Annotated in this window: 417 protein-coding genes, 5 tRNA genes, 1 other RNA gene, 4 pseudogenes and 1 riboswitch (1 of these 428 running past the window's edge); of the genes and pseudogenes, 170 read left to right on the top strand and 257 right to left on the bottom strand. The window is 62.0% G+C overall.

Features of this window, described 5'->3' with window-relative positions; all coding sequences use genetic code 11:
* Together KW568_RS22335 and KW568_RS22340 are read left to right on the top strand one after the other, a co-directional pair.
* On the top strand, nt 1-917 hold the final stretch of the coding sequence (locus KW568_RS22335; protein ID WP_259536838.1) for a carboxy terminal-processing peptidase. Its footprint begins 1,165 nt before the window's first position; only the last 917 of its 2,082 coding nucleotides appear in the window; its start codon lies beyond the left edge, outside the window; the stop codon is at nt 915-917.
* A gap of 117 nt (nt 918-1,034) precedes the next feature.
* Nucleotides 1,035-2,138, top strand: coding sequence for an EAL domain-containing protein (locus KW568_RS22340; RefSeq protein WP_087534847.1), 1,104 nt, complete (start codon nt 1,035-1,037; stop codon nt 2,136-2,138).
* A 749-nt stretch (nt 2,139-2,887) separates the two neighbouring features.
* On the opposite strand, the gene KW568_RS22345 is transcribed toward KW568_RS22340, so the two are convergent.
* The 5 genes from KW568_RS22345 to pcaQ form a co-directional block, all read right to left on the bottom strand.
* Nucleotides 2,888-3,256 carry a hypothetical protein gene (locus tag KW568_RS22345; RefSeq protein ID WP_003252539.1) on the bottom strand — a complete coding sequence of 123 codons (369 nt, stop codon included), beginning with the start codon at nt 3,254-3,256 and terminating at the stop codon, nt 2,888-2,890.
* Nucleotides 3,253-3,591 carry a helix-turn-helix transcriptional regulator gene (locus tag KW568_RS22350; RefSeq protein ID WP_003252538.1) on the bottom strand — a complete coding sequence of 113 codons (339 nt, stop codon included), beginning with the start codon at nt 3,589-3,591 and terminating at the stop codon, nt 3,253-3,255. The genes KW568_RS22345 and KW568_RS22350 overlap by 4 nt, the downstream gene beginning before the upstream one ends.
* A gap of 114 nt (nt 3,592-3,705) precedes the next feature.
* A complete protein-coding gene (locus KW568_RS22355) occupies nt 3,706-4,143 on the bottom strand; it encodes a YkvA family protein (RefSeq protein WP_054888718.1) in 438 nt (145 codons plus the stop codon).
* 289 nt (nt 4,144-4,432) lie between these two features.
* The gene (locus tag KW568_RS22360) at nt 4,433-5,185 is read right to left on the bottom strand and encodes an FKBP-type peptidyl-prolyl cis-trans isomerase (protein ID WP_003252534.1); all 753 of its coding nucleotides are present in this window, start codon (nt 5,183-5,185) and stop codon (nt 4,433-4,435) included.
* 286 nt (nt 5,186-5,471) lie between these two features.
* Nucleotides 5,472-6,404 (bottom strand): pca operon transcription factor PcaQ, encoded by a 933-nt coding sequence (pcaQ, locus tag KW568_RS22365; protein WP_010952764.1) that lies wholly within the window; start codon nt 6,402-6,404, stop codon nt 5,472-5,474.
* Between pcaQ and KW568_RS22370 the strand changes: the two genes are divergently transcribed.
* The gene (locus KW568_RS22370) at nt 6,372-7,880 is read left to right on the top strand and encodes a hypothetical protein (RefSeq protein WP_259536840.1); all 1,509 of its coding nucleotides are present in this window, start codon (nt 6,372-6,374) and stop codon (nt 7,878-7,880) included. The two genes, pcaQ and KW568_RS22370, sit on opposite strands and share 33 nt — an antisense overlap.
* Nucleotides 7,881-8,032: 152 nt before the next feature.
* Here the strand turns inward: KW568_RS22370 and KW568_RS22375 are convergent.
* A pseudogene (locus KW568_RS22375) lies at nt 8,033-8,303 on the bottom strand (LysR family transcriptional regulator); the annotation flags it as partial.
* Nucleotides 8,304-8,563: 260 nt separating this feature from the next.
* Between KW568_RS22375 and KW568_RS22380 the strand changes: the two are divergent.
* Nucleotides 8,564-9,775 carry a hypothetical protein gene (locus tag KW568_RS22380; protein ID WP_232535918.1) on the top strand — a complete coding sequence of 404 codons (1,212 nt, stop codon included), beginning with the start codon at nt 8,564-8,566 and terminating at the stop codon, nt 9,773-9,775.
* Between the two features lie 144 nt (nt 9,776-9,919).
* On the opposite strand, the gene nirD is transcribed toward KW568_RS22380, so the two are convergent.
* The 3 genes from nirD to KW568_RS22395 form a co-directional block, all read right to left on the bottom strand.
* Complete coding sequence (nirD, locus tag KW568_RS22385) at nt 9,920-10,282, bottom strand: nitrite reductase small subunit NirD (RefSeq protein ID WP_003252522.1); 363 nt, start codon at nt 10,280-10,282, stop codon at nt 9,920-9,922.
* Nucleotides 10,282-12,834 carry a nitrite reductase large subunit NirB gene (gene nirB, locus KW568_RS22390; protein WP_060546486.1) on the bottom strand — a complete coding sequence of 851 codons (2,553 nt, stop codon included), beginning with the start codon at nt 12,832-12,834 and terminating at the stop codon, nt 10,282-10,284. Before nirB ends, nirD begins: the two co-directional genes overlap by 1 nt.
* Before the next feature lie 270 nt (nt 12,835-13,104).
* Nucleotides 13,105-17,130, bottom strand: coding sequence for a bifunctional nitrate reductase/sulfite reductase flavoprotein subunit alpha (locus tag KW568_RS22395; protein WP_259536843.1), 4,026 nt, complete (start codon nt 17,128-17,130; stop codon nt 13,105-13,107).
* 411 nt (nt 17,131-17,541) lie between these two features.
* On the opposite strand from KW568_RS22395, the gene map (KW568_RS22400) reads away from it, so the two are divergent.
* Nucleotides 17,542-18,339 (top strand): type I methionyl aminopeptidase, encoded by a 798-nt coding sequence (gene map, locus KW568_RS22400; protein ID WP_259536844.1) that lies wholly within the window; start codon nt 17,542-17,544, stop codon nt 18,337-18,339.
* 113 nt (nt 18,340-18,452) lie between these two features.
* Here the strand turns inward: map (KW568_RS22400) and KW568_RS22405 are convergent.
* From KW568_RS22405 to KW568_RS22420, 4 genes are all read right to left on the bottom strand, one after another.
* A tRNA-Asp gene (locus KW568_RS22405) sits at nt 18,453-18,529 on the bottom strand.
* A gap of 13 nt (nt 18,530-18,542) precedes the next feature.
* Nucleotides 18,543-18,618: transfer RNA gene (locus tag KW568_RS22410), tRNA-Val, on the bottom strand.
* Between the two features lie 170 nt (nt 18,619-18,788).
* A tRNA-Asp gene (locus KW568_RS22415) sits at nt 18,789-18,865 on the bottom strand.
* A 13-nt stretch (nt 18,866-18,878) separates the two neighbouring features.
* A tRNA-Val gene (locus KW568_RS22420) sits at nt 18,879-18,954 on the bottom strand.
* Between the two features lie 216 nt (nt 18,955-19,170).
* Between KW568_RS22420 and rdgC the strand changes: the two genes are divergently transcribed.
* Together rdgC and sugE are read left to right on the top strand one after the other, a co-directional pair.
* Nucleotides 19,171-20,091 carry a recombination-associated protein RdgC gene (gene rdgC, locus KW568_RS22425; RefSeq protein WP_003252510.1) on the top strand — a complete coding sequence of 307 codons (921 nt, stop codon included), beginning with the start codon at nt 19,171-19,173 and terminating at the stop codon, nt 20,089-20,091.
* Nucleotides 20,092-20,405: 314 nt separating this feature from the next.
* The gene (gene sugE, locus KW568_RS22430; RefSeq protein ID WP_098089277.1) at nt 20,406-20,723 is read left to right on the top strand and encodes a quaternary ammonium compound efflux SMR transporter SugE; all 318 of its coding nucleotides are present in this window, start codon (nt 20,406-20,408) and stop codon (nt 20,721-20,723) included.
* Between the two features lie 3 nt (nt 20,724-20,726).
* Here sugE and KW568_RS22435 read toward each other — a convergent pair whose 3' ends face one another.
* From KW568_RS22435 to KW568_RS22450, 4 genes are all read right to left on the bottom strand, one after another.
* On the bottom strand, nt 20,727-22,604 hold the full coding sequence (locus tag KW568_RS22435) for an MFS transporter (RefSeq protein WP_259536846.1): 1,878 nt from the start codon (nt 22,602-22,604) through the stop codon (nt 20,727-20,729).
* A 157-nt stretch (nt 22,605-22,761) separates the two neighbouring features.
* The gene (locus KW568_RS22440; protein ID WP_060538686.1) at nt 22,762-23,595 is read right to left on the bottom strand and encodes an amidohydrolase; all 834 of its coding nucleotides are present in this window, start codon (nt 23,593-23,595) and stop codon (nt 22,762-22,764) included.
* 24 nt (nt 23,596-23,619) lie between these two features.
* Nucleotides 23,620-24,894 (bottom strand): MFS transporter, encoded by a 1,275-nt coding sequence (locus KW568_RS22445; RefSeq protein ID WP_064613954.1) that lies wholly within the window; start codon nt 24,892-24,894, stop codon nt 23,620-23,622.
* A 94-nt stretch (nt 24,895-24,988) separates the two neighbouring features.
* Nucleotides 24,989-25,720, bottom strand: coding sequence for a GntR family transcriptional regulator (locus KW568_RS22450; protein ID WP_033725786.1), 732 nt, complete (start codon nt 25,718-25,720; stop codon nt 24,989-24,991).
* Nucleotides 25,721-25,961: 241 nt separating this feature from the next.
* Here KW568_RS22450 and KW568_RS22455 point away from each other — a divergent pair, with 241 nt between their 5' ends.
* Together KW568_RS22455 and KW568_RS22460 are read left to right on the top strand one after the other, a co-directional pair.
* Nucleotides 25,962-27,140 (top strand): MFS transporter, encoded by a 1,179-nt coding sequence (locus KW568_RS22455; RefSeq protein ID WP_004575316.1) that lies wholly within the window; start codon nt 25,962-25,964, stop codon nt 27,138-27,140.
* Between the two features lie 126 nt (nt 27,141-27,266).
* On the top strand, nt 27,267-30,746 hold the full coding sequence (locus KW568_RS22460) for a PAS domain-containing hybrid sensor histidine kinase/response regulator (RefSeq protein WP_003252495.1): 3,480 nt from the start codon (nt 27,267-27,269) through the stop codon (nt 30,744-30,746).
* Here the strand turns inward: KW568_RS22460 and rmuC are convergent.
* Nucleotides 30,718-32,091, bottom strand: a complete 1,374-nt coding sequence (rmuC, locus tag KW568_RS22465) for a DNA recombination protein RmuC (RefSeq protein ID WP_161774447.1) — start codon at nt 32,089-32,091, stop codon at nt 30,718-30,720. The two genes, KW568_RS22460 and rmuC, sit on opposite strands and share 29 nt — an antisense overlap.
* A 794-nt stretch (nt 32,092-32,885) precedes the next feature.
* Nucleotides 32,886-33,305 (bottom strand): tetratricopeptide repeat protein, encoded by a 420-nt coding sequence (locus tag KW568_RS22470; protein WP_033725785.1) that lies wholly within the window; start codon nt 33,303-33,305, stop codon nt 32,886-32,888.
* Between the two features lie 950 nt (nt 33,306-34,255).
* On the opposite strand from KW568_RS22470, the gene KW568_RS22475 reads away from it, so the two are divergent.
* The 3 genes from KW568_RS22475 (at nt 34,256) to KW568_RS22485 (ending at nt 36,639) form a co-directional block, all read left to right on the top strand.
* A complete protein-coding gene (locus KW568_RS22475; RefSeq protein WP_004575320.1) occupies nt 34,256-34,480 on the top strand; it encodes a hypothetical protein in 225 nt (74 codons plus the stop codon).
* Nucleotides 34,481-34,729: 249 nt separating this feature from the next.
* The gene (locus KW568_RS22480) at nt 34,730-35,212 is read left to right on the top strand and encodes a hypothetical protein (RefSeq protein ID WP_003252489.1); all 483 of its coding nucleotides are present in this window, start codon (nt 34,730-34,732) and stop codon (nt 35,210-35,212) included.
* A gap of 146 nt (nt 35,213-35,358) precedes the next feature.
* Nucleotides 35,359-36,639 (top strand): OmpP1/FadL family transporter, encoded by a 1,281-nt coding sequence (locus KW568_RS22485; RefSeq protein ID WP_003252486.1) that lies wholly within the window; start codon nt 35,359-35,361, stop codon nt 36,637-36,639.
* A 42-nt stretch (nt 36,640-36,681) separates the two neighbouring features.
* Here KW568_RS22485 and KW568_RS22490 read toward each other — a convergent pair whose 3' ends face one another.
* Nucleotides 36,682-37,611, bottom strand: a complete 930-nt coding sequence (locus KW568_RS22490) for a LysR family transcriptional regulator (RefSeq protein WP_003252484.1) — start codon at nt 37,609-37,611, stop codon at nt 36,682-36,684.
* A gap of 114 nt (nt 37,612-37,725) precedes the next feature.
* On the opposite strand from KW568_RS22490, the gene KW568_RS22495 reads away from it, so the two are divergent.
* Complete coding sequence (locus tag KW568_RS22495) at nt 37,726-37,986, top strand: DUF2798 domain-containing protein (RefSeq protein WP_003252481.1); 261 nt, start codon at nt 37,726-37,728, stop codon at nt 37,984-37,986.
* A gap of 144 nt (nt 37,987-38,130) precedes the next feature.
* Here KW568_RS22495 and KW568_RS22500 read toward each other — a convergent pair whose 3' ends face one another.
* The 20 genes from KW568_RS22500 to KW568_RS22595 form a co-directional block, all read right to left on the bottom strand.
* Nucleotides 38,131-38,682 (bottom strand): glutathione peroxidase, encoded by a 552-nt coding sequence (locus tag KW568_RS22500; RefSeq protein WP_003252479.1) that lies wholly within the window; start codon nt 38,680-38,682, stop codon nt 38,131-38,133.
* 46 nt (nt 38,683-38,728) lie between these two features.
* On the bottom strand, nt 38,729-38,851 hold the full coding sequence (locus KW568_RS22505; protein ID WP_003252477.1) for a hypothetical protein: 123 nt from the start codon (nt 38,849-38,851) through the stop codon (nt 38,729-38,731).
* The gene (locus KW568_RS22510; protein WP_060538689.1) at nt 38,848-40,050 is read right to left on the bottom strand and encodes an MFS transporter; all 1,203 of its coding nucleotides are present in this window, start codon (nt 40,048-40,050) and stop codon (nt 38,848-38,850) included. Before KW568_RS22510 ends, KW568_RS22505 begins: the two co-directional genes overlap by 4 nt.
* 63 nt (nt 40,051-40,113) lie before the next feature.
* A complete protein-coding gene (locus KW568_RS22515) occupies nt 40,114-40,518 on the bottom strand; it encodes a MarR family winged helix-turn-helix transcriptional regulator (protein ID WP_004575323.1) in 405 nt (134 codons plus the stop codon).
* Between the two features lie 62 nt (nt 40,519-40,580).
* On the bottom strand, nt 40,581-41,696 hold the full coding sequence (locus KW568_RS22520) for a glycoside hydrolase family 5 protein (protein ID WP_082431506.1): 1,116 nt from the start codon (nt 41,694-41,696) through the stop codon (nt 40,581-40,583).
* A gap of 225 nt (nt 41,697-41,921) precedes the next feature.
* On the bottom strand, nt 41,922-42,644 hold the full coding sequence (locus KW568_RS22525) for an adenosylcobinamide-GDP ribazoletransferase (RefSeq protein WP_014860997.1): 723 nt from the start codon (nt 42,642-42,644) through the stop codon (nt 41,922-41,924).
* 1 nt (nt 42,645) lies between these two features.
* Complete coding sequence (locus KW568_RS22530) at nt 42,646-43,212, bottom strand: histidine phosphatase family protein (RefSeq protein WP_060546111.1); 567 nt, start codon at nt 43,210-43,212, stop codon at nt 42,646-42,648.
* Nucleotides 43,209-44,264: a nicotinate-nucleotide--dimethylbenzimidazole phosphoribosyltransferase gene (gene cobT, locus KW568_RS22535; RefSeq protein ID WP_003252465.1), complete on the bottom strand. Its 1,056-nt coding sequence runs from the start codon at nt 44,262-44,264 to the stop codon at nt 43,209-43,211. Before cobT ends, KW568_RS22530 begins: the two co-directional genes overlap by 4 nt.
* The gene (gene cobU / locus KW568_RS22540; protein WP_003252463.1) at nt 44,261-44,782 is read right to left on the bottom strand and encodes a bifunctional adenosylcobinamide kinase/adenosylcobinamide-phosphate guanylyltransferase; all 522 of its coding nucleotides are present in this window, start codon (nt 44,780-44,782) and stop codon (nt 44,261-44,263) included. Before cobU ends, cobT begins: the two co-directional genes overlap by 4 nt.
* Before the next feature lies 1 nt (nt 44,783).
* Nucleotides 44,784-46,238, bottom strand: a complete 1,455-nt coding sequence (locus KW568_RS22545; protein WP_014860998.1) for a cobyric acid synthase — start codon at nt 46,236-46,238, stop codon at nt 44,784-44,786.
* Nucleotides 46,235-47,227 (bottom strand): threonine-phosphate decarboxylase CobD, encoded by a 993-nt coding sequence (cobD, locus tag KW568_RS22550; protein WP_087534850.1) that lies wholly within the window; start codon nt 47,225-47,227, stop codon nt 46,235-46,237. The genes KW568_RS22545 and cobD overlap by 4 nt, the downstream gene beginning before the upstream one ends.
* Entirely contained in the window at nt 47,220-48,128 is a 909-nt protein-coding gene (gene cbiB, locus KW568_RS22555; RefSeq protein WP_003252455.1) for an adenosylcobinamide-phosphate synthase CbiB, read from the bottom strand. The genes cobD and cbiB overlap by 8 nt, the downstream gene beginning before the upstream one ends.
* Entirely contained in the window at nt 48,125-48,775 is a 651-nt protein-coding gene (gene bluB / locus KW568_RS22560) for a 5,6-dimethylbenzimidazole synthase (RefSeq protein ID WP_003252453.1), read from the bottom strand. The genes cbiB and bluB overlap by 4 nt, the downstream gene beginning before the upstream one ends.
* The gene (locus tag KW568_RS22565; protein WP_012053452.1) at nt 48,772-50,067 is read right to left on the bottom strand and encodes a cobyrinate a,c-diamide synthase; all 1,296 of its coding nucleotides are present in this window, start codon (nt 50,065-50,067) and stop codon (nt 48,772-48,774) included. Before KW568_RS22565 ends, bluB begins: the two co-directional genes overlap by 4 nt.
* A complete protein-coding gene (cobO, locus tag KW568_RS22570) occupies nt 50,064-50,675 on the bottom strand; it encodes a cob(I)yrinic acid a,c-diamide adenosyltransferase (RefSeq protein WP_003252448.1) in 612 nt (203 codons plus the stop codon). Before cobO ends, KW568_RS22565 begins: the two co-directional genes overlap by 4 nt.
* 119 nt (nt 50,676-50,794) lie before the next feature.
* A riboswitch (cobalamin riboswitch) is annotated at nt 50,795-51,016 on the bottom strand.
* Between the two features lie 219 nt (nt 51,017-51,235).
* A complete protein-coding gene (locus KW568_RS22575) occupies nt 51,236-51,769 on the bottom strand; it encodes a C40 family peptidase (protein ID WP_003252446.1) in 534 nt (177 codons plus the stop codon).
* Between the two features lie 139 nt (nt 51,770-51,908).
* On the bottom strand, nt 51,909-52,547 hold the full coding sequence (locus tag KW568_RS22580) for a C40 family peptidase (RefSeq protein ID WP_003252444.1): 639 nt from the start codon (nt 52,545-52,547) through the stop codon (nt 51,909-51,911).
* A 127-nt stretch (nt 52,548-52,674) separates the two neighbouring features.
* Nucleotides 52,675-53,382, bottom strand: a complete 708-nt coding sequence (gene hda, locus KW568_RS22585) for a DnaA regulatory inactivator Hda (protein WP_003252443.1) — start codon at nt 53,380-53,382, stop codon at nt 52,675-52,677.
* A 239-nt stretch (nt 53,383-53,621) separates the two neighbouring features.
* Nucleotides 53,622-54,695: an AI-2E family transporter gene (locus KW568_RS22590; protein ID WP_003252442.1), complete on the bottom strand. Its 1,074-nt coding sequence runs from the start codon at nt 54,693-54,695 to the stop codon at nt 53,622-53,624.
* 12 nt (nt 54,696-54,707) lie between these two features.
* Complete coding sequence (locus KW568_RS22595; protein WP_054888944.1) at nt 54,708-55,775, bottom strand: DUF2066 domain-containing protein; 1,068 nt, start codon at nt 55,773-55,775, stop codon at nt 54,708-54,710.
* A gap of 320 nt (nt 55,776-56,095) precedes the next feature.
* Here KW568_RS22595 and purM point away from each other — a divergent pair, with 320 nt between their 5' ends.
* The 4 genes from purM (at nt 56,096) to KW568_RS22615 (ending at nt 58,909) form a co-directional block, all read left to right on the top strand.
* Nucleotides 56,096-57,154, top strand: coding sequence for a phosphoribosylformylglycinamidine cyclo-ligase (gene purM, locus KW568_RS22600; RefSeq protein ID WP_003252437.1), 1,059 nt, complete (start codon nt 56,096-56,098; stop codon nt 57,152-57,154).
* Nucleotides 57,154-57,807, top strand: coding sequence for a phosphoribosylglycinamide formyltransferase (purN, locus tag KW568_RS22605; RefSeq protein ID WP_003252434.1), 654 nt, complete (start codon nt 57,154-57,156; stop codon nt 57,805-57,807). Before purM ends, purN begins: the two co-directional genes overlap by 1 nt.
* 8 nt (nt 57,808-57,815) lie before the next feature.
* On the top strand, nt 57,816-58,526 hold the full coding sequence (locus tag KW568_RS22610) for a DUF3108 domain-containing protein (protein WP_019752389.1): 711 nt from the start codon (nt 57,816-57,818) through the stop codon (nt 58,524-58,526).
* Between the two features lie 200 nt (nt 58,527-58,726).
* Entirely contained in the window at nt 58,727-58,909 is a 183-nt protein-coding gene (locus KW568_RS22615) for a hypothetical protein (RefSeq protein ID WP_012053456.1), read from the top strand.
* A gap of 100 nt (nt 58,910-59,009) precedes the next feature.
* On the opposite strand, the gene KW568_RS22620 is transcribed toward KW568_RS22615, so the two are convergent.
* The 10 genes from KW568_RS22620 to KW568_RS22665 all read right to left on the bottom strand — a co-directional run bounded on the left by KW568_RS22620 (nt 59,010) and on the right by KW568_RS22665 (nt 71,788).
* On the bottom strand, nt 59,010-61,268 hold the full coding sequence (locus KW568_RS22620) for a GMC oxidoreductase (RefSeq protein WP_003252429.1): 2,259 nt from the start codon (nt 61,266-61,268) through the stop codon (nt 59,010-59,012).
* Complete coding sequence (locus tag KW568_RS22625) at nt 61,265-61,756, bottom strand: hypothetical protein (protein WP_003252427.1); 492 nt, start codon at nt 61,754-61,756, stop codon at nt 61,265-61,267. Before KW568_RS22625 ends, KW568_RS22620 begins: the two co-directional genes overlap by 4 nt.
* 4 nt (nt 61,757-61,760) lie before the next feature.
* Nucleotides 61,761-63,101: a hypothetical protein gene (locus KW568_RS22630; protein WP_054888941.1), complete on the bottom strand. Its 1,341-nt coding sequence runs from the start codon at nt 63,099-63,101 to the stop codon at nt 61,761-61,763.
* A 310-nt stretch (nt 63,102-63,411) separates the two neighbouring features.
* Nucleotides 63,412-63,951: a DUF2058 domain-containing protein gene (locus tag KW568_RS22635; RefSeq protein WP_003252424.1), complete on the bottom strand. Its 540-nt coding sequence runs from the start codon at nt 63,949-63,951 to the stop codon at nt 63,412-63,414.
* Between the two features lie 26 nt (nt 63,952-63,977).
* Nucleotides 63,978-64,811, bottom strand: coding sequence for a nucleoside triphosphate pyrophosphohydrolase (gene mazG, locus KW568_RS22640; protein WP_003252422.1), 834 nt, complete (start codon nt 64,809-64,811; stop codon nt 63,978-63,980).
* Between the two features lie 125 nt (nt 64,812-64,936).
* Complete coding sequence (relA, locus tag KW568_RS22645) at nt 64,937-67,177, bottom strand: GTP diphosphokinase (RefSeq protein WP_003252420.1); 2,241 nt, start codon at nt 67,175-67,177, stop codon at nt 64,937-64,939.
* A 96-nt stretch (nt 67,178-67,273) separates the two neighbouring features.
* Complete coding sequence (gene rlmD / locus KW568_RS22650) at nt 67,274-68,632, bottom strand: 23S rRNA (uracil(1939)-C(5))-methyltransferase RlmD (protein ID WP_003252418.1); 1,359 nt, start codon at nt 68,630-68,632, stop codon at nt 67,274-67,276.
* Complete coding sequence (gene cysM / locus KW568_RS22655) at nt 68,633-69,532, bottom strand: cysteine synthase CysM (RefSeq protein ID WP_003252416.1); 900 nt, start codon at nt 69,530-69,532, stop codon at nt 68,633-68,635.
* 141 nt (nt 69,533-69,673) lie between these two features.
* The gene (locus KW568_RS22660) at nt 69,674-71,065 is read right to left on the bottom strand and encodes a cell wall metabolism sensor histidine kinase WalK (RefSeq protein ID WP_259536867.1); all 1,392 of its coding nucleotides are present in this window, start codon (nt 71,063-71,065) and stop codon (nt 69,674-69,676) included.
* Between the two features lie 3 nt (nt 71,066-71,068).
* The gene (locus KW568_RS22665; protein WP_004575336.1) at nt 71,069-71,788 is read right to left on the bottom strand and encodes a response regulator transcription factor; all 720 of its coding nucleotides are present in this window, start codon (nt 71,786-71,788) and stop codon (nt 71,069-71,071) included.
* Between the two features lie 193 nt (nt 71,789-71,981).
* Here KW568_RS22665 and KW568_RS22670 point away from each other — a divergent pair, with 193 nt between their 5' ends.
* The 5 genes from KW568_RS22670 (at nt 71,982) to KW568_RS22690 (ending at nt 78,127) form a co-directional block, all read left to right on the top strand.
* Nucleotides 71,982-74,735, top strand: coding sequence for a response regulator (locus KW568_RS22670; RefSeq protein WP_259536869.1), 2,754 nt, complete (start codon nt 71,982-71,984; stop codon nt 74,733-74,735).
* A gap of 76 nt (nt 74,736-74,811) precedes the next feature.
* The gene (locus KW568_RS22675; protein ID WP_259536872.1) at nt 74,812-75,801 is read left to right on the top strand and encodes a 2-hydroxyacid dehydrogenase; all 990 of its coding nucleotides are present in this window, start codon (nt 74,812-74,814) and stop codon (nt 75,799-75,801) included.
* A gap of 31 nt (nt 75,802-75,832) precedes the next feature.
* Entirely contained in the window at nt 75,833-76,270 is a 438-nt protein-coding gene (locus KW568_RS22680; protein WP_003252407.1) for a hypothetical protein, read from the top strand.
* A complete protein-coding gene (locus tag KW568_RS22685) occupies nt 76,267-76,671 on the top strand; it encodes an META domain-containing protein (protein ID WP_003252405.1) in 405 nt (134 codons plus the stop codon). Before KW568_RS22680 ends, KW568_RS22685 begins: the two co-directional genes overlap by 4 nt.
* Nucleotides 76,672-76,772: 101 nt before the next feature.
* Nucleotides 76,773-78,127, top strand: a protein-coding gene (locus KW568_RS22690; protein WP_085983016.1) for an IS3 family transposase whose coding sequence is annotated in 2 segments (ribosomal slippage) — nt 76,773-77,246 and nt 77,249-78,127 — 1,353 coding nt in all. Because the reading frame shifts where the segments join, the coding sequence is not laid out codon by codon here.
* A 95-nt stretch (nt 78,128-78,222) separates the two neighbouring features.
* Here the strand turns inward: KW568_RS22690 and KW568_RS22695 are convergent.
* Nucleotides 78,223-78,687, bottom strand: coding sequence for a peroxiredoxin family protein (locus KW568_RS22695; protein WP_003252403.1), 465 nt, complete (start codon nt 78,685-78,687; stop codon nt 78,223-78,225).
* 85 nt (nt 78,688-78,772) lie between these two features.
* Between KW568_RS22695 and arsC the strand changes: the two genes are divergently transcribed.
* The 4 genes from arsC (at nt 78,773) to KW568_RS22715 (ending at nt 81,599) form a co-directional block, all read left to right on the top strand.
* Nucleotides 78,773-79,126: an arsenate reductase (glutaredoxin) gene (gene arsC / locus KW568_RS22700; protein WP_004575340.1), complete on the top strand. Its 354-nt coding sequence runs from the start codon at nt 78,773-78,775 to the stop codon at nt 79,124-79,126.
* Entirely contained in the window at nt 79,123-79,728 is a 606-nt protein-coding gene (wrbA, locus tag KW568_RS22705) for an NAD(P)H:quinone oxidoreductase (RefSeq protein ID WP_003252400.1), read from the top strand. The genes arsC and wrbA overlap by 4 nt, the downstream gene beginning before the upstream one ends.
* The gene (locus KW568_RS22710) at nt 79,721-80,134 is read left to right on the top strand and encodes a DUF2069 domain-containing protein (RefSeq protein ID WP_003252389.1); all 414 of its coding nucleotides are present in this window, start codon (nt 79,721-79,723) and stop codon (nt 80,132-80,134) included. The genes wrbA and KW568_RS22710 overlap by 8 nt, the downstream gene beginning before the upstream one ends.
* Before the next feature lie 110 nt (nt 80,135-80,244).
* Nucleotides 80,245-81,599, top strand: a protein-coding gene (locus KW568_RS22715; RefSeq protein WP_085983016.1) for an IS3 family transposase whose coding sequence is annotated in 2 segments (ribosomal slippage) — nt 80,245-80,718 and nt 80,721-81,599 — 1,353 coding nt in all. Because the reading frame shifts where the segments join, the coding sequence is not laid out codon by codon here.
* 72 nt (nt 81,600-81,671) lie between these two features.
* On the opposite strand, the gene KW568_RS22720 is transcribed toward KW568_RS22715, so the two are convergent.
* Together KW568_RS22720 and ttcA are read right to left on the bottom strand one after the other, a co-directional pair.
* Nucleotides 81,672-82,343 (bottom strand): DNA-3-methyladenine glycosylase I, encoded by a 672-nt coding sequence (locus KW568_RS22720; RefSeq protein ID WP_173881062.1) that lies wholly within the window; start codon nt 82,341-82,343, stop codon nt 81,672-81,674.
* Nucleotides 82,344-82,347: 4 nt separating this feature from the next.
* A complete protein-coding gene (gene ttcA, locus KW568_RS22725; RefSeq protein ID WP_060538898.1) occupies nt 82,348-83,172 on the bottom strand; it encodes a tRNA 2-thiocytidine(32) synthetase TtcA in 825 nt (274 codons plus the stop codon).
* A 263-nt stretch (nt 83,173-83,435) separates the two neighbouring features.
* Between ttcA and KW568_RS22730 the strand changes: the two genes are divergently transcribed.
* Entirely contained in the window at nt 83,436-84,035 is a 600-nt protein-coding gene (locus tag KW568_RS22730; RefSeq protein ID WP_003252385.1) for a Yip1 family protein, read from the top strand.
* 131 nt (nt 84,036-84,166) lie between these two features.
* Nucleotides 84,167-84,661, top strand: coding sequence for a SprT family zinc-dependent metalloprotease (locus KW568_RS22735; RefSeq protein ID WP_003252383.1), 495 nt, complete (start codon nt 84,167-84,169; stop codon nt 84,659-84,661).
* Nucleotides 84,662-84,847: 186 nt separating this feature from the next.
* Here KW568_RS22735 and fpr read toward each other — a convergent pair whose 3' ends face one another.
* The gene (fpr, locus tag KW568_RS22740; RefSeq protein ID WP_003252381.1) at nt 84,848-85,627 is read right to left on the bottom strand and encodes a ferredoxin-NADP reductase; all 780 of its coding nucleotides are present in this window, start codon (nt 85,625-85,627) and stop codon (nt 84,848-84,850) included.
* A 117-nt stretch (nt 85,628-85,744) separates the two neighbouring features.
* Here fpr and finR point away from each other — a divergent pair, with 117 nt between their 5' ends.
* On the top strand, nt 85,745-86,671 hold the full coding sequence (gene finR, locus KW568_RS22745) for a LysR family transcriptional regulator FinR (RefSeq protein ID WP_004574844.1): 927 nt from the start codon (nt 85,745-85,747) through the stop codon (nt 86,669-86,671).
* Here the strand turns inward: finR and KW568_RS22750 are convergent.
* From KW568_RS22750 to KW568_RS22760, 3 genes are all read right to left on the bottom strand, one after another.
* Nucleotides 86,668-87,033, bottom strand: coding sequence for a diacylglycerol kinase (locus KW568_RS22750; protein WP_003252377.1), 366 nt, complete (start codon nt 87,031-87,033; stop codon nt 86,668-86,670). The genes finR and KW568_RS22750 overlap by 4 nt on opposite strands.
* A gap of 73 nt (nt 87,034-87,106) precedes the next feature.
* A complete protein-coding gene (gene erdR, locus KW568_RS22755) occupies nt 87,107-87,757 on the bottom strand; it encodes a response regulator transcription factor ErdR (protein WP_003252375.1) in 651 nt (216 codons plus the stop codon).
* Between the two features lie 179 nt (nt 87,758-87,936).
* Entirely contained in the window at nt 87,937-88,647 is a 711-nt protein-coding gene (locus KW568_RS22760; RefSeq protein ID WP_004574842.1) for a tRNA-uridine aminocarboxypropyltransferase, read from the bottom strand.
* A 216-nt stretch (nt 88,648-88,863) separates the two neighbouring features.
* Here KW568_RS22760 and KW568_RS22765 point away from each other — a divergent pair, with 216 nt between their 5' ends.
* Nucleotides 88,864-89,283 carry a quorum-sensing-regulated virulence factor family protein gene (locus KW568_RS22765; RefSeq protein WP_003252372.1) on the top strand — a complete coding sequence of 140 codons (420 nt, stop codon included), beginning with the start codon at nt 88,864-88,866 and terminating at the stop codon, nt 89,281-89,283.
* A 14-nt stretch (nt 89,284-89,297) separates the two neighbouring features.
* Here the strand turns inward: KW568_RS22765 and KW568_RS22770 are convergent, their stop codons facing one another.
* Nucleotides 89,298-89,507 carry a hypothetical protein gene (locus KW568_RS22770; protein ID WP_003252370.1) on the bottom strand — a complete coding sequence of 70 codons (210 nt, stop codon included), beginning with the start codon at nt 89,505-89,507 and terminating at the stop codon, nt 89,298-89,300.
* Nucleotides 89,508-89,667: 160 nt separating this feature from the next.
* On the opposite strand from KW568_RS22770, the gene KW568_RS22775 reads away from it, so the two are divergent.
* Entirely contained in the window at nt 89,668-90,786 is a 1,119-nt protein-coding gene (locus KW568_RS22775; protein WP_259536883.1) for an LOG family protein, read from the top strand.
* 270 nt (nt 90,787-91,056) lie between these two features.
* Here KW568_RS22775 and recX read toward each other — a convergent pair whose 3' ends face one another.
* From recX to KW568_RS22795, 4 genes are all read right to left on the bottom strand, one after another.
* Entirely contained in the window at nt 91,057-91,527 is a 471-nt protein-coding gene (gene recX, locus KW568_RS22780) for a recombination regulator RecX (RefSeq protein ID WP_003252366.1), read from the bottom strand.
* A 21-nt stretch (nt 91,528-91,548) separates the two neighbouring features.
* Nucleotides 91,549-92,616, bottom strand: a complete 1,068-nt coding sequence (gene recA / locus KW568_RS22785) for a recombinase RecA (protein WP_003252365.1) — start codon at nt 92,614-92,616, stop codon at nt 91,549-91,551.
* 103 nt (nt 92,617-92,719) lie between these two features.
* Nucleotides 92,720-93,202, bottom strand: coding sequence for a CinA family protein (locus KW568_RS22790; protein WP_003252362.1), 483 nt, complete (start codon nt 93,200-93,202; stop codon nt 92,720-92,722).
* A 56-nt stretch (nt 93,203-93,258) separates the two neighbouring features.
* Nucleotides 93,259-94,326 carry a hypothetical protein gene (locus KW568_RS22795; protein WP_102886221.1) on the bottom strand — a complete coding sequence of 356 codons (1,068 nt, stop codon included), beginning with the start codon at nt 94,324-94,326 and terminating at the stop codon, nt 93,259-93,261.
* Nucleotides 94,327-94,510: 184 nt separating this feature from the next.
* Between KW568_RS22795 and mutS the strand changes: the two genes are divergently transcribed.
* Both mutS and fdxA read left to right on the top strand, forming a co-directional pair.
* Nucleotides 94,511-97,084 (top strand): DNA mismatch repair protein MutS, encoded by a 2,574-nt coding sequence (gene mutS / locus KW568_RS22800; protein ID WP_259536884.1) that lies wholly within the window; start codon nt 94,511-94,513, stop codon nt 97,082-97,084.
* A 140-nt stretch (nt 97,085-97,224) separates the two neighbouring features.
* Nucleotides 97,225-97,548, top strand: coding sequence for a ferredoxin FdxA (gene fdxA / locus KW568_RS22805; RefSeq protein WP_003252355.1), 324 nt, complete (start codon nt 97,225-97,227; stop codon nt 97,546-97,548).
* A 535-nt stretch (nt 97,549-98,083) separates the two neighbouring features.
* Here the strand turns inward: fdxA and rpoS are convergent.
* The 8 genes from rpoS to KW568_RS22845 all read right to left on the bottom strand — a co-directional run bounded on the left by rpoS (nt 98,084) and on the right by KW568_RS22845 (nt 105,286).
* A complete protein-coding gene (rpoS, locus tag KW568_RS22810) occupies nt 98,084-99,091 on the bottom strand; it encodes an RNA polymerase sigma factor RpoS (protein WP_003252351.1) in 1,008 nt (335 codons plus the stop codon).
* A 108-nt stretch (nt 99,092-99,199) separates the two neighbouring features.
* Nucleotides 99,200-100,057 carry a peptidoglycan DD-metalloendopeptidase family protein gene (locus KW568_RS22815; RefSeq protein WP_003252350.1) on the bottom strand — a complete coding sequence of 286 codons (858 nt, stop codon included), beginning with the start codon at nt 100,055-100,057 and terminating at the stop codon, nt 99,200-99,202.
* A 237-nt stretch (nt 100,058-100,294) separates the two neighbouring features.
* Nucleotides 100,295-100,933, bottom strand: a complete 639-nt coding sequence (locus KW568_RS22820; protein ID WP_003252348.1) for a protein-L-isoaspartate(D-aspartate) O-methyltransferase — start codon at nt 100,931-100,933, stop codon at nt 100,295-100,297.
* Nucleotides 100,934-100,968: 35 nt separating this feature from the next.
* Complete coding sequence (gene surE / locus KW568_RS22825; protein WP_003252346.1) at nt 100,969-101,718, bottom strand: 5'/3'-nucleotidase SurE; 750 nt, start codon at nt 101,716-101,718, stop codon at nt 100,969-100,971.
* Nucleotides 101,706-102,764, bottom strand: coding sequence for a tRNA pseudouridine(13) synthase TruD (gene truD, locus KW568_RS22830; RefSeq protein ID WP_004574838.1), 1,059 nt, complete (start codon nt 102,762-102,764; stop codon nt 101,706-101,708). The genes surE and truD overlap by 13 nt, the downstream gene beginning before the upstream one ends.
* Nucleotides 102,761-103,234 (bottom strand): 2-C-methyl-D-erythritol 2,4-cyclodiphosphate synthase, encoded by a 474-nt coding sequence (gene ispF, locus KW568_RS22835; RefSeq protein ID WP_003252342.1) that lies wholly within the window; start codon nt 103,232-103,234, stop codon nt 102,761-102,763. Before ispF ends, truD begins: the two co-directional genes overlap by 4 nt.
* Nucleotides 103,235-103,310: 76 nt before the next feature.
* The gene (gene fghA / locus KW568_RS22840) at nt 103,311-104,165 is read right to left on the bottom strand and encodes an S-formylglutathione hydrolase (protein WP_003252340.1); all 855 of its coding nucleotides are present in this window, start codon (nt 104,163-104,165) and stop codon (nt 103,311-103,313) included.
* A gap of 8 nt (nt 104,166-104,173) precedes the next feature.
* Complete coding sequence (locus KW568_RS22845; protein WP_003252338.1) at nt 104,174-105,286, bottom strand: S-(hydroxymethyl)glutathione dehydrogenase/class III alcohol dehydrogenase; 1,113 nt, start codon at nt 105,284-105,286, stop codon at nt 104,174-104,176.
* Between the two features lie 107 nt (nt 105,287-105,393).
* On the opposite strand from KW568_RS22845, the gene KW568_RS22850 reads away from it, so the two are divergent.
* The gene (locus tag KW568_RS22850; protein WP_003252336.1) at nt 105,394-106,290 is read left to right on the top strand and encodes a LysR substrate-binding domain-containing protein; all 897 of its coding nucleotides are present in this window, start codon (nt 105,394-105,396) and stop codon (nt 106,288-106,290) included.
* A gap of 263 nt (nt 106,291-106,553) precedes the next feature.
* Here KW568_RS22850 and ispD read toward each other — a convergent pair whose 3' ends face one another.
* From ispD to rpsB, 23 genes are all read right to left on the bottom strand, one after another.
* On the bottom strand, nt 106,554-107,261 hold the full coding sequence (gene ispD / locus KW568_RS22855; RefSeq protein WP_003252335.1) for a 2-C-methyl-D-erythritol 4-phosphate cytidylyltransferase: 708 nt from the start codon (nt 107,259-107,261) through the stop codon (nt 106,554-106,556).
* A complete protein-coding gene (gene ftsB / locus KW568_RS22860) occupies nt 107,258-107,539 on the bottom strand; it encodes a cell division protein FtsB (RefSeq protein ID WP_004576849.1) in 282 nt (93 codons plus the stop codon). Before ftsB ends, ispD begins: the two co-directional genes overlap by 4 nt.
* A gap of 165 nt (nt 107,540-107,704) precedes the next feature.
* Complete coding sequence (eno, locus tag KW568_RS22865; protein ID WP_003252333.1) at nt 107,705-108,994, bottom strand: phosphopyruvate hydratase; 1,290 nt, start codon at nt 108,992-108,994, stop codon at nt 107,705-107,707.
* A gap of 154 nt (nt 108,995-109,148) precedes the next feature.
* Nucleotides 109,149-109,994 carry a 3-deoxy-8-phosphooctulonate synthase gene (gene kdsA, locus KW568_RS22870; RefSeq protein WP_003252332.1) on the bottom strand — a complete coding sequence of 282 codons (846 nt, stop codon included), beginning with the start codon at nt 109,992-109,994 and terminating at the stop codon, nt 109,149-109,151.
* A 3-nt stretch (nt 109,995-109,997) separates the two neighbouring features.
* On the bottom strand, nt 109,998-111,626 hold the full coding sequence (locus tag KW568_RS22875; protein WP_003252329.1) for a CTP synthase: 1,629 nt from the start codon (nt 111,624-111,626) through the stop codon (nt 109,998-110,000).
* A gap of 267 nt (nt 111,627-111,893) precedes the next feature.
* Nucleotides 111,894-113,177: a tRNA lysidine(34) synthetase TilS gene (tilS, locus tag KW568_RS22880; RefSeq protein ID WP_054888938.1), complete on the bottom strand. Its 1,284-nt coding sequence runs from the start codon at nt 113,175-113,177 to the stop codon at nt 111,894-111,896.
* A gap of 169 nt (nt 113,178-113,346) precedes the next feature.
* Nucleotides 113,347-114,294: an acetyl-CoA carboxylase carboxyltransferase subunit alpha gene (locus KW568_RS22885; RefSeq protein WP_003252323.1), complete on the bottom strand. Its 948-nt coding sequence runs from the start codon at nt 114,292-114,294 to the stop codon at nt 113,347-113,349.
* Nucleotides 114,295-114,400: 106 nt separating this feature from the next.
* On the bottom strand, nt 114,401-117,925 hold the full coding sequence (gene dnaE, locus KW568_RS22890) for a DNA polymerase III subunit alpha (RefSeq protein WP_054888937.1): 3,525 nt from the start codon (nt 117,923-117,925) through the stop codon (nt 114,401-114,403).
* Nucleotides 117,926-118,111: 186 nt separating this feature from the next.
* Complete coding sequence (rnhB, locus tag KW568_RS22895; protein ID WP_259536893.1) at nt 118,112-118,735, bottom strand: ribonuclease HII; 624 nt, start codon at nt 118,733-118,735, stop codon at nt 118,112-118,114.
* Between the two features lies 1 nt (nt 118,736).
* Nucleotides 118,737-119,864 carry a lipid-A-disaccharide synthase gene (lpxB, locus tag KW568_RS22900; RefSeq protein WP_003252318.1) on the bottom strand — a complete coding sequence of 376 codons (1,128 nt, stop codon included), beginning with the start codon at nt 119,862-119,864 and terminating at the stop codon, nt 118,737-118,739.
* A gap of 1 nt (nt 119,865) precedes the next feature.
* A complete protein-coding gene (lpxA, locus tag KW568_RS22905) occupies nt 119,866-120,642 on the bottom strand; it encodes an acyl-ACP--UDP-N-acetylglucosamine O-acyltransferase (RefSeq protein WP_003252316.1) in 777 nt (258 codons plus the stop codon).
* Nucleotides 120,639-121,079 (bottom strand): 3-hydroxyacyl-ACP dehydratase FabZ, encoded by a 441-nt coding sequence (gene fabZ / locus KW568_RS22910; RefSeq protein ID WP_003252314.1) that lies wholly within the window; start codon nt 121,077-121,079, stop codon nt 120,639-120,641. Before fabZ ends, lpxA begins: the two co-directional genes overlap by 4 nt.
* Before the next feature lie 114 nt (nt 121,080-121,193).
* Nucleotides 121,194-122,249 (bottom strand): UDP-3-O-(3-hydroxymyristoyl)glucosamine N-acyltransferase, encoded by a 1,056-nt coding sequence (gene lpxD / locus KW568_RS22915; protein WP_003252312.1) that lies wholly within the window; start codon nt 122,247-122,249, stop codon nt 121,194-121,196.
* A gap of 1 nt (nt 122,250) precedes the next feature.
* Nucleotides 122,251-122,754, bottom strand: coding sequence for an OmpH family outer membrane protein (locus KW568_RS22920; protein ID WP_003252311.1), 504 nt, complete (start codon nt 122,752-122,754; stop codon nt 122,251-122,253).
* 44 nt (nt 122,755-122,798) lie between these two features.
* The gene (gene bamA / locus KW568_RS22925; RefSeq protein WP_054888936.1) at nt 122,799-125,159 is read right to left on the bottom strand and encodes an outer membrane protein assembly factor BamA; all 2,361 of its coding nucleotides are present in this window, start codon (nt 125,157-125,159) and stop codon (nt 122,799-122,801) included.
* Between the two features lie 73 nt (nt 125,160-125,232).
* Nucleotides 125,233-126,585, bottom strand: a complete 1,353-nt coding sequence (gene rseP, locus KW568_RS22930) for an RIP metalloprotease RseP (RefSeq protein ID WP_004574728.1) — start codon at nt 126,583-126,585, stop codon at nt 125,233-125,235.
* Between the two features lie 72 nt (nt 126,586-126,657).
* A complete protein-coding gene (gene ispC, locus KW568_RS22935; protein WP_004574729.1) occupies nt 126,658-127,848 on the bottom strand; it encodes a 1-deoxy-D-xylulose-5-phosphate reductoisomerase in 1,191 nt (396 codons plus the stop codon).
* Nucleotides 127,845-128,660, bottom strand: coding sequence for a phosphatidate cytidylyltransferase (locus KW568_RS22940; protein WP_003252301.1), 816 nt, complete (start codon nt 128,658-128,660; stop codon nt 127,845-127,847). Before KW568_RS22940 ends, ispC begins: the two co-directional genes overlap by 4 nt.
* Nucleotides 128,660-129,415, bottom strand: coding sequence for a polyprenyl diphosphate synthase (uppS, locus tag KW568_RS22945; RefSeq protein WP_003252299.1), 756 nt, complete (start codon nt 129,413-129,415; stop codon nt 128,660-128,662). The genes KW568_RS22940 and uppS overlap by 1 nt, the downstream gene beginning before the upstream one ends.
* A gap of 15 nt (nt 129,416-129,430) precedes the next feature.
* Nucleotides 129,431-129,988: a ribosome recycling factor gene (frr, locus tag KW568_RS22950; RefSeq protein ID WP_003252296.1), complete on the bottom strand. Its 558-nt coding sequence runs from the start codon at nt 129,986-129,988 to the stop codon at nt 129,431-129,433.
* Complete coding sequence (pyrH, locus tag KW568_RS22955) at nt 129,985-130,728, bottom strand: UMP kinase (protein ID WP_003252294.1); 744 nt, start codon at nt 130,726-130,728, stop codon at nt 129,985-129,987. The genes frr and pyrH overlap by 4 nt, the downstream gene beginning before the upstream one ends.
* Before the next feature lie 181 nt (nt 130,729-130,909).
* Nucleotides 130,910-131,773, bottom strand: coding sequence for a translation elongation factor Ts (tsf, locus tag KW568_RS22960; protein ID WP_003252290.1), 864 nt, complete (start codon nt 131,771-131,773; stop codon nt 130,910-130,912).
* Between the two features lie 185 nt (nt 131,774-131,958).
* Complete coding sequence (gene rpsB / locus KW568_RS22965; protein ID WP_259536899.1) at nt 131,959-132,696, bottom strand: 30S ribosomal protein S2; 738 nt, start codon at nt 132,694-132,696, stop codon at nt 131,959-131,961.
* A 346-nt stretch (nt 132,697-133,042) separates the two neighbouring features.
* On the opposite strand from rpsB, the gene map (KW568_RS22970) reads away from it, so the two are divergent.
* From map (KW568_RS22970) to dapC, 3 genes are read left to right on the top strand one after another with little or no spacing between them, the layout of a single operon-like run.
* A complete protein-coding gene (map, locus tag KW568_RS22970; protein WP_003252286.1) occupies nt 133,043-133,825 on the top strand; it encodes a type I methionyl aminopeptidase in 783 nt (260 codons plus the stop codon).
* Nucleotides 133,826-133,866: 41 nt separating this feature from the next.
* Complete coding sequence (locus tag KW568_RS22975) at nt 133,867-136,569, top strand: [protein-PII] uridylyltransferase (RefSeq protein ID WP_003252283.1); 2,703 nt, start codon at nt 133,867-133,869, stop codon at nt 136,567-136,569.
* 30 nt (nt 136,570-136,599) lie between these two features.
* Entirely contained in the window at nt 136,600-137,796 is a 1,197-nt protein-coding gene (gene dapC, locus KW568_RS22980) for a succinyldiaminopimelate transaminase (RefSeq protein ID WP_004574730.1), read from the top strand.
* A 41-nt stretch (nt 137,797-137,837) separates the two neighbouring features.
* Here dapC and KW568_RS22985 read toward each other — a convergent pair.
* Nucleotides 137,838-139,192 (bottom strand): IS3 family transposase gene (locus KW568_RS22985; protein ID WP_085983016.1). Its coding sequence is split into 2 segments (ribosomal slippage): nt 137,838-138,716 and nt 138,719-139,192, totalling 1,353 coding nucleotides; the frame shifts between segments, so codons are not numbered across the junction.
* A 157-nt stretch (nt 139,193-139,349) separates the two neighbouring features.
* Nucleotides 139,350-140,996, bottom strand: coding sequence for a Na+/H+ antiporter (locus tag KW568_RS22990; RefSeq protein WP_004574731.1), 1,647 nt, complete (start codon nt 140,994-140,996; stop codon nt 139,350-139,352).
* Nucleotides 140,997-141,830: 834 nt separating this feature from the next.
* On the opposite strand from KW568_RS22990, the gene KW568_RS22995 reads away from it, so the two are divergent.
* The 4 genes from KW568_RS22995 (at nt 141,831) to KW568_RS23010 (ending at nt 144,938) form a co-directional block, all read left to right on the top strand.
* Nucleotides 141,831-142,178 carry an ArsC family reductase gene (locus KW568_RS22995; protein ID WP_003252272.1) on the top strand — a complete coding sequence of 116 codons (348 nt, stop codon included), beginning with the start codon at nt 141,831-141,833 and terminating at the stop codon, nt 142,176-142,178.
* Nucleotides 142,179-142,209: 31 nt separating this feature from the next.
* Nucleotides 142,210-143,244 (top strand): 2,3,4,5-tetrahydropyridine-2,6-dicarboxylate N-succinyltransferase, encoded by a 1,035-nt coding sequence (gene dapD / locus KW568_RS23000; RefSeq protein WP_259536906.1) that lies wholly within the window; start codon nt 142,210-142,212, stop codon nt 143,242-143,244.
* Between the two features lie 81 nt (nt 143,245-143,325).
* Nucleotides 143,326-144,531, top strand: coding sequence for a cysteine desulfurase (locus tag KW568_RS23005; RefSeq protein ID WP_054889496.1), 1,206 nt, complete (start codon nt 143,326-143,328; stop codon nt 144,529-144,531).
* Nucleotides 144,528-144,938, top strand: coding sequence for a SufE family protein (locus KW568_RS23010; RefSeq protein ID WP_054889495.1), 411 nt, complete (start codon nt 144,528-144,530; stop codon nt 144,936-144,938). The genes KW568_RS23005 and KW568_RS23010 overlap by 4 nt, the downstream gene beginning before the upstream one ends.
* A gap of 108 nt (nt 144,939-145,046) precedes the next feature.
* On the opposite strand, the gene tcdA is transcribed toward KW568_RS23010, so the two are convergent.
* Nucleotides 145,047-145,856 carry a tRNA cyclic N6-threonylcarbamoyladenosine(37) synthase TcdA gene (tcdA, locus tag KW568_RS23015; protein ID WP_003252264.1) on the bottom strand — a complete coding sequence of 270 codons (810 nt, stop codon included), beginning with the start codon at nt 145,854-145,856 and terminating at the stop codon, nt 145,047-145,049.
* Nucleotides 145,857-145,975: 119 nt separating this feature from the next.
* Between tcdA and KW568_RS23020 the strand changes: the two genes are divergently transcribed.
* The 4 genes from KW568_RS23020 (at nt 145,976) to KW568_RS23035 (ending at nt 151,054) form a co-directional block, all read left to right on the top strand.
* A complete protein-coding gene (locus tag KW568_RS23020) occupies nt 145,976-148,567 on the top strand; it encodes a glycosyltransferase (RefSeq protein ID WP_003252262.1) in 2,592 nt (863 codons plus the stop codon).
* A gap of 128 nt (nt 148,568-148,695) precedes the next feature.
* A complete protein-coding gene (dapE, locus tag KW568_RS23025; RefSeq protein ID WP_004574734.1) occupies nt 148,696-149,847 on the top strand; it encodes a succinyl-diaminopimelate desuccinylase in 1,152 nt (383 codons plus the stop codon).
* Nucleotides 149,847-150,659 carry a putative RNA methyltransferase gene (locus KW568_RS23030; RefSeq protein ID WP_003252259.1) on the top strand — a complete coding sequence of 271 codons (813 nt, stop codon included), beginning with the start codon at nt 149,847-149,849 and terminating at the stop codon, nt 150,657-150,659. Before dapE ends, KW568_RS23030 begins: the two co-directional genes overlap by 1 nt.
* 17 nt (nt 150,660-150,676) lie before the next feature.
* Nucleotides 150,677-151,054: a hypothetical protein gene (locus tag KW568_RS23035; protein WP_003252257.1), complete on the top strand. Its 378-nt coding sequence runs from the start codon at nt 150,677-150,679 to the stop codon at nt 151,052-151,054.
* Between the two features lie 122 nt (nt 151,055-151,176).
* On the opposite strand, the gene KW568_RS23040 is transcribed toward KW568_RS23035, so the two are convergent.
* On the bottom strand, nt 151,177-151,386 hold the full coding sequence (locus tag KW568_RS23040; RefSeq protein ID WP_003252255.1) for a cold-shock protein: 210 nt from the start codon (nt 151,384-151,386) through the stop codon (nt 151,177-151,179).
* A gap of 233 nt (nt 151,387-151,619) precedes the next feature.
* Here KW568_RS23040 and plsB point away from each other — a divergent pair, with 233 nt between their 5' ends.
* The 3 genes from plsB to KW568_RS23055 all read left to right on the top strand — a co-directional run bounded on the left by plsB (nt 151,620) and on the right by KW568_RS23055 (nt 155,301).
* The gene (plsB, locus tag KW568_RS23045) at nt 151,620-154,106 is read left to right on the top strand and encodes a glycerol-3-phosphate 1-O-acyltransferase PlsB (RefSeq protein ID WP_259536913.1); all 2,487 of its coding nucleotides are present in this window, start codon (nt 151,620-151,622) and stop codon (nt 154,104-154,106) included.
* 76 nt (nt 154,107-154,182) lie between these two features.
* Nucleotides 154,183-154,581, top strand: coding sequence for a YbaY family lipoprotein (locus KW568_RS23050; RefSeq protein WP_003252249.1), 399 nt, complete (start codon nt 154,183-154,185; stop codon nt 154,579-154,581).
* Between the two features lie 33 nt (nt 154,582-154,614).
* Nucleotides 154,615-155,301 carry a DUF4197 domain-containing protein gene (locus KW568_RS23055; RefSeq protein ID WP_003252248.1) on the top strand — a complete coding sequence of 229 codons (687 nt, stop codon included), beginning with the start codon at nt 154,615-154,617 and terminating at the stop codon, nt 155,299-155,301.
* 180 nt (nt 155,302-155,481) lie between these two features.
* On the opposite strand, the gene KW568_RS23060 is transcribed toward KW568_RS23055, so the two are convergent.
* Both KW568_RS23060 and KW568_RS23065 read right to left on the bottom strand, forming a co-directional pair.
* Nucleotides 155,482-158,547, bottom strand: coding sequence for an efflux RND transporter permease subunit (locus tag KW568_RS23060; RefSeq protein ID WP_047604490.1), 3,066 nt, complete (start codon nt 158,545-158,547; stop codon nt 155,482-155,484).
* 6 nt (nt 158,548-158,553) lie between these two features.
* On the bottom strand, nt 158,554-159,654 hold the full coding sequence (locus tag KW568_RS23065) for an efflux RND transporter periplasmic adaptor subunit (protein ID WP_012053558.1): 1,101 nt from the start codon (nt 159,652-159,654) through the stop codon (nt 158,554-158,556).
* 275 nt (nt 159,655-159,929) lie between these two features.
* Here KW568_RS23065 and KW568_RS23070 point away from each other — a divergent pair, with 275 nt between their 5' ends.
* A complete protein-coding gene (locus KW568_RS23070; protein WP_234547576.1) occupies nt 159,930-160,571 on the top strand; it encodes a TetR/AcrR family transcriptional regulator in 642 nt (213 codons plus the stop codon).
* 115 nt (nt 160,572-160,686) lie between these two features.
* On the opposite strand, the gene KW568_RS23075 is transcribed toward KW568_RS23070, so the two are convergent.
* Together KW568_RS23075 and KW568_RS23080 are read right to left on the bottom strand one after the other, a co-directional pair.
* Nucleotides 160,687-161,649 (bottom strand): RHS repeat-associated core domain-containing protein, encoded by a 963-nt coding sequence (locus KW568_RS23075; RefSeq protein ID WP_234547578.1) that lies wholly within the window; start codon nt 161,647-161,649, stop codon nt 160,687-160,689.
* Nucleotides 161,650-161,847: 198 nt separating this feature from the next.
* Entirely contained in the window at nt 161,848-162,624 is a 777-nt protein-coding gene (locus KW568_RS23080) for a class I SAM-dependent methyltransferase (RefSeq protein ID WP_060537760.1), read from the bottom strand.
* A gap of 104 nt (nt 162,625-162,728) precedes the next feature.
* Here KW568_RS23080 and KW568_RS23085 point away from each other — a divergent pair, with 104 nt between their 5' ends.
* A complete protein-coding gene (locus tag KW568_RS23085) occupies nt 162,729-163,349 on the top strand; it encodes a hypothetical protein (protein ID WP_033725782.1) in 621 nt (206 codons plus the stop codon).
* 2 nt (nt 163,350-163,351) lie between these two features.
* Here KW568_RS23085 and KW568_RS23090 read toward each other — a convergent pair whose 3' ends face one another.
* The 7 genes from KW568_RS23090 to ppc form a co-directional block, all read right to left on the bottom strand.
* On the bottom strand, nt 163,352-164,041 hold the full coding sequence (locus tag KW568_RS23090; protein ID WP_054889490.1) for an extensin family protein: 690 nt from the start codon (nt 164,039-164,041) through the stop codon (nt 163,352-163,354).
* Nucleotides 164,041-164,871 carry an oxaloacetate decarboxylase gene (locus KW568_RS23095; RefSeq protein WP_054889489.1) on the bottom strand — a complete coding sequence of 277 codons (831 nt, stop codon included), beginning with the start codon at nt 164,869-164,871 and terminating at the stop codon, nt 164,041-164,043. Before KW568_RS23095 ends, KW568_RS23090 begins: the two co-directional genes overlap by 1 nt.
* Nucleotides 164,872-164,899: 28 nt before the next feature.
* Nucleotides 164,900-165,769: a DUF72 domain-containing protein gene (locus tag KW568_RS23100; RefSeq protein ID WP_259536916.1), complete on the bottom strand. Its 870-nt coding sequence runs from the start codon at nt 165,767-165,769 to the stop codon at nt 164,900-164,902.
* A 3-nt stretch (nt 165,770-165,772) separates the two neighbouring features.
* Nucleotides 165,773-166,063 (bottom strand): hypothetical protein, encoded by a 291-nt coding sequence (locus tag KW568_RS23105; RefSeq protein ID WP_003252232.1) that lies wholly within the window; start codon nt 166,061-166,063, stop codon nt 165,773-165,775.
* 131 nt (nt 166,064-166,194) lie between these two features.
* Entirely contained in the window at nt 166,195-166,869 is a 675-nt protein-coding gene (tsaB, locus tag KW568_RS23110; RefSeq protein WP_003252230.1) for a tRNA (adenosine(37)-N6)-threonylcarbamoyltransferase complex dimerization subunit type 1 TsaB, read from the bottom strand.
* Nucleotides 166,870-167,140: 271 nt separating this feature from the next.
* Nucleotides 167,141-167,791, bottom strand: a complete 651-nt coding sequence (gene adk, locus KW568_RS23115) for an adenylate kinase (protein ID WP_004575467.1) — start codon at nt 167,789-167,791, stop codon at nt 167,141-167,143.
* Between the two features lie 257 nt (nt 167,792-168,048).
* Entirely contained in the window at nt 168,049-170,676 is a 2,628-nt protein-coding gene (ppc, locus tag KW568_RS23120) for a phosphoenolpyruvate carboxylase (protein ID WP_003252227.1), read from the bottom strand.
* 260 nt (nt 170,677-170,936) lie between these two features.
* Here ppc and KW568_RS23125 point away from each other — a divergent pair, with 260 nt between their 5' ends.
* From KW568_RS23125 to KW568_RS23135, 3 genes are all read left to right on the top strand, one after another.
* Nucleotides 170,937-171,281: a hypothetical protein gene (locus tag KW568_RS23125; protein ID WP_003252225.1), complete on the top strand. Its 345-nt coding sequence runs from the start codon at nt 170,937-170,939 to the stop codon at nt 171,279-171,281.
* Nucleotides 171,282-171,557: 276 nt separating this feature from the next.
* Nucleotides 171,558-171,971, top strand: coding sequence for a DUF4398 domain-containing protein (locus KW568_RS23130; RefSeq protein WP_003252223.1), 414 nt, complete (start codon nt 171,558-171,560; stop codon nt 171,969-171,971).
* A 50-nt stretch (nt 171,972-172,021) separates the two neighbouring features.
* Nucleotides 172,022-172,813 (top strand): OmpA family protein, encoded by a 792-nt coding sequence (locus KW568_RS23135; protein ID WP_003252221.1) that lies wholly within the window; start codon nt 172,022-172,024, stop codon nt 172,811-172,813.
* 139 nt (nt 172,814-172,952) lie between these two features.
* On the opposite strand, the gene KW568_RS23140 is transcribed toward KW568_RS23135, so the two are convergent.
* The 15 genes from KW568_RS23140 to KW568_RS23210 all read right to left on the bottom strand — a co-directional run bounded on the left by KW568_RS23140 (nt 172,953) and on the right by KW568_RS23210 (nt 189,155).
* Nucleotides 172,953-173,279, bottom strand: a complete 327-nt coding sequence (locus tag KW568_RS23140; protein ID WP_003252219.1) for a hypothetical protein — start codon at nt 173,277-173,279, stop codon at nt 172,953-172,955.
* The gene (locus KW568_RS23145) at nt 173,276-174,193 is read right to left on the bottom strand and encodes an alpha/beta hydrolase (protein WP_060546226.1); all 918 of its coding nucleotides are present in this window, start codon (nt 174,191-174,193) and stop codon (nt 173,276-173,278) included. The genes KW568_RS23140 and KW568_RS23145 overlap by 4 nt, the downstream gene beginning before the upstream one ends.
* Complete coding sequence (locus tag KW568_RS23150; protein ID WP_003252215.1) at nt 174,165-175,442, bottom strand: flavohemoglobin expression-modulating QEGLA motif protein; 1,278 nt, start codon at nt 175,440-175,442, stop codon at nt 174,165-174,167. The genes KW568_RS23145 and KW568_RS23150 overlap by 29 nt, the downstream gene beginning before the upstream one ends.
* A 139-nt stretch (nt 175,443-175,581) precedes the next feature.
* Nucleotides 175,582-176,130, bottom strand: coding sequence for a hypothetical protein (locus KW568_RS23155; protein ID WP_047604484.1), 549 nt, complete (start codon nt 176,128-176,130; stop codon nt 175,582-175,584).
* Between the two features lie 30 nt (nt 176,131-176,160).
* A complete protein-coding gene (locus KW568_RS23160; RefSeq protein ID WP_003252210.1) occupies nt 176,161-176,865 on the bottom strand; it encodes a TetR/AcrR family transcriptional regulator in 705 nt (234 codons plus the stop codon).
* Nucleotides 176,866-177,044: 179 nt separating this feature from the next.
* Nucleotides 177,045-178,547, bottom strand: a complete 1,503-nt coding sequence (gene lysS / locus KW568_RS23165; protein WP_010952588.1) for a lysine--tRNA ligase — start codon at nt 178,545-178,547, stop codon at nt 177,045-177,047.
* Between the two features lie 93 nt (nt 178,548-178,640).
* A protein-coding gene (gene prfB / locus KW568_RS23170; protein WP_103518148.1) for a peptide chain release factor 2 occupies nt 178,641-179,736 on the bottom strand; the annotation gives its coding sequence in 2 pieces (ribosomal slippage) (nt 178,641-179,663 and nt 179,665-179,736; 1,095 coding nt in all).
* Nucleotides 179,737-179,873: 137 nt separating this feature from the next.
* Nucleotides 179,874-180,878, bottom strand: a complete 1,005-nt coding sequence (gene wspR / locus KW568_RS23175) for a Wsp signal transduction system regulator diguanylate cyclase WspR (protein ID WP_004575465.1) — start codon at nt 180,876-180,878, stop codon at nt 179,874-179,876.
* 51 nt (nt 180,879-180,929) lie between these two features.
* Nucleotides 180,930-181,943 (bottom strand): Wsp signal transduction system protein-glutamate methylesterase WspF, encoded by a 1,014-nt coding sequence (gene wspF / locus KW568_RS23180; protein ID WP_003252202.1) that lies wholly within the window; start codon nt 181,941-181,943, stop codon nt 180,930-180,932.
* Nucleotides 181,940-184,237: a hybrid sensor histidine kinase/response regulator gene (locus tag KW568_RS23185; protein ID WP_014860540.1), complete on the bottom strand. Its 2,298-nt coding sequence runs from the start codon at nt 184,235-184,237 to the stop codon at nt 181,940-181,942. The genes wspF and KW568_RS23185 overlap by 4 nt, the downstream gene beginning before the upstream one ends.
* Nucleotides 184,234-184,899, bottom strand: coding sequence for a chemotaxis protein CheW (locus KW568_RS23190; RefSeq protein WP_259536923.1), 666 nt, complete (start codon nt 184,897-184,899; stop codon nt 184,234-184,236). Before KW568_RS23190 ends, KW568_RS23185 begins: the two co-directional genes overlap by 4 nt.
* The gene (locus KW568_RS23195; RefSeq protein WP_256819543.1) at nt 184,896-186,170 is read right to left on the bottom strand and encodes a protein-glutamate O-methyltransferase CheR; all 1,275 of its coding nucleotides are present in this window, start codon (nt 186,168-186,170) and stop codon (nt 184,896-184,898) included. Before KW568_RS23195 ends, KW568_RS23190 begins: the two co-directional genes overlap by 4 nt.
* The gene (locus tag KW568_RS23200; RefSeq protein WP_004575463.1) at nt 186,167-186,673 is read right to left on the bottom strand and encodes a chemotaxis protein CheW; all 507 of its coding nucleotides are present in this window, start codon (nt 186,671-186,673) and stop codon (nt 186,167-186,169) included. Before KW568_RS23200 ends, KW568_RS23195 begins: the two co-directional genes overlap by 4 nt.
* Nucleotides 186,674-186,678: 5 nt before the next feature.
* On the bottom strand, nt 186,679-188,301 hold the full coding sequence (locus tag KW568_RS23205) for a methyl-accepting chemotaxis protein (RefSeq protein WP_003252189.1): 1,623 nt from the start codon (nt 188,299-188,301) through the stop codon (nt 186,679-186,681).
* A 170-nt stretch (nt 188,302-188,471) separates the two neighbouring features.
* On the bottom strand, nt 188,472-189,155 hold the full coding sequence (locus tag KW568_RS23210) for a tellurite resistance TerB family protein (RefSeq protein WP_014860536.1): 684 nt from the start codon (nt 189,153-189,155) through the stop codon (nt 188,472-188,474).
* A gap of 216 nt (nt 189,156-189,371) precedes the next feature.
* Here KW568_RS23210 and ydcS point away from each other — a divergent pair, with 216 nt between their 5' ends.
* From ydcS to KW568_RS23245, 7 genes are all read left to right on the top strand, one after another.
* Nucleotides 189,372-190,523 carry a putative ABC transporter substrate-binding protein YdcS gene (gene ydcS, locus KW568_RS23215; RefSeq protein ID WP_003252185.1) on the top strand — a complete coding sequence of 384 codons (1,152 nt, stop codon included), beginning with the start codon at nt 189,372-189,374 and terminating at the stop codon, nt 190,521-190,523.
* Between the two features lie 150 nt (nt 190,524-190,673).
* Entirely contained in the window at nt 190,674-191,705 is a 1,032-nt protein-coding gene (locus KW568_RS23220) for an ABC transporter ATP-binding protein (RefSeq protein WP_014860534.1), read from the top strand.
* A 1-nt stretch (nt 191,706) separates the two neighbouring features.
* On the top strand, nt 191,707-192,618 hold the full coding sequence (locus KW568_RS23225; protein WP_003252181.1) for an ABC transporter permease: 912 nt from the start codon (nt 191,707-191,709) through the stop codon (nt 192,616-192,618).
* Entirely contained in the window at nt 192,608-193,414 is an 807-nt protein-coding gene (locus KW568_RS23230) for an ABC transporter permease (RefSeq protein ID WP_003252179.1), read from the top strand. The genes KW568_RS23225 and KW568_RS23230 overlap by 11 nt, the downstream gene beginning before the upstream one ends.
* A gap of 17 nt (nt 193,415-193,431) precedes the next feature.
* Nucleotides 193,432-194,856: a gamma-aminobutyraldehyde dehydrogenase gene (locus tag KW568_RS23235; protein ID WP_259536929.1), complete on the top strand. Its 1,425-nt coding sequence runs from the start codon at nt 193,432-193,434 to the stop codon at nt 194,854-194,856.
* Nucleotides 194,857-195,044: 188 nt separating this feature from the next.
* Nucleotides 195,045-195,239: a type II toxin-antitoxin system HicA family toxin gene (locus KW568_RS23240; protein ID WP_080634925.1), complete on the top strand. Its 195-nt coding sequence runs from the start codon at nt 195,045-195,047 to the stop codon at nt 195,237-195,239.
* On the top strand, nt 195,236-195,568 hold the full coding sequence (locus KW568_RS23245; protein WP_003252175.1) for a type II toxin-antitoxin system HicB family antitoxin: 333 nt from the start codon (nt 195,236-195,238) through the stop codon (nt 195,566-195,568). The genes KW568_RS23240 and KW568_RS23245 overlap by 4 nt, the downstream gene beginning before the upstream one ends.
* A 68-nt stretch (nt 195,569-195,636) precedes the next feature.
* Here KW568_RS23245 and KW568_RS23250 read toward each other — a convergent pair whose 3' ends face one another.
* Nucleotides 195,637-196,743 carry an NADH:flavin oxidoreductase/NADH oxidase gene (locus tag KW568_RS23250; protein ID WP_003252173.1) on the bottom strand — a complete coding sequence of 369 codons (1,107 nt, stop codon included), beginning with the start codon at nt 196,741-196,743 and terminating at the stop codon, nt 195,637-195,639.
* A gap of 797 nt (nt 196,744-197,540) precedes the next feature.
* On the opposite strand from KW568_RS23250, the gene KW568_RS23255 reads away from it, so the two are divergent.
* Nucleotides 197,541-197,819, top strand: a complete 279-nt coding sequence (locus KW568_RS23255) for a hypothetical protein (RefSeq protein WP_047604477.1) — start codon at nt 197,541-197,543, stop codon at nt 197,817-197,819.
* An 83-nt stretch (nt 197,820-197,902) separates the two neighbouring features.
* Here the strand turns inward: KW568_RS23255 and KW568_RS23260 are convergent.
* Nucleotides 197,903-199,257 (bottom strand): IS3 family transposase gene (locus KW568_RS23260; protein ID WP_085983016.1). Its coding sequence is split into 2 segments (ribosomal slippage): nt 197,903-198,781 and nt 198,784-199,257, totalling 1,353 coding nucleotides; the frame shifts between segments, so codons are not numbered across the junction.
* 132 nt (nt 199,258-199,389) lie between these two features.
* Between KW568_RS23260 and KW568_RS23265 the strand changes: the two genes are divergently transcribed.
* The 4 genes from KW568_RS23265 to KW568_RS23280 all read left to right on the top strand — a co-directional run bounded on the left by KW568_RS23265 (nt 199,390) and on the right by KW568_RS23280 (nt 202,059).
* Nucleotides 199,390-199,668, top strand: a complete 279-nt coding sequence (locus KW568_RS23265; protein WP_047604476.1) for a DUF3077 domain-containing protein — start codon at nt 199,390-199,392, stop codon at nt 199,666-199,668.
* A 296-nt stretch (nt 199,669-199,964) separates the two neighbouring features.
* Complete coding sequence (locus tag KW568_RS23270; RefSeq protein WP_177331235.1) at nt 199,965-200,576, top strand: 2OG-Fe(II) oxygenase; 612 nt, start codon at nt 199,965-199,967, stop codon at nt 200,574-200,576.
* A 216-nt stretch (nt 200,577-200,792) separates the two neighbouring features.
* Nucleotides 200,793-201,479, top strand: a complete 687-nt coding sequence (locus KW568_RS23275) for a hypothetical protein (protein WP_259536932.1) — start codon at nt 200,793-200,795, stop codon at nt 201,477-201,479.
* A 37-nt stretch (nt 201,480-201,516) separates the two neighbouring features.
* The gene (locus tag KW568_RS23280; RefSeq protein ID WP_054888649.1) at nt 201,517-202,059 is read left to right on the top strand and encodes a hypothetical protein; all 543 of its coding nucleotides are present in this window, start codon (nt 201,517-201,519) and stop codon (nt 202,057-202,059) included.
* 92 nt (nt 202,060-202,151) lie between these two features.
* Here KW568_RS23280 and recJ read toward each other — a convergent pair whose 3' ends face one another.
* Together recJ and KW568_RS23290 are read right to left on the bottom strand one after the other, a co-directional pair.
* On the bottom strand, nt 202,152-203,861 hold the full coding sequence (gene recJ / locus KW568_RS23285) for a single-stranded-DNA-specific exonuclease RecJ (protein WP_004575452.1): 1,710 nt from the start codon (nt 203,859-203,861) through the stop codon (nt 202,152-202,154).
* 8 nt (nt 203,862-203,869) lie between these two features.
* Nucleotides 203,870-204,412: a YaeQ family protein gene (locus tag KW568_RS23290; RefSeq protein ID WP_003252169.1), complete on the bottom strand. Its 543-nt coding sequence runs from the start codon at nt 204,410-204,412 to the stop codon at nt 203,870-203,872.
* 130 nt (nt 204,413-204,542) lie between these two features.
* Between KW568_RS23290 and KW568_RS23295 the strand changes: the two genes are divergently transcribed.
* On the top strand, nt 204,543-205,742 hold the full coding sequence (locus KW568_RS23295) for a CaiB/BaiF CoA-transferase family protein (protein WP_003252168.1): 1,200 nt from the start codon (nt 204,543-204,545) through the stop codon (nt 205,740-205,742).
* Nucleotides 205,743-205,762: 20 nt separating this feature from the next.
* Complete coding sequence (locus KW568_RS23300; RefSeq protein WP_054888648.1) at nt 205,763-206,638, top strand: TIGR02285 family protein; 876 nt, start codon at nt 205,763-205,765, stop codon at nt 206,636-206,638.
* A gap of 187 nt (nt 206,639-206,825) precedes the next feature.
* Here KW568_RS23300 and KW568_RS23305 read toward each other — a convergent pair whose 3' ends face one another.
* From KW568_RS23305 to xerD, 6 genes are all read right to left on the bottom strand, one after another.
* Nucleotides 206,826-207,107: a DUF3509 domain-containing protein gene (locus KW568_RS23305; RefSeq protein WP_003252163.1), complete on the bottom strand. Its 282-nt coding sequence runs from the start codon at nt 207,105-207,107 to the stop codon at nt 206,826-206,828.
* Nucleotides 207,108-207,186: 79 nt separating this feature from the next.
* Nucleotides 207,187-207,606, bottom strand: coding sequence for a response regulator (locus KW568_RS23310; RefSeq protein WP_004575449.1), 420 nt, complete (start codon nt 207,604-207,606; stop codon nt 207,187-207,189).
* Nucleotides 207,607-207,736: 130 nt separating this feature from the next.
* Nucleotides 207,737-209,146, bottom strand: a complete 1,410-nt coding sequence (gene thrC / locus KW568_RS23315) for a threonine synthase (RefSeq protein ID WP_003252159.1) — start codon at nt 209,144-209,146, stop codon at nt 207,737-207,739.
* Between the two features lie 59 nt (nt 209,147-209,205).
* Nucleotides 209,206-210,510 (bottom strand): homoserine dehydrogenase, encoded by a 1,305-nt coding sequence (locus KW568_RS23320; protein WP_003252157.1) that lies wholly within the window; start codon nt 210,508-210,510, stop codon nt 209,206-209,208.
* 83 nt (nt 210,511-210,593) lie between these two features.
* On the bottom strand, nt 210,594-211,337 hold the full coding sequence (locus KW568_RS23325; RefSeq protein ID WP_003252155.1) for a thioredoxin fold domain-containing protein: 744 nt from the start codon (nt 211,335-211,337) through the stop codon (nt 210,594-210,596).
* 153 nt (nt 211,338-211,490) lie between these two features.
* Entirely contained in the window at nt 211,491-212,387 is an 897-nt protein-coding gene (xerD, locus tag KW568_RS23330) for a site-specific tyrosine recombinase XerD (RefSeq protein WP_003252154.1), read from the bottom strand.
* A 68-nt stretch (nt 212,388-212,455) separates the two neighbouring features.
* On the opposite strand from xerD, the gene KW568_RS23335 reads away from it, so the two are divergent.
* Entirely contained in the window at nt 212,456-214,261 is a 1,806-nt protein-coding gene (locus KW568_RS23335; RefSeq protein ID WP_190870028.1) for a sodium:proton antiporter, read from the top strand.
* A gap of 3 nt (nt 214,262-214,264) precedes the next feature.
* Here the strand turns inward: KW568_RS23335 and KW568_RS23340 are convergent, their stop codons facing one another.
* The 6 genes from KW568_RS23340 to ffh form a co-directional block, all read right to left on the bottom strand.
* Nucleotides 214,265-214,672 (bottom strand): acyl-CoA thioesterase, encoded by a 408-nt coding sequence (locus KW568_RS23340; RefSeq protein ID WP_003252150.1) that lies wholly within the window; start codon nt 214,670-214,672, stop codon nt 214,265-214,267.
* A gap of 94 nt (nt 214,673-214,766) precedes the next feature.
* On the bottom strand, nt 214,767-215,117 hold the full coding sequence (gene rplS / locus KW568_RS23345) for a 50S ribosomal protein L19 (RefSeq protein WP_003252148.1): 351 nt from the start codon (nt 215,115-215,117) through the stop codon (nt 214,767-214,769).
* A gap of 42 nt (nt 215,118-215,159) precedes the next feature.
* Nucleotides 215,160-215,912, bottom strand: a complete 753-nt coding sequence (gene trmD, locus KW568_RS23350; protein ID WP_003252146.1) for a tRNA (guanosine(37)-N1)-methyltransferase TrmD — start codon at nt 215,910-215,912, stop codon at nt 215,160-215,162.
* A gap of 3 nt (nt 215,913-215,915) precedes the next feature.
* Nucleotides 215,916-216,452, bottom strand: coding sequence for a ribosome maturation factor RimM (gene rimM, locus KW568_RS23355; RefSeq protein ID WP_003252144.1), 537 nt, complete (start codon nt 216,450-216,452; stop codon nt 215,916-215,918).
* A gap of 5 nt (nt 216,453-216,457) precedes the next feature.
* Entirely contained in the window at nt 216,458-216,709 is a 252-nt protein-coding gene (gene rpsP / locus KW568_RS23360) for a 30S ribosomal protein S16 (RefSeq protein WP_003252142.1), read from the bottom strand.
* Nucleotides 216,710-216,968: 259 nt separating this feature from the next.
* Nucleotides 216,969-218,345, bottom strand: a complete 1,377-nt coding sequence (gene ffh / locus KW568_RS23365) for a signal recognition particle protein (RefSeq protein ID WP_003252139.1) — start codon at nt 218,343-218,345, stop codon at nt 216,969-216,971.
* Between the two features lie 312 nt (nt 218,346-218,657).
* Here ffh and KW568_RS23370 point away from each other — a divergent pair, with 312 nt between their 5' ends.
* The 3 genes and pseudogenes from KW568_RS23370 (at nt 218,658) to KW568_RS23380 (ending at nt 222,250) form a co-directional block, all read left to right on the top strand.
* A complete protein-coding gene (locus KW568_RS23370) occupies nt 218,658-219,467 on the top strand; it encodes an inner membrane protein YpjD (protein ID WP_047604468.1) in 810 nt (269 codons plus the stop codon).
* Between the two features lie 9 nt (nt 219,468-219,476).
* Nucleotides 219,477-220,682 carry a transporter associated domain-containing protein gene (locus KW568_RS23375; RefSeq protein ID WP_047604467.1) on the top strand — a complete coding sequence of 402 codons (1,206 nt, stop codon included), beginning with the start codon at nt 219,477-219,479 and terminating at the stop codon, nt 220,680-220,682.
* A 268-nt stretch (nt 220,683-220,950) separates the two neighbouring features.
* Nucleotides 220,951-222,250: pseudogene (locus tag KW568_RS23380) on the top strand (MFS transporter).
* Between the two features lie 139 nt (nt 222,251-222,389).
* On the opposite strand, the gene purT reads toward KW568_RS23380, so the two are convergent.
* From purT to KW568_RS23405, 5 genes are all read right to left on the bottom strand, one after another.
* Nucleotides 222,390-223,571 carry a formate-dependent phosphoribosylglycinamide formyltransferase gene (gene purT / locus KW568_RS23385; RefSeq protein WP_003252133.1) on the bottom strand — a complete coding sequence of 394 codons (1,182 nt, stop codon included), beginning with the start codon at nt 223,569-223,571 and terminating at the stop codon, nt 222,390-222,392.
* Nucleotides 223,572-223,647: 76 nt separating this feature from the next.
* Nucleotides 223,648-224,115 (bottom strand): VUT family protein, encoded by a 468-nt coding sequence (locus KW568_RS23390; protein ID WP_003252131.1) that lies wholly within the window; start codon nt 224,113-224,115, stop codon nt 223,648-223,650.
* 77 nt (nt 224,116-224,192) lie between these two features.
* Nucleotides 224,193-224,396: a DUF1289 domain-containing protein gene (locus KW568_RS23395; RefSeq protein WP_033726433.1), complete on the bottom strand. Its 204-nt coding sequence runs from the start codon at nt 224,394-224,396 to the stop codon at nt 224,193-224,195.
* Nucleotides 224,386-224,910, bottom strand: a complete 525-nt coding sequence (locus tag KW568_RS23400) for a gamma carbonic anhydrase family protein (RefSeq protein WP_259536938.1) — start codon at nt 224,908-224,910, stop codon at nt 224,386-224,388. Before KW568_RS23400 ends, KW568_RS23395 begins: the two co-directional genes overlap by 11 nt.
* Before the next feature lie 44 nt (nt 224,911-224,954).
* Nucleotides 224,955-225,554, bottom strand: a complete 600-nt coding sequence (locus KW568_RS23405; RefSeq protein ID WP_003252125.1) for a CoA pyrophosphatase — start codon at nt 225,552-225,554, stop codon at nt 224,955-224,957.
* Nucleotides 225,555-225,677: 123 nt separating this feature from the next.
* On the opposite strand from KW568_RS23405, the gene KW568_RS23410 reads away from it, so the two are divergent.
* From KW568_RS23410 to KW568_RS23425, 4 genes are all read left to right on the top strand, one after another.
* The gene (locus KW568_RS23410) at nt 225,678-226,229 is read left to right on the top strand and encodes an NUDIX hydrolase (RefSeq protein ID WP_003252122.1); all 552 of its coding nucleotides are present in this window, start codon (nt 225,678-225,680) and stop codon (nt 226,227-226,229) included.
* Between the two features lie 22 nt (nt 226,230-226,251).
* Nucleotides 226,252-226,806, top strand: coding sequence for a murein L,D-transpeptidase family protein (locus tag KW568_RS23415; RefSeq protein ID WP_003252119.1), 555 nt, complete (start codon nt 226,252-226,254; stop codon nt 226,804-226,806).
* 160 nt (nt 226,807-226,966) lie between these two features.
* Entirely contained in the window at nt 226,967-228,649 is a 1,683-nt protein-coding gene (locus KW568_RS23420) for a ShlB/FhaC/HecB family hemolysin secretion/activation protein (RefSeq protein WP_103517903.1), read from the top strand.
* A 27-nt stretch (nt 228,650-228,676) separates the two neighbouring features.
* Nucleotides 228,677-233,203, top strand: a complete 4,527-nt coding sequence (locus KW568_RS23425; protein WP_259536940.1) for a hemagglutinin repeat-containing protein — start codon at nt 228,677-228,679, stop codon at nt 233,201-233,203.
* A 163-nt stretch (nt 233,204-233,366) separates the two neighbouring features.
* Here KW568_RS23425 and KW568_RS23430 read toward each other — a convergent pair whose 3' ends face one another.
* Nucleotides 233,367-234,002 (bottom strand): Pr6Pr family membrane protein, encoded by a 636-nt coding sequence (locus KW568_RS23430; protein ID WP_004575440.1) that lies wholly within the window; start codon nt 234,000-234,002, stop codon nt 233,367-233,369.
* A gap of 1 nt (nt 234,003) precedes the next feature.
* Nucleotides 234,004-234,225 carry a VF530 family DNA-binding protein gene (locus KW568_RS23435; RefSeq protein ID WP_003252112.1) on the bottom strand — a complete coding sequence of 74 codons (222 nt, stop codon included), beginning with the start codon at nt 234,223-234,225 and terminating at the stop codon, nt 234,004-234,006.
* 164 nt (nt 234,226-234,389) lie between these two features.
* On the opposite strand from KW568_RS23435, the gene KW568_RS23440 reads away from it, so the two are divergent.
* From KW568_RS23440 to cmoB, 7 genes are all read left to right on the top strand, one after another.
* The gene (locus KW568_RS23440) at nt 234,390-236,435 is read left to right on the top strand and encodes a TonB-dependent receptor (RefSeq protein ID WP_259536941.1); all 2,046 of its coding nucleotides are present in this window, start codon (nt 234,390-234,392) and stop codon (nt 236,433-236,435) included.
* Between the two features lie 295 nt (nt 236,436-236,730).
* Nucleotides 236,731-238,065: a carbohydrate porin gene (locus tag KW568_RS23445; RefSeq protein ID WP_003252108.1), complete on the top strand. Its 1,335-nt coding sequence runs from the start codon at nt 236,731-236,733 to the stop codon at nt 238,063-238,065.
* Between the two features lie 30 nt (nt 238,066-238,095).
* Nucleotides 238,096-240,507 carry a glucose/quinate/shikimate family membrane-bound PQQ-dependent dehydrogenase gene (locus tag KW568_RS23450; RefSeq protein ID WP_019752450.1) on the top strand — a complete coding sequence of 804 codons (2,412 nt, stop codon included), beginning with the start codon at nt 238,096-238,098 and terminating at the stop codon, nt 240,505-240,507.
* A 203-nt stretch (nt 240,508-240,710) separates the two neighbouring features.
* Nucleotides 240,711-243,128, top strand: coding sequence for an endopeptidase La (gene lon / locus KW568_RS23455; protein ID WP_012053599.1), 2,418 nt, complete (start codon nt 240,711-240,713; stop codon nt 243,126-243,128).
* A 151-nt stretch (nt 243,129-243,279) separates the two neighbouring features.
* A complete protein-coding gene (locus KW568_RS23460) occupies nt 243,280-243,672 on the top strand; it encodes a protease inhibitor I42 family protein (protein WP_087535435.1) in 393 nt (130 codons plus the stop codon).
* Between the two features lie 89 nt (nt 243,673-243,761).
* On the top strand, nt 243,762-244,505 hold the full coding sequence (gene cmoA / locus KW568_RS23465; protein ID WP_004575434.1) for a carboxy-S-adenosyl-L-methionine synthase CmoA: 744 nt from the start codon (nt 243,762-243,764) through the stop codon (nt 244,503-244,505).
* Nucleotides 244,502-245,458 (top strand): tRNA 5-methoxyuridine(34)/uridine 5-oxyacetic acid(34) synthase CmoB, encoded by a 957-nt coding sequence (gene cmoB, locus KW568_RS23470; protein ID WP_054888638.1) that lies wholly within the window; start codon nt 244,502-244,504, stop codon nt 245,456-245,458. The genes cmoA and cmoB overlap by 4 nt, the downstream gene beginning before the upstream one ends.
* 69 nt (nt 245,459-245,527) lie before the next feature.
* Here the strand turns inward: cmoB and KW568_RS23475 are convergent, their stop codons facing one another.
* Entirely contained in the window at nt 245,528-245,731 is a 204-nt protein-coding gene (locus tag KW568_RS23475) for a hypothetical protein (RefSeq protein WP_003252072.1), read from the bottom strand.
* 310 nt (nt 245,732-246,041) lie between these two features.
* On the opposite strand from KW568_RS23475, the gene KW568_RS23480 reads away from it, so the two are divergent.
* Both KW568_RS23480 and KW568_RS23485 read left to right on the top strand, forming a co-directional pair.
* Nucleotides 246,042-246,716 (top strand): heavy metal response regulator transcription factor, encoded by a 675-nt coding sequence (locus KW568_RS23480; RefSeq protein WP_003252070.1) that lies wholly within the window; start codon nt 246,042-246,044, stop codon nt 246,714-246,716.
* Nucleotides 246,713-248,095: a heavy metal sensor histidine kinase gene (locus KW568_RS23485; protein WP_259536944.1), complete on the top strand. Its 1,383-nt coding sequence runs from the start codon at nt 246,713-246,715 to the stop codon at nt 248,093-248,095. The genes KW568_RS23480 and KW568_RS23485 overlap by 4 nt, the downstream gene beginning before the upstream one ends.
* Before the next feature lie 65 nt (nt 248,096-248,160).
* Here KW568_RS23485 and pdxJ read toward each other — a convergent pair whose 3' ends face one another.
* The 10 genes from pdxJ to rpoE all read right to left on the bottom strand — a co-directional run bounded on the left by pdxJ (nt 248,161) and on the right by rpoE (nt 258,178).
* Entirely contained in the window at nt 248,161-248,883 is a 723-nt protein-coding gene (pdxJ, locus tag KW568_RS23490) for a pyridoxine 5'-phosphate synthase (RefSeq protein ID WP_409077988.1), read from the bottom strand.
* Between the two features lie 61 nt (nt 248,884-248,944).
* A complete protein-coding gene (gene recO / locus KW568_RS23495; protein ID WP_087535436.1) occupies nt 248,945-249,628 on the bottom strand; it encodes a DNA repair protein RecO in 684 nt (227 codons plus the stop codon).
* A gap of 169 nt (nt 249,629-249,797) precedes the next feature.
* Nucleotides 249,798-250,700 (bottom strand): GTPase Era, encoded by a 903-nt coding sequence (era, locus tag KW568_RS23500; RefSeq protein WP_003252061.1) that lies wholly within the window; start codon nt 250,698-250,700, stop codon nt 249,798-249,800.
* The gene (gene rnc / locus KW568_RS23505; RefSeq protein WP_003252059.1) at nt 250,693-251,382 is read right to left on the bottom strand and encodes a ribonuclease III; all 690 of its coding nucleotides are present in this window, start codon (nt 251,380-251,382) and stop codon (nt 250,693-250,695) included. The genes era and rnc overlap by 8 nt, the downstream gene beginning before the upstream one ends.
* A gap of 163 nt (nt 251,383-251,545) precedes the next feature.
* On the bottom strand, nt 251,546-252,400 hold the full coding sequence (lepB, locus tag KW568_RS23510) for a signal peptidase I (RefSeq protein ID WP_003252057.1): 855 nt from the start codon (nt 252,398-252,400) through the stop codon (nt 251,546-251,548).
* Nucleotides 252,401-252,405: 5 nt separating this feature from the next.
* Complete coding sequence (lepA, locus tag KW568_RS23515) at nt 252,406-254,205, bottom strand: translation elongation factor 4 (protein WP_010952535.1); 1,800 nt, start codon at nt 254,203-254,205, stop codon at nt 252,406-252,408.
* A gap of 180 nt (nt 254,206-254,385) precedes the next feature.
* On the bottom strand, nt 254,386-255,789 hold the full coding sequence (locus tag KW568_RS23520; RefSeq protein ID WP_003252054.1) for a DegQ family serine endoprotease: 1,404 nt from the start codon (nt 255,787-255,789) through the stop codon (nt 254,386-254,388).
* 205 nt (nt 255,790-255,994) lie between these two features.
* The gene (locus KW568_RS23525; RefSeq protein ID WP_003252052.1) at nt 255,995-256,960 is read right to left on the bottom strand and encodes a MucB/RseB C-terminal domain-containing protein; all 966 of its coding nucleotides are present in this window, start codon (nt 256,958-256,960) and stop codon (nt 255,995-255,997) included.
* A gap of 12 nt (nt 256,961-256,972) precedes the next feature.
* Complete coding sequence (locus KW568_RS23530) at nt 256,973-257,563, bottom strand: sigma-E factor negative regulatory protein (protein WP_003252050.1); 591 nt, start codon at nt 257,561-257,563, stop codon at nt 256,973-256,975.
* Between the two features lie 33 nt (nt 257,564-257,596).
* Nucleotides 257,597-258,178 (bottom strand): RNA polymerase sigma factor RpoE, encoded by a 582-nt coding sequence (gene rpoE, locus KW568_RS23535; protein WP_003252049.1) that lies wholly within the window; start codon nt 258,176-258,178, stop codon nt 257,597-257,599.
* A gap of 436 nt (nt 258,179-258,614) precedes the next feature.
* Between rpoE and nadB the strand changes: the two genes are divergently transcribed.
* Nucleotides 258,615-260,219: an L-aspartate oxidase gene (gene nadB, locus KW568_RS23540; protein ID WP_004575167.1), complete on the top strand. Its 1,605-nt coding sequence runs from the start codon at nt 258,615-258,617 to the stop codon at nt 260,217-260,219.
* 118 nt (nt 260,220-260,337) lie between these two features.
* Here the strand turns inward: nadB and KW568_RS23545 are convergent, their stop codons facing one another.
* Entirely contained in the window at nt 260,338-260,796 is a 459-nt protein-coding gene (locus KW568_RS23545) for a protein YgfX (protein ID WP_014859160.1), read from the bottom strand.
* Nucleotides 260,780-261,034: a succinate dehydrogenase assembly factor 2 gene (locus tag KW568_RS23550; RefSeq protein ID WP_003252043.1), complete on the bottom strand. Its 255-nt coding sequence runs from the start codon at nt 261,032-261,034 to the stop codon at nt 260,780-260,782. The genes KW568_RS23545 and KW568_RS23550 overlap by 17 nt, the downstream gene beginning before the upstream one ends.
* Before the next feature lie 133 nt (nt 261,035-261,167).
* On the opposite strand from KW568_RS23550, the gene KW568_RS23555 reads away from it, so the two are divergent.
* Nucleotides 261,168-262,109, top strand: a complete 942-nt coding sequence (locus KW568_RS23555) for a folate-binding protein YgfZ (RefSeq protein WP_259536964.1) — start codon at nt 261,168-261,170, stop codon at nt 262,107-262,109.
* A 55-nt stretch (nt 262,110-262,164) separates the two neighbouring features.
* Complete coding sequence (locus KW568_RS23560; protein WP_004575165.1) at nt 262,165-262,971, top strand: HDOD domain-containing protein; 807 nt, start codon at nt 262,165-262,167, stop codon at nt 262,969-262,971.
* Nucleotides 262,972-263,036: 65 nt separating this feature from the next.
* Here the strand turns inward: KW568_RS23560 and KW568_RS23565 are convergent, their stop codons facing one another.
* Both KW568_RS23565 and KW568_RS23570 read right to left on the bottom strand, forming a co-directional pair.
* Entirely contained in the window at nt 263,037-264,416 is a 1,380-nt protein-coding gene (locus tag KW568_RS23565; protein WP_003252031.1) for a sensor histidine kinase, read from the bottom strand.
* Complete coding sequence (locus KW568_RS23570) at nt 264,409-265,080, bottom strand: response regulator (protein ID WP_003252029.1); 672 nt, start codon at nt 265,078-265,080, stop codon at nt 264,409-264,411. Before KW568_RS23570 ends, KW568_RS23565 begins: the two co-directional genes overlap by 8 nt.
* Before the next feature lie 200 nt (nt 265,081-265,280).
* Here KW568_RS23570 and KW568_RS23575 point away from each other — a divergent pair, with 200 nt between their 5' ends.
* From KW568_RS23575 to KW568_RS23600, 6 genes are all read left to right on the top strand, one after another.
* The gene (locus KW568_RS23575) at nt 265,281-266,570 is read left to right on the top strand and encodes an OprD family porin (RefSeq protein WP_003252026.1); all 1,290 of its coding nucleotides are present in this window, start codon (nt 265,281-265,283) and stop codon (nt 266,568-266,570) included.
* A 46-nt stretch (nt 266,571-266,616) separates the two neighbouring features.
* Complete coding sequence (locus KW568_RS23580; RefSeq protein WP_003252023.1) at nt 266,617-267,597, top strand: tripartite tricarboxylate transporter substrate binding protein; 981 nt, start codon at nt 266,617-266,619, stop codon at nt 267,595-267,597.
* 199 nt (nt 267,598-267,796) lie between these two features.
* Nucleotides 267,797-268,255, top strand: coding sequence for a tripartite tricarboxylate transporter TctB family protein (locus KW568_RS23585; RefSeq protein WP_003252021.1), 459 nt, complete (start codon nt 267,797-267,799; stop codon nt 268,253-268,255).
* 1 nt (nt 268,256) lies between these two features.
* Nucleotides 268,257-269,771 carry a tripartite tricarboxylate transporter permease gene (locus KW568_RS23590; RefSeq protein WP_003252019.1) on the top strand — a complete coding sequence of 505 codons (1,515 nt, stop codon included), beginning with the start codon at nt 268,257-268,259 and terminating at the stop codon, nt 269,769-269,771.
* Entirely contained in the window at nt 269,764-270,819 is a 1,056-nt protein-coding gene (locus KW568_RS23595) for an AbrB family transcriptional regulator (RefSeq protein WP_033725750.1), read from the top strand. The genes KW568_RS23590 and KW568_RS23595 overlap by 8 nt, the downstream gene beginning before the upstream one ends.
* Before the next feature lie 90 nt (nt 270,820-270,909).
* Nucleotides 270,910-272,592, top strand: coding sequence for a bifunctional metallophosphatase/5'-nucleotidase (locus KW568_RS23600; protein WP_212628070.1), 1,683 nt, complete (start codon nt 270,910-270,912; stop codon nt 272,590-272,592).
* Nucleotides 272,593-272,618: 26 nt separating this feature from the next.
* Here KW568_RS23600 and ung read toward each other — a convergent pair whose 3' ends face one another.
* Entirely contained in the window at nt 272,619-273,311 is a 693-nt protein-coding gene (ung, locus tag KW568_RS23605; protein ID WP_003252014.1) for a uracil-DNA glycosylase, read from the bottom strand.
* A gap of 126 nt (nt 273,312-273,437) precedes the next feature.
* Between ung and KW568_RS23610 the strand changes: the two genes are divergently transcribed.
* Nucleotides 273,438-274,544 carry an enoyl-CoA hydratase/isomerase family protein gene (locus KW568_RS23610; RefSeq protein ID WP_003252013.1) on the top strand — a complete coding sequence of 369 codons (1,107 nt, stop codon included), beginning with the start codon at nt 273,438-273,440 and terminating at the stop codon, nt 274,542-274,544.
* 43 nt (nt 274,545-274,587) lie between these two features.
* Here the strand turns inward: KW568_RS23610 and KW568_RS23615 are convergent, their stop codons facing one another.
* A complete protein-coding gene (locus tag KW568_RS23615) occupies nt 274,588-275,037 on the bottom strand; it encodes a hypothetical protein (protein WP_259536965.1) in 450 nt (149 codons plus the stop codon).
* Between the two features lie 212 nt (nt 275,038-275,249).
* On the opposite strand from KW568_RS23615, the gene KW568_RS23620 reads away from it, so the two are divergent.
* From KW568_RS23620 to KW568_RS23665, 11 genes are all read left to right on the top strand, one after another.
* Nucleotides 275,250-276,731: a diguanylate cyclase gene (locus KW568_RS23620; protein WP_003252009.1), complete on the top strand. Its 1,482-nt coding sequence runs from the start codon at nt 275,250-275,252 to the stop codon at nt 276,729-276,731.
* Nucleotides 276,724-276,936, top strand: a complete 213-nt coding sequence (locus tag KW568_RS23625) for a cysteine-rich CWC family protein (RefSeq protein ID WP_003252007.1) — start codon at nt 276,724-276,726, stop codon at nt 276,934-276,936. Before KW568_RS23620 ends, KW568_RS23625 begins: the two co-directional genes overlap by 8 nt.
* A gap of 8 nt (nt 276,937-276,944) precedes the next feature.
* Nucleotides 276,945-277,643 (top strand): pseudouridine synthase, encoded by a 699-nt coding sequence (locus KW568_RS23630; protein WP_004575157.1) that lies wholly within the window; start codon nt 276,945-276,947, stop codon nt 277,641-277,643.
* A gap of 336 nt (nt 277,644-277,979) precedes the next feature.
* Nucleotides 277,980-278,867: a (R)-3-hydroxydecanoyl-ACP:CoA transacylase gene (gene phaG / locus KW568_RS23635; RefSeq protein ID WP_259536966.1), complete on the top strand. Its 888-nt coding sequence runs from the start codon at nt 277,980-277,982 to the stop codon at nt 278,865-278,867.
* 206 nt (nt 278,868-279,073) lie between these two features.
* Nucleotides 279,074-279,147: transfer RNA gene (locus KW568_RS23640), tRNA-Gly, on the top strand.
* Between the two features lie 184 nt (nt 279,148-279,331).
* Nucleotides 279,332-280,621 (top strand): site-specific integrase, encoded by a 1,290-nt coding sequence (locus tag KW568_RS23645; protein ID WP_259536967.1) that lies wholly within the window; start codon nt 279,332-279,334, stop codon nt 280,619-280,621.
* 8 nt (nt 280,622-280,629) lie between these two features.
* Nucleotides 280,630-280,929 carry a hypothetical protein gene (locus KW568_RS23650; RefSeq protein WP_259536968.1) on the top strand — a complete coding sequence of 100 codons (300 nt, stop codon included), beginning with the start codon at nt 280,630-280,632 and terminating at the stop codon, nt 280,927-280,929.
* A gap of 346 nt (nt 280,930-281,275) precedes the next feature.
* On the top strand, nt 281,276-281,449 hold the full coding sequence (locus KW568_RS31230; RefSeq protein WP_409077989.1) for a helix-turn-helix transcriptional regulator: 174 nt from the start codon (nt 281,276-281,278) through the stop codon (nt 281,447-281,449).
* On the top strand, nt 281,442-281,846 hold the full coding sequence (locus KW568_RS23655) for a hypothetical protein (protein WP_259536970.1): 405 nt from the start codon (nt 281,442-281,444) through the stop codon (nt 281,844-281,846). The genes KW568_RS31230 and KW568_RS23655 overlap by 8 nt, the downstream gene beginning before the upstream one ends.
* A complete protein-coding gene (locus tag KW568_RS23660; protein ID WP_259536972.1) occupies nt 281,843-282,112 on the top strand; it encodes a hypothetical protein in 270 nt (89 codons plus the stop codon). Before KW568_RS23655 ends, KW568_RS23660 begins: the two co-directional genes overlap by 4 nt.
* A gap of 52 nt (nt 282,113-282,164) precedes the next feature.
* Nucleotides 282,165-284,084, top strand: coding sequence for a replication endonuclease (locus tag KW568_RS23665; protein WP_259536974.1), 1,920 nt, complete (start codon nt 282,165-282,167; stop codon nt 284,082-284,084).
* 179 nt (nt 284,085-284,263) lie between these two features.
* Here KW568_RS23665 and KW568_RS23670 read toward each other — a convergent pair whose 3' ends face one another.
* The 3 genes from KW568_RS23670 to KW568_RS23680 all read right to left on the bottom strand — a co-directional run bounded on the left by KW568_RS23670 (nt 284,264) and on the right by KW568_RS23680 (nt 286,164).
* Entirely contained in the window at nt 284,264-285,007 is a 744-nt protein-coding gene (locus KW568_RS23670; protein WP_259536976.1) for a hypothetical protein, read from the bottom strand.
* A 254-nt stretch (nt 285,008-285,261) separates the two neighbouring features.
* On the bottom strand, nt 285,262-285,813 hold the full coding sequence (locus tag KW568_RS23675) for a hypothetical protein (RefSeq protein WP_259536978.1): 552 nt from the start codon (nt 285,811-285,813) through the stop codon (nt 285,262-285,264).
* A 99-nt stretch (nt 285,814-285,912) separates the two neighbouring features.
* The gene (locus KW568_RS23680; protein ID WP_259536980.1) at nt 285,913-286,164 is read right to left on the bottom strand and encodes a hypothetical protein; all 252 of its coding nucleotides are present in this window, start codon (nt 286,162-286,164) and stop codon (nt 285,913-285,915) included.
* Nucleotides 286,165-286,682: 518 nt separating this feature from the next.
* Between KW568_RS23680 and KW568_RS23685 the strand changes: the two genes are divergently transcribed.
* From KW568_RS23685 to KW568_RS23695, 3 genes are all read left to right on the top strand, one after another.
* The gene (locus KW568_RS23685; RefSeq protein WP_259536982.1) at nt 286,683-288,146 is read left to right on the top strand and encodes a relaxase/mobilization nuclease domain-containing protein; all 1,464 of its coding nucleotides are present in this window, start codon (nt 286,683-286,685) and stop codon (nt 288,144-288,146) included.
* Nucleotides 288,147-288,886: 740 nt separating this feature from the next.
* Nucleotides 288,887-290,593 carry a SulP family inorganic anion transporter gene (locus KW568_RS23690; RefSeq protein WP_060545323.1) on the top strand — a complete coding sequence of 569 codons (1,707 nt, stop codon included), beginning with the start codon at nt 288,887-288,889 and terminating at the stop codon, nt 290,591-290,593.
* Between the two features lie 202 nt (nt 290,594-290,795).
* The gene (locus KW568_RS23695; protein WP_003251999.1) at nt 290,796-291,806 is read left to right on the top strand and encodes a DUF4917 family protein; all 1,011 of its coding nucleotides are present in this window, start codon (nt 290,796-290,798) and stop codon (nt 291,804-291,806) included.
* Nucleotides 291,807-291,839: 33 nt separating this feature from the next.
* Here KW568_RS23695 and KW568_RS23700 read toward each other — a convergent pair whose 3' ends face one another.
* Together KW568_RS23700 and KW568_RS23705 are read right to left on the bottom strand one after the other, a co-directional pair.
* The gene (locus tag KW568_RS23700) at nt 291,840-293,054 is read right to left on the bottom strand and encodes an SAM-dependent methyltransferase (RefSeq protein ID WP_004575154.1); all 1,215 of its coding nucleotides are present in this window, start codon (nt 293,052-293,054) and stop codon (nt 291,840-291,842) included.
* Between the two features lie 165 nt (nt 293,055-293,219).
* Nucleotides 293,220-293,837 carry a TPM domain-containing protein gene (locus KW568_RS23705; RefSeq protein WP_003251995.1) on the bottom strand — a complete coding sequence of 206 codons (618 nt, stop codon included), beginning with the start codon at nt 293,835-293,837 and terminating at the stop codon, nt 293,220-293,222.
* Nucleotides 293,838-294,023: 186 nt separating this feature from the next.
* On the opposite strand from KW568_RS23705, the gene bglX reads away from it, so the two are divergent.
* The 4 genes from bglX (at nt 294,024) to KW568_RS23725 (ending at nt 301,061) form a co-directional block, all read left to right on the top strand.
* Nucleotides 294,024-296,315 (top strand): beta-glucosidase BglX, encoded by a 2,292-nt coding sequence (gene bglX, locus KW568_RS23710; protein ID WP_259536989.1) that lies wholly within the window; start codon nt 294,024-294,026, stop codon nt 296,313-296,315.
* 86 nt (nt 296,316-296,401) lie between these two features.
* Nucleotides 296,402-298,159: an ATP-binding protein gene (locus KW568_RS23715; RefSeq protein ID WP_003251992.1), complete on the top strand. Its 1,758-nt coding sequence runs from the start codon at nt 296,402-296,404 to the stop codon at nt 298,157-298,159.
* Nucleotides 298,153-299,487 (top strand): sigma-54 dependent transcriptional regulator, encoded by a 1,335-nt coding sequence (locus KW568_RS23720; protein ID WP_003251989.1) that lies wholly within the window; start codon nt 298,153-298,155, stop codon nt 299,485-299,487. Before KW568_RS23715 ends, KW568_RS23720 begins: the two co-directional genes overlap by 7 nt.
* 254 nt (nt 299,488-299,741) lie before the next feature.
* Nucleotides 299,742-301,061 (top strand): MFS transporter, encoded by a 1,320-nt coding sequence (locus KW568_RS23725; protein WP_003251986.1) that lies wholly within the window; start codon nt 299,742-299,744, stop codon nt 301,059-301,061.
* A 125-nt stretch (nt 301,062-301,186) separates the two neighbouring features.
* Here KW568_RS23725 and KW568_RS23730 read toward each other — a convergent pair whose 3' ends face one another.
* Nucleotides 301,187-301,939 carry a membrane protein gene (locus tag KW568_RS23730; protein WP_003251984.1) on the bottom strand — a complete coding sequence of 251 codons (753 nt, stop codon included), beginning with the start codon at nt 301,937-301,939 and terminating at the stop codon, nt 301,187-301,189.
* Between the two features lie 342 nt (nt 301,940-302,281).
* On the opposite strand from KW568_RS23730, the gene KW568_RS23735 reads away from it, so the two are divergent.
* Nucleotides 302,282-302,647, top strand: coding sequence for a hypothetical protein (locus KW568_RS23735; protein ID WP_004575150.1), 366 nt, complete (start codon nt 302,282-302,284; stop codon nt 302,645-302,647).
* A gap of 119 nt (nt 302,648-302,766) precedes the next feature.
* Complete coding sequence (locus tag KW568_RS23740) at nt 302,767-303,372, top strand: flavin reductase family protein (protein WP_259536990.1); 606 nt, start codon at nt 302,767-302,769, stop codon at nt 303,370-303,372.
* Here the strand turns inward: KW568_RS23740 and KW568_RS23745 are convergent, their stop codons facing one another.
* A complete protein-coding gene (locus KW568_RS23745; RefSeq protein WP_014859143.1) occupies nt 303,373-303,639 on the bottom strand; it encodes a hypothetical protein in 267 nt (88 codons plus the stop codon).
* Between the two features lie 16 nt (nt 303,640-303,655).
* Entirely contained in the window at nt 303,656-303,949 is a 294-nt protein-coding gene (locus tag KW568_RS23750; RefSeq protein ID WP_003251976.1) for a putative quinol monooxygenase, read from the bottom strand.
* Between the two features lie 202 nt (nt 303,950-304,151).
* Between KW568_RS23750 and KW568_RS23755 the strand changes: the two genes are divergently transcribed.
* Complete coding sequence (locus KW568_RS23755) at nt 304,152-305,072, top strand: AraC family transcriptional regulator (RefSeq protein WP_003251974.1); 921 nt, start codon at nt 304,152-304,154, stop codon at nt 305,070-305,072.
* Nucleotides 305,073-305,195: 123 nt separating this feature from the next.
* Here the strand turns inward: KW568_RS23755 and KW568_RS23760 are convergent, their stop codons facing one another.
* On the bottom strand, nt 305,196-306,833 hold the full coding sequence (locus tag KW568_RS23760; RefSeq protein ID WP_054888629.1) for a 5-guanidino-2-oxopentanoate decarboxylase: 1,638 nt from the start codon (nt 306,831-306,833) through the stop codon (nt 305,196-305,198).
* 114 nt (nt 306,834-306,947) lie between these two features.
* Here KW568_RS23760 and KW568_RS23765 point away from each other — a divergent pair, with 114 nt between their 5' ends.
* Nucleotides 306,948-307,823: a LysR substrate-binding domain-containing protein gene (locus KW568_RS23765; RefSeq protein WP_012053627.1), complete on the top strand. Its 876-nt coding sequence runs from the start codon at nt 306,948-306,950 to the stop codon at nt 307,821-307,823.
* A 97-nt stretch (nt 307,824-307,920) separates the two neighbouring features.
* Here KW568_RS23765 and KW568_RS23770 read toward each other — a convergent pair whose 3' ends face one another.
* On the bottom strand, nt 307,921-308,535 hold the full coding sequence (locus KW568_RS23770; RefSeq protein WP_232862908.1) for an NAD(P)-dependent oxidoreductase: 615 nt from the start codon (nt 308,533-308,535) through the stop codon (nt 307,921-307,923).
* A 182-nt stretch (nt 308,536-308,717) separates the two neighbouring features.
* Between KW568_RS23770 and KW568_RS23775 the strand changes: the two genes are divergently transcribed.
* Nucleotides 308,718-309,626, top strand: a complete 909-nt coding sequence (locus KW568_RS23775) for a LysR family transcriptional regulator (RefSeq protein ID WP_054888628.1) — start codon at nt 308,718-308,720, stop codon at nt 309,624-309,626.
* 232 nt (nt 309,627-309,858) lie between these two features.
* Here KW568_RS23775 and KW568_RS23780 read toward each other — a convergent pair whose 3' ends face one another.
* Complete coding sequence (locus KW568_RS23780) at nt 309,859-310,728, bottom strand: oxaloacetate decarboxylase (protein WP_003251963.1); 870 nt, start codon at nt 310,726-310,728, stop codon at nt 309,859-309,861.
* Between the two features lie 381 nt (nt 310,729-311,109).
* Here KW568_RS23780 and KW568_RS23785 point away from each other — a divergent pair, with 381 nt between their 5' ends.
* Nucleotides 311,110-312,561, top strand: coding sequence for an MDR family MFS transporter (locus KW568_RS23785; RefSeq protein ID WP_003251960.1), 1,452 nt, complete (start codon nt 311,110-311,112; stop codon nt 312,559-312,561).
* A gap of 111 nt (nt 312,562-312,672) precedes the next feature.
* Here the strand turns inward: KW568_RS23785 and ttgR are convergent, their stop codons facing one another.
* A complete protein-coding gene (gene ttgR / locus KW568_RS23790) occupies nt 312,673-313,305 on the bottom strand; it encodes an efflux transport transcriptional regulator TtgR (RefSeq protein ID WP_004575141.1) in 633 nt (210 codons plus the stop codon).
* Nucleotides 313,306-313,562: 257 nt separating this feature from the next.
* Here ttgR and ttgA point away from each other — a divergent pair, with 257 nt between their 5' ends.
* The 5 genes from ttgA (at nt 313,563) to KW568_RS23815 (ending at nt 321,751) form a co-directional block, all read left to right on the top strand.
* Entirely contained in the window at nt 313,563-314,717 is a 1,155-nt protein-coding gene (gene ttgA / locus KW568_RS23795) for a toluene efflux RND transporter periplasmic adaptor subunit TtgA (protein ID WP_003251957.1), read from the top strand.
* Nucleotides 314,718-314,720: 3 nt separating this feature from the next.
* On the top strand, nt 314,721-317,873 hold the full coding sequence (ttgB, locus tag KW568_RS23800; RefSeq protein WP_014754360.1) for a multidrug efflux RND transporter permease subunit TtgB: 3,153 nt from the start codon (nt 314,721-314,723) through the stop codon (nt 317,871-317,873).
* Complete coding sequence (locus KW568_RS23805; RefSeq protein WP_003251955.1) at nt 317,870-319,324, top strand: AdeC/AdeK/OprM family multidrug efflux complex outer membrane factor; 1,455 nt, start codon at nt 317,870-317,872, stop codon at nt 319,322-319,324. Before ttgB ends, KW568_RS23805 begins: the two co-directional genes overlap by 4 nt.
* Before the next feature lie 402 nt (nt 319,325-319,726).
* Complete coding sequence (locus tag KW568_RS23810) at nt 319,727-320,983, top strand: OprD family porin (RefSeq protein WP_102886037.1); 1,257 nt, start codon at nt 319,727-319,729, stop codon at nt 320,981-320,983.
* Nucleotides 320,984-321,226: 243 nt separating this feature from the next.
* Nucleotides 321,227-321,751 carry a DUF962 domain-containing protein gene (locus KW568_RS23815; RefSeq protein WP_003251951.1) on the top strand — a complete coding sequence of 175 codons (525 nt, stop codon included), beginning with the start codon at nt 321,227-321,229 and terminating at the stop codon, nt 321,749-321,751.
* A gap of 53 nt (nt 321,752-321,804) precedes the next feature.
* Here the strand turns inward: KW568_RS23815 and pcaC are convergent, their stop codons facing one another.
* The 7 genes from pcaC to pcaR form a co-directional block, all read right to left on the bottom strand.
* Nucleotides 321,805-322,197 carry a 4-carboxymuconolactone decarboxylase gene (pcaC, locus tag KW568_RS23820; protein ID WP_003251949.1) on the bottom strand — a complete coding sequence of 131 codons (393 nt, stop codon included), beginning with the start codon at nt 322,195-322,197 and terminating at the stop codon, nt 321,805-321,807.
* A gap of 10 nt (nt 322,198-322,207) precedes the next feature.
* Nucleotides 322,208-322,999 carry a 3-oxoadipate enol-lactonase gene (gene pcaD / locus KW568_RS23825; RefSeq protein WP_014754363.1) on the bottom strand — a complete coding sequence of 264 codons (792 nt, stop codon included), beginning with the start codon at nt 322,997-322,999 and terminating at the stop codon, nt 322,208-322,210.
* A gap of 11 nt (nt 323,000-323,010) precedes the next feature.
* A complete protein-coding gene (locus tag KW568_RS23830) occupies nt 323,011-324,363 on the bottom strand; it encodes a 3-carboxy-cis,cis-muconate cycloisomerase (RefSeq protein WP_003251947.1) in 1,353 nt (450 codons plus the stop codon).
* Between the two features lie 9 nt (nt 324,364-324,372).
* Nucleotides 324,373-325,662, bottom strand: a complete 1,290-nt coding sequence (locus KW568_RS23835; RefSeq protein ID WP_003251946.1) for an MFS family transporter — start codon at nt 325,660-325,662, stop codon at nt 324,373-324,375.
* A gap of 187 nt (nt 325,663-325,849) precedes the next feature.
* Nucleotides 325,850-327,055 carry a 3-oxoadipyl-CoA thiolase gene (gene pcaF / locus KW568_RS23840; RefSeq protein ID WP_172830960.1) on the bottom strand — a complete coding sequence of 402 codons (1,206 nt, stop codon included), beginning with the start codon at nt 327,053-327,055 and terminating at the stop codon, nt 325,850-325,852.
* 323 nt (nt 327,056-327,378) lie between these two features.
* On the bottom strand, nt 327,379-328,725 hold the full coding sequence (locus KW568_RS23850; protein WP_003251942.1) for an MFS transporter: 1,347 nt from the start codon (nt 328,723-328,725) through the stop codon (nt 327,379-327,381).
* Nucleotides 328,726-329,045: 320 nt separating this feature from the next.
* Complete coding sequence (pcaR, locus tag KW568_RS23855) at nt 329,046-329,921, bottom strand: pca regulon transcriptional regulator PcaR (RefSeq protein ID WP_003251938.1); 876 nt, start codon at nt 329,919-329,921, stop codon at nt 329,046-329,048.
* A gap of 478 nt (nt 329,922-330,399) precedes the next feature.
* On the opposite strand from pcaR, the gene KW568_RS23860 reads away from it, so the two are divergent.
* Entirely contained in the window at nt 330,400-330,600 is a 201-nt protein-coding gene (locus KW568_RS23860) for a hypothetical protein (RefSeq protein WP_003251937.1), read from the top strand.
* Between the two features lie 315 nt (nt 330,601-330,915).
* On the top strand, nt 330,916-332,388 hold the full coding sequence (locus KW568_RS23865; protein WP_003251935.1) for an inorganic phosphate transporter: 1,473 nt from the start codon (nt 330,916-330,918) through the stop codon (nt 332,386-332,388).
* 105 nt (nt 332,389-332,493) lie between these two features.
* Here KW568_RS23865 and KW568_RS23870 read toward each other — a convergent pair whose 3' ends face one another.
* A complete protein-coding gene (locus KW568_RS23870; RefSeq protein WP_060545314.1) occupies nt 332,494-333,969 on the bottom strand; it encodes a helicase HerA-like domain-containing protein in 1,476 nt (491 codons plus the stop codon).
* A gap of 169 nt (nt 333,970-334,138) precedes the next feature.
* Between KW568_RS23870 and KW568_RS31235 the strand changes: the two are divergent.
* The 5 genes and pseudogenes from KW568_RS31235 to KW568_RS23890 all read left to right on the top strand — a co-directional run.
* Nucleotides 334,139-335,155 (top strand): annotated as a pseudogene (locus KW568_RS31235) (cache domain-containing protein); the annotation flags it as partial.
* Between the two features lie 261 nt (nt 335,156-335,416).
* A pseudogene (locus tag KW568_RS31240) lies at nt 335,417-336,013 on the top strand (methyl-accepting chemotaxis protein); the annotation flags it as partial.
* A 165-nt stretch (nt 336,014-336,178) separates the two neighbouring features.
* On the top strand, nt 336,179-337,300 hold the full coding sequence (locus KW568_RS23880) for a glycosyltransferase family 1 protein (RefSeq protein ID WP_003251928.1): 1,122 nt from the start codon (nt 336,179-336,181) through the stop codon (nt 337,298-337,300).
* Complete coding sequence (locus KW568_RS23885) at nt 337,293-338,057, top strand: DUF2334 domain-containing protein (RefSeq protein ID WP_004575135.1); 765 nt, start codon at nt 337,293-337,295, stop codon at nt 338,055-338,057. Before KW568_RS23880 ends, KW568_RS23885 begins: the two co-directional genes overlap by 8 nt.
* On the top strand, nt 338,054-339,046 hold the full coding sequence (locus KW568_RS23890; RefSeq protein ID WP_003251923.1) for a lysylphosphatidylglycerol synthase transmembrane domain-containing protein: 993 nt from the start codon (nt 338,054-338,056) through the stop codon (nt 339,044-339,046). Before KW568_RS23885 ends, KW568_RS23890 begins: the two co-directional genes overlap by 4 nt.
* 231 nt (nt 339,047-339,277) lie before the next feature.
* Here KW568_RS23890 and purU read toward each other — a convergent pair whose 3' ends face one another.
* Nucleotides 339,278-340,129: a formyltetrahydrofolate deformylase gene (purU, locus tag KW568_RS23900; protein WP_003251921.1), complete on the bottom strand. Its 852-nt coding sequence runs from the start codon at nt 340,127-340,129 to the stop codon at nt 339,278-339,280.
* A 284-nt stretch (nt 340,130-340,413) separates the two neighbouring features.
* Between purU and mvaT the strand changes: the two genes are divergently transcribed.
* Nucleotides 340,414-340,791: a histone-like nucleoid-structuring protein MvaT gene (gene mvaT, locus KW568_RS23905; RefSeq protein ID WP_003251920.1), complete on the top strand. Its 378-nt coding sequence runs from the start codon at nt 340,414-340,416 to the stop codon at nt 340,789-340,791.
* Nucleotides 340,792-340,863: 72 nt separating this feature from the next.
* Here the strand turns inward: mvaT and sbcB are convergent, their stop codons facing one another.
* The 3 genes from sbcB to KW568_RS23920 form a co-directional block, all read right to left on the bottom strand.
* Nucleotides 340,864-342,297, bottom strand: a complete 1,434-nt coding sequence (gene sbcB / locus KW568_RS23910) for an exodeoxyribonuclease I (RefSeq protein ID WP_161774402.1) — start codon at nt 342,295-342,297, stop codon at nt 340,864-340,866.
* A gap of 57 nt (nt 342,298-342,354) precedes the next feature.
* A complete protein-coding gene (locus KW568_RS23915; protein ID WP_003251916.1) occupies nt 342,355-342,714 on the bottom strand; it encodes a PilZ domain-containing protein in 360 nt (119 codons plus the stop codon).
* Between the two features lie 123 nt (nt 342,715-342,837).
* Nucleotides 342,838-343,224 (bottom strand): hypothetical protein, encoded by a 387-nt coding sequence (locus KW568_RS23920; RefSeq protein WP_003251914.1) that lies wholly within the window; start codon nt 343,222-343,224, stop codon nt 342,838-342,840.
* Nucleotides 343,225-343,404: 180 nt separating this feature from the next.
* On the opposite strand from KW568_RS23920, the gene pyk reads away from it, so the two are divergent.
* A complete protein-coding gene (gene pyk, locus KW568_RS23925; protein WP_003251912.1) occupies nt 343,405-344,859 on the top strand; it encodes a pyruvate kinase in 1,455 nt (484 codons plus the stop codon).
* Nucleotides 344,860-344,985: 126 nt separating this feature from the next.
* On the opposite strand, the gene groL is transcribed toward pyk, so the two are convergent.
* From groL to KW568_RS23950, 5 genes are all read right to left on the bottom strand, one after another.
* Entirely contained in the window at nt 344,986-346,626 is a 1,641-nt protein-coding gene (groL, locus tag KW568_RS23930; protein WP_003251907.1) for a chaperonin GroEL, read from the bottom strand.
* A 50-nt stretch (nt 346,627-346,676) separates the two neighbouring features.
* A complete protein-coding gene (locus tag KW568_RS23935) occupies nt 346,677-346,970 on the bottom strand; it encodes a co-chaperone GroES (RefSeq protein WP_003251905.1) in 294 nt (97 codons plus the stop codon).
* A gap of 243 nt (nt 346,971-347,213) precedes the next feature.
* On the bottom strand, nt 347,214-347,675 hold the full coding sequence (locus tag KW568_RS23940; RefSeq protein ID WP_003251903.1) for an FxsA family protein: 462 nt from the start codon (nt 347,673-347,675) through the stop codon (nt 347,214-347,216).
* 65 nt (nt 347,676-347,740) lie between these two features.
* Entirely contained in the window at nt 347,741-348,472 is a 732-nt protein-coding gene (locus KW568_RS23945) for a HugZ family protein (RefSeq protein ID WP_003251901.1), read from the bottom strand.
* Between the two features lie 82 nt (nt 348,473-348,554).
* Entirely contained in the window at nt 348,555-349,565 is a 1,011-nt protein-coding gene (locus KW568_RS23950; RefSeq protein ID WP_259537002.1) for a DUF481 domain-containing protein, read from the bottom strand.
* A 164-nt stretch (nt 349,566-349,729) separates the two neighbouring features.
* On the opposite strand from KW568_RS23950, the gene KW568_RS23955 reads away from it, so the two are divergent.
* Both KW568_RS23955 and KW568_RS23960 read left to right on the top strand, forming a co-directional pair.
* The gene (locus tag KW568_RS23955) at nt 349,730-350,083 is read left to right on the top strand and encodes an MGMT family protein (protein ID WP_003251897.1); all 354 of its coding nucleotides are present in this window, start codon (nt 349,730-349,732) and stop codon (nt 350,081-350,083) included.
* Nucleotides 350,084-350,126: 43 nt separating this feature from the next.
* Nucleotides 350,127-351,674 (top strand): AmpG family muropeptide MFS transporter, encoded by a 1,548-nt coding sequence (locus KW568_RS23960; RefSeq protein ID WP_003251896.1) that lies wholly within the window; start codon nt 350,127-350,129, stop codon nt 351,672-351,674.
* Between the two features lie 116 nt (nt 351,675-351,790).
* Here the strand turns inward: KW568_RS23960 and KW568_RS23965 are convergent, their stop codons facing one another.
* The 3 genes from KW568_RS23965 to KW568_RS23975 all read right to left on the bottom strand — a co-directional run bounded on the left by KW568_RS23965 (nt 351,791) and on the right by KW568_RS23975 (nt 354,687).
* A complete protein-coding gene (locus tag KW568_RS23965; RefSeq protein WP_003251894.1) occupies nt 351,791-353,032 on the bottom strand; it encodes an MFS transporter in 1,242 nt (413 codons plus the stop codon).
* A 210-nt stretch (nt 353,033-353,242) separates the two neighbouring features.
* Nucleotides 353,243-354,085 carry a mechanosensitive ion channel family protein gene (locus KW568_RS23970; protein WP_004575128.1) on the bottom strand — a complete coding sequence of 281 codons (843 nt, stop codon included), beginning with the start codon at nt 354,083-354,085 and terminating at the stop codon, nt 353,243-353,245.
* A 116-nt stretch (nt 354,086-354,201) separates the two neighbouring features.
* Nucleotides 354,202-354,687, bottom strand: coding sequence for a YajQ family cyclic di-GMP-binding protein (locus KW568_RS23975; protein WP_003251890.1), 486 nt, complete (start codon nt 354,685-354,687; stop codon nt 354,202-354,204).
* A gap of 100 nt (nt 354,688-354,787) precedes the next feature.
* Here KW568_RS23975 and KW568_RS23980 point away from each other — a divergent pair, with 100 nt between their 5' ends.
* The 3 genes from KW568_RS23980 to KW568_RS23990 are packed head-to-tail and all read left to right on the top strand — an operon-like array spanning nt 354,788 to nt 358,341.
* Entirely contained in the window at nt 354,788-355,705 is a 918-nt protein-coding gene (locus tag KW568_RS23980) for a putative 2-dehydropantoate 2-reductase (RefSeq protein WP_064613914.1), read from the top strand.
* 37 nt (nt 355,706-355,742) lie between these two features.
* On the top strand, nt 355,743-357,773 hold the full coding sequence (locus KW568_RS23985) for an ATP-binding protein (RefSeq protein ID WP_012053647.1): 2,031 nt from the start codon (nt 355,743-355,745) through the stop codon (nt 357,771-357,773).
* A 1-nt stretch (nt 357,774) separates the two neighbouring features.
* Nucleotides 357,775-358,341 carry a cob(I)yrinic acid a,c-diamide adenosyltransferase gene (locus tag KW568_RS23990; RefSeq protein ID WP_004575125.1) on the top strand — a complete coding sequence of 189 codons (567 nt, stop codon included), beginning with the start codon at nt 357,775-357,777 and terminating at the stop codon, nt 358,339-358,341.
* Between the two features lie 78 nt (nt 358,342-358,419).
* On the opposite strand, the gene KW568_RS23995 is transcribed toward KW568_RS23990, so the two are convergent.
* From KW568_RS23995 to secA, 4 genes are all read right to left on the bottom strand, one after another.
* On the bottom strand, nt 358,420-359,364 hold the full coding sequence (locus KW568_RS23995) for a Nudix family hydrolase (protein WP_054888619.1): 945 nt from the start codon (nt 359,362-359,364) through the stop codon (nt 358,420-358,422).
* Nucleotides 359,361-359,993 (bottom strand): glutathione S-transferase family protein, encoded by a 633-nt coding sequence (locus KW568_RS24000; RefSeq protein ID WP_054888618.1) that lies wholly within the window; start codon nt 359,991-359,993, stop codon nt 359,361-359,363. The genes KW568_RS23995 and KW568_RS24000 overlap by 4 nt, the downstream gene beginning before the upstream one ends.
* 144 nt (nt 359,994-360,137) lie before the next feature.
* Nucleotides 360,138-361,355: a bifunctional glutamate N-acetyltransferase/amino-acid acetyltransferase ArgJ gene (gene argJ / locus KW568_RS24005; RefSeq protein WP_010952461.1), complete on the bottom strand. Its 1,218-nt coding sequence runs from the start codon at nt 361,353-361,355 to the stop codon at nt 360,138-360,140.
* Between the two features lie 182 nt (nt 361,356-361,537).
* Nucleotides 361,538-364,273 carry a preprotein translocase subunit SecA gene (secA, locus tag KW568_RS24010; protein ID WP_003251877.1) on the bottom strand — a complete coding sequence of 912 codons (2,736 nt, stop codon included), beginning with the start codon at nt 364,271-364,273 and terminating at the stop codon, nt 361,538-361,540.
* Between the two features lie 372 nt (nt 364,274-364,645).
* On the opposite strand from secA, the gene KW568_RS24015 reads away from it, so the two are divergent.
* Nucleotides 364,646-365,101 carry a DUF721 domain-containing protein gene (locus KW568_RS24015; RefSeq protein WP_003251875.1) on the top strand — a complete coding sequence of 152 codons (456 nt, stop codon included), beginning with the start codon at nt 364,646-364,648 and terminating at the stop codon, nt 365,099-365,101.
* A gap of 47 nt (nt 365,102-365,148) precedes the next feature.
* Here KW568_RS24015 and lpxC read toward each other — a convergent pair whose 3' ends face one another.
* The 18 genes from lpxC to rsmI all read right to left on the bottom strand — a co-directional run bounded on the left by lpxC (nt 365,149) and on the right by rsmI (nt 384,594).
* Entirely contained in the window at nt 365,149-366,060 is a 912-nt protein-coding gene (lpxC, locus tag KW568_RS24020; RefSeq protein WP_003251873.1) for a UDP-3-O-acyl-N-acetylglucosamine deacetylase, read from the bottom strand.
* Nucleotides 366,061-366,172: 112 nt separating this feature from the next.
* A complete protein-coding gene (gene ftsZ / locus KW568_RS24025) occupies nt 366,173-367,369 on the bottom strand; it encodes a cell division protein FtsZ (protein ID WP_003251871.1) in 1,197 nt (398 codons plus the stop codon).
* 55 nt (nt 367,370-367,424) lie between these two features.
* Nucleotides 367,425-368,687, bottom strand: a complete 1,263-nt coding sequence (ftsA, locus tag KW568_RS24030; RefSeq protein WP_003251867.1) for a cell division protein FtsA — start codon at nt 368,685-368,687, stop codon at nt 367,425-367,427.
* A 14-nt stretch (nt 368,688-368,701) separates the two neighbouring features.
* Nucleotides 368,702-369,571: a cell division protein FtsQ/DivIB gene (locus tag KW568_RS24035; protein ID WP_003251865.1), complete on the bottom strand. Its 870-nt coding sequence runs from the start codon at nt 369,569-369,571 to the stop codon at nt 368,702-368,704.
* 5 nt (nt 369,572-369,576) lie between these two features.
* Complete coding sequence (locus tag KW568_RS24040) at nt 369,577-370,533, bottom strand: D-alanine--D-alanine ligase (RefSeq protein WP_003251863.1); 957 nt, start codon at nt 370,531-370,533, stop codon at nt 369,577-369,579.
* Complete coding sequence (gene murC / locus KW568_RS24045) at nt 370,530-371,978, bottom strand: UDP-N-acetylmuramate--L-alanine ligase (RefSeq protein WP_003251860.1); 1,449 nt, start codon at nt 371,976-371,978, stop codon at nt 370,530-370,532. The genes KW568_RS24040 and murC overlap by 4 nt, the downstream gene beginning before the upstream one ends.
* Entirely contained in the window at nt 371,971-373,050 is a 1,080-nt protein-coding gene (murG, locus tag KW568_RS24050) for an undecaprenyldiphospho-muramoylpentapeptide beta-N-acetylglucosaminyltransferase (RefSeq protein ID WP_003251858.1), read from the bottom strand. The genes murC and murG overlap by 8 nt, the downstream gene beginning before the upstream one ends.
* Nucleotides 373,040-374,254: a putative lipid II flippase FtsW gene (gene ftsW / locus KW568_RS24055; RefSeq protein ID WP_003251856.1), complete on the bottom strand. Its 1,215-nt coding sequence runs from the start codon at nt 374,252-374,254 to the stop codon at nt 373,040-373,042. The genes murG and ftsW overlap by 11 nt, the downstream gene beginning before the upstream one ends.
* Nucleotides 374,251-375,597 (bottom strand): UDP-N-acetylmuramoyl-L-alanine--D-glutamate ligase, encoded by a 1,347-nt coding sequence (gene murD / locus KW568_RS24060; protein ID WP_003251854.1) that lies wholly within the window; start codon nt 375,595-375,597, stop codon nt 374,251-374,253. The genes ftsW and murD overlap by 4 nt, the downstream gene beginning before the upstream one ends.
* Before the next feature lie 6 nt (nt 375,598-375,603).
* Entirely contained in the window at nt 375,604-376,686 is a 1,083-nt protein-coding gene (gene mraY, locus KW568_RS24065; RefSeq protein ID WP_003251852.1) for a phospho-N-acetylmuramoyl-pentapeptide-transferase, read from the bottom strand.
* Nucleotides 376,686-378,053: a UDP-N-acetylmuramoyl-tripeptide--D-alanyl-D-alanine ligase gene (gene murF, locus KW568_RS24070; protein ID WP_259537005.1), complete on the bottom strand. Its 1,368-nt coding sequence runs from the start codon at nt 378,051-378,053 to the stop codon at nt 376,686-376,688. Before murF ends, mraY begins: the two co-directional genes overlap by 1 nt.
* Nucleotides 378,046-379,533, bottom strand: coding sequence for a UDP-N-acetylmuramoyl-L-alanyl-D-glutamate--2,6-diaminopimelate ligase (locus tag KW568_RS24075; RefSeq protein ID WP_064615168.1), 1,488 nt, complete (start codon nt 379,531-379,533; stop codon nt 378,046-378,048). Before KW568_RS24075 ends, murF begins: the two co-directional genes overlap by 8 nt.
* Nucleotides 379,533-381,278, bottom strand: coding sequence for a penicillin-binding protein 2 (locus KW568_RS24080; RefSeq protein WP_167398619.1), 1,746 nt, complete (start codon nt 381,276-381,278; stop codon nt 379,533-379,535). Before KW568_RS24080 ends, KW568_RS24075 begins: the two co-directional genes overlap by 1 nt.
* Complete coding sequence (ftsL, locus tag KW568_RS24085; RefSeq protein ID WP_003251845.1) at nt 381,278-381,571, bottom strand: cell division protein FtsL; 294 nt, start codon at nt 381,569-381,571, stop codon at nt 381,278-381,280. Before ftsL ends, KW568_RS24080 begins: the two co-directional genes overlap by 1 nt.
* Complete coding sequence (rsmH, locus tag KW568_RS24090; RefSeq protein WP_003251843.1) at nt 381,568-382,515, bottom strand: 16S rRNA (cytosine(1402)-N(4))-methyltransferase RsmH; 948 nt, start codon at nt 382,513-382,515, stop codon at nt 381,568-381,570. The genes ftsL and rsmH overlap by 4 nt, the downstream gene beginning before the upstream one ends.
* The gene (gene mraZ / locus KW568_RS24095) at nt 382,512-382,967 is read right to left on the bottom strand and encodes a division/cell wall cluster transcriptional repressor MraZ (RefSeq protein WP_004575120.1); all 456 of its coding nucleotides are present in this window, start codon (nt 382,965-382,967) and stop codon (nt 382,512-382,514) included. Before mraZ ends, rsmH begins: the two co-directional genes overlap by 4 nt.
* Before the next feature lie 308 nt (nt 382,968-383,275).
* Nucleotides 383,276-383,651, bottom strand: an RNA gene (rnpB, locus tag KW568_RS24100) — RNase P RNA component class A.
* Between the two features lie 67 nt (nt 383,652-383,718).
* Nucleotides 383,719-384,594 carry a 16S rRNA (cytidine(1402)-2'-O)-methyltransferase gene (rsmI, locus tag KW568_RS24105; protein ID WP_003251840.1) on the bottom strand — a complete coding sequence of 292 codons (876 nt, stop codon included), beginning with the start codon at nt 384,592-384,594 and terminating at the stop codon, nt 383,719-383,721.
* Between the two features lie 186 nt (nt 384,595-384,780).
* On the opposite strand from rsmI, the gene KW568_RS24110 reads away from it, so the two are divergent.
* The 4 genes from KW568_RS24110 (at nt 384,781) to KW568_RS24125 (ending at nt 388,224) form a co-directional block, all read left to right on the top strand.
* Nucleotides 384,781-386,598 carry a penicillin-binding protein activator gene (locus KW568_RS24110; protein ID WP_012053655.1) on the top strand — a complete coding sequence of 606 codons (1,818 nt, stop codon included), beginning with the start codon at nt 384,781-384,783 and terminating at the stop codon, nt 386,596-386,598.
* Entirely contained in the window at nt 386,598-386,969 is a 372-nt protein-coding gene (locus KW568_RS24115) for a YraN family protein (protein ID WP_003251836.1), read from the top strand. Before KW568_RS24110 ends, KW568_RS24115 begins: the two co-directional genes overlap by 1 nt.
* Before the next feature lie 86 nt (nt 386,970-387,055).
* Entirely contained in the window at nt 387,056-387,649 is a 594-nt protein-coding gene (locus KW568_RS24120; protein WP_012053657.1) for a phosphoheptose isomerase, read from the top strand.
* The gene (locus KW568_RS24125) at nt 387,646-388,224 is read left to right on the top strand and encodes a BON domain-containing protein (protein ID WP_003251832.1); all 579 of its coding nucleotides are present in this window, start codon (nt 387,646-387,648) and stop codon (nt 388,222-388,224) included. Before KW568_RS24120 ends, KW568_RS24125 begins: the two co-directional genes overlap by 4 nt.
* A gap of 61 nt (nt 388,225-388,285) precedes the next feature.
* Here KW568_RS24125 and KW568_RS24130 read toward each other — a convergent pair whose 3' ends face one another.
* The 7 genes from KW568_RS24130 to rplM form a co-directional block, all read right to left on the bottom strand.
* Entirely contained in the window at nt 388,286-388,717 is a 432-nt protein-coding gene (locus KW568_RS24130) for a ClpXP protease specificity-enhancing factor (protein WP_003251830.1), read from the bottom strand.
* Nucleotides 388,718-388,727: 10 nt separating this feature from the next.
* Entirely contained in the window at nt 388,728-389,351 is a 624-nt protein-coding gene (locus tag KW568_RS24135; RefSeq protein ID WP_003251828.1) for a glutathione S-transferase N-terminal domain-containing protein, read from the bottom strand.
* A gap of 116 nt (nt 389,352-389,467) precedes the next feature.
* Nucleotides 389,468-390,247, bottom strand: a complete 780-nt coding sequence (locus KW568_RS24140; RefSeq protein WP_003251826.1) for a cytochrome c1 — start codon at nt 390,245-390,247, stop codon at nt 389,468-389,470.
* A complete protein-coding gene (locus KW568_RS24145) occupies nt 390,247-391,458 on the bottom strand; it encodes a cytochrome bc complex cytochrome b subunit (RefSeq protein WP_003251825.1) in 1,212 nt (403 codons plus the stop codon). Before KW568_RS24145 ends, KW568_RS24140 begins: the two co-directional genes overlap by 1 nt.
* Nucleotides 391,458-392,051, bottom strand: a complete 594-nt coding sequence (gene petA, locus KW568_RS24150; protein WP_003251823.1) for a ubiquinol-cytochrome c reductase iron-sulfur subunit — start codon at nt 392,049-392,051, stop codon at nt 391,458-391,460. Before petA ends, KW568_RS24145 begins: the two co-directional genes overlap by 1 nt.
* A 262-nt stretch (nt 392,052-392,313) precedes the next feature.
* Nucleotides 392,314-392,706, bottom strand: a complete 393-nt coding sequence (rpsI, locus tag KW568_RS24155) for a 30S ribosomal protein S9 (RefSeq protein ID WP_003251821.1) — start codon at nt 392,704-392,706, stop codon at nt 392,314-392,316.
* A gap of 14 nt (nt 392,707-392,720) precedes the next feature.
* Complete coding sequence (gene rplM / locus KW568_RS24160; protein WP_003251819.1) at nt 392,721-393,149, bottom strand: 50S ribosomal protein L13; 429 nt, start codon at nt 393,147-393,149, stop codon at nt 392,721-392,723.
* A 258-nt stretch (nt 393,150-393,407) separates the two neighbouring features.
* Here rplM and KW568_RS24165 point away from each other — a divergent pair, with 258 nt between their 5' ends.
* The gene (locus KW568_RS24165; RefSeq protein WP_003251817.1) at nt 393,408-394,448 is read left to right on the top strand and encodes an NADP(H)-dependent aldo-keto reductase; all 1,041 of its coding nucleotides are present in this window, start codon (nt 393,408-393,410) and stop codon (nt 394,446-394,448) included.
* A gap of 190 nt (nt 394,449-394,638) precedes the next feature.
* The gene (locus KW568_RS24170; RefSeq protein WP_173881439.1) at nt 394,639-395,559 is read left to right on the top strand and encodes a GlxA family transcriptional regulator; all 921 of its coding nucleotides are present in this window, start codon (nt 394,639-394,641) and stop codon (nt 395,557-395,559) included.
* Nucleotides 395,560-395,665: 106 nt separating this feature from the next.
* Here the strand turns inward: KW568_RS24170 and zapE are convergent, their stop codons facing one another.
* The 3 genes from zapE to KW568_RS24185 form a co-directional block, all read right to left on the bottom strand.
* Nucleotides 395,666-396,760 (bottom strand): cell division protein ZapE, encoded by a 1,095-nt coding sequence (zapE, locus tag KW568_RS24175; protein ID WP_003251813.1) that lies wholly within the window; start codon nt 396,758-396,760, stop codon nt 395,666-395,668.
* 149 nt (nt 396,761-396,909) lie between these two features.
* A complete protein-coding gene (locus tag KW568_RS24180; RefSeq protein ID WP_232862726.1) occupies nt 396,910-398,253 on the bottom strand; it encodes a tryptophan--tRNA ligase in 1,344 nt (447 codons plus the stop codon).
* A gap of 25 nt (nt 398,254-398,278) precedes the next feature.
* The gene (locus KW568_RS24185) at nt 398,279-398,914 is read right to left on the bottom strand and encodes an alpha/beta hydrolase (protein ID WP_004575116.1); all 636 of its coding nucleotides are present in this window, start codon (nt 398,912-398,914) and stop codon (nt 398,279-398,281) included.
* A 135-nt stretch (nt 398,915-399,049) separates the two neighbouring features.
* On the opposite strand from KW568_RS24185, the gene KW568_RS24190 reads away from it, so the two are divergent.
* Nucleotides 399,050-399,487 carry a YhcB family protein gene (locus KW568_RS24190; RefSeq protein WP_003251807.1) on the top strand — a complete coding sequence of 146 codons (438 nt, stop codon included), beginning with the start codon at nt 399,050-399,052 and terminating at the stop codon, nt 399,485-399,487.
* A gap of 162 nt (nt 399,488-399,649) precedes the next feature.
* On the opposite strand, the gene KW568_RS24195 is transcribed toward KW568_RS24190, so the two are convergent.
* Complete coding sequence (locus KW568_RS24195; RefSeq protein WP_259537010.1) at nt 399,650-400,846, bottom strand: methionine gamma-lyase; 1,197 nt, start codon at nt 400,844-400,846, stop codon at nt 399,650-399,652.
* 127 nt (nt 400,847-400,973) lie between these two features.
* Here KW568_RS24195 and KW568_RS24200 point away from each other — a divergent pair, with 127 nt between their 5' ends.
* Nucleotides 400,974-401,453 (top strand): Lrp/AsnC family transcriptional regulator, encoded by a 480-nt coding sequence (locus KW568_RS24200; protein ID WP_003251803.1) that lies wholly within the window; start codon nt 400,974-400,976, stop codon nt 401,451-401,453.
* An 85-nt stretch (nt 401,454-401,538) separates the two neighbouring features.
* Here the strand turns inward: KW568_RS24200 and cysN are convergent, their stop codons facing one another.
* The 3 genes from cysN to KW568_RS24215 all read right to left on the bottom strand — a co-directional run bounded on the left by cysN (nt 401,539) and on the right by KW568_RS24215 (nt 405,356).
* A complete protein-coding gene (cysN, locus tag KW568_RS24205) occupies nt 401,539-403,440 on the bottom strand; it encodes a sulfate adenylyltransferase subunit CysN (protein WP_003251801.1) in 1,902 nt (633 codons plus the stop codon).
* 16 nt (nt 403,441-403,456) lie between these two features.
* Complete coding sequence (cysD, locus tag KW568_RS24210; protein WP_003251799.1) at nt 403,457-404,374, bottom strand: sulfate adenylyltransferase subunit CysD; 918 nt, start codon at nt 404,372-404,374, stop codon at nt 403,457-403,459.
* Nucleotides 404,375-404,597: 223 nt separating this feature from the next.
* Nucleotides 404,598-405,356, bottom strand: a complete 759-nt coding sequence (locus KW568_RS24215) for a Nif3-like dinuclear metal center hexameric protein (protein ID WP_003251795.1) — start codon at nt 405,354-405,356, stop codon at nt 404,598-404,600.
* A 168-nt stretch (nt 405,357-405,524) separates the two neighbouring features.
* Between KW568_RS24215 and algW the strand changes: the two genes are divergently transcribed.
* A complete protein-coding gene (gene algW / locus KW568_RS24220; RefSeq protein ID WP_003251794.1) occupies nt 405,525-406,685 on the top strand; it encodes a Do family serine endopeptidase AlgW in 1,161 nt (386 codons plus the stop codon).
* 171 nt (nt 406,686-406,856) lie between these two features.
* Here the strand turns inward: algW and KW568_RS24225 are convergent, their stop codons facing one another.
* The 4 genes from KW568_RS24225 to KW568_RS24240 all read right to left on the bottom strand — a co-directional run bounded on the left by KW568_RS24225 (nt 406,857) and on the right by KW568_RS24240 (nt 411,014).
* The gene (locus KW568_RS24225; RefSeq protein ID WP_003251792.1) at nt 406,857-407,621 is read right to left on the bottom strand and encodes an amino acid ABC transporter ATP-binding protein; all 765 of its coding nucleotides are present in this window, start codon (nt 407,619-407,621) and stop codon (nt 406,857-406,859) included.
* Nucleotides 407,622-407,631: 10 nt separating this feature from the next.
* Nucleotides 407,632-408,729, bottom strand: coding sequence for an amino acid ABC transporter permease (locus KW568_RS24230; RefSeq protein WP_003251789.1), 1,098 nt, complete (start codon nt 408,727-408,729; stop codon nt 407,632-407,634).
* A 10-nt stretch (nt 408,730-408,739) separates the two neighbouring features.
* Nucleotides 408,740-409,918 carry an amino acid ABC transporter permease gene (locus KW568_RS24235; RefSeq protein ID WP_003251788.1) on the bottom strand — a complete coding sequence of 393 codons (1,179 nt, stop codon included), beginning with the start codon at nt 409,916-409,918 and terminating at the stop codon, nt 408,740-408,742.
* A gap of 67 nt (nt 409,919-409,985) precedes the next feature.
* Nucleotides 409,986-411,014: an amino acid ABC transporter substrate-binding protein gene (locus tag KW568_RS24240; protein WP_003251785.1), complete on the bottom strand. Its 1,029-nt coding sequence runs from the start codon at nt 411,012-411,014 to the stop codon at nt 409,986-409,988.
* A gap of 332 nt (nt 411,015-411,346) precedes the next feature.
* Between KW568_RS24240 and KW568_RS24245 the strand changes: the two genes are divergently transcribed.
* A complete protein-coding gene (locus KW568_RS24245) occupies nt 411,347-412,003 on the top strand; it encodes an alpha/beta hydrolase (protein WP_003251782.1) in 657 nt (218 codons plus the stop codon).
* Between the two features lie 100 nt (nt 412,004-412,103).
* On the top strand, nt 412,104-413,546 hold the full coding sequence (rhlB, locus tag KW568_RS24250) for an ATP-dependent RNA helicase RhlB (RefSeq protein WP_003251780.1): 1,443 nt from the start codon (nt 412,104-412,106) through the stop codon (nt 413,544-413,546).
* 261 nt (nt 413,547-413,807) lie between these two features.
* Here the strand turns inward: rhlB and moaE are convergent, their stop codons facing one another.
* The 5 genes from moaE to KW568_RS24275 all read right to left on the bottom strand — a co-directional run bounded on the left by moaE (nt 413,808) and on the right by KW568_RS24275 (nt 417,971).
* A complete protein-coding gene (gene moaE / locus KW568_RS24255) occupies nt 413,808-414,254 on the bottom strand; it encodes a molybdopterin synthase catalytic subunit MoaE (RefSeq protein ID WP_014860718.1) in 447 nt (148 codons plus the stop codon).
* A gap of 2 nt (nt 414,255-414,256) precedes the next feature.
* On the bottom strand, nt 414,257-414,502 hold the full coding sequence (moaD, locus tag KW568_RS24260; RefSeq protein WP_003251777.1) for a molybdopterin converting factor subunit 1: 246 nt from the start codon (nt 414,500-414,502) through the stop codon (nt 414,257-414,259).
* The gene (gene moaC, locus KW568_RS24265; protein ID WP_259537012.1) at nt 414,502-414,972 is read right to left on the bottom strand and encodes a cyclic pyranopterin monophosphate synthase MoaC; all 471 of its coding nucleotides are present in this window, start codon (nt 414,970-414,972) and stop codon (nt 414,502-414,504) included. Before moaC ends, moaD begins: the two co-directional genes overlap by 1 nt.
* Nucleotides 414,973-415,167: 195 nt before the next feature.
* Nucleotides 415,168-416,562: a PhoH family protein gene (locus KW568_RS24270; RefSeq protein WP_003251772.1), complete on the bottom strand. Its 1,395-nt coding sequence runs from the start codon at nt 416,560-416,562 to the stop codon at nt 415,168-415,170.
* Between the two features lie 281 nt (nt 416,563-416,843).
* Nucleotides 416,844-417,971 carry a polysaccharide deacetylase family protein gene (locus tag KW568_RS24275; RefSeq protein WP_259537015.1) on the bottom strand — a complete coding sequence of 376 codons (1,128 nt, stop codon included), beginning with the start codon at nt 417,969-417,971 and terminating at the stop codon, nt 416,844-416,846.
* 137 nt (nt 417,972-418,108) lie between these two features.
* Between KW568_RS24275 and yaaA the strand changes: the two genes are divergently transcribed.
* The 13 genes from yaaA to KW568_RS24340 all read left to right on the top strand — a co-directional run bounded on the left by yaaA (nt 418,109) and on the right by KW568_RS24340 (nt 435,853).
* Complete coding sequence (gene yaaA, locus KW568_RS24280; protein WP_003251767.1) at nt 418,109-418,888, top strand: peroxide stress protein YaaA; 780 nt, start codon at nt 418,109-418,111, stop codon at nt 418,886-418,888.
* A gap of 843 nt (nt 418,889-419,731) precedes the next feature.
* Nucleotides 419,732-421,048 (top strand): nucleotide sugar dehydrogenase, encoded by a 1,317-nt coding sequence (locus KW568_RS24285; RefSeq protein ID WP_003251764.1) that lies wholly within the window; start codon nt 419,732-419,734, stop codon nt 421,046-421,048.
* A gap of 86 nt (nt 421,049-421,134) precedes the next feature.
* Nucleotides 421,135-422,616, top strand: a complete 1,482-nt coding sequence (locus tag KW568_RS24290; RefSeq protein ID WP_003251762.1) for a glycosyltransferase family 2 protein — start codon at nt 421,135-421,137, stop codon at nt 422,614-422,616.
* Nucleotides 422,617-422,653: 37 nt separating this feature from the next.
* Complete coding sequence (locus KW568_RS24295; RefSeq protein WP_047604392.1) at nt 422,654-423,820, top strand: PilZ domain-containing protein; 1,167 nt, start codon at nt 422,654-422,656, stop codon at nt 423,818-423,820.
* A gap of 10 nt (nt 423,821-423,830) precedes the next feature.
* Entirely contained in the window at nt 423,831-425,264 is a 1,434-nt protein-coding gene (algK, locus tag KW568_RS24300; protein ID WP_003251758.1) for an alginate biosynthesis TPR repeat lipoprotein AlgK, read from the top strand.
* Nucleotides 425,261-426,739, top strand: a complete 1,479-nt coding sequence (locus KW568_RS24305; protein WP_259537019.1) for an alginate export family protein — start codon at nt 425,261-425,263, stop codon at nt 426,737-426,739. Before algK ends, KW568_RS24305 begins: the two co-directional genes overlap by 4 nt.
* Before the next feature lie 22 nt (nt 426,740-426,761).
* Nucleotides 426,762-428,321, top strand: a complete 1,560-nt coding sequence (algG, locus tag KW568_RS24310; protein WP_003251754.1) for a mannuronan 5-epimerase AlgG — start codon at nt 426,762-426,764, stop codon at nt 428,319-428,321.
* Nucleotides 428,322-428,334: 13 nt separating this feature from the next.
* On the top strand, nt 428,335-429,774 hold the full coding sequence (locus KW568_RS24315; protein ID WP_019752509.1) for an alginate O-acetyltransferase: 1,440 nt from the start codon (nt 428,335-428,337) through the stop codon (nt 429,772-429,774).
* A gap of 8 nt (nt 429,775-429,782) precedes the next feature.
* Nucleotides 429,783-430,886 carry a mannuronate-specific alginate lyase gene (locus tag KW568_RS24320; protein ID WP_004577144.1) on the top strand — a complete coding sequence of 368 codons (1,104 nt, stop codon included), beginning with the start codon at nt 429,783-429,785 and terminating at the stop codon, nt 430,884-430,886.
* Nucleotides 430,887-431,068: 182 nt separating this feature from the next.
* On the top strand, nt 431,069-432,526 hold the full coding sequence (locus KW568_RS24325; RefSeq protein ID WP_173881112.1) for an MBOAT family protein: 1,458 nt from the start codon (nt 431,069-431,071) through the stop codon (nt 432,524-432,526).
* A gap of 11 nt (nt 432,527-432,537) precedes the next feature.
* Nucleotides 432,538-433,695: an alginate O-acetyltransferase gene (locus KW568_RS24330; protein ID WP_060546536.1), complete on the top strand. Its 1,158-nt coding sequence runs from the start codon at nt 432,538-432,540 to the stop codon at nt 433,693-433,695.
* Nucleotides 433,696-433,715: 20 nt separating this feature from the next.
* Nucleotides 433,716-434,363 carry an alginate O-acetyltransferase AlgF gene (locus KW568_RS24335; RefSeq protein WP_003251744.1) on the top strand — a complete coding sequence of 216 codons (648 nt, stop codon included), beginning with the start codon at nt 433,716-433,718 and terminating at the stop codon, nt 434,361-434,363.
* Nucleotides 434,364-434,398: 35 nt separating this feature from the next.
* Complete coding sequence (locus tag KW568_RS24340) at nt 434,399-435,853, top strand: mannose-1-phosphate guanylyltransferase/mannose-6-phosphate isomerase (protein ID WP_233690289.1); 1,455 nt, start codon at nt 434,399-434,401, stop codon at nt 435,851-435,853.
* A 38-nt stretch (nt 435,854-435,891) separates the two neighbouring features.
* Here KW568_RS24340 and KW568_RS24345 read toward each other — a convergent pair whose 3' ends face one another.
* Nucleotides 435,892-436,344 carry a hypothetical protein gene (locus tag KW568_RS24345; RefSeq protein ID WP_259537021.1) on the bottom strand — a complete coding sequence of 151 codons (453 nt, stop codon included), beginning with the start codon at nt 436,342-436,344 and terminating at the stop codon, nt 435,892-435,894.
* A 169-nt stretch (nt 436,345-436,513) separates the two neighbouring features.
* Between KW568_RS24345 and KW568_RS24350 the strand changes: the two genes are divergently transcribed.
* The gene (locus tag KW568_RS24350; RefSeq protein ID WP_003251738.1) at nt 436,514-436,978 is read left to right on the top strand and encodes a hypothetical protein; all 465 of its coding nucleotides are present in this window, start codon (nt 436,514-436,516) and stop codon (nt 436,976-436,978) included.
* 121 nt (nt 436,979-437,099) lie between these two features.
* The gene (locus tag KW568_RS24355) at nt 437,100-437,912 is read left to right on the top strand and encodes an SDR family oxidoreductase (RefSeq protein WP_003251736.1); all 813 of its coding nucleotides are present in this window, start codon (nt 437,100-437,102) and stop codon (nt 437,910-437,912) included.
* Nucleotides 437,913-438,310: 398 nt separating this feature from the next.
* On the opposite strand, the gene KW568_RS24360 is transcribed toward KW568_RS24355, so the two are convergent.
* From KW568_RS24360 to KW568_RS24375, 4 genes are all read right to left on the bottom strand, one after another.
* Nucleotides 438,311-439,765 carry an efflux transporter outer membrane subunit gene (locus KW568_RS24360; protein WP_003251734.1) on the bottom strand — a complete coding sequence of 485 codons (1,455 nt, stop codon included), beginning with the start codon at nt 439,763-439,765 and terminating at the stop codon, nt 438,311-438,313.
* Nucleotides 439,762-440,823 carry an HlyD family secretion protein gene (locus KW568_RS24365; protein ID WP_003251732.1) on the bottom strand — a complete coding sequence of 354 codons (1,062 nt, stop codon included), beginning with the start codon at nt 440,821-440,823 and terminating at the stop codon, nt 439,762-439,764. The genes KW568_RS24360 and KW568_RS24365 overlap by 4 nt, the downstream gene beginning before the upstream one ends.
* A 28-nt stretch (nt 440,824-440,851) precedes the next feature.
* Nucleotides 440,852-442,393, bottom strand: coding sequence for an MFS transporter (locus KW568_RS24370; protein WP_003251730.1), 1,542 nt, complete (start codon nt 442,391-442,393; stop codon nt 440,852-440,854).
* Nucleotides 442,394-442,528: 135 nt separating this feature from the next.
* Nucleotides 442,529-443,434, bottom strand: coding sequence for a LysR family transcriptional regulator (locus KW568_RS24375; RefSeq protein ID WP_003251728.1), 906 nt, complete (start codon nt 443,432-443,434; stop codon nt 442,529-442,531).
* Between the two features lie 218 nt (nt 443,435-443,652).
* Between KW568_RS24375 and KW568_RS24380 the strand changes: the two genes are divergently transcribed.
* Nucleotides 443,653-444,105 (top strand): universal stress protein, encoded by a 453-nt coding sequence (locus tag KW568_RS24380; RefSeq protein WP_212628081.1) that lies wholly within the window; start codon nt 443,653-443,655, stop codon nt 444,103-444,105.
* 71 nt (nt 444,106-444,176) lie between these two features.
* Here KW568_RS24380 and KW568_RS24385 read toward each other — a convergent pair whose 3' ends face one another.
* From KW568_RS24385 to KW568_RS24400, 4 genes are read right to left on the bottom strand one after another with little or no spacing between them, the layout of a single operon-like run.
* A complete protein-coding gene (locus KW568_RS24385) occupies nt 444,177-445,037 on the bottom strand; it encodes an HlyD family secretion protein (protein WP_004575355.1) in 861 nt (286 codons plus the stop codon).
* Nucleotides 445,038-445,047: 10 nt separating this feature from the next.
* Entirely contained in the window at nt 445,048-445,248 is a 201-nt protein-coding gene (locus tag KW568_RS24390) for a DUF1656 domain-containing protein (RefSeq protein WP_003251718.1), read from the bottom strand.
* Nucleotides 445,238-447,415: an FUSC family protein gene (locus KW568_RS24395; RefSeq protein WP_003251716.1), complete on the bottom strand. Its 2,178-nt coding sequence runs from the start codon at nt 447,413-447,415 to the stop codon at nt 445,238-445,240. Before KW568_RS24395 ends, KW568_RS24390 begins: the two co-directional genes overlap by 11 nt.
* Nucleotides 447,412-448,941: an efflux transporter outer membrane subunit gene (locus tag KW568_RS24400; protein WP_259537031.1), complete on the bottom strand. Its 1,530-nt coding sequence runs from the start codon at nt 448,939-448,941 to the stop codon at nt 447,412-447,414. Before KW568_RS24400 ends, KW568_RS24395 begins: the two co-directional genes overlap by 4 nt.
* 191 nt (nt 448,942-449,132) lie before the next feature.
* Between KW568_RS24400 and KW568_RS24405 the strand changes: the two genes are divergently transcribed.
* Both KW568_RS24405 and KW568_RS24410 read left to right on the top strand, forming a co-directional pair.
* Nucleotides 449,133-450,080: a LysR family transcriptional regulator gene (locus KW568_RS24405; protein ID WP_003251712.1), complete on the top strand. Its 948-nt coding sequence runs from the start codon at nt 449,133-449,135 to the stop codon at nt 450,078-450,080.
* 175 nt (nt 450,081-450,255) lie between these two features.
* Complete coding sequence (locus KW568_RS24410) at nt 450,256-451,230, top strand: D-glycerate dehydrogenase (RefSeq protein ID WP_003251708.1); 975 nt, start codon at nt 450,256-450,258, stop codon at nt 451,228-451,230.
* A gap of 213 nt (nt 451,231-451,443) precedes the next feature.
* Here the strand turns inward: KW568_RS24410 and KW568_RS24415 are convergent, their stop codons facing one another.
* Nucleotides 451,444-452,346 carry a DMT family transporter gene (locus KW568_RS24415; RefSeq protein ID WP_004575358.1) on the bottom strand — a complete coding sequence of 301 codons (903 nt, stop codon included), beginning with the start codon at nt 452,344-452,346 and terminating at the stop codon, nt 451,444-451,446.
* 185 nt (nt 452,347-452,531) lie between these two features.
* Here KW568_RS24415 and KW568_RS24420 point away from each other — a divergent pair, with 185 nt between their 5' ends.
* A complete protein-coding gene (locus KW568_RS24420) occupies nt 452,532-453,407 on the top strand; it encodes a helix-turn-helix domain-containing protein (RefSeq protein ID WP_004575359.1) in 876 nt (291 codons plus the stop codon).
* A 28-nt stretch (nt 453,408-453,435) separates the two neighbouring features.
* Here KW568_RS24420 and KW568_RS24425 read toward each other — a convergent pair whose 3' ends face one another.
* From KW568_RS24425 to KW568_RS24450, 6 genes are all read right to left on the bottom strand, one after another.
* Entirely contained in the window at nt 453,436-455,826 is a 2,391-nt protein-coding gene (locus KW568_RS24425) for a TonB-dependent siderophore receptor (protein ID WP_003251700.1), read from the bottom strand.
* Nucleotides 455,827-456,001: 175 nt separating this feature from the next.
* A complete protein-coding gene (locus tag KW568_RS24430; RefSeq protein WP_003251699.1) occupies nt 456,002-456,982 on the bottom strand; it encodes a FecR domain-containing protein in 981 nt (326 codons plus the stop codon).
* Nucleotides 456,979-457,554, bottom strand: a complete 576-nt coding sequence (locus KW568_RS24435; RefSeq protein WP_014859905.1) for an RNA polymerase sigma factor — start codon at nt 457,552-457,554, stop codon at nt 456,979-456,981. Before KW568_RS24435 ends, KW568_RS24430 begins: the two co-directional genes overlap by 4 nt.
* 5 nt (nt 457,555-457,559) lie before the next feature.
* Nucleotides 457,560-457,886 (bottom strand): DUF3325 domain-containing protein, encoded by a 327-nt coding sequence (locus tag KW568_RS24440; protein ID WP_004575362.1) that lies wholly within the window; start codon nt 457,884-457,886, stop codon nt 457,560-457,562.
* Nucleotides 457,886-459,463 carry a PepSY domain-containing protein gene (locus KW568_RS24445; RefSeq protein ID WP_259537037.1) on the bottom strand — a complete coding sequence of 526 codons (1,578 nt, stop codon included), beginning with the start codon at nt 459,461-459,463 and terminating at the stop codon, nt 457,886-457,888. Before KW568_RS24445 ends, KW568_RS24440 begins: the two co-directional genes overlap by 1 nt.
* Nucleotides 459,460-459,765: a DUF3649 domain-containing protein gene (locus KW568_RS24450; protein ID WP_003251691.1), complete on the bottom strand. Its 306-nt coding sequence runs from the start codon at nt 459,763-459,765 to the stop codon at nt 459,460-459,462. The genes KW568_RS24445 and KW568_RS24450 overlap by 4 nt, the downstream gene beginning before the upstream one ends.
* 256 nt (nt 459,766-460,021) lie before the next feature.
* On the opposite strand from KW568_RS24450, the gene KW568_RS24455 reads away from it, so the two are divergent.
* Complete coding sequence (locus KW568_RS24455; protein ID WP_003251689.1) at nt 460,022-460,369, top strand: HPF/RaiA family ribosome-associated protein; 348 nt, start codon at nt 460,022-460,024, stop codon at nt 460,367-460,369.
* A gap of 121 nt (nt 460,370-460,490) precedes the next feature.
* Entirely contained in the window at nt 460,491-460,781 is a 291-nt protein-coding gene (locus tag KW568_RS24460) for a DUF3509 domain-containing protein (protein WP_003251688.1), read from the top strand.
* A gap of 3 nt (nt 460,782-460,784) precedes the next feature.
* Here the strand turns inward: KW568_RS24460 and KW568_RS24465 are convergent, their stop codons facing one another.
* Nucleotides 460,785-461,255, bottom strand: coding sequence for a phosphate-starvation-inducible protein PsiE (locus KW568_RS24465; protein ID WP_003251685.1), 471 nt, complete (start codon nt 461,253-461,255; stop codon nt 460,785-460,787).
* Between the last annotated feature and the right edge of the window lie 118 nt (nt 461,256-461,373).

Raw genomic sequence — 461,373 nt, forward strand, 5'->3', positions numbered from 1 at the left:
AGAGCACCACGCGTGACGTGAAGAAGCTGCTCACCGAGCTGCAGAAAGAGAAAGTCGACGGCGTGGTCATCGACCTGCGCAACAACGGCGGCGGCTCGCTGCAGGAAGCCACCGAGCTGACCAGCCTGTTCATCGAGAAAGGCCCGACCGTGCTGGTACGCAACAGCGATGGCCGCGTCGACGTGCTGGAAGACGAAAACCCGGGGGCCTTCTACAAGGGCCCGCTGGCACTGCTGGTCAACCGCCTGTCGGCCTCGGCATCGGAGATCTTCGCCGGTGCCATGCAGGACTACCACCGCGCGCTGATCATCGGTGGCCAGACCTTCGGCAAAGGCACCGTGCAGACCATCCAGCCGCTCAACCATGGTGAGCTGAAACTGACCCTGGCCAAGTTCTACCGGGTTTCCGGGCAGAGTACCCAGCATCAGGGGGTGCTGCCGGACATCGACTACCCCTCGATCATCGACACCAAGGAAATCGGCGAGAGCGCCCTGCCAGAGGCCATGCCGTGGGACACCATCCGCCCGGTGGTCAAGCCTGCGGCCGATCCGTTCAGGCCGTTCCTGGCCCAGCTCAAGGCGCAGCATGAGGCGCGCAGCGACAAGGATGCCGAGTTCACCTACATCCGCGACCGCCTGGCCCTCACCCAGAAGCTGATGAACGAAAAAACCGTCAGCCTCAACGAGCAGGAACGCCGTGCACGCCACGACAGCATCGAGGCCAAGCAACTGGCGCTGGAAAACACCCGCCGCAAGGCCAAGGGTGAAGAGCCGCTGAAAGAGCTGAAGAAAGAGGACGAAGACGCCCTGCCGGTCGAGGATGAAAACACCAAGCCGGAAGACGACGCTTACCTCGCGGAAACCGGTCGCATCCTGATCGACTACCTCAGTGCCAGCACCAAGGTGGCCAAGAAGTAAGGCACCTCAGCAATGATGGCAGAATAATGCGACCTGTCATCAAACAGTCATCGCGCTGTCGTGAAATATGAGGGCCGGGCATGCAGATGCCCGGCCCTCATTTTTCAGGAATCCATCATGACCGTTGCCGAACAGCTCAGTGCCTTGAGTGCCATCCTGGCTCAACGCCGTATTCACAGTCTGTTCCAGCCAATCATGTGCCTGAGTGAGCATAGGGTGTTTGGCCATGAGGCGCTGAGCCGTGGCCCATCCAATAGCCCGCTGCATGCGCCGCTCAACCTGTTCACCATCGCCCGCCAGGCCGGCCGCCTGACCGAGTTGGAAGCCGCTTGCCGAGAAAGCGCCTGCCGACGCTTCAGCGAGCAGCAACTGCAGGGCAAACTGTTTCTCAACATCTCACCCGAATCGCTGCTGGAGCCGCACTACCCCTCTGGCCTGACCCTGAAACTGCTCGAACAGGTTGGCCTGCCGCCCAACCGGGTGGTGATCGAGTTGACCGAGCACACGCCCACCGACGACTTCCAGCTGCTGTCCAATGCCCTGCACCACTATCGCGACATGGGCTTCTCGATTGCCCTCGACGACCTGGGCGCGGGCTATTCCAGCCTGCGCCTGTGGTCGGAGCTGCGCCCCGAATACGTGAAGATCGACCGGCACTTCATCGACGGCATCCACCGTGACCCGCTCAAGCGCGAGTTTGTAGGCTCTATCTTGCAGATTGCCCGGGCATCGAAGGCACAGGTGATTGCCGAGGGCATCGAGCTGGCGGAAGAGCTGGCGGTGCTGGTGGAGATGGGCGTGGACCTGGTGCAGGGTTATTTGCTAGGGCGGCCACAGGAGATGGGGGTACGCGACAGCGGGCTTTTACCAGCACTGACGCAGGTGCCACTGGCTGAACAACCGACAGTGCACTTGAATGCCACGATCGGGCAGCTGCTGGAGCTGTTTGGCCGATACCAGCACCTGGAGGCATTGGAAGTGGTGGATGCCGATGGCAGGGGGTGCGGGTTGATTCACAGGGATGCGCTGCCTGTGCCGGCCTCTTCGCGGGTGAACCCGCTCCTACAACAGCCTGATTCCAACCCCCGATGTGTGGCCACCACCGTGGTAGGAGCGGGGTTACCCGCGAATACGGTAGCGGCGGCAACGGTGAACGGCGGGTGGAAATTGGCCAGCAGGCCCGGCCCTTTCGCGGGTGAACCCGCTCCTACAACAGCCTGATTCCAACCCCCGATGTGTGGCCACCACCGTGGTAGGAGCGGGTTTACCCGCGAATACGGTAGCGGCGGCAACGTTGAACGGCGGGTGGAAATTGGCCAGCAGGCCCGGCCCTTTCGCGGGTGAACCCGCTCCTACAACAGCCTGATTCCAACCCCCGATGTGTGGCCACCACCGTGGTAGGAGCGGGTTTACCCGCGAATACGGTAGCGGCGGCAACGGTGAACGGCGGGTGGAAATTGGCCAGCAGGCCCGGCCCTTTCGCGGGTGAACCCGCTCCTACAACAGCCTGATTCCAACCCCCGATGTTTGGCCACCACCGATCTGCGTAGGAGCGGGTTTACCCGCGAATACGGTAGCGGCGGCAACGGAGAACGACGGGTGGAAATTGGCCAGCAGGCCCGGCCCTTTCGCGGGTGAACCCGCTCCTACAACAGCCTGATTCCAACCCCCGATGTGTGGCCACCACCGATCTGCGTAGGAACGGGTTTACCCGCGAATACGGTAGCGGCGGCAACGGAGAACGACGGGTGGAAATTGGCCAGCAGGCCCGGCCCTTTCGCGGGTGAACCCGCTCCTACAACAGCCTGATTCCAACCCCCGATGTTTGGCCACCACCGTGGTAGGAGCGGGTTTACCCGCGAATACGGTAGCGGCGGCAACGTTGAACGACGGGTGGAAACTGGCCAGCAGGCCCTGCCCTTTCGCTCAGGGTCACCACCTGTAGCGAACAGGCTGGAATGGGTAACGCTTCAGGCCGTTTCGGGATAGCTGTACTCGAACACCCGAACCACCTCAGAAGCATGCCACGAGGCAGCCTCCATGCCATCGACCGGCCCGGTAAACCGCCCCAGGCGCTCGACACACTCAAAGAAGCCAGTTCGCGGCAAACGGCTGGCGCCTTGGCTGATCACCAGCGAACTGCGCAATGGCTGCTCGGCACGGGCATCCAGCACCGCCAGGTATTCCAGCGCGGCAGTCAGCGTCTGCATGGCCGGGCTGGGTAGCTGCAAGCGCTCGATCAGCGCTCGGTATGTCAGCAAGTGACGTTGACGACGGGCCAGGTCAAGCTCGCCCAGCAGGTTATCCCAGTGCTGACGGCTGATCCTGACCTGGCTCATGATGGCTCGCTCCAGCCAGCCACCCCCAGATGCCAGGCCAGGGCGCGGCGGATGGCAGCATCTGGCTGGCGTTCACCCGATTCGATCATGGCCAGATACGCCGGGCTCACCCCGACATTGCGCGCCAGTTGCTCCGGGGCAATGCCCTTGGCCTGGCGAATCTGCGCGACTTCGCTGAAGGCTGGCAGGGGCGCACTGGCAGCAACGCCCTGCGCCTCACTGGAAACCGCCTCGGCAGGTGCCTGCCCTGCCGCGCGGAGCAACGCCTGGTATTGCTCCCAGGGAACGACGGCGTACTCGGGCTGACCGTCCCGGCTGATGACCTGAATACCCATTACAAACCCCTTTAAAAAGGATTACAGCATGTAATCCGTAGGCATAACCCTTATGCCAATTATATTACCAACTCCGAGGTCTGTGCAGTTGAGGTGAGATTCAGGCCGGTTTCATTACTTGTTGCGCTCCAGCTGCAGCGCTTCCGGGGTAGCCGGCAGGCGCTCGACCACGCGCAGCCGTTCGGGTGCCTGGCTATCGCGCCAGGCCTTGAAGCGCGCCAACTCGTCGGCCACGGTTTTCAGCACCCAGCCCAGCACCGCGATGTCATCGAGGAAACCCACCCCCAGCAACCAGTCCGGGATGGCATCGATAGGGCTGACGAAATACAGCAGGCCAGCCACGACAGTGACCAGTGCCTTGGGGCTGATGGCACGGTACTCCCCCCTCCACCAGGCCAGGCACAGCGACTGCAGCAGCTTCACATCTTCACGCAGTTGGCCGAGGCGCGGGCCTTTGCGCGCCACCGCAAACAACAAGGCCGGCAAACGACCGCGGCTGAGCAGGCGCTCGGCCAATGGCAGGAAACGGGCAAAATTCCAGGGTGCGCTCATGGAGCCTCCGAGAGGAAAAGGTTATCCACATTTATTGTGGATAACCTTGTGAACAGGGCGACGTTTCCGACCCCAGGTGCCTGCCAGGCAAGGGGCCCGGTCAGATCGGGCGTTTTTTACACAGTCGTTTCACGCCATGACTACCTGCGCCGCAAACGATTTGCGTCAGAAACATCCTACTTCTTCACGCTGCATTTCCTCGGACAGTATCAGCTGTTGCAGGTTCGTCCAATCGGCACAAACGAAAACGCCCCAACAATGTGGGGCGTTTTCCGACAACCAGCCAATGTTACTGGGCAGGTGCTTCTTCAGGGGCTTCGGCCTGCGGCTCGGCACCTTGCAACTGGGCCGGATCCTTGATGGCGATCAGTTCCAGGTCGAACACCAGTACCGAGTTGGCCGGGATCAGCGGGCTTGGGCTTTGTGCGCCATAGGCCAGTTCAGCCGGGATGAACAACTTGTACTTCTCGCCGACGTGCATCAACTGCAAACCTTCGACCCAACCTGGGATCACACCGCTGACCGGCAGGTCGATCGGGCTGCCACGTTCGACGGAGCTGTCGAATACCTTGCCATCGATCAGCTTGCCTTCGTAGTGGACAGTGACCACGTCAGTCGGTTTGGGCTGCGGGCCGTCGGCCTTCTTGACCACTTCGTACTGCAGGCCCGAGGCCGTGGTGACCACGCCTGGCTTCTTGGCGTTTTCTTCCAGGAATTTCTTGCCGGCGGAGGCGGCTTCTTCGCTGGCCTTGGCCAGGCGCTCCTCGGCGCGTTTCTGCAATGCGGTGAAGGCCTCTACCAGCTCTTCGTCCTTGATGCGTTGTTCTTTCTTGCTAACGGCGTCTTCGATGCCGAGGGCGACTGCTTTCGAATCAAGGTCTTCCATGCCTTCCTGAGCCAGGCTCTTGCCCATGTTCAGGCCGATACCGTAGGAGGCTTTCTGCGCCGGAGTCTTCAGCTCGGGGCTGCTGGCTTGTTGATCGCAGCCAGCCAGTACCAGGCCTACCAGGGCAACCGCAGCCGCCAAACGATGCTGTTTCATGCTATTTCCTTGTTCATGCGCCATGAGGGCAATCAGGGTAAAGCCGCGAGCTTATCAGGCGGCCATGACCAATGGCTACCGGCATAGGAGCGGGTTTTCGTAAGGAAGTTCAGTCATTAAAAGCTTCTTCATCGAAGCTTTACAGCCATTGGCCAGTATTGACCCTTTGTGCCGGGTTTGCCGGGCTTTTGTGGCTTTTTATTTCTGCAGGTTCTGAGGTCGGAAACATCATGGTGATCGGCGCTTTTCACAGGGGCTAAAACAGGTCAGGGAGCCCCCGAAAACCTCAAGGATACCGACCCTCTCGATACTCCCCCGCCACCTCCCGCAGCACCTCTCCCACCCACTGGCCCGGCAAACTCAACGGCAAGGCGGCATTGCGGCAAATCCCCACCGACCCTCCCGGCTCGCGCACCCCCAGGTCAAGCTCGACCAGTTCGCCACGGCGCAGGTCGAGCAGCACGGCATCACGCGGCGCCACCCACAGGCCATCGCTGCCCAGCAGGTAGCGCCGGCTCAGGGCAAGCGACAGGGTTTCCAGGCGCTGCGCCGGCATCTGGATGCCGCATTGCACGAACAGGCTGTCGGCGTGCTGGCGGATGGTGGTGCCAGCGGGTGGCAGCACCAGCGGGTAACGCCCCACCTGCCCCCGCTCCACGGGCGTGCTGGCCAGCAGCGGGTGACCCGGGCGCACCACCAGGCTCATCGACTCGCTGTACAGGTGCTCGAACGACAACCCCTGGATTTGCGGACTGTCGGTCATGCGCCCCACCACCAGTTCCAGCTCCCCCAGGTGAAGCTGGCCAAGCAACTGCGCGCTGACCCCGGTGACCACGCTGATCACCAGCGCTTCATGGCGCTGATGCAGGCGGCACAGCACCTCAGGCATGAGCAGGCCTTCGACCGTGGACAGCACGCCGATGCGCACCTGCGACGGCGCCCGCGCTTCACCGCGAAGGCTGCTGACGCCATCGCGCAGCGCCTGCACGCTGGGCCCGGCGTAACGCATGAAGCGGGTGCCGGCCGGGGTCAGCTCGACACCCTGGCGGCTGCGCTCGAACAGGCGCGCCTCGAGCAGGTCCTCAAGCTCCTTGAGGGTCTTGGAAATCGCCGGCTGGCTGATCGACAGGATATCGGCCGCCCTGGCCAGGCTGCCCTGCCGGGCAATCTCCAGGAAGCACAGCAGGTGGCGGTATTTGATGCGGGTGTCGAGGTTCATGGCAGCAAGCTTACCGCATCGCTACCTGCGGCGTATCCAGGTCTGCCGCCCCGTGCTCCCCGTTGCAGCCCAAACTCCAGGACCGGATCGTTATCCATCGACCACCAACGCCTATCATTTTTGCCAGTACCCACAACCATCCGGATCGCATTAAATGAGATCGCAAAAACCACTCCCCCAGTGACAGGTCATATCATGCATCCAAATATGGTTTTTTTTGCCCAGACTCAACACAACCCCCGTGATTACCAAGGCGAGCGTCAGGAACTCAAGGCGCCCATTGACGTAACCTATGCCGACAAAGGGCACCTTCACATCGGCGAGCCTATCGCGGATCCTAGAAACGCGGTTTCGCAAATCCTGGCAAGCAACTACTATCCCGAGCGATTTTACTTGAGAGGCGTCCACAACGGCACGAAACCTTTCATTGCGCGCACCTTGAAAGATGGCGAGCTGGATACGTCTTTCAACAAAACAGGTCTTGTCTATCTGACTGACCTGAGCACAGTTTTTGATTATCATAGTTTCTCTCATATGGCCGAGGATGCGGAGGGTCACATCCTGCTCACTATGATTGATCGAACCCAAGGCTTCACCCACCTGTGGAAGCTTAAGCCAAACGGAAAGCCAGATACTGATTTCGGCAGCAACAACGGCTACATCATCCTAAATAATTTTTTCAATTTTAAAGATATCACGCTCTACCAATTCACCACTTACAAGAACGACTATATCTTCTCAGGTTCCCTTGAAAACGCTCCCATCCTTTTCGTGCTCACCCATGAAGGTGTCCCACGCCAGAGCTTTGGTAAGCTAGGCATCCTCAAGATGCAAGATCTTATTCCGGACCTCCGTTATGTCATTGGGGCGCCTAAGATGCTGGAGGTTGGTGAGAAGGTGCGCATCATCATCTACACGCGCTATTTCAACGATTCGTCGAGCATAAACGGAATCGCAGCACTGACATTGTCCGGAGCGCTCGACCAGCGCTTCGCTGACAACGGGGTCTATTGGTCAAAGCCTGGCATTATCATTTATGATTTCACGCTAAATAACGCCAGTCAGCGCATCACCGTCCACGGCCAGGTGTGGTCCGAAGGGACCAGTACTCCCATGATCTATCGGCTAGACTACACAGGAAAACCTGCTAAAGAATTCAACGAGGGTCGTGTCGTATTATTCCCCATTGAGGGTGCCTGGGACTATATGACAGAGGCCGATGGAAAACTGGTAGGTTATGGTTCATTTCTCGATCGCGGCATGGCGGTGCGTTACCGTCTGGACGGCCAACTTGATACTACATTCGTGCCGCCGAATGGTTACGGTGTTTTTACGGCAATCGGGTCGCAACCAGGATTCTATGGTAACAGCCATTCCGCGACGGTAATGCCAGAAAGCCAACGCCTACTCGTAGCGGGGCGGGAAATACAGACGGGTTCCACCCCTTGTGTCATTGCCGTCTCATTGAAGCAATAAAAATGAGACTAACTGGCACTTCACCAGAGACTGCATAAACGTCTTGAGGCGAAGGTCAGACAAGGCGAAAACAGCCGAGGAAGCGGAGTTTACGGGCTGTAAACCAACACTCCGAGGCTGTTTTCAACGCAGCATCAACGAGTATCAAGACTTAAATGCTCGAATGACAACCCCTCAATCCGCAGGCTGTCGGTCATGCGCCCCGCCGTTCCAACTCACCCAAGTGCAACTGGCCTAGCAACTGCGCGCTGACGTCGGTCACCACAGCCACGCCTCGAGCAGGTCTTCGAACGCCTTGGGGTCGATGGAAATCGCCGGCTGGCTGATCGACAGGATATCGGCCGCCCTGGCCAGGCTGCTCTGCCGGGCAATCTCCAGGAAGCACAGCAGGTGGCAGTATTTGATGCGGGTGTCGAGGTTCATGGCAGCAAGCTTACCGCATCGCTACCTGCGGCGTATCCGGGTCATGCCGCAACGAATCCTGATTTGGCAATACATGACTAACGACGCAGCTGCACCTCTCATTTCTGCCAGTTGTAGGCGCTCCCAGGGCAACATTAAATGGCCCTTCAGCAGCTTCCCTGCATGGAGTTAGAAGAGATGAACCGACCAGTCAAGAGAGCGCCCTTTACCCGACCACAGCGCCCTTTGAGCAAAGCCCCCAACAACTCCCCATAGCCCCCATCGACCTCGCCTATGGCCAAGAGGGCCATGCCCACTTCAGCGCTGGGGAAGCAACCAGCGTACTCAAAAGCAAATTTCAGCCAAGCCGTTTTTACGTAACGGGTTTCTACAGCGGTCGCAATCCCTACCATCCCTACCTTGCCTGTCTGGATGCGAGCGGCAAGCTGGATAACACGTTCAATAGCAGCGGCATTGTCGATTTCTCCGAACTGTCCGGGGAAGAATACGGGGCTGCCGAAGCGGTAGCAGAGGACATGACGGGGAACTTGCTGGTTGCCGTGCAGGCATATGCGCTACCCACCACCTATCTGTGGAAGCTGACTCCAAACGGAGAACCCGACACGAGTTTTGGTTATGGGAAGGATTATGTCGACACGCGTGCCTTGTTCGGCGAACAGCTTATGCTGGAAGATCTGGTCTGCTTCGCAGACATGGTGCTGGCCACCGGCTGGCGTTCCGAAGGCGGGCAGATAAAATCTGCAATCGTCGCCTTGACCCGTGAAGGTGGAAAGTTCGGGCCTTTCGGCAAAGATGGAATGCTGAGTTTGAGTACTCTGATTCCCGATAACTCGGCGTATATCCTTGATGGCATTGCCATTATCTCGCCCGCCGCCAAGCAACCGCGCATCATAATCTCCACCTATGTAAAACGCGACTCGATTGCGTACTCGGTAACCAGTGCCCTGACCTTGGAGGGGCGTCTAGACGAAGCATTTGGCACAGGGGGCTTCCACTGGTCAGACGCATCGGTAGTCAATAATGGCTTTACAGTAGAGGACCGAAGCGAACGTATCACGCTATATGGCATGCATACGCTCGACGAATGGGACGGCCAACCGACGCTCTACCGGCTGGACTATGCTGGTAAACCTGCCCTCGAATTCAACCAGGGCCAAGTGGTGCACTTCCACACTGATGGCAAATGGCACCATATTGTAGAAGTCAATGGCCACCTGGTCGGATACGGTACGCACCCCACTTCCTATATGGCGGTGCGCTACGACTTGAACGGCCAGCTCGATCAAACCTTCTTACCACCCCATGGCTATGGCCATTTTGGCGGGGCTTTGCCGCCGGAGCATTTCGAAAGCTTTACCCAATCGATGGCGATCGATGCCGGCAACCAGCGCATGCTGGTGAGCGGGTACGACATTACACCGGAACGCCTCTTGTACTCTTGCCTGGTCGCCATTCCCCTGAAACCGATGTAGCGCGTCATCGAGCGGGCCCTGGGGCACCTGATCGGCTTTGCCACCTGCCTCCCGCAGCCACCCAGCGGCGCCTTCCCCGCGCAGGGAAGGCGCGCCGCTTCGGCGAACGGCTACTGTACATCGGCCCCGCCCAGCGCAGGATGATCAGGCCACCGCCAGTTCCACTGCCTCTCCATTCATCCGCACCGGCCATACCTGAAGCCGCTGTTCGGTATCCTCCAGGCACTCACCGTTCTGCAGGTTGAAATGCTGCTTGTATAGCGGTGCGGCCACCACCAGCTCACCTTGCAAGCTTCCGACAATGCCACGGCCAATGATGTTGGCCCCGGAGCGCGGATCACGGTTGTCCACCGCATACAGGCTCTGCTCCAGCCCCGGCAGGTAGAACAACGCCACCTGGGCACCGTCGAGCCACACCACGACACCAGAATCGGCCACCAGGTCTGCGGCGTGACACACCGCTTGCCAGTTCACCTCAGTCTTCACAACAGCATTGGACAGGTTCATCAGACAGCCTCCTCGACAGTGGGTATCAGGTGCAATGGCGCAGCAGGCCGGCGTTGCTCGCGTTCGCGCACGAAGTGCACGTCCGGGTCGGCGCGTCGGTCGTTGACGAAGGTGCGGAAGCGCTTGAGCTTCTCCGGGTCGTTGAGGGCATTGGCCCACTCGCATTCATACTGGTCGACCACCTGCTGCATCTGCGCTTCCAGCTCATTGGCCAGGCCCAGGCTGTCGTCGATGATCACCTGCTTCAGGTAGTCCAGCCCGCCTTCCAGGTTTTCACGCCACACCGAGGTGCGCTGCAGCTTGTCGGCCGTGCGGATGTAGAACATCAGCACGCGGTCGATCAGGCGTACCAGGGTTTCGTCGTCCAGGTCGGTGGCGAACAGCTCGGCATGCCGCGGGCGCATGCCGCCGTTGCCGCACACGTACAGGTTCCAGCCCTTGTCGGTGGCGATAACGCCGATGTCCTTGCTCTGCGCCTCGGCGCATTCACGGGTGCAACCCGATACCGCGAACTTGAGCTTGTGCGGGCTGCGCAGGCCCTTGTAGCGGTCTTCCAGGCGCAGGGCCATGGCGACACTGTCCTGCACGCCGTAACGGCACCAGGTACTGCCCACGCACGACTTCACCGTGCGGGTCGACTTGCCGTAGGCGTGCCCGGTTTCGAAACCGGCCTCGATCAGTTCGCCCCAGATCAGCGGCAGCTCGTGCAACTGGGCGCCGAACAGGTCGATGCGCTGGCCACCGGTGATCTTGGTGTACAGGTCGTATTTCTTGGCCACCTGGCCGATGACGATGAGCTTGTCGGGGGTTATTTCACCACCGGGAATGCGCGGTACCACCGAATAGGTGCCGTTTTTCTGCATGTTGGCCATGAAGGTGTCGTTGGTGTCCTGCAGCGGTACCAGTGCCGGGTCCATGATCGGCTGGTTCCAGCACGAGGCGAGAATGTTACCCACCGCCGGCTTGCAGATGTCACACCCCAGATGGCCCTTGCCATGGCGCTCGAGCAGTTCGCTGAAGGTGCGGATACCCTCCACCCGCACCAACCCGTACAGCTCCTGCCGGGTGTAGGCAAAGTGCTCGCACAGGCTCTTGTCCACCGCCACGCCGCGGGCCGTCAGTTCGTGCTCGAAGACTTGCTTGAGCAGGGCCGCGCAACCGCCGCAGCCGGTCGCGGCCTTGGTGCAGCCCTTGACCGCAGCCAAGTCGCTACAGCCACTGTCGATCGCGGCGCACACCGCCCCCTTGCTGACGTTGTGGCAGGAGCAGATGGTCGCGCTGTCGGGCAGCGCATCGGCGCCCAAGGCCGGCGCACCACCGCCTTGCGGCAGGATCAGCGCTGCCGGGTCGGCCGGCAGGGCGATGCCGTTCTGGGCGTACTGCAACAGGGTGTCGTAATAGCTGTTGTCACCGACCAGCACCGCGCCGAGCACGTGCTTGCCGCTGGCATCCACCACCAAACGGCGGTAAGCGCTGTTGGCTTCATCGATGAAGCGATAGCTGCGCGCGCCCGGCGTGGCACCGTGGGCATCGCCGATCGAACCGACATCCACCCCCAGCAGCTTGAGCTTGGTCGACATGTCGGCGCCGGTGAACGCCACTGCCGCCTCGCCCATCAGCAGCCCAGCCAGGTTGCGCGCCATGCTGTAGCCTGGGGCGACCAGGCCGAACACACTGCCGTTCCACGAGGCGCACTCGCCGATGGCGAAGATGCGTGGGTCGCTGCTGCGGCAGTGGTTATCGATGACCACGCCACCGCGCGCGGCGATGTCCAGGCCGCAACCCCGGCCCAGTGCATCCTGCGGGCGGATACCGGCGGAGAACACGATCAGGTCGGTTTCCAGGTGCTCACCGCCGTCGAAGTTCATGCGGTAGCGGTAGGTTTCACCGGCACTGACCGACTGGGTGGCGCGCGCCAGGTGCACCCCCACACCCAGCGCTTCGATCTGCGCCTTCAACGCGGCACCGCCCTCGCCGTCCAGCTGCACCGGCATCAGCCGTGGGGCGAATTCCACCACGTGGGCTTCCAGCCCCAGCGACTTGAGGGCGTTGGCCGCTTCCAGGCCAAGCAGGCCACCGCCGACCACCACCCCTCGGCGGGCACCTGCTGCAGCAGCACGAATGCCATCGAGGTCGTCCAGGGTGCGGTAGACCAGGCGGGCATTGCCGCTGGAGCCTTCGATCGGCGGTACGAAGGGATAGGAGCCGGTGGCCAGCACCAGTTGGTCGTAGCCATAGCGACCTTCGGCAGTGACGACTTCGCGGCGCTCACGGTCGATCTCCAGCACGGCCTCACCCAGGTGCAGGTGCACGCCATTGGCGTCGTAGAAATCGTGCTCACACAGGGCCAGGGTTTCAGCACAGCTGCCGCCGAAGTATTCGGACAGGTGCACGCGGTCATACGCGCGTTGGCGCTCTTCGCCGAATACCCGCACCTCGAAGCGCTGCAGGGCGCCGCGACTGACCAGTTGTTCGACGCAATGGTGGCCGACCATGCCGTTGCCGACGATGACCAGTCGCTCTCGTTGCCCGCTGCTCGCTGTTGCCTTCATAAGCCGATCCTCGATCAAAAAAAAAGCGCCTGGAGCCGAAGCTCCAGGCGCCTTTGCCTGTATTCATCACGGTAGGGGGCCCGGTTGATCGCCGTTGATCAGTGGGCTTTGTTGTATCCGAGGTTAAGCAGGGAGCGTGCCAATTGGGTTGTCTGGGTTGCCTGGGTTGCCTGTGTCGGCCTCTTCGCGGGTAAACCCGCTCCTACACTTGCGCTGGGCCCGCCCAGCCAATGCACATTCAAGGTGCACAACACCCCATCTTGGAGCACGTCAGTACACATCGCGCCGATAACGCCTGGCCTTGCTCAAGCCTTCGACATAAGCCGCCGCCGCCGCCGCATCCATCCGGCCATGCTCGGCGACGATTACCCGCAACGCCGCATCCACATCCCTGGCCATACGCTGCGCATCGCCACACACATAGAAATACGCCCCCGCCTCCAGCCACTGCCACAACAGCGCACCCTGCTCAAGCATGCGCTGCTGCACATAGATCTTCTCGGCCTGGTCCCGCGAGAACGCCGTGTCCAGCCGCAGGTGCCCCGCCGCCTGCCAGGCCTGCAACTGCTCCTGGTAATAGAAGTCGGTCGCTGCGTACTGCTCACCGAAAAACAGCCAGTTGTCACCTTTTGCCCCCCGTGCCTCTCGCTCCTCGAGGAACGCACGGAACGGTGCAATGCCAGTACCAGGGCCCACCATGATCACCGGCACGCTGTCGTCCTCGGGCAAGCGGAAGTGCTTCGACACCTGCGGGAAGATCGCCACTTTCTGTACCTGCGCACGGTCGGCAAGGAAGCTTGAGCACACGCCTTTACGTTCGCCATAACGCACCGTCGACACCGTCAGATGCACCTGGCCTGGGTGCGCCAGTGGGCTGGAGCTGATCGAATAGAGCCGCGGTTGCAATGGCTTGAGCAGTTCCAGCCAGCTGGCCAGCGGCAACTGCTGGGGGAAGGCGCGCAGCACATCGACCAACTGCCGGCCCCACAGCCAATCCTGCAGCTCGGCCCTGCATTCAGGCTGCAGCAAACGCTGCAGGTCAGGCGCATTGCTGGCAAATGCCTGCAGTTGTTGCGCAGTGACCTTGGCAATTTCCAGGTGTGCTTGCAGGGCTTCGGCCAATGGCATGGCGCCATGACCTTTAAGCTCGACCATCGCCTGGCCATCGAGCTGCATCAGCGTCAGCAGCTCTTCTACCAGGGCCGAGCAGTTGCGCGGCCATACGCCCAGGGCATCGCCGGCAGCGTAACTGAAGCCGCTGCCGCTCAGGTCGAAGACCAGCTGGCGGGTTTCCTTGCTGGCGCCGGGGCCATTGAGCAGGCGGTTTTCCAGTACGGTGGCCATCCAAGGTTGCTGCTTGCTGAAGGCCGATACGGGTGCAGGTTCACTCGCCGGAGGTGGCGCCGCGGCAGTGCCCAGTGCAGGTAATAACGCTTCGAGCCAACTGGCAAAGGCTTCGTCGAAGTCTGGCTCGCAGTCCACCCGTTGCAGCAGGCGCTGCCCTCCCAGCTCGGCCAGGCGCTGGTCGAGCTTGCGGCCAAAACCGCAGAACTGGTCGTAACTGGAGTCGCCCAAGGCCAGTACGGCATAGGGCAGCCCGGCGCAGTGGGCGCCCTCCTCGCCCTGCAAGGCCTGCCAGAATGCCGCGCCGCTGTCGGGCGCGTCGCCATCGCCAAAGGTGCTGGCGATCAACACCACACTGGCAACACCCTGCAGCTGGCTTGGACTGACCGCCTCCAGACAGCTGAGTTGCACGCTCAGACCAGCATCGCGCAGGCGCGCGGCACAGCGTTCGGCCAGTTGCTCACCATTGCCGGTCTGCGAGGCCCACAGCACCTGATGCCATGGCGCGGCCTGTGCCGCGATGGGCGCAGTTGCAGGCTGGGCGAACAGCCCGGCCAGCAAACCGTCGACAAACAAACGACGGCTGGCAGCCAGCGGCGCACTGGCCGGCAGGCGGGGTACGCCCTCGGCGCGGGCCTGGTCCAGGCCCAGCAGGAAACCTTGCAGGTAATGACGCTCTTCTTCGGCCAGCACCGGAACCGGCTGGGTGTGCAGGCCAAGCAGACGGGACAGGGTGGCGGTCGGCATGCGGACAGGCTCTACAGTGGCAGTGTTCAGATCAAGGGCGTCGATGCGCTCGCCTGCGACCCGCTCCAGGGCTACGGCGCAGTGTTTGAAGGCAGGCTGCAGCGACAGCGGGTCGACCGCATCGCAGGTCGCGGCATTGATCGCCAATTGCTCGCCGATCAGGTCATTCCAGTGAAACGGCGCAAAGCAGTTGCCCGGCATGACCCGGTCACTGATGCGCGCCGGCAACACGGCGTGCCCCCGGCGTGAGCGAACGGCCACCTGGTCCTTTTCAGCGACACCCAGCCGGGCGGCATCCTCGGGGTGAATCTCAAGGTAGGGGCCGGGCTCCAGCTTGTTCAGTGCCGGCACCTTGCCGGTCTTGGTCAACGTGTGCCATTGGTGCTGCACACGGCCAGTGTTAAGCACCATGGGGTAGTCATCGTCCGGCACTTCCGCTGCCGGCAACCAGGGCCGCGCAAAGAAGCGCGCCTTGCCGCTGGCGGTGGGAAAGGCCAGTGCCGGCCGCCTACCCCGGGCATCGAGCAGGAGCGCCTGGCTGCTGCCGTCGTTGAGGTAGCGCAGCGGGCTACGATGCTGCTCGCTGCCCGGTGCACAAGGCCACTGGCGCGGCTGTGTCCGCAATTCGGCATAGCCGATACCGCGCAGGTCATAACCGGTTGAGGGGTTGTGGAAGCGGCGTATTTCCTCATACACCGCTTCGGCATTGGGGTAGTCGAAGGCGTCGGCATAGCCCATGGCACACGCCACGCGGGCAATGATCCGCCAGTCCGGCAAGCTTTGCCCGGGGGGCTCGACAGCGCGTGGCATCAGGGTCAGGTTGCGCTCGCTGTTGATCATCACACCCTCACCTTCGGCCCACAGCGCGGCCGGCAGGAGGATGTCGGCGTAGCGGTTGGTTTCGGTGTCGAGGAAGGCGTCCTGGGTAATGACCAGTTCGGCCTTGCGCAGGCCGTCGATCACTTGCTGGCGGTTGGCGACACTGGCTACCGGGTTGCTGCAGATGACCCAGCAGGCTTTCACTTCACCGGTTTTCATCTGCCCGAACAGCGCCACCGTACCCTCGCCACCCTCGCTGCGCAGGCTGCCGGGTGGCAGTTGCCACTGTCGTTCGACGAACGCGCGGTCGTCGTCCACCAACGCTGAGCGCTGGCCTGGCAAGCCGGGGCCCATGTAGCCCATGTCGCGGCCGCCCATGGCATTGGGCTGGCCGGTCAGCGAGAACGGGCCGCTACCGGGGCGGCAGATGGCACCCGTGGCCAAATGCAGGTTACAGATGGCGTTGCTGTGCCAGGTACCGTGAATGCTCTGGTTCAAGCCCATGGTCCAGCAGCTCATCCAGTTGTTGGCGCTGCCGATCCATTCGGCGGCCTTGATGATATCGGCCTCGGCCAGCCCGGTGATGGCGGCGACGCGCTCGGGGGGGTAGTCGTCGAGGAAGGCCGGCAGTTCGTCCCAGCCTTCGGTGTGGCGGGCGATGAAGTCGGGGTGGGTGCGGCCATTGCGATGCAGCAGGTGCAAAAGACCGTTGAGCAAGGCCATGTCGCTGCCGGGGCGCACCTGCAGAAACAGGTCGGCCTTGTCGGCGGTGGCGCTGCGACGTGGGTCGACGACGATCAGCTTCGCACCGGCCTTGACCCGATCAAGCAGGCGCAGGAACAGGATCGGGTGGCAGTCGGCCATGTTGGCGCCGATCACCAGAAATACGTCGGCGTGCTCGAAGTCCTGGTAACTGCCAGGTGGGCCATCGGCGCCAAGCGACAGCTTGTAGCCACTGCTGGCGCTGGCCATGCACAGGCGCGAGTTGGACTCGATGTGGCGCGTACGGATAAAGCCCTTGGCCAACTTGTTGGCCAGGTACTGGGCCTCCAGCGACATTTGCCCGGACACGTACAGCGCCACGGCATCCGGGCCGTGCTGGTCGATGATGCTGCGCAGACGCTCGGCGGTGGCAGCGATGGCCTGGTCCATGCTGGTGCGCACTGGCGGCTGGCTGCGTTGCTGGCGCACATAGGCGTCGGCCATGCGCCCGCTGGCACTCAGTGGCAGGTGTGCGGTAAGGCCTTTGGTGCATAGGCGGCCAAAGTTGCTCGGGTGCAGCTTGTCGCCGCTGATCTTGCCGACCTTGCCATCGGCAACGCTCATGACGATGCCGCAGCCCACGCCGCAGTAGGGGCAGACGCTGCGTACTTCGCTGTTGGCCATGGGCGGGCTCCTGTGGAAAACGCAAAAAGGCGCCGGCTGCCCCGGCATGCAGATGCAAGCGGGGCAACACGGCGCCTTTGTCGTGAGGTTTTGCGGGCTGTCGACGTTGATAGCCCTGGTGAGGAGGCTTCAGCAAATAGTGGGCCAGGTGCACGGAACGGCTTTTTGTGGGGGCGGCCTTGTGTCGCGAAAGGGCCGCAAGGCGGCCCCCGAATTTCAGCTTTTATCCCTGTATCGCCGGGGCTGCTTTGCAGCCCTTTCGCGACACAAGGCCGCTCCCACAGGGATCGCGCCCGCTTTTAGAAATTGAGCAAGACAGTTGCTCCCACAAAGACAGTGCTGCGGCGTGCCTTGCGCACCATGCGGTGGCAACCTCACGCTCCCAGGCGCTATGCTGGGGCAATTTCCAGCATGAGCAACTGCCCTCCTCCCATGTCCCAGGTGATCCTCAAGACCCCCGCCCAACTCGACCTGATGCGCCGCGCCGGCCAGCTACTGGCCCAGGTGTTCACCGAACTCGACAGCTTCATCCGCCCCGGCGTGACCACGATGCAGATCAACGACCGCGCCGAGGCGTTCATCGTCGATACGCTCAAGGCACGGCCAGCAAGCAAAGGCCAGTACGGTTTCCCTTACTCGCTCAATACGTCGGTGGACCACGTGGTATGCCACGGCATACCCAAGGCCGATGAGGTGCTCAAGGAAGGCTCGATCATCAACGTCGACATCACGCTGGAACAGGGCGGCTACATTGCCGATTCGTCGAAGATGTATTGCATCGGCAAGATCAGCGAAGAAGCCCGGCGCCTGGTCGACACCACCTATGACGCGTTGTGGAAAGGCATCGAGCAGGTGCGCCCTGGGGCAACGCTGGGCGATATCGGCCATGCCGTGCAGGCCCATGCCGAGGCGGCGGGTTACAGCGTGGTGCGCGAGTATTGCGGCCACGGTATTGGCCAGCAGATGCATGAAGGGCCAGAGGTGCTGCACATTGGCCAGCGCGGCATGGGCATTAAGCTGAAACCGGGGATGGTGTTTACCATCGAGCCGATGATCAACCAGGGTGGCCGCGGCACGCGCGAGTTGAAGGATGGCTGGACGGTGATCACCCGGGACCACAGCTTGTCGGCGCAGTGGGAGCATACCGTGGCGGTGACTGAGGGTGGGTATGAGGTGCTGACATTGCGGGAGGAGGAACGGCGTGGCTGAAGCTGCGGCAAACGCGTGCAGGTAGGGGTACAAAATTCAGGCACAAAAAAAGCGACCCTAGGGTCGCTTTCTTTGTTACTTCCGGGTGTTCAGTGGGCCCTGGAAGTGGAATATGGCGCAGCGGACGGGACTCGAACCCGCGACCCCCGGCGTGACAGGCCGGTATTCTAACCGACTGAACTACCGCTGCGCTATACATCGAGTGGTGGGTGATGACGGGATCGAACCGCCGACCCTCTGCTTGTAAGGCAGATGCTCTCCCGGCTGAGCTAATCACCCATGTCTCTCGGTGTGGCGCGCATTCTACGGGCGACTTGGCGCTCTGGCAAGCACTTATCGAAGTTTTTTCACACTTCGGTCAAACACCAAAAATCAGGCACAAAAAAAGCGACCCTAAGGTCGCTTTCTTTGTTACTTCCGGGTGTTCAGTGGGCCCTGGAAGTGGAATATGGCGCAGCGGACGGGACTCGAACCCGCGACCCCCGGCGTGACAGGCCGGTATTCTAACCGACTGAACTACCGCTGCGCTATACATCGAGTGGTGGGTGATGACGGGATCGAACCGCCGACCCTCTGCTTGTAAGGCAGATGCTCTCCCGGCTGAGCTAATCACCCTTCGTCTCGGTGTGGCGCGCATTCTACGGAGCGCCCCGCACCCTGGCAAGCACTTTTTAAACTTTCTGCAAAAAAAACCTCAGGCCTTTCAAAGACCTAGCGTTGTCGGGCGATTCTTTCGTGCATAAGCCACTGCTGGCCCTCTGACAGGGCTGGCCTCAATTCACCGCTCGGAGAATAATGCCCGCCTTATGCATTAAGGAGAGATTGCCCCTCATGTGGTTCAAGAACCTGCTGACCTACCGCCTGACCCAGGAAGTTCCGTTCGAGCCTGAAGCGCTGGAAGCCGCCCTGGCCAGCAAGCCGGCCCGCCCCTGCGCCAGCCAGGAGCTGACCACTTATGGTTTCGTCGCGCCGTTCGGCAAAGGCGAAGACGCTCCCCTGGTGCATGTCAGCGGCGAGTACCTGCTGATTGCCGCGCGCAAGGAAGAACGCATCCTGCCGAGCAGCGTGGTCAACGACGCGGTCAAGGAAAAGGTCGAAGAGATCGAGACCGAGCAAATGCGCAAGGTCTATAAAAAGGAACGCGACCAGATCAAGGACGAAATCATCCAGGCGTTCCTGCCGCGTGCGTTCATCCGCCGCTCGATGATCTTCGCTGCCATTGCCCCGCGCCTGGGCGTGATCCTGGTCAACTCGGCCAGCGCCAAGCGCGCCGAAGACCTGCTGTCGACCCTGCGTGAAGTGATGGGTTCGCTGCCCGTGCGCCCGGCCACGGTGAAGATTGCGCCGGTGGCCACCATGACCGACTGGGTCAAATCGCAGCAAGCCGCCGAAGGCTTCTATGTGCTGGACGAGTGCGAACTGCGCGACACTGCCGAAGATGGCGGTATCGTGCGCTGCAAGCGCCAGGACCTGACTGGCGAAGAGATCCAGCTGCACCTGAGCACTGGCAAAGTGGTGACCCAGCTGGCCCTGGCCTGGCAAGACAAGCTGTCGTTCATTCTCGACGACAAGATGGTCATCAAGCGCCTGAAGTTCGAAGAGCTGCTGCAGGAGCAGGCCGAGCAGGACGGTGGCGATGAGGCTGCGCAACAGTTCGACGCCAGCTTCCAGCTGATGATGATGACCTTTGCCGAATTCCTGCCGGTGCTGTTCGAGGCGCTGGGTGGTGAAGAGATTCCGCAAGGGGTCTGACGGGTATGAGATGCGGTGCTGGCCTGAATCGTTTTCTGCCAGCACCGGCCTCTTCGCGGGTAAACCCGCTCCTACACGACGGCCTGCGCCCAATCACCAACGTGTGTCCATCACCAATTGTGTAGGAGCGGGTTTACCCGCGAATACGGTAGCGGCCGCAACGTTGAACGACGGGTGGAAATTGGCCAGCAGGCGCGGCCTTGCCCGGAAGGCCGCAGACAGGCACCATGGCACCCACTGTGAGGACGACCTCACGACGCACCGCGTGACCATTCCGGGGACGGCCCCATCATTCAAACGATGGAGACACACTCATGTCCTGGATCATCCTGTTTTTCGCCGGCCTGTTCGAGGTCGGCTGGGCCGTCGGCCTCAAATACACCGACGGTTTCACTCGACCGCTACCCACTGTCCTTACCGTCGGCGCCATGATCATCAGCCTGGGCCTGCTGGGCCTGGCCATGAAGGAGTTGCCGCTGGGCACCGCCTATGCCATCTGGACCGGCGTAGGCGCAGTCGGTACGGTCATCGCCGGGATCATACTGTTCGGCGAGTCCATGGCCCTGGTGCGGCTGGTCAGTGTGGCGCTGATCGTCTGCGGCCTCGTCGGCCTGAAAGTCAGCGCCAGCTAACCCCTATCGCAGATGGCCGCGCAGGCGGCTGACCTGTTCGCGCAACACCTCGGGCTGCGCCGCCTCCACCGGGACGGCGGCGCCTGCCACGATGGTCACCCGCGACCACAGGCGCTTGAAGAAGCCCTTGGCCGGGTCGCGGCTGAAGAAGCTACCCCACAACCCCTGCAAGGCCAGCGGAATCACCGGTACCGGCGTTTCTTCGAGGATGCGGCTGACCCCACCCTTGAAGACATCGATTTCGCCATCGCCCGTCAGCTTGCCTTCCGGGAAGATGCACACCAGTTCACCATCCGCCAGGTATTCGGCAATGCGCGCGAAGGCCCGCTCGTACGTCGCCTGGTCTTCGTTACGCCCGGCAATCGGGATCGCACCGGCAGTGCGAAAGACGAAGTTGAGCACCGGCAGGTTGTAGATCTTGTAGTACATGACAAAGCGGATCGGCCGGCGTATAGCCCCGCCCAGCAGCAACGCATCGACGAACGACACGTGGTTGCACACCAGCAACGCTGCACCTTCGTCGGGGATGCGCTCGAGGTCTCGGTGCTGCACGCGGTACATCGAATGGCTGAGCAGCCAGATCAGGAAGCGCATGGTGAACTCGGGCACGATCCTGAAGATATAGGTGTTGACTGCGATATTGAGCAGCGACACCACCAGGAAAAGCTGCGGGATGCTCAGCTTGGCCACGCCTAGCAGGATGATGGTGAGCACCGCCGACACCACCATGAACAAGGCATTGAGGATGTTGTTGGCCGCGATCACCCTGGCGCGCTCGTCCTCGGCCGTGCGGGCCTGGATCAACGCATATAACGGCACGATGTAGAAGCCGCCGAACACACCCAGGCCGACGATCGACAGCAAGATCCACCACGCCTGGCTCATGCCCAGCAGTGCCAGCCAGTCGTGCGGCGCTGCTGCAGCCGGTACATCACCGGAGTGCCACCACCACAGCAGGCCGAACAGGGTCAGGCCGAACGAGCCGAACGGCACCAGGCCGATTTCCACCTTGCGTCCACTGAGCCGCTCACACAGCAGCGAGCCCAGGGCAATGCCCACCGAGAACAGGGTCAGCACCAGGGTCACCACGGTGCCGTCACCGTGCAGCCAATCCTTGGCATAGGCCGGGATCTGCGTGAGGTAGATAGCGCCGACAAACCAGAACCACGAGTTGCCGACGATCGAGCGCGACACCGCCGGCGGCTGGCCCAGGCCCATGCGCAAGATCACCCACGACTGCTTGAAGATGTTCCAGTCCAGCGGCATTTGCGGCGAGGCGGCAGCCGCCCGCGGGATCCAGCGGCTGGCGAGGTAGCCGAGTACCGCCGTGCCGACCACGCCACCGGCCACCACTGTTGCGTAGCTGTCGGCCGACATCATCATCCCCGCGCCGATGGTGCCGGCGAGGATGGCGAGGAAGGTGCCGGTTTCCACCAGCCCGTTACCGCCCACCAGCTCTTCCTCGCGCAGGGCCTGCGGCAGGATCGAATACTTCACCGGGCCGAACAGCGCCGAGTGCGTCCCCATACCGAACAGCGCCACCAGCATCAGCGCCAGATGGTTGGTGACAAAGCCCAGCGCACCAATCGCCATGATCACGATTTCGGCCAGTTTGATTGCCCGGATCAGCGCATCCTTGGCGAACTTCTCGCCAAACTGCCCGCCCAGCGCCGAAAACAGGAAAAACGGCAGGATGAACAGCAAGGCACACAAGTTGACCCAGATCGATCGGTCACCATCGCCCAGGCTGAGCTTGAACAAAATCGCCAGGATCAGCGACTGCTTGAACAGGTTGTCGTTGAAGGCACCCAGCGACTGAGTGATGAAAAACGGCAGGAAACGCCGCTTGCCGAGCAAGGTGAATTGCGAAGAGTGACTCATCGTCCTTGGTCCTGAGGGCTTTTCAATTGGAGGCTCGCCAAGCGCGCCGGGCCACAAATCTGCATGGGAAATGCGCTGACTGGCAAGCACCGGCTCAGGCATGGCCAAGCGAGATTGCGTTCAAGGACCTGCCAGCAGTTGCAGCACTGGCGCTTCGTCACTCGAAGCCAAACAACGCCCGCGCGGTATCCACCAACAGTGCCTGGCGCAACTGCGCTGAACACCCTAAGGCCCCGAACTGTTCGACAGCGGTGCCGAAACTGACCTCCGACTCATGCTGGGTATGCGGCCAGTCACTGCCCCACATCAACCGCTCTGCGCCGTAATGGGCTTCCAGCGCGCACAGCGCCTGACGGGCGAATGCCAGGTTCTCTTCCGGCGAGCCCTGCAGCCTGTAGATGCCGGACACCTTCACCCACACCTTGCCCCGACCGCTCAGGGTCAGCAGTTCGGCAAACCCCGGCTGGCCCAGGCCAAGGCGGGCATCCGGGCGGCCGAAATGGTCAATCACGATGTCCAGCCCATAGGGCTGCAATGCCCGCACCAGCACTGGGATGTCCGCCACCTGACGGTGCAGTTCCACGTGCCAACCCTGCTCGCCGATGCGCTCCAGCAGGGGCCGCCACTGCGCGCCGGTCAGGTCAGGCATGTCTTGCCCCATGAGGTTGAGGCGTACCCCCCTGACTCCCAACCGGGCCATTTCCGCCAAGGTCGCCCGCCCGACCTCCCGCTCCAGCATCACCACCCCGCGCAGTTGCCCTGGCGCGGTCTGCAAGGCGCTGAGCAGGTAGCGGTTGTCAGTACCCAGGAAGCTGGGCTGGACCAGTACGCCATGGCTGCAACCATGGGCCCGCAGTTGGCCCAGGTAGTCGCCCAGCGGCGCATCGTAACTGGGCGCATAACGCCGCTGGCGGGCCAGGTTCAGCCCACGGCTGAACACGTGGGCGTGGCTGTCGATGGCAGTCAGGTGCAAAGCGGGTGCGTCGGGCATGGTTCTCATACAAACAGGTTCAGGTTACTTGGCGACGGCACCGGCCGTTTCCGGCGCAGGTGCAGATTCAAGGTTGCGGCCACGGGTTTCGGGCAGGCACAGGGCTGCGATCACCGCAACGCCATACGCGATGCCGGCATCGATGCCGATGGCACTGCCCAGCGACATCGACTCGCTCATGTGCCCGACCAGGAACGGGAACACGGCCGACAGCACGCGACCGAAGTTGTAGCAAAAGCCCACCCCGGCGCCGCGCACATCAGCCGGGTACAGCTCATTGAAAAACGCACCCAGGCTGGCCGGGATGCCGGCGGCAAAAAAACCCAGCGGGAAGCCGAGGAACAGCATCTGGGTATTGGTCAGCGGGAAAAACACGTAGGCCTGCACGGTCAGTACACAGCACAGGGCGAACAGCAGGATGTTCTTGCGCCTGCCAATACGGTCGATCAGCAGGCCGCTGACCACGCAGCCGCACCAGAAGGCCAGGATGATCACCGCCAGGTAACCGCCCGAGTTCAGCACCGAAAGGTTGCGCTCTGTCTTGAGGAAGGTCGGCAACCAGGTCATCACCGCGTGGTAGCCACCGTGGGCACCCAGGCCGAGCAAGCCGCCCAGCAGGGTCACACGCAGCAGTTCCGGGCGGAAGATGCCAGCCATCGAGTGCAAGAAGCTGGAAGGGATGGCCTTTTCCTTTTGCAGGCGCTGGAAGCTGTCCGGCTCAGGCACGTTGCGGCGTACCCAAATGATCAGCAGCGATGGCAGCAGACCGACGAAGAACATCACCCGCCAGGCAAACTCCTGCGGCACCAGTGAGTAAATCAGCGTAAACAGTGCCACCGCCAGCCCCCACCCCACAGCCCAGGCACTCTGCACCGTGCCCATGACCTTGCCGCGATACCTGGGGTTGATGGTTTCGGCCATCAGCACAGCGCCGGCTGCCCATTCGCCACCGATGCCAAAGCCTTGCATGGCCTTGACGAACAGCAACGGGTAGAAGCCGGTGACGAACGCCGAAAGGAAGGTGAAGAACGAGAACCAGAGAATCATCCATTGCAGGGTACGCACGCGACCATAGCGGTCGGACAGTGTGCCACCCAGCCAGCCGCCGATTGCCGAGGTCACCAGGGTCAGGCCACTGATCAGGCCGGCATCGCCCTTGGTCAGGGAGAACGCGGCGATCAGCGCGGGGATGGCCAGGCCGAACATCTGCACTTCCAGCGCATCGAGCGACCAGCCGCCGAAACAGGCCCAGAATGTCTTGCGTTCCCGTGAGGTGATCTCGCGATACCAGCTGAACATGATTGTTATCCTTCTATTCGTGGTGTGACGGGCAGGCGAAGCCACTGCGCCATGGCAGCACGGCGCAGACAGGTAAAAGGGTGAAGCGACCGGTTTAGCGAATGTCGATGCGGTAGCGGAAGTGCTGCGCATGGCCGCGCGAGCGGCGCCATTCCAGAGGTTTGCCGGCATAGTCGCGGGCCAGGCGCTCGATCACGACCACCGGGCTGTCGGCCGGCAGTTGCAGCAAGCGGCCATGCACCGCGTCGACCGCTTCGGCGGTCAGGGTTTCTTCGGCGTAGGCGACCACCTGACCGCACAGCGCTTCGTAGATCGGGTACAGCAGTGGGCCCTTGCTGTTTAAATCCACGTCCAGCAGCGGCTGGAAGGTTTGGCGCGGCAGCCAGATGTCTTCGGCCAGCACCGGCTGGGCGCCAAGCAGACGTGTGCGAACGATGCGGATCACTTCTGCCTCCCCTGCCAGGCCCAATGCCTCGGCCACTGCCGAAGGCGCCGGAAGCGACTCGATGGAAAGAATGCGGCTTTCCGGCACTATGCGCTCGCCATTGGCGGCCTCGAAACGGAAGAAGCGGAACAGCGACGACTGGAACTGTGGGCGGCGAATGAAGGTGCCACGGCCCTGCTGGCGCTCCAGCACGCCTTCGGCCACCAGGACATCGACGGCCTTGCGCACGGTACCGATCGACATATCGAACTCGGTGGCCAAGGCTGCTTCGGTCGGGATCGCTTCCCCCGGGCGCCAGCGGTTGTTGGCAATTTGCGCGACCATGTGGTCGCGCAGTTGTTGGTAGCGGGGCAGTCGAGCATCACCGGTCAATGGGTGCATGGGTCTCGCTCTCGTCTTGTTATATAAACATATATATGAATTTTTCGAGAGTATTCCCCGAGCCTGACAGACTGTCAATCCTCCGCCTGTCGCCCTTTGTCCGTGAAGCGGCCTTGTGTCGCGACGGGCTGTGAGCCAGCCGGAGCATTGCCATCTTCTCTTGAACGTTGCCGGTGCTGCTGCAAGGACCGCATGTGGCTTATGCTTGTGCTCGGCAAACCCGCACAACAAGGACGTGGCAATGCTCGCCGCCATAAAACGCTACCCGCACACCGTTCGCCTGCTGCTCACCACCACCTTCGCGCTTACCGTCGCCCGCGCCCTCACCCTGCCCTACCTGGTGGTTTACCTGGCCGACAATTTCCAGCTGCCGATCAGCCAGATCGGCCTGCTGATCGGTGGCGCGCTGATCGTCGCCTCGCTATTGAGTCTGTACGGTGGCCATCTGGTCGACACCTTGAGCAACCACACGCTGGTCAGCGCCAGTACCCTGCTGTTCGCCCTGGCCTTCGTCGGCGCGGTCGCCAGCCGTTCGGCACTGCCGTTCTTCTTTTGTCTGGTGTTGATCAACCTGGCCCTGGCAGTGGTCGACATTGCTGCCAAGGCGGGCTTCTGCGCGTTACTGCCGGTGGATGAGCGGGCCGAGGTATTCGCCATCAAGTACACCCTCAGCAACGTCGGCTACGCCACCGGCCCGTTGCTGGGCGTGGCCATGCTTGAACTGAACGACCATGTGCCGTTCCTCGCCTCTGCCCTGCTTGGCCTGGCCATGTGCCTGGCTTACTGGCGCCTGGGTGATCGCAGCCTGCAGGCCAGCGCGCCGGACAAGCCTGCGGCCGGCTTCGGCCAGGTGGCGCTGGGGCTGGCGCGGGATCGCCGGCTGGTGTGCTTTACCGTGGGTGGGGTGCTGAGCGCGGTGGTGTTCGGGCAGTTCACCGCCTACCTGTCCCAGTACCTGGTGGTCACCAGCAACCCGGCCGAAGCGGCACGGCTGATCGGCTATCTGGTCACCACCAACGCCGTGACGGTCATTGCCTTGCAGTACCTGATTGGCCGGCGCATCAGCCGCCAGCGTCTGATGCCGTGGCTGTTGGCCGGCATGGGCCTGTTCATCGCCGGCTTGCTGGGTTTTGCACTGGCGGGCTCGGTACTGGCCTGGTGCCTGGCGATGCTGGTGTTCACGCTGGGCGAAATCATCGTGATCCCGGCCGAGTACATGTTTATCGACCTGATCGCACCGGAGCACTTGCGCGGGGTGTATTACGGCGCGCAGAACCTGTCCAACCTGGGGGCGGCGCTGGGGCCGGTGATGGTGGGGTTTGCACTGGTACACCTGTGGCCGGGGGCAGTCTTCTACCTGCTGGTGTTGTCGGTGATACTGGCAGGGGTGTTCTATGGGTTGGGTACCCGCAGGGGTTGATGTTGCCTGTTCTGGCCTATTCGCGGGTGAACCCGCTCCTACAACCATCGTCTGCGCTGACGAAGCGGCACTTGCGTGCCAGACTGATTGATCGGGACCGCGTTACCTTTTTGCTTCGGAGTCTTCATGTCGTTGTCCAGCGGGCTGATCGCCGTGGTCGCCCTGGCCTATATGGCCATCATGTTCGCCATCGCCTTCTATGGCGACCGCCGCAGCACGCCATTGCCGCCAAAGCTGCGTGCCTGGGTGTACAGCCTGTCGCTGGCCGTGTACTGCACCAGCTGGACCTTTTTCGGCGCGGTCGGCCAGGCCGCCGAACAGCTTTGGGCATTCCTGCCAATCTACCTGGGCCCGGTACTGCTGCTGATCTTCGCGCCGTGGGTGCTGCAGAAGATGGTGTTGATCAGCAAGCAGCAGAACATCACCTCGATCGCCGACTTCATTGCCGCACGCTACGGCAAGTCGCAGACCCTGGCAGTGGTGGTGGCGCTGATCTGCCTGGTCGGCGTGCTGCCGTATATCGCCCTGCAGCTCAAGGGCATCGTACTGGGCGTGAACCTGTTGATCGGGGCCAACGCCGACGCCACCGGCACCCGCGTGCAGGACACCGCGCTGGTGATATCGCTGGTACTGGCGCTGTTCGCGATCGTCTTCGGTACCCGCAGCCTGGATGTGACCGAGCACCACCGCGGCATGGTCCTGGCGATCGCCTTCGAATCGCTGATCAAGCTGCTGGCGTTCCTTGCAGTGGGCATCTTCATCGTTTTCAACCTGTATGACGGCTTCGACGACCTGTTCAGCCAGGCCCGCCAGTCGATCCACTTGCAGGACTATTGGAAAGAAACCATCAATTGGCCGTCCATGGTGGTGCAAACCGCCGTGGCGATGATGGCAATCATCTGCCTGCCCCGGCAGTTCCACGTTACCGTGGTCGAGAACATCGAACCGCAGGACTTGCGCCTGGCGCGCTGGGTATTCCCCATGTACCTGGCACTGGCCGCGCTGTTCGTGGTGCCGATTGCCCTGGCTGGGCAGATGATGCTGCCCGGCACGGTGATCTCCGACTCGTTCGTCATCAGCCTGCCGCTGGCCGAGGCGCACCCGAGCCTTGCCCTGCTGGCGTTCATCGGCGGCGCCTCGGCAGCTACCGGCATGGTGATCGTCGAGGCCGTGGCGCTGTCGACCATGGTGTCCAACGACATGCTGCTGCCCTGGCTGCTGCGCCGCAACAACGCCGAGCGGCCTTTCGAAGCGTTCCGCCACTGGATGCTTTCGGTACGCCGGGTAACCATCGTGGTGATCCTGCTGCTGGCCTATGTCAGCTACCGCCTGCTGGGTTCCACCGCCAGCCTGGCGACCATCGGCCAGATCGCCTTTGCCGCTGTGACCCAGCTCACCCCGGCCATGCTTGGCGCGCTGTACTGGAAGCAGGCCAACCGTCGCGGCGTGTTCGCCGGCCTGGCCGCTGGCATTTTCCTGTGGTTCTACACCTTGGTGCTGCCGATTGCCGCGCACAGCCTGGGCTGGTCGTTGCAGTTGTTCCCTGGCCTGGCGTGGCTGCACGGCAACCCGCTGAACCTGCCGATCAGTCCACTGACCCAAGGTGTGGTGCTGTCACTGGCGGGCAACTTCACCCTGTTCGCCTGGGTTTCGGTGCTGTCGCGCACACGGGTTTCCGAGCACTGGCAGGCCGGCCGGTTCATTGGCCAGCAGACCAGCGCGCGGCCCAGCAGCAAGCCGCTGCTGGCGGTGCAGATCGACGACCTGTTGACCCTGGCCTCGCGCTTTGTCGGGGAAGAGCGCGCACGGCAGAGCTTCATCCGCTTTGCCTACCGCCAGGGCAAGGGCTTCAACCCGAACCAGAACGCCGATGGCGACTGGATCGAGCACACCGAACGCCTGCTGGCCGGGGTACTCGGTACCTCCTCGACCCGCGCCGTGGTCAAAGCGGCCATCGAAGGCCGCGACATGCAGCTGGAAGACGTGGTGCGCATCGCTGACGAAGCCAGTGAGGTGCTGCAGTTCAACCGCGCCCTGCTGCAAGGCGCCATCGAGAACATCAACCAGGGCATCAGCGTGGTCGACCAGAATTTGCACCTGGTGGCCTGGAACCGCCGCTACCTGGAGCTGTTCAACTACCCGGACGGGCTGATCAGCGTAGGGCGACCGATTGCCGACATCATCCGCTACAACGCCGAGCGCGGCCTGTGCGGCCCCGGCGAGGCGCAAGTGCATGTGGCGCGGCGGCTGCACTGGATGCGTCAGGGCCGCGCGCACTCCTCCGAGCGGCTGTTCCCCAATGGCCGGGTGATCGAGCTGATCGGCAACCCGATGCCGGGCGGCGGCTTTGTCATGAGCTTCACCGACATCACCCCGTTCCGCGAGGCCGAGCAGGCCCTGCGCGATGCCAACGAACGCCTTGAACAACGCGTGGCGGAGCGCACCCACGAACTGTCGCAGTTGAACCAGGCGCTGTCCGAAGCCAAGAGCCAGGCCGAAGCGGTGAGCAAGTCCAAGACCCGCTTCCTGGCCGCCGTCAGCCATGACCTGATGCAACCGTTGAACGCCGCACGGCTTTTCTCTGCCGCCTTGTCGCAACAGGCCGAGGGCATGAACGAAGAGGCCCAGCAGTTGGTACAGCACATGGACAGCTCGCTGCGCTCGGCTGAAGAGCTGATCAGCGACCTGCTGGACATCTCGCGCCTGGAAAACGGCAAGATCACCCCGGATGCCAAACCCTTCGCCCTCAACGAGCTGTTCGACACCCTGGGCGCCGAGTTCAAGCTGCTGGCGGCCGAGAAAGGCCTGGAGTTCCGCCTGCGCGGCAGCCGCCTGCGGGTGGACAGCGACATGAAACTGCTACGCCGGGTGCTGCAGAACTTCCTCACCAATGCCCTGCGCTACGGCAAGAGCCCGATCCTGCTAGGCGCGCGCCGACAGGGCGAGCGCCTGTGGCTGGAGGTCTGGGACCGTGGCCCGGGCATTGCTGACGACAAGCTGCAAGTGATCTTTCAGGAGTTCAAGCGCCTGGACAGCCACCAGACCCGTGCCGAGAAGGGGCTAGGGTTGGGCCTGGCCATCGCAGACGGCCTGTGTCGGGTGCTGGGGCATCCGCTGGAAGTGCGCTCATGGCCAGGCAAGGGCACGGTGTTCCGCGTCAGCGTACCGATTGCACGCCAGGCCGCCGCGGCGCCAAGCGCGCCCGTGGAACAACAGGGCGGCCAGCCACTGGCCGGGCTGCAAGTGCTTTGCGTGGACAACGAAGACAGCATCCTGATCGGCATGAACAGCCTGCTGAGCCGCTGGGGTTGCCAGGTATGGACCGCGCGCAACCAGGCCGAATGCGAAGCCCTGCTGGCCAAAGGCATGCGCCCGCACCTGGCATTGGTGGACTACCACCTGGACGACGGCGAGACCGGCACCGGGCTGATGGGCTGGCTTCGAGCACGGCTGGGTGAGCCGGTACCCGGTGTAGTGATCAGCGCCGACGGCAGCAAGGAAACCATCGCCCTGGTACATGCATCAGGGCTGGACTACCTGGCCAAACCGGTCAAGCCCGCGGCCTTGCGCGCCCTGCTCAATCGCCATCTGAGCCTGGCTCAGTAACCGCTACGTCGGGCAGCGCCTCGTCGGACAGCGCCCGCTCCAGCAGGTCTGCCGGCAAGCTCTTGCTGGCACGGGCGCCCAGTAGCTTAAGCTGCTCGCTGCGGCTGACCAGGTTGCCACGCCCTTCGCACAGCTTGTTGCGCGCGGCAGCATAAGCCTTGTCTACCTGCTGCAAGCGGCTGCCCAGCTCGTCCAGGTCCTGGATGAACAGCACGAACTTGTCGTAGAGCCAGCCGGCACGCTCGGCAATTTCGCGGGCGTTCTGCCCTTGACGCTCCTGCTTCCACAGGCTGTCGATCACCCGCAAGGTCGCCAGCAACGTGGTAGGGCTGACAATCACGATCTGCCGGTCGAAGGCCTCCTGGAACAGGTTCGGCTCGGCCTGCAGGGCCGCCGAAAAGGCCGCCTCGATGGGCACGAACAACAACACGAAATCCAGGCTGTGCAGGCCTTCAAGGCGGCTGTAGTCCTTGCTCGACAGGCCTTTGACGTGGCTGCGCAGCGACTGCACATGCTGCTTGAGCGCAGCTTCGTCGTTGCCGGCAACGAACTGCTGGTACGCAGTGAGGCTGACCTTGGCGTCCACCACCACCTGCTTGTCGCCGGGCAGCATGATCAGCACATCCGGCTGGAAACGCTCGCCATCGGCGCTTTTCAGGCTGACCTGGGTCTGGTATTCGCGGCCCTTTTCCAGGCCGGCATGCTCCAGCACGCGTTCGAGGATAAGCTCCCCCCAGTTACCCTGGGTTTTCTGGCCCTTCAAGGCCTGGGTAAGGTTGGTGGCTTCGTCGGACAGGCGCAGGTTGAGCTGTTGCAGGCGCTCCAGCTCCTTGCCCAGCGAGAAGCGCTCGCGGGCCTCTTGTTGATAGCTTTCCTCCACACGTTTTTCGAAGGCCTGGATGCGCTCCTTGAGCGGGTCGAGCAACTGGCCAAGGTGCTGCTGGCTGGTCTGGGCGAAGCGCTGCTCGCGCTCGTCGAAGATCTTGGTGGCCATGTCGGCGAACTGGGCGCGCAAGGTGTCACGGGCCTCCTGCAGGTCTTCCAGGCGTTGCTGGTGGCTTTCCTGCTGTTCACGCAGTTCTGCGTCCAGGCGCGCGGTTTGCGCTTCCAGGCGGCGCAGTTCGGCTTCGCGGTTGGCGCGCTCAAGGCTCCAGGCGTGGGCCGCATCACGGGCATTGTCGCGGTCGATCTGCAGCAGCTCCAGCTCACGGCCTTGGGCGGCCAGCTGGGCCTGTTTGACAGCGTTGGCCTCACTGAGGTCGCTGACCTCGTCGCGGCTGGCGTCCAGTTGCGCCTGCAGGCCAGCCTGGGCAAGTTGGGCAGCGTTGAGGCGCTCTTCGAGCAAGGCCTGCTCACCTTGCCGTGCGCCCTGGCGGCGCTGCACCTGCATGACCCACACCAGGCAGGGTATTACGCCTGCCACCAAGCCCAGCAGAATGCTGGCCAGATCCACTGTCATGCTTACCCCGAACGCTCTGATGCAAATAGAGTGCAGCTTATCAGCCTGACTGGCGTGTTGCCTGCATCGGCCTCATCGCGGGCCTGCCCGCTGCGCAAGCCTGAAGGCAAAGGTAATGCCTGCACGGTCGCCCGTAGGAGCGGGTTTACCCGCGAAAGGGCCGGCCCTGCTGGCCAACCTCCACCCGCCGTTGACCGTTGCCGCCGCCACCGTATTCGCGGGTAAACCCGCTCCTACACACGCATCGGGGGTTGAACACAGGCCGCCGTAGGGGCGGGTTTACCCGCGAAAGGGCCGGGCCTGCTGGCCAATTTCCACCCGCCGTTCACCGTTGACGCCGCCACCGTATTCGCGGCTCCTACACACGCATCGGGGGTTGAACACAGGCCGCCGTAGGAGCGGGTTTACCCGCGAAAGGGCCGGGCCTGCTGGCCAATTTCCACCCGCCATTCACCGTTGCTGCCGCCACCGTATTCGCGGCTCCTACACACGCATCGGGGGTTGAACACAGGCCGCCGTAGGGGCGGGTTTACCCGCGAAAGGGCCGGCCCTGCTGGCCAATCTCCACCCGCCGTTCACTGTTGACGCCGCCACCGTATTCGCGGGTAAACCCGCTCCTACCACGGCGGTGGACACACATCGGTGATTGCTCGCGAAAGGGCCCGCGCAGGCAAAAAAGCTCAGACAGAAAACCACTGTCGCAACAAGCGCCGCGCTTCCTGCGACCCCTGCCCTGCCGCAAGCTCAAGCCAATAGCGCGCCTGCTCCGGCTCGTTGTGCTGACACAGCCGAGCGTACTCCAGCTGCGCCCGCCGATCCCCTGCGCGGGCAGCCTGACGCAGCAGCTCATGGCCTATACGCCGGTCACGGGCGTTGCCACAATCGCGGCACAGCATCTGCCCCAGGCGGCTCTGCGCCACAACCACACCTTGGCGCGCAGGCTGCTTCAGCAAGCGCCCGGCCAGGTGCTTGACCTGAGGGTTGTCGCCCAGGCGCGGGCTGTCGAGCAACCACAAGGCCACTTTCAGGGAAAAGCGTTTGGCAGGAGGTGCAGGTGTCGATGCAGCGGGGCTGGAAAGGTGTCTACCGCGAAACTTCATGAGCAACAGGTTTGGTAACTCGAAAGGCGCGCCACTCTACTCTTTTTTTCTCGCCCTGGCCTGTCGATTTCTGGAGGATTGAAAAAAATTTCAATGATCTTTTCTTGACGTTTCCAGGTGGATGACCAACCGGTCTGTTGGAGCATGGCGATTGTCGGACAGTTCATCCCATTGCTGGCACGCCCGTGCTAGAGCAAGCGCTCGGGACAATCCACAGTTCCTGTGGATAACTCGGTGGACAACCCCCTCTCACACCCCTCAAACCCCCGTGAATTGGGGGCTTTGGTCAAACTGACGATTTTTTCACCAGCTAAAAATAGTGTTTTTTTTCATTGACTTAACCACGCAGTCAAGGCATTGGCGAGGCTGCTGGGTGGTGTTGCCAAGCCGTTACAAGCGCTGCCCCGAATGTGAACAAGTGCACCATAAACCTCCATTTGGGTGCACGAAAAGGGCACATCGGACGGCATTCGGGCCATTTACCCCCTCTTCCCAGCAGCGAAAATTCGCGCCATACTGCGCGGCTAACCTGAACAAACGTAGTGCTTGCCAAACATCTTCGCTTCCGGTAAGGTGCCCCTCGTTAGTACCAAGCTGAAAGTCAATTCTGGCCGCAAGCGTCCTTGCAGACTCGCTCCCCCCAAGAGCGTCCCTGCTGAAACAAGGACCGGCCCATTCAATGATTCCCTCGCCAGCCTTACGCTGCGCAAGCACGAATCACATGACAGATTGATCAGGATCCCACCTCGACGGCCTAGAACCTTGGCCCCGGCGTGCTGCCTGCCTTCCGAAGTACCTACCAGTCAGCCCAAGCGCCCACATTTGATTGCGCCCCCTCTGGCTGCCCTGTTCCAGTCAGGTTCGTTCGTCCCTTAATAAAGGCGTCACTGGAACGTTTCTATCATGCACGGATCATATCCCCCGTGTTTAAAGCAGGAACCTCCAACAATATGCAAACTCATCATCAGATTCAGGCTGCCATTGGCACCCTCTCCCAGGCCTTCTCGCCGTTGAAGTGCCTTATCGTTGCCCCACGCAAGGGCAGCTTCAGCTTTACCTTGGTAGACGAACACGGCGTTGCCTGCCACACCGAACGCCTGTACCACGACCAGTACAGCCGCCATGAACCGCTGCAGGCGGTGATCGCCCGGACGCGTCAGTCGCTCACCGCGTGACCGGCGAATACCGGGGTATTCAAGCGCTGAATCATCCAATCGCAAGACTGCCTGAACGCTTTTGGCGTAATTGCCTTAGGGCATATAGCCCGGAGCATCAGGCAGTAATCGATTTAAAAACAGCTCTTTACACCACGATTATCACACTACACTTCAACTCGAGCGGTGCTTTCCGCTCCCGGCGGGCCTGATCATTCACCAGCTGCCAAGCTCCAGCGCCCGTCCGGCCCTTACCTGCTCGAGGGCATCATGGGTATTGCGGCGAATGAATTGTGTCAGTATGTGATCCGACCCACCCTGGTCTACCTGAACCGTCACTGTGCCAGCGCCGAAGCCTTGCTACTGGGTATCGCCGCCAGCCAGTCAGCACTCGGCTCAGCCCTGCACGACCGACGTGGGCACGGCCTTTACCGCATCGGCGAACATCGTCACCAGGCGCTCTGGGACGAATACCTGGCCCGTGACCCCGACCTGGCCAGCCTGGTCCGCGGCCTGGCCAGCCAGCACGCCTTCCTGGGTGGCCCGCACCTGGAGCTCACCGTCAACCTGCGCTATTCCACTGCCATTGCCTGGATGCTCATCGAAGAGCAGGCCACCCCATTGCCTGCGGCGGACGATCTACTGGCACTGGCGCGAATCTGGCGGCAGATTTTCAACCCCCAGGGTCGTCTGCGCGACTTCACCCACGCCTGGCATGCCTGCATAGATCAGAAATTGCCACAGGCATCTTGAGACGCGTCCTACAAGTAAACCGGAAAAAAGGGAATTTTGGTCGGATTGTCCTACAAAACCGCACTAACTCCTGCGATTGAGCCTATAGCGCGGCGCGTGATTTGTTGGTAGCTTTTCGCCCCGGAGACCCAAGGAGTTTTCTAATAATGAAAAAAGTAATGCTCAAAACCTCCCTCGGCGTAGCTGTTGCGCTTGCTTCCAGCCAACTGCTCGCCGCCGGGTTCGCGCTGAACGAACAAAGTATCAGCGGCATGGGAACCGGTTTTGCGGGGCGCTCGTCCTCCGCCGAAGATGCCAGCACTGTGTATGGCAACCCGGCCGGCATGTCCCGCCTCAAGCGCGAACAATTCACCGTGGGCGGCGCTGCCGTCATCGCCAAGACCGACATATCGGGCCCAGGCAGCAACTTCGGGGGGGAAACCGATGGTGACATGGTGCCTCTCGTTGGCGTACCCATGGGCTATTACGTCAAGCCGATTGATGATCACTGGAGCGTTGGCTTCGGCGTTTACGTGCCATATGGCCTGATCACCGACTACGGCAGCGATGACGCTGCACGCTACTGGGGCAAGAAGAGCAAGGTCGAGGTTGTCACCTTCCAGCCAACCGTCAGCTACGCCTTCAACGACAAAGTGTCGATCGGTTTTGGCCCGACTATCAACCGTATCAAGGGTGAACTGGGTTCGAACCTGAGCAGCAAGGCCCTCCTGGGGCCCAATGGCCCTGATGGCGAGACCAAGATCAAGGGCGACGACACTGCGATCGGTTACAACATCGGCGTTATGGTACAAGCTACGGACCGTACCCGTCTGGGCCTGACCTATCACTCGATGGTCGACTACAAGCTTGAAGGCAATACCCGCGTTTCCTACCCGATTCCACAGCTTGGCCTGAACGGCAAGTTCGACGCCAGCCTGAAAATCAAGACACCAGAGTCAGTGGACTTCTCGGTCACTCATGAACTGGATGACCATTGGACACTGTATGCGGGTAGCACCTGGACGCGCTGGAGCCGCCTGGAAAGCATCGTCGTCGAGAACGAAGCGCCGGCAGGCTACCCGTTGAAGACCATCACCGAAGAGCAGAACTGGCACGACACCTGGGCCCACGCCATTGGTGCGTCCTACAAGGTGAACAAGGAGTGGACCCTGCGCGCAGGCTTCTCCGTCGACCAGTCGCCCACCAACAACCATGATCGCTCGCCACGCATTCCGACTGGCGATCGTAAAGCGGTCAGCTTTGGTGCCGGCTGGAGCCCGAACGATGACATGACCATCGACGTTGCCTATTCGTATCTGTGGGAAGAGGATACCAAGGTCAACAACCTGCCAAGCTCGCAGCAACAAGGGCTGTTGAAAGGCAGCTACCAGGCCAAGTACGAGAACAGCGCTCACGGTATCGGTGCATCCCTCACCTACCGCTTCTGATTCCTGTGCGTGACATGAAAACCGCCCTCGTGGCGGTTTTTTTCATGCCTGCACTTGCCAGCTGTCGCCCAGGCATTCGCGCAGATAGTCCATGAATGCGCGCACCTTGGTGGTCATGGCAAAGCGATCGGCCAGGCACAGGTAGATGTCCATGGGCTCGGTCTGGGCGTAAGCCTGGCTGCTGTCGCAGTATTCGAACAGCGGCACCAAGGCCCCCGAGGCCAGGTGCGGCCGCACGATGAACTCGGCCAGACGGGTGATGCCACCATCGTGCAAGGCCATCTGGGTCAGGGCATCGATATCGTCGCTGATCAATACAGTGCCGAATTCCGCTTCGAAGCGCAGGCCGTCCCGCATGAAGCCCCAGCGCAAGAAGCGGCCATCCACCGGATAGCGAAACACCAGGCAACGGTGCCCGCGCAAGGCCTCGGGCGTGGCAGGTACGCCAGCACTTTGCAGGTAACCGGGTGAGGCACAACAAATGAACGGGATGCGGGCGATGCGCCGGGCCAACAGCTGGTCTTCGAGCTGCGGGGCAATGCGCAGGCTCACATCAACGTCTTCACGGGCATGGTTGACCCGACGATCAGTCGTTACCAACTCTATCGAAAGTAAAGGGTAGCGGGCACTGAAAGCAGGAATCAATGGCGCCAGCACATGACGGCCGAAGGCAGAGGTCGAGGCAATGCACAGCCGCCCCTGAGGCTCGCTGTCGGGTGTTGTAACCGCCTGTTCGGCCAGGGCCAAATCACGCTCGATATGCTTTACACGCTCGTAATACTGGGCGCCAGAGGGCGTCACGGCCATGCTGCGGGTGGTTCGACTGAGCAGGCGAACTTGCAGGTGGCTTTCCAGCCGCGCCAGGTTCTGGCTGACGGCTGCCGGACTAAGGCCGAGGATACGGGCACCAGCGGCGATGCTACCGGCTTCGACCACTTTGATGAAGCAGCGAATGGCGTTGAGCAGGTCCATGGGGAGCGCCTGGATTCGTAAGAATTTCTTTATAAAGAACTCAATGCCGCGGGTCTACAGCTGCAGACGTGCAGGTTGCTAATCTGCGCTTCCACTCAGTTTTCAGGAGTTCGCATGAGCAACCTGCCCCGATCGCGCAGTCGACGTAAATTGCACCCGGTCGCTACCCCCTACGTTTTCGCGTTCTACATGTCGTCGATCATGGCGCTGTTGATGTGCTTCGTGATCACGGCGGCCAATGCCGGGTTTACCCCGGAGTATCTGGGCAATGTGCTCAAGGCCTATCAGCTGGCGATGCCGGTGGCATTTGTGTGTGTGCTGGTGGTCCGGCCGGTGGTGGTGCGGTTGGTGGCGATTACCGTGCATGCACGGTGAAGTCACCCGCAGCCAGCCACTTCCTGTTTTTGATCTTGATCTTCGCGACTTCAGGAGGCCTGCGCTCGGCCTCCTGAAGTCGCAATCTGCGTCGCCTGAACTACCGCGCGCTTAGACGCAAAAGCCGCAGCAAGCACAGCCTGGTTACTGCTGTGAGGCGATGGCCTTTTCGATAGCGGCGCGGAACGCAGGATCATCCGGTTTGGTCAGGCTGGAGAAGTTACCGATCACCTTGCCCTTGCGATCGACAACATACTTGTAGAAATTCCACTTCGGCGCACTGCTCTGGCTGGCCAGCTCCGCAAACAGCGGTATCGCATCCTTGCCCCGCACCGCCTGCGTCTTGGTCATGGTGAAGGTGACACCGTAGTTGGCATAGCAAACCTTGGCAGTCTTCTCACTGTCGGCGTCTTCCTGCTTGAAGTCATTGGACGGCACGCCGAGCATTTCCAGGCCTTGCTCGTGATATTCCTTGTACGTCGCCTCAAGCCCCTCGAACTGCGGGGCAAAACCGCAATAACTGGCAGTATTCACCACCACGAGCGGCTTGCCGGCAAAGCGCTCGCAGAGGTCGACCTGCCCCTTACCGCGCAATTCCGGCAGGCTGCCCTGCAACAACGCCGGGCAATCTGCAGCCCAGCTTGATGTACTGGCAAGCAGGGCCAGCACCGGCACCGTCAACCAATGTGCACGCATGACTCGTCTCTCCTGCATCGCTACCTTTGAACTTGCAGGGTAGCGCCTAACAAACACCCATGCCCAGTTGCATCAACGCCATCCCTCCCTGATGCCAGCCCCACCACACCAGTGCCAGCACCAGCAGCACGGCAATAGCCAACAGCCCGCGGACCAGGTAACGGTTCATGCAGCCTGTGCCTGCAGGCGTGAAACCGGGCGTTCGCGCACCGGCCAGTTAAGGGCAGCGGCCAACAAGCTGAGCAGGATGGAAATCTGCCAGACCACGTCGTAGCTACCGGTGCGGTCATACACCACCCCACCCAGCCAGCCCCCCAGGAACGCACCCAACTGATGGAACAGGAACACGATACCGCCCAGCATGGACAGGTTGCGCACCCCAAACACCGTGGCCACAGTGCCATTGGTCAACGGAACCGTGGACAACCACAGCAGCCCCATGGCAATGCCGAACAGGTAAGCACTGAACTCGCTCACCGGCGCCCACAGGAACAGCACGATCACCACCGCACGCAGCAGGTACAACCCGGTCAGCAGGCGCGGCTTGGACATGCGCCCGCCCAACCAGCCAGCAGTGAAGGTACCGACGATGTTGAACAGGCCGACCAGCGCCAGCACTGTCGTACCGGTGGCCGCAGCCAGGTGCTGGTCAACCAGGTAGGCCGGCAGGTGAACGCCAATGAATACGACCTGGAAGCCACAGACAAAAAAGCCCAGCGCCAGCAACCAGAAGCCAGAGTGCGTGCACGCCTCGCGCAGCGCCTGGCCCAGGGTCTGCTCGGCACCGTGACTGGGTAACGGGCGATCGCGCAGCAGGCCGACGAAAGGCACGATGAACGCCACCAAAAGGCCCAGTACCAGCAACGCTGCCGACCAGCCCAGCCACTGAATCAGGCCTTGGGTGCCCGGCAACATGGCGAACTGGCCGAATGACCCGGCGGCGCTGGCGATCCCCATGGCCATGCTGCGCTTTTCGGCCGGCACGGCACGCCCGACCACACCGAGAATGACCGAGAACGACGTGCCAGACAGGCCGATGCCGATCAGCAAGCCCGCACTCAGCGACAACGACCAGGGCGAATCAGCCAAGCCCATCAAGATCAAACCGACGGCATAGAGAATACCGCCGATGATGACCACCCGCGCCGCGCCAAGCCGGTCGGCCAAGGCGCCGGCGAACGGCTGCGCCAGGCCCCAGATCAGGTTCTGCAGGGCAATGGCGAAGGCAAAAACCCCACGCCCCCAGCCGAAATCAGCACTCATCGGCCCCAGAAACAGGCCAAAGCCGTGCCGTACGCCCAGAGACAGCGCCAGTATCAAGGCCGCCCCCACCAACACCCATCCGCTGGTTCGCCACACCGAAGTCATTGTCGTTATCTCCAGCACATCGCAAGGTTTTGCGGGTATATACCCGCTTATAGTCGTTTCACTTCAGGCCAGTTGTTCCAGCAGTCGCACCAGTTCATCCCGCTGCCCCACCCCAAGCCGTTCAACCAGTTCTTTCTGGGCCTGCTCCCAGGCTGGGTGGGCAACGTGCAGCAGTTGCTTGCCCGCCTCGGTCAACAGCACCACGCGGTTACGCTGGTCGTCGCCCTCGCCCAGTGCTACCAGCCCATCCGCCTCCAGCACACGCAGGTTGCGGCCCAGGGTACTGCGCTCGAGCCCCATGGCTTCGGCCAGGGCTGTGATGCTGGGTCGGTCGAGCCGCTGCAGGTGCCGCAGCAGGGAAAACTGGGCGACATTGACCCCGAAGCCGGCAAGGGCTTCGTCGTAATGCCGGCTCACGCCGCGGGCGGCGCGACGCAGGTGGGTACAGATGCATTCACTGGTCAGCATGGATACGTGTATATACCCGCGTACTGAGTGTTGCAAGAAGTTTCACGAAAGAGTGAGAAGCGTCAGTCCGGGTTCAAGCGCCTGCGGATCGGCTCGAACTCAACCGTGGCCTTGCGCACCAAGGGGTCTGGCGCGCCCTGCTCGACCGCCTGCCAGTAGCGCCACGGCACCTTCGCCGTGCCCAGCTCGTAGTCCATGCCATCCCAGTTGTCTTCACGAAAGCTATAGAACGCCCAGTGCAACCGGTTGCGATCCAGCACGACGAGTACATCTTCAAGGTACTGCCGGCAACCCGGCAGCCTGCGCATGCAGCCAAACTCACCCACCACCAGGCGAGAAAGCGGCAGCCCCATGGCCTCGGCCCATGCCAGCGGCTGGCGCAGGTAACGCTCAACTCGCCGCCCATCCCACAGCTGTGTCTGCCCGGCAAAAGATACGGGGCCTGGATAGGCGATGGGCTGTTTGCGCGCCATATTCGGCGCACTGGTTGCGGCATAGGGCTCGTACATGTGCACGCTGTACAGCACTCGCGGGTCTTCCAGCGGCGCCGACCAGTAGCCGAACGCGTCTGCGCCTGCATACCAGCCGGCATCGACCATGATCGGCGTATCAGTGTCTTCTTCGCGTATGGCCGCTATCAGTTGCCGGTACAGCAAGGGCAGATCGCGCGCACCGCCCTGCGCTTGCGCATACCACTGCTGCATCTGCCCGAGTTCGGCATGTTCAGCCAGGCCGCCCTGTTTCTCCGGTGCGGGCTCATTGATCAGGTTGTAGGCCGCGATGGCCGGATGACTTTTCAGTTCGCGCGCCATATCTCGCCAGAACGCCGCAGCCTGGGACCAGTAACGTTTGTCTTGCCACAGGCGATCATCGAACTGGCCCTGGTTGTTTTGCGACCAGCGCATACCCGGTAGCGAGAGTGGCGCGATGACCACCTTGAGCCCCGCCTGGTGCGCCCGGTCGAGGGTGGCACGCAGCACAGCCAGGTCGGCGTCGGGCAGGCCTTCATAGGTATCGGCGCTGCCGAGGAGGAAATCACGTTTCACGGGTTGCCATTTGTCGTACGACAGCCGCACCCATGTGGCGCCGTACCCCCTCAGGGCATCGAAGTAGGCTTGATCGGGTGGCAGCCGGTTGAAGCTGTTGCCGCCGTGGCGTGGGGTGTCCCAGAACGCCATGAGGTCTGCAGCAGAGGCTGGGAGGGTGGACAGGACCAATAGACTGGCAAAGATCCAGTGACGCACGGGAAGCCTACCTGGTTGCTTGGGGGAGGCTGAAGATACGCCGACAAGGAAGAGGCAGGCGCTTCCGGACCGTTTCTGGAAGTTACTGCCCCTCCACACCTATGGCGTGCTGCGAAAGCACCGCAAAGCAGCCGCTAAAGGGCCGTCCAGATCAAGCGCTCAAAGCCCCAGCGCCAACCCGAGCACGACGGCCAGCTCCAGCAGCTCCAGCAACGCACCGGCGGTATCACCGGTGGTCCCGCCCAGGCGCCGGCACATCAGATGCCGCAACCAGGCAAACACCGCCAGCGCCAGCAGCACGCTCCATCCGCCCAGGAAGAGGCAGAACAGCACACAAACCAGCAACACCCACCCCGCCGCGCGCCGGGGCATATGTTCGGCCAACGCCTGGCCCAACCCGCCAGGTCGCACATAAGGTGTACAAAGGAACAGGCCCAACATCGCCGCCCGCCCGATCAGCGGCGCCAGCAGTAATTGCGCCCCGATGCCCTGCCCGACCAGCACCCACAGTGCGCAAAACTTCAGCAACAACACCAAGACCAGGGTGACCACGGCAATCGGCCCACTGCGCGGGTCTTTCATGATCCGCAAGGTGCGCTCACGGTCGCCGAAACCACCTAGCCAGGCGTCGGCACTGTCCGCCAGGCCATCCAGGTGCAAGGCACCACTGAGCAGTACCCACAGTGTCAGCAGCAAAGCCGCGTGCAGCGGCGACGGCGTGCCCTGAAGCAGATGACTGGCCAACCACAGCAGCAAGCCGAACAGCAACCCGACCAGCGGGTAGTACAGCAGCGAACGCCCTACCTCACGCGGTGCCGGCATGCCCGGCAGGCTCACCGGCAGGCTGCTGAGAAATTGCAGGGCGATCCAGAACGGCAACATCTCAGGGTGCCTCGACCAGTTGCCCATCGCCACCTGGCACCAGCCGCATCAACGCGCCATGGCCCACCTCGACCTGCAGCAACTGCTCCCTGGGCAAGCCACGGGCACGGGCCAGTAACAGTCGCATGACGCCGCCATGGGTGACCAGCAGCACGCGCTTGCCGGCATGTTGAAGGCGCAAACGCTCGACAGCCGCCAGCACCCGTTCGGCAAACGCCTCGACCGGCTCGCCATTGGGCGGTGTGAAGGCGTAAGGGTCGGCCCAGAAACGGCCCAGTGCATCAGCCTGGTGCTCCATGATCTGCGCGGCACTTTGGCCCTCCCAATCACCGAAGTGCAGTTCCTGCAGGGCGGGCTCACGCTGCACAGGCAGGTTCAACTGCGCACCCAGCTCATCGGCAAAGCGCCCACAGCGTTGCAGCGGCGAACTGACCAGCACCTGCCACGGGCCGGCGTCGGCCACGGCGCGGCGCATCTGCGCCCAGCCCTTGTCGGTCAAGGCATCATCAAGGCTGCCACGCAGGCCGCCCTGTTCCGTTTCACCATGGCGCAGCAAGTCGAGGATCATGCCGGGCGGTCCGCCACCGCGGCCTCGGCAAAGGTCGCCATCTGCCCATGCAGCGCACAGGCCAGGCGCAACAGCGGCACCGCCAAGGCAGCGCCACTGCCCTCACCCAGGCGCAAGCCCAAGGCCAGCAGGGGCTCGGCCTGCAGTGCAGCAAGCAAGGCCTTGTGCCCGGGCTCAGCGCCCTGATGAGCGAACAACAGCCAGGCCCGACACTGCGGGTTGAGGCGCACTGCCACGAGCGCAGCGACACTGCAGATAAAGCCATCCACCAGCACCGCGACACCCGCCTGCGCACAACCTATGTAGGCACCGACCAACGCCGCGATCTCGAAACCGCCAACACAGCCCAGTACCTGCAACGGGTCTTCAGCACGCAGGCCATGCAGGCGCAGCGCCCTCTCGATGACTTCAGCCTTGTGCTGTACCCCGGCGTTGTCCAGGCCAGTGCCAGGGCCGCTCAGCTCCGACGCCGGACACCCCAGCAGAACACTGGCCAAGGCTGCGGCGGCTGTGGTGTTACCAATGCCCATCTCGCCACCGATGAACAGCTGTGCGCCCTGTTCGGCGCCGCGCTGGGCACTGTCGCGACCGGCCTGCAAGGCCGCTTGCAGCTGGTTTTCGGTCATCGCGGGTTGACGGGCAAAGTTGGCAGTACCAGTGCCCAGGCGCAGATGGCGCACGCCGGGCAGTTCCAGCTGCGCGTCAATGGTGCCCAGGTCGACCACGTCCAGGCTGGCCTGCAGTTGCCGCGCCAGCACACTGATCGCCGCGCCCCCGCCGACGAAGTTACATAGCATCTGCCCGGTTACCGCCTGCGGATAGGCCGAGATGCCCTCTTCGACCACGCCGTGGTCGCCGGCAAAAATGGTGATGGCAACCTGATCGAGCGTGGGTCGTTCAAGCCCCTGAAGGCCAGCCAGCTGAATCGCCAGCGCTTCAAGTTGGCCGAGCGAGCCTGCAGGTTTGGTCAGTTGCTGCTGACGGGCGCGGGCTTGGTCCATGGCGGCGTTGTCGAGGGGTTGGCAGGCGTCACGCCACCAGGCTTGGGTCATAGTGCAGGTCCTTTGAGGATTAAGGGCAGGCCGGCCACGGTCAGCACGACACGCTGACAGCGTTCGGCCACGGCCTGGTGCAGCCAGCCGGCCAGGTCGACATAGCGCCGGGTCAGCTCGCCCATGGGCACGACGCCCAGGCCGGTTTCGTTACTGACCAGGATAAGGGTGCCAGGTAACTGTTCCAGGCACGCCAGCAGGGCATCACGCTCCTCGGCCAGGCGCTGGTCATCTTCCAGCATCAACAAATTGGTCAGCCACAGGGTCAGGCAATCCACCAGCAGGCAGCGCCCTTCGGCCGCTTCGGCGCGCAGTACCGCGGCCAGGGCCAAGGGCTCTTCGATCAACCCCCAGTCATCCGGCCGGCGCTGACGATGCAGCAACACGCGTTCGTTCATTTCGCCATCCAGCGGCTGGCTGGTGGCGATGTAGGTCACCGGCAAGCCGCTGGCACTGGCCAGTTGTTCGGCCAGGCGGCTTTTGCCAGACCGGGCGCCACCGAGAATCAGGTTACGCATGTCAGGCTACCCCACACAGTTGGCGCAACTGCGCGGTGTCCAGGTGCTTCTCCACCAGATCAGCCAGGCGCTCGATGTCGTGTTCGCGCAACGCTTCGTAGTCGATAGCCTGCACATCCTCCAGCCCGGCCCAGCGCAATAGCGCGGCACACGACTGGCTGCCTTCGAACAGGCCATGCAGGTAGGTGGCGAGGATCTGGCCATCGGCACTGACAGCGCCATCATGGCGGCCATCAGCCAGTTGGACCGCGGGTTGCGCCAGCGCAGGCCCCGTCGTAACGCCAGCATGAATTTCATAACCGGTTACCGTTGCCGCTTCAAGGCTCAGCGTGCCGGCCACATTGCGCAGTTGCTTCTCGGCTTCGAGCACCGTGGCATAGTCGAGCAGGCCGAGCCCCTGGCTAGAGCCTGCGGCCCCCTCCAGCCCCAGCGGGTCATGCACTTCCCGCCCCAGCATCTGCAGGCCACCGCAGATACCGATCAGCTTGCCGCCATAGCGCAGGTGCCGCTCGATGGCCTTGTCCCAACCGCGCTCGCGCAGTTGTGCCAAGTCGCCCCGCACGCTCTTGGAGCCCGGCAAGATGATGAGGTCGGCAGCCGGAATCGGCTGGCCTGGCCCAATGAACTGCAAGTCCACCTGCGGGTGCAGGCGCAGCGGGTCGAAATCGGTGTGGTTACTGATACGCGGCAGCACTGGCACGATCACCTTGAGCACACGCGCGTGCTTGACGCCTTGACGCACATCGATACCGTCTTCGGCTTCCAGGTGCAGGTCGGTAACGTAAGGCAGTACGCCCAGTACCGGTTTGCCGGTGCGTTGTTCCAGCCAGTCCAGCCCTGGCTGCAGCAGGGCGATATCGCCACGGAAGCGGTTGATGACAAAACCTTTGACCCGCGCCTGTTCAGTGGTCGACAGCAGTTCCAGCGTGCCCACCAGATGGGCGAACACACCACCGCGGTTGATGTCGGCCACCAGGATCACCGGGCAGTCCACCGCTTCGGCAAAGCCCATGTTGGCGATATCGCCGGCACGCAGGTTGATCTCTGCCGGCGACCCCGCACCCTCGACCATGACCACCGGGTACGCGGCACTCAGGCGTTGATGAGACGCCAGCACCGCTTGCATGGCCGTGGTTTTATAGTCGTGGTAGGCCACTGCATTCATGCTGGTGACCGCCCGACCGTGGATGATGACCTGGGCGCCGGTATCGCTGTTGGGCTTGAGCAGCACCGGGTTCATGTCGGTGTGCGGTTGTAGCCGGCAGGCCTGGGCCTGCACCGCCTGGGCACGGCCGATTTCACCACCATCAGCCGTCACCGCGCTGTTCAGCGCCATGTTCTGGGGTTTGAAGGGCACCACAGCGACGCCCTGGCGCAACAGCCAGCGGCACAACGCGGTCACCAATGTGCTCTTGCCTGCGTCGGAGGTGGTGCCTTGCACCATGAGGGTCGTCATGCCGTTTCCTTCTGATAAGCCGCCAGGGCCTGGGCCAGGCGCTGTTCGTCCGCCGTGCAGGCAGGCAACCCCAGGCGCACGGCTGCCGGCTGTTCGAACAGCCGTACCAGGATGCCGCGCCGGGCGAGAAATTCATGCAGCCGCGCAGCATGCTCGCTACGCACGTACTGGAACAGGTCGCAGCCACCACTAGGCGCCAGGCCGGCACTGCGCAACACGTGCGCAAGCTGCTCGCTGGCAGCAGCACAGCGTTCGGCCTGCGCGCGCTGGGCAGTCTGATCTGTCAGGCTGGCCTGGGCCAGCACCCGGGTCGGGCCGTTGACGGTCCAGGGGCCGAGCAGCTCGGCCAGGCGCAGCAGCAAGCTGTGTTCGGCGGCAACGAAGCCCAGGCGCACGCCGGCCAAGCCGAAGAACTTGCCAAACGAGCGCAGCACGATCAGCCCCGGGCGTTCGGCGCAGTCCACCACGCTGTCCGCCGGGGTGTTATCCATGAATGCTTCGTCGACCAGCAGCCAACCACCGCGGGCCGCCAGGCGAGCATGCCAAGCCAGCAGACGTTCACGCGACACCCGTTGGCCGGTCGGGTTGTTGGGGTTCACCAGCACCAGCACATCGAGGCCGTCGAGCGCAGCCTCAACTTGCGCCTCATCCAGCGCCAGCAATTGGTGCCCCGCCCGTTGCCAGGCATAAGGATGTTCGGCATAGCACGGCGTCAGCACGCCAACCCGGGCCGTTGTACGCAGCAGCGGCAAGGCCTGGATAGCGGCCTGGGAGCCGGCTACCGGCAGCAACTGGCGGGCGCCGTAATACGCGCGCGCGGCGTCCTCCAGGCCGTCCTCGGTTTCTGGCAGGCGGGCCCAGGCGTCGACGGGAATCGGCGGGACAGGAAATGGCCAGGGCGCAATGCCGCTGGACAGGTCGAGCCACTGCTCACGGGCAATACCGTATTGCTGCACCGCGCGTAACAGGCGGCCACCATGTTCAAGCATTGATATAGGCCCCCAGGCAAATCATCAGCAGCCACAGCCACACACCGCGCTGCACCAGCTGCCAGCCGCGCTCGATGGCATCGGCATCGGCCACTGGACCCTCGCCCAGACGCGGCCGCTCATGCAGTTCGCCGTGGTACACCGCCGGGCCACCAAGCTCGACGCCCAGCGCGCCGGCGCCGGCAGCCATCACCGGCCCGGCGTTGGGGCTGTCCCACAGCGGGCCCTGTTTGCGCCAGCAGGCCAGGGCCAGACGGGTCTTGCCCAACAGCGCATAAGTCAGGGCTACCAGCCTTGCAGGTATGTAGTTGAGCACATCGTCGATGCGCGCCGCGCACCAGCCAAAGCGCTCGAAACGTTCGTTACGGTAGCCCCACATGGCATCCAGCGTGTTGCTCAGGCGGTACAGCACCACGCCTGGCGCGCCGGCCACCACAAACCAGAACAACGCGGCGAACACTGCATCGCTGCCGTTCTCCAGCACCGACTCGGTCGCCGCTCGGGCCACTGCTGGCTCGTCCAGTTCGCGCGTTTCGCGGCTGACCAGGTAGCCAACGCGGTGCCGCGCCTCCGCCAGGTCGCCCTGGCGCAAGGCGTTGGCCACCGGCAGCACATGCTCGCCCAGGCTGCGCAGCCCCACGGCGCAGTAAAGCGCCAGCACGTCAACCAGCCAGCCAATATACGGCAGCCACGAAAGGACCAGCGCCACCAGGGTCAGCGGCACCACCGCCAGAAACCACGCGCTCACGCCGTGGCTGCGCCAGCCGCGCCCGCCCGCATTCAGGCGGCGCTCCAGGGTGCCGGCCATGTTGCCGAACGCCACCAAGGGGTGGCGCCGCTGTGGTTCGCCCAGCAAAGCGTCCAGGGCCACCCCGGCCACGGTCAGCAAGGCCACGCTCATTGACGCTCTCCCCATTGGTTTTCGTAAAGCATTTCACTCAGGGGCCGCTCTTCGGCCCAGCTTTCCTGCACCAACATCGGCACCGGATAGAACGCGGCGACCGGCCCAAGGCACAGTACCGCCACCGGCTTGGCCCCGGCGGGCATGCCCAGCAGCGCGGCCAACGCCTGCGGGTCGAACAGCGACACCCAGCCCATGCCCAGCCCTTCGCCACGCGCGGCCAGCCACAGGTTCTGGATGGCACAGGCCAGCGAGGCCAGGTCCATCTCCGGCAGGGTGCGGCGGCCGAAGATGTGAGGCTCGCGGTTGTCCATCAAGGCCGCCACCAGCAGCTCGGCACAATCGTTTATGCCCTCCACCTTCAATTTCATGAAGGCATCGGATCGCTCGCCCAACGCCTCGGCCGTGCGTACCCGCTCCGCCTCCACCAAGGCCTGGATGCGCCCGCGCAGGTCACGCTGGGTGATGCGGATAAAGCGCCACGGCTGCATAAGCCCGACACTGGGCGCCTGATGCGCGGCCGCCAGCAAGCGGCCAAGCAGCTCGGGCGCCACCTGGCCACCCGCAAAATGGCGCATGTCGCGGCGCTCGCCGATGGCCCGGTAAATGGCGGCGCGCTCGGCGTCGCTATAGGCGTGATCATTCATGGTCGCAACAGTGCCGCCGCCGCATCCGGGCAGGAAGGGAAATAGAAGTGCACGTAAGAGGCCGTCAGCCGGCCCAGACGATAAACCGCCTCGTTGCCACGCCCGCCGTTGGGGCTCAGCCCCCGGGCAATCGGTTCCAGCGCAGTGCTGGTCAGCGAATGGTGATAGGTGTGACCGCGCAAGGTCCCCTCCGGCAGCTCCACCGCCTGCAGCGCCAGGGCGGCCAGGCGCTTCTGCATGGTCGCCTCACCCGGCAGCAGGCCGAGCAGTTCGGCACGTTCACCGGCCACGTCAGTCAGGGCATCGAGCAGGTAAAGCATGCCGCCGCACTCGGCCAGCAATGGCTTGCCCTGCGCGTGGTGGGCGCGGATCGCCTCGCACATCGGTGCGTTGGCGGCCAGCGCATGGTGATGCAGCTCAGGATAACCACCCGGCAGATACAGGCTGTCGACCGCCGGCAGTTCGTGGTCGTGCAGCGGCGAGAAGAACACCAGCTGGGCACCCTGGTTGCGCAACAGGTCGAGGTTAGCGCCATACGTGAAGGCGAACGCCTCGTCCCGCGCCACGCCAATGCGCACACCGGCCAGCGAGGCCACGCAGGCTTGCGGTTCAGGCTCGGCAAAGCTGACTGGCGGCGGCAACGCCGCATCGCAACTGGCGCCCAACGCTTCGGCGGCAGCGTCCAGGCGGGTGTCCAGGTCATTCAGCTCGCTGGCCTGCACCAGGCCCAGGTGGCGGCTGGGCAGTTCGATGCCGCGTTCGCGGGACAAGCCGCCATACCAGCGCAAGCCCTCGGTCAGGCTGCCTTCGAGCAGTTGCGCATGACGCAGGCTGCCTACCCGATTGGCCAGCACGCCGGCGAACGGCAGATCGGCCTGGTACCGCGCCAGGCCCAGGGCCAGGGCACCGAAGGTCTGGGCCATGGCTGTGCCGTCGATCACCGCCAGCACCGGCACGCCAAAGTGGCGCGCCAGGTCAGCGCTTGACGGGGTGCCGTCGAACAGCCCCATCACCCCTTCGATGAGGATCAGGTCAGCCTCGCCAGCAGCTTCCCACAGCAGCCGACGGCTTTCCTCGGCACCGATCATCCACAGGTCCAGCTGATACACCGGCGCGCCACTGGCCCGTTCGAGAATCATCGGGTCAAGAAAGTCGGGCCCGCATTTGAACACCCGCACCTTGCGCCCGAGGTTGCGGTGCAGGCGGGCCAGCGCAGCAGTGACGGTAGTCTTGCCCTGGCCTGAGGCGGGTGCCGCGATCAACACGGCGGGGCAGTGGCGCGATCGACTCACAGTTCGACGCCCTTCTGTGCGCGGATACCGGCCTGGAAGGCGTGCTTGAGCATGCCCATTTCGGTCACGGTGTCGGCCAGTTCGATCATCTCAGGCTTCGCAGCGCGGCCAGTGACAATCACATGCTGCATGGGCGGGCGGGCCTGAATGTCGGACAGTACCTGGTCCAGGTCGAGGTAGCCATGTTTGAGGGCGATGTTGAGCTCGTCCAGCACCACGAACTGTACACCAGGGTCCTGCAGCAACTGGCGCGACACCGCCCAGGCGGCTTGCGCAGCGGCGATGTCACGCTGGCGGTCCTGGGTTTCCCAGGTAAAGCCCTCGCCCATCACGTGGTAGCGCACCTGTTCAGGGAAGCGACGGAAGAACAGCTCCTCGCCGGTGCTGTTGCGGCCCTTGATGAACTGCACCACACCGCATTGCATGCCGTGGCCCAAGGCGCGCGCGAGCATGCCGAAGGCCGAACTGCTCTTGCCCTTGCCATTGCCGGTCAGCACCAGCAGCAGGCCGCATTCGTTAGGGGAATTGGCGATGCGTTCGTCGATGACCGCCTTCTTGCGCTGCATGCGCGCCAGGTGGCGTTCGTCGCGTTCGGTGGAATCGCTCATCAGGGTTCTCCGCTGGCTGGCACCACGGCAATGCGCGGCGACAGGTAATAGGCAGGCAAACGGAGAACGCGCAGAGGCCATGGCTGGGCGCCACGGTGCACCGCGCATCACCCTCCGTGATGCCGTTGGCAGTATCAGGCCGGTCTCCGGGCTTGTGAGTGGGCCTTGGCCCTGGCCTGCGCGCCTTCCCGGATGCTGGCATCCAGTGGCCCTGCGCGGCCTTTTACTCATCCACCGTTGCGGGGGCAGCGCCGGAATCGCGCCATGCTGGCGCCCACCGGCTTCCCAGTTTCACCCTGCCCAGTCGGGGCTGGCAGGGCACCTGAAACACGCCGCGAAGGTTAGAGGGTTGCACCGGGAGCGTCAATCGAAGCGGGTGATGCCGCCAAAGTATGCGCGACTTCAATGAGGCCGGCGCGAGGCCAGCTGAAGCAGGCCAAGGCGGGATACCGGTGGCCGACGATGGCGACAATGTGATTTTGGCGGGTGGTCGTAGCCCCCTGAATCTCGGCAGCCTGTAGCGGCCCCAAGCTCAACGGGACCGCTTACAGGCATGGATATCAAGGGTTCTGTGCCAGATGCCCTTGCGGAATCACCCGCTTGGCCTGCAGGTAGGCCTTGGCCCAGTAGCTGTTCGACAGGTAGTCCAGGCGCACGGTGCCACCGGTGGAAGGTGCATGCACGAAGCGCCCGTCCCCGACATAGATGCCGGCATGGCTGACCTGCGAGCCGCCACTGGTGGCGAAGAACACCAGGTCACCAGACTGCAGCGAACTGACATCCACCGTCGGTGCGCGCATGACAATCATCTCTCGCGTCGAGCGCGGCAGGCTGATGCCAGCAGCATCACGGTACACATACTTGATCAGGCCGCTGCAGTCGAAGCCGGAGTCCGGCGTATTGCCCCCCCAACGATAGGGCGTGCCAACCAGACCAATGGCGCGGATCAGTACGTCATCGGCAATCGGTGAAGGACTGGGCTGGCTATAGGTAACCTGCGGCTGTACCACAGGGGCCGGCGCAGGCGCACGGCTGGAGCATGCAGCCAGCAAGGCTGCCAAGGAGAAAAATGCGAAGCGCGCCATCTTTACCATGGCCAGAACATCCTGTCTGAGACCGCTGCGCTGCAGCCGAAAAGAGTTGAGAATTTAGATTAGACGCTTTCTGTAAATGAGCACGGCGGCGAGCTTTTTTTAAAGCATCACCGCCGCGGCAGGGTACATCATTTTGATATCAGTTGCGCGCGATGTTGGTCGGCGCCATGGCCAAGGCTCGCTTGGCTTCAATGAAGGTCTTGCTCCAGTAACGATCACCGAGGCTGTCGATGCGCACACCACCACTGCGGCGGCTGCTGGAGTGGATGAACTGGTTGTCACCCAGGTAGATCCCGGCATGGCTTACCCGGCCACGGCCATTGGTGCTGAAGAACAGCAGGTCACCTGGCTTGAGCTTGTTGCGGGCCACTTTCGGGGCATCGACGTTGATCATTTCACGCGTGGAGCGCGGCAGCGTCATGCCCGCCTCTTCGCGGAACAGGTAACCGATGAAGCCACTGCAGTCGAAGCCGGACTTTTCCGAGGTACCACCGAAGCGGTAGCGGGTGCCGATCAACGACATGCCACGCTCGAGAATGCTGTCAGCCAGAACCGGCAATTGGTAAGGCTTGCTGCCGGAGAAAGACGCCAGGTCATCTTCGGTGGCCAGCTCTTCCGGCTCGCCGAACACCGACGAGGAAGAGGCTTTGGCGTTGATTGCCGATTGTGCAGTGATCGGCGTGTGATCCTGGGGCTGAGATACCGGGCCTTGGGCCGCGCAGCCAAAAAGCAGGGTCACGAGTGCGAGTGGCACGAGGGGTGCGAAGCGCTTCAGCATGGGCACGACCGTGTCTGTAATCCTTTAGAAGGGTGAAACTATGCCCTCTATCATGGCCATTTGCAAATTTTATCGAAAAAGATGTGACTTTTTTGTTTTACCGCTCTGGCCCAGGGTTTTCAGGGGGTTACCAGCCGAGGGTTTCCTTGAGAAAAGGAATGGTGAGCTTGCGTTGTGCCTGCAGCGACGCCTGATCGAGGCGCTCGAGCAAGTCGAACAACGCGCTCATGCTCCGCGCGCCGCGGGTGAGGATGAAATGGCCGACTTCGTCGGTCAGGTGCAGGCCACGGCGCGAAGCTCGCAGCTGCAAGGCGCGCAGCTTGTCTTCGTCGGACAGGCCGCGCATCTGGAACACCAGGGCCAGGGTCAACCGCGACTTCAGGTCCGGCAGCTTGATCGGCAGCTCACGCGGTGATGCCGAGGCAGCCAGCAGCAAGCGTCGGCCGCTGTCGCGCAAACGGTTGAACAGGTGGAACATGGCCTCTTCCCAATCAGCCTTGCCGGCGATCACGTGCAGATCGTCGATGCACACCAGTTCGTACTGGGCCAGGTAGTCGAGCAGTTCGACGCCACGATCGAGCAATTGCGCCAGCGGCAGGTACACAGCAGGCTCGCCACGTTGCTGGAAGCGATGGGTGGCGGCCTGCAGCAGGTGGGAACGGCCAACACCCTGCTTGCCCCACAGGTAGATAAGGCTCTCGGTCCAGCCGGCGTCGGCTTCGCATAGCCGCTCGACGTAACCCAATGCCGCAGCATTGGCGCCCGGATAGTAGTTGATGAAGGTGGCGTCATCGCGCAGGCGCACACCCAGGGGCAACTGGATCGGTGGTTTCATGCTCGCGGGCGGTCGACGGGACCGCTGGGGGCCTTTGGTGAACAATCTGCAAAGTCTATACCCGCAACGCGGGGCGCACAATCTCGACTGCAGATAGGGCAAGCAAAATCAACAAGTTGCGCTGCACAAGCGAACGACGGATGCAGGACAAACCGTGCTCAGCGCCCGCGAGATCGGGCGCCGCGAGGCGGCGCTCAATTTCGCGGGCGCGAAACAGCTCAAGACGAAACACAGGGTGTTCAAAGCTCCGGGTCGATGTTCCCGGCGTACATATCCGATTCCTTGTACAGGGCATGCACATGCCGCAGCAGCACCATGATCACCGCCGCCACCGGCAGCGCCAGCAGCACACCGGTGAAGCCGAACAGTTCACCCCCGGCGAGGATGGCAAAGATTACTGCAACCGGGTGCAGGCCGATGCGATCGCCCACCAGCAGAGGGGTCAGCACCATACCCTCCAACGCCTGCCCGACCATGAACACCGCAACGATGCCCAGCATCGGATACAGGTCGCCACCGAACTGGAACAGGCCAGCCACCAGCGCGGCACCAATGCCAATGATGAAGCCCATGTACGGCACGATGGCCGCAAGGCCTGCAAGCATGCCGATCAGCAGACCGAGTTCGAGCCCCACCAGCATCAGGCCGGCTGAATAGATGACGCCCAGGGCCAGCATCACCATCAGTTGCCCGCGCACGAATGCCCCCAGCACTTCATGGCATTCACCTGCCAGGCCCATCACTTGTGGCTCGCGCTGGCGCGGCAGCAGGCCGCGCAGCTTGCCCATCATCAAGTCCCAATCGCGCAGCAGATAGAAGCCCACTACCGGAATCAGCACCATGTTGGCCAACCAGCCCACCAACGCCAGGCTTGAGGCGGTGGCCTGGGACAGCAGCATGCCGACGATATCGGTGGTCTGCCCCATGTGCGCGCCGATGGCGGCCTTGATCTTGTCGAACTTCCAGAAACCATCGGCCAGGCCAAGGCGGCCCTGTACCCACGGCAGCGCGACATGCTCAAGCCAGTCGAGCATCTGCGGCGCCAACTCGTACAGGCGCACCAACTGCTTGGCCAGCATCGGCACAAGCACCAGCAACAACGCCAACAGCAACAGGGTGAACAGGCCGAACACCACCACCACACCCCAGGTACGCGAAAGCCCCAGGCGCTCGAGACGATCGACCAGCGGGTCGGCCAGGTAGGCCAGCATGATGCCGACCAGGAACGGCGTAAGAATATTGTGCAGGCTATAAAGCAGCACAGCGATCAGCAGTGCAGCGCCCAGCCAGATCCAGCGACGCATGTCAGTCACGGTAAGCGCCCCTTACCAGCGGAAACGCAAGCCGTCGAACGGCTTGGGTGCTGGCTGCGCAGGCGCGGGCTGCCCGGCTGCGGCGTCCACTGCCGGTGCTGGCATGGCCGGCACCGCCGGTGCCTGCTCGACCGGCACTTCCTGCAGCTTGGCCAGGCCAAGCTGGGCACGTAGCTGTTCACGATTGCCCGTAACCCCGTAGGTCAGGGTAGTGCCTTCAGCCGCCTGCAAGCGTGGGCCATAGGGCTCCAGCACGCGGGCCAGCTCAGCATAGCGCTGCAGGTTCATGCCCTGCACTTGCACCTGCAACTGGCTGCTGGCACCCGGCCGGGTAACGTAGCGCGGCGCCAGGCGGCTGCTTACCGCCATCATCACCGCGTCAGCCAAGGCGGCCTGGTCGGCGCCCTCGGCAGTGCCCTGCTCACGCTGGTCGCCCAGCCACAGCTGCCACTTGCCCTGCCACTTGCCGTCGGCTTCCTGGGCATGTACCGCCAGCAAAGCATCGGCGCCGTAGCGCTCGGAAGCTTCGCGCAGCGGCGCCGGATCGTTGCCTTCGATCTGCTTGGCATTGGCGACCAGCTGCTCCTGCAAGTCGGCCAGCGGCAAGCGCAACGGCAGACCACGGTGCTGGGCGGCGCGGCGCAGGGGTTGGGCACTGGCCTGGCCATCACCGACCAGGTTGCTGCCCTCAACGGTGTCGTTCAACCACCACCCCAGTATCGAGGGCCGGTTACTGCCCCACAAAGCCAGGCCAGCCTTGCGCAAAGCCCGCTCGGTGCTACCGGGGTCGAACTCGACCACGACCGACTCAGGCGGGCCGGCTTCGCTGCCCACCTGGTTGATGATCTGCTGTGGGTCCTTGCGCAGCTCGGCCAATGCAGGGCTCTGCACGGCCTTTGGGTCACCGGTCAGACGCTGCACCAACGTGTCCAGGGCTTTGACTGTGGCCGCGGTACGGGCTTCGGCGCCCGGCCCGGTGACCGGCTCGCGCACCTGATAAAGGCCGGAGACATTTTCAGCCAGGGCCGTGGCCGAGATCAGGGCCAGGCAACCGGCTGCCAGAATATTGAACAAACGCATGGAGGATTCCTGTCCAGTCGAGCTTCAAGCCGTAAGCTTCAAGCTGCAAGAAAAAGCAGGCCGAGCGCCAGGCTGCATTGTCGTGCAGCCGCAAGCTCGTTGCTTGCAGCTTATACACATGCAACCGCATCAACCACCCTCCCGCTTTTTTCAACAATTACCGCCCTGCCCGTCGGCCTGAGGATGGCCGCTGCCCGGCAACCCTGATAAAATCGCGCGCCTTCACAGACCACTGACGTTTCAGACCGCCGCCGCTTATCAGCCGGCCTTGGCCGTCATGGTCGTTTTTAAGAATCCCTCCCTCCTAAAGGCCTGGATCAATGAGCAAGCAACCCTCCCTGAGCTACAAGGACGCCGGTGTAGACATCGACGCCGGCGAAGCACTGGTCGAACGCATCAAGGGCGTGGCAAAACGCACCGCACGCCCTGAAGTCATGGGTGGCCTGGGCGGCTTCGGCGCCCTCTGCGAGATCCCGGCCGGCTACAAACAGCCGGTGCTGGTCTCCGGCACCGACGGCGTCGGCACCAAGCTGCGCCTGGCGCTGAACCTGAACAAGCACGACAGCATCGGCCAGGATCTGGTCGCCATGTGCGTCAACGACCTGGTCGTCTGCGGCGCCGAGCCGCTGTTCTTCCTCGACTACTACGCCACTGGCAAGCTGAACGTTGACGTGGCCGCCACCGTGGTCACCGGCATCGGCGCCGGTTGCGAACTGGCCGGCTGCTCGCTGGTCGGTGGTGAAACCGCCGAAATGCCTGGCATGTACGAAGGCGAAGACTACGACCTGGCCGGTTTCTGCGTAGGCGTGGTGGAAAAGGCCGAAATCATCGACGGCTCCAAGGTTGCCACCGGTGATGCGCTGATCGCCCTGCCGTCCTCGGGCCCGCACTCCAACGGCTACTCGCTGATCCGCAAGATCCTCGAAGTGTCGGCTACCGACATCGAGAACACCCAGCTGGACGGCAAGCCGCTGACCGACCTGCTGATGGCGCCGACCCGCATCTACGTCAAACCGCTGCTGCAGCTGATCAAAAACACCGGCGCCGTCAAGGCCATGGCCCACATCACCGGCGGCGGCCTGCTGGACAACATCCCGCGCGTACTGCCGAAAAACGCCCAGGCCGTGGTTGACGTGGCCAGCTGGCAGCGCCCGGCGGTGTTCGACTTCCTGCAGGAAAAAGGCAACGTCGACGAGCACGAAATGCACCGCGTACTGAACTGCGGCGTGGGCATGGTCATCTGCGTGGCCCAGGACCAGGTCGAAGCCGCCCTGAACGAACTGCGCGCCGCCGGTGAGCAACCGTGGGTAATCGGCCACATCGCCGAAGCCGCCGAAGGCGCTGCCCAGGTCGAGCTGCAGAACCTCAAGGCACACTGATGCCGAGCAAGACCTGCAATGTAGTGGTACTGCTGTCGGGCTCCGGCAGCAACCTGCAAGCCCTGATCGACAGCTGCCAAGGGCAGGACAGCCCGGTGCGTATCCGCGCGGTGGTTTCCAACCGCGCCGATGCCTACGGCCTGCAACGCGCCGCAGCGGCCGGCATCGACAGCGTCGTGCTCGACCACACCCAGTTCGACGGCCGTGAAGCCTTCGATGCCGCGCTGATGGCGCGCATCGACGGCTTTGCCCCGGACCTGGTCGTGCTGGCCGGTTTCATGCGCATCCTCAGTGGCGACTTCGTGCGCCACTATCAGGGCCGTCTGCTCAACATCCACCCGTCGCTGCTGCCCAAGTACAAGGGCCTGCATACGCATCGCCGGGCATTGGAAGCTGGCGACGCCGAGCATGGCTGCAGCGTACACTTCGTGACTGAGGAACTCGATGGCGGCCCACTGGTCGTACAGGCTGTGGTACCGGTGGCGTCTGATGACACCGTCGAAAGCCTGGCACAGCGGGTACACCATCAGGAACACCTGATCTACCCACTGGCGGTGCGCTGGTTCGCTGAAGGGCGCTTGCGTCTCGGCGAACACGGTGCATTACTGGACGGCCAGCCACTGGCGGCCAGCGGTCACTTGATTCGATCCTAGGAGAATTTATGCGTCGCGCCCTGCTCTTGGCTCTCGCCGTGCTCGCCCTGCCCCTCCAGGCAGCTGAACTGAAGCCCTTCTCGGCCAGCTACACCGCCGACTGGAAGCAGCTGCCCATGAGCGGCACCGCCGAGCGCAGCCTGGTCAAAAATGCCGATGGTACCTGGGACCTTAACTTCAAGGCTTCCATGATGATCGCCAGCCTGACCGAGCAAAGCACCCTGCGCCTGGACAACGACACCCTGCTGCCGCAGAAGTACCACTTCGAGCGCGGCGGCCTGGGCAAGGCCAAAAAGGTCGACCTGAACTTCGACTGGAGCACCAAGAAGATCACCGGCAGCGACCGTGGCGATGCCGTCAACCTGACACTGAACCGCGGCGTACTGGACAAGTCCTCCTACCAGTTGGCCCTGCAGCACGACGTGGCCGCAGGCAAGAAGAGCATGACCTACCAGGTGGTGGACGGCGACGAGATCGACACCTACGACTTCCGCGTACTGGGCACCGAAAAGGTCACCACCAAGACCGGCCAGGTCGATGCCGTGAAGGTCGAGCGCGTGCGCGATCCCAGCCAGAGCAAGCGCATCACCGAGCTGTGGTTCGCCAAGAACTGGGACTACCTGCTGGTGCAACTGCGCCAGGTGGAGACCGATGGCAAGGAGTACGTGATCGTGCTGCAGGATGGCACGGTCGATGGCAAGCCGGTGAAGGGCAACTGATCGCGCACTGCCTGCAACACCTGAAGCCCCGCCCTGTGCGGGGCTTTTCTTTGCTGCGAAAAAGCCCCCCCAGGCAGCATCCCTTCGAGCTTCATGAAACTTGTTTCATGCCTGTTTTACTTACTTAGTCTGCTAACAAACTCTATAAAGAAGACGTGCGACACACTGTCGCAGCCATCTTGAAGAAGTGGAGTTTACCGATGACTGTCCAAGTAACCGAACGCGACGAATCGAGAATGTCCCACGAAGGCCTGGCCGCTGGCGTGCGGATCTGGGATGTGTACCAGCAAGGCCAACTGGTGGGCATGTTCCATAACGAACACGAAGCACACCAATACCGCGTAGAGCTTGAAGACCTGGAAAACCAGCGCACCACGCAATGACCCTGCCCATTGCGGCGACCCCCTGACTCACCAGGGCTGAGTGAGCAACCCCACAATACTGCGGCATTACCGGAGCATTGTGGGGTTGCCATGTCAGGGCCTACACCGCCCCGAAACGCACCTCTACCGACAGGCTGCCCAGGTTATCGCTCAGGCCAGCCCCGTAACGCCCGTCCAGGTCGTCATTGATGCACAGCTGCAGCTCACCTTGCTGGCCACGCGGCAATTGCACCTGGTTGCCGACCAGGAACGGCGCACCGCTGTTGCCGATACGCCCGATCAACGCCCCTTCCGGTTGACCAGGCAAGGCATAGCCGGGCTTGGCGATCAACCTTGGGTTGCCCGCCGCGCCAACCATGCCGGTGGCCGGGTTCGCCGTCCACTGCCCGCCCGTGCATACCGCCAACTGCCAGCTCTGCCCATTGACCTGCATGCCCGTGCCCTGCCATGCCTGGTTGGCCTGCACCTGCACGGTGCGCTTGAGCAGGTCGCTGGCCACCACGTCGGCGGCCTGGAACGTCAACGCGGTGATGGTCAAGGTCGGGTTGGCGGTGCCGGTAGTGGGGAACACGCCGTCGCCGACCAGGAACAGGTTGGGGTGGTCCCAGCTGCGCTGGTCCTTGTCCACCACCGACGTGGTGCGGTCCGAGCCCATGCGGTAGGTGCCCATCAGGTGGCCAGCGCCGTAGAACGGGTAGTTCTGGCCGTCGTACTCAAACACCGTTTGCGAGCCGGGCTCAAGCTTAGGGTTCAGGTCGGTCAGCTCGGTAGCGCCCATCAGTTCGGTGATGATGTGCGTGGCGGCCAGGCGCGCCTGCTTGAAACCCTCCTTGGTGTAGTCGGACAGTTCGTAGGTGATCTGCGGCCGAGGCAGGCCCAAGCCGTCGGCGAACTCCGTACTCCTCTCCACCCGGCACAGCGCATTATCGGGGTCTTTCTCCACCTGCTCGATCAAGAAGCCCAGACGGAACTGGCGGGTCAGCACGCTGTTGAGCTGCTGCACCAGCGCCTGGCCGGACAACGCCAGCTTGCTGGGGTTAGCGCCGCCGTGGTTGGTGCCGTCGATGAAATCGCAGACCGAGGTGTAGGGGTCATTCACCGACCAGTTCCAGCCCTCGTTGCCGATTTCGATACGCCAGGCGGCACGCTGGCTGCGGAACGGGCCATCGCGCATGTCCTCAATCCCCGAGGTGGACAACGGCCCACGGAACGGGAACAGCGGCTTGCCTTCGGGCATCAGCCCCCAGGCCAGGTACACCGGGTGGTCAGCCAACGCCTGGCCGACCTGGCCGCTGCTGTTGGCGACCCCTTTAGGGCTGTTCGGGCCGATGGAGTTGAGCAGCAACTTCGGCGTTTCGATCGCGTGGGCGGCGATTACGTAGCGTTTGCCCTGGGCCGTGCCGTTCTGGCGCGTACCATTGTTCTGGTACTGGATGAAATCGATGCCCGTGACCCCATTGGCATCGACCTGCACCTGGCTCGCCACGGTCTGGTAAAGGATGCGCACGTTGCCGGTATCCAGTGCCTTGGCCATGGTCACGGTGGCGTCGTACTTGGCCTGGATCGGGCAGATCGGCGTGCAGCTGGTATTGCCAGCGCACACCCGACGGCCGTTATCATTCTGCGAGTTGCGCCCGGCCGGCGTCTGCCGGACGTTGAGGGTGACACCTGGGTACGGCTTGCCGTCGGGCCCCTTCTCCGGGCTTTGGTACACGGTGCCCGTGACGTGCTTGCCCAGGCCCTGGTCAACCAGCGACGGCGGGATGCCATGCATGCTGTATTTGTAGCCCTGCGGGAAGGTCACGCCCAGGTAAGTCTGCGAGGCGACATCCGCGGACACGCCCATCTCTTCCTCGGCGCGGCAGTAGGCAGTCTGCAGGTCGTCGTAACTGAGCGGCCAGTCGACCCCGACGTTGTACGCAGTGCGCATGCGAAAGTCGTTGGGCAACAGGCGCAGGGCCGTGCCCATCCAGTGCCACATGGTGCCGCCGCCTACCCGCTCGTAGGTGCTGGCGAACAGGTGCGGCCCCTTCTGCACCAGGTAGCTTTTCTGCGCCTTGTTCGGGTCTTGGCTACCCGCGGTGATCAGGTCCTGGATGGTCGCCCGTGGCGCGAACTGCGTGGCCGGGGTCTGCTCGCTCTGCTCAGGTGGGTACGGCGACTCGGGCGCTTTGAGCACCGCGGTGTAGAAGCGCTCCAGGTACTCGCTGCGATTGGGCGGAATGGCCGGGCCCGATTCGAGCACCAGCACTTTCAACCCGGCCAGGCCCAACTGGTAGGCCATGACACTGCCGGCCATGCCGGCGCCCACCACGATCACATCGGCAGTTTCGATGTTCTGGGTTTGTACATTGCTCATGGCTGCTGCCCTTCCTTGGCGTCGACACCGGTGAATTGCTTGAGGGTCGGTGGCTGTTCACCCCAGTACCCGAAGTGGAACTGGCTGTAGCCCATAGGGTGAGATTGGGCGATCTTCCACGCCCAGCTCTCCTTGTAGGCCTGGTCGGAGACCACACGCGTGTCACCCGTGCGGGCGTTGCCCAGGTCGTAGGGTTGGTACCAACTGCCGAGCAGCCACAGCTTCATGATCGAGCGGGCGCCCTGGGCGATTTGCGGGTTCGCGTTAGCGAGCACGGCGCTGGCGATTTGCGCGGGCGGCTGGCTCTGGATGCTGGCGTACAGCTCCAGCAGGCTGCTGAACGCCTCAAGGCCCATGCCTTGCTGGGCGGTGGCGAAGAACACCGGCGGCAGGTTGATCGGGTCGACGGAAGGTGCCAGCAGCTTGGCCGACAGGCCAGTGAGCACGGCGGACAAGCCGATGAAGTTCTGCAGGTTCTGGTCGCTCATGGCATCACTCCTTGGCGCCGGTGGATTGGGCACGTTCAAGCAGGAAAGTGAAATCGGCGAAGCTGGTGCGTGGCGACTGGGTCACGCGGGTGGTCGCGTTGTTGTGGCACTCCATGCAGCTGGACGAGGCCTGCGGGGTGGTGCCCTGGTTGTAGGTCTCCAGGGTGGCGTTAGCCAGGAAGTTCGGCGCAGGCGTACCTAGCGGGTTGGTCGGCGACGGCACCTGGCAGTCATCGGCCGGGGCGGTGGGCCACTGGGTGCTGATCAGGTGGTAGTTGGCCCACACCGTGCCCTTGAGCGCGCCTTGCCACTGCGCGTTGAGCTGTTGGGTGGCGGCGGTGACGGGAATTTCACGCACGATCTGCGAGGGGATGGCCTTCTTCGACGGGTCCCATGGTTGCGCGGGCGGCTCGTTCACCGGGCGGTTGCTGGCCTGGGCGTCGTAGAACAGGTAGGGCCCTTTGCGCTCGTTCATTGGCGTGGTCTTTTCCGGCACGTTGCGCACGTGCTCGAACGTCGACCATACCCACTGCGGTGCGCCTTCGGTCTTGTGCACGATGTGCAGGCCTACCAGCCCGACCTTCTGCGCATTGCACGATTCGGGGATCACCGCCCCCTTGTTCGGGTCGGCGTTGCCGGGGGTGTAGACCAGCGCGTCGACGGCGTGGAACTCCTGCGGGTTGTCGCTGCCATCGAGCACTTTCCAGGCCGACTTGACCATGATCGCGCCGACCTGCTGGGCCTTTTGCGAACCGCAGGCGAAAGCGATGCGGTTGTCGGCCTTGCTCAGGAACGCTTGCTGGCCTTCCTTGCTGTACAGGCCATTGTTGACGATGTCATCGAACATTGGCTGGTTGACCATGATCGCGTTGCGCGTGTAGGTGCCGCTTTGGTCGACCAGCGGGCCGGTCTTGAACGGCTGGATGAACTCATCGAGCACCCCGGCGACCTTGCCCATCTGTTGCAGCACCGGCAAGTCACCCTTGCCTTCACAGGCCGCGGGCACGGGCGCCTGCTGGTCCCAGGCGACGGGCTTCTGCCCCTTGGGCAGGAAAATCTCGTAGCTTTCTTTCCACGACTCCCACACGGTCTTGCCGGGCGCGCCGATCTTCGCCGAGGTGTTGGCACTGCCGTCGGCGTTGGCGGGCCAGTTCAGGGCGACGAAGGTTTGCCACGACAGCACGTCGAAATCGTGTTGCAGGTTGTCCAGGGTGAAGGGGGGATTGGCGGTGACATCGAAGGGAATCGCAGGTGACAGCACCGGCGGGCTGGCCGCATCGGCCATGGCGAACGCACTGGTGAAGCTCGCACCCAGGCACGCCAACCGTTTCAGGGTTATTTTCATTGTCGTCTCCTCAGCAGATAAAGCGTCGGGACGACGAGGCGTACTGGCCCTTCCTGGACCGAATGTTCAGCGCTATCCCTGACGCTAAGCTGGAGGCTAGCCGTTGTGCCGGAACCCTAAGAAATGTCCGACGAACGGAGGGAACCAAGACGATAGTACAAGTGACTAACCGCGCCGGTTCGGTGAGCGGCGAACCCTTTCGCGACGCAAGGCCAGCGTCTTCTTGAGAACGCGCGTGTCGCGAAAGGGCCGCAGAGCGGCCCTGCGATCTTGAATGAACCGCATTAACGCCAAGGCGAGGTTTTCGTGTTTACCACATCAGATCATCAGGGATCTTGTAAGCCGCGTACGGGTCGTCTTCGTCCGTTTCCTCGACATGGCTGTTGAGCAGCAGAATACGGCCAGGGTCGCGCTCCTGGATCTTCAAGGCGGCCTCACGGGGGATAACCTCGTAACCACCGGCATGGGCTACCACGGCCAGCGCGCCGTTGCTCAGCTTGGTGCGCATCAGGGCGTTGACGGCAATGCGCTTGACCTTCTTGTCGTCGACGAAGTTGTAGTAATCCTCGGTGCTCAGTTTGGGCAGGCGAGTGGCCTCGATCAGTTGCTTGACCTGCGCGGCACGGGCCTTCTGCTCGGCCTTTTCCTGCTGCTGGCGGTTCAGTTCCTGGTCACGCCGGGCTTTTTCAGCCATGGCTTCCTTGGCCATGCGCTGCTGGCTGTCGTCGACTTCGACCTGGCCTTTGTGCTCCATGCGCTTCTGTTTCTTTTCAGCTTTGTTGGTCTGCGAGACCTGTTTCTGGTTGACCAGACCGGCTTTGAGCAATTGGTCGCGAAGGGAAAGGCTCATGAATATTCACTCACTTATGCAACAGCTCAGCCGCAGCTGGGCAGGTTCTTTTCCTGACGTTTGGCTTCCCCCCAAAGGGCATCCAGCTCGTCAAGGTCACAATCTTCAATGGGGCGGCCACTGTCGCGCAATGCCTGTTCGATAAAACGGAAACGTCGTTCGAACTTGCGATTGGCGCGGCGTAGCGCATGCTCTGGGTCTTGCTTGAGGTGGCGGGCCAGGTTGACCGCAGCAAACAGCAAGTCGCCGACTTCATCTTCCAGCGCATCGGCGTCGCCGTCGGCCATGGCCTGCAGCACTTCATCCAGCTCTTCGCGGACCTTGTCCAGCACCGGCAACGCCGCCGGCCAGTCGAAACCGACCGTGGCCGCACGTTTTTGCAGTTTGGCTGCCCGCGACAGCGCCGGCAAGGTTGCCGGCACGTCATCAAGCAGCGACAGCTGTTCGGGCTGGCTCTTCTCCGCGCGCTCTTCGGCCTTGATTTCTTCCCAGCGCGACTTGACCTGGGCTTCGCTCAGGCTGGGCGTGTCCACCGGCGCGTACAGCTCGCCAGTCGGAAAAACGTGCGGGTGGCGGCGGATGAGCTTGCGGGTGATGCTGTCGACCACACCATCGAACTCGAAACGCCCTTCTTCGCGGGCCAGCTGGCTGTAGTAGACCACCTGGAACAGCAAATCGCCCAGCTCGCCTTGCAAGTGCTCGAAATCGCCGCGCTCAATGGTGTCAGCGACCTCGTAGGCCTCTTCGATAGTGTGTGGGACGATGCTGGCGTAGTTCTGCTTCAGGTCCCACGGGCAGCCGTACTGCGGGTCGCGCAGGCGGGCCATGAGATGCAGCAGGTCGTCAAGGGTGTAGGTCATTCAATCAGGTCCTTTCAGTGGCGCCTTCTTCGCGGGTAAACCCGCTCCCACAGGATGGGTGCAGCTTTCGAAATCTGCACCTTACCTGTAGGAGCGGGTTTACCCGCGAAGCAGACGCCCCGGTCTCAAGGGGTACGATTACGCCGCGTCTCGATGATGTTCGGCAACTGCGAGATCCGCCCCAGCAGGCGCCCCAGCGCGTCCAGGCCTGGAATCTCGATGGTCAGCGACATCAGCGCGGTGTTGTCTTCCTTGTTCGAACGGGTATTCACCGCCAGCACGTTGATCTTCTCGTTCAGCAGCACCTGCGACACATCGCGCAGCAGGCCCGGGCGATCGTAGGCACGGATGACGATGTCGACCGGGTAGGTCTGCACCGGGATCGGCCCCCAGCTCACCTGGATCATGCGCTCTGGCTCCTTGCCCGCCAGCTGCAGTACCGAGGCGCAGTCCTGGCGATGAATGCTCACGCCACGGCCCTGGGTGATGTAACCGACAATGGCATCGCCCGGTAGCGGCTGGCAGCAGCCGGCCATCTGTGTCAGCAGGTTGCCGACACCCTGGATCTGAATGTCGCCACGCTTACCGGTACGCGGCCCGGTAGGCTTGCGCGGCACCAGCTCGATCTGCTCGATACGCTCAGGCTCCAGCAACTGCTGGGCAGCGTTGACCAGATGAGCCAGGCGCAGGTCGCCAGCACCGAGCGAGGCAAACATGTCCTCGGCGGTCTTGACGTTGGTCTTCTCGGCCAGGCGCTCGAAATCAACCTGCGGCAGGCCCAGACGACTGAGTTCGCGCTCAAGCAAGGTCTTGCCGGCAGCAACGTTCTGGTCGCGGGCCTGCAATTTGAACCAGTGGACGATCTTGGCCCGCGCCCGTGAGGTGGTCACGTAGCCCAGGTTGGAGTTCAACCAGTCACGGCTAGGGTTGCCGTGCTTGCTGGTGATGATCTCCACCTGCTCGCCAGTCTGCAGGCTGTAGTTCAGCGGCACGATACGGCCGTTGATCTTCGCGCCGCGGCAGTTGTGGCCGATCTCGGTGTGCACGCGGTAGGCAAAGTCCAGTGGCGTGGCGCCTTTGGGCAGGTCGATGGCGTGGCCGTCGGGGGTGAACACATAAACCCGGTCAGGCTCGATGTCGACCCGCAACTGCTCGGCCAGGCCACCGATGTCGCCCAGCTCTTCGTGCCATTCCAGCACCTGGCGCAACCAGGAAATCTTTTCTTCGTAGTGGTTGGAGCTGGGCTTGACGTCGGTGCCCTTGTAGCGCCAGTGGGCGCATACCCCAAGTTCGGCCTCTTCGTGCATGCCGTGGGTGCGGATCTGCACCTCCAGCACCTTGCCCTCGGGGCCGATTACCGCAGTGTGCAACGAGCGGTAGCCGTTCTCCTTGGGGTTGGCGATGTAGTCGTCGAACTCCTTGGGAATATGCCGCCACAAGGTGTGCACGATGCCCAGCGCGGTGTAGCAGTCGCGGATTTCCGGCACCAGCACGCGCACCGCACGCACGTCGTAGATCTGGCTGAATTCCAGGCCTTTGCGCTGCATCTTGCGCCAGATCGAATAGATATGTTTCGCCCGACCGCTGATGTCGGCATTTACGCCAGTGGCGAGCAACTCGTTCTGCAACTGGTTCATCACGTCGCTGATGAAGCGCTCGCGGTCCAGTCGCCGCTCATGCAACAGCTTGGCGATCTGCTTGTACTGGTCGGGCTCCAGGTAGCGGAAGGACAGGTCTTCCAGCTCCCACTTGATGTGACCGATACCCAGGCGGTGTGCGAGCGGCGCGTAGATGTCGAACACTTCACGCGCGACACGCAGGCGTTTCTCGTCATCGGCGGACTTGACCGCCCGAATTGCGCACGTGCGTTCGGCCAGCTTGATCAGCGCCACGCGCACGTCGTCGACCATGGCCACCAGCATCTTGCGCAGGTTCTCGACCTGCGCCTGCGAGCCCAGCACCAGCGACTGTCGTGGGCTGAGGCTGGCACTGATGGCGGCCATGCGCAGCACGCCGTCGATCAGCTTGGACACCACCGGGCCAAAACGCTGGCTGACCTCGGCGAGGGTGACCTTGCCCTCGCGCACCGAGCGGTAGATGACCGCAGCCACCAGAGAGTCCTGGTCGAGCTTGAGGTCAGCAAGAATTTCGGCGATTTCCAGGCCTGCCTGGAAGCTGGACGTACCATCCGCCCAGGAATGCTTGGCCGGGTTGCCCTTTTTCTCTACCTCAAGAGCAAACTCGCAGGCTTCTTTCAGCGCTGCGCGATCCAGTGCCGAATCGACGCTTACCACATGGTCCAACCATGCTTCGAGATTGATACTGCCGTCGGTGTTGACCGGCTGGTGCACTCTCACCTGTACCATCTTTGTTTTACCTTTCCATGCAGCACACCATACGGGTGTGCTGGCGATCACCGTGCGGCCGCCATTCCGTGGCAACCGCACCAAGGGGCCAGTCAGCTAGCCCGCTTCGAATAACGCCATGGCCTCGACATGCGCCGTCTGAGGAAACATGTCGAGAATCCCGGCCCTTTTTAACCGGTACCCCTGGCCGACCAGCACTTGGGCGTCTCTCGCCAGCGTGGCCGGGTTGCACGATACGTAGACCAGCCTTCTGGCCTTGAGGCGGGCGATGCCTTGCACCACCTCGAAAGCACCGTCGCGCGGTGGATCCAAGAGTACCGCAGAAAAGCCCTCGGCGGCCCATCCGGTGCCTGCCAAAGGCTGCGATAAATCGGCCTGAAAAAACCGTGCGTTATGCACATTGTTGTTCCGGGCATTGGCCGCGGCCCGATCGACCATGGCCTGTACACCTTCCACTGCCACCACCTCACGCGCCTGGCGGGCCAGCGGCAGGGCAAAGTTGCCCAGACCGCAGAACAAGTCCAGCACACGCTCGTCGGCTTGTGGCGCGAGCCAGGCCAGGGCCTGCTCGATCATCGCCGTATTGACCTGGGCATTCACCTGCACGAAATCGCCCGGGCGCCAGGCCAGCTCCAGCTGCCAAGGTGCCAGGGCAAACCCCAACTGCGCCGCTGGGTCCACGGGCGCCGGCTCACCTTCGCCTTGCAGCCATAGCTGGGCGTTGGCCTGCTCGCAGAACGCTTGCAGCCTGGCCTGGTCCTCGGCCGGCAACGGCGCGACGTGGCGCACCAGAACCGCCTCGGCGGTGCCACTGAACAGCTCTACATGGCCCAGCGCCTGCGGCTTGCTCAACGAACGCAGCACCGTCGGCAAGTGGCGCAAAATGGACTGCAAGGGTTGTACCAGCACTGCACAATCGTCGATGGCAATGATGTCCTGGCTGGCTTCGGCGCGGAAACCCACCTCCAGCTGACGCGCCTTGACGTCCCAACGCACGGCCACACGGGCGCGGCGCCGGTAGCCGAATTCCGGCCCGCTCAGGGGGGCAGCCCACGCCTCGGGTTGCACGCCGGCCACCCGCTGCAACTGCTCGGCGAGGGTGCGCTGCTTCAGCGCCAGTTGCGCGTCGTGCGGCAGGTGCTGCAGGTTGCAGCCACCGCAGCGGTCGTAGTAGCGACATGGCGCCTCACGGCGCTCGGGCGCGGCCTGCAGCAACCGCTCCAGGCGTGCCTCGACCACTTTGCCACGGGCGTTGAGCACCCGCGCCTCCACGGCCTCACCGGCCAAGGCGCCGCTGACGAACCAGGTACGCCCGTCGAGGAAGGCAATGCCACGGCCGTCACCGGCCAGGCGCTCGATGTCCAGGCGCTGCTTCTTTCCCACTGGGACCTGGGGGGTGCGATTGCCGCCGGCCGGCTGGAAGCGCAGGCCGCTGTTGCTTTTTTTCTTGGACATTTAGCGTGGATCAAACAGGCCGGTGGACAGATAACGGTCGCCGCGGTCGCAAATGATCGCAACCATGACCGCATTTTCCACTTCGCGGGACAGGCGCAACATGGCCGCGACCGCACCACCAGAAGACACGCCGCAGAAAATGCCCTCTTCACGCGCAAGGCGACGGGTGGTGTCTTCGGCTTCCTGCTGCGACATGTCGACCACGCGGTCGACGCGGGTGGCATCGAAGATTTTCGGCAGGTATTCCTCGGGCCAGCGGCGAATGCCCGGAATAGCCGAGCCCTCCATCGGTTGCAGGCCGATGATCTGCACCGCGGGGTTCTGTTCCTTGAGGTACTGCGAGCAGCCCATGATGGTACCGGTGGTCCCCATGGAGCTGACGAAATGGGTAATGGTGCCCTGGGTCTGCTGCCAGATCTCCGGGCCGGTGCTGTTGTAGTGGGCGATCGGGTTGTCGCCGTTGGCGAACTGGTCGAGCACCAGGCCACGGCCTTCGGCCTGCAGCTTCTCGGCCAGGTCACGGGCGCCTTCCATCCCCTCCTCCTTGGTCACCAGGATCAGCTCGGCGCCATAGGCCGTCATGGCGGCCTTGCGCTCGGCGGTGGAGTTGTCGGGCATGATCAGGATCATCTTGTAGCCCTTGATCGCCGCCGCCATCGCCAGGGCGATGCCGGTGTTGCCGGAGGTGGCTTCGATCAGGGTATCGCCTGGCTTGATCTGGCCGCGCAGTTCGGCGCGAGCGATCATCGACAGTGCCGGGCGGTCTTTCACCGAGCCGGCAGGATTGTTACCTTCGAGCTTGAGCAGGAGGGTATTGCTGGTTTCGCCAGCGATGCGCTGCAGGCGAACCAGTGGCGTATTGCCGACGCAATCGGCGATGGTTGGGTACTGCACGGTCATGGCGTATTTCGCAATCCGGACGGCGGGGGTGCCTATCATACCGGCAAACCCTTCGCGGCCATATCACGCAATCTGTAGTGCATATAGCTACAAGCTATAACGGTGTGACATGTGCTGGCCTCTTCGCGGGTAAACCCGTTCCTACGGGGATTCGCTAGCGTGCAGGAGCGGGTTTACCCGCGAAGAGGCCGGCACATGCAACGGCAACCTCATCCACAAGCGCAACCCGCGTTTGCCATTCTGCGCCCACAAGGTGCCGCCCTGGCGCTGGATGGCACTGCGGGCGATGCTCAGCCCCAGGCCGAAGCCACCATCCCCGGGCCGCGAACCGTCCAACCGCGAGAACGGCGCGAAGATCCGCTCCAAGTCCTCTTCAGCGACCCCGCCACCCTCATCCTCAAGCCACAACCACCAATAGCTGCCCTCACGCTGCCCACCCAACCGCACCACACCCTCGGCCGGCGAGTGGCGAATGGCATTGCGCAACATGTTCTCCAGCGCCTGAGCCAGGTGGTTGAGGTTGCCCTGCACCCAGCAGTCGGCCGGTACTTCGCAGCGCAGTTGCGCAGGCGACCAGCCGCTCTCGTAGCTGGCATTTTCGGCCAGCAACTCCCACAAGGCGTGGACCTCGATCGGCTCAAGGTTCATCGGCGCACGCTCGGCGTCCTGCCAGGCCAGTTGCAGGGTGTCTTCGACCAGTTGCTGCATGCAGTCCACTTCACGGATCAGGCGATCACGCAGACGCTGCAGGTCGGTTTCACCATCGCAGGCCACCCGCAACCGGCTCAGCGGCGTGCGCATTTCGTGGGACAGGTCGCGCAGCAACTGCTGCTGCATAGCCACCGTGCCTTGCAGCCGCTCGGCCATCTGGTCAAAGGCACGCGCCAGTTCGCCCAGCTCGTCATGCCGGGCGATGGTGCGCGAGTCCAGCCGGGCCGACAGCTGATCGGCCCGCCAGGCATTGGCCTGCTCGCGAAGTTGATTCAGCGGCACGATCAACATGCGGTACAGGCCTACACACAACAGCAAGGTGAACAGCCCCGGGATGATGCCGTTGGTGAGAATTCGCCACAGCAAGCGGTGCTGCCCCGGATTGAAGCGCTGCGGCAGTTCGATCACCAGCATGCCCTGCTCCGGCGCCCCCGGGAATGGTATGCGCACCCACGGCTGGTCGACACTGCGCCGACTCATCGGCCAATCGACACCGCGCAGGCGTGTCAGACGCTGCATGATCTGTGGGTTGAGGGTGGCGCTGTCGAGCGGGCGCAGGTTGATGTCGAGCACGCCGACCCAGCCCCGTTCGCGCTGATGCATGGCCGCCACCCACTGATCCAGCCCTGCCCGCCCGCCGCTGCGCCAGGCCTGCTCAGCTTCGGCGGCATAACCCCGCAAGGTCTGCCGTGCCGGCTCCGAGAGGAAGGCATTCTGGGTTTCCATGTGCCGGCCCCAGGTATAACTGAGGCCGATCATCAGCAGGCAAAAGCCCACCAGCAAGATGGCCAGCTTCCAGAACAGCGAATGGCGGTCGAGCATGGCTCACTCCGCCTCGCTGGCACTGAGCACGTAACCCTTGCCCCACACGGTGCGGATCTGTCGTTCGTGATAACCGATGCCCTTGAGCTTGCGACGGATCTGGCTGACGTGCATGTCCAGGCTGCGGTCATGCCGTGAATAGCCGCGCTGCAACACATGCTGGTACAGGAACGGCTTGCTGAGGACTTCGTCGAGGTTGCGGTTGAGGATGTCCAGCAGGCGGTATTCGCTGGGGGTCAGGCCCGCCAGGCGGCTATTCAGGCGCACGTCACACAGCCCCTCATCGAACTGCAGCTCGCCGCAGCCGGCTTGCTCCAGCGGGCCCTGATGCCGCCGCTCCAGGGCCACGCGGCGCAGAATCGCCTCGATGCGCACCTGCAACTCGGCCATGCTGAATGGCTTGGGCAGGTAATCGTCGGCGCCGCGCTGAAAGCCGCTGATACGATCCGCCTCGGCCCCCAGCGCCGACATCATGATTACCGGTGTAGCGCTGTGCCTGCGCAACTGCGCCAAGGCGTCCAGCCCATCAAGCCCGGGCAGCAGGATGTCCATGAGCACAACATCGAAAGCCTGGCGGCCAGCCGTTTCCAGACCCTCCAGGCCATTGCGGCACCAGGTGACCTGGCAGCCGCCACGCTGCAGCTCTTCCTGCAGATAGGCGCCAAGCACCGGGTCGTCCTCGATGGCAAGGATGTGGGTGTTGTAAATAGATACAGGATTCATTGGCAACTGCCATGCATTCTCAATTGCGTGATTATTGAGCATTCGCCACCTGCCAGGCAACCGCACTGCGACCAATGCCCCGGCAACGGCGCATAACACGTACTAAAGAGATGCAATGGTGCGGCAGGCGGAGTAACTTCGCGGCTTGGCCGTTACCACTTGACGGCATCCAGGCACATCAGAGGAGGCGAGTGTGCTCGATCGCTTGGGAATCCGCAGCCGGGTACTGCTGCTGGCACTGCTACCGGCCGGCTTGATGGCCCTGGTGCTGGGTAGCTATTTCACCTGGCTGCAACAGAACGACCTGCGCACCCAGCTGCTGCAGCGCGGCAAGATGATCGCCGAACAACTGGCGCCCCTGGCCGCACCGGCCATGGCCCGGCTCGCGCCTGCGCAACTGGAGCGAATTGCCGCACAAACCCTGGAGCAGGCCGATGTGCGCGCAGTGGCGTTTCTGGCCCCGGACCGCACGCGCCTGGCCCACGCCGGCCCGAGCATGCTCAACCTGCCGCCCAGCGGCGGTACCGGCACCCAACTCCTGCAGCGCAGTGGCAACGACGCCACCCGCTACCTGATGCCCGTGTTCGGCCACCACCGCGACCTGGCCACCGACGCCGTGCCGGCCGAAGCCGAGCGCCTGCTGGGCTGGGTAGAGATCGAGCTGTCGCACGACGGCACGCTGCTGCGCGGCTACCGCAACCTGTTCACCAGCCTGTTGCTGATCCTCGCCTGCCTGGCACTCAGCGGCCTGTTGGCGCTGCGCATGAGCCGCACCATCAACGACCCCATCGAACGCATCAAGCACGCGGTCAATCAGCTCAAGGACGGCCACCTCGAAGAACGCCTGCCGACCATGGGCAGCCATGAGCTGGACGAACTGGCCCACGGCATCAACCGCATGGCCGAAACCCTGCAAAACGCCCACGAAGAACTGCAACACAGCATCGACCAGGCCACCGAAGACGTGCGCCAGAACCTGGAAACCATCGAAATCCAGAACATCGAGCTGGACATGGCGCGCAAAGAGGCCCTTGAGGCCAGCCGTATCAAGTCGGAGTTCCTGGCCAACATGAGCCACGAAATCCGCACCCCGCTCAATGGCATCCTCGGCTTTACCCACCTGCTGCAAAAAAGCGAGATGACACCGCGCCAGCTCGACTACCTGAACACCATCGAGAAGTCTGCTGACAACCTGCTGGGAATCATCAACGAGATCCTCGATTTCTCCAAGATCGAAGCCGGCAAGCTGGTGCTCGACAGCATACCGTTCAACCTGCGGGACCTGATCCAGGACACCCTGACCATCCTCGCTCCGGCCGCCCACGCCAAGCAGCTGGAATTGCTGAGCCTGATCTACCGCGACACGCCTGCTTCGCTGGTGGGCGACCCGTTGCGGCTCAAGCAGATCCTCACCAACCTGGTCAGCAACGCCATCAAGTTCACCCGCGAAGGCACCATCGTCGTGCGCGCCATGCTGGAAGACGAGCACGAAGACTGCGCGCAGTTGCGCATCAGCGTACAGGACACCGGCATCGGCCTGTCACCACAGGATGTGCGCACACTGTTCCAGGCCTTCAGCCAGGCTGACAACTCACTGGCTCGCCAGCCCGGTGGCACCGGTCTCGGGCTGGTGATTTCCAAGCGCCTGATCGAACAGATGGGCGGCGAGATCGGTGTCGACAGTACCCCGGGCGAAGGTTCGCAGTTCTGGATCAGCCTCAACCTGCCCAAGGCTCATGACGATGCCGAAGCGCTGCCACCGCAGCCATTGCTGGGCCGCCGTGCCGCCATTGTCGATGGCCACGAACTGGCGCGCCAGGCACTGGAGCACCAGCTGGAAGACTGCGGCCTCAGCGTGAGCCTGTTCGCCTCCTACGACCAGTTGCTGCAGGGGGTGCAGGCCGCCAGCCAGGCCGGCCTGCCCTTCGAGTTCGCGGTGCTCGGGGCCAACCTGGGTAACCTGTCGCCCGAGCAACTGGGCCATTATCATCAGCAGCTCGAGCGTTACCACTGCCAATGCGTGGTGCTGTGCCCGACCACCGAGCAGGCGCTGTACCACCCGTACCTGCCCAACGGCCATGGCCAGTTGCTGTCCAAGCCGACCTGCACCCGCAAGCTGCGTCGCCTCTTGCTGGAGCTGGTACAACCTCGCCGTCCGCTGGCCGAAGGGAGCAACGCCAACGGCCAGCGACGCCCGAAAATACTCTGCGTCGACGACAATGCCGCCAACCTGCTGCTGGTAAAAACCCTGCTCGAAGACTTGGGTGCCGAGGTACTGGCCGTCAACAATGGTTATGCGGCGGTACAGGCCGTGCAGGAGGAGTTGTTCGACCTGGTGCTGATGGATGTGCAGATGCCCGGCATGGACGGCCGCGCCTGTACTGAACAGATCCGCCTGTGGGAAAACACCCAGAGCGGCAACCCGCTGCCAATCGTCGCCCTCACTGCCCATGCCATGGCCAATGAAAAGCGCGCGTTATTGCACAGCGGCATGGACGACTACCTGACCAAACCCATCAGCGAACGGCAACTGGCCCAGGTGGTGATGAAGTGGACCGGCCTGAGCCTGGGCACACCGCAGCAGGCGCAGGCCGAGCTACTGACCAATGGCGACGAACTGAAGGTACTCGACCCCGAAGAGGGCCTGCGCCTGGCCGCTGGCAAGGCAGATCTGGCCGCTGACATGCTGAGCATGCTGCTGGCCTCCCTGGATACGGACCGCGAAGCCATACGCGCCGCCCGCGCAGCCGATGACCGCAATGGCCTGATCGAGCAGGTACACCGTCTGAACGGGGCCTCACGCTATTGCGGCGTGCCGCAGTTAAGGGCAGCGTGCCAACGCAGCGAGACCTTGCTGAAGCAGGACAATCCGCAGGCGCAGCAGGCCCTGGATGAACTGGACAGCGCGATCAGCCGGCTGGCGGCACAGGCCAGATTGAGCGCTTGAGTGGCTCTGGGCCACGCTGGGTATGCCTTGACAGGCAGCGACCCAACCAAGACATGCATTGCAAAGGAGTTCCACCATGCGCGCCCTGTTGTTCAGCAGCCAGCACTACGATCAGGAAAGCTTCACCAAGGCTGTCAGCGGCACCACCCTGGAGCTGCATTTCCAGCCGGCCCGCCTGACCCTCGACACCGCCGCCCTGGCAGAGGGCTTTGAGGTGGTCTGCGTCTTCATCAATGACGAACTCGACGCGCCGGTGCTGCAGCGCCTGGCCGCTGCGGGCACGCGGTTGATCGCCCTGCGCTCGGCCGGCTACAACCACGTCGACCTGGCCGCCGCCCAGCGCTTGGGCCTGGCCGTGGTGCGGGTGCCGGCCTACTCGCCACACGCCGTTGCCGAGCACGCCGTGGCGCTCATCCTGGCACTCAACCGGCGCCTGCATCGGGCCTACAACCGCACCCGCGAAGGTGACTTCACCCTGCACGGGCTGACCGGCTTCGACCTGCACGGCAAAACCGTCGGGGTGGTCGGTACCGGCCAGATCGGGGCCGCCTTCGCTCGCATCATGGCCGGTTTCGGCTGCCAGCTGCTGGCGTACGACCCCTACCCCAACCCGGAGCTGCTGGCCCTTGGCGCCCGCTACATGCCCCTGCCCGAGCTGTTGCGCGAAGCCCGCATCATCAGCCTGCACTGCCCGCTGACCGAGCACACTCGCCACCTGGTCAACGCGCAAAGCCTGGCCCAGTTGCAGCCCGGCGCCATGCTGATCAACACCGGTCGCGGTGCGCTGGTCGACACCCCGGCGCTGATCGACGCACTGAAAAGCGGCCAGCTTGGCTACCTGGGCCTGGACGTCTACGAGGAAGAAGCCCAACTGTTCTTCGAAGACCGCTCCGACCTGCCCTTGCAAGACGATGTGCTGGCTCGGCTGCTGACCTTCCCCAACGTGATCATCACCGCTCACCAGGCTTTCCTCACCCGCGAGGCGCTGGATGCCATTGCCGCGACCACACTGGACAACATCAACCGCTGGGCGGCAGGCAATCCACAGAACCTGGTGATGGGTTAATGCTAGGATACGCGGCATTTCTGGAGGACCCATGGTCGAACACGATTTTCGCTACACCCTTTTCAACCCGCAACACACCCTGATCGAGTGCCGCGCTTTGGTGCCGGGCCGCTACCAGGTCACGGGCAACGGCGGTTCGATGCAAAAAGGCGACAGCCTGCTGGTCACGCTCAAGGGCAGCAAGGATTTGTCCATGCGCCTGACCGTGGAAAGCGTGCGCCACCTGATCAACCCACGCGGCCAGTGGGTTGCCGTGGCGAGTGGCCCGGTATTCAACGAGCTGGAAATCCTCACCTGGCAGGTCGAATGCGATAGCTGCGATGCGGTGCTGAGCTTCGAGTTCGCAGTAGACGCCAAGCTCGGCAAGGCAGCTCGTCAACCGGCTGCCAGCGCCCGTATCGCAGCGCTGGGCTGGGCCAGCCGTGGCGAAAAACACCTGTGCCCGCGTTGCCAGGAGAGCGCCGAGTGAAGAATCTGCTGACCGGCGTGCTGATTGCAACCGGCCTGCTCGGCTGCGCCACGGAACCTTCCCGGCTGCAGCAGGAACGCAGCTACGTGCTGGAGTGGATTGGCGAACGACCACTGATCGACTACAGCCACCTGACCTTGACCCTGGCCAGCGACGGCCGTGCCTATGGCAACGGCGGCTGCAACCACTGGTTTGCGCCTTACACGCTCGATGGCGAGCACCTGAGCTTCGGCAAGGTCGGCAAGACCCGCAAGCTGTGTGCACCCGCGCTGATGGAACAGGAAAAACGCTTCCTGCAGGCGCTGGAAACGGTAGAGCGTTGGGATGTGTCACCGGTGGAGCAGATGCGCTTCTGGCCGGCCGAAGGCAAGCCGCTGCGCTTCTGGCCTGAAGAAGGCTGAGGATTGCCTGGGCCGCTTTGCGGCCCTTCGCGGGCGCGCCCGCTCCCACAGTTTGGACTGCCCCCAAGAAGTTGGACACCAATCCAACCCTTGGGGGATCTATGGGTAAGTACACCGAGCAATTCAAGCTCACAGCGATCACAGCCTACCTGGATGGCAGCAACGGTTTCCGAAAGGTGGCTCAACACTTAGGTATCGATTTCAGCCTGCTTCGACGCTGGGTGGCCAGTTATCAGGCCAATAATGGCATTGGTCCAGGCTCGCATGGGCGGCGCTATACCAGTGATTTCAAACAGCAGGTGCTTAGCTATATGCACGAGCATCGGCTTTCGCTGCGCCAGACCGCTGCCCACTTTGGTCTTGGGCAGTCTTCTCAGATAGGCATTTGGCAGCGGCAGTACTACAGTGGCAGTCCTGCACCCTCTACTGCCATCAAGCCAAGAAAGCCAATCGACGTGTCGAAGAAGATCAAGCCTGCCAAACCCACCGATACCAATGATGATCAGAAGTCTCGAGATCAGCTGATGGCTGAACTTGAGTACCTGCGCATGGAGAATGCTGTCCTAAAGGAGCTCAAGGCTCTGCGCGAGGAAAAGGAACGAACACGCGGGAAAAAGTCCTGATCGTTTCCAAACTCAAGCGCAGGTTTCCTTTGCCTGACCTCCTTCAACTGGTCGAGCTGGCGCGCAGCACCTTCTACTACCAGCTCAAAGCTCAGCAGAAGCCAGATCGGCATGCTGAGCTCAAGGCATTGGTGCATCGCGTCTACCACGAGCAGAAAGGGCTTTATGGTTATCGCCGTATCGCACTCGTAATCAGGAAGGAAAAGCGGGTGAACAAGAAGGTCATTGAACGGCTGATGGCTGAGCAGGGATTGAAATCAGTAGTGCGCCCCAAGAAATATCGCTCCTATCGAGGTACCGTCGGTAAAGTGGCAGCGAATGTACTGGAGCGAAATTTTATCGCTCAACGCCCAAACCAAAAGTGGGTGACTGACGTAACCGAGTTCAAAGTAGCTCAACAGAAGCTCTATCTGTCGCCCGTGATGGATTTGTACAACGGCGAAATCGTGGCCTACGAAATGGCCAGCCGCCCGTGCTATAGCCTGGTTGGGAACATGCTTGGCAAAGCGCTCGATTGCCTGGGAGAGAAACCGAAGCTCGTGCTGCATTCGGATCAGGGATGGCATTACCAGCAGGCGCAATACCGCCGTAAGCTAAGCGAATGTGGGGTAAAGCAGAGCATGTCTCGAAAAGGCAATTGCCTGGACAACGCGGCCATGGAAAGCTTCTTCGGCACGCTCAAGTCTGAGTTTTTCTACCTGAAGCGTTTCGAGAGCATTGATGAGCTGAGAGCGGGTCTGGATGAGTACATTCACTACTACAACCATGATCGCATCAAGCTGAGGCTCAATGGCCTGAGCCCTGTGGAGTACAGGGCTCAGGCTGCAGCTTAAAACTGTCCAACTTTTGGGGGGCAGTCCAGTTTGTCGCGTCCCCCCTGTGGGAGCGGGCCTGCCCGCGAAGGGCCGCGAAAGCGGCCCCGAATGCATCAGGCGCCTTTCAGGGCCTTGATCTTGGCCTGCAACCCTTCAAGGGTCTGCTCGCCCATCAACTGCTCACGCACCTTGCCCTTGTCGTCGATGATGTAGGTCACCGGCAAGGCCTCGCTACGCGGCAGGTCATAGCGCTCGGCCGGGTCCTGGGCGAGCACGGTGAAACCGATACCCAGGGTTTCGGCAGCCTGCTTCAGGTCCTGCCCCTGCAAACCGTCGAAGTTCACCCCCACCACCTTGATGCCCTCAGCCGCCCATTGCTTGGCCGCCGCATTCAGTTCCGGGATTTCGGTACGGCACGGTCCGCACCATTCAGCCCAGTAGTTGAGCACCAGCCAGTGCCCTTCGATCTGTTCGGCCTTAACCGTATTACCGTGTTGGTCCACGCCGTAATCGGCACCGCAACCACCGAGCAACAGGCTCGCGGTGATGGCCAGTACTGCTGCCAGACGCCTTGCCATGGGTCAATCCTTCTCGAGTTTTAAAGCAAATTGGTCAGTCGCTGCGGTTAGAATAGCCGCCACACCCAGCTGGATGCGACCCGACATGACTGATCTCACGCTCTATCATAACCCGCGCTGCTCGAAATCCCGCGGCGCCCTGGAACTGCTCGAAGCCCGCGGCTTGGCCCCGACCATCGTGCGCTACCTGGAAACCCCGCCCGACGCGGTCACCCTCAAGGCCCTGCTCGGCAAGCTGGGCATCGCCCCGCGTCAATTGCTGCGCAGCGGCGAGGACGAATACAAAACGCTGAACCTGGCCGACCCGGCACTGACCGACGCGCAACTGATCGAGGCCATGGCCCAGCACCCCAAACTGATCGAGCGGCCGATCCTCGTTGCCGGTGACAAGGCCGTGGTCGGTCGCCCGCCGGAAAAGGTGCTGGAGATCCTGCCGTGAGCGCGCCCTACATCCTGGTGCTGTATTACAGCCGCCATGGCGCGACCAGCGAAATGGCCCGGCACATCGCCCGCGGTATCGAGCTGGCCGGCATGGAGGCACGCCTGCGTACGGTGCCAGCGATTTCCACCGAATGCGAAGCGGTGGCCCCGGATATTCCGGCCAGTGGCGCGCTGTACGCCACCCTTGACGACCTGCGCCACTGCGCTGGCCTGGTACTGGGCAGCCCGACCCGGTTCGGCAACATGGCAGCGCCACTCAAGTACTTCCTCGATGGCACCAGCAGCCTTTGGCTAGGCGGTGAGCTGGTCGGCAAACCGGCTGGCGTGTTCACCTCCACCGCCAGCCTGCACGGCGGCCAGGAAACCACCCTGCTGTCGATGATGCTGCCGCTGATGCACCACGGCATGCTGGTGATGGGCCTGCCCTACAGCGAGTCGGCACTGCTCGAGACCCGTGGCGGCGGCACGCCTTATGGCGCCAGCCACCACGCAGGCGCCGATGGCAAGCGCGAACTCGACCCACACGAAATCGCCCTGTGCCGTGCCCTGGGCCAACGCCTGGCGACCACGGCCAAGGCCCTGGAGGCGGCGCGTGGCTAGAAAGCCCAAGGCATTGCCGCCGGTCCAATGGCTGGTACCCCGCCTGCGCCTGACGCGGGCATTGAGCCTGGCATGCTTCTTCGGCCTGATCGCCCTGCTGGTGGTGAACAACCTGTGGTTCGCCAACCTGCATGGGGCCCGGGTCGAGGTGATCCTGGCGATCGAACTGGTGCCGTTGCTGTTGCTGTTGCCCGGCATGCTGAAAGGCAGCGCCCGGGCGCATGCCTGGACCTGCTTCGTGGTGAATATCTATTTCATCAAGGGCGTGCTGGCAGCGTTCGACCCGTCGCGGGCGGTATTCGGCTGGCTTGAAGTGCTGGTGAGCCTGGGGCTGTTTATTGCCGGGCTACTGTACGTGCGCTGGAAGTTCCAGCATGAACGGCGCATGGCAGGCGAAGGCAGTTAGATTTTTCGCGGGCACGCCCGCTCCCACAGGTACTGCACAGGCCTTAAGTGCGGTGCGATTCCTGGACTGCCCCCAAGAAGTTGGACACCAATCCAACCCTTGGGGGATCTATGGGTAAGTACACCGAGCAATTCAAGCTCACAGCGATCACAGCCTACCTGGATGGCAGCAACGGTTTCCGAAAGGTGGCTCAACACTTAGGTATCGATTTCAGCCTGCTTCGACGCTGGGTGGCCAGTTATCAGGCCAATAATGGCATTGGTCCAGGCTCGCATGGGCGGCGCTATACCAGTGATTTCAAACAGCAGGTGCTTAGCTATATGCACGAGCATCGGCTTTCGCTGCGCCAGACCGCTGCCCACTTTGGTCTTGGGCAGTCTTCTCAGATAGGCATTTGGCAGCGGCAGTACTACAGTGGCAGTCCTGCACCCTCTACTGCCATCAAGCCAAGAAAGCCAATCGACGTGTCGAAGAAGATCAAGCCTGCCAAACCCACCGATACCAATGATGATCAGAAGTCTCGAGATCAGCTGATGGCTGAACTTGAGTACCTGCGCATGGAGAATGCTGTCCTAAAGGAGCTCAAGGCTCTGCGCGAGGAAAAGGAACGAACACGCGGGAAAAAGTCCTGATCGTTTCCAAACTCAAGCGCAGGTTTCCTTTGCCTGACCTCCTTCAACTGGTCGAGCTGGCGCGCAGCACCTTCTACTACCAGCTCAAAGCTCAGCAGAAGCCAGATCGGCATGCTGAGCTCAAGGCATTGGTGCATCGCGTCTACCACGAGCAGAAAGGGCTTTATGGTTATCGCCGTATCGCACTCGTAATCAGGAAGGAAAAGCGGGTGAACAAGAAGGTCATTGAACGGCTGATGGCTGAGCAGGGATTGAAATCAGTAGTGCGCCCCAAGAAATATCGCTCCTATCGAGGTACCGTCGGTAAAGTGGCAGCGAATGTACTGGAGCGAAATTTTATCGCTCAACGCCCAAACCAAAAGTGGGTGACTGACGTAACCGAGTTCAAAGTAGCTCAACAGAAGCTCTATCTGTCGCCCGTGATGGATTTGTACAACGGCGAAATCGTGGCCTACGAAATGGCCAGCCGCCCGTGCTATAGCCTGGTTGGGAACATGCTTGGCAAAGCGCTCGATTGCCTGGGAGAGAAACCGAAGCTCGTGCTGCATTCGGATCAGGGATGGCATTACCAGCAGGCGCAATACCGCCGTAAGCTAAGCGAATGTGGGGTAAAGCAGAGCATGTCTCGAAAAGGCAATTGCCTGGACAACGCGGCCATGGAAAGCTTCTTCGGCACGCTCAAGTCTGAGTTTTTCTACCTGAAGCGTTTCGAGAGCATTGATGAGCTGAGAGCGGGTCTGGATGAGTACATTCACTACTACAACCATGATCGCATCAAGCTGAGGCTCAATGGCCTGAGCCCTGTGGAGTACAGGGCTCAGGCTGCAGCTTAAAACTGTCCAACTTTTGGGGGGCAGTCCATCCTGTGGGAGCGGGCGTGCCCGCGAATGGGAGCAACACAAGACTCAATGGTTGACGGTATGCGCCAGCATCACCGACAACTGGCACAGCGGCCGCCCGCTCTCTACATGCCACTGGTTGAACGCCTGCTGCACCAGAGCTAGGTCGCGCTGGCTGGTCGGCTGCTTGTCGATCACCTTCTGCGCAATCAACGCCGCTGCCATGTCATCGGTCGGGATGAACGTGTCCTTGCCGACCATGCGCAAGAACCGTGGTGCCGACAACCCGCCCAACTGGTTGCCGTGCTTGGCCAGGTACTTCCACAAGCCGACAATGTCGGTCACTGGCCAGTCGGCGATGAACGCACCAAAACTGCCATGCGCCTTGGCGATGTCCAGCACCATTTGCGCATTGCGCGGCACGCTCTTGAGCTTGCCCAGGTGGCGGATAATGCGCTCATCCTGCATCAACCGCTCCAGATGCTCGGCGCCCATCAGCACCACTTTCTCCGGGTCGAAGCCGAAGAACACCTGCTCGAACGCCGGCCACTTGGCATCCACCAGGCTGTGCTTGAGCCCCGCGCGGAACACGCGCAGGGCCAGTGTCGACAGGTAGCGGTCGTCACTGATGTTGCGCAGTTGCTCCGGCGTGCGCGGCTGCGGCAGGAAAGCCTCCAGCGCCTGGGCCGAACCAAAGCGGTTCAGACAATACTCATGCAACCACGGGTAATCACGCATGGGCTCAGATGTTCAGCACGTCGAGGAAGCGCGGGGTAGCGTTTTCGTCGATCTTCAGGCTGGTGAAGTCAAACAGGTTCCGGTCGGACAGCTGCGACGGTGCCACGTTCTGCAGGGCACGGAAGATGCTCTCGGTACGGCCCGGGTGCTTGCGTTCCCACTCCACCAGCATGTCCTTGACCACCTGGCGCTGCAGGTTTTCCTGCGAGCCGCACAGGTTGCACGGGATGATCGGGAATGCCTTCATGTCCGAGTAGGCCTGGATGTCCTTCTCGCTGCAGTAGGCCAGCGGGCGGATCACCACGTTGCGGCCATCGTCGGCGCGCAGCTTTGGCGGCATGCCCTTGAGCGCGCCGTTGAAGAACATGTTGAGGAAGAAGGTTTCGACGATGTCGTCGCGGTGGTGCCCCAGCGCCATCTTGGTAGCGCCGATTTCGTCGGCAAAGGTGTACAGGGTACCGCGGCGCAGACGCGAACACAGCGAGCAGGTGGTCTTGCCTTCGGGTACCAGTTCCTTTACCACCGAGTAGGTATCCTTCTCGACGATGTGGTACTCGACCCCCAGTTCCTTGAGGTAAGCCGGCAATACGTGCTCAGGGAAGCCCGGCTGTTTCTGGTCCATGTTCACCGCAACGATCTCGAACGTGATCGGTGCCACCTTCTGCAGGTGCAACAGAACGTCGAGCATGGTGTAGCTGTCCTTGCCGCCGGACAGGCAGACCATGACCTTGTCGCCATCCTCGATCATGTTGTAGTCGGTGATGGCTTCGCCAGCGAGACGACGCAGGCGTTTTTGCAGTTTGTTCTGGTTGACCGAGAGGGTGCCCATAGCGCTTGGATCCGCGAGGTGTGACAAAAGCCGGCTATTTTACGCACAAACGCGACGCCGCTGTAGGCATTCCGATAAAGACTTCAATGTAATCAACAGCACGGCTTACAGCGCAATTTGCTCTAAAAAGCGCGGTTTATGTGGGTAACGGCTTCCTATACTGCGACATAAGGCCACATTACCGCTTGCATCGGTGTTAGGGCCTCGGGCCGCTTGCGCTCCATATTGGGGGGCGTTTGGCAACATTGAGAGGAGTGATCGGCATGATTCATCACGTTGTGGGGCTGTTTACCCATCCCGATCAGGAATGGCGGGAGATTCGTGGCGAAGAAGAAACCATCAGCCACATGTACCTGACACACACCCTGATCCTCGCGGCGATTCCTGCCGTTTCGGCGTTTATTGGCACTACCCAGGTGGGCTGGGTGATCGGTGACCGGCCAGCAGTGATGCTGACCATGGAAAGCGCAATCTGGATGAGCATCATGTCCTACCTGGCCATGCTCGCCGGGGTGGCGGTAATGGGCGCATTCATCCACTGGATGGCCCGGACCTACGATGCCAACCCGTCCATGGCGCAATGCATCGCTTTTGCCACCTACACCGCCACCCCCTTGTTCATCGGCGGCCTGGCGGCGCTTTACCCGCACCTGTGGCTGGGCATGCTGATCGGCACTGCCGCCATCTGCTACACGGTGTACCTGCTGTATGTCGGCTTGCCGACGTTCATGAACATACCGTCGGATGAAGGCTTCCTGTTCTCCAGCTCGGTGCTGGCAGTGGGCTTGGTGGTACTGGTGGCAATCATGGCCGCTACCGTGATTATCTGGGGACTGGGCGTGGGGCCCGTCTACACCAACTAGAACAGACCGAACCAACACTGGGGCATCAACCAGGGGCCGCCGCAAGGCGGCCTCTGGCTGTGCACTGACCGGTGACTCGGCAAGCCATCTGCGCTTGCGGCATAATGCCTGGTCAGGAGAACCGCCCCGCCATGCCCGAGCAGCTCAAACAACGCGTCGAAACCTGTTACCAGCAAGCCGAAGCCTTTTTCAAACGCCGCTTCCCGCGCCCCGAAGTCAGCTTCAAACTGCGCGGGCAAAAAGCCGGCGTCGCCCACCTGCACGAGAATCTGCTGCGCTTCAACCTGCAGCTCTACCGCGAAAACCAGGAAGACTTCCTGCGCCAGACCGTGGCCCATGAAGTGGCACACCTGGTTGCCCACCAGCTGTTTGGCGACCGCATCCAGGCCCATGGTGAAGAGTGGCAGTTGATCATGCGCGGGGTGTATGAACTGCCGCCCAATCGTTGCCACAACTATGACGTGCAACGGCGCGCAGTGACCCGCTACATCTACCGCTGCCCGTGCCCGCAAAGCGACTTCCCGTTTACCGCGCAGCGGCACAAGCTGGTGCACCAAGGGCGGCGATACCTGTGCAAGCGGTGCCGGGAAATCTTGGTGTACAGCGGCGAGACGCGGGTCGAATAGATCGGGGGTCGCTTGCACCGGCCCTTTCGCGGGCAAGCCCGCTCCTACGGGGTTTGTGCAATTCCCGGGACGTGCGCTGCACCCGTAGGAGCGGGTTTACCCGCGAAAGGGCCGGAACAGGCAATGCACACATCCCAGGCATAAGAAAGGCGACCCGAGAGTCGCCTTCCTGTACCCGCCTGCGTCTTACTTCTCGACGAAGGCACGCTCGATCAGGTAGTCACCCGGCTCGCGCATGCGCGGGGAGATCTTCAGGCCGAAGCTGTCCAGCACTTCGCTGGTCTCGTCGAGCATGCTCGGGCTGCCACAGATCATCGCGCGGTCGTCTTGCGGGTTGATCGGCGGCAGGCCGATGTCACTGAACAGCTTGCCGCTGCGCATCAGGTCGGTCAGACGGCCCTGGTTTTCGAACGGCTCGCGGGTCACGGTCGGGTAGTAGATCAGCTTGTCGCGAACCGACTCACCGAAGAACTCGTTCTGCGGCAGGTGCTCGGTGATGAACTCGCGGTAGGCCACTTCGTTCACGTAGCGCACGCCGTGCACCAGGATCACTTTTTCAAAGCGCTCGTAGGTTTCCGGGTCCTGGATGACGCTCATGAACGGCGCCAGGCCAGTGCCGGTGCTCAGCAGGTACAGGTGCTTGCCAGGATTCAGGTCGTCGAGCACCAGGGTGCCGGTAGGCTTCTTGCTGATGATGATCTCATCGCCTTCCTTCAGGTGCTGCAGCTGCGAGGTCAGCGGGCCATCCGGCACCTTGATGCTGAAGAATTCGAGGTGCTCTTCCCAGTTTGGCGAAGCGATGGAGTAGGCACGCATGAGCGGACGGCCGTTGTCCTGCTGCAGGCCGATCATCACGAACTGACCGTTCTCGAAGCGCAGGCCCGGGTCGCGGGTGCACTTGAAGCTGAACAGGGTGTCGTTCCAGTGGTGCACACTGAGGACACGTTCGTGGTTCATGTTGCTCATCGATGGGGCTCCTGAAGAAAAACGCGCGCGCAAAGCGCACAGTTGCGCAATAGTTTAGGGGCAGCGACAATATCTGTTAACTGGATTATCAAGATATGTGTTATCGGTTATATCGATATGCGATTCACACTCCGTCAAATGCAAGTCTTCGTCGCCGTCGCCCAGCACCAAAGCGTCTCTCGGGCCGCCAGCCTGTTGGCGCTGTCGCAGTCGGCCGCCAGTACCTCTATCACGGAACTGGAGCGGCAATCGAGCTGCCAGCTGTTCGACCGTGCCGGCAAACGCCTGGCCCTCAATGCCCTGGGCCATCAATTGCTGCCACAAGCAGTCGCCCTGCTTGACCAGGCCAAGGAAATCGAAGACCTGCTCAACGGCAAATCCGGTTTCGGCTCACTGGCGGTCGGCGCCACCCTCACCATCGGCAACTACCTGGCCACCCTGCTGATCGGCAACTACATGCAGACACACCCGGAAAGCCAGGTAAAACTGCATGTTCAAAATACTGCGCATATCGTGCAACAGGTCGCGCACTACGAAATTGATCTGGGTCTAATCGAAGGTGACTGCAATCACCCCGACCTGGAAGTTCAGCCGTGGGTCGAGGACGAACTGGTGGTGTTCTGTGCGCCACAGCACCCACTGGCGAAACTGGGCCGCGCCGATATCGAAAGCCTTTCGCAGGAGGCGTGGATCCTGCGCGAACAAGGCTCAGGCACGCGCCTGACCTTCGACCAGGCCATGCGCCATCACCGCGCCAACCTTAATATTCGCCTGGAGCTGGAGCACACCGAAGCGATCAAGCGCGCGGTGGAGTCGGGCCTGGGCATCGGTTGCATTTCACGTCTGGCCCTGCGCGACGCCTTCCGCCGTGGCAGCCTGGTACCTGTGGAAACACCAGAGCTGGACCTGCTGCGCCAGTTCTACTTCATCTGGCACAAACAGAAGTACCAGACCTCGGCCATGCGCGAGTTTCTGGAGCTATGCCGCAGCTTCACTGCGGGCTTTACCCGCAGTGACGAGATCGTGCTGCCGCCGATCGCTTAAAGCAGGATCACTCCCCACACCAGCGCCACCATGGTCAGTGCCACCAACTGTGCGGCGCTGCCCATGTCCTTGGCATTTTTCGACAGCGGGTGGCGCTCCAGCGAAATGCGATCAATGGCCGCCTCCACCGCCGAGTTGAACAGCTCGACGATCAGCCCCAACAGGCAAACGGCGATCATGATTGCCCGCTCGGCGCGGCTGACCGGCAGCCAGAAGGCGATCGGGATCAGCACCACGTTGAGCAGCACCAGCTGGCGGAATGCGGCTTCGCCCTTGAAGGCGGCACGCAGACCGTCCAGCGAGTAACCAGCGGCGTTGAAGATGCGTTTGAGGCCGGTCTGGCCCTTGAATGGCGATGTCATGTGAGTCACTTCACAGCAGAAAGGCCAGCAGACTAGACCGGCTCGGGTCAAAAAAGCGTGAAGCCATGCGCAGTCAGTTGCTGGCAACCGATTCAAGTTGTTGCAGCAGCAATGCAGCCTGGGTCCGGGTACGCACGCCCAGCTTGCGGAAGATCGCGGTCACGTGGGCCTTGATGGTCGCTTCCGACACGCTCAGCTCATAGGCGATCTGCTTGTTCAGCAAGCCTTCGCAGACCATGGTCAGTACGCGGAACTGCTGCGGCGTGAGGCTGGCCAAGCCTTCGCTGGCGGCCTTGGCCTCGGCCGAAACATCGACCTTTTCGAACGCCTGCGGCGGCCACCAGACCTCACCATCAAGCACCTTGCGCACCGCATCCTGGATCACTTCCAGGGTGCTGGACTTGGGAATGAAACCACTGGCGCCAAACTCGCGGGACTTGACCACCACGGCGGCCTCTTCCTGTGCCGAAACCATCACCACGGGGATCTGCGGGTACTGCCCGCGGAGCAGCACCAGACCGGAAAAACCGTAGGCACCCGGCATGTTCAAGTCCAGCAGCACCAGGTCCCAGTCGGCTTTTTCGCTCAGGCGGGTTTCCAGTTCGGCAATGCTCGCGACTTCGACCAGACGCACATCGGGGCCAAGCCCGAGGGTAACGGCCTGGCGCAGGGCGCCACGGAACAGTGGGTGGTCATCGGCAATCAGGATTTCGTATGTGGCCATCGATCTAAGGATCCTGTTCTGTGCCAGGCACTCGAGTGGAAGGGAAGCGCCCGGCGGGGAATCGGCGCCAAGGATGCCGAGCACGGTCAAGGGAGATCAAGCCAATCGCCCTGCCGTCTCGCCCACCCTGGCTGCCAGCTCCGTCATTATGAACCAAAGCAGGGGTTGTGCCCCTTGGACTATAGGAAGGTATGCAAACGCTGGTGGGTGTCGTCCTGCTCGTCAAGCGGTAGCCGCCGTTTGCCGCTCAGGTAATGCAGGCTGAACACATCAAGGTAAGCATCCAGCGCCTGCGAAGCCTGGCTATCGCCAGCAAGGTCCAGGCACATGGCCGCAACTTCTGCCGTACAGAAATGATCATCGCGCTTGGAGCGCCGCAGGCGGTAGCGCGACATCTGCTCGGCTTGCAGGCTCAACACCGGGAAGCGGTCCAGGTACGGGCTTTTGCGGAACATCTTGCGCGCTTCGGTCCAGGTGGCATCCAGCAGGATGAACAGTGGACGCTTGCCCGGCTCGCGCACCACCTCGCTGACCACCCGCTCCTGGGCAACGAACTCGCCCGGGAAAACGATATAGGGCTGCCAGCGCGGGTCATCGAGCAAGGCCAGCAGGCGCTCGTCAACCGCAGTGCGCAACCAGCCGAAGGCCCAGGTGTCTTCAATCAGGTCGGCAATCAACCAGCCGGTGTTGGTGGGTTTCAGCGGCTCGGTGTCGTGCATCAGCAGGCACACACCTGCGTCGGCCTGCACCCTAGGCTTCCAGGCACACAGGCAATGGGTGGCGATGACCCGGCAATCCGGGCAACGCTCGGCACGCGAGCCACGGGCGATGAAAGGCTTGTTGCTGCGGGCCAGGCGTTCGGCGCGCAGACGCGCTACCGCATGGCTCATGCCGGCAGGCCTCTGGACAGATTGGAAATGGGCACAAGGATGACTCGGAGAAAACAAGGCGGCCAGTCTACCAGAACAGGTGGCAATTGCTGTGCAGCCGGCAATGCGCTCCTTATAATCGGGTTTCTACCGTGCCGGTCCTCGCCACGCGCAATTTTACGGAACGCCGTTGACCCGCGCATGTCAAAGCGCCAGTCATCGAACCAGGAGAGATTCATGCTGCGCCTTATCGCCCCCGCCCTGAGCCTGCTGCTGGCCCTGCCTCTGGCAGCCCAGGCGGCATCCAAGCAGGATTACGACCTGAACACCCTGCTGCAGAAGGTCGCCAAAGAGAGCAGCGTCGGCACCCCACGCGCAATCAACGAGGACATCCTCGATCAGGGTTACACCGTTGAAGGCAAGGCGCTGGTCAACCACCTGAGCGTACGCCAGAGCCACGCAGCGCGCATGCAGGCCAACCCTGAGCAGGTGCGTAGCCAGCTCGGCGACAGCGTGTGCCGCAACAACGGCTTCCGCAACCTGATGTCCAAGGGCGCCGTCATGGTCTACCGCTTTACGGTCTACAAGACCAACCAGCCAGTCATGGACCAGGCCTTCGACAACGCCAGCTGCGTGGCCGGCAACAAGAAGAAGTAAGCACAGCGTTAACGCTACACCTTCTCGTCCTCATGAGCGCGCCAGCGCCCTTCAACGGCATCGGCGCGCATCTCCGCCAACAGCGCCTGCAAGTATCGCGACCGACACTCCAGCCCCGACAGCCTGCGGCGGCACTCGGCTTCAAGGCTCAGGTGATGCACCTGGGCCGCGTTCTCCAGCTGCTGGTAGAGCTGCCAGTCCACTTCGATGACCAAGCGATGCATACCGCCACCTCCTGCATCGACACGTTTCACTCTACCAGTTAACCAAACCCGTGCTGCCGATGGCCGCAGGCCGACAGGCGGCTGCGCCGAACACCTCGGCACGATCGGGCGCAAGGGTCTAGATTGAGGTCAGAGGTATTGGTGCAGAAGGAGACGTCGCATGCCTTACCATTCGAATGAACTGCTGTTCAGCCATTTCCGCGACAACAATATCGACCTGAGCAATATCGAAGCACAACTGCAACTGGTTGCCCCCAACAGCCCTAACCTGCCGCTCTACCGCGACATGATGCTGACCATCCTGCGCATGGCCCATGACGACAGCGACCGCTGGAGCGCCAAGATCACCCTGCAGGCCCTGCGCGAACTGGACCAGTCGTTCCGCACCCTGCAGCGCTACAAGGGCCGACGCAAAGTGACCGTGTTCGGCTCGGCACGCACCCCGCTCGAGCATCCGATGTACGCGCTGGCCCGCGAGCTAGGTGCCACTCTGGCGCGCTCCGACCTGATGGTTATCACCGGCGCCGGCGGCGGCATCATGGCGGCCGCCCACGAAGGCGCCGGCAGCGAGCACAGCCTGGGTTTCAACATCACCTTACCCTTCGAACAACATGCCAACCCGACGGTGAACGGTACCGACAAACTACTGCCGTTCCACTTTTTCTTCATCCGCAAGCTGTTCTTCGTCAAGGAGGCCGATGGCCTGGTGCTGTGCCCTGGCGGCTTCGGCACCCTGGATGAAGCGCTGGAAGTGCTGACCCTGATCCAGACCGGCAAAAGCCCACTGGTACCGGTGGTGCTGCTGGACTCACCGGGCGGCAGCTTCTGGCGTGACTGCCTGGACTTCATCAGCCGCCAGTTGGAAGAAAACCGCTACATCCTGCCCAGCGACCTGAAGCTGGTGCGCCTGGTACACAGCGCTGACGAAGCGGTTGAGGAAATCAACCAGTTCTACAGCAACTACCACTCCAGCCGCTGGCTGAAGAGCCAGTTCGTGATCCGCATGCACCATGCGCTCAGCGAAGCGGCGTTGTATGACATTCAGGAAGGGTTTGCCGATTTGCGCCTGAGTGGCAAATATCACCAGCAAGCGGATAGCGGTGCCGAGCACGAAGTTGGCAATTACAGCCATCTGACCCGCCTGTCATTCGCCTTCAACGGCCGAGATCAGGGCCGCTTGCGTGAGCTGGTGGATTTCATCAACCTGCCGGAGAACTGGGCCAAGCCGCAACCCATGCATACCACGCAGAGGGCCAGGCAGGCGCTGAAAGTGAGTTGATGCTTTTCTGTATCAGCTCGCGTGATACCTGCAGGAGCATCCTTAGGCTGTTTGCTCCTGCACCTGATCGGTTGTTGGGCGCAGACCGTCGTAGGAGCGGGTTTACCCGCGAAAGGGCCGGACCTGCTGCCCAATCTCCCCGGCCATTCACCGATGCAGCCGCCACCGTATTCGCGGGTGAACCCGCGCCTACAATGGAATGGAGACAGCCTGGGGCATTTGGCGAAACAGATTATCCACGACGTGCACGTGCCACTGTGGTTTCGAGCGTCAATAATCGTCGAGATCACGCCCGCTGAGCAAACGGCCGATCATGTCCATGGGGAACCCACGGTAAGCCAGGAACCGGGTCTGCTGGGCGCGGCTGCGCGGATCTTGCGGGCGCTGCCCGGCAAACTTGCGCTGCCACACATCTCGCATACGCTCGCCCCAATTCACCTCGCTTTCACGCAGGGCCTGGTCGATATCTGCACGCGCCAAACCACGCTGACACAGCTCTTCGCGAATACGCGCAGGGCCATAGCCAGAGCCGGAACGATAACGAATGAAACTCTCGAGGTAGCGGGCTTCACTAAGCAGCCCTTCTTCGGCGAGCCGATCGAGTTCAGGCTCGATCAACTCGTCCGAAGCGCCGCGCTGACGCAACTTGCGCGTCAGCTCGACTCGACCGTGCTCACGTCGTGCAAGCAGGTCCATGGCTGTCCGCCGGATGGCGACGGGGGTGTCGAGTACGGCAGACATATTCGGCTATCTACTGCGCAATCAATAACCGGCGTCAGCGTCGGCCATGTCATCGGCATCAGCTTCGGCAGCAGCAGCTTTGCCGGCTTCAGCAGCAGCACCCGCTTTCAGCAACTTCTCACGAATCTGCTTCTCGATCTCGGCACCAATAGCCGGGTTCTCAGCCAGGTACTTGGCAGCGTTGGCTTTGCCTTGACCGATCTTGTTGCCCTGGTAGGCGTACCAGGCACCGGACTTCTCGACCAAGCCCTGAGATACCCCCAGATCAATGATCTCGCCGTTACGGTAGATACCTTTCCCGTAAAGAATCTGGAACTCAGCCTGACGGAACGGAGGCGAGACCTTGTTCTTGACGATCTTGACGCGGGTTTCGCTGCCGACCACTTCGTCGCCTTCCTTGACCGCGCCGGTACGACGGATGTCCAGACGGACCGAAGCATAGAACTTCAGGGCGTTACCACCGGTAGTGGTTTCCGGGCTGCCGAACATCACACCGATCTTCATACGGATCTGGTTGATGAAGATGACCAGGCAGTTCGCGTTCTTGATGTTACCGGTGATCTTGCGCAGCGCCTGGGACATCAGGCGGGCCTGCAGGCCCACATGCATGTCACCCATCTCGCCTTCGATCTCAGCCTTCGGTACCAGCGCGGCAACGGAGTCGACAATGATCACGTCGACCGCATTGGAACGCACCAGCATGTCGGTGATTTCAAGGGCCTGCTCACCGGTGTCCGGCTGCGAAACCAGCAGGTCATCGACGTTGACGCCCAGCTTGCCGGCGTACTCAGGGTCAAGGGCATGTTCAGCGTCGACGAAGGCGCAGGTAGCACCGTTCTTCTGCGCTTCAGCAATGACAGACAGGGTCAGCGTGGTCTTACCCGACGATTCCGGGCCGTAGATCTCGACGATACGGCCTTTTGGCAGACCGCCGATGCCCAGGGCGATATCCAGGCCCAGCGAGCCGGTGGAGATGGCCGGAATGCCTTGACGCTCATGGTCACCCATGCGCATGACCGCGCCTTTACCGAATTGGCGTTCGATCTGACCCAGGGCCGCAGCCAAGGCGCGCTTCTTGTTGTCGTCCATTGAAATCCTCACGTGTTCGACTTGGCCCTGACGGCCGGAATACCTGTATAAGTAGCCAGTATTATTCCACAGGCAGACGCCCGCGCAAACCCCTGTCGTCGATTTACTCGGCACCAAGCTGTAACAAGCCGTCTAACGCGGCGATCACCGTCTGTCGACGCACCGCCTCGCGGTCACCGTCGAACTGCCGACGCTCGCTGAACACCCGGCTACCGTCACCCCAGGCCAGCCATACAGTGCCCACTGGTTTGGCTGGCGAGCCGCCGTCCGGCCCGGCCACACCACTCACCGCCACGGCAAACCGTGCGCCACTGGCAGCCTGAGCCCCACGGACCATGGCTTCGACCACTTCCTGGCTGACTGCCCCCACCTGACCGAACAACGCTTCAGGCACCCCCAACTGGCGGGTTTTCTGGGCATTGGAATAGGTGACGTAACCGGCTTCGAACCAGGCCGAGCTGCCAGGTATGCGGGTGATGGCTTCGGCAATGCCACCACCGGTGCATGATTCGGCGGTAGTTACCTGCGCATTGAATCGGCGCAGGTGCTCACCCAGGCGGGTGGCGAGCGTGGTGATCGGGTCCATGCAGGGTGCTCCTTGAGGGCGGCTCTCTACCCTACCACCCTGCTTCGGGCTCTGGCTCAGGAAACTTTCAGGCTGGCCCGGGCGATTTCGCTGAACGCCAGTTCGTCACGCTGCCCCAGCCGCGGCAGCCCGTCAGGCCACTCCCGGCTCCAGTCAAAGCCGCCCAGCGTGCGCATGTCCTCGATTGCCGAACGCCACCAGACCACCTTGCACGCGCGCTGGTAGTCATCACCACTCATCACACTGCCGTAGAGCAACTTGCGGCCGATGCCACGCAGTTCCCGGGGTACATGCTTGAGGCTCCATTTCACCGAGAGCCGAGCCAACCACGAGGGCACCGGGCGATGTGCCGGCACCTTCAGGGCCAGACCTGGCATCTTCGAATGAAAATGCTCGCCATGCCGGGCAAAGAAGATTTCTAGAATGGCATGCACGTACTGCTTCATCGCAAAGTAATGGCTGATCACGCCGCGCGCCTCGTTGATCGGCGCGCTATGCAATTCGAAGGAAAAGGCGATCTGCTCGATCGTATGCAAGTCACTGGCATACGGCGTCCAGTCGTCAATCCGGACGATGGCGCGCTCGGCGATGCCAACGTTGTCGCGGGTAAAGCCCATGACACCGCTGTTACACAGCCGCAAGTCATCGACCGGTGCTTCGCCCGACTCCGCAAGCCCCTCGACGAAGCTGCGGTAATAGCTGCTGCGCGAGGCCTCGGCCCAGCTCATTTCCACCTCGTCGACCAAGAATTGCCCGGTATCGACCTGGCTGAACAGCTTTTGCGGCGACTGCAGAAATACCGTATCGGTATCGATGAACACGGTCTTGTCCGCCCACTGCCCGGCCTGGGCAATGGCGCAGGCCTTGCGCCGATGGGTGTAGCCGCCGTCGCCGGCCCAGGCCTGCAAGGTCTGCTCGTCCAGTGTGATCACTTCCACCGGCCAGCCGGCAAAGGCCTGTGGCTGGTCGGTAAGCACGCGGATCACCGGCAACTCAGCCGGCTTGCAACGAGCCAGGGCGGTAAGGATGCTAAGTTTTGCCTCCAGCTGATAGATCCGGCACTTGCCATAAAGGAGGTAGATCAGCTGTTGCGTTACATAAGGGACAGGGCTGGACACATTCATCTTGCAGATCAGGGCTAGGGGCATTCGTCGAGGGGCGCACATTCTAGAGGGTTACGCGGTGCAGCTCCACCACTGCCCGCCAGACTGCGCACATGCCCCAAAGCACGTGCCTGCATCGCAACGAAAAAGCCTGTACCATTACGGGTTTACCATCGCCAACCAGATCCCCCCTGTAAGGCCCTGAATGTCAGATCTTTCCGCACACACACCGATGATGCAGCAGTACTGGAAGCTGAAAAACCAGCACCCGGACCAGCTGATGTTCTACCGCATGGGCGACTTCTACGAGATCTTCTACGAAGATGCGAAAAAGGCCGCGAAACTGCTGGATATCACCCTGACCGCCCGCGGTCAGTCGGCCGGCCAGTCCATCCCCATGTGCGGGATTCCGTTCCATTCGCTGGAGGGCTACCTGGCCAAGCTGGTCAAGCTCGGCGAGTCGGTGGTGATCTGTGAGCAGATCGGCGACCCCGCCACCAGCAAGGGCCCGGTGGAGCGCCAGGTGGTGCGCATCATCACCCCCGGCACGGTCAGCGACGAGGCACTGCTCGACGAGCGCCGCGACAACCTGATTGCCGCACTGCTCGGTGACGAGCGCCTGTTCGGCCTGGCGGTACTGGACATCACCAGCGGCAATTTCAGCGTGCAAGAAATCAAGGGCTGGGAAAACCTGCTGGCCGAACTCGAGCGCCTGAACCCGGTCGAGCTGTTGATCCCCGACGAATGGCCACGGGACCTGCCTGCGGAAAAACGCCCAGGCGCCCGCCGCCGCGCCCCCTGGGACTTCGACCGCGACTCGGCACGCAAGGCCCTGTGCCAACAGTTCGCGACCAAGGACCTCAAGGGCTTCGGCTGTGACAAGCTGACCCTGGCCATCGGTGCCGCCGGCTGCCTGCTGACCTACGCCAAGGAAACCCAGCGCACCGCGCTGCCGCACCTGCGCAGCCTGCGCCACGAGCGCCTGGACGATACGGTCATCCTCGATGGGGCCAGCCGCCGCAACCTGGAGCTGGACATCAACCTGGCCGGCGGGCGCGACAACACCCTGCAATCGGTGATCGACCGCTGCCAGACCGCCATGGCCAGCCGCCTGCTGAGCCGCTGGCTGAACCGCCCACTGCGCGACCTCAAGGTGCTGCAAGCACGCCAGGACTCGATCCGCTGCCTGCTCGACAGCTACCGCTTCGAGAAGCTGCAGCCGCAGCTGAAGGAGATTGGCGATATCGAGCGGATCCTCGCCCGTATTGGCCTGCGCAATGCCCGCCCGCGCGACCTGGCACGCCTGCGCGATGCGCTGGGCGCGCTGCCAGAGCTGCAGAACGCCATGACCGAGCTCGAAGCGCCGCACCTGGCGCGTCTGGCGGCCATTACCGGCACCTATCCGGAACTGGCCAGCCTGTTGGAGCGGGCGATCATCGATAACCCGCCGGCGGTGATCCGCGACGGCGGGGTACTGAAAGCCGGCTATGACAACGAACTGGACGAGCTGCTGGCAATCAGCGAGAACGCCGGTCAGTTCCTGATCGACCTGGAAACCCGGGAAAAGGCCCGCACCGGCCTTGCCAACCTCAAGGTCGGCTACAACCGCGTGCACGGCTACTTCATCGAACTGCCGACCAAGCAGGCCGAGCAGGCCCCGGGCGACTACATCCGCCGCCAGACCCTCAAAGGCGCCGAGCGCTTCATCACCCCGGAGCTCAAGGCGTTCGAGGACAAGGCATTGTCGGCCAAGAGCCGCGCCCTGGCCCGCGAGAAGATGCTCTACGACGCGCTGCTGGAAACCCTGATCAGCCACCTGGCACCGCTGCAGGACAGCGCCGCCGCCCTGGCCGAACTGGATGTGCTCAGCAACTTGGCCGAGCGCGCACTGAACCTCGACCTGAGCTGCCCACGCTTTGTCGACGAGCCTTGCCTGCGCATCGAGCAGGGCCGCCACCCGGTGGTGGAACAGGTACTGACCACGCCGTTCGTGGCCAACGACCTGGGCCTGGACAACAGTACGCGCATGCTGATCATCACCGGCCCTAACATGGGCGGTAAATCGACCTACATGCGCCAGACTGCGCTTATCGTGCTCCTGGCCCACATCGGTAGCTTCGTGCCGGCAGCCAGCTGCGAGCTGTCGCTGGTCGACCGCATCTTCACCCGCATCGGCTCCAGTGACGACCTGGCCGGCGGGCGCTCGACCTTCATGGTGGAGATGAGCGAGACCGCCAACATCCTGCACAACGCCACCGACCGCAGCCTGGTGCTGATGGACGAAGTGGGCCGCGGTACCAGCACCTTCGATGGCCTGTCGCTGGCCTGGGCCGCCGCCGAGCGCCTGGCCCAGCTGCGTGCCTACACACTGTTCGCCACCCACTACTTCGAACTGACCGTGCTGCCGGAGAGCGAGCCGCTGGTGGCCAACGTGCACCTGAACGCCACCGAGCACAATGAACGCATCGTGTTCCTGCACCACGTGCTACCCGGCCCTGCCAGCCAAAGCTACGGCCTGGCCGTTGCACAGCTGGCCGGCGTACCGACGGCAGTGATCCAGCGTGCTCGCGAACACCTTGGCCGGCTGGAAACCACCAGCCTGCCCCATGAGCAGCCTGCGGCCCACAAGGCCAAGGACGCGCCACAAGTGCCACACCAGAGCGACTTGTTTGCCAGCCTCCCTCATCCAGCCATCGAGAAGCTGGGCAAGCTGCAGCTGGACGACATGACCCCGCGTCAAGCTATCGAAATGCTATATCAACTAAAGAACCTGTTATAACGGCGCCCATTACAAGCTGGTAGAATCCGCCGCGGTTTGCTGGTGCTGCAGGTTATTAGCCTGGCCTGCAGCCACATACCCGTAAACCGCGCGGCCCTGAGAGGAAGGGCCGCCGCCGTCGCCTGAGGAGAGAATTAGAAATGACCTTCGTCGTCACCGACAACTGCATCAAATGCAAATACACCGACTGCGTGGAAGTCTGTCCGGTGGACTGCTTCTACGAAGGCCCGAACTTCCTGGTCATCCACCCGGACGAGTGCATCGACTGTGCCTTGTGCGAGCCGGAGTGCCCAGCGCAAGCCATCTTCTCGGAAGACGAAGTGCCTTCTGGCATGGAAAACTTCATCGAGCTGAACGCCGAGCTGGCGGAAATCTGGCCGAATATCACCGAGCGTAAGGACGCCCTGCCGGACGCTGAAGAATGGGATGGCAAGCCTGGCAAGATTGCCGACCTGGAGCGCTGATAGCGCCCAGACGCGAAAAAGGCCCTTCGGGGCCTTTTTTGTTTTCCTACGGGCAAAAAAAAGGGGCGGTTTGACCCGCCCACATTTTTTTCCGTAGTCCCTGCTTGTCCCAAACATCATCCTGATGAAATCGCTTCTTGCGATGTCCCTGGCCTTCATCCTGAAAGCCTGTGCATGTCCCTGTGCACAGTTCGAATACTAGCGGGTTCAGCCAGGCGAGCAAGCGATGGAGCTTGCAAGGTATTTCCGCGGACACATTTACTCACCGGTGAATAAACCATGCTTTTCAATGGGTTGTAAAAATTCAGCCTTTGGAAACGACTTTGATTTACTGAAGGTTGCATGGAAAGCTTACACAACGAGTAAGTAAAGGCTTACACGCGATGTTACTGGGGTAGCGCGGTACACATTTGATAGGTGTCTTGCCAGGTAGCGTCTGGGCGCCATGCGCCCCGGCAATCTGAAAGGGAACCTCGCTTTTCGCCACAAACAAAAACGCCCCGAGATCATCGGGGCGTTTTTGTTACAGCGCTAGCTACTGGAACAATGACTCGCTGGACAGACCATTCTTTTCAAGGATCTCACGCAAACGCTTCAGCCCTTCTACCTGAATCTGCCGCACCCGTTCCCGGGTCAGGCCAATCTCCAGGCCAACATCTTCGAGGGTACTGCTTTCATGCCCTCGCAGGCCGAAGCGACGCACCACCACCTCGCGCTGCTTGTCGGTCAACTCACCCAGCCACTGGTCTATGCTCTGCGACAGGTCGTCATCCTGCAGCAGTTCGCACGGGTCCGTCGGGCGGTCGTCGGTCAGGGTATCGAGCAGCGTCTTGTCCGAATCCGGGCCAAGCGACACGTCTACCGAAGACACCCGTTCGTTCAGGCCGAGCATACGCTTGACCTCGGCGACCGGCTTTTCCAGCAAGGTGGCGATTTCTTCCGGCGAGGGCTCGTGGTCGAGTTTCTGCGTCAGCTCGCGCGCGGCGCGCAGGTAGACGTTCAGTTCCTTGACCACATGGATCGGCAGGCGAATGGTGCGAGTCTGGTTCATGATCGCCCGTTCGATGGTCTGGCGAATCCACCAGGTCGCGTAGGTCGAAAAACGGAAACCACGCTCCGGGTCGAACTTTTCGACCGCACGGATCAGCCCCAGGTTGCCCTCTTCGATCAGGTCGAGCAGCGACAGGCCACGGTTCACGTAACGACGGGCAATTTTGACAACCAGGCGCAGGTTGCTTTCGATCATGCGCTTGCGGCCGGCAGGGTCACCCTTTTGCGACAAGCGCGCAAAATGCACTTCTTCTTCCGGCGAAAGCAGCGGCGAGAAACCAATCTCGTTGAGATACAGCTGGGTGGCATCGAGCGCCCTGCTGTAATCGATGTACTTGTGTTGCTTGAGCGAAGAGCCCGATTTGGCCCTCGTCCGAACCGAAGATACAGCAGGTTCGTCTGACACCACATCCGTTTCCAAAACGATACCCGTCTCCATCAGGAGGACGTCATCGTCGATGTCAAACTCCGGCACTTCTTTACTGAGAGCCATTGTTATAATCCTTTGCTGAGTTCGAACTCAGACTCGAGCGGCACCTTTCTCCCTGGCAGCGCTTGAGCCTGTCCCCTCTACATCACAGGAACAGGCCGGGTACAACGGTCAACGACGTGGCAGGAACTGGAGTGGATCGACGGGTTTGCCCTGGCGGCGAATCTCGAAATGCAGCTTCACCCGATCTGTGCCCGTAGACCCCATTTCAGCAATCGACTGCCCTGCCTTGACCTGCTGCCCCTCCCGAACCAACAGCCTGCGGTTATGACCGTAGGCACTGACGTAGGTGTCGCTGTGCTTGATGATGATCAGCTCGCCGTAGCCCCTCAAACCACTCCCGGCATAAACCACCGCACCATCAGACGCAGCAAAAACAGGCTGTCCCAAATCACCGGCGATATCAATGCCTTTATTCAAACTACCGTTTGAAGCAAATTTTCCAATCAGCACGCCATTGGCAGGCCAGGTCCAACCACCTACCGCGCGCTCTGCGGCTGGTACGGTAGCGACCACAGGGGCAGGGGCGGAAGGCGCCGACGTGGCCGGTTTGCTGGTGCTGGCAGGCGCCGTGGCAGTGCTGCCCACAGGCCGCCGCGTGACCGTGGTGCGGCTTGACGAGGACGGGCTGGACACCACCGTGGTGCGGCTGCTGGAACCGCTGCTGAAACGAATCGCTTGGCCCGGGCGGATGGTATAAGGCGCCTGAATGCCGTTGCGTGCAGCCAGCTCCTTGTAGTCCCAGCCATAACGGAAGGCGATGGAGAACAGGGTGTCGCCTGGCTTGACGATGTATTGCCCAGAAGTCACCGCCGGGCGCTTGGGCACGGTGTTGTTGCGGTCGACCACCCGCGCGCTGTTGCTGCTGGTGCTTGAGCAACCCACCAGAAGCGTGCCCATGGCCAATGCAATCACCAGAAGCTTGAAACCCGACCCGTCCTTGCGCTGCCGAATGACTGTGTGACCCACCCGCGCTCCCCTCATGGTGCCGAAAATCGATATGAAGACAAGAAATGCAATATTGTTGCAATTATAACCAAGCCAGCCAGTAATGGCAGACGGGTTCAAAAGACGGGCACAAAACCCCGGTGCACGCTGTGCGTTAGCGCTTCGCACCGCCTGATAGACAGGGCGAAGCGACAAGAATTCGCCACCGGCACAAAAATACACCGCGCCTCATGCCTGCACAGCTCAGATCAACAGGCCTCAGGCCAGAGGCCCATTGAGCAGCGGCACGAAGCGCACAGCCCCCAGTACGCGACGGGAGAATCCATGCTCCTCGCGCACGATCAGCATCAGTTGCTGCGCTTCGCCGGCCGGCCCTACCGGGATGACCATGCGTCCCCCGGGTGCCAGTTGGTCGAGCAGTGCCTGTGGCACTTCCGGCGCCACGGCGGTGACGATGATGCCGTTGTACGGCGCAAGCGCCGGCCACCCCTCACAACCGTCACCCCAGCGGAATACCACGTTGCGCAGGTTAAGCTCCACCAGGCGCTCTTTGGCCCGGTCCTGCAGCACCTTGATGCGCTCTACCGAAAACACCCGCTCGACCAGCTGAGCCAGGATCGCCGTCTGGTAGCCCGAACCGGTGCCAATCTCCAGCACCTTGTCCAGCGGCCCGGCCTCGAGCAACAGCTCGCTCATGTGAGCAACCATGAACGGCTGGGAGATGGTCTGGTTGTGGCCGATCGGCAGCGCGGTGTCTTCGTATGCTCGATGCGCCAGCGCCTCGTCGACGAACAGGTGGCGCGGCGTACGACGGATCACGTCGAGCACCTTGGTGTTCGAAACCCCCTCTTCGCACAAGCGCTGTATCAGCCGCTCCCGGGTACGCTGAGAGGTCATGCCGATGCCACGCCGCAGCATATCGTCCTCGCGCATCAGAGCAGGCCCTCCAGCCATCCATCGAGCTGCTCGAAGGCATCATTGAAGGTGCGGTCGAGCTGCAATGGGGTAATCGATACGTAGCCTTGCATCACCGCGTGGAAGTCGGTGCCCGGGCCGCCGTCCTCGGCATCACCGGCCACGGCAATCCAGTAGCCTTCCTTGCCACGCGGGTTGACCACCTTGGTGGGCGCCGCCGCCCGCGCGCGGTGACCGAGACGGGTGAGCTGGATGCCACGGATGTGCTCCAGTGGCAAGTTGGGAATATTGACGTTGAGTACAGTGCGTGGCGGCAACACCAGGCGCGACTGTGCCTCGACCAGACGACGGGCGATATAGGCCGCAGTCGGCAGGTTGTCCGGCTGGCGCGACAACAGCGAGAACGCCAGCGAGGTACCGCCGAGGAAGCGGCCTTCGAGCGCCGCAGCGACCGTTCCCGAATACAGCACGTCATCGCCCAGGTTGGCACCGAGGTTGATCCCCGACACGACCATGTCCGGCGTCTGCGGCAACAGCCCATTGAGCCCCAAGTGCACGCAGTCGGTCGGCGTGCCGTTGAGGCTGATGAAGCCATTGGCCAGGGTCTGCGGATGCAGTGGCCGGTCCAGCGTCAGCGAACTGCTGGCGCCGCTCTTGTCTTGATCCGGGGCGATCACCGCGCACTCGGCATAATCCACCAGCGCAGCGTGCAGCGCGGCGATGCCAGGTGCGGTAACACCGTCGTCATTCGAAATCAGAATACGCATGGGCTGTCCGTCTGCCCTGCCGACACCAGATCCACGACTTCACGCACCACCACGGTGGCGAAGCATCCGGCCGGCAGGACGAATTCCAGTTGCAGGATATCAGGCTCGGGATAATGCCACGTCAGGCCGCCAATAGGGAGCCGCAGAATTCGCCGTTCGTGATCCATGCCCGCCTGGGCCAGCCACTGGCAAAGTGCCGGCTGACGTGCGCCGATAGCGTTTTCCAGCTGGGCAGGCGCACCGCCAGCAGGTGAAGCGCCCTCCCCCCACATCGGGCCGGTTGGATGCAGGTCGAGAATCGCCAGCCGCGGGTCGGCACATTCCGCCTCACCCGCCGGGAAGAAACTGCGGCTGTCGGTGAACGCCAGCAGGTCCCCGACCTGGGCTCGGGCCCAGCTACCGTCAGCGACACGCGCAGCCAGCAACTGATTGAACAGGTAGCTGCGCCCGGCCGAAAGCAGCCGCGAACGCACGTTGCGCTGTTCAGGCAAAGCCTTGCGTGCGGCCCAATCGAGGGCGTCATGGACGTTGCCACCCCCGTGCCCGAAGCGCTGGGTGCCGAAATAGTTGGGCACACCTTGCTGCCTGAGCTGCTCCAGGCGCGCATCCACCGCCTGGTGATCGGCAGCCAGGGCGGTCAGGCGCAAGGTGAACCCGTTGGCCGAATGCGCGCCGCGCTGCAGTTTGCGCTGGTGACGCACCTGTTTGAGCACACGCAGGCTGGCATCCTCGGCACGCGACAGATCCGGGTCGGCCTTGCCCGGCAGGTGCAGGCTGAACCACTGGCGGGTCAGCGCCTGGCGGTCCTTCAGGCCGGCGTAGCTGATGCTGCGCACCGGCACGCCAGCGGCGCGGGCAAGGCGCCGGGCGGCTTCTTCAGTGTTCAGGTCACGCTTCTCGACCCACAGCCACAGGTGCTCGCCTTGGCCGGATAGCGGTATATCCAGAACTTCGTCAACCTGAAAGTCTTCGGCAACCGCTTTGAGGACGGCGGTGCCCAGGGGTTCGCCCGATGCGCGCGGGCCCAGCAATTCCAGTTCGGTCATGCTGGCAGCAGCAGGGCGACCGAATGCACGGCAATGCCCTCCTCGCGGCCGGTAAAGCCAAGCTTCTCTGTGGTGGTGGCCTTGACATTGACCTGGTCGAGCTCGACCTGCAGGTCTTCGGCGATCAGCTGGCGCATGGTTTCGATGTGTGGGGCCATTTTCGGTGCCTGGGCGACGATGGTGGCGTCAACGTTGCCGACCTTCCAGCCCTTGGCCTTGACGATGCCGACCACATGGCGCAGCAGCGCGCGGCTGTCAGCACCCTTGAACTGCGGGTCAGTGTCAGGGAAGTGCTTGCCGATGTCGCCCAGCGCCGCAGCGCCAAGCAAGGCATCGCTCAGGGCGTGCAACAGCACGTCACCGTCAGAATGGGCCAACAGGCCGTATTTGTGGGGGATACGCACCCCGCCCAGGGTAATGAAATCACCGTCGCAGAAACGGTGCACATCGTAGCCGTGGCCAATACGCATAAAAAAACGCCCTGAATGAGTCAGGGCGTGATTCTACCTGCTTTACTGCGGGTTTGGCGGCTTTTGGACCAGGGTGTTACACCCGCCCCAGTGCCACCGCATGATGGCGCAGGTGCTCCTCGATGAAGCTGGCAATGAAGTAGTAGCTATGGTCATAACCCGGCTGCATACGCAGGGTCATTGCATGGCCACCTTTGCGTGCCGCCTGTTCCAGCGCTTCAGGCTTGAGTTGCTTCTCGAGGAAGTCGTCACGGTCGCCCTGATCCACCAGCAACGGCGGGCATTGGCCTGCCGGGGTTTCGGCCAGCAGCACGCTGGCATCCCACTCACGCCAGCGCCCACGGTCTTCACCCAGGTAGCGGCTGAAGGCTTTCTCGCCCCACGGACAATCCATCGGATTGCTGATTGGCGAGAATGCCGACACCGAGCGGTAGCGCCCCGGATTGCGCAAGGCGCACACCAGCGCGCCATGCCCACCCATGGAGTGGCCGCTGATGCTGCGCTCGCCCGACGCCGGGAAGTGGGCCTCGATCAGGGCTGGCAACTCCTCCACCACATAGTCGTGCATGCGGTAGTGCTGGGCCCAGGGTTGCTGGGTGGCGTTGAGGTAGAAGCCAGCACCCAGGCCGAAGTCCCAGGCGCCGTCCGGATCGCCCGGCACCTGCTCGCCACGCGGGCTGGTATCGGGGGCAACGATGATCAGGCCCAGCTCGGCGGCCAGACGCTGGGCGCCGGCCTTCTGCATGAAGTTCTCGTCGGTGCAGGTGAGGCCGCTGAGCCAGTAAAGCACCGGCAGCTTTTCGCCCTGCTCGGCCTGCGGTGGCAGGTACACGGCGAACACCATATCGCAACCCAGCACCTTGGAATGATGCCGGTAACGCTTGTGCCAGCCGCCGAAGCTCTTCTGGCAGGAGATGTTATCCAGGCTCATGGCAAACCTCAGAAGTGGATCACGCTACGGATGCTCTTGCCTTCATGCATCAGGTCGAAGGCCTTGTTGATGTCTTCCAGCCCCATCGTGTGGGTGATGAAGGTGTCCAGCGGGATCTCGCCTTTCTCGGACATTTCCACGTAGCTCGGCAGTTCGCTGCGGCCACGCACCCCGCCGAACGCCGAACCACGCCAGACCCGACCGGTAACCAGCTGGAACGGACGCGTGGAAATTTCCTGGCCGGCACCGGCCACACCGATGATCACCGACTCACCCCAGCCCTTGTGGCAGCATTCCAGGGCGGCGCGCATCAGCTGAACGTTGCCGATGCACTCGAAGGAGAAGTCCACGCCACCATCGGTGAGGTCGACGATCACTTCCTGGATCGGGCGATCGTAGTCTTTCGGGTTGATGCAATCAGTGGCACCCAGTTGGCGGGCGATTTCGAACTTGGCCGGGTTGATGTCGATGGCGATGATACGCGAGGCCTTGGCCTTGACCGCACCGATCACGGCCGACAGGCCGATGCCACCGAGGCCGAAGATGGCCACGGTATCACCTGGCTTGACCTTGGCAGTGTTGAGTACCGCGCCGATACCGGTGGTGACGCCGCAGCCCAGCAGGCAGACCTTTTCCAGTGGTGCTTCTTTCTGGATCTTGGCCACGGAAATTTCCGGCAGCACGGTGTATTCGGAGAACGTCGAGGTGCCCATGTAGTGGAACAGTTGCTGGCCCTTGTACGAGAAGCGCGTGGTGCCGTCCGGCATCAGGCCCTTGCCCTGGGTGGCGCGGATGGCCTGGCACAGGTTGGTCTTGCCCGAGAGGCAGAACTTGCACTTGCCGCATTCTGGGGTGTACAGCGGGATGACGTGGTCACCCACGGCGACCGAGGTCACCCCCTCGCCCACCGCTTCGACGATGGCACCGCCTTCGTGGCCGAGGATCGATGGGAAGATCCCTTCCGGGTCAGCACCGGACAGGGTATAGGCATCGGTGTGGCAGACACCGCTGGCGACCACGCGCAGCAGCACTTCACCGGCTTTTGGCATGGCCACGTCGACTTCGACGATTTCCAGGGGTTTCTTGGCTTCGAAGGCAACGGCAGCACGGGACTTGATCATCAAAGGTCTCCAGACAGTGGATCGATTCAGTCTTGCAGTGTAATTCAGCGCCATTTGATTAATAATCAGGCCAAAGACAAAACATTATTGCCATACAGGGATAATCGATGAGCAGCCGATGGGAAGGCATCGACGAATTTGTCGCCGTGGCCGAATCGGGCCAGTTCACTGCCGCTGCCGAACGCCTGGGGGTTTCCTCATCGCACATCAGCCGGCAGATCGCCCGGCTGGAGGACCGCCTGCAAACGCGCCTGCTGTATCGCAGTACCCGCCGGGTAACCCTCAGCGAAGCCGGGCAGACCTTCCTGCAGCATTGCCAACGCTTGCAGGATGGCCGCGAGGAAGCGCTGCGCGCCATGGGCGACCTGGCCAGCGAACCCAAGGGCTTGTTGCGCATGACGTGCGCCGTGGCCTACGGCGAGCGCTTCATCGTGCCGTTGGTGACGCGATTCATGGCGCTGTACCCGCAGCTGCGCGTGGATGTGGAGCTGAGCAACCACACCCTCGACCTGCTGCATGAAGGCATGGACCTGGCCATCCGCCTGGGCCGCCTGGCCGACTCTCGCTTGGTGGCTACCCGCCTGGCGCCAAGGCGCATGTACCTGTGCGCCTCGCCGGCCTATCTTGAGCGCTATGGCCGGCCACACAGCCTGTCGGAGCTGGCGCGGCACAATTGCCTGGTGGGGAGTTCGGACTTGTGGGCGCTACAGCAGGATGGCCGTGAGATCAGCCAGCGGGTACAGGGTAACTGGCGCTGCAACAGTGGCCAGGCAGTGCTGGATGCGGCGCTGCAAGGGATCGGGTTGTGCCAGTTGCCGGATTACTACGTGCTGGAACACCTGAACAGTGGTGCGCTGGTGTCGCTGCTGGAGGCGCACCAACCGCCGAATACGGCGGTGTGGGCGCTGTATCCGCAGCAGAGGCACCTGTCGCCGAAGGTACGGCGGCTGGTGGATTACCTGAAGGAGGGGTTGGCGGGGTTGCCGGAGTATCGTTTCGGCTGACGGGATGTGCTGCATGTACTGGCCTCTTCGCGGGTGAACCCGCTCCTACGACGGCCTGTGCCCAACCACCGATGCGTATGTAGGAGCGGGTTTACCCGCGAATACGGCGGCGGCGCCAACGGTGAACGGCGAGTGGAAATTGGCCCGCAGGCCCGGCCCTTTCGCGGGTGAACCCGCTCCTACGGCGGCCTGTGCCCAACCACCGATGCGTATGTAGGAGCGGGTTCACCCGCGAATACGGTGGCGGCAGCAACGGTGAACGCTCAGCGTTTACCCGCCCAGCGCTGGCGCAACCATTCGAGATCTTCGGGCCGGGTTACCTTTATGTTGTCACTGCGCCCTTCCACCAGCCGCGGCGCCTGACCGGACCATTCGATGGCCGAGGCTTCATCGGTCACCACCACATCCGACACCAGGCACTCAGCCAGCGCCCGGTGCAACGCTCCAAGGCGGAACATCTGCGGTGTGTACGCCTGCCAGATCGTGCTGCGGTCCACGGTAGCACTCACCCGGCCATGGCTGTCGGCACGCTTGAGGGTATCGCGCGCCGGCACCGCCAGCAGGCCACCCACCGGGTCGTCCGCCAGCTCCGACAACAGCTTGTCCAGGTCGCTGCGTGCCAGGTTCGGCCGCGCAGCATCGTGCACCAGCACCCAGTCGCTGTCCCCCGCCCCCTGGGCATGCAGCACCAGCAAGGCGTTAAGCACCGAGTCAGCGCGTTCACGCCCGCCCGCCGCGCACTGGATGCGTGGGTCGCTGGCGTAGCGCAGGCCAGGCCAGTACGGGTCATCTTCGGCAATGCTGACCACCACGCCCTTAAGCGCCGGGTGGCCAAGAAAACAGTCGAGGCTGTGCTCGAGAAGGGTCTGCCCAGCCAGCTCCAGGTATTGCTTGGGGCGGTCGGCAGCCATGCGGGCACCTACACCCGCCGCAGGAATCACGGCCCAGAAGGCCGGCAAGGTATCGATCATTTCTGTGGCAACTGGAAGAGGGTTTCGCCCTCTTTGACCATCCCCAATTCGTGGCGGGCCCGTTCTTCAACGGTCTCCATGCCTTTTTTCAGCTCTAGCACTTCAGCATCGAGCACACGATTACGCTCGAGCAAGCGCTCGTTTTCGGCATGCTGATCGGCAATCTGCTGCTTCAGTTCGGTCACTTGCGCCAGGCTGCCGTTACCCACCCACAGGCGGTACTGCAGGCCACCCAACAGCAAGAGCAGAACGAGGAACAACCAATAGGGACTGCGCATCACGTTATCCAGGTTAAAAAGGCTGCCGCGTTTTTACTTCGGGGCCTCGAATAGCACGAAGCCTGGCCGAGGCCAGGCTTCGTCGACAGAAACCCGTTAGTACCTAGGAAAGTTCAGTACGAACGTTCCTACAACTTCGGCTGCTGCCTTTTTACCATCTCTTGCTTAGCCGCGAAACTCGGCACGACCGCGGTAAACCGCTTTGGCGCCCAGTTGCTCTTCGATGCGCAGCAGCTGGTTGTACTTGGAAACGCGGTCGGAACGGCACAGCGAGCCGGTCTTGATCTGGCCAGCAGCAGTACCCACAGCCAGGTCGGCAATGGTCGAGTCTTCGGTTTCACCGGAACGGTGCGAGATCACTGCAGTGTAACCAGCAGCCTTGGCCATCTGGATGGCTTCCAGGGTTTCGGTCAGCGAGCCGATCTGGTTGAACTTGATCAGGATCGAGTTACCGATGCCTTTCTCGATGCCTTCCTTGAGGATCTTGGTGTTGGTCACGAACAGGTCGTCACCGACCAGCTGGACTTTTTCACCGATCTTGTCAGTGAGGATTTTCCAGCCAGCCCAGTCGGACTCGTCCAGGCCGTCTTCGATCGAAATGATCGGGAAACGCTCGGTCAGGCCTTTCAGGTAGTCGGCGAAGCCTTCGGCGTCGAACGACTTGCCTTCGCCGGACAGGTTGTACTTGCCGTCTTCGTAGAATTCAGAAGCCGCGCAGTCCAGAGCCAGGGTCACGTCGGTGCCCAGCTTGTAGCCGGCTTTTTCGACAGCTTCAGCGATGGCGCCCAGGGCGTCTTCGTTGGATGCCAGGTTCGGGGCGAAACCACCTTCATCACCTACGGCGGTGTTCAGGCCACGGGCCTTCAGGACGGCCTTGAGGTGGTGGAAGATTTCGGTACCCATGCGCAGGCCGTCAGAGAAGGTCTTGGCGCCAACCGGCTGAACCATGAACTCCTGGATGTCGACGTTGTTGTCGGCGTGCTCGCCACCGTTGATGATGTTCATCATCGGAACCGGCATCGAGTACTGGCCCGGGGTGCCGTTCAGGTTGGCGATGTGCGCGTACAGCGGCAGGTCCTGGTCCTGGGCAGCAGCTTTGGCGGCAGCCAGGGAAACAGCCAGGATGGCGTTGGCGCCCAGCTTGGCCTTGTTCTCGGTACCGTCCAGTTCAATCATGGCGCGGTCCAGCGCCTTCTGGTCGGAAGGATCCTTGCCCAGCAGCAGGTCACGGATCGGGCCGTTGATGTTGGCGACGGCCTTCAGCACGCCCTTGCCCAGGTAACGGCTCTTGTCGCCATCACGCAGCTCCAGCGCTTCGCGCGAGCCGGTAGAAGCACCGGACGGCGCGCAAGCGCTGCCGATGATGCCGTTGTCGAGCAGTACATCGGCTTCCACAGTGGGGTTGCCACGCGAATCGAGAACTTCACGACCTTTGATGTCGACGATTTTTGCCATTGTTGTAAGCACTCCAGAATTTGACGAAAACAACTTAGCTTAGGAAATTCTTGCCGTTCACCAGGCGAACTTGCTTTGGGCAGGCCTGATGAAGGGAGCCCCTGACCGACTGGTCAGGGGTGGATCGGGCGGTACTTTACCCGAGAAATGAGCTTTACGCGGTTTCTACCGTCGGAAAACTTTTCACCAGGTCGTCCAATTGCTTGAGCTGGACCAGGAACGGCTCCAGTTTATCCAGGCGCAAGGCGCATGGGCCATCGCACTTGGCGTTGTCCGGATCGGGGTGGGCTTCGAGGAAAAGCCCGGCCAGGCCCTGGCTCATGCCGGCCTTGGCCAGGTCAGTGACCTGGGCACGACGGCCGCCGGCGGAATCGGCGCGGCCACCCGGCATCTGCAGGGCGTGGGTCACGTCGAAGAACACCGGGTAGTCGAACTGTTTCATGATGCCGAAGCCCAGCATGTCGACCACCAGGTTGTTGTAGCCGAAGCTCGAACCACGCTCGCAGAGTATCAACTGGTCGTTACCGGCTTCTTCGCACTTGGCCAGGATGTGTTTCATTTCCTGAGGTGCGAGGAACTGAGCCTTCTTGATGTTGATCACCACGCCGGTCTTGGCCATGGCCACTACCAGGTCAGTCTGCCGCGACAGGAAAGCCGGCAACTGGATGATGTCGCATACCTTGGCGACGGGCTCTGCCTGGTAAGGCTCGTGCACGTCGGTGATCACTGGCACGTTGAAGGTGCGCTTGATCTCTTCGAAGATCTTCAGCCCCTCTTCCATGCCAGGGCCACGGTAGGACGTTACCGACGAACGGTTGGCCTTGTCGAAGCTGGCCTTGAACACATACGGGATACCGAGCTTCTCGGTAACCCGCACGTACTCTTCGCAGACCTTCATCGCCAGGTCACGGGACTCCAGAACATTCATGCCGCCGAACAGGACGAAAGGCTTGTCGTTGGCGATTTCGATGTTACCGACGCGGATGATCTTCTGGGTCATCGATCAGGCCTTGTTCTTCTGAGCCAGGGCTGCCTTGACGAAGCCGCTGAACAGCGGGTGGCCGTCACGCGGCGTCGAAGTGAACTCCGGGTGGAACTGGCAAGCGACGAACCATGGGTGGTCCTTGGACTCGACCACTTCCACCAGCGCGCCGTCTTCGGAACGGCCGGAAACCACCAGACCAGCTTCCACCAGTTGTGGCAGCAGGTTGTTGTTCACTTCGTAGCGGTGACGGTGACGCTCGGTGATCACGTCCTTGCCGTAGCAGTCGTGCACCTTGGAACCGGCAGCCAGCTGGCAGTCCTGTGCGCCCAGGCGCATGGTGCCGCCCAGGTCGGAAGCCTCGTCGCGGGTCTCGACGGCACCGGTGGCATCGGCCCACTCGGTGATCAGGCCGACCACTGGGTGGCCGCTGTTACGGTCGAACTCGGTGGAGTTGGCGTCTTTCCAGCCCATCACGTTACGGGCGAATTCGATGACGGCCACCTGCATGCCCAGGCAGATACCCAGGTACGGCACCTTGTTCTCACGGGCGTATTGCACCGCGGTGATCTTGCCTTCCACACCGCGCAGGCCGAAACCGCCCGGTACCAGGATGGCATCGGCGCCTTCGAGCAGGCTGGTGCCCTGGTTCTCGATGTCTTCCGAATCGATGTAGCGCAGGTTGACCTTGGTCCGGTTGGTGATGCCGGCGTGGCTCATCGCTTCGATCAGCGACTTGTACGCATCCAGCAGCTCCATGTACTTGCCGACCATGGCGATGGTCACTTCGTGCTCCGGGTTGAGCTTGGCATCAACCACCTTGTCCCACTCGGACAGGTCGGCACCATTGCACTGCAGGCCGAAGCGCTCGACGACGAAGTCGTCCAGGCCCTGAGCATGCAGTACGCCCGGGATCTTGTAGATGGTGTCGACGTCTTCCAGCGAAATCACCGCACGCTCTTCAACGTTGGTGAACAGCGCGATCTTGCGACGCGACGAAGCATCCACCGGGTGGTCGGAGCGGCAGATCAGCACGTCAGGCTGCAGGCCGATGGAGCGCAGCTCCTTGACCGAGTGCTGGGTCGGCTTGGTCTTGGTTTCGCCAGCGGTGGCGATGTACGGGACCAGGGTCAGGTGCATCAGCATGGCACGCTTGGAGCCCACTTCGACACGCAGCTGGCGAATCGCCTCGAGGAACGGCTGCGACTCGATATCACCCACGGTACCGCCGATTTCCACCAGGGCCACGTCGGCATCGCCGGCACCCTTGATGATGCGACGCTTGATTTCGTCGGTGATGTGCGGGATGACCTGGATGGTCGCGCCCAGGTAATCACCACGACGCTCTTTACGCAGCACGTGCTCGTAGATACGGCCAGTGGTGAAGTTGTTGTTCTGGGTCATGGTGGTGCGGATGAACCGCTCGTAGTGACCCAGGTCGAGGTCGGTCTCGGCGCCATCGTGGGTGACAAAAACTTCACCGTGCTGGAACGGGCTCATGGTGCCCGGGTCGACGTTGATGTACGGATCCAGCTTGAGCATGGTGACCTTCAGGCCCCGCGCTTCCAGGATGGCCGCCAGGGAAGCCGAGGCAATGCCTTTCCCCAATGAAGAAACAACACCGCCCGTGACGAATATGTAGCGCGTCATGAAAAACCCTAGAAGTCTGCGTTAAGGCGGCCAGCGCCGCCGGAGAAAGCGAAGGAAGGCCGAAGCCCCCGATCACCTGCGTCAATCACAGTGCATCTCGAAAAACTGCCGCGTCTGTACAGCCAGGGTATACCCGGCATGGCGTTCGCTCGTCATTTCCAGAATCAGCTCGGCAAAAAACTGCTTGGTAATCGGCAACTCCTGTGTTTTCGCGGAACCCACAGAAGTTGTATCAAGAAGGGAGGGTAGTCTACCGGAATGTACCCTTCAGCTCAAACCTTGCGCGTTCGTCGGTAACTGCCAGTGCAGTTGGCAATCCGCCTGCACCAGCCCGGGCAGGTTGGCCACCGCCAGCAGGCATTCGCCGTGATACAGCAACGGCAGGCGCGAGCGCAGGAAATGCGGCACCTGCTGTTCGTTGAGCAGGCGCTTGAGGTCCCGCCGACCACGGCCGGGAACCTCCAGCATTTCCCCCCCCTGACGGTATGCAATGCGCAACCCGCTCGGCACGGCTGCGCCAACAAGACGCACGCAACCATTGCCCGGCAACCGCAACGGCCCATCAGGGTCGGGCCAGGCCAGCGAGCCAGCCGGTTGCTGTAGCCAATCACCGCTCAACCACCAGATGCGCCCGTGGCTACGCACCAACCGTCCATCGGCAAGCCGCCAGACTGGCCGGGCATCGGCACCGGCATCGCGCAGGTCTGCCCAGCCGGCCCAGTGCCGGGTATCGGGCAAACGGGTGCGCTGGCTAAGCCAGTACTGCAAGGCATTGCGCTGACGGGCCGGCGATAACGCCAGCAGGGCGGCCAGGTCGAGGGAATCCAGCCCCGGCCAGGCGAGAGGCGCCCCTTTGCGCGCAAGCGCCAGATCCTCCTGGGCCAGTTCGTCCAGCAAACCCAGCGCCTCGCCCAGATGCTCTGCTGCACGGGCGAAGTTCTGGCTGGCCTGTGGCCAACGTTGCTGCAACTGCGGCATCACTTCGCCGCGCAGGTAGTTGCGGGCGAATTGTGTGTCGACGTTTGACGGGTCTTCGATCCAGGTCAGCCCTTGGGCTTGGGCATAATCCTGCAAATGTTGCCGGGAACAGGCCAGTAACGGCCTGACCAGGCTGCCCTGCCCCAGCGCCCGCTGCCCCGGCATTGCCGCCAGGCCACGCAGGCCGGCGCCGCGCAACAGGCGGAATAGCAGGGTCTCGGCCTGGTCGTCGCGGTGCTGGCCGGTGAACAGGATATCGCCCGGGCCGAGCACTTGCCTGAAGGCGGCATAGCGGGCCTCTCGGGCCGCCTGTTCCAGGCTGGCGCCAGGGGAGACCTGGACGTGGATGACCTGGAGTTCAACGTCGAAATTGTCGCAGATGGCTTGGCAGTGGGTGGGCCAGGCGTCGGCAGCGGCTTGCAGGCCGTGGTGGATATGGATGGCGCGCAGCGGGGGGGAGGCGTGGTTGCGGGCGTATTCGGCCAGCAGGTGCAGGAGGACGGTGGAATCGAGGCCGCCGGAGAAGGCGACGTGCCAGGTGGGGGCGTTGAGCCAAGGAGTGAGGTTGATCATCTAGCCCTCGCTCGATTCAAGAAAGCATTCGCGGGCATGCCCGCGCCCACATGTACGGCGCAAGCCTCAAGGGCAGCGCAACCTGTAGGAGCGGGTTTACCCGCGAACACCGGCGAAGCCGGTGCCATCAATCACAAGGGCCGCAAAACGGCCCCAGGGCTAATCAGAATCAGAGGCCGTAGCTCATCAGGCGCTCGTAACGACGGGCCAACAGCGCATCGTTGTCGAACTTGCCGAGCATGTCCAGCTGCTGCACCAGATCGGCACGGATGCTTTCGGACATCTTGGCCGGGTCACGGTGGGCGCCGCCCAGCGGCTCCTGGATGACCTTGTCGACAATATTCAGGCTCTTCAGACGCTCGGCGGTGATGCCCATGGCCTCGGCCGCGTCTGCTGCTTTATCGGCCGTTTTCCACAGAATCGAAGCACAGCCTTCCGGCGAGATAACCGAGTAGGTGGAGTACTGCAGCATGTTCAGTTGGTCGCACACGCCAATGGCCAGTGCCCCACCGGAACCACCCTCACCGATCACGGTAGCGATGATCGGGGTTTTCAGGCGTGCCATGACCCGCAGGTTCCAGGCGATGGCTTCACTCTGGTTGCGCTCTTCGGCGTCGATGCCCGGGTAGGCGCCCGGCGTGTCGATGAAGGTCAGGATCGGCATCTTGAAGCGTTCGGCCATTTCCATCAGGCGACAGGCCTTGCGGTAACCTTCCGGGCGCGGCATGCCGAAGTTGCGACGCACTTTCTCGCGCACTTCACGGCCCTTCTGGTGGCCAATGACCATGACCGGCTTGCCGTCCAGACGCGCAGTACCACCCACGATGGCGGCGTCGTCAGAGAAGTGACGGTCCCCGTGCAGCTCTTCGAACTCGGTGAAGATGTGCTCCAGGTAGTCCAGGGTGTATGGACGACGCGGGTGACGGGCCAGGCGGGCGATCTGCCAGCTGGTCAGGTTGCCGAAGATGCTTTCGGTCAGGGTGTTGCTCTTGTCTTGCAGACGGGCAATTTCATCGCTGATGTTCAGCGAGTTGTCGTTGCCCACCAGGCGCAGGCCTTCGATCTTGGCTTGCAGGTCGGCAATCGGCTGTTCGAAGTCGAGGAAATTCGGGTTCATAGTCATCCGTCTTGGGTCTACGGCCAGGCGGCCGGCCGGTTGATCCGTTTGGCGCCATACCTTAAGGGATCAGGCGCATTCAGGTCGAGATTAAATTTTTGTCGGTTCAACGATATTGCAGGAAGACGTTCTCACGCCCGAACTGGTCACGCAGCGCCTGAATCAGCCCATCGGCCGGATCGATCGCCCACTGCTCGCCAAACTGCAGCATGGCCTTGGCGTCGCTGCCGGTGTACTCCAGCGTGATCGGGCAGGCACCGCGATGGCGGGTGATCAGCTCGCCCAGCCACTTCAGCCGGTCGCCCTTCAGTGCGTCATGCGCCACCTTCAGGCGCAGGCTCTCGGCCAGCTTGGTGCGTGCGTCTTCCATGGTCATCACCTGCTTCACCCGCAGGCGCAAGCCCCCGGAGAAGTCGTCATTGCTGACCTCGCCTTCCACCACCACCATCGCGTCGGTCTGCAGCAAGGACTGTGCCGCCATGAAGGCATCGGCAAACAGCGATGCCTCGATCCGCCCGGAACGGTCATCCAGGGTGACGAAGCCCATCTTGTCGCCCTTCTTGTTCTTCATCACCCGCAGCGCAATGATCATGCCCGCGATGGTCTGGGTTTCGCGCGACGGCTTGAGGTCGACGATGCGCTGGCGGGCGAAGCGACGGATCTCGGTCTCGTACTCGTCGATCGGGTGGCCGGTGAGGTACAGGCCAAGGGTGTCCTTCTCCCCCTTCAGACGCTCCTTGAGGGTGAGCTCGCGCACCTTGCGGTGGTTGGCATACACATCGACATCTGCCGCGTCGAACATGCTGCCGAACAGGTCGACATGACCACTGTCAGCGGTGTGTGCGGCCTGCTCGGCCGCCTTGATGGCCTCGCCCAGCGCCGACAGCAAGGTTGCCCGGTTGATGTCGATGTTGGCGTGGTAGGCCTTGATCTCGTCATGGAAGTGCGGGCCAAGGCGGTCCAGCGCGCCACTGCGCACCAGCGCATCAAGGGTACGTTTGTTGACCCGTTTGAGGTCGATGCGTTCACAGAAATCGAACAGGTCCTTGAAGGGACCGCCTTGGGCACGGGCCTCGACAATCGCCTCCACCGGGCCTTCGCCGACACCCTTGATGGCACCAAGGCCGTAGACGATACGGCCGTCGTTGTTGACGGTGAACTTGAAGTCCGAGAAGTTCACGTCCGGCGCGTCGAGGCGCAGCTTCATGCTGCGCACCTCCTCCACCAGCACCACCACCTTGTCGGTGTTGTGCATATCCGCCGACAGGACCGCGGCCATGAATGGCGCCGGGTAGTGGGTTTTCAGCCAGGCGGTCTGGTACGACACCAGGCCATAGGCGGCGGAGTGGGATTTGTTGAAGCCGTAGCCCGCGAACTTCTCTACCAGGTCGAAGATGTTACCGGCGAGGTCCGCATCGATATTGTTGGCTACGCAACCTTCGATGAAACCACCGCGCTGCTTGGCCATTTCCTCGGGCTTTTTCTTACCCATGGCCCGGCGCAGCATGTCGGCGCCACCCAGGGTATAACCTGCCATCACCTGGGCGATCTGCATCACCTGTTCCTGGTACAGGATGATGCCGTAGGTTGGCGCCAGTACCGGCTTGAGGCCTTCGTACTGGTAGTCGGAGTGCGGGTAGGCCAGCTCGGCGCGGCCGTGCTTGCGGTTGATGAAGTCGTCCACCATGCCCGATTGCAGCGGGCCCGGGCGGAACAACGCAACCAGTGCGATCAGGTCTTCCAGGCAGTCGGGCTTGAGCTTCTTGATCAGCTCCTTCATGCCGCGCGATTCAAGCTGGAACACCGCCGTGGTTTCGGCCTTCTGCAGCAGCTCGTAGGTCTTGCGGTCGTCCAGCGGGATGAAGTCGATGTTGAGGTCGGGCAGGTTTTTCTTGGCCTGCTCGCGGTTGATGATCTCCATCGCCCACTTGATGATGGTCAAGGTACGCAGGCCGAGGAAGTCGAACTTCACCAGGCCGGCGGCCTCGACGTCATCCTTGTCGAACTGGGTTACCAGGCCACCACCCTCTTCATCACAGGCGATCGGCGAAAAGTCGGTGAGCTTGGTCGGTGCGATAACCACACCACCGGCGTGCTTGCCGGTACCCCGGGTCACACCCTCCAGCTTCAGGGCCATGTCCCAGATTTCACGGGCGTCTTCGTCGCCCTTGAGGAAGTCACGCAGGATTTCTTCCTGCTCGTAGGCCTTCTCCAGGGTCATGCCCACTTCGAAGGGGATCATCTTCGACAGGCGGTCGGCCAGGCCATAGGATTTGCCTTGCACCCGCGCCACGTCACGCACCACCGCCTTGGCGGCCATGGTACCGAAGGTGATGATCTGGCTCACCGCATTACGGCCGTAGGCCTCGGCCACGTAGTCGATCACCCGGTCACGGCCGTCCATGCAGAAGTCGACGTCGAAGTCGGGCATGGAAATACGTTCAGGGTTGAGGAAGCGCTCGAACAGCAGGTCGTAGGCCAGCGGGTCGAGATCGGTGATCTTCAGTACATAGGCCACCAGCGAGCCAGCACCCGAACCGCGGCCCGGGCCAACCGGTACGTCGTTGTTCTTGGCCCACTTGATGAAGTCCATAACAATCAGGAAGTAACCGGGGAAGCCCATCTGGATGATGATGTCCAGCTCGAACTTCAGGCGGTCCAGGTAAACCTGACGCTTTTCTTCATAATTGGGCGTGGTCTCTTTCGGCCACAGCACGGCCAGGCGCTCTTCCAGGCCTTCGTGGGACACATGCCGCAGGTAGTCGTCGATGCCCATGCCGTTGGGCGTGGGGAAGTCAGGCAGGAAGTACTTGCCCAGCTGTACCTGGATGTTGCAGCGCTTGGCAATTTCGACGGTGTTGGCGATGGCGTCGGGCAGGTCGCTGAAGAGCTCGGCCATTTCCTCGGCCGACTTCAGGTACTGCTGGTCGCTGTAGCAACGCGGACGGCGCGGGTCATCGAGGGTCCAGCCCTCACCAATGCATACGCGAGTTTCGTGGGCGTCAAAGTCCGTCTGCTTGATGAAACGTACGTCGTTGGTAGCCACCAGCGGGGCGCCAAGCTTGTCGGCCAATGCCACCGCCGCGTGCACGTATTCTTCGTCGCGTGCGCGATTGGTGCGCTGCACTTCAACGTAGAAGCGCTCGGGGAACATGCCCATCCAGTCTTGAAGAAGCACTTCGGCTTCGTCTTGCCGACCCGCCAGCAGCGCCATGCCAATGTCGCCTTCCTTGCCCGCCGACAGGGCAATCAGGCCCTCGCTGGCAGGGGCGATCCATTCACGCTGGAGAATGACCAGGCCGTTGCGCTGGCCATCGGTCCAGCCGCGCGAGATCAGTTCGGTGAGGTTGCGATAGCCCTTGGGGTCCATGGCCAGGAAGCAGATGCGCGACAGCGGGGCTTCCGGGTCGGCACCGGCCAGCCACAGGTCGGCACCGCAGATCGGTTTGATGCCGGCGCCCATGGCCGTCTTGTAGAACTTCACCAGCGAGCACATGTTGCTCTGATCGGTGATCGCGACCGCCGGCATGTTCATCCCGGTCAGCGCCTTGGCCAGCGGTTTGATCCGCACCAGGCCGTCGACCAGCGAGAATTCGGAATGGACGCGCAGGTGAACGAAGGGAACCGACATGGAAGATCCTGTAGCAGAGCTTAACGACAAGGGCGGGATTGTAGCCTAACTAGGGGCTTTTTTTGGGGCTGCTTTGCAGCCCTTCGCGGGCACGCCCGCTCCCACAGGTACGGCCCCGCTGCTCAGACCGATGAATCCTGCGGGAGCGGGCGTGCCCGCGAAGGGCCGCAAAGCGGCCCCAATAGGTCAGATCAGGGAATCGGTGACGCCTTCGCGCGCTTCCCAAGCCGCCCGCACAGGGGCAAAGGAACGCCGGTGGATGGGCGTAGGCCCAAGCCGAGCCAGGGCCTCGAGGTGCACCGGCGTTGGGTAACCCTTGTGCCCGCCAATGCCATAACCCGGGTAGATCAGTTCGAATGCACTCATATCCCGATCACGGGTCACCTTGGCCAGGATCGATGCCGCCGCAATGGCCGGCACCTGGCTATCCCCCTTGACCACCGGTGCTGCCGGCACCGCCAGTTTCGGGCAGCGATTGCCGTCGATCAGGGCCAGCTTTGGCGTAATGTGCAAGCCCTCCACTGCCCGCTGCATGGTCAGCATGGTGGCCTGCAGGATGTTCAGGCTGTCAATTTCCTCGACTTCGGCACGGGCGATGCAGAAGCTCAAGGCCTTTTCGCAGATCTCGTCGAACAGCGCCTCACGCCTGGCTTCGGTGAGTTTCTTCGAATCGTTCAGACCGAGAATCGGCCGCGCGGGATCAAGAATCACGGCCGCCGTTACCACCGCGCCGCACAACGGGCCGCGGCCCACTTCGTCAACGCCGGCGACCAGGTCTTCTACCAGGTTGAAGTCCAGTCCAATTTGCATGTCAGCGGTCCTTGAGCAGGGCCAGTACCGCCTCGGCCGCCTGATTGGAGGCGTCACGGCGCAGGGTGCGGTGAATTTCGTCGAAACGTTCGGTCTGCTGGCTTCCATCGCGCACCAGCGGCGCCAGGGTGTTGGCCAGCGCTTCACTGGTAGCGTCGTCCTGCAGCAACTCGGGCACCAGCTCTCGCTGGGCCAGCAGGTTCGGCAATGACACGTAAGGGCTTTTCACCAGACGCTTGAGGATCCAGAAGGTCAAGGGCGCCAAGCGGTACGCCACCACCATCGGCCGCTTGTACAGCAGCGCCTCAAGGGTGGCGGTACCCGAGGCGATCAGCACCGCGTCACAGGCTGCCAGGGCTTGGTGCGACTGGCCATCGAGCAGGGTCAGCGGCAGTTGGCGCCCTTCAAGCATCTGTTCGATCTGGGTGCGCCGCGTGGCGTTGGCGCAGGGCAACACGAAGCGCACACCCGGCACTTGTTGGCAAAGGCGCTCGGCGGCGTCGAGGAACAACGCGCCCAGGCGCCCTACTTCGCCCCCCCTACTGCCCGGCATCAACGCAACCACCGGCCCCTCGCCCAGGCCCAGCGCGGCGCGCGCGGCCGGGCGGTCGGCTTCAAGCGGGATGGTGTCTGCCAGCGGGTGGCCAACAAAACGCACTGGCACACCCTGCTCTTCGTAGAACCGCGCCTCGAACGGCAGCAGCGTCAGCATCAGGTCGCAGCCTTCGCGGATCTTCAGCACCCGCTTTTGCCGCCAGGCCCACACTGACGGGCTGACATAGTGCACGGTCTTGATCCCGGCCTGGCGCAGCTTCAGCTCGATGTTGAGGGTGAAGTCAGGGGCGTCGATGCCGATGAATACGTCGGGTTTTTCTTCGATCAGGGTCTGGATCAGCAGCTTGCGGCGCTTGAGCAGCTCGCGCAGACGCCCCAGTACCTCGACCAGCCCCATGACGGCCAGGCGCTCCATGGGGAAATAGGATTGCAGGCCCTCGGCCTCCATCAAAGGGCCGCCAACCCCGATGAACCGCACGTCGGGGTGGCGTGCCTTGAGGGCACGCATCAAGCCTGAACCAAGAATATCGCCACTGGCCTCACCCGCGACCAGCGCTACGCAAAGCTGGGCCATATCAGCGCGTGATGCCGCGAGCGGAGCTCAGGATCGACTGACGGAACAGCTCGACCTCAGGGTGTTGCGTGGCCGGTTCGGCCAGCTCCTTGAGCGCGTCTTCGACGGTCAGGCCCTGACGGTAGACAATCTTGTAGCAACGACGCAGCACATGGATCACCTCGTCGCTGAAACCGCGGCGGCGCATGCCCTCGAAGTTCATGCTGCGGGCTTCGGCCGGGCTGCCGAACACGGTAACGAAGGCCGGAACGTCCTTGCCAATGGCCGTGCCCATGCCGGAAAACGCGTGGGCGCCAATATGGCAGTACTGGTGAACCAGGGTGTAACCGGACAGGATCGCCCAGTCACCCACATGTACATGACCTGCCAACGCCGTGTTGTTGACCAGGATGCAGTGGTTGCCGATGACACTGTCGTGGCCAATGTGGGCATAGGCCATGATCAGGTTATGGTCACCCACGGTGGTTTCCGAGCGATCCTGAACAGTACCGCGGTGGATGGTCACCCCTTCGCGAATCACATTGTGATCGCCGATCACCAGGCGCGTCGGCTCACCCTTGTACTTAAGGTCCGGGGTGTCTTCACCGATCGAGGAAAACTGAAAGATACGGTTGTGCTTGCCGATGCGGGTTGGGCCTTTGAGCACAACATGCGGGCCGATAACGGTGCCCTCCCCGATTTCGACATCAGGGCCAACGATCGACCAAGGGCCGACCTCGACGCCGTCGGCCAGCTTGGCCGACGGATCGATAATGGCCCGAGGATCAATCGAATTCATAGGGAGCGTTCCGCGCAGGTGATTTCTGCCGAGCAGACCGGCTTGCCATCGACAAGGGCGCGGCACTCGAACTTCCAGATCATGCTTTTACGGCTGAGGAACTTCGCCTCCAGCACAAGCTGGTCGCCCGGGAGAACCGGCTGACGGAAACGCAGTTTGTCGGAACCGACGAAGTAGTACAGGGTGCCATCGGCCGGCTTGGCATCGAGCATCTTGAAACCAAGGATGCCGGCCGCCTGGGCCATGGCTTCGATGATCAGGACACCCGGCATGATCGGGTGTGCCGGGAAGTGGCCATTGAAAAACGGCTCGTTGATGCTGACATTCTTGTAGGCACGAATGCTCTGGGCCTCGAAGTCCAGATCCGTCACACGGTCTACCAGCAGGAACGGGTAGCGGTGAGGCAGGTATTCGCGAATCTCGTTGATGTCCATCATTTCGGTGGGGAAGCCTGTAATAAGAATAGGGAGCGCAGGTGCTGACCACACGCTCCTTTTGCAATCCAAAGAGGAGCCAGCTAGCGACTGTTCACTCTTGCTCAGGGAATGGTATCAGCCTTCTGATGTCGGCAGGCCACCTGAGGTCACGGTATCGACGCGTTTTTCCAGCTGCTGGAGACGCTTGGCCATGTCGTCCAGGTGGCGGATACGCGCGGCGCTCTTGCGCCAGTCAGCCAGCGGCTGCATGGCAGTGCCGGAAGAATAGGAACCCGGTTCAGTGATCGAACGGGTAACCATGGTCATTCCGGAAACGAAAACGTTATCGCAAATATCGATGTGCCCAACCAGCCCCACACCACCGGCCAGCATGCAGTGCTTGCCGATGCGCGTGCTGCCGGAGATTCCGACGCAAGCGGCCATGGCAGTGTGATCACCGATCTGCACGTTGTGAGCGATCTGGATCTGGTTATCCAGCTTGACCCCGTCGCCGATCCGGGTATCGGACAGCGCGCCACGGTCGACAGCCGTATTGACACCGATCTCAACGTCATCACCAATGGTGACGCCGCCGATCTGTGCAATCTTGCGCCAGATACCCTTCTCGTTGGCAAAGCCGAAGCCCTCACCGCCGATCACGGCACCCGACTGGATGACCACACGCTTACCGATGGTCACGTCGTGATACAGCGTGACACGCGGTGCCAGCCAACCACCTTCACCGACCACACAGCGGGCACCGATGAAGCAGTGTGCGCCGATGCTGACGTTGGCGCCGATGCGCGCACCACTTTCGATGACCGCGAACGGCCCGATGCTGGCGCTGGCGTCCACCTGGGCATCTTCCGCCACCACGGCGCTGGGATGTATTCCCGCCTCAGCCTTGGGTTTGGGATCGAACAGGTGGGAAATCCGCGCGTAAGCCAGGTACGGGTCCGCCACGACCAGGGTATTGCCGGCAAAGCTTTCGGCATCCGCAGCCTTGAGCAGCACCGCGCCGGCCTGGCTGTTATCCAGGTACTTGCGGTACTGCGGGTTGGCGAGGAAGCTCAACTGCGTCGGGCCAGCCTCTTGCAAGGTGGCCAACCCGGTAATCTGCAGCGCCTCGGGCCCCTTGAGGGTAGCTCCGAGTACCTCGGCCAGCTGGCCTAGCGTCATGGTCACACTCATATCAACGGGCTTGGTTCATGCGCTCGATGACTTGGCGGGTGATGTCGTACTGAGGTTTGACATCGATGACCGCACCACGCTCGAGGACCAGGTCGTAGCCGCCCTTCTTGATCACTTCCTCGACAGCACCATCCAGCTTCGGCTTCAGTTGCTTGAGCATGTCGCGATCAGCAACGGCCTTGGCTTCGTTCAGTTCCTTGGACTGGAACTGGAAATCGCGGGCCTTTTGCTTGAACTCGAGCTCCAGGCGCTCACGCTCCTGCTGCTGCATCTTGTCGCCGCCCTTGATCAGGCGGTCCTGGATGCCCTTGGCACTGCTTTCCAGGCTTTTCAGCTTGGTCAGTTGCGGACCGAATTTCTTCTCGGCATCAACCGCATACTTCTTGGCGGCATCCGACTCGAGCAGGGCCATCTGGTAGTTCAGGACGGCAACCTTCATTTCGGCGAAAGCCGGGGTGGCGACCAGCGCCGCGGCCACTACGGCCAATTGAGCCAATTTACGCACGATGCACTCCTGGATAAACCGTTGTCATTAAGCAAGGGCCGACCTTAGAAGGTCTGGCCCAGAGAGAATTGGAACACCTGGGTATCGGCATCGTCCGGCTTCTTGACCGGCATTGCCAGGCTGAAGCTCAACGGGCCCAGTGCGGTAATCCAGGTCACGCCCAGGCCGACCGAACTGGCCATGCCCGAGAACCCGACCTTCTCGCAATCAGGTTTGTTGCCGCAATTGGTGTCGAACACGTTACCCACGTCCCAGAACACGGAAGTGCGCAGTGAACGCTGGTCCTTGACGAATGGCAGCGGGAACAGCAGCTCGGCACCGCCTTGCACCAGCACGTTACCACCAAACGGCAACGGATCCTGATCCGGGTCGGCGATGGTGCCTGGCTTGCCACCTGCGGCCTCGCCGATGCTCGGGGTACTGCGCGGGCCCAGGCTGCTGTCCTTGAAGCCACGGACGGAGTTGAAACCACCCGCGAAATAGTTCTCGTAGAACGGCAGGCCGGAGGTGCTGCCGTACCCATCACCATAGCCCAGCTCGGTATGCAGGCGCAGGGTGTAGTCGCTGGTGATCGGCTTGAACAGCTGGCCACGGTAGTCAAGCTTGAAGAACGACAGGTCGCTGCCCGGAACGGTGGACTCCAGGGTCAGGCTTTGCGAGTGACCACGGGTGGCCAGTACGCCTTTGTTCAGGGTCGACTCGGACCAGCCGATCGAGGCCTTGAAGTTCAGGAAGTTGTCACCTTCCTGCTCGAGGAAGTCGAAGATCTCGTCAACGGTGTACTTGCCGGTCTTGATCTTGTCCTGCTGCACGCTCAGGCCGTAGGTCAGGCGCGAGGTTTCGCTGATCGGGTAGCCCAGGCTGACGCCGGCACCGTAGCTGTCCACCGCGTAGCTGGCAACATCGACGTCGAGGTCCTCGTAATCGGTGCTGCGGTAGAAGGCGTTGTAGCCCAGGCTGACGCCATCGGCGGTGAAGTAGGGATCAACGAAGCCGAAGTTGTAACGGGTCTGGTATTCCGAACGGGTCAGGCCGATGGACACCTTGTTACCGGTACCGAGGAAGTTGCTCTGGCTGATCGAACCACCCAGGATCAGGCCGGCGCTCTGGGCGAAACCGACGCTGGCGGTGATCGAGCCGGAGGCCTGCTCTTCGACGCTGTAGTTGACGTCGACCTGGTCGTCGGTGCCAGGCACCTGCGGGGTCTCGACGTTGACTTCCTTGAAGAAGCCCAGGCGCTCAAGACGGGTCTTGGACTGGTCGATCAGGTAGGTCGACGCCCAGCCACCTTCCATCTGGCGCATTTCGCGACGCAGCACTTCGTCTTCGGTCTTGGTGTTGCCGCGGTAGTTGATGCGGTTGACGTAGGCACGCTTGCCCGGGTCGACCACGAACATGATGTCGACGGTGTGGTCCTGGTCGTTCGGCTGTGGCACGCCGTTGACGTTGGCGAAGGTGTAGCCTTCGTTACCCAGGCGGCGGGTGATCAGCTCGGACGTGGTGGTCATCACCTTGCGCGAGAACACCTGGCCCGGCTGCACCAGCAGCAACGACTTGACCTGGTCTTCCGGCACCTTGAGGTCACCGGACAGCTTCACGTCGCGAACGGTGTATTTCTCGCCTTCGTTGATGTTGACGGTGATGTAGACGTGCTTCTTGTCCGGCGTGATGGACACCTGGGTGGAGGCGATGTCCATGTTGATGTAGCCGCGGTCCAGGTAGTAGGAACGCAGGCGCTCCAGGTCACCGGAGAGTTTTTCACGGGCGTACTTGTCGTCGTTCTTGAAGAACGACAGCCAGTTGGTGGTCTTCAGCTCGAACAGCTGCCCCAGGGTCTCATCATCGAATACGTTGTTGCCCACGATGTTGATGTGCTGGATGGCGGCGACGGTGCCTTCGTTGATCTTGATCTTCAGCGCCACACGGTTGCGCGGCTGCGGCACCACCTCGGCGTCGACCTCGGCCGAGTAGCGGCCTTGGGCCACGTACTGGCGCTGCAGCTCGTTACGCACACCTTCGAGGGTGGCACGCTGGAAGATCTCGCCTTCGGCCAGGCCCGATTGTTTCAGGCCCTTCATCAGGTCTTCGGTGCTGATCGCCTTGTTGCCTTCAATCTCGATGCTCGACACCGACGGGCGCTCGACCACGTTGATGATGAGCACATTGCCATCGCGGCTCAACTGGATGTCCTGGAAGAACCCGGTCTTGAACAAGGAACGAGTCGAGTCCACCAGGCGACGGTCGTCGGCCTGGTCGCCAACGTTCAGCGGCAAGGCACCGAACACACTGCCAGCGGAAACCCGCTGCAGGCCGTTGACGCGAATATCGGAGATGGTGAAGGACTCGGCGTGAACTTCAGCGATCATCAGTGCGGACATGACCGCAGTTAGCAGCAGACGTTTCATGAAGTCCTTTTATTCCAACTGGCAATAAACAACCTGCCGTCACAAAACGGCAGGTTCGCAATTGAGCGAAGCTTTATAGTCGACCCAGATCGTTGATCAGGGCGAGCAACATCACCCCTATGACCAAACTGATACCGATCTGAACCCCCCAACCTTGCACCCGATCCGACAGCGGACGACCGCGCGCCCACTCGACCAGGTAAAACAGCAAATGCCCCCCGTCCAGTACTGGAATGGGCAGCAGGTTAAGAACCCCCAGGCTTATGCTCAGGTAGGCCAGGAAATTCAGGAAATCCCCCACGCCGGACTGGGCTGAAGCGCCCGCCACTTTAGCAATGGTTATCGGTCCACTCAAGTTTTTTACCGAGAGCTCCCCGAACAGCATTTTCTTCAGCGATTCAAGGGTCAGGACGCTCATGTTCCAGGTACGCGACAAGCTCTCACCCACCGCATCCAGCGGGCCGTAGCTGATTTCGCGGAGCATGTTGGCAGGCCATTCGCCACCTTTGACGCCAGCGCCAAGATAGCCACCGACGGCCTTGCCCTCCCCCTTGCGGGCCAAGGTCACCGGCAACTCCAGGGCAGCGCCATCGCGCTCCACTCGCACCACGACCTTGGCATCCGGGCGGGCGCGCACGCGGTCGACAACCTGCTGCCATTCAGTCACTGCCACATCGTCCAGAGCCAGCAGCTTGTCACCGGTTTTCAGGCCCGCAGCGGCAGCCGGCCCCTTCGGATCGATCTCGGCCAGCACCGGGGTGATCGCCGGGCGCCAAGGGCGCAGCCCCAGGGATTGAATCGGGTCCGGCTCGTCGGCGCCCTTGAGCCAACTGTCCAGCTTGACCTGCAGCTGACGCTCGGCGCTGGCGCCCTCATCGCGCACACCAATCTGCAAGGTACCGCTCTCGCCCAGACGACGAACCAGCTGCAAATTGACCGCCGACCAACCGTTGGTCGGCTTGCCATCTACAGAAACGATTTCCTGACCTGCGGTCAGCCCTGCAGATGCTGCCAGGCTGCCACTGTCGACCGCGCCGATAACCGGGCGGACTTGCTGGGTACCCAGCATCGCCAGCACCCAGAAAAACAGGATAGCCAGCAGAAAATTGGCGATCGGGCCTGCCGCGACAATCGCAATACGCTGGCGCACCGACTTGCGGTTGAACGACTGCCCGGCCAGCGCCGGCGGCACATCGCCTTCGCGCTCGTCGAGCATCTTGACGTAGCCACCCAGAGGAATGGCCGCAACAACGAACTCGGTGCCGTGGCGGTCATGCCACCGCAGCAGCGGCGTGCCGAAACCCACCGAGAAACGCAGCACCTTGACGCCGCAGCGGCGCGCCACCCAGAAGTGCCCGAATTCGTGGAAAGTGACCAGCACACCCAACGCCACGAGGGTGCCGATAATCATGTAGAGCGCTGTCATGTCCATCTCCGAATGATGTTCAGCGGGCGGGCATTCCTGCCCAGCCCCCTCACGAACCTTGGCGGGGCTGCATCAGCGGCCGTGACGCCTCAACCACTCACGGGAAAGCTCCCGGGCACGCTGATCGGCGGCAAATACCGCATCCAGCGACGGCAGCGGCACGACCGGTTCCTGGTCGAGTACCTGTTCGATCATACCCGCGATCTCCGGGAAGCGGATGCGCCGTTCAAGAAATGCCTCGACCGCAACCTCGTTGGCCGCATTGAGCACGGCAGGTGCGCTGTTGCCGGCCTCGGCAGCCTGCCGCGCAAGGCGCAGGCAAGGGAAGCGTTGTTCGTCGGGCGCCTGGAAATCCAGACGGGCGATGGCGAACAGGTCCAGAGGGGCAACCCCGGAATCGATCCGCTCCGGCCAGGCCAACGCGCTGGCGATCGGCGTACGCATGTCCGGGTTACCCAACTGCGCGAGTACCGAACCGTCCACGTAGTCGACCAGCGAGTGGATTACGCTCTGCGGGTGCACCACCACCTCAACCTTGGATGGCACGGCATCGAACAACCAGCAGGCTTCGATCAACTCGAGGCCTTTGTTCATCATGCTGGCCGAATCCACGGAAATCTTGCGCCCCATGGACCAGTTAGGGTGCGCACAGGCTTGCTCCGGGGTCACGTCCAGCAGCGCCTCGACCGGCGTTTCGCGGAACGGCCCGCCGGACGCGGTAAGCAGGATCCGGCGCACACCGACGGCACTCAGACCACGGGCGTAGTCGCCTGGCATGCACTGGAAGATAGCGTTGTGTTCGCTGTCGATCGGCAGCAGCACGGCCCCTTTTTGCCGCACCGCCTCCATGAACAGTGCGCCCGACATCACCAGTGCTTCCTTGTTGGCCAGCAACACCTTCTTGCCGGCCTCGACCGCTGCCAGCGTGGGCCGCAGGCCGGCAGCACCGACAATGGCTGCCATCACTGCATCCACTTCAGCGGCCGACGCCACCTGACAAAGCCCGGCCTCACCTTCCAGCACCTCGGTGGTGCAGCCGGCCGCAGCCAGACCCGCACGCAACCTCACCGCCGCCTCAGTGCTCGGCACCACAGCGAATGCCGGGCGATGACGCACACATAAGGCCAACAGCTCGTCGATGCGCGAATAGCCAGTGAGGGCAAACGCTTGATAACGGTCAGGATGACGCGCAATCACATCCAGCGTGCTCAGGCCAATGGAGCCGGTGGCCCCGAGTACGGTAATACGCTGCGGGCGACTCACATCACACCCCATTCGGCAGCCCACAACAGGACGGCGAAGATCGGGATTGCCGCCGTCAGGCTGTCAATGCGATCGAGCACACCCCCATGCCCGGGCAACAGATTGCTGCTGTCCTTGATACCGGAGCGACGCTTGAACATGCTCTCGGTCAGGTCACCGACCACCGAGGACATCACCAGCAACGCAGCGCCCAACAGGCCCAGCAGGATCTGACCAAAGCCCCAGTCGCGGCTGATGCCGACACCCAGGGTAATCAACAGGCTGACCGCCAGGCCACCGTACACGCCTTCCCAGCTCTTGCCCGGACTGACCTGCGGAGCCAGCTTGCGCTTGCCGAATGCCCGGCCAGAGAAGTACGCACCGATGTCGGCGGCCCACACCAGCACCATGACGGACAGGATCAGCCAGTTGCCCAGGGGCCAGTGCTTGAGCAGCACCAACCCTTGCCAGGCCGGCAGCAACACCAGCAGGCCGATCAGCAACCGACAGGCAGCACTGGCCCACAGGTCGCTGCTGCGCGGGTAGGTAAGCACCAGCCAGGTGGCCAGCCCCCACCAGATCACCGCAGCGCCCAGTACCCAGGGCGCCAGTTCCGGAAGGATGTACAGCAGCATCAGCGCCCCCGCGACCACCGCTGCATAGGCAATGCGCAGCGGCTGGGCCATCAGCCCGGCCAGGCGCGCCCACTCCCAGGCACCGAGGGTCACTACGAAGCCGATGAACAGGGCGAAATCCCCGCCATTGAGCAGGAAGAAACCACCCAGCGCGACCGGCAGCAGGATCAGCGCAGTAATGATGCGTTGTTTAAGCATTAAGCACGAGCTCCAGCCTCGACCTGCTCGCTGGTCTTACCGAAGCGGCGCTGGCGCGAAGCGAAATCGGCCAGGGCATTGCGCATGGCCTCGTGTTTGAAGTCCGGCCAGTAGAGGTCGGAGAAGTACAACTCGGCATAGGCCAGCTGCCACAACAGGAAATTGCTGATGCGGTGCTCGCCACCGGTGCGAATACAAAGGTCTGGTAACGGCAGCTCGCCGGTTGCCAGACAGGTCTGCAGCAGGCCCGGCGTGATGTCTTCCGGGCGCAGGTGCCCGGCTTGCACTTCCCGCGCCAGCCGCTGGGCAGCCTGGGCGATGTCCCACTGGCCACCGTAGTTGGCTGCTATCTGCAGAATGAAACGGTTGTTGCCAGCGGTCACCGCCTCGGCCTCGCGCATGGCGGCCTGCAGCTCAGGATGGAAACGCGAACGGTCGCCGATGATGCGCAGGCTGATATTGTTCTCGTCAAGGCGCTTGGCCTCACGGCGCAGCGCCGAGAAGAACAGCTCCATCAGCGCACCGACCTCTTCGGCAGGGCGCTGCCAGTTCTCGCTGGAGAAGGCGAACAGGGTCAGTACCTCGACCCCGGACTTGGCACAGACTTCGATGACCGCGCGAACGGCATCCACACCCGCCTTGTGCCCGGCCACGCCGGGCAGCAGGCGCTTTTTCGCCCAGCGGTTGTTGCCATCCATGATGATCGCGACATGACGCGGCACCGAGGACGGCGCCGCTGGCTTGGTCTTTTCCATTAAAAAACCCCGGCCTTAGACGGCCATCAGGTCCTTTTCCTTGGCTTTGAAGGCAGCATCGACTTCGGCGACGAACTTGTCAGTCAGCTTCTGGATCTCGTCCGCGGCGCGACGCTCTTCGTCTTCGCTGATTTCCTTGTCCTTGGTCAGCTTTTTCAGGTCAGCCAGGGCGTCGCGGCGCACGTTGCGCACGGCTACCTTGGCATCCTCGGCAACACCGCTGGCCTGCTTGGTGTAGCCCTTGCGGGTTTCCTCGGTCAGGGCCGGCATCGGGACACGGATGGTGGTACCGGCGCTGGACGGGTTAAGGCCCAGATCGGAGGTGAGGATGGCCTTTTCGATGGCAGCGCTGAGATTCTTGTCGTGAGCGACGATCTTCAGGGTGCGGGCATCTTCGACGGTGATCGCGGCGACCTGGTTCAACGGCATTTCGCTGCCCCAGGCGGTAACCTTGACGCTGTCCAGGATGCTTGGGTGAGCGCGACCGGTGCGGATTGCAGCCAGGTTGCGGGACAGGGCTTCGATGGACTTGCCCATGCGCTCCTGCGCGTCTTTCTTGATGTCGTTGATCATGCTTGGCCTTCCTCGATCAGTGTGCCTTCAGCGCCACCCACCACGATGTTCAGCAGGGCGCCAGGCTTGTTCATGTTGAATACCCGCAATGGCATCTTGTGGTCACGGCACAGGCAGATTGCGGTCAGGTCCATCACACCCAGCTTGCGATCCAGAACCTCATCGTAGGTCAGGTGATCGAATTTCTCGGCATGCGGGTCCTTGAATGGATCGGCAGTGTACACGCCATCGACCTTGGTCGCCTTCAGCACCACGTCAGCATCGATTTCGATGGCGCGCAGGCAGGCCGCGGAGTCGGTGGTGAAGAACGGGTTGCCGGTACCGGCGGAGAAAATTACCACATCCCCGGAGTTGAGGTGACGAATAGCTTTGCGGCGATCGTAATGATCGGTGACACCCACCATGGAAATGGCCGACATGACCAGGGCCGGGATGTTCGAGCGCTCCAGCGCATCGCGCATGGCCAGGCCGTTCATCACGGTAGCCAGCATCCCCATGTGGTCACCCGTGACGCGATCCATGCCGGCTGCGCTGAGCGCGGCGCCGCGGAACAGGTTGCCACCACCGATCACCAGGCCGACCTGGACGCCGATCCCTACCAACTGGCCAACTTCAAGCGCCATGCGATCCAGCACTTTCGGGTCGATCCCGAAGTCTTCCGAGCCCATCAGGGCCTCGCCGCTAAGTTTGAGCAAAATGCGTTTATAGCGAGGTTGGCGACCACTCACCTGCTGAGCCATTGCGAGTCTCTCCTGCGGCGTACTTTTAGAAAATTCGTGCGGGCTGTTTGCAGCCTGCTAACTGTAGCGTGGCACCGCTTCGGTGCCAGCGAAGAGGGAGTCGTATAAACCCCTCTCCGTTTTGACAAAGAGGCTGCGCGCGTGAGCGGGCAGCCTCTTTGGGGCGACAGACGGGGCTGTCTTACTGCTTGGCAGCAGCTACCTGAGCGGCAACTTCAGCAGCGAAGTCGTCGACTGGCTTCTCGATGCCTTCGCCTACTTTGAAGTAGGTGAAGGAAACGATTTCAGCACCGGCTTTCTTGGCCAGCTCGCCAACCTTGACTTCCGGGTTCATGACGAAGGCTTGCTCTTTCAGCGAGGCTTCGGCTTTGAACTTGGTGATACGACCGTTGATCATGTTCTCAACGATGTTTTCCGGCTTGCCGGCGATCTTGTCGGCGTTCAGCTGCAGGAAGACATTCTTCTCGCGCTCGATGGCCTCGGCGGAGATTTCCGACGAATCCAGGAACTCAGGGTTCGAAGCCGCAACGTGCATGGCGATGTTCTTCGCCAGCTCCACGTCACCGCCTTTCAGAACGACGACAGCGCCGATCTTGTTGCCGTGCAGGTAGGCACCGACAACGTCACCCTCAACGCGCACCAGGCGACGGATGTTGACGTTCTCGCCGCACTTGGCAACCAGGGCTTCACGAGCAGCTTCACGCGAGGCGATCAGCGGAGCGGCGTCGGTCAGCTTCTGGGCGAAGGCTTCTTCGAGGCTTTCAGCCACGAAGTTCTTGAAGTCGTCTTGCAGGGCCAGGAAGTCGGTCTGCGAGTTCACTTCCAGCAGGACGGCGGATGTACCGTCGGTCTTGACGGCGATAGCGCCTTCAGCAGCGACGTTGCCAGCCTTTTTGGCGGCCTTGATGGCGCCCGAGGCACGCATGTCGTCAATGGCTTTCTCGATGTCGCCGCCGGCCTTTTCCAGGGCCTTTTTGCAATCCATCATGCCTTCGCCGGTACGCTCGCGCAGTTCTTTTACCAGCGCTGCAGTAATTGCTGCCATTTCAAAATCCTCTTGGAAAGTTTTTCAACCATTCCACCCGTCAATCACGGGCGTTCAATTCTGCAAATCCGCTGTTTTCATTTCAGCAGGCCCATGATGCGGGGCCGATGCTGACAGCAGGATTTCAAGGTGGCAAAAAGGGGGCAAAGCCCCCTTTTTGCGTGCCAAGTAGACGCTAGCGCCTATTACTCAGCAGCAGGTGCAGCCGTTTCTTCAGCGTAAACTTCGGTGCCGCCGGCAACGTTGTTGCGGCCGCGGATGACTGCGTCAGCCATCGAAGTCATGTACAGCTCGATAGCGCGAATGGCGTCATCGTTACCTGGGATGATGTAGTCAACACCTTCCGGGCTGCTGTTGGTATCGACAACGCCGATAACCGGGATACCCAGCTTGTTGGCTTCGGTGATCGCGATGCGCTCGTGATCAACGTCGATAACGAACAGAGCGTCTGGCAGACCGCCCATGTCCTTGATGCCGCCCAGGCTGCGATCCAGTTTTTCCAGGTCGCGGGAGCGCATCAGGGCTTCTTTCTTGGTCAGCTTGGCGAAAGTGCCGTCTTCGGCCTGGGTTTCCAGGTCGCGCAGACGCTTGATCGAAGCGCGGATGGTCTTGTAGTTGGTCAGCATGCCGCCCAACCAACGGTGGTCAACGTACGGCGAACCGCAACGAGCTGCTTGCTCGGCGACGATCTTGCCGGCGGAACGCTTGGTGCCGACGAACAGGATCTTGTTCTTGCCCTGGGCCAGGCGTTCTACGAACGACAGAGCGTCGTTGAACATTGGCAGGGTTTTTTCCAGGTTGACGATGTGGATCTTGTTACGCGCGCCGAAAATGTACTTGCCCATTTTCGGGTTCCAGTAACGGGTCTGGTGGCCGAAGTGCACACCGGCCTTCAGCATATCGCGCATGTTGACTTGGGACATGATAGTTCCTTGATAAGTCGGGTTGGGCCTCCACGTATCCCAATGACCAACCCGCGAATTCTGCAACTCGGGGCACCCAGGTCATCGTGTCGACACGTGTGTGGGTTAAGTGCTGACGGGGTCGTCCCCGAAAGCGGCGCATTTTATACCACAGACCGCGAGCGAACGGAACCCGGATACTGTTGCGTCTGTCAGCACTTTTTGCAGCACCCCGGCTTTCGCGCCAGAATGCCAGCTGTAGACAACAGCATGACCGCCTTTATCCCGACCGATCGGCGCCCTGCTCTGCTAGAATCCGGCCTTTCCCGTTTGTTCGCGCCGTGCACGGCGCCGTAGAGAGCCTGTAATGACCGTCACCATCAAGACCGCAGAAGACATCGAGAAGATGCGCATCGCTGGCCGCCTGGCCGCCGAAGTGCTGGAAATGATCGAAGAACACGTCAAGCCCGGTGTCACCACCGAAGAGCTCGACCGCCTGTGCCACGATTATATCGTCAACGTTCAGCAGGCCATCCCGGCACCGCTCAACTACAAGGGCTACCCGAAGTCGATCTGCACCTCGATCAACCATGTGGTCTGCCACGGCATCCCCAACGACAAGCCGCTCAAGGACGGTGATACGCTCAATATCGACGTCACCGTGATCAAGGACGGCTACCACGGCGACACCAGCCGCATGTTCCACGTCGGTAACGTGCCGGTCTGGGCCGAGCGCCTGTCCAAGGTCACCCAGGAATGCATGTACAAGGCCATCGAGCTGGTCAAGCCGGGCTGCCGCCTGGGCGACATCGGTGAAGTGATCCAGAAGCACGCGGAAAAGAACGGCTTCTCGGTGGTGCGCGAGTTCTGCGGTCATGGCATCGGCAAGGTGTTCCATGAAGAGCCGCAGATCCTCCACTACGGCCGCGCGGGCACGGGCATGGAGCTGAAGGAAGGCATGACCTTCACCATCGAGCCGATGATCAACCAAGGCAAGGCCGACACCAAGGTGCTGGGCGACGGCTGGACCGCCATCACCAAGGACCGCAAGCTCTCGGCCCAGTGGGAACACACTTTGGTGGTGACTGCGACTGGCTACGAGATCTTCACCCTGCGCAAGGACGACACCATCCCGCGCACTTCGGCCTGACCGCACTCCGACAGGCCACCCCACGACAGGAACGTGACGCGATGCCCCAGGTGGATCCCGAGCTGTTCGACCGTGGCCAGTTCCAGGCGGAACTGGCCCTCAAGGCGAGCCCCATCGCCGCCTTCAAGAAAGCCATCCGCCTGGCCGGCGAGGTGCTCGACAAACGTTTTAGCGCCGGCAGCGACATCCGCCCGCTGATCGAGGCCCGCGCCTGGCTCGTCGACAATATCCTGCAACAGGCGTGGAACCAGTTCGACTGGGGCGACCAGAGCGGCATCGCCCTGGTTGCGGTGGGCGGCTACGGGCGCGGTGAACTGCACCCGCACTCGGACATCGACCTGCTGATTCTGCTGGGCGCTGCCGAGCACGAGCAGTACCGCGACGCCATCGAGCGCTTTCTGACCTTGCTGTGGGACATTGGCCTGGAAGTCGGCCAGAGCGTGCGCACCGTCGACGAGTGCGCCGAACAGGCCCGCGCCGACCTGACGGTGATCACCAACCTGATGGAAAGCCGCACCATCGCCGGCCCCGAGGCCTTGCGCCAGCGCATGCTGGAAGTCACCAGCACCGCGCACATGTGGCCGAGCAAGGAGTTCTTCCTGGCCAAGCGCGCCGAACTCAAGGCCCGCCACCACAAGTACAACGACACGGAGTACAACCTCGAACCCAACGTCAAGGGTTCGCCAGGTGGCCTGCGTGACATCCAGACGGTCCTTTGGGTGGCCCGCCGCCAGTACGGGACGCTCAACCTGCATGCACTGGCCGGCGAAGGCTTCTTGCTGGAAAGCGAGAATGAACTGCTGGCTTCGTCCCAGGACTTCCTCTGGAAAGTCCGTTATGCCCTGCACATGCTGGCCGGACGCGCCGAAGACCGCCTGCTGTTCGACCACCAGCGCAGCATCGCCACGCTGCTGGGCTACAGCGATGAAAACCCCAAGCGGGCGATCGAACAATTCATGCAGCAGTACTACCGGGTGGTGATGAGCATCAGCCAGCTGTGCGACCTGATCATCCAGCACTTCGAAGAGGTTATCCTCGCCGATGAGGAAAGTGGCAGCACCCAGCCGCTGAACGCGCGGTTCCGCCTGCATGACGGCTACATCGAGGCCGCCCATCCGAACGTGTTCAAGCGCACGCCATTCGCCATGCTGGAAATCTTCGTACTGATGGCCCAACACCCCGAGATCAAGGGCGTGCGTGCCGATACCGTGCGCCTGCTGCGCGAACACCGCCACCTGATCGACGACACGTTCCGCACCGACATCCGCAATACCAGCCTGTTCATCGAGCTGTTCAAGTGCGAAATCGGCATCCACCGCAACCTGCGCCGGATGAACCGCTACGGCATTCTCGGCCGTTACCTGCCAGAGTTCGGCCTGATCGTCGGGCAGATGCAGCATGACCTGTTCCACATCTATACGGTCGACGCGCATACCCTCAACCTCATCAAGCACCTGCGCAAGCTGCAATACACGCCGGTGTCCGAGAAATTCCCGCTGGCCAGCAAGCTCATGGGGCGCCTGCCCAAACCCGAGCTGATTTACCTGGCCGGCCTGTACCACGACATCGGCAAGGGTCGCCAGGGCGACCACTCGGAAATCGGTGCAGTGGACGCGCAGAAGTTCTGCGAACGGCACCAGTTGCCGGCCTGGGACAGCCGCCTGATCGTCTGGCTGGTGCAGAACCACCTGGTGATGTCGACCACCGCTCAGCGCAAGGACTTGTCCGACCCGCAGGTGATCAACGACTTTGCCCTGCACGTGGGCGACGAGACGCGCCTTGACTACCTGTACGTACTGACCGTGGCCGACATCAACGCCACCAACCCCAGCCTGTGGAACTCGTGGCGGGCCAGCCTGCTGCGCCAGCTGTACACCGAAACCAAGCGCGCCCTGCGCCGCGGCCTGGAAAACCCGCTGGACCGTGAAGAGCAGATTCGCCAGACCCAGTCTTCAGCGCTGGATATCCTGGTGCGCGAGGGCACCGACCCGGATGACGTCGAGCAGCTATGGGCGCAACTGGGCGATGACTATTTCCTCAAGCACACCGCCGCCGACGTGGCCTGGCACACGGATGCGATCCTGCAGCAACCGGCCGATGGCGGGCCGCTGGTGCTGATCAAGGAAACCACCCAGCGCGAGTTCGAAGGCGGCACGCAGATCTTCATCTATGCCCCCGACCAGCACGATTTCTTCGCCGTGACGGTGGCGGCCATGTCGCAGTTGAACCTGAACATCCACGACGCACGGATCATCACGTCGAGCAGCCAGTTCACCCTCGACACCTATATTGTGCTGGACAACGACGGCGGCTCGATCGGCGACAACCCGCAGCGGGTCAAGCAGATTCGCGACGGCCTGACAGAAGCGCTGCGCAACCCCGAGGACTACCCGACCATCATCCAGCGCCGGGTGCCGCGGCAGCTCAAGCACTTCGACTTCCCGCCGCAAGTGACCATCCTCAACGATGCCCAGCGGCCGGTGACCATCCTCGAAATCACCGCGCCAGACCGCCCGGGCCTGCTGGCCCGGCTGGGGCGGATCTTCCTGGAGTTCGACCTGTCACTGCAAAACGCCAAGATCGCCACCCTCGGCGAGCGGGTAGAAGACGTGTTCTTCATTACCGATGCCGACAACCAGCCGCTGTCAGACCCGCAGCTGTGCAGCCGCCTGCAGGAAGCCATCGTGCAGCAACTGCAGGCCGGCCAAGGTAGCGACACCAGCCAGACCCGCGTGACCTTTTAACGATTAGACGATTGACGAGACCTTGCGCCGATGAACCATGCCTTGACCCAGCTTCAGCCCTATCCGTTCGAAAAGCTTCGCGCCCTGCTGGGCAGCGTGAAGCCTGCGGCGGACAAACGCGCCATCGCCCTGTCGATCGGTGAGCCGAAGCACGAATCGCCGGCGTTCGTTGCCCAGGCCATGGCCGACAACCTCGACAAGCTGGCGGTTTACCCCAGCACCCTTGGTTTGCCAGCCCTGCGCCAGGCCATCGGCCAGTGGTGCGAACGACGCTTTGGCGTGCCCGCCGGCTGGCTGGACGCCGACCGCCACATCCTCCCGGTCAACGGCACCCGTGAAGCGCTGTTCGCTTTCACCCAGGCCGTGGTCAACCGCGCCGATGACGGCCTGGTGATCAGCCCCAATCCGTTCTACCAGATCTACGAAGGCGCAGCGCTGCTGGCCGGTGCCACCCCGCACTACCTGCCGTGCCTGGAAAACAACGGTTTCAACCCGGACTTCGACGCCGTACCGGCCGAGGTGTGGAAGCGTTGCCAGATCCTGTTCCTGTGCTCGCCGGGCAACCCTACCGGTGCGCTGGTGCCAATGAACACCCTGAAGAAGCTGATTGCCCTGGCTGACGAACACGACTTCGTGATCGCCGCCGACGAGTGCTACAGCGAGCTGTACTTCGACGAGGATGCGCCACCGCCAGGCCTGCTGTCGGCATGCGCCGAGCTTGGCCGCAGCGATTTTGCGCGCTGCGTGGTGTTCCACAGCCTGTCCAAGCGCTCCAACCTGCCTGGGCTGCGCTCGGGCTTCGTCGCGGGCGATGCCCAGATCATCAAGCCGTTTCTGCTGTACCGCACCTACCACGGCTGCGCGATGCCGGTGCAAACCCAGCTGGCCAGCATCGCTGCCTGGCAGGACGAGGCGCATGTGCGCGCGAACCGCGACCAATACCGAGCCAAGTACGATGCCGTGCTGGATATTCTGCAGCCGGTACTGGACGTGCAACGCCCGGACGGCAGTTTCTACCTGTGGGCCAAGGTACCGGGCGACGATGCCGAGTTCACCCGCGACCTGTTCGAAGCCCAGCATGTGACCGTGGTGCCGGGGTCGTACCTGTCGCGTGAAGTGAATGGCGTGAACCCGGGTGCCGGGCGCGTGCGCATGGCCCTGGTTGCACCGCTGGCCGAATGCATCGAGGCGGCCGAGCGGATTCGCACCTTCCTGCAAAACCGCTGATCTGGCAGGGGCCTGGACTGCCCCCCAAAAGTTGGACAGTTTTAAGCTGCAGCCTGAGCCCTGTACTCCACAGGGCTCAGGCCATTGAGCCTCAGCTTGATGCGATCATGGTTGTAGTAGTGAATGTACTCATCCAGACCCGCTCTCAGCTCATCAATGCTCTCGAAACGCTTCAGGTAGAAAAACTCAGACTTGAGCGTGCCGAAGAAGCTTTCCATGGCCGCGTTGTCCAGGCAATTGCCTTTTCGAGACATGCTCTGCTTTACCCCACATTCGCTTAGCTTACGGCGGTATTGCGCCTGCTGGTAATGCCATCCCTGATCCGAATGCAGCACGAGCTTCGGTTTCTCTCCCAGGCAATCGAGCGCTTTGCCAAGCATGTTCCCAACCAGGCTATAGCACGGGCGGCTGGCCATTTCGTAGGCCACGATTTCGCCGTTGTACAAATCCATCACGGGCGACAGATAGAGCTTCTGTTGAGCTACTTTGAACTCGGTTACGTCAGTCACCCACTTTTGGTTTGGGCGTTGAGCGATAAAATTTCGCTCCAGTACATTCGCTGCCACTTTACCGACGGTACCTCGATAGGAGCGATATTTCTTGGGGCGCACTACTGATTTCAATCCCTGCTCAGCCATCAGCCGTTCAATGACCTTCTTGTTCACCCGCTTTTCCTTCCTGATTACGAGTGCGATACGGCGATAACCATAAAGCCCTTTCTGCTCGTGGTAGACGCGATGCACCAATGCCTTGAGCTCAGCATGCCGATCTGGCTTCTGCTGAGCTTTGAGCTGGTAGTAGAAGGTGCTGCGCGCCAGCTCGACCAGTTGAAGGAGGTCAGGCAAAGGAAACCTGCGCTTGAGTTTGGAAACGATCAGGACTTTTTCCCGCGTGTTCGTTCCTTTTCCTCGCGCAGAGCCTTGAGCTCCTTTAGGACAGCATTCTCCATGCGCAGGTACTCAAGTTCAGCCATCAGCTGATCTCGAGACTTCTGATCATCATTGGTATCGGTGGGTTTGGCAGGCTTGATCTTCTTCGACACGTCGATTGGCTTTCTTGGCTTGATGGCAGTAGAGGGTGCAGGACTGCCACTGTAGTACTGCCGCTGCCAAATGCCTATCTGAGAAGACTGCCCAAGACCAAAGTGGGCAGCGGTCTGGCGCAGCGAAAGCCGATGCTCGTGCATATAGCTAAGCACCTGCTGTTTGAAATCACTGGTATAGCGCCGCCCATGCGAGCCTGGACCAATGCCATTATTGGCCTGATAACTGGCCACCCAGCGTCGAAGCAGGCTGAAATCGATACCTAAGTGTTGAGCCACCTTTCGGAAACCGTTGCTGCCATCCAGGTAGGCTGTGATCGCTGTGAGCTTGAATTGCTCGGTGTACTTACCCATAGATCCCCCAAGGGTTGGATTGGTGTCCAACTTCTTGGGGGCAGTCCAGCCTGTGGGAGCGGGTTACCAGCGCGGCACGGCCGGTGCCATTTACCGCGTTGGATTCTTCGCGGGTAAACCCGCTCCTACAGGGGCTGCAACGCAGCCCTCTTGGGATCTACTTGACTGAACCCAGGTTCGCCTCACTCATATCCAGCTCACCCAGTACTTGCCGCACCACCTCATCCCCCACCAGGTGCTGACGATGCAGGTTGTACAGCTCCAACCGCTGCGCCCTCAGGGCACGCAAGCGTAAACGCCGCTCCAGCAAGTCCATCTGTGCGGCCAGGGCCTTGGCTTCGGCACTGTCGTCGTAGCTTTCCAGCTCATCCCGGTATTCAGCCATCAAGCGCGCCTTCAACTCGGTCGCCAACGTTGCCTGCGCAGCATCCTGCGGTGCGTTGCTGTCGATCACCTCTTCTGCCTCCAAGGCATGAATCGCCGCCTCGGCTGTGCGCCGCCAGGCCTCCTGCACCTCTTGGTGCAAGCGCTCGTCAGGGCTCTTGGTCACCCCGCGCAGTAATATCGGCAGCGCGATGCAGGCGCTGATCAACGACAGCAGGATTACCCCCGCAGCAATGAAGATAAGCAGGTCACGCTCCGGGAACGCTGTACCAGCCCCTATCAGCAACGGGATCGACATGACACCCGCCAGGGTGACAGCGCCGCGCACACCCCCCAAGGTCAGCAACCAGCAGGAACGCGCCGTAGGCATCAGCACCAGTGCCGGCTTGCCGCGCCAGCGACGGACCACGCCGATCGAGCGCCAGATACTCTGGACCCAGATGAACCGCAACACAATCAGTGCGGCAAAGATCGCCACCACGTCCAGGCAGCGGTAGGCCAATGTCGGCCAGAGGGTCGCTTCGTGGCTGACCACGGCCTTGATGATGTCTGGCAACTGCAAGCCCAACAACAGGAAGATCAGGCCATTGAAGGCAAACTCCAGCAACGACCACACACTGCGGTTGAGCAGGCGGGTACTGGTCTGACGCGGCAGCAGGTCGAGCCAGCTCTGCATCATGCCGGCCGCCACTGCCGAGAGAATACCCGAAACGCCCAGGCGCTCGGCCAGCACGTAGGCTGCGAACGGCAGCAGCAACATGAACACCACATGGGTAGCCGGATCGTCCCAGCCCCGGGTGATCATCCACATGCGCAGGCGACCGATCAACCAGCTCAGTACCACGCCCACCGCAAGGCCGCCCAGTGCGACCAACACGAAGCTGAAGCTGGCGTCAGCCAACGAAAACACCCCGGTGATCGCCGCCGCCAAGGCGAACTTGAAGGTTACCAGGCCTGACGCGTCGTTCATCAGCGCCTCGCCCTGCAGCATGTGCATCAGGGGAGTGGGCAGGCGGTCCTGGGCAATGGCCGAAACGGCCACGGCGTCGGTCGGCGAAAGCACTGCGGCCAGGGCGAAGGCCACCGGCAACGGGATGCTCGGCAGCAACCAGTGGATGAAGTAACCGGCCCCGACCACGGTGAACAACACCAGCCCCACGGCCAGCGCCACTACCGGGCCACGAATGCGCCATAACTCACGCTTGGGGATGCGCCAGCCGTCGGCGAACAGCAGCGGAGGCAGGAACAGGAACAGGAACAATTCGGGGTCAAGGGCTACATGCAGGCCCAGCGTCGGCCACGCCAGCAAGGCACCGGCGGCAATCTGTACCAGCGGCAATGGCAGCGGGATCACACGGCCGACCAGCTTCGACAGGCTGACCAGGGTCAGCAGGATGAGGACGGTGTAGGCGGACTGCATCCGGTAAGGCTTCCTTTGTGAACCAGAAACGACAACGGGGCGAAACATCGCCATTGAAACAATATGTTAGCGGCGATCGGCGAGCTGGGGCCGCTGCACGATAGTCGCAGGTGGAGGTTGAATATGTAACATGATGATACTTAGGTTTGATGGTAGGGCCTGCCTTGAGTCTTGTAGCGCCTTTGAGATCGAGCGCCGCCAGGTTCCCGGCTTAAGACATTCAGCGCCTGCGAGAACGAGCGCCGCCCGCGCGGCGCTTCGCGGGTAAACCCGCTCCTACGTTTGTTTCGGGCCAGTATCGCCTGTGCCAGACCCGCGCGACCGCCTTGTTTGTACGACGCGATATCGAGGCGTGCGCCAAGAGATCGAGCGCCGCCAGGTTCCCGGCTTAAGAGATTCAGCGCCTGCGAGATCGAGCGCCGCCCGCGCGGCGCTTCGCGGGTAAACCCGCTCCTACATTTGTTTCGGGCCAGTATCGCCTGTGCCAGACCCGCGCGACCGCCTTGTTTGTACGACGCGATATCGAGGCGTGCGCCAAGGCGTTCGCGCGCAAATGCCACAGGCATAACTGGCCCGAAACAAACGTAGGAGCGGGTTTACCCGCGAAGCGCCGCGCGGGCGGCGCTCGATCTCAAAGGCGCTGAATGTCTTAAGCCAGGAACCTGGCGGCGTTCGATCTCAAACGCGCTACAAGACTCAAGGCAGACCTAACCACGCCCCACCAACCCCCAAGACTTGCACACCCGTGGCGCTCCCAGTCTCGTTCCCGCATAATCCCGCGACTGACATCGAAAAACGGAGAGATTGGGGCAACCTGTATCCCCAATGTACACAATGACCTACACGCTCTACGGCATCAAAGCCTGTGACACCATGAAAAAGGCGCGTACCTGGCTCGAAGACAAAGCCATCGCCTACGAATTCCATGATTACAAAACCCAAGGCATCGACCGTGACAGCCTGAACCGCTGGTGCGACGAACACGGCTGGGAAGTCATCCTCAACCGTGCCGGCACCACCTTCCGCAAGCTGGACGACGCCAGCAAGGCAGACCTCGACCAGGCCAAGGCCGTCGAGCTGATGCTGGCCCAGCCGTCGATGATCAAACGCCCGGTGCTCGACCTTGGCGCGCGTACCCTGGTTGGCTTCAAGCCCGACCTGTACGCCGCTGCCCTGGCCTGAGCCCCCACCCTATTTCGCACGAGGTAATCACATGTCCAATACCCTGTTCAGCCTGGCCTTCGGTGTCGGCTCCCAGAACCGCCAGGGCGCCTGGCTGGAAGTGTTCTACGCACAACCGCTGCTCAACCCGAGCGCCGAACTGGTTGCTGCAGTAGCCCCTGTTCTCGGTTACGAAGGTGGCAACCAGGCCATCGCCTTCAGCAACGCCCAGGCCGCACAACTGGCCGAAGCCCTGAAGGGCGTGGACGCTGCCCAGGCCGCCCTGCTGACCCGCCTGGCAGAGAGCCACAAGCCGCTGGTCGCCACCCTGCTGGCCGAAGACGCTGCCCTGAGCTCAACCCCAGAGGCCTACCTCAAGCTGCACCTGCTGTCGCACCGCCTGGTCAAGCCGCATGGCGTAAGCCTGGCCGGTATCTTCCCGCTGCTGCCGAACGTGGCCTGGACCAACCAGGGCGCGGTCGACCTGGGCGAACTGGCCGAGCTGCAACTGGAAGCACGCCTGAAGGGCGAGCTGCTGGAAGTGTTCTCGGTGGACAAGTTCCCGAAAATGACCGACTACGTGGTCCCGGCCGGCGTGCGTATCGCCGACACCGCCCGTGTGCGCCTGGGCGCCTACATTGGCGAAGGCACCACCATCATGCACGAAGGCTTCGTCAACTTTAACGCGGGCACCGAAGGCCCGGGCATGATCGAAGGCCGCGTTTCCGCTGGCGTATTCGTCGGCAAGGGCTCGGACCTGGGCGGCGGCTGCTCGACCATGGGCACCCTGTCCGGTGGCGGCAACATCGTCATCAAAGTCGGCGAGGGCTGCCTGATCGGCGCCAACGCCGGTATCGGTATTCCGTTGGGCAACCGCAACACCGTCGAAGCCGGCCTGTACATCACCGCGGGCACCAAGGTGAACCTGCTGGACGAGAACAACGAACTGGTCAAAGTGGTCAAGGCCCGCGACCTGGCCGGCCAGACCGACCTGCTGTTCCGCCGCAACTCGCTGAACGGCGCGGTAGAGTGCAAGACCCACAAGTCGGCCATCGAGCTGAACGAAGCGCTGCACGCTCACAACTGAGAACCCTGCCGGGTTTGAGGTGTTAAGATCGGGTCTGGCGCCAATGCACCAGACCCGATTTTCATTCCAGGCCTCGCAAACATGTTCCAGCCCTCTCCCTGGCGTGCCGACTTCCCCGCCATCGCCGCCCTGCAACGGCAGCACCAGACCTATCTGGACAGCGCCGCCACCACCCAGAAGCCGCAAGCCTTGCTCGATGCCCTGAGCCATTACTACGGCCATGGCGCGGCCAACGTGCACCGTGCCCAGCATTTGCCCGGTGCGCTGGCGACCCAGGCCTTCGAAACCAGCCGCGACAAGGTCGCCGCCTGGCTCAATGTCGCAGACTCGCGGCAGATCGTGTTCACCCACGGCGCCACCTCGGCACTGAACCTGCTGGCCTATGGCCTGGAGCACCGCCTCGAAGCCGGTGACGAAATTGCCATCAGTGCCCTGGAGCACCATGCCAACCTGCTGCCCTGGCAACAGCTGGCACACCGGCGCAACCTGCGCCTGGTGGTGCTGCCACTGGACGCCCAGGGTCGTATCGACCAGGACCAGGCACTGCAACTGATCGGCCCGCGCACCCGAGTGCTCGCCATCAGCCAGCTGTCCAACGTGCTGGGTACCTGGCAACCGCTGCCAGCGCTGCTGGCCCATGCCCGCGCCCAAGGCGCGCTGACGGTGGTCGATGGTGCCCAGGGCGTGGTGCATGGTCGCCAGGACATGCAGCAACTGGGCTGCGACTTCTATGTATTTTCCAGCCACAAGCTGTACGGTCCGGACGGCGTCGGCGTGCTCTATGGCCGCGCCCAGGCCCTGGAGCTGTTACGCCACTGGCAGTTCGGTGGCGAGATGGTGCAGCTGGCCGAGTACCACAGCGCCAGCTTCCGTCCCGCACCCCTGGGCTTCGAAGCAGGTACGCCGCCGATTGCCGGGGTGATCGGCCTGGGTGCAACGCTGGACTACCTGGCCAGCCTCGATGCCCATGCGGTCGCAGCGCATGAAGCCAGCCTGCACCAGCACCTGCTGCGTGGCCTGGGCGACCGCGAGGGCGTGCGGGTGTTGGGCGCACCGCAGACGGCCCTGGCCAGTTTCGTCATCGAGGGCGTGCACAACGCCGATATCGCTCACCTGCTGACTGAACAGGGCATTGCCGTGCGTGCCGGTCACCACTGTGCCATGCCACTGCTGAAGGGGCTGGGGCTGGAGGGCGCGATACGGGTGTCGCTGGGTTTGTACAACGACAGCGATGACGTGCAGCGTTTCTTCGACGCGCTGGACCAAGGCCTGGAGCTGTTGCGATGAGCCTGCCGAAACAGGCGCACCAAGCGCTGGAAGCGTTTCAACAGGGCAAAGGCTGGGAACAGCGTGCGCGGCTGTTGATGCAGTGGGGTGACCGCCTGGAGCCGCTGGCAGACGCCGAAAAGACCGAGGCCAACCGGGTGCATGGCTGCGAGAGCCTGGTGTGGCTGGTGGCCGAGCAGATCGAGGGCGTGTGGCGGTTCAAGGCCAGCAGCGATGCCCGCTTGTTGCGTGGGCTGCTGGCGCTGTTGCTGGTGCGGGTGCAGGGACTGGCCAGTGAGGAGCTGGCCGGGATTGATCTGCGCGAGTGGTTTACCCAGCTCGGGCTGGAGCGCCAATTGTCGCCGTCGCGCAGCAATGGGCTGCATGCGGTGTTGCAGCGGATGGCGGAGTTGGCGTCCAACCGCTGAATCGGCGCTGGTTGCTTCGCGGGCCTGCCCGCTCCCACAGGTACGGCATCATGCTTGGAAGAGATGCAATACCTGTAGCGGGCGGGCCCGCGAAGACGCCCACGCGGTCTATTCAGGCTTGACCCGTTCCGACGGCCGGCGCGCTCCAGCCACCAGTTTTTCTATCGCCTTGCTCGCCGCTACCATGCCAAAGGTCGCAGTCACCATCATCACCGCGCCAAAGCCACCCGAGCAGTCCAGCCGCACGCCTTCACCGACAAAGCTTTTCTGCAGGCAAACACTGCCATCACCCTTGGGGTAACGCAGCTGTTCACTGGAGAACACGCACGGCACGCCATAGTTACGGCTGACATTACGCGAGAAGTTGTAGTCGCGGCGCAGGGTGGAACGCACCCGTGAAGCCAACGGGTCGTTGAAGGTCTTGTTCAGGTCGGCGATCTGGATCTGCGTCGGGTCGATCTGCCCACCCGCGCCACCGGTAGTGACAATGGCAATCTTGCGCCGCCGACACCAGGCGATCAGCGCCGCCTTGGCCATGACGCTGTCGATGCAGTCGATCACGCAGTCGAGGTGCTCGGTGATGTACTCGGCCATGGTCTCGCGGGTGACGAAGTCGGCCACCGCATGCACCGTACACCCTGGGTTGATCGCCCGCAGGCGCTCGGCCATGACCTCGACCTTGGGCCGCCCCACCTGCCCTTCCAGCGCATGGGCCTGGCGGTTGGTGTTGCTGACGCAGACATCGTCCAGGTCGAACAGGGTAATCTCGCCCACGCCGCTGCGTGCCAGGGCTTCGGCCACCCACGAGCCCACCCCGCCAATACCGACCACAGCCACATGGGCCTGGCCCAGACGTTGCAGCCCCTGGTCGCCATACAGCCGGGCAACGCCGGCAAAGCGTGGATCTTCTGTGCTCATGTTCATACCCCAAAAAACCGGCGCGCATTATATGCCAGTGAACCCTTGGCCTGCATCGTTAGGAAAGAGACTGCCAACCCTGCTTTAATGTCCTATCACTTCCACATGAATGGACGACGATGTCTTCACGTAAATTCGGCCTGAACCTGGTAGTGGTGCTGGCCATCGCCGCACTGTTCACCGGGTTCTGGGCACTGATCAACCGCCCGGTCTCCGCCCCCGCCTGGCCAGAACAGATCTCTGGCTTTTCGTATTCGCCGTTCCGCCTGGGCGAAAGCCCACAGAAGGGTCAGTACCCCACCGACGACGAAATGCGCCAGGACCTGGAGCAACTGAGCAAACTGACCGACAGCATCCGTATCTATACCGTGGAAGGCACTCAGGCTGACATACCGCGCCTGGCCGAGGAGTTCGGCCTGCGGGTGACGCTGGGGATATGGATCAGCCCGGACCTGGAGCGCAACGAACGCGAAATCGCCACGGCCATCCAGCTGGCCAACACGTCGCGCAGCGTGGTGCGGGTGGTGGTCGGCAACGAGGCGCTGTTCCGTGAAGAAGTCACACCGGAAAACCTGATCAAATACCTGGACCGGGTACGCGCAGCCGTGAAGGTGCCCGTGACCACCAGTGAACAATGGCACATCTGGAAGGAACATCCTGAGCTGGCCAGGCACGTCGACCTGATTGCCGCGCACATCCTGCCCTACTGGGAGTTCGTGCCGATGAAGGATTCGGTCGAGTTCGTCCTCGACCGCGCCCGTGAACTGAAGCACCAGTTCCCGCGCAAACCGCTGCTGCTGTCGGAAGTCGGCTGGCCGAGCAACGGCCGCATGCGCGGTGGTGCCGATGCCACACAGGCCGACCAGGCCATCTACTTGCGCACCCTGGTCAATACCCTCAACCGCCGTGGCTACAACTACTTTGTCATTGAAGCCTATGACCAACCCTGGAAGGCCAGCGACGAAGGGTCGGTAGGCGCCTACTGGGGCGTCTACAACGCCGAGCGCCAGCAGAAGTTCAACTTCGACGGCCCCGTGGTGGCGATCCCGCAGTGGCGGGCCCTGGCAGTGGCGTCGGTGGTGCTGGCAATGATCGCCCTGATGGTGCTGTTCATCGATGGCTCGGCCCTGCGCCAGCGTGGCCGTACCTTCCTGACGTTCATCACCTTCCTGTGCGGGTCGGTACTGGTGTGGATCGCCTATGACTACAGCCAGCAATACAGCACCTGGTTCAGCCTGACCGTGGGCGTGCTGCTGGCCCTCGGCGCGCTGGGCGTGTTCATCGTGTTGCTCACCGAGGCCCACGAACTGGCCGAGGCGGTCTGGATACACAAGCGCCGCCGCGAATTCCTGCCCGTGCAGGCCGACAGTGCCTACCGGCCCAAGGTGTCGGTGCATGTGCCGTGCTACAACGAACCACCTGAGATGGTAAAACAGACCCTGGACGCCTTGGCCGCCCTGGACTACCCCGACTACGAAGTGCTGGTGATCGACAACAACACCAAGGACCCGGCCGTGTGGGAGCCACTCAAGGCCCACTGCGAAAAGCTTGGCGAGCGCTTCAAGTTCTTCCACGTCGCGCCGCTGGCCGGCTTCAAGGGCGGTGCGCTGAATTACCTGATCCCGCACACGGCAAAGGACGCCGAAGTGATCGCGGTGATCGACTCGGACTACTGCGTGGACCGCAACTGGCTCAAGCACATGGTGCCGCACTTCGCCGACCCGAAAATTGCCGTGGTGCAGTCACCGCAGGATTACCGCGACCAGCACGAAAGCGCCTTCAAGAAGCTGTGCTACAGCGAATACAAAGGCTTCTTCCACATCGGTATGGTTACCCGCAACGACCGTGACGCGATCATCCAGCACGGCACCATGACCATGACCCGGCGCAGTGTGCTGGAAGAACTGGGCTGGGCCGAGTGGTGCATCTGCGAGGACGCCGAACTGGGCCTGCGTGTGTTCGAGAAAGGCCTGTCCGCCGCCTACGCCCACAACAGCTACGGCAAGGGCCTGATGCCCGACACCTTCATCGACTTCAAGAAACAACGCTTCCGCTGGGCCTATGGCGCCATCCAGATCATCAAGCACCACGCCGGCGCGCTGCTGCGCGGCAAAGGCAGCCAGCTGACCCGTGGCCAGCGCTACCACTTCCTGGCCGGCTGGCTACCGTGGATCGCCGATGGCATGAACATCTTCTTCACCATCGGCGCGCTGTTGTGGTCGGCGGCGATGATCATCGTGCCGCATCGGGTCGATCCGCCCCTGATGATCTTCGCCATCCCGCCGCTGGCGCTGTTCTTCTTCAAGGTCGGCAAGATCATCTTCCTGTACCGCCGAGCGGTGGGGGTGAACCTCAAGGATGCCTTCGCAGCTGCGCTGGCCGGGCTGGCACTGTCGCACACCATCGCCAAGGCGGTACTGTATGGTTTCTTCACCAGCAGCATGCCGTTCTTCCGCACGCCGAAGAACGCTGACAGCCATGGGTTGCTGGTGGCGATTTCCGAAGCGCGGGAAGAGCTGTTCATCATGTTGCTGCTGTGGGGCGCGGCGTTGGGCATCTACCTGGTGCAGGGGCTGCCGAGTTCGGACATGCGCTTCTGGGTGGCGATGTTGCTGGTGCAGTCGTTGCCTTATGTAGCAGCGCTGGTGATGGCGTTCCTGTCGTCGCTGCCCAAGCCCGCAGAAAAGGCTGCCGAAGCGCAGCAGGCTTGAAGTTGCCTGGGCTGACCTGTGCAGCCCATTCGCGGGCATGCCCGCGAATGGGCCGTGCTGCCCGAAACCATTTGATATAAGATAACGCCCCTCAGATTTCCCCGCCTTGCCTTGCCCCGGAGTCCCCCATGACGGCCCCTGCCGAGCTCTCGCCTACCCTTCAACTGGCCTGCGACCTGATCCGTCGCCCCTCGGTCACCCCCGTCGACGCCGATTGCCAGGCGCAGATGATGAACCGTCTGGGCGCCGTCGGTTTCCAGCTGGAGCCGATGCGCATTGAAGACGTCGACAACTTCTGGGCCACCCACGGCAGCCAGGACGGCCCGGTACTGTGTTTTGCCGGCCACACCGACGTGGTGCCTACCGGCCCGGTCCAGCAATGGCAGCATGAACCCTTCGAGGCACTGATCGACGCCGACGGCATGCTCTGTGGCCGTGGCGCCGCCGACATGAAGGGCAGCCTGGCGTCCATGGTCATCGCCAGCGAGCGCTTCGTGCAGGACTACCCGAACCACCGCGGCAAGGTCGCGTTTCTGATCACCAGCGACGAGGAAGGCCCGGCTCACCACGGCACCAAGGCGGTGGTCGAGCGCCTGAAAGCGCGCAACGAGCGTTTGGATTGGTGCATCGTCGGCGAACCGTCCAGCACCACCTTGCTGGGTGACGTGGTCAAGAACGGTCGCCGTGGTTCGCTGGGCGCCAAGCTGACCATACGCGGCAAACAGGGCCATGTGGCCTACCCGCACCTGGCGCGCAACCCGATCCACCTGGCCGCCCCGGCCCTGGCGGAACTGGCTGCCGAGCACTGGGACGAAGGCAATGCGTTCTTCCCGCCAACCAGCTTCCAGATCTCCAACCTCAATTCCGGCACCGGCGCCACCAACGTGGTCCCGGGCGAGCTGACCGCGCTGTTCAACTTCCGCTTCTCTACCGAGTCCACCGTCGAAGGCCTGCAGGCCCGAGTGTCGGCGATTCTCGACAAGCATGAACTGGACTGGTCGGTCGACTGGGCACTGTCGGGCCTGCCGTTCCTGACCGAACCAGGCGAGCTGCTCGACGCCGTGGCGGCCAGCATCAAGGGCGTCACCGGTCGCGATACCCAGCCCTCCACCAGCGGCGGTACCTCCGATGGCCGCTTCATCGCAACCATGGGCACCCAGGTGGTCGAACTCGGCCCGGTCAACGCCACCATCCACCAGGTTGACGAGCGGATCCTGGCCAGCGACCTCGATCTGCTGACCGAAATCTACTACCAGACCCTGGTCCGGTTGCTCGCCTGATGCTTGCCTGCCCGCTTTGCCAGGCGCCGCTGAGCCGGCTCGATAATGGTGTGGTGTGCCCGGCCGGCCACCGCTTCGACCGCGCCCGCCAGGGTTACCTGAACCTGCTGCCGGTGCAGCACAAGAACAGCCGCGACCCCGGTGACAACCAGGCGATGGTCGAGGCACGCCGCGACTTTCTCGACGCCGGCCATTACGCGCCAGTCGCCCGCCGCCTGGCCGAACTGGCCGCCGAGCGCCAGCCTGGCGCCTGGCTGGACATCGGCTGCGGCGAGGGTTACTACACCGCACAGATCGCCCAGGCCTTGCCGGCCGCCGACGGCTATGCGCTGGACATCTCCCGCGAAGCGGTCAAGCGCGCCTGCCGCCGAGCACCGGCGGTCACCTGGATGGTCGCCAGCATGGCCCGCGTGCCGCTGACCGACGCCAGCTGCCAGTTCATCGCCAGCGTTTTCAGCCCGCTGGACTGGGCCGAGGCCAAGCGCTTGCTCAGCCCCGGCGGCGGCCTGATGCGGGTCGGCCCGACCAGCGGCCACCTGATGGAACTGCGTGAAGTGCTCTACGATGAAGTACGCCCTTACGCCGACGACAAGCACCTGGCCCTGGTCCCTGAAGGCATGGCCCATGCACACAGCGAAACCCTCGAGTTCCGCCTGAGCCTGGCCGCGCCCAAGGCCCGTGCCGACCTGCTGGCCATGACCCCACACGGCTGGCGTGCCAGCGCCGAAAAACGTGCCCGGGTGATCGACCAGCCCGAGCCGTTCGAGGTCACGGTTTCCATGCGTTATGACTATTTCGTGCGCCAAGACTGAGCACACCCGGAGCCCTTATGCGTCAACCTGATATCGAGATCTACCTGAAGGACGCCGACGTCGACCACAAGCAGATTGCCGAGTGGCTCGCCCAGGCAATCGGCCCGTGCACCGAGTGGAAGCAGAAAGGCCAAACCTTCAAATGCCAGGCCGGTAACATTCCGGTCACTTGGTTACCCAAGGCTGTAGGGAAATGGAACAGCCTGTACCTGGAAAGCGACCAGACGCCGTGGGCCGACGACGTTGCCTGCGCCCGCGCCGCATTTGCCGCGCTGGGTGTGGAAGTGCGCTGCGCGCCGGGTGGCTGGGTCGAGGAAGACGGGGAAGAAGATGCCGACCGCTGGGTCCGCATCAGCGCCGACGGTGAAGAGGAAATCACCTGGCGTACATCATGAAACGGCAGCCTTGCTCGTTTCTGTAGGAGCGGGTTTACCCGCGAACACGGGCTATGCCCGTGGCAGCCACCGTGGTGGCTGCTTCGCGGGCAAGCCCGCTCCTACGGCTTGAAACCAGAGGCTCAGAGGCCCACTACGTCTTCGGCTTGCAGGCCTTTCTGGCCCTGCACGCAGGCGTACTCCACCCGCTGCCCTTCGACCAGGGTACGATGCCCCTCACCGCGGATCGCCCGATAGTGGACGAACACATCCGCACCACCTTCGCGCTGAATGAAGCCATAACCCTTGGCATCGTTGAACCACTTTACATTCCCAGTCTCACGAGACGACATCTGAACTACTCCGGATTTTTATTGTGAAGATCGCCTTGCAGGCATGAGGTCACCTGCCCCGTGCCAACGCCGCTTGCCGAAATATCCTGCAAGTGGCAGGCCGAGTATATGACACAGAACAAAAAAAATTGATGACGGTCCCGTCGTTGGCCGAATTTTGCTGAACTTACGCCGATACGGCAGACTAAATAGCAGAATACTCACCTGAACATCACACCCAGGGCACACACCCCATGACCCGTTCCCCCCTGCACCGCCTGATATTCGGCGGCCTGCGTCGCCTGTTGTACCTGTGGGTGCGCTCCGAGACCATCAACCAGTCTTCCATGACCCTCAACCTCGACCGCAGCCGGCCGGTGTTCTATGCGCTGCCCTCGCCCGCGCTCACCGACCTGGCCGTGCTCGACCACGAGTGCACCAAGGCGGGGCTACCGCGCCCGGTGCTGCCGGTAGCTGTCGGCCCACTGCAGGAACCCGCCGCGTTCTTCTACCTGACCCCCGACCCGGACTGGCTCGGCCGCCAGGACAAAAGCGGCGCACCGCCCACCCTCGAACGCCTGATGGCTGCTGTCAGCCAGCATGCTGAAGAAGATGCGCAGATCATTCCTGTCAGCGTGTTCTGGGGCCAGACCCCGGCCAGCGAGTCCAGCCCCTGGAAGCTGCTGTTCGCCGACAGCTGGGCGGTAACCGGGCGCCTGCGCCGGCTGCTGACCGTACTGATCCTGGGGCGCAAGACCCGGGTACAGTTCTCCGCGCCAATCCACCTGCGCGAGCTGGTGCAGCACAACAAAGGCCACGAGCGCACCGTGCGCATGGCCCAGCGCCTGATGCGCGTGCACTTTCGCAACCTCAAGACTGCCGTCATCGGCCCGGACATCTCGCACCGACGCACCCTGGTCAAAGGCCTGGTCCATGCCCCGCAAGTGCGCCAGGCGATTGCCGACGAAGCGCAGCGCGAGAACCTTCCGCTGGCCAAAGCCGAGGCCCAGGCACTGCGCTATGGCAACGAGATAGCCTCGGACTACACCTATACCGCCATCCGCTTCCTCGAAGTGGTGCTCAGCTGGTTCTGGAACAAGATCTACGACGGCATCAAGGTCAACCACATCGAACAGGTGCAGGGTATCGCCCCTGGCCATGAAGTGATCTACGTGCCGTGCCACCGCAGCCACATCGACTACCTGCTGCTGTCGTACCTGCTGTTCCGCAACGGCCTCACTCCGCCGCACGTGGCAGCAGGCATCAACCTCAACATGCCGGTGGTGGGTAACCTGCTACGCCGTGGTGGCGCCTTCTTCATGCGCCGCACGTTCAAGGGCAACCCGCTTTACACGGCGGTGTTCAATGAGTACCTGCATACCCTGTACACCAAGGGCTTCCCGGTCGAGTACTTCGTCGAAGGCGGCCGCTCGCGCACCGGGCGCATGTTGCAGCCGCGCACCGGGATGCTGGCCATTACCCTGCGCAGCTTCCTGCGTTCGTCGCGTACGCCAATCGTGTTCGTGCCGGTGTACATCGGCTACGAGCGCGTGCTTGAAGGCCGTACCTACCTGGGCGAACTGCGCGGCGCCAGCAAGAAGAAGGAGTCGGTGCTGGACATCTTCAAGGTGTTCGGCGCACTCAAGCAGCGCTTTGGCCAGGTCTACGTCAACTTCGGCGAACCCATCCGCCTGGCCGGCTTCCTCGACCAGCAGCAGCCCGGCTGGCGTGAACAGGATCACGGTCCGCAGTACCGGCCGGACTGGCTCAACGCCGCCACCGCCCGCCTGGGAGAAACCGTGGCCCGCCACCTCAACGAGGCGGCGGCCATCAACCCGGTCAACCTGGTGGCCCTGGCACTGCTGTCCACCAGCCGCCTTGCCCTGGACGAGCGCGCCCTGACCCGCGTTCTCGACCTGTACCTGGCGCTGCTGCGCCAAGTGCCCTACTCGCCGCACACCACCCTGCCCGAGGGCGACGGCCAGGCACTGATCGAACATGTGCGCAGCATGAACCTGGTGGCCGAGCAGAAGGATGCCCTGGGCCGCATCCTCTACCTGGATGAAGGCAACGCGGTGCTGATGACCTACTACCGCAACAACGTGCTGCACATCTTCGCCCTGCCGGCGCTGCTGGCCAGCTTCTTCCTCAGCAGTTCCCGCATGAGCCGCCAACTGCTGGGCCAGTATGTGCATGCGCTTTATCCCTATCTGCAGGCCGAACTGTTCCTGCGCTGGACACCAGAACAGCTGGACGAGGTCATCGACCAATGGCTGGTCGCGCTGGTGGAACAGGGCCTGCTGCGCCAGGACAACGACCTGTACGTGCGCCCGGCGCCCAGCTCGCGGCAGTTCGTGTTGCTGACCCTGCTGGCCCGCACCATCACCCAGACCCTGCAGCGCTTCTACATGGCAACCTCGCTGCTGATCAACAGCGGGCAGAACAGCCTGAGCGCCGAAGCGCTGGAAGACCTGTGCGTGATGATGGCCCAGCGCCTGTCGATCCTGCATGGCCTGAACGCACCGGAGTTCTTCGACAAGACGCTGTTCCGCCACTTCATCCAGACCCTGCTTCAGCAAGGCGTGCTGCACGCCGACGCGCAAGGCAAGCTGGGTTATCACGACAAGCTCGGCGAGCTGGCCGAGGGCGTGGCCAAGCGAGTGCTGTCGGCCGAGCTGCGCCTGTCGATCCGCCAAGTGGCCCTGCACCGTGACGACGGGTTGGAAACTTCGACCCTCTAACGGTTCATCGGTCGGCAAAATCCGCTAAAGTCCGTGGGGTTGGCCACAAGCCAGCTCCAAGGACACCGGAGATTCCATGAAAAAGCTCTTTATGCTGTGTTGCGCATCCCTGCTTGCAGCCTGCTCCAGCCAAACCCCACCCAACCAGGCCAGCCTGGACGGTGAAGTCTTCTACCTGCAGCGCATTGCCCTGCCGCCTGCCGCCACCCTGAGCGTGGAACTGCAGGATGTGTCGCTGATGGACGCCCCTGCCGTGACCCTGGCGCGCCAGGCCGGCCCGGTCAAAGGCAACGTGCCGCTGCCGTTCCATCTCACCTATGACCCCGCGCAGGTCAAGCCTGGCCACCGCTATGCGGTGAGCGCGCGCATCGAGCTGAATGGCAAGTTGCTGTTCATCAATACCGAACACCACGGTGTCGCGCTTGATGGCAGTGACCCGCAATCGGTACGCATCAAGGTAGATCAGGTTCGCTGATACCCGTACTCATCCGTTTACAAGGAAAGCTTCATGATCCGCACTTCCCTGCGCTTCACCACCCTGTGCGCCGGCCTGCTGCTGTCGGCCAGTGCCCTGGCCCTGTCGCTGGGCGACCTCAGCCAGAAAGACGCCACCGGCGGCCTGAAAGATGCCCTGACCCAAGGTGCGCAGCTGGCCGTCAAGCAACTGAGCACCCCAGGCGGCTTCAGCAACAACCCGGACGTGCGCATCGAGCTGCCAGGCAACCTGGGCAAAGCCGCCAAGGCGATGAAAATGTTCGGCAAGGGTGAACAGGTCGAAGCCCTGGAAACCAGCATGAACAAAGCCGCCGAGGCCGCCGTGCCGCAGGCCCAGGCGATTCTGGTGGATGCCGTGAAGAACATGAGTGTGACCGACGCCAAAGGCATCCTCAGCGGCGGTGACGACTCGGCCACCCAGTACCTGAACAAAAGCAGCCGCGAGCAGATCCGCGCCAAGTTCCTGCCAATCGTCAAGCAGGCCACCGACAAGGTTGGCGTGGCCCAGCAGTACAATGCCTTCGCCGCCCAGGCCAAAGGCCTGGGGCTGGTCAAGGATGACGCCAATATCGAGAACTACGTGACCGAGAAGGCGTTGGATGGTTTGTTCGAGATGATCGGCAAACAGGAGCAGAGCATTCGCCAGAACCCGGCAGCTGCGGCTACCAGCCTGGCCAAGAAGGTCTTCGGCGCGCTGTAGGAGCGGGTTCACCCGCGAAAGGGCCGGGCCTGCTGGCCAATTTTCACCAGCCGCTCACCGTTGCTGCCGCCACCGTATTCGCGGGTAAACCCGCTCCTACACGGCGGCGGGGTTGGACACAGGCCGTCGTAGGAGCGGGTTTACCCGCGAAGGGAGGGCTAAGCCCTCCCCCTGCGGTCTTCAGCCCTTCTTCACCCTGAACCAAGCCGCATACAACGCCGGCAGGAACAGCAGTGTTAGCACCGTGGCCACGATCAACCCACCCATGATCGCCACCGCCATCGGTCCATAGAACACACTACGCGACAACGGGATCATGGCCAGCACCGCCGCCAGCGCGGTCAGCACGATCGGCCGGAAGCGCCGCACCGTAGCCTCGATGATCGCCTGCCAGCGCTCCATCCCCGCTGCGATGTCCTGCTCGATCTGGTCCACCAGGATCACCGAGTTGCGCATGATCATCCCCGCCAACGCAATGGTGCCGAGCATGGCGACAAAGCCGAACGGCTGGCGGAACACCAGCAGGAACAGGGTCACACCGATCAGCCCCAGCGGCGCGGTGAGGAACACCATCACCGTGCGCGAGAAACTGCGCAGCTGGATCATCAGCAAGCTCAGGACTACCACGATGAACAGTGGCATGCCGGCATTCACCGATTTCTGCCCCCGTTCGGAGTCCTCCACCGTGCCGCCCACCTCCAGCAGGTAGCCATCGGGCAGCTTGGCGCGGATGTCCTGCAGGGTCGGCAGAATCTGCTTCACCAGCGTCGCCGGCTGCTCCTGGTCGTAGATATCGGCACGCACGGTCACCGTCGGCAAGCGGTTGCGGTGCCAGATAATGCCTTCTTCAAAGCCGTACTCCAGGGTCGCCACCTGCGACAGCGCCACGCTCTGGCCATTGTCGGTGGGCAACGCCAGACTACCCAGGTTGCCCAGCTCGCTGCGTTCCTGCCGGGTGCCGCGCAGCAGGATCTCGATCAGTTCGTTGTCCTCGCGGTACTGGCTGACCGTGGTGCCGATCAGCGAGCTTTGCAGGAAGCTCGCCAGGTGCGAAGTGCTCACGCCCAGCGCACGGGCGCGGTCCTGGTCGATTTCGAGGAACACCGCCTTGCTGGGTTCCTCCCAGTCCAGGTGCACGTTCACCACGTGCGGGTTCTCGCGCACCTTGTCCGCCACTTCACGGGCCAGTGCACGGGCCTTCTCGATATGCTCGCCAGTGACCCGGAACTGCACCGGGTAACCCACGGGTGGGCCATTTTCCAGACGCGTGACCCGGGCGCGCAGGTCGGGGAACTGCTGGTCCACCGTGCTGATCAGCCAACTGCGCAGGCGTTCGCGGTCTTCCATCGACTTGGCCAGCACCACGAACTGGGCAAAGCTGGCTGCCGGCAGTTGCTGGTCCAGCGGCAGGTAGAAGCGCGGCGAGCCGGTGCCCACATAGGCCACGTAGTTGTCGATACCGTCCTGCTGCTTGAGCAGCGCCTCCAGCTGCTTGACCCGCTCGGCGGTATTGGCCAGCGAGGCGCCTTCGGCCAGCTTCAGGTCAACCATCAGCTCCGGGCGCCCGGAGGCCGGGAAGAACTGCTGGGGTACGAAGCGGAACAGCAGGAGGCTGCCGACAAAAGCGGCAACGGTCAGCAGGATTACCGTCTTGCGCCGCCGTACGCACCACTCCACCAGCCGTCGCACGCGCTGGTAGAACGGGGTGGCGTATGGGTCTGGTGCATGGCCATCCTTGCCATGACGCGCCGCATGCAGCTTGGCCAGGTCGGGTAGCAGGCGCTCGCCCAGGTAAGGCACGAACACCACAGCCGCCACCCAAGAGGTCAGCAAAGCGATGGTGACCACCTGGAAGATCGACCGGGTGTATTCGCCCGTGCTGGAGGCCGCGGTGGCAATTGGCAGAAAGCCTGCTGCCGTGATCAGCGTACCGGTGAGCATCGGGAAGGCCGTACTCGTCCAGGCATAGCTGGCTGCCTTGAGGCGGTCATAGCCCTGCTCCATCTTGATCGCCATCATCTCCACGGCAATGATCGCGTCGTCCACCAGCAAGCCCAGGGCCAGCACCAGCGCGCCAAGGGAAATCTTGTGCAGGCCGATGCCGAAGTAATGCATGGCGGCAAAGGTCATGGCCAACACCAGCGGAATGGCCAGCGCCACCACCAGGCCAGTGCGCAGGCCCAGCGAGAAGAAGCTCACCAGCAGCACAATGACCAACGCCTCGACCAGCACCTGCACGAATTCGCCCACGCCGGCCTTGACCGCCGCCGGTTGATCCGAAACCTTGCGCAGCGCCATGCCGGCAGGCAGGTTATGCGCCAGGCGCTCGAACTCGCCTTCCAGGGCCTTGCCCAGTACCAGGATGTCGCCACCGTCTTTCATCGACACCGCCAGGCCAATGGCATCCTCGCCCATGAAGCGCATGCGCGGTGCAGGTGGGTCGTTGAAGCCACGGTGCACCTCGGCGACATCACCAATCCGGAAGGTGCGATCCCCCACGCGAATGGGGAACTGGCGGATCTGCTCGACACTGTCGAAACGCCCGCTCACGCGCAGTTGCAAGCGCTCGCTGGGCGTCTCGAAGAAACCGGCGGTGCTCACCGCGTTCTGTTCTTGCAACGCCTTCTGCACGGCTTCCAGGGGCACGCCGAGGGTGGCCAGCTTGAGGTTGGACAGCTCAATCCAGACTTTCTCGTCCTGCAGGCCGATCAGCTCGACCTTGCCCACATCCTTGACCCGCTGCAGCTGGATCTGGATACGGTCGGCGTAGTCCTTGAGCACCGCATAGTCAAAGCCTTCGCCAGTCAGCGCATAGATATTGCCGAAGGTGGTGCCGAACTCGTCGTTGAAGAACGGGCCCTGGATCTCCGGCGGCAAGGTGTGGCGAATGTCCGCAACCTTCTTGCGGATCTGGTACCACAACGCGGGGATGTCCTTGGAGTGCAGCGAGTCACGGGCCATGAAAGTAACCTGCGATTCGCCGGGGCGAGAGAACGAGACGATTCTCTCGTACTCACCGGTTTCCATCAGCTTCTTTTCGATGCGCTCGGTCACCTGTCGCGACACTTCTTCAGCGCTGGCGCCTGGCCACAGGGTGCGGATGACCATGGCCTTGAAGGTGAATGGCGGATCCTCGCTCTGGCCAAGCTTGGTGTACGACATGGCGCCAATGACGGCCAGCAGGATCATCAGGAACAGGACGATCTGGCGGTTGCGCAGCGCCCAGGCAGAAAGGTTGAAACCCATCGGGACTTACTCCTTGGCCGTCAGGTTCACTACACGGTTGCTGCGGTCCACGGGGCGTACCTCCTGGCCCTCGCGCAGTACATGGCCACCAGCGGCAACCACCCAGTCACCCGGGTCCAGGCCTTCGAGCACCGGCACACTGTCGCTGCCATAAGCCCCCAGGCGCACGGTCGCCCGCTCCAGGCGGCTTTCCTTGTTCACCCGCCAGACATAGGCCTGACCGTTTTCCGCAGTCACGGCAGACAGCGGTACCGCCAGCGGGATCAGCCCGTCCTTGGCGATGAACACCCGGGCGCTCTGGCCCAGCTCGGCCGGTACGGCGGCCGTGGTGAAGGCGATGCGCGCCGCGAACGTGCGCGAGCGCGGGTCGGCGGCCGGTGACAGCTCGCGAATGCGCCCCTGGAAACGCGCCTGCGGGTGCGACCACAGCTCCACGCTCACCGGTTGGCCCACAGCGAAGCGGGCGAACTGCTGCTCCGGCAGGCCGATGGCCACTTCTCGCTCGCCATCGGCGGCAAGGGTGAACACGGTCTGCCCGGCGGCGACCACCTGGCCCACTTCAACCTGGCGCTTGGCGATCACCCCGGCTTGCGGCGCACGCAATACGGCATATTCGGCCTGGTTGCCCGCCACATCGAACTCGGCCTTGGCCTGCTTCAGACGGGCAAGGCCGGCGCGGTAGAGGTTTTCGGCGTTGTCGAACTGGGAGTGGCTGACCATCTGCCGTTCCAGCAACTTCTGGTAGCGGTCGCGCTCGGCGCGCACCAATGCCAGGTTGGCCTCGGCAGCCGCCAGCTGGGCGCGGTTGGCTTCAAGTTGCAGGCGCACGTCCTGCGGGTCCAGCTCGGCCAGCGGCTGGTCGGCCTTGACCCGCTGCCCCTCCTCCACCAGTCGCTTGCTGACCTTGCCGCCAATGCGGAAGGCCAGCTCCGGCTCGAAGCGCGCGCGCACTTCGCCGGGGTAACTGTCGGCAGCGGCTTCGGCAGGCTGTGGCTGCACCACCAGCGCCGGGCGCGGCGCGGCGGGTGGGGCGGCTTCCTGACCACACGCCGCCAGAAGCAGGGCAGCGGCGGCGGGCAGAGCGATGGACAAGGCATGGCGCAACATGATGAATCCTTTCGCGGAGTGCACATTTAATATTTGTACTGACTGGTATATTAAATCAGCGCAACGATGCCGGGAAGGGTATGCGCGGGTTTTTCGAGGGTGCGGTTTGAGCCCATTACCCCCCGCGTTTCGCGCCTGGGTGCGCAGTGGGTGGTCAACGGCACCTTCGCAACGACATTCTTGTCAATCAACTGTCCACTGGCAGACAGCAGATAATGCAGCCTGGCTTTAGCCGGATGGCGCGTGACCCGTTAAGATGGTGAACCTTCAACCAGATGCAGACCACAATGTCCAACGACGCACCCATCGGCCCGGGCCGGCCCAAGGACCTGGCCAAGCGCGAGGCGATTCTCGAAGCGGCCAAGGCGCTGTTCCTCAGCCTTGGCTACGCCAACACCAGCATGGATGCGGTCGCTGCGGCGGCAGGTGTTTCAAAGCTCACCGTGTACAGCCACTTCACCGACAAGCAGACCCTGTTCTGCTCGGCGGTCATGGCCACCTGCCAGATCCAGTTGCCTGACCTGCTGTTCGAGTATCCCGAGGGGGTGCCGGTGGAAGACGTGCTGCTGACCATTGCCCGCAACTTCCAGGCGCTTATCAGCAGTGACGAAGCGATCAAGCTCAGCCGCCTGATCATGGCCCAGGGCAGCCTGGACCCGAGTTTTGGCGAGTACTTCTACGAAGCCGGGCCCAAGCGCGTGCTCGCAGGCATGGAAGCGCTACTGCGCGGGGCACATGAGCGCGGGCTGCTGCGCATCGACAACCCCTTGAGGGCGGCGGAGCATTTCTTCTGCCTGGTCAAGGGGGCGCCAGATTACCGCTTGCTGCTGGGTTGTGCGGGGCCGCTAGAGGGCGATGAAGCCGAGGCGCATGTGCACGAGGTGGTAAAAGTGTTCTTACGGGCGTTTAGGGACTGAGAAAAATCTTCATTAATACTTTTTCAATCACTCACTAGCCAAACTTCTGCCTTCTGCCTTCTACGTGAGTGCACGCAGAAGGCAGCTGATATAGAGCTCATCACACCCAAGCCATTTATGCGGGACGCCTTCTGATCTCTGCTATTAACGCGGCTTGAATCATTAGGTCTCGCGAGGATCCCGCTGCGGACATACGAGCATTAACCGCATCCAAATCACTTAAAAGATCTTTCAAATCACGCGCTTTGATTTCACTTTCGAGCGAGTCCTTGTGTACATTCAACGATTGAGCATAGCGCTTTCCGGCTTCAACATCCGGACCTGAATCATGCGATTGGAAGAATACTTTCTTGCTTTCTGAAAATGTTCTCGTAGGTGCGTTAAACTGCGCAAACAAACGATGCTGCTCAGCGATTTCGTGCGAATTGAATAATGACTCAAATGAAACATCCTCTCCAACCCCTGCTCTACTCTCTGGTATGATACGATCAGCCCCATTACGCTTATAGATTCTTTCCTTCGACACTAGAGAGTTAGACTCCATTACTTTCTGCACGGGTCTATTTGGCCTTGATTGTTTTCTTTGAATTGTCACCCTAACTCCAGCATGCCCCGTCGGGTCAATACGGTTCACAGGATCTCCCACACAATACGCATACGCATTAAAACTACCTGCACCGAATGGGCTCCAACTGTCCGGGCTGCAAAAGCGCATCATGACCGGGCTGAATTGCCTGTAACCATTCCCCAGATGGTAAAGCCCCGAACTCGCATCCAGCCGCTCGCCACTGAAGGCAAGCAACGACAGCAAGCCGCTACCCTGATTGTGATGCCCATAGGGCGAGTAAGCCTGTGATTCCAGGCGTTTCTTTTCATAAATGAATAGGACCGAGCGCTGCTGGTCGGATGCCGCCAGCATGCTGGACAAGCCCGAGGACTGGTGATCTTTCTGAGCCAGCGCCAGGCCATTAGCCTGAAAGAAACGCCAGCGGGCATCGCCATTCAATTCAGCAACTATCTTGCCGTTACAGTAAAAAAACTGGCGGCCAGCTTGCCGGGCATAAGGAGCAGGCGACATGAACATTACCCTCCATCAGGATCAAATGTCCGTTAGGATCGCGCCCTTAGCCAACTAATGACTACTGGCAGAAATAACAGGTCATTGTGGGAGCGAGTTTCCCGCGCAGGAGGCGCCGCAGTGGATGGCACCGGCGTTGCCGGTATTCGCGGCTAAAGCCGCTCCTACAATCGTGCTAGCCGGCCAGATAGGGGCAGGTCAGGCCTTCAAAGCCTTCTTCGGATAGATGTCATACCGGCTCGACTTGCCTTCCAGGCTATGACTGGGCTTCGGCCCATCGATGATCGGTGCCTTGCGTGGGCGCTTCACCACCACACGGTGGCTGGCCAGCGCCAGGGCGGCTTCGAGCAGGGCCGGGGCATCCAGGTCATCGCCCACCAAAGGCCGGAACACGCGCATTTCCTTTTTCACCAGGGCGCTCTTGTCCCGGTGCGGGAACATCGGGTCGAGGTAGATCACCTGCGGCGCCTCCCCTTCCCAGGCGCGCATGCGCTCGATGGCGTTGCCGGTCAGCAGGCGCATGCGCCCGACAATCGGGCCCACCTCTTCATCCGCCCGCGCCCGCGCCAGGCCGTCCTCCAGCAGCGCGGCAATCAGCGGCTGGCGCTCGATCAGGGTCATCTGGCAGCCAAGGCTGGCCAGCACGAACGCGTCCTTGCCCAGCCCCGCCGTGGCATCCAGCACCTGCGGCCGGACACCTTGGGCAATGCCCACAGCCTTGGCGATCATCTGCCCGTTGCCACCGCCAAACTGGCGGCGATGCGCAGCCTGGCCTTCGACGAAGTCTACACGCACCGGCCCGGGCGCCTGCGGGCCCAGTTGCTGAATCTGCAAGCCGTCGGCGCCCACCTGCACCGCGAAGGCGGCGGTATCGTCCTGCAGCGGCAGGCCCAGGCGTTCAGCCCACGCCCTGGCCTGTTGCGCATACTCAGCTGCCATCGCCTCGACCCTGATACCCGTGCCTTGCTCTTCCATCGTTCACACCCGAAAAATCAAACCAAGCCCTTAATGAATCGGCAGCCACGGCCGATACAGGCAATATCCCGCTATTCTGCCAGAGCACAGCGCGCACGACTGCCATGTCAGATACTCTTCCCATCGGCTTGACCTATTTGTCGCCTGTCGGCAACTACAGTCAGCACAACACCCAGGCACTCGGGGGCGTCAGCCACCTGTGGCAGGATTTCTTTGCCCGGGCCATGGCCGAGCAGCAGGAAGAGCCCGTAGACGGCGTCAGCCAGTCGTTCGTGCAGTACGACCAGGACAGCGGCGAACCCATCGGCGGCGCCCGTGCACTGGCGTTGATCGACGCCCAGCGCGCCTGCCCGGTGCACGACACCATCGTGGCGCCGCCCGAACCGTTGTTTCTGCCCAAGGCCGAGCTTGAAGCCAAGCTGCTGCCGCCGGCCCCCGAGCCGTTCAGCGCCATGGAACTGATCGAGCAGCAGCGTCAGCTCGACATCAACAACAGCTGGCTGCGCCCGGTGGTGATGAGCCAGGGTCAGCCGATCGCCGAACCCGGCCCTGGCCCCACGCCGCGGTCGCTGTTCCTGCCCATCGCCGAGCTGGAACGCAACCTGCTGGACCCGGCCCCGGAACCGTTCGACGACCCCACCCTGGCCAAGCAGCAGAATGACCTGGCGTTCGACATCCACTGGGCGCGTCCAGTGGTGCTGAACAACGTGCGCGCTCACGCCTGAGGCTAGCGGCACACCTGCCAGCGCCCCATGTCCAGGTGAAAGTGATTGTGGTGAGCCGCGTTGTAGTCCGGCCCCAGCACCGTGCTGAAGCTCTCGCAAGCCGCCCGCTGCACCCGACGCAGGAGTTCGGCCTTCTGCCCACCCGCCTGCCAGTCACGCGCCAGCACGATCCGCTGGCCGTCCTGAAGGCGGAAACCGCTGATGTCCAGGGCATTGGCCGTGGCGTGCTGGCTCAAACGGCCCTGCTTGCGGTGGTAGACATTGCGGCAGGCAAAGCTGCCCAGGTGATCGACCTGCGTCACCGGTTGCCCAAATACCTCCTGCGCCGCCGGCTGCAACCCATGGTTTTCGAACAGTGCATAGGCCACCGCCAACGGGCAACTGGCCAGAAAGCTGCTGCTCAGCCGCGCCAGGCCGCCCTCGATACGCCATACGTTCTGCAGCGGGCAGTTGGCCGACGCCGGGCTGTCGGCTTGTGCCCGGTAACGCAGGTGGCTGGTTTCCAGCGCCTGCCGGCACAGCGCTGGGTCATCGCGCAGGCGCGACAGTTTGTAGGGGGTCAGCAGGTTGGGCGGCTGGCGTACGTCCAGCGGCGCCCAGGGGTTCCATGCGGCAGGCAGGCGCCAGCCGAAGTGCCAGGCCAGGCCGGCCACCGTCAGCAGGCTGGCCAGTAGCGCCAGCAATGCCCTCATCAGCGGCGGAACAGGTCGTTCAGTTGGGCAAACGGCATGGCCTGCTCACCGTAGCCGAACGTGCCCTCACCGCGAATTTCCTGCGCGGCCCGGTACAAGGCCCCGAGCGCAGCACGGGCCAGCGACGAGCCAACGCTGACGCGGCGCACGCCCAGGTCCTGCAACTGGTTGACGCTCAGCGGCACGCCCGCCATGCCCATCAGCACATTCACAGGGCGCGGTGCGACTGCCTGCACCACGGCACGGATTTCCTCCACGGTGCGCAGCCCGGGGGCGTAGAGCACGTCGGCACCGGCTTCGGCATAGGCTTGCAGGCGCAGGATGGTGTCGTCGAGGTCCATGCGCCCGTGCAGCAGGTTTTCTGCACGGGCGCACAAGGTGAACGGGAATGGCAGGCTTCGCGCAGCCTGTACGGCAGCGCGCACGCGCTCCACAGCCAGCCCGAAGTCATAGATGGGCGCATCACTGCGGCCACTGGCATCTTCGATGGAACCGCCCACCAGGCCAATTTCGGCGGCACGCAGAATGGTCTGGGCACAGTCTTCGGGCAAGTCGCCAAAGCCGTTTTCCAGATCGGCGGCCACCGGCAGCGCGGTGGCATCGACGATCTCGCCGGCATTGTCCAGCGTATCGTCCAGGCTCAAGGCGCCTTCGGCGTCCGGCCGGCCAAGGCTGAAGGCCAGGCCTGCACTGGTGGTAGCCAGCGCCTCGAAACCCAGGCTGGCGAGCAACTTGGCGGAGCCGGCATCCCACGGGTTGGGGATGACGAACGCGCCGTCGCGCGCGTGTAACGCCTTGAAGGCCTCAGCTCGCAGGGTTTGCACATCCATGGTTCAACCTCCGGCAGTCAGGGAAAGGTCAGAGTAGCCCCAATTGTTCGACCTCAGGGGCGCGCGGCAATTCCGGCAAAGGTGCCAGACCCGGCAGCCGTGCCATCAGGCGCTGATGGAAACGCTGGGCCAGCGCCGCAGCCAGGCGATTGTCCGAGGTGTGCAGGAAGATATAGGGATTGCGGCCTTCCTCGATCCAGGCGGCGACTTTTTCTACCCAAGGGCTGAGGAAGGTGTGGTTGGCCTCCAGTTCCGGATGGCCAATGAAGCGAACCTGCGGGTGCTGGCTGAAGGCTGCCGGCCGCGGTGGCACCTTGGGCTTCTTCGACTGCGCATGCAGCACGGCAGGGTCGCGCGAGGTGCAACTGAACAGCGCGCGCGGGTCGAGGCAGATACGCTCCACACCGCGTTCGTGCAGCAGGCGGTTGAGCAGGCGTTCTTCCTCACCCTTGGCAAAAAAGGCCTGGTTGCGCACTTCCACAGCCACGGGCACGGCAATCTGATCGAGGAAGTGACAAAGCTCACCCAGCCGCGCCGGGCCGAACTGGGCCGGCAACTGCAGCCAGTAGGGTGATACGCGCTGGCCCAGCGGGGCCATCAGCCGGGTGAAATCGAAGGCAGGCTCAAGCTGGTCACGCAGGTCGCCCTCATGGCTGACATCCCGCGGAAACTTGGCAGTGAAGCGAAAGTGCTCTGGCATGACCTGCGCCCAGCGGGCAATGGTGCCGGGAGCGGGACGTGCGTAGAACGTGGTGTTGCCTTCGACGGCGTTGAATACCTGGCTGTAGAAGCCAAGCATTTGATTACTGTTGGCGTCAGCGAGGTACAGGTAGTCGCGCCAGGCGTTTTCGCTCCACGACGGGCAACCGAGAAAGTAAGGCAGTGGTAGGGGATTCATCCATCAAATGTACAGGTCGAGCCCCAGTACTTCCATGTCCCAGTCAGTAAAGCCTGCAGTGCTCAGGTAGCTGGCCAGTGCGGTGGCGGTGCGGCGGTCACGGGCGCGAGGGAAAACCATGTCCTGCTGGCGGGCTGGCAGGCCACCACCAGGGCGGCGGGCGGTGGCTTCCTGCGGGGCGGCTTCTGCCTCCTCGATCACCTCGGCGTCGTCGATGGCCTCGTCACGCACCGCTGCTTTGCGCGAGAGGCGCTTGAGCGGGTAGGACTGCGATGAGAAACCGTCGATACGCATGGCATGAGCACTCAGGACCAATGATGGCAATTTAGCAGCATCAGAGTTCCGTCGCTAATGCTTGAGTGATAACTGGACCACAGATCGCGCAAAAGGTTTTAGCGTGTTCGGCGATAATCGACGAACAGCACTCAGTGCTTCTTGGGCGTGGCTACATTATCGCGCAGATAAACCGGTTGCGCCTGCTCGGCGACGATTGCCTCGCCACGGGCCCAGGCAAAGGTGGCCAGGCTGAGGACGTCCAGGGCGTTGGGCAAGGCACCCGGGTTGCTAGCCGCCACCTGTACCGCCAGGCGCTCGGCATAGCCCCATCCGGTACCGGCACCGAACCACTCGCCATTGCTGCCTGCCGGTAGCGCCACCTGCTCGGGCGGCAACACGGCTTCACGGCCGACCAGGCGCATTTCGCCCGCCGTGGCCTGGTAGCAGCCCCAGTACACTTCATCCATGCGCGCATCGATGGCAGCTGCCACCTGCTGCACGCCATGCTCGCGCAATGCACCCTGGGCCAAAGCGGCCAGGTTGGACACCGGCAGCACTGGGCGTTCGAGGGCGAAGGCCAGGCCTTGCACAACCCCGATGGCAATACGCACGCCGGTGAACGCGCCCGGGCCACGGCCAAAGGCAATGGCATCCAGCGCATTCAGTGCCACGCCAGCGTCGGCCAGCAGTTGCTTGATCATCGGCAGCAGCTTCTGGGCATGCATGCGCGGGATCACCTCGTAATGGCTGGTTACCTTGCCGTCATGCAGCAGCGCGACGGAACAGGCTTCGGTGGCGGTATCCAGGGCCAGCAGGGTGGTCATCGAACGGGTATCCAGATGCGAATGAAAAAGAGCGGCAGTATAGAGCAGCAGCGGCGTTGTGTCCCGAGGGGGCCGCTGTGCGGCCCATCACGCTGATTTCAAAGCCTGCACTGGCCCTGGAGGAGCGACCTTGCGTCGCGAAAAGGGCCGCAAAGCGGCCCCAGGGTTTCAGCGGTATCACACCATTGTCTGGGGCTGCTCTGCAGCCCTTTCGCGACACAAGGCCGCTCCCACAGAAGCGGGCCGTTGTCGAGGTGCGTCAGGCGCCGGATCAGCTCAGGGCTGCCAGGACCTTGGCGGTGATGGCTTCAACCGAGCCGACACCTTCGATGTGGCTGTACTTCGGCTTGCCGCCATTGGCAGCCGACAGCTTCTGGTAGAAATCCACCAGCGGCTTGGTCTGGCTGTGGTAGACCGACAGGCGATGGCGAACGGTTTCTTCTTTGTCGTCGTCACGCTGGATCAGGTCTTCACCGGTCTCGTCGTCCTTGCCTTCCACTTTCGGCGGGTTGTACTGAATGTGGTAGGTACGGCCCGAGGCCAGGTGCACGCGGCGGCCAGCCATGCGGCCGACGATTTCTTCGTCGTCCACGGCAATTTCGACCACGGCATCAATGTCGACACCGGCAGCGACCATGGCTTCGGCCTGCGGGATGGTGCGTGGGAAGCCGTCGAACAGGCAGCCGTTGGCGCAATCAGGCTGAGCGATGCGCTCCTTCACCAGGCTGATGATCAACTCGTCGGAGACCAGCTGACCGGCATCCATGACTTTCTTCAGCTCCAGGCCCAGCGGGGTGCCGGCCTTGACGGCGGCACGCAGCATGTCACCGGTGGAGATCTGTGGAATACCGAACTTTTCGGTGATGAACTTTGCCTGAGTACCTTTACCGGCCCCGGGAGCTCCCAGCAGAATTACGCGCATCTTGTGCTCCTCAAATTTTTGTATGAAATTCAATGGATTCGGCGACCAGGGCCAAGTCCGGATAATCGGGTATGACCATAAATCGGTCAGAAGGCTGCTCAAGATACACAGCGCCCGGCAGCCAGACAAGCGTCCCAAAGTTGCAGGAATGCGCCACTTGCGGCTGACCGGGCAGGCGGTTGCGCCTGGCGCAACCGCCCTCCCCGTCATTGTGCCGGGCCTGTATGGCCGTCACCAGACATGACCCGGGCTTGTCCTTAGCCGGTGTTGCGCAGCCCGGCGGCAATACCCGCCACGGTCACCAGCAAGGCCTGCTCCAACGGGCTGTCCAGAGCGGCTTCGCGGCTGCGCGAGCGGGCCAGCAACTCTGCCTGCAGGCGGTGCAACGGGTCCAGATAGGTATTGCGCAGGCTAATGAATTCCAGTGTCTCGGGGCTGTGCGCCAGTAGCACCGGCTGCCCGGTCAGACCCAGCACTACCTGGCATGACTGCGACAATAGGTCGCGCAGGTGCGCACCTAAAGGACGCAAGTGCGGTTGCACCAGACGTTCGTCGTAGGCCTCGGCAATTTGCGCATCCGCTTTGGCCAGTACCATTTCCAGCATGTCGATGCGGGTGCGGAAGAACGGCCATTGCTCGCGCATTTGCGCCAGCAACTCTCCCTGACCACGGGCCAAGGCATTGGTCAGCGCCGTTTCCCAGCCCAGCCAGGCCGGCAGCATCAGCCGGGTCTGGGTCCAGCCGAAGATCCACGGGATGGCCCGCAGGCTTTCGATGCCCCCGGCACGACGCTTGGCCGGGCGGCTGCCCAACGGCAGGCGCCCCAGCTCCTGTTCTGGCGTCGACTGGCGGAAGTACTCGACGAAATCGGGATTCTCCCGTACCACGCTGCGGTAGGCCTGGACACCATCGGCGGCCAACTGGTCCATCACCTCACGCCAGGCCGGCTGCGGGGGCGGTGGTGGCAACAGCGTGGCTTCAAGCACGGCAGCCAGGTACAGGTTGAGGTTTTGCTCGGCGATGCCCGGCAAACCGAACTTGAAGCGAATCATTTCACCCTGCTCGGTGGTGCGGAAACGCCCCGCCACCGAACCCGGCGGCTGCGACAGGATCGCGGCATGGGCCGGGCCGCCGCCTCGCCCGACCGTACCGCCACGGCCGTGGAACAGCAGCAGCTCGACCTGATGCTCGGCACAGATACGCACCAGGTTTTCCTGAGCACGGTACTGCGCCCAGGCAGCAGCCGTGGTGCCGGCGTCCTTGGCCGAATCGGAGTAGCCGATCATCACTTCCTGCGGGCCGCGCAGGCCCGCGCGGTAGCCCGGCAGGCCAAGCAGGCGCTGCATGACCGGGCCGGCATTGTCGAGGTCGGCCAAGGTCTCGAACAGTGGCACCACACGCATGGGGCGGGTCAGGCCGGCTTCCTTGAGCAACAGTTGCACCGCCAATACATCCGAGGCGGCACCGGCCATGGAGATGACGTAAGACCCCAGCGAGGCGGCCGGCGCAGCGGCCACTTCCCGGCAGGTCGCCAGCACTTCGGCGGTGTCCGCCTGCGGCTTGAAATGCGCAGGTAGCAGGGGCCGGCGGTTTTTCAGCTCGGCCTGGAGAAACGCGATGCGCTGCTCCTCATCCCAGTCGGCGTAACGCCCCAGGCCCAGGTAATCGGTAATCTCGGTCAGCGCATCACGGTGGCGGGCAGCGTCCTGGCGTACGTCCAGGCGGCCCAGGAACAGGCCGAAGGTCACCGCACGACGCAGGCAGTCAAGCAGCGGCCCCTCGGCGATCACGCCCATGCCGCATTCGTGCAGTGACTGGTAGCACAGCTCCAGCGGCGCGATCAGCTCGCGGTTGTCCACCAGCACGTCTGCACCGGCCGGTTGCTTGCTGGTCAAGGCCGAATGCGCCCATGCGCGTGTCGCACGCAGGCGGTCGCGCAGTTGCTTGAGCACAGCGCGGTAGGGTTCGGCACTGTCGCCAACCTGTTTGCGCAGGGCGTCGTTGGCCTGCTGCATGGACAACTCGGCGGCCAGTGCATCGATGTCGCGCAGGAACAGGTCGGCGGCCATCCAGCGCGCCAGCAGGAGTACTTCGCGGGTGACGGCAGCCGTTACATTGGGGTTGCCATCACGGTCCCCACCCATCCACGAGGCAAAGCGAATCGGCGCGGCCTCCAGCGGCAGGCGCAGGCCAGTGGCCTCCAGCAGGGCCTTGTCGACCTTGCGCAGGTGGCTGGGGATGGCATGCCACAGTGAATGCTCGATCACTGCGAAACCCCACTTGGCTTCGTCTACCGGCGTAGGCCGGGTACGGCGGATTTCCTCGGTGTGCCAGGCCTCGGCGATCAGCCGGCGCAGGCGTTCACGTACTTGCTGGCGTTCTGCCGAGGTCAGGTCACGATGGTCCTGCGCGGCCAGTTGGCCGGCGATCGCGTCGTACTTCTGGATCAGCGTGCGACGGGCCACTTCGGTGGGATGTGCGGTGAGCACCAACTGGATATCGAGCTTGGCCAGTTGCCGGGCCAGGGCATCGTTGCTGTGGCCGGCCTGCTTCAAGCGCCCCAGCAGCTCGGGCAGTACCTGCGCTTCGAACGGCTCGGGCTGGTCAGCGTCGCGGCGGCGGATCAACTGGTACTGCTCGGCCATGTTGGCCAGGTTGAGGAACTGGTTGAAGGCCCTCGCTACGGGCAGCAGGTCTTCTTCGGCCAGGTCCGCCAAGGTTGAGCTCAGCTGCTCACCCGGGCCACGGCGGTCGGCCTTGGCACTGTGGCGGATGTCCTCGATTTTCTGCAGGAACGCATCGCCGTGCTGCTGGCGAATGGTTTCGCCAAGCAGCTCCCCCAACACATGGACATCTTCACGCAAACGCACATCGATATCGGTCACTGGCGCTCTCTCCGTTGCATCCCTCTCAGCCTTGGCGCGCCCTGTGCCAGAGCGGGTTAACCCGTGAAGAGCCCAATGCGGTGCCTGGCACCGGCGTTGCCGGTGTTCGCGGGTAAACCCGCTCCTACAGGGGGGCGGTATCCCCCAAGAGTGCCCACAGCCGGGCGACGATGGCAAGCCGTGATCGGCCAAACCAAACTAAAGTGAAAGCACAGCACTCCCATGCAGTGCAGCCTTTCCAGGCGTCAACAGAGGTCATCATGAAAATCCGTGAACTCGCCCAGCACTGGGAACAGAATGCCGCCGGTACCCTCAGCCGTACCGGCCATGTCCTGCATCTGGACCTGGAGTCCGAAGCGCGCCTGGCCGCGCTGATCGACATGTACCCCAAGCGCACCGCCGAAGAACTGCTCGGCGAACTGGTCGCCGCCGCCCTTGAAGAACTGGAAGCCAGTTTCCCCTATGTGCAGGGCCGCCAGGTCATCGCCACCGACGAAGAAGGCGACCCGCTGTACGAAGACGTTGGTCCTACACCGCGCTTTCTCTCCCTGTCCCGCCAGCACCTGCACAACTTGAGCAACGCGACAGTCGACACCGACAAATAATCCTGCGCCCCAGCATTCCGGGCCTGCTCAAGGCCCGGAATACCGCTCCAGCCTGGGAAAGTTCCAGGTAAATCGCACTGACCGATCAGTCAGAAATAGTTATTCGATTACAGCGCTTTTTTCTGAACTATTCGAAAAACGTTCGAGTCGGAGCCAATAGCCATCACGCTAAAACCCTGCACACTGCCCTCGTGCACCGTTGAGCTGAAGCGCGCGGTTTTGTCAGGGATTGAGCGATGGACTGCTACGGACATCGTCGTTATCAGGAGTGATCCAATGGAGCTGACCACCATGAAGACCCGCACTAGCCAACTGTCATCCACTCATGTGCGCGGGTTCAAGCTGGCCGCGCTGGCGCTGGGCAGTAGCCTGGTCCTGGCCGGCTGTGCGGGCAATCCGCCCACCGAGCAGTATGCCGTTACCCAGTCCGCCGTGAACTCCGCCGTCAGCGCTGGCGGTACCGAGTTCGCCGCCGTGGAAATGAAAGCGGCTCAGGACAAGTTCAAGCAAGCCGAAATCGCCATGCATGACAAGAAGTACGACGAGGCCAAGCGCCTGGCCCAACAGGCCGAATGGGATGCACGCCTCGCCGAACGCAAGGCCCAGGCAGCTAAAGCCCAGAAGGCCGTGCAGGATGCCCGCCAGGGCGTTCAGGACGTACGTGAGGAAGGCCTGCGCAGCGCTCAATAAGCCCTGCCCCGCCAACCTTAGCCTTCGCACACGATCAAAGGATGAACACTATGCGCAAACACGTCATGATTCCCGCCCTGCTGGCCCTGAGCGTCGGTCTTGCTGCCTGCTCGCACGATCCGAATGCCAACCTGGAATCGGCCCGCACCAACTTCTCTTCGCTGCAGAGCGACCCGCAAGCGAGCAAAGTCGCGGCACTGGAGACCAAGGACGCTCAGGACTGGCTGAACAAGGCCGACAAGGCCTACATGGACCGTGAAGACGAGAAGAAAGTCGACCAATTGGCCTACCTGACCAACCAGCGCGTCGAAGTGGCCAAGCAGACCATTGCCCTGCGCACCGCCGAAGCTGAACTGAAGAATGCCTCGGCCCAGCGCGCCCAGGCCAAGCTGGATGCCCGCGACGCGCAGATCGCCAAGCTGCAGGACAGCCTCAACGCCAAGCAGACCGACCGCGGAACGCTGGTGACCTTCGGCGACGTGCTGTTCGACTTCAACAAGGCCGAACTCAAGAGCAGCGCTTACCCGAACATCACCAAGCTGGCCCAGTTCCTTCAGGAAAACCCGGAACGCAAGGTGATCGTCGAGGGCTACACCGACAGCGTCGGCTCGGCCAACTACAACCAGACCCTGTCCGAGCGCCGTGCCAACAGCGTGCGCATGGCACTGGTGCGTGCCGGGGTAGATCCGGCGCGTATCGTTTCCCAGGGCTATGGCAAGGAGTACCCGGTAGCGGACAACTCGAGCAACTCGGGACGTGCGCAGAACCGTCGGGTGGAGGTGACCATCTCCAACGACAACCAGCCGGTGGCACCACGCTCGGTGAGCCAGGTTCAGCGCTAAGGCTGGCTAGCTGAAAGGACAAGCCCCGCGATCGACGCGGGGCTTTCTTTTGCCTGTTCTGGCCTCTTCGCGGGTGAAACCGCTCCGACGGGGGCAATGAAGTCGTCGCAGGCGCGGGCTTGCCCGCGAAAGGGCCGGCTCACTGCACCTGCTGCGGTGTTTCCTCGCCCATGCAGCGCACCGCGCGCTTGCGGTTGTCCACCAGCACGCCGGTCAGGCCTTTCTGCTGGGTGTCGAACAGCACCAGCACGCCGTCGACGCACTGGGCCACTTGCGGCGCCGGGTCCAGCGATACCTTGTAGTCCTCGCCGGGGATGGTCTTGAGCATGGTGAAATCCTGCAGCAGCAGGGCATCTTCGGGCTTGGCGAAATGCAGGTAACCGTAATACCACAAGGCCCCCACCGTCACGATGATGCTACCGACGCCGGTCAGGATCAGCGGGATGGCGTTGCGTTCTTCACTCATTGCTTGTTCTTCTCGTCAGGGAAATTGGGCACTTCGGCAAGCCGCCGCAGGCCGTTGAAATGGCTGGGGTCATCGAGGAACCGCAGCATCACCTGGCGCCAGGTAGGGTCGGCGAAGGTCTGCACGTGCCCCCCTCGGGTCAGTTGCAGCACCCGCGGTGGTGGCGCGTGCTGATACAGGCGGATGCCGTTGTCCATCGGCACCAGGTTGTCGTCGATGCTGTGGAAAAACAACTTGGGCGGGCTGCTCAATCGCTCGATCGAGTGGATCGCGCTGTCGCCGTCCGGCACTAGCCACGACAGCGGAACCTGCAATGGCCAGGTCATCCAGGAGGTGCTGAGCGCAAAGCGCCCCACCGCGCGGTAACTGGCCGGCACGCCATCGAACACCAGGGCGCTGAAGCGCTGACGCTGCTCGGGGTGGGCCGCCAGGTAATGAATGGCCATGGCACCGCCCAGGCTCTGCCCCAGCAGTACCAGCGGCTTGCCCTTGACCTCGGGCGCCTGCTCCAGCCAGGCCATGGCTGCAGCAATGTCCTGGTACACCTCCGGCAGGCTCGGCTGGCCCTGAGACAAGCCATAGCCGCGGTAATCGATCATGAACACCTGGTAGCCCTGCTCCGGCAACCAGTAGCTACCACCCAGGTGCCCTGGCAGGTTACCGCCGTTGCCGTGCAGGTGCAGCACCGTGCCCTTGACCCCGGCCTTGGCTGGCAGCCACCAACCGTGAAGGCGGATGCCATCAGCAGTGGTCAGCGTGACATCGCGGTATTCCAGCTTGGCACGCTCAGGGGTGAAGGCCTGACCACGCTCGGGGTAGAACAACAGGCTGCTGCAACCGCCAAGGCTCAGCAGGGCCAGGCCGAAGACGAGCAGGCGGCAGTGCTCAGAGAATGTTCGCGTAGTCGGCTTCAATGCGATCCAGGCTCAGGTGGTTGAGGAAGTTGGAGAAGCACATCCAGGCCGACAGCGCACTCAGGTCGCGGAACTGTTCAGGCAGGTACTTGGGCGGCTCGACCAACCCTTCCTCGACAAGTTGGCGCAGGGTGCGCATGTCTTCCAGGGTGGTCTTGCCACAGAACAGCAACGGGATCTGTTCCAGTTTGCCCTTCTTCACGGCCAACTGAATGTAGTTGTAAACCATGATGAAGCCCTTGAGATAGGACAAGTCCTTGGTGAATGGCAGGCCGTTGGGTACCGACCCGCGGAACACCCGGCTGGCGTTGCTGTAGCTCTGCGCCATCTCAAAGCCCTGCTCGCGGAAGAAACCGTAGACCTGCATGAAGTCTGCACCCTCCTCGACCATGTGGATGGCACGGGTGCGGTTGGTGAGCTTGCGCAGGCGGCTGGGGTAGGAGGCAAAGGCGATCACCTCCATGAGAATCGCCAGGCCCTCCTGGGTTACCGTCGATGAGGGCGGGCCTTTGGCCAGGAAGGTGCAGATCGGCTGGTTCAGGCCATTGAGCGTGGTGCCGACATGCACCAACCCTTCATGCACCTCCAGGGCGCGCACATCGCGGGCGTTGAACATGGCATCGGCACGCACCTTGATGTAGTCGGCACCGGCTGCGGCATCGGCGACGATACCGTCGGACTCGAACACGCGAATGGTCCCTTCAGCCTCGCCGAACACGTTGTTCAGCCGGTGCTGGAGGATCTCCACCGCCTCCTTGGCGGTGAGATTCTTTGGCTCATCCTTGAGGTCACCACGGCCATCGATGTTGTTCAGGTAGTCCGACAGCATCAGGCCAAGGTCGGCCAGGGTCGGATCACCGGCGTGGAAAGCATCCGAGGCGGCGCCGTACAGCTCCTGGGAGATCAGGCCGAAGTCCTCGGTACCGCGCGCTTCAAGCATGCGCACCACCATGCGGTATTCGCGGCACATGCGCTTCATGATCTGCCCGACCGGGTTGAACTGGCCCAACTGGCGAATGATGTCGCGCTCGATGCCCTGGAACTCGGCCTTGACCGCGCTGGAGTCGAACGACAGCGGACGCGATTGGTAGTAGGCACGATCAACCGCCGGCGGCTCCTTGCCCTTGGCCTTGAGAAAGCCCTGGCGGATGTTGTCGTCCCACTTCACCGCGTCCAGGACCCGGATAGGCGTCTGTGCCGCGACGATGCGGTCGGACAGGGCGCGGATGGTTTGCTGGTATTCGTCCACCGGGGACTCCTTTCTAGTACACGAAACCTGTACCGGCCTCTTCGCGGGCAGGCCCGCTCCTACAGGGATATCACGGAGCCCAGGCTTGGTAAGGCCCCTGTAGGAGCGGGCCTGCCCGCAAAGAGGCCGGTACAGGCAACTACTTGCCGGAACGCTGGAACCGCGCCACTTCGACGAACAGGTCGGAGTTGGCCGGGTCGTCCAGGTAGGCCAGCACCCTCGCCGCCGGGCTGTCGATCAGCACGCCGTCGCCGTTGTCCTCCGGCACCTCGGTACTGCGACCAATCAGTTCCTTCTTGTCCACCGCCTGCTGTACCTGCTCGACATCCAGGTTGTAGACCACCAGTTCCTTGCCATCGACGATATCGAAGCCGCCAATCAGGAAATTGCCACCCAGGCGCTTGGGCACGCCGGCCGACAAGTACCAGCGGTTGCCATGGCGTGACACGGTGAACACGTACTCTTCAGGCGCCTTGCCCTTGGCGGTGGCCACTGCCTTGTAGGCGTCGCCACCGCTACGGCTGATCACCAGTTTCAACGGCTCTCCCCAGGCGTCCTTGCTGCTCCACTTGCCGAGCAAGGCCTTGGGCGCTGCCTGGTTGCTGGGCAAAGGCTCATGGAAGGTCACCAGACAACCGCCCAGCAGCAGGAATGACAAAGTCAACAACACCACACGCCAGGCTCTCATCAGGTTCTCCTTGAAAAGGTCGTTCTCGGCTCAGGCCGATGCCAGCACCAGCTGCAGGTATCGGGTAAGCATAGCGAGCATCTGCCCATCGGCTTGCGCATTCGCTTGCTTGAGCAGGCCTTGATATTCCAACTGCTCGATAATCGCCGTCAACATCTGTGCATCCTGCTCCGGCTGCCGCGAGCCCACGACCTGCAGCAATTGCCGGGTGCCGTGCAGCAGGATCTGCTCATGAGCGCACACCAGCTCAGCCAGTCGCGGGCACAGCAATGCTTCCTGGCGGAAAGCCTGCTCGGCCATCAGGAAGTCACGGCGGTTCAGCAGTTGCCGCTGAACGTAGTCGGCGGTCATGCGCGCCACCTCGTCAGCCAGCCGCGCCCGGGCCTGCGGGCTGCCATCGCCCTGTGCCAGCAACTGGCGCAACACCACCTCGGTGTTGGCCCACAGCTTGGCCATGTAAGCCGCACTGCGCTCGACGTACTGGGCAAAGGTATCGGTGAGCAGGTCCTCGATGTCCTTGAAGTAGTAGGTGGTGGCCGACAATGGCACGCCGGCCTCGGCGGCCACTGCCCGGTGGCGCACACCGCGCACGCCATCGCGCACGACAATGCGCATGGCGGCATCGAGAATCAACTGGCGACGCTGTTCGCTGCCTTGGCGGGCAGTCTTGCGGCCTTGGTATTGCACGCTTTCGGCGACGGCGGTGGCGATGCCGGCGGCGCCTTGGTCAGGCATGGCGGGTGTCACGGGGGATACCTCATGGGCGGTGTTTCGTCAGTGCTGGCCCCTTCGCGGGTAAACCCGCTCCTACAAGGCCTTTGTAGGAGCGGGTTTACCCGCGAAGAGGCCGGTACTGACAACATAAAGCTTCAGGCAAGAAAAAGCCGCCTCGAAAGGCGGCTCGTTCAGCTCACTCAGGCCTGCGGACGCATGTGCGGGAACAGGATGACGTCGCGGATCGACGGCGAGTTGGTCAGCAGCATCACCAGGCGGTCGATGCCGATACCTTCACCGGCGGTCGGCGGCATGCCGTACTCCAGCGCACGAACGAAATCGGCGTCATAGTGCATGGCTTCATCGTCACCCGCGTCCTTCTCGGCCACCTGGGCCAGGAAGCGCTCGGCCTGATCTTCGGCATCGTTGAGCTCGGAGTAGGCGTTGGCGATCTCGCGGCCACCGATGAACAGCTCGAAACGGTCGGTAACGGCCGGGTTGTCGTCGTTGCGACGGGCCAGCGGCGACACTTCGAACGGATACTCGGTAATGAAGTGCGGCTGTTCCAGCTTGTGCTCGACCAGCTCTTCGAAAATCATCACCTGCAGCTTGCCCAGGCCTTCATGGCCCAGCACCTTGGCGCCGGCCTTCCTGGCAATCTCACGGGCGCGGTCGACGTCCTGCAGGTCGGCGGCGGTCAGCTCCGGGTTGTACTTGAGGATCGAGTCGAACACCGACAGGCGTACGAACGGCTCGCCGAAGTGGAAGACCTTGTCGCCGTACGGTACGTCGGTAGAGCCCAGTACCAGTTGCGCCAGCTCGCGGAACAGTTCCTCGGTGAGGTCCATGTTGTCGCGGTAGTCGGCGTAGGCCTGGTAGAACTCGAGCATGGTGAATTCAGGGTTGTGACGAGTCGAAACGCCTTCGTTGCGGAAGTTACGGTTGATCTCGAACACTTTTTCGAAGCCACCCACGACCAGGCGCTTGAGGTACAGCTCCGGCGCGATACGCAGGAACATGGCCATGTCCAGGGCGTTGTGGTGGGTTTCGAACGGCTTGGCAGCGGCGCCGCCCGGGATGGTCTGCAGCATCGGCGTTTCGACTTCAAGGAAGTCACGCTCGATGAGGAACTTGCGGATGTGCGAGATCACCTGCGAACGCACACGGAAGGTGTGGCGGGTTTCTTCGTTGACCATCAGGTCGACGTAGCGCTGGCGGTAGCGCTGCTCGGTGTCGGTCAGGCCGTGGTGCTTGTCGGGCAGCGGGCGCAGCGACTTGGTCAGCAGGCGCACGTTGGTCATTTCGACGTACAGGTCGCCCTTGCCGGAACGGGCCAGGGTGCCTTCGGCGCTGATGATGTCGCCCAGGTCCCAGGTCTTGACCGCGGCCAGGGTTTCTTCCGGCAGGGTCTTGCGGTTGACGTAGACCTGAATACGGCCAGTCATGTCCTGGATCACCATGAACGAGCCACGGTTGAGCATGATGCGGCCGGCTACCTTGACCGGGATCGCGGCTGCTTCCAGCTCTTCCTTGGTCTTGTCCGCGTATTGCTTCTGCAGGTCGTTGCAGTAGCTGTCGCGACGGAAGTCGTTGGGGAAGGCATTGCCCTTGGCACGCTCGGCGGCAAGTTTTTCCTTGCGCAGGGCGATCAGGGCGTTTTCTTCCTGTTGCAGGTCTTGCGATTCGGTCTTCAGGTCGCTCATGTCGTCATTCTTTCCATCAGGTATTCGTTGCCCGTTCCGGGCAGGGCACGCGCTACCGGCGGCTGGCCAGGTAGCGCGGCATGGGTGTGCGGCTTACAGGCCCTGCTTGAGGCTCGCTTCCAGGTACTGGTCAAGGTCGCCATCGAGGACCTTCTGGCAGTCGCTGCGTTCGACGCCGGTACGCAGGTCCTTGATGCGCGAGTCATCCAGCACGTAGGAGCGAATCTGGTGGCCCCAGCCGATGTCCGACTTGCTGTCTTCCAGCGCCTGCGAAGCGGCGTTGCGCTTCTGCATTTCCAGCTCGTACAACTTGGCCCGCAGCATTTTCATGGCGGTGTCCTTGTTGGCGTGCTGGGAGCGTTCGTTCTGGCAGGCCACCACGGTGTTGGTAGGCACGTGGGTGATACGCACCGCAGAGTCGGTGGTGTTCACGTGCTGACCACCGGCACCCGAGGAGCGGTAGGTGTCGATACGCAGGTCGGACGGGTTGATGTCGATCTCGACCTTGTCGTCGATCTCAGGCGACACGAACACCGCCGAGAACGACGTGTGACGACGGGCGCCGGAGTCGAACGGGCTTTTGCGCACAAGGCGGTGCACGCCGATCTCGGTGCGCAGCCAGCCGAAGGCGTACTCGCCCTTGATGTGCACGGTGGCGCCCTTGATACCGGCGACCTCGCCTTCGGAAAGCTCGATGATGGTGGCGTCGAAACCACGCTTGTCGGCCCAGCGCAGGTACATGCGCAGCAGGATGTTGGCCCAGTCCTGCGCCTCGGTACCACCGGAGCCGGCCTGGATATCCAGGTAGGCGTTGTTCATGTCCATCTCGCCGCTGAACATGCGACGGAACTCAAGCTGGGCCAGGTTTTCTTCCAGGCTTTCCAGCTCGGTCACGACGTCGCCGACGGCGCCTTCGTCATTTTCTTCGACGGCCATGTCGAGCAGGTCCTGGCAGTCACCCAGGCCGTTGGACAGCTTGTCCAGGGTCTCGACGACCTGGGCCAGCATGGCACGCTCGCGGCCCAGTGCCTGGGCGTACTCAGGCTTGTTCCAGACGTTGGGGTCTTCCAGCTCGCGGTTGACTTCGATCAGGCGGTCATGCTTGTGATCGTAGTCAAAGATACCCCCGAATTGACTGGGAACGTTCGGTGAGGTCCTTGATGGTGTTCAGGATCGGTTGGATTTCCATGGGCTGGCTACTCGCGCGAATTCGGTGAAAAGCCCGCGAGTATAACCGAGTCCGCAGCATGGCGGCAGACCCGCCGGGCGGTCGTATGTAGATAGGGCAACCTGCGGTCCCACACAGGCCGCGCCGTCTCCAGGAGCTCAGGCGATGCCGACTTGGTTACGCCCACCGTTCTTGGCCAGGTAAAGACCTTTATCGGCCGCCGAAATCAGCTGCCGGCAATGGCTGCCGATAGCCGGAGTCTGGGTGGCCAGGCCGATGCTCACGGTCAAGAACGTATCAGCCGTCGGCGCAGTATGGGGGATGCCAAGGCCCAGCACGGTCTGGCGCAGTTTTTCAGCCACCAGCCGCGCCCCGCCTGGCGAGGTATTGGGCAGCACCAGGGCGAACTCTTCGCCGCCATAGCGCGCCGGCAGGTCGGTCGGCCGCGAGCACGAGCTACGGATGGCTTCGGCGACCTGGCGCAAGGCCTCGTCACCGGCCAGATGGCCAAAGCTGTCGTTGTAGACTTTGAAGTAATCCACGTCGATCATCAGCAACGACAACTGCTGCTGTTCACGCATGGCCCGGCGCCATTCCAGCTCCAGGTATTCGTCGAAGTGCCGGCGGTTGGACAGCCCGGTCAGGCCATCGGAGTTCATCAGCCGCTGCAGCATCAGGTTGGAATCAAGCAACTGCTGCTGGCTGACGCGCAGGGCACGGTAGGCCTCGTCGCGCTGCAGCAGGGTCAGGTAGGAACGCGAGTGGTAGCGGATGCGGGCCACCAGTTCGATGGTGTCAGGCAGCTTGACCAGGTAGTCGTTGGCCCCGGCGGCAAATGCCGCACTCTTGACCAGCGGGTCTTCCTTGGTCGACAGGACGATGATCGGGATGTCCTGGGTGACCGGGTTGTTGCGGTACTCGCGCACCAGGGTCAAGCCGTCTAGGCCAGGCATGATCAGGTCTTGAAGAATGACCGTGGGCTTGATGCGCATGGCCTGGGCCACCGCCTGGTGCGGATCGGCACAAAAGTGGAAGTCGATGTTGTCTTCATCGGCCAAGCCACGCCGCACCGCTTCGCCGATCATGGCCTGATCGTCGACCAGCAGCACCATCGCCGAGTTCTCATTGGTGGTCGCGAAACCTTCGATCGGTAAATCATTCATCATTGTTCACCCGATCACTACCGGCCTGGCGGCGTGATTCAATACATTTCGTCATTTTGCGAAAAATTCAGTCAAGCGCCCGGCTATGCGTTCCAGCGGGCGAATTTCCACCGCGGCATCAATAGCCGCAGCAGCCTTGGGCATGCCGTACACCGCGCTGCTGGCCTGGTCCTGGGCAATGGTCAGAAAGCCCTGCTGACGCATCAGCTTCAGGCCTTGGGCACCGTCGCGGCCCATGCCGGTGAGCAGCACGCCCACCGCATCACCATTCCAGTAACGTGCCACGCTCTCAAAGAACACATCGATCGAGGGCCGGTAGATTTCATTCACAGGTTCGGCAGTGTAGGCCAGTTGGCCGCCCTGTAGCAGGCGAATGTGGTGGTTGGTACCGGCCAGGAGTACCTGCCCTGGCTGCGGCGGTTCGCCTTGACGGGCCAGGCGCACCGGCAGGCCTGCCGCGCTGCTGAGCCACTCGGCCATGCCTGCGGCAAACACCTGGTCCACATGCTGGACCAGCACGATGGCCGCCGGAAACGCTGCCGGCAAGCCCTTCAGCAATACTTCGAGTGCTGCAGGGCCACCTGCCGAAGACCCGATTGCCACCAACCCGCGGCGCTGGGAAGCCTCGCGCAGCGGCGCAGCGACCGACCTTGCGGCAGGTGCCCGCTGCTGGCCGACCAGCCAGCCAATATTGAGGATCTTGCGCAGCAATGGCGCCGCTGCTTCGCGGGCATCGCCAGCGCCGAGCGCAGGCGTGTCGACCACATCGAGAGCGCCATGGCCCATGGCCTCGAATACCCGGTGTACGTTCTGTTTACGGTCGACCGTCACGATGACGATGGCGCACGGGGTTTCGGCCATGATCCGCCGGGTCGCCTCGACACCGTCCATCACCGGCATGATCAGGTCCATGAGGATCAGGTCCGGTAACTGCTCGGTGCAGCGCTGCACCGCCTCGGCACCGTTGCTGGCCACCCACACAACCTGGTGTGCGGGCTCCAGGGCGACGGCCCGGCGCAACGCTTCGACGGCCAGGGGCATGTCATTGACGATGGCGATCTTCATCCCTGAGCACCTCCGATCAGCTCCACCACAGCATCCAGCAACGCATCGTCGTGGAAGCTGGCCTTTGCCAAATAGTAGTCGGCGCCAGCGTCCAGCCCGCGCCGTCGGTCTTCCTCACGGTCTTTATAGGACACCACCATCACCGGCAACGACTGCAGGCGCTGGTCGCGACGCACCAGGGTAACCAGCTCGATACCGTCCATGCGCGGCATGTCGATGTCGGTGATCAGCAGGTCGAAGTCCTCACTGCGCAGGGCGTTCCAGCCGTCCATGCCATCCACCGCCACCGCCACGTCGTAGCCACGGTTGCCCAGCAGCTTGCGCTGCAGTTCGCGCACGGTCAGCGAGTCGTCGACCACCAGGATGCGTTTGCGGACTGCGCCACGGGCTCCGCTGCTGCCGCGTTCGATGCGCTCCAGGCTGCCGGTGCTGAGTAGTTTTTCCACCGAGCGTAGCAAGTCTTCGACATCGACAATCAGGACCACCGAGCCATCATCGAGCAAGGCGCCGGAGGAAATGTCCTGCACCTTCCCCAGGCGTGGGTCGAGCGGCATCACGACCAGCACCCGCTCCCCCACCAACCGCTCCACGGCCACCCCGTACAGCTGCTCGCGCTCACGAATCACCACTACCCGCAAGCTGGCTTCGTCGCTTTGCCCCGCCGGGCGATTGAGCAACTGGCTGGCCGCCACCAGGCCAATATGCCGGCCTTCGTGCCAGAAGTGCTGGCGCCCTTCGATCTGCACGATCTGTTCGGCGGTCACTTCCAGCGTGCGTTCGATATGCGCCAGCGGGAAGGCGTAAGCCTCCCCGCCCACCTCGACCACCAGGCTGCGAACGACCGACAGGGTCAGCGGTACCTGAAGATGGAAGCGACAACCCTGCCCTGCCACCTGGGTCAATTCGATCGAGCCGCGCAGCTCGCGGATCAAGTGCTGCACCGCATCCAGCCCCACACCGCGGCCGGACACTTCGGTAACCTTGTCACGCAGGCTGAAACCGGGCAGGAACAGGAACGTCAGCAGCTCCGCCTCACTCATCCGCGTCACCGTGTCAGCGGGCGACAGGGCGCGCTCGACGATGCTGCTGCGCAGGCGCTCCAGGTCGATACCGGCGCCATCGTCGACCAGCTCCAGGCTGAGCATGCCCGCCTGGTGCGAAGCCCGCAGGCGGATCACCCCCTCGTCCGGCTTGCCCGCCAGCAGGCGCCGCTCGGGCAACTCGATGCCGTGGTCGACGGCATTGCGCAACAGGTGGGTCAGCGGTGCTTCGAGCTTTTCCAGCACATCGCGGTCGACCTGGGTCTTCTCCCCTTCCACCACCAGCCGCACCGGCTTGCCCAGCGAACGGCCCAGGTCGCGGACCATCCGGCTTTGCCCGGTCAGTACGTCGGCAAACGGCCGCATCCGACAGGCCAGGGCGGTGTCATACAACAACTGCGCACGCTGACTGGCCTGCCAGCCGAACTCATCCAGGTCGGCTGCCTGCTGCTGCAGAATCTGCTGGGTCTCTGCCAGCAGGCGCTGGGTCTGTGCCAAGGCTTCGAGCACCTCACTGCCCTGCCCCGTGCCTTCCAGTTGCATGCGCAAGCCGTCAAGCGCCTGCATACCTTGGCCGTGCATGCGCTTGAGGCGCTGAAGGGTAGCCAGGTATGGCTTGAGCCGCTGGGTTTCCACCAGCGACTTGCTGGACAGGTCAAGCAGGCTATTAAGACGGTCAGCTGTGACACGCAGTACCCGCTCAGCACCTTCGCCAGCGCGCTTGCCAGCCTTGCGCCGCAGGGCGGGTTCGGGCTCTGGTTCCCGCGGTCCGGCTGGCATTACCACAGGTGCAGGCGGCAGGGTTGCCAGCGGCGGCTCCGGCGGCACGGATGCAGCTAGCGGCACCACAGGCATGGCAGAGGCGCCCGGGTCGAGCAGGCTGGCCATTTGCGCAAGAAACACCGGCAAGGTCGCCTGCGCACCGGCATCGCCGGGCGTGGCAATACGCATCAACAGGTCGGTACCTTGCAACAGCGCGTCAATATGCTCGGCGGTCAGCCGCAGTCGGCCTTCCTGGGCCGCCACCAGACAGTCTTCCATGACGTGGGCGACACTGACGCCAGCATCCACCCCGACAATGCGCGCTGCCCCCTTGAGCGAGTGGGCAGCGCGCATGCAGGCCTCGAGCTGGTCGGCCTGAGTAGGGTTGCGTTCCAGTGCCATCAGGCCGGCACTGAGCACTTGGGTCTGCGCCTCGGCCTCCAGGCTGAACAGTTCGAGCAACGATGCGTCGCGCATTTGCTCTGGGGTCATGACAGGCTCCGCTGCACGGCAGACAGTAAATGTTGATCGTCCAGAACCCGCACGCTGCGGCCGCGCCACTGCAAGACTGCGGCGGTGAAGCGTGTGGCGTCCCGGCCACTGCCCAGCAACTGCGGGTCGAGCCGGTGAATACCGTCGATTTCCTCGACAGCCATCACCACCGGCCCGCCTTCGGCGGCCAGAATCAGCATACGGGGCATCGCCCGTGCGCTGCGTTGCTCTTTGGAGCCGGCCTGCACCCCCAGCAAATCAGCCAGTGACAGGCACGGCACCAACGCACCGCGCACATTGGCAACCCCATGCAGCAGCCGCGAGCGCTGGTGCGGCAATGAATGCACCGCCTGCAGCGGGGCGATTTCGGCCAGGCAGGCGGTAGCCAGCGCCAGCCACTCTTCGCCCAGACGGAACAGCAGCATGGAGCGACCGGTGTTTTCCGCGTCCGGCTGCACCGCCGCAGCCTGGTGCTCCTGCACCAGCGCATAGCGGTCGAGCAAACGCGTGGCCGCAGCGGCATACACCTCGCAATTGCGGCAATGGACATGCCGCTCCAGCAGTGGGCACTGCTTGTCCCCGCGCACGCCAATGCGGTTCCAGCAGTCGTCAATGTGCGCGTCATCCTCGGCGAGCAACTGCATCGCGGATTCACTGTTCATCGTTCAGACTCCCGGCCAGCCCGCGCCGCGCGCGCCTGAAGGCGCCGAGCGCCGGCAAGGTCACCCTGGGCCGCCAGCAAAGCGGCCAGGTGCACCAGCGCCTCGGGGTGCTGTGGTTCCAGGTACAGGGCCTTGCGATAGTGGCTCAGCGCCTGCTGCGCATCGCCTTCGGTATCACTGAGCAAACCCAGCCAGTAGTACACCTGTGCCGACGGCGGGTACTGGCTCAGGTAGCGTTGGCATTCGCTACGGGCCTGATCGCTGGCACCGGCATTGGCCAACCGGGCAATGTCGGCCAGCAATTCGCTGGCCCCCTCGTGCCTGTGCTCGCGGGCTGGCGCTGGCCTGGCCACCACGGGCAGCACACGCAGCGGACGCGGCAACGGCACACTGGGCTGCGGATAAACCGGTGCGGGCAACGCCGTGAACGCACGCTTGGCGGGTTGGGCGGGTGCCGCTGCCAAGGGGGCGCTGTCGCCTTCATGACGCACATAGGCAAACGACTGGGCGATCCCCAATGGACGCATGCCCATGCGTGCCAACAAGCTGCCTTCGGCCGGGCCGATGAACAGCACACCCTGCGGATGCAGCAAGCGCTTGAGCACTTCGAACACACGCTGTTGGGTCGGTACGTCGAAATAGATCAACAGATTGCGACAGAACACGAAGTCATACAGGCCGTCGCGGCTGGCCAGCGCCGGGTCAAGCACATTGCCCACCCGCAGGCTGACTTGCTGGCGTACCCGCTCATGCAGGCGGTGGCCTTCGTCCAGAGCATCGAAGTAGCGCTCGCGAAAACCCAGTTCGCTACCCCGGAACGCATTGCGCCCATACACCGCCTGTACGGCCTTGGCTACTGAACTTGGGCTGATGTCCATTCCATCGACAAGGAATGCCCCAGGCGCCATGCCGGCGTCAAACAAGGCCATGGCCAGCGAATAGGGCTCCTCGCCAGTAGAACACGGCAGGCTGAGTAATCGCAGCGGGCGCGCGCCAGCCAGTTTAGCCAGGCGTTTATGGGCCAGGCTGGCCAGCGCAGTGAAGGATTCGGGGTAACGGAAAAACCAGGTTTCCGGGACGATCACCGCTTCGATCAGCGCCTGTTGCTCATCTGCCGACTGCTGCAGGCGCAGCCAGTAATCGTCCAGGTCCATCGCGCCCGCAGCCACGCAACGTTGGCGCAGCGCGCGTTCGACCATGGGCGCGCCCACCGACTCCACGTCCAGGCCAATACGCTCGCGCAAGAAGCGGAAGAAACGCTGTTCGTTCATGTTGGCATCCCTGTCGGGTCTTGCGTGTACAGCAATGCGTGCACGGTGTCGGGCAGCAGGTCATTGACTTCGATGCGCTGCAGCAGCCCCTGGGCATCCTGGCGCACCGGGCCCAGATAAGGCGCTTCACCGGTGTCCACCCCATAGGGCTGGAACTCGTCCGGTTGGCAACGCAGGGTTTCGGTGGCCTGCTCCAGGATCAGGCCAAGCTGCAGGCCGCCTCGGTAGTGCACCAGTACCAGGCGGGTGCTGGTGCGTTGCACCGCCGGCTGGCCAAAGCTCAAGGCGGCAAGGTCGATGACCGGAACCAACTGGCCACGATGGGCGAGGATGCCCGCGACCCAGGCAGGTGCCTGGGCGATCGGCTTGAGCGGCTGACGCGGCAACACTTCGATCACCTCGTGCACGCTCAGGGCAAAACGCTGCGCTCTGATGCGAAACTGCAGGTACAACGCCCCCCCGGTGTTCGCCGCCCGCGCGGTGCGCAGTTGCAAGTCGTTCATCGCGGTCAGACTTTGAAGCGCGACACGCCGCCACGCAGGCCCGCGGCCACCTGGCTCAGCTCATCGATGGCATAGCTGGCCTGACGCAGCGACTCGACAGTCTGGGTGCTGGCATCGCTGAGCTGGGCCAGTGCCTGGTTGATCTGCTCGGCACCGGTGGCCTGGGCCTGCATGCCTTCGTTGACCATCAATACGCGCGGCGCCAACGCCTGCACCTGGTGAATGATCTGGCTGAGTTGCTCGCCCACCTGTTGCACCTCGAACATGCCGCGGCGCACTTCTTCGGAGAACTTGTCCATCCCCATGACACCGGCCGACACTGCTGACTGGATCTCGCGCACCATTTGCTCGATGTCGTAGGTGGCCACGGCGGTCTGGTCGGCCAGGCGGCGCACTTCGGTCGCGACCACGGCAAAGCCGCGGCCATATTCACCGGCCTTTTCCGCTTCGATGGCGGCGTTGAGCGACAGCAGATTGGTCTGGTCGGCAACCTTGACGATGGTTACCACCATCTGGGTGATGTTGCTGGCTTTCTCGTTGAGGATACCGAGCTTGGCATTGACCAGGTCGGCAGCGCCCATCACCTGGTGCATGGTCTCTTCCATGCGTGCCAGGCCCTGTTGCCCGGAGCCCGCCAGACTGGATGCCTGATCAGCCGCCGTCGTCACTTCGGTCATGGTGCGCACCAGGTCCCGCGAAGTCGCGGCGATTTCCCGCGAGGTGGCGCCAATTTCGGTGGTGGTGGCGGCCGTCTCGGTGGCGGTGGCCTGCTGTTGCTTGGACGTGGCGGCAATTTCGGTGACCGAAGTGGTCACCTGCACCGACGAGCGTTGGGCCTGGGCCACCAGGTTGGCCAGTGCCTCGGCCATTTCGTTGAAGCCGCTTTCGATGGCACCGAATTCGTCCTTGCGATCCAGGCTCAGGCGCATGCTCAGGTCACCGGAACGCAGCTTGTCGAGGGCATGCACAATACGCTGCATGGGCGCCGAGATAGCGCGCATCAGTAGCAGGCCGCAGATGCCGGCAGCGATGATTGCCAGCAACAGGGAAACCACCATGCTGCCTTTGGCCGTGTTGACCGCGTTGACGATCTCGTTGGTGGCGGCGCCGGCAGAAACCCGATTGTTCTCAATGACTTCATTGAGGTGCTTGCGCCCCTCCACCCAGGCTGGGGTGAGGACATCAGTGATCAACTGCTGGGCTTCGCCGTAGTTGTGTTCGCGGTACGCATCGAGCACCTGACCGACGATCTTGAGGTAGTTCTCTTCCAGTTCCACAAATCTGTCGAAGCGGACCTGGTCATCTTTGTCGTGGATGGTGGCCTGGTAGCTGGTCATGTATTGCTTCAGCCGGTTATCGAAGCTTCTGAACAGTTCCAGGTCGGCCGAAGTGATTTCACGATGGTTGGACAGGCCCACCAGTTGCTGGCTGGTGACGTAGCTGTCGACCCAGGCGCTGCGGATCATCGAGCTGTAGTAGACGCCGGGAATGCTGTCGGTCCCCACCGCCTCTTCGGCGGTTTCGATAGTCACCAACCGCGAGTAGGCGGCCACGATCATCAGCAGCATGATGGCGATGATCACGGCGAAACTTGCCAGGATCCGTTGGCGCAAGGTCCAGTTCTTCACATTCAGCCCTCAGGAATTCACAACGAGCGGGAAAAATCGCCGAAGTATAGCCCAGAGGTCTTACGGTTTATTGGGCGAAATGCGCGGATTGGGTAAAAGCTGGCCAGGGCTTGCCGTGACATTTTCCGCGCTCGGTTCGACAAGCGCAGAAAATGTCCTGATAAGCGCTGCTACTGCGCAACCGCATCCCTCACCTGAGCCTCCAGCGCCTGGCGCAAGCCCGGGTCCAGCCGCAGCTGGCGTGCCAGCTCGTCCAGGTAGGCACGCTCCATGAAGTTTTCCTGATCGACCATCATCACGCTGGCCAGGTACATCTCAGCAGCCATCTCCGGTGTTTGCGCAGCACGGGCCACTTCGGCCGGGTCCAGCGGCTTGTTCAGCTCGGCATGCAGCCAGTGCTGCAATTCGCGGTCGCTGTCCAGGCGCGTGAACTCGCCCTCGATCAACGCCCGCTCGCGCTCGTCGATATGCCCATCGGACTTGGCCGCCGCCACCAGGGCGCGCAGTACCGCCTGGCTGTGCTGCTCGGCCTGGGCCGGCGGCAGGCGGTCGAGGGTTTGAGGCTCGGCTGCGGCCCCCCGCTGGTTTGCCTGCCAATTGCCGTAAGCTTTATAGGCCAGCACCCCCAGCGCGGCGAGGCCGCCGTATGTCAGGGCTTTGCCACCGTACTTGCGGGCCTTCTTGCTACCCAGCAACAGGCCCAGAGCGCCCCCACCCAGCAGGCCGCCCCCTGCTCCGGACAACAACCCGCCCAACCCGCCTGAAGGGTTGCCAGGCTTGGTGGCGCCCCCCTGCTTCTCGAGCAGTTGCTGGCCGGATTTGAGGAGTTGATCAAGCAAGCCCCGGGTATTCATTCGCGTGTCTCCACGTAAGAAGATTCAAACGCCAGAGTAAGGCTTGGCCGAGCACACGCCATGCAGGGATTTGCTTCAGGATGTTGCGTTAGCTGGCAAAAAGCCAACTAGACTCGATATCGCCAATACCTCGCACTCACGCACTACGCTTATAACAATTGCTTCACTGCTTGCCTCATGACTGCCCGAACAAGATCGCCAAGAAGAGGGAACACCATGTCAGTGCACAAGACCGCATTGCTCGGCGCCACCACCTGCGCCATGCTGGCCAGCGCCAGCCTGCAGGCCGCCGAAGCGCCCAAGGCCCTGGGGGCCGGCGAGGGGCGCCTGGACATCGTCGCCTGGCCCGGCTACATCGAACGCGGTGAAAGCGACAAGGCCTACGACTGGGTGACCGGTTTCGAAAAGGAAACCGGCTGCAAGGTCAGCGTGAAAACGGCCGCCACCTCGGACGAGATGGTCAGCCTGATGACCAAGGGCGGCTATGACCTGGTCACCGCCTCGGGCGATGCATCGCTGCGGCTGATTGCAGGCAAGCGCGTACAGCCGATCAACACCGCCTTGATCCCCAACTGGAAAACCATCGACCCGCGCCTGCAGAACGGTGGCTGGTATGTGGTCGACAAGCAGGTGTACGGCACGCCGTACCAGTGGGGGCCAAACGTGCTGCTGTACAACACCAACACCTTCAAGCAGGCACCCACCAGCTGGAGCGTGGTGTTCGAGCCGCAGAACCTGCCCGACGGCAAGCCAAACAAGGGCCGCGTGCAAGCCTATGACGGGCCGATCTACATCGCCGATGCAGCGCTGTACCTGAAGTCGGCCAGGCCCGAACTGGGCATCAAGGACCCGTACGAACTGAACGAGGCACAATACAAGGCCGTGCTGGAACTGCTGCGCCAACAGCAACCGCTGATCCACCGCTATTGGCATGACGCCACGGTGCAGATGAGCGATGTGAAAAACGAAGGCGTGGTTGCCTCCAGCTCCTGGGGCTACATGGTCAATGGCCTCAAGGCCGAGAACCAGCCAGTGGCCTCGACCATTCCCAAGGAGGGCGCGACCGGCTGGGCCGACACCACCATGCTGCACGCCGAGGCCAAGCACCCCAATTGCGCCTACAAATGGATGGACTGGTCGTTGCAACCTAAGGTGCAAGGCGATGTGGCGGCCTGGTTCGGCTCGTTGCCGGCTGTGCCGGCGGCGTGCACCGGCAGCGAGCTGCTGGGGGCCGAGGGCTGCAAGACCAACGGCTTTGACAACTTCGACAAGATTGCCTTCTGGAAAACACCGCAGGCCCAAGGCGGCAAGTTCGTGCCTTACAGCCGCTGGACCCAGGACTACATTGCGATCATGGGTGGTCGCTGAGGTTGTCTGAATGCCTGTACCGGCCTTTTCGCGGGCAAGCCCGCGCCCACAGGTTCTTCACCGCCTGCAAGGGTGGCGCTCCACCTGTAGGAGCGGGCTTGCCCGCGAAGAAGCCGGCACAGGAGACATATTCATACCTGGAGTCCACGCATGCCCCTAGCCGTCCAGTTCACCCAGGTTTCCCGCACCTTCGGCGAGGTCAAGGCCGTCGACCAGGTCAGCATCGACATCATCGATGGCGAGTTCTTTTCCATGCTCGGCCCTTCCGGCTCGGGCAAGACCACCTGCCTGCGCCTGATCGCAGGCTTCGAGCAACCCTCCAGCGGTTCGATCCGCATCCAAGGGGTCGAGGCCGCTGGCCTGCCGCCCTACCAACGTGACGTCAACACAGTGTTCCAGGACTATGCGCTGTTCCCGCACATGAACGTGCTGGACAACATCGCCTATGGCCTGAAGGTAAAAGGAGTGGGCAAGGCCGAACGCTACAGCCGCGCCGAAGAAGCCCTGGCCATGGTGGCCTTGGCCGGCTATGGCGCGCGTAAGCCGGCACAGCTGTCTGGCGGCCAGCGTCAGCGCGTGGCCCTGGCCCGGGCGTTGGTCAACCGCCCGCGGGTGCTGCTGCTCGATGAGCCACTGGGCGCGCTGGACCTGAAATTGCGCGAGCAGATGCAAGGTGAGCTGAAAAAGCTGCAACGCCAACTGGGCATCACCTTCATCTTCGTCACCCACGACCAAACCGAAGCACTGTCGATGTCCGACCGGGTCGCGGTGTTCAACCGCGGCCGTATCGAACAGGTCGACACCCCGCGCAACCTGTACATGAAGCCCAGCACAACCTTCGTCGCTGAATTCGTCGGCACGTCCAACGTGGTGCGTGGCGAGCTGGCCATGCAGCTCAACGGCAGCCCTGCGCCCTTCTCCATCCGTCCCGAACACATTCGCCTGGGCGACCCGGTAGTGACCAGCCATGAGGTACAGGTCAGCGGCGTGCTGCGTGATGTCCAGTACCAAGGCAGCGCCACACGCTACGAACTGCAGCTGGAAAACGGTCAACTGCTGGCAGTAAGCCAGGCCAATGACCGCTGGCAAAAGCAGGTGCAGGCCTGGCAGCCCGGGCAACGCCTGCAGGCGCACTGGCCCCGCGAAGCCATGACGGTACTGCAGGAAACCGAGGGCCGCTGAGATGAGCACACTGCGCGCCCTGTCCAACCTGCTGTACCGGCGCCCCAACCTGTACCTGGCACTGCTGTTGATCCCGCCGCTGACCTGGTTCGGCGCGATTTACCTGGGTTCGCTGCTGAACCTGCTGTGGCAGGGCTTCTATACCTTCGACGACTTCACCATGGCGGTGACCCCGGACCTGACCCTGGGCAACTTCGCCGCACTGTTCAACCCGTCGAACTTCGACATCATCCTGCGCACCCTGGGGATGGCGGTGGCGGTGTCGCTGGCCAGCGCGGTACTGGCCTTCCCCATCGCCTATTACATGGCGCGTTACACCAGCGGCAAGACCAAGGCGTTTTTCTACATCGCGGTGATGATGCCGATGTGGGCCAGCTACATCGTCAAGACCTATGCCTGGACCTTGCTATTGGCCAAGGGCGGTGTGGCCCAATGGTTCGTCCAGCAGTTGCACCTGGACGGCCTGCTGCAGGCGGTGCTGGCCGTGCCAGGCGTGGGCGGCAGCACGCTGTCGACTTCGCACCTGGGGCGCTTCCTGGTGTTCGTGTACATCTGGCTGCCATTCATGATCCTGCCGATCCAGGCCTCGCTGGAGCGCTTGCCACCGTCGCTGCTGCAGGCTTCGGCCGACCTGGGCGCACGGCCGGGGCAAACCTTCGTGCAGGTGATCCTGCCGCTGTCGATCCCCGGCATCGCCGCCGGCTCGATCTTCACCTTCTCGCTCACCCTGGGCGACTTCATCGTGCCGCAGCTGGTCGGGCCGCCCGGCTACTTCATCGGCAGCATGGTCTATGCCCAGCAAGGGGCGATCGGCAACATGCCGATGGCCGCCGCGTTCACCTTGGTGCCCATTGTGCTGATCGCGGTATACCTGGCCATCGTCAAGCGTCTGGGGGCCTTCGATGCACTCTGAAAAAGCGTCGGCAGGGCTGCGCCTGGCGGCCTGGGGCGGGTTGTTGTTCCTGCACTTCCCGATCCTGATCATCTTCCTGTACGCCTTCAACACCGAAGACGCGGCGTTCAGCTTTCCGCCCAAGGGCTTTACCCTGAAGTGGATCGACGTGGCCTTTGCCCGGCCCGATGTGCTCGAGGCAATCAAGCTGTCGCTGCAGGTGGCTTGCCTGGCCACTTTGATCGCACTGGTGCTCGGTACGCTGGCCTCGGCGGCGCTCTATCGGCGCAGCTTCTTCGGCAAGGAGAGCATTTCGCTGGTGCTGATCCTGCCCATTGCCCTGCCAGGCATCATCACCGGCATCGCCCTGCTCTCGGCGTTCAAGACGCTGGGGATAGAGCCCGGGGTGTTCACCATCGTAGTCGGCCACGCCACGTTCTGCGTGGTGATCGTCTACAACAACGTGATCGCCCGCCTGCGGCGTACCTCGCAAAGCCTGATCGAAGCCTCGATGGACCTTGGTGCCGACGGTTGGCAGACCTTCCGTTACATCGTCCTGCCCAACCTCGGCTCGGCGCTGCTGGCGGGCGGCATGCTGGCCTTTGCCTTGTCGTTCGATGAAATCATCGTCACCACGTTCACCGCCGGCCATGAGCGCACCCTGCCAATCTGGCTGCTCAACCAGCTCAGCCGCCCACGCGACGTGCCCGTGACCAACGTTGTCGCCATGCTGGTGATGCTGGTGACCATGCTGCCGATTCTTGGCGCCTATTACCTGACCCGTGGCGGAGACAGCGTCGCGGGCGGTGGAAAATGACCCTGGAGGAGTCCCCGATGCAAACGCAGATGCTGATCAATGGCCAGCTGATCGCTGGCCAAGGCCCGGCCTGGACCGTGCTCAACCCGGCGCTGGGCACTGCCCTGGCGCAGATCAACGAAGCCACCGAGGCACAGGTGGACAGCGCCGTGCGCGCTGCCGACCAAGCCTTCGACAGCTGGTCGCAAACCAGCCCTAAAGAACGTTCGCAGGCCTTGCTGGCGCTGGCCGACGCCATCGAAGCCCATGGCGATGAACTGGCCCGGCTGGAATCGCAGAACTGCGGCAAGCCCCTGAGCGCTGCACTGAATGACGAGATCCCGGCGATTGCCGACGTGTTCCGTTACTTTGCCGGTGCTGCGCGCTGCCTGGGCGGCTCGGCGGCAGGCGAGTACCTGCCGGGCCACACCTCGATGATCCGCCGCGACCCGTTGGGCGTGGTGGCGTCCATCGCGCCGTGGAACTACCCGCTGATGATGCTGGCCTGGAAGATCGCCCCGGCCCTGGCTGCCGGCAACACGGTGGTGATAAAGCCGTCCGAACTGACGCCACTGACGGCCCTGCGCCTGGGCGAGCTGGCCCAGGACCTGCTGCCGCCGGGGGTGCTGAACATTCTCTTCGGCCGCGGCCAGACGGTCGGCAACCCGTTGATAACCCATCCCAAGGTGCGCATGGTGTCGCTGACCGGCTCGATCCCCACCGGCGCACACATCATCAGTGCCACCGCCGACAGCGTGAAACGCATGCACATGGAATTGGGCGGCAAAGCGCCGGTGCTGGTGTTCGATGACGCAGACATCGATGCCGCCATCGACGGCATCCGCACCTTCGGCTTCTACAACGCCGGCCAGGACTGTACCGCAGCCTGCCGCCTGTACGTCCAGGACGGGATCTACGAGCGCTTCGTCGAACGCCTGGGTAAAGCCGTAGCCAGCCTCAAGCCGGGCTTGCAGGAGTCTGAAGAAACCGAACTGGGGCCGCTGATCAGTGCCCAGCACCGCGACAAGGTCGCCGGGTTGGTGCAGCGGGCCATCGCCCAGCCGCACATTCGTCTGGTAACCGGTGGCAAGCCGATAGCGGGCGATGGCTTTTTCTTCGAGCCTACCGTGCTGGCCGACGCCCTGCAGGACGACGAGATCGTGCGCAACGAAGTGTTCGGCCCGGTGGTTTCGGTCACCCGCTTCACCGATGAAACGCAGGCACTGGAATGGGCCAACGACTCCAACTACGGCCTGGCTTCGTCGGTATGGACCCGCGACACCGGCCGCGCCCACCGCCTGGCGGCGCGCTTGCAGTATGGCTGCACCTGGGTGAACACCCACTTCATGCTGGTCAGCGAAATGCCCCATGGCGGGCAGAAGCATTCGGGGTATGGCAAGGACATGTCGATGTATGGGCTGGAGGACTACACCTGTGTGCGGCATGTGATGATCAAGCACTAAGTGCTCGCGTTGACCGAGGGGCTTGAATGCCCCTCGGTCAACGTCTCAGAATTTTCCTTCACCCGTGATCTACTCCCTCCTACTGCACATTCATTGAGCTCTCATGGTTGGTATCATAATCTGATACCACGAATAATCATCAGCAAGCCACACTTGAAGCATTACTTAAAAGGCCGGTTCCCAGAACACTGGAGTGGGCGCGGGTGGAGTCTCTGCTGGTATCGCTGGGTGCCAGGGTCGTAGAAGGAAGAGGATCACGGGTTCGCTTTGAACTCAATGGAGCAGTGGCAACCTTCCACCGCCCTCATCCGGACAGGCACGCCAAGCCCTATCAACTAAGAGACGCCCGCCAGTTCATTGAGCAGGCAGGAGTATTACCATGAATGTAATGACTTACCGCGGATACGCCGCTCGTATCGAATACAGCGATGAAGACCAGTTGCTGATCGGCCATGTCGCCGGTATTCGCGACGTGATAGGTTTTCATGGCGAATCGATCAGTGAATTGCGCCAGGCATTTGAAGAAGCCGTTGACGATTATCTTGAGACTTGCGAACGCCTTGGGCGGGAACCGCAGAAAACGTATTCCGGCAAACTCAGCCTACGCCTTGAGCCTACCCTTCACGCCAGTGTGGCGGCCAAGGCCGAGCTGGCTGAAAAAAGCATCAACCAATGGGTAAGCGATATTCTCAGCAAGGCTGCCTATAGCTGAACCCAGGGCCGCTTTGCGGCCCTTTCGCGAAACACGGCCGCTCCTGCAAGGGCCGCGCAAGGCATGGGTCAGTCGCGCAAATCCGACTCGTGAATCGGGTTGGCGCGGCTGGTCGCACGCTGGTATTGCGCAGGCCAGGTGGCCTTGTTGCCGCCCAGGTCGTCGTCGGCATGCAGAGGCCAGTACGGGTCGCGCAACAGTTCGCGGGCGAGGAAGATGATATCGGCCTGGCCGGTTCGCAGAATGTGCTCGGCCTGGGCCGGTTCGGTGATCATGCCCACGGTGCCGGTGGCGATTTCCGATTCCTTGCGCACGCGCTCGGCAAAGCGGGTCTGGTAGCCGGGGCCGGTGGGGATCTCGGCGTTGACCGAGGTGCCACCAGAAGAAACATCGATCAGATCCACGCCCAAACTCCGCAGGCGGCGTGCCAGTTCGACGGTTTCATCCGGGTTCCAACCATCTTCCACCCAGTCGGTTGCCGAAACCCGCACGAACAGTGGCAACTCCGGGGGCCAAACCTTGCGCACTGCCTCGACCACCTGCAAGGTCAGGCGGATGCGGTTTTCAAAGCTGCTACCGTACTCATCGCGGCGCTGGTTGCTCAGGGGTGATAGGAACTGGTGCAGCAGATAGCCGTGCGCGGCGTGGATCTCAACCACCTTGAAACCGGCCTTCAAGGCGCGCTCGGTCGAGGCGACGAAGGCGCCAATCACATCCTCAATCTCGTCCTGGCTCAACTCGCGCGGCGCGGTGTGTTGCGGGTCGAAGGCGATTTTCGAGGGCCCCACCGGCTGCCAGCCGCCCTCTTCCAGTTTGACGCTACCTGGTTTGCCCAGCCATGGGCGATAGGTGCTGGCCTTGCGCCCGGCGTGGGCCAGCTGGATGCCAGCCACGGCGCCCTGGGCGGTGATGAAGCGGGTGATGCGTTGTAACGGGGCGATCTGCGCGTCGTCCCACAGGCCAAGGTCTTCGGCGGTGATGCGGCCATCGGCGGTCACCGCCACGGCTTCAGTGATTACCAGGCCGGCACCACCGACGGCGCGGCTGCCTAAATGGACGAGATGCCAGTCGTTGGCCAGGCCATCGACGGCTGAATACTGGCACATTGGTGACACGGCGATGCGGTTGGGCAAGGTCAGCTGACGCAGGGTGTAAGGCTCGAGCAGCAGGCTCATGAGGGCACCTCCCAAGGACTCCAATGGTGATCCGGCCCGGACACTCAAGTGCACATCCCTGGCCCGGTGCCGGTCATTAATGAGACTAGACCAGATTGGTGGGGGGAAGGTTCTGTGGGATGGCGAGGGGTTCGCCGAAAGGTTTGCAGCGCCTGTGAGATCGAGCGCCGCCCGCGCGGCGCATCGCGGATAAATCCGCTCCTACATCTGTTTCGGGCCAATCACTCCTGTGCCGCCAACAGGGACCGCCTTGATGCATGGCTGAAGACCGATGAAAAGCAGTGGTGCCCACCTCGATATCGAAGGGAACAAACAAGGCGAACAGCGGTGGCCTCACAGGAGTGACTGGCCCGAAACAAACTGTAGGAGCGGATTTATCCGCGATGCGCCGCGCGGGCGGCGCTCGACTTCCGCAACCCTGCAAGAATCAAGGCAGGCACTTAATGGCCTTAGTACGGCCCCGGGATTTCTGAATGGTCCGACGCATGTATCAGACGTTTCCTACACATATAAGCTGGCGATGCCTAGCTGAGGAAAATATCCTACAGACCCTGTCGACTCGCGTCTGATTGTTCCTGGAAACACCGCCCTTTAGGCTTTTCGTGTCGCTGAAAGCATCAGCGATGCGGGTGTGGAAACCCGGTCAATCTTCAAGTGCCTGTCGTAATGGCAGCTGTACACGGGAGGCCGTATGGCCTACCGGGGTTCCTTGAAGACCGGTTTTCCACCCCGTGTACAGTTGCCGCCCTTCGTGTGGAAACGGCGGTGGCAACTCCTTAAATCTTCAAGGAATTGCTATGAAAAAGATCCTCCCCGACCCACCCCATCATTTCGACCTTCCCTCCGACAAGACCCTCACCAACGCCGTCAGCGATGGCATCGTGCCCATCGATCATGTGGTGAAGATCACCCATTACCTGATGCTCGCCTATAACCATTGCCACCGAACCCTCGATGCCATCGAAGATGACCGCACCCGGGAATCGCTGGTGAATGGGCTGCGTGCCATGCAGATTGCCTGGGGTCAGGCGGATGCGCTGTCACTCGCCTTGGAGCGGAGTACCAGCCTTCATTGAGGTTAGATTTGCTGGCCTCTTCGCGGGTGAACCCGCTCCCACAGGGTCATCACAGTGGACTGCCCCCCAAAAGTTGGACAGTTTTAAGCTGCAGCCTGAGCCCTGTACTCCACAGGGCTCAGGCCATTGAGCCTCAGCTTGATGCGATCATGGTTGTAGTAGTGAATGTACTCATCCAGACCCGCTCTCAGCTCATCAATGCTCTCGAAACGCTTCAGGTAGAAAAACTCAGACTTGAGCGTGCCGAAGAAGCTTTCCATGGCCGCGTTGTCCAGGCAATTGCCTTTTCGAGACATGCTCTGCTTTACCCCACATTCGCTTAGCTTACGGCGGTATTGCGCCTGCTGGTAATGCCATCCCTGATCCGAATGCAGCACGAGCTTCGGTTTCTCTCCCAGGCAATCGAGCGCTTTGCCAAGCATGTTCCCAACCAGGCTATAGCACGGGCGGCTGGCCATTTCGTAGGCCACGATTTCGCCGTTGTACAAATCCATCACGGGCGACAGATAGAGCTTCTGTTGAGCTACTTTGAACTCGGTTACGTCAGTCACCCACTTTTGGTTTGGGCGTTGAGCGATAAAATTTCGCTCCAGTACATTCGCTGCCACTTTACCGACGGTACCTCGATAGGAGCGATATTTCTTGGGGCGCACTACTGATTTCAATCCCTGCTCAGCCATCAGCCGTTCAATGACCTTCTTGTTCACCCGCTTTTCCTTCCTGATTACGAGTGCGATACGGCGATAACCATAAAGCCCTTTCTGCTCGTGGTAGACGCGATGCACCAATGCCTTGAGCTCAGCATGCCGATCTGGCTTCTGCTGAGCTTTGAGCTGGTAGTAGAAGGTGCTGCGCGCCAGCTCGACCAGTTGAAGGAGGTCAGGCAAAGGAAACCTGCGCTTGAGTTTGGAAACGATCAGGACTTTTTCCCGCGTGTTCGTTCCTTTTCCTCGCGCAGAGCCTTGAGCTCCTTTAGGACAGCATTCTCCATGCGCAGGTACTCAAGTTCAGCCATCAGCTGATCTCGAGACTTCTGATCATCATTGGTATCGGTGGGTTTGGCAGGCTTGATCTTCTTCGACACGTCGATTGGCTTTCTTGGCTTGATGGCAGTAGAGGGTGCAGGACTGCCACTGTAGTACTGCCGCTGCCAAATGCCTATCTGAGAAGACTGCCCAAGACCAAAGTGGGCAGCGGTCTGGCGCAGCGAAAGCCGATGCTCGTGCATATAGCTAAGCACCTGCTGTTTGAAATCACTGGTATAGCGCCGCCCATGCGAGCCTGGACCAATGCCATTATTGGCCTGATAACTGGCCACCCAGCGTCGAAGCAGGCTGAAATCGATACCTAAGTGTTGAGCCACCTTTCGGAAACCGTTGCTGCCATCCAGGTAGGCTGTGATCGCTGTGAGCTTGAATTGCTCGGTGTACTTACCCATAGATCCCCCAAGGGTTGGATTGGTGTCCAACTTCTTGGGGGCAGTCCAACCTGTGGGAGCGGGTTCATCGAGGCGTCGAACCGCCGCGAAGAGACCAGAACAGGCAATCAGGAAATTTCAGGAGAGGAATCGATGACCACAGACGACACCCAATTCACTGTCGGCAAAACCACCTTCTTCCAAGGCGAACACCAGACCCATCCCCTGTTCCGCATCGAGCCAGGCATTCCCTGCCGGGATGCCCGCGAGCAGGCATCGGAGTTGATGGGCTATGTAAGAGAGCTGACCATCATCGGTCTGATGGATGAAAAACCGATGATGATCTGGGCATCCCATTACCTGAGTGCCATGGCCAAGGCACTGATGGATGATGCCGAGCTGGGCATGACGCATAAACCGTTGGGTGACTGAAACTTCCTTCATTCCGCGGTCTGACTGTAATCAGCAAAAGTCGACCGCCCTTTAAGCGCTAGGGTAGTACCACCCACGACAACCCTTTCCACCCGGCCTACCGGGCATCTTAGAAAAATCCTACAGCCTATTACTTAAAGTTCTACGTTCTCTTGGGAAATTCTTCTCAAGCAACATCTCCCTCCTCCTATCGCTGGTCTGCCTCTCAAATACTATTGTCCATCACGTCACGGCGACCAATGAAGCCAATCACGCAGTTCGCACAAACCCGACCTCCACGCTCGCGAGTTGAGTCAATGACGGATATCCCCTTTACAGAAAAACCGAAAGTATTAGATAAGTTCATTACTGAACACGAGCAAAATTTACTCACAAATTCATTTTCGGGTGCAATATGGAGATATGGCTGGCCCATTAATACAATTCCCCTCGCACGTCCTTGCTGGCACATCTTCATAGCCGGTAGCAAACGTACCTCACTGGAGTGCTGCGAGCATGAACTGGCCAGCGACAGCCATTGGGGCTTTCTACTTGATATTTGGAGGCGCACGCAGCTTGCTCACATGCGTGACTGTTTGCTGCTGGGTGTTTACGCAAACGGCCAGACTTTCGGCCAAGACAGTCCTATTCATAGAGATAACAAATCAATTGAACCTGGAAAAACCGCAGTCCTCTTCTGCAATGCCCAGTGGGAAACCACATGGGGCGGCGAACTGATTCTATTCGATCAGCAGAAGAATGACACCATCGCTGCCATACAACCAAAGCCGGGACGCATAGCGATTTTCGACGGACACATACCGCACAGAGCCAGAGCGCCCACCGTTGACTGCGACAAATTGCGAATCACTATCGCTTTCAAGACCATGAATAAGGATATTAAACAATTAGCACACGCGCCGAACTGATAGTAGCAGTAATAGATAAAACGGCAAAACCCATCAATCAAACTGGGGGGAGCAGCAGCAATCCACGACCAATTCAACACAGATAAAACCGGATTTTCACTAGTCATCCAAACAGCACAGACAACTACGGCGATAGCCTCAGTAGTCTCCGTCACTCACCTCCCGATAGGTGCTGTACCCTTCATTAACATTGTTACCAATACCCTTTCTGGCACCGTGACCTTCCTGAAAGTCGCGGCAGACCTCAAAGAGGGCGCGGAAATTAAGAGCGGAGATGTCATAAGTTTGGCAAGCAACGTCGCAGGCATCGTGGCCTCGTTCGCCATTCTGGCCGGAGCACCTTTAATTGCTGGAGGGGCCACAGTCGTGGGCGTAACCGCCACACTCTATAGCATCTTCAATTCTGACCTGGCTAAAGCAGCTTACGACAAGATGGCTCCACTCTTTACCAGCCTGCTGAGTCAAGGTGACCTTACTGGTTTTACCGCGCCACGGATTGCGCCTGACTTCACACTCGCTTCACCTGACCAGATACTTTCCACCCACCAGGGAATGATCACAACCGTTAACTGGAACCCTGACTCTTCAGAAATATCCCTAGGCACCGAACCACTAAGTTTTCCAGATAGCAGCCAGGCTCACACCGCCCCAACAGGGAGCGAGACTTTCAATTCAACGCAACCGCCTCCCCTTAGCGGAAACTCCAGCAGCAACTCAGTAGCGGTGACATCTACCCCTGACACACCTGCCCCTGACGCAACACTGACTATAAGCATAGAAAGTATAGATGATATAAAGTCACCCGACCAAGCACCATCAATTACCGTACCTATTGACGACAACCAGGACAATCAAGATAACTACATATGCTGTAGCAGTGCGCAGCAGGATCAGTACTTCTAGCCAACCTGTAAAACCCTCCACGCCGTAACGAGCCGATATGAATATCTGGCAGCAATCGCTAAAACTCATACGTGAACTCCCGCCTCACAAACAAGCCAAAGCGCTATTAATAGGCGGACTTATAAATCTCACCCTAGGCACCAGCTTCACATTCATGTGGCGCGAACACAAAAACACCAATGAAGAGTTATGGTCGCGAGTTCCAGCCTTTCTCACCTCCAAGCCTGAAACCTGGGATAGCGACAAATCTCTTTATACGTTCAGCATCAAGTTTAAAACTTCAAATGGAAAGCACCACAACGCTCATCTTTATGCAGAAAAGATATACTATGATGCAGCGAGCCTGGACCTAAATACGCCACTCTTTGTTGACATAGCAACCTCTAAAAGCGCTGCAACGGCTCAGCGCTTAATCGCTCCTAATGGAATGTTTCTTTATGATTCTGCAATGGCGGCACATGTCACCAATGTAAGAAACCGGGAGACCACACTAGCAGTTATCATTTTCTCATTTAGCGGCATCAGCATCTTGATTGCGGCAGCGGCGATCTACTACCGCCCCAGAAAGGAGTGCAACTGAACCTGAGCAGCACCTGGGAGATCGAGCGCCGCGCGGGCGGCGCTCGATTTGTGCCCCAGCGCAAGATCCAAGGCAGGCACCTGACGCTAAACTCAGCGCGGCTCCATATGCGCAATCATCAACTGCACACTCTCATTACCGCGAAACTCGTTCACATCCAGCTTGTACGCCAACTCCACCCAGCGCACCGTCGGGTTTGGCCACACTTCGCGGTCAATGCCGAAGGCAATGCCATCCAGCCGCACCGAGCCACATTCGCTCTTGAGCACCACTTTCAGGTGCCGTTCGCCAACCACACGCTGCTCCACCAACTGGAACACGCCATGGAACAGCGGCTCAGGGAAGTGCTGGCCCCATGGGCCGGCATGGCGCAGGGCCTTGGCCAGGTCGAGGTGGAACTCCTCTACCGCCAGGCTGCCGTCGGACAACAGCCGGCCGGTCAGGTCTTCTTCACGCAGTTGACGCCGCACTTCTTCGTCGAAGGCCTCGGCGAATGCCGGGAAGTTGCCTTCTGGCAACGACAAACCGGCAGCCATGGCGTGGCCGCCGAACTTGCTGATCAGCTGCGGGTGGCGCGCGGCCACGGCATCCAGCGCATCGCGAATATGGAACCCCGGCACCGAGCGCGCCGAACCTTTGAGCATGCCGTCGCCAGCATCAGCGAACGCAATGGTCGGCCGGTGGTAACGTTCCTTCAGACGCGAAGCCAGAATACCGATCACCCCTTGGTGCCAATCGGCATCGAACAGGCACAAGCCGTAGGGCATGGACTCGACCGGCAGGTCCTTGAGCTGGGCCAGGGCCTCGCGCTGCATGCCTTGCTCGATGGACTTGCGGTCCTGGTTCAGATCGTCCAGCTGCTGGGCCATGTCCTGGGCCAGCGCCGCGTCTTCGCACAGCAGGCATTCGATACCCAGGCTCATGTCGTCCAGCCGCCCTGCGGCGTTCAACCGCGGGCCGAGGATGAAACCGAGGTCGGTCGAGGTGATGCGCCGGTGATCACGGCGGGCCACTTCGAGAATGGCCTTCAGCCCCGGTCGGGCTCGGCCGGCACGGATGCGCTCGAGGCCTTGGTGCACCAGGATGCGGTTATTGGCATCCAGCGGTACCACGTCAGCAACACTGCCCAGCGCCACCAGATCGAGCAGTTCGCCAATGTTCGGCTGTGGCTGCGCCTCGTACCGCCCAAGGCTGCGCAAGCGAGCGCGCAGGGCCATCAACACATAGAAGATCACCCCTACCCCGGCCAGGGACTTGCTCGGAAAGCTGCAGCCCGGCTGGTTGGGGTTGATGATGGCATCGGCGTCGGGCAGCTGCTCGCCCGGCAGGTGGTGGTCGGTGACCAGCACCTTGAGCCCGGCGGCCTTGGCGGCCGCCACCCCGTCGACACTGGAAATGCCGTTGTCCACGGTAATCAGTAACTGCGGCTGGCGCTGCAGCGCCACCTCGACGATTTCCGGGGTCAGGCCGTAGCCGTACTCGAAGCGGTTGGGCACCAGGTAATCGACATGGGCCGCACCCAGCAGGCGCAGGCCCAGCACCCCGACGGTGCTGGCGGTGGCACCGTCGGCATCGAAGTCGCCGACGATGAGGATGCGCTGGCGCTGGTCGATGGCTTCGACCAGCAGGTCCACACCGGCCTCGATGCCCTTGAGCTGCTGGTACGGCAGCAGGCGTGCCAGGCTTTTGTCCAGCTCGGCCTCGCTCTGCACGCCGCGCGCGGCGTAAAGGCGGGTCAGCAAGGGTGGCAAGTTACCCAGAAATGGCAGGGTCGGCGGCAGCGGACGAGGTTCGATACGCATGGGTTGCTTCAACCACGCTCACCGAGCAGCCACTGCAGTTGTACTTCATGCTGGCCACGGTCGTCAGTCACGAATACCGTACCTTCACTGATCATCACGTCCCACTTGATGCTACGCGGCATGTCGGTCGCCAGGGTTTCCAGCACCTCTTGCGGCACAGCGGCAATGCTCAGGTTTTTCAGGTTCTTGACCGCGCTCACCACTTTGCCTTCCCACACTCGCAGGCTGCCGTACGCCAGCAAGCTGGTGCGTTCGGTACGACGCGAGCACCAGGTCAGACGATCGGCATCAGGCTGGCCAACTTCAATCCAGTGCAGCACGCGATCGTCCAGGCTCTTTTCCCACAGCGCTGGCTCATCGACATCCGACAGGCCGCGGCCAAACGACAAGTTCTCGTTGTACCAGAGCGCGTACGCCAACAAACGAACTGCCATGCGCTCTTCGGTTTCCGAAGGGTGCCGAGCGATCGTCTGTTTGACGCTTTCGTAGACGTTGCGATCAAGGTCAGTGAGATTCAATTCGAACTTGTAGGTGGTGGACGGCTGGGCCATGGTCGACGGGCTTCGTGCAAAAGAAAGTGGCACAGTCTACCCCATCCGCACCTTCCATGCCCCGCAGCAGTACCCGGCGTAACCGACGTGTGATAAAACCACGGCTCTGCCCAACTGCCACGGACACCCCATGTCGACGCCCAGCAAACCCCTCGCCGGCCTTAAAGTTGTCGAACTCGGTACCTTGATCGCCGGGCCGTTCGCCTCGCGTATCTGTGCCGAATTCGGCGCCGAAGTGGTCAAGGTCGAATCGCCCGATGGCGGCGACCCGCTGCGCAAGTGGCGCAAGCTGTACGAGGGCACCTCGCTGTGGTGGTTCGTGCAGGCCCGCAACAAGCAGTCGCTCACCCTCAACCTCAAGCACCCCGAGGGCCGCGATATCCTCAAGCGCCTGCTGGCCGAGGCCGACATCCTGATCGAAAACTTTCGCCCGGGCGTGCTGGAAAAACTTGGTTTGGGGTGGGATGTGCTGCATGCGCTGAACCCGCGCCTGGTGATGGTGCGCCTGTCGGGCTTTGGCCAGACCGGGCCGATGAAAGACCAGCCAGGCTTCGGTGCCGTAGGCGAGTCAATGGGCGGCCTGCGCTACATCACGGGTTTCGATGACCGCCCGCCGGTGCGAACCGGGATTTCCATCGGGGACTCGATTGCCGCCCTGTGGGGGGTGATCGGCGCGCTGATGGCGCTGCGCCACCGGGAAGTCAATGGCGGCCAGGGCCAGGTGGTGGACGTGGCCCTGTACGAGGCGATCTTTGCCATGATGGAGAGCATGGTCCCGGAATTCGATGTGTTCGGTTTCATCCGCGAACGCACCGGCAACATCATGCCAGGCATCACGCCCTCCTCCATCCACACAAGCGCCGACGGCAAACATGTGCAGATCGGCGCCAACGGTGATGCGATCTTCAAGCGCTTCATGCAGGCCATCGGTCGCGATGACCTCGCCGACGACCCGACCCTGGCCAGCAACGACGGCCGCGACCTGCGTCGTGACGAGCTGTATGGGGTAATCGACCGCTGGGCCAACAGCCTCCCACTGGAGCAACTGATGCAGGTGCTGACCACTGCCGAAGTGCCGGCCAGCCGTATCTATTCGGCCGAAGACATGTTCAACGACCCCCAGTACCTGGCACGCGAGATGTTCCTGCAGGCCAAGCTGCCGGATGGCAAGCCATTCCACATGCCCGGCATCGTGCCCAAGCTGTCGGAGACTCCCGGCTCTAGCGAATGGGTCGGCCCGGCCTTGGGCGAACATACCGAGGCGCTGCTCGGCAGCCTGGGCTACGACGCAGCGGCCATCGCCAGCCTGCGCGCAGCGGGCACGGTCTGATCCTGGCGCTGACCGGTTCCATGTGCGCGCCCCGCTGCCTACGCCACCTGGTCCTGCTCTGCGGGCTGCTACCTGCATTGCTGTTGCAGCCCGCACATGCCAAGGAGCACCTCTTCTGGCTGGTACGCGACCTGCCACCGTTCACCATTTTTGATGGCCCGGAAGAAGGCCGGGGGGTCATCGACCAGTTGTTACCGCTGCTGATAAGGCAGATGCCCGAGTACGAACACAGCATCGTGCGGGTCAACCGCGCCCGCAGCCTGCAGATGCTGCAAGACCGTGGCACCTTCACCTGCGACCCAACCCTGCTGTGGACACCGGAACGGGCCAAATATGTGCATTTTTCTGTTCCATCACTGGGCGTGCTCAGCGGCGGCCTGGTGTTGCGCAAGGAAAACCAGGCGCTGGTGGCACCCTACCTCGACGGCCAGCAGGTGGACCTGCATGGCCTGCTGAGCAAGGCCCCGCTGAAGCTGGGGATTGTCGCGGAACGCAGCTACGGCACGCAGATTGACAGCATCTTGCGCCAGTTACCCGACAGCGCGCTCAGCCGCCACTACGGCAACGAGGCCACCGCCAACCTGCTGCAGATGCAGCAGTTGGGGCGCCTGCGCCTGGTGCTCGGCTACTGGCCTGAAGTTCGCTACCTGATCCAACAACAAGGCGGGTCACTGGCTGACTACCAGTTTCATACTGTGCAGGGCGTGGATCGCTACCAGTTTCTGCATGTGGGCTGTTCAGACAGCGAATTGGGGCGTGCGGCAGTTGCCCACATCGACCAGTTGCTGCCCACCCTGCGCCGGGATGTGTTGCCAGGGTTGTATGCCCGCTGGCTGGACCTGGCATTGCGGGAGGACTATCTGGAGGAAAGCCGGCGTTTCTTTGAGGACAAATAAGCCCAACCGGTCTGCACGGTCGTTGCAGGAGCAGCCGAGGGATACGTGCCTGCCCAGAAAAAGAAACCCCAGGCGCTGGGGAAGACGCCCGGGGTCAAGCGAAAGCCCTTGAGGACTTCCCGTGACAGCCTTGCCAGCGCCGGAGCAAAGCACTGGCTGGCTGCCCTTACACTGTCTGATAAACCACTCAGGCAAAGGTTCCCTGCGGTTGCTGGCGATGCTGCAATGCTGCGATGACACACGGCTGCAACCGCCCCTCAGCTATCTGCAGGTCTCGGTGCAAGCCGTCCACGAGGTCGATCAGCAGGCGTTGCTCCTGCAATTGGCGCTCGCTGACCGTGCGCCGCAAGGTAATACCTGAGAGAGGGTCGTGAACGGTCAGTTGGCGATTACCACTGGGATCGGCGATGCCGAGGTGGGTCTGATAGGGCGTCAGGGCTTCGTTGAGCAGGCTGCAGATTCTTTCCATCCGGATCACTCGCTGCGTGGTGGGACCTAAAGTAACTGACCAGCAGGCGCCGCAGAAAGTTCGTCAAACCGCGCCCGCTTCAGTGAGCATGCGGGGCTGGCATGACAGTTTGAATACGCGACCCTGGGCGCACCTGCAGTGTTTGCAAGGCGTGCTGCAGGCGTGGCATCGACAGCGGCCAGGGCAACTCGTCGAGCACCCACATGCCACATTTTCTGGCCTCCTGTGCAAGGTTTTGACGCGTTGGGGCAGGCTGGCCGACGAACAGCAATGCGCGCACTCGTCGCTGCTGGGCGAGCAAAGCAAGGCCGGCCCGGGCTGGCATGGCGTGGTCAAGGATCAGCAAGTCAGGGCGACGCTCAGCGCAGAGGCAGGCGTCGAGGTCAGCGACGCTTTCGCTGATGCGCACGTTGAAGACGCCTTGGCCATTGAGGGCCTGGTGCAAGAGGATCTGGTGGGATGGGCGAGCCTGGTGAATCAACACATAGGGCTGGTGCATGAGCCGCTCCTGATGGGAGGACCGGCTAATTTATGCTTGGCGCCCGGCAGGCTGAATAGGATGTTTCTGATAGATCGGAGGGAAAGGGCTGAGACGTTGGGGCTGCGCTGCAGCCCCAAACGCCATGCAATTACAGCGGCTTGCCGCGGTTGCCGTGCTGGCTGACAAAGCCCTGTACAGCCTTCAGGTCATTGGCCAGGACCGTGCAACGCTCTTCACGGCTGAACAGGTCGCTGAGGTGCGCGGGTAGTTCCAGCGCCTTGCCCACACCGGCCTTCTCCACCGCGTCCGGGAACTTGACCGGGTGCGCGGTACCCAGCACCACCATTGGCGTGTCCAGGCTGCGGCGGCACTCGCGGGCAGCCTTCACGCCGATTGCGGTATGCGGGTCGAGCACTTCACCGGTGGCGGCGAACACTTCTGCGATGGTCTCGCAGGTTTGCTCGTCGCTGACAGCCAGCGAGTCGAACAGTTTGCGGGCTTCGGTCCAGCGGTCTTGCTCGACGCTGAAGCCGCCACCTTGCTTGAAGTTGGCCATCAGCTCGGCAATCGCACCACCGTTGCGGCCATGCAGGTCGAACAGCAGGCGCTCGAAGTTGGACGAGACCATGATGTCCATCGACGGCGACAGGGTCGCGTGCAGGGTTTCCTTGACGTACTGGTTGCCGCTCATGAAGCGGTGCAGGATGTCGTTACGGTTGGTGGCGACGATCAATTGGCTGACCGGCAGGCCCATGTTGCGCGCCAGATAGCCGGCGAAGATGTCGCCGAAGTTGCCGGTCGGTACCGAGAACGCCACCGAGCGCGCCGGGCCACCCAGCTGCAAGGCTGCATGGAAGTAGTAGACGATCTGGGCCATGATCCGCGCCCAGTTGATCGAGTTGACGGCGACCAGGCGGGTGCCCTTGAGGAACGACTGGTCGGCGAAACTGGCCTTGACCATTTCCTGGCAGTCGTCGAAGTTGCCTTCGATGGCGATGTTGTGGATGTTGTCGCCAAAGATGGTAGTCATCTGACGGCGCTGCACTTCCGATACACGCTGGTGCGGGTGCAGGATGAAGATGTCGACGTTGTCGCAACGGCGGCAGCCTTCGATTGCAGCGGAACCGGTATCACCGCTGGTGGCACCGATGATGACCACGCGCTCGTTGCGCTTGGCCAGCACATGGTCAAGCAGGCGACCGAGCAACTGCAGGGCAAAGTCCTTGAACGCCAGGGTCGGGCCGTGGAACAGCTCCAGCACCCACTCGTTGCTGTTCAGCTGACGCAACGGGGCGACCGCAGCGTGGGCGAACTCGCCGTAGGTTTCTTCGAGGATCTTCTTGAAGTCGGCGTCGGCGATGCTGCCCTCGACGAACGGACGCATCACGCGGAAGGCCAGCTCGTGGTAGGGCAAGCCGGCCCACGAGGCGATTTCTTCCTGGGTGAAGCGTGGCAGGTTTTCCGGCACGTAGAGGCCGCCGTCGCTGGCCAGGCCAGCCAGCAGCACGTCTTCGAAATTCAGGGCCGGTGCCTGGCCGCGGGTACTGATATAGCGCATGGGTGCAAACCTTCGATGCTGGGGCCGGGGCAGCGCGGGCGGCCCATCGGCAATATTTGTTAGTTGAGCTGCTCGACGCGAATGCGCACAACCTTGCCGACCACGTCCTGCAGGGCTTCCAGGGCGACGATGGCGTCATTGATACGCTGCTCGACCACGCCATGGGTCACCAGGATCATTGGCACCAGGCCGTCCTGCTCCTCGGCTTCCTTCTGCATGATCGACTCGATGTTGATACCGCGCTCCGAGAGGATGCTGGCGACCTGGGCCAGTACGCCTGGGTGATCCTTGGCCTGGATACGCAGGTAGTAGGCGCTTTCGCAGGCTTCGATCGGCAGGATCGGGTGGGCCGACAGCGAGTCTGGCTGGAAGGCCAGGTGCGGCACACGGTTTTCCGGGTCGGAGGTCATGGCACGGACCACGTCGACCAGGTCGCCGACCACTGACGAAGCGGTAGGCTCCATACCCGCGCCGGCACCGTAGTACAGGGTGGAGCCGGCAGCATCACCGTTGACCATGACGGCGTTCATCACGCCGTTGACGTTGGCGATCAGACGGTCGGCCGGGATCAGCGTCGGGTGCACGCGCAGCTCGATACCTTCGGCGGTGCGACGCGCCACGCCCAGGTGCTTGATGCGGTAGCCCAAGGCCTCGGCGTAGTTCACGTCTGCCGTTGTCAGCTGGGTGATACCTTCGGTGTAGGCCTTGTCGAACTGCAGCGGGATACCGAACGCGATGGACGCCAGGATCGTCAGCTTGTGCGCAGCGTCGATGCCTTCTACGTCAAAGGTCGGGTCGGCTTCGGCGTAGCCCAGCGCCTGAGCTTCGGCCAGCACGTCCGGGAAGGCACGGCCCTTCTCACGCATTTCGGTGAGGATGAAGTTACCGGTGCCGTTGATGATGCCAGCCAGCCAGTTGATGCGGTTGGCCGACAGGCCTTCGCGGATGGCCTTGATCACCGGGATGCCACCGGCTACGGCCGCCTCGAAAGCGACAATCACGCCCTTCTCGCGAGCTTTGGCGAAGATTTCGTTGCCGTGCACGGCAATCAGCGCCTTGTTGGCAGTGACCACGTGCTTGCCGTTTTCGATGGCCTTCAGCACCAGGTCGCGGGCGATGGTATAGCCACCGATCAGCTCGATGACAATGTCGATCTCCGGGTTGCTTGCAACTTCGAACACGTCAGCGGTAATGGGGGTACCGGTAATCTGGCAGTTCGGGTTCTGCGAGCGCATGGCGATCTGTGCCACTTCAATACCGCGCCCGGCACGGCGGGCAATCTCCTCGGCGTTGCGCTGAAGTACATTGAAGGTTCCGCCACCGACGGTCCCCAACCCACAGATGCCTACTTTGACCGGTTTCACTGTGAACTCCCCATTGAACGGCCGACACGTTTGCCGACCGTGAAACTTGCCGTCACCCCATGACGACGGCGTACTGAACTGGATTACTTGGCAAGTGCCAGCTTGGCGACCTGCGGTGCCGGCTGGTAGCCCGGAATGACCTGGCCGCTTTCAAGAACAATGGCCGGCGTGCCGTTGACACCGATCGACTGACCCAGCTGAAACTGCTTGCTGACCGGGTTGGTGCACTTGGCGGCCTTGATTTCTTCACCTTCGACCATTTTGTCCATCGCCCCACGGCGGTCGCTGGAGCACCACACCGCCTGCAACTGCTGGTCACCCGCCGAACCGAGGCCCTGACGCGGGAAGGCGACATAGCGCACTTCGATACCGCGACGGTTCAACTCAGGCACTTCGGCGTGCAGTTTGTGGCAGTACGGGCAGGTAGTGTCGGTGAACACGGTGATGTGCGACTTGGTCTCGCCTTTGGCAGGATAAACCACCATCTCGGCGGCTGGAATGCCGTTGATGAGCTTGGCGATACCTTGGCGTTCGGTTTTTTCGGTGAGGTTGACCGGCTTGCCGTCCTGGATCTGGAACAGGTAGCCCTGCATCACGAACTGGCCGTCAGCGCTGGCGTACAGCACGCGGCCGCCCTGCAGCTTGACTTCATACAGGCCGTTGAGCGGGCTGCTGGCCACGCTTTCCACGGGCACTTCCAACTCGAGGTTCTGCAACGATTTACGGATGGCCTGCTCGGCACCGGCGTTGCTATCGGTTGCCGCGGCAACGGCAAAGGTACTGGCCAGCGCCAACGCGGCGGCGGCGAAAAACTGGGTCACGCGCATGGGAACTCCTGAAGGCGGACAGGGGCCGGAGGGCGCCACCTGCGGAAAATACGCGGTGACCGTGCGGCCCTTGGTGCAAACCGCTCAAGCCTACCACATCACGCTGCCCGTGAAGGGGGTCGCAAGGACCGGTCGGCGGAACATGAAAAACATTCATCCACGCGGGTGGTGCTGGGCGTGCAACTGCTGCAGGCGGGCCTTGGCGACGTGGGTATAGATCTGCGTGGTCGACAGGTCACTGTGGCCCAGCAGCATCTGCACCACCCGCAAGTCGGCACCGTGGTTGAGCAGGTGGGTGGCGAAGGCATGCCGCAGGGTGTGCGGCGACAGCGGCTTGTCGATGCCGGCAACCCGTGCGTGGTGTTTGATACGGTGCCAGAAGGTCTGGCGCGTCATCTGCTCGCCGCGCTGACTGGGGAACAGTACGTCGCTGGGACGGCCATTGAGCAGTTCGGCGCGACCATCGCGCTGGTAGCGCTCCAACCACACCACCGCCTCTTCACCCATGGGCACCAGGCGTTCCTTGCTGCCCTTGCCCATCACCCGCAGCACACCCTGGCGCAGGTTGACCTGGTCGAGGGTCAGGCTGACCAGTTCGGTAACCCGAAGGCCGCACGCGTAGAGCACTTCGAGCATGGCACGGTCGCGTTGGCCAATGGCTTCGCCCAGGTCCGGAGCCTGCAACAGGGCTTCGACGTCGGCTTCGGACAGCGACTTGGGTAGCGGCTTGCCCAATTGCGGCATGTCGACCTGCAGGGTCGGGTCGATGGCCACCAGCTTTTCCCGCAGCAGGTAACGGAAAAAGCCGCGCAGACCGGAGAGGAAACGCGCCGTGGAACGTGGCTTGTAGCCCTGATCCAGGCGCCAGGCCAGGTGATCGAGGATCAGGTCGCGGCCGGCGTCTGGCAGCGATACCGAATGCTCCTGCAGCCAGCCATTGAACAGGGCCAGGTCGCTGCGGTAGGACACGCGGGTGTTGTCGGACAGGCCTTTTTCCAGCCATAGGGCGTCAAGGAACTGGTCGATCAGGGGGTGGTCGAGGGCGGGCATGAAATCTCGGTGGCAAACGACGAAATGGCGCTTAGTCTTTCATAACAACGTCGGCATAGGGAGCCCGCATGAGCGAACAGCAGATCCTTCTGAGTGTGGGCGGCATCGGCGCTGCAGCGCTCGCCTGCCAGTGGCTGGCCTGGCGCCTGAAGCTGCCGGCGATTCTGTTTCTGTTGTTGGCCGGGATCCTTGCCGGCCCAGCGCTGGGATGGCTCGACCCCGAGGCGCTGTTCGGCCCATTGCTGATGCCGCTGGTGTCGCTGGCGGTAGCGCTGATTCTGTTCGAAGGCAGCCTGACCCTGCACCTGTCGCAGTGGCGCGAGATCGGCAGCGTGGTGCATCGCCTGGTCACGGTGGGTGCACTGGTCACCTGGCTGGTGATTGCACTGGCAACCCACTGGCTGCTCGGGTTCGACTGGCCGCTGGCGATTCTTTTCGGCACCCTGACGCTGGTGACTGGCCCCACGGTGATCGTGCCCATGCTGCGCGTGGTGCGGCCAAAGTCTGCGATCGCGAACATCCTGCGCTGGGAAGGGATAATGATCGACCCCATCGGCGCGCTGCTCGCCGTGGTGGTCTACAGCTTCATCATCGCCAGCGCCGAGGGTAACGGCCTGAGCCAGAGCCTTATCACTTTTGCCGGTGTGATCTTCTGCGGTACCGCCCTGGGCGCGGCAGGGGGCTGGGTACTGGGGCAAATCATGCGCGAACAGTGGCTACCAGAATATCTGCACAACCTCGCGTCACTGGCGGCGGTACTGGGGATATTCATCGCCGCCAACCAGATCATGCACGAGTCCGGGCTGCTTGCCGTGACCGTGATGGGTATGTGGCTGGCCAACATGCGCGGGGTTGATGTGCGGCAAATCCTGCACTTCAAGGAAAACCTCAGTGTGCTGCTGATATCCGGCCTGTTTATTCTGCTGGCTGCACGCCTTGACCTGCATGCCCTGCTGGGCCTTGGCCCTGCTGTGCTGGCATTGTTGCTGGTGATCCAGCTGCTGGCACGTCCGCTCAATGTTTGGCTGGCCACACTGGGCTCGACACTCAACTGGCGGGAGCGCGCGCTGCTGGCCTGGATTGCGCCACGCGGCATCGTTGCTGCGGCCGTTTCCGCTATTTTTGCCATCCGCCTGCACCAGGCCGGCCACCAGGATGCCTTGCTGCTGGTACCGTTGACCTTCGCGGTAATCATTGGCACGGTGGTACTGCAAAGCGCCACGGCCAGGCCGCTGGCACGCTTGCTCAAGGTCGCCGAACCGGCACCCAGCGGGTTTCTCATCGTCGGTGCCAACGAACCGGCCCGGGCCATCGCCAAAGCCCTTCAACAATTGGGCTGCCGGGTTTTGCTGACGGACTCCAGCTGGGAAAACATCCGCGCCGCACGCATGGACGGGCTCACGACCTACTTTGGCAACCCGGCCTCGCAGCATGCCGACGCCCATCTGGACCTGGTCGGCCTCGGGCACTTGCTGGGCCTCTCTCCCGCCGGCGAAATCAATGCCCTGGCCTGCGCCAGGTTCCGTCATGATTTCGGCCACAGCCGGCTGTTCGTGCTAGCCAGTGGCCTGGAGAAACAACGTAGCGACAAGCACCGGGCGGCCGAAGAGCACCGCGGGCATCTATTGGGGGCCAAGCCGATGACCTATCTGCAACTGGCCAACCGTCTGCATCAAGGCGCCGAGCTGTATAGCACCAACCTGACCGAAGGCTTTGGCTGGGATGCCTACCAGGCACTGCATGGCGAACGGGCAAACTTGCTGTTCGCGCGCGATGGCCATGGCTGGGTCCATGTAGCCAGCCCTGATAACCCGTTGCAGCCACAACCGGGCTGGACCTTGGTGGCATTGATCGAGCCAGCAGCGCAACCGTAATGCTCAGGTGCCTGGCAGCACGGGCACCGGGCGCTTGTCCTCGTCAATGGCGACGAAGCTGAACACCCCATGGATTGCCCGATCACGGCCATCCAGGTACATGTTCTCGACAAACACATCCACCTGCACCTGCAAGCTGGTATTGCCGACCTTGATCACCGTACCCACCAGCTCGACGATCGAGCCCGCAGGAATCGGGTGCTTGAAATCGATGCGGTCTGTAGACACGGTCACCAATGGCAGGCGGCAGAAACGCGTGGCAGCGATGAACGACACTTCGTCCATCCAGGCCAGGGCGGTGCCGCCGAACAGGGTGTTGTGGTGGTTGGTGGTATTGGGGAACACCGCCTTGGTCACGCGGGTCACCGACAGTTCGGTGCGGCGCTGGATTTCCTGGTCTCGGGTCGTCATGGCAATCACATTTTCGGGGTTTCAAAACGCAAAAAAGCAGCCCGAAGGCTGCTTTTTTCTCGCTAGGCGGCCTCGGCCACCGGGCAAACTGCACTCAGGACAGTTTTTCCTTGATGCGAGCGGCTTTGCCGGACAGGTCGCGCAGGTAGTACAGCTTGGCTTTACGCACGTCACCACGACGTTTCACGGCCAGGCTGTCGATTTGCGGGCTGTAGGTCTGGAAGGTACGCTCTACGCCAACGCCGCTGGAGATCTTGCGCACGGTGAAGGCGCTGTTCAGACCGCGGTTACGCTTGGCGATAACGACGCCTTCGAACGCCTGCAGACGGGAACGCTCACCTTCCTTCACTTTAACCTGAACGACAACGGTGTCGCCTGGTGCGAAGGTTGGGATTTCCTTGCTCATCTGCTCGGCTTCGAGCTGCTGGATGATCTTGTTGGTCATGCTGTGCTCCTAAGATGGATACGCGATCCACCATCGATACGTTTAACTATCGTCCCGCTCGCGGAGATATTCCTCGAGCAGCTTCTTCTCTTCTCCAGAAAGCGAGCGACTTTCCAGAAGATCGGCGCGTCGTTCGAAGGTCCTACCAAGGGACTGCTTCATCCTCCAACGCCGGATATGTGCATGGTTGCCACTTAGCAACACGTCGGGAACACGCTGATCCGCATACACCTCAGGCCGGGTGTAGTGCGGGCAATCGAGCAGACCGTCGGTGAAGGAATCTTCTTCCGCCGAGTCCACATGCCCTAAAGCTCCGGGCAGCAGTCGCGTAACCGCATCGATCAGTACCATGGCCGGCAGCTCGCCACCGGAAAGCACATAGTCGCCAATCGACCACTCCTCATCGACATGAGCCTCGATAAAGCGCTCGTCGATGCCTTCATAACGACCGGCGATCAGGATCAACGATTCCTGTTCGGCCAGGCCTTTGACCGCCTGCTGAGTCAGCTTGCGGCCTTGTGGCGAAAGGTAGATCACCTTCGCCGCTGCTCCGGTCGCCTGCCTGGCGCTAACCAAGGCGTCTTCCAGAGGCTTGATTTTCATCACCATGCCCGGACCACCGCCAAACGGCCGATCATCTACCGTGTGGTGACGATCTGTGGTGTAGTCCCGCGGGTTCCAGCAAGTCACCTGAAGCAACCCTTGTTTCACCGCGCGGCTGGTAATGCCGTACTCCGTGATGGCCGAGAACATCTCGGGGAACAACGTGATGACGTCTACGCGAAGGTTACCCATCGTTTAGAAGTCCGCGTCCCATTCGACCCGCATCACGCCTGCTTCGAGGTCGATTGCCAGCACACATTGCTCCGTATAGGGCAACAGACGCTCGCGATCATCCAGGCTGCCTGCGCAGGGCTTGACCACCATTACATCGTTCGCACCGGTCTCCAACAGGTGATCGACCTTGCCGAACAGTTGTTCGTCCTGGTTGATGACCTTCAGACCTACCAACTGGTACCAGTAGTACTCGTCGGCAGCCAGGTTGGGCAAAAGGCTCCGCGGGATGCAGATTTCGTAACCGCTCAGAAGACGGGCTTCATCGCGATCGTCGAGACCTTTCAGCTTCACGACCAGGCCCTTTTGGGAGCCACGACCGCTGACCAGCTCGACCTGCTTTACCTTGCCTTCGTGCCGAAGCGTCCAGCGTGGATAATCCAACAGGTTTTCAATCGGATCGGTAAAGGAATACACCTTCACCTCGCCGCGAACGCCGTGAACCGAAAAAATCTTGCCAACGACGATGAGGTCGTCAGCCTTTTCTGGCGTCGCGTTCATACTATTCAGGCAGCGGCCTTGGCAGCTTCCTTCAGCAGCTGAGCAACACGCTCAGACGGCTGTGCACCCTGGCTCAGCCAGTAGGTGACGCGCTCTTGGTTGACCGACAGCTTAACTTCGGCGCCAGCAGCGATTGGGTTGAAGAAACCTACGCGCTCAACGAAACGGCCGTCACGGGCGTTACGCGAGTTGGTCACGGTCAGGTGGTAGAATGGGCGCTTTTTCGAGCCGCCACGGGCCAGACGAATGGTTACCATGTGAACATCGTTCCTATAGTCGGTGCTGCAGTTGATACAGCAGCTGGTACTGCAAATCTGAATGCCAAATAGGCACACGGGTGCCCAAAAGGCCGCATATTCTCGGGGAATACACGGACATTTGCAAATGACTTTTTCGGCAAGGCCTCGCCCTGCCGTCCAGATTTGCCGGTTGCGCCGCGAAATTCGCGGCTGTTGCCCCGCTACAGCGGGGGTTCTGGGCGCCTGCCCGACAAAAGGCAGGCACCCGAATCAGGGGTTACAGCTTTGGCATGCCGCCACCTGGCAGCATCCCACCGAGGCCGCGCATCATCTTGGCCATGCCGCCTTTGGCAGAAAACTTCTTCATCATCTTCTGCATCTGCTTGTGCTGCTTGATCAGCCGGCCGATGTCCTGCACCTGGGTACCGGACCCCAACGCAATACGGCGCTTGCGCGAACCGCTGATCAGGTCAGGGTCGCGGCGCTCGGCCGGGGTCATGGAGTTGATGATCGCTTCCATTTGCTTGAACTGCTTTTCGGCCGCGCCCTGGGCGTTGCCCATCTGTGACAGGTTGACCCCGCCGATGCTTGGCAGCTTGTCCATCAGGCCGCCGAGGCCGCCCATGTTCTTCATTTGCTGCAGCTGGTCACGGAAGTCTTCGAGGTCGAAGCCCTTGCCCTTCTTCAGCTTCTTGGCCAGCTTGTCGGCCTTGGCCTTGTCGATGGTCTGCTCAGCCTGCTCGATCAGGCTGAGCACGTCGCCCATGCCGAGGATGCGCGAAGCGACGCGGTCGGGGTGGAACGGCTCGAGCGCCTCGGTCTTCTCACCCATACCGATGAACTTGATCGGTTTGCCGGTGATTGCGCGTACCGACAGCGCAGCACCGCCACGGGCGTCACCGTCAACCTTGGTCAGCACCACACCGGTCAGCGGCAGCGCCTCGCCAAAGGCCTTGGCGGTGTTGGCAGCGTCCTGGCCGGTCATGGCGTCGACCACGAACAGCGTCTCGATCGGTTTGACGGCAGCGTGCAGCGCCTTGATCTCGTCCATCATGTCGGCGTCGATGTGCAGACGGCCGGCGGTGTCGACGATGACCACGTCGATGAACTTCAGCTTGGCTTCACGGATGGCGGCTTCGGCGATGGCCACCGGCTTCTGGCTGATATCGGACGGGAAGAAGGTGACGCCGATATCGTTGGCCAGTGTTTCCAACTGCTTGATCGCCGCCGGACGATAGACGTCGGCAGACACCACCATCACGCTCTTTTTCTTGCGCTCTTTAAGAAAGCGCGCCAGCTTGCCGGCGGTGGTGGTCTTACCCGCGCCCTGCAGGCCCGCCATCAGCACGACAGCAGGCGGGGCGGCGTTCAGTGCGAGGTCTTCGTTGGCCGCGCCCATCAGGCTTTCCAGCTCGGCCTGGACGATCTTCACGAAGGCCTGGCCCGGGGTCAGGCTGCGCGACACCTCGGTACCGACCGCACGATCCTTGACGCTGTTGACGAAATCCTTGACGACCGGCAGGGCAACGTCGGCCTCGAGCAGCGCCATGCGCACTTCGCGCAGCGTGTCCTTGATGTTGTCTTCGGTCAGCTTGGCCTTGCCGGTGACATGGCGCAGCGTCTGTGACAGGCGGTCGGTCAGGTTTTCGAACATGGTGATCCTTTCAGGCCCAGTAAAGCCGAGGTTTGTCAGGTGCCAGGGGGGAAATACACACCCGCCGGGCACAGCAAGGCGGCGATTATAGCGAAGTGCAGCGGCGACGCACACCTTGGTAGATATTCGGTGGCTGTGCTGGCCTCTTCGCGGGCGCGCTCGCTCCCGCAGGATCTTCACGGCTTGCAGGCCTGGGCCGTACCTGTGGGAGCGGGCGTGCCCGCGAATGCCCTGACACAACCCTTCAGTCTTCCTAGAGCGGCAGAATCTATGCCAAACTCCGTCTCTTTAAAGGCTCGCCAACCAGGACTTATGGTCTCCTCTCCCAGCCTCATTCCCAACCTGATCGCCGCCGGCCTATATATAGCAGCGGCCATCTACCAGGGCTCTCACCTGGCCCAGGGCCGCAAGGCCGACAAGCGCCTGCTTGGCCTGCTGGGTGCCTTCGCGGTGCTGGCCCAGGCCGGCGCACTGTTCTTCCAGCTGATCACCCCGCTGGGGCTGAGCCTGGACTTCTTCAGCGCCGCCAGCCTAATCGCCGTGGCAGTCATTACCCTGACATTGCTGGCCTGCCTGCGCATACCGGTAGAAAACCTGCTGGTGCTGCTGTTCCCGCTGGGCGCGGTAACGGCACTGCTGGCGCAGTTCGCGCCCCCCGGTACGGTGCCGCTGATCAATGAAGAACCGGGCATCCTTGCGCATATCCTGTTGTCGATCCTGGCCTATGGGCTGTTCACCATCGCGGTGTTCCAGTCGCTGCTGTTGCTGCTGCAGGACCGCCAGCTGAAGAACAAGCATCCGTCCGGGCTGATCCGCAACTTCCCGCCACTGCAAACCATGGAAAGCCTGCTGTTCGGCTTCCTCTGGGCCGGTTGGTGCCTGCTGTCGCTGTCGCTGATCTCCGGCTGGCTGTTCCTCGACAACCTGTTTGCCCAGCACCTGGTGCACAAGACCTTGCTGGCCTGTGTCGCCTGGGTGGTGTTCAGCGTGCTGCTGTGGGGCCGCACCCGCCTGGGTTGGCGGGGCCACATGGCCATCCGCTGGACGCTGGCCGGTTTCTGCCTGCTGATGCTGGCCTATTTCGGCAGCAAGCTGGTTCGCGAATTCATCTTGCATATCTGACGGCCGCCCATGGACACCCTGCCGTACGCACCGCTATTCGGCACTCTGGCACTGGCCCTTTTGTGGTCAGCACTGTTCACCGCCGTGGATGCTGCCCGCCTGCAGCTCAATGGCGCACTGCGCGCCGGCGAAGATGGCCATCCCGTGCTGCCGGCCCAGGCCTTGGTGCTGTGCGCCAGCCTGGGCAAGCTACTGGTGCTGGGGCTGGCCTGCCTGATGGGCCAGCGCCAGAGCGGCGAGCACGGCTTCTGGCTGGCGGGCCTGGCCGCGACCCTCGCCTTGCTGGTGTTTGCCGAATACCTGCCGCGGCGCCTGGCCCGACGTAACCCGCAGGCGTTCGTGAGCCTTGGCGCCAGCCTGCTGAAAGTGCCTCTCGCACTGCTGCAGCCACTGGCCTGCCTGCTGGACGGCGCCGCCAAGCTCATGCTGCGCCCGTTCCGTGCACAGCCCACCGCTGTGGCCCTGCATACGCAGGATGCCGACGACTTTGATGAGGATGAACAGCACGAAGCACCTCGCCATGGCCTGCTCGACGGCCTGCAGTCGTTGGACAAGATCACCGTCAACGACATCCTGGTGCCGCGCAACGAAGTGGATGGCATCAACCTCGACGAGCCGATCGAACGCATCATCGAGCAGTTGATCGTCAGCCGCCACACCCGCCTGCCGGTCTACCACAACGACATCAACCAGGTCGAAGCGATCCTCAACACCAAGCTGATCAGCCACCTGCTGCCCAAGGCCGAGCTGACCCTGGAAGCGCTGCACAGCGCCTGCTACGAACCCTATTTCGTACCGGAAAGCACGCCCCTGCAAATGCAGTTGTTGAACTTCCACAAGCAGCAACGCCGCTTGGGCGTGGTGGTGGACGAGTACGGCGAAGTACTGGGTATCGTCACCCTGGAAGACATTCTCGAAGAGATCGTCGGCGAGTTCGAGGACGAGCAAAGCCTGGAAAACCCGCATGTGCATCCGCAACCCGATGGCACCTTCGTCATCGATGGCACCGCTTCGTTACGCGAAATCAACCGTACCCTGAGCTGGCACCTGCCCTGCGACGGCGGGCCGAAAACCCTCAACGGGCTGGTCACCGAAGCGCTGGAAAGCATCCCGGAAAGCGCTGTTTGCCTGAAGATAGGCCGCTATCGCCTGGAAATCCTTGAAACAGAGGACAATTGCGCCAGCAAGGTACTGGTGTGGACCGTGACCCGATAGCTATACTCGGGTCACGCTTACCCAGCCCCGCCGTCACGCCTGCTACCCGCACCCGGCGCTCCACGGCCAGTCCGCTCCACTGATACGCCCTGCGGTCCTGCGTCAACACCCCGAACAGTACCCGCCCCCGCCCCTACCCCCCTTGGGCCATCGTCAGTCGGGCGCACACAACAAAACGCTCCGGCGTCCGCGTCACCGTGCCTTTTACAGGGCACGCCACTGCGGGCCAAGCCCATGGAGCCGGACCAGACTGTCAGGGACCTATTCAATGACAAGCAGCACTTACGCCCAAGCGCCTGCCACACCCGTCAACTCGCCTGCGCGGGTCGCCACTGCCAGCTTCATCGGCACCGCCATCGAGTTCTATGATTTCTACGTCTACGCCACCGCCGCAGCCTTGGTGATCGGCCCGGTGTTCTTCCCGTCCGGGTCGGGCACCGCGCAAATGCTGGCCGCCTTCCTCACCTTCGGTATCGCCTTCCTCGCCCGGCCACTGGGCTCGGCGTTGTTCGGCCACTTCGGCGACCGCATTGGCCGCAAGTCGACGCTGGTCGCCTCGCTGCTGCTGATGGGCGTATCCACCACCGCCATTGGCGTGCTGCCGGGCTATGACAGCATTGGCGTGTGGGCGCCGATCATTCTCTGCCTGCTGCGTTTTGGCCAAGGCCTGGGCCTGGGCGGCGAATGGGGTGGCGCGGCCCTGCTGGCTACCGAAAACGCGCCGGAAGGCAAACGGGCCTGGTTCGGCATGTTCCCGCAGTTGGGGCCGTCAATCGGCTTCCTGGCGGCCAACGGCCTGTTCCTGACCCTGGCCCTGGTGCTCAGCGACGAGCAGTTCCGTGAGTGGGGCTGGCGCATTCCGTTCCTGCTCAGCGCCGCACTGGTACTGGTAGGCCTGTACGTGCGCCTGAAGCTCGAAGAGAGCCCGGTGTTCGCCAAGGCCGTTGCCCGCCACGAGCGGGTGAAAATGCCGGTGGTCGACCTGTTCTCGAAATACTGGCTGCCAACCCTGCTGGGCGCTGCGGCCATGGTGGTGTGCTATGCACTGTTCTACATTTCCACGGTGTTCTCGCTGAGCTACGGCGTGACCACACTGGGCTACAGCCGCGAAACGTTCCTTGGCCTGCTGTGCTTCGCGGTGGTGTTCATGGCACTGGCCACACCGTTGTCGGCCTGGCTCAGTGACCGTTACGGGCGCAAGCCGGTACTGATCGTCGGCGGCCTGCTGGCGATAGCTTCGGGCTTTACCATGGAACCGCTGCTGACCTCGGGATCGACTGCGGGGGTGGCGCTGTTCCTGGCCATCGAGCTGTTCCTGATGGGCGTCACCTTTGCGCCGATGGGGGCACTGTTGCCAGAGCTGTTCCCGACCCACGTGCGTTATACCGGTGCCTCGGCGGCGTATAACCTGGGCGGCATCGTTGGCGCCTCGGCGGCACCGTTCTTTGCCCAGAAGCTGGTGAGCATGGGGGGGGTTGAGCTGGGTGGGCGGTTATGTGTCGGCGGCGGCGGTGATCAGCCTGATTGCCGTGCTGTGCCTGAAAGAGACGCGCAATACCACGCTGTAAGCCAGTGGGGCCGCTTTGCGGCCCTATCGCGACACAAGGCCGCTCCCACAGGGATCGCGTAAGCCTGGAAGCTGCGCGATCCCTGTGGGAGCGGCCTTGTGTCGCGACAGGGCTGCAAAGCAGCCCCAGCACTCTCGGATCAGAACTCGACCTTGACCGCCTGCGAAGCACGGGTCGCCTTGGCCCGCGCCAGTTCGACCGACTCGTCACGCGCCAGGCACACGCCCATGCGGCGGGTACCGTTGATTTCCGGCTTGCCGAACAGGCGAATGGCGGTATCCGGCTCGCTCAGCGCTGCGCCCAGGTTGGCGAAGCTGGTCTGTTGGGACTGGCCTTCGGGCAAGATCACTGCCGAGGCCGACGGGCCGAACTGACGCACCACCGGAATCGGCAGGCCGAGAATGGCGCGGGCATGCAGGGCGAATTGCGACAGGTCCTGGGAAATCAGGGTGACCAGACCGGTGTCATGCGGGCGCGGCGACACTTCGCTGAACCACACCTGGTCGCCCTTCACGAACAGCTCCACACCAAACAGGCCGCGACCGCCGAGGGCATCGGTGACCGCCTTGGCCACGCGCTGCGATTCGGCGAGCGCCTTCGGGCTCATGGCCTGTGGCTGCCAGGACTCTTGGTAATCGCCCTTCTCCTGACGGTGCCCGACAGGTTCAAGGAAGGTGGTACCGCCCACGTGGCGCGCGGTCAGCAGGGTAATTTCATATTCGAAGTCGATGAAACCTTCGACAATCACCCGGCCCTTGCCAGCGCGGCCGCCTTCCTGGGCATAGTCCCACGACGCCTGCAGGTCAGCATCGCTGCGCAGCAAGCTCTGGCCCTTGCCCGACGAGCTCATCACCGGTTTGACCACACACGGGTAACCCAGGTCGGCTACGGCCTTGGCGTAGTCTTCATAGGTGTCGGCGAAGTGGTACGGCGAGGTTGGCAGGTCCAGCTCTTCGGCAGCCAGGCGGCGGATGCCTTCGCGGTTCATGGTCAACTGGGTGGCGCGGGCGGTGGGCACCACGGTGAAGCCTTCGTTTTCCAGCTCGACCAGGGTGGCGGTGGCGATGGCTTCGATTTCCGGAACGATGTAGTGCGGCTTCTCGGCTTCGATCACCGCGCGCAGGGCAACGCCATCGAGCATGTTGACCACATGGCTGCGGTGCGCCACCTGCATAGCCGGAGCATTGGCGTAACGGTCGACGGCGATTACTTCGACGCCCAGGCGCTGCAGCTCGATTACCACTTCCTTGCCCAGCTCGCCACAGCCGCAGAGCAGTACACGGGTCGCGGTGGGCGACAATGGGGTTCCGATACGGGTCATTTCAGGTCCTCGAAGGCATCCGGGGCCGCGCCAGGCTAGGCGCCACCCGCTGAAAAAGGACCGCTATTCTACACCATCAACCGGCCACGGCGGCCCGCCGGGCGCGAAATGCCATGGCCAGCCACACCGCCGTTACACCGGCGAACTTCGAGGCCATCGCGGTGCCGATGACTGCCGGGGTCAAAGCGCCGATCATGCCGAAGAAAATGAAGGTATCCACCGGGATGCTCAGCGCCGAACTGAGCCACAGGCGGTCGCGCAGCGGCCGACGGGTGATGCTGAACACCAGCCAGTCGATCAGCTCGGAAATGAAGAACGCAGTGGCGCTGGCCAAGGCGATGGCCGGCTCCGAGGTGACATAGGACAACACCAGCGCCGCCAGCATGGCCACCAGCGCGCCGTGACCGAAGCGGGTTTGCACCATGTCGCGCAGGATGAACACCAGGCCGCCCCAGGCGGACCAGATGATGTCCAGATGCGGGGCACTGGAGAAGGCGTAGTTGATCAGCACTACGCTGCTGATATAGGCAATCAGATAGAACATGGCGGGCTGTCTGTGGGCAAGCCGTACAGATTACCGCTGGGCCGTTCGCGGGTAAACCCGCTCCGACAGGGTTCGCGTCAGGCCTGCAAGATGAGGCCGGCTTCTACTGCCCGTTCATGGCAACGCTTGAGCACCGCCCGGCGCTCGTGGTTGTCCATCCGCCCCCAGCGGCCAATCTCGGCCACGGTACGCTGGCAGCCGGTGCAGATATCCTGCTCGTCCAGCGCGCAAATGCTCACGCACGGCGATGCCACCGGCCGCTCTGCTACATCACTCATCATCAACCACCAACGCTTGCGCATAACGCTGGGCATTATGCACGTAATGTGCGGCACTCGCTTCAAGCATGCGTTTCTGCTGCTCGGTCAGCTCGCGTACCACCTTGCCCGGCGAGCCCATCACCAGCGAACCGTCCGGGATTTCCTTGCCCTCGGCAATCAGTGCGTTGGCGCCGATGATGCAGTGCTTGCCGATGCGTGCGCCATTGAGGATCACTGCGTTGATACCGACCAGGCTGTAGTCGCCCACCGTGCAGCCATGCAACATGGCATTGTGGCCCACGGTCACGCCCTTGCCCAACGTCAATGGCGAGCCCATGTCAGTGTGCATCACCGTGCCATCCTGCACGTTGCTGCCCTCGCCAATGTCGATCAGCTCGTTATCACCGCGCAACACCGCGCCAAACCACACACTGGCATTGGCTTGCAGGCGCACGTTGCCAATGAGCGTGGCGTTGGGGGCGGCCCAACTGGTGGGGTGGCTCTCGACCCGCAGGTCGCCCAGGCGATATTTCATGCTTGTTCCTCAGGCTGCGACGCAGACGGCGGGGTAGGCCCCGCTCAATTTTCGATGTAACGCTCCGGGGGTTGATGCAGGCTGATACCGGCATCGAACAGCAGGTTGACCAGCTCGACGATCATGATCGCCGACAACCCCCAGATCTTGTATTCACCATAGCGGTAACTTGGCACATACCAGCTACGCCCCTGGTAATCGATACGGTGGGTATGGTCACGCGGGTCCTGGCGGAAGAATTCCAGCGGCACGGTGAATACTGCCGCGATCTCGGCATCATTGGCGCGATACTCGACGAAGTCCGGGATAAGCCCGACGAATGGCGTCACTTTCAGGCCATGTAGCGAAATCAGCGGGCTGAGCGGGCCAATCACCTCCACCAGGCCAGGGGGCAGGCCGATTTCTTCTTCAGCCTCGCGCAGGGCAGTAAAGACCAGGTCCGGGTCTTCCGGGTCGCGGCGGCCACCGGGAAAGGCGACTTCACCGCCGTGGGTAGACAGGCCCTTGGCGCGCAGGGTCAAAACCAGTTCGGGCGCTTCGCTGCGGGTAATGGGCAAGAGGACCGCCGCTTCGGGGAACCGCCTGTCGGTTTCCAATGACGCGGGTTGGTGGTTGCTCATTCGGCGAAGTAGCTCGTCCAGCATTGCGCACGCTCGTATCCAGGTCCTGTGTTGCATCATGCACCAAAGCCGCGAAGCACCCAAGCCCCAGCGCTTGCGGCGGCACGGTGGCCGCGCCAAGATAGCCTTGAACATAAGGAACCACACATGAAATTCTGCAGCGCGTGCGGCCAACCGGTCACTCAGCAGATCCCCGAGGGCGACAGCCGCCTGCGGTACGTCTGCGGCTCTTGCCAGACCATCCACTACCAGAACCCCAACATCGTGGCCGGCGTGCTACCGACCTGGGGCAGCCAGGTGTTGCTGTGTCGCCGCGCCATCGAACCGCGCCGGGGTTTCTGGACCCTGCCCGCCGGTTTCATGGAAAACGGCGAAACCCTCGACCAGGCCGCGCGTCGCGAAACCGTAGAGGAAGCCTGCGCCCGGGTCGGGCCAACGTCCCTGTACCAGCTGTTCGATCTGCCGCACATCAACCAGGTGCATGTGTTCTTCCGCGCCGAGTTGGCGGACCTGGACTTTGCCGTGGGTGCCGAAAGCCTGGAGGTGCGCCTGTTCGAAGAACATGAGATACCGTGGAACGCGCTGGCTTTCCGCACCGTCACTCGCACACTAGAATGCTACTATCGCGACCGCATCGGCCAGCACTACCCCATAGGCCATGAATACCTGCCGCCGATGAACGTTTCGCCACACACCTAAACGCCTTCAGGGATACTGTTACATGCGCTGGTTGCTTGCCCTCTTCTGCCTTTGCGTTACCTCGGTGTCCCAGGCGGCCTTCACCGAAACCATCATCCGCAAGCCTGCACCGGCAGCGCAAACCCCATCGCCTTCGCAGCAAGCCATGCAACCGTTGATCGACAAGGTACTGGTGATCAAGTCCGAGCGCCGCCTGCAGTTGATCAGCCGTGGCGAGCCGCTGAAAACCTACCGCATCTCGCTGGGCAAGCAGCCCAAGGGCGCCAAGGAACGCGAAGGCGACAAGAAAACCCCTGAGGGCTTGTACTGGCTGGACTGGCGCAAGCAGAGCGACCGCTTCAACCTGGCCATGCACATCAACTACCCGAACATCAGCGATGCCGCCCGCGCGACCCGGGCAGGGGTGAGTGCCGGCAGCATGATCATGATTCACGGCACGCCGATCAACGATGAATACCCGGAATGGTACTTCCATACCCTGGACTGGACGGATGGTTGCATTGCCATGCGCAACCGCGACATGCAGGAAGTGTGGGACTTGGTACGGGATGGAACGCTGATCGAGATCAGGCCTTGATATAGGGCCTTTCAGTACAGGTTGTAGGAACCTTCTCACCACTTTGCGAGAACTTGCCTGACAGTTGCTTAGGCAGGGTACTGCATCCAGGCGAGTGACTTAATTTTTAGCATCCACGCAGACGAGTACGAAAACCGTACATCATTTGCGGGGTGCTTCAATGCCGTGCCTGATTCACCGCATCGCCCATTGGCTGTCGGCCAGTTGCCTGTCAGGCGTGCTGTCCATTCCCCACGTGCTGGCCGACGACCCTGCCAGCCAGCAGTTGCGCGATCAACAGCATGGGCTGCGGCAACTGGAGCAACAGCAGCGGCTGGAGCGCTGGCGGCGCATCCCCGCCCCGACTGAACCGACCAACAGCACTTCCCAGCGACCGCACGATGATCGCTGCTGGGCAGTCGATGGCGTGCGCGTGGCGGGCATGCACCGGCTTTCGAGCTCGGCACTGGCGCCCACCCTCCGTGCGCTCACGCCTGCCTGCATGGGCATCGCCGACATCAATCGGCTGCTCAAAGCCATCACCCAACGTTATGTACAAGCCGGCTACCCAACCAGCCGCCCCTACCTGCGACAGCCCCCAGAACAGGGCATGCCGTTGGACATCGTCATTGTCGAAGGCTTTGTCGAAACCATCGAGCTGGCAGGGCCCGACCTGCCCCTGTCCCTCTCCAGTGCCTTCCCAGGCCTGCTCGGGCAGCCACTGTACCTGCCCGACCTTGAGCAAGGCCTGGACCAGCTCAACCGCCTACGCGCCTATGAACTGGGCGCCACCTTGCTGCCCGGCGAACTGCAAGGCGGCACCCGCGTGGTCGTGCAGCCGGGCAAGGTTGCTTCACGCTGGCACCTGGACAGCCGCTTCGACAACCGGGGCAGCGAGCTGACCGGCCGCCACCGCGTCAACCTCGGCATTGGCCTGGACAGCCCGCTTGGCCTCAATGATGAGCTGCGCCTGTCGTGGACCCGCACGGTGCTCGATACGCCCGGCCAAAGCCAAGGGATATCGTTGTACTACAGCATCCCCTACGGCGCCTGGACCTTTGCCCTCAGCGCCAGCCAGCTAAGCTATCAAGCCCCACTCCCCTACAGCGACAAGGCTGCCGACGGCAGCAGCAGCTATCAGGGCCTGAGTGTCGAGCGGGTGTTGTGGCGCAACCAGCAAGGCATGCTCAGCGCCAGCGCCCGGCTGGACCGCAAGCAGCTGATCAACCGCAGCGCTGGCGCAGTTATCGTCCAGCAGAGCCCGACGCTGGCCACGGTAGAGGCCGGCCTCAACCTGCTGTGGCTCGAAAATGGCTTGTGGAACGGCTACTTCGGCGTTGCCCAAGGCATTGACGCATTGGGTGCCGACCGCGCGCCCCTAGGTGCTCAACGCCTGCGCCCGGACTTTCGCAAATACCGCGCCAACCTGCTGCACCTGCGCCAGGGCCCGGCACCCAACCCTTGGCGCTGGCAGAGCGAGCTGGCCCTGCAGTACAGCCGCGACCTGTTGCCTGCCGTCGAACAACTGCTGGTCAGCGACGATTCGGCTGTCCGCGGCTTTCGTCTGCACACTTACTCCGGTGCCAGCAGCGCCGTCTGGCGCAATACGTTCAGCCAAGCGCTGCCACTGACCTGGGCCCACCCCTTCGAGATACGCCCCTACATCGGCCTGGACCAGGGCTGGGTTCGCACCGCCGAAGGCAAACCGTCACAGCGCCTGGCCGGGGCCGCCGCAGGGTTGGAGCTGAGCCTGCCCGGCAGCCGCCTGCGCCTGGACTACCAACGCGCCTTGTACACCAGTGACCTGCCCCGCCCGCTGCTGGAGCCCGGCTTCTGGGTGCTGGACTGGACCCTGAACATCTGATTCACCCACAACAAAGAGAACGAGAAAATGCAAACACTCTCGCAGTTACCGCCTGTTCGCCCGGATACCTTGCGCTGGGCAATCTTCCTCGCCGTGCTCGGGCCCAGCGCCGCACTGGCTCAGACAGGACTGGAAGCAGCCAGCGGCCCCGGGGGGACCCCGGTCATCCACAATGGCCACGGGGTGCCGGTGATCGACATCGTGCCGCCCAACGCCAAGGGGCTGTCACACAACCAGTTCATCGACTACAACGTTGCCACCCCTGGCCTGGTGCTGAACAACGCCACCGCAGCCGGGCAGTCGCAACTGGCCGGTGCCCTGGCGGCCAACCCGCAATTTCAAGGCCAGGCCGCCTCGACCATTCTTAACGAAGTGGTCAGCCGCAACGCCTCGCTGATCGAGGGGCCGCAGGAAATCTTCGGGCGCCCGGCCGACTACATACTGGCCAACCCCAATGGCATCACCCTCAATGGCGGCAGTTTCATCAACACCACCCGCGCAGGCTTCGTGGTGGGCACCCCGCAATTCGAGGAGCAACAGCTCAGGTATCTCGATACGCTCACGGCCAGTGGCACCCTGCAGGTACTGGAGCATGGCCAGGGCAATGCCGGTGGCGCACTCGAACTGATCGCACCACGCGTGGACAGCAAAGGCCTGCTCATGGCCAGCGAAACGCTCGACATCACCGTCGGTCGCAACCGTATCGACAGCCGCAGCGGCGAGGTGGTCGAACACCTGCCCAGCCCCTCGTCGAGCATTGATGCCAGCCTGTTCGGCGCCATGCGCGCCGGGCGTATCCGTGTGGTAAGTACCGCCGAAGGCGCGGGTGTGCGTGTGGGGGCCTCGCAGATTCTGGGCGCCGAGGGGGTCGACATCAGCTCGGCCGGGGGCCTGCATGTCAGTGGCAGTGGCGACCGCCCGACCGAGCTGCGCAGCGAGCGCGGCGTGCTGAAACTCACCGCTGCCGATGACCTGATGCTTGAAACGGTCGACGGCCAGGCCCCGCGAATCGAAGCAAGGGCGGGCAAGAAACTCACACTGGACGCCAAGACAATCGAGCACATCAAGCAGGACAGTGACAGCTGGAACAAGAAGTTCTGGTTCGTCACCCGCGAAACCTACAACAGCAAAACCACCACCACCCACCAGCAGCAACAGGGCAGTCAATTGCTGGGCACTGACAGCGTGCTGTTGCAGTCCGGCGACGACATGCGCATGACCGCAGCGAAGGTGGACGCCGGTAGCGAGCTGATGGTCGACAGCGGTGCCGGCCTGGACATCCTCGCCGGCATCGACAGCAAACGCACCGAACAGCAGGTGCGTCATCGCAAGGATTTATGGCGCGGTGACAGCGATAGCGACCAGCTCAAGGAAACCGCAAAGGGCAGTACCCTGAGCGCCGGGCACATGTCGATAAAGGCAAGCGACAACCTCAACGTGCAGGGCAGCAGCCTGCACAGCCGCGGCGATCTGGCTATCCAGGCAAAACAGGCCGACATCGGTACCACCACCTTGCAGGAACACGGTACCCAACGCGATTACCGAGGCGACCTGGTATCCGGTACATTCTTTGGCGATCGAAAAGGTAACGACACCGAGGGCCAGGTCGTCGCGGGCAGCACCATAACCAGCGATGGCGAGCTCACAGTCAGAGCCGACCAGGTCGCCATCAAAGGCAGTACCGTGTTCGGTAAAAAGGACGCGGTGCTCTACAGCGAGAACGGTTCGCTGGCCATCGCGGCGGACCATGGCAGCACGACCTCCACCCAGCGCACCAGTGACAGTAAGCTGTTCGGCCTGATCGGCAGCACGCACGAAAGCACGGACCGCAAACAGCAGGTACTGGTCAGCGACGTCAGCTCGACCAGCAACCTGCGCCTGGCCAGCGCCGAAGAGATGCGCATCCAGGGCGCCAAGGTTGCCGCTGGCAAGCATCTGCAAGTCGAGGCCAAAGGCGACCTGCTGATTGGCAGTGCGCAATCGGTCGATGAACGCGAAACCCGCGACCAACAACGGGGTTTCACGGCCAGCGCCAGACAGACCCAGGAAGCCGAGGATGGCAAGCCCGAGTCTCGCCAATACGCGGCTGGCGTGGCGTATGAGGTCGTGACCACCACCAGCAAGCAGCGCGCGACCAGCCAGGTTGCCAGTGAGCTCAAGGGTGCCTCGGTGGGCATGAGCAGCAGCGCGCACCTGCAGGTCAACGGCAGCAAGGTCCAGGCCACTGCCGGCGACCTCGATGTGCAGGCGCGGGAAGTGACACTGGGGGCGACCCGCAACGACCGTGACGTAGTCACCAGCACCACCGAAAGTGGTGGCGGGCTGACGGTAACCGGTGGCATCGACCGCCTGGGCAGTTTGTTCGAAGGCCATCACAACCGCGAGGTGCAAGCCGAACGCGAAAGCAAGGTGCAGCGCAGCGAGTTGCAGGCCAGCGGCGATCTGAAATTGCGCAGTGATGCACTGCTCACCGAGGCCGTGCACGTTGAGGCCGGCAACACCCTGCAGGTGACCGCCGAACGCATCGACAACCGTGCAGTGCAGGATACCCATGAACATGAACAAAGCCGTGACGACTGGTCGGGTAGCCTGGGCGCCAGTATCGAATACCGCGACCTGACCCGCCCTATCGAACGCCTGGTGCTGGGTGAGGAAGCCGCGCGCTTCCAGCAAGCCTCGCCCGAAGACGCCATGGCACCGCCCAGCGTGGGTGCCGACATGACGGTTGAACACCTCAAGCGCCTGGAAAACCAGCGCCGTGGCATTGCTCAGGTCAGCGAGTTGTCCGCAGCAAAGGTCGAGGTCAAGGCTGACACACTGGCCGACCAGGGCACAGCCTGGCGGGCCAATGCCGGCTCGCTGAAAATCGAGGCGCAGCAGCACCAGGTGAGCGCCGCCGAAAATACCCAGGAAACCACCGTTCAACGCCTGGCCTATGGTGGCGACGCGCGCCTGGACACCAGCACCGGCGAGGACTTGAATGTACGCGCCGCCGGCAAAGGAGGGTCGCTGGATAAAAAGGATATCGCCAGCACCGCCGTGCCCGGCAGCCTTTATGGGCAACAGGGTATCCAGGTACAGCTAGGCAGCGATGGCCGCTACGAAGGGGCCCGCATCGATGGCGGTGAAGGCAGCGTGGTCATGCACAGTGCAGGGTCATTGGCCCTACCCCAGGCGACCGACCAGGCCGAACAGCAGTCACGCCAGCTCGATGGCAATGCCTGGGCCAAAGTCGGCAACCGCCCGGGCAGCACCGGCGTCGATGGTCGGGGCTATCTGGACCATGGCCAGAAGCTGAGCACGCAGAGCAAGGCACAAGTGGCACAAATCGACGCCAAGGGCGAAGTTCAACTGACCAGCGCCGGCGACCTGTTGCTCGAAGGCACCCGCATTGGCAACCGCGAGGCCAAGGCCGGCGACATACGGGTACAAAGCGGCGGCCAGTTGCAGGTCAAGGCGGCCAGCAACACCCAGCAGGCCACAGGCGCCAACCTGGGTGGCGGCATGGAGCTGGCGGCCAAGGCTGGCCAGACCCAGGGGGGAGCCATAGGCGGCCACTTCAGCCACGGCAAGCAGGACGAACATGCACGTCAGGCGGTCGATGCCCAGTTTGCCAGCAACGGCACACTGACCCTGACCAGCAGCGCCCGCGAGGACATCGCCCTGCACCTGCAAGGCCTGCAGGCCTCGGCCGAACAGATCACCCTCGACGCCTCGAATGGCGGCATGCTGGTTGAAGCCTCTTCCAGCCAGGAGCGACGCGACAACCTCGACATCTCGGCCGGCGCCGGTTTCAACATGGCCAAGGGCGCGTTGGACACCCGCGGCCTGCATGGCCGGCTCAAGGTAGAGCTCGACAAGCGCGACAACCTCACCTGGAATACCAGTGACCTGCGCGCCGAGCGCATCGACCTGCAAAGCCGCGGCGATACCCGCATCGAGAGTGCCACCCTGGATGCAAAGCATATTGGCGGCACAATCGACGGTGACCTGCGCATCGCCAGCCTCAAGGACAACGTCAACACCCTGAGCGTGAAGGGCGATGTCAGGCTGAGCCAAGAGAAAAACCCGCAGGGCTATGTCAACGCGGCCAAATCGGTGGCAGGGCCGCTGGGAGGCAAGGTCGAGAAAACGGCCGGTTCTGCCCTGAGCAAGGCAGACCCAGGGTTCTCGCCGACCGTCAGCCTCGACGTGTCGCATGCACAGCGCGACAACGTGACGCGTCAGACCACGCTTAAAAGCAGCGACGGCATCGACCTGCAGGTCGGTGGCAACGCTCATCTGGTAGGGGCACGCTTGCAATCGGCCAAAGGCGACGTGAGGCTCGACGCCAACTCGGTCACCCAGGAAACGCTAAGCGGCAATGACTATCGCCGAGACCTGTCGCTCGATGCGTCCAACTCACCGGTGGATCTGGGCACGGCAATCGCCGAGATAGCCAAAAGCAAAATGGCGGCGGATGGGGAAAATGCGCTGGACCTGGGTGTGTTGAGAACCAGTGGGCATAGTCGCAGCGAGCAATGGGCTTCGAGCATGCAAGGGAAGAAGCACTAAGACGCAATCGCGGCCCTGGCAATTTGGGGGCATCAGAAATCTTGTGCCCTGCTGCTGATACCCAGGCACCGCGTGTCCCCCGCTTCCACAGCGAAAACCACAGCCCCCTGGGCGTGTGATTGCTCTGTGGGAGCGGGCTTGCCCGCGAAGAGGCCGGTACAGGTCAAGCCAACCTGTGCAGCCCCCGCCACCGATCCAGCCCAAGCAACACCAGCCCTATCCCCCAGAAACCCGCCAGCACCCCAAGGGCGTTGAGCATCACCTGCCCATACCCCAGACTGGCCACATCAATGAACGGATAGGCATACACGCCAATCTCGCTCCCCCGCCACAACGCATAACCAAAGTAGACCGCCGGGTACACCGCCCACACCAGCAAATGCCATAGCCGCAACCTGCCCTTGGGCACCTCGCACCACCAGTACAGGGCATACAGCACCGGCATCACGTCGTGCAGCAACTCGTCCGCCAGCCATTGCCAACCCTGTGGTTGCCACAAATGACGCAACAGCACGCTGTAGGCCAGCGCCACCAGCACGATACTGGCGGCCACTGCAGAGCTTACCGAGGGCGACAGGAAAAAGCGTTTGCCACGGCCTTCCCGGCCGAATGCGGCATAGCTGAGCACCGTCGCCACCAGGGTATTGGTCAGCACGGTGAAATAGCCAAACACATTGATCAGGCCGCCAATCAGGCTGGCCTGTTCCTGCCAACGCGCCAGCAGTACCAGGTTCACCTGCACGGCCAGGCCGAACCAGCCAAGCACAGCCATGCCGGTCAGCCAAGGGCGACGCGACATGTCAGGCCTGACGCTGCAGCTTCACGTACAGCTGCTCGACCTTTTCCCGCGCCCATGGCGTTTTGCGCAGAAAAGTCAGGCTCGACTTGATGGTCGGGTTGCTCTTGAAACAGCGCACGTCTATGCGCTCGGCCAGGCCCTGCCATTGGTAGTGCGCCACCAGCTCGGTGAGGATCTGTTCAAGGGTCTTGCCGTGCAGCGCGTTGTGTTGGGCCGTGCTCATGCTGTGCTCCGTAGGAAAGATGCGCACCTTACACGAGTGTAGTGGCGGGTGGGATCAGTCATGGCGACAGAAAAATCGCTGGCCATGGGCAAAACCTATGTGCTGAAATAGTTATGTTATGTTGTAACACTATAAAAGCCTCTGCCAAGGAACGCCCCATCCCCATGCTGTACTCACCGCTTCGCCTCTCTCCTCTCGCCGTTGCGCTCTGGCTGGCCTCATCGCCCAGCCAGGCCGTAGAGCTCGAACCCCAGGTCATCACCGCCAACCCGCTGGGCAACCGCCAACTGGCGGCTCCCAGCACCGTGCTCGAAGGCGACAACCTGCTGCAACAGCAGCACGGCAGCCTCGGTGAAACCCTGAACAAGCAGCCCGGTGTCGCCTCTACCTGGTTCGGCCCTGGCGCCAGCCGACCGGTCATTCGCGGCCTGGACGGCGACCGCATCCGCATTCTGCGCAACGGCGTCGGCGCCCTGGATGCCTCGTCGCTGTCCTACGACCACGCCGTGCCCCTGGACCCGGTGACGGTCGACCGTGTCGAAATCGTCCGTGGCCCGGCCGCCTTGATGTATGGCGGTAACGCCATCGGCGGCGTGGTCAACACCTTCGACAACCGCATCCCGGACTCGCCGATCGAGGGCATCCACGGTGCCGGTGAACTGCGTTACGGCGGCGCGGACACCACCCGCAGCAGCGCCGGCAAGCTGGAGGCCGGCGACGGCGCCTTCGCCCTGCACCTGGACGCCAACAGCCGCCAGTTCAACGACCTGCGCATCCCGGGCTACGCACGCAGCGCCAAGGTGCGCGATGCCGACGAGCCCGGCAGCAAACACCGCCTGGAAAACAGCGACGGTCGCCAGGACGGCGGCGCAATCGGTGGTGCCTACCACTGGGACCACGGCTACGCCGGCCTGTCGTACAGCCGCTACGACAGCAACTACGGCTCGGTGGCCGAGTCCGGCGTGCGCCTGGACATGAAACAGGATCACTACGCCTTCGCCTCCGAACTGCGCGACCTCGACGGCCCTTTCAGCTCGGTCAAGGTAGATGCCGGCTACACCGACTACGAACACAGCGAAATCGAGGAAGGCGAGGTCCATACCACCTTCAAGAACAAGGGCTACGAAGCCCGCATCGAAGCCCGTCACCAGCCGCTCGGACCGGTGGAAGGGATGATCGGTGCCCAGGTCAGCCGCAACGAATTCTCCGCCCTGGGCGAGGAAGCCTTCGTCCCGCACACCGATACCGACAGCCTGGCGCTGTTCATGCTGGAGCAGTGGCAAGCCACCGAACGCCTGAACCTGAGCCTGGGCGCGCGCATGGAACACACCCGCGTAGACCCGGACGCCAAAGGCAACGAGAACTTCGTCGACGCCGACAGCGCCAGCAGCTTCAACGCCTTCAGCCTGTCGTCGGGGGCCGTGTACCAACTCGACCCGGTCTGGTCGCTGGCCGCCAACCTCGGCTACACCGAGCGCGCCCCTACCTTTTACGAGCTGTACGCCAATGGCGCGCACGTAGCCACCGGCGCGTTTGAAGTCGGTGACGCCAGCCTGAACAAGGAAAAGGCGATTTCCGCCGACCTGGCGCTGCGCTTCGACAACGGCACCCACAAGGGCAGTGTTGGGGTGTTCTACAGCCACTTTCGCAACTACATCGGCCTGATCGGCACCGGCAACCTGCGTGAAGGCGGGCATGATCACGACCATGACGAGGATGACCACGACCACGATCATGACGACGGCTACCCGGAATATCAGTACCAAGGTGTGCGGGCGCGCTTCTACGGCATCGAGGCCCAGGACCGCTGGCAGTTGGCCGAGAACCGTTACGGCAGCTTTGCGCTGGAGTTGTCCGGTGACTACACCCGGGCCAAGAACCTGGACAGCGGCGAGCCACTGCCCCGCATCGCCCCGCTGCGCCTGAACAGCGGTCTGGTCTGGGAACTGGACCGCTGGCAGGCGCGAGTAGACGTGCAGCACGCTGCGTCGCAGCACCGTAAACCCGCCAACGAAACCGGCACCGATGGCTACACCACCTTGGGGGCGAGCGTTGGCTACCGCTTCGACATTGGCCAGAGCCAGTGGCTGGCGTTTGTACGCGGCGAAAACCTCACCGACCAGACCGTGCGCTACGCCAGTTCGATCCTGCGCGATATCGCACCGGCGCCGGGGCGCAGTGTGGAAGTCGGGTTGCGTACCACCTTCTGAACCATAAGCGACGAAGATCGGTGTAGGAACGGGTTCACCCGCGAAGACGATGGTAGGTCAACCGGCGCATTCGCGGGTGAACCCGCTCCTACACCGGCCTCGATTAATGACGACTGTTGCCCGTTCAACAACAATCCTCTGCGACAATTTGTCTTTTTTTCTTACAACTTCCCCTATATCCTCCCCGCCGCAAGCTGAAACGCTTCATCGAACAACCTTGTCGCCATATCCATTGAGGGGCTCGCCCTTCGATGCGCTTGCCGTTTTTTCAATAATCAAAAGATAGCGCTATCTCATGTTCCAACTGCCTAAAACCTGTTACATCGGCCTCGCCCTCAGTGCCTTGGCAACCCCCGCCAGCGCCAGCGAAATGTTCGCCAGCGACTCCCCGTGGATGCTCGGCGACTGGGGTGGAACCCGCAGCGAACTGCTGGAAAAGGGCTACGACTTTACCCTTGGCTACACCGGCGAGATGGGCAGCAACCTGCACGGCGGCTACGACCACGACCGCACCGCGCGCTACAGCGACCAGTTCACCTTTGGCAGCCACCTGGACCTGGACAAGATCCTCGGCTGGCACGACACCGAACTCCAGCTGACCGTCACCGAGCGTCACGGCGACAACATCAGCAACGACCGCATCAACGACCCGCGTGTCGGCGGCTTCACCTCCGCCCAGGAAGTCTGGGGCCGCGGCGAAACCTGGCGATTGACGCAGATGTGGATCAAGCAGAAGTACTTCGACGGTGCGCTGGATGTGAAATTCGGCCGCTTCGGTGAAGGCGAGGACTTCAACAGCTTCCCTTGCGACTTCCAGAACCTGGCCTTCTGCGGCTCGCAGGTGGGCAACTGGGTAGGTGGCATCTGGTACAACTGGCCAGTCAGCCAGTGGGCCCTGCGCGTGCGCTACAACCTTACCCCTGAGCTGTACGCACAGGTCGGCGTCTTCGAGCAGAACCCTTCCAACCTTGAATCTGGCAATGGTTTCAAGCTCAGCGGCAGCGGCACCCAAGGTGCGGTAATGCCGTTCGAACTGGTATGGACCCCACGTATCCAAGGCTTGAAAGGGGAATATCGTGCCGGCTACTACTACAGTAATGCCAAGGCACAAGATGTTCTCAAGGACAGCAACGGTCAGCCGGCCGCCATCAGCGGCGCCGCCTACCGCAGCAGCTCGAGCAAGCACGGCTTGTGGATTGGCGCCCAGCAGCAGGTCACCTCGCTGGCGTCCGACCAGTCACGCGGCTTGAGCGTGTTCACCAACGCCACCGTGCATGACAAGAAGACCAATGCCATCGACAACTATGTGCAGGCAGGACTGGTATTCAAAGGGCCCTTCGATGCCCGCGCCAAGGACGACATCGGTTTCGCCCTGGCCCGCGTGCACGTCAACCCTGCCTATCGCAAGAACGCCCGCCTGGCCAACCAGGCCGCCGGCCTCTACGACTACGACAACCCAGGCTTCCTGCCCGTGCAGGACACCGAGTACAGCGCCGAGCTGTACTACGGCATCCATTTGGCCGACTGGCTCACGGTACGCCCCAACCTGCAGTACATCCGCCACCCGGGCGGAGTGTCGCAGGTGGATGGCGCCCTGATCGGCGGCCTGAAGATCCAGAGCAGTTTCTAACCCCTTTTTTGACCTGACGGAGAACCTACGATGAGCACTGAAGGTGCGAACCAAGGAAGCCGCTGGCTACCGCGCCTGATTGGCGCGCTGCTGTTGCTGATGGGCCTGGCCCTGCTGGCCGGCGGTATCAAGCTGAGCCAGCTGGGCGGATCGCTGTACTACCTGATCGCCGGTATCGGCTTTGCCCTTTCGGGCATCCTGCTGCTGGCCCAACGCCAGATCGCCCTGGGCCTGTATGGCCTGGTGCTGCTGGGCAGCACCGTTTGGGCCCTGCTCGAAGTGGGCCTGGACTGGTGGCAACTGGTGCCCCGTCTGGCCATCTGGTTCGCCATCGGCGTGGTGCTGCTGCTTCCGTGGGCACGTCGCCCGCTGATCGGCCCGGCCAGCAAAGCCAATACTGCACTGCTCGGCTTGGCAGTGGTCGCTTCGGGCGCTTGCGCGCTGGGCAGCCAGTTCACCCATCCCGGTGAAGTGTTCGGCGAACTGGGCCGCGACAGCAGCGAAATGGCCAGTGCCGCACCGGCCATGCCCGACGGCGAATGGCAGGCTTACGGCCGTACCGAGCATGGCGACCGCTACTCGCCGCTGCACCAGATCACCCCGCAGAACGCCTACCGCCTGGAAGAGGCCTGGCGCATTCGCACCGGTGATCTGCCGACCGAAAACGACCCGGTGGAGCTGACCAACCAGAACACCCCGCTGAAGGTCAACGGTATGCTGTACGCCTGCACCGCGCACAGCCGCCTGCTGGCGCTGGACCCGGACACTGGCGCGGAAATCTGGCGCTACGACCCGCAGGTCAAGAGCCCGACCGGCACCTTCAAAGGCTTTGCCCACATGACGTGCCGTGGCGTCTCGTACTATGACGAAAACCGCTACGTCAGCCGCGACGGCAGCCCGGCGCCGAAAATTACCGACGCAGGCCAGGCGGTGGCCCAAGCCTGCCCGCGTCGTCTCTACCTGCCGACTGCAGATGCCCGCCTGATCGCCATCAACGCCGACAACGGCAAGGTCTGCGAAGGTTTCGCCAACCAGGGCGTGATCGACCTCACCACCGGCATTGGCCCGTTCACCGCCGGCGGCTATTACTCCACCTCGCCTGCTGCCATTACCCGTGACCTGGTGATCATCGGTGGCCACGTCACCGACAACGAGTCGACCAATGAGCCGTCCGGGGTGATCCGCGCCTACGACGTGCACGACGGCCACCTGGTGTGGAACTGGGACAGCAACAACCCGGACGACACCAAGCCATTGGCTGCCGGCAAAATGTATAGCCGCAACTCGGCCAACATGTGGTCAATCGCCAGCGTCGACGAAGACCTTGGCATGATCTACCTGCCGCTGGGCAACCAGACCCCGGACCAGTGGGGCGCCGACCGCACCCCAGGCGCCGAGAAGTACAGTGCCGGCGTGGTCGCCCTTGACCTGGCCACCGGCAAGGCACGCTGGAACTATCAGTTCACCCATCACGACCTGTGGGACATGGACGTCGGCAGCCAGCCGACCCTGGTACACCTGAAAACCGACGATGGCGTGAAACCGGCGATCATCGTACCGACCAAGCAAGGCAGCCTGTACGTGCTCGACCGCCGCGACGGTACGCCAATCGTGCCGATCCGCGAGATCCCCACCCCACAAGGCGCAGTGGAAGGCGACCACACCTCGCCAACCCAGGCTCGTTCCGACCTCAACCTGCTCGGCCCAGAGCTGACCGAACAGGCCATGTGGGGCGCCACGCCTTTCGACCAGATGCTGTGCCGCATCCAGTTCCGCGAGCTGCGCTACGAAGGCCAGTACACCCCGCCATCCGAACAAGGTTCGTTGGTCTACCCCGGCAACGTAGGTGTATTCAACTGGGGCAGCGTGTCGGTCGACCCGGTGCGCCAGTTGCTGTTCACTTCGCCCAACTACATGGCGTTCGTGTCGAAGATGGTCCCGCGTGAACAGGTTGCCGAAGGCAGCAAGCGCGAAAGCGAGACCAGCGGCGTGCAGCCGAACACCGGTGCACCGTATGCAGTGACCATGCACCCGTTCATGTCGCCGCTCGGCGTACCGTGCCAGGCACCCGCCTGGGGCTACGTCGCCGCCATCGACCTGTTCACCAACAAGGTGGTGTGGAAACACAAGAACGGCACCACCCGGGACAGCACTCCGGTGCCGATCGGCCTGCCGGTTGGCGTGCCAAGCATGGGTGGCTCGATCGTCACCGCCGGTGGCGTCGGTTTCCTCAGCGGCACGCTCGACCAGTACCTGCGCGCCTATGACGTGAACAACGGCAAGGAATTGTGGAAGGCACGCCTGCCAGCGGGTGGCCAGGCTACGCCGATGAGCTACACCGGCAAGGACGGCAAGCAATATGTGCTGGTGACTGCCGGCGGCCATGGCTCGCTGGGCACCAAGATGGGCGATTACATCATCGCTTACAAATTAGCTGAGTAAGCGACACCGCTCCCGCAGGCTCAACCCTGTGGGAGCGGCCTTGTGTCGCGATTGGCTCGCGCAGCGGCCCCAACGCTCTAGAATGCTGGATGGATGCTGGGGCTGCTGCGCAGCCCAATCGCGACACAAGGCCACTCCCATACCATTGAAACCCATCCCCTCCCGCCCCATCTAAGCACCATAGTCATTCACGCAGGTGCCCCATGAGCGACCAGCAGGATTTCCCGGAACACCCGGACGAACACAGCGAAGTCGAACACACCCTCCAGGCCGAAACCGGCCACGCCCTCGCCCTGCCCGGCCAGCAGCTGCCGGACAAGGTCTACGTCATCCCGATCCACAACCGCCCGTTCTTCCCGGCACAGGTACTGCCGGTCATCGTCAATGAAGAACCCTGGGCCGAAACGCTCGACCTGGTGGCCAAGTCACCGGACCACTGCCTGGCGCTGTTCTTCATGGACACCCCGCCAGAAGACCACCGCCACTTCGACACCTCGGCACTGCCGCAGTACGGCACGCTGGTCAAGGTGCACCATGCCAGCCGCGAAAACGGCAAATTGCAGTTCGTCGCCCAGGGCCTGTCCCGGGTGCGTATCCGCAACTGGCTCAAGCACCACCGCCCGCCCTACCTGGTCGAAGTCGAATACCCGCGCCAGCCCGCCGAGCCGACCGACGAGGTCAAAGCCTACGGTATGGCACTGATCAACGCGATCAAGGAGCTGCTGCCGCTCAACCCGCTGTACAGCGAAGAGCTGAAGAACTACCTCAACCGCTTCAGCCCCAACGACCCCTCGCCGCTCACCGACTTCGCCGCCGCGCTCACCTCGGCCACCGGCAACCAGTTGCAGGAAGTGCTCGACTGCGTGCCCATGCTCAAACGCATGGAAAAGGTACTGCCAATGCTGCGCAAAGAGGTGGAAGTCGCACGCTTGCAGAACGAGATTTCGGCCGAGGTCAACCGGCAGATCGGCGAGCACCAGCGCGAGTTCTTCCTCAAGGAACAACTCAAGGTCATCCAGCAGGAGCTGGGGCTGACCAAGGACGACCGCAGCGCCGACCTCGAACAGTTCGAACAGCGCCTGGAAGGCAAGACCCTGCCGCCCCAGGCACGCAAGCGCATTGATGAAGAGATGGGCAAACTGGCCATCCTGGAAACCGGCTCGCCCGAATACGCCGTCACCCGCAACTATCTGGAATGGGCCACCGCCCTGCCGTGGGGCGTGTACGGCAAAGACAAGCTCGACCTCAAACATGCGCGCAAAGTCCTCGACCAGTACCACGCTGGCCTCGACGACATCAAGGAGCGCATCCTCGAGTTCCTCGCCGTGGGCGCCTGGAAAGGCGAGATCAGCGGCTCGATCGTGCTGTTGGTGGGCCCGCCCGGTGTGGGCAAGACCAGCATCGGCAAGTCCATCGCCGAATCGCTCGGCCGGCCATTCTATCGCTTCAGCGTCGGCGGCATGCGTGACGAAGCCGAGATCAAGGGCCACCGCCGCACCTACATCGGTGCCCAGCCCGGCAAGCTGGTGCAGGCCCTGAAAGACGTCGAAGTGATGAACCCGGTGATCATGCTCGACGAAATCGACAAGATGGGCCAGAGCTATCAGGGTGACCCGGCATCAGCGTTGCTGGAAACCCTCGACCCCGAGCAAAACGTCGACTTCCTCGACCACTACCTCGACCTGCGCCTGGACTTGTCCAAGGTGCTGTTCGTGTGCACTGCCAACACCCTCGATTCGATACCCGGGCCGTTGCTCGACCGCATGGAAGTGATCCGCCTGTCCGGCTATATCACCGAAGAAAAAATGACCATCGCCAAGCGCCACCTGTGGCCCAAGCAGCTGGAAAAGGCCGGCGTTTCCAAGACCAGCCTCAGCATCAGCGACAGCGCACTGCGCCTGGTGATCGACGGTTATGCCCGCGAGGCCGGTGTGCGCCAGCTGGAGAAGCAACTGGGCAAACTGGTGCGCAAGGCCGTGGTCAAGCTGCTGGAAAACCCCGACGCCAAACTTAAGATCGGCACCAAAGACCTGGAGACCGCACTCGGCATACCGGTGTTCCGCAGCGAGCAGGTACTGGCTGGCAAAGGCGTTATCACCGGCCTGGCCTGGACCAGCATGGGCGGCGCCACGCTGCCGATCGAGGCGACCCGCATCCACACCCACAACCGCGGCTTCAAGCTGACGGGCAAACTGGGTGACGTGATGAAGGAGTCTGCCGAAATTGCCTACAGCTACATCAGCTCCAACCTCAAGCAATTTGGCGGGGATCCTGGTTTCTTCAACGAAGCGTTCATCCACCTGCACGTACCCGAAGGCGCCACGCCCAAAGACGGCCCCAGTGCCGGCATCACAATGGCCAGCGCGTTGCTTTCACTGGCCCGCGACCAGCCTGCCAAAAAGGGTGTCGCCATGACGGGCGAGCTGACCCTCACCGGCCAGGTACTGCCGATTGGCGGCGTGCGCGAGAAGGTGATTGCGGCGCGGCGGCAGAAGATTTTCGAACTGATCCTGCCGGAGCCCAACCGCGGCGACTTCGAAGAACTGCCGGACTACCTGCGCGAAGGCCTGACAGTGCATTTCGCCAAGCGCTTTGCCGACGTGGCGAAAGTGCTGTTCTAGCCTGTACCGGCCTCTTCGCGGGCAAGCCCGCACCTGCACGGGTACGCTACCCCTGCAGGCGCGGGCTTACTCGCGAAAGGGCCGGCACAGGCAACACAAATGTCCTCGATCATCGGTTATCCTCAGGCCATCGCCAGCCTTCGGAGCCACCATGACCTCTCCTCGTCTGCTCGTTCCCCTGAGCTTCGCCCTGCTTTCTGCCTGCGCTCAACAACCCTCGCAGCCTGTTGACCTGGACGCCGAAAGCGAATGCCCAAAGCGCCTGCAGGTCGGTCAGGTCCTCACGCTTACCCTGCCCAGCAACCCCACCACCGGCTACCGCTGGCTGGTACAGAACCCGGCGCCCAACGTATTGCAAAGCCTTGGCCCCGAGGTTTACAGCGCGCCTGAAGACACCGGTATCGTCGGCAGCTCGGGCATGTCGACCTGGCGCTTCCAGGCCCGCGCTGCCGGCGAAGGGAACCTGGTATTGGTCTACCAGCAACCCTGGGCCCCGGAAGTGCGCCCGGTGCAGACCTTCGATTGCGCCATTCGGGTCAATTGAACGCACAGCGCTGGTCAGCCAACCATGCATCCCGGCTGCGGTTTGGCTAGAATGCGCCCCCTGCCTATCACCAGCCGCCTGGATTCGCCGTGAGCAAACAACCCGACCGCCTTTTCTCCCAACCCCTGGAGCAGGTGCCCGACTTCGTCTTCAACGAAGACGTCGTACGTGTGTTCCCGGACATGATCAAGCGCTCGGTGCCCGGTTACCCAACCATTGTCGAGAACCTCGGGGTTCTGGCCGCCCGGTTCGCCCAGCCAGGCACCGCACTGTACGATCTGGGCGCATCGCTGGGCGCCGTTACCCAGTCGCTGCGTCGCCATGTGCGCAGCGACGGCTGCAGGGTAATCGCGGTGGATAACTCCGCTGCCATGGTCGAGCGCTGCCGGCAGTACCTCACTGCACAAGATTCGATGTTCCAGGAGTTGCTGCCGGTGCACGTGCTGGAGGCCGATATCCTTGCCCTGCCCTTCGAGCCGGCCTCGGTAGTGGCGATGAATTTCACCCTGCAGTTCATTGCCCCTGACCAGCGCCTTGAACTGCTCGGGCGAATCCGCCAGGCGCTGCTGCCCGGCGGCGCGCTGATTCTGTCGGAGAAGCTGCGCTTCGCCGATGAGCAAGCGCAGGACCTGCTCAATGAACTGCACCTGGATTTCAAACGGGCCAATGGCTACAGCGAACTGGAGATCGCCCAGAAGCGCAGTGCCATCGAAAACGTGATGAAGCCCGATACACTCGAAACCCACCAGGAACGCCTGCGCGCAGCCGGCTTCTCGAAAGTGGTGCCTTGGTTCCAATGCCTTAACTTCGCCTCGTTGATAGCCCTGCCATGATCGATCTGTCTCCCCTCGTCCGCCGCCTGGCGGGCACGCCCCTGGCTTCCTGGTCGCAAGGCCTGCAAGCGCAACTCGACGCCAAGCTGGAAAAGGGTCACGGTGACCTCGACCGCTGGCGCGGGGCGCTGGAAGCCCTGCCCGCCCTGCAACCCAGTGAAGTCGACCTGGTCAACGGGTTGCGTCTGGATTGCGACTGCGACGACGCCACCCGCGCGCAGATGCGCCAGGCACTGATGGGCCTGTCGCCCTGGCGCAAGGGGCCATTCGACCTGTTTGGCGTGCACGTTGACACCGAATGGCGTTCGGACTGGAAGTGGTCGCGGGTCGGCCCGCACCTGGACCTCAAAGGCAAACGCGTACTCGACGTGGGCTGTGGCAATGGCTACTACCAATGGCGCATGCTCGGCGCCGGCGCAGACATGGTGGTTGGGGTCGACCCCAACTGGCTGTTCTTCTGCCAGTTCCAGGCCGTGCAGCAATACCTGCCGGAGTTACCGGCCTGGCACCTGCCGTTCGCCCTGGAAGACCTGCCCGCCAACCTTGAAGGTTTCGATACCGTGTTTTCCATGGGCGTGTTCTATCACCGCCGCTCGCCCATCGAGCACCTGTTGGCGCTCAAGGAATGCCTGGTCAAAGGTGGCGAGCTGGTGCTGGAAACGCTGGTTATCGAGGGCGACGAAAACCAGGTGCTGGTGCCTGAGGACCGCTACGCGCAGATGCGCAACGTCTGGTACCTGCCGTCGGTACCGGCGTTGGCCCGCTGGTTGCGCCGTGCCGGCTTCAGCGATGTGCGCTGCGTCGACGTGAGCGTGACCAGCGTCGAGGAGCAGCGCAGCACCGATTGGATGCGCTACCAGTCGCTGAGCGACTTCCTCGACCCGAACGACCACAGCAAGACCGTCGAAGGCCTGCCGGCCCCACGCCGCGCCACCCTGCTGGCGCGCAAATAAAAAAGGCGCCCGCAGGGGCGCCTGAATACACCTGCGGCGAGGAGCCGTCGCGGCGCAGGTGTCGTTACCTCAATCCTTGGCCACCTCACGCGCCTTCTCTTGCGCCTTGCGCTCGCGCTCGGCAACAGCCTGTTGCTTGTCGCCATGCAGACGCTGCTGGTCTTCGCGGAAGGCTTGCCAGAACTGCTTCGAGCGCTCCGCACCGCCCTCGGCATAAACACTGGCGCTGCCCAGGGCAAGGGTGGCCAACAGCAGGTATTTGGTCAGGTTCATCGTGTTTGCCTCGTAATAACCGATCAGACACGGCCATCCTAGCGAGGGCTGGCTAACGGCAAGGTGAGGCGGGGATTACAGTCCTGCAATGTGGCCTTGTGTGGACTGTTCGAACCTCTTCGCGGTTAAACCCGTTCCTACAGGCGCGGGTTTACCCGCGAAGAGGCCCGAATAGACAGCCAGATAACAGCAGAATTACAAATCCGTTATCTGCACCGCAGGCCTTTTTTCATGCCGTAACATTGGAGCGCTTGACCCTGATGTCACTACAGGGTCAAGAATCGCCCCATTTCAATACACCGAGCCCCCCATGCGCCTACTGATCATCGAGGACGAGCTGCGTACCGCCGACTACCTGCAACAGGGCCTTCGCGAGAACGGTTACGTGGTCGACTGCGCCCACACAGGCACCGACGGCCTGCACCTGGCACGCCAACAGGCCTATGACCTGGTCATACTCGACGTCAACCTGCCCGAAATCGATGGCTGGACCGTGCTACAGCGGCTACGTGCCGAATCGGCCACGCGCATCATGATGCTGACCGCCCACGGTCGCTTGGCCGACCGGGTAAAAGGCCTGGACCTGGGCGCGGATGACTACCTGCTCAAGCCCTTTGAGTTCCCTGAGCTACTGGCGCGCATCCGCAGCCTGCTACGCCGCAACGACCAGCAACTGCAGCCCAGCACCCTGCGCGTCGCTGACCTGGAACTGGACCCCGGCCGCCACCGCGCCTACCGCGCCGGGCAGCGCATCGACCTGACCGCCAAGGAGTTCGCCCTGCTGCACCTGCTAATGCGCCAGACTGGCGAAGTGTTGTCGCGCACGCAGATCATCTCGCTGGTGTGGGACATGAACTTCGACTGCGACACCAACGTGGTCGAGGTCTCGATCCGGCGCCTGCGGGCGAAGATCGACGACCCGTTCGACAACAAGCTGATCCATACCCTGCGTGGTGTGGGCTACGTACTTGAGGCTCGCCTTTGAAAAATGCCAGCCTGTCGTTACGCCTGGGCCTGAGCGTGACATTGATGGGCGCCGCACTGGTGCTGCTGCTGGCCTGCCTGGCCGTGTTTGCCCTGGATCACGAACTGGACAGCCGCGCGCGCAAGGATTTGGCGCGCAAGATGCTTCAGGTCGAGCACAACCTGCGTGTCGACCTGCGCAGCGAGGACCTGGGCAGCCGCGCCCATCCACTGCTGGACCTGGTGATGGGGCATGACAACCTAAGCCTCAGTGTGCTGGCTCTCGACGGCCGCCACCCCCACCTGCTCAGCCTCGGCCCGGCCCTGGAATCGCGGGTCGGTGAACTGCACACCGATGCGCGCCTGACCTTTCACGCCTGGCGTGACAGCGGCGGTAACCAGATCCTCACCGTTACCCGGCTGATGCGCCTGCGCGACAACACCCCTGTCAAGGTGATGATGTCGCTCAACCGCGCCGACGACAACGCCCTGCTGCAAGCCTACCTGCACTCGACGTTGCTCGCCTTGCCACTGCTACTGGTTTTGATTGGTGCGGGGGCATGGTGGCTGATGCAGCGCGGCCTGAAACCATTGCGGCACTTCCGGCGCATTGCCGGGCAGGTGTCGGCCCAGGACCTGCAGCATCGCCTGCCCGCTACCGCCCTGCCGCAGGAACTGGCAGACCTGGCCGGCAGTATCAACGTGATGCTCGATCGACTCGACCAAGGTGTCAGGCAGCTGTCGCAGTTCTCTGACGACCTGGCCCATGAACTGCGCACACCGTTGAGCAACCTCATGGGCAAGGCGCAGGTGACACTGGCCCGTGAGCGGGACAACGCCAACTATCGGGAAGTGCTTGAAGACACCATCGAAGAGCTGACCCGGCTCAACCGCATCATCAACGACATGCTGTTTCTTGCCCAGGTCAGCCAGCCGCATACGCAGGTTGCGTTGAAACCCTTGGCGCTGTCCGACGAGGCAGCGCGGGTTGTCGAGCTGTTTGCCTACAGTGCCGAGCTGAAAGAAATTGAGCTACGTGTTCAGGGCTGGGGGACAGCGCTGGGAGACCGGCTGATGTTTCAGCGGGCACTGTCGAACCTGTTGAGCAACGCCATACGGCACAGTCCCGAGAGTAAACCCGTGGCTCTGCGCATCGAACGCTCGGGCAGCGAAGTCAGGCTATCCGTAGAGAACCAGGGGCCGGGTGTGCCTGCAGAGCACCAGTCGCGCTTGTTCGAGCGGTTTTACCGGGTAGGTTCGGGGCGTTCGCGGCTGGAGGGCGGGACCGGGTTGGGGTTGGCGATCGTGAAGTCGATCATGCAGTTGCATGGCGGGCGGGTCGAGGTCAGCAGCAGCCCCCTGGGGCCAACCCGGTTTACCCTGGTGTTTCCTGCCGAGTGATCGGCCGCCTGTACCGGCCTCTTCGCGGGCAAGCCCGCGAAGAGGCCGGTACAGGCGGCCGACAATCAGCGCGAAGCCGCCACGATCAGCGCCTTCATCTCGGCCACAGCAGCCTTGAAGCCGACAAACAAGGCATGCGCCACCAGCGCATGGCCAATGTTCAGCTCATTGATACCCTTGATCGCCGCCACCGCCTCGACGTTGTGGTAGTGCAGCCCGTGACCCGCATTGACGATCAGCCGATGCCCCACGCCAAACGCCACACCCTCGACGATCCGCTGGAGCTCTTCAGCCACTTCGGTGGGGGTTTCGGCATCGGCATAACGGCCGGTGTGAAGCTCGATGGCCGGTGCGCCAACCCGACGCGAGGCCTCGATCTGCCGTTCGTCGGCGTCGATGAACAGCGACACCTCGGCACCGGTACGCGCCAGCCGTTCGACTGCAGCCTTGATCCGCGCTTCCTGCCCTGCCACATCCAGGCCACCTTCAGTGGTCAGCTCCTGACGGGTTTCGGGTACCAGGCAGATGTGCGCCGGGCGAATTTTCTCGGCAAAGGCCATCATCTCTTCGGTGACGCCCATCTCGAAGTTCATGCGGGTCTGCAGCACATCCTTGAGCAGCACAACGTCACGCTCCTGGATGTGCCGGCGGTCTTCACGCAGGTGCACGGTGATGCCATCGGCGCCTGCTTCCTCGGCGTCCAGGGCAGCCTTGACCGGGTCAGGGTAGCGCGTGCCACGGGCCTGGCGCAGGGTCGCCACGTGGTCGATGTTGACGCCAAGAAGCATGCGGTTGCTGTGAGTCACGAAAGGCTCTCCTGAAGATTGAGCCCAACAGCATACGTCCTGATCAGCGCTTGCGAAACAGTTCCCGGCTGACCAGCGGTTTTACCCCCAGGTGAACTGCCAGTGCCTGGCGCATCAGCCGCTTTGCAGCGAGCAAGGCGCCGGGTTCGTCCCAGTCGGCTTCAGCCAGGGCCAGCAACTCGATCCCACGAAACAGGCCGGGCTGCAACAGCTCGACCCGCTCCAGGCCGGCATCCACGCGCAGGCGATACAGGCCGTCGGCGGCGATCGGCTGGTCGTTGACGTCTTGGCGCAATGAAAACGCATACCCGAGTTCATCAAGCAGCCGCCATTCGAACGAACGCAGCAGAGGTTCCAGCGGGCGGCCTTCAGCCAGGGCCTGCAAGGTCAGGGTGTAGTGCTCGAAAATGGCCGGAAACGGTGCTTCGGCGGGCAGCAGCCGCATCAGCAACTCATTCAGGTACAACCCGCTGAACAGCGCATCGCCATGCAGCCAGGCGGCGATGCCGTTGCTGTCCATGCGGCCGACATTCTTCAGCTCGCCGCGCCCCCGCAGCTCTAGCTCCAGGAGGACGAACGGCCGCACCAGGCTACCGCCCTTACCCCGCGCGCGACGCAGCACGGCGCGCATGCGGCCCTGCGGGGTGAAAAAGTCCACCAGCGCGCTGGTTTCCTTATAGGCACGGCTGTGCAGCACGTAGGCTGGCTGGCCGACAGGTTGTTCCATTAAAAATCACTCGCGCCGAGGGTTGCACTGGCCCTTGTGGGAGCGGCCTTGTGTCGCGAAAAGGGCCGCAAAGCGGCCCCAGATTTTTAGCTTCGCAGCATAAATCGCCGGGGCTGCTGCGCAGCCCTATCGCGACAAAAGGCCGCTCCTACAGGGACCAGCGCGCGGCTTACAGGTCGCCGTAGCCCAGCGAACGCAGGGCGCGCTCGTCGTCGGACCAGCCGCCCTTTACCTTGACCCACAGGTTGAGCATGACCTTGGAATCGAACAGCACTTCCATGTCCTTGCGCGCCTCGGAACCGATGCGCTTGATGCGCTCACCCTTGTCACCAATGATGATTTTTTTCTGGCCATCGCGTTCAACCAGGATCAACGCGTGAATGTGCAGCACATGGCCCTGCTGCTTGAATTCTTCGATCTCCACGGTGATCTGGTACGGCAACTCCGCACCCAACTGGCGCATGATCTTCTCGCGCACCAGTTCGGCGGCCAGGAAGCGGCTGCTACGGTCGGTGATCTGGTCTTCGGGGAAGAAATGATCGTTCTCGGGCAGGTGCTTGGCGATCTGTGCTTCCAGCGCCTCGAGATTGTGCCCCTGCTGTGCGGAAATCGGCATCACCTCGGCGTTCGGCAGCTGCTCTTGCAGCCACTGCAGGTGCGGGATCAGCTCGGCTTTCTCTTCCATACGGTCGGTCTTGTTGACCGCGATGATCAGCGGGCCGGTGACATATTGCACGCGCTCCAGCACCAGTTGGTCCTCGTCGGTCCACTTGGTACGGTCGACCACGAAGATCACCACGTCGACGTCCTTGAGGGCCGCCGAGGCATTGCGGTTCATGTAACGGTTCAGGGCCTTGTCGTTGGCCTTGTGCATACCGGGGGTATCGACGTAGATGGCCTGCACATCACCTTCGGTCTTGATGCCGAGCATGTTGTGGCGGGTGGTCTGCGGCTTTCGCGAAGTAATCGCCAGCTTCTGGCCCAGGATGTGGTTGAGCAGGGTCGACTTGCCGACGTTGGGACGGCCAACAATGGCTACGTAGCCGCAGCGGGTCGGGTTGCTATCAGTCATTGCCATTCTCCACGCCCAGGGCGATCAGTGCAGACGCGGCGGCGACTTGCTCGGCAATACGCCGGCTAACGCCTTGACCACGGCTCTTGTTGTTCAGCAGTACCACTTCGCATTCGACGAAGAAGGTCCGGCAGTGTGGTTCACCCTGGATATCCACGACTTCGTAACGCGGCAGCTCACAGCTGCGCGACTGCAGGAACTCTTGCAGGCGGGTTTTCGGATCTTTATTGGTGTCGACCAGTGTCAGGCCTTCAAACTCATCGGCCAGCCAGGCCAGAATGCGCTCCCGGGCGGTGTCCATGTCAGCGTCCAGGTAGATGGCACCAATCAGTGCCTCCAGGGCGTCGGCCAGGATCGACTCGCGGCGAAAGCCGCCGCTCTTGAGTTCTCCGGAACCCAGGCGCAGGTAATCGCCCAGATCAAAACCACGGGCCAGACGGGCCAGGGTCTCCCCCTTGACCAACCGCGCACGCAGCCGCGACAACTGGCCTTCGCGAGCCTGCGGAAAACGCTCGAACAGCGCTTCGCCGGCAACGAAGTTGAGAATGGCGTCACCGAGGAACTCCAGGCGCTCATTGTTGCGCCCGGCGTAACTGCGATGGGTCAGTGCCAGGAGCATCTGGTCCTGGTTCTTGAAGGTGTAACCGAGCTTTCGCTCCAGACCGGCAAGGGAAGCACTCATGCGGCCACCCGATCGTTGTTCAACGCGTTGTTCAAATCAACATCCTGAAAGACTGTTTGGCTGTGGTCCGCCGATTGATGTGTGGCGAATCTCCCGATCCCTGAGAACACAGCCTATGTCAGAAATGCATTCGGCGCTGTCTGCTGGACAGCGCCGATGGGTATCAATGGATCAGGCCAACCCGCGACAGGTTGGGCAAGTGGCTGAGTTTGGGCTCAGGCCAGCTCATCCACACCGCGAAGGCCTTGCCGACAATGTTCCGGTCCGGAACCATGCCGTGCAGTTCCTTGGGAATGTTCGGGTCATCCCAGAAACGGCTATCGTTGGAGTTGTCGCGGTTGTCGCCCATCATGAAGTAATGGCCCGCAGGCACGGTCCACTGCTGGTCCGGCGGCATGCGATAACGGCTCATTTCCTTGCGGATCAGGTGTTCGGCCGCGCCGAGCTTTTCCTTGTACAGCTGAGCACTGCCCAGGGTACCCGGCTCGCTGCCCACCAGTTGTTCGGCAACGGGCTGGCCGTTGACGAACAGCCGCTTGTCGTTGGTGTAGCGGACTACGTCGCCCGGCAGGCCAACCACACGCTTGATGTAGTTGACATTCGGGTCACTCGGGTAGCGGAACACCATCACATCCCCGCGTTGCGGGTCACCGACCTCGATGACCTTCTTGTCGATCACCGGCAGGCGAATGCCATACGAGAACTTGTTCACCAGGATGAAGTCGCCCACTTCCAGGGTCGGTTTCATCGATCCCGAAGGGATCTGGAACGGCTCGACCAGGAACGAACGCAGCACCAGCACGATGAACAGCACCGGGAAGAACGACTTGCCGTACTCGACCAGCAACGGCTCCTTGTTCAGCCGTTCGACCACCGCCATCTCAGGCTGGCTGACGCTGCCCTGATAGTTGGCGATTGCCGCACGCCGGCGCGGGGCCAGGAACAGCAGGTCGATCAAGCCCAGCAGACCGCAGATGAAGACGGCGATGACTAGCAACAGCGGGAAATTTAGCGACATAGGACCTAGCTATCCAACCTGAGCACGGCGAGGAAGGCTTCTTGTGGAATTTCCACATTGCCCACCTGTTTCATGCGTTTCTTACCGGCCTTCTGCTTCTCCAGCAGCTTCTTCTTACGGCTGACGTCACCGCCGTAGCACTTGGCCAGTACGTTCTTTCTGAGCGCCTTGACGGTTGTCCGCGCAATGATCTGGCCGCCAATGGCTGCCTGGATCGCTACGTCGAACATCTGCCGAGGGATCAGTTCCTTCATCTTCTCGGTCAACGCACGGCCTTTGTAGGCCGCGTTGTCGCGGTGCACGATCAATGCCAGGGCATCGACCTTGTCGCCATTGATCAGTACGTCCAGCTTGACCAGGTTGGCCGACTGGTAGCGATCGAAATGATAATCCAGCGAAGCATAGCCGCGGCTGGTGGATTTGAGGCGGTCGAAGAAATCGAGCACCACTTCGTTCATCGGCATGTCGTAACGCACCTGCACCTGGCTGCCGAGGAACTGCATGTCGCGCTGTACGCCACGCTTCTCGATGCACAGGGTGATGACGTTGCCCAGGTGCTCCTGCGGAACCAGGATGGTCGCGGTGACGATCGGCTCGCGGAAGTCGGCTACAGCCGAGACGTCCGGCAGCTTGGACGGGTTGTCGACGACGATGGTTTCGCCGGTTTTCAACTCCAGCTCATAGATCACGCTGGGTGCGGTGGTGATCAGGTCCAGGTCGTATTCGCGCTCCAGGCGCTCCTGGATGATCTCCATGTGCAACATGCCCAGGAAACCGCAACGGAAGCCAAAGCCCAGCGCGTCGGAGCTTTCCGGCATGTACTGCAGCGAGGAGTCGTTCAGGGTCAGCTTCTGCAGAGCGTCGCGGAAATCCTCGAAGTCGTCGGAGCTGACCGGGAACAGGCCAGCGTAGACCTGCGGCTGAATCTTCTTGAAGCCTGGCAACACCTCGACCTCAGGGGTCGAGGACAGGGTCAGGGTGTCGCCAACCGGGGCACCGTGGATGTCCTTGATGCTGGCGATGATGAAGCCTACTTCGCCGGCTTTCAGATCAGCGGTCTGGGTGTGCTTCGGGGTGAAGACACCGACGCTGTCGACCAGGTGCACCTTGCCGGTGGACTTGACCAGGATCTTGTCGCCTTTCTTGACGCGGCCCTGGCGCACACGCACCAGCGAGACCACACCCAGGTAATTGTCGAACCAGGAGTCAATGATCAGCGCTTGCAGCGGTGCATCGATCTCACCTTCTGGCGCGGGGATGGTGTGCACCAGGCGCTCGAGCACCTCGTCAACGCCCATACCGCTCTTGGCGCTGCAGGCCACGGCGTCGGTGGCATCAATACCGATGATCTTCTCGATCTCGTCCTTGACGCGGTCCGGGTCGGCCTGGGGCAGGTCCATCTTGTTCAGGACCGGCATGACCTCCAGGCCCTGCTCGATGGCGGTGTAGCAGTTGGCTACGGACTGGGCTTCCACGCCCTGACCGGCGTCAACCACCAGCAGTGCCCCTTCACAGGCCGCCAGCGAACGCGAAACTTCGTAGGTGAAGTCGACGTGGCCGGGGGTATCGATGAAGTTCAGCTGGTAGGTCTTGCCGTCCTGCGCCTTGTAGTGAAGGGTGACGCTGTGGGCCTTGATGGTGATACCGCGCTCACGCTCCAGGTCCATGGAATCGAGCACCTGGGCTTCCATCTCGCGCGCCGACAGGCCACCGCACATCTGGATGAAACGGTCAGCCAGCGTCGACTTGCCATGGTCGATGTGGGCGATGATGGAGAAATTGCGGATATGACTCAAATCACTCACGGGTCAACACTCGAAAAGGCTGCGAGCCGGACGCCCGCCGAAAAATAGCCGGGAATTGTACCTTAAGCTGCTGGGTTATGGGAGATTCCTCTGTCCGACTGTACACAGCAATCATTCCGGCAATTGTGAAGATTCATGAAAAAGGGCAGCCGAAGCTGCCCTTTCGCCTTGCGAAACCGCTTATTCAGCAAGCTTGAAGGTGATGAAGCTGGCGCGGCCCTGACGCAGCACGCGCATCGACACAGAACGGTTCTTCGGCAGTTCCTTGGCGATTTCGGTGAATTCCTTCGCCGAACCGATAGCCTGGTTGTTCAGATGGCTGATGACATCACCCGGGCGCAAGCCGATCATGGCTGCCGGGCCATCCTGCACTTCCTTGATGACCACGCCACCTTTGAGCTCCAGGGACTTTTTCTGCTCGGCGGTCAGGTCGGCGACCGATACACCCAGGCGGTTGCTGCTGCGCTCGGCGCCGCCTTCGGTGCCAGCGCCAATCTCAACGTCGTCATCCGGCAGTGCGCCGACGCTGATGTCCAGGTTCTGGCGCTTGCCGTTGCGGATGATTTCCAGCCTGGCCTTCTCGCCATCCTTGAGGCTGCCAACCAGGTGCGGCAGATCGGCGGACATGACAATTGGCTGGCCGTTCATGCTGAGGATCACGTCGCCCACCTGCAGGCCGCCTTTGGCTGCCGGGCCGTTTTCCAGCACCTGGGCCACCAGGGCGCCCGCCGGCTTGTCCAGGCCAAACGATTCAGCCAGGTCCTTGTTGACCTCCTGAATCACTACGCCCAGCCAGCCGCGGCTGACCTTGCCGTCTTTCTTCAGCTGGTTGGAGACATCAATCGCCACGTCAATCGGGATGGCGAACGACAGCCCCATGAAACCGCCAGAACGGGTGAAGATCTGCGAGTTGATCCCCACCACTTCGCCTTTCATGTTGAACAGGGGGCCGCCGGAGTTACCCGGGTTGATGGCCACGTCGGTCTGGATGAACGGTACGTAGGTGTCATTGGGCAGGGTCCGGCCCTTGGCGCTGACGATACCTTTGGTCACCGAATGGTCGAAGCCGAACGGCGAACCGATGGCCAGTACCCACTCGCCCACCTTGAGCTTCTCGGAGTCACCCAATTTCACCGTTGGCAAATTCTTGCCATCGACCTTCAGCAGCGCCACGTCAGTACGCGGGTCGGTACCCACCAGCTTGGCCTGGAGCTCGCTACGGTCCGACAGGCGGACGATGATCTCGTCGGCATCGGCCACCACATGGTTATTGGTGAGCACGTAGCCATCACTGGAGATGATGAAACCCGAGCCCAGCGACTGCGCCTCGCGCTGGCGGTCGCCGCGCGGCGAGCGCGGCTGCTGGGGCATGTTGCGCTCGAAGAACTCGCGGAACATCGGCGGTAGGCCTTCCAGGTCCGGCATCTGGCCTGCGGCGATTCGGCGGTCAGGCAGCTTCTGCTTGGTACTGATGTTGACCACCGCCGGCGAAGCCTGCTCCACCAGGGTGGTGAAGTCCGGCAGGGCTTCCTCGGCCTGGGCGGTGAGGACTTGGCCGAGCATCAGCACAGCAGCGAACATCATTAGGTAGGATTTCAAGCGTGGTATTGACATACGACTCCCGTCACAACGAGCGGTAGTTTGGAAAGACCCCTGCACAACGCAGAAAGGCCAGGCTCTTCAAAGCCTGACCTATAGAAAATTTGCCGATGGATTGCAAATGACAATGCTTTAATTTCATTTCAGCCGTATACCCGCCCACCTTGGCTCGGCACGCAAAAGCGCGCCATTACTGGCGCGCCTGGGCATCCTGGGGGCGCATCGACAGGGCAACGCGCTCTGCCGTACCCAGCGGAATTTCGCCAACCACGGTCACCATCACCTTGCCCTTGGGTGTGTTCAGGCGACGCGAGACTGCCGAGGTCGGGCCTAACTGGGTGCGCATGTCGGTGCCGCCATCATCGCTCACTTGCTCGATGAACACCGAAAAACGCGCCAGGCCGTCGTCATACATCAAGCTGCTGACCGAACTGTTGCGCTTGGGATCACGGCGTACCGAGCTGTTGACCAGCTCGAAACCGGGTGGCAGCCAGTCCGAACGCCAACCCGCGACGGTATCATTGCTGCCGGCGGCCACATGTTGCACCGGCTTGCAGGCAGCACCTGGGCGCAGGTCTGCGTCGCTGGGGACATCATCGGTATCGAGACGGGTCATCTGGAAGCGTTCCAGCAACTGCCCCTTGTCGTTGAGCATCAACGAACGCAGCGGCAAACCCGAATGACGGTCCAGATGCAATTCAAATGCATAGCGATGCTGGTCGCGTGGCGTTAGCGTAATGATCACGGCATCGCGCCCGGCGACCCGTGACTTGCCTGCCACACTCAAATCGTACCAGCCCATCAGTTTCAGCGGATCAAGCACACGCGGCGCGGTATCCGGCGGCGCCGTGACACCGCTGGCCAAGGCCCCGCTGACGCACTCCACCTTGCCATCCACGCGCACGATTTCCTGGGCGGCGCCATCAAGCTGCAACAGCCGCTCGCTGACCTTGCCGTCGTCGACCCTGTGCCAGATGTCGTGGGAGGAGAAACTGCCGTTGCGTTCGTAGACGAACGACCCTTGATAGCTCTGTTTTTGCTCGGCCTGTGCCAGCTTGTTCAACCACTCACTCGCCTCAGGCGAAGAATTGGCCGCCAATGCTGGCACCGTCATGCAGCTGCCAATCAGCAGCGACAGGAGAGGTAGCGCGCGCATGATCCTCCTTACTTAACGGTTTTCCAGGCTGGCGGCGCGGGCATACGGCAATGCGGTTTCAGTGCCCTTGAGCGCAGATTCCTGGGCATGCTGGCGCAGGTAACCTGGCAGACGCTGATCCCAGCCGGCCTGGTTCTGCAGCACGCCATTGGCCATCGGCCCGGTCGGTTGCTCACTGCTCTCACTATAGCCTGCCAAAACGGCCGGGCCTTGCGCTTGTGGCACACTCAGGCCCTGTTGGACAGGCTGCTGGGCAGCAAGCTCTGCACCCGTGATCTCGTCCTGGTTGTACATACGCACACCGGCCAGTACCGCGACGGTAACCGAGGCGGCTACCGCCAGGCGGCCAATGCTGCGCCAAGGGCCTTTCTTGACCTTGGCTGGCACGGCTTCGTCGGCCAGCGCCGCGGACACCGCCGAGGCGATATCCAGGTTAGGCAGCAGCAGCTCCTTGTGCATGGCTGCACGGGCAACCTGGTAACGCGACCAGGTGGCACGGGTTTCGGCGTCGTCGACGGCGTTCAACACCCGACGCAGTTCCAGTTCATCCGCTTCGTTATCCATCACCGCGGACAGCGATTCCTGCAAAGCTTCACGACTCATGGCGGTTCCTCTCTTGGCGCTGTCGCCGCTGTCTCAGGTTTCCTGCAACAACGGCTGCAGGGCTTTATCTATGGCCTCCCGAGCGCGGAAGATTCGAGAGCGCACGGTACCCACCGGACATTGCATGACACTGGCAATGTCTTCGTAACTCAGCCCGTCGAACTCGCGTAGCGTCAATGCCGTACGCAGGTCTTCGGGCAGTTGCTGGATGGTGCGATGGACAGTGCCTTCGATTTCATCCCGCAACAACGAGCGCTCTGGGGACTCGAGATCCTTGAGACCATGATCGCCGTCGTAAAACTCCGCATCCTCGGAGCTCACATCACTGTCTGGCGGCCGTCTTCCACGGGACACCAGGTAATTCTTCGCCGTGTTGATGGCGATGCGGTACAGCCACGTATAAAACGCACTGTCGCCGCGGAAGTTGCCAAGCGCACGGTAGGCCTTGATGAAGGCTTCCTGTGCTACATCCTGGGCCTCGTGGGTATCGTGGACAAACCGCACGATCAACCCGAGAATCTTGTGCTGATACTTCAACACCAACAGATCGAAAGCTCGCCTGTCGCCGCGCTGAACGCGCTCGACAAGCTGCTGATCCTCTTCCTGGGTTAGCATGAACACTCCTCAGTGAACTCGAAGGAGCGTTGCATCAGCCATCGCTCAGGCTTGCAAACATAGACTCGGGCTTTGCGCAAAAGTTCTCCCCTCCAAGCAAGTTTCCTGCAGCCCTTGGTCGGCTTGCACGGAAGACGCGGCGCGGTCACGGCCGGCTACGTCGATAATCAGGTTTCAAATACGCAGGGGTAAAGCCCGGAAAGGCCTGCCGCCCTGCGTCGCCGCGGCAAATTGTGGCGTACGGGCAGCCTTCATAGGATTTCCGGCCATGTCGGAAAGTTCCCACAAAGGTCGTCGCAACCTGGCAAGTGGCATGGAAATTGGCCACCCGGGGCTGCTATAAAGGCATCCCGGCCACGTTTAACGATAGTTTCACAATGCCATCCGCGCGTGACCATTGTGCCGTGCCCCTCCCAAAGATTACTAGTGTCCCGACATGAGCCAACAATTCCAACATGATGTCCTGGTGATCGGCAGCGGTGCCGCCGGTCTCAGCCTGGCACTTAACCTCCCCAGCCACCTTCGCGTTGCCGTATTGAGCAAGGGCGACCTGTCCAACGGCTCGACCTTCTGGGCCCAGGGCGGCGTCGCTGCAGTGCTGGACAATACCGATACTGTGCAGTCGCATGTCGAGGACACCCTCAATGCCGGCGGCGGGCTGTGCCATGAAGACGCAGTGCGCTTTACCGTCGAGCACAGCCGCGAAGCGATCCAGTGGCTGATCGAACAAGGCGTGCCCTTCACCCGCGATGAGCACTACAGCGTCGACGATGGCGGCTTCGAGTTCCACCTCACCCGTGAAGGGGGCCACAGCCACCGGCGCATCATCCATGCCGCCGACGCTACCGGCGCGGCAATTTTCACCACGCTGCTGGAACAGGCTCGCCAGCGCCCGAACATCCAGCTGCTGGAGCAGCGGGTGGCGGTCGACCTGATCACTGAACGCCGCCTGGGCCTGCCCGGCGAACGCTGCCTGGGCGCCTACGTGCTCGACCGCAACACCGGCGAGGTGGACACTTTCGGCGCGCGCTTCACCGTGCTGGCCACGGGCGGTGCGGCCAAGGTCTACCTCTATACCAGCAACCCCGATGGTGCCTGCGGCGACGGTATCGCCATGGCTTGGCGGGCCGGCTGCCGAGTGGCGAACCTGGAATTCAACCAGTTCCACCCGACCTGCCTGTATCACCCGCAGGCCAAGAGCTTCCTGATCACCGAAGCCCTGCGCGGCGAGGGCGCCCTGCTGCGCCTGCCCAACGGCGAACGTTTCATGCCACGCTTCGACCCACGCGAAGAGCTGGCCCCACGGGACATCGTGGCCCGCGCCATCGACCACGAGATGAAGCGCCTGGGCGTGGACTGCGTATACCTGGACATCACTCACAAGCCCGCAGATTTCATCAAGAGCCACTTCCCCACCGTGTACGAGCGCTGCCTGGCCTTTGGCATCGATATCACCCGTCAGCCGATCCCGGTGGTGCCTGCGGCGCATTACACCTGCGGCGGGGTGATGGTCGACGACTGCGGCCACACCGATGTGCCTGGCTTGTATGCCATCGGCGAAACCAGTTTCACCGGCCTGCACGGCGCCAACCGCATGGCCAGCAACTCGCTGCTGGAATGTTTCGTATACGGTCGCGCCGCCGCTGCCGACATCCAGGCGCACCTGGGGCAAGTGGCCATGCCCAAGGCCCTGCCCGGCTGGGACGCCAGCCAGGTGACCGACTCGGACGAGGACGTGATCATTGCGCACAACTGGGACGAACTGCGGCGCTTCATGTGGGACTACGTCGGCATCGTGCGCACCAGCAAGCGCCTGCAGCGGGCCCAGCACCGCATTCGCCTGCTGCTGGATGAAATCGACGAGTTCTACAGCAACTACAAGGTCAGCCGTGACCTGATCGAGCTGCGCAACCTGGCGCAAGTGGCCGAATTGATGATCCTGTCCGCCATGCAGCGCAAGGAAAGCCGAGGGTTGCATTACACACTGGATTACCCAGGGATGCTGGACGAGGCCAAGGACACCATCCTTAGCCCGCTCTGATAGCGGCGTCGCGGCCTTCGCGGGCTCGACCGCTCCCACAGGGGTTTAACTGCCTTGCAGTTTTGCGCAGTACCTGTGAGAGCGGGCGAGCCTGCGAAGAAACTGACCCGGTGCTGATCTATGCCCGGCTCACCGCGGCCCAGCGCCGCCGGCTGAACTTCAATCGCACGCGCAATCGCCGATGCTCATCCGGCCCCAGCGCATCCCCCGGTACGCACTGGCTCTGCCCCAACCACCGCCCCGCCCGCTCAAAGCGCAACACCACCAGCCCAGGCAACGCCACGCTGTCCCGGCACAAGCGCACTGACTGCCACCCACAGGCACGGCTGAACACCTGCCAACCCCGCACATCACGGCGCAGGCCGACAACCGCATGCTCATGGGTCAACAGAATACGTCGGGGAATGGCCCAGCCAGCGTGGGCCGTACAGGCGGCGACAACAGAAAAGGCCAGCCACCCGGGCAGCGGGCTCGCCCACACGGCAAGCCACGCCAGTACCTGACAAGCCAGGTAGGCCGTCAGCAGCAGGCGCGAGCCTTGCCAACGGCACTCGAAACACTCACTTGGGCTGGACACGGTCCAGAATGATGCGGACCATACGCTGCAGTTCCGGGTCTTCGGACTCGGTGCGCTCCATGAACCAGCCGAACATGTCCTGATCCTCGCAGCTCAAGAGACGCACGTACAGTTCACGGTCGGTCTCATTGAGGGTGGGGTAGACTTCCTGGGTGAAAGGCACCAGCAGTACGTCCAGTTCCAGCATGCCGCGGCGGCTGTGCCAGAAAAGCCGGTTGAGTTCAGTTTGTTCGACCATGGGGCCCTCCTCGAATGGGCCGCCAGTATACAGCCCGGCGCGCGAAGCGACACCGGGCGTTGGTCTAGTCACCTACCTATTTTGTTACCGGCGTTCTATGATGGCCGCCAGTCTTTAGCCACCGCGATGACCCATGGCCGATTCCGCTTTCTTCTGCCCCCTGTCCCACGAGGGCATCCTCGCCGTCCGCGGCTCCGATGCAGGCAAGTTCCTGCAAGGCCAGCTGACCTGCAACATCAACTACCTCAGCCAGGAACACGCCAGCCTCGGCGCCCGCTGCATGGTCAAGGGGCGCATGCAGTCGAGCTTCCGCATAGTGCCCGAGGGCAACGGCTACTTGCTGGCCATGGCCAGCGAACTGCTCGACGCGCAACTGGCCGACCTGAAAAAGTACGCCGTATTCTCCAAGGCCACGCTGACCGACGAAAGCACCGCATGGGCACGCTTCGGCCTGCAAGATGGCGACACCGCGCTGCAGGCGCTGGGGCTTGTCGTGCCCGCAGCCGCCGGTAGCACCGTGCGCCATGACGGGCTGATCGCGATCGCCGTGTCCGCCGGCCGGGTTGAGCTGTGGGTGCCGGCGGCTGAGGCCGAGCCTGTACGCCAGGCCCTTGCCGCAGCGCTGCCCGAAGGCACGCTCAACGACTGGCTGCTGGGCCAGATTCGCGCAGGTATCGGCCAGGTCATGGGCCCGACCCGTGAGCTGTTCATCCCGCAGATGATCAACCTGCAAGCCGTCGACGGCGTCAGCTTCAAGAAAGGCTGCTACACCGGCCAGGAAATCGTCGCCCGCATGCAGTACCTGGGCAAACTCAAGCGCCGCCAGTACCGCCTGGCCCTGGACCAGCAGGCCATTCCGGCCCCGGGCGCCGAGATTTTCTCACCCACCCATGGGTCGTCGGTCGGTGAAGTAGTCATTGCTGCCGGCACCGGCACGGGCTGCGAACTGCTCGCGGTGCTCAGCGCCGAGGCGGTGGAAGACGGCAACCTGCACCTGGGCAGCCTCGAAGGCCCGCGCCTGCAGGTGCTGACCCTGCCTTACGAACTGGACCGCGACCGGGAAATCCAGCGCTGACCAGCCTGCCCCACCCCTGTGGCGGGGCCGCACCACCACTGCGGTAGACATGCCCATGAACAAGCTGGCCGAGTTGGTTCAAGCACAATTGCTCGACGCCATCGAAAAGGATGACCTGGTCCTGCCAACCCTGCCCGAGGTTGCCTTGAGCATCCGCGAAGCAGCGGAAGACAACGAGATCAGCGTAGCGGCCCTGAGCAAGGTGATCGGCCGCGACGCGGCCCTTTCAGCGCGCCTGATCAAGGTCGTCAACAGCCCACTGCTGCGTGCTGCGGTCGAGGTGACCGACCTGCATACCGCCATCACGCGGCTAGGCATCAACTACAGCTGCAACCTGGCCATCGGCCTGGTGATCGAGCAGATTTTCCATGCCCGCTCGCCGGCAGTCGAGCAGAAACTGCGCGATATCTGGGCCAGTAGCCTGGAAGTGGCGGGCATCAGCTACGAAATCTGCCGTCGCTTTACACCTCTGAAGCCTGACCAGGCCACCTTGGGTGGGCTGGTCAACCAGATTGGCGCGCTGCCGGTACTCATCTATGCCGAAGAGCACAACGAACTGTTGTCCGACCCGGTTTGCCTGCATTACGTGATCGAGCAACTCCAGCCGGTGCTGGGGGACAAGATCCTCAAGGCCTGGGAGTTTCCGGAGCAGTTGGTCAACCTGCCGAGCCAGGTTCATGACCTGGACCGCCAGACTGACAAGATTGATTACATCGACATTGTGCAGATCGCCCGCTGCATCAGTCAGCGCGGGCGCCACCGGCCATTGGCTGCGCTGCCGGCTTACCGCCATCTGGGGCTGCCGTTTGGCACCGAGCTGGAGGTCGATGAACTGCTAGAGGCGCGGAGCATGTTGCGCTGAGCTGTAACAGCCTGCCAGGGCCCTTTCGCAGATGAGCCCGCGAAAGGGTCGACACAGGCAAACCCTCAATCCGCAATAAAACTCACCCGCACCCGCAACCCGCCCTTCTCGCCATCATGCAGGCTCACCTGCGCCAGGTGCGCCCGACAGATCTCGCCAACGATCGCCAGCCCTAATCCACTGCCCTGCGCACTTCGCCGGTAGAACCGCTCGAACACCCGTTCGCGCTCGGCCTCGGGAATACCAGGCCCATCGTCTTCCACTTCCAGCACCGCCGGCGCCATTACCCGCAAAATCACATTGCCACCCGCTGGTGTATGCGCCAAGGCATTGTCCACCAGGTTGCTCAACAACTCATTGAGCAACGTCGGCTCCCCCTTCAGCCATACCGGCGCCTCGGCCTCCAGCGCCAGCGACACCCCGCGCTTGTGCGCCAATGGCGCCATGGCCATGCCCAGTTCACGGGCCAGCTGGCTCAAATCCAGACGCTGCGCACCGCCCTCGGCAATGGCCCGTGCGCCATTCTCGACCCGCGCCAACGACAGTAGCTGGTTGGCCAGGTGGGTCAGCCTGTCGGTGCCCTGGGCTGCAGACTCCAAGGTCTGCCGCCACTCCTGTGGCTCGGCCGAGCGCAAGCCCAGCTCGACACGTGCCTTCAACGCCGCCAGCGGCGTTCGCAGTTCGTGGGCCGCGTCGGCAATGAACTGCGCCTGGCGCTCGAACTGGCCACGCAAGCGCTCGGTAAAGTGGTTCAAGGCGCGCACCAGCGGGCCCAGCTCGCGCTGTACCTGTACCACCGGCAACGCTCGCAAGTCGTCCGGCTGACGTTCCTCCACCGCTGTGCGCAGGCGCTCCAACGGCCGCAACGCGGCACTCACGGCAAACCACACCATCACCAACGCCCCCAGTGCCAGCATGCCCAGGCGCAGCAGGGTATCGGCCATCAACCCTCGGGCCATACGCACCCGCGCTTCCTCGGTTTCGGCTACGCGGATTTCTGCCATGCCGTTCATGTTCGGCTCGCTGACCGGCTTCAGCAGGCTGACCACACGAACGTCCTGGCCCAGGTAAGTGGCGTTGTAGAACCGTGCCAATGCCGGATAGTCATCGGTGCGCGGCGTGCCAGGCGGCGGTGGCGGCAGGTTCTCGTAGCCAGAAATCAGCCTTTGCTGGATATCCAGCACCTGATAGTAAATGCGCCCCGCACTGTCATAGGCGAACGTGTCCAGCGCCACGTAAGGCACATCCGCGCTCAACGAACCATCGCGCTGCGACAGGCCCGCGGCGATGGTTCTCGCCGAAGCCAGCAGGGTGCGGTCGTAGGCGGTGTCGGCGGCCTCGCGGCCATTCCAGTAGGCGCTAAGGCCGCTGGCCAGCATCAGCACCACCAGCAACAGCGCCAAATTACCCAGCAAGCGCCCGCGCAGGCTGCCGTTGTCACGCATCGCGGTGCTCAAGCAAATAACCCAGACCACGGAAAGTGACGATGGCTACGGGGTGCCCGTCGAGCTTCTTGCGCAGCCGGTGAATGTAGATTTCGATGGCGTCAGGGCTGGCTTCTTCGTCCAGGCCAAACACCTGGGCAGCCAGTTGCTCCTTGCTCATCACCCGACCCGGGCGGGCGATCAGCGCTTGCAGCACACTCTGCTCGCGTGAGGTCAGCGTCAGGTTGTCATCACCGAGGGTGAAGCGCCGGGTGTCCAGGTCATACACCAACGGCCCACAGCGTTGCTGTCGCTCGCCACCGAGCACACTGCGGCGCAGCAAGGCCTTGACCCGCGCTTCCAGCTCGGTCAGCTCAAACGGCTTGGCCAGATAATCGTCGGCGCCCAGGTTCAGGCCATGGACCCGGTCCTTGACGTCGCTGCGCGCAGTCAGCATCAGCACTGGCAAGGTTTTGCCACGGCCTCGCAAGCGCGCCAGTACCTCAAAGCCGTCCATGCGCGGCAGGCCGACATCCAACACGGCCACGGCGTATTCCTCACTGGCCAGCGCCAAGTCGGCAGCCACGCCGTCATGCAGCACATCTACGGTCAGGCCATGGCTTTTCAAGGCCAGGGCCACGCTTTCGGCCAGTTGCAGGTGGTCTTCGACCAGTAGCACACGCATCGGATTCTCCCGGCTCGGGTGGGGCGGTGGCGCGGAGTGTACCGCTGTCACCACGCCTGTGAAGCCCCTCGTGACAAACCTTTCACGCTGAAAGGTTAGCGAAAGGTTCGTTGCCTAGCATCGCACCACGGTCGCCCTTCGCGCCGAAAAAAGCACCAGCAAGGTGCAACGAATAAGAACAATAAACGGAGTCATCGACGATGCTGTCATTGCAGCCGCAGGCGTTCGCGCCTACCCGTTCCTTTGCCGCACGCCCCTCAGCCATCGCCAGCGCCCTCGCGCTTGCCGGTGTCGCCCCGATGAGCCAGGCCGCCTTCTTCGAAGACAGCACGGCCACCTTCGAAACCCGCAACATGTACTTCAACCGCGACTTCCGCGACGGCACCAGCGCGCAGCAATCCAAGCGCGATGAATGGGCCCAGGGCTTCATCCTCAATTTCGAGTCTGGCTACACCGATGGCACCGTGGGCTTTGGCCTGGACGCATTGGGCATGCTCGGCATCAAGCTCGACTCCAGCCCCGACCGTACCGACAGCGGCCTGCTGCCGACCCACGATGACGGCAAGGCTGCCGACGAATACTCCAAGCTGGGCCTGACCGGCAAGGTGAAGATCTCCCAGACTGAACTCAAGATCGGCACCCTGATCCCCGAACTGCCGACCCTGCAGCCCAACGACGGGCGTATCCTGCCGCAAACCTTCGAGGGCGGCCTGCTTACCTCCAAAGAGATCAAGGGCCTGACCTTCACCGGTGGCCGCCTGGACAAGGCCAAGGACCGCAACGACACCAACTGGGAAGACCTGGCGCTGAACAACAAGAACGGCCGCTTCGGTGGCAGCTTCAGCGCTGACAACCTGGCCCTGGGCGGGCTCGACTACCAGTTCACCGACCGCATCACCGGCAGCTACCACTTCGCCCAGCTCGACGATATTTACCGCCAGCACTTCATCGGCATGGTCGCCACCCAGCCATGGGGCCCGGGCACCTTGGGTGCCGACCTGCGCCTTGCCATCAGCGACGACGCCGGTGCAGCCAAGGCCGGCAACATCGACAACACCACCGTCAACGGCATGCTCAGCTATGCCCTGGGCGGGCACAAGGTCAGCGCCGCCTGGCAGCAGTTGTCCGGCGAAAGTGCCTTCCCGTATGTGGATGGCGCCGACCCGTACCTGGTCAACTTCGTCCAGATCAACGACTTCGCCGGTGCCGACGAACGCTCCTGGCAGGCGCGCTACGACTACAACTTCGCCGCGCTCGGCGTACCGGGCCTGACCTTCATGACCCGTTACATCAGCGGTGACAACGTCAGCCGTGCTGCCGGTGGCGAAGGCAAAGAGTGGGAACGCAACACCGAACTGAAGTACGTGGTACAAAGCGGCCCGTTGAAGAACGTCGCCGTGCGCCTGCGCAACGCCACCTTCCGCTCCAACTTCGCCCGTGACGCGGATGAAGTGAGGCTGTTGGTCAGCTACAGCGTGGCGCTGTGGTAACCCCATAGCGGTAATCCAATAACAACAACGCTCACGGAGATCGACGATGACCTTTTCACTGCGCCGCCTCGTCCTCGCTACCGGCTGCCTGCTGTTGGCCGGCAACGCCCTCGCTGCAGAACCGAAACGCCCCGAATGCATCGCACCCGCCTCCCCTGGCGGTGGCTTCGACCTGACCTGCAAGCTGGTGCAAAGCGCACTGGTACAAGAAAAAATCCTCAGCAAGCCGATGCGCGTCACCTACATGCCCGGCGGTGTCGGCGCGGTCGCGTACAACGCCGTGGTCGCCCAGCGCCCGGCAGACGCCGGCACGCTGGTGGCCTGGTCCAGCGGCTCGCTGCTTAACCTGGCTCAGGGCAAGTTCGGCCGTTTCGACGAAAACGCGGTGAAATGGCTGGCTGCCGTCGGCACCAGCTACGGTGCCATCGCAGTGAAGAGCGACTCGCCCTACAAGACCCTTGATGACCTGGTCGCAGCGCTGAAGAAAGACCCGAGCAAGGTCGTGATCGGTTCCGGCGGTACCGTCGGCAGCCAGGACTGGATGCAGACCGCGTTGATCGCCAAGGCCGCAGGCATAAACCCGCGCGACCTGCGCTACGTGGCCCTGGAGGGCGGCGGCGAAATCGCCACGGCATTGCTGGGCGGCCATATCCAGGTCGGTTCTACCGACATTTCCGACTCCATGCCGCACATCCAGAGCGGCAACATGCGCATCCTCGCGGTGTTCTCTGAAAACCGCCTTGACGAGCCGGAAATGAAAGACATCCCTACTGCCAAGGAGCAGGGCTACGACATCGTCTGGCCGGTGGTGCGCGGTTTCTACCTGGGGCCAAAAGTGAGCGACGAGGACTACGCCTGGTGGAAGGCCTCGTTCGACAAGATGCTGGCCTCCGAGGACTTCGCCAAGCTGCGAGACCAGCGCGAGCTGTTCCCGTTCGCCATGACCGGCGAAGAGCTGGACGGCTATGTGAAGAAGCAAGTGGCTGACTACAAGGCACTGGCCAAGGAATTCGGCCTGATCCAGTAAGCCTGTCGGACTCACCACCCCCCCTGTGGGAGCGGCCTTGTGTCGCGATCGGGCGCGAAGCGGCCCCTGGCACAGCCGATACGATGCTTCGGACAGATCGCATCGGCAGGTTTAGCGGCCGCTTCGCGCCCGATCGCGACGCAAGGCCGCTCCCACAGGATGTGCATCTCACTTGAGCAATCCCAACGAGGATTCCCCAATGATCCTTCAACGCATTTTCGCCCTGGCTCTGCTAGTGGTGTGTGCCGCCCTGGCCGTGATGGCCTGGCCCTATCAGGCTGCATTTTCCTATGAACCGGTGGGCCCGCGCGCTTACCCGTTGTTAGTGCTAGGCCTGATGGGGCTGGGCCTGCTGTACCTGTTGTTCCGTCCGACGCCCATCGTGCGCAAGGATGAGGAACCGGAACTGGATCGCGAGACCCTGATCAAGATCACCGCCTGTGTCGGCCTGCTGATCGTCTTCGCCGCCACTTTCGAAGCACTCGGCTTCATCCTCAGCGCCATCCTGGTCGGCCTGCCCATGGCTCGGCTGTACGGTGGCCGCTGGCTGCAAAGCGCCATTGTGGTGGCCGGCATGAGCATTTTCCTCTACTGGCTGTTCGACCGTGTGATGGACGTGCCACTGCCCCTTGGCCTGCTGAGCGTACTGGAGAACTGACATGGATACCTTGAGCTACCTGGGCCAGGGCTTCGGCATTGCCCTGTCCCCTTACAACCTGGTCACCGCCCTCTCCGGCACCTTGATCGGCACCGTGGTCGGCCTGCTGCCGGGCCTGGGCCCGATCAATGGCGTGGCCCTGCTGATCCCCATCGCCTTTGCCCTCGGCCTGCCGCCGGAATCGGCGCTGATCCTGCTGGCGGCGGTGTACCTGGGCTGCGAATATGGCGGGCGTATCAGCTCGATCCTGCTGAACATCCCGGGCGAAGCGTCGACCGTGATGACAACCCTGGACGGCTACCCGATGGCTCGCCAAGGACTGGCAGGCGTCGCGCTGTCGCTGTCGGCCTGGAGTTCGTTCATCGGCGCCTTCATTGCCACCTGCGGCATGGTGCTGTTCGCCCCGCTGCTGGCGAAATGGGCCATCGCCTTCGGCCCGGCGGAGTACTTTGTGCTGATGGTGTTCGCCATCGTCGCGCTGGGTGGCATGGCCGGTGACAAACCACTGAAAACCTTCATTGCCGCTCTCATCGGCCTGTTCCTGTCGGCGGTCGGCATCGACGCCAACAGCGGCGTGTACCGCTTCACCGGTGACAGCGTGCACCTGGCCGACGGTATTCAGTTCGTGGTGCTCGTGCTGGGCCTGTTCTCCATCAGCGAAATCCTCCTGCTACTGGAAAAGACCCACCATGGCCACCAGGCGGTCAAGGCTACCGGCCGCATGCTGTTCAACTTCAAGGAAGCGGCCTCGGTGTTCCTGGTCAACATCCGTTGCGGCCTGCTCGGTTTCATCATGGGTGTTCTACCCGGCGCCGGCGCAACGCTGGCCAGCGCCGTGGCCTACATGACCGAGAAACGCATGGCCGGGGAAAGCGGCAAGTTCGGCAAAGGCGATGCCCGTGGCCTGGCAGCGCCGGAAACGGCCATTGGTGCGTCCTGCTGTGGCGCCCTGGTCCCGATGCTGACCCTGGGCGTACCGGGCTCTGGCACCACGGCTGTGATGATCGGCGCCCTGACCCTGTACAACATCACCCCTGGCCCACTGCTGTTCGAACAGCAGCCAGATATCGTCTGGGGCCTGATCGCCTCGCTGTTCGTCGCCAACATCATGCTGGTGATCCTCAACATCCCGATGATCCGCATCTTCACCCGCATCCTCGCCGTGCCAAACTGGGCGCTGGTGCCGGTGATCGCCATCATCACCGCGATCGGTGTGTACGCCGTGCATGCCACCACCTTCGACCTGTTCCTCATGGTCGGTATCGGCATCATGGGCTACATCCTGCGCAAGCTGGACTTCCCTCTGTCGCCGATTCTGCTGGGCTTCATCCTCGGCGGGCTGATGGAGCAAAACCTGCGTCGGGCGCTGTCGATCTCCAACGGTGAACTGGGCATCCTCTGGTCCAGCCCGATCAGCATGGGCGTCTGGGCGCTGGTAGTGCTGATGCTCGCCCTGCCGCTGCTGCGCATCTGGCGCAAACGCAGCCTGCAGCGCCGGGCCCTGGCCGATGCCTGATCGGTCATTGCCATTGTTCGTCGCGACCGGGCTGGTCGGCCTTGCTGGCGGTTTTGCCGCCAGCAAGGTCGGCTGGCCTTTGCCATGGATGGTCGGCTCATTGCTGGCGATCATCCTGGTGCGCTGCCTGACGCGTTGGCAGCTGTCGGAAATCCCCAACGGCCGCAAGTGTGGGCAGTGGATCATCGGCATCGGTATTGGCCTGCACTTCACCCCCGCGGTGATCGAGCAAGTGGCCAGCCATTTCGCGCTGATCTGCTTCGGTGCGTTGTTCACCACCCTGTCCAGCGTGATCAGCGTATGGCTGCTGCGGCGAACCGGCGAAGACCGCGCCACCGCGTTCTTCGCCAGCATGCCTGGCGGTTCGGGCGAGATGGTCAACCTTGGGGCGCGCAATGGCGCGGTGCTCAGCCAGGTGGCGGCAGCGCAAAGCTTGCGTGTGCTGGCAGTGGTGCTGTGCGTGCCGGCGCTGTTCAAGTTTCTGCTGGGTGACGGGGTACCACTGAACCACACCGGTAGCGTGAGCTGGGGCTGGCTGGCGTTGATTGCGCCCTTGGGCGTTGCCGTTGCCTTGCTCTGGCAGCGCTTGCGCCAGCCCAACCCATGGCTGTTCGGGCCATTGCTGGTCGCGGCTACGGTCAGCCTGGCCGGCAACCTGCAGATCGCCCTGCCCAACGGCGCCAGCCAGATCGGCCAGTGGCTCATCGGCAGTGGCCTGGCCTGCCACTTCAACCGCGCGTTCTTCCGCCGCGCACCGTCGTTCCTGGGACGCACCTTGATGGCCACGGCGTTGTGCATGGCGATTGCCGCCAGTGCCGCGTGGGTGCTGAGCATGATGACTGCACTGGACTTGCGTTCGCTGACACTGGGGATGATGCCTGGCGGGATCGCCGAAATGAGCCTCACGGCCGAAACGTTGCAATTGTCAGTGCCGCTGGTGACCGCGCTGCAGGTGATGCGCCTGATCCTGGTGTTGTTTCTTGCAGAACCGCTTTTCCGGTTGTGGGACAACAGGTATTCAAGCGGCAAGCCCCCTGAAGATAGATAGTTACCACTTGCCCAATGCCCGGATGAATAGAGTCGGATTGCTGCCCTGATCGCCAGCAAACCCACACTTCCCGGCATTCAAGAGGTAATGATGAAAGTCCGTCTTTCTTGCAACTATCGCTCGGCTATTGCCTGGGCATGCCTTGCCATCAGCGCAGGCAGCCTTGCCGCAGAGCCACCTGCCCCCGTCCAGATCAACGTCGTGGCTATCAATGATCTTCACGGCTACCTGGAACCCAACCCCCAGGACTACGCCGGCGCGCAAGGCGCTACCCGCCTGACCTACGGCGGCATCGCCACACTCGGCGCCATGCTCGATGAGCTGCGAACGCAGGACCCCGATCTGCTGTTCATCGGGGCTGGCGACTTGATAGGGGGCAGCCCCGCCATTTCTGCGCTGTGGGCTGACGAGCCTGTGCTTGAGGCCTTGAACGCGATGGGCATGATTGTCAGCGCATCCGGGAACCACGAACTGGATGCAGGCAAGGCCGAGTTTCTTCGTCAGATCCACGGAGGATGCGAGTCAACGCGCCCTGAAAAGGCCTGCACGTTTCGCGGCGATTATCCAGGAAGTGGCTTCCCTTACATAGCGTCCAACCTGATCGATACCACCACGGGCGAGCGCTTGCTACCGGCCTATCACATTCAGCAGGTGAAAGGGGTCAAGATAGCGTTCGTCGGTGCCGTGCCACGCAACATGGAAAAAGTGGTCTCGGCCAGCGCATTCGCAGGGCTCAAAGCCACAGATGAAGCGCAAGCCATCAATGACGTGATTCCGGAGCTCAAGGCCAAAGGCGTCAATGCAATCATTGCGGTCATGCACCAAGGAGGGGATACCGTCGAGCCGTTCGACACGCAGGATTGCAGCCAGCTGAGTGGCGCGGTCGTCGACGTGGCGAAGCGGCTGGATCCTGCGGTAGATGCTGTCATCAGCGGTCACTCGCATGCCAGCTATCAATGCAAGGTGGGTGACCTGAGCATCACTCAGGCTGGCAAATACGGCCACTTCCTGACTCAGTTGAAGTTGCAGGTAACGCCAGGCACCCATCACGTCACGAACATCACCGCCCGCAATATTCCTGCTGACCCACAGAACTACCTGCCGAATGCCAAGTTGACGAGTTTGCTGGAGGAAGTGCGTCAGCGGTCCGGGGAAAAATTGCTCGAACCCATAGGACGCATCTCGACGGCAGAACTTGACCGCAAAGAAAATGCCGCCGGTGAAACAACCTTGGGGAACCTGGTCACGGATGCCCAATTGGCCATGACCCAAGCGTTTAATACCCAGATTGCCTTTCTCAATCTGGGTGGGCTGCGAAGTGACCTGATACAGCCTGCCGATAGCGACCTGACCTACGAACAATTATTTGCCGTACAACCGTTCAATAACCCACTGGTGGTTCAGGAACTGACAGGCAAGCAGATTACCGAACTGCTCAACCTTCAATGGAACAGGGGCAGTTTCAATCCGCTGCAAGTATCGAAGGGTTTTCATTATGAGTGGGATGGTTCACGGCCTGTCGGCAGCCGTGTCGTCGAGGGCAGTGTGCGTCTTCACGGCAAACCCGTTGAGCCGTTGACCCATTATCGCGTCGTCAGCAACCTGTTCCTGGCCGATGGTGGCGGTGGCTTGGCCACTTTCAAAGAAGGAAGGCGACGCCAGGACACCGGCATCTCCGACCTGGAAGCCTTGGTGGCGTATGTACGCCAGAACCATGAGCGGGATATTGCAATTGGCCAGCGCAGCGAGCCGCGCATCAGCATGACGCCCTGAGCGATTGCGTACCCCACCCCGGTTTCTCACAGCGGGGGCAGTGCCCAGTCGATGGGCCCGAGCCCCCGCTGCTCGAGGAAGCTGTTGGTACGGCTGAAATGCCCGCAACCGATGAACCCGCGATACGCCGACAGCGGCGAAGGATGGACCGACTTCAGTACCAGGTGCTTGGTACCGTCGATCAGCTTCTGCTTGCTCTGTGCATGCGCCCCCCATAGCAGGAATACCACGTTCGGGCATTGCTCACTGACCACTTGAATGATCCGGTCGGTAAACAATTCCCAGCCTTTCTTGGCATGCGACGCGGCATTGGCGCGCTCGACGGTCATGGTCGTGTTGAGCAACAGAACGCCTTGTTCTGCCCAGCTCTGGAGGTAGCCGTGGCTGGGGATCGGGATGTTCAGGTCGCGCTGCAGCTCCTTGTAGATATTGACCAGCGACGGCGGCGTGGCCACGCCCGGTTGCACCGAGAAGCACAAGCCATGGGCCTGCCCCGGCCCGTGATACGGGTCCTGACCGAGGATGACCACCTTCACCTGGTCCAGCGGTGTCGAATTGAGCGCATTGAAGATCAGCGGCCCTGGCGGGTAGATTTCCTTGCCGGCAGCGTACTCACCACGCAGAAATTCGCGCAGCTGGTGCATGTAAGGCTGGTCGAATTCACCGCGCAATGCGGCCTTCCAGCTGGGTTCGAGTTTGATGCGATCGTCGTCAGTCATGGGGCCTTCCATAAACAATGGCGCGACACTAGGTAAGCCCTTCGCGCTTGTCAAACGATCCGACCGACGACCGGCATGATTGGCCAGGCAAGCCATACTTGAGCGATGACTTGCGAGAGGTAGTCCATGACCATTCACTGCGAGGTACTCACCGGCGTCGATGGCGCCCGCATCGGCATCGCCACCCTGGATGCGCCCAAGGCGCTCAATGCCCTGACCCTGCCGATGATCGAAGTGCTGGGCGAACAACTGCATGCCTGGGCCCGCGACCCGGGTATCGTCTGCGTGCTGCTGCGCGGCAACGGGGCAAAAGCCTTTTGCGCAGGCGGCGATGTCCGTGCGCTGGTGCAAGCCTGCCGCGACCACCCCGGCAGTGTCCCGCCGCTGGCGGCCTCTTTCTTCGCCGCCGAATACCGCCTGGACTTTGCCCTGCACACCTACCCCAAACCGTTACTCTGCTGGGGCCATGGGCATGTGCTGGGTGGCGGCATGGGGCTGCTGCAAGGCGCCAATGTACGTATCGTCACACCCAGCAGCCGGCTGGCCATGCCGGAAATCAGCATCGGCCTGTACCCTGACGTAGGCGCCAGTTGGTTCCTGGCCCGGCTGCCGGGCAAGCTGGGTTTGTTCTTCGGCCTGACCGGCGCGCCGATCAACGCCCGCGATGCCCTTGACCTGGGCCTGGCTGACCGTTTTCTGGGCGAGCACCAGCAAGAGGCCTTGATCGAGGAGTTGCTGCAACTCAACTGGCAGGAGCAGACCGCCGTACAACTGAACAGCTTGCTCAAGGCCGAGCAGCATCGTGCCTGCGCCGAGCTGCCTGATGCCCAGTGGCTGCCACGACGGCATGTGATCGATCAGTTACTCGACGTGGCCGATGCGGCTTCAGCCTGGCGCGCGCTGGAAAGGCTCAAGCAGCATGACGACCCATTGCTGGCAGATGCCGGCCAACGCCTGCATGAGGGTTGCCCGCTGACCGCGCATCTGGTCTGGGAGCAGATCCGCCGGGCGCGGTACCTGTCGTTGGCGCAAGTGTTCCAGATGGAATACAGCATGAGCCTGAACTGTTGCCGCCACCCTGAGTTCAGTGAAGGCGTGCGTGCTCGCCTGCTGGACAAAGACAACCAGCCGCGCTGGCACTGGCCTGATGTGGCGCAAGTGCCGGCGGCGGTAGTCGAGGCGCATTTTGCCAAGGCGTGGGAGGGACGCCACCCATTGGCGGATGTGGGTTAGCTTCGTGAACCTGGGGCTGCTTTTCAGCCCCACCTCCACTCACCTAGCGCTGCCAGTTTCCTCCTTGCCCCTGCCCGCGCCGACCCTCCCAGCGCCCGCGGTCATTACCCTGCCCATTGGAGTGCCAGTCGCCATGCCGGTAACGCTGGCTGTCATTGCGATAGTCATGGCGATCCCGGTCCTGCCTGTAGTCTTGTCGCTGGCGATTGCCATAGTCATAGCGCGGGTTGCCATGCCACTGGTTCATCCCTGGCTGCGAATATGGCCGGTAATAGGGCGCAGGGGCCGCCCCATGGTAGTAACGGGGGGCAGGCTGATAGTAATAGCGCGGGGCTGGCGCCACATAGTACCGGTCATAGCGGTAATACCCCGGCGCCACATAGCGGTCGGTGGAGTAGTAGTCCGAACGGTAATAGCCCCCGCGCTCGTAGTACGGGGAGCAGGCCGAAGTCATCAGCCCCAGCAGGGTGATCAACAGGATTCGATAGGACATGGCGGCCTCCTGGACCGCGGGAGTGCCCGAACAGCGGCGCTGGCGAGCGTCGAGACGAGATGCGTCAATCGACACTGAATAAGACAGTGGCGCGCAGGTTCAGTGCCATTTCTGCAATAACTTGATACAGGTGAAATAACCCTGAAAAACTTGCAGTCATTTGCTGGCCATCTCACTAGAATAAGCGGCTCGGCACACATCACGGGAAGATCATGCCCTTACGTTCCGCTCTGTTCTCGCAACGCTCGCTGATCGTTACCCTGCTCGTGTTATTGGCCTGCGGCTTCCTGGCCACTTCGCTGCTCAGCTACTTCTCCTCGCGAAGCGCCATCCGCGACGGCATCATCAATACCGAATTGCCGCTGACCTCCGACACTGTCTACTCGGAAATCCAGAAAGACCTGATCCGCCCGGTGCTGATCGCCTCGATGATGGCCCAGGACACCTTCCTGCGCGACTGGGTGCTGTCCGGCGAGCAGGATACCGAACGCATGACCCGTTACCTGAGCGAGGTCATGGGCAAGCAGGACATCTTCACGTCCTTTTTCGTGTCCGATCGCACGCGGACCTACTACCAGGCCAAAGGCGTGCTCAAACACGTCGAACCGGGCACCTGGCGTGATGCCTGGTATTTCCGTCTGCGTGAACTCAAGGCCCCTTATGAGATCAACGTCGATCTGGACATGGCCAACCAGGACAGCCTGACCGTGTTCATCAACTACCAGGTGCACGACTACCAGCAGCGCTTCATCGGCGCGGCAGGCGTAGGGCTGAGCGTATCGTCGGTGGTCAAGCTGATCGATCAGTACCAACGCCGCTACCAGCGCGCGGTGCTATTCACCGATGCCAAAGGCAAGGTGCTGTTGACCGGCTCCGAGGGTGGCCCGCATGGTTTGCAAGTTGGCCAGTCACTCAGCGACAACCCTGAGCTGAAGGCCATGTTGGCCGAGCAGTGGGTGCCGGGCGAAGGCAGCCACGAGTACCATGACAGCGAAAACCACAGCCACTTTCTCAACGTTCGCCACCTGCCCGAACTGGACTGGTACCTGTTGGTGGACAAACGCGAAACCGGCGTCCTCGACCGCATTCGCCACGCGCTGTACCTGAACCTGGCGATCTGTACGATGATCACACTGGTGGTGCTGGCACTGGTGCATGCCATGGTCCGCCGCCACCAGGCCAGCACCGAAGCCTTGGCCACGCTCGACAGCCTCACCGGCTTGCACAACCGGCGCAGCTTCGACCTGCTCGCCGCCCAGGCGCTGCGAGAAGCCCGGCGCGACAATAGCCCTCTGGTGGCCTTGCTGATTGATCTGGACCACTTCAAGGCACTGAACGACAACCACGGCCACCTGGCAGGTGACGAAGTGCTACGCCAATTCGCCAATGTGCTGCAAAGCAGCCTGCGTCAGTCAGATATACTGTGCCGCTGGGGCGGTGAGGAATTCATCGTGCTGCTGCGCGAAGCTGAAGGCGGCCAGGCCATCGAGGTGGCGGAAAAGATCCGGCGACGCACCGAACAGCTGACCTTCAGTTACGACAACCAGCCGCTGCGACTGACCACCAGCATCGGCCTGAGCAGCCTGCAACCGGGGGATACCCTGCACGCCCTGCTGACCCGCGCCGACCGCGCGCTTTATCGTGCCAAGCAGGCTGGCCGCAACCGCGTCTGCAGTGATACCCGCCATGAATGACAAGCAACACTGCCCCGCTTGCGGTGCCCTCAACCAGTGCAGCCTGGCCGACCCACGCCGTGCCACCCAGGCGTGTTGGTGCTACAGCGTGACCATCGACCCGGCCGTGCTTCAGGCACTGCCCGATGAACTGCGTAACAAGGCCTGTCTGTGCCCGCGCTGCGCCGCCGTTGAAGAACAGCTCCGTCCATCCGCTGCCCACTGATCGTTGCCATGCGCCTTGACCGTTTCCTCGCCAACCTGCCCAGCTACAACCGCCAGCAAGTTCGCCTGATGCTGGCGCAACGCCGCGTGCGGGTGGACGGCAAGGTCGCCAGTGACCCGCTGACCGACGTGCGTGAATTCAGCCGCGTAGAGCTGGACGAGCAACTGCTGCAGGCCGGCCGGCCGGCCCGCTACCTGATGCTGTACAAGCCCACTGGCTGCGTAAGCGCCACCCACGACCCGCAACACCGTACCGTTCTCGACCTGCTGCCCACGGCGTTGCGAGATGACCTGCACATAGCCGGGCGCCTGGATTTCAACACCACCGGCCTGATGATCCTGACCAACGATGGCCAGTGGTCACGGCGCCTGACCCAGCCTGCCACAAAGCTGCCCAAGCATTATCTGGTGGACACCGAGGACGAGATTGGCGAGCACTATGTGGCCAAGTTTCGCGAGGGTTTCTATTTTGCCTTCGAAGACCTCACCACCCAACCAGCCCAGCTGGACATCCTCGGCCCCCACCGAGCCCGGCTGGCGATCGTCGAGGGGCGGTACCACCAGGTCAAGCGCATGTTCGGGCACTTCAACAACAAGGTGGTGGGGCTGCATCGGGAGAGCATGGGAGCGATCCGGCTGGATCCGGGGTTGGCGCCGGGGGAGTATCGTGAACTGACGGCCAATGAGATAGCCACTGTCCAGGCGTGACAGACAGCCGGTGTCGTCACACGACCGCTCAGCGACAAAAGTCACATTACTTACCGAACGGCACTTGCGCGATCCTCAACCCACTGCTTGAATCCAAATCGTCAGTCTGCATGTGACTACCAAGTCACACCTGCAGCCAGTGACACTTTTTGCCGGCCACCCAAAGCCTAGATGCCTTGGGGCACGGCAAATTGCCCGCCAAAAACAATACCGTCGACGCAAGTGCCAAGGATCGACACAGGGCCCCCGGATTATCTTCAGGCAAATGCCTACCTGTCATAAAGAACGTGCACCCTAGGTGACGCGAATACCCTTTTTGCGCCAGGAGTCGATGACATGAGGCCAGAAATCGCTGTACTTGATATCCAAGGTCAGTATCGGGTTTACACGGAGTTCTATCGCGCGGATGCGGCCGAAAACACGATCATCCTGATCAACGGCTCGCTGGCCACCACGGCCTCGTTCGCCCAGACGGTACGTAACCTGCACCCACAGTTCAACGTGGTTCTGTTCGACCAGCCGTATTCAGGCAAGTCCAAGCCGCACAACCGTCAGGAACGGCTGATCAGCAAGGAGACCGAGGCGCATATCCTCCTTGAGCTGATCGAGCACTTCCAGGCAGACTACGTGATGTCTTTTTCGTGGGGTGGCGCAAGCACGCTGCTGGCGCTGGCGCACCAGCCGCGGTACGTGAAGAAGGCAGTGGTGAGTTCGTTCTCGCCAGTGATCAACGAGCCGATGCGCGACTATCTGGACCGTGGCTGCCAGTACCTGGCCGCCTGCGACCGTTATCAGGTCGGCAACCTGGTCAATGACACCATCGGCAAGCACTTGCCGTCGCTGTTCAAACGCTTCAACTACCGCCATGTGAGCAGCCTGGACAGCCACGAGTACGCACAGATGCACTTCCACATCAACCAGGTGCTGGAGCACGACCTGGAACGTGCGCTGCAAGGCGCGCGCAATATCAACATCCCGGTGCTGTTCATCAACGGCGAACGCGACGAGTACACCACAGTCGAAGATGCGCGGCAGTTCAGCAAGCATGTGGGCAGAAGCCAGTTCAGCGTGATCCGCGATGCGGGCCACTTCCTGGACATGGAGAACAAGACCGCCTGCGAGAACACCCGCAGTGTCATGCTAGGGTTCCTCAAGCCAACCGTGCGTGAACCCCGCCAACGTTACCAACCCGTGCAACAGGGGCAGCATGCATTTGCCATCTGAGCGGCTCGGCGCCTTGTAGCAAATACCCGCAGGCCACGGGGCGCCGACAAGCTTTTTTATAACTTGGGCTTCTAATTCGCTGAAGGTTCTGGTAAAAAGTCGAGCTCAGATGCGGGTATAGTTTAGTGGCAAAACGAAAGCTTCCCAAGCTTTAGTTGAGGGTTCTTATTGGACACTCTAGGCTGTGAACATAGCTGCGACGTGATGCGGGTATAGTTGAATGGTACAACTATTGCTTCCCAAGCAATCGGTGAGGGTTCGATTCCCTCTACCCGCTCCACCTTTGCATCTCCCCTCGTAGCTCATCATCGCTACACATCTCACAAACCCCTTAAAATCAAGGGGTTAGCGTCTCAGCCCGTTTCAGGGCATATCTCATCATCTCCTGGCAGCGCTTGGCGCCGTGTATGGCATCGTGTACGGTAAAAAAAGATCGAACCCCACCATACACAGGAGGCTCGCCTTTGAAGCGCTCAGACATTAAGCGGCGTCCACTTTCGCGAACAGTGCTGGAGGCCTTGGAGCCTGAAGCGAAGGAGTACCGCGAAAACTACGGCACCGATCGCCTCTATTTTGTCGTCAACCCCTCCGGCAACAAGAGATGGGAGTTGAGGTACAAGCGACATGACGGCAAATGGGGCTGGCACGGTCTCGGCAGCTTCCGCGACGTTTCTGCAGAGTCCGCACGTAACAAAGCTATCGAAATCAATAATCAGTTAAAGCTTGGCGTTGACGTTATAAAACAACGCAAAGAACAAGCAGAAGCTGGATCACCAAAATTGAACTTTAAGTCGATCGCGGCCGAGTGGATCGAAGACAGAAAAGATAAGAGACGAGCTCCAAAAACCATCAGCTCGATGGAAGCTGCTCTCAAAAATGATATTTTTCCAGTAGTAGGCCATAAGCAAATTACTGAAGTTACACGCGCAGAGTGCCTGAAGATTCAAAGCTCGATTGAAAAAAGAAATGCTCTAAACACAGCTGAGAAAGTAAGAGTCTGGCTGAATGAAATTTTTCGATTCGCTATCGCAAAAGGTTACTGTGATAATAACCCGGCAGTCTACTTGGTAGATGTCTCAACCCCCACCCCAGAATCAAGTCAGTACCCCCACCTTCTAGAAAAAGAGCTTCCAGCCTTTCTAAATAAACTAGCGGCGAGCAAAAGCGGCCACGTTATTCAGTACGCAGCTTGGCTCACAATTTACACAGCATCTAGACCTGGAATGGTGAGGTTTGCGGAATGGAGCGAGCTCGACTTCGAGGAACAGGTCTGGCACGTACCAGCTGCAAAAATGAAAACTGGTGTAGCTCATACTGTACCTCTTACCAGCCAAGTAATTTGTATCCTATTGAAGCTAAGAGAGCTAACCGGGCGAAGTAAGTACCTTTTCCCTGGGCAAGGAAGTGTTAATGCAGTCATCTCAGAAAACACTATAAATAAGTGTTTTGCATTGATCGGCTACAAGGACAGAATCACTGGTCATGGCTCTCGACATACTGCGAGCACGCTTTTAAGTGAGCATGGATGGCCCAGCACATGGAGAAGCGCACAACTAGCACATGCGAAGAAAGGCCTTGAAAGAATCTATAACAAGGCAGAATTCATTGAGCGGCGCAGGGTTATGATGCAATGGTACTGCGACTACCTTGATTATTTAAAAGAGGGAATGTCCGCCAATAGGAAGGAAGAGCTAGCAGAAAGAGTTAGAGCAGCGCATGCAAAGTACCCAAGACTCAAAGACGAAGATGACTAAGGAATAGCATGAACATCGAACTATCCAAGCTCGTGAAAGACGAACAAGGGACTTTCGCGCTAGCAAAGATCCACTTCATGTACGATGAGACAGTGGCTACACCCGATGGAATACAGATTCCAGAAGAAAATCTCTATGTAGACTTCGGGTACAAACGCATCAATGGAGTATTGGAAGTGCTTCATTTTAATGTATATGACGCCAGCGACGACTTCTATAAACATTTTAATAATAGCGCCCTACAGCGGCTTCAGCGGGGCGTCATCGGCCTCTGCGAAGCGGCTGGTGCAGCCAACCTGTACATTTAGCAGCGCCTGTAATTGCGAGAGCGGCAGAAAGGCTGCTCTCTACAACCGCGACCAAACTACGGGCCGATGACAGCCAACGCCTTAAACCTGACAGACCCAGCAGACAAAGCATTGCCAAAATGGCAATAAATCCGACCATTCGTCGAATACAGAAGTTCTCCTAAAGCTGCTAATTAGTTGGATGACATTAGGGATCATCAACAATCCCGGCTGCTTAAGCGTTGCCAATTTGGCAAGAGTACATCTCCCCACATTATTTTTTGAAATTCACCTAGTTGACCAAAAAAAGAAGCCAACAGATCATATCTCCAGACACACAGCGAAATGACTGGAGAATAATATGTTAATGACACTCAACGATCTTATGTCCGAACTGCAGCTATCGCGTTGCACTATTTACCGCATGATAAAGCGGGATGGCTTTCCTGCCCCGCTTAAATATGGACGCTCAAGCCGATGGCAAAAATCTGATGTAGAACAATTCATCCTTAATCAACTGAGAGGCATTTCAAATGTTTGAACAGCGCCGTGGCATCCCTCTGGATAATCAAACCCAGCTAATCCGTCAACTAAACAAAGCTCAAGCACGAGCGCAGACAAGGTTAGCGTCTTCAAATGAAATCAGGAAAGGACTGGAAGCTGTATACAAACAACTGTCAGAACATCTATCCAAAAAAGATATCATCGGACTTATTGTTAACTACGACCCAAATGCGCAGACCTTTCCAATCGCATACAAATACAGACCATATGGAACGCAGATATTAGCAAAGCGCACCAGCAAGGGCTGGTCGGTGCTAAAAATTGCAAGGGGAGAAGTCCATCGCAAGCCCTTTATTATTTACGGCCTTGAGAGCCGGCAGGAGGCCTTGGCGAGATTCGCAACTAAGCGCTTACGTACAGGGTGCACGTTATGAAACGAAAAGTCGATACCATCATTGCCAATGATGATTTCCACGAGGCTGTAAAGACAGTTAAGGAAGCGATTGAACTCCACCCTTGGCTAAGAAAAGCATACATGAGCTTTTATAGAAGTGATATTCAGATATCGCTATGCGGCGCAGCCAGCCTGGATGATAGTAATTTTGAAATTCTACGGTTAATCCTCAAACTACGTGGATTTGAGGGATGGCGCGACTCAGACTTGTACGACCTGGAGCAATTCGCTAAGCAATTAAAGTAATAAAAACCTGCCGCCGCAATGGCGGCATGGAACATAATAATAAGAATTCCATATGAAAACCATTCATATTCCTGGCGACTTCTCGCCCTATGAAAACTATTATCATACCGTCCTGCCCTCGTTGATTGAACTCACGAGAATGCGCGCCTCAGATCTTACAAGTCTCGGCAGCAAGCTCGCACACGCCTATACAGTCGCTATGGCAGGCTGTGATATGGCGCAAACTCGCGATATTGTATCTTCACCCAAGGAGTTTGGAATTGAGCTTAAACGCAACCGTAACTCGACCTTGTTATCCTTAGCCGCACGTTTAAAGGATCGAAAATGGTGGGGAAGGCAGATAACGCAGCTAGCAGACGAGATGCGCGAGCACCAGGCCCAAATGGCAGGTCTGCTGGGGGGGAAGCACTCCGCTATGTCGTGTTGCTCCGACGCAACTGTTGAGATATTTCGTGAGCGAAAAGAGCGTACAGACTATGCACTAAAATCCCAATTCAAAGCAAAAATGGATCTTAGTGGGAACGCGACAGTTTTTTCGCTTTATGATATCGCTGAGTCGTCAAAAAAGTCACGCCTGAACGAAATGTTCCTCAACATAAAAGCGCTAGAAACAATTGCCGAAAGTAACTCATATGGCTGCGCATTTATAACTCTCACGGCCGCACCGAAATTCCATTCTAATCCCAAGCGCGGCAAAAACACTTATGATGGCTCAACAGCAAGGGAAGCTAATGCGTCAATTCAAAAAGATTGGCGCTCAATCCTCGACGGGCTTGACAACATTGGAGTAAAACGAAAAAGCGGTAGCTATTTTGGCTTTCGCGTCGTGGAGCTGCATGAAGATGGATGCCCGCAATGGCATATATTGCTGTTTTTCGACAAAACCTTGGGAATCATTGAGTCAGTTGAAGCATCAGTTCAGCGCCTTTACAAAAACAGGGGAAGGTACTTCGAGGGTCAAAAAGACGATATTATCCGTATCATTGAAAAGACAGATGAAGAAACTGCGAAACCATCTTCATACATTTTTAAGTACATCGCATATGCACTAGGAGCAGACGAGGCCGATGGGGACGGCCTGGCATATAGATACAAATGTGCGATAAGGGCAATGCGGGCGAGGCAATATGGTTTCTTTGGGATTAAATGTGCGATGGGTAAGCAGCGCGCCTTAAAGTCGATCGCCCGCGCAGAAAACACCCCGGAGCATATATCGAAAATGGCCAAAGATCTATATCTTCCCAAAGGCACTCCCGACAGAAACGCGAAGCAACTACAAGCCAGAGTCAGATTTTTGGAAGTAGAGGCAGAGGAACTAGAGGTAAGCCAGGAGGCGGTCGAGAATCGATACGGCGAAACAGTATGTGTTAATCGATGGATAAAACATCGGTGTGATGACGATGCGGTGCAGTTCGCCGGCCTGTGCGAGGACATCACCGAAGAGGAGGCAAAGCACTTAATGGAATTGAAAAATCCGGAGGAGGAACGTGGCAAGGCGGAGGCAAAATTCATTGAGCGTCGCAGGATTATGATGCAATGGTACTGCGACTACCTTGATGAGTTAAAAGAGAAGGCAAAGCGCTTAATGGAGTTGGTAAAATCGGAGGAGGAGCGTGGCAAGGCGAAGGCAGAATTCATTGAGCACTGCGACCACCTGGATGAGATAAAAGAGAAGGCAAAGCGCTTAATGGAATTGAAAAAACCAGAGGAGGAGCGTGGCAAGGTGGAGCCGGTCACAATTGTTGTTAATTATTCAAGTAAAAGCGCAGAGCTCCCGAAATCACCACACCTGCTCCAACGCCTCCGTACTTACAAGCAGGATCAGGAGCTTGCAACCATGCTTGGCCTTAACCTATCAGAGCTGTATAGCAATGGGATTGTAACCCGCTCTATAAGCTCCTACACACGGCCTAGGAGCGCGTTTAGCGCATGGTGCCGGAACTATATGCGAACGAGCAGAGCTGCGCTCTGAGGGCATCCCTGGGCTCGTAGCGCGCCCTAGAAAAATAGGGTGATCATTTAAGAGCTCCATAGGGGATGGGTTGAGGTAAGGGTAAATCAGCGTTCGCCATCCCCCAAAATACTCCGCCTCTCCCGTTCATGAGCCAGCAAGTAGAGGGCGTTGAACAAAAAGGTAGAGCTCCGAATGTTTTAAAGATCAAAAATCTTTATGAGGTTAGCAGCGGGCACCTCCCCGCTAGCTTTAGAGTGGGTAAGGGGGATAAAGTCCATCTCGAAGTCCGAGCGGTACAAATGATGCCAAAGACTCGCGACGTACTTTTCAGAACACACCACGGGCGCTACGAATTTAACGATCGCAGGTTTAAGGTGTGTGACGAATACTTGAGAGACAAATTCACTGAACTCTGGATCCCAATACCGGTGACCGGTTAAAAATTCGGGGACGTCATAGTACAGCCCTGCAACCTCAGCACCTTTCGCTTCAGCGTAGGTGTTGAAAGCGTATGGGCCCACATAGCCCAGTCCTTGATCCCGGTCTTCGATATTAGCAAGCGCACACTGCTTAGCTTTAATAAAATTCTCGTTCGATAAGTGTGCTCTTATAGAATCTAAAATTTTGATCGCGCCCGGTTTAGCATCTAGGATGCCATTTTCGAACCAAGAGGCACATCCATCATAGCGTGTGCGGTGATAGAAACATGCCATAGTAATTTCGCACTTCCAGTCTACCCCCAAAGCTCTGCCAAATAACCAGTTCAATAACTCTGCATTATCAAATGGGGATACTCCGTCCTCCCAGTCGACGAAATCAGGCCAATTTCGAAGAGTAATCTCATTGACATGGTGAGGCGAAACCCCGTAAAGACGTGCGATGGAGTTGACGGCGTCCTTCCTATCATCACAGCTTGGGATTAACCCATAATTAGATTTCATGGTGACATCTCCGTGAAAGCTGATACCCCCGCTGCGTTCTCCTGCGAAGCAGCTATGCATTGTCTTGTTTTCCCGCTGACACTCGCAGGGCCCCTAAGGGCGTAGGAGGCTAGTTAAGGGTTAAGGGATACCGACATAGCGGGTGGTGCAGAAAGCGCTGAAAATGGCCAACTGCCGCCTTCAGCCCGTCGGTATACTCCGGTGAGAGCGCCGCTCAGGAGCTAGCAGTGGAACAGCTGGCCTCTGAAGCTCTGTCACTGCAACCACTCCCCCGCAGCAGCCTTCGGCTGAGCTGCTTCGCCCAGCGGCATCCCCCCGAGCGGAAAACCTTGATCGCGTAAGCCATCCGCGATCTTTTGTGAATTAAGCGCTGCGGGGATTCTGACGAAATATACCCAGCCCATATACAGCACAATGGGGAACAAAATAATACCGAGTCCGTACGCGATCAGCGACAGAACGCTAGCAAGAGTGCCGCCAAGCCAAAAGAAAAGACCACTCCTTTTGAAACCGGCTGCTATGTCGGAAAGCTCATCTGGATCATATTTAACGGTCATATCATTTTGATAAGCGACCAGGCAATGAGCTTTGCCTTTGTTCAAGTCGACAACGTACAAGGTGTTAAATTTTTTGTTCATCATCGCGAAATTTAGAAAACCCGGTACTACGAGTTCCTTAAAGTACCGGGTTTCGCCATTTTCCGTGGTGCATCGAACACGCTTGTACATGTTGAAGCGGTCATTGCCCCCGGTTTTGTGCACGTAATTTTCTATCTTAACTGTGACTTTGATTACGCTATTGTCCATGACTTCCCTCTCGATGAAAAACGCGAAAGGCACTTGATATCAAATCGACATCTCGTAAGCAAGGGCAAAATTACGTCATTTTTCCGGCGCTTGTGAGTATCAATACCGCTGAGCCGTCTGGCTATCCGCCTGCTTTCCGTCGAGCTCAGCCACAGCCTGAATTTGAGCTTCGTGCTGAACGCTTCGATTGCGGCCAGGTGCTGAAAAGCTATCGAAGTAGGCGCGAATCTGAGAAAGCGCAGCATGAGTCTGTTTGGTGCGGTTTGAGTCGCCTTCGTAGCTAGCATCGGGTTGAAGCATATCCTCTGCAGAGTAGAAATGAGCGATATTGCCAAAATTTACTTCATTCATGGTTAGCCTCTTGTGCGACAGTTTGCTCATTTCTAATAATATGAATGAGCGGGGTTATTTACAAGGAGCAAGGGCTAATCAGGTTGCACCTGATTCTCGCAATTCGCTCCGCTCTTACTCACCTTGCTTTCCTGCGCTTCGCTTGTAAAGAAAACAAAAAGAGCCGCTTACGGCCGGAGTAATCAACATGGTGACAGCTCGCAGAGGGAACACAGAAAAGCGCACCAGGCGTTTGAATGTATTTTTTGACAGTGCTGAATATGCCCAGCTCCTCGACGAGGCCAAGCTGATGCGAATGAGGCCGTCTGAGCTTGTGAGACAGAAATTTTTTGCCAAGTCGTCGCTTCCCGCAGTGCCACGTTTAAATTTAGAAGTGTGGACAAAGCTCGCACCTGCTTCTGCAAACTTGAATCAAATTGCTCGCTACCTAAATCAAGGAATGCGGTTAGAGGTAGACGAGATTTCGCGAATCCTGGGCGACTTCAGAATGTCACTAGTTGTACCGAAAGGATAACTTGATGAAAGGCATGGATAGAATTTCAAGGGGCAGTGGGTTTGCCGGTGCAGTTAAGTACGCTCAGTTTGGAGATAAAGGGAAACCCCGCGATCATGAAGGTATTGTGATTGGCGGAAACATGTCAAGTTTAGACCCCCGGTTAATTGTGCAGGAGCTTAATGCAACAAAGAAAATTCGCCCTGATGTCAAACGACCCGTTTGGCATAACTCTTTACGCCTACCAAAGGGAGAAACCATGACTCGCGAGAAGTGGGTCAGTTTTGGTGATAGGTACATGCATAAAATGGGATTTTCGGAATCAAATCCTAGAGTATATTTTTTGCACGATGACAAAGATGGTCAGCACATTCATATCATTGCTTCAAGAGTTGGGTACGACGGCAAACTGGTTCTGGGTAAAAATGAAAATCTTCAAAGTACAAAAATCATCAGTGGCCTTGAAAGAGAGTTTGGACTAACAATTACTAAGGCCGTTAAATATGGCGCTGACGGCAGAATTAAGATGCCCGCCCGGTCGAAGATTTCAAAGAATGAAATTGAGAAGGCCGTCCGCATAAATAGAGAGCCCGAGCGCCTACAGCTGCAAAAAATTCTAAATCAGGCCCTGCATTCCCCTGTTACCGCAACGCAGTTTGTGGAATCACTTCAAGCGGCTGGCGTGGATGTAAGAGTAAATATCGCGAATACCGGACGCCTCAATGGTTTCACGTTTGGACTAAATGGGATCTATTTCAGCGGTTCGAAACTTGGGAAGGCATATAGTTGCGCATCGCTTATAAAACAAGGTTTATCATATGACAAAAACAGAGATGGCGAATTCCTTGCGCAGTTCCGATCAGAGGTTAGGGATGATCCAGTCTATTCGGGAAGTACATCAAGCGCTGAAAGGCATGGATCGGGCTGGGATCGAGTCACTAGTGAAGGAGTTGAGACATGTGAGAGAAGCAATTCTAGCGCAGGGACAGAATACCGATCAGACCCCGCAGACGACATCGCCAATACTTCTGCAAGTTCTAATGCTGATATCAACAATCAACAGCATCGGGATAATGTACCTAGTGCTAATTCGCTAGACCCAGACAGCGGCGCGGGCCCGATACAAACTGGGGACAAGGTATCTGACGAGTTATTCAGGAAATTACATAATGCGCGTCTTGCTGAGGCGCGCCAGGGCGCGGGGGCAGTAGAGAAATTCTGGGCAGAATTTGCAGCTCATCAAGCCGATCAGAAAGCTAAGCAAACAGCGCTGGAGGCGGCGGAAAGGGTACAGCAGAACAAATTAGATGACAATGACGAAAAAACCATAAATATCAGCCAGAAACTTGCCAAGGACGGTTTTGGCTTTGCAACGCAATCAAATATAACAATAAGATCTGAGGCTATTCAAAATGAAACCAATCCAAGCTCAAGAGCGCGAAGAAATACTTCTGAAATTTCAATTGATGCAGCACCCGGACGCAGGTAGAACTTGCTGCCTAGGGTGCAAAAATGCCCGCTTGCAAATCAACAATAGCAATAAATATGAATTGGATGAATATGCAAGCCCCGCTATTGCAAAAGAGTATCTCCAAAAACTAGAGGTTACTGTGGTATGCGTAGCAACGAGCCAGCAAATAAAAATGGGGCAAATATCAGTCTGCGAATTGTTCGATGGTTTCTAGCACTGACAAAACACCAAGGGGCTGGCCCCTTGTCATCCCGCCCTCATTGCCGGGCTGGGCTAGCGCGGTGGGGGAAGAGCCCCCACCGCTTGCCGCAGGCTGCGCTTACCCCCGCTGCATCAAGCACAACGCGCCTGCGGCGGCCCTACGGGCTCGGAACCCACCCCTTCGGGGCGGGGCCCCCGACGTTCTGCTTGACCCAGCCGCCCCCAGGGGCTGACAAAATCTACCGTTCGTCGGAAATTTTTATGTATGGTGACTTGTACTGAATATTCGTTATTCTATAGTAAGTCATTGATTTATAAATATTGTTCGACTCCCTCTACCCGCTCCACATCGCATTCCCGCATGGCGTTCCAGCAACGTCATCGCAGTCAAAAGGAGCCTTGGCTCCTTTTTTCGTTTTTCACCCTGCCTTGACCTGGCCCATGGCCATTTACCCACCGATCCGCTTCAATGCGCATCGGGCCTTTGCGTGCGCAAGCGAAACGGCTTGTGGCGGATATGCTCAATGGATTCGTGAAACCATTCGAAAGGACAACGCATGTTTCTCTCCCGCTGGCTACCGGGCCTTGCCAACCTGCTGCACTACCGCCGTGAATGGTTCCACGCCGATCTGCAAGCTGGCCTGTCGGTAGCCGCGATCCAGATTCCCATTGCCATTGCCTATGCGCAGATCGTCGGGCTGCCGCCGCAATATGGCCTGTACGCCTGTGTGCTACCGATGATGGTCTACGCGCTGATCGGTAGCTCGCGCCAGCTGATGGTCGGCCCCGACGCCGCCACCTGCGCGATGATCGCCGGTGCCGTGGCACCGCTGGCCATGGGCGACCCGCAGCGCATCGTCGAACTGTCGGTGATCGTCACCGTGCTGGTCGGCGTGATGCTGATTGCCGCGGGCCTGGCGCGCGCCGGGTTCATCGCCAGCTTCTTCTCGCGGCCGATCCTGATCGGCTACCTCAACGGTATCGGGCTGAGCCTGATCGCCGGGCAGCTGTCCAAGGTGGTGGGCTTCCAGATCGAGGGCGACGGTTTCATCCTCAGCCTGATCAACTTCTTCCAGCGCCTGGGGGAAATTCACTGGGTCACATTGATCATCGGCCTGGCCGCCCTGGGCCTGCTCATCTGGCTGCCACGGCGCTACCCGCGCCTGCCCGCAGCCCTCACGGTAGTGGCGCTGTTCATGCTGCTGGTTGGCCTGTTCGGCCTTGACCGCTTTGGCGTCGCCGTCCTTGGGCCGGTACCTGCAGGCATCCCGCAACTGGCCTGGCCACACAGCAACCTGGCGGAAATGAAGAGCCTGCTGCGCGACGCCCTGGGTATCGCCACCGTCAGCTTCTGTAGCGCCATGCTTACCGCACGCAGCTTTGCCGCCCGGCATGGCTATGCGATCAACGCCAACCACGAATTCGTCGCCCTGGGCGTGAGCAACCTGGCGGCCGGGGTTTCCCAGGGCTTTGCCATCAGCGGTGCCGACTCGCGCACTGCAGTCAACGACATGGTCGGTGGCAAAAGCCAGCTGGTGGGCATCATCGCGGCACTGGTGATCGCCCTGATCCTGCTGTTCTTCACCGCGCCCATGGCCTGGATCCCGCAGGCTGCGCTGGGCGCCGTGCTGCTGATGGCGGGCTGGGGGTTGATCGACATCAAATCGCTGGGGCATATCCGGCGTCTAAGCCGCTTCGAGTTCTGGCTGTGCCTGCTGACCACGGCGGGCGTACTGGGCCTGGGTGTGCTGCCCGGCATCGTGTTTGCCGTGACCCTGGCGATCCTGCGCCTGCTTTACAGCATCTACCAGCCCACCGATGCCGTACTGGGCTGGCTGCCGGGCACCGAAGGCCAAGTGGACATCCGCAAGTTCAAGGACGCCCGCACCGTGCCTGGCCTGGTGGTGTACCGCTTCGACGACGCCATCCTGTTCTTCAATGCCGACTACTTCAAGATGCGCCTGCTAGAAGCCGTGCAAAGCCAGGACCAGCCTAAAGCCGTGCTGTTCGATGCCGAAGCGGTAACCAGCATTGATGTCAGCGGCATCGCCGCCCTGCGCGAAGTGCGTGACACCCTGGCGGCTCAAGGCATCCTCTTCGCCATCGCCCGCGCCCGTGGCACTTTCCTGCGCATGCTGGTGCGCTCGGGGATGGCGCGGGACATGGAAGAAAAACTGCTATTCGGCTCGGTACGCGCGGGGATTCGTGCGTACCGCGTGTGGCGCAACCGAAACCGCAGTGTGCAAGTGACCGAACAGGGTTAGCGGCTTTCATCCTGTTCAACGTGCTGCGCCTGTGCTGGCCCTTTCGCGGGTAAACCCGCTCCTACATGGACTTGTAGGCGCGGGTTCACCCGCGAAAGGGCCAGCACAGGCAACACAAAACCTCGCCTTGACACCAACCCTCGCATACCTCGCATGACATGCTAAAGTCGCCCCGTTCCCCGCACCACCCAACGGATCCAGCATGCCCGCACTTGATGCCACCCTTACCCCCTGGCCAGAACTCGCCGCCCGCCACCCCTGCGACGCCCTGCTGCTGGGCAATGGCGCAAGCCGCGCAGTATGGAAGCCGTTCGGCTACTTCTCGCTGTTCGAGCAAGCGCAACGCGCAGGCCGCAAGAAAGGCCTGGCGGTCAGTGACCAGGCACTGTTCAAGTCCTTGGGCACGGAACTGTTCGAGCCGGTGCTCAGCGCCCTCAACACCACCGTGCGTACCAATGCCGCACTGGCCATCAACTCCACCGCGCCGCTGAACCGCTACTACTCGATCAAGGAAGCGTTGATTCACGCCGTGCGCACGGTGCATCTGCCCTGGCCGCTGATGCCGCCGGCCACCCTGGCAACCCTCAATCAGGCCCTGCGCGCCTATCGAAGCGTCTACACCAGCAACTACGACCTGGTGCTGCCATGGGCCGTGCAGCACGCCCCGAATGGCTTCGCCGAACTGTTCGACGAACAAGGCTATTTCGACGTGCGACGCACCGGCAGCGAAGGTACCCGGGTGCTGCACCTGCATGGCGGCCTGCACCTGCTCAAGTTGCCCGACGGCACCACCCGCCAGCGCAGCGCTGAAAGCGCCGAACTGCTCGATGGGTTTGCCGTGAATATCCCGGGTGAAGTACCGCTGTTCGTCAACGAAGACCGCAGCGACGAGAAACTGCGCGCTATCCGCAACTCGGACTATCTGAGCTGGTGCCTGGGGCAGCTGGCGCAGGAAAACCAAGGGATATGCCTGTTCGGGCAGCATCTGGACAGCAGTGACCGGCACCTGCTCGACGCTGTGCGCCAAGCCCGTCCGCAACAGCTATCCATTGCCATTCGGCCGCTGGGCGAGGCGTCGGTGATCAATCAGAAGCAGCATTTTGCAGATCGTTTCGGAGATTTGCCGGGGACGGTGCTGCATTTCTTCGATGCCAGCACCCATCCGTTGGGGCAGGCAGCATTGGCTATCGAAGTGCCCTCTGCTCAGCGCTGACAAGGTGCCCGGCAGGCGTAACGATGGGTGGCGTCAGAGCAACCCATCCGCGCGCAACAACGTTTCCAGGCAATGCTCCTGCACCCCATAGAACGCCTTGAGCTGGGCAATCTTCTCCAGCAACGCCCCGTTATCCCCCGCCTGCCGACGCTTCACCGCAAGAATCATCTTGTTCTTGTTGGTGTGTTCCAGCGAGATGAACTCGAACACCTTGGTTTCATAGCCACAGGCTTCCAGGTACAGCGCACGCAGGCTGTCGGTCAGCATTTCGGCCTGCTGGCCCAGGTGCAGGCCATACTGCAGCATGGGTTGCAGCAACCCTGGGCTGTGCAATTGCGGGCGGATCTGCTTGTGGCAGCACGGCGAGCACATGATGATCGCGGCGTTGCAGCGGATACCGGTGTGGATGGCGTAGTCAGTGGCGATGTCACAGGCATGCAAGGCGATCATCACCTCGATGGCCTCAGGCACCACGCTGCGTACGTCACCACACTGGAACTCCAGGCCCGGATGGTCGAGGCGTGCGGCCGCGGCGTTGCACAGGTCGACCATGTCCTGGCGCAGCTCCACGCCGGTCACCTGTGCGTCACGGCCCAGACTGTTGCGCAGGTAGTCATGCATGGCAAAGGTCAGGTAGCCCTTGCCCGAACCGAAGTCGGCCACCCGCAGCGCCTGTTCCGTCGACACCGGTGCATTGGCCAGGGCGTGATCGAAGACCTCGATGAATTTGTTGATCTGCTTCCACTTGCGTGACATGGACGGGATCAGTGCGCCTTGTGCGTCGGTCACACCGAGGTCGCGCAAAAAGGGCCGCGACAGCTCCAGATAACGCTTCTTCTCGCGGTCATGCCCGCTGCCCGCATCGGCCACGCGCGGTGCCTGGGCACCGTGGCGCTGGAGCATCGGTTTGCCCTTCTTGCTGAAGGTCAACTGCACTTCGCCGTCAGCATCGAACAGATGAGCATTGCGGAAGCTGTCCGGCAGCAGTTCGGCAACCAGCACCTGGGCCTGATCCAGCGGCAGGTTGCGGGTAATGTCGCGGGTCTGGTGGCGGTAGACCAGCGACAGGCACGGCTGGCCCTTGACCTGCAGCGGCTTGGCAATGATCCGTTGCAAGGTCTGGTCGGCACCGACATGGCGCGCCAGCACCAGCTTGACCAGGGTTTCGCCGTACAGGGCGGCGTTCAGCAGGTCGAGAAACTGAGCGCGCGCATCCGGCGCGCAAGAGGCAGAAGTACTGGCGGACATGAAAAGGGGGCCTTGGGTAGCGGAACGCCTATTCTAACGTGCCGCAGGCACCCTGTGGGAGCAGGCTTGCCCGCGAACACCGGCAAAGCCGGTGGCAGACACCGTGTCGCCTGATTCGCGGGCAAGCCCGCTTCTACAGGGAATCCAGCAAGGCTGGGCGCGCCTTCAGTCGAGAATCACCAAGCGGTTGGGCAACTCGTTGCGGGCATGGGTTGGCGGCACGTGCTGGCTAAGCAGCTCGCCACACGCTTCGATGCACTCGACAAAGCCCTGCAAGGTGCGGCCCTGGCGCACCTGCTCGGCCAAGCGGGCACCGATGGCCGCGCGGGCTTCGGCATCCAGGCAGTGTTCGATACCCCGGTCGACCAGGATCTCCACATGCCGCTCCGCCTCGCTGACGAAAATCAGCACGCCCGTGGCGCCTGCTGTGCGCTGCAGGTTCTGCTCGCGAAACTGCTGGCGGGCCAGGCGCGCGGCACGCCAGCGGCGCAAGGCACGGGGGATCAGCCAGTCGGCCAGGCGCGGGTTGCGCAGCAGCAGGCACAAAACGACGAACAGCAGCACGTTGCCCATCAGCACGCCACGCACGCTGGGCCAAGCCAGCAGCCAGTGCAACAGACCGGGCACGGTCAGTGCCAGCACGGCGGCCCACAACAACGGCCAATACGCATAATCGTCGGCACGACGGGCAAGCACCGTCACCAGTTCGGCATCGGTACGCCGTTCGGCACGGGCAATGGCTTCGGCAATCTGCCGTTGATGGTATTCGTCGAAGGGGGTCATGCCGTCGGTCTCTTGAGCATTCTTATAGTTGTTATCCCGGCATTCGGGGCTTCATCCGCAGGCGACATATTCAGGCATAATCCGCCGCTGGAAGAATTGCCTGCAAATCGTACAACAATAGCCGCCTGAAAACTTCGGTCGCGCACGTATCACCGTGGATACGGCAGAGGCCCCAAAACGGAATTGATGATGAAACTGTCTTTGCTGGGCCTGGCCATGGGCCTTGCCAGTCAGGCGGCCCTCGCCGCCCCCACCGCCCCGCCCCTGCAGGACAAGCAGGCATTCATCGAGCATCTGATCAGCCAGATGACCGAAGCCGAGAAAATCGGCCAGTTGCGCCTGATCAGCATCGGCCCGGAAATGCCCCGCGACAAGATCCGCGAGGAAATCGCCGCCGGCCGTATCGGTGGCACCTTCAACTCCCGCACTGCCCCCGAAAACCGGCCGATGCAGGACGCGGCCATGCGCAGCCGCCTGAAGATCCCGATGTTCTTCGCCTACGACACCGTCCACGGCGAGCGCACCATCTTCCCGATCGGCCTGGGCATGGCCGCTACCTGGGACATGGAGGCCGTCGCCAAGGTCGGCCGCACCGCCGCGATCGAAGCCTCGGCCGACGCCCTGGACATGACGTTCGCGCCAATGGTGGATATCGCCCGTGACCCGCGCTGGGGCCGCACCAGTGAAGGCTTCGGCGAAGACACCTACCTGACCTCGAGAATCGGCCAGGTAATGGTGCGCTCGTTCCAGGGCAGCAGCCCGGCCAACCCCGACAGCATCATGGCCATCGTCAAACATTTCGCCTTGTATGGCGCCGTGGAAGGCGGGCGCGACTACAACACGGTCGATATGAGCCTGCCGAAAATGTACAACGACTACCTGCCACCCTATCGCGCCGCGCTCGATGCGGGTGCCGGTGGCGTGATGGTGGCGCTGAACTCGATCAACGGCGTACCGGCCACCTCCAACACCTGGCTGATGAACGACCTGCTGCGCAAGGATTGGGGCTTCAAGGGCGTGACCATCAGCGACCACGGTGCCATCCAGGAGCTGATTCGCCACGGCGTCGCCCGTGACGGCCGTGAAGCCGCCAAGCTGGCGATCAAGGCCGGCATCGACATGAGCATGAACGATACCCTGTACGGCGAAGAGCTGCCGGGCCTGCTGAAGTCCGGCGAGGTGACCCAGCGCGAGCTGGACCAGGCGGTGCGTGAAGTGCTGGGTGCCAAGTACGACATGGGCCTGTTCAAAGACCCGTACGTGCGCATCGGCAAGGCCGAAACCGACCTGAAGGACTACTACGGCAACGACCGCCTGCACCGCGAAGCTGCGCGTGACGTGGCACGCCGCAGCCTGGTGCTGCTGGAAAACCGCAACCAGACCCTGCCGCTGAAAAAGGCCGGCACCATTGCCTTGGTCGGCCCGCTGGCCGATGCCCCGATCGACATGATGGGCAGCTGGGCCGCCGACGGTAAACCCGTCCACTCGGTGACCGTGCGCGAAGGCTTGCGCCGCGCCGTGGAAGGCAAGGCCAAGCTGGTCTACGCCAAAGGCTCCAACGTCACGGGTGACAAGGCGATACTCGACTACCTGAACTTCCTCAACTTCGATGCCCCGGAAATCGTCGACGACCCACGCCCACCTGCCGTGCTGATCGATGAAGCAGTCAAGGCGGCGAAGCAATCCGACGTCGTGGTCGCCGTGGTCGGCGAGTCCCGTGGCATGTCCCACGAGTCGTCGAGCCGTACCACCCTGGAGATCCCGGCCAGCCAGCGCGAGCTGATCAAGGCGCTCAAGGCCACCGGCAAACCGCTGGTGCTGGTGCTGATGAACGGCCGGCCGCTGTCGATCAGTTGGGAGCGCGGCCAGGCCGACGCCATCCTCGAAACCTGGTTCGCCGGCACCGAAGGCGGCAATGCCATCGCCGACGTGCTGTTTGGCGACTACAACCCCTCCGGCAAGCTGGCCATTACCTTCCCACGGTCGGTGGGGCAGATCCCGATGTACTACAACCACACCCGCATCGGCCGGCCGTTCACGCCGGGCAAGCCGGGCAACTACACCTCGCAATACTTCGAAGAACCCAACGGGCCGCTTTACCCGTTCGGCTATGGCTTGAGCTACAGCAGCTTCGAGCTGTCGGGCCTGAACCTGTCGAGCAAGGATCTCAAGCGCGGCGATACGCTGGAAGCCAAGGTAACGGTCAAGAACACCGGCAAGGTTGCAGGCGAGACGGTGGTGCAGCTGTACCTGCAGGATGTGTCGGCATCGATGAGCCGCCCAATGAAAGAGCTGAAAAACTTCCAGAAGCTGATGCTTGAACCGGGTGAAACCCGCACGTTGACCTTCCGCATCAGCGAAGACGACCTGAAGTTCTACAATGGCCAGTTGCAGCGGGTTGCCGAACCAGGGGAGTTCAATGTCCAGGTAGGGCTGGACTCCCAGGCGGTGCAGCAGCAGAGCTTTGAATTGCTTTGACTGAAAAAGGCCGCCTGTTCCGGCCTCTTCTCGGGTAAACCCGCGAAGAGGCCGGCCCCGATATCCCGCCACCGGATCCGCCCCCGATGCCCTTTTCCTTTCGCGCCCTGCGTCTGGGGCTGATCACCCTGCTGATCGTGCTGGGTACCGCACTCAGCGCCGGCTGGGCCATGCACCAGGCCAAGCGCCAGGCCATGGAAGACGACGCCAAGCGTGCCAGCCAGCAACTGGGCCTGTACGCCAACGCACTGCACACCCTGATCGATCGCTACCGTGCCCTACCCGCCGTGCTGGCGCTGGACCCGGAGCTGATCGCAGCCTTGCGCGGCCCGGTCGACGAAAAGGTTCAGAACGCCCTGAACCTCAAGCTCGAACGCATCAATGGCGCCGCCAATTCCTCCACCCTCGAGCTGCTCGACCGCACCGGGCTGGCCATTGCCGCCAGCAACTGGCGGCTGCCCAGCAGCTACGTCGGCTCCAATTACGGTTTCCGCCCCTACTTCAAGCAAACCCGCAACCAGGGCAGTGGCCGCTTCTATGCCGTGGGCGTGACCAGTGGCGTGCCGGGCTACTTCCTCGCCAGCGCGGTGAACGACGAGCATGGCCGATTCCTTGGCGCCATGGTGGTCAAGCTGGAGTTCCCTGAGCTGGAGCGCGAATGGCGACAGGGCAACGATATCCTGTTGGTCAGCGACGCACGCGGCATCACTTTCATCGCAAACCAGGATGGCTGGCGCTACCGCGAGCTTCAGCCGCTCAGTGGCGCCGACCGTGCCGAGCTGGCCGAAACCCGTCAGTACGACAAGCAACCGCTGGTGCCGCTACACCATCAGGTGCTGACGCGGTTTGCCCCCTACAGCACCCTTAGCCGCGTGCAAGGCCCCGAGGGTAGTACCGAGTATCTGTGGGAAAGCCTGCCGCTGGAAGGCGAAAACTGGACCTTGCACCTGCTGCGCAAACCGCAGGTCGCTGCCGACGGCCGTAATGCCGCGCTTGGCGCCGCCGCCGTCTGGCTGAGCCTGGTGTTCGCCGCCCTTTTCGTCAGCCAACGCCTGCGCCTGGCACGCCTGCGCCAGCGCAGCCGGCAAGAACTCGAACGCCAGGTCGAAGAACGCACCCGTGAGCTGCGCACTGCCCAGGAAGGCCTGGTGCAATCAGCCAAGCTCGCCGCTCTCGGGCAGATGTCGGCGGCCATGGCCCACGAAATCAACCAGCCGCTGACCACCCAGCGTATGCAGCTGGAAACCCTGCGCCTGCTGCTTGACCATGGTCGCCATGACGAAGCGCGGCAAGCGCTGGAGCCACTGGAACAGATGCTCACGCGCATGGCAGCACTTACCAGCCACCTGAAAACCTTTGCCCGCAACAGCCCGATGGGCCTGCGCGAACGCCTTGACCTGGCAACCGTGGTCGACCAGGCCTTGCACCTGCTGGAAGCGCGCCTTCGCAACGAAGAAGTGGAAGTGGCGCTGTACCTGGCACGCCCGGCCTGGGTACGCGGCGATGCCATCCGCCTGGAGCAGGTGCTGATAAACCTCCTGCACAATGCACTCGACGCCATGCTCGACAAGCGTTACAAACGCCTGGAGATCCGCATCGAACCCGACGGGGCACTATGGCGCCTGAGTGTGCTCGACTCGGGTGGCGGCATTGCCGAAGCCGACCTGGCCAAGGTCTTCGACCCGTTCTTCACCACCAAACCGGTGGGGGAAGGGCTAGGGCTGGGCCTGGCCATTTCTTACGGCATCGTCCACGAGGCCGGCGGCCAGCTGCGGGCCGAAAACCTGCCTGGCGGCGCGCGCCTGAGCCTTACCCTGCCCCGTGACCTGGAGCCTGTATGTTGAATTCGGTGATCGTCGTCGATGATGAAGCCAGTATCCGCACTGCTGTCGAGCAATGGCTGAGTCTGTCTGGCTTCAGCGTGCAGTTGTTCGCTCACGCCGAAGCGTGCCTGGCACACCTGCCGCAGCACTTCCCTGGGGTGATCATCAGCGATGTGCGCATGCCGGGCATGGATGGCCTGCAATTGCTCGAACGCCTGCAGGCGAACGACCCCGACCTGCCCGTGATTCTGCTGACCGGTCACGGTGATGTACCGATGGCGGTAGAAGCCATGCGCATGGGGGCCTATGACTTCCTGGAAAAACCCTTCACGCCGCAAGACTTGCTGGGCAGCCTGCGCCGCGCCCTGGAAAAGCGCCAGCTGGTACTTGAGAACCGCCGGCTCCACGAGCAGGCCGACCTCAAGTCACGCCTGGAAGTCACGCTACTGGGCATGTCCCAGGGCCTGCAACAGCTGCGCCGGCAAGTGCTGGACCTGGCCGGCCTGCCGGTGAACGTGCTGATTCGCGGTGAAACCGGCAGTGGCAAGGAGCGGGTGGCCCGCTGCCTGCACGACTTTGGCCCCCGTGCCGCCAAGCCCTTTGTAGCCCTTAACTGCGCAGCCATCCCCGAGTCGTTGTTCGAGGCCGAACTGTTCGGCCATGAGAGCGGCGCCTTCACGGGCGCCCAGGGTAAACGGATCGGCAAGCTGGAATATGCCAACGGTGGCACCGTGTTCCTCGACGAAATCGAGAGCATGCCACTGGCCCAACAGGCCAAGCTGTTGCGGGTGATACAGGAGCAGAAGCTGGAGCGCCTGGGGGCCAACCAGAGCATCAGCGTGGACCTGCGCATCATTGCTGCGACCAAGCCCGACCTGCTGGAGGAGGCGCGTGCCGGGCGCTTCCGCGAAGACCTGGCCTACCGCCTGAACGTGGCCGAATTGCGCCTGGCACCGCTGCGCGAGCGGCGGGAGGACATTCCGCTGCTGTTCGAACACTTTGCCCGTGCTGCAGGTGAAAAGCTGGGTCGCACCGCCCCGCCGCTATCGGCTGCACAGCTGGCGCAGCTGCTGTCACATGATTGGCCTGGCAACGTGCGTGAGCTGGCCAATGCGGCGGAGCGGCATGCGCTGGGGCTAGGTTCGCCAAACATCGAGGTGGCACCTGCCGGGCAGTCGCTGGGCGAGCAGATGGAAGCATTCGAGGCGCAATGCCTGCGCGCGGCCTTGCGTCAGCATGGGGGCGAGATCAAGTCGGTGATGGAGGCGTTGCAACTGCCGCGGCGCACCCTTAACGAGAAGATGCAACGGCATGGGCTGGTGCGCGAGGATTTTGTTGGGCAGGAATGAGCGGAAATCCGCTTATGACCTACACTTGGTAGGCAAAAAACCGCTTATCACCTCGAGATTCCGGGCTGCTTTGCAGCCCTTCGCAGGCAAGCCCGCTCCCGCAAAGGGCAGCGCAAGCCCCACTACTGTGCCGGTTTTGGGGTATTGGATGCCCTGAAATGAATCAGCCCGCCCCCATTTGGCACACCTTCTGCAATTGCCTTGGCAAGCTGCGCCACGGCGCGCTCCACAAAAACAACGAGAAGGTATCCCTGATGGATAACGCCACCTCCCTGCCCGCCGGGGCGGCCACCGCGCCTGCCGCAGAAAAAACCACCGCCAGCCGCCTGAAGTCGATTTTCAGCGGGTCCATCGGCAACATGGTCGAATGGTACGACTGGTACGTCTACGCCGCATTCTCGCTGTACTTCGCCAAGGCCTTCTTCCCCGCCGGCGACTCCACCGCACAACTGCTCAATACCGCTGCGATCTTCGCCGTGGGCTTCCTCATGCGCCCGATCGGTGGCTGGCTGATGGGCCTGTACGCCGACCGCAAGGGCCGCAAGGCCGCGCTGATGGCGTCGGTACTGCTCATGTGCGCAGGCTCGCTGGTCATCGCCCTGACCCCAGGTTATGAAACCATCGGCGTCGCCGCACCTGTCCTGCTGGTCATCGCGCGCCTGCTGCAGGGCCTGTCGGTGGGTGGTGAATACGGCACCTCGGCCACCTACCTCAGCGAGATGGCCAGCAAGGAGCGCCGTGGTTTCTTCTCCAGCTTCCAGTACGTGACCCTGATCTCTGGCCAGCTCATCGCCCTGGCGGTCCTGATCGTCCTGCAACAGACCCTGACCACCGAGCAGTTGTACGCCTGGGGCTGGCGCGTGCCGTTCGTGATCGGTGCGCTGTGCGCCGTGGTGGCCCTGTACCTGCGTCGCGGCATGGAAGAAACCGCCTCGTTCACCAAGAAGGAAAAGGCCAAGGAAAGCCTGATGCGCACCCTGCTGCGTCACCCCAAGGAGCTGATGACCGTCGTTGGCCTGACCATGGGCGGCACCCTGGCCTTCTACACCTACACCACCTACATGCAGAAATACCTGGTCAACACCGTGGGCATGAGCATCAGTGACTCAACCACCATCTCGGCCGCCACGCTGTTCCTGTTCATGTGCCTGCAGCCGGTGATCGGTGGTCTGTCCGACAAGATCGGTCGCCGTCCGATCCTGATCGCCTTCGGTGTGCTCGGCACCCTGTTCACCGTCCCCATCCTCAGCACCCTGCACACCATCCAGACCTGGTGGGGTGCGTTCTTCCTGATCATGGCCGCACTGATCATCGTAAGCGGCTATACCTCGATCAACGCCGTGGTCAAGGCCGAGCTGTTCCCTACCGAGATTCGCGCCCTGGGCGTGGGCCTGCCGTATGCCCTGACGGTGTCGATCTTCGGTGGCACCGCCGAATACGTGGCCCTGTGGTTCAAGAGCGCTGGTATGGAGAGCGGCTTCTACTGGTACGTCACCGCCTGTATCGCCTGCTCGCTGCTGGTTTACGCGACCATGAAAGACACCAAGCAGCACTCGCGGATTACCACTGAGTGAATGCGAAGCCGAAATGAAAAGGGCGCACCGTTTCAGGTGCGCCCTTTTCATTTGTTCGATCAGCACTTATGTCGCTGTGAGCCGACTAAACATTCTATTCGGCTCACTCGTACCTGAAAGCCGGTTCAGGACATCTCAAGCGCCTGTCGCGGGTCACGACGCTGGTACCAGTTGGCCATCAGCACCAGCACCAGCAACACCCCGCCCAGCACAGCCGAAGAGCCGACCGTACCGAAGTCCAGGCCGCCCTTTTCATGGGGTTTGGTGAGGAAGTCGCCCAAGGTGGCGCCAAACGGCCGGGTGAGCACGAACGCGACCCAGAACAACACCACGCCGGGAATACGCGTCCAGTAGCGGGCGACCACCACCAGTGCAATGGTACTGCCAATCAACAGCGCACCGCCGGCAAAGCCCAGCCCCGAGTCATCGGCCAGGTAGTCGCCCAGCGCTGTGCCAAGGGTGTTGGAAAACAGGATTGCCACCCAGTAGAACAGCTCGCCCGTTCGGTTCTTGATGCGGTTGACATCCAGCGGGTTGCCGCTAAGGCGCCAGGCCAGGAAGGTAAGCAGCAGGATGCCGATGAGGAGGGCCGACCCCGTGGCATAACCCAGGCCCAGGGTGCGGTCCATGAAGTCGGAGATGGTGGTGCCAGCGGTACTGGTGGAGAGAATCACCAGCCAATACAACATCGGGTGGTAGCGGCGTGAGTAAAGCTGGCCGACCAAGGTCAGCAGGAACACGCTGATCAGCATCAACGAGCTGAGTGCATAGCCGATGTTCAACGTCATCGACAGCAAGTCGCCTGCCGTTTCGCCAAGGGTAGTTGCGCAGATCTTCATGACCCAGAAGGCCAAGGTGATTTGCGGGAGTTTGTTCATTGTTGTGCCGCTCCAGTCTAAGGTGCGGCGATGGTGCTGAGGTGCACCTGAAAAAACGGTTGGTGACGCATGAAAAAAGCGTTGATAGAACTTTGAAACAAGATATTTCGTTCTTAACGCCCCATTAATTCCCGCTCTTCAAGCTGCAATGGCTGAGAAAACGACGACGCGAGTGCTTGCAGCGAGTGGATGACCCCGCTGCCTGACTCACGCGCAGCGCACACAGACACATCTATTTATTCGATTTTTATGCGCTATTTTTTGCGCTTTTTAATCAAATTTATAGGCGTAGGATTAAACCCATAGAAACAAACAACCTCTCGCACCCTCGGAGCAGCAACCATGAAAAACAAACTGATCCTTACCCTGGCCCTCTCGGTATTCGCAGCTGGCGCCTTCGCCGAAGATGGCTTCGACCGGACCGACGCTCACACCTTTGCCGCGGTTCAAACCCAGCAAGCCAGCTACGCTGAAGACGGCTTCGACCGCACCGGTGGCCAACGCTTCGCTGAAGACGGCTTCGACCGCACCGGCGGCCAGCGCTTCGCTGAAGACGGCTTCGACCGCACCGGCGGCCAGCGCTTCGCTGAAGACGGCTTCGACCGCACCGGCGGCCAGCGCTTCGCTGAAGACGGCTTCGACCGCACCGGCGGCCAGCGCTTCGCTGAAGACGGCTTCGACCGCACCAACGCGCACCGCATCAGCTGATACCTGATTGCGAGCACCCAGCCCGGCTTCGGCCGGGCTTGATCATTTGCACACGAGCTCAGGCTTGGCACACTAGGCACCTTGTCCACCAGGAGGTAGGGCCAACAAGCCCAGCACAGATGTATTACTACGAACCCGCCAAAGGCCACGGCCTGCCGCACGACCCGTTCAATGCCATCGTCGGTCCCCGCCCTATCGGCTGGATCTCCTCTCAGGACCGCGAAGGCCGCCTGAATCTGGCGCCTTACAGCTTCTTCAATGCGTTCAACTACATCCCGCCGATCATCGGTTTCTGCAGCGTCGGGCGCAAAGACAGCCTGAACAACATCGAGCAGACCGGTGAGTTCGTCTGGAACCTGGTTACCCGCCCACTGGCCAAGCAAATGAACCTGAGCTGCGCACCGGTTGCTGCCGAAGTGAACGAATTCGAATTGAGCGGCCTCACTGCCGCACCGTCTAGCATCGTCAAGGTGCCGCGCGTGGGTGAAACGCCGGTAGCCTTCGAGTGCAAGGTCAGCCAGATCGTCCAGCTCAAGCGCGCCGACCAGCAAGAGGTGCCCAGCTGGCTGATCCTTGGGGAAGTGGTGGCGGTGCACATTGCCGAGCACCTGTTGAACAACGGCATCTACGATACCGCTGCCGCCGAGCCGATCCTGCGTGGGGGTGGCCCGGCGGATTATTTCGAGCTGGGCAACCTGTTCAAGATGGCCCGGCCGCCGGCCTGATCACCAGACCAGCTCACCCTCTTCGCTGACGCCCTGCAGGCGTTGCAGCTCGGCGGTGGCCGCTTCGTCGGCGGCCACAGCGCCCTTGAACACCTGCCCGTCGAGAACCTTGTGAAAACGCGGCGCACCGCCCATGCCCAAGGCTTTGACTGCGATGGCCGCGTTGTAGCCGCCACCTTCCACCGGCACCATCGCCGATACCGCTTCGAAATGAGTGAATTCCCTACGTGCCATGTTGCTGTCCGCGTGATTGAACAAGGGCGTCACTTTACCTCATCCACGCTCAATCGAAGGTATGCAAGTCCAGGCTGCTGACCACCTGAGCCTGCACCAGCTCACCGAACACCTCCAGTGTCGGTGAAGCAAAGTAGCCACTCATCGCCTGCTGGTCCTGCCAGCTTCCGCTGAGCAACCACAGGTCAGCATCAGCCTGAGAACGCTGCACGGTGAAACTCAGGCATCCCGGTGCACGCAGCGAGGGCTCGAGCAGGTCACGCAGGCGCGCGCCCAGCTCTGCCGAGCGCCCGCTGCTGGCACGGATGAAAGCAAGGTGGGTGACCGGTTGTTTAAGGGTCATTGCACAATCTCCTTGAAGCAGGCGGACGGAAAAGCCAGGCTGCCAAGGTTAGGCGCTCACCCGCGCGGCGCGTTAGGCCATTACTGCATGTCGATTGCCTGATCCTGCAGCGCGGCAGGATCAGGCAATCGACATGCAGCTTTCGACTAGCGCCCGTCTTTGCCCAAACCTATGCTGCGTCGGTCAGCAGAGGAAAGCCATCATGACCACCGCCACGTCCACCGAACCGACCCTGGAACTGCAGCGCCTGGAGCTGGCCGAGCTGATCAACCGCCACGCGGGCGAGCCCTATGGCCCAGCATCGGCCATCGATGACCTGTACCTGGTGCGTTACACCGAAAATGTGCGTTCTGTACCCACCCTGGCGCAGCCTGCCCTGTGCATCCTTGCCCAGGGCAGCAAAAGCCTGTTCCTGGGTGACGAGCAATACGCCTACGACCCACTGCATTACATGGTCGTTTCGGTAACCTTGCCACTCAGTGCCGTGAGGCTGGATGCCAGCCCCGAGAACCCAAGCCTGGGCCTGCGCATGGACCTGGACCCGGCCGAGATCAGCCAGCTGATCGCCGAGAGCGGACCGATGCTGGTACCCAATCGACCTTCCGGCCGTGGTTTGTATGTGGAAAGGACTGATGCCGCGTTACTCGATGCCCTGCTGCGGTTGCTGCGGCTGCTGGACACCCCGCGCGACATCGCAATGCTGGCGCCGCTGTTCCGCCGCGAGATTCTCTACCGCCTGCTGCGTGGGCCGCAGGGTTACCGGCTGTATGAAATTGCCTTGGCCAACAGCCAGACCCACCGGGTTTGCCAGGCCATCACTTGGCTCAACAACAACTTCCAACAGCCGCTGCGTATCGAGGACCTGGCGCGTGAGGTCAACCTCAGCACCTCGACCTTGCACCACCGCTTCAAGGCCGTGACCTCGATGAGCCCGCTTCAGTACCAGAAGCAACTGCGCCTGCAAGAGGCGCGGCGGCTGATGTTGAACGACGGGCTGGAGGCGGCGGTGGCGGCTTATCGGGTGGGTTATGAAAGCCCGTCGCAATTCAGCCGTGAATACAGCCGGCTTTACGGCGCGCCGCCAATTCGAGATGTGGCTCGGTTGCGGGCTACTGCGGTCTGAAGCTCAACATTCGCCTGCCCCGGCGCTTTCGCGGGTAAACCCGCACCTGCAGGTTTTTGCACAGATGCGAAAATTGCGCGCTGCCTGCAGGCACGAGAGGCCGATACAGGCAATCGCAATGCTTCAACCCAACACCGCGGCCTGCCACTGATTCTGGTCCACCTGAATCAAGGTCGGCCCCTTGCGCTCCACCGCTTGCCCGAGCGCCGCCTGCAATTGGGCAATATCGGCCACGTTCTCTGCTGCCGCGCCCAACGCTCGCGCCACGCCGATGAAATCCGGGGTATGGATATCCACCCCGACCGGCTCGATCGCCCGATTGACCATGTATTTCTTGATTTCCTCGTACCCCTGGTTATTCCACAGCAGCACGATCAGCGGTACCTGTGCCTCCACTGCACTGGCCAGTTCCGGCAGGGTGAACTGCAAACCACCATCACCAATCAGGCACACCGCCGGAGCGCGTTCGACGGCCTGCTCGGCACTGCCCAACCAGGCGCCCATGGCTGCTGGCAACGCGTAACCCAAGGTGCCGTAACCGGTCGAGGCGTTGAACCAGCGGCGTGGCTGCTCCATGTCGAGTGTCAGGTTGCCGGTGTACACAGGTTGGGTCGAGTCGCCCACCAGAATCGCATCAGGCAGGCGCTCCAGTATGGCGCTCAGCAAACGCGTCTGGCTCAGGGTGGGCTGGTCCCAGTCTGCCGTCAGGACCTTGCGCAGGTCGGCCACGCGGGCCACGCCCCAAGTGCTTTCGTGCACTGGCTGCGGCTGGGCTTGCAGGGCACCGAGCAGCGCTTCGGCTGCCAGCTCGGCATCGGCTACCAGCGCCAGCTCCGGCAGATAATTGCGCACGGTCTGGTCCGGGTCGATGTCAATGCGCAGCAGCCTGCCCGGGATCTCGAAGCCTCCCTTGAAGGTCACGTCATAATCGGTTTCAGCCAGTTCGGTACCGATCGCCAGCACCACGTCGGCCTCGGCCACCAGCGCCCGTGTGGCGGGTAACGACTGGGTCGAGCCGATCTGCAATGGGTGGCTGGCTGGCAGCAAGCCTTTGGCATTGATGGTCAACGCCACCGGGGCCTGAAGGTGTTCGGCCAGGCGTGCCAACGCAGCGCCCGCAGCCAACGCCCCGCCACCGGCCAGAATCAGCGGCCGACGTGCACTGGCCAGTCGCTCAGCCATCTGCGCCACGGCCTGCGGTGCAGCCCCTGCCCGACTGCCCCGTACAGGGCGGCCCGGCAGCAGGAAGTCGGCCGGTTCAACCAGCACATCGAGCGGGATTTCGATATGCACCGGGCGTGGCCGGGCACTGTCGAACACGGCAAATGCCCTGGCCAGCACCTGCGGCAAGTCGGCTGCACTCATCAAGGTGTGGGAAAACGCCGCCACACCCGATACCAGCGCGGCTTGGTTGGGCAGTTCGTGCAGCTTGCCACGTCCACCGCCCAGCTGGTCACGGGACTGCACGCTGGAAATCACCAGCATCGGGATCGAGTCGGCATAGGCCTGGCCCATGGCAGTGGTGATATTGGTCATGCCCGGGCCGGTGATAATGAAGCACACCCCGGGTTTGCCGCGGGTGCGCGCATAGCCGTCAGCCATGAACCCGGCACCTTGCTCATGACGTGGGGTGATGTGGCGAATGGAAGAGCCCGCCAGGCCACGATAGAGCTCCACGGTATGTACACCGGGGATGCCGAAGACATGATCGACGCCATAGCCTTCAAGGAGTTTGACCAGTACTTCGCCGCAGGTTGCCATCAGGGGTCACCATGAATCGTGTTGGGGTATGCCCTTATTGGACCCAAGCCACGGCTATCGCCACAATGTAAAAAAACACATACTAGCCATGTCCTGTGATCATGGCTTACTGCAATGAAACGCCTCCCGCCCCTGCCTGCCCTGCACACGTTTCTGGTCACCGCCCAGCACTGCAACTTCACCCGCGCCGGGCAGCAGTTGCACATCACCCAGGGCGCTGTCAGCCGCCAGATTGCAGCCCTCGAAGAACACCTCGGTTATGCCCTGTTCAAGCGCGAGGCGCGTGGGTTGAGCCTGACCCGTGAAGGCCTGGACTGGCTGCCACGGGTGCAGCAGGTGTTCGCCCTGATCGAACAAGGGGTGCGCGAGGTGGGTGAGCACAGCACTACCTTGCAGCTGAAGGCACCAACCTGCGTAATGCGCTGGCTGCTGCCGCGTCTGATGGAGTGGCAGGCACTGCGCCCGGATGTGCCGGTTGAGCTGACCACGACCGTGCAGCACGGGGTGGATTTCCGTCGCGAGGGCTTCGATGCGGCAGTGGTCTACGGCGATGCGCCGAACCACGGGCTGCAGGTGCGCAAGCTGTTCGATGAGCAGCTGACCCCGGTGTGCGCACCGTCACTGCGTGAGGGGCCAGTGCCGTTGCAGCAGGTGGAAGACCTGGCCCGACATATGTTGCTGCATCCCTCGCGGGATGAACACGACTGGCGGTTGTGGTTGCAGGCGGCTGGAGTGACGCTCGCCACGCATGGGCCTAAACAACATTTCGAGACACTGGACATGGCGATGGCCATGGCCTCGCAGGGGACCGGGGTGGCAATCGGTGACTGGTCGCTGATTGGCGATGACCTGCGCGGTGGGCGGTTGTGCATGCCGTTTGCGCTGAAGGTGCTGACAGGCAAGGGGTATTACCTGGTGAGCCAGGCCAGGAGCTTACCGCCGGGGCTGCTGGAATTGCTGGACTGGCTGGAGGGCCAGGCCAGCCTGTGACAGCCCTTTCGCAGGCTCGCCCGCTCCCACAGGTTTGCACAGGCCTTGGTAGCTGTACGGTACCCATGGGAGCGGGCATGCCCGCAACGCAGGCGACTCAATAGCCGACTGTGAACCGTTGCCGCGAGTGCTGCGGCTTCTCCAGCTCATCCAGCATGGCAATCGCATAGTCGGCAAACGTGATCCAGCTCTTGCCGTCCGCACCGATCAACAGATGATCCTTGCCCAGCGTATAGTGACCTCTGCGCTCACCCTCAACGAACTCAGCCGAAGGCGAAAGGAAGGTCCAGTCCAGGTTCGGCTCGCGCCGCAGCGCCTCCAGAAAACGCACGCCGGCACTGGCCTCGGTTTTATACGCCTCCGGGAAATCCGGGCTGTCGATCACCCGGTGCCCTGACGGCAGCAACAAGCTACCGGCGCCACCCACCACCAGCAGGCGCTTGACCCCGGCGCGCTTCACCGGCTCGATGATGGCGTGCGGCTCCATTGTCGAGAAATGCGCGGCACTCAACACAGCGTCCATACCTGCGACCGCTGCCTGCAGGGCCGCGCTGTCCGTGGCATCCAGCGACTTGACGGTCACACCCTCACGCCCTTCAAGCGTGGAAGGGTCGCGGGCTATGGCCAGTACACGGTGACCACGGCGCAGGGCCTCTTCCAGTAACTGGCTGCCAGCACGACCGGTGGCACCGATGATTGCGATCTTGCTCATGAAATACTCTCCATCAGTTGAACGGAATGACCGCCCTTGGTGACCTTCGCCGCCAGCGCCAAGGCTCTCGTCTGCCGGCTCGGGTAACGCCTTCTACCAAACAATGCGCATAGCTTAGTTACCCGATTCGTCACAAAAAATGCGATGCTCAGACATAGTTTGTTTCTGAAATCGGGCAAATCATGGACCGTCTCAACGCCATGCGTGTATTCGTCACGGTCATCGACCTGGGCAGCCAGTCGGCGGCGGCGGATTATCTGCAATTATCGCGGCCGGTCGTGTCGCGCTACCTGGCAGAGTTGGAAGACTGGGTTGGCACGCGGCTGATGCAGCGAACCACGCGCAAGCTCAGCCTCACGGCAGCCGGCCAGGAAACCCTGCCTCGCTGCCGGCAACTGCTGGAACTGGCCGGCGACCTGCAGGCCGCCGTGCAGCAGCCGGAAGACGCACCAAGGGGGGCACTGCGTATCAGCGTCAGTACCTCATTCGGCCAGGCACAGCTGGTGGATGCAGTGGCCGCCTATGTGCGGCGCTTTCCTGACGTGAAGGTAGAACTGCAGATGCTCGACCGCACCGTCAACCTGGTGGACGAGCGCATCGACCTGGCCATTCGCACCAGCAATGACGTGGACCCCAGCCTCATCGCCCGGCGCCTGAGTGTGTGCCGCTCGGTCGTGTGCGCGGCACCCGCCTACCTGAATGAGCGAGGCACGCCGCAACGGGTTGAGGAGCTGAGCCTGCACAACTGCCTGACCCATGCCTACTTCGGACACAGCTTGTGGCATTTCACGGTAGCCGGCCAGCAGGTCGCCGTGCCCGTATCCGGAAACATCAGTGCCAACGAGGTGATGACCCTGCAAAGGGCTGCGCTGGCTGGCGCAGGTATCACCATGCTGCCAACCTACCAGGCCGCAGACGCCATACGCCGGGGTGAACTGGTGCGTCTGCTGCCCGAGGCCAAACCGCGTGAACTGAACCTGAATGCGGTGTATACGTCGCGCAAACACATGCCGGCGACCTTGCGCAGCATGCTGGATTTCCTGGTGCAGCGTTTCAAGGACGAACCGGCGTGGGATCGGGATCTATACTAGTGGCGTACACCCCTATCGCTGTCACGGGAGGTGAGCACCATGGGCATCAAATCCAGTAGAGTCGCCCTTGTCATGGCCCTTACCGCTGCCGCAGGGCTGTATGGCTCAGCCTGCTGGCGCGCCGAACTGCTACGCAGCCAGCCCAGCGTCGCCAATAGTTGCGAGCAGGCACATTGCGTGCCTCACAGTGCAACCTTGAGCGCCGTCCGTTGAATGGACGGCGCCCTGCTGATCACTCTTCGACGCTCATGTATTCCTTGGCCCAGCGAATGTAGTCTTCAGGCTGGGTGTAGGTGTGCGAGAGTTCGGTGGCACTGAGGTTTTCCGACTTGTTCTGCCGACCACGCTGCAGCCGCAGGCAGTCGTAAGTGGCCTTGATCGCGGCAAAGTAAGCCGCATGGCCATCGACCACGATGCGCACGCCCAGACGCGCCAGGCGCTCGTCATCGCGCAGGTTCGGGTTGCCATAGGTAACCAGCATCAGCGGCACAGTCAGGTGCTCGGCAATCTGTTCGAGCTGCTCGAAGTCTTTGACCCCGACCATGCAGATGCCATCAGCGCCCGCCTTCTGGTAGCTCTGGGTACGCACGATGATTTCTTCGGTGCTGAGTACGCCCGCGTTGGTACGGGCAATGATCGACAGGGACGAATCGACTCGTGCCTCCAGCGCCGCGCGGATCTTGCCAACGCCCTCCTCGACCGGGATCAGGTCAGTGGACTTGCGCCCGAACTGGGCAGGCAGCAGGGTGTCCTCGATGGTCAGTGCGGCCACACCGGCGCGCTCCAGTTCGATCACCGTGCGCATCACGTTCAGTGCGTTGCCATAGCCATGGTCGGCGTCGGCCAGTACCGGCAGTTGCGCGACCCGACCAATGCGGGTGGCCTGCTCGACGAACTCGCTGAGGGTGATCAGAGCGAAGTCTGGAGCAGCCAGTACCTGCAACGAAGCGACCGAACCGCCGAGGATACCGACTTCGAAGCCCAGGTCTGCGGCAATGCGTGCCGACATCGGGTCGAACACCGAGGCAGTGTGGAAACACGAACCCGAAGCGAGCAGCTCGCGGAAGGCAAAACGCAGATCTTGGTGGGAAGCCTTGGGCATGATCACTCCGCAAAAAAGTTGAAATTTGAACGGTAACTACCGACCCCTGTAATCGGGTCTACCTGACCTGTTCCAACCGTCGCCATCTGGGCGGTCATGCTCGACATGCAGGCAGAGGAATAAAAGGTGTGGGAGACAGCGGACTGAAAAACCTGAGTCAATATGCTGCACCAACCTGGTGCAAGCCCCGGATTTCAGCCTCTGTGGCATACCAACGATATCACGCAGCCATGCAGCACTGGATGAATGCGCCAATGCCGATCTTGCATAGGGGATGCAGATAGTACATAGGAAGCTACCTAACTCAGGTTACAATCCGAGGGCTTCTGTGAGAGCAGGCTTGCCCGCGAAGGGGCCGCCATAGACAAACAAGGTATTCCCGTGACCGCCGCCCTGCCCCCCACCGCCCTGCGCAACGTGCTCACCGCCCTGATGCTGGCCATCTTCCTCGGCGCACTGGACCAGACCATCGTCGCCGTCTCGCTGCCCGCCATCTCGGCGCAGTTCAGCGATGTCGGCCTGCTGGCCTGGGTCATCTCCGGTTATATGGTGGCCATGACCGTGGCCGTGCCGATCTACGGCAAACTGGGCGACCTTTACGGCCGGCGCCGGATGATCCTCACCGGCATCAGCCTGTTCACCCTGGCCTCCATTGCCTGCGCCATGGCCCAGGACATGCCGCAACTGGTGCTGGCCCGGGTACTGCAGGGTATCGGCGCAGGCGGGATGGTCTCGGTGAGCCAGGCAATCATTGGCGACTTCGTGCCCCCACGCGAACGCGGCCGCTACCAGGGCTACTTCAGCAGCATGTACGCTGCGGCCAGCGTGGCCGGGCCAGTGCTGGGCGGCTGGTTGACCGAGTACCTGTCGTGGCGCTGGGTGTTCTGGATCAACCTGCCGCTGGGGCTGGTCGCCTTGTGGGCCATTCGCCGTGCGCTCGCTGATATGCCGGTGCAGCGTCGCGAGGCACAGGTGGACTACCTTGGCGCCATGCTGTTGATTCTCGGCCTTGGCAGCCTGCTGCTGGGCATCACCTTGGTGGGCCAGGGCCACGCCTGGGCCGACCCGGCCGTGCTGGCGCTGTTCGGCTGCGCCCTACTGGGCCTGGCGCTTTTCATCGCACACGAACGCCGCTGCCCAGAGCCGCTGCTGCCGCTCAGCCTGTTTGGCAACCGTGTGGCAGTGCTGTGCTGGGCGGTGATCTTCTTCGCCAGCTTCCAGTCCATTTCCCTGACCATGCTCATGCCCTTGCGTTACCAGAGCATTACCGGCGCCGGTGCCGACAGCGCCGCCCTGCATCTGCTGCCGCTGGCCATGGGGCTGCCCATGGGCGCCTTCACAGGTGGTCGCATGACCAGCCGGACCGGGCGCTACAAGCCACAGATCCTGGCCGGTGCACTGCTGATGCCAGTGGCCATTTTCGCGATGGCACTGACTCCGCCGCAATCAGCGTTGCTCAGTGCGCTGTGCATGCTGCTGACCGGTATAGCCTGCGGGCTGCAATTCCCGACCTCACTGGTGGGCACACAAAGCGCGGTGGCCAGCAAGGACATCGGCGTGGCCACCAGCACCACCAACCTGTTCCGCTCGCTGGGCGGAGCCATGGGCGTAGCGTGCATGTCCAGCCTGTTGCTGGCACTGCTGCATCAAGGTGGTTACGAATTGACGGGTAACCCGTTGCTGGGGAGTTTGAAGGCCGCAGAGGTGGATCTGGTGACTCAAGGGCGGTTGCTGGAGACGTTCAGGCAACTGCTGATGGGGAGTGCGCTTGTCGCGGTGCTGGGACTGTTCGCGGCATTTGCTTTGCCTGACCGGCAATTGCGCGGCCGCTGAAGGTTGCACACGCGCTGCCGCCTTGTGGTGTGAACAGCTGCAAGGCGGCGGCGACCTTAATCTCCCCTTAACACAAAGGGGAAACACTCCCTCACAATCCTTAACAAAGTGTCATTTGCGCAGAGCCGGGCTCAAGCGCAGCATATCCAGCCCGGTGTCGACCCATTTTTCGACATCACCCAACAGATCGACACTGTCAGGCAGCAATAGCCAGCGCCCGATCAGGCCATCGACATAGGCAAACATGGCCACCGCCGCGCGCTCGGCATCCAGCTCGCCAGGCAACTGGCCCCGGCGTACGGCATTGGCCAGCGCCAGGGTGATGCCCTTGTGGCAATCCAGCACCGCACTCTGGCGCTGCTGGCGAATTTCACACATGTCATCGGTGAACTCGCACTTGTGATGCAGGATTTCATTGATACGACGGGTTCGGGCATCGAGCACCAGCTCGTTGAACACTTGCAACAGCAGCTTGCGCATGCAGCCAAGCGGGTCGACTTCATCCTCGCTTTCGCTCGCCCGCGCCAAATGGTCATGGGTCTCGTGCAGGCTGTCGAGCAACGCCTGCACCAGCTCGGCCTTGTTGTTGAAGTGCCAGTAGATCGCCCCCCGCGTCACACCCGCCAGTTCGGCGATGTCGGCCAGGGTGGTTCGCGCAACCCCGCGCTTGTAGAAGGCCCTTTCCGCCGCCTCGATGATCTGGGCACGGGTTTCCTGGGCTTCTTCTTTGGTTCGACGGACCATGGCAGTACAACCTCATCTGGCCCGAACGCGCAGCGCGTGCGGGGAACGCTCCGGGGGCACCTCTGCCGGGGCCTCTCGGATAAGCTAATCAAGCGCTGAGGCTGTATCTGAGTACCACCCAGCAGTATTTACAAACAACCATGAATGTAAGTATATTCCTTAGCAAGCTATTTATCCACCGGATAGCATTTTTTCCAGATCAAGATCTCTTCCATTACTCTTGAGCGTCTCCCTGCTCCAGCGACCCGAGGATCCTCATGCAATTCAAGCCAGCCGTTACCGCTCTGGTTTCCGCCGTCGCCCTGGCAACCCTGCTCAGTGGCTGTAAGAAAGAAGAAGCAGCGCCAGCGGCGCAGGCTCCTCAGGTCGGCGTCGTGACCATCCAGCCGCAAGCCTTCACCCTCACCTCGGAATTGCCGGGGCGAACCAGTGCCTACCGCGTCGCCGAAGTGCGCCCGCAGGTCAACGGCATCATCCTCAAGCGCCTATTCAAGGAAGGCAGTGAGGTCAAGGAAGGCCAGCAGTTGTATCAGATCGACCCTGCCGTGTACGAAGCCACCCTGGCCAATGCCAAGGCCAACCTGCTGGCTACACGCTCACTGGCCGAACGTTACAAGCAACTGATTGACGAACAGGCCGTCTCCAAACAGGAATACGACGACGCCAATGCCAAACGATTGCAGGCTGAGGCTTCGCTCAAGAGCGCACAGATCGACCTGCGCTACACCAAGGTTCTGGCGCCAATCAGCGGCCGTATCGGTCGCTCTTCGTTCACCGAGGGTGCGCTGGTGAGCAATGGCCAGACCGACGCCATGGCCACCATCCAGCAGCTCGATCCTATTTATGTCGACGTTACCCAGTCCACCGCCGAGCTGCTCAAGCTGCGCCGTGACCTGGAAAGCGGCCAGCTGAAGAAGGCCGGCGACAACGCCGCCTCGGTTCAGCTGGTACTGGAAGACGGCAGCCTGTTCAAGCAGGAAGGCCGCCTGGAGTTCTCCGAAGTCGCGGTGGACGAGACCACCGGCTCGGTGACCCTGCGCGCGCTGTTCCCCAACCCCGATCACACCCTGCTGCCAGGCATGTTCGTGCATGCGCGGCTCAAGGCCGGGGTCAACGCCAACGCCATCCTGGCACCGCAACAAGGCGTGACCCGCGACCTCAAAGGCGCACCCACCGCCCTGGTGGTCAACCAGGAGAACAAAGTCGAACTGCGCCAGCTCAAGGCCAGCCGTACCTTGGGTAGCGACTGGCTGATCGAGGAAGGCCTCAACCCGGGTGACCGCCTGATCACCGAAGGGCTGCAGTACGTGCGCCCAGGCGTCGAGGTGAAGGTCAGCGATGCCACCAACGTCAAGAAGCCGGCCGGCCCTGATCAGGCCAACGCGGCGAAAGCAGACGCCAAAGCGGAGTAAACCATGTCGAAGTTCTTTATCGATCGCCCGATCTTCGCCTGGGTGATCGCCTTGGTGATCATGCTGGTCGGGGCCTTGTCTATCCTGAAGCTGCCGATCAACCAGTACCCCAGTATCGCGCCGCCGGCCATCGCCATCGCCGTGACCTACCCGGGCGCCTCGGCGCAAACCGTGCAGGACACCGTGGTGCAGGTGATCGAGCAGCAGCTCAACGGTATCGACAACCTGCGTTATGTGTCGTCGGAAAGTAACTCCGACGGCAGCATGACCATTACCGCCACCTTCGAACAGGGTACCAACCCCGACACCGCGCAGGTCCAGGTACAGAACAAGCTGAACCTGGCCACCCCGCTGCTGCCGCAGGAAGTGCAGCAGCAAGGTATCCGCGTCACCAAAGCAGTGAAGAACTTCCTGCTGGTGATTGGTCTGGTCTCCGAAGACGGCAGCATGACCAAGGACGACCTGGCCAACTACATCGTCTCGAACATGCAGGACCCGATCTCGCGTACCGCGGGTGTAGGTGACTTCCAGGTGTTCGGTGCGCAGTACGCCATGCGTATCTGGCTCGATCCGGCCAAACTGAACAAGTTCCAGCTGACCCCGGTCGACGTCAAGACCGCTGTGGCCGCACAGAACGTGCAGGTGTCTTCCGGCCAGCTCGGCGGCCTGCCAGCCCTGCCGGGCACCCAGCTGAACGCCACCATCATCGGCAAGACCCGCCTGCAAACCGCCGAGCAGTTCGAGAGCATTCTGCTCAAGGTCAACAAAGACGGTTCACAGGTGCGCCTGGGTGACGTCGCCCAAGTAGGCCTGGGGGGTGAAAACTACGCCGTCAGCGCCCAGTTCAACGGCAAGCCGGCGTCCGGCCTGGCGGTAAAACTGGCAACCGGCGCCAACGCCCTGGACACCGCCAAGGCACTGCGCGAGACCATCAAAGGCCTGGAACCGTTCTTCCCGCCGGGGGTCAAGGCGGTATTCCCGTATGACACCACCCCCGTGGTCACCGAATCGATCAGCGGCGTGATCCACACCCTGATCGAAGCCGTGGTGCTGGTGTTCCTGGTGATGTACCTGTTCCTGCAGAACTTCCGCGCCACCATCATCACCACCATGACCGTACCGGTCGTATTGCTGGGTACCTTCGGTATCCTTGCCGCCGCGGGCTTCAGCATCAACACCCTGACCATGTTCGCCATGGTCCTGGCCATCGGCTTGCTGGTGGACGACGCCATCGTCGTGGTGGAGAACGTCGAGCGGGTCATGTCCGAAGAAGGCTTGCCACCCAAGGAAGCGACCAAGCGCTCGATGGAACAGATCCAGGGCGCCCTGGTGGGTATCGCCCTGGTGCTCTCGGCCGTACTGCTGCCCATGGCGTTCTTTGGCGGCTCCACGGGTGTGATCTACCGGCAGTTCTCCATCACCATCGTCTCGGCCATGGGCCTGTCGGTGCTGGTTGCGCTTATCTTCACCCCGGCGCTCTGCGCAACCATGCTCAAACCGCTGAAGAAGGGCGAGCACCACACCGCCAAAGGCGGCTTCTTCGGCTGGTTCAACCGCAACTTCGACCGCAGCGTCAATGGCTACGAGCGTAGCGTAGGCACCATCCTGCGCAACAAGGTGCCATTCCTGCTGGCCTATGCGCTGATCGTGGTCGGCATGATCTGGCTGTTCGCCCGCATCCCTACCGCGTTCCTGCCAGAAGAAGACCAGGGCGTACTGTTCGCTCAGGTGCAGACCCCGGCCGGTTCCAGTGCCGAGCGCACGCAGGTCGTGGTCGACCAGATGCGTGAATACCTGCTCAAGGACGAAGCCGATACCGTATCGTCGGTGTTCACGGTCAACGGTTTCAACTTCGCAGGCCGCGGCCAGAGCTCAGGCATGGCCTTCATCATGCTCAAACCCTGGGATGAACGCTCGAAGGAGAACAGCGTGTTCGCCCTGGCCCAGCGCGCCCAGCAGCACTTCTTCACCTTCCGTGATGCGATGGTGTTCGCCTTCGCCCCGCCAGCGGTGCTTGAACTGGGTAACGCCACCGGCTTCGACGTGTTCCTTCAGGACCGCGGCGGTGTCGGCCACGCGAAGTTGATGGAGGCGCGCAACCAGTTCCTGGCCAAAGCTGCGCAGAGCAAGATCCTCAGCGCCGTGCGCCCGAACGGCCTGAACGATGAACCGCAGTACCAACTGACCATTGATGACGAACGTGCCAGCGCCTTGGGCGTGACCATTGCCGACATCAATAACACCCTGTCGATTGCCTTGGGTGCCAGCTACGTCAACGACTTCATCGACCGTGGCCGGGTCAAGAAGGTGTACATCCAGGGCGAACCCAGCGCGCGGATGAGCCCGGAAGACCTGCAAAAATGGTACGTGCGCAACGGCGCAGGCGAGATGGTGCCGTTCTCCTCCTTCGCCAAAGGCGAATGGACCTACGGTTCGCCGAAGCTGTCGCGTTACAACGGTGTCGAAGCGATGGAAATCCTCGGTGCACCGGCGCCTGGTTACAGTACCGGTGAAGCCATGGCCGAGGTCGAGCGCATTGCAGGCGAGCTGCCGAGCGGTATCGGCTTCTCCTGGACCGGCATGTCCTACGAGGAAAAACTCTCCGGCTCGCAGATGCCGGCGCTGTTCGCCCTCTCGGTGCTGTTCGTGTTCCTGTGCCTGGCGGCCCTGTACGAAAGCTGGTCGATTCCGATCGCTGTGGTGCTGGTGGTACCGCTGGGTATCATCGGTGCGCTGATCGCCACCAGCCTGCGCGGCCTGTCCAACGACGTGTACTTCCTGGTTGGCCTGTTGACCACCATCGGTCTTGCGGCGAAAAACGCCATTCTGATCGTGGAATTCGCCAAGGAGCTGCACGAACAAGGCCGTAGCCTGTACGACGCAGCGATCGAAGCGTGCCGCATGCGTCTGCGCCCGATCATCATGACCTCGCTGGCGTTCATCCTGGGCGTGGTACCGTTGACGATCGCCAGCGGCGCCGGCGCCGGCAGCCAGCACGCCATCGGTACTGGCGTGATCGGCGGTATGATCAGTGCGACCGTGCTGGCTATCTTCTGGGTACCACTGTTCTTCGTCGCAGTGTCGTCGCTGTTCGGCAGCAAAGAGCCGGAAAAAGACGTCACCCCTGAAAATCCACGTTATGAGGCTGGGCAATGACCAAGTCTTTGTTGTCCCTGGCGGTAACCGCTTTCATTCTTGGCGGTTGCTCGCTGATCCCTGACTACCAGACCCCAGAGGCGCCGGTGGCTGCGCAGTGGCCGCAAGGCCCTGCTTACTCGCCGACGCAATCGGCGGATGTTGCCGCTGCTGAACAGGGCTGGCGCCAGTTCTTCCACGACCCGGCGCTGCAACAGCTGATCCAGACCTCGCTGGTCAATAACCGCGACCTGCGCGTCGCGGCGTTGAACCTCGACGCCTACCGTGCGCAATACCGCATTCAGCGCGCCGACCTGTTCCCGGCGGTTTCGGCCACCGGCAGCGGCAGCCGCCAGCGTGTCCCGGCGAACATGTCGCAAACAGGCGAATCTGGCATCACCAGCCAGTACTCGGCCACCTTGGGCGTCAGCGCCTACGAGCTGGACCTGTTCGGCCGCGTGCGCAGCCTGACCGAGCAGGCCCTGGAAACCTACCTCTCCAGCGAGCAGGCGCGTCGTTCCACGCAAATTGCCCTGGTCGCCAGCGTGGCCAACGCCTACTACACCTGGCAGGCCGACCAGGCCCTGTTCAAGCTGACCGAAGAAACGCTGAAGACCTACGAGGAAAGCTACAACCTCACCCGTCGCAGCAACGAGGTCGGCGTGGCCTCGGCCCTGGACGTCAGCCAGGCGCGTACCGCCGTGGAAGGCGCCAGGGTCAAGTACTCGCAGTACCAGCGCCTGGTCGCCCAGGACGTCAACAGCCTGACCGTGCTGCTGGGCACCGGCATTCCTGCCGACCTGGCCAAGCCGCTGGAGCTTGATGCCGACCAACTGGCCGAAGTACCGGCCGGCCTGCCATCGGATATCCTTCAGCGTCGCCCGGACATTCAGGAAGCCGAGCACCTGCTCAAGGCTGCCAACGCCAACATTGGTGCAGCCCGCGCAGCGTTCTTCCCGAGCATCAGCCTGACCGCGAACGCCGGCAGCCTGAGCCCCGACATGGGCCACCTGTTCGCGGGCGGCCAGGGCACCTGGCTGTTCCAGCCGCAGATCAACCTGCCGATCTTCAACGCCGGTAGCCTGAAAGCCAGCCTGGACTACTCGAAAATCCAGAAGGACATCAACGTCGCCAAGTACGAAAAAACCATCCAGACGGCCTTCCAGGAAGTCTCCGATGGCCTGGCGGCACGCAAGACCTTCGAAGAGCAGTTGCAGGCCCAGCGCGACCTGGTGCAGGCGAACCAGGACTACTACCGCTTGGCCGAACGCCGTTACCGCATCGGGATTGACAGCAACCTGACCTTCCTCGATGCCCAACGCAACCTGTTCAGTGCCCAGCAAGCGCTGATCGGAGACCGCCTGTCGCAGCTGACCAGCGAGGTCAACCTGTACAAGGCGCTTGGCGGTGGCTGGTACGAGCAGACCGGGCAGGCCAACCAGCAGGCATCGGTGGAAACACCGAAAGGCTGATCGGCCTTGTTACAGCAAAGCCCACCCTTAGCGGTGGGCTTTGCTTTTTTACTGCCTGTGCCGACCTGTATCCCCTGGCGATTCAGCGTCGCAGCCACCACCGTATTCGCGGGTGAACCCGCTCCTACACGGATCGTGTGGCGGACACATACGGTGGTTGGGCGCAAGCCGTTGTAGGAGCGGGTTTACCCGCGAAGAGGCCGCCCCAGGAGAGTTATTAACCAACCGGAACATTCCGTTCGATTATCGCCCCGTTCCGTTTGCGGCGAATTGCCTCACCCCCGCACTACCCCGCACCATCCCCCCACGCAACGTTACTCAAGTTCATCAAAAACACCCGCACCTGCAGGCCCGATCCCGCAGTGCACTGGCTCGACCATAAAAACAAGAGATCCACGACAGATGAGCATTTCGCTACCCGCACGTCAGCTGCTGCCTGGCCTGTTGGCCATGTCCTGCGCCCTCCCCGCATTCGCCGCCAGCGAAGGTGGTTTCATCGAGGACGCCAAGGCCACCCTCAACCTGCGCAACTTCTACATCAACCGCAACTTCGTCGACCCGGCCCACCCACAGGGCAAGGCCGAGGAATGGACACAAAGCTTCATCCTCGATGCCCGTTCCGGTTTCACCCAGGGCACGGTCGGTTTCGGCGTGGACGTACTGGGCCTGTACTCGGTCAAACTCGACGGCGGCAAAGGCACCACCAACACTCACCTGCTGCCCGTGCATGGCGACGGCCGCCCGGCCGATGACTTTGGTCGGCTGGGTGTGGCGCTGAAGGCCAAGCTGTCCGAAACCGAGCTGAAGGTCGGTGAATGGATGCCGGTACTGCCAATCCTGCGTTCGGACGATGGCCGCTCACTGCCGCAAACCTTCCGCGGTGGCCAGCTGACCTCCAAGGAAATCGCCGGCCTGACCCTGTACGCTGGCCAGTTCCGCGGCAACAGCCCGCGCAACGATGCAAGCATGGAAGACATGTCGCTCAACGGCAAAGCCGCCTTCACCTCCGACCGTTTCAACTTCGGCGGCGGTGAGTACACCTTCAACGACAAGCGCACCATGATCGGCCTGTGGGATGCCCAGCTCAAGGACATCTACCGCCAGCAATACCTCAACCTGACGCACAGCCAGCCGCTGGGCGACTGGACGCTGGGCGCCAACCTGGGCTATTTCATCGGCAAGGAAGATGGCGCCGAACGGGCCGGCAAGCTGGACAACCGCACCGCCTCCGCCTTGCTTTCGGCGCGCTACCAAGGCCACACCTTTTACGTTGGCCTGCAGAAGGTCAGCGGCGACGATGCCTGGATGCGGGTCAATGGCACCAGTGGCGGTACCCTGGCCAACGACAGCTACAATTCAAGCTTCGACAATGCCAAGGAGCGTTCCTGGCAGGTTCGCCATGACTTCAACTTCGCCACCGTCGGCGTACCCGGCCTGACCCTGATGAACCGCTATATCAAGGGTGACAACGTCACCGTGGGCAGCGTGGACGATGGCAAGGAATGGGCACGGGAAACAGAGCTGGCCTATGTCGTGCAGTCGGGCAGCTTCAAGGACCTGTCGGTGAAATGGCGCAACTCGACTATGCGTCGCGACTTCAGCACCAACGCGTTCGATGAGAACCGCTTGATCGTGAGTTATCCGCTGAATCTTCTGTGAATCAAATGGCCTCTTCGCGGATAAACCCGCGAGGAGGCCAGACGCCTCCTCAAATGACCTGAAGCCATAAAAATCCATGCCCCTTTTTTGAAGGCATGATTTGCAACAGCTTGATGAAATCCCTGCCATGAATTTGCCAGTGCACGCTGCCGCCATTCGCTGAGCTGATAATGGTGGTGACTGCAGGCTATCCTGATCACTATCAGGTACAGGTGAAACAAAGCAGAACAGGGAGGCACAACAATGAAAACCCTCGTCGACCACCTGAGCCAATACGCCAACTACCACCGCGATCCGCGCAATATCGCCACCCACTTCGTCGGCATCCCCATGATCGTGCTGGCAGTCACCATCCTGCTTTCACGCCCAGGCTGGGAGATAGCTGGCATGTGGCTGTCCCCTGCCCTGGTGGCAGCGGCGGCGTCTGTGTGGTTCTACTTGCGCCTGGACCTGCGCTTCGGGCTGGTGATGGGGCTGTTGCTGGGCCTGTGCCTGTGGGTCGGTGAGGCGCTGGCAGTACAGTCGACAACGCTATGGCTCGGCGCCGGGCTGGGAGCGTTCGTGGTGGGCTGGATCATCCAGTTCATCGGCCATTACTACGAAGGCCGCAAACCGGCATTTGTTGACGACGTGAGTGGCCTGATCATCGGGCCGCTGTTCGTGGTGGCGGAAGCTGCGTTCATGCTGGGCCTGTGCCCGACCCTGAAGCGCGCCGTGGAAACCAATGCCGGCCCGATTGCCATGCGGCAAAAAAAGGCATCGGTGTAAAGGCCATTCGCGGGCAAGCGCCCTGTTACAGGGGGCTTGCCCGCGAACACGGTTTACTGGCGCGACTCTACGCCAAGTTCATCCCACACCGACTCAGCCATGTGGAACGTGGCATTGGCCGCCGGAATGCCGCAGTAGATCGCGCTCTGCATCAGCACTTCCTTGATCTCGTCACGGGTCACACCATTGTTGGCCGCCGCACGCAGGTGCAGCTTCAGCTCGTCGTTGCGGTTCATGCCAATCAGCATGGCGATGGTGATCAGGCTGCGGGTATGGCGCGGCAGCCCCGGGCGGGTCCAGATGTCACCCCAGGCGTGGCGGGTGATCATTTCCTGGAACTCGCCATTGAAGTCGTTGAGTTTCTCCAGGCTGCGGTCCACGTGGGCATCACCCAGCACTGCGCGGCGCACTTGCATGCCAGCGTCGTAACGTTGTTTCTCGTCCATGGCGTTGTCCTCAGTGAGCCAGCAGAAAATCGAGCACGCGGCGGCTGAAGGCCTCGCCAATCTCGACATTGGACAGGTGCGCCGCCGGGAAGTCGACGTACTCGGCACCTTGGATACCGGCCTGCATGAAGCGGCCATGCTCAGGGGTGGTAACCACGTCTTCCGTACCGGCAACGATCAGCGCGGGCACCTGGATGCGGCCCAGTTGCTCACGATAATCAGCGTCACGTACTGCTGCACAGTTGCCTGCGTAGCCTTGCGGGCTGGTTTGCGCCAGCATCTGGCAGATACGCTGGGCCTGCTCCGCCTGTGCCTGGGCAAAGCCCGGGGTGAACCAGCGGGCGATAGAGGCATCGCGCAGGTCGACCATGGCCTGCTGGCCGCCTTTGAGTACCGTGTCGATACGGGTGTTCCACACCTCGTCATTGGCGATCTTGGCGGCCGTGTTGCACAGGGTCAGGCTGTGCAGGCGCTCACCTGCATGGATACCCAGCCACTGGCCGATCAGGCCTCCCATCGACAGGCCGACGAAGTGAGCCTTTTGAATGTCCAGGCCATCGAGCAGGGCCAGCACGTCGCGGCCCAGCTGTTCGATGCTGTAAGGGCCCTCAGTGACCAGCGATGCGCCGTGACCACGGGTGTCATAGCGCAGCACCCGGAAGTGCTGGCTCCAGAGCGGAATCTGGGTGTCCCACATGCCCAGGTCGGTACCCAGCGAGTTGGACAGGACCAGCACCGGGGCGTCATCCGGGCCATCGATCTGGTAATTCAAAACGCCATCGGCCAGTTGCAAGTGCGCCACAGCGGTCTCCTTCAGGCAGTAAAACGTTGATGTTCGGACACGGCGCGCGCCACCCAGACGCGGGCCTGGCCCAGGTAATGGGCAGGGTCGAGCAGGCGATCGAGTTCTTCGCCAGACAGCTCGGCGCTGACCTGCGGCTCGTCACCCAGCACGGCACGCAGGTGCCGCTGTTCGGCCACCGCGCGCTGGCAGCATTGTTCCAGCAGGTGGTGGGCACGATCGCGACCCAGACGCTGGGCGAGGACGATGCTCACCGCTTCTGCCAGCACCAGGCCTTGTGTCAGGTCGAGGTTACGGCGCATGCGCGCGGCATCCACCTCCATGCCCTCGGCAATCACTTGAGCCTGGCGCAGGGCACCAGAGACCAGGCAGCAGATATCCGGCAGGGTTTCCCACTCGGCATGCCATAGGCCCAGGCTGCGTTCGTGCTCCTGAGGCATGGCTGCAAACAGCGTCGACAGCAAGCCCGGCACGCGGGTTGCGGCACCGATCAACACGGCGGCACCCACCGGGTTGCGCTTGTGTGGCATGGTCGAAGAACCACCCTTGCCCGGCGCAGACGGCTCAAATACCTCCCCCGCCTCGGTTTGCATCAGCAAGCTGATATCACGGCCGAACTTGCCCAGGCTGCCGGCAACCAGGCCCAGCACCGAGGCAAACTCCACCAGGCGGTCGCGTTGGGTGTGCCAGGGCTGCTCGGGCAGGGACAGCTTGAGCTGTTCGGCCAGCGCTTCGGCCACCGGCATTGCCTTGCTGCCCAGGGCCGCCAGGCTGCCCGAGGCACCGCCGAACTGCAGGACCAGCAGGCGCGGGCGCAGTTCCTGCAGGCGCTGACGGTGGCGGGTCAAAGCCCCCAGTACACCGGCCAGTTTCATGCCCAGGGTCACCGGGGTGGCGTGTTGCAACCAGGTACGACCCACCAAGGGCGTATCGGCGTGCTTCAAGGCCTGCTGCGACAGGGTATCGGCCAGCTTGCCGAGGTCGGCCTCGATCAAATCGAGGGCATCGCGCAGCTGCAGAACCAGACCCGTGTCCATCGCATCCTGGCTGGTGGCCCCAAGGTGCACATAGCGCTCAGCCTCAGGTACGCCAGTGGCGATCACCTTGCCCAACGCTTTCACCAGCGGAATGGCCGAGTTGCCGGCGGTGGCTATGGCATTGGCCAACGCACCAACGTCATAGCGCTCGGCCTGGCATGCCGCCTCGATGGCTGCTACCGCGCTGTGCGGGACCAAACCGGCAGAGGCTTCGGCACGGGCAAGCGCTGCTTCGAAATCCAGCATGCCCTGCAGGCGGCCACGGTCGGAGAAAATCTCGCGCATGGCCGGCGCGGTGAAATAGGCGTCGAACAGTTGGTTGCTCATGCAGCGTCCTTAGTCATCATGGTGCAGGTACGCCGCCTGCTTCGGCAGGCGCAGGCTGAACAGGAAGGCAATCGCCATCATCGCCGTGACGTACCAATAGAAAGTGTTTTCCATCCCCAGGGTTTTCAGGCCCAGGGCCACATACTCGGCCGAACCGCCGAATGCTGCGTTGGCCACCGCATAGGCCAGGCCAACACCCAGTGCACGCACCTGCGGCGGGAACATCTCAGCCTTCACCAGACCGCTGATCGAGGTGTAGAAACTGACGATACACAGGGCCAGGCTGATCAGCACGAAGGCCATGAACGGGCTGGTCACAGTTTTCAGTGCCATCAGCAGCGGCACGGTGCACAGGGTACCGAGGCCGCCGAACAGCAGCATCGAATTGCGCCGACCGATACGGTCGGACAGCATGCCGAAGAACGGCTGCAACACCATGAACAGGAACAACGCCCCGGTCATCACGTAGCTGGCGTTCTTGGCTGTCATGCCCGCGGTGTTGACCAGGTACTTCTGCATGTAGGTGGTGAAGGTATAGAAAATCAGCGAGCCACCCGCGGTGTAGCCCAGTACCGTGATGAACGCCGCTGCGTGATTGCGGAACAGGCCTGCGATAGAACCTGCATCCTTGTCATTGCGGGCTTCGGCGCTACTGGTCTCGTGCAGCGAACGGCGCAACATCAGCGAGATCAGGGCGGCGATGGCCCCCACCACGAAGGGAATGCGCCAGCCCCAGGCCCGCAGTTCATCTTCAGTCAGCAGCTGTTGCAGGATCACCACGACCAATACCGCCAGCAACTGGCCGCCGATCAGGGTGACGTACTGGAACGAAGCAAAGAAGCCGCGCTGCCCACGCAGTGCCACTTCACTCATGTAGGTGGCCGTGGTGCCGTATTCGCCCCCTACCGACAGCCCCTGGATCAGGCGGGCCAGCAACAGCAGCGCCGGGGCCCAGGTGCCGATGCTGGCATAGGTGGGCAGGCAGGCGATCATCAGGGAGCCGAAGCACATCATCAGCACCGAGATCATCAGGGAGTTCTTGCGACCGTGGCGGTCGGCGAGGCGGCCGAAGATCCAGCCACCAATGGGGCGCATCAGGAAGCCTGCGGCGAATACACCTGCCGTGTTCAGCAACTGCACGGTGGGGTCGTCGGAGGGGAAGAAGGCCGGGGCAAAGTAGATCGCGCAGAAGGCGTAGACGTAGAAGTCGAACCATTCCACCAGGTTGCCTGACGAGGCACCGACAATAGCGAAGATGCGCTTGCTGCGTTCTTCGCCGGTGTAATAGGTTGAGGTCATGAGGGTTTCACTCCTGGAGGGTCCTAGGTAAGTCTAGACATACCTAGTAACACACTCGTTCCGCTATCTGGCTGGCAATTGGCCTTGTGTCTCACAGGACAGACCTCTTCGCGGGCAAGCCCGCCCCCACAGGTGATTGCGTGGATCCCTGTAAGAGCGGGCTTGCCCGCGAAGCGGCCGGTACAGGTCAAACCCGCTCGATGGCCAGTGCCAGACCTTGGCCAACGCCCACACACATGGTCGCCAGGCCTTTACGCCCACCACTCTTCTCCAGTTGGTGCAGCGCAGTCAGCACCAGGCGTGCACCGCTCATGCCCAGCGGATGGCCCAGGGCAATGGCGCCACCATTAGGGTTTACCTGTGGTGCATCGTCAGCGACACCCAGCTCACGCAGCACCGCCAGGCCTTGACTGGCAAACGCTTCGTTAAGCTCGATCACGTCGAAATCGCTTACCGCAACCCCCAGACGCTCGGTCAGCTTGCGCACCGCCGGCACCGGGCCAATGCCCATGACACGTGGAGCAACGCCGCCGCTGGCCATGCCCAGAACGCGGGCACGCGGGGTCAGGCCGTGTTTCTTCACCGCTGCGGCCGAGGCAAGGATCATTGCTGCAGCACCGTCGTTAACGCCCGAGGCGTTGCCGGCGGTGACCGTCTTGTCCGGGCCGTTGACCGGTTTGAGCTTGGTCAGCGCCTCCAGCGTGGTTTCCGGGCGCAGGTGTTCGTCACGTTCGACGATGATTTCGCCCTTCTTGTGAGCGATACGCACCGGCACAATTTCTTCGGCAAAGAAGCCGGCAGCCTGTGCAGCGGCAGCCTTCTGCTGGCTGCGCAGGGCGAAAGCGTCCTGGTCGGCACGCGAAACCTGATAGTCGTCAGCCACGTTGTCGGCGGTTTCCGGCATGGAATCCACACCGTACTGGCTCTTCATCAGCGGGTTGATGAAACGCCAGCCAATGGTGGTGTCTTCCAGCTTCATGTTGCGCGAATAGGCGCTTTCAGCCTTGCCCATGACGAACGGGGCGCGCGACATCGACTCGACGCCACCGGCAATCACCAGTTCCATCTCGCCGCTGGCGATGGCGCGGAACGCGGTGCCGATGGCATCCATACCCGACGCGCACAGGCGGTTCAAGGTGACGCCCGGGATGCTTTCCGGCAGGCCGGCCAGCAGCAGTGCCATACGGGCCACGTTGCGGTTGTCTTCACCGGCCTGGTTGGCGCAGCCGAAGAACACTTCGTCTACCTGGTCCCACTGCACGCCAGGGTTGCGCTCGATCAGCGCCTTCAGCGGCACGGCTGCCAGGTCGTCGGCCCGCACGCTGGCCAGGGCGCCGCCAAAGCGGCCGATCGGGGTACGGATGGCGTCACAGATGAATACGTCGTGCATCAGGCTTCTCCTGCCAGCTGGCCATGGTCAGCGGCGGTACGGGCGTCGAGGTCACGCATGGCGGACGGCTCGATTGGGGTGGGTGTGGAAATGGTCTGCGCGTGGCATTTGGAGGCTCCTGGTCAGGGTGCTTCGATGAACCCAGATTAAGGAGACTGGTGGGCACCTTACAATCCGATAATCGACTATTTGTGCGATTAACGAACCATTTGTTGCGCAACTGCCCACGCCCACCACAGGGCAGCTGTGCGCCCTGATCGCAGCACAATGCCGCACCAGTCGGCGCGGCGTTGTGCTGCGAATGGGCCGTAACGCGGCCCTCGCCCTCAGGTTGCGTCGGCGTGGCTGACCAGCCCCTTGACGACCACACCCACAGTCGCCAGCGCTGCCGGCACCAGCAACGCCGTCAGCACCTGCTCGAAAGTCCAGCCCAGGCCCAGCAGCGTTGCACCACTCCAGGCCCCAAGAATCGCACCAAAGCGGCCAATACCCAGCATCCACGATACACCTGTGGCACGGCCCTGAGTGGGATAGAAGCGCGCCGCCAGCGATGGCATTGCCGACTGCGCACCGTTCACACACATACCGGCAACGAGCACCAGCGTAGCTAGCACGGTGATGTTGCCCAGGCTCTGCCCCACCGCGTAGGCGAACACCCCGGCCAGCAGATAGAAAATGCCAATCACCTTGTGCGGGTTGAAACGGTCCATGGCCCAACCCACGCCGACTGCACTTAGCACTCCGCCAAACTGGAACAGCGCGCCGATGAACGCCGCCTGCTCCATGCTCGCGCCGCTGTCACGCATCAGGGTTGGCAGCCAACTGGTCAGAAGGTAGACGATCACCAGGCCCATGAAATAGGTCAGCCACAGCAACACGGTGCCCAAGCCATAGGTGCCAGAGAAGATCACCGCGAACACGTTGCGCGCAGCCACCGCCTTTTGCTCAGGCACACTGAAACTGCCTGCCTCGGCCACCACTTGCGGGGCGATTGGCGACAAGGTCTTGCGCACCTTGTCGGTGCCGCGGTTGCGCACCACCAGGAACCGCGCCGACTCCGGCAGCCAGACCATCAGCACCAGCGCCAGCAGCAACGGCAGCACGCCACCGATGACCAGCAGGCTGTGCCAGCCGTAGGCCGGGATCATCTTGGCGGAAATGAAGCCACCACCCGCCATGCCCAGGTTGAAGCCACAGAACATGCTGGTCACCAGCAGCGACTTGAGGCGCTCCGGGGTGTATTCGGACAACAGCGTGGTAGCGTTGGGCATGCCTGCACCCAGGCCCAGGCCAGTCAGGAAGCGCAGTACCAGCAACTGGTCGACGTTGGTGGCATAGGCCGAGGCCAGGCTGAAACCACCAAATACCAGCACCGCCCCCACCAGCACGCCTTTGCGGCCGAAACGGTCAGCCAGCGGCCCGGAGCCCAGGGCGCCGAACACCATGCCGATCAACGCGGCACTCATGACCGGCCCAAGGCTGGCGCGGTCGATTCCCCACTCTTGCGACAGTGCCGGGGCGATGAAACCCATGGCAGCAGTGTCCAGGCCATCGAGGAAGACGATCAGAAAGCACAGCAGCACGACTCGCCACTGATAGCGGGACAGCGGCTGCTGATTGATGAACGACTGAACGTCGAGGCTTTTGCCGACGTTGGTTTGCGCTTGATTCATTATTGTTATCCAGAATGTGGGGCACAGTCAGGCCATTGCACGCGGGTAACCGGTACAAAGGCGATGATTGGGGTATATGGCCTGGGTCAGCCTGGATACAACGGTACTGCATGCGGGTGCGGCCGCAGCAGCGAGGTGACAGTATTCATGCGTAAGTGCCTCTTATGTTTTTCTTGTTCGGTCGGCTAGCCGACCGTTGCGAGAGACATTAATCAGCGGGCCGGGGTGAAGCAATTCACCCGGCACGACACTGTGCGTTTATCGCACAAGAAACGGTTTTGCCTGTTCTGATCCGGGGCCGCAACGTGCTCCCTGCGGTCTCAACCAAACAACTGATGGCAAAGGTCTCGACTGGCTGCCAGTAAAATCGGCAAGAACCGCTGCTCCAATTCACTGCGGGTCACCCGCCCAACATGGGTACTTACGTTCAAGGCAGCCAACACCTGCCCCGAAGCGTCATACACCGGCACTGCAATCGATCGCAGCCCCTGTTCCAGTTCCTGGTCCACCACGCACCAGCCCTGGGCGCGCACCTGCTGGATGCAGGCGAACAACGATTCGGGATCATTCAGGGTGCGGCTGGTGCGCGCTTTGAGATCAGCACGTTCCAGATACTCACGCAGGCTGGTGTCGTCCATGGCCGCCAGCAGAATGCGCCCCATCGACGTGCAGTAGGCCGGCAGGCGTCCGCCCACCGAGAGATCGACCGAAATCAGCCGCTCGACCGTGGCCGAACGGGCTATATAAAGGATGTCGTCGCCTTCGAGGGTGGCCATGTTGGCCGCCTCATGCAACTGGTCGCTGATGCGATCCAGGTACGGCTGGGCAGAAATTGCCAGTGGCGTCGACGACAGGTAAGCATGCCCCAGGGTCAGCACTTTGGGCAGCAGCGAATAGGTACGCCCGTCGGTGGTGGCGTAACCCAGCTTGATCAACGTGTGCAGGCAACGGCGCACCGCTGCGCGAGGGATTTCAGTACGGTGGCTGATCTGGGCGATGGTCAGGTGGCGCTTGCGCTCCTGGAATGCCTGGATCACGGCCAGGCCACGTGCCAGCGAGGTCATGAAGTCCGGGTCACCGGTAAAGGCCTGGATGCGCTTGGCCGGGGAAGCCACGATCGGCGGCGCCATGGCAGCCGAAGCAGGTCGCGCCACCTCTGCATTGCCGGAATCGTTGCCCAGGGTTTCGTCACTCATCGCACACCTCAAAAAAAACACCGGTTCGTGCGATTATCGAACAAACGGCCGATAATCGCAATTGACCGCCGACACTTTTGCTTATACCTTTCTCATGCCACTTGTGGCTTCTTTGGAGAGACTGGTCAGGTACCCACCGTAGAAGTCCCCAGGCAACGGCCTCGCCTTTCGGCGAGGCCGTTTTTCATTACGGCCCGCCCTGACATTGCAACGAACTTCTATCCGTCATTCCTTTCTAACTTGTACGAAAGGTCCAAACTGTTCGCGGGCACATCCTGCTATTTACGCCAGATGATGTCAGGGCTGAGTAAATTAACGATGATCGGCGAATTATCGGTTGCTATAATCGATTGCGCAGGCCCTCCGCTTACCGTGGTCATGGAACCTTCCGCTTTATCAAGCCGTTGCGGCCAGCAAGGCAAAATGCATGTTGCACAATGCATAACAACAGTCATTACACTTATTTCAGGTACTGCACGTGACGAAAGATGAACTGCGCGCGGAACTCGAGCGCCAGGCTGAACGTTACAAGGATGTTTATGGTGGCGAAGTCACCACTTACGCCGCACAACCGGATCCGGAACGCAAACCCTGGCGCAAGCGTGCCAGCGTTCGTGACCAGGCCTTCAGCCAGGAACTGGAACGCATCGAAAAAGAATTGCGCAGCGACAACCCCTGAGCCTCGAGGGCGCCCTCTGCGTGTCGTCGCCCGGTGTACCCGGGCGAGGTCGATCTTTACGGTCTGGCCGATGATGAAATGGAATCACACAAATTTCATACGGCCGTTTGAATTCTAGAGAAATGGCCATTTCTCCACATTTCGGCCTTATTTCGCCATATTTTGTGATTTTTTACCGCCATTTACCGCCTTGATCGCCCCCCTCCGCACGACACGGCTGCACCATGAAGGCGGTCATCTGTCTGTTGCAGGTGCATCGATTGCCAAGGTTTTCTGGCATAATCCCGCCCCCCTATGACCCGCCAGACAACCTTCATGATCGATTTATTCAGCGGACTGGATGCCTGGGTGTTGGTGAGCCTGCTGCTCGCCTTGACCTTCGTACTCGCCTTCGAGTTCATCAATGGCTTTCATGACACCGCCAACGCGGTAGCTACCGTCATCTATACCAAAGCCATGCCGCCACACCTCGCCGTGTTCTTCTCCGGCGTGTTCAACTTCCTTGGCGTTCTGCTCGGCGGTGTAGGGGTGGCCTATGCCATCGTGCACCTGTTGCCGGTAGAGCTGCTGATCAATGTGAACACCGGACACGGCCTGGCCATGGTCTTCTCGTTGCTGGCCGCGGCCATCACCTGGAACCTGGGCACTTGGTACTTTGGCATCCCTGCCTCCAGTTCGCACACGCTGATCGGCTCCATTCTCGGTGTCGGCCTGGCCAACGCCCTGATCAACGACATTCCGCTAGGCGACGGCGTCAACTGGCAGAAAGCGATCGATATCGCCATGTCGCTGGTGGTCTCGCCAATGGCCGGTTTCGCCGTTGCTGCCCTGGTGCTGATCGGCCTGAAATGGTGGCGCCCGCTGTCGAAGATGCACAAAACCCCGGAACAGCGCCGCAAGCTCGATGACAAGAAGCACCCACCCTTCTGGAACCGTCTGGTCCTGGTTGTTTCCGCCATGGGCGTGAGCTTCGTGCACGGCTCCAACGACGGCCAGAAAGGCATCGGCCTGATCATGCTGGTGCTGATCGGTATTGTGCCGGCCAAGTTCGTACTCGACCTGAACAGCACCACCTACCAGATCGAACGTACTCGCGACGCTACCCTGCACATGAGCCAGTTCTACCAGCGTAACGCCGCCACCCTGGGCGAGTTCCTGGCACTGGGCAAGGCCAAGGCCAGCGATCTGCCGGAGCAGTTCAGTTGCAACCCGCAGCAGACCGAGCCGACCATTGCTGCGCTGCAGACCTCGCTGAAAGGCGTGACGGACTACCACAGCCTCGATGCCGAGAAGCGCGTTGAAGTGCGCCGCTATTTGTTGTGCCTGGATGACACGGCAAAGAAGGTTGGCAAGCTGCCAGGCCTGGACGCCCGTGAAAAATCCGACCTTGAAAAACTGCGCAAAGACCTCACCGCCACCACCGAATACGCCCCGTTCTGGGTGATCGTGGCCGTCGCCCTGGCCCTCGGCCTGGGCACCATGGTTGGCTGGAAGCGCGTGGTGTTGACGGTGGGCGAGAAGATCGGCAAACAAGGCATGACCTATGCCCAAGGCATGTCGGCACAGATCACCGCAGCCTGCGCCATCGGTATGGCCAACGTATTCGCCCTGCCGGTGTCGACCACCCACGTGCTGTCGTCCGGCGTGGCCGGCACCATGGTCGCCAACAAAAGTGGCCTGCAAGGCGGCACTGTGAAAACCATCCTGCTGGCATGGGTCCTGACCCTGCCTGCCTCGATGGGCCTGGCGGCCGGCCTGTTCTGGCTGGCGTCCAAAGCCATTGGCTGAGTGACACCGCAATGAATAAAGGCGCCCTCGGGCGCCTTTTTCATAGCCGTTATGTCTGCCGAAGCAGCCTTGTGCTAACAAGGGTATGGGCTCGGCGCAGGAAGACTACCTTTTCTTGCCCCCTAACAACGACCCCATCAACCCGCGCACCAACTGCCGCCCCAACTGGTTAGCGGCCTGGCGCACTGCCGACTTGATCGCCTGCCCCGCTGCACTCTGCAAGAACTCACCCGCCTTGTCGGCAAAACTCTCTTCATCCGCCTTCGGTTGCGGCGCCGGTTCCACCGGCTCGCCCTTACGCTGGCTCAGCATTTCATAGGCTGACTCACGGTCCACCGGTTTGTCATAGCGCCCCGCCAATGGCGACGCCGCAATCAGCGCACTGCGCTCAGCCGCACTCAGTGGCCCGATACGCGACTGCGGCGGTGCAACCAGCACCCTCTGCACGATGGCCGGTGTGCCCCTTTCTTCCAACGTTCCCACCAGCGCTTCGCCAATACCCAGTTCGGTAAGCACCGCCAGGGTGTCGAATGTTGGGTTGGGACGAAAACCATCGGCTACCGCCCGCAGCGACTTCTGCTCCTTGGCCGTGAACGCCCGCAAGCCGTGCTGAATGCGCAAGCCCAACTGGGCCAGTACCGCGTCAGGCAAGTCACCCGGCGACTGGGTAACGAAATAGACGCCCACCCCCTTGGAGCGGATCAGCCGGACCACTTGCTCAAGACGGTCCTGCAGCGCCTTGGGCGTGCCGTTGAACAGCAAGTGTGCTTCATCGAAGAACAGCGCCAGCACCGGCTTGTCGGCATCACCGCGCTCGGGCAACTGCTCGAACAGTTCGGCCAGCAACCACAACAGGAACGTCGCGTACACCTTGGGTGCCTCGTGCACCAATCGGCTGGCATCGAGCAGGTGGATACGTCCACGGCCATCCGGATCAGGGCGCAGCAGGTCCTCCAGTTGCAATCCCGGCTCGCCGAACAGTGCCTCGGCGCCCTGCTGCTCCAAGGTAGCGAGCCGGCGCAACAAAGCCTGGGTGGAGGCCGTGGTCATCAGCGCGCTGTCTTCGCCAAGCAGATGCGGGTTGTCCTTCAGATGCGCCAGCAGGGCCTTGAGGTCTTTGAGGTCCAGCAGCAGCAGGCCTTCGCGGTCGGCCACCTTGAATGCTGCATACAGCGCCGCCTGCTGGCTGTCGGTCAGCTCCAGCAAGTTGCCCAGCAGCAGCGGCCCCATTTCACTGAGGGTGGTGCGCAGCGGGTGGCCCGACAGCCCGGCGATATCCCACAAGCTCACCGGGTAGGCCTTGGGCGTATGCCCCAGCCACGGCATGCCGGCGATGCGCTCAGCCACCTTGCCTTGTGGCGCACCAGCAGCCCCCAAGCCACAGAGGTCGCCTTTGACATCGGCGGCGAACACCGCTACCCCCGCGTCGCTGAACACCTCCGCCAGGTGCTGCAGGGTGACGGTCTTGCCAGTACCGGTTGCGCCAGCCACCAGACCGTGGCGGTTGGCCAGGCGCATTGCTTGCCCGACTGGCTGGCCATCCGGGCCCGCGCCTACAACGATGGTCGAAAATTCCGACATCTCTTTAATCCTCTGCTCAAGCTTTAGCTTAATTCGGCCGATACCTGTGGGTGTTATTCGCCTTAATTAGAGAGGAACAGCCGAAAAGGCACTTTTCGGGATGTTGCACAACCTACGGCTCCACTCGTGCGAACGCCTGATATAAAACCTTAGCGGAACCGATTACGCCATGAACAAAAGCCTTCGTTTCAGCCACAAGATTCTTTTGGCGGCATCACTGATCGTGATACTCGCCTTCAGCCTTTTCACCCTCTACAACGATTACCTCCAGCGTAATGCGATCCGCGAGGACCTGGAAAACTATCTGGCTGAAATGGGCACCTCCACGTCGACCAACATTCGCAACCTGTTCGAGGGCCGGATAAAGCTGGTGGAGAACCTGGCGCAGAACATTGCCCAAGACCCAGCCAACGCCGAAACCCTGATGGGTCAGAATGCGCTGATATCCAGCTTCCTCACGGTCTACCTGGGCAAAGTCGACGGCGGTTTCAGCGTACGCCCGGACGCGAAGATGCCCGACGGCTACGACCCGCGCACCCGCCCTTGGTACAAGGACGGCATGAACGCCAGCGGCGCGACGCTGACCGAACCCTACATCGATATGACCACCAACAAGATGGTCATTGGTATCCTCAGCAAGGTCTCCAGCAGCGTGGGCGTGGTCGGCGGCGACCTGGCCCTGGACGGCCTGGTGCAGATCATCAACTCGCTGAACTTCGGCGGCATGGGATACGCCTTCCTAGTCAACGACCAGGGCAAGATCCTGGTACACCCGGATAAGGATCTGGTCATGAAATCGCTGTCGGACCTGTTCCCGCAGCGCACGCCGAAGCTGACCGGTGAGCTGACCGAAGTGCAAAGCGAGGGCCAGACCCGCCTGCTGACCTTCAGCCCGATTACCGGCCTGCCGTCCGCAAACTGGTACATCGGCCTGTCGGTGGACAAGGACAAGGCCTTCTCGATGCTCAGCACCTTCCGCACCTCGGCGGTGATCGCCACGGTGGTGGCAGTGGTGATCATCATCGGCCTGCTCGGCTTGCTGATCCGCGTGTTGATGCAGCCGCTGCACACCATGACCCGCGCCATGGAAGACATTGCCGAAGGTGAAGGCGACCTGACCAAGCGCCTGCACATCCACAACCACGACGAATTCGGTGTCCTCGGCAACGCCTTCAACCGCTTCGTCGAGCGCATTCACAGCAGCATTCGCGAAGTGTCCTCGGCCACCGAGCAGGTCAACGAAGTAGCCCTGCGGGTGATCAGCGCTTCGAACTCGTCGATGACCAACTCCGACGAGCAGTCCAACCGCACCAACAGTGTCGCCGCCGCCATCAATGAATTGGGCGCTGCGGCTCAGGAAATCGCCGGCAACGCCGCCCAGGCTTCGCAGCACGCAAGCTCCGCGCGCCTGTTGGCCGAAGAAGGCCAGCAAGTGGTCGAGCGCAACATTGCCGCGATGAACCGCCTGTCCGACCTGATCGTCACCTCCAGCGCGCACATCGAGACACTGAACAGCAAGACCGTGAATATCGGCCAGATCCTGGAAGTGATCACCAGCATTTCCCAGCAGACCAACCTGCTGGCGCTGAACGCCGCCATCGAAGCGGCCCGCGCCGGTGAGGCCGGGCGTGGCTTTGCCGTGGTCGCCGATGAGGTGCGCAATCTGGCGCACCGCACCCAGGAGTCGGCGCAGCAAGTGCAGACCATGATCGAAGAACTGCAGGTCGGTGCCCGCGAGTCGGTCGACACCATGGACCAGAGCCAGCGCCACAGCCAGGACAGCATGCAGATCGCCAACCAGGCGGGTGAGCGACTGGACAGCGTTACCGTGCGCATTGGCGAGATCGACGGCATGAACCAGTCGGTGGCCACTGCCACCGAAGAGCAGACCGCCGTGGTCGAGGCGATCAACATGGACATCAACGAGATCAACATGCTCAACCAGGAAGGCGTGGAGAACCTGCAAGCGACCCTGCGCGCCTGCTCCGACCTCGAGCAGCAGGCTGGCCGCCTGAAGCACCTGGTGGGCAGCTTCCGTATCTGATAAAGGCTACACCTTCACCTGGAGCAGCCTTGTGCTGCTCCAGGCATTGCGCACTCCCCCTCTCAAACTGATCGAACAAACTATCCTTCTGATAGGTCCACCTTTAGGCGTTTCATCGCCGGCCATTCAACGCCGGATGACAGACCCGAAGACGATCCCGGAGGGATGCTGATCGTGCACATCGCCGACATCACCATGTTCTACGCCCCGGCCAGCGGTGGCGTACGTACCTATCTTGATGCCAAACATCACCGTCTCGACGCCATTCACGGCGTACGCCACAGCCTGTTGATTCCCGGTGCCAGCGCCCAACACGGCGATGGCATCTATCAAGTACCTGCGCCGCCCTTGCCGTTTGGCAAGGGCTACCGCTTTCCGGTACGCCTGGCCCCCTGGTGCAATACACTGCGCACGCTCAAACCCGACTTGATTGAAGTTGGCGACCCCTACCTGACCGCCTGGGCGGCGCTGGAAGCGCGGCGCCAGCTCGACGTGCCCGTGATCGGTTTCTACCATTCCGACCTGCCGTTACTGGTCAGCAACCGCATGGGCAACTGGTTCGCACCCAATGTCGAGGCCTACGTCAGCAAGCTATACGGCAATTTTGATCGGGTACTGGCCCCCAGCCAGGTGATGGCCGACAAATTACGCCGCTTGGGCGTGCGTGATGTCCATGTGCAGCCGCTGGGCGTTGACCTTGCCACATTCCACCCCTCCCGGCGCGACCCACATGTGCGTGCCGAACTGGGCATTCCCGACACCAGCCGCCTGTTGATCTTTGCCGGCCGCGGCTCGCGGGAAAAGAACCTGCCGGTGCTGCTTGACTGCATGCAGCAACTCGGCGCCCCCTACCACCTGTTACTGGTAGGCTCGAACATGCCGGCCAGCGTGCCGTCCAACGTCAGCGTCATCGATCACTTCTGCCCGTCTGCGGAGGTGGCCCGGCTGATCGCCAGCGCCGACTTGCTGGTGCATGCTGGCGACCAGGAAACATTCGGCCTGGTCATTCTCGAAGCGATGGCCAGCGCCACCCCCGTGGTAGCCGTGCGCGCCGGTGCGTTCCCTGAAATCATCAACGAACAGAGTGGCCGCCTGTGCACGCCCAACGACGGTCGGGCCATGGCGTGCGCCGTGCGCGAGGCGTTCGAGGCGGGTACCCGCGAGCTCGGCCTGCAGGCCCGCCACCATGTAGAGCAACATTATTCATGGGATAACGTGGTAGCTGGCCTGCTCCAGCACTACCAGGCCGTGCTCGGCCACCAGCCGCAGGTGCGCGCCCATGCTTGAGCCCTCCGCCAGCCAGCGCAGCCTCATGCTGGTGTTGCACGATATTGCCCCGGAAACCTGGCCGGACTATGAACCGTTCGTAAGGGCTGTGGACGCGCTGGGCCACGTGCCAATGACATGGCTGGTGGTCCCGGACTTCCATCGACGCAATCCGCTTCACCAGGCACCTTCGTTCTGCCGCCTCCTGGACGAACGCCTTGCCAAAGGCGACGAACTGGCGCTTCACGGCTATGCCCATGCTGACGAAGGCCCCGCACCGCGCAGCCCCATCGACTACTTCATGCGGCGCATTTATACCCATGAAGGCGAGTTCTACGGCCTTGATGAGAACGAAGCGCTTACCCGGCTACAGGAGGGCCTGGCGCTGTTCGAGAGCCAAGGTTGGCCTGTGGCAGGCTTTGTCGCACCGGCCTGGCTCATGAGCCAGGGCACGCGGCAAGCCCTGTGCCGCCTGCCACTCAAATACACCAGTACACCGCAGCATCTGTACCGGCTGCCAGACTTTACAGCCATTGATGCGCCAGGCCTGGTCTGGAGCGCACGGAGCGCATGGCGTCGCACATTGTCCCGCACGCTGTGCGACTGGCAATGCCGGCGCTGGCGAGGCGCGAGCACATTGCGCTTGGGGCTGCACCCTGTAGACATGCGTCATCGCTCATCCCGAGACTATTGGTTGCGAACGCTGGAAACACTGGTGAAGGATGGCCGCGAACCGCTGACCAAATCTGCCTGGCTGGAGCGCCAGGGGGTAGCATGAAGCGTTGGGCCTGGCTGGCGCTGGCATTGCTGGGGGCAGCGCTGGTGCCAGCGTTACTGGGTGGTAGCGAGCTGCTGCCGAGGCTGAGCCGGTTCGACCCGCACCTGCTGCTCATGCTGCTAGGCATGATTCTGTTGTGCTGGGTCATCAATGCGCTGCGCCTGCGCCTGTTGCTGGGTGAGCAGGCAAAACAGTTGAGCCATGCTCGCAGCCTCGGCGTGGTCATGGCCACCGAGTTTGCCATCTGCACCACCCCTGGCGGCAGTGGTGGGCCGCTGACCCTGATGGCCCTGCTGGCGCGAGACCGCATCCGCCCGGCGCGCAGCGGCGCCGTTTTTGCCATGGACCAGCTGAACGACCTGGTGTTCTTCTTCTGCGCAATGCTGGCGATTGCCGGCTACGCGCTGTTCCACAGCCTGGGCCGCAGCCAGGAAAGCATGTTGCTTGGCAGTGCGTTACTGCTGTGCACAGCGTTGGCCGGGGTGATCGGGCTGTTGCGCTACCGGCGCCCGATAATGCGCATGAACGGCAGGCTGTTGCAGCGCATGGGGATGGGCCAGCCGCGCAAACGTCGCTGGGCGCGCAAACTGCTGCACTTCGTTGCAGCACTGGCGCAGACCTGGCGCCTGCCCAAGCGCAGGCTGAGCCTGGTGTTCACCCTGACCTGCATCCACTGGGGGCTGCGCTACAGCGTGCTGTACCTGGTGTTGCGGGGCTTGGGGGTAGACCTGCAGTGGATTCCCAGCTTCCTGGTGCAGATGCTGTCGCTCAGCGCCGGCCAATTCAGTCTGCTGCCTGGCGGGGCCGGGGCCGCCGAGCTGACGTCTGCCAGCCTGTTGACACCCTTGGTGGGCAGCTCGACCGCAGCTGCGGCAATCCTGATATGGCGGGCAGTTACTTACTACTTTTATCTGCTGGCTGGGGGGCCGGTGTTTGTGTGCCTGCTGGGACGTCCGTTGCTGGAGCGCTGGCGGCGTCAGGCGGGTTGAGCTGTTGCCAGAGTTCGGCGGCGCCGGGGAAGTCGGTGCCATCCGTGTCATCCAGGGCTTCAGGGTCGTAGCGGGCCAGGCAGCCTTCGCCAAGGATCGGTGGAGGTGAGGCGACGGGGTTGTTGCGTTGCTTGGTCATTGCCGTTTCACCCAAGATTGCCGGGGCGCTCTGCGCCCCTGTCGCGACAGGGCTGCGCAGCAGCCCAGCACCTCACAGCAAGCCGGACGGTGTCAGTCGAACACCACAGTCTTGTTACCATGCACCAGCACACGGTCTTCCAGGTGATAACGCAGGCCACGGGCCAGCACCATCTTCTCCACATCACGGCCAAAGCGGACCATGTCCTCGATGCTGTCGGCATGGCTGACACGCACCACATCCTGCTCGATGATCGGGCCGGCATCCAACTCTTCAGTGACGTAGTGGCACGTCGCGCCAATCAGCTTCACCCCACGCAGGGCAGCCTGGTGGTAAGGCTTGGCGCCGACGAACGACGGCAGGAAGCTGTGATGGATGTTGATCACCTTCTCGGCATAGTCCCGGCACAGTTGTGGTGGCAGGATTTGCATGTAGCGGGCCAGCACCACGACGTCGGCGGCATGCTCCTGCACCAGACGCGACACTTCGGCAAAGGCCGGGGCCTTGTCTTTGGGGTCGACCGGAACATGGAAGAACGGAATACCGTGCCACTCGACCATGCTGCGCAGGTCGTTGTGGTTGGAAATGACGCAAGGGATCTCGCAGTCCAGCTCATCGGTGTGCCAGCGGTGCAGCAAGTCTGCCAGGCAGTGCGACTCACGGCTGGCCATCAATACCACGCGTTTTTTCTGAGCCGAGTCGGTAATGCGCCAGGTCATGGAGAACTCTTCGGCGATCGGCGCAAACGCCTCACGGAAGGCTTCGATACCGAACGGCAGCGATTCAGCGCGGATTTCATGACGCATGAAGAACCAACCGCTCTGCTCATCGGAGTGGTGGCTGGCTTCGTTGATCCAGCCATTGTACAAGGCCAGGAAATTACTGACTTTCGCCACGATGCCTACACGGTCGGGGCAGGCGATCACCAGACGATAGGTGCGCATGAATGAGACTCCAGAACTTCGCAAAGGCGCCTATTCTAGCGGCCCGCCAGAAAAAACGCAGTATTGATCGCTGCCGCGATTGCATATGCAGGCCCGAAAACGCCACACGGGCGCTGCCTGACAGACAAGAGGAAACGCACGGGGCATATGTAAAAATTTGTTCACGTAGAGAAATGCTGTCACAGCTTAATTAACAGTTAATTGCCCAATCTTATGTTTACTTGCGAGTAGGGGCTGTCTATTATTGCCCCACACATTTCTGAACACGCATTAAGGAACACTCCATGTCCCTGATCAACGAGTACCGCGCTACCGAAGAAGCCATCAAGGAACTTCAGGCCCGCCTGGCCAATCTGTCGCAGGATGACAAGCTGAAGAAAGAACTGGAGTTCGAAGGCAAACTGCGCACACTGATGGGCGAGTACTCCAAGTCGCTGCGCGACGTGATTGCCCTGCTCGATCCAGAATCGAAACTGAGCAAGGCACCTCGTGGTTCGGTCAAGACTACCGCCACCAAGCGCGCACGCAAGGTCAAGCAATACAAGAACCCGCACAACGGTGAAGTGATCGAAACCAAAGGCGGCAACCACAAGACCCTGAAAGAGTGGAAAGCCACTTGGGGCGGCGATGTGGTTGAAAGCTGGGCAACCCTGCTGGACTGATTATCCGCATACGCCTCTTGCTTCGCACAACAAAAACGCCGGCACACTGCCGGCGTTTTTGTTTACCGGCCATCAGCCGATTGAATAGTGCTCCTGCAATTGTCGAGCATGCAATTGCCAGGCCTCCAACACTCGCCTGCCCGCCTCGTCGGCGCCCTCCCAGGCTTGCTGGCGTGCCTGTTCGAAGTCGCCCAAGGTATTCGGCGCGCCCCACTGCGGGTCGCTCAGGCGTTGCTGGCAGAAGCCATACCAACGTTGCCGCTCTTCGGGGGTCAAGGTTTCAGGGAAGTTACGTGCCCGGTAGCGGAACAACAGCTCCGGCAAACGCGGATCATCGAACATCCATTGGCCATGGCTCAACTGCGCCGGTTCCAGCGCACGAACTTGCTCGCATAAGCGCCGGTCGCGGTCACCTATAAAACCCTCATACAACTGCTGTTCCGGGTCCTCGCTCGGGGCGAACTCGTCCTTGCCATAGATGTGCTCCAGCTTTTCTTGCCATTGCGCCTGTTGATTGGCCAATTGTTCGCCGCGCGATTGTAACAACGTCAAGTCCAGGCCCAATCGTTGTTGATCGACCGGGCGCAATACCGACAGCGGCGCCACTACCGGGCAACGATTGATCTGCACCAATTTGAGCGGTACCGGTAATTCACCTTCGGCCAATTCATCATGCCGGGTGTACAAGCGCTGACGCAAAACTTCAGCACTTTCCCGCAGTAACGGTAGGGTTTCCTGATGCAGGTCGCAGACAATCAGTGCATTGCGATTACGCGGGTGCCAGGCCAGTGGCAATACGACCCCCAGGTAATTGCGCGCCGCCGAAAAACGCCCGGATATATGCACCAGTGGCTGCAACAGACGGATCTGCTCCATCACTTTATGCTTGCTGCGCAGTTGAAACAGCCAGTCATACAACTTGGGTTGTTTCTGCCGAATCAGGCGAGCCAAGGCAATGGTTGCCCGCACGTCGGAAAGCGCTTCGTGGGCATGACCGTGGTCAATGCCATTGGCCTTGCTCAGCAGCTCCAGACGCAGGCTGGTGCGCCCGTCCTGCTGCGGCCATTCAATGCCTTCCGGGCGCAGGGCATAGGCGGTGCGCACAATGTCGATCAGGTCCCAGCGGCTATTGCCTCCCTGCCATTCACGGGCATAGGGGTCGAAAAAGTTGCGGTAAAGGCTGTAGCGGGTCACTTCATCGTCAAAGCGCAGGGTGTTGTAGCCGGCACCACAGGTACCCGGTTGCGCCAGCTGGGCGTGCACGCGAGTCATGAACTCGGCTTCGCACAGGCCCTGCTCCGCCAACAGTTGTGGCGTGATGCCTGTCACCAGGCAGGCCGCCGGGTGCGGCAGGATGTCGTCCGACGGTCGGCAATAAAGGCTGATTGGCTCGTCGATTTCGTTGAGGTCGAAGTCAGTGCGCACGCCGGCCACCTGCAGCGGCCGATCGCAGCGCGGGTTGATGCCGGTGGTTTCATAGTCGTGCCAGAAAATGCTGGAGGTCACGGGGTCGTCCTGTATCGAGGTCGACCCGATTCTAGCGCGATTCTGAAAAATGAACGTTCAGACGGGCGCGTTCGCGGGGCGGAAGCTGAAATAGTCGCGCAACGAACGTACGAAATCATCGTACTCGCGTGGAGACTGCAGCAGCATGAAGCCCGAATCGTAGTGCCCAGGCGTCTCGTCCTCGCGGCACCACAGGCAACTGGCCGTGAGGTTGACGAACTGGTGCCCGCCGCCAGGCAGCGGCATACGCAGCTGCAGCTCGTAATCAGGCCCGACCAACACGGGCAGCTGGCTGATGACCATCAACCCATTTTCAGAGGCATTGCCTAGCTGACCGATCTCTTGATCGGTAAAGCGGTTGAACACCTTGAGGACACAAGGTAGCTGATGACGTTCGATGTGGCGCTTGTTAAACATGATCGCGAGTGTATTCCGTACCTGATGCCAGGAATACTAGGTACTGGCGGTTGTTGTAACAGCTGAGTTACAGATTAGCGCAGCACGCGCAGCAAATCCCGTGAAATAAACCACACCTTTGTGTTAGCGCCAAGGTACGGTCGTCACCGGGTTGGCCACGGCCGTTTCTGCGCCGCGCAAATGGCCAAGTTTTTCCAAGGTCTGCAGGCGCGCTCGGGCGCGATAGGCATATTCGTTGCCCGGGTACTGCTGGATCAGGTACTGATAGGTCTGCGCCGCGTCCACGTACAACGCCTGGCGCTCCAGGCACTGGCCGCGCAGCAGTGATACTTCGGGGTGGATGAACGGCCGGGCACGGCTGGTGCGATCAACCTGCGACAGTTCGAGCATGACCCGTGCGCAATCGCCGCGGTCGTAGGCGCGGTAGGCATTGTTCAGGTGGTGGTCCATGGACCAGCGGGTACAGCCGACGGCGCTGGCGGCCAAGGCTAAAACGATCAGGGCTCGCATGGGGATCTCCTTTGATGCCAGTGTATCGGCGTTTGCCTGCAAATCTTCACACCCTTTTGCAAGGATACCCTGCCCCGTTCAAATGCCACCCTGCCTTGGTCGCAGGTAGTGCAACGGAACAATGACTACAGCGAGATTCAGGAGTAGCCTTTCGCTGCGCTTCACTATAGGAGTCTGTGCATGAGCATCCGCCGCACCAAAATCGTCGCCACCCTTGGCCCCGCCAGCAACTCGCCGGAAGTGATCGAACAACTGATCCTCGCCGGCCTGGACGTGGCACGTCTGAACTTCTCCCACGGCACGCCGGACGAGCACAAGGCCCGCGCGCGCCTGATCCGTGACATCGCCGCCAAGAACGGCCGCCATGTTGCACTGCTGGGCGACCTGCAGGGTCCGAAGATCCGCATCGCCAAGTTCGCCAACAAGCGCATCGAACTGAAGATCGGTGACAAGTTCACCTTCTCCACCGCCCACCCGCTGACCGAAGGCAACCAGGACATCGTCGGTATCGACTACCCCGACCTGGTCAAGGACTGCGGCGTTGGTGACGAACTGCTGCTCGACGATGGCCGCGTGGTCATGCGTGTCGAAACCGCCACTGCAGACGCCCTGCACTGCGTGGTGATCATCGGTGGCCCGCTGTCGGACCACAAAGGCATCAACCGTAAAGGTGGTGGCCTGACCGCACCGGCCCTGACCGAAAAAGACAAGGCCGACATCAAACTGGCTGCGGAAATGGACCTGGACTACCTGGCCGTTTCCTTCCCGCGTGACGCCAGCGACATGGAATACGCGCGCAAGCTGCGTGACGAAGCCGGCGGCAGCGCCTGGCTGGTGGCCAAGATCGAACGCGCCGAAGCAGTTGCCGATGACGAGACCCTCGACAAGCTGATCGCCGCCTCCGACGCTGTGATGGTTGCCCGTGGTGACCTGGGCGTGGAAATCGGCGACGCCGAGCTGATCGCTATCCAGAAGAAGATCATCCAGCACGCCCGCCGCAACAACAAGGCCGTGATCGTGGCGACTCAGATGATGGAGTCGATGATCCAGAACCCGATGCCGACCCGCGCGGAAGTGTCCGACGTGGCCAACGCCGTGCTGGACAACACCGATGCGGTGATGCTGTCGGCCGAAAGCGCCGCCGGTTCCTACCCGATCGAAGCTGTCCAGGCCATGGCACGCATCTGCCTGGGTGCCGAAAAGCACCCGACCAGCCAGAAGTCCAGCCATCGCCTGCACACCACCTTCCAGCGCTGCGACGAAAGCATCGCCTTGGCGGCCATGTACACAGCCAACCACTTCCCGGGCGTAAAGGCGATCATCGCCCTGACCGAAAGCGGCTACACCCCGCTGATCATGTCGCGCCTGCGTTCGCATGTACCGATCTTCGCCCTGTCGCCGCACCGCGCCACCCAGGCACGCGCCTCGATGTTCCGTGGCGTGTACCCGATTGCCTTCGACCCGGCCGCGCTGCCGGCCGACAAGGTGAGCCAGGCAGCGGTCGACGAACTGCTCAAACGTGGCCTGGTGGAGCAAGGTGACTGGGTGATCCTGACCAAGGGTGACAGCTACCACACTATCGGTGGCACCAACGGCATGAAGATCCTGCACGTGGGTGATCCGCTGGTCGGTTGATCCACGCTTTTCACAGCACAAGGCTCAAGCGCAGCCTTGTGCTGTGAAGATGGCCCGACAGGAATAACAAAAAGCCCCGGTTCTCGCGAACCGGGGCTTTTTAATGGTGCAGGGGGTAAGGCTGGCTTACATCATGCCGCCCATGCCACCCATGCCGCCCATATCAGGCATGCCAGCAGCTGGCTTGTCTTCCGGCAGGTCGGCAACCATGGCTTCGGTGGTGATCATCAGACCGCCGATCGAAGCAGCAGCTTGCAGCGCCGAGCGAGTAACCTTGGCTGGGTCCAGGATACCCATCTCGATCATGTCGCCGTATTCACCGGTAGCGGCGTTGTAGCCGAAGTTGCCCGAACCTTGCTTGACCTTGTCAGCAACCACGCTTGGCTCATCACCGGCGTTGGCAGTGATCTGGCGCAGCGGGGATTCAACAGCGCGACGCAGCAGCGCGATACCGACGTTCTGGTCTTCGTTGTCGCCTTTCAGGTCGACGATGGCCGCCAGGGCGCGAACCAGGGCAACACCACCGCCAGGCACCACGCCTTCTTCAACGGCTGCACGGGTAGCGTGCAGGGCGTCTTCAACGCGGGCTTTCTTCTCTTTCATTTCAACTTCAGTGCCGGCACCCACCTTGATCACGGCAACACCGCCAGCCAGCTTGGCCAGACGCTCTTGCAGCTTCTCACGGTCGTAGTCCGAGGAAGTTTCTTCGATCTGGGCACGGATCTGCTTGACGCGTGCTTCGATCTCGGTGTCAGCGCCAGCACCGTCGATGATGGTGGTGTTTTCCTTGGACAGGATGACGCGCTTGGCGTTACCCAGGTGCTCCAGGGTAGCGGTTTCCAGGGACAGGCCGATTTCTTCGGAGATGACCTGGCCGCCAGTCAGGACGGCGATGTCCTGCAGCATGGCCTTGCGGCGATCGCCGAAGCCTGGAGCCTTGACTGCAGCAACCTTGACGATGCCGCGCATGTTGTTGACTACCAGAGTAGCCAGCGCTTCACCTTCAACGTCTTCGGCAACGATCAGCAGTGGGCGGCCGGCCTTGGCAACGGCTTCCAGAACTGGCAGCAGCTCACGGATGTTGGAGATTTTCTTGTCGACCAGCAGCAGCAGCGGGCCTTCCAGCTCGGCAACCATGGTGTCTGGCTTGTTGACGAAGTACGGCGACAGGTAGCCGCGGTCGAACTGCATGCCTTCTACGACGGACAGTTCGTTTTCCAGGCCCGAGCCTTCTTCAACGGTGATCACGCCTTCTTTACCGACTTTTTCCATGGCTTCGGCGATGATTTCACCGATGGAGTTGTCGGAGTTGGCAGAGATGGTACCTACCTGGGCGATGGCCTTGGAGTCGGCGCATGGCTTGGACAGGTTCTTCAGCTCGGCAACAACGGCAGCAGTGGCCTTGTCGATACCGCGCTTCAGGTCCATCGGGTTCATGCCGGCAGCGACGGCTTTCAGGCCTTCGTTGACGATGGCCTGAGCCAGAACGGTAGCGGTGGTGGTGCCGTCACCGGCAGCGTCGTTGGCCTTGGAAGCAACTTCCTTGACCAGCTGGGCGCCCATGTTTTCGAAAGCGTCTTTCAGCTCGATTTCTTTGGCGACGGAAACGCCGTCCTTGGTGATGGTCGGCGCGCCGAAGCTCTTGGCCAGTACCACGTTACGGCCTTTCGGGCCCAGGGTCGCTTTTACCGCGTCAGCCAGAACGTTGACACCAACCAGCATTTTCTTACGGGCGGAATCACCAAATTTTACGTCTTTAGCAGCCATGATCGTTTAATCCTTGAAAAACTTTGGAGTAACGGGAAGTCGGGGGGAAATCAGCCTTCGACAACGGCGAGGATTTCGTTCTCGGCCATGACCAGCAGGTCTTCGCCATCGACTTTCACGGTGTTGCTGCCCGAGTACGGGCCGAAAACCACTTTGTCACCCACTTTCACGGCCAGCGCGCGAACTTCGCCGTTGTCCAGGACGCGACCGGTGCCGACGGCTACAACTTCGCCGCGGTTTGGTTTTTCAGCGGCCGAACCCGGCAGGACGATACCGCCAGCGGTTTTCGATTCTTCTTCGCTGCGACGGATGACTACGCGGTCATGCAGAGGACGAAGTTTCATTGTCGATCTCTCCCAAATTGTGGTTTTCATCGGCCGGTTCGACACCGGCGGTTTTGATGCTGTCCGGCGTTGCCGGGGGCGGCCCGCTGTGAGCGAACCACCTGTGTAATGTCTGGTGTTGCCACCAGAAACCTTGCGGTGACCACATACATGAGGCCGCCACATCCAATTACAAGGCTCGAGATAGAAAAATTTTCATCAGGCCAAAAAAAACCGGGGCCGCTTGTGCGGCCCCGGTCCTTTTTACTTGTCGCGGCGCTCGTACTCGCCTTCGATCACGTTCGGGCGGTGGCCGCCATCACGCGGCTGCGCCTGGAAGGGGTCATCCTGGAATGCACGCTGGCGCATGGCCTGGGCCTCGGCACGCTCGCGCATCTTGCGCGCCGCCAGGCGGCGGGTGAATGGCAGCAGGCACAGCACACCCAGCACGTCGCTGATGAAGCCGGGCAACAACAACAGGCCACCACCCACGGCCAGCATCATGCCCTGGAACATGTCCTCGGCGGGCAATTCACCGCGCTGCAGGCTTTCACGGGCGCGCAATGCAGTCGCCAGGCCGGCCACCCGCATGACCAGTACGCCCAAGGCGGAGCCGGCGATGATCAGCAGCAACGCCGGAAAGAAACCGATTGCCGCGCTGACCTTCACGAAGACGAACAGCTCCAGCACAGGAAAAATCAGAAACAGCAGTAGAAAAGCACGCATCAAGGGTTCCTCGACGGAAGATAACCTTCCAATAAGACCTCACATGGATGCCTGCGCTCCGGATTTCAACCCTCGGCTTGCATCACAAGCGGCCAATGGTCGGCGCGAGCCAGCAAAACCAAGGCCTCGCGGACTTGTGTCGGCGTGTTGCAAGTAGTGGGGAAAGGCAACCAGTGCACGGCCTGGCCGATGCGCAGGTGCATGCCTTCACTGTCTACCCCAACCATCTGCGCCGGTACGTGCCGTGGCAACCCGGTCAACTCGACGTAGTGGGCAATGGCACTGGCGTGATCGCTGTTCATGTGTTCGATCATGCTCCCCTCGGCCTTGCCCGCGAACGGGTTGGCCAAGGTGACATGGTCAAGCCAGTGGATCGCACCGAAGCCGCCGATGTAACGGTGACGCACCGGTTGCAGCACCCAGAAATCGAAGTCGTGGGCCTTGTGGTAGTTGGCCGCATCCGGGAAATAGCGGTAATAGCGCTCGGCGGCGGCCTCGATGACGGCCTCGTCGACCAGCTTGTGCGCTTCGGCCATCACCGTCAGGCGCCCTACCGCCTGCACATCCTCAGCCTCGCGCTCACCCACCAACAGCGAACACTTGGGGTCCTTCTGCAGGTTATGGGTGTGCTGGGCAATGCGGCTGATCAGGATCAGCGGGTTGCCCTGGTCGTCCAGACAGTACGGCACGACCGAACCGAAGGGGTAGCCAGGCATCGACCTGGAATGTGTCGAAAGCACGCCGCGGTATTCCTTGAGCAGCAGTTCCCGGGCGGGGCGGATGGCGTTGGTACTCACTTGAGGGCGGCTCCTGGCGGACGGGTTGGGGACAAGATAAGCATTATCAGCTGCCTGTGCCACTGACCTGCATCCAGACGCCTTACCAGGTAACGCCGAAGCCCGCGGTATAGCGTGTCTTGTCCAGCTCACTTTCACGCGTGCCGGTGATGATGTCCTTCTCCGCCTTGAGGTTCAGCGAGGCCCACTCGGTGACCTTGTAGCGCAGGCCAACCTCGGCATCCAGCGAGTAGTCGGCCACGCCACCCAGCGGCTTGGCGAACTCGCCGTTGGTGAACAGCTGCACGTTCTTGCCGATCAGGTATCGGGTGTAATCCCACTTCACGGCCGCAGAATAGAAATTATCCTTGCCACCATCCTGATACTCGAAGTCAGTACGGTTGATCAGTGAGCCCAGCGAGAACGCGCCCAGCTCATCGTCCCAGAACTGGTAACCCGGGCCGGTACCCACGGTGCGCTGGCGGGCCAGGTCTTCGATGCGATCACGTTTGTATTCCGCACGCCCCTGCCAGAACCACTTCTCGGTAATGAAGCGGTCCAGCGCGTACTCGGCGCTCCAGTTGTCGGTGGTGGTGACGTCGTCCTTGGTCTCGCGGTTGTACTCACCCTCGGCGTTGTGCCGCCAACGGCCATGACGGGCGGTGGTCTTGAAGCCCACGTCGTAATCGTCGGTGTCGTTCTCGGCGCGCTTGTAGTCCAGTGCCACGTCGACATTGCCTTTCCACACGAAATCCTCGACCAGCGGCTTGGGCTTCATGATCTGCTCGATACTGGCCAGCTCCACCGTCTTCGGTGCCTCGCCATTGGCCAAGGTCACCTTGCCTGGCTCTGCCGCCTTGAGCGACTTGGCTTTCTCTCCGCTGTAGGCGTCCTGCTTGACCAGCATCTCCTGGTCGCTTTCCAGCGTCTGGACCTGTTTCCAGTCCAGGGCGATGGACCCACCATAAGGGGTTTCCAGCAGCAGCTTGCCGCCATCGAATACCTTGATCTTGCCACTTAGCCGGTCACCGTTCTTCATCCACACAGTGTCGGCGAACACCGGAGAGGCACACAGGGAAACAGCAAGAAGGCACAACAAGGATCTAGATTTCATAAACGGGCTTTGTTTGCGGACTATGGGTTCGATTTGACGAAAAAGCCGGGCATTATCCAGATACCCAAGACCAGAGCAAGGACAGACCGGGAGTATGCCGTTGAGTTCAACTCTCATTTACCAGACCACCGGTCCGGTTTCATCTGCAGCCCAAGGCGGGCGAGATGTCTGATGGATATGAGCACGCCCTCGATTCGGCCGAGGGCCGACGAACGGCGCTGTATTCAGTACTGGGCCAAGTGCCACCCGGCAAGGTCGTGAGCTATGGCCAACTGGCCGAACTGGCTGGGCTTGGCCGTGCGGCGCGCTGGGTTGGGCGCACCCTGGGGCAGTTGCCTGCAGACACACGCCTGCCTTGGCACCGGGTGCTCGCTGCGGGTGGCCGGCTGAGCCTGGCGCTGGGCACCCCGTCGGGCGATGAACAACGGGCGCGGTTACGCGCAGAAGGTGTGAATGTAAGCAACAATCGTGTGGATATGACGCGCCATGGCTGGCGCCCAATGGAGCACAGCGGTTAGAGTGCGCGCTTTGTTTTCGAAAACTTGAGGCAGATGTTGGCCCATGCCCCGTAAAACCTGGCGCGCTGCGCTTGCTGCCTATGCCAGCCCGTCAACATTGGTACTTTTGCTACTCGGTTTCGCCGCCGGCCTACCCTACATGCTGGTGTTCTCGACCCTGTCGGTGTGGTTGCGCGAAGCCGGCGTTGCCCGTGAAACCATCGGTTATGCAAGCCTGATTGGCTTGGCCTACGCCTTCAAGTGGGTCTGGTCACCGCTGCTCGACCAATGGCGCTTGCCGCTGCTTGGCGGCCTCGGGCGCCGGCGCTCGTGGCTGCTGTTGTCGCAAGCGCTGGTGGTGATCGGGCTGGTCGGCATGAGCCTGTGCGACCCGCAACAGCATCTCTCCTGGCTGATTGCCATGGCCGTACTGGTGGCTTTCGCCTCGGCTACCCAGGACATTGCAGTCGACGCCTACCGCCTGGAAATCGCTGACGACCAGCGCCAGGCCGCGCTCGCTGCCAGCTACATGGCCGGCTACCGGGTGGCTGCCTTGCTCGCCACGGCCGGTGCCCTGTTCTTCGCCGAGTGGTTCGGCTCTACCGGCTTCAGCTACCTGCACAAGGCCTGGGCCGGCACTTACGTGATGTTCGGGGTGATGATGCTGCCCGCCCTGTTCACCACGTTGGTCATGCGCGAACCGCCAGTGCCCATGCGCACCCAACTGTCGGCAGCGCGCTACGGGCTGGTGCACCAGATGGCTTCGGTGTTCGTGCTGATCATCCTGCTGGTCTCGGTACCGGCCAGCTTCACCCAGATGTTCAATACCGGCTGGTCCAGCGTGGTCTCCGGTGATGCCACGCCGCTGGACCTGCTGCTGGAAGACCGCGCCTTCCTGCGCCTGATCCTCTACGTGCTGCTGACCTGGGCCTGCCTGTCGAGCCTCGGCCGCCGCGGCCTGGCTCCCGTGCTGACCCCGATCAACGACTTCATCACCCGCTACCGCTGGCAGGCTCTGCTGCTGCTCGGCCTGATCGCCACCTATCGCATGTCGGACACGGTGATGGGGGTGATGGCCAACGTGTTCTATATCGACATGGGCTTCACCAAGGACCAGATTGCCAGCGTCAGCAAGATCTTCGGCCTGATCATGACCCTGGTCGGCGCCGGGGTTGGCGGCCTGCTGATCGTACGCTTCGGCATCATGCCCATCCTGTTCATTGGCGGCGCAGCCTCTGCCGGCACCAACATCCTGTTCCTGATGTTGGCTGACATGGGGCCGAACCTGGAAATGCTGGTGGTGACCATCTCGCTGGACAACTTCAGCTCCGGCATGGCTACCTCGGCCTTTGTCGCCTACCTGTCCAGCCTGACCAACCTGAAGTTCTCGGCGACCCAGTACGCGCTGCTCAGTTCGATCATGTTGCTGTTGCCGCGGCTGATCGGCGGGTATTCGGGCGTAATTGTGGAGAAGTTCGGCTACCACGACTTCTTCCTGATCACGGCGCTGCTGGGGGTGCCTACGCTGATCCTGATCGCCCTGCAGTGGCATCAGGAAGCCGGGCGGGGAACGCCGGTGGCGGACGACCACTCGGTGGCTGAGCGGCCCTGAAACTTTGTATTGCCTGTGCTGGCCTCTTCGCGGGTAAACCCGCTCCTACACCGGGCCGTGCTGCCTTGTAGGAGCGGGTTTACCCGCGAAGAGGCCGGCACAGGCAATACCACTTATCAAGCTACAGCCCCTTCCCCAGGCCGCCCCCCCACCACAAACCACAGCGGCCACAGCGCCAACGCCCCCGCCACCCCCGCCGCCAGGGCAAAATGCAGCAAGCTGGCACCGGCGCCAATCATCGCCAGCAGCGCACCGCCAAGCCCCAGCAAGGCAATGGTGATCATCCCCAGCATGGCCGAAACCAGCCCCTTGCTCTGCTCACTGGAGAACAGCGTCATGCGGTACAGCACCGCATTGGCCACGCCCAACCCCAGCGCATACAGCGACATGCCAGCCACCACACTGGTCACACTCGGCCAGTACCAGGTCGCCAGCACCATCAGGCACAGGCCCGCCAGGTATGGCCAGAGCGCACCACGCACCAGGGCTGGCAGCGGGTAGCGATCGGCAATGCGGTTGATGATCAGGTTACCGAGGATCAGCCCGCCAAAGACCGGCAACTGCCACAAGGCATACTCCAGGGTACTCAATCCCTCATCGTGAATCAGCAGCACCGGCGACAGGCCAATCCAGCCAATCAGCGGCAAGCCGACCAACCCAAGGGCGGCGCTGCCTGCAACGAAGCGGCGGTTGCCCAACAGCTGGCCATAGCCCGCCAACAGTGGTAGCAGGTGAATCGGCGTGAACGCCAGCCGCGAGCCGTCACGGCGCTCCACGCCCAGGGTTTCCGGCATCAGCCGGTACAACAGCAGCCAGGCCAGCACCGCGCCGATGGCGAACGCCACGAACAGCCAGCGCCAATCCAGCCATTGCAGCAGCAAGGTGCCCACCAGCGGCCCGAGCAGGGGCGACAGCAAGGCGATGTTGGCCAGCAGGGCCATCATGCGTACAGCATCAGCTTCGCTGAAAGCCTCGTTCAGGGCCGGGTAGCTGACCGTGACCACAAAGCCCAGGCCAATGCCCTGCAACAGGCGCAACAGGTTGAACAGGCCGATGTCCTGGACCCAGAAGGTGGCCAGGCAGGCCAGGCCAAAGAATGCGCAACCGACCAGCAGCAGCGGGCGCCGTCCATAACGGTCGGCCAACGGGCCGATCAGCCATTGCAGTACTACGCCGCCCAGCAGGTACAGGTTGAGGGCATGGGGTATGTATTCGGGGCTGGCATCGAGGTCACTGACCACGACCGGCATGGCCGGCATGACCGCGTCGCTGGCCAGGTAGGTCAGCAGTTCGAACAGGGCCAAGGTCAGGCCGAACAGCAAGGCACGCAGAGGGGTGACATACAGCAGTGGTTTCATGATGGCGTATCGGGTGTGGCAGGCGGGATCACGCTATATGCCAGAAATTGTTGGAAATTGCTGTGAGCAAGTGTAATCAGGGTAGGAAAAAGCTGGGGCCGCTTTGCGCCCCTTCGCGGGCAAGCCCGCCCCTACGAGGACATGCGTGTCCTGTGTAGGAGCGGGCTTGCCCGCGAAGGGGCGCAAAGCGGCCCCAGCTTCAACGCGGAATTACTGCGTTGCAGTCTCCTGCACCACGCGAATAACCCGCTGCGGAAACGGAATGTCGATCCCTTCGGCTTTCAACCGGTCACGTGCATACTCGTTGAGCATGAACATCACATCCCAGTAATCGGAGGTCTTGGTCCACAAGCGCAGCGATACGGTGATCGAGCTGTCGCCCAGCGTCGACACGACCGCCTGCGGTGCAGGGTCTTGCAGAACACGCGGGTCCTTTGCCAGCTCCAGCAGCACATTGCGGGCCTTCTGCAGGTCGGCCTCGTAGTCAACGCCCACATCGAACACCACCTTGCGCGTCGGCTGGCGGTTGGTGTTGGTAATGATGCCGTTGGACAGGCTGCCATTGGGCATGATGACCGTCTTGTTGTCACCGGTGCGCAGCACAGTGTGGAAGATCTGGATACTGTCGACGGTGCCGGAAACGCCCTGCGCCTCGATCCAGTCACCGATACGGAACGGGCGGAACATCAGGATCAGCACACCACCGGCGAAGTTCGCCAGGCTGCCCTGCAAGGCAAGGCCGATGGCCAGGCCTGCGGCACCGATGGCGGCGACGAACGAGGTGGTCTCGATGCCGATCATCGAGGCTACGCTGACCAACAGCAGCACCTTCAGCACGATGTTCGCCAGGGTGCTGATGAAGCCCTGCAGCGCCAGGTCGGCGTTGCGCAGGCCAACCAGCTTGCCGAGGCGGGCGCTGACCTTGTTGATGATCCACCAGCCAACCGCCAAGGTCAGCAGTGCCAGCAGCACACGGCTGCCGTATTCCATGATCAAAGGGATCCACGTCTGGGATTGGCGGACGAGCTGGTCGACCTCAGCGTTCAAATCCATATTCATCTCCTGATGCCGAGCGGCAAGTACACGGTAGAACAGGCCGCGCGTGTTATTACGCAACCCCGGCCCCCATGGACATCATTTGGCCATCGGGGTTCCGGGCCACCCCCACATCAGTCGCGGAAGTTGTTGAACTGCAGCGGCATGTCGAATTCCTTGGTGCGCAGCAGGGCAATGGCTTCCTGCAGATCGTCACGTTTCTTGCCGGTTACCCGTACCTGCTCACCCTGGATGGCGGCCTGTACTTTCAGCTTGCCATCCTTGATGGTGGCAACGATCTTTTTTGCCAGGTCCTTGTCGATGCCTTCGCGGAACTTGGCTTCCTGTTTCTTTTCCTTGCCGGAGGCGTAGGGGTCCTTGGTTTCCAGGCACTTCACGTCGATCTTGCGCTTGACCAGTGCAAGGCGCAGGATCTCCAGCATCGCCTCGAGCTGGAACTCTTCCTCAGCAGTGAGCATCACGGTCTGCTCTTTGTCCTTGAACTCGAAGGTGCCTTTGCCCTTGAGGTCGTAGCGGCGGTCCAGTTCCTTGATGGCGTTGTCGACCGCGTTCTGCACTTCGTGCTTGTCCAGTTCCGATACCACGTCGAACGAAGGCATGGTTGTTCTCCCAAAATAAAAGCGCGCTCAGGCTGAAGATGGAGCGCGCTGGGTTTGAAGGTTAAAATGCGGGCTCATTATAACGGGTTGCGAAACGCATATGAGCAGCACCTGGCATATTCTCGGCGCCGGTAGCCTTGGCAGTCTGTGGGCCTGCCGGCTGGCACGCGCCGGCAAGGCTGTGCGCCTGATCCTGCGTGACGGGCAACGGCTGCAAGCCTATCAGCAGGCCGGTGGCCTGACCCTGGTCGAGCAGGACCAAACCCGGCGCTACGCCATACCGGCCGAAACGGCGCAAGCGCAAGGCCCGATCCACCGGCTGCTGGTGGCCTGCAAGGCCTATGACGCTGCCCCGGCGATTGTCGGTGTAGCGCCACGGCTGGCCGAGAGCGCCGAAGTGCTGCTGTTGCAGAATGGCCTGGGCAGCCAGGATGAAGTCGCCGACCTGGTGCCTCACGCTCGCTGCATCTTCGCCTCCAGCACCGAAGGCGCCTTCCGCGAGGGGGACTGGCAAGTGCGTTTTGCCGGCCATGGCTTCAACTGGCTAGGCGACCCACGAAGCCCCCTGCTCCCCGCCTGGTTCGATGACCTGCACGAGGCCGGTATCCCCGCTGAGTGGACAGTAGACATACTGACCCGCCTGTGGCGCAAGCTGGCGCTCAATTGCGCCATCAACCCGCTGACCGTGCTTCACGATTGCCAGAATGGCGGGCTGCTGGGGCACCTGGGTGAAGTGCAGGCCCTGTGCGTCGAGCTGGCCCGACTGCTGCGCCGTTGCGGCCAGCCGCAAGCAGCCGAGGGGCTGGACGAAGAAGTCCAGCGGGTAATCCTCGCCACCGCAGCCAACTACTCTTCCATGTACCAGGACGTGCATGCAGGACGGCGCACCGAGTTGCACTACCTGCTCGGCCATGCTTGCCGCGCTGCGGGCCGTCATGGCCTGCAACTGCCGCAGCTGGAACACCTGCTGCAGCGCTTGGTCGAAAACCTGCGCGCGCGTGGTTTGCCCTGCGACTGACGCGGCCCTTCAACCGGATACGGACATTGCCTTGCCCATGACCTTGCGCCAACGCCTGGAAAACCTCCCGGTCGGGCAGAAGCTGCTGGCGGCCCTGCTGGTTTTGCTGGTGACCATCTTGCTGATGGCCAACCTCACCTTCATCAGCGCCGCCTACTGGATCACCCAGGAAAGCATGGCGCCGCAGGCCATGCACACCATCGGCCGGCTGGTGGCCAATCCACAGCTTGCAGCCCGCGCCGGCGACACACCGGACACGGCCCGTGCCCTGCTCAAGGAACTGGACAGTTACACTCCGCTTCGCGCCGCCGCCATCTACGGTGGCGATGGCCGAATGCTGGCGCAGTTGCAGCATGGCGAGCCGCTGGCCCTGCCCAAGCGTTTTCGCAACATCGACGGCTGGCGCCTGATGGAGTTTCGCAGCACTCAGTTGATCCGCATCCCCCGCGATGCCAACCCACCGGCACATTTGCTGCTGGTAGCCAGCAGCGAACTGCCCACGGCCTTCTACACCGGCACACTCAGCGCCAGCCTGGGCATCCTGGTGTTCAGTGTCCTGCTATGGATCGTCATCGCCCGGCAGATCAAACGCCTGATCACCCAGCCGATCAACCAGCTTGAGGAGCTCAGCCGCCAGGTTACCCGCGAAGAGAGCTACGCCTTGCGTGCCCAGCGCGGCAATGACGATGAAATCGGCAGCCTGGCCGAGGCCTTCAACACCATGCTGTCGCGCATCGAGGCCCGCGAGCAGCAGCTCAAGAGCGCCCGCGACGAGTTCCAGAGTGCCTACGACCAGGCTCAGGGCCTTGCCGAAGAAACCCGCCACACCAACCGCAAGCTGGAACTGGAAGTACAGGTACGCAGCAAGATCGAGAAAAAGCTCACCGGTTTTCAGAACTACCTCAACAGCATCATCGACTCGATGCCCTCGGCACTGATCGCCCTCGACGAACAGCTCTACGTGACCCAATGGAACCACGAAGCCACGGTGCTTTCCGGCACGCCACTGGACGAGGCGCTCAACCAGCCGGTGTTCATTGCGTTCGAGCCGCTGAAGCCGTTCCTCCCGCAACTGAAGGAAACCGTGGAAAAACATCGAGTGGCGAAGATCGAGCGGGTAACCTGGCCCAAAGGCGACGACCTGCGCCACTACGCCCTGACCTTCTACCCACTGACGGGCGGCGGCGGGCGCGGCGTGGTCATTCGTATCGACGACATCACCCAGCGTCTGTCATTGGAAGAGATGATGGTGCAGTCAGAAAAGATGCTCTCGGTCGGGGGGCTGGCTGCCGGCATGGCGCACGAAATCAACAACCCGCTGGGCGCTATCCTGCACAACGTGCAGAACATTCGCCGGCGCCTGTCGTCCGACCTGCCGCGCAACCAGGAACAGGCCGAAGAGCTGGGCATCGACCTGGCCACGATCAACCGCTACCTGGACAGCCGCGAGGTGCCGCAACTGCTCGACGGCATTCAGCAGGCCGGCGCCCGGGCGGCGAAGATCGTCACCCACATGCTCAGCTTCAGCCGCCGCAGCAACCGCCAGCTGGTGCCATGCGAGCTGCCGGCACTGATCGATCAGGCGCTTGAAATTGCCGGCAATGACTTCGATCTGGCCATTGGCTTCGACTTCAAGGGGCAAGCCATCGTGCGCCAGTTCGACCCCGACCTGGGGCCGGTGCCATGCACCGCCAACGAGCTGGAACAAGTACTGCTCAACTTGCTGAAGAACGCAGCCCAGGCCATCCACCAACGCCCGCAACCCAGCGAGCCCGGACGCATCACACTGCGCACCCGGCTAAACCCGCCATGGGCGGAAATCCAAGTCGAAGACAACGGCGTCGGCATGCCCGAGGCAGTGCGCAAGCGCACCTTCGAGCCGTTTTTCACCACCAAGGAAATCGGCCAGGGTACCGGGCTGGGCCTGTCGGTCTCGTACTTCATTATCACCAACAACCACAAGGGGCAGATGGAAGTGCAATCCACGCCAGGCCAAGGCACCTGCTTTACCCTACGCCTGCCCCTCACCCAGCCGGCAGCGGCGGTGCCGGCCAGAACGGAGCAATGACATGGGCTACCGCCTTTCGAAGATCTATACCCGCACCGGCGACAAAGGCGAAACCGGCCTGGGCGACGGCCGTCGGGTGCCCAAGGACCACCCGCGGATCGAAGCGATTGGCGAGGTGGACAGCCTGAACAGCCAGTTGGGGTTGCTGCTGGCGGGGCTCGCCGAGCACGGGCTGAATGAAGTGACCACGGTGCTGGCGCCGTGTCAGCACCGCTTGTTCGACCTGGGTGGCGAGCTGGCGATGCCCAGTTACCAGGCATTGACCCTGGCGGAAGTGGAACGCCTGGAGGCGGCCATCGATGTGTGGAACGAAGAGCTGGGGCCGCTGAAAAACTTCATTCTGCCCAGTGGTTCGGCGCTGGTGGCGCAGGCGCACGTGTGCCGCAGCCTGGCGCGCAGTGCAGAGCGCCGGTGCCAGCAGTTGAATGCCATGGAGCCGCTGGAAGGCGTTGGTTTGGCGTATATCAACCGGCTTTCCGATCTATTGTTCGTGGCGGCGCGGATCATCGGGCGGCGCCAGGGGGTGGCTGAGGTTTTGTGGCAGCCCGCCGAGAAACCCAAAGGCTGATACTTCTGGGGCTGCTTTGCAGCCCATTCGCGAGCTTGCCCGCGAATGGGCCCCGCAGCGGCCCCTGTTACAAGGGACTCAAACCTCGGGCCAGAACGCCCGGATCCCGGCTACACCCTGTGCCCCGGCTTCCCAGGCCTGCTCGCGCTCACCCGGCCCTACCCCACCCAGCAGGTAAACCGGCTTGTTGAACCCGGCAATCAACCGCTGCGCCTCATCCCATCCCAACGGCACCGCCTCTGGGTGAGTCTGGGTCGCCTGCACTGGCGACAGGGTGACAAAGTCCACGCCCATCTGCTCAGCCAGCGCCAGCTCTTCGGCACTGTGGCAGGATGCCGCCAACCAGCGCTCCTTGGGGAACGGCCGGCCCCTGGCGGCATACTTGCGCAGCTGCGCGGCCGTCAGGTGCCAACCGGCCGCCGGGAAATCACCCAGCCACTCCAGTGGCCCTTTAAGCATCAGCTGCGCCTTGCCCGCACACAGCCCGACCGCATCCACCGCCACGTCGCGGTACTTGGGGTCGTACATGTCCGGGGCACGCAACTGGATCAGGCGAATACCATTGGCCACCGCCTTCTGGATGCCCTTGAGCATTTGCGGCACTTCCAGGCCGTCCGGGGTGATCAGGTACTGGTCCGGCAGGCGCGCAGCGGCGACGATCGGCTTGTTGGCCTCGGGGAATTCGTACTGCGGCAAATCGCGCGGGGCAACCCACTCCAGCGGCTGGCCTTCGGCACCATGGGGTTCGCCAGTGAACGCTTCGACCTCGCGCACGTCCAGCAGCACCTGCTTGTCCGGGTAGTCATGGCTGACCTTGATCAGCGCACGCGAATGGCTTACCTCGATGCCCAGCTCCTCGCGCAACTCGCGGGCAAGCGCCGCTTCGACGGTTTCGCCTTCTTCCACCTTGCCACCGGGGAACTCCCACAAGCCGCCCTGGTGCTGGGTATCGGCACGACGTGCGATCAGAATACGGCCATCAGCGCCGCGAATCACGGCAGCTACTACATGAATCCGTTTCACGCTTCACGCTCCTCCAGGCCTGCCTGTTGCCATGCCTGGAAGGCTGGCCATTGATAAATGGTCTCGATGTAGGCTGCCGCCTCGGCGGGGACTTCTACGCGGTAGGTGCGCAGGCGCACGGCCACCGGGGCAAAGAAGGCATCGGCCAGGCTTGCCTTGCCGAACAGGAACGGGCCGCTGTCCTTGGCCACCAGACGGCATTCGGACCACAGCGCAACGATACGGTCGATGTCGATTTGCACGTCCAGCGGCACGCTGTCCAGCGCCTGGTCGCGCGACAAGTCGAACGGCATGGCGCCGCGCAGGGCAAAGAAGCCGCTATGCATCTGCGCACAGGCCGAACGGGCCTGGGCACGCGCCGCCACATCGGCAGGCCACAGCTGGGCTTCGGGGTGGCGTTCGTTGAGGTATTCGGCAATGGCCAGCGAGTCAGCGATCACACCGTGCTCGCTCATGAGCAGCGGCACCTTGCCGGTGGAGGAGAAAGCGAGGATGCGCTGGCGGGTATCAGGCTGGTTCAGCTTGATCAGGGTTTCTTCGTAGGGCACGCCAGCCAGCTCGAGCGCCAGGGCGCCACGCAGCGACCAGGAGGAGTACAGCTTGTCGCCGATGATCAGGTGATAGCTCATGGTTCGGCTCCATGGGTGTGGATTCTTTGGGGTCGCCTTGCAGCCCTTTCGCGACACAAGGCCGCGCTCACAGGGATGCTGTACACAGGACCTTGTGGGCGCGGCCTTGTGTCGCGAAAGGGCCGCAACGCGGCCCCAATTACATCAGGTACGGTACTCGGCGTTGATCTTCACGTACTCGTGGGACAGGTCAGTCGTCCAGATGGTTTCGCTGCACTGGCCACGGCCCAGTTCGATTCGGATGGTGATCTCTTCCTGGGCCATCACTGCCGAACCCTGCGCTTCGGTATAGCTCGGGCTGCGGCCGCCTTTGCTCGCAATGCAAACGCTGTCCAGGTAAACATCGATCAGGCTCACATCCAGCTCCGGTACACCGGCACGGCCTACGGCAGCGAGGATACGGCCCCAGTTCGGGTCGGAAGCGAACAGCGCGGTCTTGATCAGCGGCGAGTGGGCCACGGCGTAGCCGACGTCCAGACACTCCTGGTGGTTACCACCACCGTTGACTTGCACGGTCACGAACTTGGTCGCGCCTTCGCCGTCACGGACGATGGCCTGGGCCACTTCCATGCACACTTCGAACACGGCCTTTTTCAGCGCTTCGAAGAGCGCGCCGCTGGCTTCGGTCACTTCCGGCAAGTCGGCCTTGCCGGTAGCGATCAGCATGCAGCAATCGTTGGTCGAAGTGTCACCATCGATCGTGATGCGGTTGAACGACTTGTTGGCGCCGTCCAGCATCAGGTCCTTGAGTACCTTTGGCGCCACCTTGGCGTCGGTAGCGATGTAGCCCAGCATGGTCGCCATGTTCGGGCGGATCATGCCTGCACCCTTGCTGATACCGGTAACGGTGACGGTCACGCCATCGTGCTGGAACTGGCGGCTGGCCCCCTTGGGCAGGGTGTCGGTGGTCATGATGCCGGTAGCGGCCTCAGCCCAGTTGTTTTCCGACAGGTTGTCGAGGGCGGCCTGCAGCGCGCCTTCGATCTTTTCGACCGGCAGCGGCTCGCCAATCACGCCGGTGGAGAACGGCAGTACCGACTCGGCCGGTACGCCAGCCAGTTCGGCCAACTTGGCGCAGGTGCGCTCGGCGGCGGCCAGGCCTGGCGCGCCGGTGCCGGCGTTGGCGTTACCCGTGTTGGTCAGCAGGTAGCGCACGGTGCCCTGTACACGCTGCTTGGACAGGATCACCGGCGCGGCGCAGAAGGCGTTGAGGGTGAACACGCCAGCCACGCTGGAGCCTTCGGCACAGCGCATGACCACCACATCCTTGCGCCCCGGGCGCTTGATACCGGCAGAAGCGATACCGAGTTCAAAACCCGGAACCGGGTGCAGGGTGGGCAAAGGACCAAGACCAACAGCCATTAGAGCGCTCCTAGAAAAAACGATGATGTCGAAAAAGGGGCCGCTTCGCGCCCCATCGCGACACAAGGCCGCCCCCACAAGGATCGCGCCCGTTCATGGACGAGCGCGGTACCTGTGGGAGCGGCCTTGTGTCGCGAAAGGGCCGCAAAGCGGCCCCAGGCTTGTACAACGTAAGGTTCAGATCACTCGATCTGACCATGGCAATGCTTGAACTTCTTGCCCGAACCACACCAGCACGGCTCGTTGCGGCCCAGCTTCTGGTCATTGCGTACTGGCGCCGAGGCTACCGCTACTTCGGCACCCTCCTCGCTCAGTTGCTCACTTTCCAGGCCCGGTGCTGCGGCGTGCTGGAATTGCATGCGACTCGCCAGCTCTTCGGCCTCGCGGCGCAGGCGGGCTTCTTCTTCGGCCGGGTCTTCGCGGCGAACCTGTACGTGCGACAGCACGCGGATGGTGTCGCGCTTGATCGACTCCAACAGCTCCTGGAACAGGCTGAACGACTCGCGCTTGTACTCTTGCTTCGGGTTCTTCTGCGCATAACCACGCAGGTGAATACCGTGACGCAGGTGGTCCATGGTCGACAGGTGGTCTTTCCACAGGTCGTCCAGTACGCGCAGCAGAATCTGCTTCTCGAAGGTTCGCAGGGCGTCGAGACCGGCCTGGTCTTCCTTCTCGGTGTAGGCAGTGGTGATCTCGTTCAGCAGCTTCTCACGCAAGGTCTCTTCGTAGAGGTGATCGTCCTCGTCGAGCCATTGCTGAATCGGCAACTTGATAGCGAAATCGCTGGCCAGCGAAGCCTCCAGGCCGGCTACGTCCCACTGCTCTGGCAGCGACTGCGGCGGAATGTGCTGGCTGATGGTAGCGTCCAGTACTTCCTTGCGGAATTCGACGATGGTGTCGCCAATGTTCTCGGCGGCCAGCAGGCTGTTGCGCATGTGGTAGATCACCTTGCGCTGCTCGTTGGCGACGTCGTCATATTCGAGCAATTGCTTACGAATGTCGAAGTTGCGGCCTTCGACCTTGCGCTGGGCTTTCTCGATAGCGTTGGTGACCATGCGGTGCTCGATGGCCTCGCCCGACTGCATGCCCAGTGCCTTCATGAAGTTCTTCACCCGGTCAGAGGCGAAGATGCGCATCAGGCTGTCTTCCAGCGACAGGTAGAAGCGGCTGGAACCTGGGTCGCCCTGACGACCGGAGCGGCCACGCAGCTGGTTGTCGATACGGCGCGATTCGTGGCGCTCGGAAGCGATTACATGCAGGCCACCCGTCTCGATCACTTGCTGGTGACGCTTCTGCCAGTCGGCCTTGATCTGGGCGATCTGCTCGGCTGTCGGGTTTTCCAGGGCAGCCACTTCGGCTTCCCAGTTACCGCCCAGCAGGATGTCGGTACCACGGCCAGCCATGTTGGTGGCGATGGTCAGTGCACCTGGCGCGCCTGCTTGCGCGATGATCTCGGCTTCCTTCTCGTGATACTTGGCGTTGAGCACCTTGTGGTCGATCCCTTCCTTTTTCAGGAGGTTGGACATGTGCTCGGAAGTTTCAATGGTCGCGGTACCTACCAGCACCGGACGGCCCAGCTTCATGCTTTCCTTGATGTCGGCGATGATCGCGGCGTATTTCTCGTCAGCGGTCAGGTACACCAGGTCGTTGTAGTCCTTACGCGCCAGTGGCTTGTTCGGCGGAATGACCATCACGTTCAGGCCGTAGATCGACTGGAACTCGAATGCTTCGGTGTCGGCGGTACCGGTCATGCCGGACAGCTTGGTGTACAGGCGGAAGTAGTTCTGGAAGGTGGTCGAAGCCAGGGTCTGGCTCTCGGCCTGGATGTTCAGGTTCTCTTTGGCCTCGATGGCCTGGTGCAGGCCCTCGGACAGGCGACGGCCCGGCATGGTACGGCCGGTGTGTTCGTCGATCAGCAGAACCTGACCGTCCTGGACGATGTACTCGACGTTGCGGTGGAACAGCTTGTGTGCACGAAGACCGGCGTAGACGTGTGTCAGCAAGCCCAGGTTGTGCGCGGAGTACAGGCTCTCGCCCTCAGCCAGCAGGCCCGCCTGGGCCAGCATCTCTTCGATGAACTGGTGACCGGCTTCGTTCAGCTCCACCTGGCGACTCTTCTCGTCGATGGTGAAGTGGCCTTCCTGGGTGACCTGGCCTTCGACCTCTTCGATGTGCTGGGTGAGGCGCGGGATCAGGCGGTTGATCTCGATGTACAGCTTGGAGCTGTCCTCGGCCTGACCGGAAATGATCAGCGGGGTACGCGCTTCGTCGATGAGGATGGAGTCGACTTCGTCGATCACGGCGAAGTTCAGTTCACGCTGGAACTTCTCGTCCTGGCTGAACGCCATGTTGTCGCGCAGGTAGTCGAACCCGAATTCGTTGTTGGTGCCGTAGGTGATGTCGGCTGCATAGGCGGCGCGCTTTTCTTCCGGCGGCTGGAAGGCCGAGACGATACCGACCGACAGACCGAGGAACTCGTACAGCGGGCGCATCCAGTTGGCGTCACGGCGCGCCAGGTAGTCGTTGACGGTGACCACATGCACGCCCTTGCCGGACAATGCGTTGAGGTAGACGGCCAGGGTACCGACCAAGGTCTTGCCTTCACCGGTGCGCATTTCTGCGATCATACCCTCGTGCAGGGTCATGCCGCCGATCAACTGCACATCGAAATGGCGCATGCCCATGACACGCTTGCCGGCCTCACGGGCCACGGCGAAGGCTTCGGGCAGCAATTGGTCCAGTGTCTCGCCTTTGGCCAGGCGTTCCTTGAACTCTGCAGTCTTGCCCCGCAGTTGCTCGTCGGAGAGGGCCACCATCTTCTCTTCGAAGGCATTGACGATACTCACCGTCTTGAGCATGCGTTTGACTTCACGCTCGTTCTTGCTTCCAAAAAGTTTTTTTAACAAAGGCGCAAACATATCGGCAGGATCTTCCACACGTAGGGATGGAGGGCGGCCCCATGAGTCGCCCGTGCAGCCCATAGGCCGCATGCGAACGAGCATTCTACCCGGAAACGATGGTGAGGAAAGTGGTGGATTTCCACGATGCTGATACAGCGTTTTGGCAGGGGCCTGTTTTAGATAGGGGCATTTTCACTGAGTTCAAGGCTTGGCAACATGAAAGCTATCGAGAACCAGTCTTGTCTTTGGCTGCCTGTGCCGGCCTCTTCGCGGGTGAACCCGCTCCTACGAGATACCGATAACCCTGGCAGGAGCGGGTTCACCCGCGAAGAGGCCGGCACAGGCAACGGAGATGTTAGACTGTGCCCACGTCACCTCACGCGTACCCCCATGGCCTACAAACCCTCCCCCGCCCAGCCACCTTCCGCCCTGCTGCGCCAGGTGCGCCCGCTGCGCCTGCTGCTGAACCAGGCCGAGCGCCTGGAGCACTTGCAGCGTCTGCTGGAAAGCCAGTTGCAACCGGCTGCCCGCGAGCACTGCCATGTGGCGTCCTGGCGCGATGGTACTTTGTTGCTGGTGGTTACCGACGGCCATTGGGCAACCCGCCTGCGCTACCAGCAGAAGCGCTTGTTGGCGGCCCTGCAGGCCATGGAAGCATTCGGCAACCTCAGGCGCATCCTGTACAAGGTACAGCCGCCGCTGGTACCGGCCAAGCGTGGCGGGCATGCGGCCGAGCTTTCGAACAGCGCGGCCGAGAGCCTGCGCGACACCGCCGAGGGCATTACCGACCCCAAACTGCGCGCCGCACTGGAACGGTTGGCTGCCCACGCTCAGGGCAAGCCATAAAAAAGGCCACCCGAAGGTGGCCTTAATGAACTAGAGAGTGTTCGAACTTACACGGCCGCAACAGGGCGCATGTACGAGATCGGTGCCGTGCTGGCATCTTCGAAAGTGACCACTTCCCAGGCATCGGTTTCAGCAATCAGCTTGCGCAACAGCTGGTTGTTCAGCGCGTGGCCGGACTTGAAGCCCTTGAACTCGCCGATCAGGCTGTTGCCCAGCAGGTACAGATCGCCGATGGCGTCGAGGATCTTGTGCTTGACGAATTCGTCTTCGTAACGAAGGCCGTCTTCGTTGAGCACGCCGTCCTCATCGACCACGATGGCGTTCTCGACACTGCCACCCAACGCAAGGTTGTGCTTGCGCAGGTACTCGATGTCACGCATGAAGCCAAAAGTACGCGCGCGGCTGACTTCCTTCACGAACGACGTGCTGGAAAAGTCGACGCTGGCGCTCTGGGTCCGGTTGCGAAGCACCGGGTGATCGAAATCGATCTCGAAGCTCACCTTGAAACCTTCGAAAGGCAGGAACGTGGCGCGCTTGTCGCCCTCTTCCACGGTTACCTCACGCAGGATGCGGATGAACTTCTTGGCTGCGTCCTGTTCTTCCAGGCCGGCAGACTGAATCAGGAATACAAAAGGACCGGCGCTGCCATCCATGATCGGCACTTCCGAGGCGGAGAGCTCGACGTAGGCGTTATCGATGCCCAGGCCCGCCATGGCGGAGAGCAGGTGCTCGACCGTATCGACCTTGACGTCACCGTTGACCAACGTCGTCGACATGGTTGTCTCGCCGACGTTGGCCGCACGCGCAGGGATCTCGACCACAGGGTCGAGGTCGGCGCGGCGGAAGACGATGCCGGTGTCAACAGGTGCAGGCTTGAGGGTCAGGTAAACCTTCTCCCCGGAGTGCAGACCGACACCTGTGGCACGGATGGTATTCTTCAGGGTGCGTTGTTTAATCATGGCATTGGCCGCTTCAGCGCAAATTGCGAACAGGTATCAACAAAGGCTGGGGATGATAACAGACCCAACCTTTGATGAATACCAATCACCTTTATACCCCTGATAAATTCCATTAATCAGCCTGACGACGCAGGAATGCCGGGATATCGAGGTAGTCCAGGTCATCCTGAGGGTTCAGTTTAGCGGCTGCGGCAGCACCTGCATGCGCCTGGTTGCGCATGACGGTCGGGCGCTCCAGGTCACGGTAGTTGACCGCTGGCTGCTCCTGGCGCACCGGCGCAGGATTGGACGCTTCGTACGCCTGCTGGGCAGTCTGCAGGGTATTGTCGACCACCTTCACAGGCTTCTCGATGCGTGCGCCCAGACCAGTGGCCACCACGGTCACGTGCAGTTCGTCACGCATGTCCGGGTCAATCACGGTGCCGACCTTGACCATCGCGTGGTCGGAGGCGAAGGCTTCGATGATGCTACCCACGTCGGAGTACTCACCCAGCGACAGGTCCGGGCCTGCGGTGATGTTCACCAGGATACCGCGGGCGCCCTGCAGGTTGACGTCTTCCAGCAGCGGGTTACGGATAGCTGCCTCGGTGGCTTCACGTGCACGGTTCGGGCCGCTGGCGCAGCCAGTACCCATCATGGCCATGCCCATTTCACCCATCACGGTGCGCACGTCGGCGAAGTCGACGTTGATCATGCCTGGGCGCTTGATGATGTCGGAGATACCGCGTACGGCACCGGCCAGTACATCGTCAGCCTTGGCGAAGGCAGACAGCAGGCTGGCATCCTTGCCCAGGATGGTCAGCAGCTTCTCGTTGGGGATGGTGATCAACGAGTCGACGCTTTCAGCCAGCATGCGGATGCCTTCATCGGCGATCTGCATGCGCTTGCGGCCTTCGAACGGGAACGGACGGGTCACCACTGCAACGGTGAGGATACCCATTTCCTTGGCCACTTCGGCAATGATTGGCGCTGCACCGGTACCGGTACCGCCACCCATGCCGGTGGTGATGAACACCATGTTGGTGCCCTGCAGCACTTCAGCGATGCGCTCACGGTCTTCCAGCGCGGCCTGACGGCCGACTTCCGGATTGGCACCGGCACCCAGGCCCTTGGTCACACCCGTGCCCAATTGCAGGATGGTGCGCGCGCCAATGTTTTTCAGCGCCTGGGCATCGGTGTTGGCGCAGATGAATTCCACGCCTTCGATGCTGCTCTTGACCATGTGATTGACGGCGTTGCCGCCACCACCACCAACGCCGATCACTTTGATGACCGGACTTTGCGGGACGTTGTCTACGAGCTCGAACATTTTCCCTCTCCTTACAGTTCTCTAGTTGTTGCGCCTACCACTACTGCTTTGAAACTTAGAAGTTGCCCTGGACCCACTTCTTGAAGCGTTCAAGCACTGGGGCCTTCGGTTCATCGCCATAGCTGTTGCTGCTGCTGTTGCTGTTACCGGTCAGGGCCAAATCCTCGGACTGCTTCAGCAGGCCGTAGGTGAGCAAGCCCACACCGGTGGAATAGATCGGGTTGCGCACCACGTCGCTCAGCCCCCGAACGCTGTGCGGCACGCCCAGGCGTACCGGCATGTGGAAGATTTCCTCGGCCAGTTCCACGGCGCCTTCCATCTTCGCGGTGCCGCCAGTGAGGACGATGCCGGCGGGCACCAGGTCTTCGTAGCCGCTGCGGCGCAGTTCGGCCTGGATCAGGGTAAAGAGCTCGTCGTAACGTGGCTCCACCACCTCGGCCAGGGCCTGGCGCGACAGCTCGCGCGGTGGGCGATCGCCAACGCTCGGCACCTTGATGGTCTCGCCAGCGCCAGCCAGTTTGGCCAAGGCACAGGCGTAGCGGATCTTGATTTCTTCGGCGTACTGGGTCGGGGTCCGCAGGGCCATGGCGATGTCGTTGGTCACTTGGTCGCCAGCAATCGGGATGACCGCCGTGTGGCGGATGGCGCCCTCGGTGAAGATGGCGATGTCGGTGGTGCCGCCACCGATGTCCACCAGGCACACACCCAGTTCTTTTTCATCATCGGTCAGCACCGAGTAGGCCGAAGCCAGCTGTTCGAGGATGATGTCGTCGATTTCCAGGCCGCAGCGGCGCACACACTTCTCGATGTTCTGGGCGGCGTTGACGGCGCAAGTGACCACGTGAACCTTGGCTTCCAGACGCACGCCAGACATGCCCAGCGGCTCGCGCACGCCTTCCTGGTTGTCGATCACATAGTCCTGCGGCAAGGTGTGCAGCACGCGCTGGTCGGCCGGAATCGCCACGGCCTGGGCGGCGTCGAGTACGCGCTCCAGGTCGGCCAGGCTGACCTCGCGGTCACGGATGGCAACGATGCCGTGGGAGTTCAGGCTGCGGATGTGATTACCGGCCACACCGACGAACGCCGAGTGGATACGGCAGCCGGCCATCAGCTGCGCCTCTTCCACGGCGCGCTGGATCGACTGCACGGTGGACTCGATGTTCACCACCACGCCTTTTTTCAGGCCACGGGACGGATGGGTGCCGATCCCGACGATTTCCAGGGTGCCGTCTTCGCCCACTTCGCCCACCAGCGCCACCACCTTGGAGGTGCCAATGTCCAGCCCGACGATCATTTTGCCGCTATGCGCGTTTGCCATGGTCCTGCCTCTCTCTAATTCTTCGCAACGGCGGGTTGGGCCGTCGTCGGTGCAATCGGTTCCCGCCAACCAACGGCAAGTCCGTTGGAATAACGCAGATCAATGCGGGCGATAGTGGTGATCTGGTCTTTGAGTGTCTTGTCGTAAATGGCAATGAAACGGCGCATCTTCTCCACCAGATGATCGCGCCCCAGCAGCAACTCGATGCCTGGCCCGGCACTGCTCGCACCAGTGGTCAGGAACCAGCTGCCTCGCTCGCGCAGCTCCAGGCGAGCGATGGAAAAGCCCAGGGGGCGCAGCATCTGGCTCAATACCTGATACTGCTGCATGACTTGTTGCTGAGCACGCTGCGGCCCGGCCAGCTGCGGCAGGTGCTCATAGTTGGCCAGCTCGCGCGGGGTGAAAGCCTGACCCTGGTTGTTGAGCAGGGCTGCGTCCCCCCAGCGTGCCACCGGCAGCTGCTCTTCAAGGCGGATCACCACCTCGTCGGGCCACACCCGGCGCACTTCGGCGTGGGCGATCCACGGCATCTGCTCGAGCTCGGCCCGCATCGCCGGCAGGTCGACGCTGAAGAAGCTCGCCGCCACGTAGGGCGCGATACGCTGCTGCACCGATTGCTGACTGATGTAGCTGAGGTCGCCCTGCACATCGATCTTGGTGATCGGGCGGTCGGCGTACGGCATCAGGCGAATGGCGCCCTCGTAGGCACCAAAGCCGGCCGCCACCAGCAACACCGGCCACAGCAAGCGCTTGAGGCCGCCCAGGCTTGGCCGGGGCAGGCGCGCCGATACGGGCTCGTCGGCCACCAGCCGGCTGGCACCACGCGGCACCGGCTTGCTACGGCCGGTAACGGGTTGCTGCTGACGTATCATCGCGCCTTGCATGGTTATTAACCTCGCGTCGCCACGCTTTCGGCCAGGATTGCCAGCACCAGTTGCTGGAAGTCCAGGCCAGCCGCGCGGGCCGCCATGGGCACCAGGCTATGATCTGTCATGCCTGGTGCGGTGTTGACTTCGAGCAGCCAGAACTGGCCCTGCTCGTCCTGCATCACGTCCAACCGCCCCCAGCCTTCGATGCCAATGGCATCGCAGGCGCGCGCGGTCAGGTCGATCAGTTCCTGTTCCTTGACGCTATCCAGCCCGCACGGGATGCGGTACTGGGTATCGTTGGCGATGTACTTGGCGTCGTAGTCGTAGAACACGTGCGGCGTACCCAGGGCGATCGGCGGCAGCACCTGGCCGCGCAGTACCGCGATGGTGAACTCCGGACCGTGGATCCACTGCTCCACCAGTACCTGGGAATCGTATTTGGCGGCGTCCTGCCAGGCGGCGACCAGTTCCTGGGCGCTGTTCACCTTGGCCATGCCGATGCTAGAGCCTTCATGGGCGGGTTTGACGATAAGCGGGAAGCCCAGTTCCGTACTGGCCTGCAAACAATCGCTTTCGCTCGCCAGCACCGCGTGGCGTGGCGTGGGAATGCCCAGGCTCTGCCACACCTGCTTGGTGCGCAGCTTGTCCATCGCCAGCGCCGAAGCCAGGATGCCGCTGCCGGTGTAGGGGATGCCCAGGCACTCCAGCAAACCTTGCATGCTCCCGTCTTCACCGCCACGGCCGTGGAGGATGATGAAGGCGCGGTCAATCTTCTCGCTCTGCAGGCGTGCGAGCAGGTCGTCACCGACGTCGATGCCAACCACGTCGACGCCGGCAGTGCTGAGCGCATCGATCACTGCGGCGCCAGATTTCAGCGACACCTCACGCTCGGCGCTCTTGCCACCGTACAGCACGGCGACGCGGCCGAACGCCTTGACGTCCAGGGTCGACTGCAGCTTGTCGTAGGCGCTGGTCATTTCGACTTCTCCTGCTTGGCGCCTGCGAACAGCGGGCTTTTCATCAACTGCGGGGCCAGGCCGCCGACATCACCGGCACCCTGACAGATCAAAATGTCGCCAGCGCGCAGTAGTGGCTTGACCAGCGGTGCCAGCTCGACGCCGCGCTCGATGTAGATCGGGTCCAGCTTGCCGCGCTGGCGGATGCTGTGGCACAGCTGACGGCTGTCGGCACCGGGGATCGGCTCTTCGCCGGCCGGGTAGACCTCCATCAGCAGCAGCACGTTGGCATCGCCCAGCACCTGGACGAAATCGTCGTACAGGTCGCGGGTGCGGCTGTAGCGGTGCGGCTGGTAGACGATCACCAGGCGGCGGCTTGGCCAGCCACCGCGCACAGCCTTGATCACCGCCGCCACTTCGGTGGGGTGATGACCGTAGTCGTCGACCAGCATCACACTGCCGCCTTCGACCGGCAGCTCGCCGTATACCTGGAAGCGACGACCGACACCCTGGAAGCCGGACAGGCCCTGGACGATGGCCTCGTCAGTAATGCCTTCGTCAGTGGCGATGGCGATGGTCGCCAGGGCGTTGAGCACGTTGTGGTTGCCGGGCATGTTCACCGAAACCTCCAACGGCTCGCGATCACGGCGCAGCACGGTGAAGTGGGTCTGCATGCCCTGCTGACGCACATTGATGGCGCGGATGTCGGCCTCTTCGCTGAAGCCGTAAGTCACGGTAGGACGCTTGACCTGCGGCAGGATCTCGCGAACCACCGGGTCGTCCAGGCACATCACCGCCAGCCCATAGAACGGCAGGTTGTGCAGGAACTCGACGAAGGTTTTCTTCAGCTTGTTGAAGTCACCTTCGTAGGTCGCCATGTGGTCGGCGTCGATGTTGGTGACAACCGCGACCATCGGCTGCAGGTGCAGGAAGCTGGCATCGCTTTCGTCTGCTTCAGCGATCAGGTAGCGGCTGGTGCCCAGTTGCGCATTGGTACCGGCAGCGGTAAGACGGCCACCGATAACGAAGGTTGGGTCCAGGCCACCGGCGGCGAACACTGAAGCCAGCAGGCTGGTCGTGGTGGTCTTGCCGTGAGTACCGGCAACGGCCACGCCATGGCGGTAACGCATCAGCTCGGCGAGCATCTCGGCACGCGGCACCACCGGAATGCGCCGCTCCAGTGCGGTGGCAACTTCCGGGTTGGCCGGGTTGATGGCGCTGGACACCACCAACACATCGGCGGTGGCAGCGTTCTCGGCGCGGTGGCCGACGAAGATCTCAGCGCCAAAGGACTCCAGGCGCTCGGTCACCGGCGAGGCTTTAAGGTCCGAACCGGACACTTCATAGCCCAGGTTCAGCAACACTTCGGCAATACCGCACATGCCCACGCCGCCGATGCCGACGAAGTGAATGCGGCGAATACGGCCCATCTTCGGCTGGGGCATGGCTTTCTGGCTCTCAACCATGGGCCACCTCCAGGCAGATATCGACCACGGTGCTGGTTGCAGCAGGTTTGGCCAGGCGCCGTGCGGTGCCAGCCATGACGTTGAGTTTCTCGGGTTGCATCAGCACCTCGTTCAGGCGTTCAGCGAGTTGCGCTGCGCCAGTTGTCGCTTGTGGCATCAGGAAGGCAGCGCCTTCGCGGGCCAGATATTGGGCGTTGTGGGTCTGGTGATCGTCGATCGCGTGGGGCAAAGGCACCAGCATCGAAGGCAGGCCTGCTGCCGCCAGTTCGCTGACAGTCAGGGCACCGGCCCGGCACACCACCAGGTCGGCCCAGCCATAAGCCTGGGCCATGTCGTTGATGAAGGGCTCTACCTGAGCCTCGACGCCCACCTCGTGATAACGCTCGGCGGTGATCGGTGCGTGCTGCTTGCCTGCCTGGTGGAACACCTCTGGCCGCAGCGCCGCGGGCACTTCAGACAGGGCCTTAGGCAACAATTTGTTCAATGGTTCCGCACCCAGGCTGCCACCGAGCACCAACAGGCGTGCGCGGCGCTCGCCCAAGGGCACGCGTTGCGCGTCCATGAAGAGTTCCGGGCGCACCGGGTTGCCGGTGGTGCGACGCTTGTCGCTGGCCTCGAAGGTGTTCGGGAAAGCTTCGCAGACCCGCGCCGAGAGTGGCACCAGCAACCGATTGGCGGTACCGGCCCTGGCGTTCTGCTCATGGATCACCAGTGGCACGCCGCACAGCCGCGCGGCCACGCCGCCGGGGCCGGTCACATAGCCGCCAAAGCCCAAGACACATACGGGCTTGAGCTGGCGAATGATGCGCCGTGCCTGCAGCACGGCCTTGACCAACGTGAAAGGCGCCTTGAGCAACGACAGCTTGCCCTTGCCGCGCAAGCCGCTGACCTGAATCAGATGCAATGGCAAACCCGCCTGTGGCACCAACTCGTTCTCGATGCCACGCGGGGTGCCCAACCAGTGCACGCTGTAACCGCGCTTCTGGAACTCACGGGCGCAGGCCAGCGCCGGGAATACGTGCCCCCCGGTGCCGCCGGCCATGATCAATACATTTTTGCCTTCAGCGGCCATGACTGGTCTCCTCGGCAAAATCGCTTTCGCTGAATTCGTGCTCCTCACTGCCCAGATGCGTGCGGCTCTCCCACTCGATGCGCAGCAACAGGCCTACGCAGGCGCAGCAGATCACCAGCGAGCTCCCCCCGTAACTGAGAAACGGCAGGGTCAGGCCCTTGGTCGGCAGCAGGCCGACGTTCACACCGATGTTGATCAGGAACTGGCCAATCCACAGGAAAGCCAGGCCGAACGCCATGTAGGCGGCAAAGAACTGTTTGGCCTTCTCGGCCCACAGGCCGATGTACAGGGCGCGCACGGTGACGAACACGAACAGCGCGACGGTCAGCAGCGAGCCGACCACGCCCAGTTCTTCCGCCAGGACCGAGAACACGAAGTCAGTGTGCGCTTCAGGCAGGTAGAACTGCTTCTGCACGCTGTTGCCCAGGCCAACGCCCAGCCACTCGCCACGGCCGAAGGCAATCAGTGCCTGGGTCAGCTGGTAGCCGGAGCCGAACTGATCGGCCCAGGGGTCGGTGAACGTAATAAGGCGCGCCATTCGGTAGGGCTGCGCCTGAACCAGAACAAATACCGCCAGCACCGCCAGCACCACCATCAGGCTGAAGCGGAACAGCCCCACCCCACCCAGAAACAACATGGCCGCCGCCGCGCCCATCATCACCACGGTGGCGCCAAAGTCCGGTTCCATCAGCAGCAAGGCGGCCATGGGCAGCAGTACGATGAACGGCTTGAAGAAGCCCATCCAGGTTTCGCGTACCTCGGTCTGTCGGCGTACCAGGTAGCCGGCCAGGTAGATGACCACGAACACCTTGGCGATTTCCGAAGGCTGCACGTTGAAGAAGCTGAAACCGATCCAGCGCATGGAGCCGTTAACCTCACGGCCGATACCCGGCACCAGGACCAGGACCAGCAGGCCGAAGGCGCCAAGCAGCATCATGAAGCCCATGCGCTGCCAGGTGGCGATCGGCACCAGCATGGTTGCACCGCAGGCCACCAGGCCGAGGAACACGTACACCAGGTGGCGGAACATGTGATACAGCGGGTTGCCGGACTGTACAGCAGCCACTTCCGAGGAGGCCGAAGTGATCATCACCAAGCCCAGGCCCAGCAAGGCCAGGCAACCGGCGAGCATCGGGAAGTCCAGGTCGACGCCACGGCCGCTGATCAGCGGCGACGGGTAGGGTTTGAAGATGCCGAAGATCATGCGAGACCTCCCGCTGCCTGGGCGAACAGACGCCCCCGTTCCTCGAAGTTCTTGAACATGTCGAGGCTGGCGCATGCTGGCGACAGCAGCACGGCATCGCCGGCCTGGGCCAGTTCGGCACACTGCTGTACGGCATCGTCAAGCGTCTTGACCCGAACCAGTGGCACGGCATCGCCCAAGGCCTCGGCCAGGCGCTCGGCATCACGGCCGAGCAATACCACGGCGCGGCAGAAACGCTTGACCGGCTCGCGCAGCGCAGTGAATTCAGCACCTTTGCCGTCACCACCGGCGATCAGCACCAACTTGCCTTCGATATCGGCGCCCAGGCCTTCGATGGCGGCCAGGGCAGCACCGACGTTGGTGGCCTTGGAATCGTCGTACCAGTTCACGCCATTACGCTCGCGTACCCACTGGCACCGGTGGGCCAGGCCACCGAACTCGCGCAGGGCCGCGAGCATGGGCTCGAACGGCAGGCCGGCAGCATGCCCCAGGGCCAGCGCCGCCAGGGCGTTGCTCTGGTTGTGAGCACCGCGAACCTTCAGTTCACGCGCCGGCATCAGCGTCTGGAACTCGAACGCCAGGTATTTTTCACCGTCCACTTCACGCAGGCCAAACGCTTTGAAGTCGGGCGAGTTGAGGCCGAAGGTCCAGCATGGTCGGCCTTCCACCGGCAGCGGCCGGCTCAGGGCGTCCTGGCGGTTGACCACCACCTGGCGGGCACCGCGGAAAATCCGGTGCTTGGCCAGGTGGTAGGCCGGAAGGCCGCTATAGCGGTCCATGTGGTCTTCGCTGATGTTCAGAACAGTCGCCACTTCGGCGTTGAGCTGGTCAGTGGTTTCCAGCTGGAAGCTGGAAAGCTCCAGCACGTACAGCTCGATGTCATCGGCCAGCAGGTCGAGCGCCGGGGTACCGAGGTTACCGCCCACGGCCACGCGTTTGCCGGCCTTGGCGGCCATTTCACCGACCAGCGTCGTGACGGTGCTCTTGGCGTTGGAACCGCTGATGGCAATGATCGGCGCCTTGGCATGGCGAGCAAACAGCTCTATGTCGCCAGACAGCTTCACGCCACGCGCGGCCGCCTGCTGCAAGGCCGGCGTGGCCAAGGCCAGACCGGGGCTCACGTACAACTCGTTGGCGCGGCACAGGAAGTCCACGTCCAGTTCACCACAGCGCACTTCCACCTGCGGGTAATCACGGCGCAGGGTTTCCAGTTCCGGCGGTTGCTCGCGGGTATCGGCGACCGCAAAGGCAATGCCCCGGCTCGCCAGGAAGCGAACCAGGGACATGCCGCTCTTGCCGAGGCCGACAACGATGCGGAATTGGTCGGAAGCGATCAAAGACACGCTCATCTACCTCAGTTTCAGGGTTGCAAGGCCAATCAGTACCAGGATCACGGTGATGATCCAGAATCGGACGATCACCCGGGGCTCTGGCCAGCCCTTGAGTTCAAAGTGGTGGTGGATCGGCGCCATGCGGAACACGCGCTTGCCGGTCAGCTTGAAGGAAGCGACCTGGATGACCACCGACAGGGTTTCCACCACGAAGATGCCGCCCATGATGAACAGCACGATTTCCTGGCGCACGATGACGGCGATGGTGCCCAGCGCGGCGCCCAGCGCCAGCGCGCCGACGTCACCCATGAACACTTGCGCCGGGTATGTGTTGAACCACAGGAAGCCCAGGCCGGCACCGATCAGCGCGCCGCAGAACACGATCAGCTCGCCCGAGCCCGGCACGTAGGGGATCAGCAGGTACTCGGCAAACTTCACGTTACCCGACAGGTAGCAGAAGATGCCCAGCGCGCCGCCGACCATCACCGTCGGCATGATTGCCAGGCCGTCAAGGCCATCGGTGAGGTTGACCGCGTTGCTCGAGCCGACAATGACGAAGTAGGTCAGTACGACGAAGCCGACGCCCAGTGGAATGGTGACATCCTTGATGAACGGCAGGATCAGCGTGGTCTCGACGCTGGTTGGCGCCGTCTTGTACAGGAACACTGCCGCCGCCAGGCCGAACACCGACTGCCAGAAGTACTTCCAGCGGCTTGGAAGGCCACGGGAGTTCTTTTCGATCACCTTGCGGTAGTCATCGACCCAGCCAATGGCACCGAACGCCAGGGTGACGATCAGCACAACCCAAACATAGCGGTTGCTCAGGTCGGCCCACAGCAAGGTGCTGACGGCGATGGCCGACAGGATCAGCGCACCACCCATGGTCGGGGTGCCAGACTTGGACAGGTGCGATTGCGGGCCGTCGTTACGCACGGCCTGGCCGATCTGGCGAATTTGCAGGGTACGGATCATCCAGGGGCCCAGCCACAGCGCCAGGGACAATGCGGTCAGTACGCCAAGAATCCCGCGCAGGGACAGGTACTGAAAGACCGCAAAGCCTTTGTGGAACTGTTGCAGATACTCGGCCAACAGCAGCAGCATTAATGTTTCTCCCCGCTGGCACCGCACAATGCCGCTACGACGTTTTCCATCGCAGCGCTGCGCGAGCCCTTGATCAAGATAGTGGTGTCACTGGCATTCTCGGCGCTAACCGCATCGATCAGCTCAGCTTGAGTAGCGAAATGGCGGCCATTGGCGCCGAACGCCTTGACCGCATGTGTCATGTTGGAACCCACTGCGTACAGGGCGTCGACCTTGCCACGCGCGTAGTCACCCACCTGACGGTGGCCTTCTTCCGCCCATTGCCCCAATTCGCCGATATCCCCAAGCACCAGAACGGTGCGTCCGGAAAAGCCGGCGAGTATATCAATGGCTGCGCACATAGAGGTGGGATTTGCGTTGTAACTGTCGTCGATTACCCGTACCCCGTTCGGCGCGATCTGCGCCACGGTACGCCCCTTGACCGGTTGCACCGCAGCCAGGCCGGCGGCGATGCCGCTCAGGCTCAGACCAACGGCATGTGCAGCGGCGGCGGCGGCCAAGGCATTGCTGACGTTGTGCTCACCCAGCACATTGAGTTGCACGGCTACCGTTTCACCGGCGCCATGCAGGGTGAAGGACGGGCAGCCACGGGCATCGCGACCAATGTCTGAAGCGTGGAAATCGGCCTTCGGGTTGCTGCGTGCGAAACTGACAACCTTGTGCGCACCGGCACGCACCTTCCAGATATCAAAGGCTTTGTCGTCCAGGTTGAGAATGGCAATACCGCCTTCGCCCAGGCCTTCGAGAATCTCGCCCTTGGCTTCGACGATCTTGTCCGGGCCGCCGAATTCGCCAACGTGGGCAGTACCGGCATTGTTGATGATGACCACCTGCGGTTGCGTCAGGCCCACGGTGTAGCGGATTTCGCCAATGCGCGAGGCGCCCAGTTCGATCACTGCTGCGCTGTGCTCCGATGCGATCTCCAGCAGTGTCAGCGGTGCACCGAGGTCATTGTTCAAGTTGCCGCGGGTAGCGTGCACCAGGCCACGGGTACGCAGGATGCTGGCGAGCATTTCCTTGACCGTGGTCTTGCCGCTGGAACCGGTAATGGCCACTACAGGCTTGTCGAAAGCCGCGCGGTTCAGGGCGCCGAGCTGACCCAGTGCTACCCGGCAATCCTTGACCAGCAACTGCGGCAGGTCGACACCGGCCACTTCACGCTCGACCAGGGCAGCCACTGCGCCTTTGGCTTTCACATCCGCCAGGTAGTCATGGCCATCGAAACGCGGGCCGGCCAGGGCGACGAACAGTTGCCCGGCGCTGACACTGCGGCTATCGATGCTGACGCCGGTGAACGTGGCGTCGCCACCGATGTGTTGACCCTTCAGTGCTGTGGTCAGCTGGCTGAGTGACAACGGCTTAAGCATGTGGAGCCTCCCAGGCTGCAAGTGCCTTTTCGGCTTCGGTCAAATCGGAGAAATCATGGCGCTCGCCATTGATCTCCTGGTAATCCTCATGCCCCTTGCCGGCCAGCACGATCACATCGTTGGCAGCGGCGGTGGCAATCAGGTGCGCAATGGCTTCGCCACGCCCGGCGACGAACTCGACGTCATCAGGCCTGGTGAAACCGGGGCGAATGTCATCGAAGATGCGCGACGGATCTTCAGTACGCGGGTTGTCGTCGGTGACCAGTACGCGGTCGGCCAGGCGCTCGGCCACTTCGGCCATCAGCGGGCGCTTGCCGCGATCACGGTCACCGCCGCAGCCGAACAGGCACAACAGCTTGCCGTGAGCGTGCGGGCGCAGGGCCTCGAGTACTTTTTCAAGTGCATCCGGCGTGTGTGCATAGTCGACCACCACCAGCGGCTTGTCGCCGCCACCCAGGCGCTGCATGCGGCCTACCGGCCCCTGCAGTTGCGGCGTGACCTTGAGGATCTCGTCCAGCGCATAGTCCAGCGCCAGCAGGGTCGCGACAGCGGCCAGCATGTTGCTCAGGTTGAAGCGACCCAGCAGTTGGCTGCGCAAGATACGCTCACCTTGGGCGGTGACGAGGGTAGCGCGCACGCCATCGTCACTGAATACGGCTTCGCGGCAGAACAGCGAGGCTTCAGGGTTTTCCAGGCTGTAGCTCAGCAGCCGGGTTTCGATATGGTCGACACTCGGGCGACGCGCGAAGTCGGCCGCCAGACGACGACCAAAGTCGTCATCCAGGTTGACCACCTGGCAACGCAAGCTCGGCCAGGCGAACAGCTTGGCCTTGGCGGCCTCATAGGCTTCCATGCTGCCGTGATAGTCGAGGTGGTCGCGGGACAGGTTGGTCATCACCGCGATGTCGAATTCCAGTGCGGCAACCCGGCCTTGCTCCAGGGCATGGGAAGACACTTCCATGGCCACGGCCTTGGCGCCGCCTTTCTTGAGGTCGTTGAGGGTCGATTGCACGGCAATCGGGTCGGGCGTGGTCAGGCGGCCGCTCTGCAACTCGCCGTAGAAACCGGTCCCCAGGGTGCCAATCAGACCGCAGCGCTGGCCAAGCAGGTCGAGCGCCTGGGCTACCAGTTGGGTAACGCTTGTCTTGCCGTTGGTGCCGGTCACGCCGACCAGATTCAACTGGCGGCTCGGTTCACCGTAGAAGCGCCCGGCGATGTCTGACAGCTGAGCGATCAGGCCTTTGACCGGAATCAGCGGCGCATCGGTCAGCGGCAGCACGTTGGCACCCTGCTCTTCGTAGGCCACGGCGGCAGCGCCACGGGCCAGGGCATCGGCGATATGCTCGCGGCCATCGACCTTGGCACCCGGCACCGCCAGGAACAAGTCACCCGGGCGCACATTACGGCTGTCCAGGGTCAGCTCACGAATCAATGGATCACGGCTGGCGTGGGCGAAAAGTTTGCTTAGTGGCATTGTCATCATCCACGCCCTCCCTTGGCGGCTGCTGCATTGACTTGCGATTGCACGGCGGGTGCAGGTGCAGGTGGCGGCAGGTTGTCTGGCGGCACGTTCATCAGGCGCAGGGTGCCGGACATGACCTTGCTGAATACAGGCGCCGATACCAGACCACCGAAGTAGCCGCCCTTGCCCGGCTCGTCGATGACCACAACGATGGCGTAGCGCGGGTCGCTCATTGGCCCGAAGCCGGCGAACAGCGAGCGGTAGGCGTTTTCGGTGTATCCCTTGGCACCCACGGTGGCCTTACGCGCGGTGCCGGACTTGCCGGCCACGTGATAGAACGGCACCTGGGCACGGAAGACGCCGCGCGGCGCTTCGATCACCTGCTGCAGCATGCCTTGAACGGTTTCGGCGACATCCTTCGGAATGGCCTGCACGGCTTCCGGCGCCTTGTCGACCTTGATGATCGACAGCGGCACCATCTTGCCGTCGTTGGCCAGCGCCGCGTAGGCATGCACCAGCTGCAGGGCAGTCACCGATACGCCGTAGCCATAGGACAGGGTTGCGGTCTCGGCCTTGCGCCACTCACGGTGGTTGGGCAGGTTGCCGACACGCTCACCCGGGAAGCCAAGGCCGGTGTACTGGCCCAGGCCGACCTGGGACATGACCCGGTAGATGGCCTCGCCGCCGATGTCGAAGGCGATCTTGCTCATGCCAACGTTACTGGAGTTGATCAGGATGCCGGTCAAATCAAGAATCGGGCCCTCGCTGCGCGACACGTCCTTGATGGTGTAGCGACCGATCTGCAGGCTGCCAGGGTACACCTCGACCTTGTCGGTAGTCTTCCAGCGGCCGCTCTGCAACGCCGCACTCATGGAGATCGGCTTGACCGTGGAGCCCGGCTCGAACACGTCGATGATCGCCCGGTTGCGCATGGCCGCCGGGAACATGCTACGGCGGTTGTTGGGGTTGTAGGTCGGCTGGTTGACCATGGCCAGGACCTCACCGGTCTTGACGTCCATGATCACCAGGCTGCCGGCCTTGGCGTCCTGTTCGGCAATGGCATTGCGCAGCTCGCGGGTAGCCAGGTACTGCAGGCGCAGGTCTATCGACAACGCCAAGGTCTTCCCGGCCTTGGCGTTCTTGGTTACCTGAATGTCCTTGATCAGCCGGCCGCGCCGGTCCTTGATCACCTGGCGCTTGCCGGGCACACCGGCCAGCCACTCGTCATAGGCCAGCTCCACCCCTTCACGACCGTGGTCGTCGAGGTCGGTAAAGCCGACCATGTGTGCAGTCACATCACCGGCCGGATAGAAGCGGCGGAATTCTTCCAGGCCGTACACACCAGGCACTTTGAGGTCGAGCACGTGCTGGCCCTGCTCGGGGGTCAGCCCCCGGACCAGGTAGATGAACTCTTTGTTGGCCTGCTGGGTCAGGCGCTCGATCAACTGCTGCGGGTTTTGCCCCAGCGCAGCGGCCAATTGCGGCCAGCGCTCCCTGGAGGCCTGCATCTCTTTGGGGTTGGCCCACAACGTGGTGACCGGGGTACTCACGGCCAACGGCTCACCGTTGCGGTCGGTAATCAAGCCGCGGTGCGCCGGGATGGGGATGTGACGCAGGCTGCGTGCATCGCCCTGGCCCTTGAGGAAGTCACGGTCAACCACCTGGAGGTCGATGATGCGCCAGCAAATGGCGCCGACCATGATCGCCAGCAAGCCGATCACTACGCGGAAGCGCCACGGGTAGAGTGCGCCTTCGAGCTTCATCATGGCGCCACCATCCGGACTTCGTCAGCTGATGGCACGCGCATCTTCAACTGCTCGGAGGCCAGGCTCTCGATGCGGCTGGCAGCAGTCCAGGTACTCTGCTCAAGAATCAGCCGGCCCCACTCGGCCTGAGCCTTGTCGCGCTCGTTCAATTCACCGTACAGGGTGTTGAGCAGTTGACGGTTCCAGTGCGCACTGTAGGACACGGCAATGGCCGAAACCAGCACGCCGACAAACAGCAGAAGCATCAGGAAGCTTCCGCCTGGCAAGGGTTTGGCAAGTAGCCTGCTCACCGCAGCTTCTCCGCCACGCGCATCACGGCGCTACGCGACCGCGGGTTGGCCTTGAGCTCGGCCTCGGAGGCGAACTGAGCCTTGCCGATGAGCTTGATTTTCGGCTCGAAGACCTTGTGCTGAACCGGCAGGTTGCGCGGCAGGTTGTCGGCCTCACCCTTCACCAGCTTGCGCATGAACAGTTTGACGATACGGTCTTCCAGCGAGTGGAAACTGATGACCGCCAGGCGACCACCGACTTCGAGCGCATCGAGCGCAGCCTCAAGGCCAGCCTCCAGGTCGCCCAGCTCGTTGTTGACGTGAATGCGAAGACCCTGGAAGGCACGGGTAGCCGGGTTCTTGCCCTTTTCCCATGCCGGGTTGGCCACTTTGAGCACCTCCGCCAGGTCGGCGGTACGGGTGAAGGGCTGTTTTTCACGGCGCTCGACCACGGCACGCGCCATGCGCCCGGCAAAGCGTTCTTCGCCGTACTCCTTGAAGACGCGGGCGATTTCTTCCACGGGCGCAGTGGCGATGAACTCGGCGGCACTGATGCCCTGGTCCGGGTTCATGCGCATGTCCAGCGGGCCATCATTGAGGAAGCTGAAGCCACGCTCTGGGTCATCCAGCTGCGGCGAGGACACGCCCAGGTCCAGCAACACACCACTGACCTTGCCGTGCAGGCCGCGCGCTGCGACTTCCGCACCCAGCTCGGCAAAACTGCGCTGCACAATGACAAAGCGGCCGTCTTCGGCCGCCAGCGCTTGCCCCGTGGCAATCGCCTGCGGATCTTTGTCGAAGCCCAAGAGCCGCCCTTGCGGCCCGAGCTTGCTGAGAATCAGACGGCTGTGTCCGCCACGGCCGAAAGTGCCGTCCAGATAGCAACCGTCGGCGCGCAGGGCCAATGCCTCGACAGCTTCGTCGAGCAGGACGGTAATGTGGTTGAAGCCGCTATCTATGGTCACAGGATCAGGTCACGCAATTCGTCGGGCATGGCGCCCGGTTGTTGAATAGCTGCAAGGTCAGCTGCCGAAACCGCGTTCCAGGCATCTTCATCCCACAGCTGGAATTTGTTCAGTTGCCCCACCAGCATCGCCTTCTTGTCGAGCTTGGCGTACTCACGCAGGCGGGGCGGCACCAGGAAACGCCCGCTGCCATCGAGCTCCAGGTCAACCGCATTACCGATCAGCAAACGCTGCAGGCGGCGGTTTTCCTCACGCAACGATGGCAAGGCACGCAACTTGGCTTCTATCTGTTCCCACTCATCGAGGGGATAAACACACAAGCAGGGGTCTACGGCGTCAATGGTCACGATCAGTTGGCCATTGCAACGTGAGTCGAGCTCGTCACGGTACCGGCTCGGCATGGCGAGACGGCCCTTTGCATCGAGGCTGACGGCGTTGGCTCCGCGGAACACGGCTGTGATTCCCCACAATGTTAGCTTTTTTGTGTCAGAAAACCCACTTCATCCCACTTTCTGCCACTTGCGCACACTATAGGAATCCGCCCGCAGCACCGTCAAGGCACGTTCATAAGGAAAAGCCTTACAGGACCGAGATTTAGCGCAACAACGGAATGTGGAAGGACTGCCAGAGAGAGAAAAACACGAGAAAAATCAAACCCACGCAAACGAATGGAGTTCGAAGTTAAAGTAATTTATTAAGAGTAAGATTTTTTCGGTATTACCAGAGAGGATCTGCTATCGATTCAAGCAGGGAAAGAAAGGTGGAGAGTCGATCTGTAAGCCGGGTTTTGTCGAGGACAGTCATTCCTCTACGACGGCCATCACTGGACGCCTCTAGCAACCTACCCGGTTCCGACGCGGGCCACGCCTGATGGAACCCTATTTGGTCTTGCTCCGAGTGGGGTTTACCTAGCCACGAACTGTTGCCAGCCGTGCGGTGCGCTCTTACCGCACCTTTTCACCCTTACCGGCACCGAAGTGCTTAGGCGGTTATTTTCTGTGGCACTTTCCGTAGGCTCACGCCTCCCAGGCGTTACCTGGCACTCTGCCCTATGGAGCCCGGACTTTCCTCCCCCTGCTGCTCACACAACAAAAAGTTGCGGAACAAAAACAGGCAGCGACTGTCCGATCGACTCTCCGCCGCCAAGGTTACCGGCACGCGCGCGCAAGAACAAGCGCCACCGACATTTATATCAAAATGCCACTACTCGGCTTTCTGCTTTTCCAGGGCAAGTTGATACAAGAGGTTCTTGCGCACCCCGGTAATTTCCGCTGCAAGCGCCGCCGCCCGCTTCAGTGGCAACTCAGCCAACAGCAGGTCGAGCACGCGCTGTGCTTCGGCACTGATGGCCTGCTCGCCCTCCGGCGCACTCCATCCGCCGACCAGCACCACGCACTCACCGCGCTGCTGATTGCTGTCGCCGGCTACGAACGCACGCAACTCAGCCAGCGGCAAACCCTTGAGGGTCTCGAAGGTCTTGGTCAGTTCGCGCGCCAGCAACGCCGGACGATCGCCACCAAATACCGCCTCCATGTCTTCAAGACACTCCAGGATGCGATGCGGGGCTTCATAGAAGATCAACGTGCGCGGCTCTTCCCTCACCTGCTCCAGGCGCGCCCGGCGCCCTGCCTGCTTGGCCGGCAGGAAGCCTTCGAAGATGAAGCGGTCCGATGGCAGGCCTGCCGCCGATAGCGCGGCGATCAAGGCACAGGCGCCCGGCACCGGCACCACGCTCACCCCCGCGGCCCGCGCCTGACGCACCAAGTGGTAGCCCGGGTCGGAAATCAGAGGCGTGCCGGCATCAGAGACGAGCGCCACATTTTCACCCGCCAGCAGCTTGGAGAGAAAACGCCCGCCCTCGTCACGCTCGTTGTGCTCATGACAAGCGGCCAACGGCGTATCAATGCCAAAGTGTTGCAGCAGGCGGATCGAATGACGGGTGTCTTCGGCGGCGATCAGCGCCACATCCGCCAGCACCTTCAGCGCCCGGGCGCTCATGTCGTCGAGGTTGCCGATGGGGGTTGCCACCACATACAGCGTCCCCACCGCGGATTTCGAAGCCCCTGCCACATCAGTCACTGCGCACACCTGTCATTCGGATCAAAGGCGCCATTGTAGCCCGAGCGCCTGCAACAGGGCGCAAAGAAACTCGCCGGCGATCAGGAACACGCCGCCTATAGTGAAGGATCGACACAGCAACATCGCGCCCCGGCCAGTGCTTGGGTACAATTGCCGGCCAACTTGATCGAGTAACAGGACCTTTACATGATCGCTTGCCTGCGGCTGCTCACAGCCCTCTGCCTCGCCGCCCTGCTGGCAGCCTGCGCCAGCTCGCCCTCATCCAGCCTGGGCGAACTGCCACGCACCCCGGATGCCAGCATCGAGCAACTGCTCGAAAAGGCCGCTTCCAGCAAGTCTGCAGAAGACGCCGCCCTGCTGCGCCTGAGCGCGGCCGACCTGGCCTACAAGCAGAAGGACTTCCCACGCGCCGCACGCATTCTCGAGCAGGTCCCGCTGGACACGCTCAAGCCGGCCCAGCAAGTGTTCGCCAGCACCCTCGCGGCGGAACTGGCCATGAGCCGCAACCAGCCCAAAGCAGCGCTGACCGCCCTGGCCCACCCGAGCCTGCAGCGCCTTGCCGAGCTGCCGACAGAACAGCAAGTGCGCACCTACAGCGTGCACGCCGCTGCGCTCGAAGCCGACGGCCAGGCCCTGGCTGCCGCACAGCAGCGCACTCTCCTGGCCCCGCTGCTTGGTGGCCAGGCCGCCAGCACCAACAATGACGCTATCTGGGCCTTGGTCGCCTCGCTGCCTGCAGAGCAACTGCAGCAGCCAACCAACGATCAGACCCTGGCTGGCTGGACCAGCCTGGCCTTCGCCGTGAAAAGCGCCGGCACCCTGGAGCAGCAGCAAGCGGCCATCGAAGCCTGGGTCAAACAGCACCCGGACCACCCTGCCGCCCAGCAACTGCCGCTGGCCCTGACCAAACTCAAGGAACTGGCCAGCCAGCCGCTGACCAAGATCGCCCTGCTGCTGCCTCAGGAAGGCCCACTGGCCGGTGTAGCCCGCGCCCTGCGCGATGGCTTCATGGCCGCCCACTTCCAGGCCCAGCAAAGCGGCCAGCCAGCGCCTGCGGTGCAGGTGTTCGACAGCTCGCGTATCGGCTCGCTGGACGACTTCTATCGCCAGGCGCAAGCCGCCGGCGTGCAACTGGTCATCGGCCCGCTTGAAAAACCATTGGTCAAACAACTGGCCGCCAAACCACAGCTGCCGATCACCACGCTGGCCCTGAACTACGCCGACGCCGGCCAGAAGGCGCCGCCACAACTGTTCCAGTTCGGCCTGGCGGCCGAAGACGAAGCCCGTGAAGTGGCCCGCCGCGCCCGCGCCGATGGCATGGTCCGCGCCGTAGCCCTGGTGCCGAGCGGCGAATGGGGTGACCGTGTCCTGGCTGCCTTCCGCCAGGACTGGGAAGGCAATGGCGGAACCCTGCTCGCCGCCCAGCGCATCGCCCAACCGGTCGCCCTGGCCCAGCAGATTGCCGACCTGTTCCAGCTGCGCCAGAGCGAAGGCCGCGCCAAGAGCCTGCAAAGCACGGTGGGCGGCAGCATCGCTGCACAACCGTCGCGCCGCCAGGACATTGACTTCATCTTCCTCGCCTCGACCCCACAACAGGCGCAGCAGATCAAGCCGACCCTGAACTTCCAGTACGCCGGTGATGTGCCGGTCTATGCCACCTCGAACCTGTACAGCGCCAGCGGTGACATCAACCAGTACAATGACATGAACGGCATCCGCTTCTGCGAAACACCGTGGCTGCTCGACACCAGCAACAGCCTGCGTCAACAGGTTGTACAGCAGTGGCCGCAAGCCGCTGGCAGCCTCGGTCGCCTGTATGCCATGGGCGTCGACGCCTACAGCCTGGCGCCGCGCCTGGGCCAACTGAAAGCGCTACCAGACAACCGCATCCTGGGCCTTTCGGGCAGCCTGAGCATCAATGCCAACCAGCGCGTCGAGCGCCAGCTGCCATGGGCCGAGTTCACCGGCGGCCAGGTCAAGCGCCTGCCTGACACCGCGCGCTGATGGCCGCAGCATCGCCTACCCGTGCCGGGCAAGCGGCAGAAACCCAAGCCCTTGAGTACCTTCAGGGGCAAGGGCTGCAGTTGCTGGCGCGCAACTGGCGATGCAAAGGCGGCGAGCTTGATCTGGTCATGCTCGACGCCGATACAGTAGTATTCGTCGAAGTCCGCTACCGGTTGCACGCGGGCTTCGGAGGCGCCCTCGACAGTATCGACGGGCGCAAGCAGAAACGGTTGGTGCTTGCCGCCAGCCTGTTCCTGCAGAAGGAGGCCCACTGGGGCAACTACCCCTGCCGCTTCGACGTAGTCGCCCTGCAGGGTAGCCACCATGCAGGCAGACCGCTTCAATGGCTGAAAAACGCCTTCGAATGCTGAACCCACTTCGTTTTTTTTGCTCTATGTATCGCGGGCTGGTCGTTGTTGCGCCTAGCAAAGGCCACCGCCCCATTTAAGGTCACCAGATGGACATGCAATCCCGAATTCGCCGGCTGTTCGAGGCCAGCATCGAAACCAAGCAACAGGCAATGGACATCCTGGCACCGCACATCGAGCAGGCCAGCCTGGTCATGGTCAATGCGTTGCTCAACGAGGGCAAGATGCTCGCCTGCGGCAACGGCGGCTCGGCCGGCGATGCCCAGCACTTTTCATCGGAGCTGCTCAACCGCTTCGAGCGCGAGCGTCCCAGCCTGCCAGCCATCGCGCTGACCACCGACAGCTCGACCCTGACCTCGATCGCCAACGACTACAGCTACAACGAAGTCTTTTCCAAGCAGATCCGCGCCCTGGGCCAGCCCGGTGACGTTCTGCTGGCGATCTCCACCAGCGGCAATTCGGCCAACGTAATCCAGGCAATCCAGGCCGCACATGACCGTGAAATGATTGTCGTAGCATTGACGGGTCGCGATGGCGGCGGCATGGCTTCGCTGCTGCTGCCCGAAGACGTGGAAATCCGCGTGCCTTCGACAGTTACCGCGCGTATCCAGGAAGTCCACCTGCTGGCGATCCACTGCCTGTGCGATCTGATCGACAGCCAACTGTTCGGGAGTGAAGAATGACCCCTATGCGCCTGGGCCTGATGGCCCTGACCCTGTGCCTGAGCGTCACTGGTTGCAGCTCGGTACTCACCTCTACCCGCAATTCGCCGATCGAGGACGATCGCGGCACGCGCACCATCGGTAGCAAGATCGACGACTCGCTGATCGAGACCAAGGCTGCCGTGAACATTTCCAAAGCCAACCCAGACCTGGACAAGGGCTCGCACATCGTTGTCAGCAGCTACAACGGCATCGTCCTGCTGGCCGGGCAGACCCCACGCGCCGACCTCAAGAGCCTCGCGGAGCAAACCGCCAGCCAGGTCCAACGGGTCAAGAAAGTACACAACGAGCTGCAAGTGATGCAGCCCTCCTCCATTCTGGCGCGCAACAACGACGCCTGGCTGACCACCAAGATCAAGACCCAGATGCTGACCGACAACGCCGTGCCCAGCTCGCGCATCAAGGTGATTACCGAAAACGGCATCGTCTACCTGCTGGGTCTGGTCACCCGTCAAGAAGCCAACTCGGCCACTGCCGTGGTGCAGGGCGTGTCGGGCGTGCAGAAGATCGTCAAGCTGTTCGAGTACATCGATTGACTCAGTGATTGCCTGGACAGGCCAAACAAAAAAAGGCGATCCATCTGGATCGCCTTTTTTGTTACTTGACCACTTTCAGGCTTGGCCGGCCAGTCGGACGCGGCGGCTGCCCTCCATCGTCTGGCGGGCCATCGTCATCCGGCTGCACATCATCGTCTTCCAGCTCGTCGCCATCCATCGAAGACGGCTCCAGCTCGAAGACCATACCCTGGCCATTTTCGCGGGCGTAGATACCCAGGATTGCACCAACCGGCACGAACAGCGAGTGAGCCACACCACTGAAGCGGCCCTCGAAGCTGACTGCGTCATTGTCCATGTGCAGGCTACGCACGGCACTTGGCGAGATATTCAAGACGATCTGGCCATCACTGGCGAAACCATCCGGCACCTGAACTTTCGGGAATTCGGCATTGACCAGCATATGGGGCGTGCAATCGTTGTCGACGATCCACTCGTACAGTGCTCGAACCAGATAGGGGCGACTGGAGTTCATCAACGGCTCCTTAAAGCTTGCGCATTTCACGTTCTACGGAGGACAGGCTCGCCTGAAAAGGCTCGCGGGCGAACTGGCGCTCCATGTAATCCAGCAGCGGCTTGGCTTGCCGCGGCAATTCGATACCCAACACCGGCAAACGCCAGAGTATGGGCAATAGACAGCAATCGACCAGGCTTTGCTCATCACTCATGAAGCAGGCGAACTCGCCAAACAACGGCGAGACCCCGGTCAGGCTTTCGCGCAAGGCCTTGCGCGCTTCGGTTCGGGCAGCTTCACTGCTACGCGGGTCAAGCACGGTATCGGCCAAGGCACACCAGTCGCGCTGGATGCGGTGCATCAGCAGACGGCTGTTGCCACGCGCAACCGGGTATACCGGCATCAGCGGCGGGTGCGGGTAACGCTCCTCGAGGTATTCCATCACCACGGTCGATTCATACAACGCCAGGTCACGGTCGACCAAGGTCGGCACGCTGCCATAAGGGTTGACCTCGGCCAGCTTCGGCGGCAGGCGGGCGGGATCGACATCGATCAACTGCACGCTGACGCCCTTCTCGGCCAGAACCAGGCGCACCCGATGAGAATAGTGATCAGCGGGATCGGAATAGCAGGCTAACCTGTTGGTTGCGCCCATGTAGCGGCTCCTCGCACGGATGCTTGTGCAACTTTAAATGAAAACGCGCCCGGGGTGGCCTGGCAATACTGCTAGGCCACCCCGGGCGCGTTCAACAACCAGAAACTACTGCGTGATCAGTGCACGTCCTTCCAGTATTCACGCTTGAGCAAGTAGGCGAATACGAAGAAGAAAGCCAGGTACAGCAACACATAGGTGCCGATGCGCTGGCTTTCCAGTTTGACTGGGTTGGCCGAATAGGCCAGGAAGGTCACAAGGTTCTTGACCTTCTCGTCGAACTGCTCGGTCGTCAGGGTACCGGAATTCGGCGTAATGGTCAGCTGATCGCAAGCTTCATGGGTCAACGGGCTGCCGGTCAACGGGTCGAATTGCTTCTTGCCCTCGACCACCGTCTGCACCTGCTTGCAACCCACCACCTGGTTACCTTGCAGACCCACCAGCACGTTAGGCATGCCGACGTTCGGGAACACCTTGTTGTTCACCCCGTAAGGGCGCGATGGGTCCTCATAGAAGCTGCGCAGGTAGGTGTAAAGCCAATCGGTACCGCGCACGCGGGCGACCAAGGTCAGGTCGGGCGGCGCGGCACCAAACCAGGTCTTGGCGTCGCTGGGCTTCATGCCGATCTGCATGTGGTCACCAATCTTGGCGCCCGTGAACACCAGCTTCTCGAGCATCAATTCATGCGGGATACCCAGGTCATCAGCCACCCGCTCGTAACGCTGGAACTTGGCACTGTGACACCCCATGCAATAGTTGGCGAAGGTACGCGCACCGTCCTGCATGGCGGCCTTGTCAGTCAGATCGATATCGACCTTGTCCAGCTCCAGGCCAGTTTCGGCAGCGAAGGAAAAGGCAGGCATCACTGCCAGCAAAAATACTGCAATCAACTTTTTCATCAGCCAGTCACCCTTTCCGGAACCGGTTTGGTCTTCTCAAGCCTTGTGTAGAACGGCATCAGCAGGAAGTAGGCGAAGTACAGCACCGTGCATACCTGCGACAACAAGGTACGCCCAGGTGTCGGTGCCAGTACGCCCAGCACGCCGAGGATGACGAAGGCCACGCAGAACACCAGCAGGAAGACCTTGCTGATCCAGCCCTTGTAACGCATGGAACGCACTGGGCTGCGGTCGAGCCAGGGCAGTACGAACAGCACGGCGATGGCCGCCCCCATGGCAATGACGCCCATCAGCTTGTCAGGCACCGCACGCAGGATTGCGTAGAACGGTGTGAAGTACCACACCGGCGCGATGTGCTCTGGGGTCTTGAAGGCGTTGGCCTGCTCGAAGTTAGGTTTCTCGAGGAAGTAACCGCCCATTTCAGGGAAGAAGAACACCACAGCGCAGAACACGAACAGGAACACCACCACGCCGACAATGTCTTTGACGGTGTAGTACGGGTGGAACGGAATACCATCCAGCGGAATACCGTTTTCGTCCTTTTTCTTCTTGATGTCGACGCCATCAGGGTTGTTCGAACCCACTTCGTGCAAGGCGAGGATGTGCAGTACCACCAGGCCAAGAATCACGATTGGCAGGGCAACCACATGCAGGGCGAAGAAGCGGTTCAGGGTGATGCCCGAGATCAGGTAGTCACCACGGATCCACTGGGTAAGGTCATCACCGATCACCGGGATGGCACCGAACAGCGAGATGATCACCTGGGCGCCCCAGTACGACATCTGCCCCCATGGCAGCAGGTAGCCCATGAACGCTTCAGCCATCAGCGCCAGATAGATCAGCATGCCGAACAGCCAGACCAGCTCGCGTGGCTTCTGATAGGAGCCATAGAGCAGGCCGCGGAACATGTGCAGGTAGACCACGATGAAGAACGCTGACGCCCCCGTGGAGTGCAGGTAGCGCAGAATCCAGCCGTATTCCACGTCGCGCATGATGTACTCGACCGAGGCGAACGCCTCTTCCGCCGAGGGCGTGAAGCTCATGGTCAGCCACACGCCGGTCACGATCTGGTTGACCAGCACCAGCAATGCCAGGGAGCCGAAGAAGTACAGGAAGTTGAAGTTCTTGGGTGCGTAATACTTGCTGAGGTGGTCTTCCCACATCTTGGTGGCGGGGAAGCGAGCATCAATCCAGTCCATGAACTTGCTCATCATGCGTTCTCCTGGTCGACGCCAATGACGATGATCTCGTCCGACTCATAAGAGTGCGGTGGCACGGGCAGGTTGAGAGGCGCTGGCTGGGACTTGTAGACACGGCCAGCCAGGTCATAGTGAGAGCCGTGGCATGGGCAGAAGTAACCACCTACCCACTTCGGCCCAAGGTCGGCGGGCGCCACCTCTGGTCGGAAGGTGGGCGAGCAGCCCAGGTGCGTGCACAGGCCGACGAGAATAAGAATTTCCGGCTTGATCGAGCGAACCTCAGGGTCGACGTACGCTGGCTGTACCGAGGCCTTGGACTCGGGGTCGGACAGGTCACCCGTGATTTTTTTCAGATTGCCAAGGATTTCCTCCGTTCGCCGCACGATGAATACGGGCTGGCCACGCCACTCGGCCACCATCTGCTGCCCCGCCTCGACCTTGGCGATGTTGACCTTCACCGGTGCACCCGCGGCTTTCGCCTTGGCACTGGGAAACCATGACCCCACGAACGGTACCGCAGCCCCCACTGCCCCCGCCGCCCCGACCACGGATGTCGCGGCTACGAGGAAGCGGCGCCGGCCTGCGTTGACGCCGTCATTGCTCATTCAGTCCTCTCCCATCAGCTTGCTTGGCCAGTTGGACCTGGCCTGTACTTAGGTTGTGTCAATGGCACTAAAAATTGGCCGCCATGGTAAGAAACAAATCCACACACTGACAAGGTGATTACCCCGGCAAGGGCGACAACCCACGCTTTGCTTGATCTACGTCTATGCGACAAGCGGCCACTGACTGCTGACAGGTTAGTTCAAGGCTAAAAAAAAAGCCCGGTTCCAAGGAACCGGGCTTTTTTCGACTGCCGAAGCGGTATTAACGCTTGGAGTACTGAGGACGCTTACGCGCTTTACGCAGACCCACTTTCTTACGCTCAACTTCACGAGCGTCGCGGGTGACGTAGCCAGCACGACGCAGAGCGCCACGCAGGGTTTCGTCGTATTCCATCAGAGCGCGGGTGATACCGTGACGGATCGCACCGGCCTGACCGCTGACACCACCACCGGAAACGGTGACGTAGATGTCGAATTTCTCAACGGATTCAGTCAGCTCGAGCGGCTGGCGAACAACCATGCGAGCGGTTTCGCGACCGAAGAACACGTCCAGAGAACGGTTGTTGATGGAAATGTTACCAGTACCCGGACGCAGGAATACGCGAGCGGTTGCGGTCTTGCGACGGCCAGTGCCGTAATTTTGAGTCGCCGACATAATGAACTATCCCGTTAGATCTTCAGTTCTTGAGGCTGCTGAGCAGTGTGTGGGTGAGCAGCACCCGCGTACACTTTCAGCTTGCGGTACATGTCGCGACCCAGCGGGTTCTTAGGCAGCATGCCTTTGACCGCAGTTTCGATAACACGCTCAGGGGCCTTGGCGATCAACTTCTCGAAGTTGATTTCCTTGATACCGCCTGGGAAACCGGAGTGGGAGTAGTACATTTTGTCGGAAGACTTGGCACCAGTCACACGAACCTGCTCGGCGTTGATAACGACGATGTAGTCGCCGGTGTCAACGTGAGGGGTGTATTCTGGTTTGTGTTTGCCACGCAGACGGGTAGCGATTTCGGTAGCCAGACGACCCAGGGTCTGGCCAGCGGCGTCGACTACGAACCACTCGCGCTTTACTGTTTCCGGTTTAGCAGTAAAAGTTTTCATTCTCTAAAGCCTCAGAGGCCGCCCAGCGAAAAATAGACGGCGAATCTTACTGGATAGTGCACAGCTTGCCAAGGGCAAGCGCGCAGCCGAACACAGACGCTTTTGGGGGCTCGGGTCGGGCACGCCAATGTTCGACGGGGTTCTTCCTGCGTGATGGTGCATCACTTCCGCCACGCGGAGAGGGGCTGAATTATCCAGATTGCGCGAAAAATTTCAACCTGCTTTGATTGGCTTCTATTGCCAAGGAGTGACTAACCGATGGAATACCGCCAGCTTGGCCGTACCGACCTCAACGTCAGCGCCCTGTGCCTGGGCACCATGACCTGGGGCGAGCAGAACATCCAGGCCGAGGCCTACGAGCAAATTGCCCGGGCCAAGGCCGCCGGGGTCAACTTCATCGACACCGCCGAGATGTACCCGGTCCCTCCCCGCCCGGAGACCTACGCGGCCACCGAGCGCATCATCGGCAACTGGTTCCGTGACCATGGCGACCGCGACGCGTGGATCCTGGCCAGCAAGGTTGCAGGCCCGGGCAACGGCATCAGCCATATCCGTGACGGGCAGCTCAAGCACAACCGTCAGCACATCGTCGCGGCGCTGGACGAAAGCCTCAAGCGCCTGCAGACCGACCGCATCGACCTGTACCAGTTGCACTGGCCAGAGCGCAGCACCAACTTCTTCGGCAAGCTGGGCTACCAGCACCTGCCGCAGGATCACTTCACCCCACTGGAAGAAACCCTCGAAGTGCTCGACGAGCAGGTGCGTGCGGGCAAGATCCGCCACATCGGCCTGTCCAACGAAACGCCGTGGGGCACCATGAAGTTCCTGCAGCTGGCCGAGAGCCGGGGCTGGCCACGGGCGGTATCGATTCAGAACCCGTACAACCTGCTCAACCGCAGCTTCGAGGTGGGCCTGGCAGAAGTGGCCATACGCGAGCAGTGTGGCCTGCTGGCCTATTCGCCGCTTGCCTTCGGCATGCTCTCGGGCAAGTACGAGAACGGCGCACGGCCGGACAATGCACGCCTGACCCTGTTCAGCCGCTTTGCCCGTTACTCCAACCCACAGACCGTGGCGGCCTGCAGCCGCTACGTGCAGCTGGCCCGCGAGCACGGCCTGGACCCGGCGCAAATGGCCCTGGCGTTCGTCACCCGACAGCCGTTCGTGACCAGCAACATCATAGGTGCCACCAGCCTGCAGCAGCTGGACAGCAACCTGGCCAGCCTTGAACTGAACCTGAGCGCCGATCTGCTGACAGCGATCGAAGCCATTCATCAGGAGCAGCCCAACCCGGCGCCTTGAGCCAAACACTGCGCCCCGCTTCGCGCCGCTGTTACATGGGGTAGACACAATCGCCAAAAAATAAGACGATCCAGCCGGTGATTGACCACTCTACCCTATAAGAACAATGACAATGATGTTTACCCAACCCTCAGCGTCGCTGCGGCGCGTCAGCATCCTGGCCATTGACAAGGTGTTCGCTTCGACCTTGATGCAGGCCAAGGACTTCTTCCACCTCGCCAGCCTGCGCTATAGCAAGCAGCTGGGCCTGGGCTTGCAGCCCATGTTCGACATCCGCCTGGTGAGCCCCGACAGCCAGCCCGTGGACAGCTTCAGCAATGTGCAGTTACCGGTTGACGGCGGCCTGGACGATGCCGATGTGATCATCCTCCCGGCCTACTGGGATGATTTCGACAACTTGCTGCAGCGTTACCCACAGGTGCTGCCGTGGCTGCGTGAACAGCACGCGCGTGGCGCGGTGCTGTGCGCCGAGGCCAGTGGTGTGTTCTGGCTGGCCGAATCCGGCCTGCTCGATGGCAAGGAAGCGACCACCTACTGGCGCTTCTTCAACAGCTTTGCCGAACGCTTCCCGAAGATTCGCCTGAACCAGGACAAGCACCTGACCGATGCCGACAATATCTATTGCGCCGGCGGTGCAACCTCGGCCTGCGACCTGTACATCTACCTGATCGAACGCTTCTGCGGTGCCAACGTGGCCCGTGCAGTGTCCCGCGATATCCTCTACGAAGTGCAACGCAACTACACCCCGGGGCGCATGGGCTTTGGCGGGCAGAAACTGCACCAGGACCTGATCATCCTGCAGATCCAGCACTGGCTGGAGGAACACTTCGCCGACAAGTTCCGCTTCGAGGATGTGGCCCGCAACCACGGCATGAGCATCCGCAACTTCATGCGTCGCTTCCAGGGCGCAACGGGTGACAAGCCGCTGCATTACCTGCAACGGTTACGCATCGAGACAGCCAAGGGGTTGTTGTCGAGTACGCGCAAGAGCATCAAGACCATCAGTTACGAGGTGGGGTATGACGATGCCAGTTTCTTTGCGCGGCTGTTCCGCCAACACACCGAGTTGTCGCCGAACCAGTATCGGCAGCAGTTCATGCAGGAAGCCTGAAAGGCTTCCAGAGCGGCAGGTTTCGAGCTTGAAGCGACAAGGAAAAACCAGAGCGGATCGCGCATTGCCCTGAACTTTCCTTGTCGCCTGACGCTTGCCGCTGCCGTCAGGGCTTGTGTGCGCGCGCCAGGAATTCGTGCGATTGCATCTCCAGCAACCGGCTCAGGGTACGCTGGAACTCGAAGCTCAGACGCCCACCGGTATACAGGTCCTTCAACTCCACCTCGGCCGAGATGATCAGCTTGACGTTGCGATCGTAGAACTCGTCCACCATGTTGATGAAACGACGGGCGATGTCGTCGGTGGTGACGCCCATCTGCTCCACGTTGCTCAGCAATACGGCGTGGAAGATCTTGCCCAGCTCAATGTAGTCGTTCTGGCTACGCGGCCCGTCGCACAGGGCGCGGAAGTCAAACCAGGCGACGTCGTCGCAAGTACGCAGGGCATTGATCGGGCGGTTCTCGATCATCAGCACGTCGTTTTCGATCGCCTGGGTGCACTCAGGGGTGAGCGCCTTGAAGCTGGCGCGCATGCTCTGGTGCGCCGCGTCATCGAGTGGGAAGTGGAACAGTTCAGCCTGCTCCAGGTGACGCAGACGGTAGTCGACCCCGCTATCGACGTTCACCACGTCGGTGTACTGCTTGATCATGGCGATAGCCGGCAGGAAGCGTGCACGCTGCAGGCCGTCCTTGTAGAGGCCGTCCGGCACGATGTTGGAGGTGGCCACCAGCGACACGCCATTCTTGAACAGCTCTTCCATCAAGGTGCCGAGGATCATGGCGTCGGTAATGTCCGACACGAAGAATTCGTCGAAGCAGATCACCTTGGCTTCTTCGCTGAAGCGCTTGGCAATGAGGGTCAGCGGGTTCTTCTCGCCCTTGAGGGTTTTCATCTCCTCGTGCACACGCTTCATGAAGCGGTGGAAGTGCGTACGCATCTTCTGCTTGAACGGCAGCGCTTCGTAGAAGGTATCAACCAGGTAGGTCTTGCCTCGCCCCACCCCACCCCAGAAGTACAGGCCCTTGACCGGGGTCTGCTCCTTCTTGCCGAACAGCTTGCCGAACACGCCCGGCTTGTTGTTCTGCGCGTGCACCAGGTCGTCGTACAGGCGCTGGAGGTGACGCACCGCAGTTTCCTGCGCCGCGTCATGGAAGAAGTCGGGACGTTTCAGATCTGCTTGATAGCGTTCTAAGGGAGTCATGATTCGTTAGCGAGGCAACAAAAAACGGGCCGTCACTGTAGCGACAGGCCCGCTTAATGGCAATCAGACTTGCGTCAATATGCCTCATCCAGCATAGCTTATGCGCTGGATGGCACCGGCCTTGCCGGTGTTCGCGAGTAAACTCGCTCCTACAATGGCTGAAGCGCTACACGCAGACCTTCGATGGCAGCATCACGGGCTTCGGCGCTGTCGAACTGCGGCCCGTCGGCAACCTGCTCGCCATTGAGCCACAGGCCGAAGCTCAGGCCTTCGACGCGGACATCAACCTCGCCACCTTGCTGCAGCTGCTTGCTCACGGCGCCCGCACTCTTGCCGTCGGCGAAGCTGCGCGACAGCAGCAGTTGCTCACCGTCGGCGGCCAGCAGGCGGAAACGGAAGCTGCCGTCTTCGTCACGGAAGCTGACGAAGCGTGCGCTCTTGGCAGCCTTCTTCTTCACCTCGGTGCTGGCCTGCACGCTGCTGCGGAACGAACGCAGGCCAACGGCCTCGCGCAGCTGCTCGAGGAACGGCGTGGCGATCTTGCGGGCCTTGGCAGCGCCGGCCAGCAGGATGTCTTCCAGGTCCGCCGGCCGGGCGATCAGCTGGTGATAGTACTCGCGCTTCTCGGCCAGTTGGCCGTCCAGCAGCTGGAACAGGCGCTGTTTGGCATCGCCCCAGCCCAGGCCCTGCAGCAGCTCTTCGCGGAAACCGGCGCACTGCTCAGGCGTCGAGAAGGCCTGGTACAGGGTGAACAGGTGCGCGTTGTCCGGGTCTTTCGCCTCACCGGGCGCGCGCGAATCGGTGACGATGCGCGAGATGGCGTCTTTCATGTCCTTGGCGCTGGTGAACAACGGGATGGTGTTGTCATAGCTCTTGGACATCTTGCGCCCGTCCAGGCCCGGCAGGGTCGCCACGCTTTCTTCGATCACAGCCTCCGGCAAGGCGAAGAAGTCCTTGCCTTGACCGAACAGATGGTTGAAGCGCTGACCGATATCGCGGGCCATTTCCACGTGCTGGATCTGGTCACGACCGACCGGCACCTTGTTGGCGTTGAACATCAGGATATCGGCGGCCATCAGCACCGGGTAGCTGAACAGGCCCATGGTCACGCCGGCGTCCGGGTCTTCGCCGTTCTCGACGTTCTTGTCCACCGAGGCCTTGTAGGCATGCGCACGGTTCAGCAGGCCTTTGGCAGCAACGCAGGTCAGCAGCCAGGTCAGTTCGGGGATTTCCGGGATGTCGGACTGGCGATAGAAGGTCACCTTGTCCGGGTCCAGGCCACCGGCCAGCCAGGTGGCGGCGATTTCCAGGCGCGAGCGCTGGATGCGCAGCGGGTCGTCGCACTTGATCAGGGCGTGGTAGTCGGCCAGGAAGTAGAACGAGTCGACACCGGGCTGCTGGCTGGCACGGATCGCCGGGCGGATGGCGCCGGCGTAGTTGCCCAGGTGCGGAGTGCCGGTGGTGGTGATACCGGTAAGAATGCGCGTGGTCATGGGTGTTCGCTTATTCAGGCTTGGCTCAGTTCGAAAGGCGCGGCAGCAGCAGATCCTTCAGATCGGTCAGCTTGCCATGGAAGAAGTGTCCGCATTCTGCCACTTTCAGCAGCTCATGGGGACGCGACAGGCTGTCGGACCATTCGTAAACCAGCTGCGGCGCGACGACTTCATCGGCGTCCGGCTGCACCACGGTGAGCGGGCAGCGCTGCGGCAGCGGGAATTCGGCGGTCAGGCGCATGACCGCCGGGGCGATCATGAACAGGTGCTGCAACTCGACGCCTGCCGTTTCAAGGCGCCCGGCCAGGCTGGTGGCAACGAAACCACCGAACGAAAAGCCCATCAGTACCAGCGGTAGCCCGGGGTGCCTGGCACGCAGCCATGCTGCAGCGGCCTCGGCATCGGCCACTTCGCCAGCGCCCATGTCGTGGCTGCCGGCGCTCTGGCCGACGCCACGGTAGTTGAAACGCAGGGTCACATAACCGGCATCACGTGCAGTGCGCTGCAGGGTCGAGACCACCTTGTTGAGCATGGTGCCGCCCTGGACCGGGTTAGGGTGGCAGATCAGCACCGCGCCACGGGCTTGCGCCACGTCCAGGTACAACGCTTCCAGCTGGCCGCTGGGGCCATCGATGAACAAGGGGGTTTCGCGGACAAGCAAGGCACTACTCCGTGACCTCGGGAAGGGTCGATTCGTCTAGGTGTGAAATTCTGTTCTGATTTGCGATCGCTCGCGGTATACAGCGCAGGTCTGAGCCGTTAACGTAAAGCAAAGCCGTTTATAGAGGAAGGACTCGTGGAACTCTCGCTCCTTGTTTGGTTGTTGCCAACCCTGGCCCTGGTCATCGGTGTGGCAGTCGGTTTCATTGTTGCCCGCCTGCTGCCCAATGCGGCCCCGAGCAACACCCAGCGTCAACTGGATGACATCCAGAAGCGCTTCGACAGCTACCAGAACGAAGTGGTCACCCACTTCAACAGCACCGCCATGCTGGTCAAGAAACTGACCCAGAGCTATCAGGACGTACAGGATCACCTGGCTGAAGGCGCCAACAGCCTGGCCCTCGATGACGTCACCCGCCAACGCCTGCTGGCTGCGCTGCACTCCGATGCACCGCAAGGCCCGCGTGACCGCCTGACCCCACCTAAAGACACCGCCGAAGTGCCGCGCGACTATGCGCCGAAAGTGCCTAACTCGCCGGGCATGCTGGATGAGAGCTACGGGCTCAAGCGTTGATCTGCTGAACATGCAAAAGGCCTCGCAAGAGGCCTTTTTTATGGGCTGGATTCACTGGCCCCTTCGCGGGCACGCCCGCTCCCACAGGTACACCACAGCATTTGAAACCTGTGAAACACCTGTGGGAGCGGGCGGGCCCGCGAAAGGGCCAGTGCAGGCAACCTAACAGCAGGCCTGCAATGCCTGTTCGACATCTGCCAGCAGGTCCTCCACATCCTCCAGCCCCACCGACAGACGCACCAACCCCTCCGATATCCCGTGATGCGCCCGCTCCTGCGGCGTATAGCTGGAATGCGTCATGCTCGCCGGATGCTGCGCCAGCGACTCGGCATCCCCCAGGCTCACCGCCCGGGCAAAGAGCTGCAGCGCATTCATGAAGCGCCGCCCCGCCTCAATGCCACCCTTGAGCTCAAACGCAATCATCCCGCCAGGCAAACGCATCTGTCGCTTGGCCAACGCGTGCTGGGCAAAAGACGGTAGCCCCGGGTAATGAATCAATTCCACCTGCGGCTGCCGAGCGAGAAACTCGGCCACCTGCTGGGCATTGGCGCAATGCCGGTCCATGCGCAGGGCCAGGGTCTTGATACCGCGCATCAGCAACGCCGCGTCATGCGGTGACAGCACCGCGCCGGTCATATCCTTCAGCCCTTCCAGGCGGATACGGTCTACCAACGCCTTGCACCCCACCACCAACCCGGCAGTGATATCGCCATGCCCACTGAGGTACTTGGTTGCCGAGTGCACCACCAGGTCCGCCCCCAGCTCCAGTGGCCGCTGCAGGTACGGCGTACAGTAGGTGTTATCGACCACCACATGCACATCATGCCCCCGCACTGCCTCCACAACCGCCGCAATATCCACAAGCTGCATGTTGGGGTTGGCCGGTGTTTCGAAGTAGATCATCCGTGTTTTGCTGCTGATCGCCGCTTTCAGGGCCTTGGCATCGTTGAGATCGACATGGCGAACTTTCACCCCGAACTCACCAATACCGTGGTGCAGAAAAGCGAAGGTACAGCCATACAAGGTGCGTCCGACAATCAGCTCATCCCCAGGCCTTAGCAGGGTCCAGAGGGTTGAGGTAATGGCGCCCATCCCCGAGGCCAACGCCAACCCCGCTTCACCGCCCTCCAGCGAAGCCATGCGCTGCTCCAGCAAGGCCAGCGTGGGGTTGGAAATGCGGCTGTAGAAATGCCCAGGCTCCTCCCCGGCGAAGCAGGCAGCACCGTACTCGACAGTGGGAAAGGCATAGGTAGCCGTCTGGTACACCGGTGGCACCAGGGCGCCACCATCGGAAAGCGGGTCATAGCCATGATGAATGGCCCGCGTGGAAAAACCGGTGTTGTGGTGGGAGTCGCGCATGGCAACAGCCTCTTGTGGTTTGCTATAAGCTTATGCCACCGAGCTGCCCGATTTTTTCCAAAATAGCCTACGTATACACGTGCTTGCTGGAACAAAAACAATAATCAACGGACCAGGAGGGCAAAAAATGCCTTCAAGCCTCGACCGCACCGACCGCGCCCTGCTCGCCGCCTTGCAGGACAATGCCCGTCTCACCGTTGCCGAACTCGCCGACCAGGTGGCACTGACCACCTCGCCCTGCTGGCGACGGGTCAAGTTACTGGAGGAAAACGGCTACATCACCGGCTACCAGGCCATCCTCTCGCCCAAGTCGCTGGGGTTTGGCGTGACCGCGTTCGTCAGCATCATGATGGACTCGCACACCAAGGACATGGCGCTGGCGTTCGAACAGCGCCTGATGGAAATCCCCGAGATCGTCGCCTGCCACAACATCTCCGGCCGCTATGACTTTCTGCTGGAGATCCTGGCACGGGACCTGGAGTCGTTTGGCGAATTTACCCGGGAAGTGCTGCAGCGGTTGCCGGGGGTGAAGGAGATCTATTCGAGTTTTTCGTACAAAGCGGTAAAGGAAAGACGGGTGATACCGGTGTCGGAGAAACATATCTGAGACGGATCTTTCCGAGTATTGAGAAGGATCCTGAACGCGAGACAAAAAACCCCGCCGAAGCGGGGTTTTCCTTGCAGGCTAGCGCTTAGATCGCGCCACGCTGACGCAGCACGTCCAGCACCTGTTTCACGCCCTCGTCCACGCTGGTGGCCTGGGTGTCGATCACAAGATCAGCATCCAGCGGCACATCGAACGGGAAGCTCTCACCCGGGATGTTGTCGCCACCGGCAGCGTACAGGCCTTGCGGGTCACGCTCGCGGCAAACCAGCGGCGAGGCCTGGACGTAAACGGTCACCAGGCGTTCCTTGCCGATCAGCGCCTTGGCCTGTTCGCGGCCTTCGGCATCCGGGGCCACGAACGCAGCGAGGGTGAGCATGCCGGCTTCGTTGAACTGGCGCGCCACATGGGCGGCGCGGCGCCAGTTCTCGGTACGGCCAGCGCGGTCCTGTGGCAGGCCCTTGTTCAGGTCGTGACGCAGGTTCTGGCCATCGAGCACGTACACCGCACGGCCCATGTCGAACAGCTTGCGCTCCACGGCATAGGCCAAGGTGCTCTTGCCAGCACCCGACAGGCCGCTGAACAGCACGGTGGCTGGCTGCTGGCCGAAGCGCAGGGCGCGCTCTTCGGTGGACACGTGGGCCTGCTTGCCATGATGGCCGGTGCTGCCGTGTGGCAACACGGGCGGGGCGATGATCATGCCGGCGCCAACGGTGCCGTTGGTCAGGCGGTCGATGACGATGAACGCACCGGTGGTGCGGTTGCTGTCGTAACCGTCGAGGGCGATCGAGGTGTCCAGGGCTACCTTGACGCGGCCGATCTCGTTCAGTTGCAGCGCGCTGGCAGCGCCCTGCTCCAGGGTGTTCACATCGACCTTGTGGGTGATGCTGGCAATCGAACCTGGCACGTAGCTGGTGGCACGCTTGATGTCGTATTTCTTGCCCGGGAGCATCGGCTCCTCGGCCATCCACACCAGCATGGCGTCGAACTGGTCGGTGACCGGCGGGACGTTGTCGGCATGTACCAGCAGGTCGCCACGGGAGATGTCGATCTCGTCTTCCATGGTCAGGGTCACGGCCTGGCCTGGGCCAGCGTTTTCCAGTTCACCTTCGTAGGTGACGATGGACTTGACCCGGCTGCTCTTGCCCGACGGCAGCACGACAATCTCGTCACCTTTGTGCACCACGCCACTGGCGATGGTGCCCGCGAAGCCGCGGAAGTTCAGGTTGGGACGGTTGACGTACTGCACCGGGAAACGCAGGTCGGTGAAGTTGCGGTCGGCCGAAACCTCGACGGTTTCGAGGATTTCCATCAGCGTCGGGCCGGCGTACCACGGCGATTGCTCGCTGTGGTTGACCACGTTGTCACCCTTGAGCGCCGACATCGGCACGAAGTGCAGGCTGCTCGGGGTCAGGTTGATGGCTTCGGCGAACTTCAGGTAGTCGGCCTTGATCGACTCGAAGACGCCTTCATCGAAGCCCTTCAGGTCCATCTTGTTGACCGCGACCACGATGTGCTTGATACCCAGCAACGACGCGATGTAGCTGTGGCGGCGGGTCTGGGTCTGCACGCCGTAGCGGGCATCGACCAGGATGATCGCCAGGTCGCAGGTGGACGCACCGGTGGCCATGTTGCGGGTGTACTGCTCATGGCCCGGGGTGTCGGCGATGATGAACTTGCGCTTGGCGGTGGAGAAGTAGCGGTAGGCGACATCGATGGTGATGCCCTGCTCGCGCTCGGCCTGCAGGCCATCTACCAGCAGCGCCAGGTCGACTTCTTCGCCGGTGGTGCCGACTTTCTTCGAATCACGGGTGATGGCCTCGAGGTGGTCCTCGTAGATCATCTTGGAGTCGTGCAGCAGGCGCCCGATCAGGGTGCTCTTGCCGTCATCCACGTTGCCGCAGGTGAGGAAACGCAGCAGTTCTTTACGCTCGTGCTGAGCCAGATAAGCGAGGATATCTTCGCTGATCAAATCGGATTGGTGCGACATGGAGTAACCCTGAAAATTAGAAGTAGCCCTGACGTTTTTTGTCTTCCATGGAACCGGCGCCATCGTGGTCGATGACCCGGCCCTGGCGCTCGGAAGTGCGCGTCAGGAGCATTTCCTGAATGATGTCGGTGAGCGTCTCGGCTTCCGACTCGACAGCGCCCGTCAGCGGGTAGCAGCCGAGGGTACGGAAACGCACCTTCTTCTTGACGATGCGGGCTTTCTCTTCCTCAGAGAGGTGCTCGAGGATGCGTTCGTCGTCGATCATGATCAGGGTGCCGTTCTTCTCGATGACTTCACGCTCGGCGGCGAAGTACAGCGGCACGATCGGGATGCCTTCAAGGTAGATGTACTGCCAGATGTCCAGTTCGGTCCAGTTCGACAGCGGGAAGACGCGGATCGACTCGCCCTTGTTGACCTTGCCGTTGTAAACGTTCCACAGCTCGGGGCGCTGGTTCTTCGGGTCCCAGCGGTGCTTGCTGTCACGGAACGAGTACACACGTTCCTTGGCCCGCGACTTCTCTTCGTCGCGGCGCGCACCACCGAAGGCAGCGTCGAAACCATGCTTGTCCAGCGCCTGCTTCAGGCCCTGGGTCTTCATGATGTCGGTGTGCTTGGAACTGCCATGGGTGAACGGGTTGATGCCTTGCGCCACACCCTCAGGGTTGACGTGGGTGATCAACTCCAGGCCCATTTCCTCGACCATCTTGTCGCGGAAGCTGTACATCTCCTGGAATTTCCACTGGGTGTCGACGTGCATCACCGGGAACGGCAGCTTGCCCGGGAAAAAGGCCTTGCGCGCCAGGTGCAGCATCACGGCGGAGTCCTTGCCGATCGAGTACAGCATCACCGGGTTGTCGAACTCGGCGGCCACCTCGCGGATGATGTGGATGCTCTCCGCCTCCAGCTGTTTCAAGTGCGTCAGTTTGTCGACCATGGCTACTCACGAAAAACGATCTTATGGACGGCCTGCGGGCCGTGTTCGAGCGAGCCACTTTATCACAGCGGCTGCTTCTATTTAGGAGGCTGGCTAGATCGAAAAAGTCTAACGATATGACTGGGGGTTTGGGCTGGCAGGACCGGCCTCTTCGCAGGTGATTCCGCTCCTACGAGGCCCGCGCGTAGGAGCGGGTTCACCCGCGAAGAGGCCGACACCGCCTTCAGATGGGATTCGGGCAATCGATGAACAAGTGCTCCACGGCAAACCGTCGTGCCAGGTAATCGCCCAGCGCCTGCACCCCGTAGCGTTCAGTGGCATGGTGCCCGGCCGCAATGAAGCTGACGCCATTCTCGCGCGCACTGTGGTAGGTCTGCTCGGACGCCTCGCCAGTCAGGTACAGGTCGACCCCCGCAGCAATCGCCGTGTCGATATAGCCCTGCCCGCCGCCGGTGCACCAGCCCACCCGGCGGATCATTTCATTGCCTTCGACCAGCAACGGCTCACGCCCCAGCACCTCTTGCACCCGCCGGGCAAAATCGCGCGCGGTCATGGGTTCGGCGAGCGAACCAATCAGCCCGACCACTTTGGGGTTTTCCGGGTCAAGTGGCCCTTCGACAGTGATCTCCAGTTGCCGCGCCAGCTGCACATTGTTGCCCACGTCCGGGTGCACGTCCAAGGGCAGGTGGAACGCCAACAGGCTTATATCGTTATTCAGCAAGGTCTTCAGGCGACGCTGGCGAATGCCGGTGATGCACGGGTTCTCGCCCTTCCAGAAATAACCATGGTGCACCAGCACCAGATCGGCCTCGGCCTCGACGGCGGCATCCAGCAATGCCTGGCTGGCGGTAACACCACTGACAATACGGCTGACCTGCGGCCGGCCTTCGACCTGCAGGCCATTTGGGCAATAATCCTGGATCTTCGCGCTGCCCAGGTAACGCTCGGCTTCCTCGACCAGGGTGTTTAGAGCGACGGCCATGAAAATCTCCTCGAAAACTGCGCTTTTCTCGGGCACAACGCCTGACGAACGCCCGTATAATGCCGGCCATTATGGGCCGTCGCTGTCACTGGGGGAACCGGTGTATGATCGCGCGCGCTCATGCCCCACTGCCAGGCCGCTGGCCCCTGCTCTTTTCAGGATTCGTTCATGTTCAAGGCTTTGCGTTACTTCGGCTGGCCCCTGCTTACCGGCATACTGATCGCCATGCTGATCATCCAGCGTTTTCCGCAATGGGTCGGGCTGCCCAGCCAGGACGTCAACCTGCAGCAAGCGCCACAGACCACGCGGATCATGCAAGGCCCGGTGTCGTACGCCGACGCCGTGACCCTGGCCGCCCCGGCGGTGGCCAACCTGTACACCACCAAGGTGGTGAACAAAAGCGCCCACCCGCTGTTCGAAGACCCGCAGTTCCGCCGCTTCTTCGGCGATAACCTGCCCAAACAGCGCCGCTGGGAATCAAGCCTGGGCTCGGCGGTAATCATGAGCCCAGAGGGCTACCTGCTGACCAACAACCACGTTACCAGCGGCGCCGACCAGATCGTCGTAGCGCTGAAGGATGGCCGCGAAACCCTGGCCCGCGTGATCGGCAGCGACCCGGAAACCGACCTGGCGGTGCTGAAGATCGACTTGAAGAACCTGCCGGCGATCACCATCGGCCGTTCCGACACCATTCACATCGGCGACGTGTCGCTGGCCATCGGCAACCCGTTCGGCGTCGGCCAGACGGTGACCATGGGCATCATCAGCGCCACTGGCCGCAACCAGCTGGGGCTGAACAACTACGAAGACTTCATCCAGACCGACGCGGCGATCAACCCGGGCAACTCCGGTGGCGCGCTGGTGGATGCCAATGGCAACCTGATCGGCATCAATACCGCGATCTTTTCCAAGTCCGGTGGCTCGCAGGGCATCGGCTTCGCCATCCCGGTAAAACTGGCACTGGAGGTGATGAAGTCGATCGTCGAACACGGCCAGGTGATCCGTGGATGGCTGGGTATCGAAGTACAGCCACTGAGCCAGGAGCTGGCAGAGTCGTTCGGCATGAAGGACCGCCCAGGCATCGTGGTGGCGGGTATCTTCCGCGAAGGGCCAGCGGCCAAGGCCGGGCTGCAACTGGGTGACGTGATCCTGAGCATCAATGGCGAGCCGGCCGGCGACGGGCGCAAGTCGATGAACCAGGTAGCGCGGATCAAGCCCAACGAGAAGATCACCATCGAGGTGATGCGCAACGGTCAGCAATTGAAGCTGATCGCCGAGGTGGGGCTGCGGCCGCCGCCGGCGCCGGCTGTAACGCAAGAAGAAAAGTAAGGTGAGGCCTTAAGCCGTTCCGCAACCCTGTGGGAGCGGCCTTGCGTCGCGATGGGCCGCGTAGCGGCCCCAAAATTTCAGCTTCGCAGGGCATATGCCCGGGGCCGCTTTGCGGCCCGTCGCGACACAAGGCCGCTCCCACAGTTGGCCGAGTCTGCTGCCGCTACTGCATCAATGCAGGATCTGGCTGAGGAACAACTTGGTCCGGTCACTGCGCGGCCGGTCGAAGAAGTCATCCGGCGCGGCCTGCTCCACAATCTCGCCCTTGTCCATGAAGATAACCCGGTTCGCCACGGTACGGGCAAAGCCCATTTCGTGGGTCACGCAGAGCATGGTCATGCCATCCTCGGCCAGGCCCACCATGGTATCGAGCACTTCCTTGACCATTTCCGGGTCCAGTGCCGAGGTCGGTTCGTCGAACAGCATGATCTTGGGCTTCATGCACAACGCGCGGGCAATGGCCACACGCTGCTGCTGGCCGCCAGACAACTGGCCAGGGTACTTGTGTGCCTGCTCCGGAATCCGCACACGCTCCAGGTAGTGCATGGCAATTTCCTCGGCCTTGCGCCGTGGCATCTTGCGCACCCACATCGGCGCCAGGGTGCAGTTCTCCAGGATGCTCAGGTGCGGGAACAGGTTGAAGTGCTGGAACACCATGCCCACCTCGCGGCGGATGGCCTCGATCTGCTTGAGGTCGTTGGTCAGCTCCACTCCATCGACCACGATGCGCCCTTGCTGATGCTCTTCCAGGCGGTTAAGGCAGCGGATGGTGGTGGACTTGCCCGAGCCGGACGGCCCGCACAGCACGATACGCTCGCCCTGGCGCACGTTCAGGTTGATGTCCTTGAGCACATGGAACTGGCCGTACCACTTGTTCACACCCTGCATCTGGATGATGCCTTCGGGGCCAGCAGGCTGCTTGATCGCTTCACTCATTTCGAAACTCCTAACGCTTGTGGCCAGTGTCCAGCTTGCGCTCCAGATGCATGGAGTAGCGGGACATACCGAAACAGAAAATCCAGAACACCAGGGCGGCGAACACGTAGCCCTCGGTGGCCATGCCCAACCAGGCGGGGTCTGCGGCTGCTTGCTTGACGCTGTTGAGCAGGTCGAACAGGCCGATGATGATCACCAGGCTGGTGTCCTTGAACAGGGCAATGAAGGTGTTGACGATGCCGGGGATCACAAGCTTCAGCGCCTGCGGCAAGATCACCAGCCCCATCGAGCGCCAGTAGCCAAGGCCCATGGCCGCGGCGGCTTCGTACTGGCCCTTGGGGATGGCCTGCAGGCCGCCGCGCACCACCTCGGCGATGTACGCCGACTGGAACAGGATCACACCAATCATCGCCCGCAGCAGCTTGTCGAAGCTCATGCCTTCTGGCAGGAACAACGGCAGCATCACCGACGACATGAACAGCACGGTGATCAGCGGTACGCCCCGCCAGAACTCGATGAAGGTCACGCATACCACTTTCACGGCCGGCATCCTCGAACGCCGGCCCAGTGCCAGCAGGATGCCCAGCGGCAAGGCGCCGACGATGCCCACGGTGGCGATCACCAGGGTCAGCATCAACCCGCCCCACTGGCTGGTCGGTACGCTTTCCAGGCCCAGGTACCCACCGTGCAGCAGGGTATAGGCCAGTACCGGGTACAGCACCAGGAAGCCCAGGCCATAGAAGGCTTTGCGCGGGAAACGCTTGATGAACAACGGCGCGGCGCCGAGCACGGCAAGCCACACGGTCAGGTCCACACGCCAGCGCAGCTCAGTCGGGTAATAGCCGTACATGAACTGGCCAAAGCGCTGCTGCACGAACACCCAGCAGGCGCCGTCCTTGGTGCAATCGGCGCGCGTGGTGCCGACCCAGTTGGCATCGATCAACGCCCACTGCAGCAACGGCGGCACGATCAGCCACACCAGGTAGAGGGCGAACAGGGTCAACAGCGTGTTGAGCCAGCTGGAGAACAGATTGGCACGCATCCATGCGAGCACGCCGACGGTTTTCACCGGTGGCGGCATATCGGGTTTGAAAACATGGGCATTCACGGGCGTATCCTCACCGCTCGATCAGCGCAATGCGCTTGTTGTACCAGTTCATCAGCAGCGAAATGCTGATGCTGATGGCGAGATAGACACTCATGGTGATGGCGATCACCTCGATGGCCTGGCCGGTCTGATTGAGCACGGTGCCCGCGAACAGCGAGACCATCTCCGGGTAGCCGATACCGGCCGCCAGTGAAGAGTTCTTCGCCAGGTTGAGGTATTGGCTGGTCAGCGGCGGAATGATCACCCGCAGTGCCTGGGGAATGATCACCTTGCGCAGGGTCGGGCCCTCGCGCAGGCCCAGCGAGCGCGCGGCTTCGGTCTGGCCATGGCTGACCGAACGGATGCCGGAACGCACGATCTCGGCGATGAAGGCTGCCGTATAGATAGTCAGCGCCAGGGTCAGCGCCAGCAACTCGGGGATCAGCACCCAGCCACCGACAAAGTTGAAGCCTTTGAGCTGCGGCACCTCCCAGCTGACCGGGCTGCCGAACAGCAACACGCTCAGCCCTGGGATGGCGATGAACAGCGCAAGGCCCACCCAGAACTTGTGGAATGGCACGCCGGTCTCGTCGAAGCGCTTGTTGGCAAAGCGCACCATCAGCACGATCGCGACAATCGCTACTGCCAGGGCCACCACGAATGGCCAGAAACCGTCGGCCATCGACGCACCCGGCATGTTCAGGCCGCGGTTGCTGATGAAGAACATGTCGTCGATGTTGATGCTGCCCCGCGGTCCCGGCAGGGTCAGGAACACGGCGAAGTACCAGAACAGAATCTGCAGCAACGGCGGAATGTTGCGGAAGGTTTCCACATACACGGTTGCCAGTTTGCTGATCATCCAGTTCGGTGACAGGCGCGCTACACCGATGATGAAGCCCAGAATCGTTGCCAGGATGACGCCGATGAAGGTCACCAACAGGGTATTGAGCAGGCCGATGACGAACACCCGCGCATAACTGTCGGATTCCACATAGGGGATCAGGTGCTGGGCGATGCCGAAGCCGGCACTGCGGTCGAGGAAGTCGAAGCCCGAGGTAATGCCCCGGTGTTGCAGGTTGGTTTGCGTGTTGTGAAACAGGTACCAGCCCAGGCCGACCACGAAGACGATCGTGAGGATCTGGAACAGCCACGCGCGCACACGCGGATCGTTAAGGGACAAGCCCTTGGGTGCGCCGATTTGATTTTGCATGAAGTGCCCCGGACAGTAGGGATTCGAACAGCCTGCGGCGGCGGAATGCCGCCGCAGGATGCAGCCATCAGCGCACTGGAGGCGCGTACTGGATGCCGCCGTTGTTCCACAGGGCGTTCATGCCACGGTCGATCTTCAAGTCAGTGCTCTGGCCCAGGTTCTTCTCGAACACTTCGCCATAGTTACCCACTTGCTTGACGATCTGCACTACCCAGTCTTTGGGCAGCTTGAGGTCCTTGCCATACTCGCCATCCGCACCCAGCAGTCGGGCGACATCCGGGTTCTTGGTGGCCTTGGCCTCGGCCTCGACGTTCTTGGAAGTGATGCCCGCTTCTTCGGCATTGAGCATGGCGAACAGGGTCCACTTGACGATGCTGAACCACTCCTCGTCGCCTTTACGCACTACCGGGCCCAGTGGCTCCTTGGAGATGGTTTCCGGCAACACCACGTAGTCGGTCGGCGCAGCCAGCTTGGAGCGCTGGGCGAACAGCTGCGATTTGTCCGAAGTCAGCACGTCGCAACGGCCAGACTCCAGCGATTTGGCGCTCTCGTCAGAGGTGTCGAAGGTAATCGGGGTGTACTTCAGGCCATTGGCACGGAAGAAGTCCGACACGTTCAGCTCGGTGGTGGTGCCGGCCTGGATGCAGATGGTCGCGCCATCGAGCTCTTTGGCGCTGGAAACGCCAAGCTTCTTGTTGACCAGGAAGCCGACGCCGTCATAGTAGGTGACACCCGCGAACACCAGGCCCATGCCGGCATCGCGCGAGCTGGTCCAGGTGGTGTTACGCGACAGCACGTCGACCTCGCCCGACTGCAGGGCAGTGAAGCGTTCCTTGGCGTTGAGCTGGCTGAACTTGACCTTGGTGGCATCACCGAACACGGCGGCGGCCACGGCGCGGCAGACATCGGCATCGATGCCGACGATCTTGCCCTGCGCATCAGGTACCGAGAAGCCTGGAAGACCGTCGCTCACGCCACACTGGACGAAGCCCTTCTTCTTTACCGCATCGAGGGTGGCGCCGGCCTGGGCAGTGCTCACGGCGCCCAGCGCGGCGGCAGCGGTCAGGACTGCCAGGGTGGTTTTCAACATCTTCATTCACAACCTCCAAATCGCTCTTGTTGTATCGAGCCGGAATTGCACCGCACCCTTTTGAGGCGTATCCGACCCGTATTGGCTTGTTATTGGGTCAATTGGCGCAATGGACTGTTCTGTGACAGCCTTCGCGTGCAGAGGGTGTTACCGTCACGGCCTGCCCTTTGCATCACAGGTTGAGTTGCAAACCGCGTACCAAATTTTCTGGCTGTAGCGTTTAAGCGCTCGTCAAGTAGGAAAAGTTGTATCGTTGCGACATTCTTTTTCCGACAATCATTTCCGGTGCTTTCTTTTCACGCACGCCATAACAAGACCCGCACACTTTCGGAGCAGTCATGACCAACCCGCTGATTCTCGAACCACAGAAAACCGCTGACGCCTGTGTGATCTGGTTGCACGGTCTGGGGGCCGACCGTTACGACTTCCTACCTGTGGCCGAATTCATGCAGGAGCGCTTGCTCAGCACTCGCTTCATCATGCCCCAGGCACCGACCCGCCCCGTGACCATCAACGGCGGCTATGCCATGCCCAGCTGGTATGACATCAAGGCCATGACCCCGGCCCGTGCCATCGACGAAGCGCAGCTGGAAGCGTCTGCCGAGCAGGTGGTTGCGCTGATCAAGGCCGAGCAGGCCAAAGGCATCAACCTGTCGCGGATCTTCCTGGCCGGCTTCTCCCAGGGCGGCGCGGTGGTGCTGCACACTGCCTATATAAAGTGGCAGGAAGCACTGGGTGGGGTGATCGCCCTGTCCACCTATGCCCCCACCTTCAATGACCAGCATCAGTTGAGTGCCTGCCAGCAGCGCACACCGGCCCTGTGCCTGCATGGCGTGCATGACCCGGTGGTCATCCCGTCCATGGGCCGTACCGCCTTCGAGTACCTGAACACCTGGGGCGTCGCTGCCCGCTGGTACGAATACCCGATGGAACACGAAGTGGTGGTCGAAGAACTGAACGATATCCACGACTGGCTGAGCAAGCAGCTGCAATAGGCAACCTCGCTTGTAGTTGTGGGCGTATTCCGCTACGCCGCGCCCGGATCTTGCATTACACTGCCCGGCGTACATTCCTTAATCAGTTGATGAGACGACCGTGCTCAAAGCACTCAGAAAAATATTCGGCAAGGGAGAGGCCGCGCCACAAGCCGCCGCTCCTGCTGCCAGCGTGACGCCGGAAGCCCGGCCCGCGGCAAAACCGGCCGCACCCCATGCCAACCCCGCCCCCAAGGCTGAGCAACCTGCCGCCGCGACGCCACCTGCCGAACAACCGGCCAAGGACAAACCGCGCCGCGAACGCAAGCCCAAGCCACAGGCCAGCCTGTGGAAGCCCGAGGACTTCGTGGTCGAGCCACAGGAAGGCAAAACCCGCTTCCACGACTTCAAGCTGTCCAACGAGCTGATGCACGCCATCCACGACCTGGGCTTCCCGTACTGCACGCCAATCCAGGCGCAGGTCCTGGGTTACACCCTGCGTGGCCAGGACGCTATCGGCCGGGCCCAGACGGGCACCGGCAAGACGGCCGCCTTCCTGATCTCGATCATTTCCCAGTTACAGCAGACGCCACCGCCTAAAGAGCGCTACATGGGCGAGCCGCGCGCGCTGATCATCGCCCCCACCCGCGAGCTGGTGGTGCAGATCGCCAAGGACGCCGCTGCCCTGACCAAGTACACCGGCCTGAACGTGATGAGCTTCGTCGGTGGCATGGACTTCGACAAGCAGCTCAAAGCCCTGGAAGCGCGCCACTGCGATATCCTGGTGGCCACCCCGGGCCGCCTGCTGGACTTCAACCAGCGTGGCGAAGTGCACCTGGACATGGTCGAGGTGATGGTGCTTGACGAAGCCGACCGCATGCTCGACATGGGCTTCATCCCCCAGGTCCGCCAAATCATTCGTCAGACACCGCCGAAAAGCGAGCGCCAGACCCTGCTGTTCTCCGCCACCTTCACCGACGATGTGATGAACCTGGCCAAGCAGTGGACCACCAACCCGGCCATTGTCGAGATCGAGCCGGAGAACGTGGCCAGCGAAACGGTGGAGCAGCACGTGTATGCGGTGGCCGGCAGCGACAAGTACAAGCTGCTGTACAACCTGGTAACCCAGAACAAGTGGGAACGGGTGATGGTGTTCGCCAACCGCAAGGACGAAGTGCGGCGCATCGAGGAAAAGCTGGTACGCGACGGTATCAATGCCGCCCAGCTGTCGGGCGACGTGCCGCAGCACAAGCGCATCCGAACCCTGGAGAGCTTCCGCGAAGGGCGCATCACCGTGCTGGTGGCCACCGACGTGGCCGGGCGCGGGATCCATATCGATGGCATCAGCCACGTGATCAACTTCACCCTGCCGGAAGACCCTGACGACTACGTGCACCGCATTGGCCGTACCGGCCGTGCCGGCACCAGTGGTGTGTCGATCAGCTTTGCCGGTGAGGATGACTCGTATCAGCTGCCGGCGATCGAAGCGCTGCTGGGGCGCAAGATCAAGTGCGAGATGCCGCCGGATGAACTGCTAAAGCCGGTGCCGCGCAAGCATCACTGACTTCAGCAGGCTACATGCGCCCTGTGGCAGCGGCCTTGTGTCGCGATTGGGCCGCGCAGCGGCCCCGGGATTTCGGCTTTGATGCGCAGATTATCGGGGGCCGCTCCGCGGCCCTTTCGCGACACAAGGCCCCCCTGTAGGAGCGGGTTTACCCGCGAATACGGTAGTGGCGGCAACGGTGAACGGCGGGTGGAGATTGGCCAGCAGGGCCGGCCCTTTCGCGGGTAAACCCGCTCCTACAGGCGACCGGTGGCGCCTTGATTACCAGCGCCCCGCCGCATCCTGGTCACTTTCCTTCCCCTCCACCCACCTTGGCCCTTCCTGGGTATTCTCCTTCTTCCAGAACGGCGCCCGGGTCTTCAGGTAGTCCATGATGAAGTTGCAGGCATCGAACGCCGCCTGCCGATGGGCACTGGCCACCCCCACGAACACAATCGGTTCGCCCGGTTCCAGCGCACCGATGCGGTGCAGCACCTCCACTTTCAAGAGCGGCCAACGCTGCTCGGCCTCGACCACGATCTTGGCCAGGGCCTTTTCGGTCATGCCCGGATAGTGTTCGAGGAACATCCCCGCCACTTCGCGGCCATCGTTGAAATCCCGCACATAGCCGACAAAACCGACCACCGCGCCCACGCCCACATTGGCTGCATGCATGGCATTGGTCTCAGCCCCCGGGTCGAACGCGCCTTCCTGCACTCGTACAGCCATGTTCAGCCTCCGGTCACCGGTGGGAAGAACGCCACTTCATCGCCCTCTTCCAGCGGTTCATCGAGCTTGCACAGCTCTTCGTTGCGCGCGCACATCAGGTTCTGCTCGGCCAGCACTTCATACTGCCCGCCCTTGGCAACCAAGGCCTGGCGCACATCATCGAGCACCTTGAACGCACCCTCCACCCGCTCGGCATCCACGCCCAACAGTTCGCGGTAACGGGCGAAGTACATCACCTTGACCTTCATCACGCCTCCACCTTGTAATGGCCACTCTTGCCACCGAGTTTTTCCAGCAGGCGCACCTGCTCGATGACCATACCTTTACCCACAGCCTTGCACATGTCATAGATCGTCAGCGCGGCCACGCTGGCGGCGGTCAGCGCCTCCATCTCCACACCGGTCTGCCCGGCCAGCTTGCAGCGGGCGACGATGCGCACGGCGTCCTGCCCCTCGGCGCTGAGCTCGACCTTGACGCTGGTGAGCATCAGCGGGTGGCACAGCGGAATCAGGTCGCTGGTTTTTTTCGCCGCCTGTATCCCGGCAATGCGCGCCACGGCGAACACATCACCCTTGGGGTGTTCACCGTCGACGATCATCTGCAAGGTCTGCGGCAACATGCGCACCCGCGCCTCGGCGGTAGCCTCGCGCTCGGTCACGGCCTTTTCAGTGACGTCGACCATGTTGGCCCGCCCCTGGGAATCAAGATGTGTCAGCACTGCTCTGCTCCTGTGAAGGGATTTCGCAGTGTAAACCTGTGGGTCAGGTTTGAGCAGAGGTATGTGTCGGCAGGTTTGGCCTCTTCGCGGGCACGCCCGCTCCCACAGGAGCTCCATGGCCTCGAATCAAGTGGAGATCCTGTGAACGGGCGTGTCCACGAAGAGGCCGGGCAGTAATCTGCCCGGCTACAGGGTTTACAAATGAGACTCGGCGTACTCGGCCAGCACCGAGCGAGGCACGCCCTGCAGGGTGATGTGCACGCCGTGGGGGAAGTCCTTGAAGCGCTCGGTCAGGTAGGTCAGGCCCGAGCTGGTCGCGGACAGGTAGGGGGTGTCGATCTGCGCCAGGTTGCCCAGGCAGACCACCTTGGACCCGGAGCCGGCACGGGTGATGATGGTTTTCATCTGGTGCGGCGTCAGGTTCTGGCACTCGTCAATCAGGATCAGGCTCTGCTGGAAGCTGCGGCCACGGATGTAGTTCAGCGACTTGAACTGCAGCGGCACGCGCTCAAGGATGTATTCGACGCTGCCATGGGTGCTTTCGTCATCCATGTGCAAAGCTTCGAGGTTGTCAGTGATGGCGCCCAGCCACGGCTCCATCTTCTCTGCTTCGGTACCCGGCAGGAAGCCAATCTCCTGGTCCAGCCCCTGCACGCTGCGGGTGGCGATGATGCGCCGGTAGCGCTTGCTGACCATGGTTTGCTCGATGGCCGCAGCCAGCGCCAGGATGGTTTTACCGGAGCCGGCGGCGCCGGTCAGGTTCACCAGGTGGATATCCGGGTCCAGCAGGGCAAACAGCGCCAGGCTTTGGTGAATGTCGCGTGGTTTCAGGCCCCAGGCTTCTTGGTGCAGCAACGGCTCCTGGTGCAGGTCGAGCAGCAGCAGTTCGTCGTCACGAATGCCCTTGATCCACCCGACGAAGCCCTGCTCATCGATGATGAACTCATTGACGTGCACAGCTGGCAGGTTGTCGATCATCTGCACCCGATGCCAGGTGCGGCCGCGCTCCTGGCGGGTATCGACCTTGCTCACGCGGTCCCAGAACGAGCCGGTGACCGAATGGTAGCCCTTGGACAGCAACGACACGTCATCGACCAGTTGGTCGGTGCTGTAGTCCTCAGCCGCTATACCGCAAGCGCGCGCCTTCAGGCGCATGTTGATGTCTTTGGTGACCAGCACGACGTCCAGGTCGGTGCGCCGGGCCCGGACTTCGAGCAACTGGTTGATGATGATGTTGTCGTTGAGGTTTTCCGGCAGCAGCTTGTTCGGCTCGTTGCGCGGGGTCATCAGGATGGACAGGAACCCCTTGGGGCCGCTCTTGTTGCGCTGGATCGGTACGCCCTGCTCGACATCGCTGGGCGAAGCGTCACCGAGGGTCTGGTCTATCAGGCGGATGGCTTGGCGGCATTCGGCGGCGATGCTTTGTTTGCCGGTCTTGAGCTTGTCGAGTTCCTCCAGCACCGTCATCGGGATGGCGACATGGTGCTCCTCGAAGTTCAGTAACGCGTTAGGGTCGTGAATCAGGACGTTGGTATCGAGCACATACAGGATTGGCTTGCTGGAGGAAGGGTTGCGTCCTTGGTCATCCATACTCGGTCACCTTATGTCGAAGCCACACGGCGTGGTCTGTTACGCCGCAGAGTGACTGCCGCTGTTCCCGTATCCGCGTTGTTACGGGCGGGAAGCGAACCTGGCTAGGTGGGCCTGGATGACGCCACCTGTGCTGCAGGAATCGGCTGTCTGGTTTCTTCATACCGCAAAAACCATGACCGAAAAAAGCATTTTTACGCATTTTTGAAGTTTATTTTTCCGATTGACGAAGAGGCCTTGGCGCCAGCGTCAGAGGGGACTACGCTCAAAAGTCATACCCTCTATTCGCGGTATCCATATTCCCGGCAATCCTCCCAGCCGATGCCGCTTTGCGCGGTATTGCGCAGCAACCATTCCACCGCCGGCTGCGCCTTGGGAAGGCTGTCATGAAACTGGATCACGCCCTTGCGCCACAACAGCATCAGGGTCAATACGCGCTGTGCGGACGCCTCTGCGCTCAATGCACCGTCATCCTGGGCATCGATGTCCCACAACGATACCCGCAACTGCTGGCGGGCCATGAACGCTTCGCCGTCAGCCCGGCGCTGGCCATAAGGAGGGCGGAACAGCGGCACATACTGCTCGGGCAGATCAGCCTGCACCCGCGCCTGGCTGCGCCGCAGCGAATCCTGCCAGTCGGTCCACTGCGCATGGGAGCGGTATTCCCACCCCTGGATACCCACGCACTGCCCGCTATAGAGCTGGCGCAAGGCATTTGCCGCCGCGCCATCACGGCGTTGCTGCAAACGGTTACCGAGCGTGAAGAACGTGCCTTCGAGCTTTTGCCGGCGCAGGTAATCGGTGAATAGATCCGTACTGCCCCCCTCGGGCCCAGGCCCGCCGACAAAGGTCAGCAGGAACATGCGGTCGTTCAGTTCGTCACCCTTGCGCTCACGCGAAGACAACCGCTCGATTTCGCTGCTGGTCTGCGGCAGCAACGCCGCCTTGCGCAGTTGCTCGTCCAGGTAGCGGACATGGAACTGGTGGCTCGGTTCGATCCAGCCGGTATAGAACGCACCGACATCGGCAGCGAACGTCGCCGCTTGTGTACGCAACTCCGCCATGGACGTAACCGGGTAGCAGAATGATGCATCCTGCTCACAACTGCGCTGCGCCTGTTGATAACCCTCCCACAACCGCTGCCACATGCGCGCCCGAACCTGGCGCACCTTCTGCAGGTTGATCTGCCGCAGCCCCAGCCGGGCCGCCAGGCTTGCATCATCCAGCAACTCGCTTTCGTGCAGCACTTGGGCGAACGACAGGATTTCTGCCCGAGAGGCCACATCGAACAGCGCCGGGCTGTCCAGCTGTTCGGGCCACAGGCTGCGGTCCAGGCTGACCTGAGGTGAAGGGGCGGCTTGCACGGCCAGGCTCAGCAGGCCGGCCAGCAAGGCAGAAGCAATGCGCACAGTGGAAGGCTCCGCAACGGCAAAACGCGAACTATAGCGCCTGCACCGACCATGGGCTGTGACTATCGTCGCCATAGTTTGGACTTGTACCGCCCACCCCGTAGAATCCTCGGCCAACGATGCCAGGAGCCGACCCGATGCTGACGGTGATTTCCCCCGCCAAGACCCTCGACTACGACACCCCGCCAGTGACCGAGCGTTTCACCCTGCCCCAGTACCTGGATGAATCCCAGGCCCTGATCCAGCAACTGCGCGAACTGTCGCCGGCGCAGATCAGCGAGCTGATGCACCTGTCCGACAAGCTCGCCGGCCTGAATGCTGCGCGCTTTGGCAGCTGGACCCCAGACTTCACCCCGGCCAATGCCAAGCAGGCGTTGCTGGCGTTCAAGGGTGACGTGTACACCGGCCTCAATGCCGAGAGCCTGAGTGAAGACGACTTCAGCTACGCTCAGGACCACCTGCGCATGCTCTCGGGCCTATATGGCCTGCTGCGCCCGCTCGACCTGATGCAGCCCTACCGCCTGGAGATGGGCACCAAGCTGGCCAACGCCCGCGGCAAGGACCTGTACGCCTTCTGGGGCACGCGCATCAGCGAATGGCTGAACCAGGCCCTGGCCGACCAAGGCGATGACGTGCTGTTGAACCTGGCCAGTAACGAGTATTTCAGTGCAGTGAAACGCAGTGCACTAAAGGCCCGGGTGATCAACGTCGACTTCAAGGACCAGAAAAACGGCCAGTACAAGATCATCAGCTTCTACGCCAAGAAGGCCCGCGGCATGATGAGCCGCTTCGTCATCCAGCAGCGCATCAGCACCCCGGAACAGCTCAAGCAGTTCGATGCTCAGGGGTACTACTACAGTGCCGAGCAGTCCAAGCCGGACCATTTGGTGTTCCTGCGCGATCACCCCTCGGAGTGACCCTGTAACGCCCCTTCACGGCCAAACCCACTCTTACAGGTAATGCGCTACCCGTAGGAGCGGGTTCACCCGCGAAGAGGCCAGCAGCTCTGCCCCCCCTCTCTGCCCTGCAACAGGGCACGCTGCAAACCGCCATAACGCCATTAATCCGACGCCAAAAATCCAGCACACCCACCTTTATCGCCAAACGACATAAGACCGTTCATACCTTTTTTGACGAATTCTGAAAAAATTTTTCAGATGCTGGCATAAAAATATCTCGCAACAGTTACGTCCTTGATACACGGGGGTGAAACACCCGCGTGCTATCAATTTGAAACTGTCCGCAACTGAATAAATATTTAGAAATCTTTCATTCGAGCGAAACTGGCTCAGGAACTTCTGCCAAAGCCAATCGCTCATAGTGCCGTAACGATTTTCCTGCCTACGGGCTGTGAGAGATGACTTACAGATGACAGCAGCGGGTATCCACTGCCCGCCATGAGAAAATCGACAGGTATCACGGAAACCCCCGAAGACCTTGTCCATGCAGGAGAGACGCGTCCCTTACAAATCGTCCTAGTGGTTGATTTCAAAGGATTTATTCACTTGAAAAAACAAGCACAGCAACGCGCCAAGTAGCGCATTGCAATAAAGACGGCTGCATTTCAGGGCACGTTTTTTAATGAATGGCTATTGAGTGCCAACTTTGAGCGCATAACTTTTTGCGTTCCGGATTTATTTTGCCTGCGCTCGGCGAAGTGTGCATTCGCCATGGATCCGTGCGCCCGAAAACTGTTGTTAATCAACCCAGCCCGGCTCTCTGCGGAGGCGTCGGCGTGATAAACACATGAGGTGATAGCGATGCGTATCAGCATCTTTGGTTTGGGTTATGTGGGTGCAGTCTGTGCAGGCTGCCTGACGGCGCGTGGCCATGAAGTGATCGGTGTGGACGTGTCCAGCACCAAGATCGACCTGATCAACCAGGGCAAGTCGCCCATCGTCGAACCTGGCCTGGAAGCACTGCTGCAACAGGGCATCGCCAATGGCCGCCTGCGCGGCACTACCGACTTCGCCGAAGCCATCCGTGCCAGCGATGTGTCGATGATCTGCGTGGGCACCCCCAGCAAGAAAAACGGCGACCTGGGCCTGGAGTACATCGAGTCCGTGTGCCGCGAAATCGGCTACGTGCTGCGTGACACCACCCGCCGTCACACCATCGTGGTGCGCAGCACCGTGCTGCCTGGCACCGTCAAGAACGTGGTCATCCCGATCCTGGAAGATTGCTCGGGCAAGAAGGCCGGCGTCGACTTCGGCGTGGCGGTCAACCCGGAATTCCTGCGTGAAAGCACCGCCATCAAGGACTACGACCAGCCACCGATGACGGTCATCGGCGAACTGGACAGCGCCAGCGGTGACATCCTCCAGGCCCTGTACGAAGAACTCGACGCCCCGGTCATCCGCAAGCCGATCGAAGTGGCCGAGATGATCAAGTACACCTGCAACGTATGGCACGCCACAAAGGTCACCTTCGCCAACGAAATCGGCAACATCGCCAAGGCGGTGGGCGTCGATGGCCGCGAGGTGATGGACGTGGTCTGCCAGGACAAGGTCCTCAACCTGTCCCAGTACTACATGCGCCCTGGCTTCGCCTTCGGCGGCTCTTGCCTGCCCAAGGACGTACGCGCCCTCACCTACCGCGCCGCCAGCCTCGATGTCCGTGCACCGCTGCTCGACTCGCTGATGCGCAGCAACGAATCGCAGGTGCAGAACGCCTTCGAGCTGATCGAAGCCCACGACAAGCGCAAGGTCGCCCTGCTGGGCCTGAGCTTCAAGGCCGGCACCGACGACCTGCGCGAAAGCCCGCTGGTGGAACTGGCCGAGCGCCTGATCGGCAAGGGCTACCAGCTGGACATCTACGACGAGAACGTCCAGTACGCCCGTGTTCACGGTGCCAACAAGGACTACATCGAGTCGAAGATCCCGCACGTGTCGTCGCTGCTCAACGCCAACTTGCAGCAGGTGATCGACAACGCCGACATCATCGTCCTCGGCAACCGTGACGAGCAGTTCCGTGCGCTGGCCCTGCAAGCGCCAGCCGGCAAGCAGGTGATCGACCTGGTCGGCTTCATGAACAAACCGACCAGCACCACCCACCGTACCGAAGGCATCTGCTGGTAAGTGCCCGGCCGGGCAGCGATGAGGCACTCGACAAGAGCCGCCTCCTCGCTGCCCACCCTTTCCCGAATTCTCGACGGATGCTGAACATGCAAAGGCTCCAGACAGTGCTGTTGCAGTGCGCCGGGTGGCTGCTCTACATGAGCCTGCTCATGCTGATCGCCCTGGCCCTGCCAGCTGATATCTTCGACTCGCAGTCGAAGCACTTCATCTTCCTGGTCGGCGCAGTCGGCATCTGGCGCTACTCCATGGGCGCCACCCATTTCATCCGCGGCATGATCTTCCTCTACGGCGTGTACCCGTACCTGCGCCGCAAGGTGCAGAAAATGGGTAACGCCACCGACCCGTCGCATGTCTACCTGATGGTCACCAGCTTCCGTATCGAAGCGCTGACCACCGCCCAGGTGTACAGCTCGGTGATCCGCGAGGCGATCAACTGCGGCTTCCCCACCACCGTGGTCTGCTCGCTGGTGGAAATGTCCGATGAACTGCTGGTCAAGAGCCTGTGGGCCAAGTACAACCCACCGGCCCACGTGAAGCTGGACATCGTGCGTATCGCCGGTACCGGCAAGCGTGATGGCCTGGCCTACGGCTTCCGCGCCATCTCGCGCATGCTGCCGGACGAGAACGCCGTGGTGGCGGTGATCGACGGTGACACCGTGCTGGCCGACGGCGTGGTGCGCAAGACCGTGCCGTGGTTCAAGCTGTTCCCCAATGTGGGCGGCCTGACCACCAATGAATTCTGCGAAGTGCGTGGCGGCTACATCATGAGCGAGTGGCATAAGCTGCGCTTCGCCCAGCGCCACATCAACATGTGCTCGATGGCCCTGTCCAAGCGCGTACTGACCATGACCGGGCGCATGTCGATGTTCCGCGCCAGCGTGGTGACCAACCCCGAGTTCATTGCCGACGTCGAAAGCGACTCGCTGATGCACTGGCGCCTGGGCCGCTTCAAGTTCCTTACCGGGGACGACAAGTCCAGCTGGTTCAGCCTGATGCGGCTGGGCTACGACACCTTCTACGTGCCGGACGCCGCCATCAACACGGTCGAGCATCCGCCGGAAAAAAGCTTCCTCAAGGCCAGCCGCAAGCTGATGTACCGCTGGTACGGCAACAACCTGCGGCAGAACTCACGGGCACTGGGCCTTGGCCTGCGCCGCCTGGGGCTGTTCACCAGCATCGTGTTGTTCGACCAGCGCGTGTCGATGTGGACCAGCCTGCTGGGCCTGACCGTGGCGGTGATCGCCAGCCTCAAGTTCGGCATGGCCTTCTTGCTGGTGTACCTGCTGTGGATCGGCATCACGCGCCTGATCCTCACCATCATGCTGCTGTGCTCAGGCCACAACGTAGGCCCAGCCTACCCGCTGATTCTCTATTACAACCAGATCATCGGCGCGCTGATGAAGATCTACGTGTTCTTCCGCCTCGACAAGCAGTCGTGGACGCGTCAGCCCACTGCCCTCAAGCGTGACCTCGCCAGCTTTCAACAATGGTTCAACACCTGGTCCTCGCGGACCATGACCTTCTCGGCTGCCAGCATCTTCGTTGCTGTGCTGTTCATGGTCGTGTGAGCCCAACCCGGATCGGATCTAACAGGAACAAACCACCATGAATACCGCCGTGAACGTCAATGTCGTGCATGAGTCCGAAGCCCAGCGCCAACACGCCCGGGTGCGCATTCCCGCCAAGCTGCGGTTCCTGGACGCCCAGCGCCAGGTCCACGAAGTCAAGGTCGAAGACCTTTCTGCCGGCGGCCTGAGCTTCCACGCCAAGCAACCGCAGTCGGTGGGCGATGTGCTGCGCGGGCGCCTGCAGTTCGTGGTCGACAACCTGGGCCTGTCGATCGACATCGAGTTCCAGGTGCGCTCGTACAACCCGGACAATGGCCGTATCGGTGCGCAGTTCCAGAACCTTGAACCTCGCGACATCGCCACGTTGCGGCACATCATCACCAGCCACCTGTCGGGTGAGCTGATCAGCATCGGCGACGTCCTCAGCACCCTGCAGCGTGACAACTTCACCAAGGCGCGCAAGCAGAAGGACGGTGGGTCGGGCCTGAGCGCCTTCGGCCGCTTCAAGGCAGTCACCGTCACACTGGGCGTGTTCGTGGTCGGCGTTGCGGCCTTCGGCTTCGTCGCCAAATCGTTGTATGGCATGTATTTCGTCAGCCACGCCGAAGCCGGTGTGGTCGCAGTGCCAACCACCAACGTCACCATGCCGCGCGACGGTACCGTGAGCAGCCTGGTCGAAAGCGGTGGGCAGATCGCCAAGGGCGCGCCACTGGCCAGCTTCACCACCAGCATGCTGGACATGCTCAAGGGCAACCTTGAAGACGCACAGCTGGAGCCGGCGAAGATCGAGGAGCTGTTCGGCAAGCAGCTGTCCGGCACCCTCACCAGCCCCTGCGATTGCGTGGTCGCGCGCCAGTTGGTGGACGACGGCCAGTACGCCGCCAAGGGCCAGCCAATCTTCCAGCTGATCCCACGCACCACCAACCCGATGGTCGAGGCGCGCTTCAGCTACCGCCAGTTCGACGAGGTCAAGCCGGGTACCCGGGTCAACTTCCAGGTGGCCGGCGAAGACGAAGTGCGCACCGGCCAGATCGTCAGCAGCGCCAGCCTCAACAGCGAAGACCTGTCCTCCGACATCCGCGTGCAGATCAAGCCAGACAGCGGCCTGCCCGCCGAACTGGCCGGCCGCCCGGCCTCGGTCAACAGCGACCGTGGCCCCTCGCTGAACTGGCTGATCGACAAAGCCGTGGCCCGTGGCCTGTGAGGGACGGACAATGATCTCTGATACCTACAAGGTCCGCGTGAACCTGGGATTGTGTGCACTGGCCGCCGCCATCACCCTGGCCGGCTGTGCCGGCCTGCCCGACCAGCGCCTGGCCAACGAGGCCATGAAGCGCGGTGACACGGCATTGGCCGAGCGCAACTACAAGGCGCTGGCCGACCTGGGCTACAGCGAAGCGCAAGTCGGCCTTGCGGACATCAAGGTGGCCACCCGCGACCCCTCGCAAATCAAGGAAGCCGAGGCCACCTATCGCGCTGCAGCCGCCACGTCGCCACGCGCCCAGGCGCGCCTTGGCCGCCTGCTGGTGGCCAAGCCGGACAGCACCCAGGCCGAGCGCGAAGAAGCAGAGACCCTGCTCAAGCAAGCGGCCAGTCAAGGCGAAAGCAACACCCTGATCCCACTGGCGATGCTCTACCTCAGCTACCCGCAGAGCTTCCCCAAGGTCAACGCGCAGCAGCAGATCGACCAGTGGCGCGCCGCCGGCAACCCGGAAGCGGGCCTGGCCCAGGTGCTGCTGTACCGCACCCAGGGCACCTATGACCAGCACCTGGGCGAAGTGGAAAAGATCTGCAAGGCGGCGCTCAACAGCACCGACATCTGCTACGTCGAACTGGCCACCGTGTACCAGAAACGCGGCCAGGCCGACCAGCAAGCCGCCCTGCTCGGCCAGCTGAAGGCCGCCTACGCCCGTGGCGCAGTGCCGGCCACCCGTGTTGACAGCGTGGCCCGCGTGCTGGCCGACCGTAGCCTTGGCCAGACCGACGAAAAAACCGCCAAGGACCTGCTCGAGCAAGTAGCCCCGGCCAACCCGGCGTCCTGGGTCAGCCTGGCACAGCTGGTATACGACTTCCCCGAACTGGGCGACACCGACCAGTTGATGGCCTACATCGACAAAGGCCGCGAAGCTGAACAGCCACGCGCCGAACTGCTGCTGGGCCGCCTGTACTACGAAGGCAAAACCCTGCCAGCCGACGCTCAAAAAGCCGAGCAGCACCTGCAAGCCGCTGCCGAAGCCGGTGAGATCAGCGCCCATTACTACCTGGGCCAGCTTTACCGCCGCGGCTACCTGGGCAATGTCGAGCCGCAGAAAGCCGTCGACCACCTGCTGGCCGCCGCCCGTGGCGGGCAGAACAGCGCCGACTATGCCCTGGCTCAGCTGTTCAGCGAGGGCCACGGCATCCGCCCGCAACCGGGCAACGCCTGGGTGTTCGCCCAGCTGTCGCAGGCCAACCCGACGCCGCAATCAGCCGAACTGCTGCAGCAGCTCGACCAACAACTGACACCTGATCAGCGCAACCAGGCCCAGCAACTGCTGGACCAGGAAAAGCGTGCACGCGGCAGCCTGGCGCAGGGCGCGAATAGCACCCTGGCCCTCGAAGCCCTGCAAGACGACGAAAAAGAAGTAGACGGTGAGGACTCGCTATGACGCTCAATCCCTTCGTGAAAGCCGGCATCGGCCTGAGCTTCGCCCTGCTGTGGTCCTGCCCGACCCTGGCGGAAATGACCGCTGAAAAAAACTTCGGCCTGGACGTGAAAATCACCGGCCAGTCGGAAGACGACCGTGACCTGAGCACCCGCTCTGGCGGCGACGTCAACGGCCTGGGCCTGGATCTGCGCCCGTGGGTGTACGGCGAGCGCGGTAACTGGAGTGCCTACGCCATGGGCCAGGCGGTCGCTGCGACCGACACCATCGAAACGGACACCTTGCGCCAGAATGACGACGGCACCAGTACCGACACCGGCGACGACAGCCGTCAACCAGACAAAAGCTACCTGGCCATGCGCGAGTTCTGGGTCGGCTACAGCGGCCTTACCGCCTACCCTGGCGAGCAACTGCGCTTCGGTCGCCAGCGCCTGCGCAGCGACGATGGCATGTGGCGCGACACCAACATCGAAGCGCTGAACTGGACCTTCGACACCACGCTGCTCAAGGCCGACCTTGGCGTAGCCCAGCGTTTCAGCGAATACCGCACCGACCTCACCGAACTGGCGCCGGAAGACAAGGACCGCACCCACATCTACGGCAACGTCGCCACGCAGTGGACCCCTGGCCACTGGGTTGGCCTGCGCGCTCACCACACACATGACAGCGGCAGCCTGAAGAACCCCGGCGAAACGGTCGACGCGCTGGACAAGACCCGCACTGGCGACCTTACCTGGCTGGGCCTGGAGGCCAACAGCGACGCCTACAACTGGCGCAACGACCACACCGTGAATTACTGGGGCAGCGTCACCTGGCTGACCGGTGACCGCGACAAGCTGAGCACCCAGCAGGTGGGTGACGACCAGGTCGCCACCGGCAAGCAGAGCGGTGACGTCAACGCCTGGGCAACCGACCTCGGTATCCGCCTGCGTCTGGACCCGCAATGGCAGGTCGGCGCTGCGTACGCCCGCGGTAGCGGCGGCGGCGGCGATGACGGTTCGAACAACTTCGAGCAGACCGGCCTGGAGAGCAACCGCTCCAACTTCACCGGCACCCGCTCGCGTGTGCACCGCTTCGGCGAAGCGTTCCGCGGCGAACTGGGCAACCTGCAGGCCGCCACCCTGTTCGCTTCGTGGCAGCTGCGTGACGACTATGACGCGAGCCTGATCTACCACAAATTCTGGCGGGTCGATGGCAACCAGAACATCGGTTCCAGTGGCATCAACGCGGTGGTCAACGACAACGGCGTGAATCGCCCGCTGGTCGATGGCGAAAAAGACCTAGGCCAGGAAATGGACGTGGTCGTGACCAAGTACTTCAAGCAAGGCCTGCTGCCGGCTTCGATGAGCCAAGCCATCGACGAGCCGTCAGCCCTGGTGCGCCTGCGTGCCGGTGTATTCAAGCCGGGCGACGCCTACGGCAAGGAAGCGGACTCGTACATGCACCGCGCCTTCGTCGACGTCATCTGGCGCTTCTGAGGCCGGTAGGGGACTGACCGTGATGAACCTTCACCCGCACTTACGTCACAGCCTGTTGGCCAGTGCCTTGCTGCTGGCAAGCGGCCTGGCCACTGCCGCAGAGCCCCAGGTGATCGCCAAGGAGCTGCAGCAGGCCAAGACCTATACGGTGGCCAGCGCACCGATCGAGCCGCTGCAGATGGACCCGCCAAAGTTGCCCGACCTCACCGGTTTCACGGCCGAGGCGGTGCAGAAGAAAATCGACCGCCGCCACAAGGGCAAGGTCAGCCTGCGCCGTATGTTCCAGGAGGACACCCTCAAGGAGTTCGTCGGCGGCGACAACAAAGCCGCCGAGTGGGTGCAGCGCCAGCACGGCATCCCGCAGGCGATTTTCGTCGATGACGGCCATGTCGACCTGACCGAGCTGAGCAAGAAGGTACCCAAACAGTACTTCAGCGAAGTCGAGCCTGGGGTTTACCTGGCACGCCTGCCGATCGTGGTCGGGCAAAAGGGCATCCTCGAGATCGACGGCAAGGTCAAACAGCTGCGCCTGTCCCAGGAGGGCGGCGCTTTTCTGGTCAATGACGGCAAGCTGTTCGTAACCGACACCCAGGTGACCGGCTGGCGGGAAAAGGACAACGGCCCGGCGACCTTCCGCTCGCCCAAGGAATTCCGCCCGTTTCTGCTGTCTTGGGGCGGTACCGAGACCTATATCGTCAATACGAAGATGGCCAGCTTCGGCTACGCCAAGTCCAAGTCGTATGGCGTGAGCATCTCGCAGTACACGCCGAACATGGCCAAGCGCATGGGCCGCCCGGAGCCCACCGGCTGGATCATCGGTTCGGAGTTCAGCGACATGTGGTACGGCTTCTACTGCTACGAAACCCAGGACTTCGTGATCAAGGACAGCACCTACCGCGACAACATCGTCTACGGCATCGACCCGCACGACCGTTCGCATCGCCTGATCATCGCCGGCAACACGGTGTACGGCACCAAGAAGAAGCACGGCATCATCGTTTCGCGTGAGGTCAACGACAGCTGGATCATCAACAACAAGAGCTACGACAACAAGCTCTCGGGGGTGGTGATCGACCGTAACAGCGTCAACAACCTGGTGGCCTACAACGAGATCTACCGCAACCACACCGACGGCATCACCCTGTACGAAAGCGGCGACAACCTGATCTGGGGCAACAAGCTGGTCAACAACCGCCGCCACGGCATCCGCGTGCGTAACAGCGTGAACATCCGCCTGTACGAAAACGTCGCCATGGCCAACGGCCTGGTCGGCGTATACGGCCACATCAAGGACCTGTCCGACACCGACCGCGACATCGCCCTCGACCCGTTCGACACCAAGGTGTCGCTGATCGTGGTGGGTGGCGAGCTGTCGGCCAACGGCTCCGGCCCGCTGTCGATCGACTCGCCGCTGTCGGTCGAGCTGTACAAGGTGTCCATGCTCGCCCCGCGCAAGGCCAGCGGCATCAGCCTCAATGGTGTGCTGGGTGAGCGCCAGGACGAAATCCTCGACCTGCTGGTACGCCAGCAGAAGGCTGTGCTGATCGACCCGGTCGAACGCCAGACCGAAATGATCGATTAAGGAAGCCCAGACCATGACTCCACACCTGATGAAACTGCTGGGCCTGTCCGCCGCCCTTCTGGCAATCAGCCAGGGCGTGCGCGCCGAAGACGTCAAGGCCCCGACCTTCAACGCCGAGCCCTGCTGCCAGTTGTGCCCTGAAGCGCACGATGCCAGCCGCTACACCACCCGCTATCAGCAAAACTTCACCACGCTGGTGCAGGCCCAGGGCGACTGGCTGTTCCGCACCCGCGAAGACCTGCGCACCGAGTTCAACACCACCCCAGCCGGCTACAAACGCCTGCAGCAAGTGCACGACGCGTTCAAGAAACGTGGCGTGGAACTGGTGGTGGTGTACCAGCCGACCCGCGGCCTGGTGAACCGCAACATGCTCAACCCGGCCGAAAAAGCCGCGTTCGACTACCAGAAGGCCCTGGGCAACTACCAGGCCATGCTCAAGCGCTTCGCCAGCATGGGTTACAACGTGCCCGACCTGTCACCGCTGACCAACGAGCAACTGGCCGCCGCTGACCAGGGCAAGGACTTCTACTTCCGTGGCGACCAGCACTGGACGCCGTACGGTGCCGAGCGCGCGGCGAAGATCGTGGCCGACACCGTGCACAAGATGCCGGCCTTCGAAGGCATCCCGCGCAAGGAATTCGAGACGAAGAAGTCCGGGCGCATGGGCAAGACCGGCACCCTGCACAACGTTGCCGGCCAACTGTGCGGCACCAGCTACGCCGTCCAGTACATGGACCAGTTCGCCACCGAGCCGAAAGGCGCGAGCGGTGGCGACGACCTGTTCGGTGACAGCGGCAATGCGCAGATCACCCTGGTCGGTACCAGCCACAGCGGCAAGAACTACAACTTCTCGGGCTTCCTCGAGCAATACATCGGCGCCGACGTGCTCAACGTCGCTTTCCCAGGCGGTGGCCTGGAAGGGTCGATGATCCAGTACCTGGGCAGCGAGGAATTCCAGAAGAACCCGCCGAAGATCCTGATCTGGGAATTCTCCCCGCTGTACCGCCTGGACCAGGAAACCATCTGGCGGCAAATCCTTGGCCTGCTCGACGACGGCTGCGACGACCGCCCGGCCCTGATGAGCGCCAGCGCCACCCTCAAGCCTGGCAAGAACGAGCTGATGGTCAACGGCAAGGGCGGCGTGATCAAAGACCTGATCAACCGCAACCTGCAGATGGACGTCAAGTTCGAAGACCCCTCGGTGAAGGTGTTGCAGGCCACCCTCTGGTACCTCAACGGCCGCCATGAGGACATCAAGCTGGAAAAACCGGAAACCTCCGACACCGACGGCCGCTTCGTCTTCCAGATGCGCGAAGACGAGGACTGGGCCAGCCAGAGCCTGCTGGCGTTCGAGGTACAAGGGCCGGAAAGCGGCACCCAGAAGGTCGAAGCCAAGCTCTGCAAACGCAACAACTTCGCCGTGCCTGCGCAGACCGCGCAGGCTGGCCAGTGAGGCGACCCATGACCATTTTCAAGCGAATTTCCAGCCCCGCCCTGCTCGCGTTGGCCTTGTTTGGCGGTGCCGCGCACGCCGCGCTGGTACCGCCGCAGGGTTACTACCAGGGGATCGAAAAGCTCAAGACCGGTGAGGGTAACTTCCGCTGCGAAGCGGCGCCCAAGCCATACACCGGCCCGCTGCAGTTTCGCAGCAAGTACGAAGGCTCGGACAAGGCACGGGCAACGCTCAACGCAGCCTCGGAAAAGGCCTTCCGCACGTCGACCGAAGACATCACCACGCTGGAGAAAGGCGTGAGCAAGATGGTCGGCCAGTACATGCGCGACGGCCGCCCGGCGCAACTCGACTGCACCCTGACCTGGCTGGGTACCTGGGCACGCGCCGGTGCATTGCTGTCCACCGACTACAACCATACCGGCAAGTCGATGCGCAAATGGGCGCTGGGCAGCATGAGCGGTTCATGGTTGCGGCTGAAATTCTCCAACTCGCAGCCGCTGGCGGCACACCAGGCCGAGGCCGACCTGATCGAAAAATGGCTCAACCGCCTGGCCGAGCAGACTGTGCGTGACTGGAGCGACCTGCCGCTGGAAAAGATCAACAACCACAGCTACTGGGCGGCCTGGTCGGTCATGGCTACCGCCGTCGCCACCGACCGTCGCGACCTGTTCGACTGGGCCGTGAAGGAATACAAGGTGGGCGCCAACCAGGTGGATGACCAAGGCTTCCTGCCCAACGAAATCAAGCGCAAGCAGCGCGCGCTGGCCTATCACAACTACGCCTTGCCGCCGCTGGCGATGATTGCCAGCTTCGCCCAGGCCAATGGCGTCGACCTGCGCGCCGAGAACAACTTCGCCTTGCAGCGCCTGGGTGAAGGCGTGCTGGCCGGCGCCCGCGATCCCAGCCACTTCAAGGCGCGCGCGGGCAAGAAACAGGACATGACCGACCTCAAGGTCGACAGCAAGTACTCCTGGCTTGAGCCCTGGTGTGCGCTGTACCACTGCGTCGGCGACACGCTTGAGCGCAAGCACGACATGCAGCCGTTCAACAGCTTCCGGCTGGGGGGCGATGTGACCCGGGTCTATGACCCGAGTGCAGAGCGTAAAAAGTAACACCATCCCTGTAGGCGCGGGTTTACCCGCGAAGAGGCCGGGCCTGCCATCTGCGGTGCCTTGTGCCGGCCTCATTCGCGGGTAAACCCGCTCCTACGGGGGACTAGGTATCTCCCACCATTTCGTGGGGGGTTTGGGGGGCGCTTTGCCCTGGATGCTGTGAACAAATTAGGAGAACCGGGATGGTCTTCTCGTCCAACGTGTTCCTGTTCCTGTTCTTGCCGATCTTCCTCGGCCTGTACTACTTGAGCGGGCAACGTTATCGCAACCTGCTGCTGCTGGTCGCCAGCTACATCTTCTACGCCTGGTGGCGGGTGGACTTCCTGGCACTGTTCGCCGGCGTCACCCTGTGGAACTACTGGATCGGCCTGAAAGTCGGTGCCGCCGGTGTGCGCACCAAGCCGGCGCAGCGCTGGCTGCTGCTCGGCGTGGGTGTCGACCTGGCGATCCTCGGCTACTTCAAGTACGCCAACTTCGGCGTCGACAGCCTGAACGCGATCATGACGTCGTTTGGCCTGGAGCCATTCATTCTGACCCACGTGCTGCTGCCGATCGGTATCTCGTTCTACATCTTCGAGTCAATCAGCTACATCATCGACGTATACCGCGGTGACACCCCGGCTACCCGCAACCTGATCGACTTCGCAGCGTTCGTGGCGATTTTCCCGCACCTGATCGCAGGCCCCGTGCTGCGCTTCAAGGACCTGGTCGACCAGTTCAACAACCGCACCCACACGCTGGACAAGTTCTCCGAAGGCTGCACCCGCTTCATGCAGGGCTTCATCAAGAAAGTGTTCATCGCCGACACCCTGGCCGTGGTCGCCGACCACTGCTTCGCCCTGCAAAACCCCACCACGGGCGATGCCTGGCTCGGCGCCCTGGCCTACACCGCACAGCTGTACTTCGACTTCAGCGGCTACAGCGACATGGCCATCGGCCTGGGCCTGATGATGGGCTTCCGCTTCATGGAAAACTTCAAGCAGCCCTATATCAGCCAATCGATCACCGAGTTCTGGCGGCGCTGGCATATCAGCCTGTCGACCTGGCTGCGCGACTACCTGTACATCACCTTGGGCGGTAACCGCAAAGGCACCTTCAATACCTACCGCAACCTGTTCCTGACCATGCTGCTGGGCGGCCTGTGGCACGGTGCAAACTTCACCTACATCATCTGGGGCGCCTGGCACGGCATGTGGCTGGCCATCGAGCGCGCGCTGGGCCTCGACACCAACCCGCAGCGCTTCAACCCGGTGAAGTGGGCCTTCACCTTCCTGCTGGTGGTAGTCGGCTGGGTGATCTTCCGCGCCGAAAACCTGCAGGTGGCCGCCCGTATCTACGGCGCCATGTTCAGCTTCGGCGACTGGCAGCTGTCGGAGCTCAACCGCGCCCAGCTCACCGGTCTGCAGGTGGCCACCCTGGTCATCGCCTACCTCACCCTGGCGTTCTTCGGCCTGCGCGACTTCTACCGCAATGCCAGGCCGACGCCCAAGGCGACCCCGGTGCAGGTCAACGCTGACGGCTCGATCGGCCTGGACTGGACCCGGGTGATGACCCGCGCACTGATCCTGCTGCTGTTCGTCGCCTCGATCCTCAAGCTTTCGGCGCAAAGCTACTCGCCGTTCCTTTACTTCCAGTTCTGAGGTTGATGACCATGACCCGGACATTACGCATCACCTATTCCCTGTCGTTCCTCGGCCTGCTGGTCGGCATGGGCGCCTGGTCCACCGGTGGCCTGCAGAGTTTCCAGCGCACCGAGCAGATGACCCTGCTCAACGGCAAGCTGGCCAAGGCCGCCGAGACCCACTACGACGCCGAGTTCCCGATCAAGCGCCTGGGCACCAACCTGTGGGCGGCCATGGACTTCAAACTGTTCAACGAAGGCCGCCCAGGTGTGGTACTGGGCCGCGACCAGTGGTTGTTCAGCGACGAGGAGTTCAAGCCCACCGCCGGTGCCGAGCAATTGATGCAGGAAAACCTGGCATTGATCCGTGGCGTACGCGACACCCTGCAGCAACACGGTAGCCAGCTGGTGCTGGCGATCGTGCCGGCCAAGGCACGGGTCTACGCCGAGTACCTGGGCAAAGAGCGGCCTGCCAGCCTGCATGACGACCTGTACAACCAGTTCCATGCCCAGGCACGCCAGGCCAACGTGTTCGCACCGGACCTGATGGCACCGATGGAGCAGGCCAAGGCCCGCGGCCAGGTATTCCTGCGTACCGATACCCACTGGACGCCTATGGGTGCCGAAGTGGCGGCGCAGGCGCTGGCCGAAGCGGTCAGCCGCCAGAGCCTGCTCAACGGCGACCCACAAGCCTTCATCACCGAAGCCGGCAACACCGCCCCCTACAAGGGCGACCTGACCAACTTCCTGCCACTGGACCCCTTGTTCAGCAACCTGCTGCCGGCCCCGGACAACCTGCAGAAACGCACCACCCGGCCGGTCGATGCCGAGGGTGACGCCAGCGACGCGTTGTTCGCCGACAAGCAGATCCCGGTTGCACTGGTAGGCACCAGCTACAGCGCCAACCCGCACTGGAACTTCCTCGGCGCGCTGCAGCAGGCCCTGCGCAGTGACGTCGCCAACTACGCCGAAGACGGCCATGGCCCGCTGCTGCCGATGCTCAAGTACCTGCAAAGCGATGCCTTTAAAAACGCCGCACCACAAGTGGTGGTGTGGGAATTCCCCGAACGTTATCTGCCAATGAAAAACGACCTCAGCAGCTTCGATCCGCAGTGGATCGCGCAGCTGAAAAACTCCCGTAAATCCGAAGAAAACCTGGCCTTGTCGTCCACCCGGACAGACCACTGACTGATAGAGAGGAAACGCACATGACTACCAAGACTTCCATTGCCAAAGCCCTCACCCTCGCGGCCGGCCTTTCCCTTGCTTCGATGCAGGCCTTCGCCGGTGCCGACGCCGCACTGTATGGCCCAAGTGCGCCGAAAGGCTCGACCTTCGTACGCCTGTACAACGCGACCAGCGCACCCGCCGCCGCGTCGGTCGGCAACACCCAGATCAAACAGGTTGGCGCACAGGCCAGCAGCGATTTCAGCTTCCTGCCAGGCGGCGACTACACCGCCCAGGTCGGCGGCAAGAGCGTGCCGGTCAAGCTGGCCTCGGACAAGTACTACACCCTGGTCAACAGCAACAGCGGCAGCCCGAAGCTGATCGAAGAACCACCGTTCAAGAACAAGCAGAAAGCCCTGGTGCGCGTGCAGAACCTGAGCGACCAGCAACTGACCCTGAAAACCGCCGACGGCAAGACCGAAGTGGTCAAGCCGGTGGCCGCCAACGGCCGTGGCGAACGCGAAATCAACCCGGTCAAGGTCAACCTGGCGCTGTACCAAGGAGACAAGAAAGTGGGTGACGTGAAACCCGTCGCCCTGGAGCGCGGCGAAGCCGCAGTGCTGTACGTAACGGGTTCCGGCAACGCCTTGTCGCCGGTGTGGGTAACTCGCCCCGTGGCTAGCAACTGATTCCCCTGCCTCTCAACGACTATTGGAGAAACATGATGATCCCGGTAATTCTTTCTGGTGGTAGCGGTTCCCGTCTGTGGCCTCTGTCGCGCAAGCAGTTCCCCAAACAGTTCCTGGCCCTGACCGGTGAGCACACGCTGTTCCAGCAAACCATCGAGCGCCTTGTATTCGAGGGCATGGACACCCCGATCGTGGTCTGTAACAAGGACCACAAGTTCATCGTCCAGGAGCAACTGGCCGCACTGAAGCTGGAAACCCAAGGCATCCTCATGGAACCGTTCGGCCGCAACACCGCGCCGGCCGTGGCCATGGCTGCCATGAAGCTGGTCAACGAAGGCCGCGACGAGCTGATGCTGGTGCTGCCTGCCGATCATGTGATCGAGGACCAGAAAGCCCTGCAACGTGCCTTGGCCTTGGCCACCGTGGCCGCCGAGCGTGGCGAGATGGTGCTGTTCGGCGTGCCGGCGACCAAGCCGGAAACCGGCTACGGCTACATCCGTTCCAGCCAGGATGCGCTGCTGCCCGAAGGCGTGGCGCGGGTTGCGCAGTTCGTCGAGAAGCCCGACGAAAAACGCGCGGCCGAGTTCGTCCAGGCCGGTGGTTACTTCTGGAACAGCGGTATGTTCCTGTTCCGCGCCAGCCGCTTCCTCGAAGAGCTGAAAAAGCACGACGGCGACATCTACGATACCTGCGTACTGGCGCTGGAGCGCAGCCAGGAAGACGGCGATGTGCTGAGCATCGACGAAGCCACCTTCGCCTGCTGCCCGGACAACTCCATTGACTATGCGGTGATGGAGAAAACCCAGCGTGCCTGCGTGGTGCCGATGTCGGCCGGCTGGAGCGATGTAGGCTGCTGGTCGTCGCTGTGGGAAGTGCACGAGAAAGACGACAACGGCAACGTCACCAAGGGCGACGTGGTGGTTCAAGACAGCCGCAACTGCATGATCCACGGCAACGGCAAACTGGTGTCGGTGATCGGCCTGGAGAACATCGTGGTGGTCGAGACCAAGGATGCCATGATGATTGCCCACAAGGACAAGGTCCAGGGCGTCAAGCAGATGGTCAAGACCCTCGACGAACAGGGCCGCACGGAAACCCAGAACCACCTGGAAGTGTATCGCCCGTGGGGCTCGTACGACTCGGTGGACATGGGCGGCCGCTTCCAGGTCAAGCACATCACCGTCAAGCCGGGCGCCAGCCTCTCGCTGCAGATGCACCATCACCGCGCCGAGCACTGGATCGTGGTATCCGGTACCGCCGAGGTGACCTGCGACGAGAACGTGTTCTTGCTGACCGAAAACCAGTCGACCTATATCCCCATCGCTTCGGTGCACCGTTTGCGCAACCCGGGCAAGATCCCGCTGGAGATCATCGAAGTGCAGTCCGGCAGCTACCTGGGCGAGGATGACATCGAGCGCTTCGAGGATGTGTATGGGCGCACGTCCACACCCATCGAGCGCGGCGTTTCGGTGAAGACCATCGCGCAGTAAATGCTGGCTCGTCCCTGGGCTGACCAGGGGCGAGCTGCTCATTCAAGGGTCGGGGCTATGACGGAGATGTCGAATGGGCCACCCACCACCCTGAAAGGTCGCTGCAAATCATCCTCCCCTTCAAATTCGAAGGATTCAGCCCTGATGCTTGTGGCGGTCATCTCGAGTTTCCGGATACGTCCGGATTTCGCATAGCCGCCATAGGTTGTGCCGCGCTTGTGAACAAGCGCCCGGTTCGCCTCCCCCCCGATAACGACATCCCGCACGCCCGCCTGTAACTGCAGGTCGAAGTCAATGTAGACGTCCGCATCATCGGCCTGCCCCTTGTACGCATACAACCACGCGTTTTGTTCAGTGGTCCCGAAATCCACGCCCTGCGAAACGAAATCCTCTCTTTGACCCGCAAGGCTGATGATAGCCGTAACAGTGCCCTTGGCAGGCGCTTTTTTCATTTCTTGCACAGGTTTTTGCTCAACCGATGTGTCACTCATGGCCATGCTCCTTTTGATTAGGCATGGCGGAATCTAGAATGGATGTACCCTTTCCACTACTCGCAGTATTGCCAGGTCTGGCTTCTGGCATAGTTGCTCACCGGTTACCTGACCGCTGGGTTTTAGATAGGCTGTAGCCATCCCTGCGCGCGAATGAGGCGATTACGCGATGCTGATCGGTGCCCTGCTGATCCTCACCTGGCTGGTGTTGTTGTTGCGTTACCCAGCCAAGGCTCTTCCCATCTCCCTGGCGGCCGTGTTTGGCCTGGGCCTGGTGGCCTTGTTCGTGGTCTGGCAAGACAGCCGCGAAAGCAGTCGACTGGCACGCCTGGACCTGCGCCTGACCTACGCCCCCGAACACTGTCCCGCCGACCGTGCCCTGCAGGTACGCATGAAGAACGGCAACGACGTGCCGCTGACCGAACTGCGCTGGCGCGTGGCGGCGTACGCACCGGGCGATACCGTGAACCTGGCCGAGAACACCTACAATGCACCGCGATACCGAGGGCCAGGTGAATTGCAGCCGGGGGCCGAGTGGCAAGACTGCCTGCCATTGCCGCCGCTGCGTTCCGGCTATCGGCCGCAGACCCTGGAATTCCGGGTAGAGCACCTGCAAGGTACATTTGCCAATTGATGTGTTGCCTATGCCGGCCTCTTTGCGGGTCAACCCGCTCCTGCAGGGTGTAGGGGCAGGTTGACCCGCAAAGAGGCCGGCACAGGCAACAACCAATCCTCCATGACAACAGGCCCCTACCATGCCCACCGTCCTGATCACCGGTTGTTCCAGCGGCATCGGCCGCGCCCTGGCCGACGCCTTCCGCGATGCGGGCCACCATGTCTGGGCCACCGCCCGCAAGCCTGAGGATGTCGAGCAACTGAGTGCCGCCGGCTACACGGCCCGGCAGCTGGATGTAAACGACGGCGAGGCACTGGCCCGCCTGGCAGAGGAACTGCAAACCCTCGATATCCTGATCAACAACGCGGGTTACGGTGCCATGGGCCCACTGCTCGATGGTGGCGTCGACGCCCTGCGCCAGCAGTTCGAAACCAACGTCTTCGCCGTGGTCGGCGTTACCCGGGCGCTGTTCCCGCTGCTACGCCGCTCACGCGGTCTGGTGGTGAATATCGGCAGTGTATCGGGCGTGCTGGTCACGCCATTCGCCGGCGCGTACTGCGCCTCGAAGGCGGCTGTGCATGCCCTGAGCGATGCCTTGCGCCTGGAGTTGGCGCCGTTCGGTGTGCAGGTGATGGAAGTACAGCCGGGTGCAATTGCCTCGCAGTTCGCCAGCAATGCCCAGCGCCAGGCTGAGCAGGTGCTGGCGGTCGACTCGGCGTGGTGGCCTTTGCGTGAGCATGTGCAGGCGCGGGCGCGGGCATCGCAGGACAAGCCAACGTCGGCGGCGGTATTTGCCCAAGGCGTGCTGGCAGCAGTCGGCAAGTCGCCGGCGCCCGCAGTGGTACGTTTGGGGAATGGCAGTACAGCCTTGCCGCTGATGGCACGGTTGCTGCCGCGGCGGTTGCTGGACTGGGCGCTGCGCAAGCGCTTTGGCCTGCTGCGCCCGCTCTGAGTGATCGCCTGCCTGTACCCGCGAAAGGGCCGGGCCTGCAGGCCAATTTTCACCCGCCGTTCACCGTTGACGCTGCTACCGTATTCGCGGGTAAACCCGCTCCTACACAGATTGGTGGTGGACACACATCGGTGGTTGGACACAGGCCGCCGTGTAGGAGCGGGTTCACCCGCGAAGAGGCCGGCCCTGCTGGCCAATCTCCACCCGCCGTTCACCGTTGACGCTGCTACCGTATTCGCGGGTAAACCCGCTCCTACACAGATCGGTGGTGGACACACATCGGTGGTTGGACACAGACCGCCGTGTAGGAGCGGGTTCACCCGCGAAGAGGCCGGTGCAGCCTGCAAAGAATAAAGCCATGGACCGCAATCCACCCCTTCAAACTCTGTGCTTCCTCCCTAGCTGTGAGCATTCGGCAGCTGCTCGTCAAACGCCTGCCAGCCACCGCCCAGTGCCTTGTAAAGCCCCACCAGCGCCTGCGACACCGCCGCCGAGCTGTCGATCCATTGCTCCTCGCTGGCCAGCAGCGCGCCTTGCACCGTCAGCACATTGAGAAAGTCCACCGCCCCTTCCACATACTGGCGCTGGGCGGTTTCCAGGGCGATACGGTTTTGCCGCACGGCCTCGGCAAGGTGATCACGGCGCAACTGACTGGCGTTGTACAGGCGTAGCACATCGTCGATTTCATGCCAGGCCCCCAGCACCACCTTGCGATAGTTCAGCGCGGCTTCCTGCTGTTGCGCCTCGCGCAGTTCCAAGGTGCCCTTGAGCCGGCCGCCCTCGAAAATTGGCAGCGACATCTGTGGACCGAAGGCGAACCGGCGCGAATCCCAGCCACCAAAATCCGACAGCTGCATCGCCTGGAAGCCGACACTGCCCGACAGGCGGATACTCGGGTAGAAATCCGCCTTGGCCACGCCAATGCTGGCAGTAGCGGCATGCAGGCGGGCCTCGGCCTGGCGGATGTCCGGGCGGCGCTCGGCCAGTTCGGACGGCAAGCCGATGGCAAACTTCTGCTGCGGCGCAGGCAGCTCGCCGCCTGGCAGCAATTCGGCCTGGAGGCTGCGCGGCGGCTCGGCAGCGAGCAGGCTGAGGGCATTGATCAGGTCATCACGCCGCGCTTCCAGGCTTGGCAGGCGCGCTTCGATAGAAGCGACCTGGGCGCTGGCCTGGGCCACATCCAGGCGTGTGGCAACGCCTTCGGCCTGGCGGTCCTGGGACAGCTTCAGGCTGTGCCGGGCGACCCTGAGGTTATCCTGCGTCACATCGAGGGTGTGCTGCACGGCACGCAGCTGGATGTAATTGCCGGCGGTTTCCGAAAGCAGTGCCAACAGCACACCGCGGCGGTCATTCTCGGCCACTTCGACCGTGGCATCGGCAGCCTCGACCTGACGCCGCACACGGCCCCACAGGTCCAGTTCCCAACCGGCCACCAGGTCGCCCTGCCAGAGGTTGAAGGCTTCTTTCCCGGCTTTGCCGGACGGATCGCTCAAGCCATCGGCGCTGTTACGAGCGCGGCTGTAACCGGCGTTCACGTCCACCGACGGTACTTCGTCGGCAGCCAAGGTACTGCGCAGGGCACGGCTTTGCAGCAGCCGCGCGCTGGCCATCTGCAGGTCGAGGTTGCGTTCGGCAACGCGCTGGATCAAAGCGCTCAGGCGGGCATCGTGGAACGTTTCCCACCAGCGCAGTTCAAGCGGTTCGGCCTGCGGCTGGCTGGCCGCCGCCTCGCCTTGCAGCGGCGCCCACTGCTGCGGGGCCTGGCTATCTGGGCGCAGGAAATCCGGGCCCAGGGTGCAACCGGTCAGCAGCACAGCCAGCAGCAAAGGGCTCAAGCGTAATCCCGGTTTCATCGCGCGCTTACCTCTTTGCCGTCCAGCTTGTCGCCACGCGTGTCGATGGTGGCTTCGACCGACATGCCCACACGCAGGCGGGTGAGCAGTGGCTGGCCATCATCGAGAACGATCTTGACCGGAATGCGCTGCACCACCTTGGTGAAGTTGCCGGTGGCGTTGTCTGGCTTGACTGCGGCGAAGGTTACGCCGGTAGCCGGGGCAATGCTTTGCACATGGCCTTGCAGGGTTTCGCCGGAGAAGGTGTCGACGCTGATGCGCACCGGCTGGCCCGGCTGTACGTGGGTCAGCTGGGTTTCCTGGAAGTTGCCGACCACATAGGCCTGCTGCAACGGCACCACCGACAGCAGGCGAGCGCCCGGGTTGACGTAGGCCCCCACGCGCAGGGCGCGTTCGCCGACCATACCGTCCACCGGCGCTGTGATGCGGGTGTAGGACAGATCGAGCTGGGCCTTTTCCAGGCCTGCTTCGGCACGCTTGAGCTGGCCATCGGCGCTGGCCACTTGAGCCGTGAGGATGTCTACCTGCTTGCGCGCCGCCACCCGCGCAGCTTGAGCGTTGGCCAGGCGAGCACGGGCTTGATCGACCGCGCTGCGCGCCTGCTGGGCGTTCTGCACGGTGCCCGCGCCCTGCTCGGCAAGGCGGCTGTAGCGGTTGACTTCATGGTCGGCGAACGCCGCTTCAGCCTGGGCCGCCTTCACTGCCGCTTCGGCCTGGGCAATCAGCGCGTCCTGGCGTTCAAGCGTGGCGCGGGCATCGGCGCTTTGTGCCTGGGCTACCAGCAACTGCGCCTGCGCAGCATCCAGCGCGGCCTGGTAGTCACGCGCGTCGATGGTCGCCAGCAACTGGCCAGCCGTGACCTGCTGATTGTCTTCCACCAGCACTTGCTTGATGAAACCGGCGACTTTGGGCGCGACCACGGTGTAGTCGGCGGTCACATAGGCGTCATTGGTGCTCTGGCGGTGATCGCTGCCAAACATCCAGGGGCCGACGATGCCGGCCAGGACGGCCACGGCCAGCACCGAGCCGATGAAAAGGGTTTTGCGGTTGTTGGTCATTTCAATGGTTCTCGAAATCATCCAGGGCTCAAGCCACCGCACGCGGTGGATAGACCCGGGTAGGCACGAAAGGAATCAGGCAGATCAGGGCCACGGCGATACAGGCCAGCACCAGATAGAGGTCAGCCGAGGTCAATACCTGCGCCTGGTCGTGAATGCGCTTGGCCAGGCCAGCGGCGTTGCCGTCGACCAGCGGGGCGTTGCCCAGGCTGTCCACCAGGTGATTGGAATGGAAATGCCGGCGCAGGGTGCCAAGAACATCCAGCAGGCCACCGGCGATGACGGCGGCCAGGCCCTTGACGGTGTTGAACCAGCTGGAGGCGAACGGGCCCTCCTGCGGGGTCATGCCATTGGTGGACAGCATCAGCAATGGCAGCACTGCCATCGGCTGGCCGAACACCTGCAGCAGGTAGAACGGGTAGAAGTCGCCTCGGATCCACTCGCTGGTCAGCAGGCTGCTGCCAACACAGGACACCGCCAGCATCGCCAGGCCAATGCCCAGCACCCAGCGGCAGTCCACTGCGCGGATGTTGCACAGTGCCGCCGTCAGCGGCAGGGCGATCAGTTGCGGCATGGCCACCAGCATCATCAACGGGCTGGTCTGCGCTGGGCGGTAGCCCTGGATCTGCGCAAGGTAGGCCGACGGGATGCTGCCCACACCCGAGAGCACGATCAGCACACCGGCCAGGGTCACCAAGGCGAAACTCAAGTTGCGCCGCTGCAACAAGCGCAACTGGAAAAACGGCAACGGCTCGGACCACTCGTTGTACATGAACAACACCAGCAACAGCAGGCCACCGCCCAGCAGCCAGCAGATCAGCGGCGAGTCGAACCAACCCCAGCGGTCGCCCAGCGACAGGCCCAGCACAGTGCAACTGATGGCGGGCAGGCCCAGCAGTACGCCCCGCCAGTCGAACTGTTTGAAACGCTCCAGGCGCAGCGGGTCCTGCGGCAGCCCCCAGCCTACGCAGACCATGGCCAGCAGCGAGGGCAGGATGATCTGCCAGAATGCCCATTGCCAACCGACGTATTCGGTCCACAGCCCCGCCAGTGGCGTGCCGAGGTTGGGGCCGAAGGTGGCGGTCAGGGCGTAGCAGGCCAAGCCATAGACCTTGATACCTGGCGGCAAAAAGCGCAGGGCCACGCTCATCAACATCGGCGGCAACGCGCCAGCGGCAAAGCCCTGCAGTACACGCAGCAACATCAGGCTGTGCAGGTTGGGGGCGAACGGTTGCAGCAGGCCAAGCACGGCGAACAGACCAATAGCGCTCATGGTGAAGCGGCGCAGCGAGAAGGTCGTCGCCAGCCACGGCGCAAAGGCCATGGCCGAGACCGAAGCGGCGCTGTACACCGCCAGCAACCAGGCACCTTCGTCGGCACCGATGCCCAGGGCGCCGCGGATATCGGCCAGGGAAATCTTGGTTACCGACTCGTTGAGGCCGGCGCACAGCACAGCCAGCAATACACCGAACAACCCGACCACTACCTGCAGGCCGAACGCCGCCTGCACGGGCGCAGCCGGCGCGGGGGCGGCGGCAATGGCGGCAGACGGGGCGGACAGGGAACTCATGGGCAGACATCTCCGGCAACAAATTTGCGACTGGAGCAAGTCTAAAAAGGTCGAATGCTTACGAAAACTGACTTGTTGGCAGTTTTATATTGCGTCAAACGCAATCGGGCAACGGATGCGCACGTGCCATACGCCTCAAGGGTCCATCCTGCCGCACGCCTTCAACGTCTGCCGCAGCCAGCGATGGGCCGGGTCGTTATCGAACCGCGGGTGCCATGCCTGCATGACATTGACCTTTTCCAGTGGCACGGGGATCTCGAAGGACCTCAATGGCAGTTTCAGCCTGTTCACACTGTTCAGGATATTGGCGGGTATCGGCAAGATCAGGTCCGAGTCCGGCAGCGAAAACATCGCGGAGTGAAAACTCGTCGTGATCAGCGCTACCCGGCGCTCCACCTTGTAATTGGCCAGTGCCACGTCGATAGGCCCATTGGCACGGCCACGGCGTGACACGCTGATGTGCGGGTAGGCGGCGAAGCGCTCAGGGGTGATCTCGTCATCGAAAACCGGGTGCCCTTCACGCGCCAAGCCCACGAAGTAGGTGTTGAACAGGCTCTGAACCTTGATTTCGGGGCCCAGTTCAATGGCTGAACTGATGATCAGGTCGATTTGCCCATTGCGCAGCACCGCATCATCGTCGCCGCTGCCCTCCGGCACAAAACGCAGCACCGTATGCGGTGCCTGGGCCAGCATCATGCGCAACAACTGAGCGCCATACAGGGCGATGAACAGGTCATTGGTGCGGATGTTGAAGGCACGGTCCAGGTTCACCAGGTCGACATCGTCGCGACTGCGAAATACCTGCCCGGCCTGCTCCACCAGGCCATGCACCTGCTCGCGCAAGGCCAGCGCACGCGGCGTCGGCACCAGGCCACGGCCGGCCCGCACCAGGATCGGGTCACCCAGCGCTTCGCGGATACGCCCCAGGGTCCGGCTCATGGCGGCCGGGCTCAGGTTCATGCGTTGCGCCGCGCCAACCACGCTGCCCTCGTCGAGCAAGGCATCGAGGGCGACAAGCAGGTTCATGTCCGGAAGTTGCATTGCCGTTTTCCGTTACAGCTGTGGGAAATGTGATGGTATCAGGTTGATGGATTGCACCGGACGCAATGCGCTTGTGCGTGGTGGGCCATTTATTCAGGGAAAGGATTGGGTCAAGAATGATGCATGGCAGGTTCGGCCCTTTCGCGGGTAAACCCGCGCCTGCGTTGGTCTACGCGAAGAGGCCGCCCCAGCCCCCCCAAATACATCAAGGATCCCGCATGCCCAGCCCCGTCCTGATCGCCATCGACGCCTCCCCCGCATCTGCCGCCCTGCTTGCCCTCGCCCGCCGCTACTGCCGCCCGGGCGAGCACGAACTGCACGTGCTGCTGGCCATCGATTCGACCTTCGCGGTGCACGCGCAACCCGCGCCCTACACCGCCGAGGAACGGGAAGAATACCCCGCCGCCTGCGAGGAACAGCAGCATGCCGACCACGCCGTAGCCGAGGCCGTGCGCGAACTGCAGCAAGCCGGCTTCGCCAGCCGGGGCTGCATGGTGGCCGGGCTGCCAGTTGAAGCGATTGTCGCCAAGGCGCAGGCGCTGCGTTGCGAGCTGATCATCATGGGCCACCGTCACCTGTCGCGGCTGGGGCGGTTGCTCGACCCGTCGATCAGCGCGAAGGTGATTGATCGGGTCGAAGTGCCGGTGTTGGTGGGGGCAGCGAGTGCCTGAGTTGCGCGAGGTGTCGCCAAGCGGATCGGGCAGCGCGCGGGGTGCGCTCGATCGGCCTGGCGACGTATACCTCAAGGCGAACTCGGCTTCACCACCACCGTACAGGTCGTCCCCGCCGCCAGCAAAAACCCTTCCGGCACTTCATCGATGTGAATGCGCACCGGCACCCGCTGCGCCAGCCGCACCCAGTTGAAGGTCGGATTCACGTCGGCGATCAGCTCGCGGCTCTGTGGGTTGTCACGGTCGTAGATGCCGCGGGCGATGCTCTCCACATGCCCCTTGAGCCGCTCGCCGCTCATCATCTGCAGTTCGGCCTGGTCACCCACCTTCACATGCGGCAGCTTGGTCTCCTCGAAGAAGCCGTAAACCCAGAACGAGTGCTCGTCGACCACCGCCATCACCGCTTCACCGGTACGCGCATAATCGCCCTTGTGGATATTCAGGTTGGTCACGTAGCCGTCCACCGTGGCCACGATGTGGGTGCGCTTGAGGTTCAGTTCGGCAGCAGCCAGTTCGGCCAGGGCCTGCTGGTAGTCAGCCTGGGCGGAATTGGCGATGTTGCTGGCGTCGTCGCGGTTTTCCTTGGAGATCACCAGGTTGTCCATGTCGGCACGGCGCTTGGCATTGACCTTGCGCATTTCCCAGGTGGCCTTGCGCGAGGCGACCAGTGCCTTGGCCTGGTCGACGGCCAACTGGTAGTGCTCAGGGTCGATCTGGATCAGCAGGTCGCCCTTCTTCACCCGCTGGTTGTCCTTGACCGGTACATCCACCACGTAGCCGGGCACGTCGGCAGCGACGTTGATGATGTCGGCACGCACACGGCCATCACGGGTCCATGGCGTGGTCATGTAGTGCAGCCACAACTGGCGACCGATGGCCACGGCAGCGACCAGCACCAGCAGGGTGGCGATCAGGCTGAAGAACTTTTTCATCGAAGGATTCTCACCAGTAGACAGACAGCGCCATGGCGCCGAACAAGCAGACGAACAGGCTCAGGCGCAGCAGCGCCGGGTGCCAGAAGAAGCGGTAGCCATCATGGCTGGCAATGAACCGGTCCAGGCCCCAGGCCAGGCCCAGGGCAAACAGGAACATCAAAGTCATGGTGGGCATGTACACGCCATGGAAGGCGATCTCACGGGGCATGGTGCAGTCCTTTCGCCGGTGCCAGTGGCGACTGTGGGTCCAGCAGGGAAGTACGGATGAAGTGCAGGTAGCTTTGCACGCGGCGCAGCACCGAGGTGTCGAAGTGCCGGGCGAATGGCTCGTCGGTGGCCTGCACGCGGGCGATGGCGTGGTCCACTGCCACCAGTGCGCGCTCGTGGTTGCTGGCGCTGGGCTGCAGGAACAGCCGGGTCAGCGCACGGCCCATGACACGGATTGCCTGGCGCCAGGGCTGCGACTCGGCATAGGCCGGGTGCACCGGGGCGCGGGCTTGCTCCTTGCGCAGCTCGATGACGGCGTGGCCGATCTCCAGCACGGTGAACATCCAGCCCATCAGCTGGCTTTGCACCTGCGGCTTGCCGGCCGCCAGGCCATAGGCCTGGTGCAGCAGGTCGCGGGTGCGGCTTTCGAAGGCCGAGCCCAGGCCGCGCAGGCGGCCGCTGATGGCGAACAGCACCTGCTCGCGCAATGCCTGCTCCAGGCGGCTCCACAACCAGCGGCTGTTGGGCGGCAGGATGATCGCCCCGGCGGCGGCACAGACGAACATGCCGATCACCATGCCGATGTAGTCGTTGATGAAGGTGTACGGGTCATAAACGGTGAGGTTGTTCGGCACCGAACCAATCGCGAAGAACACCAGCAGGCCGATGCCATAACCGGCGTAGGCAGGGCGCGACGAAAGAAACGCGCCCAGCACGAACACAGGCGCCAGCACCATGCACAGCAGCGGGAAACCGTCGATCCAGGGGAACACGAAGAAGGTTTCGAAGAAGCCGACAAAAGCGCCGATGGCCGTGCCGCAAGCCATCTGGAACGACATGCGCTTGGGGTTGGGTGACGCCGCCGAAAGGCATACGGTGACCGTGGCGATCAGGGTCATCATGGCGCCACTGGGCCAATCGCTGAGCAGCCAGTAACTGCCCAGCAGCAACAGCACTGCCGAGGCGCGCACACCGGCCGCCAGCGATACCAACCAGCTGGTCTGCGCCACGTAGGGCTCGTCCCACTGCTCGCGCTCGTGCTTGTGCGCGGCCAGCGAGGCATGGGTTTCGGCGTAGCTCAACATCTCGTCGACGAAGCGGTACAGCAGCTCGAACGCGGTGTGGAAATCGAGCAGGTCGGATTCGCTGGGGTCCGTTGCCAGGTACTCAGCCCGCAGCCCCCGCACCTGGGCCTGCAGGCCTTCCTTGTAGGCGGCCAGCTCCAGGGTCAGGCGCAGCGCATCGGCGTCAGTCAACGCCCGGCCCACATAGGGCTGCAGCAACTCCACCAAGGTGTTCAGGCCCGGTTCGATGGCACTGACGATCTGCAGCGGGCCACGGGCACGCAGGCGCTCCAGCAAGCGGTGCAAGGCATTGAAGCGGGTGGTGATGGCCATGAACTCGCTGTTCATGCGCACCAGCCGGCCACTGCGACGGCGCATGTGCGGGTCTTCGAAAGCGGTGACGTTGCGCAGACTCTCAAGGCCCACGGCCTCTGCCACGAAGCGCACGTTGCTGCTCTCGAAGCGGTCCTTTTGACTGTCGCCACGCAGGGCCTCGACCACCACCCCGGCAAACACGCCAAAGCGCTGGTACAGGGCGTTGCGCATTGCGGCACTGGCCGACTGCGGCAGGATCGCGGCACTGACGAAGGTCGACACCAGAATACCCAGGGCGATTTCCAGCGCCCGCCATACCGCTGCCATGAACGCCTGGTCGGGGTGTTGCAGCACCGGCAGGCCGATCATCGCTGCGGTGTAGCCGGCCAGCACGAAACCATAGGCGCGGAAGGTGCGGTAGCGCATGGCACCGGCTGAGCACAGGCCCACCCACAGGGCCAGGCTGGGCAGAAACAGCTCGGTGTTCTGCGGGAAGATGGCGATCAGCGCCACCATCATCGCCGAGCCGGCCAGGGTGCCCAGCACCCGGTAGAAGCTCTTGGCGAACACATGCCCGCTTTGCGGCTGCATGACGATGAACACGGTGATCATGGCCGTGCGCGGTTGCGGCAGCTCCAGGCGCATGGCCAACCACAAGGTAATGAACGCGGCGGCCAGCACCTTGAAGATGTACACCCAGGTCACGCCGTCGGTGCGCGCCCAGGCAAAGAAGCCCCGGCGCCATTCCAGGCTTTGCAGCCAGCGCACGGGCAAACTGGAAGTGCTCATTCGGCGTTATCCGGCTTCTCGTCGAAAATGGCCAGGGTGGCCGGGGTCTTCGGCGCTGCCTGGCGTTCCTCTTTCGGCGCATCCTGACCGGCCTGCAGGCCACCACCCAGGGCGGTGACCAGCTCGGCATGGGCAATCAGGCGGGCGGCCTGCACCTGCTGCTGCACCTGCTGCTGGCGGAACAGCAAGGTCTGCGCGTTGAGTACGTTCAGGTAGTCGGTAAGGCCGCGCTGGAACGCGACCATGGCGATGTCGTAGGTTTTCTGCGCGGCAGCAACCGATTCGGCGGCGAAGTGCGACTGTTCTTTCATCGACTCGCGGCGGATCAACTGGTCGGAGATGTTTTTCAGCGCACCGACCACAGTCTGGTTGTAGCGCGCCACGGCCACGTCATAGCCGGCGGAAGCCACGCCCAACTGCGAGCGCAAACGGCCACCGTCAAAGATCGGCAAGCTGATGGCCGGGCCGACGTTGTAGTTGAACTTGCGCCCGGTCAGGAATTCCAGCGGGCCACCGCCGGTGGCCATGAAGCCCAGGCTGCCGACCAGGTCGACGTTGGGGAAGAAGCCGGCGTGAGCGACGTCGATGCCACGCGCCTGGGCAGCCACCTGCCAGCGGCTGGCAACCACATCAGGCCGCTGGCCAACCAGTTCGGCGGGCAGGTTCGAAGGCAGTTTCAGCGGCGCGGCCAAGGCCAGGGCCGGGCGCTGCAACTGCGCGCCTTCCCCCGGGCTCTTGCCGGCCAGTGCGGCCAGCTGGTTGCGGGTCAGGGCAATTTCTTCGTCGAGGCTGTCGAGCTGACGGTGGGTTTCCGGCAGCGGCGCTTCGGCCTGGCTGACTTCGAAATGGGTGCCGATACCGGCATCCAGGCGACGCTTGGCCAGGGCCAGGATCTGCTCCTGCTGTTCCAGTTCGGCCTTGACGATATCGCGCTGGGCAAAATGCAGGCTCAGCTGGATGTAGGCACGCACCACATTGTTCTGCAGTTCCAGCTGCGCCTGACGGGCTTCGGCCACGCTCATGTGCGCCTGGTCCACGGCCTGCTCGCTGGCATTGCGCTCGCGCCCCCAGAGGTCAAGGGCGTAGCTGAAACCGATGGCGGCGTTGTTGTCCCAGGTGTTGGCACCCGACAACGCGCCGGGGCCATAAAACTGGTCTTCAGGCCAGTTGTGGCGCTTGAGCGTTGCCTGGCCGTTGGCCTGGAGCTTTTCCGCCGACTCGACCACACCGGCCATGGCCTTGGCTTCGCGAACCCGCGCCGCAGCCATGGCCAGGCTCGGGCTACCGGCCACGGCCAGGGCAATCCAGCGGTCCAGCTGCGGGTCGCCATAGGCGTGCCACCACTGCTGGTCGGGCCAGTGAGCGTCGGTCGCGGCTTCGCGAATGGCCGCATCGGTGGTCAAGGTATTGGCTTGCAGCGTCTTGCTTTGCGGGGCAATGCCCCAGGTTCCGATACAGCCGCTCAAGGTGAGGGCAAGGGCACAGGCACTGAACGCCTTGAGCGTTCTGATGATGCGACGCGGCACAGCTGCGATTTCCCGAGGAAGAGGTGAAGGGGCCGGGCAATTCTAGGGGGCAGCAGCACTGGCGATAAGCACAGATTCCTGCGAATCTTTGTTACCAAAACAGCGATAATCCGCCTTTGGTCGAAGGCAACTTTTTCTCTTTTCTAAGTTACTTCGTGACACAATTTTGTCCTCTACCTCGAGAGTGACCCATGGACACCCTGCAAAACATGCGTGCTTTCAGTTGCGTAGCCCAACTCGGCAGCTTCACTGCCGCTGCGGCGCAACTGGATACGACCACCGCGAACGTGTCGCGGGCGGTCTCCAATCTGGAAGCCCATCTGCAAACAAGGCTGCTCAACCGTACCACCCGCCGCATTGCGCTGACCGAAGCCGGCAAGCGCTACCTGATGCGTTGCGAACAGATTCTTACCTACGTCGAAGAAGCCGAGGCCGAAGCCAGCGACGCCCATGCGCGCCCGGCCGGGCAGTTGAAGGTGCATTCGATGACTGGGGTCGGCCAGCACTTCGTGGTCGATGCCATCGCCCGCTACCGCGAAACGCACCCGGACGTGACCTTCGATTTGACCATGGCCAACCGCGTGCCCGACCTGCTCGACGAGGGTTATGACGTCTCCATCGTGCTGGCCACCGAACTGCCCGACTCGGGGTTCGTTTCGCAGCGCCTGGGCATCACCTACAGCATTGTCTGTGCCTCGCCCGCTTACATCGCCCAGCATGGCGTGGCGCACAAGCCTGCCGACCTGCTCAAGCACGCCTGCCTGCGCATGGTCAGCCCGGTCATACCGCTGGAGAAATGGCTGTTCGATGGCCCGGAAGGCCAAGAGATGGTCAACATCACCAGTTCGCCGTTCATGGTGAACACCGCCGATGCCATGAAGACTGCGATCCGCAGTGGCATGGGCGTAGGCGTGCTGCCGATCTATTCGGCTATCGAGGGCCTGCGGGACGGTAGCCTGGTTCGCGTGCTGCCCGAGTATCGCCTGCAGGAGCTGAACCTGTATGCCATCTATCCATCGCGGCAGTATCTGGATGCCAAGATCAAGACCTGGGTCGAGTACCTGCGCAACTCGCTGCCAGAGATTCTTGCCGCGCATGAGGCAGACCTGAAAACCCATCAGGTGCTGATCGCCAACTAAAAAGCTGCTGCATTGCGGGGGCGGACAATGGTAGGTTGCTAACCATTGATTTCGCCTGTTCCGGCCCCTTCGCGGGCAAGCCCGCTCCTGCAAGGCACCGCGCCCCCCGTAGAAGCGGGCTTGCCCGCGAAAAAGCCAGCACAGCCCCCACCCCGCCTAGCAGAGAAGTTGCCCGATGAAAAAGACCGTCCTGGCCTTCAGCCGTATCACCCCGGCCATGGCCGAGCGCCTGCAGCAAGACTTCAACGTGATTCTGCCCAACCCCAAGCTCGGCGACATCAACGCCCAGTTCAACGAAGCCCTGCCTGAAGCCCATGGTCTGATCGGCGTTGGCCGCAAGCTCGGCCGGGCGCAGCTTGAAGGCGCGGCCAGGCTGGAGGTGGTGTCCAGCGTGTCGGTCGGCTATGACAACTACGACCTCGACTACTTCAACGAGCGCGGCATCGCCCTGACCAACACCCCCGACGTGCTGACCGAAAGCACCGCCGACCTGGGCTTCTCGCTGATCATGGGCTGCGCCCGCCGCACCGCCGAGCTGGATGCCTGGACCAAGGCCGGCAACTGGCAGGCCACCGTGGGCCCGGCCCACTTCGGCAGCGATGTGCATGGCAAGACCCTGGGTATCGTCGGCATGGGCAACATTGGTGCAGCAGTGGCACGCCGCGGCCGCTTCGGCTTCAACATGCCGATCCTGTACAGCGGCAACAGCCGCAAGACTGCGCTGGAGCAGGAGCTGGGCGCACAGTTCCGCAGCCTGGATCAGTTGCTGGCCGAAGCCGACTTCGTGGTCATCGTGGTGCCGTTGTCCGATGCCACCCGCAAACTGATCAGCAGCCGCGAGCTGAAGCTGATGAAGCCGAGTGCGTTCCTGATCAACATTGCCCGTGGGCCGGTGGTGGATGAGGCGGCGCTGATCGAGGCGCTGCAGGCGGGCACCATTCGCGGCGCAGGCCTGGATGTGTACGAGAAAGAACCGCTGAGCGACTCGCCGCTGTTCAAGCTGCCCAATGCGCTGACCTTGCCGCACATTGGCTCGGCCACTGCCGAAACCCGTGAGGCCATGGCCAACCGGGCGATCGACAACCTGCGTGCGGCGCTGCTGGGCGAGCGGCCGCGGGACCTGGTGAACCCGCAGGTGTGGAAGGGTTGACCGTTTTGGAGTGCCTGGGCCGGCCTCTTCGCGGGTAAACCCGCTCCTACAATTTGGAATGCCTGTGCTGGCCCCTTCGTGGGTAAACCCGCGCCTACAATTTGGAATGCCTGTGCTGGCCTCTTCGCGGGTAAACCCGTGCCTACAAAGGGTGTGCACTGCCCTGTAGGAGCGGGTTTACCCGCGAAAGGGCCGGCCCAGGCAACCCATCACCTATTTGGCTACCACAACACCCCCAGCCACCCTGGGCCGGGGCTTGCGAAACACCAGCACATTCCCCGCCATCACCGCCACCAAGCCGAGCAAGGCCGGCGCCGTCCATTGGTAACCCTCAGCCACCGCCGACACATTCAACGCCACCAACGGGAACAGCACCGTGCAGTAAGCAGCCCGCTCCGGGCCCAGGCGCCCGACCAACGTCAGGTAGGCAGTGAAGGCAATCACCGACCCCGGCACCACCAGGTACAGCAGCGAACCGATATAGCGCGCATTCCACTCCATGCTGAACGGCACGCCGCTGACCACACAGAACACCGCCAGCATCACCGCCCCATAGACCATGCCCCAGGCATTGGTGGTCATCGGCTTGAGGCCGGCCTTCTGCTGCATGCTCGACAGCAGGTTGCCGGCCGAGAAGCACAGCGTGCCGAACAGGGCTAAACCAAGGCCGTACAGGGTTTCGCGGCTGGCTGCGTGATGCGACAGCTCCGGCCAGAACAGCAGGCCCAGGCCAAGCAAGCCCAAGGCACCACCGCCAAGCACATTGCTGGCGATTTTCTGGCCGAAGAAAATACGAGCGTTAAGCGCGTTCCACAGTGTCGCGGTGGAGAACACCACCGCGATCAGGCCGCTGGCGATCCACTGGCTGGCGCTGAGGAAGCAGATGAAGTTGACGCAGAACAGGCACAGGCCCTGGGCCAGGCAGATCTGGTGGCCACGGCGGTTCATGGGTTGCAGCCGGCGGGTAAGCAACAGGAAAGCAAACAGGATCAGCCCGGCCAGGGCGAAGCGGTAGACGATCGACACCGGGATCGCGACCACGCCTAACTGGAGTTTCAGGGCGATCCAGGTGGTGCCCCAGATCAGGACGGTGAGCAGGTAGAGTGACAGGTTCATGGTGGCGGTTCCTTGGGCCTTTGGAAATCGGTGCCCGGCGCTTCGCGGGTAAACCCGCTCCTACAGGGATCACCAGTGTTCTTTCGATCAGCCTCTGTCTGCTTGCACGAACTTGCGCTTTTCTTGCGCCGGTAGCTGTCACTCGATCCAGGGCGCAGTAGGATGGCAGGCAAGAGGAACCGCCAATGACGCCACTCACCCAGTTGCAAGTGTTCAACGCCATGCATGCCTCGCCCAACGCCAGGCTGGAGCTGAGCGCGCACCTGGGCGACGGACTGGCGGCAGCGTTGTGGAGCAACCGTGACGATGCGCGCGACTACCAGGCGCCTAGCCATCACACCCTGTCGTGCTACATCGCCGACGGCACCGGCACCTTCCGCCGCCAGCGCCCGGCCGACAAAGGTGCGCCCGACAAGCTGTGCGTGATGCCGGCCGGGCAGGAATCGAACTGGGTCGTCAATGGCGCGATCCGCCTGGCACACCTGTATATCAGCGAGGCGCAGTTCGCCCTGGGCTGTGTACGCCTGCTCGACCGGGAACCGCGCGAGCTGCAACTGCAGGAAGCGACCTTTCTGGACGACCCGCAGCAGGCTGCCCGCTTCCGTCAATTGATCCAGCTGGACTGGGACGAGCCCGGCGAGCGCCTGCTGGCCAGCAGCCTGGCGCACGAGATCGTTGACCATGCGCTGCTCAGCCAGGTCGGGTTGCGCCAAGGCCTGCGCCTGAAAGGCGGGCTGGCGCCAAACCTGCGCCGACAGCTGGTCGACTACCTCGAGGCACACCTGGATCAGCCCATCACCCTGGAAGAGCTGGCGCTGCGCTGCAATCTGTCCGCATACCACTTTGCGCGCATGTTCCGCGCCAGTTTCGGGCTCCCGCCGCACCAATATCTGCTGGCCCGGCGGCTGCACCGGGCGTGCCAGTTGTTGCGGCTGGGTGTAATGCCGCTGGGGGAGATTGCCTTGTTGTGCGGGTTTGCCAGTGCCAGCCATTTCAGCAACCGGTTTCGCCAAGCCCTGGGGGCCACACCTGGCGAATACCGCAAGGCCTTTTTCATCTGAAACCGGGCCGCTCTGCGGCCCCATTTGCCTAGAACTCGAAGGTGCTCGACAAACTGACCTGCCGCGCATCGCCAATCGCCACAAAGTACTGGTTCACCGCCGAGCTGTAATACACCTTGTCGAACAGGTTCTTCACGTTCAGTTGCAGGCGCACGTTGTGTTCGTCGAGTTTGGTTTCATAAGTGGCAAACGCATCGGCAACGGTATAGCTCGGCAGGTCGAAGGTATTGGTCGCGTTACCCGAACGCTCGCCCACATAACGGGCGCCGGCACCGAAGCGCAGCCGGTCACCCCCGAACAGGCTGCCAAAGTCATACACCGCCGACAGCGAGCCGCTGTGGCGGGCCACGTTCTGCAGGCGGTTGCCCTCAAGATCAGGGTCCTTGGTGACCTTGGCATCGGTCAGTGCATAGCTGCCGATCAGGCTCCAGCGCTCGCTGAGCTGGCCGGTCACGTCGAGTTCTACACCGCGTGAACTGACCTCACCCGCATTGCTGTAGACCGTCTCGCTTGTGACGGCGTCAAAGTTCGAGACCAGTACATTGCGCTTGGTGATATCGAACAACGCCAGGGTGCCCGTGATGCGGCCTGGCATGTCGAGCTTGGCGCCCAGCTCCCACGCCTTGCCCTCCTCAGGTGCTACCGAGGAATCGAGCACGACATTGCCGGTCAGCGGCGCGATGGTCGAGTTGGGCTTGAACGACTCGCTGTAGCTGCCATAGAACGAGAGCTGGTCGTCGACTTTGTAAACGATACCGGCGTGGGGCACCCAAGCCTGGCCACTGATGTCGGTATTGGCCTTGAACGGGCGACCGCGGCCAGCGTACTGGTCGTACTGCTGGAAACGCGCACCTGCTACAAGGATCCAGTGCTCATCGAGGTGCAGCGCGTCCTGCACGAACAGCGCATCGGTGCGCAACTTGTCGGTCTGGTCGCTGTCGCTGGCTCGCACGTTGGTGCCCTCCACTTCCTGTCCGTAGACCGGGTCCAGATAACTGAACGTGGACTGTGGCGTCTGGCGAATCAGGTCACCGCGAAAGATCTTGCGGTCTTCATGGTCGATGCCGAACAGCAGGTCATGCTGCATCCCCGCCAGCTCGACATTGCCATTGAGACTCAGGGTCACGAACTGGTCACGGCTCATGGCGTTGTGGGTGCCGTCGATGCTGCGTGTCAGCGTGCCTTGGGTTTCGTTGACGCCGGTCACACGAACCTGGCTGGCATCGTAGGTCTCACGATTGAAGCTGTAGCCGAAGTGCAGCTTCCAGTCATCGGCCAGCTGATGGTCGACTTCCAGGCGATACAGGTCGGAGCGCCCTTCCATGTCGTTGAACGGCTCGTCCAGGCGGCGCGTGGCAGGGATGTTCAGCGGGTGGCCGTTGTTGCCGAACGCGGTGCCACGGTCGAACGGATAGAGAAATTCACGGTGCTCGTAGGCCAGCACCACCTGGGTGTCTTCGCCCAGCCAGGCCAGCGACGGCGCCACCAGCGATTCGCGGTGCACGCCGTAGTTGCGCCAGTAGTCCTCGTCTTCGTGGTCGACGACCAGGCGGTAGGCGAAGTTGCTGTCACCCAGTGCGCCCGTGCTGTCGAGCCCGCCACCGCTGCCGTTCTTGCCGCTGCCATAGGTCGAGCCGCGCACGGTCAGGGCGTTGTACTGCTGCAACTGCGGACGCTTGCTGACCACGTTGATGACCCCACCCGGGTCCTGGATACCGTACAGCAGCGAGGCAGGCCCCTTGAGCACTTCAACCCGCTCGGTGCTGGCGTTGAGGTTGCGACCCTGCACCACGGGCATGCCATCGCGCATGATCGAGCCGTCGCGGTTGTCGCCAAAGCCACGTTTCATCACCGTGTCGGATGTGCCGCCGAAGTTGTTGCCCTGGGTAATGCCGCTGACGTTGGCCAGGGCGTCATCGAGGTTGCGCGGGGCCTGGTCGCGGATAACCTGGGCCGGTACCACGTTGATTGCCTGAGGGATGTCTTGGTTCGGGCCCTGCCCGCGCATGATCGAAGCGCTGGCCGGGGGCTGGTAGCTGTAGTCGTCCAGTTGCGAGGTCACGGTGGTGGCCTGCAGGTTGAGGGCACCGGAGGTGTCTGCAGGTTCGAGGGTCAGGGTACGTGCGTCGACGCGGCGCCAGGCCAGCCCAGCGTTGCCCAGCAGTTGTTGCAGCGCCTGCTCGGCGCTGAACCGACCCTTCAGCGCTGGCGCTTGCACGCCCGGCAGCTCGAGGGTGTAGACCACGCTCTGGCCAGTGGTGCGGCTGAAGGCGTTCAGGGCCTGGGCCAAGGGTTGGGCCGGCTGGGCGAAGGCATAGGCCTGCAGCTGCTCGGCCGCGGTTGCCAGGGGGGCGACAGCGAAGGCCGGGAGCGCAGCAAGGCCGAACCAGAGAGGGACGCAACGCGGGGAGAACTTCATGGACGCTGACCTGTGAGGGGGTGATTATTGCGAATCAATCGCACTTTCACTCATTACACGGATGCCACGTGCTGTTACCTCACCTGTGCCTGGAAATATTTTTGTTGTGGCGACCTCTTCGCGGGTAAACCCGCTCCTACGGGGGGGTTACCCGTGAAGAGGCTGGCACAGGCAACTACCGAATCAGGGTCAAACGCCCCAACACGGTCTGCCGTGAAAAACCCATCACCTTGCCCAGCGAATCCAGCGCCAGCAGCGGCTCGGCCACCGGGAAGCTGCCGCTGACCTTGCGCTGCCCCAGGTCACCATCGAGCAACAGGATACGCCCCGGGTAATATCGCCCAAGGTCTTCGATCACCTGCGCCAGCGGCACCTGGTAATAGTTCAGCCACCCCTGGCGCCAGGCCAGGCGGTTGTCACTGTCCACCGCCAGGGTGTCGCCTACCCTGCCTGCGCGGTAGGTTAGCTGCTGGTTGGCAGTCAGTTCTCGCGCCACAGTGCCCTGCGCGGGGCTGACGCCCACACGCCCACTGCGCACCGTCACCTGGGCACCCTCGCCTTGCTCACGCACCTCGAACTGGGTGCCGAGCACCCGCACTTCGCCGCCGGCAGCTTCCACCAGGAACGGCTCACCGGTATGGGTAACCTCGAAGAACGCCGCGCCATGCAGCAACCGCACACGGCGCTCACCCTGGGCGAAATCGACCGCAATGGCGCTACCGGCATCAAGCGTCACCTGTGACTGGTCGGCCAAGGTCACCTGGCGAATCTGCCCGGCACTGCGGTAGTCCGCCTGCAGGTCCTGCAACCAGTACCCCGGGTGCCAACCACCCGCGACGCCCACGGCCAGCACCAGGCAGGCTGCCAACGCCAGCCCTGCCACCCGCCGCCACCCGCCACCCGCCGGCGGTCTGGCCATGGCATCGAGGTAGCGCTGCAGTGCGTCCTGTTCTTCGTCCGCCAGCCGCGCCGCCGGGGCGGCGCTTTTCTGCCAAAGCACCTGGGCCTGTTCGTAGGCTGCGCGGTGTGCGGGGTCGGCCAGCAACCAGCGCTTGAATGCCGCCCCTTCGGCTTGCCCGGGTTGCTCGTTGATCCGGTTGAACCATTGCAGGGCAGCCTGAAACTGCGCTTCGGTGATCGGCGGTAAACGGCTCATCGACGGGCGCTCCCTGGCCGGCGTGGGGTGGACGCGGGCTCGGCAACACTCGCCTTGCACGCTTCGAGGGCGCGCATCATATGCTTTTCCACGGCGCTCTGTGACAGCTGCATGGCTTTGGCGATCTCGCTGTACTTGCAGCCGTGAATGCGGTTGAGCAGGAAGATCTGCCGGGTGCGCTCGGGCAAGGCACGCAAGGTGGCCTCGATACGCTGCAAGTCGTGGTCGACCTCCACGGCCTGCTCAGGGGCCTGGGCCAGGCTCGCCTCGCTCACCGGCACAGCGGCTTCGGCCACGCGTTCGCGGCTACTTTCGCTGCGCAGGTGGTCTATGGCCAGGTTGCCCGCGCAACGCAGCAGGTAAGTGTCCAGCGCCTCGACCTTGACCTCGGGGCGACGCCAGAAACGCAGGAACAACTCCTGGACCAGGTCCGAAGCGGTGGCGCGGCAGCCGACCCGACGGCTTACCAACGCCTCCATACGCGCACGCTGGGCCTGGAACACCTGGACGAAACGTGCACGTGCGCCTGCGCTGTCAGCGTCAGGTTCGATGATATCCCTCGGCTCGCTCACAGGGATCACGCAGCAGATACGGCCAGCATGGGGCCCAGCACCACGCTGACGGCAGCCAGGCCCAGCAGCAGACGAGGCTGGTACGGCAGGCCGAACACCCACAGTGTTACCCCGGCCATCATCACTGCGGTCCACTCCACCAGGCCGAGGGCCCAGCCACGCAGGTACACGCTGAGCACCAGCGACAGCATCAGCAGCAGCCAACCTGCAACACGTAACAGGAGCAAGTGCCTGGGGCTTGGCTTGCGCCCGAGCAAGTCGCTGAAGTGCTTTTCCATCGCCAGGCACAGGGCAACGAAGCCCGCAAAGGCAATCAGTGCGTTACCCAGCATCAGCTCACCTCCACCGTTTCAATGCTCGACTTTTTTGTCGCACGCGCCGCGCGCTTGGCTACGGGGGTTGGGCTGGCCAGCATCTTGTGGGCCAGCCAGGCCAGAAACAGGCCAGTCCCCAAGGCTGTCAGATCGAAGCCGGCCATGGCCCAGTCACCCTCCAGTACCGAATGGTTCAAGCCCCGGTCAGTCGTCAGGCCATTGAGCAACGGCAGCAGGGCGAAGGCCAGCGCGCCCAGCGCCAGTTGCTCGCCCCAGGCCTTGCGCCCGCTACGCAGCACGGCGTGCACCAGCGACAGGCCCCAGGCGATGAAGAAAGCATTGACCTCCCAGTCGGCCCGGCCTTCGACAGCCATGGGCACCAGGCGGTTGGCCCAGAAGAAGCTCGCCACCGCCAGCAACAAGCCACTCATGCTGGCCATATTGAGCACTTCGACCAGGCGCAGCTCCCCTGGCACAGCTCCGCTCTTGGCGTGCTTGAGCTGGCGCTTGCCCAACCACATCACCAACCCGGTACCAATCACCGCCGTACCGGCCACACCAAAGAAGAAATACAGCCAGCGCAGCCAAGGCCCGGCAAAGTTACCCATGTGCAGGCCGGCGAAACTGAAGGCGGTCATCATTAAACCGCTCTCCGGCTTGCCCTGGCTCAACAGCGCACCACTGGCCCCATCGAATGTCCAGTTGGCGCTACGCCGATAAGCCACGTGGTCGGCTGCCGATTGGGTGAAGGTGACGCGGGCATTGCTGTCGCCCGGGTTTTGCACCTGGATGCTGCCAACACGCGCCCCCGGCTGCAGCGCCTGCACCTTGGCGTACAGGCTCGGCAACGCTACCGGCGGCGTGGCCACTTGGGCCGCCTTGGGCGCATCGTTGCGGCCAAACAGGTCATTGAAGTACTTGTCGGTGTCATTGCCGTAGCTGGCCATGATGCCCGCCGGCATCACCATGTACATGAACAGCACCAGGCTGCTGTAGCTGATCATCAGGTGGAACGGCAGCACCAGCACGCCGATGGCATTGTGCCCGTCCAGCCAGGAACGCTGCCCCTTGCCAGGGCGGAAGGTGAAAAACTCCTTGAAGATCTTCTTGTGGGTAATGATGCCGGTGACCAACCCCAGCAGCATGATGAAAGCGCAGAACGTCGAGAGCCAACGGCCAACCGGGTAAGGCATCTGAAGCTGGAAGTGGAAGCGGTAGAAGAACTCACCACCGCGGCTGTCACGTGCGTCCACCGGCTGGCCGGTCTGGGTATCGAGGGTTTTCCTGACAAAGCCACGCGGGCCGCCACTGGGGTCGCGGTAGCCCACACTCAAGGCGGCCTCCCGTTCGTTCGGCATGCGAATGAACCAGGTACTCGAATGCCCTGCATTGTCCTGCAGGTAACGTTGAGCGACTGCCAGGCTATTGATCGGGTCCAGGGCATGGCTGCGCACTTCAGGCTGCGACCAATGAGTGATTTCTTCCTTGAAGTACGACAGCGTGCCGGTAAGGAAGATGGCGAACAACAGCCAGCCGAAGATCAGGCCGGTCCAGGTGTGCAGCCAGGCCATGGCCTGGCGGAAGCCTTCTTTCATGCGTTTTTCATCCAGTAGGCAACGCCGCTGATCACGCCCAGCAGCAGGCTTGGCGCCAATACGCCCAACCAGGCACGCCAGGCGCTGCGGCAGGCGAAACACCAGATGAACGCCAGCAGGTAGAAGACGAACGACAGCAGCAGGCCGGTGAGCGTGGCATCGACCTTGGGCAGTGGCGCCAGCAAGGCAATACAGACGCTCGCGAGGGACGCCAGCAGATAGCCGCCCAGCAGCGCGGCCAGGCTACGGGATGTCACGGCCAGGCGATAGCTGAGCGGGAGGCCGGCGGTTTTGCGCGTCATGGCGAGGTCCGGGCGTTCTTGGGGCTGCAATAATAATGATTTCAATTCTCATAAGCAAAGCCCAGCCCCCGCTACCCATTTGGCCGTACGAGCCACGCGTCACGGTAAGCCCATTTGCAACAAGAAATTTATTTTCAAAAAGGGCTTGAATTCATTCCGCAGTTGCCTGACCTTAGAGTCAAGAGGCGCAGAAATTCCAAGGGTCTCAAGGGCCTAGGCGCGTCTCCATGCGAGCAAGCTGAATAAGGATTGAATCATGCAAATCCAGGTCAACAGCAGCAACGATTTCGACGGTAACGCCCGGCTCGACCAGTGGGTCCGCAGCACACTGCAGAACTCGCTGGAACGTTACGAAGAAGACCTCACCCGCATCGAGGTTCACCTGCGCGACGAGAACGGCGTCAAGCCCGGACCGCATGACAAACGCTGCCAGATGGAGGCTCGCCCGAAAGGCCACCAACCGATTTCCGTGACCCACACCGCCAGTTCGCTGGACCAGGCAGTCGACGGTGCCGCCACCAAGCTCAATCACGCGCTGGAGCACTTCTACGGCAAGCTGCGCAGCAAGCGCGGCGTCTTGGAACTGAGTGACCCGGACGCCTGATCGGCAATGCAAAACGCCCGGCCTTGAGCCGGGCGTTTTCGTTTGTGCCGATCAATGGCGCTGAACCAACGTGCGAACGTCCCGGTCAACCTCTGCATTCACTCAACGCAGAAGCAAGACCATGAACAACCCATTCGAACGAATCAGTGCTGCATTCGCCCCCGAATACCGGGTGAACCTGAGCATTGCAAACCTCGACGGCAGTATCATGCTGACCCTGTCCGACGACGCCGGCGTGGTCGCCAAGCGCCTCATCACCCCGGCCCAACGCAACGACCCGGTGCGCCTGCAACGGGTGATCGACAGCATCCGCCTGGGCCTTGCGATCGAACTCAGCCAGAACCCCCTGCAAGTGCTGGCCGCGCTGACCCGTGACGCCCGCCACGAGCCGCGCCATTTCATTGCCAACTGAGGGCTACTTGCCCTCCTCCACTGCCTTGCCGTTGGCGTCCAGCACCTTGGTCGAGGGGTAGCGGTACGAAGCGTAGCGCACCACCAGGATCGAGAACGCCAGCAGCAGGATGCCGCCGCACAGGTACAACAGCCCTTCATCGGGTGCCTTGTGGTGCGAAACATCGCCGATCAGCAGGCGAGTGAGCGCAGTAATTGCCACGTACAGCAGGAAGCGGATCGGCATGTGGTTGGTCTTGAAGTAGATCCCCACCATCGCCCCCAGCTCCAGGTAGATGAACAACAGCAGGATGTCATCGACACTGATCCCGCCCTTGCCCAGCATGTCCAGGAACGTCACCACCGCCGCGTAGGCGGTGATCGCGCCAATGCCGAACAGCGCCAGGTAATGGAACGCCTCGACGCACAGGTTGCCCAGCGAGTCGGCCGAGCCGTGCAGGCCCTTGCGCAGTTTTTCTGCCCATTTGATGTTCACGATGTTCCATTCCCCGATACGTCTTTAAGGATGATGCGTCGCTGATGTGACGCTTGTGCCATGCAGTTAAAGGGCCAAGCCCCTGTCTTGGAAGGCGACCGATTGCCGCAAGACACCT

Source organism: Pseudomonas sp. HD6515, from assembly GCF_024971855.1.
Taxonomy (GTDB): Bacteria; Pseudomonadota; Gammaproteobacteria; order Pseudomonadales; family Pseudomonadaceae; genus Aquipseudomonas; species Aquipseudomonas alloputida.

Bases quoted from the DNA above. Each gene is read 5' to 3' on its own strand.
- KW568_RS23060 (WP_047604490.1), bottom strand. From the start codon at position 158,547: ATGGGTTTCAACCTTTCTGCCTGGGCGCTGCGCAACCGCCAGATCGTC.
- lepB (WP_003252057.1), bottom strand. From the start codon at position 252,400: ATGTCGCTAAATTTCCCGCTGTTGCTAGTCATCGCCGTCTTCATCTGC.
- KW568_RS23650 (WP_259536968.1), top strand. From the start codon at position 280,630: ATGAACATCGAACTATCCAAGCTCGTGAAAGACGAACAAGGGACTTTC.
- nadB (WP_004575167.1), top strand. From the start codon at position 258,615: ATGAGCCAACAATTCCAACATGATGTCCTGGTGATCGGCAGCGGTGCC.
- KW568_RS23810 (WP_102886037.1), top strand. From the start codon at position 319,727: ATGAGCATTTCGCTACCCGCACGTCAGCTGCTGCCTGGCCTGTTGGCC.
- KW568_RS23410 (WP_003252122.1), top strand. From the start codon at position 225,678: ATGAAATTCTGCAGCGCGTGCGGCCAACCGGTCACTCAGCAGATCCCC.
- rplS (WP_003252148.1), bottom strand. From the start codon at position 215,117: ATGACCAACAAGATCATCCAGCAGCTCGAAGCCGAGCAGATGAGCAAG.
- KW568_RS23220 (WP_014860534.1), top strand. From the start codon at position 190,674: ATGCCCCTAGCCGTCCAGTTCACCCAGGTTTCCCGCACCTTCGGCGAG.
- KW568_RS23750 (WP_003251976.1), bottom strand. From the start codon at position 303,949: ATGACCCTTAAACAACCGGTCACCCACCTTGCTTTCATCCGTGCCAGC.
- KW568_RS24015 (WP_003251875.1), top strand. From the start codon at position 364,646: ATGGCCTACAAACCCTCCCCCGCCCAGCCACCTTCCGCCCTGCTGCGC.
- KW568_RS23265 (WP_047604476.1), top strand. From the start codon at position 199,390: ATGACCACAGACGACACCCAATTCACTGTCGGCAAAACCACCTTCTTC.
- KW568_RS22490 (WP_003252484.1), bottom strand. From the start codon at position 37,611: ATGGACCTGCTCAACGCCATTCGCTGCTTCATCAAAGTGGTCGAAGCC.
- KW568_RS22720 (WP_173881062.1), bottom strand. From the start codon at position 82,343: ATGCGTGATTACCCGTGGTTGCATGAGTATTGTCTGAACCGCTTTGGT.
- KW568_RS24340 (WP_233690289.1), top strand. From the start codon at position 434,399: ATGATCCCGGTAATTCTTTCTGGTGGTAGCGGTTCCCGTCTGTGGCCT.
- KW568_RS24350 (WP_003251738.1), top strand. From the start codon at position 436,514: ATGCTGATCGGTGCCCTGCTGATCCTCACCTGGCTGGTGTTGTTGTTG.
- KW568_RS24420 (WP_004575359.1), top strand. From the start codon at position 452,532: ATGACGCCACTCACCCAGTTGCAAGTGTTCAACGCCATGCATGCCTCG.
- KW568_RS23530 (WP_003252050.1), bottom strand. From the start codon at position 257,563: ATGAGTCGTGAAGCTTTGCAGGAATCGCTGTCCGCGGTGATGGATAAC.
- KW568_RS22515 (WP_004575323.1), bottom strand. From the start codon at position 40,518: ATGCTGACCAGTGAATGCATCTGTACCCACCTGCGTCGCGCCGCCCGC.
- ung (WP_003252014.1), bottom strand. From the start codon at position 273,311: ATGACTGACGACGATCGCATCAAACTCGAACCCAGCTGGAAGGCCGCA.
- KW568_RS24000 (WP_054888618.1), bottom strand. From the start codon at position 359,993: ATGAGCTATCACCTGATCATCGGCGACAAGCTGTACTCCTCCTGGTCG.
- KW568_RS23865 (WP_003251935.1), top strand. From the start codon at position 330,916: ATGATCGATTTATTCAGCGGACTGGATGCCTGGGTGTTGGTGAGCCTG.
- KW568_RS24235 (WP_003251788.1), bottom strand. From the start codon at position 409,918: ATGCAAAATCAAATCGGCGCACCCAAGGGCTTGTCCCTTAACGATCCG.
- ispF (WP_003252342.1), bottom strand. From the start codon at position 103,234: ATGCGTATTGGCCACGGCTACGATGTGCACCGTTTCTGCGACGGTGAT.
- ftsA (WP_003251867.1), bottom strand. From the start codon at position 368,687: ATGGCAAACGCGCATAGCGGCAAAATGATCGTCGGGCTGGACATTGGC.
- KW568_RS23095 (WP_054889489.1), bottom strand. From the start codon at position 164,871: ATGGATGTGCAAACCCTGCGAGCTGAGGCCTTCAAGGCGTTACACGCG.
- KW568_RS23090 (WP_054889490.1), bottom strand. From the start codon at position 164,041: ATGAGGGCATTGCTGGCGCTACTGGCCAGCCTGCTGACGGTGGCCGGC.
- KW568_RS23985 (WP_012053647.1), top strand. From the start codon at position 355,743: ATGACCTTGCGCCAACGCCTGGAAAACCTCCCGGTCGGGCAGAAGCTG.
- algK (WP_003251758.1), top strand. From the start codon at position 423,831: ATGATCTCTGATACCTACAAGGTCCGCGTGAACCTGGGATTGTGTGCA.
- rplM (WP_003251819.1), bottom strand. From the start codon at position 393,149: ATGAAAACTTTTACTGCTAAACCGGAAACAGTAAAGCGCGAGTGGTTC.
- KW568_RS23560 (WP_004575165.1), top strand. From the start codon at position 262,165: ATGAACAAGCTGGCCGAGTTGGTTCAAGCACAATTGCTCGACGCCATC.
- secA (WP_003251877.1), bottom strand. From the start codon at position 364,273: ATGTTTGCGCCTTTGTTAAAAAAACTTTTTGGAAGCAAGAACGAGCGT.
- KW568_RS23425 (WP_259536940.1), top strand. From the start codon at position 228,677: ATGCAAACACTCTCGCAGTTACCGCCTGTTCGCCCGGATACCTTGCGC.
- KW568_RS22510 (WP_060538689.1), bottom strand. From the start codon at position 40,050: ATGACTTCGGTGTGGCGAACCAGCGGATGGGTGTTGGTGGGGGCGGCC.
- KW568_RS23770 (WP_232862908.1), bottom strand. From the start codon at position 308,535: ATGAGCAAGATCGCAATCATCGGTGCCACCGGTCGTGCTGGCAGCCAG.
- ispD (WP_003252335.1), bottom strand. From the start codon at position 107,261: ATGATCGATACCTTGCCGGCCTTCTGGGCCGTGATTCCTGCGGCGGGT.
- KW568_RS22775 (WP_259536883.1), top strand. From the start codon at position 89,668: ATGCCTTACCATTCGAATGAACTGCTGTTCAGCCATTTCCGCGACAAC.
- murC (WP_003251860.1), bottom strand. From the start codon at position 371,978: ATGGTTGAGAGCCAGAAAGCCATGCCCCAGCCGAAGATGGGCCGTATT.
- KW568_RS23960 (WP_003251896.1), top strand. From the start codon at position 350,127: ATGCCCCGTAAAACCTGGCGCGCTGCGCTTGCTGCCTATGCCAGCCCG.
- KW568_RS23675 (WP_259536978.1), bottom strand. From the start codon at position 285,813: ATGGACAATAGCGTAATCAAAGTCACAGTTAAGATAGAAAATTACGTG.
- KW568_RS23460 (WP_087535435.1), top strand. From the start codon at position 243,280: ATGACCTCTCCTCGTCTGCTCGTTCCCCTGAGCTTCGCCCTGCTTTCT.
- KW568_RS24145 (WP_003251825.1), bottom strand. From the start codon at position 391,458: ATGAGCAAGTTCATGGACTGGATTGATGCTCGCTTCCCCGCCACCAAG.
- recX (WP_003252366.1), bottom strand. From the start codon at position 91,527: ATGTCTGCCGTACTCGACACCCCCGTCGCCATCCGGCGGACAGCCATG.
- KW568_RS22770 (WP_003252370.1), bottom strand. From the start codon at position 89,507: ATGCATCGCTTGGTCATCGAAGTGGACTGGCAGCTCTACCAGCAGCTG.
- KW568_RS24270 (WP_003251772.1), bottom strand. From the start codon at position 416,562: ATGGATGACCAAGGACGCAACCCTTCCTCCAGCAAGCCAATCCTGTAT.
- KW568_RS23195 (WP_256819543.1), bottom strand. From the start codon at position 186,170: ATGAACGAACAGCGTTTCTTCCGCTTCTTGCGCGAGCGTATTGGCCTG.
- adk (WP_004575467.1), bottom strand. From the start codon at position 167,791: ATGCGCGTAATTCTGCTGGGAGCTCCCGGGGCCGGTAAAGGTACTCAG.
- KW568_RS23725 (WP_003251986.1), top strand. From the start codon at position 299,742: ATGGATAACGCCACCTCCCTGCCCGCCGGGGCGGCCACCGCGCCTGCC.
- era (WP_003252061.1), bottom strand. From the start codon at position 250,700: ATGACTGATAGCAACCCGACCCGCTGCGGCTACGTAGCCATTGTTGGC.
- KW568_RS23085 (WP_033725782.1), top strand. From the start codon at position 162,729: ATGTCAGATACTCTTCCCATCGGCTTGACCTATTTGTCGCCTGTCGGC.
- lpxB (WP_003252318.1), bottom strand. From the start codon at position 119,864: ATGGCCCAGCTTTGCGTAGCGCTGGTCGCGGGTGAGGCCAGTGGCGAT.
- KW568_RS23695 (WP_003251999.1), top strand. From the start codon at position 290,796: ATGCCCGCACTTGATGCCACCCTTACCCCCTGGCCAGAACTCGCCGCC.
- KW568_RS23780 (WP_003251963.1), bottom strand. From the start codon at position 310,728: ATGCCCAAGGCTTCCCACCAAGATCTGCGTTTTGCCTTCCGCGAGCTG.
- algG (WP_003251754.1), top strand. From the start codon at position 426,762: ATGAACCTTCACCCGCACTTACGTCACAGCCTGTTGGCCAGTGCCTTG.
- ttgR (WP_004575141.1), bottom strand. From the start codon at position 313,305: ATGGTCCGTCGAACCAAAGAAGAAGCCCAGGAAACCCGTGCCCAGATC.
- KW568_RS23665 (WP_259536974.1), top strand. From the start codon at position 282,165: ATGAAAACCATTCATATTCCTGGCGACTTCTCGCCCTATGAAAACTAT.
- KW568_RS24120 (WP_012053657.1), top strand. From the start codon at position 387,056: ATGGACATGCAATCCCGAATTCGCCGGCTGTTCGAGGCCAGCATCGAA.
- KW568_RS23610 (WP_003252013.1), top strand. From the start codon at position 273,438: ATGACCATTCACTGCGAGGTACTCACCGGCGTCGATGGCGCCCGCATC.
- KW568_RS23615 (WP_259536965.1), bottom strand. From the start codon at position 275,037: ATGTCCTATCGAATCCTGTTGATCACCCTGCTGGGGCTGATGACTTCG.
- KW568_RS23835 (WP_003251946.1), bottom strand. From the start codon at position 325,662: ATGACCTCAACCTATTACACCGGCGAAGAACGCAGCAAGCGCATCTTC.
- KW568_RS24130 (WP_003251830.1), bottom strand. From the start codon at position 388,717: ATGAACTCCAGTCGCCCCTATCTGGTTCGAGCACTGTACGAGTGGATC.
- KW568_RS22575 (WP_003252446.1), bottom strand. From the start codon at position 51,769: ATGGTAAAGATGGCGCGCTTCGCATTTTTCTCCTTGGCAGCCTTGCTG.
- KW568_RS22360 (WP_003252534.1), bottom strand. From the start codon at position 5,185: ATGAAACAGCATCGTTTGGCGGCTGCGGTTGCCCTGGTAGGCCTGGTA.
- KW568_RS22395 (WP_259536843.1), bottom strand. From the start codon at position 17,130: ATGGCCAACAGCGAAGTACGCAGCGTCTGCCCCTACTGCGGCGTGGGC.
- KW568_RS24405 (WP_003251712.1), top strand. From the start codon at position 449,133: ATGGACACCCTGCAAAACATGCGTGCTTTCAGTTGCGTAGCCCAACTC.
- KW568_RS22875 (WP_003252329.1), bottom strand. From the start codon at position 111,626: ATGACGCGCTACATATTCGTCACGGGCGGTGTTGTTTCTTCATTGGGG.
- cobD (WP_087534850.1), bottom strand. From the start codon at position 47,227: ATGCTTGAACATGGTGGCCGCCTGTTACGCGCGGTGCAGCAATACGGT.
- KW568_RS23160 (WP_003252210.1), bottom strand. From the start codon at position 176,865: ATGCCTGACCAAGGCGCCGCCGGCATCGCCACCGCCGTCGCCGAAAGC.
- cysM (WP_003252416.1), bottom strand. From the start codon at position 69,532: ATGACCGTGCAGTACCCAACCATCGCCGATTGCGTCGGCAATACGCCA.
- rlmD (WP_003252418.1), bottom strand. From the start codon at position 68,632: ATGTCCAAGAAAAAAAGCAACAGCGGCCTGCGCTTCCAGCCGGCCGGC.
- KW568_RS22765 (WP_003252372.1), top strand. From the start codon at position 88,864: ATGCTGCGCCTTATCGCCCCCGCCCTGAGCCTGCTGCTGGCCCTGCCT.
- groL (WP_003251907.1), bottom strand. From the start codon at position 346,626: ATGGCTGCTAAAGACGTAAAATTTGGTGATTCCGCCCGTAAGAAAATG.
- purN (WP_003252434.1), top strand. From the start codon at position 57,154: ATGCCGAGCAAGACCTGCAATGTAGTGGTACTGCTGTCGGGCTCCGGC.
- KW568_RS22845 (WP_003252338.1), bottom strand. From the start codon at position 105,286: ATGATCAAGTCCCGTGCTGCCGTTGCCTTCGAAGCCAAGAAACCCCTG.
- KW568_RS23190 (WP_259536923.1), bottom strand. From the start codon at position 184,899: ATGAACAGTGAATCCGCGATGCAGTTGCTCGCCGAGGATGACGCGCAC.
- KW568_RS24460 (WP_003251688.1), top strand. From the start codon at position 460,491: ATGAACAACCCATTCGAACGAATCAGTGCTGCATTCGCCCCCGAATAC.
- KW568_RS22445 (WP_064613954.1), bottom strand. From the start codon at position 24,894: ATGTTCAGCTGGTATCGCGAGATCACCTCACGGGAACGCAAGACATTC.
- KW568_RS24225 (WP_003251792.1), bottom strand. From the start codon at position 407,621: ATGAGTGAAGCGATCAAGCAGCCTGCTGGCCCCGAAGGCATCATCCAG.
- KW568_RS23400 (WP_259536938.1), bottom strand. From the start codon at position 224,910: ATGAAATATCGCCTGGGCGACCTGCGGGTCGAGAGCCACCCCACCAGT.
- KW568_RS23940 (WP_003251903.1), bottom strand. From the start codon at position 347,675: ATGCGTGCTTTTCTACTGCTGTTTCTGATTTTTCCTGTGCTGGAGCTG.
- rpoE (WP_003252049.1), bottom strand. From the start codon at position 258,178: ATGCTAACCCAGGAAGAGGATCAGCAGCTTGTCGAGCGCGTTCAGCGC.
- KW568_RS23590 (WP_003252019.1), top strand. From the start codon at position 268,257: ATGGATACCTTGAGCTACCTGGGCCAGGGCTTCGGCATTGCCCTGTCC.
- KW568_RS24330 (WP_060546536.1), top strand. From the start codon at position 432,538: ATGACCCGGACATTACGCATCACCTATTCCCTGTCGTTCCTCGGCCTG.
- map (WP_003252286.1), top strand. From the start codon at position 133,043: ATGACCGTCACCATCAAGACCGCAGAAGACATCGAGAAGATGCGCATC.
- fpr (WP_003252381.1), bottom strand. From the start codon at position 85,627: ATGAGCAACATGAACCACGAACGTGTCCTCAGTGTGCACCACTGGAAC.
- KW568_RS23915 (WP_003251916.1), bottom strand. From the start codon at position 342,714: ATGTTTAACAAGCGCCACATCGAACGTCATCAGCTACCTTGTGTCCTC.
- pcaR (WP_003251938.1), bottom strand. From the start codon at position 329,921: ATGAGTGACGAAACCCTGGGCAACGATTCCGGCAATGCAGAGGTGGCG.
- KW568_RS23035 (WP_003252257.1), top strand. From the start codon at position 150,677: ATGCGTCAACCTGATATCGAGATCTACCTGAAGGACGCCGACGTCGAC.
- KW568_RS22735 (WP_003252383.1), top strand. From the start codon at position 84,167: ATGCCCGAGCAGCTCAAACAACGCGTCGAAACCTGTTACCAGCAAGCC.
- mraY (WP_003251852.1), bottom strand. From the start codon at position 376,686: ATGCTGCTGCTGTTGGCCGAGTATCTGCAACAGTTCCACAAAGGCTTT.
- KW568_RS23680 (WP_259536980.1), bottom strand. From the start codon at position 286,164: ATGAATGAAGTAAATTTTGGCAATATCGCTCATTTCTACTCTGCAGAG.
- KW568_RS22480 (WP_003252489.1), top strand. From the start codon at position 34,730: ATGGGTATTGCGGCGAATGAATTGTGTCAGTATGTGATCCGACCCACC.
- recO (WP_087535436.1), bottom strand. From the start codon at position 249,628: ATGGAACAACCTGTCGGCCAGCCAGCCTACGTGCTGCACAGCCGTGCC.
- KW568_RS22525 (WP_014860997.1), bottom strand. From the start codon at position 42,644: ATGTTGCCGTTCTGGATCGCCCTGCAATTTCTCAGCAGCCTGCCGGTG.
- nirB (WP_060546486.1), bottom strand. From the start codon at position 12,834: ATGAAGGCAACAGCGAGCAGCGGGCAACGAGAGCGACTGGTCATCGTC.
- KW568_RS24215 (WP_003251795.1), bottom strand. From the start codon at position 405,356: ATGGCCGTCGCTCTAAACACCCTGGTCGAGGAAGCCGAGCGTTACCTG.
- xerD (WP_003252154.1), bottom strand. From the start codon at position 212,387: ATGCCCGCCCTCGACCACCCCCTGATCGACCAGTTCCTTGACGCCCTA.
- KW568_RS23735 (WP_004575150.1), top strand. From the start codon at position 302,282: ATGAAAAACAAACTGATCCTTACCCTGGCCCTCTCGGTATTCGCAGCT.
- KW568_RS22975 (WP_003252283.1), top strand. From the start codon at position 133,867: ATGCCCCAGGTGGATCCCGAGCTGTTCGACCGTGGCCAGTTCCAGGCG.
- dapC (WP_004574730.1), top strand. From the start codon at position 136,600: ATGAACCATGCCTTGACCCAGCTTCAGCCCTATCCGTTCGAAAAGCTT.
- KW568_RS22660 (WP_259536867.1), bottom strand. From the start codon at position 71,065: ATGCTCGACCGCCATTCGCTGTTCTGGAAGCTGGCCATCTTGCTGGTG.
- relA (WP_003252420.1), bottom strand. From the start codon at position 67,177: ATGGTACAGGTGAGAGTGCACCAGCCGGTCAACACCGACGGCAGTATC.
- yaaA (WP_003251767.1), top strand. From the start codon at position 418,109: ATGCTGACGGTGATTTCCCCCGCCAAGACCCTCGACTACGACACCCCG.
- KW568_RS24200 (WP_003251803.1), top strand. From the start codon at position 400,974: ATGCCTTCAAGCCTCGACCGCACCGACCGCGCCCTGCTCGCCGCCTTG.
- KW568_RS23250 (WP_003252173.1), bottom strand. From the start codon at position 196,743: ATGAGCCTGCTGCTCGAGCCTTACACCCTGCGTCAGCTGACCTTGCCC.
- KW568_RS31230 (WP_409077989.1), top strand. From the start codon at position 281,276: ATGACACTCAACGATCTTATGTCCGAACTGCAGCTATCGCGTTGCACT.
- KW568_RS24365 (WP_003251732.1), bottom strand. From the start codon at position 440,823: ATGACCAACAACCGCAAAACCCTTTTCATCGGCTCGGTGCTGGCCGTG.
- map (WP_259536844.1), top strand. From the start codon at position 17,542: ATGAGCAACTGCCCTCCTCCCATGTCCCAGGTGATCCTCAAGACCCCC.
- KW568_RS24375 (WP_003251728.1), bottom strand. From the start codon at position 443,434: ATGCAACTTCCGGACATGAACCTGCTTGTCGCCCTCGATGCCTTGCTC.
- erdR (WP_003252375.1), bottom strand. From the start codon at position 87,757: ATGGCCACATACGAAATCCTGATTGCCGATGACCACCCACTGTTCCGT.
- KW568_RS23920 (WP_003251914.1), bottom strand. From the start codon at position 343,224: ATGCGAGCCCTGATCGTTTTAGCCTTGGCCGCCAGCGCCGTCGGCTGT.
- trmD (WP_003252146.1), bottom strand. From the start codon at position 215,912: ATGGGTAACCTTCGCGTAGACGTCATCACGTTGTTCCCCGAGATGTTC.
- KW568_RS23010 (WP_054889495.1), top strand. From the start codon at position 144,528: ATGAGCCTGCCGAAACAGGCGCACCAAGCGCTGGAAGCGTTTCAACAG.
- KW568_RS24170 (WP_173881439.1), top strand. From the start codon at position 394,639: ATGCAGGCCAAGGACTTCTTCCACCTCGCCAGCCTGCGCTATAGCAAG.
- KW568_RS23765 (WP_012053627.1), top strand. From the start codon at position 306,948: ATGAAACGCCTCCCGCCCCTGCCTGCCCTGCACACGTTTCTGGTCACC.
- lpxA (WP_003252316.1), bottom strand. From the start codon at position 120,642: ATGAATTCGATTGATCCTCGGGCCATTATCGATCCGTCGGCCAAGCTG.
- purU (WP_003251921.1), bottom strand. From the start codon at position 340,129: ATGCGCACCTATCGTCTGGTGATCGCCTGCCCCGACCGTGTAGGCATC.
- KW568_RS23270 (WP_177331235.1), top strand. From the start codon at position 199,965: ATGACGGATATCCCCTTTACAGAAAAACCGAAAGTATTAGATAAGTTC.
- ftsW (WP_003251856.1), bottom strand. From the start codon at position 374,254: ATGATCTTCGGCATCTTCAAACCCTACCCGTCGCCGCTGATCAGCGGC.
- murF (WP_259537005.1), bottom strand. From the start codon at position 378,053: ATGCTTAAGCCGTTGTCACTCAGCCAGCTGACCACAGCACTGAAGGGT.
- KW568_RS24410 (WP_003251708.1), top strand. From the start codon at position 450,256: ATGAAAAAGACCGTCCTGGCCTTCAGCCGTATCACCCCGGCCATGGCC.
- KW568_RS23255 (WP_047604477.1), top strand. From the start codon at position 197,541: ATGAAAAAGATCCTCCCCGACCCACCCCATCATTTCGACCTTCCCTCC.
- KW568_RS24140 (WP_003251826.1), bottom strand. From the start codon at position 390,247: ATGAAAAAGTTGATTGCAGTATTTTTGCTGGCAGTGATGCCTGCCTTT.
- KW568_RS23405 (WP_003252125.1), bottom strand. From the start codon at position 225,554: ATGCTGGACGAGCTACTTCGCCGAATGAGCAACCACCAACCCGCGTCA.
- lon (WP_012053599.1), top strand. From the start codon at position 240,711: ATGAGCGACCAGCAGGATTTCCCGGAACACCCGGACGAACACAGCGAA.
- KW568_RS22505 (WP_003252477.1), bottom strand. From the start codon at position 38,851: ATGAACCGTTACCTGGTCCGCGGGCTGTTGGCTATTGCCGTGCTGCTG.
- KW568_RS23370 (WP_047604468.1), top strand. From the start codon at position 218,658: ATGGTCTCCTCTCCCAGCCTCATTCCCAACCTGATCGCCGCCGGCCTA.
- KW568_RS24355 (WP_003251736.1), top strand. From the start codon at position 437,100: ATGCCCACCGTCCTGATCACCGGTTGTTCCAGCGGCATCGGCCGCGCC.
- nirD (WP_003252522.1), bottom strand. From the start codon at position 10,282: ATGAACCTGTCCAATGCTGTTGTGAAGACTGAGGTGAACTGGCAAGCG.
- KW568_RS22455 (WP_004575316.1), top strand. From the start codon at position 25,962: ATGCTCGCCGCCATAAAACGCTACCCGCACACCGTTCGCCTGCTGCTC.
- KW568_RS22730 (WP_003252385.1), top strand. From the start codon at position 83,436: ATGATTCATCACGTTGTGGGGCTGTTTACCCATCCCGATCAGGAATGG.
- KW568_RS23685 (WP_259536982.1), top strand. From the start codon at position 286,683: ATGAAAGGCATGGATAGAATTTCAAGGGGCAGTGGGTTTGCCGGTGCA.
- KW568_RS23570 (WP_003252029.1), bottom strand. From the start codon at position 265,080: ATGCGTGTGCTACTGGTCGAAGACCACCTGCAACTGGCCGAAAGCGTG.
- KW568_RS22520 (WP_082431506.1), bottom strand. From the start codon at position 41,696: ATGGCGTTCTGGGACACCCCACGCCACGGCGGCAACAGCTTCAACCGG.
- KW568_RS24425 (WP_003251700.1), bottom strand. From the start codon at position 455,826: ATGAAGTTCTCCCCGCGTTGCGTCCCTCTCTGGTTCGGCCTTGCTGCG.
- KW568_RS22355 (WP_054888718.1), bottom strand. From the start codon at position 4,143: ATGAGCGCACCCTGGAATTTTGCCCGTTTCCTGCCATTGGCCGAGCGC.
- KW568_RS23880 (WP_003251928.1), top strand. From the start codon at position 336,179: ATGCTGATCGTGCACATCGCCGACATCACCATGTTCTACGCCCCGGCC.
- fghA (WP_003252340.1), bottom strand. From the start codon at position 104,165: ATGAGCCTGGATAACATCTCCTGCCAGAAGAGCTTCGGCGGCTGGCAC.
- KW568_RS22625 (WP_003252427.1), bottom strand. From the start codon at position 61,756: ATGAGCGACCAGAACCTGCAGAACTTCATCGGCTTGTCCGCCGTGCTC.
- KW568_RS23420 (WP_103517903.1), top strand. From the start codon at position 226,967: ATGCCGTGCCTGATTCACCGCATCGCCCATTGGCTGTCGGCCAGTTGC.
- KW568_RS24125 (WP_003251832.1), top strand. From the start codon at position 387,646: ATGACCCCTATGCGCCTGGGCCTGATGGCCCTGACCCTGTGCCTGAGC.
- rpsI (WP_003251821.1), bottom strand. From the start codon at position 392,706: ATGTCGGCGACTCAAAATTACGGCACTGGCCGTCGCAAGACCGCAACC.
- KW568_RS24345 (WP_259537021.1), bottom strand. From the start codon at position 436,344: ATGAGTGACACATCGGTTGAGCAAAAACCTGTGCAAGAAATGAAAAAA.
- ftsZ (WP_003251871.1), bottom strand. From the start codon at position 367,369: ATGTTCGAGCTCGTAGACAACGTCCCGCAAAGTCCGGTCATCAAAGTG.
- purT (WP_003252133.1), bottom strand. From the start codon at position 223,571: ATGACCCGTATCGGAACCCCATTGTCGCCCACCGCGACCCGTGTACTG.
- KW568_RS24335 (WP_003251744.1), top strand. From the start codon at position 433,716: ATGACTACCAAGACTTCCATTGCCAAAGCCCTCACCCTCGCGGCCGGC.
- wspF (WP_003252202.1), bottom strand. From the start codon at position 181,943: ATGAAGATCGCCATCGTCAATGACATGCCCCTGGCCGTCGAAGCGTTG.
- rdgC (WP_003252510.1), top strand. From the start codon at position 19,171: ATGTGGTTCAAGAACCTGCTGACCTACCGCCTGACCCAGGAAGTTCCG.
- KW568_RS22940 (WP_003252301.1), bottom strand. From the start codon at position 128,660: ATGCTTAAACAACGCATCATTACTGCGCTGATCCTGCTGCCGGTCGCG.
- KW568_RS23970 (WP_004575128.1), bottom strand. From the start codon at position 354,085: ATGGATTTGAACGCTGAGGTCGACCAGCTCGTCCGCCAATCCCAGACG.
- KW568_RS23280 (WP_054888649.1), top strand. From the start codon at position 201,517: ATGAATATCTGGCAGCAATCGCTAAAACTCATACGTGAACTCCCGCCT.
- KW568_RS22635 (WP_003252424.1), bottom strand. From the start codon at position 63,951: ATGAGCCTTTCCCTTCGCGACCAATTGCTCAAAGCCGGTCTGGTCAAC.
- KW568_RS23005 (WP_054889496.1), top strand. From the start codon at position 143,326: ATGTTCCAGCCCTCTCCCTGGCGTGCCGACTTCCCCGCCATCGCCGCC.
- KW568_RS22475 (WP_004575320.1), top strand. From the start codon at position 34,256: ATGCAAACTCATCATCAGATTCAGGCTGCCATTGGCACCCTCTCCCAG.
- KW568_RS23390 (WP_003252131.1), bottom strand. From the start codon at position 224,115: ATGTTCTATCTGATTGCCTATATCAGCAGCGTAGTGCTGATCAACTAC.
- arsC (WP_004575340.1), top strand. From the start codon at position 78,773: ATGACTGATCTCACGCTCTATCATAACCCGCGCTGCTCGAAATCCCGC.
- phaG (WP_259536966.1), top strand. From the start codon at position 277,980: ATGAGGCCAGAAATCGCTGTACTTGATATCCAAGGTCAGTATCGGGTT.
- KW568_RS22450 (WP_033725786.1), bottom strand. From the start codon at position 25,720: ATGCACCCATTGACCGGTGATGCTCGACTGCCCCGCTACCAACAACTG.
- KW568_RS24195 (WP_259537010.1), bottom strand. From the start codon at position 400,846: ATGCGCGACTCCCACCACAACACCGGTTTTTCCACGCGGGCCATTCAT.
- KW568_RS23850 (WP_003251942.1), bottom strand. From the start codon at position 328,725: ATGAATCAAGCGCAAACCAACGTCGGCAAAAGCCTCGACGTTCAGTCG.
- KW568_RS23935 (WP_003251905.1), bottom strand. From the start codon at position 346,970: ATGAAACTTCGTCCTCTGCATGACCGCGTAGTCATCCGTCGCAGCGAA.
- KW568_RS22350 (WP_003252538.1), bottom strand. From the start codon at position 3,591: ATGGGTATTCAGGTCATCAGCCGGGACGGTCAGCCCGAGTACGCCGTC.
- KW568_RS22460 (WP_003252495.1), top strand. From the start codon at position 27,267: ATGTCGTTGTCCAGCGGGCTGATCGCCGTGGTCGCCCTGGCCTATATG.
- KW568_RS23890 (WP_003251923.1), top strand. From the start codon at position 338,054: ATGAAGCGTTGGGCCTGGCTGGCGCTGGCATTGCTGGGGGCAGCGCTG.
- KW568_RS22790 (WP_003252362.1), bottom strand. From the start codon at position 93,202: ATGGACCCGATCACCACGCTCGCCACCCGCCTGGGTGAGCACCTGCGC.
- KW568_RS23580 (WP_003252023.1), top strand. From the start codon at position 266,617: ATGACCTTTTCACTGCGCCGCCTCGTCCTCGCTACCGGCTGCCTGCTG.
- KW568_RS23125 (WP_003252225.1), top strand. From the start codon at position 170,937: ATGAAAATCCGTGAACTCGCCCAGCACTGGGAACAGAATGCCGCCGGT.
- wspR (WP_004575465.1), bottom strand. From the start codon at position 180,878: ATGAATGATTTACCGATCGAAGGTTTCGCGACCACCAATGAGAACTCG.
- KW568_RS24290 (WP_003251762.1), top strand. From the start codon at position 421,135: ATGCAAAGGCTCCAGACAGTGCTGTTGCAGTGCGCCGGGTGGCTGCTC.
- KW568_RS24180 (WP_232862726.1), bottom strand. From the start codon at position 398,253: ATGACCACGCGCATTCTTACCGGTATCACCACCACCGGCACTCCGCAC.
- KW568_RS22580 (WP_003252444.1), bottom strand. From the start codon at position 52,547: ATGCTGAAGCGCTTCGCACCCCTCGTGCCACTCGCACTCGTGACCCTG.
- fabZ (WP_003252314.1), bottom strand. From the start codon at position 121,079: ATGATGGACATCAACGAGATTCGCGAATACCTGCCTCACCGCTACCCG.
- KW568_RS24075 (WP_064615168.1), bottom strand. From the start codon at position 379,533: ATGACAATGCCACTAAGCAAACTTTTCGCCCACGCCAGCCGTGATCCA.
- KW568_RS23445 (WP_003252108.1), top strand. From the start codon at position 236,731: ATGTTCCAACTGCCTAAAACCTGTTACATCGGCCTCGCCCTCAGTGCC.
- finR (WP_004574844.1), top strand. From the start codon at position 85,745: ATGCGATTCACACTCCGTCAAATGCAAGTCTTCGTCGCCGTCGCCCAG.
- KW568_RS23300 (WP_054888648.1), top strand. From the start codon at position 205,763: ATGTGCGCGCCCCGCTGCCTACGCCACCTGGTCCTGCTCTGCGGGCTG.
- KW568_RS23595 (WP_033725750.1), top strand. From the start codon at position 269,764: ATGCCTGATCGGTCATTGCCATTGTTCGTCGCGACCGGGCTGGTCGGC.
- KW568_RS24285 (WP_003251764.1), top strand. From the start codon at position 419,732: ATGCGTATCAGCATCTTTGGTTTGGGTTATGTGGGTGCAGTCTGTGCA.
- KW568_RS23955 (WP_003251897.1), top strand. From the start codon at position 349,730: ATGTCTGATGGATATGAGCACGCCCTCGATTCGGCCGAGGGCCGACGA.
- cmoB (WP_054888638.1), top strand. From the start codon at position 244,502: ATGATCGATCTGTCTCCCCTCGTCCGCCGCCTGGCGGGCACGCCCCTG.
- KW568_RS24385 (WP_004575355.1), bottom strand. From the start codon at position 445,037: ATGAAAAAGTTCTTCAGCCTGATCGCCACCCTGCTGGTGCTGGTCGCT.
- zapE (WP_003251813.1), bottom strand. From the start codon at position 396,760: ATGACTCCCTTAGAACGCTATCAAGCAGATCTGAAACGTCCCGACTTC.
- KW568_RS24315 (WP_019752509.1), top strand. From the start codon at position 428,335: ATGACTCCACACCTGATGAAACTGCTGGGCCTGTCCGCCGCCCTTCTG.
- KW568_RS23705 (WP_003251995.1), bottom strand. From the start codon at position 293,837: ATGACCCCCTTCGACGAATACCATCAACGGCAGATTGCCGAAGCCATT.
- KW568_RS24455 (WP_003251689.1), top strand. From the start codon at position 460,022: ATGCAAATCCAGGTCAACAGCAGCAACGATTTCGACGGTAACGCCCGG.
- KW568_RS23310 (WP_004575449.1), bottom strand. From the start codon at position 207,606: ATGCACCAGCCCTATGTGTTGATTCACCAGGCTCGCCCATCCCACCAG.
- rpoS (WP_003252351.1), bottom strand. From the start codon at position 99,091: ATGGCTCTCAGTAAAGAAGTGCCGGAGTTTGACATCGACGATGACGTC.
- KW568_RS22680 (WP_003252407.1), top strand. From the start codon at position 75,833: ATGGTCGAACACGATTTTCGCTACACCCTTTTCAACCCGCAACACACC.
- KW568_RS22610 (WP_019752389.1), top strand. From the start codon at position 57,816: ATGCGTCGCGCCCTGCTCTTGGCTCTCGCCGTGCTCGCCCTGCCCCTC.
- KW568_RS23600 (WP_212628070.1), top strand. From the start codon at position 270,910: ATGAAAGTCCGTCTTTCTTGCAACTATCGCTCGGCTATTGCCTGGGCA.
- cbiB (WP_003252455.1), bottom strand. From the start codon at position 48,128: ATGAGCGTGGCCTTGCTGACCGTGGCCGGGGTGGCCCTGGACGCTTTG.
- tsf (WP_003252290.1), bottom strand. From the start codon at position 131,773: ATGGCAGCAATTACTGCAGCGCTGGTAAAAGAACTGCGCGAGCGTACC.
- KW568_RS23975 (WP_003251890.1), bottom strand. From the start codon at position 354,687: ATGCCTTCGTTCGACGTGGTATCGGAACTGGACAAGCACGAAGTGCAG.
- KW568_RS22695 (WP_003252403.1), bottom strand. From the start codon at position 78,687: ATGGCAAGGCGTCTGGCAGCAGTACTGGCCATCACCGCGAGCCTGTTG.
- cysN (WP_003251801.1), bottom strand. From the start codon at position 403,440: ATGTCGCACCAATCCGATTTGATCAGCGAAGATATCCTCGCTTATCTG.
- KW568_RS23055 (WP_003252248.1), top strand. From the start codon at position 154,615: ATGATCCGCACTTCCCTGCGCTTCACCACCCTGTGCGCCGGCCTGCTG.
- eno (WP_003252333.1), bottom strand. From the start codon at position 108,994: ATGGCAAAAATCGTCGACATCAAAGGTCGTGAAGTTCTCGATTCGCGT.
- tcdA (WP_003252264.1), bottom strand. From the start codon at position 145,856: ATGAGCACAGAAGATCCACGCTTTGCCGGCGTTGCCCGGCTGTATGGC.
- KW568_RS23980 (WP_064613914.1), top strand. From the start codon at position 354,788: ATGAGCAGCACCTGGCATATTCTCGGCGCCGGTAGCCTTGGCAGTCTG.
- KW568_RS23430 (WP_004575440.1), bottom strand. From the start codon at position 234,002: ATGTCGCGTCGCCCTTGGCTGACCGGCATGGCTGTGCTTGGCTGGTTC.
- KW568_RS24305 (WP_259537019.1), top strand. From the start codon at position 425,261: ATGACGCTCAATCCCTTCGTGAAAGCCGGCATCGGCCTGAGCTTCGCC.
- bluB (WP_003252453.1), bottom strand. From the start codon at position 48,775: ATGAATGATCACGCCTATAGCGACGCCGAGCGCGCCGCCATTTACCGG.
- lysS (WP_010952588.1), bottom strand. From the start codon at position 178,547: ATGAGCGACCTGAAGACCGAATCGCAAGACCTGCAACAGGAAGAAAAC.
- KW568_RS22820 (WP_003252348.1), bottom strand. From the start codon at position 100,933: ATGACCTCTCAGCGTACCCGGGAGCGGCTGATACAGCGCTTGTGCGAA.
- ttcA (WP_060538898.1), bottom strand. From the start codon at position 83,172: ATGGGCACCCTCTCGGTCAACCAGAACAAACTGCAAAAACGCCTGCGT.
- KW568_RS23140 (WP_003252219.1), bottom strand. From the start codon at position 173,279: ATGAGTGAAGAACGCAACGCCATCCCGCTGATCCTGACCGGCGTCGGT.
- KW568_RS24165 (WP_003251817.1), top strand. From the start codon at position 393,408: ATGGAATACCGCCAGCTTGGCCGTACCGACCTCAACGTCAGCGCCCTG.
- dnaE (WP_054888937.1), bottom strand. From the start codon at position 117,925: ATGTCGGTTCCCTTCGTTCACCTGCGCGTCCATTCCGAATTCTCGCTG.
- KW568_RS24325 (WP_173881112.1), top strand. From the start codon at position 431,069: ATGGTCTTCTCGTCCAACGTGTTCCTGTTCCTGTTCTTGCCGATCTTC.
- KW568_RS22995 (WP_003252272.1), top strand. From the start codon at position 141,831: ATGACCTACACGCTCTACGGCATCAAAGCCTGTGACACCATGAAAAAG.
- KW568_RS23020 (WP_003252262.1), top strand. From the start codon at position 145,976: ATGTCTTCACGTAAATTCGGCCTGAACCTGGTAGTGGTGCTGGCCATC.
- KW568_RS23805 (WP_003251955.1), top strand. From the start codon at position 317,870: ATGACCAAGTCTTTGTTGTCCCTGGCGGTAACCGCTTTCATTCTTGGC.
- KW568_RS23290 (WP_003252169.1), bottom strand. From the start codon at position 204,412: ATGGCCCAGCCGTCCACCACCTACAAGTTCGAATTGAATCTCACTGAC.
- KW568_RS22620 (WP_003252429.1), bottom strand. From the start codon at position 61,268: ATGAGCAATGTACAAACCCAGAACATCGAAACTGCCGATGTGATCGTG.
- pcaC (WP_003251949.1), bottom strand. From the start codon at position 322,197: ATGGACGAGAAACAACGTTACGACGCTGGCATGCAAGTGCGCCGCGCA.
- KW568_RS24370 (WP_003251730.1), bottom strand. From the start codon at position 442,393: ATGAGTTCCCTGTCCGCCCCGTCTGCCGCCATTGCCGCCGCCCCCGCG.
- pcaQ (WP_010952764.1), bottom strand. From the start codon at position 6,404: ATGAACCTCGACACCCGCATCAAATACCGCCACCTGCTGTGCTTCCTG.
- pyk (WP_003251912.1), top strand. From the start codon at position 343,405: ATGAGCATCCGCCGCACCAAAATCGTCGCCACCCTTGGCCCCGCCAGC.
- KW568_RS23950 (WP_259537002.1), bottom strand. From the start codon at position 349,565: ATGAAATCTAGATCCTTGTTGTGCCTTCTTGCTGTTTCCCTGTGTGCC.
- KW568_RS23305 (WP_003252163.1), bottom strand. From the start codon at position 207,107: ATGGAAAGAATCTGCAGCCTGCTCAACGAAGCCCTGACGCCCTATCAG.
- KW568_RS24440 (WP_004575362.1), bottom strand. From the start codon at position 457,886: ATGCTGGGTAACGCACTGATTGCCTTTGCGGGCTTCGTTGCCCTGTGC.
- KW568_RS24115 (WP_003251836.1), top strand. From the start codon at position 386,598: ATGGCCGCAGCATCGCCTACCCGTGCCGGGCAAGCGGCAGAAACCCAA.
- KW568_RS23340 (WP_003252150.1), bottom strand. From the start codon at position 214,672: ATGACGACCCGAGACCAGGAAATCCAGCGCCGCACCGAACTGTCGGTG.
- KW568_RS23185 (WP_014860540.1), bottom strand. From the start codon at position 184,237: ATGACCCCAGAGCAAATGCGCGACGCATCGTTGCTCGAACTGTTCAGC.
- KW568_RS22665 (WP_004575336.1), bottom strand. From the start codon at position 71,788: ATGAATCCTGTATCTATTTACAACACCCACATCCTTGCCATCGAGGAC.
- KW568_RS24380 (WP_212628081.1), top strand. From the start codon at position 443,653: ATGCCCAGCCCCGTCCTGATCGCCATCGACGCCTCCCCCGCATCTGCC.
- cobU (WP_003252463.1), bottom strand. From the start codon at position 44,782: ATGCGTAACCTGATTCTCGGTGGCGCCCGGTCTGGCAAAAGCCGCCTG.
- KW568_RS23815 (WP_003251951.1), top strand. From the start codon at position 321,227: ATGAAAACCCTCGTCGACCACCTGAGCCAATACGCCAACTACCACCGC.
- KW568_RS23690 (WP_060545323.1), top strand. From the start codon at position 288,887: ATGTTTCTCTCCCGCTGGCTACCGGGCCTTGCCAACCTGCTGCACTAC.
- KW568_RS23335 (WP_190870028.1), top strand. From the start codon at position 212,456: ATGAGCGAACAGCAGATCCTTCTGAGTGTGGGCGGCATCGGCGCTGCA.
- surE (WP_003252346.1), bottom strand. From the start codon at position 101,718: ATGCGTATTCTGATTTCGAATGACGACGGTGTTACCGCACCTGGCATC.
- KW568_RS23210 (WP_014860536.1), bottom strand. From the start codon at position 189,155: ATGAATACCCGGGGCTTGCTTGATCAACTCCTCAAATCCGGCCAGCAA.
- KW568_RS22675 (WP_259536872.1), top strand. From the start codon at position 74,812: ATGCGCGCCCTGTTGTTCAGCAGCCAGCACTACGATCAGGAAAGCTTC.
- tilS (WP_054888938.1), bottom strand. From the start codon at position 113,177: ATGATCAACCTCACTCCTTGGCTCAACGCCCCCACCTGGCACGTCGCC.
- KW568_RS23655 (WP_259536970.1), top strand. From the start codon at position 281,442: ATGTTTGAACAGCGCCGTGGCATCCCTCTGGATAATCAAACCCAGCTA.
- purM (WP_003252437.1), top strand. From the start codon at position 56,096: ATGAGCAAGCAACCCTCCCTGAGCTACAAGGACGCCGGTGTAGACATC.
- KW568_RS22595 (WP_054888944.1), bottom strand. From the start codon at position 55,775: ATGCGTTTGTTCAATATTCTGGCAGCCGGTTGCCTGGCCCTGATCTCG.
- KW568_RS23070 (WP_234547576.1), top strand. From the start codon at position 159,930: ATGCAGACCACAATGTCCAACGACGCACCCATCGGCCCGGGCCGGCCC.
- KW568_RS24080 (WP_167398619.1), bottom strand. From the start codon at position 381,278: ATGAAGCTCGAAGGCGCACTCTACCCGTGGCGCTTCCGCGTAGTGATC.
- KW568_RS24135 (WP_003251828.1), bottom strand. From the start codon at position 389,351: ATGGGCGCAACCAACAGGTTAGCCTGCTATTCCGATCCCGCTGATCAC.
- hda (WP_003252443.1), bottom strand. From the start codon at position 53,382: ATGAAACCACCGATCCAGTTGCCCCTGGGTGTGCGCCTGCGCGATGAC.
- KW568_RS23435 (WP_003252112.1), bottom strand. From the start codon at position 234,225: ATGAGCACGGCCCAACACAACGCGCTGCACGGCAAGACCCTTGAACAG.
- fdxA (WP_003252355.1), top strand. From the start codon at position 97,225: ATGACCTTCGTCGTCACCGACAACTGCATCAAATGCAAATACACCGAC.
- KW568_RS24390 (WP_003251718.1), bottom strand. From the start codon at position 445,248: ATGCCCCGTGAGATCGCCTTCCATGGCGTGTACATGCCCACCATGACT.
- KW568_RS23450 (WP_019752450.1), top strand. From the start codon at position 238,096: ATGAGCACTGAAGGTGCGAACCAAGGAAGCCGCTGGCTACCGCGCCTG.
- KW568_RS22545 (WP_014860998.1), bottom strand. From the start codon at position 46,238: ATGACGACCCTCATGGTGCAAGGCACCACCTCCGACGCAGGCAAGAGC.
- bamA (WP_054888936.1), bottom strand. From the start codon at position 125,159: ATGAAACGTCTGCTGCTAACTGCGGTCATGTCCGCACTGATGATCGCT.
- KW568_RS23050 (WP_003252249.1), top strand. From the start codon at position 154,183: ATGAAAAAGCTCTTTATGCTGTGTTGCGCATCCCTGCTTGCAGCCTGC.
- KW568_RS23135 (WP_003252221.1), top strand. From the start codon at position 172,022: ATGCGCAAACACGTCATGATTCCCGCCCTGCTGGCCCTGAGCGTCGGT.
- KW568_RS22760 (WP_004574842.1), bottom strand. From the start codon at position 88,647: ATGAGCCATGCGGTAGCGCGTCTGCGCGCCGAACGCCTGGCCCGCAGC.
- KW568_RS22885 (WP_003252323.1), bottom strand. From the start codon at position 114,294: ATGAACCCGAATTTCCTCGACTTCGAACAGCCGATTGCCGACCTGCAA.
- thrC (WP_003252159.1), bottom strand. From the start codon at position 209,146: ATGCGCTATATCAGTACCCGCGGCCAGGCACCGGCCCTGAATTTCGAA.
- KW568_RS23720 (WP_003251989.1), top strand. From the start codon at position 298,153: ATGTTGAATTCGGTGATCGTCGTCGATGATGAAGCCAGTATCCGCACT.
- KW568_RS24240 (WP_003251785.1), bottom strand. From the start codon at position 411,014: ATGAAGATGTTGAAAACCACCCTGGCAGTCCTGACCGCTGCCGCCGCG.
- KW568_RS23990 (WP_004575125.1), top strand. From the start codon at position 357,775: ATGGGCTACCGCCTTTCGAAGATCTATACCCGCACCGGCGACAAAGGC.
- KW568_RS23395 (WP_033726433.1), bottom strand. From the start codon at position 224,396: ATGATGAGTGATGTAGCAGAGCGGCCGGTGGCATCGCCGTGCGTGAGC.
- KW568_RS23830 (WP_003251947.1), bottom strand. From the start codon at position 324,363: ATGAGCAACCAACTGTTCGACGCCTATTTCACCGCGCCGGCCATGCGC.
- moaE (WP_014860718.1), bottom strand. From the start codon at position 414,254: ATGGCTGTACGAGTGCAGGAAGGCGCGTTCGACCCGGGGGCTGAGACC.
- bglX (WP_259536989.1), top strand. From the start codon at position 294,024: ATGATGAAACTGTCTTTGCTGGGCCTGGCCATGGGCCTTGCCAGTCAG.
- rpsP (WP_003252142.1), bottom strand. From the start codon at position 216,709: ATGGTAACCATTCGTCTGGCCCGTGGCGGCTCGAAAAAGCGCCCATTC.
- KW568_RS23625 (WP_003252007.1), top strand. From the start codon at position 276,724: ATGAATGACAAGCAACACTGCCCCGCTTGCGGTGCCCTCAACCAGTGC.
- mazG (WP_003252422.1), bottom strand. From the start codon at position 64,811: ATGACCTACACCCTTGACGACCTGCTGCATCTCATGGCCCGCCTGCGC.
- KW568_RS23760 (WP_054888629.1), bottom strand. From the start codon at position 306,833: ATGGCAACCTGCGGCGAAGTACTGGTCAAACTCCTTGAAGGCTATGGC.
- rnc (WP_003252059.1), bottom strand. From the start codon at position 251,382: ATGAGTGCTTCCCTTGCCGGTCTGGAGCGAAAGCTCGGTTACACCTTC.
- KW568_RS22850 (WP_003252336.1), top strand. From the start codon at position 105,394: ATGAGCAGCCGATGGGAAGGCATCGACGAATTTGTCGCCGTGGCCGAA.
- KW568_RS24245 (WP_003251782.1), top strand. From the start codon at position 411,347: ATGACCAACCCGCTGATTCTCGAACCACAGAAAACCGCTGACGCCTGT.
- KW568_RS23660 (WP_259536972.1), top strand. From the start codon at position 281,843: ATGAAACGAAAAGTCGATACCATCATTGCCAATGATGATTTCCACGAG.
- mutS (WP_259536884.1), top strand. From the start codon at position 94,511: ATGTCAGATCTTTCCGCACACACACCGATGATGCAGCAGTACTGGAAG.
- KW568_RS22750 (WP_003252377.1), bottom strand. From the start codon at position 87,033: ATGACATCGCCATTCAAGGGCCAGACCGGCCTCAAACGCATCTTCAAC.
- ftsB (WP_004576849.1), bottom strand. From the start codon at position 107,539: ATGCGCAGTCCCTATTGGTTGTTCCTCGTTCTGCTCTTGCTGTTGGGT.
- KW568_RS22990 (WP_004574731.1), bottom strand. From the start codon at position 140,996: ATGCAGTCCGCCTACACCGTCCTCATCCTGCTGACCCTGGTCAGCCTG.
- KW568_RS22435 (WP_259536846.1), bottom strand. From the start codon at position 22,604: ATGAGTCACTCTTCGCAATTCACCTTGCTCGGCAAGCGGCGTTTCCTG.
- KW568_RS23965 (WP_003251894.1), bottom strand. From the start codon at position 353,032: ATGAAACCACTGCTGTATGTCACCCCTCTGCGTGCCTTGCTGTTCGGC.
- KW568_RS23620 (WP_003252009.1), top strand. From the start codon at position 275,250: ATGCCCTTACGTTCCGCTCTGTTCTCGCAACGCTCGCTGATCGTTACC.
- KW568_RS22340 (WP_087534847.1), top strand. From the start codon at position 1,035: ATGACCGTTGCCGAACAGCTCAGTGCCTTGAGTGCCATCCTGGCTCAA.
- dapD (WP_259536906.1), top strand. From the start codon at position 142,210: ATGTCCAATACCCTGTTCAGCCTGGCCTTCGGTGTCGGCTCCCAGAAC.
- ttgA (WP_003251957.1), top strand. From the start codon at position 313,563: ATGCAATTCAAGCCAGCCGTTACCGCTCTGGTTTCCGCCGTCGCCCTG.
- plsB (WP_259536913.1), top strand. From the start codon at position 151,620: ATGACCCGTTCCCCCCTGCACCGCCTGATATTCGGCGGCCTGCGTCGC.
- lpxD (WP_003252312.1), bottom strand. From the start codon at position 122,249: ATGAGTGTGACCATGACGCTAGGCCAGCTGGCCGAGGTACTCGGAGCT.
- recJ (WP_004575452.1), bottom strand. From the start codon at position 203,861: ATGCGTATCGAACCTCGTCCGCTGCCGCCGACCCTGCCATTTCTGGGT.
- KW568_RS23775 (WP_054888628.1), top strand. From the start codon at position 308,718: ATGGACCGTCTCAACGCCATGCGTGTATTCGTCACGGTCATCGACCTG.
- KW568_RS23475 (WP_003252072.1), bottom strand. From the start codon at position 245,731: ATGAACCTGACCAAATACCTGCTGTTGGCCACCCTTGCCCTGGGCAGC.
- KW568_RS23230 (WP_003252179.1), top strand. From the start codon at position 192,608: ATGCACTCTGAAAAAGCGTCGGCAGGGCTGCGCCTGGCGGCCTGGGGC.
- KW568_RS23245 (WP_003252175.1), top strand. From the start codon at position 195,236: ATGAATGTAATGACTTACCGCGGATACGCCGCTCGTATCGAATACAGC.
- mvaT (WP_003251920.1), top strand. From the start codon at position 340,414: ATGTCCCTGATCAACGAGTACCGCGCTACCGAAGAAGCCATCAAGGAA.
- KW568_RS22345 (WP_003252539.1), bottom strand. From the start codon at position 3,256: ATGAGCCAGGTCAGGATCAGCCGTCAGCACTGGGATAACCTGCTGGGC.
- KW568_RS23100 (WP_259536916.1), bottom strand. From the start codon at position 165,769: ATGAATCCCCTACCACTGCCTTACTTTCTCGGTTGCCCGTCGTGGAGC.
- sugE (WP_098089277.1), top strand. From the start codon at position 20,406: ATGTCCTGGATCATCCTGTTTTTCGCCGGCCTGTTCGAGGTCGGCTGG.
- KW568_RS22530 (WP_060546111.1), bottom strand. From the start codon at position 43,212: ATGATCCTCGACTTGCTGCGCCATGGTGAAACGGAACAGGGCGGCCTG.
- KW568_RS23700 (WP_004575154.1), bottom strand. From the start codon at position 293,054: ATGTCCGCCAGTACTTCTGCCTCTTGCGCGCCGGATGCGCGCGCTCAG.
- KW568_RS23520 (WP_003252054.1), bottom strand. From the start codon at position 255,789: ATGATGTTCGCTGCTGTGCTGATGCTCGGCCAAGTCCTCACCGCCCAG.
- ydcS (WP_003252185.1), top strand. From the start codon at position 189,372: ATGTCAGTGCACAAGACCGCATTGCTCGGCGCCACCACCTGCGCCATG.
- KW568_RS22470 (WP_033725785.1), bottom strand. From the start codon at position 33,305: ATGAAGTTTCGCGGTAGACACCTTTCCAGCCCCGCTGCATCGACACCT.
- frr (WP_003252296.1), bottom strand. From the start codon at position 129,988: ATGATCAACGACATCAAGAAAGACGCGCAGGAGCGCATGGGCAAGTCC.
- KW568_RS23295 (WP_003252168.1), top strand. From the start codon at position 204,543: ATGTCGACGCCCAGCAAACCCCTCGCCGGCCTTAAAGTTGTCGAACTC.
- KW568_RS23525 (WP_003252052.1), bottom strand. From the start codon at position 256,960: ATGCGCGCGCTACCTCTCCTGTCGCTGCTGATTGGCAGCTGCATGACG.
- KW568_RS22440 (WP_060538686.1), bottom strand. From the start codon at position 23,595: ATGCCCGACGCACCCGCTTTGCACCTGACTGCCATCGACAGCCACGCC.
- KW568_RS24450 (WP_003251691.1), bottom strand. From the start codon at position 459,765: ATGACGCGCAAAACCGCCGGCCTCCCGCTCAGCTATCGCCTGGCCGTG.
- KW568_RS23755 (WP_003251974.1), top strand. From the start codon at position 304,152: ATGACCACCGCCACGTCCACCGAACCGACCCTGGAACTGCAGCGCCTG.
- rnhB (WP_259536893.1), bottom strand. From the start codon at position 118,735: ATGCAAATTGGACTGGACTTCAACCTGGTAGAAGACCTGGTCGCCGGC.
- KW568_RS23065 (WP_012053558.1), bottom strand. From the start codon at position 159,654: ATGTTGCGCCATGCCTTGTCCATCGCTCTGCCCGCCGCCGCTGCCCTG.
- KW568_RS23670 (WP_259536976.1), bottom strand. From the start codon at position 285,007: ATGAAATCTAATTATGGGTTAATCCCAAGCTGTGATGATAGGAAGGAC.
- uppS (WP_003252299.1), bottom strand. From the start codon at position 129,415: ATGGAAAAGACCAAGCCAGCGGCGCCGTCCTCGGTGCCGCGTCATGTC.
- KW568_RS23200 (WP_004575463.1), bottom strand. From the start codon at position 186,673: ATGAACGACTTGCAACTGCGCACCGCGCGGGCGGCGAACACCGGGGGG.
- moaD (WP_003251777.1), bottom strand. From the start codon at position 414,502: ATGAAGGTCAAGGTGATGTACTTCGCCCGTTACCGCGAACTGTTGGGC.
- KW568_RS23565 (WP_003252031.1), bottom strand. From the start codon at position 264,416: ATGCGTGACAACGGCAGCCTGCGCGGGCGCTTGCTGGGTAATTTGGCG.
- KW568_RS23105 (WP_003252232.1), bottom strand. From the start codon at position 166,063: ATGCGTATCGACGGTTTCTCATCGCAGTCCTACCCGCTCAAGCGCCTC.
- KW568_RS23480 (WP_003252070.1), top strand. From the start codon at position 246,042: ATGCGCCTACTGATCATCGAGGACGAGCTGCGTACCGCCGACTACCTG.
- KW568_RS23740 (WP_259536990.1), top strand. From the start codon at position 302,767: ATGTATTACTACGAACCCGCCAAAGGCCACGGCCTGCCGCACGACCCG.
- KW568_RS22485 (WP_003252486.1), top strand. From the start codon at position 35,359: ATGAAAAAAGTAATGCTCAAAACCTCCCTCGGCGTAGCTGTTGCGCTT.
- pdxJ (WP_409077988.1), bottom strand. From the start codon at position 248,883: ATGCTTCTTGGCGTCAACATCGACCACGTGGCGACCCTGCGCCAGGCC.
- KW568_RS23155 (WP_047604484.1), bottom strand. From the start codon at position 176,130: ATGAGAGCCTGGCGTGTGGTGTTGTTGACTTTGTCATTCCTGCTGCTG.
- KW568_RS23225 (WP_003252181.1), top strand. From the start codon at position 191,707: ATGAGCACACTGCGCGCCCTGTCCAACCTGCTGTACCGGCGCCCCAAC.
- KW568_RS23585 (WP_003252021.1), top strand. From the start codon at position 267,797: ATGATCCTTCAACGCATTTTCGCCCTGGCTCTGCTAGTGGTGTGTGCC.
- KW568_RS23440 (WP_259536941.1), top strand. From the start codon at position 234,390: ATGCTGTACTCACCGCTTCGCCTCTCTCCTCTCGCCGTTGCGCTCTGG.
- KW568_RS22615 (WP_012053456.1), top strand. From the start codon at position 58,727: ATGACTGTCCAAGTAACCGAACGCGACGAATCGAGAATGTCCCACGAA.
- truD (WP_004574838.1), bottom strand. From the start codon at position 102,764: ATGACCGAACTGGAATTGCTGGGCCCGCGCGCATCGGGCGAACCCCTG.
- KW568_RS22495 (WP_003252481.1), top strand. From the start codon at position 37,726: ATGAGCAACCTGCCCCGATCGCGCAGTCGACGTAAATTGCACCCGGTC.
- algW (WP_003251794.1), top strand. From the start codon at position 405,525: ATGTTCAAGGCTTTGCGTTACTTCGGCTGGCCCCTGCTTACCGGCATA.
- KW568_RS24415 (WP_004575358.1), bottom strand. From the start codon at position 452,346: ATGAACCTGTCACTCTACCTGCTCACCGTCCTGATCTGGGGCACCACC.
- ffh (WP_003252139.1), bottom strand. From the start codon at position 218,345: ATGTTCGAAAACCTGACCGACCGCCTGTCACAGACGCTGCGCCATGTC.
- rseP (WP_004574728.1), bottom strand. From the start codon at position 126,585: ATGACAGCGCTCTACATGATTATCGGCACCCTCGTGGCGTTGGGTGTG.
- KW568_RS23730 (WP_003251984.1), bottom strand. From the start codon at position 301,939: ATGAACAAACTCCCGCAAATCACCTTGGCCTTCTGGGTCATGAAGATC.
- KW568_RS23550 (WP_003252043.1), bottom strand. From the start codon at position 261,034: ATGGTCGAACAAACTGAACTCAACCGGCTTTTCTGGCACAGCCGCCGC.
- KW568_RS23575 (WP_003252026.1), top strand. From the start codon at position 265,281: ATGCTGTCATTGCAGCCGCAGGCGTTCGCGCCTACCCGTTCCTTTGCC.
- KW568_RS23075 (WP_234547578.1), bottom strand. From the start codon at position 161,649: ATGTCGCCTGCTCCTTATGCCCGGCAAGCTGGCCGCCAGTTTTTTTAC.
- KW568_RS22795 (WP_102886221.1), bottom strand. From the start codon at position 94,326: ATGAATGTGTCCAGCCCTGTCCCTTATGTAACGCAACAGCTGATCTAC.
- cobO (WP_003252448.1), bottom strand. From the start codon at position 50,675: ATGAGCGATTCCACCGAACGCGACGAACGCCACCTGGCGCGCATGCAG.
- KW568_RS23415 (WP_003252119.1), top strand. From the start codon at position 226,252: ATGCGCTGGTTGCTTGCCCTCTTCTGCCTTTGCGTTACCTCGGTGTCC.
- KW568_RS24395 (WP_003251716.1), bottom strand. From the start codon at position 447,415: ATGAGCACTTCCAGTTTGCCCGTGCGCTGGCTGCAAAGCCTGGAATGG.
- KW568_RS24035 (WP_003251865.1), bottom strand. From the start codon at position 369,571: ATGCAAGGCGCGATGATACGTCAGCAGCAACCCGTTACCGGCCGTAGC.
- KW568_RS24445 (WP_259537037.1), bottom strand. From the start codon at position 459,463: ATGAAAGAAGGCTTCCGCCAGGCCATGGCCTGGCTGCACACCTGGACC.
- KW568_RS24430 (WP_003251699.1), bottom strand. From the start codon at position 456,982: ATGAGCCGTTTACCGCCGATCACCGAAGCGCAGTTTCAGGCTGCCCTG.
- KW568_RS24040 (WP_003251863.1), bottom strand. From the start codon at position 370,533: ATGACCAGCGCCTACGACAAGCTGCAGTCGACCCTGGACGTCAAGGCG.
- KW568_RS23870 (WP_060545314.1), bottom strand. From the start codon at position 333,969: ATGTCGGAATTTTCGACCATCGTTGTAGGCGCGGGCCCGGATGGCCAG.
- lpxC (WP_003251873.1), bottom strand. From the start codon at position 366,060: ATGATTAAACAACGCACCCTGAAGAATACCATCCGTGCCACAGGTGTC.
- ttgB (WP_014754360.1), top strand. From the start codon at position 314,721: ATGTCGAAGTTCTTTATCGATCGCCCGATCTTCGCCTGGGTGATCGCC.
- KW568_RS24360 (WP_003251734.1), bottom strand. From the start codon at position 439,765: ATGAAACCGGGATTACGCTTGAGCCCTTTGCTGCTGGCTGTGCTGCTG.
- recA (WP_003252365.1), bottom strand. From the start codon at position 92,616: ATGGACGACAACAAGAAGCGCGCCTTGGCTGCGGCCCTGGGTCAGATC.
- KW568_RS24320 (WP_004577144.1), top strand. From the start codon at position 429,783: ATGACCATTTTCAAGCGAATTTCCAGCCCCGCCCTGCTCGCGTTGGCC.
- KW568_RS22500 (WP_003252479.1), bottom strand. From the start codon at position 38,682: ATGCGTGCACATTGGTTGACGGTGCCGGTGCTGGCCCTGCTTGCCAGT.
- KW568_RS23130 (WP_003252223.1), top strand. From the start codon at position 171,558: ATGGAGCTGACCACCATGAAGACCCGCACTAGCCAACTGTCATCCACT.
- argJ (WP_010952461.1), bottom strand. From the start codon at position 361,355: ATGGCTGTTGGTCTTGGTCCTTTGCCCACCCTGCACCCGGTTCCGGGT.
- cobT (WP_003252465.1), bottom strand. From the start codon at position 44,264: ATGACCCAAGCCTGGTGGCGTGACGCCTGCCAACCCCTCGACAACGCC.
- tsaB (WP_003252230.1), bottom strand. From the start codon at position 166,869: ATGACCACCCTGCTGGCCCTGGATACCGCCACCGAAGCCTGTTCCGTC.
- cysD (WP_003251799.1), bottom strand. From the start codon at position 404,374: ATGGTCGACAAACTGACGCACTTGAAACAGCTGGAGGCGGAGAGCATC.
- kdsA (WP_003252332.1), bottom strand. From the start codon at position 109,994: ATGACCCAGAAGATCATCCGCGTCGGTAACATCGAAATCGCCAACGAC.
- KW568_RS23325 (WP_003252155.1), bottom strand. From the start codon at position 211,337: ATGCGCGTGACCCAGTTTTTCGCCGCCGCCGCGTTGGCGCTGGCCAGT.
- KW568_RS24110 (WP_012053655.1), top strand. From the start codon at position 384,781: ATGATCGCTTGCCTGCGGCTGCTCACAGCCCTCTGCCTCGCCGCCCTG.
- murG (WP_003251858.1), bottom strand. From the start codon at position 373,050: ATGGCCGCTGAAGGCAAAAATGTATTGATCATGGCCGGCGGCACCGGG.
- KW568_RS23715 (WP_003251992.1), top strand. From the start codon at position 296,402: ATGCCCTTTTCCTTTCGCGCCCTGCGTCTGGGGCTGATCACCCTGCTG.
- KW568_RS23040 (WP_003252255.1), bottom strand. From the start codon at position 151,386: ATGTCGTCTCGTGAGACTGGGAATGTAAAGTGGTTCAACGATGCCAAG.
- KW568_RS24295 (WP_047604392.1), top strand. From the start codon at position 422,654: ATGAATACCGCCGTGAACGTCAATGTCGTGCATGAGTCCGAAGCCCAG.
- pyrH (WP_003252294.1), bottom strand. From the start codon at position 130,728: ATGGCTCAGCAGGTGAGTGGTCGCCAACCTCGCTATAAACGCATTTTG.
- KW568_RS23030 (WP_003252259.1), top strand. From the start codon at position 149,847: ATGCTTGCCTGCCCGCTTTGCCAGGCGCCGCTGAGCCGGCTCGATAAT.
- petA (WP_003251823.1), bottom strand. From the start codon at position 392,051: ATGAGCAATGACGGCGTCAACGCAGGCCGGCGCCGCTTCCTCGTAGCC.
- KW568_RS23080 (WP_060537760.1), bottom strand. From the start codon at position 162,624: ATGGAAGAGCAAGGCACGGGTATCAGGGTCGAGGCGATGGCAGCTGAG.
- dapE (WP_004574734.1), top strand. From the start codon at position 148,696: ATGACGGCCCCTGCCGAGCTCTCGCCTACCCTTCAACTGGCCTGCGAC.
- KW568_RS23555 (WP_259536964.1), top strand. From the start codon at position 261,168: ATGGCCGATTCCGCTTTCTTCTGCCCCCTGTCCCACGAGGGCATCCTC.
- KW568_RS22630 (WP_054888941.1), bottom strand. From the start codon at position 63,101: ATGAAAATAACCCTGAAACGGTTGGCGTGCCTGGGTGCGAGCTTCACC.
- KW568_RS23235 (WP_259536929.1), top strand. From the start codon at position 193,432: ATGCAAACGCAGATGCTGATCAATGGCCAGCTGATCGCTGGCCAAGGC.
- KW568_RS23375 (WP_047604467.1), top strand. From the start codon at position 219,477: ATGGACACCCTGCCGTACGCACCGCTATTCGGCACTCTGGCACTGGCC.
- KW568_RS23885 (WP_004575135.1), top strand. From the start codon at position 337,293: ATGCTTGAGCCCTCCGCCAGCCAGCGCAGCCTCATGCTGGTGTTGCAC.
- rimM (WP_003252144.1), bottom strand. From the start codon at position 216,452: ATGAACGCGACGCCAGAAAAGGCTGACGACCTCATCGTCGTTGGCAAG.
- KW568_RS23630 (WP_004575157.1), top strand. From the start codon at position 276,945: ATGCGCCTTGACCGTTTCCTCGCCAACCTGCCCAGCTACAACCGCCAG.
- rpsB (WP_259536899.1), bottom strand. From the start codon at position 132,696: ATGTCCCAAGTCAACATGCGCGATATGCTGAAGGCCGGTGTGCACTTC.